We start from the raw sequence: 427,768 nt of genomic DNA, 5'->3' as shown, positions 1-427,768 counted from the left end.
GATCGTTCGTACTGATCGCCGCTAACTGCCAGGAAAAACAACCACTTCCTCCAACCCCACCGCCGGAAACGTTCCCCGTCCCTGGCAGCGGATGCGTATCCTACGATCTCCCGGCCAAGCGTGCAAGACCTGGACGAAGAAAAAGTTCAAGGCGCCCGGCTTGCCCGGTCTAAAAGGGAAAGGATCGAGCGGTAGGGAATGCCGCCATGCTGACTCAGACCGATTTCGCAGGTACGCGAGTTCGAATAACCGGCGCTGCAGCCTGCCACTTGATCGGCAAGTCCTTCCAGCGCGGAGGCATTGAGCTCCGGGGTATTGAAGCCCTTGTCGCCTGCAAAGCCGCAGCAATTAATATCGGCAGGCACCACAACGTCCTGTGCGCAGGCGCGAGCCAGCGCCACGAAGCGCTCCGAGAGTCCCATTCGTGTGCTGGAGCAGGTCACATGCACCGCAATGCGCTCCTTCAGTGGCGTGACCGAAAGACGCGGCAGCAGGTGGTCATGGGCGAAACTCACCGGCTCGGTCAGAGTCAGGCGCTCGTCCAGATACGCCTGCATCTGCAGGGTGCAGGGACTGGTGTCGCAAAGCACCGGATAGCGCCCGTTCTGGGTCGCGACCAGCAACTCGCGGTTGAGCTCTCGCGCCTTGTGGCTGGCCTCCTCGAACTGTCCCTTGGACTGAAAGGGCATGCCGCAGCAGAGATGGCCAATCATTTCCGGCACGATCACCTCGAAGCCCGCCTTCTTGAGCAGAGCCAGGGTGATCTCCATCACCGAACGTGATTCGGTATCGTCAAAGGAAGCCCCGAAGACCCGCGTGGCGCAGGAGGGGAAATACACCACCTTGTCCCGGCCGGGCTCGCCGGCAGCCTCACGCTTCAACACGCGAATCGGCGCCGACCTGGGCAGGGCCGGGCTCCACTGGGGCAGCCGGTCTCCGCTCAGGCGGCGAACGCCTCCCGTCGCCTTGGCCATGAGGTTTTTGCCCAGCGTCTGACGCGCCGCGCCCGCCATGTTCAAAGCACCGCGCCCGATACGCGTGGTGCCGGAGAAGTGTCGCCCCAGTAAACGCGCCGCTCCCGCCTGGCCCAGATTTCGCTCATGGCGCAGATTGCGCACCAGGTCGCCGGTATTGATGTTCACCGGGCACTGGGTGGCACACAGACCGGTTGCCGCACAGGTATCGATGCCCTGATAGGCATAGGCGTCCCAGAGCGCCTCCATGCGCATCCGGTCGTCGTCGCTGGCACGCTCGCCCAATGCCTCCAGCCGAGCCAGCTCGCGACGAATCACGATGCGCTGGCGGGGTGTCAGGGTGAGGTCCTTCGACGGGCAGATCGGCTCGCAGAAACCACACTCGATGCACTTGTCGACCGCCGGGTCGGCCGCCGACATGGGCTTGAGATTTTCCAGGTGCAGGGTCGGGTTGCGGCTGAGGATGACCTCGGGATTGAGCAGGTTTTCGGGGTCGAAGAGCGCCTTGATCTCCCACATCAAGGCATAGGCATCGGCGCCCCATTCAAGCTCCACATAGGGCGCCATATTGCGGCCTGTGCCATGCTCGGCCTTGAGCGAGCCGCCGTACTCGACGCCGACCAGCTGCGCCACTTCGTCCATCAGCCCCTGATAGCGCTCGACCTCGCCGGGCTTCTCGAAGCCCTGAGGAAAGACGAAATGCAGGTTGCCTTCCAGGGCGTGACCGAAAAGGATCGCCTCTCGATAGCCGTGCCGCTGAAAGACATCGGTCAGTGCCAGCACGCCCTCATCGAGACGCTCGATAGGAAAGGCCACGTCCTCGATGATCACGGTGGTGCCGGTCTCGCGTACCGCGCCCACCGCCGGGAAGAGCCCCTTGCGGATCTTCCAGTAGAGCGCGTAAGTGGCGGCGTCGCGGGTAAAGGTGACCGGCTCGAGGGTCTGGATGCCCTCGAGCATCTGTTGCACCGCCTGCATGCGCGCCGCCAGTTCGTCATCGTCGTTGCCGCGCACATCGATCAACAGTGCCGCCGCTTCCTCGGGCAATGCTTTCAAGACCTCGGGCATGCCCGGCTTGTCCTGCACCGAGCGCAGGGCGGCGCGGTCCATCAACTCCACCGCCGAGACCGGCGAACGTTTGAGAGCGGTCGTCGCCCGGCAAGTCGTGCCCATATCAGGAAAGAAGGCCAGCGCCGCGGCCTTTTGCGGCTCATCCACCACACTGTCGTAGGTAATGGCGCTAATGAAGCCAAGCGTGCCTTCCGACCCGATCATCAGGTGCTTGAGAATCTCAATGCCATCCTCGAAATCCACCAGGCTGTTGAGGGCATAGCCGGTAGTGTTCTTGAGCCGGTACTTATGGCGAATCTTTTCGGCCAGCTCTTCGTTGGCGCGAGTCTCGGCCGAGAGGCGCTCCAGTCCGGCTAGCAGCTCATGATGTGTGTGGCGAAATGCGGCGACGCTGTCGGCATCCGCCGTATCCAGCAGAGCGCCATCGGCCAGGATCACGCGGATGTCGCGCACCGTGCGATAGCTGTTCTGCGCCGTGCCGCAGCACATGCCGGAGGCATTGTTGGCGGCTATTCCCCCGATCATGCAGGTATTGATAGAGGCCGGATCCGGCCCGATCTTGCGCTGGAACGGCGCAAGCAGTGCGTTGGCCCGCGCTCCGATCACCCCGGGCTGCAGGCGGATGGCACGCCCGTTATCGAGGATTTCATGACCGCGCCAGCCCTGACCGAGCTGGATCAGCACCGAATCGGTGACCGCCTGGCCGGAAAGCGAAGTACCGGCGGCACGGAAGGTGACCGGTAACCGCCGCGCCCGACACTCGGCCAGCACGGTCTGCAATTCCTCCTCGCTGTGCGGACGCACCACAAGCCTGGGGATCAGGCGATAGAAGCTGGCATCGGTACCGAAGGCAAGCGTGCGCAGTGGATCGTCGATCAACCGCGCCTGGGGAATCGTCTCGGCCAATGCGGCCTTTAGATCACGCCAGGCCCCCGGATCGACTGCCGTGCTCATGCCGCCTCCTTGCTGTGGCGCACCAGCACTACCAACTCACGCGGCCCGTGCACCCCGTAAGCGAGCGTCTGCTCGATGTCGGCGGTCTTGCTGGGCCCGGAAATCAACAAGGCGTTGGTGGGCATGCCTGCCGCCCAGTCATGACGCTCTATTACATCGAAGAAGGTGTCCTCGAGCCCCTCGGCCTCCAGCACGGCGATATGGATCGGTGGCACCAGGCTGATCAGGCGCGGTTCGTCGGGTGTCGGCCATAGCCACAGGCTGCCGGTCTCGGCGATACCACCGCGGGTGGAGGTCAGGCCAGCATCGACATTCTCGAACTGCTCACGGCGCCACTGTTCGATGTCGCGGTCGACATCGACCAGCGCCACCTCGTGCTCGGCCAGCGCCGCGCGAGCCTCAGCGGCCACCGGATGTTCACGACCCAGCGCCAGGCGCTTGATGCCCTTGGCGGCCAACACCTCGATCAGGGCCGCGGTCCAGTCGCCTTCGCGACAATGGACCACTTCGCCGTGAACCGAGGTGATCAGCCGCTCGAAGCGCTCGAGACGCTCCTGCGCACTCCAGCCGCGATGGGTCACTACGGCGAAATCGCTCTCTGGCGCCGTCAATGGACCATCGGTGCGCTCACGCAGACGCTTGAGTATGGCATCGCGAGTGCTCATGAGCGCTCCTCCTCGGACGAGGCCTGGGGCGTTATGGACTTGCCCTTGGCCCGGTGACGCTTGACCAGCGAGTGCAGCGTCACCTTGGCCGGCTTCGGCGCAGTACGGTATTCGGTCCAGGGACCGAGACGCGAGGGCGTCAGCGCCCGCAACTTGCCGGCCACGGCGGTGCCCCCCCGCCAGGCGGACGGATGGGTCGCCAGCCACTGGAAACCTTTCCAGGCGGCCACTTCCCTTTTCGAGCGCTTGACCCCGGCACCGCGGACATTGCCACGCCCTTCGCCCACCGCCTCGCGGCGCAGCCGTACCAGCAGGTCGGGAATCGGGATCTTGACCGGACAGACCTCACCGCAGGCACCGCACAGGCTCGAGGCACTGGGCAGGTCCTTGGTGTCCTCCAGGCCAAGCAAGTGCGGCATCAGTATGCTGCCGATCGGTCCGGGATACGTCGTGCCGTAGGTATGGCCGCCGACGCGGGTGTAGACCGGACAATGATTCATGCAGGCGCCACAACGGATGCAGCGCAGGGTCTCGATCAACTCGTCATCCTGATAGATGCTGGAGCGACCGTTGTCGACCAGCACCAGATGCACCTCTTCCGGCCCATCATGTTCGGCGGGCTTGCGCGGCCCGGAAATCATGTTGAAGTAGGTAGTGACATGCTGGCCAGTGGCCGAGCGGGTCAAGAGGGCATAGAGCGGCGGCACATCGCGCAGCTGCTCCACGACCTTCTCGATACCCGTCACGGCAATGTGAACCGGCGGCACCGACGTGGTCATGCGCCCGTTGCCCTCGTTCTCGACCAGACACAAGGTGCCGGTTTCGGCGACCGCGAAGTTGACCCCGGATACCCCCACGTCCGCCGACATGAAACGCTCGCGCAGCTGCTGGCGGGCGGCGGCGGTCATGTAATCGACATCGCGGGTCCGCTCGGTCCCCGTCTTGTCGTGCATGATGTCGGAGATCTCATCGGTATTGAGATGGATCGCCGGCATGATGATATGCGATGGCGTCTGCTGATTGAGCTGCACCAGGTACTCGCCAAGATCCGACTCCAGGGCCTCGATGCCGGCGGACTGGAGGTGCTCGTTGAGGTGCATCTCCTCGGACACCATAGACTTGCCCTTGATCACCGATTTGGCACCACGCGCTTCGCACAGCTCGCGGATGATGCGGCAGGCCTCTTCGCCATCCTCGGCCCAGTGCACGCGGATGCCATTGGCCTCGCAGTTGGCTTCCAGCTGCTCGAGCAGGTCAGGAAGCTTGGCGAGGGCCCGCTGGCGAATATTGGCCCCCAGCTCACGCAGGGTTTCCAGGTCCCAATCGCTGAACACCTCGCGCCGCTTGCCCATCAGCCCATCCATGGCCTTGCGGAAATTGGCGCGAATCTGCGGATTTTCCAGCGCGTCGTGGGCCTGGCGATGAAAATCGCGCGGGTTATAGGTTTGGACGACATGGCGCTGTACGGGATGGGTCTGAATCGAATTATCCTGAGCCGTCATGACGTCCTCCGCCACAGGTAACTGGCGATATGCTCGCCCTTGACTGCCTTCTGCTGATGCTCGAAACGCCCGCCGATGTTCATCAGGCAACCGCAATCGGAGGTGACGAAACGCTCGGCACCGGCCCGCTCGATCGCCACCGTCTTGTCCTCGACCATGGCTGCTGATACTTCGGGATGGCGCACGGCAAAGGTTCCGCCGAAGCCGCAGCACTCGGCGGCACGCACCTGCTCCACCAGTTGCACCTGACCGAGGCTTGCCAGCAGGGTCGGGCCGGTCTCGGCCAGCCCCATCTCGCGACGGGCACTGCATGAGGTGTGCATGGCCACCTTTTCTGGTGGGCCTCGATCATCGAGCCTGAGATGACAGACATGCACAAGGAATTCTGTCAGCTCGTAGATACGCCCTGCCACCTCGTTCGCCAATGCCTCCTGCTCGGTGCCGGCAAAGAGTGGCGGATAATGGGTTCGCATCATGCCGCCACACGAACCTGATGGCACGATGATGGGCCAGGGTTCAGGAAAGAGTCCGAGTTGTGCCGCCGCCACCGCCCGAGCTTCGCTCTGGTAGCCAGAGGTATAGGCCGGTTGGCCGCAGCACGTCTGGTCATCCGGAAAAAGCACTTCGATGCCCTCCCGCTCCAGTAGCTGCATGGCATCCAGGCCCGCTTCGGGGTAGAACATATCGATCAGACACGTCCCGAAGAGGTAGACCTTATCGGGCTTAGGCGGATAGAGCTTGACTGGCGTCATGGACGAAATCCTCGAGAATCCTCTCGGCAAAGGCGCTTCATGGTTATTTTCATACGACATCTTATGAGTCGGACGCTCGGGTAAATTGGTAAAACCAATTTACCCGAGCGAAGAATGAACATTACGGAGCCAGCGCCTAGTGTGTCAAACACAGTGCCGCCTTTAGCGAGCCAAATGCCTCTATACTTTGGTATAAGTCTTGCCAATGTATGAATATAGCACTGATTAAAAAGAACTTTTTAAAGCGCCTTCGCGCCCTGTGCGCCCACCCTTGCCCGATGCACTCCTGTCACCGCGCAGCGGGTTCGCTACATTGGTAATACCAATTAAGGCGCGTTACCATCAGACTTTCTCAATACGCTCAGGAAGCTAGCTCATGGCCTATCAGCCCGTTCGCCAGCCTCGCCTCGCTGATGTCATCACCGAGCGCCTCGAGGCCCTTATCCTTGAGGGTAGCCTTAAACCCGGCCAGCGGCTTCCCCCGGAGCGCGAACTGGCCGAGCGCTTCGGCGTGTCGCGCCCCTCGCTACGGGAAGCCATCCAGAAGCTGTCCGCGCGGGGAGTGCTATCAAGCCGTCAGGGCGGCGGCACCTTCATTACCGAAGAGCTCAATACCCGCTACAGCGACCCGCTACTCGAAATGCTGTCGCGGCATGGCGAATTTCATCTCGACCTGCTGGAATTCCGCGATGCCATGGAAGGCATTTCCGCCTACTACGCGGCTCTGCGTTCCACCCCCACCGACAAGGCCATATTGCTCAAGCGCTTCGAGGAGCTAGAGGCCTGCTTCAAGGGTCGCAATCCGGCACTGGAAGCCAAGGCCGACGCCGCCTTTCACATGGCCATCGCCGAGGCCGCCCACAATGTGTTGCTGCTTCATACCATTCGCGGCATTTTTCACTTGCTTGAACGCAGCATTGTCGACAATCTCGCGCACCTGTTCGAGAAGCCCGAATCACGGCCGAAGCTGATGAAGCAGCACCGCGCCCTGCTCGACGCCATCCTCGAAGGGCGCGCCGAGGATGCCCGAAGCCGGGCCCACGAGCATCTGGTCTTCGTCGAGGAGAACCTGCTCGAACTCGAGCGCGCCGAAACCCGTGCCCAGCGCGCCCTGCGACGCGCCCAGGCGATGCCGGTAACAGGGGGAGACGCCTCCTCATGAGGGCCGGCACTCCACCGCCGCGCTTGTCTCGGCGCTGGCGACGCCTGCTGATCCTGCTGGCATCGCTAGGTCTGGTGCTGAGCATGTGGCAGGCCGCCCAGCTGGCGCGGGAACAGGCCTTGCAGAGCCTTCAGCAGGACGCTGAAAACGAGCTGCGCCTCTCGGCCGAGGGCCTGGTCGGCCACTTGTCCCGTCACGAATATCTGCCTCGACTGCTTGCCTCGCGGGAAGGCGTGAAGCGCTTCCTGTCCAACCCAGGCGACCTGGACCCCATGCCGCTCAACCTGTTGCTGGACCGCTTCCGCGCCATCGCCGGCGTTTCCGATATCTATCTGCTCGACCGCAACGCCGATACCCTGGCGGCCAGCAACTGGCATCGCCCCGACACCTTCATCGGTCAGAACTATGCGTTTCGTAGCTACTACCAGGATGCCATTGCCGGCCGCCATGGCCGCTTCTTCGGCCTGGGCGTGCAATCACGCGAACGGGGCTATTACTTTTCCGCGCCGGTCTGGCTCGATGATACCGCTCCCGATGCCACCCCCGATGGGGTCCTGGTGATCAAGATACTGCTCGATACCGTAGAGAATAACTGGGCCGACCAGGAGGCCGAGCTGCTGGTCACCGATCAAGACGCTGTGATCTTCATGGCCAGCCATCCGGAGCTGCGCATGCGTGCCTTGTACCCGCTCTCGGAGGGCACGCATGCCTCGCTTCGTGACACCCGTCGCTATGCCGATCAACCCTTGACGCCCTCGGGGATCCGGGTGCTCGAGCCGCGCGGCGACGCCAGCCGCCTCGTCGGCTTCGACCAGGGCCCGCTCGCGGCAGGCAGCTACCTGAGCCTGTCGCGCCCCCTGGACACGTTCGGCTGGGACATGCACATCCTCAAGCCGCTAACCCCGGTATTCCGCGCCCAATGGCTCTCCGCCCTGCTGGCCGGCGGCCTCTATGGCGTCGTGATGCTCGGCGGCGGCATCGGCTGGCAACGCCTGAGGCTGCGTCGCGAGCGCGAGCAGTTCGCCGAACGTGAGCGCCGCACCCTGGCCCAGGCCCGGGACGAGCTCGAACGCAACGTACAGCGGCGCACCCACGACCTGGTCGAAACCAACCGGCGCCTCTCCGATGAAATCGACGAACGCCGGCATGCCGAAGAGCGGCTTCGCCAGACACGCGACGAGCTGATCCAGGCCGCCAAGCTGGCGGTCCTCGGTCAGCTGGCGGCCGGCATCAATCACGAGCTCAACCAGCCCCTGGCGGCCATCCGCGCCTATGCCGAGAATGCCCGCACCTTCCTCGAACGCGAGCGTCCCGAGGCGGTCGCCGGCAACCTCGAGCAGATCGTCGAGCTCACCTCGCGCATGGCCGATATCAGCGCCCAGCTGCGCCAGTTCTCGCGCAAGAGCGGCGACCGGCCCAGCGCCGTCTCGGTGTCGGCCTGTTTCGACTATGCCCTGCGCCTGTTTCAGACCCGCTTGCGCGACGCCGCCGTTACCGTGAAGCGCCACTGGCCGGAGGAAGAGGTCTGGGTACATGCCGATCCGGTGCGCCTCGAACAGGTGCTGGTCAACCTGATCGGCAATGCCCTGCAAGCCATGGCGGACACCCCCGAGCCCTGTTTGTGCCTCTCGATCGAAAGGGATGCAGGCCAGGTCACCATCGGCGTGGCCGATAACGGGCCGGGCATCGCCAAGGCACACCTGGCAAAAGTCTTCGAGCCCTTCTTCACCACCAAGTCACGCGGCAGCGGCCTCGGCCTGGGGCTGTCCATCTCCTCGCGCATCATCGACGACCTGGGTGGCCGCCTGGTAGCGACCAATCGCGACGGCGGCGGTGCGCTGTTCAGCATCGTCCTGCCCCGAGACACCCAAACCACCACCCGCCCTACCGCCCGAGCCCTCGCCAGCCCCGAAGCTCCCGACACCCCTGAGGAGACGCCTGATCATGCATGAACCATCGGCCACCCCGGTGATGATCATCGACGACGAGCTTCACCTGCGCATCACCGCCGGCCAGACCCTGGAGCTGGCCGGCTATGCGCCCGAGCCCCATGCCAGCGCCGAAGCCGCGCTGGAACACCTTGCGCCCGACTTCCCCGGCGTGATCGTCAGCGATATTCGCATGCCCGGCATGGATGGCATGGCCCTGCTGCGGGAGATCCGGCTGCGCGACCCGGACCTGCCGGTGATCCTGATCACCGGCCACGGCGACATCTCCACCGCCGTGGAGGCGATGCGCGAAGGCGCCTGGGACTTCCTGGAAAAGCCCTTCGCCGGCGAGCGACTGGTGGAAGTGGTGCGACGCGGCGTCGAGAAACGCCGCCTGAGCCTCGAGAACCGCCGCCTCAAGGCCGAACTCGAGGCCCAGCAGAATGCCCCCGGGCCACGCATGGTCGGCCGTACCGAGGTTATCCAGCGCCTGGTTTCGATGGTTCAGCGCATCAGCCAAGTGGAAACCGATGTGCTGCTGTTCGGCGAGACCGGCACCGGCAAGGACCTCGTCGCTCGCTCCATCCACGAGCGCAGCAGCCGCAGCGGTCGCCCCTTCGTCGCCATCAATTGCGGGGCGGTGCCCGAGAGCACCATCGAGTCGGAACTGTTCGGTCACGAGAAAGGCGCCTTCACCGGCGCCGTCGAACGGCGTATCGGCAAGTTCGAACACGCTACCGGCGGCAGCGTGTTTCTCGACGAGATCGAGTCGATGCCGCTAGCGCTGCAGGTCAAGCTGCTGCGCGTGCTGCAGGAGCGCAGCGTCGAGCGCCTGGGCGCCAACGTGCCGGTACCGCTGGATATCCGCGTGATCGCCGCCACCAAGGTCGACCTCAAGGCCGCCGCCGAGGCCGGCAATTTCCGCGAGGATCTCTACTACCGGCTCAACGTGGTCACGCTGCCGATTCCTGCCCTGCGCGAGCGCCGCGAGGACGTGCCCCTGCTGTTCCAGCACTTCGCCGTGGTTGCCGCCAACCGCAGCGGCCTGGAATGCCCACCGCTGGACACCGCCGACATCACCGCGCTGCTCGCCCACGACTGGCCGGGCAACGTGCGCGAACTGCGCAACCTGGCGGAGCGCTACGTGCTGCTCGGCGCCACCTGCGACTACCGTCTCGATGCCCTGTTGGAAGGGGTGGGGAGCGAGACCGGCGACCTCGCCTTGCCCCAGCAGGTGGAACTGTTCGAGAAGAGTCTGATCAGCCAGGCGTTGGCCCGGCACCGCGGTCGCATCAACGAGGTATGCGGTCAGCTCGGCCTGCCGCGCAAGACCCTTTACGACAAGCTGAAGAAATACAACCTCAAGGCAGAGGATTACCGCCAGAGCGCCATGCCCTGAGCGGCCAGCTCGCTCAACTGGCTCCAGGCGGGCAACCAGGGCATCAGCCCTGCGGCCAGCAGCAACATCAGCAGAGAGTTGAGCGGCTTACGGTAGTCAAAGAGCTTGAACGCGGTGCCGAACGAGCGCTTGAGGCGCGCCCCGGTAAGATCAACGCTGAAGAGCTCATCGAGCAGCAGGTGAATACAGAACCCGACCATCACTGCCACCCCCTGCGACCAGGCCAGCCGAGGCTCCAGGGCCAGGTAACGGTAACTGACGGCGGTGGTGGCCAGCGCGCAGAGTACGCCCGCCAACAGGGAGTGCCATATCCCACGGTGCACCGAAAAGCGCTTGAACATTGGACTCACCACAAAGCGCACGCCGATATAGAGCCCACCGCACGCCATCAGCAGCATGCCCGGCTCCAGTCGGGTGTCCATCAGTAGCGCTCCCGTCACTACCGCCAGCAAGGCCAGCGTATTGAAGATAAGCCGCACGGCATGCGACTGGTCGGCATCGATATCGGGAAGGATGCCGCCGAAGGTGGTCAGGCCCGCCACCGTGAGCGCTTCGCCCGGTGTCCACAGGGCGCCCTGCCAGCCAACCACAGCCAGCAGGACACCGCCGCCCACGGCGGCACTGAGATGGGTACGAAAATCGGCCATGCCGGAACGGGCTCCTTGGATCCTGGATCAGTAAATACTGGATAAAAAACCAGATTATCGCCCGTTACAGCAATGAAAAACACTATGTCAGGAAATTACTTGGCCGCTTCGGCGAGGTATTCGTCCTTGAGCTTGACGTAGTTGCCGGCGGTGTAGGAAAAGAAGGCGCGCTCCTTGTCCTTGAGCGGACGCAGCGCCTTGGCCGGATTGCCCGCATAGACATGACCGCTTTCCAGATGCTTGCCCGGCGTCACAACCGCTCCCGCGGCGATGATGACCTCGTCGTCGACCACCGCCCCATCCATGACGATGGCGCCCATGCCCACCAGAATCCGGTTGCCCAGGGTGCAGCCGTGCAGAATCGCCTTGTGGCCGATGGTCACTTCGTCGCCGATGGTCAGCGGGAAGCCGTTCGGGTTGAAATCACTGGCGTGCGTGATGTGCAGCACGCAGCCATCCTGGACGCTGGTGCGCGCGCCAATGCGGATGCGATGCATGTCCCCACGAATCACCGCCATCGGCCACACCGAGCAATCCTCGCCCAGCACCACATCGCCCAGCACCATGCTGGCCGGGTCGACGAAGACCCGCTCGCCCAGTTGCGGCGTCGCTCCCTTCCAGGCGCGTAGCGCCCCGGTTTGCCCTGTGCTCGTCTCGTTCATCGTTCACCTCCGCGAGTGGATTGCGGGTCAGAATAGACCTGCGACCAATACTACCAGCGTCAGCGGAATCGACACCCAGCGCACCACCGTCCGCCACAGGCGGAACCCCTTAGGGCCGATGCCCAGCGCCTCCCGCGCAAGGGTTTCAGGCATGATCCAGGCCGCGAAGATCGCGATCATGAGCCCGCCCACCGGGAGGAAAATCTCCGTGGGAACCGTTGTCACCAACGCAAAGAACGTCATGTCGCCGACCCAGGTCACCTCAGCCAGTGACGAGAACGAAAAGACCGAGAGCAGGCCCAACAGCCACACCGCCACGCCGACGATGGCCGTGGCACGGCCGCGCTTCAGGCCTCTGGCCTGTAGGGTAGCGACCATCGGCTCGGCCAGGTTGATCGACGAGGTCCAGGTGGCCAGCAGCAGTAACAAGAAGAACAGGCTCAACCACAGCGCCCCCCAGGGCAGCTCGGCGAAAGCAATCGGCAGGGTCACGAACATAAGCCCCGGGCCTTCGGCCGGATCCAGGCCCTGCGCGAAGACGGCCGAGAAGATCGCGATCCCTGCCAGCAGCGCGACGGTCACGTCGAGCAGCGCGACGGCCCCGGCAGCCTTCGGCAGGCTTTGCTGGTCGGGCATGTAGGCGCCGTAGGCCATCAGCGCGCAGGCCCCGACCGCCAGGGTAAAGAAGGCATGCCCCATCGCCTGCATCACCACCATCGGCCTCAGCGCAGAAAGATCGGGCAGGAACAGCCAGGCCAGCGCCGGCCCGAAACCCTCGGTCGTGGCGGCATGCACAGCCAGCACCAAGAGCAGCAGGTAGAGCAACGGCATCAACAGGTTATTGAGCTTTTCCAACCCCTTGGCCACGCCAGCGGCGACCACCAGCAAGGTCATCAACAGGAACAGCGTATGGTTGAAGGTCATTCTGGCCGGGTCGGCGAGGAACGCCTCGAAGCCGGCACCGATCTCATCGGGGCTCGCGCCGACGAAGCCGCCATTGACCGCGGTGACCAGAAACTCGATGGACCAGCCCGACACCACCGAATAGAACGACAGGATACAGAACACCGTGAAGGCACCGAACACCCCTAGCCACCTCCAGTGCCGGCTCGCCCCGGCCTCGGCGGCCAGGTGACGCAACGCCTGCACGGGTCCCCTGCGTCCCGCGCGGCCAATCATGATCTCGGCGATCATCACCGGCAGCCCCAGCAGCAGCACGAAGGCCACATAGAGCAGCAGAAACAGCGCACCGCCGTTTTCACCGGTAATGTAGGGAAAGCGCCAGATATTACCCAGGCCCACCGCGGCACCGGTCACCGCCAATATGAAGGCGCGCCGGGAACTCCAGCGTTCCAGCGTCTCGTTCATGCTAGGCTCTCTCCCATCGTTCAGGCTCCCACCGATCAGGCCTGAAAAAAGCCGCAAGCCTAGCAGCCTGGCCCAACCGGGCCAAACGCTTAAACATCACCACTATATTGAAACCATGGCCGGATGCCCTTATCTAAGGCACACCGAGCCACCGATCGCCAATTCCACGTCTCCCCCCCGAGGTGCGCATGTCCCGCAATCCCCTGCTCGAATCCCACGAGCTGCCTCCCTTCGCCGAGATCCAGCCCGAACACGTGGTGCCTGCCATCGAGGAACTGCTCGCCCAGAACCGCGAGATAGTCGAGCAGCTTGTCGAGCAGGCCCGTCATGAAACGCCCAGCTGGGCGAGCCTGGCCGCGCCCCTCGAGGCCTGCAACGACCGGCTTTCGCGGGCCTGGTCGCCGATATCGCACCTCAACGGCACCATGAACAACCCGGCGCTGCGCGAGGCCTACGAGGCGTGTCTGGGCAAGCTTTCCGACTACAGCACCTGGCTTGGCCAGCACGAAGGCTTGTTCAATGCCTGGCAGGCCCTTCGCGACGGCCCCGCCTGGGCTGAACTTGATGAAGGACAGCGGCGCACGGTCGACAATGCCCTGCGCGACTTCCGCCTCGCCGGGGTCGACCTGCCCGCCGAGCAGAAGCGTCGCTACGGCGAGATACGATCACGCCTCTCGGCGCTGGCCAACACCTTTTCCAACCAGCTGCTCGACGCGACCCAGGCCTGGCACCTCGATCTGGCCAGCGACAGTCGACTGGCCGGCCTGCCCGAGAGCGCGCTTGCCACCCTCAAGGCCAACGCCGAAGCCAAGGGGCAGGAGGGCTATCGCATTACCCTGGACTTCCCGAGCTTCTTTCCGGTGATCACCTATGCCGATGACCGGGAACTGCGTCGCGAGGTCTACACGGCCTTCGTTACCCGCGCCTCGGACCAGGGTCCCAACGCCGGCCAGTTCGACAACGCCCCGGTGATGGAGGAAATCCTCGCCCTGCGCCATGAGCTCGCCGAGCTGCTGGGCTTTTCCACCTATGCCGACTTCTCGCTGGCCACCAAGATGGCCGAATCACCCGACCACGTCATCGCCTTCCTCGAGGACCTGGCCGCCCGCGCGGTACCCCAGGCCCGGGAAGAGTTTGCGGAACTCGAAGCCTATGCACGAGACGAGCTGGGCATGATCGAACTCGCGCCCTGGGATGTCGGCTTTGCCAGCGAGAAGCTGCGCGAAGCGCGTTACGATATTTCCGAGGAACAGCTGCGCCCCTACTTTCCGGCCCCACAGGTGGTCGACGGCCTGTTCCGCGTGGTCGAGCGCCTCTATGGCATCAGCTTCGAGGAAGATCGCGAGGCGCCCCGCTACCATGCCGACGTTCGCTACTTCCGCATCATGGAAGACGGCACACCGATCGCCGGTTTCTATCTCGACCTTTATGCCCGCGAGGGCAAGCGGGGCGGTGCCTGGATGGACGAATGCCGCGTTCGCCGCCTGGAAGGCGGCGACCTGCAGCTGCCGATCACCTACCTGACCTGCAACTTCACCCGCCCGGTGGGCGATAGGCCCGCCTTGCTGACCCACGACGAGGTGTGCACGCTGTTCCATGAGTTCGGGCATGGCCTGCATCACATGCTGACCCGCCAGACCGTTGCCGATATCTCCGGCATCAATGGGGTCGCCTGGGACGCCGTGGAGCTGCCCAGCCAGTTCATGGAAAATTTCTGCTGGGAGCGCGAGGGTCTCGACCTGATCGCCGGTCACGTCGATACCGGCGAGCCGCTGCCAGTCGAACTGCTCGAACGCCTCCAGGCCGCCAGGAATTTCCAGTCGGCGATGGGCATGGTGCGCCAGCTGGAACTCTCGCTGTTCGACTTCCGATTGCATCGCGAACTCGTGAACCCGACGGCCAGCGACATCCAGGCGCTGCTGAGTGACGTGCGCGACCGCGTCGCGGTGGTGCCGCGAGTGCCTTTCAACCGCTTCCAGAATGGCTTCGGGCATATTTTCGCCGGCGGTTATGCGGCAGGCTATTACAGCTACAAGTGGGCCGAGGTGCTCTCGGCCGATGCCTGGAGCGCCTTCGAGGAAGCTGGCATCTTCGACCCGGAAACCGGACGCCGCTTTCGTACCGAGATACTTGAGCGAGGCGGGTCGCGCGATGCTGCCGAGCTGTTCCGCGCCTTCCGGGGCCGCGAACCCAGCGTCGAGCCGCTGCTGCGCCACAGCGGCATACGTGCCGCCTGAACTATCGTCTACTAACCCACCGGCCGCCGCGTGTCTTCGGCGGCCCCACCGTGGAGTCCCCATGGCTACCGTGAAACGCTTTATCGCCGGTGTCATCTGCCCGCGCTGCGCCGAGATGGACCGCATCCGCGCCTGGGAGCAGAACGGCATCCGTTACCGCGAATGTGTCAGCTGCGATTTCTTCGAGCAGTTGCCCATCGAGGAGCAGGACGCGCCGGAACTCGAGACCCGCGTCAGCCAAGCACGCCAGGATCAGCAAAGCAGCGACTTCCAGCCGGTTAAAATTCTCGATCCCAAGGGTCGCTGATGTCGTCTCGTGGGCCATTGCGTCGCGCCTTCCCTGTTTCGCATGGCGCCTCCTGCTCCATTTATCTCCTTGCGCTGACACGACCACGCCACCCGTTGTGCGGATATCCACACAACCGGTGGCGTTTTCTGTGCGGACCCTCGCACCCTTGCTTACAGTCGATGCTCGACTTAGGTCTAAATATTAAAAACTATGTCATTGTTTTTAATGAATATTATGAGAATTGGCGTGTCATTTGCGCGGTATAACCGTTGAACGATGCCGCGCCCGGAAACAGGCAGTAATCGATCACAGTCACCATACTGATGTGTCGTCACCTTGCCCCCGCCCACTGGCGGGACTCCGGCGAACAACCATAACCCTCGCAAGGAGATACGCCATGCGTACTGCAGCCACCACGATTCTCACCGGCACGCTGGCCGGCGCCATGCTGGTCGCCGCCCCGGCCTCCGCTCAATCGGACCGCAGCGACTGGCCCGACAACTTTACCGTGGGCACTGCCAGCCAAGGCGGTACCTACTTCGTTTATGGGTCCGGCTGGGCCAACCTGATCTCCGACGAGCTGGACATCTCCGGCGGCGGCGAAGTCACCGGCGGCCCGACTCAGAACCTGGCGCTCGTCCACGGCGGCGACGTGGCCTTCGGCTTGACCACCATGGGCCCGGCCTCCGACGCCGTGTCCGGCAAGAGCCCGTTGGCGCCGGGACTGGAGATGGACAACGTCTGTGCGCTCTTCCCGATGTACGAGACGCCGTTTTCCATTACTGCGCTGGCCGACAGCGGCATCACCTCGATTTCCGAGATTCCCGACGGCGCCAGCATTGGCTTCGGCCCGGCGGCCTCCACCTCCGACACCTACTTCCCGGCCATCCTGGAAGAGCTGGGCGTCGATTTTGAGCGTCGCAATGGCGGCTGGACCGACCTCGGCGGGCAGCTGCAGGACGGCCTGATCGACGTCATCGCCTTCGCGGCAGGGATTCCGATTCCCGCCGTCAGCCAGCTCGAAGTGCAGACCGACGTGAACATCATCGAGTTCACCGAGGAAGAGCAGGCCAAGGTGCTCGAGGCCTTCCCGGTGTCCGAGTTCATGATTCCGGCCAGCACCTACGAGACGCTGGAAGAGGACGCGCGGGCGGTTTCCATGTGGAACTTCGCCATCGCTGGCTGTGACCTGCCGGAAGACTTCGTCTATGAAGTCACCAAGCTGACCATGGAAAACAACGATCGCATGATGGACGTTCACCGCACCGCGGCGACCACCATTCCGGAGAACATCAAGTACAACACCGTGCTGCCGTTCCACCCGGGTGCCGTGCGCTGGTACGAAGAGAATGGCTACGAGATCGATGACGAACTCAAACTGAACTAAGCCATTCTCTCGATCGCTGCCCCGCGTCGCACCCCCGGCGCGGGGCAGCTCGTCTGATCCTCTGTGATACACCCAAGGGTGCCTGCCATGTCCCATACCCCCAATCCTCGCCACCACGATGACAGCGACGAAGATGCCGTGGAAACCGTTATCGCCACGGGCGTTGACGATGAACCTGTCGAACCCAACCGGCGCCTGTTCACCGGCTGGCACTGGCTGCTGTTCAGCTTTCTGGCCATCGCCTACTCGAGCTTCCACCTGATCTCGCTGAACGTCTACCCGATGGAAACCTGGTCGTTTCGCATCGTGCACATCGCCGGCGCCTTGATCCTCGGCTACGGCCTCTACACGGGCGCAAGCTTCGCCTCGGAGGGTGAGTCGTCACCTGTCTCGCGTGCGCTGACCTGGGCAAGTTATGCCCTGTTGATACCCGCCATCTATGCCTTGGTGCAGGTGTTTCTGATCCAGAACGCCATGAGCGGCGGTGCCATGCGCATTGAGCCCGCCGTGGAAACCTGGCATTTCGGCTTTCCGCTGATCTTCGCCACCGCCTCGGCCATCGTGATTTCGTGGTTCCATCGGCGCACCCGTCAGCATCTCTGCCCGTCCGACCTGGTACTGATGGTCGCGGCCATTGCCAGCGCCGGCTACCTGCTGATCATGTTCAACAGCCCGCTGCGCGCCTCGACCGGCACCTCCTTCGCGCCTATCGGCATCTCCTGGGCGGCGATTGCCGGTTCGTTGCTGATTCTGGAACTTACCCGCCGCGTGACGGGCCTGGCGCTGGTGGTGATCTCCACCATCTTCCTGGTCTACGTGTTTGCCGGTCCCTATCTGCCGGGCTTCCTGGGGTATCCCGGGCTGTCGCTCAACCGTTTCTTCAGCCAGGTCTATACCGACGCCGGCATTCTCGGGCCGACCACAGCGGTCTCCTCGACCTACATTATCCTGTTCATCATCTTCGCCGCCTTCCTGCAGGCCTCGAAGGTCGGTGACTACTTCGTGAATTTCGCCTTCGCCGCCGCCGGCCGCGCCCGTGGCGGTCCGGCCAAGGTGGCGATCTTCGCCTCCGGCCTGATGGGCATGATCAACGGCACCAGCGCCGGCAACGTGGTGTCCACCGGCTCGTTGACCATCCCGCTGATGAAGAAGGTCGGCTATCCGGCCAAAAGCGCCGGCGCCATCGAGGCCGCGGCATCGACCGGCGGACAGATCATGCCGCCGATTATGGGCGCCGGTGCCTTTATCATGGCCGAGATCACCGGGATTCCGTATACCGAGATCGCCGTGGCGGCTCTGATCCCGGCGATTCTCTACTTCGTGTCGGTCTACTTCATGGTCGACTTCGAGGCGGCCCGCAAGGGCATGCGCGGCATGCGCAAGGACGAAATTCCGCTGTTCTCGAAGCTGGTCAAGCAGGTCTACCTGTTTGCGCCGATCATCATCTTGATCGCCGCGCTGTTCATGGGCTATTCGGTGATTCGTGCGGGCACCCTGGCGACGGCCTCCGCCGCCGTGGTGAGCTGGTTCTCGCCCAACAAGATGGGCCCGCGCGACATTCTCAGGGCGCTGCAGCTGGCCGGCACCATGGCCATCCAGATCATTGCCGTGTGCGCCTGCGCCGGCCTAATCGTCGGTGTCATTTCGCTGACCGGCGTCGGGGCGCGCTTCTCCTCGCTGCTGCTGGGCCTGGCCGGCGTCAGCCAACTGCTGGCGCTGCTGTTCGCCATGTGCATCAGCATCCTGCTGGGCATGGGCATGCCAACCACGGCGGCCTATGCGGTGGCGGCATCGGTGGTCGCACCGGGCCTGATCAACATCGGCATCCAGCCCCTGGTCGCTCACTTCTTCGTGTTCTACTTTGCGGTGGTCTCGGCGATCACCCCACCGGTCGCGCTGGCGTCCTACGCGGCCGCCGGTATTTCCGGCGCCAACGCCATGGGCACCTCGGTCGCGTCCTTTAAGATCGGACTCGCCGCCTTCATCGTGCCGTTCATGTTCTTCTACAGCCCGGCCATGCTGATGGAAGGCTCCTGGTTCCAGATCCTGCGCGTGGGCGCAACGGCTACGCTCGGCATCGTATTGCTAGCCGGCATGGTGCAGGCGTGGTTCTTCGGCCCGGTGAAGGCCTGGCAGCGAGTGGTCATGTTGATCGGCGCACTCTTCCTGATCTACGGCGGCATCTATACCGACATTGCCGGCCTGGTGATCGGTGGTGCGTTGTTCATGATGCAGCGCGGCGCTCACGGAGGCGGCGCCAAACCCGTTACTTCAAGTTAGTCAACGCATAACCGGCGAGCCGTGATGGTGTGTTACACAAGAAGGCCCCGCTTAGTTAGCGGGGCCTTCTTGTGTCGTGGGCTTGAGTCATGCCATGTAACTTGGCAGGGGCGCTTCAGGTCAGGACTCGACCACCCCGCAGGCCATGCGGCCACCCCCACCGCCCAGCGGCTCGGGTTCGTCGGAATAATTATCGCCACCGGCGTGGATCATCAGGCTGCGTCCGCTCATGTCGTCGAGGCTCAACCGCGGCGCCAGAACCGGTAGCGTGGCTTTTTCTTCCTGATTCGCGGTCAATACCGGCAGGTCGCCCAGGTGTCCTTCCCCGTAGGGGCCTTCGTGACGACCGGTGTCCTCGGGATCATAATGGCCTCCGGCTTTCTGAGCGGCCGCCATTTCCCCGGCGTCGTTCTCGCCCGGCTCACAACTGGCCTCCTGATGAACATGGAAGCCATAGATGCCCGGTGCAATGCCGCTCAGATCCGGCGTCAGCAGCAGGCCGTGCTCGGTGTCCTCGAGAGTAATCGTGCCGATGGATTCCTCGACGCCCTCGTCACTGACAAAGTGCATCTCGACGTCGCGGCTTTCGTTGGCGTGGCTGCTGGCGGCGACCAGCAGCAGCGAGGCGGTGGCGGCTCGCGTGAGAATGTCATAACGCATCTTGCGTCTCCTGTATCCGTTTCCCTGGAGGTACGGCTATCAGGATAGACATTCGTCGTGGCGGCTGCCAGCGGCGGCGTCAGGCCAGGTTGTCGAGAACTTTCAGGCTGGGTGCAGCCTGGTTGAGGGTATAGAAATGCAGTCCCGGCGCGCCGCCATCCAGCAGTCGCTGGCAGAGCCGTGACACGACCTCCTCACCGAAGGCGGCAATCGACTCGCTGTCATCGCCGTAGGCCTCAAGCTGCTTGCGGATCCAGCGCGGGATGTCGGCGCCGCAGGCGTCCGAGAAGCGCGCCAGCTTGGTGTAGTTGGTGATCGGCATGATGCCCGGAATGATGGGCACCTCGACACCCAGCGCGCGCGCCCGATCGACGAAATGGAAATAGGCATCGGCATTGAAGAAATACTGGGTGATGGCGAGGTTCGCGCCGGCCTTCACCTTGCGGGCAAAGTTCTCCAGGTCACGCCCGAGGCTGGGCGCCTGGGGATGTGACTCGGGATAGCCGGCCACGGCGATCTCGAAATGATCGCCGGTCTCCTCGCGGATAAACTCGACCAGTTCGTTGGCGTAACGAAACTCACCGATACCGCCCATGCCGGAAGGCAGGTCGCCACGCAGCGCCACCAGGCTGTCGATGCCCTCCTCGCGGTAGCGTGCCAGCAGGTCGCGCAGCTGGGCCTTCTCGCTCCCGATGCACGACAGGTGAGGCGCCGTGGTGATGCCCGATTCACGCACCGCATTGACGGTATGCAGCGTACGATTCTGAGTCGACCCGCCGGCACCATAGGTGACCGAGAAGAAGCGTGGGCGACGCTCGGCCAGGGTATCCCGTGCACTTTTCAGTTTTTCACGCCCGACATCGGTATTGGGCGGAAAGAACTCGAAGCTGACGCCTAGTGGATGTTCCTGCGTGCTCATCGGTAACACTCTCTTTAATGGCTATCTATCTTTATGGCTATCTATTTTGCTTTGACCTGGGCTGATGCCATGGCGCAACGACACCTGCCCGCGCCGCACTCGATACGTTCGTTCCCGAGCATGAATGTCGTGCATTCTGCCGCCCTGCCGGCGGGCTGACCAATGAAAGTTTCGCAGTTGTTCATTAGCGGCAGTCATGTACGAACTGCCGTCACTCGATTCACTTGCATGATCAAGTTCCGGGAGAGGCTCCGGACGCTGCAGGATGGCTATACTGATTGCCGTCGCCAGATGACGTGGCCGTAAAGACGTGGACGGTCCCCTTGGTGACGCCGACACTCCCTATCTGAGGAACACGACATGGATACGTCCAGGACCGATCAGACAGGCAAGCAAAGCCCCAAGGGCTCGAACCGAACCCCCGACCAGGACCGCCAGAGCGAACGCGACAAGGCGCGCCGGCTGACGGAGCGCGATACGCCCGACGACGCGTCCCGTAAGCGTCCCGAGGCGTCGGATGCCGACCAGGTCTACCGCCCGGATGCCAACGTGGATAACCAGCAGTCTGACTCGAACACCGAAACGCCGGGACACAATATCCCGAGCGACGCGGGGCAGACCAGCGGGGCGCAGGTCACCGACAAGTCCTCGCAAAAGGACAATATCAATGACAAGGCGGACAAGGCGCGGTCGGAGCGCCGCAATGGTTGATTCGACACGGGCCGGCGCGACTCGGTTGCCGACCGATTGCGCATGATTAGCCTGTTCAGGTAACCGCCACGCCTATCGCCTCCTGATCCATCGGGCCCGCCTGCGACCTGACAGCGGGCCCGCAAGCGGGCATCATGGACGCTTTTGCAGGCAGGAATGCGATAGTGGAAGGCGACCTTGGCGCTACCCTCCTCGGCCCCCTGTGGATGCTGCTGGCCTTCGTCGGACTGGGCTGGCTGGCCGCCCGACGCCTGGCCATCGACCCCCGCCCCATCGCCACCCTGCTGGTCTACCTGATCGCGCCACTGACCTTCTTTCGGGCCCTGGTGCTAGGCGGCCCCACGCCCGCCTACCTGTTCCTGACCGCGGTGCTGTTCCTGCTGGCAAGCCTGGTGGCCCTGATTGTCCATTCATTAGCGCGACATCGTTTTGCCCCCGAGGAAAGTGCGCTGCTGGCTTTCTCGTCCGGCACCGGCAACACCGGTTACTTCGGCCTGCCGGTCGCGCTGGTGTTGCTGCCGCCCCAGGGCGTAACGCTCTATCTGTTCTGCGTGCTGGGAGTGACCCTCTACGAATTCACGGTGGGCTTCTACCTGAGCGCCCGCGGGCGATTCTCGGTGGCGCAGAGCCTGGCAAAAATCATACGTTTGCCGCTGGTCTATGCCTTTCTCGCGGCCCTGCTGGCCAGCGGCCTGGAACTCGACGTACCGGACGCCGTGATGGAAGGCATGGCAGTCTTTCCCGCGACCTATACCCTGCTCGGCATGATGATCATCGGCATGACCCTGGGGCGCGTCTCGGTGAGAGAACTCGACCTGCGCTTCATCGGCGCCTGTGTGGCGATTCGCTACGGCCTCTGGCCACTGCTGGCCCTGGTCGCGGTGTTGGGCCTGCAGGCGTTCTTGCCGTTATCCCCGGCACTGGCGCTGGCCCTACTGCTGGTCGGCGTGGTGCCGATGGCCGCCAACGTGGTGGTGGTGGCGATGGAGCTTGGCATCGCCCCGGAGAAGGGTGCCCTGGCGGTCCTGATCACCACCCTGGCCGCCCCGCTATTTATACCCTTCTACCTGACCCTCCTGATGAGGCTTACCGGGATTCACTGAACGACGACCGGCACCGCTCACCATCGCCTTGCAGCCACCCCGCCCGCGGCTAGTCTTAAAGCATTGAACGACTAGCGAGAGGAGGCAGGCATGCAACGGCGGCATTTCCTGGTCATGGCGCTATTGGGCGTGTTATGGCTGCATACGCCGGCTACCGCCCATCACGGCTGGACCGGCGGCGAGACCATCGAACTCACCGGGACCATTACGGCCGCGCGCCTCGGCAATCCTCATGGCGAGCTGACCCTGGACGTGGAAGGCGACAGCTGGACCATCGAGGTGGGTCAACCCTGGCGCAACGCGCGTGCGGGGCTCGAAGACGGTGACCTGGCCGAAGGCGTCGAGCTTCGCGTATCGGGCGAACATGCCGGTGAGCGCCTGCTCAAGGCCGAACAGCTCTGGATCGGCGATCGGCACCACGTGCTCTATCCCGGGCGCATCTGATCACAAGCGATGGACGAGGTATTGACGCGACTGGCCGCGACCCCACTCGCCGAGTGGATGCGGCTGTCCCGCTGGGGTTACGCGGGCGTCAACACCCTGCACGTGCTCGGCATCGCGCTGCTGGTCGGTGCCATCGTGCCTCTGGACCTTCGACTACTCGGCCTGCGCCGCCACATCGGGCTCGCTGACGCGGCGAGCCTTCTGCAACCGCTGGCCATTACCGGGCTGTTGCTGGCTGCGATCAGCGGGGTTCTGCTGTTTCTCGCCGATCCCCACGGCTACGCCGCCACTCCCCTGTTCCTGCTCAAGCTGCTGCTGGTCCTGATGGCCGTCAGCAATGCCCTGGCGCTGAATTTCGGCGCTGGCCTGACAAGAGCTTCGACGGCGCGCCTACGCCTGCTGGGCGCGCTGTCGCTGGTGCTCTGGCTGCTGGTGCTGTGTGCCGGGCGTTTTCTGGCCTTTGTCTAGTCAGCCAAAAACCGGACCAACTATTGAGCCCGGCACTCAATACCGATAATCATGAGGCTTGAAGGGCCCCTCGGCCGGCACCCCGGTGTAGTCGGCCTGGGCCGCGGTCATGCGGGTGAGCACGCCCCCGAAGCCCTCGACCATGTAGCGGGCGACCTCCTCATCCAGATGGCGCGGCAGCACGGTGACCGCCAGCACCGACGCCTGCCGGTCGCCGGGAAGGTCGGCGAAGCGCTGCTCGTACAGGTGCAACTGCGCCAGCACCTGGTTGGCAAAGGAGCCGTCCATCACCCGCGAGGGGTGGCCGGTGGCATTGCCCAGGTTCACCAGCCGCCCTTCCGAGAGCAGGATCAGGTAGTCGCGACTCTGCGGGTCGAATTCGCCCGGCGTGCTGTCGCGATAGATCTTGTGCACCTGGGGCTTGACCTCCTCCCAGTGCCATTGGCGGCGCATGTGGGCCGTGTCGATTTCGCTGTCGAAGTGGCCGATATTGCAGACCACCGCCCCCGGCTTCAGCGCCTCGAGCATGGCGGCATCGCAGGCGTCGATGTTGCCGGTGGCGGTCACCACCAGGTCGATGCGCGAGAGCAGGGCCCGATCCACGCTCTGCGCACCGAGATTCTGGCCATCGACGTAGGGCGAGACGACTTCAAAGCCGTCCATGCAGGCCTGCATGGCACAGATCGGATCGATCTCGGCGATCTTGACGATCATACCCTCCTGGCGAAGTGAAGCTGCCGAGCCCTTGCCGACGTCGCCGTAGCCCACCACCAGCGCCTGCTTGCCGGCCAGCAGGTGATCGAGGCCGCGTTTGATGGCGTCGTTAAGTGAGTGGCGACAACCGTACTTGTTGTCGTTCTTCGACTTGGTCACGGCGTCGTTGACGTTGATCGCCGGAACCCTGAGCGTGCCGTCACGCAACATCTCCTGCAGGCGATGGACCCCGGTGGTGGTCTCCTCGCTGATGCCGTGGATGGCATCGAGCAACGCGGGATGCTTGTCGTGAAGCAGCGCCGTCAGGTCGCCGCCATCGTCGAGCACCAGGTTGGGCACCCAGCCATCGGGGCCACGGGCGGTCTGCTCGATGCACCACCAGAACTCCTCCTCAGTCTCGCCCTTCCAGGCGAATACCGGAATGCCCGCGGCGGCGATAGCGGCGGCGGCATGGTCCTGGGTGGAGAAAATGTTGCACGACGACCAGCGCACCGAGGCCCCCAGGTCGATCAGCGTCTCGATCAGCACCGCCGTCTGGATCGTCATGTGAATGCAGCCGGCGATGCGGGCCCCAGCCAGCGGCTGCTGAGCCCGGTACTTGTCGCGGATGGTCATCAGCGCCGGCATCTCGGTCTCGGCGATACGAATTTCGCGTCGACCCCAGTCGGCCAGGCCGATATCGGCGACCTTGTAGTCTGTGGTGGACGGAGCGGAAACGGCAGGCTGATTCATCGGCGACACTTCCTTTTCAAGTATGCAAGTGATCATGGACGCAAGAACCGGCCTCGAGCGCGAGGCCTGCCCCTCACTATATAGGCACTTCCAATATAGCCACTTCCGACGATACGCCACAACCGCCGACGCCTCGCTTCATCCGTCTCGTCAGAAGCCCTCGATGCCGGCTTCGCGCAGCCGCTCGGCCAGCGCTTGCACCGTCGGGTGATCGAAGAAGGCCACCAGATCCTCGGCGCGTTGTGGTCCTACGCCCAGCAATGCACGCCAGGCGGCCGCGTCGCGCCTGGCCAGGGGCTCCCAGCGCCAGGTGTTCGCGGGCTCAAGCCCAGGCGGCGGACCCAGGGCCGCCAGCCAGTCACTGAAAGCGCTCCGCCGCGCCAGGGCAAAGACGTCACGCAGCTGCGCGGCACGCACCTCGCCGATGCCGTGCACGGTTTCCAGCCGGGCGGTATCCAGCGTCAACCAGTCGAGCAGTCCCGCGACCAACCCCGCCTCGACCAGCGCCTCCCAGATGCCGGGGCCGACGCCGGACAGATCGAGCCCCCTTGAGCCGCCCAGCCAGACCAGACGCTCCAGGAACTGCGACTCGCAGCCGGGCGTCGGCCGCCAGCAGCTGAGGGCGTGATAGTTCTCCGCCTGCGGGGGCGATACTGCCGGTCGCTCGGTCGCTCGCCATGCCACCCCCTCGAGGCGCGGGATGGTCAACCCGGCCAGCGCGATGGTCACCTGATCGCCGGGGCGGATGTCCAGCGACTGCCAGTGGTCGAGTGAGCTCGCGCTGACGCGGCGAATCACCCGCCCGTCCAGCTCGACGGGTACGAGATGCAACAGCGGCGTGATGCGCCCGGTGCGGCCGATACGAAACTCGACCCCGCGCACCTCGGCAAGCGCCTCGCGGGGCGGGTACTTCCAGGCCACCGCCCACTCCGGCGGCTCGGCCTGCCACCGCTCGCCTGACGGACGCCGCCCCTGGCGAAGCACCACCCCATCGGTGGCGAAGGGCATGGCGCCGCTGTACCAGGTCTCGCGCCAGCGTTTCACGTCGGCCAGCGAGGTGACGGGATGGGTCATCCTGGTGCTTTCGGCGAAACCGTCGGTGTCGCCCACGGTGTCATCCAGTCTGGCCAGAGCCGCCAAGCGCGCCGGCATCGTGTCGGGGCCGTCGGGCCAGTCCCAGACGAAGAGCCCGATCCGCTCGGCCGCTTGCGCCGACAACTGGTGACGTGCCAAAAGCCCCGCGACCTCGCTGCGCGCCCCGGCGGTGCCGGCTTCTGCCTGGACATGGCCCTTGAGGCGCAGATAGAGCTCACCCTGCAGCACCAGATCCTCGTCCGTCGCCAGACGCACGGGCACCGCGGCGATTTTACCTGCATTCTCGGTCCAGTCCTGACCACCCCGGCCATCGCCACGGCTGACCGCACGCGTCAGGCGCCCGGACCGATAGACCAGGGTCACCGCCACGCCATCCACCTTGGGCTGGATCCAGGTATCGTCGCGGCGCGCCAGCCAGCGGCGCACCGCGTCTTCACCGTCGAGCTTGCGAAGCCCGGTCTGGACGATGGGATGCTCGACGGGCCCGGCGGGCAGTGTCGGCTTGGTAGCCACCTCCGGCACCTTGCCCGAAAAGCACGCCTGCCACTGCGCCAGGCGTTGGCGGGCCTGATCGTAGACGGCGTCGCTGACCGCCGGTTCGCCCTGGCCACTCTCTTCCGGGGCATAGTCTCCCGGGGCATAGTCTTCGGGGGAATAGTAGGCGCGGTCCCAGGCGTCCAGGCGCTGCGCCAGCGCGGCGACCTCGCGCTCGGCGCGTGCCGCCGTCCAGTCGGGGCAGGCATCGGCCAGGGCCAGCGAGCCGGGAAGCAGACTGGTCAGCCACCACAGGATAAGTACCGCTGGGAAGGACATGGTCGGGCCTCTCGGGAAACTCCCCCGACCATACCAACAGGCCCCGCGCGGCGCGTGCCGGCGGGGCCTGTCAGTTTGCGTAGGTGATCGCTTACGCCGAAGGACCTAGAGGCCGGCGGCCTGGCGCAGCGACTCCGCCTTGTCGATCTTCTCCCAGGGGAAGGCCAGGAAAGTCTCGACATGCTCCTGGCCCTGGGTGTCGGTCCAGCGATAGGACGTCTCGAAGGGCTCGCGGCCGAAGTGACCGTAGGCGGCCGTCAGCTGGTACATCGGGTGCAGCAAATCGAGCATGCGGGTGATGGCATTGGGGCGCAGGTCGAAGTGCTCGCGGACCAGTTCGATGATGCGCGCGTCGTCGATCCGACCGGTGCCGAAAGTGTCGATAGCGACCGAGGTCGGCTCGGCCACGCCGATGGCGTAGGACACCTGGATCTCGCACTTGTCGGCCAGGCCCGCGGCGACCAGGTTCTTGGCCACATAGCGCCCGGCGTAGGCGGCGCTGCGGTCGACCTTGGACGGGTCCTTGCCGGAAAACGCGCCGCCGCCGTGACGGGCCATGCCGCCGTAGGTATCGACGATGATCTTGCGTCCGGTCAGGCCGCAGTCGCCCACCGGGCCACCGATCACGAACTTGCCGGTGGGGTTGATGTGGTACTTGGTCGCGGCGGTGAGCCACTCGGCGGGGATCACCGCCTCGATGATCTCGCGCTTGACCATCTTGCGCAGCTCGTCCTGGTCGATGCCTGGGTCATGCTGGGTGGAGAGCACCACGGCGTCGACGCCGCAAGGCTTGCCGTGGTCGTCGTAGCGCAGCGTCAGCTGGCTCTTGGCATCCGGCCGCAGCCAGGGCAGCAGGCCCTGCTTGCGCAACTCGGCCTGGCGCTCCACCAGGCGGTGGGCGTAGTGGATCGGCGCCGGCATGTAGGCGTCGGTCTCGTTGGTGGCATAGCCGAACATCAGCCCCTGATCCCCCGCGCCCTGATCCTCGGGCTTGGCCCGGTCGACGCCCTGGGCGATGTCCACGCTCTGCTTGCCGATCAGGTTGAGCACGCCACAGGTCTCGCCATCGAAGCCGACGTCCGATGAGGTGTAGCCGATGCCGGTAATCACCTCACGCACCAGCGCTTCCAGGTCGACCCAGGCCGAGGTGCTGATCTCGCCGGCGACGATGGCCACGCCGGTCTTGACCAGCGTCTCGCAGGCCACGCGGGCATGCTTGTCGCGAGCGATGATGGCATCGAGCACGGCATCGGAAATCTGGTCGGCGATCTTGTCCGGATGCCCTTCGGACACGGACTCGGAGGTAAACAGGGAGTATTCGCGCATGGCGTTCTCGACCCTCTGTGTAACGGCGATAGGCAGTGGCGCAGTCTACACGCTGGCTCTAGGGCTGACACCCGTCATTTGCCGCCGGCGGTCAAGTCGGCGACAATAGCCACCGTTTTTATCGCGCCGCGGCGTCCCGTGGCGCTTCCAGCCAGAACGCACGTCCCGCCGCCCCCCGGCGGGTAATGCCCCGCATTTTCTGCCGCAGGCGAGGAGCTCTACATGCCGTCCCGATTCGAACTGGCCAACGCCATTCGCGCCCTGTCCATGGATGCCGTCCAGAAGGCCAATTCCGGACATCCCGGCGCCCCCATGGGCATGGCCGACATCGCCGAGGTGCTGTGGAACGATCATCTCAAGCATAACCCGGCCGACCCGACCTGGCCCGACCGCGACCGCTTCGTGCTCTCCAACGGCCACGGCTCCATGCTGCTCTATTCGCTGCTGCACCTGACCGGCTATGAGTTGAGTCTGGAGGAGCTGCAGAACTTCCGTCAATTGCACTCAAAGACCGCTGGGCATCCCGAATATGGCTATGCCCCGGGCATCGAGACCACCACCGGTCCACTGGGCCAGGGCCTGGCCAATGCCGTGGGCATGGCGCTGGCCGAGCGCACCCTGGCGGCGCAGTTCAATCGCCCCGGCCACGCCATCGTCGACCATCACACCTGGTGTTTCGTGGGCGACGGCTGCCTGATGGAGGGCATCTCCCATGAGGTGGCGTCACTGGCCGGCACCCAGCGGCTCGGCAAGCTGATCACCTTCTATGACGACAATGGCATCTCGATCGATGGCGAAGTCGAGGGCTGGTTCACCGACGACACCGCCAAGCGCTTCGAGGCCTACGGCTGGCACGTGGTGGCCAACGTCGACGGCCACAAGCCCGAGGAAATCCAGGCCGCCATTGCGCTTGCCAAGACCCAGGATGACAAGCCCAGCCTGATCATCTGCAAGACTATCATCGGCTTCGGCGCGCCCAACAAGCAGGGCAAGGAGGAGAGCCACGGCGCGGCGCTCGGCGAAGACGAGGTCGCCGCGGCGCGCAAGCAGCTCGACTGGCCGCACAAGCCCTTCCATGTCCCCGAAGAGATCTACCAGGGTTGGGACGCCCGCGAGGCCGGCAGCGCCCGCCAGGCCGACTGGCAGTCGCGCTTCGAGCGTTACGCCGCGGCCTACCCCAGCGAGGCGGCCCAGCTGCAGCGCCGCCTCAAGGGCGAGCTGCCGGCCGAGCTCGGCGGCGAAAAGCTGATCCAGCAGGCCCAGGAAGCCGGCGAGAGCACGGCCAGCCGCAAGGCCTCGCTGGCCTGTCTCAACGCGCTCGGCCCGCAACTGCCCGAACTGCTCGGCGGCAGCGCCGACCTGGCGCCGTCCAACCTGACGTTCTGGAAGGGCGCGAAGGCGATCACCCCGGAGGCCACCGACGGCAATTACCTGCATTACGGAGTGCGCGAATTCGGCATGGCCGCGATCATGAACGGCATCGCCCTGCATGGCGGCTTCGTGCCCTACGGGGCGACCTTCCTGATCTTCATGGAATACATGCGCAATGCCGTGCGCATGGCGGCGCTGATGGGCACCAAGGCGATCTACGTCTTCACCCACGATTCCATCGGCCTGGGCGAGGACGGCCCCACCCACCAGCCGATCGAGCAGCTCACCACCCTGCGCTCGACGCCCAACCTCGCCACCTGGCGCCCCTGCGACGCCGTGGAAACCGCCGCCGCCTGGAACGCCGCGATCAAGCGCCACTCCGGCCCCACGGCCCTGGTGTTCTCGCGCCAGAATCTGGCGCATCAGGAACGCAGCAAGCAGCAGCTGGCCAATATCCAGCGCGGTGGGTACGTGTTGAAAGCCAGTGTCCGCAAGGACAAGGTGGTGACGCCTGACCTTATCCTGATCGCCACCGGCTCGGAGGTCGGGCTGGCCATGGACGCCGCCGCCGAGCTGGAAGGTCAGGGCCACGCCGTGCGGGTGGTCTCCATGCCCTCCACATACCGCTTCGACGGCCAGGACGAGGCGTATCGCGAGAATGTGCTGCCCCGAGCCGTCACCAAGCGTCTGGCCATCGAGGCCGGTCACCGCGATTTCTGGTACAAGTACGTGGGGCTGGACGGCGACATCATCGGCATGAGCACCTTCGGCGAATCCGCCCCCGCCGGCGACCTGTTCAAGCACTTCGGCTTTACGGTCGCCAACGTGGTGGCCAGGGCCACCGCGCTACTGGGCTGAGCCAGCTTGTAATTTCAACACGTCCAACACGACGCGGGCCCGGCAATCGCCGGGCCCGTATCATTTCAATCCCTCTATCCCTTTATCCCTCTATTTATCGTTTATCGTCAGGCCGTCAGGCGATGGTGACATCCCGGGACAAATAGACGTCCTGAATGGCGTTGAGCAGCTCGACCCCCTCCGCCATCGGCTTCTGGAACGCCTTGCGACCGGAGATCAGGCCCATCCCACCGGCGCGCTTGTTGATCACGGCAGTGCGCACCGCCTCTCCGAGATCGGAGGCACCCTTGGAACCGCCGCCGGAATTGATCAGCCCGGCGCGGCCCAGATAGCAGTTGGCCACCTGATAGCGGGCCAGGTCGATGGGGTTGGCCGAGGTGAGCTCGCTGTAGACCTTGTCATGAGTATGGCCGAAGCCGATGTCGCGATAGCCACCGTTGGTCTCGGGCAACTTCTGCTTGACGATATCCGCCTTGAGGGTCGCCGCCAGGTGGTTGGCCTGACCGGTGAGATCGGCCGCCACATGGTAATCGGTGCCGTCTTTCTTGAAGTCGGGGTTGCGCAGGTAGGCCCAGAGCACCGTGACCATGCCCAGCTCGTGGGCGCGTTCGAAGGCCTCGCTGATCTCCATGATCTGACGACGGCTTTCCGGCGAGCCGAAGTAGATGGTCGCCCCCACCGCCACGCAGCCCATCTCGAAGGCCTGCTCGACTTGCGCGAACAGCGTCTGGTCATAGACGGCCGGGTAGGTCAGCGTCTCGTTGTGGTTGAGCTTGAGGATCATCGGGATCTTGTGGGCGTAGCGGCGGGCGACCGACGCCAGCCCGCCGAGCGTCGAGGCCACGGCGTTGCAGCCCCCTTCAAGAGCCAGCTCGACGATGTTCGCCGGATCGAAGTAGAGGGGGTTGGGCGCGAAGGACGCCCCCGCCGAATGCTCGATGCCCTGGTCCACCGGCAGGATGCTCACGTAGCCGGTACCGGCCAGCCGGCCATGGCTGAACAAGGCCTGCATGTTGCGCAGCACGTTGGGCCGACGGTCACTGGCGGCCATCACCCGATCGACGAAATCCGGTCCGGGCGGATGCAGCTGTTCTTTCGGGACTCCGGTGCAGACATGTCCCAGTAGTGCCTCGGCCTCGTCACCCAGCCACTTGGCGATATCACTCATATCACTTTCCTCTTCCTTGGGCGTGGCAACGCCCTCCTTTGATTGATCGCGCCGAGCGCTCCTCCAAGGGTAGCGGAAGAGGGCGCCGACATGACACCGCCAGCACAAACGCAAGCGCCCCTCCGTTGGGAAGGGCACTCGTGGCCTTGTGGCGTTTTACCCGACAGCCCGTCAGGCTGCCTTGACGTCGATGCGCCGAGGACGATGGGTCTCTTTCTTGGGCAGTACCAGATGCACCACCCCGTTTTCGATGCGTGCCTCGATGGCATCGGCCTCGATCTCGTGACTCAGCGTAAAGCGACGCATGAATCGCTGGGCACGCACCTCGGCATAGATGGCGGACAACCCCTCGGGCATGTCGAGCCTTACCTCGCCTTCCAGGGTCAGGATGTTGTTGTCCACCTCGATGCTCAGGGACTCGCGGCTCACCCCGGGCATGTCGGCGATAACATGCAGGGCATTGCTCTGCTCGAAGATATCCACCGCCGGCACCAGCGTCTCCTTTTGCTCTTCACGCTTGGCCGGCTCCCGCGCGTCATTGCGTCTGGTCACCTCATTCATGACGATTCACCTCCGTTTGTGTGACGTGTGTTGCGTCCGTTTTCGTGTCTTCCGATGGATGCGTATCGGTGAGCAACCGGGTCAGCTGGCGTTCTTCGCCTGAACCTCGATCCGGCGCGGCTTGAGCTCCTCGCGCTTGGGCAGCCGGACCTCGCAGATGCCGTCGCGAAAATGCGCTTCGGTGCGGTCGACATCCAGGCCATCCGGCAACGCCAGGGACCGGCTGAATTCGCCCTGGTAGCGCTCGCGACGAAAATCGGTACGCGCCGCCTGCCCTTCTGCCCCGACATCCGGCGCTTCGCGTTTGCCGCTGACGGTCAGGACATTATCCTGAATGCTGACCTCCAGCTGCTCCGCGGTCAGTCCCGCCGCGAAGACGTAGACGCGCACCGCATCATCGGTGCGTCCGACATTGATCATCGGGTAGCTGCCACGCGGCACCGAGCGGATATCCGCCGCCGCAGTCTCGGGAAACACCTCGTCCATCCATTGCCGAAACCAGTCCAGTCCCTGCGGCTGGCCGACATCGAAACGTCTGAGATCTCCGAACATCACGAACACCTCCTTTGACATCAAGCTTCATGTGTTGCGATACGGGGATGGTCAGTACCTGCTGACATTGCCCCGGTTATCTGCACAATAGGATCGCTCGACGCGGTTTCAAGGCCCGGACGAGCAATTTTTCTCCCTTCCTGTCAAGGACGCTTATGCCGGTATTGCGGGGGTTTCTATGGTTGGTCGGGTTCCTGCTTCTCGGCCAGGCCCTGGTATGGTCGCTGCGGCTCCCGGTGTCTTCCGGCGTGGTGGGCATGCTCGCCATGACCCTGTGGCTCATCCTGCGCGGGCGGGTCAGCGAGGACATTCAGGCCGCCAGCCAGCCGCTGATCGCGGTGCTGGCAATGCTGATCATGCCCGGCGTAGTGGGCGTATTTTTTATTGCCGAGGCCTTTGCCGGCCAATGGCTCGCCGTGGGCGTGGCGCTGATACTCGGCACCCTGCTCAGCGTGGCGACCACGCTGTGGCTGATGCTGCGCTTCATGCCGGCGGACGCGCCCGATGAGTGAGAGCCTGGCCCTGCTGCGCGAGCACCTGCTGGCCACCCCCATGCCGGCGATCGCCCTGACCCTGGCGGCCTTCCTGGCCGGCAATCGGCTGTTCCTGCGCCTTAACCGGCCGAGTTGGTGCCCGGCGATCCTGATCGCCGCCATGCTGCTCGCCGCCAGCCTGGCCTTGCTGGGTATCGACTACGGCGATTACCGGCGTGGCGCCGGCTGGTTGATGCTGCTGCTCGGCCCGGCCACGGTGGCCCTCGGCGTGCCGCTGTTCCAGCAGTTGCCGCGCATCCGCGACCTGTGGCGCCCGATCCTGATCAGCCTGCCTCCGGCGGCGATGCTGGCCGCCTTCTACTCGGTGGCGCTGGCCTGGCTGCTCGACGCCTCGCCCGAGGTGCTGGCGTCGCTGGCGCCCAAGTCGGTGACCGCGCCGATCGCCATCGGCATCACCGAGCAGCTCGGCGGGGTGATTCCCCTGATGATGGGCGGCCTGCTGATCACCGGCGTGATGTCCACTGCCTGCGTCGGGGCGCTGGCCAGGTATCTGTCGATACGCGACCCGCGGGTGCTGGGCTTCGTGCTCGGCGTCAATGGCCACGTCATCGGTACGGTACGCGCCTTCGAACTGGGCCCTACCGCCGGCGCCTTCGCCTCGCTGGGCATGAGCCTGACCGGCATCTTCAGCGCCCTGTTCCTGCCGCTGGCCTGGCGGCTGCTGGGGCTGTAGGGCAGACGTTCAGCCCGCAAGTGCGCTAGAATGGCCGGCTCGTCTCACTCGCTACCGGGAGTCCCAGGCACCGCCATGGCCTATCGCATCGCCATCAACGGTTACGGCCGCATCGGCCAGTGCGTGCTGCGCGCGCTTGTCGAACGACAGGCACGACTCGACGTCAGCAACCGTAGCGATCACGCAGCGCTCGAGATCGTGGCGATCAACGAGCTCTCGGACCTGGCCACCATCGCCTATCTGACCCGCTACGACACCACCCACGGCCGTTTCCCCGGTCGGGTCGAGGCCGAAGGCGACTGCCTGATGGTCGACGGCCACGCCATTCGCGTGCTCTGCGAGCCCGACCCCGACCGGCTGCCCTGGTGCGAACTGGACATCGACCTGGTACTGGAATGCTCCGGCAGCTTCCGCGATCGCGCCACCGCCGAGCGCCATCTGGCCGCCGGGGCCGGCCGGCTGCTGTTCTCCCAGCCGGCGGAAAACGACGTCGATGCCACCATCGTCACCGGTATCAATGACCATCACCTGGCGCCCGGCCACCGCATCGTCTCGGCGGCCTCCTGCACCACCCACTGCCTGGTGCCGGTGCTCACCGTGCTCGACGAGGCACTCGGCATCGAGCACGGCGTGACTACCACCATTCATTCGGCGATGAACGACCAGCCGGTGATCGACGCCTACCACCAGACCGACCTGCGCCTGACACGCTCGGCGATGCACTCCATCGTGCCGGTGGACACCGGCCTGGCGCGCGGGATCAACCGCCTGATGCCGCACCTGACCGGGCGCTTCGAATGCCTGCACATGCGCGTGCCGACCATCAACGTCTCGGCCATGGACCTGGCGATTACCGTGCGCCATGACACCTCGGCCGCCGAGGTCAACGCCCTGCTGCGCGAGGCCAGCCGCGACCGCCTGGCCGGCCTGCTCGGCTACACGGAAGAGCCCATGGCCTCGGTCGACTTCAACCATGACCCCCGCTCGGGTATCGTGGACGCCACCCAGACCCGGGTCGCCGGCACCCGCCTGATCAAGCTGCTCTGCTGGTTCGACAACGAGTGGGGCTTCGCCAACCGCATGCTCGACGTGAGCCGGCAGCTGGCCGCCCTGGCCCCGCCCGGCCGCTGACCCTGTTTCGATGAACCTGTTTCGATGACCCGGCGTCTACGACCCTGCTTTGGTTTTCCCAGATTGAGGATCACGTCCCGATGAACGTTCGCAAGATGACCGACCTCGACCTCAGCGGGCAGCGCGTGCTGATCCGCGAGGACCTGAACGTCCCCGTCAAGCACGGCAAGGTGACCAGCGACGCTCGCCTGCGGGCCTGCCTGCCGACCATCCAGGCCGCCGTCGATGCCGGCGCCAAGCTGATGCTGATGAGCCACCTGGGTCGTCCCACCGAGGGCGAACCCGCCGAGGAGTTCTCGCTGGCCCCGGTGGCCGAGCACCTGGGCGAGCTGCTTGGCCGTCCCGTCCGCCTGGTTACCGAGTACCTGGACATTGCCCTGGACCTGGCCGATGGCGAAGTGGTGCTGCTCGAGAACGTGCGCTTCAACGAGGGCGAGAAGAAAGACGACGAGACGCTCGCCCGGCAATACGCCGAGCTCTGCGATATCTTCGTCATGGACGCCTTCGGCACCGCCCACCGCGCCCAGGCGTCCACCCATGGCGTGGTACGCTTCGCCCCCACGGCGTGCGCCGGCCCGCTACTGGCAGCCGAACTCGACGCCCTGGAGAAGGCGCTGGCCACTCCCAAGCGCCCGATGGTCGCCATCGTCGGCGGTTCCAAGGTGTCGACCAAGCTCGAGGTGCTCAATGCCCTCTCCGAGCGCTGCGATCAGTTGATCGTGGGCGGCGGCATCGCCAACACCTTCATCGCCGCGGCCGGCCACAACGTCGGCAAGTCGTTGTTTGAACCCGACCTGATCGACCAGGCCCGTCGGCTTGCGGCCAAGGTCGAGATCCCGCTGCCCACCGACGTGGTGGTGGCCACCGAGTTCTCCGAATCGGCACAGGCGGTAGTCAAGCCCGTCGACCAGGTCAATGATGACGAGATGATCCTCGACATCGGCCCGGACACCGCCGGTCGCCTGGGCGGGTTGCTCAAGGACGCCGGCACCATCCTCTGGAACGGCCCGGTGGGCGTATTCGAGATCGACCAGTTCGGCAAGGGTACCGAGGCGCTGTCGCTGGCCATTGCCGAGAGTAACGGCTTCTCGATCGCCGGGGGCGGCGACACCCTGGCGGCCATCGACAAGTACGGCATTGCCGATCGCGTCTCCTACATTTCCACCGGCGGCGGCGCCTTCCTCGAGTACGTGGAAGGCAAGACCCTGCCGGCGGTCGAGGCACTGGAAGACGCCGCCAAGCGCTGACGCCGCCGCGCCGTCATTGCCCCCACATTCTTATCGCACAACAGGACACTTCATGGCACTCATCAGCATGCGCCAACTGCTGGACCACGCCGCCGAGTACGGCTACGGCGTCCCGGCCTTCAACGTCAACAACCTCGAACAGATGCGCGCCATCATGGAAGCCGCCGATGCCACCGATTCGCCGGTGATCGTCCAGGCCTCCGCCGGGGCGCGCAAGTACGCCGGCGCGCCCTTCCTGCGCCACCTGATCCTGGCCGCCGTGGAAGAGTTTCCGCATATCCCGGTGGTCATGCATCAGGATCACGGCACCAGCCCCGCGGTGTGCCAGCGCTCGATCCAGCTCGGCTTCTCGTCGGTGATGATGGACGGCTCGCTCGGCGAGGACGGCAAGACGCCGATGGACTACGCCTACAACGTTGCTGTCACCCGCCGTGCCGTCGAGATGGCGCATGCCTGCGGCGTGTCCGTGGAAGGCGAACTGGGGTGTCTGGGCAGCCTGGAGACCGGCATGGCCGGCGAGGAAGACGGCATCGGCGCCGAGGGCAAGCTGGACATAGAACAGCTGCTGACCGACCCCGAAGAGGCCGCCGATTTCGTCAAGGCCACCCAGGTCGACGCCCTGGCCATCGCCATCGGCACCAGCCACGGCGCCTACAAGTTCACTCGGCCGCCCACTGGTGACACGCTTTCCATCCAGCGTATCAAAGAGATCCACGCCCGCATTCCCGAGACCCATCTGGTGATGCACGGCTCCTCCTCGGTGCCCCAGGAATGGCTCGAGGTCATCAACCGCTACGGTGGCGAGATTCCCGAAACCTACGGGGTGCCGGTGGAGGAGATCGTCGAGGGCATCAAGCACGGCGTGCGCAAGGTCAATGTCGATACCGATTTGCGCCTGGCCTCCACCGGCGCGGTGCGTCGCTTCCTCGCCGAGAACCCGTCGGAGTTCGACCCGCGCAAGTTCTTGAAGGAAACCGTCACTGCGATGCGACAGCTGTGCATGGCGCGCTACGAGGCCTTCGGCACCGCCGGCAACGCCAGCCGCATCAAACCGATCAACCTGGAGGCGATGGCCGAGCGGTATGAACGCGGAGAGATGACGCCGAAAATCGCCTGAATGTTAGCGATGACGTACCTAGCTTCCCTTATGGGCCGCTAGGTACGTACTTGGGTGTTTAACCAACACAGGTTATCGTGTTGCACTGCAGAATGCGTGATACTAGCCGCGTTATTTCCCTTATCCCATACTTCATTCTCGCTTCAAGAGGTCCTATTCCTATGAAAAACACGTCTCAGGCTGCCTTCATTCCGCAGAACCCGGCGGCCATGATGGATATCTGGAAATTGGGGATCATGGCGTTCGAGCTGTGGTCGACATCACTTTCCACGATCAACATGCGCCAGAATCTCTGGCAGACCCAGCAGCCAAACAGCGCCAGCATGATGAAGGAAAACCAGCGCATGGTCTCCGAGAAGCTCGAGGCCGCCATGGAAACCGGACTCGAAATGCAGAAAGCCATGCTGGGAATGGCCTTCGGCCAGCAGACGCCGTGGTGGGTCACCGGTCGCAAGGCGATGTTGCCGTACCATCGTCGCAGCAGCGCCAATTCTCGTCGTCTTTCTCGGCGCAAGTAAACAGCCCAAGTCACCAGCGCCACGTTATCCGGTCGTCGGCATCGCGCGGTCGCGAAGGATAGAAATCCAGAGAAGGGGCAGGATGAGGTCGCCGCGAACGATAGACGATGCGGCGATCAGGAACCCGACCAATAGGCTGCCGACACGGCGATAGCCTGATGAAACGGCGTACCGCTCAGTCCTTGGGCATTTCTTTTTCCGTCTGGTCGATGCCTTCATCGCCCTCTTCGGCTTCGGTATCGTCGGTAACGGCGTCACCCGAATCTCCCTCCTGCTCTTCGGTCGGGTCCTGCTCAGCATCTTGCTCGGTCTCCTGGGCGGTATCTTGCTCGGCGGCTTGGCCTCCATCACCGTTTCCGTCTTCCGATGCCGAATCGTCTCGCTTCAACGCGCCGGGCGTGATGCCGTACTTTTCCTGTAACGCCTCGTCATCGAGGGCCTGGCTGTCTTCCTGAGCGCTGTCCTGCGATTCATCCGAGGAAGATTCATCATGTTCCGAGGCCATGGCATGCGCGCCAAGACCGCCTGCTATCAAGGCGATGGCGAGACAAAGCGTGGTGAGCGTGGGATGAAATCGCATGTGGCGATACTCCTGTAGGCGATGTGGGACGTGCCCGTGCGGCAATCACGGCGTCACGCCAGACTAGCGCACCTTCATTGACTTAGAAATCTCGTCACTTAACGCAACTGGGCAGCCCCTCTCATCGTGGAATATCGTCAATACCGCAACCGAGGCCCTTGAAGGACGAAGGATATGCGACAATACTATTTAGAAACACCGTTCACGAAGTCATGATCGCCCCATGAGCCACAATTCTTGCTCCGATAGGCTGATAGTCATGACTCGGACTTGCCGACTTCCTGACCTGCGCGAGATGCCCGACGATGGCACATCCTCCCTGCCTGCTGTTTGATTGTGACGGTACGCTGGTCGACAGCGAACCGCTCCTTGCTGCCGAAATGGCCATTGCGTTGAGTGGCGTGGGGCTGCCGTTCCTGGCCAGCGATTACATGGGCGAGTTCCGAGGTTCCCGCTTTCGCCAGATCGTCGCCGAGCTGCAGCGCCGCCATGGCGAGGTGGACCCCGACCATCTCGAGATCATGGAAACACGGATGCGTCGCAAGTTAATGCAGCGCCTGGAAACCGAGCTGGTGCCCTTGCCGGGCGCATCGGAGGCCCTCGCAGCGCTGGCCGGCTATCCTATGGCGGTAGTCTCCAACGGCCCCGAGGCGAAGATTCTTGCCTCGCTGAGCAGCAGCGGTCTGGCCGAATACTTCGGTGATCGATTGTTCAGCGGCTATACCGCCAATTGCTGGAAGCCCGACCCCTGCCTGTTCCTGCATGCCGCCAGCCTGATGGGTTATGCGCCGGAAGACTGCGTGGCCATCGACGACTCCATCGTGGGCGTGCGGGCGGCGCTGGCCGCGGGCATGACGGTGATCCATCTCAACCGCTTCCCCGATGCCGAGCAGACGCCCTCGGGCGCCATCATGATCAGCAGCATGTACCAGTTGCCCACGGTCATCACCCACCTGACCGCCGCCCGCCAGATGGCCGTCTCCGGCTGAACGATCCCTCCACGCCGGCCACTGCGTTTACCTCGCCTGTCACCTTCACGGCGTCCGATCGGGGCGTGATGGCCATAATCTGGCAGCACCTTGAAAAAATTCAGCATTAACACCTAGAGTGAAGGGTGTCCTTTCAAGAGCCGTCTCGATGCCAGCTGCCGCCGTGGTCCCTGCATTGATGTCCGTTGCGTTTGCCTCATGAGTCAGGCCCTCGGCACGCTGCCGCTGACAATGGCGCTGCTGCTGTTTGCGGGCTGCACCCTGGTGATCGGGGTCGCGGGGACCCGCCTGACGGGCATCGTCGACAACCTGGCCGATCGCACCGGGCTCGGCGAGGCCATCGCCGGCGCCGTGCTGCTGGGCATGACCACTTCGCTGTCCGGCCTGGTGGTCTCGGTGTCGGCGGCGCTCGCCGACCGCCCGACTCTGGCGATGAGCAACGCCCTCGGCGGCATCGCCGTACAGACGCTGTTCCTGACCATTGCCGATATCACCCATCGGCGTGCCAATCTGGAACATGCCGCCGCCTCCCTCGGCAACCTGATGCAGGGCGGACTGCTGCTGTGTCTGCTGTCATTGGTGCTGGTCGGTCGCTTCGCCCCCGAGTGGACGCTCTGGCAGGTACATCCCATCACTCCCTTGCTGTTGCTGGGTTACCTGTTCGGCCTGCGCCTGGTCGATCGCAGCCGCGACCACCCCATGTGGAGCCCGGCCCAGACCCGCGACACCCAGCCCGACGTACCCGACGAACAGGCGATGACGCAATCGGCAACACGACTCTGGCTGGCGTTCGTGATGCTGGCGGCGACCCTCGCCATCAGCGGCTGGCTGCTCGAGCGCAGCGCTGCCGTCATCGCCGACGAGACCGGCCTGGGCCACTCGGTGGTTGGCGCGCTGATGACCGCCGTGGTGACCTCGCTGCCGGAGCTGGTCACCTCGGTGGCCGCGGTGCGCCGGGGCGCGTTGACCCTGGCGGTGGCCGGCATCATCGGCGGCAATGCCTTCGATACCCTGTTCGTCGCCGCTGCCGATGTCGCGTACCGCGGCGGCTCCATCTACCACGCCATTCCCGATTCGGTCTCGCTGTGGGTCGCCCTGTCGCTGTTGATGACCGCGATCCTGATGGTCGGCATGCTTCATCGCGAACGTCAGGGCCCCGGGCACATCGGCTTCGAGAGCGTTGGCATCATTGGCTGCTACCTGGCCGGGGTGGTGGCACTCCTGCTGTCGTCCTGAAGGCATATCAACCTTTATGTTCGCTGCGACGCCGCCGCCGGTCTTCAAGCCATGCGAATACGTACCCGCGCGGCTCATCGACCCCCGTTACGATATACCGAAGCGTATAGGGATTATGGAGTGTCGCTTGCAGCATCGACTCTACCCTATGGACGCTGCAGAAGAGGAGCTCATCGCCAATCCCAAGCTGAAAATCCTTATCCGGCAACATGATCGACTGCCCTGCCCGGCGAACGGCGAGCGCTTCACACGGGAGTCCTTCCGGGAAGGCGCGCGCATCGCGGCATAGCGTACCCAACGCCACGGCCCCACCGGCATCCAGATATTCGGTCAATGCCGGGGCTTCGCCCGGGATCAGCCTGACCGACCACAGGTGTGGGGGCTCCTCACCCACGGCCGCCTGCAGACGGGCCACCAGTTCTTTCGTCTGGGCCGGTTCGCGTTCCGCGAGCCAGTCGATCAGCTCCTGCACAAGGGGCGATATCAGTAGCTTCAGGATCCGGCGCGCCGTTGTCAGGCTGTGCTGGAGGACCAGGTCGGCGCGGGCGGCATCGAACGCGACCTGATTTTCATGGCTGTTCTGGCGCACGATACGAAACGCCTCCGGATTGAGCTCCGTCACTGACAACAGCGTACTGAGATTGTCTGAATCGCGATTCGTCGCGGCGACGACCCCGGCCGCGTCGTCGATTCCCGCGGTCACCAAGGCCGAATGATCGGCTCGCGCCTGGACCGTGACTGTCCCTTCTCCGGCCTCGCTGGCGTGCATTTCGGGGTCGATAATACGTACGTCGATGCCATGGGCCTTGAGATAGCGATGGATCCAGCGACCCATCCGTCCGTACCCGCACAGGATCCAGTTGCCCCGCGGTATCTGTACCGGTGCACCGAGCTTGACGCCAGGGGCGCCCACGAACCAGGCATTGAGATTGTGCAGTTCGGGGCGTGCGATCGCCCAGTAGAGGAGTTGAGCGAATATCTCGAACGGATCGACGACGGTGACATTGTCCAGCGCCCGCAGATTGGCCTCGTGGCGCGCCGAGGTCGAACGGCAGATGACCGGGAGCCGAGGATTCAGGTGGCGTGCCATCACCGCGATCTTGAGATTGGCGTCGTCATCGTTCGTCAGTGCGACCATGGCCAGGCAGGCGGGATGGTCGACTCCCGCGGCCATGAGGTGTTTCGGCGCGCTGGCGTCCGCATGGAGTCCCGGCATCGCGACCGTGTAATCGCGTACGCCCAGTGCCTTGATGCGCTCCGGATCAAAATCGAGTATTACCGCACGCTTACGGTGGTCGCTCAGGCCCCGAGCCAGCAGACTACCGGTATCGCCGAAACCGCAGAGGATGACGAAAGGTTCCCTGTTGCGGTCGACCTTGCGAGCGAACCGGAACCTGTCCAAGGCCTGGATGAAATGGGGGTTCTGTACCAGGCCAATCAGGGATCCGAGCGCATAGAACCACGCGATGACGCCGGTATAGAGGCAGAAGATCGTCCACAGGCGCTGTTCGTCGCTGAAGCCATTCGGCAGTTCACCGAAACCGGTTGTGGTCGCCGTATAGGTAAAGAAATAGAAGGCGTGGAAGAGATTCATGTACGTCGTCTCACCATCGACGACCTGGCCTGGCATCAGGGCCATCCCCATGATGCCTATTGAATACACGAACAGCAGCGCAAACAGCGGCCGGCGCATATAGCGCAGGACGATCATCGCCACACGGTCGAGATCGGAGGTCTGCGACACGCGTTCATCCCTCCCTCTGCCTGTCCCGGATCGCGGCTGCCACGCTGAACCGATCCGCGCGCTGTACTAGCGTCGGTCTGGGCTCAGGCCGCGTCCGGTATCCGGCGTGTCCCGGGCGCGCCAAGCGCTCGCTCTCGCGCTTGGCCACACGCTAAGATCGCGGCCATGCTGGACATTCCCCTGTCCGCGGGTGCCGGGGAGCGTCCAGCGGTGACCCTTTCACTGCGGGGCGGGAAGCCAGCTTCGGACGATGCCGCCATAGGTTCCCGGGTCGGCCGGCTCGATGGCCCGGCTCCTGACGCCGAGGACCCCGGTCCACGCCTTGTGGATGAGGTCGTAGCTGTCGACGTCGTCGTCGGTCTCGCCGGGCTCGCGATATGCCATCCAGCTATCGTCTCCCGCATGGAAGACGTCGAGCAGGAAGCGCGTGCCATCGCGCACCTGTATATCGTTCTCCGAGGTGCAGCCGTACTGTCGGAGCGAGTCGACGAATTCCGCGACGAGATCGAGCTCACCCATCTCGAGCACCGGATAGAAGTGCCGACGGTGGTAGTCGAAGAGCCTTGGAGAGTCCTCGACATAGAGAGGGAAGCGGTGATTTCCGGTGGGGATGTAGGCGATATGGGTGGCAAGATAGGCCTGGTCGATAAAGTCCTCGTCCTCCGCGCCGTCCTCGAAGGTCTCCACGTCGTCAAGCGGGTAGGTCTTCAGATACTCCCAGAGGGCAGGCGCGAAGGCCCTCATCTCTTCCGTTGTCTCCAGGCCAGGAACCGTCTGCGCCTCGATGAAGAGCAGACTCCAGATGACGAGGTCGAAGACCTCCTCGTCGTCCGTCTCGTCGGTCCCCTCCAGGACCGGCTGGTAATCGATACCCATCACTGCTTCCAGAGACGGTTCACAATCCCGAAGTGCGGCGTTGGTCAGATCGACAATCTTGCCCGTACGCGGGTCATCCGGCCCGAGCTGCGTGTGTGCGTAGACCGCGAGCGGCACCACGTCCTCATACTGATCACAATCTATGGAGTCCGGCGTACGATCGAGATAGGGCGAAAGCAGCCGGGACAGGTTCCTCAGCGCGGCCTCGCGCGCGCTCCTGTCCAGTTCGGGATCGTTGGCGCTGGAATAGGTCACCTCGATCAGGGAGGCGACCGAATCCTCCCAGAGGTCTTCCGCCGCGGCCGGGTTCCGTTCGTAGAGGGCGATCATCTCCTCCACCCCGAGCCAGATCGAGCGCACCGCGTTCTGCGCCTCGCTCGGGGACCACGGCTCGGGCCTCAGACTCTCGGCCACCTCCGCCCCGGGCCGCCACTTCTCCGGCAGCGAATCGATGTCCGGAAAACACGGCGGACCAGCGTGAGCAATAGCGGAAAACGATAGTGAAAGCACAGTGAGCCGCAGCTTGCCGAACGTCTGCATGCCGATACCTCCGCTCCTATTGTTGTCTTTTTTGCACTTTAATTTTACTTCGTCTCGAGTAAAATGCCAGGCTTTATAATCGGCATGCGTTTACGAACTACACCTTCGCAGCAGCGGGCGAGGCGGATCGTCAGGATGGATCGCCATGCGAATGCCCATCTCCTCGGCCACCAGAATGATGGCGCGCAGAATATAGCCGGTTCAGGGTCGGAATCGAGTATTACCGCGCGTACCTTGCTAGCGCCGCGAGAGCAGCGTATCACCGACCAGAATCACCGCCGCGACGATATTCGCGACCAGCGCTCCCGTTGCGATCGAGACGATATCAGCCATTTCTCTAGGCCCCGGCCCACCCGCGCCGCCAGATTCCGCGACGATCCAGACGACGCGCGCCGTAATCAGCAGCAGGCCGGCAACCAGGCCGGACGCCAGCAACAACGCCCCGGTCTGGGAGCGGTCTCCCAGTTTCAGGCCGATCGCGACCAGGTTAACGATGATGGTGAGCGTAAGAATCCAGATATTGTGATGGGCAGGCGTTTCGAGGCCACCCGCGACGAACGCGTAATTGAGGCTCAGGGTAAGAATGATGAAAAATCCGAATGCGATGCGTTCGAGATTCATGGACCTGCTCCTGGCCGGGACGCGTCGTCAGTATAGGCATGAGCCTGCGGTGACCGCGAACGTCACCGTCTTAATGGGCTCGGGCAGCGCCTCTTCGCCTGGTCCGGTAGACCACGACTAAGGATGCAGGCCGACAGCTGGGGGGCTATCATCGCCCGGACACTGGCGAACATGAGGAGGCTGACATGGCATCCCTGAAAGACCAGCTCGGCGGCCTGGTCTACTCCACCGAACATGGCGACACCTGCCCGGACTGCCGCCGGCCCCTGGCCGAGTGCGAGTGTACCGAGCAGGCCGACCAGGCCCGCCTGGCCGAACTCGACGGTGTCGTGCGCATCCGCCGCGAAACCAGCGGGCGCAAGGGCAAGGGCGTGACCACCGTCACCGGGGTGCCCTTGCCCGCCGAGGACCTCAAGGCGCTGGCCAAGGTGCTCAAGAAGCGCTGCGGTACCGGTGGCGCGCTCAAGGACGGGATCATCGAGATTCAGGGCGATCACCGCGAGCGGCTCAAGGCCGAGCTGGAACACCGCGGCTATACGGTCAAGCTCGCCGGCGGGTGAGGTCAAGCATTGCCTGAGTTGCCTGAAACCCTTTCGAGCGACGCCACCATTCGCGCCAGGCCCTCCTCGGCAGGCGCCGAGACCTTCACGGTATAGAGCGTGTCGGCCCGGGTGCGGCCGAGGTTCAGGCAGGCGATCGGCTTGCCCTGCTTGGCGGCGGCCCGGGCGAAGCGAAAGCCCGAAAAGACCATCAGCGACGAGCCCACCACCAGCAATGCATCGCTTGCCTCCAGCAAGGCGAAGGCGCGCTCCACCGAGCTTCGCGGCACGCTGTCGCCGAAGAACACCACGTCGGGCTTGTAGATGCCGTCACCGCAACGCGAGCAGCTCGGTACCTCAAAGCCGGAAAAATCGGTTTCCAGGTCGGCATCGCCGTCCGGGCCGGCCAGCGCGCCGCGGGTCGACCAATGAGGGTTGCGGTCCATCAGCTCGGCATGCAGGTCATGGCGCATGCGCTTGGCGCGGCAGCTCATGCAACGCACCACGTCAGCGCGGCCATGAAGGTCGATCACATTGCGCGAGCCGGCCCGCTGGTGCAGACCATCAACGTTCTGGGTGATCACGCCCATGACACGGCCGCTGGCCTCGAGCTTCGCCAGTGAATGGTGGGCGGCATTGGGGCGGGCATCCTGCAGCGCGCGAAAGCCCACCAGCGCCCGAGCCCAGTAGCGCTGTCGCGATGCCTGGCTGGCCATGAACTGCTGGTGCTGCATCGGCGGCGAGCGTTTCCAGTCGCCGGACGCGTCGCGGTAGTCGGGGATGCCGCTGGCCGTGCTGATCCCAGCGCCGGTGAGTACCGCCAGACGGGGAAACTGCGCCACAAAATCGACCAGCGCCGTGAGGTCCGGCTCACTGGCGACAGACAAGGATGACTGCATCGAAAGGCGTCCATTCGGCCACAAACGACTCAGAGAATGGCCCTGAAGGGCTGTGCTTGTCTAGAATGGGGTGCCGCTCCCACCCCGACGGGCAAGGACACCGACCGATGGCCTGGCTGGAATACCTGTTACCGCTGATCTTTCTCTTCCCGCTGGCCGCCACAGGAGTGATCGTTGTCGCGCTGCGTAATCTCCACGACTCCCGGGTGCGCTCGCCCTTCGACGCCCACCCGCTGCGTGAGCCAGGTCAGGCGCTGCGCGACCGGCTCGACCAGGCCTTCGCCGGGCTCTTCCTCGACGGCGCCCTGGGGCCCATCATCACGCTGGCGCCGTTGGTCTACGGCATGGGACGCATGCTCTTCGCCAATCAGCAGAACTGGCTGGAATGGGGTTTCTACGGCCTGATGAGCACCCTGCTGATGCTGCTGTACAGCTTTCTAGTGATCCGCGACTTCCAGCGCATTCGCCGCCTGAAGCTGGGGCTGGCCTGCGAACTGGCCGTGGGACAGGAACTCGAGGCCATGATCCGTCCCGAGGCCCATCCCTATTACGTATTTCATGACGTGCCCACCGACACCACCACCATCGACCATGTCGCGGTAACGCCCCACGGCGTGTTCGTGGTCGAGACCCGTGCTCGCACCCCGGCCTGCGCCGCCGATGGCAGCGAGATCAATCGCGTGGCCGTGGAGCGCGACCGGCTGCGCTTTCCCGGCTGGAGCGAGCGTCGCCCCCTGCAGAAGACCCGCCAGGCCACCCGCTGGCTGAGCCATTGGCTCGATGAGCGAGCCGGACAGGCGGTGCCGGTCATGGGCGTGCTGGCCCTGCCCGGCTGGGATATCGACGCCCAGGCGGCCGACGGCGACCTGCTGGTGGTGAGCGGCGAAACGCTGGCCCGCCAGCTCGACCAGACCCGGCTCGGCGTGATCGATGCGCCCACACACGATGCGATTATTGCCGCCCTGCTCGAACGCGCCGCCCTGCTCGAACTCACCCATCTGCAGGCGCCGTCGGTCTGATCAGTCGAAGGTGGCGATCCTGACGCGCGTCGCACAGTCCCCGCGCCCCAGCGGTACCAGGCTGTCGGCCTCGGGAAAGGCGTCCAGGCGCTCGGCGTCGATACCGATGCGCACCTCGGTCAGCAGCCGGTTGCCGCGACCGTCGCATTCGAGCCGCAGGGCGCGACCGGTCGCGTCGCCGAAAGCTGCCTCGAAGGCCTTGATCAAATCGTTGCGCGCCACCTCGCCGCCCTGGTTGAGGGCCACGAAGCCCCCGAAGGCGCTGGCGTTGACCGCCTCGACCAGCGCCACCGACGCGGCGAAATAGTCCTCCTCGGGCATCGCGAAACAGGCGGCATGCTTGGCGTATTGGTAGCGTTCCAGACAACTGGCTCGCCCTGGCATCGCCTCGTCCAGCTCGGCCTCGAGACTCTCGGAAAGCGCAAAGGGCGGATGGGCGCGACAGAAGCTGCCCTCGGCGCGAGGCCGTTCGAGAAAGCAGCCTTCCCGCCACCACTCGCGCCGCTCGACGCCGCGGTCGGCCAGGCGTTCGGGCAGCGAAGGCCAGAGGCCGTGCAGCACGAAACCCCGACCGGCGCCTTCGCGAAGGGAAGGGTCACGACACTCGCGCGGCGGGGATGCGCGACTTGCGCAGAAGCCCGCGTGCCAGGTCAGCGCCAGGGTGTAGTGGTCGAAACCCTCGGCGTCGAGCCGCGACAGTGGCGTCTCGGCGAGAACGAGTCCGCTCCATACCAGCGCCAGCAGGCCGAGCCGCCAGGCGTTGCGCAGGCGGCGACGAGAAAAGGCCATGCTCATCCGCTATCCCCGCAACCGACCGCCCATTTCCTGGGCGAGGTCGACCGCGTAGTGATCCGTCATGCCACCGATGAAGTCGAGCATGCGTCGGTAGCTGTCGTAGAGGCTCCAGGAAGGGCGCGGGGTGTTCTCGCCGATCAGCGCCAGCACGCGCTGATGCTTGAAGGTGGAGCGTCCCGTGTAATGAAGCTCGTGGGCCGCCCCGATGAATGCCTCGAGCAGGATGCCCAGTGTGGTGTAGGCACCAATCTCCAGCTTGGCCTTGCGCTCGTTCTGGAAGATGCGCTCGCGGGCCAGCTGCTTGGCAGCGGTTACCCCCCAGCCCAGGTCCGGATGGCAGAGATCGAGCAGGTCCTGGCTGAGCGAGCCGCTGCGCAACTCGCTCTCGTGCTGCACGAAGACCGCTCCGACGTCGTTCACCGCCCGCTCCATGGCGGCGCCGCGCAGGGCGGCGATACGCCGTCGCTGCGAGACGCCGCTGCGCTGCATCTCATCATAATCGGCCGGCACCCCACCGGCGATCTGGGTCAGCACCTCGGCCACTTCATCGAAGCGCAGGATGCCCATCTCCAGACCGTCTTCGAGATCGAGCAGGGCATAACAGATATCGTCCGCCGCCTCGACCAGCCAGGCCAGTGGATGACGGCACCAGCGCCCCTCGCCCCTGGGCAGCAGTCCCAGCCGCTCGGCGACCTCACACAATAAAGCACGCTCGCTCTGGTAGCAGCCGAACTTGCCGGCCGTCCCGCCGTGTTCCACGGTCCAGGGGTACTTGAGCAGGGTACCCAGCGTTGCCGTAGTTAAGCGCATGCCGCCGCGAAACTGGTTGTACTCGATCTGGGTGACGATACGAAAGCCCTGGGAGTTGCCCTCATAGGTCAGCAGGTCCTCGCGCTCCAGCGCAGACAGGCCGTCCAGCAGCCCGCTACCGTTGGCACCAGCGCGCGAGAACCAGTCGCGGATGGCGTACTCGCCGGCGTGGCCGAAGGGTGGGTTGCCGATGTCGTGCCCCAAGCAAGCGGCCTGAACGATAACGCCAAGATCTGCCGGGGTGATCCAGGCGGGCAGTCGTGCATGCAGACGCTCGCCGACGATCATGCCCAGCGAGCGGCCCACGCAACCGACCTCCAGCGAATGGGTCAGGCGAGTGTGGACGTGATCGTTGTCGGTCAGCGGGTGCACCTGGGTCTTGCGCCCCAGGCGCCGGAAGGAACCGGCGAAGACGATGCGGTCGTGGTCCTTGTGGAAGGGGCTGCGGCCGATCTCGTCGCGGCCGCTGGCGGGCGGCGTGTCACGCGTGTCGTGAAGTCGGCCCGGGTCGAGCAGCCGCTCCCAGCTCATCTGCGTCATGGGCAATCTCCTTGAGACCGCCATTCTGGCAGCCTCCGGCGCCGGCGCCCAGCCCGAGAGCCTACGGCAGGCGCGCCCTGACCAGCCAGGAGTAGACCAGACCGGCAACGATCAGAGTGACGGCGAAGAGATAGATCCCCACCGAGATGCCGCTGTTCCACAGGATGCTCCACTCGCCGCCGGAGATCGACATGGCACGGCGCAGGTTGAACTCCATCTGCCCGCCCAGCAGCAGGCCCAGCACCACGGGCACCGTGGGAATCTCCAGCTTGCGCAGCGCATAGCCGAGCACCCCGAAGCCCAGCATCATATAGAGGTCGAAGGCGCTGTTGTTGAGCGAATAGACCCCGACGAAGGCCACCATCATCACCATCGGCATCAAGAACCAGCCGGGTGCCTGCAGCACCTTGGCGAACAGGCTCACCAGCGGTACGTTGAGCACCAGCAGCACGAAGTTGCCGATCACCAGCGCCGCCACCAGGCCCCAGACCATCTCCGGCTGCTGCTCGAAGAGCAGCGGCCCCGGGGTAATGTTCATCGACAGCAGCAGCGCCAGCAGGATCGCCGTGGTGCCGCTGCCCGGGATGCCCAGCGACAGCATGGGTATCAGCGCGCCACCGGCAGCGGCATTGTTACCCGCCTCGGGGGCCGCCACCCCGCGCGGGTCGCCCTGGCCGAAGCGGCCACTCTTGCCGACCCAACGCTTTTCGAGCATATAAGCAAGAAAGCTGCCCAGTGCCGCCCCGGCCCCAGGCAACACCCCGGCTACGAAGCCGATCAGCGAGCCGCGGGCGATGGTCGGCGCACAGCGTCCAGCGGAGCGCACGCCGGGCATCGCCGAGCCGATCGTCAGGGTCGGGCGGTTGGTGCCGCGAATGTCCTCCAGGTAGATCAGGCACTCGGAGATGGCGAACAGCCCTACCAGGGCGACGATGAAGTCGATGCCGTCGTAGAGCTCGTAGAGCCCGAAGGTGTAGCGCGGCACCCCGCTGACCGCATCGATGCCGACGCTGCCCAGCAGCAGCCCCAGAAAGGCGGCGGTGAAGCTCTTGACCAGGCTGCCACCGGTCACCCCGCCGATGGTGGCGAAGGCCAGCACGAAGAGCGCGAAGTACTCCGCCGGGCCGAAGCGGATGGCGAACTGAACCAGCAGCGGGGCAAAGAGCGCCAGCCCCAAGGTCGCCACCCCGGCGCCGACGAAGGAGGCTACCGCGGAAAGCCCCAGCGCCTCACCGCCACGCCCTTGCAGCGCCATCGGATAGCCGTCGAGGGTGGTCATCATGGCCGGCTCGTCGCCGGGGATGTTGAGCACGATGGAGCTGATGCGCCCGCCATACATGCAGCCGTAATAGACGCTGACCAGCAGGATCAGCGCCCCCGTGGCCGACAGGCTGAAGTTGAAGGAGAGCGGGATCATCAACGCCACGCCGTTGACCGGCCCCAGGCCGGGCAGCGCCCCAATCAGGGTGCCGATGACGCAGCCGATGATGGCCAGGAAAAGGTTCTGAGGCTCCAGGGCCACGGCAAAGCCCTGGGCGAGAAAGGCAAGAATATCCATGTCGTGAGGTTACCAGTCCAGACCAGGCATGTTGGGCAGCGGCATGCCGAGCGCGAACTCGAACAGCGCATAGAGCGACAGGGTGAGCACACCGCCGCTGACCAGGGCGGACTTCCAGGCCGCCCCGAACAGATGGACCAGCAGCACCACCGTTACCAGGGAGGCGGGCAGGAAGCCGAGCGGCTTGACCAGGCCGGCGTAGCTGGCCAGCACTAGCAAGGTCAGCGCCTGACGCACCAGGGCGGCGCGTCCGGGCCAGCGCTGGTTGAGTCCCGGTTTCAAGATAAGCAGCAGCGACAGCACCGCCAAAGGCAGGCTGATCAGGCGCGGGTATTCGCCCGGCCCGATGGGCTGCATGAAGCCCGACTCCAGGTCGTGCGACAGCCACCAGGCCCCCACCGCCAGCACCAGCAGCAGGGCCCCGGCGATGCGATCGCCGATAACGCCGGGCACCCGCCCGGCGTCGTCCTGCAGGAGATCGCTCACTGGATGACCCCGATCTCCCGGGAAATGGCCTCGACCTCGTCGATGGACTCGCGGACGAAGGTGTCGAACTCGTCGCCACCGCGCCACAGCGGCACCAGGCCGTTCTGCTGGGCGACTTCCTTCCACTCGGCGCTGTCATAGAGCGTCTGGAGGTCCTCCACCATGGCGGCATAGTCCTCATCGGATACCGCACCGCCGGTATAGAAACCGCGCCAGTTGTAGCCGGCCACGTCATAGCCCTGGGAGGCGGCGGTGGGCAGCTCGTCGAAGGGCTCGGGCAGCGACTCCTCGGAGAGTACGCCCAGAACACGCACATCGCCCGACTCGATGAAGCCGGCAATCTCGCCCAGATCCGTCGATACCACGTCCACGTGACCGCCCATCATCTGGGTCACGGCCGGACCGCCGCCATCGAACTGCACCCAGCGCAAGCTGCCGATCTGGTCGGCCGGCATCCCCGCCTCCTTGGCCAGCATCAGCGCGCGGATGTGGTCCCAGCCGCCGGCACCGCTGGAGCCGGCAACGGAAAGAGCGCCTGGGTCATTGACCATGGTGTCGAGCAGCTGCTCAAGGCTCTTGTACTCGCTATCGTCATCCACCAGGATGACGCCCACGTCGGTGCCCAGCATGGCCAGCCAGCGCATGGTATCGGCCCCGCCGGGGTATTTGCCCTGGGCGATCTGGGTCACCCCCACGGTGCTGGTGGCGACGATCAGGTCGCTGTCGTCAGCACGATTGCTTTCGACGTTGGCGAAGGCCACGGCGCCCACCCCGCCCGGCATGTTGGTGACCTGTACCGGGCTGTCCACCAGTTCGAGGTCGAGCAGCAGCTTGCCCACCGAGCGGCAGGTGAAATCCCAGCCGCCGCCGGGGTCCGCCGGCGCGATGCACTCGCTGATGGGCAGCGCCTGGCTGGGCGTGCTGACGGCCATGCCGGCGCCCAGCAGGGCGGTGGCGGCGATGCCGTAGAAGCTCTTGGTGATGGATGTCATTGGCGTCTTCCTCCTGGTTATTATTGTGGCGAGTGGGTCGGGGCTCGCCCTGGCATTCCCCCGCCTCGCGGCGGCCGTGTTCAGGGTAGCTTAGATAACGCCGCGGGCCAGCAGCACATCCAACTCGCTCGGTGTCATGCCCAGTTCCCCAAGTAGTTCGCGGGTGTGCTCACCGAGCCGTGGCACCCGGTGGTAAAGGGCCGGCGGTGCCTCGCGCATCTTCACCGGGAAGCCGGTCACCGGCACCCGGCCGGCGTCGCCCTGGTCGATCTCCAGGCGCATCTGCTGGGCCTGTACCTGGGGGTCGGCGAAGGTCTCGCGCAGGTCATGCACCCGGCCACAGGGCACCCCGGCGCGGTTGAGGTGCTCAATCCAGTCGTCTACCCGGCGCTGCTCGATGACACCGTTGAGGATCTCGCGCAGCGCCTCACGATTGGCCATGCGCTGGGCGTTGTCGGCGAAGCGCGGATCGTCGAGCAGGTAAAGCAAGTCCAGCGCCTTGAGCAGGCGCGATACCATGGTGTCGTTGCTGGGGGCGATGGCCACCTCGCCGTCGCTGGCCTTGAACAGGCCATAGGGGTAGAGCATCGGATGGTCGTTGCCGGTGCGTGCCGGGATTTGGTCAGTCGCGAAGTACTCGGCGGCCAGGTAGCCGAGCATGGCGATCAGCCCGTTGGTCAAGGCCGTCTCGACTATCTCGCCCTGGCCGGTGGCGGCACGGCGTACCAGGGCCGCGCAGATGCCGAACGCCAGGTTCTGGCTGGCGACCATGTCGCTGATCGGCGGGGCGGCGCGCATCGGCTCGCCATCGGCCGGGCCATTCACGCCCATGAAGCCGCTCATGGCCTGAGCGATGAAGTCGTAGGCGGGACGGTCGCGGTAGGGGCCGGTGGCGCCGAAGCCGTTGATACGCCCCACCACCAGACGCGGAAAGCGCTCGCGCAGGGTATCGTCGTCGAGTCCCATCTTGGCCAGCACGCCGGGGCGAAAGTTCTCCACCAGCACGTCGGCGCCTTCGAGCAGGCGATTGAGAATCTGTTTGCCTTCATCGCTGCGCAGGTCGAGGGTGAGCGAGCGCTTGTTGCGGTTGAACTGGGCGAAGTACCAGCTCTCGCCATTGACCATGTTGCCCTGGCCACGCACCACGTCGCCCTTGCCCGGAGACTCGACCTTGATCACGTCGGCGCCGTGGTCGCCAAGCATTTGGGTACAGAAAGGCCCCGAGATGACCCGGGTGAGGTCGATGACGCGAATGCCGGCCAAGGAGCCCGGGGCGCTAGGAAATGAAGCCTCCATACTCATCCTCGTGCCGTGGCCACGGCGGTGCATTCGGCGAGCGCCAGGCGCGGCCCGGCCTTGGAGACCTGGGCCGGCAGGGGGCGCCCCATCATTTCGCTGGCAAGCCGTGCTGCGTCGATCAGACCCTCGAGCTCGAGGCCCGTCTCGATGCCCATCTCCTCGAGCAGATAGGCAAGATCTTCGCTGGCGATATTGCCCGAGGCACCCGGCGCGAAGGGACAGCCGCCCAGGCCGCCGATGGAGCTTTCGTAACGATCCACGCCCAGCGCCAGACCCTGCATGACGTTGGCCAGGCCGATGCCGCGAGTGTTATGGAAGTGCAGCGTCAGCGGCAGGCCCGAGACGACTTCACGCAGATGGTTGATGCGCTCGGCGACCAATGGCGGTGTGGCCATGCCGGTGGTATCGCCCAGCGACAGGTGAGTCGCCCCCAGCTCAGCGAAGCGGCGAGCAATGTTCGTGACCGCCCGGACCGGCACATTGCCTTCGAAGGGACAGCCGAAGGCAGTGGCGATGGCGCCACGCAGCGCCACGCCGCTACCTTCGAGCAGGCGAGCCACCTGTTCGAAGCCCGCCAGGGACGCCGCGACGCTGCGGTTGACGTTCTTGGCGTTGTGGCTTTCAGAGGCGGAGACGAACAGCACTACCGAGTCCACACCCGCCTCCAGGGCGCGCTCGGCGCCGCGCACGTTGGGCACCAAGGCAGAAAGGTGCAGGTCGGGAGTCTCTCGCAGCGTCCTCACCAGCGCCGCTGCGTCGGCCAGGGCCGGTACCGCCCGTGGGCTCACGAAGGAGGTGGCCTCGAACTCGCGCACCCCGGCCGCAATCAGCGCGCGGGCCAGGGCCAGCTTGTGCTCGGTGGCGAGCACCACGGGCTCGTTCTGAAGGCCGTCGCGGAGACCTACCTCGGTAATCTGGACGCGATGCGGCGGGCTCTCGAGGGCAGGCGGGACGTCGGGCATCGGACTGTCCTATTGCATGATAGGTTCAGGTCCTTGACGCTACGGCAGTCCCCTCTCCCTCAACAATGCGCCTTTCGTTGTAGGCTTGCTTGTCGTCAGCCAACGATGCCTGAAGGAAGTCGATAGAAGGCCCGAACCGTAATGCCGATACGGGCCTTGAGAGCGAATCAAGGGAGTTTCGAGGCGAAGGCCGGCAACCCTACCGGGCATCCCGCTAGCGGCTGCCGGGCGAGGTGGATGTCGAGGTGGGGGTTCGTGTACCCGGCGAGCTGGCCGGTGACGGCAGCGCCGCCTTCAGGTGGGTCGGTGTCTCGAAATCCTTGGCCGCCGCGCCTCTGGCACTGGTCAGCCCACCGGGAAAGCCGCTGCGATCGCGATAGTCGGGCGTCGGCCCGCCCTGATAGGCGTACCGCTTGCCGAGCGACTGGGCACAGTACAGGTCCACCGCGGTGAGCGCCCCCATGGCGATCAGGGCCATATTGAGGTTGTCGCGCTTGGGATTGAACTTGTCTTGCCTTGCCCAGCTCAGGGCTGCCAGGTCCAGAACGTCGCCGCCCACGCGGGCCCACATTGCCGGCACCGGGTTGGTAGACAGTGCGCCCATGCCGGTCATCACTTCACGCGTGGCACACAGGCGCACGAGGTTTTCCGAGCCCTCCATGCCCAGAGTGCGAGTCCAAACAGCCGGCTTGACCAACTGGCAAAGCCCCAGGCCGATACTGAACCAGCCCACCAGGTGCGCCATGCGATCGGCAGTGCTCAGTGAACTGGTGGGATGCATTGTGTCGTGGTGCATGTTCAACCTCCTAATCCTTCAGGGTGTGAGACCCTGCTTGGCGCCACTGTCCTGTGGGCCATGAAACCCAGGGTTTCTCTAGATGGTTCCTCTCGATTGTAGACCCTGAGCGAGGAAAAGCGACGGGGCGCGTCAAGGGACGAGCGCTCGTAAACAATGGGCCTGCCTATTCGTCCGCCAGCGCCGGCAACAGGGTCTTGAGCTTGCGTGTGAGCGTGTTCCTGCCCCAGCCGAGCAGCTCGGCGGCCTCGCCCTTGCGCCCGCCGGTATGCTTGAGGGCGGTTTCGACGAGGATGCGCTCGAAGTCGGGGACCGCCTGCTCGAGCAGGTGCGTATGACCGGCGGCCAGCGCCCGATCGGCCCAGTCGCGGAAGGCGCTGCGCCAGTCGCCATTGGCGGCGTCGGCGCCATCGCTATTGCGAAGCTCCGGGGGCAGGTCTTCGACCAGCACTTCGCGCCCCGAGGCCATCACCGTCAACCAGCGGCAGGTATTCTCGAGCTGGCGCACGTTGCCGGGCCACGGCAGCTGGGTGAGATGCGTCTCGGCCTCGGCGGTCAACACCTTCACGTCGGTGGAGAGCTCCTTGGCCGCCTCGGCCAGAAAATGCCGCGCCAGCCGCGGGATGTCTTCGCGGCGCTCGGCAAGCTTCGGCAGGTGCACGCGAATAACATTGAGGCGGTGGAAGAGATCCTCGCGGAAGCGGCCATCGTCCACCAGGATCTCGAGATTCTGGTGGGTGGCGGCGATGATACGCACGTCGACCCGCACCGGAGTGTGCCCGCCCACCCGATAGAACTCGCCATCGGCCAGCACCCGCAGCAGCCGGGTCTGGGTCTCGGCCGGCATGTCGCCGATCTCGTCCAGGAACAGGGTGCCGCCGTTGGACTGCTCGAAACGGCCCTGGCGCTGCGAGGTCGCGCCGGTGAAGGCGCCCTTCTCGTGGCCGAACAGCTCCGACTCGATCAGGTCGCGGGGTATCGCCGCCATGTTCAGGGCGATGAACGGTTTGCCGGTCCGCGGGCTGTGCTGATGCAGCGCGCGGGCGACCCGCTCCTTGCCGGTCCCCGATTCGCCATTGATCATCACCGTGATATGCGAGTGCGACAACCGGCCGATGGCGCGAAAGACCTCCTGCATCGCCGGCGCCTCGCCGATGATCTCGGCATCGAGCCCCTCGGGCACGCTGACCGGGCGCTGGCGTTCGCGGGCATGAGCCGCCGCGCGGCGCACCAGCGCCAGCGCCTCATCGACATCGAAGGGCTTGGGCAGGTATTCGAAGGCGCCGCCCTGGTAGGAAGCCACGGCACTGTCGAGATCCGAATGCGCGGTCATCACGATCACCGGCAGGTCAGGATGCGCCTCGCGCACCCGCGCCATCAGGTCCAGGCCATCGATGCCGGGCATACGGATATCGGTGACCAGTACATCGGGGGGATCGTCGAGCAGGCGACCGAGCACAGTATCGGCGCGCTCGACGCACTCGACTTCAAGGTCGGGTTGCGCCAGGGCCCGTTCGAGCACCCAGCGAATGGCGCGGTCATCGTCGACGATCATCACGCGGGCGATATCAGTCATGGCGATTCTCCAGCGGAATCAGCAGGCGGAATTCGGTCTTGCCGGGGGCGGACTCGCATTCGATCAGCCCGTGGTGTTGATGCAGGATCGACTGGGCGATGGAAAGCCCCAGTCCACTGCCTTCGGCGCGACCCGAGACCATCGGATAGAAGAGCGTATCGCGCAGTGCCGCGGCGATACCCGGGCCGTTGTCGGTCATGCCGACTTCACAGACCAGCCGGTGACGTTCGGCACCCAGGGTGAACTGACGCCGGGCGCGGGTCCGCAGGATCAGCCGGGGCCGCTCGGTGCCGGCCTCGGTCATGGCCTCCACGGCATTGCGCGCCACGTTGAGCACCGCCTGGATCATCTGCGACTCGTCGCCGGCAAGGTCGGGCAGGCTGGGGTCGTAGTCGCGCTCGATATGCACGCCAGGCTGCTCGACGATCAGCAGCGAACGCACGCGCTCCAGCACCTTGTGGATGTTCAGCGCCTCGTGACGGGACACCCGGTTGGGCCCCAGCATCGAGTCCACCAGATCGCGCAGCCGGTCGACTTCCTCGATGATGATTCGTGTGAACTCCTTGAGTCCCGGATCATCGAGATCGCGCTCGAGCAGTTGGGCCGCGCCACGGATGCCCCCCAGCGGATTCTTGACCTCGTGGGCCATGCCGCGCGCCAGGACCTTGATGGTTTCCTGACGGCTCTGCAGCGCCTCCTCGCGGGAGATGCGCAGCAACCTGTCGCGCGGCTCGATCTCCAGCAGCAACTCGTCCGCGGACAACGGCGACACGGTGTAATCCACGGTAAGCGCCTCACCGTTCGCCAACTGCAACCGCGCCTCGCGCTGGGTGAAGGGATGGTAGGCATCGCGGGCCTTCTTCAAGACGTCCCCGATATGTTCCTGGCCGAGCAGCGCGGTCAGCGTGAGTCCTTCCACTCGGCTCAGGCTCAGCGCCAGCAGGGCTTCGGCGGCAGGGTTCATCCACTGCACGCGCAACTGCGCATCAAGCAGCAGTACCGCGGTAGTAAGATGTTCCATCAAGCGTTGATACATCGGGCCCTCTCGTGTCTTGGCAAGATCCCATACTGCCGAAAACTCTCGGTGACAGCGTTATTTCGCCGCCTCGCCAGCTGTCTTCCCAGCTGTCTTCCCAATGCTTTGCAAGAAGCGGGCCAGCCGCATAAACCACGGCCTGGCGCCATTACGGTGCTGCCATGCACCGTTCTAGTGCACCAAAATAGTGCGTCGGTTTTGATGGCGCACAGTGAAAGGGCGAGGCGCACCACGGGACGCACCGATTCATCCACCCCCGCGACTCAGCGATCGCGGGGAAAACGCTGCTTGTCCCAGCGGCGGTAACGCCGCTTCTCTCGCTCGGCGGCGCGCCTTGCCTCTCGATGACGCAACTGGTCGCCGGGTCGATAGTCGAGGGCGCTGTCCTCGCTCACCCTGTCGGCATGATCGAAGGCATCGAAATGCCCGTCGCCGCGGCTCGCTGGCTCGCGACAAGGCCTGTCACTGCCGTCCGGGCACAGCGGCCGAGGAGCCCGGCGAAGGGGCAGCTAATTGGCGGGGTTATTGGGGTTCTGGGGCAAATTAACGCTGGCGCGCTGGACATACAGCGTCACGGGGGACGTGCGATGGCGAACCTCGCCGCTGCCATCGATCAGCTCGGCCTGCAGGACATGCTCGCCGCGCGTCAGGTCGGTCAGCAGGAACGCCTCGGTGTGCATCGCCGACTGGCTGACGCGCCCGTCCACCAGCAGCCGTACCCGATGGTCCTCGCGCAGCCGGGGTTCGATGCCTAGCGTCACTTCAAGGCTGCCTGCAGCGCCACTGGGAAGCGTTTCCTCATTGCCGGGTGAGGCGATGCGGAAGCTGTCGTAGGGCATGAAGGGCTCGCCAGGACCATCGCGGGAGGCACTCGTACCGCCGCTCTCGACCCGTGTCACGGCTTCCTGGTCGCGCACCTCGCCACGCGAAGGCACCACCGTCAGCGGCTCGAGGTCAACCGCTTCGCCACCACGCTCCGGATTGTCGGTGAAGATCACGTTGCCTTGGGCGTCGGTGCTGCGATAGATGGTCTGCGCCTGGACGATGAGGCTCAACGAGAGTCCCAGCGCCAGCGCCGCGATTGCCTTGTGCATACGTCTCTCCGTGCCGGTCACCGCCGCCCCGGGCGAGCGCGACGTGCAAAATGCGGACTTGCTGATTGGGATACTGACCCAAAGAAAAGGGTTCCGCCATGGCGGAACCCTTTTTTCGTCTCGAGGTACGTCTCGTCTTGTTGACCCACCTAAATCGGGGCCGGCTCGACAAGCGGCCGCGTGATCAGCAGCTGTAGTACATGTCGAATTCAATCGGATGCGTCGTCATGCGGATACGCTCCACGTCTTCCATCTTGAGTTCGATGTAGGCGTCGATCATGTCGTCGGTGAACACGCCACCTTCGGTCAGGAAGGCGCGATCGGCATCCAAGGCTTCCAGGGCCTGGTCGAGGCTCTCGGCCACAGTTGGCACGGACTTGCCCTCTTCCGGCGGCAGGTCATAGAGATTCTTGTCCATGGCGTCGCCGGGATGGATCTTGTTCTTGATGCCGTCGATGCCGGCCATCAGCATCGCCGCGAAGCACAGGTAGGGGTTGGCGGTCGGGTCCGGGAAGCGCAGCTCGACACGCTTGCCCTTGGGGCTCGCGGTGTAGGGAATGCGGATCGACGCGGAGCGGTTGCGGGCGCTGTAGGCCAGCATCACCGGCGCCTCGAAGCCTGGCACCAGACGCTTGTAGGAGTTGGTGGAAGCGTTGGCGAAGGCATTCAGGGCGCGGGCATGCTTGATGACACCGCCGATGTAGTAGAGCGCCATTTCTGACAGGCCGGCGTACTCGTCACCGGCGAACTGGTTCTGACCCTCCTTCCAGAACGACTGGTGCACGTGCATGCCGCTGCCATTGTCGCCGACCAGTGGCTTGGGCATGAAGGTGGCGGTCTTGCCATAGGCGTGGGCCACGTTATGGATCACGTACTTCATTTCCTGAACTTCGTCGGCCTTCTTGACCAGGGTGTTGAACTTCACGCCGATCTCGTTCTGGCCGGCGTTGGACACCTCGTGGTGGTGCACCTCGACGCTCTGGCCGATCGCTTCCAGGGTATTGCACATGGCGCCGCGAATGTCGTGAAAGCTGTCCACCGGGGGCACCGGGAAATAGCCGCCCTTGACCCGCGGACGGTGTCCCAGATTGCCGCCCTCGATCATGCTGTCGGTGGCCCAGGCCCCCTCCTCGGAGGATATCTTGTACATGGCGCCTTGAATGTCGGTCTTCCAGTGCACCTCATCGAAGATGAAGAATTCAGGCTCGGGACCGAAGAACGCGGTATCACCAAGGCCGGTGGACTGCAGATACGCCTCGGCGCGCTTGGCGATCGAGCGCGGGTCACGCTCGTAGCCCTGCATGGTGGCCGGCTCGATGATGTCGCAGCGCAGCACCAGGGTCGCGTCTTCGGTGAAGGGGTCGAGGAAGGCGGAGCCATCTTCCGGACGCAGGATCATGTCCGACTCGTTGATGCCCTTCCAGCCGTTGATGGAGGAACCATCGAACATCTGGCCGTTCTCGAAAAATTCCTCGTCGACATCACGGGCAGGAATCGTAACGTGCTGTTCCTTGCCGCGGGTATCGGTAAAGCGCAAATCGACCCATTTAACGTCGTGTTCTTCAATCAGGGCAAGAGTCTTGGCAGACATGAAGTCCTCCATAGTGAGCTTGGCTCGATCGACGATGGGCCGACCGACGGGATGATATGAGAGCCGACGTTATCGGCGATCTTTTGTAGCACGCCGTGGGCAAGCTGCCCACGGTCGCCATAAACGTGCATGGCGCTGTTCAGAACAATGCATCCCGCATGCCAACCTTGCACCAGCATAGCGTTTATTTCTCATAACCATCTGAATTATGCATACTTTCGATTAATGATTTTTTCAGGCGCCGATCATGCGCTTCGCTCCTTTAAGGGTAAATAGGGGAGCAAGACGCATATTTGCACCTACTTGGTGCATATAGATACGCTAATGCACCGATTTCGAGCAAAACACCAACTAGCATCAGCCGTGCCTCATAGTGATGGCTTGGCTCATCATGGCCTAGGGATAGCCTCCCTTGCCAATTGTCAGCAAAATCACTCCTACGGCGTATTGAAACAATTAACAACTAATAGATACTCTTTATTACATTAAAGCGCCGGTCGACTAGCTCACGAATTTCATCCCCAGCGTCTCGGCATGCTGTCCGACCTAGCGGAGCCCACTCGTTCATGTTCACCTGCAGCATCTTTCTCGATGCACGTTCCTCAGGCGCGGGGATTCCGCGACGGCTGACGTCATTGAAGGAAATCTTGCAGCGTCTCGACAATCGCCTCGAGTTACTGGTGGTGGACGATACAGGGGATCGCCGCCTGGCGGTCCTGGCGAAACATCATGGAGCGATCCTGATTCACGCCGAAGGCACGCCGCTCGGCGATCGTCTCAATCTGGCCGTGACGCACAGCCAGGGCGAAGTGCTGCTCTTCCCGGCTCAAGGCGCCTCGTTGACCCTGGATTGGATCACCCGCACGATCGCGAGCATGGAGCATCATGAGCGCGATGCGGTGGTCAGGACGCAGCAACCCTCGAGTCGCCTGGCACGCCTGTGGCGACGACTGCATTACCACCCGTTCAGCGATACCCTGTGTGTGTCTCGCGTCTGGTTCGATCGTATCGGGGGCTGTGATCCCTCGCTGGATGCTGACGCCCTCCCCGACCTGATCGAGCGGCTGCGCGCCTGCCAGGCTCGCGTGGATAACGACCCGGCCTGACTCTCGCCCCGCCAGTTCGCGCTGCATGTCGACGGGAAGCCACTGATATTGCGTGTTTCCGCCAGGCCGCCACCGACAACACTGGTAGCCATGCCGGCCCTGCCCCTATAATACTGCCCCCCTTTTCCAGCAGGATCCTGTCGTGATCGAGAATCTCCGCAACATCGCCATTATCGCCCATGTCGACCACGGCAAGACCACCCTGGTCGACAAGCTCCTCAGCCAGTCCGGCACCCTGGACCGCAAGGCCGAGGGGCAGGAGCGCATCATGGACTCCAATGACCAGGAAAAGGAACGTGGCATCACCATCCTGGCCAAGAACACGGCGATTCGCTGGCAGGCCCCGGGCGGTGAGTACTACCACATCAATATTGTCGACACGCCGGGACACGCCGACTTCGGCGGCGAGGTCGAGCGCGTCATGTCGATGGTCGACTCCGTGCTGCTGCTGGTCGACGCCGTCGACGGTCCGATGCCGCAGACGCGCTTCGTCACCCAGAAGGCCTTCGACAAGGGCCTCAAGCCCATCGTGGTGGTCAACAAGATCGACCGCCCCGGCGCGCGCCCCGATTGGGTCATCGACCAGATCTTCGATCTCTTCGACAACCTCGGCGCATCCGACGAGCAGCTCGATTTCCCGATCATCTACTGCTCGGCACTCAACGGTGTCGCCGGCCCCGACCCCGACGAGCTGGCCGAGGACATGACGCCGATGTTCCAGTCGATCGTCGATATCGTCGAGCCGCCCAAGGTCGAACTCGACGGCACTTTCCAGATGCAGATCTCGGCGCTGGATTATTCCAGCTACGTGGGCGTCATCGGCCTGGGGCGCATCACGCGCGGCTCGGTGAAGCCCAACCAGCAGGTCAGCATCGTCAGCAAGGAAGGCAATGTCCGCAAGGGCAAGATCGGCCAGGTGATGACCCACATGGGCCTGGAGCGCGTGCAGACCGACGAGGCGACCGCCGGCGATATCATCTGCATCACCGGCATCGATAACCTGGCGATCTCCGACACCCTCTGCGACACCGCCAATGTCGAGGCGCTGCCGCCGCTGTCGGTGGACGAGCCGACCGTCTCCATGAGCTTTCAAGTCAACGACTCGCCGTTCGCCGGCAAGGACGGCAAGTTCGTCACCAGCCGCAACATCAAGGAGCGCCTGGAGCAGGAACTGATCCACAACGTCGCGCTGCGTGTCGAGCAGGGCGAAACGCCGGAGAAGTTCAAGGTGTCCGGGCGTGGCGAGCTGCACCTCTCGGTGCTGATCGAGAGCATGCGCCGCGAAGGCTTCGAGCTGGCCGTAGGCCGCCCCGAGGTGATCATTCGCGAGATCGACGGCGTCAAGCAGGAGCCGTACGAGGAAGTGATCATCGACTGCGAGGAGCAGCACCAAGGCGCCATCATGGAGGAGATCGGCTATCGCAAGGGCGAGCTTTCCAACATGAATCCTGACGGCAAGGGCCGCGTGCGCCTGGACTTCATCATCCCCGCACGCGGGCTGATCGGGTTCCGCGGCCAGTTTTTGACCCTGACCTCTGGCACCGGCATCCTCACCAGCCGCTTTGATCACTACGGCCCGCTCAAGCCCGACGCCGCCGTCGAGCGTCGCAACGGCGTGCTGGTGTCGATGGTCGGCGGCAAGGCGCTGGCCTATGCGCTGTTCGCCCTTCAAGAGCGCGGCAAGCTGATCATCGACCATGCCACCGAGGTCTACGAGGGCATGCTGATCGGCATCAATAACCGCGCCAACGACATGGTGGTCAATCCCACCAAGGGCAAGAAGCTCGACAACATGCGCTCCACGGGCAACGACGAGAACATCGTGCTGACCCCGCCGGTGAAATTCTCGCTGGAACAAGCCATCGAGTTTCTCGATGACGACGAACTCGTCGAGATCACCCCGTATCACATTCGCCTGCGCAAGAAGCACCTCACCGAGAACGAGCGCAAGCGCGCTAGCAAGAAATAACGCCCGCCGCGCTGCCTGTCCGAGCCTACCCCCGGCGGGCTCGCGGGTTTGCCATGGCGTTTGATAGTCGGACAGCTATGCTGGAGGCTGTCGAATCACGTTAGGCCAATCATGTTAGGGGAGCAAGACCATGCACAAGCACGTGGACTGGGATGATCCCGGCGCCAACAGCGTCCTTCAGCACTTCGCGAACAATCCCGTCGGCCTCGACGAGCCGGGACCCGGCGACATCCTGTCGGCTCGCCATGAAGGCGCCATTGTTCGCGTCAAGGTCGAGGCCTATATCGACGGCACCAGCATCGGCGACGTCGTGGCGCTGATCTCGGCCGACAACGGCCGCCGCCTGAAATCCCACGGCAAGCTCGTCCTGGGCGATACCGTGCGCCTGCCCGATGCCAGCCGCGCCCTGGAGCCCCAACTGGATGCCAGCGACGACGAGGACTGAGGGCGGCAGACGAGGCCACCTAGTGCCCTAAACGCGCGCTAAACGCTAGCCCACTAGCCATGAAGGGGCTGATGTCGCAAAGTTGCACGTCTGGCCCACAAGGCTGACATACATCACACCCGGAAACTTCATGAGCACGCACAACGTCTGGACTCACAAGGGTACCTTCCTGCTGGCCGCCGTCGGCTCGGCGGTCGGCCTGGGCAATCTCTGGCGCTTTCCTTACCTGGCCGGCGAGAACGGCGGTGGCGCCTTCATCCTGATCTATGCCCTGACCATCTTCGCCGTCGGCATCCCCATTCTGATCGCCGAAACCATGCTGGGACGCGCCAGTCGGCGCAGCCCGATCATGGGCATGCGCCACCTGACCCAGACGCACAATACCTCGCGAGCCTGGGAGGCCATCGGCTGGCTGGGCGGCGCTTCGGCCTTCTTGATCCTGAGCTTCTATTCGGTGATCGCCGGCTGGGCCCTGCATTACACCTGGCAGATGTTTACCGGCAGCCTGGTGGGCGCCGACGCCGAAACCATCAGCGCTGGCTTCGATGCCCTGCTCGCCTCGCCTGGCCTGCTGACGCTCTATCACACCCTGTTCATCATCGCCTCGGGGCTGATTGTCGGCATGGGCATCCACAAGGGCATCGAGAGCGGCCTGCGCATCATGATGCCGGCACTGTTCGTGATCCTGCTGGTGGTTCTCTTCTACAGCATCGTCAATGGCGATATCGGCGCAGCGGCGAGCTTCTTGTTCACCTTCAACCTCGCCGACCTGAGCCTCGAAGGGTGGCTCGAGGCCATGGGCCAGTCGTTCTTCACGCTGAGCCTCGGCATGGGCGCGATCATGGCCTACGGCGCCTACATGTCCAGCGCGGCCTCGCTGACCCGCACCGCCATTGCCGTGGCGTTTGTCGACACCGCCGTGGCGATGGTCGCCGGCCTGGCGATCTTTGCGCTGGTATTCGGTGCCGACCTCGACGCCGGACAGGGCCCCGGGCTGATGTTCGTCACTCTGCCGCTGGCCTTCGCCGAGATGCCGTTCGGTGCGCTGATCGGCGGCGTGTTCTTCATTCTGGTGCTGGGCGCCGCGATCAGCTCCTCGATCTCGCTGATCGAGCCGGTGGCAGCCTATCTCGTCGAGCGCTTCGACATGACCCGCCCCCAGGCGGTCGCGCTCATGGTCGTGGCCAGCTGGGCAATGGGCCTGCTCACCGTGCTCAGTTTCAACCTATGGGCCGAGGGCACGCTGTTCCACACCCTGTTCGGGCGCAGCGCCTTCGAGTTCATCGAGTTGCTGACCAACATCTTCATGCCAGTAGGCGGCCTTTTGATCGCGCTGTTCGCCGGCTGGGCACTGACACAGAGCGAAGTCATGATGGAGCTTCGCACCAACCAGCGCTGGTTTGTCCTCTGGCGCTTCCTGGTGCGCTTCGTCGGCCCGGCTGCCGTCTCCTTCGTCTTCCTGCGCACCATTCCTCAGGTCGAGGGCTACCTGATCCCGACCATTGGCGCCATCGTGATCGTCGGCGCCTTCGCTGCCGGCCGCACCTTCCTGGTGGAGTCCAGCCAGGAAAAATGATACCTCCTGCCGCTGCCCCCCGGGCGGCGGCCTCGGGGTCTTCCCATGGGTATGATCAATGACAAGAAACATAACCAGGCGGAACAGGCCATGGCAGCCATCATCGACGTGCAGCACGTCAACAAGGCCTTCGGTGGCCTAAGGGTCATCAATGACTGCTCGATCCAGGTGGAACAGGGGTCAATTACCGGCCTGATCGGCCCCAACGGGGCCGGCAAGTCCACCCTGTTCAACATCATCGCCGGTGCCCTGCCGCTGGACAGCGGCCAGGTGCGACTCGATGGCGAGGACATCACCAACCGACCCGCCAACGAACTCTTTCACAAGGGCCTGCTGCGCACCTTCCAGATCGCCCACGAGTTCTCCCAGATGACCGCTCTGGAGAACCTGATGATGGTGCCACCCCACCAGCCCGGCGAGAGCCTGTTCAATGCCTGGTTCAAGCCCTCGCTGGTGGGTATGCAGGAGGTTGAGGTGCGCCGCCGGGCGCTTGAGGTAATCGATTTCATCAGCCTCAACCATGTGCGCAACGAGCTGGCCGGCAACCTCTCCGGCGGGCAGAAGAAACTGCTGGAACTGGGCCGCACCATGATGACCGACGCGCGTATCGTGCTGCTCGACGAGATCGCCGCCGGGGTCAACCGCACCCTGCTGGGCGATCTGATCGGCAACATCGAACGGCTCAACCGCGAGATGGGCTACACCTTTCTGGTCATCGAACACGACATGGAGATGATCGCGCGTCTCTGCGACCCGGTGATTGTGCTGGCTCAAGGTAGCGTGATGGTCGAGGGCTCGATCGAGGACATCCAGAACAACCCCGAGGTCATCGAGGCCTATTTCGGCACGGCCTGACGCACGCACCAATCTATGGTCTATGGCATCGCCACGACAAGACCGACAACAGACGAGAACGCAGCGACATGCCATTACTCGACGCACGCGACGTGCATGGCGGCTACGGCGGCATGAACATTCTCAACGGGGTGAACATGGCCATCGAAGCCGACGATATCGGGGTCATCGTCGGGCCCAACGGGGCCGGCAAGTCGACCATGCTCAAGGCCGTGTTCGGCCTGCTGACCGTCAATCAGGGCGTGATCCTGCTGCGCGGCGAGCCGATTCATAACCTGCCGCCCAACCAGCTGGTGGCAAGGGGCATGGGCTTCGTCCCCCAGGAGAACAACGTCTTCCCGAGCCTCACGGTGAAGGAAAACCTGGAGATGGGCGCCTACCTCAAGCCCGGCAACGTCAAGCGCATGCTCGACAATATCTATGGCTTCTTTCCGCCACTCCTTGATAAGCGCCATCAGCCGGCGGGCGAGCTGTCCGGTGGCCAGCGCCAGATGGTCGCCATGGGCCGGGCGCTGATGGCCGAGCCCGACGTCTTGCTGCTCGACGAACCCACCGCCGGGCTGTCGCCGCTGTACAGGAACGAGATTTTCGAGCGGGTGAGGGAGATCAACGCCGCGGGCGTTGGCATCCTCATGGTCGAGCAGAATGCCAAGCAGGCGCTCGCTATCGCCGACAAGGGCTTCGTGCTGGCCGCCGGACAGAACCGTTTCACCGATACCGGCGCCGCCCTGCTGGCCGACCCGGAAGTCGCCAAGAGCTTCCTCGGTGGCTAGTCCCCGGCGCCAGTACTGGAGAACCCTCTCGTGAATGAACTCGTTTTCTTCATCAACAATGTGCTGGTCGCCGGCAGCGTATCCGGCTCGATCTACGCCATCGGCGCGGTCGGGGTGACCCTGGTGTTCAGCATCATGCGCTTCGCCCATTTCGCCCATGCCGACATGATGACCTTCGGCGCCTTCATGGTGCTGTTGCTGACCAGCGTGTTTCCCGGCGCCGGCGCGGCATTCGGCGTGCCGACGGCTCTGGTCATGCTGCCCCTGGCCATGGCCCTGACGGCGCTGCTCGCCGTGGGTATCGACCGCGCCTTCTACAAGCCGCTGCGCGCCCACGGGGTCAAGCCCATCGTGCTGGTGATCGGCTCTCTCGGTGTGACCCTGATGCTGCAGGGCCTCATCCGTCTGTTCGCCGGCACCGGCGGCCAGAGCCTCTACGTGGATGACCGCAAGGAGATCTTTCGACTCCCCCTGCCCATCGAGGGCGTACGGGTCCCGGTGGTGGTCACCGAGCCGCAGTTCTACCTGTTTGTGCTGACCATCGTCGCCGTCGTGGCGTTGCATCTCTTCCTCAGCCGTTCGCGGCTGGGCAAGGCGATGCGCGCCATGTCCGACAATCCCGACCTGGCCCAGGCCTCGGGCATCAACACCAACACCATCGTCGCCGTGACCTGGGTGATCGCCGGGGGGCTCGCCGCCATCGCCGGCACGCTGCTGTCGCTCGATGTCACCTTCAAGCCCGACCTGAGCTTCTTCCTGCTGTTGCCGATCTTCGCCGCGGCCATCGTCGGCGGCGTCGGAAAGCCCTACGGCGCCATCGCCGGCGGCTTTGTGGTCGGCTTCGCCGAAACCCTGGCGGTATTCAACTGGAGCGTGATGCTGCGCCCCTTCCGCGACAGCCTGCCGGAATGGCTGCTGCAATCCGGCAACCTGGCCTTCGTCGGCACCGAGTACAAGATCGTGGTGCCCTTCTTTATCCTGGTCGCCATCCTGATCTGGCGTCCCACCGGCATCTTCAAGGGCAAGGTGATCTGATGGAAACGAAACGCGCCGATACGGTCGCCGAGCCGTCACGCTTCCCCATGCGCGAAGTGGTGCTGTTCGCCGCGGTGCTGGTGGCCGTACTGGGCGTCTATGCCGTGATGGGCAGCGCCTACAGCACCCGCATGCTGGTGGAGGCGGCCTGCTATGCCATCCTGGCGCTGGGCCTGACCATCCAGTGGGGCTATGCGGGCCAGTTCAATGCCGGGGTCATGGGCTTCGTGGCACTCGGTGGCTTCTGTGCCATGTTCTTCAGCATTCCGGTCAACCCCGCCTTCTGGGAGACCGAACTGCCCGGCGAACTGGGCCGGGCGCTGCTCTACATGCTCGGCGCGGCACTGCTGGTGTTCGGCGCGACGCGGCTCGACCGGCTGGGGGTGCCGAAGCTGCTGCGCACCGTTATCGCCGTACTGCTGGCGGTGGTGCTCTACCTGGCGGTGATCAATGTGTTCCGCGACGTCACCGGGCAGATCGAGTCGCGCGCGGGCTTCATCGGCGGCCTGGGCCTGCCGGTCGGGGTCGGCTGGGTGGTCGGCGGAGCGCTTGCCGGCGGCGTCGGCTACTTCATCGGTCGGGTCTGCCTGGGGCTGCGCAGTGACTATCTGGCCATCGCTACCCTGGGCATCGCCGAGATCATCAAGGCCTTCCTCAAGAACTCCGACTGGCTGACCCGCGGCACCGCCACCGTATCACCGCTGCCCTGGCCGGTCCCGGGGCCGAGCGAGCTGGGTTTTACCCTGGCACGGGCACTGTACCTCTCCATCACGGCAGTGATGATCGCGGTGATCTTCTTCCTGCTGTCCCGCGCCTACCATGCTCCCTGGGGCCGCATGATCCGGACGATCCGCGACAACGAGGTGTCCGCTGCCGCCATGGGCAAGGACATCAACAAGCGTCGGCTGGAGATCTTCGTGCTGGGCTGCATCCTGATGGGTATCGGCGGTGCGGCGCTGGCGAGCTTCAACAGCATCTTCGATCCTCAGGGCTATCTCCCGCTCAACCACACCTTCCTGGTGTTGGTCATGGTGATCCTGGGCGGGCCCGGCAACAACCTGGGCACCATCTTCGGCGCCGTGGCGGTCTACATCATCTGGATCATGTCGGCACCCATGGCGCTGTTCCTGATGGATATGGCGCTGACCCTGGGCGCGGGCCTTGGCTGGGAGACCCCGACCAATCTGGACAGCCGCGCCCTGCAGGCGCGAGTGTTCGTGATCGGCCTGTTGATCACGCTGGTGCTGCGCTTCGCGCCAAAGGGGCTGCTGCCCGAGAAGGTCAAGCACCACGGCTGAGCCCGGCTAAGCCTTAGACGAGAAGACCCCGACGGTTGTCCGCCAGAGTCTTTCACGTCTTGCTTGGGGCGTTACCGGCCCAGGCGTTACAGGTTCACTTCGCCCTTGCTGACGAAGCTGCCGTCCTCCACGACCATCTCGACCACGACGCCTGGCACGTCGCCGTTGTCGTCGAACTCGTGGGTGCCGGAGGCGCCCTCGTAGTTGATCTCGGTACCGGCGGCGATCAGTTCCTTCGCCTTCTCCCACTCGCCGGGCAGGACCACCTCGCCGGGTTCCATCGCCACGCTGCGCAGCGCCTCGGACAGGCCCTCGCGCTCGGCATTGCCGTTCTGCTCGATGGCCAGGGCCAGCAGGAAGGCAGCATCGTAGGCCTGGGCCGCGAACACCGCGCTGGGGTCGATACCCGCCGCCTCGGCCTGTTCGATGAACATGTCGGTGCCGGGAAGATCGGGACTGCCCGGACGGGTGGCGATCATGCCTTCCAGTACGTCCGCGCCGATCGCCTCGACCAGGCTGTCGCCGACCATGCCGTCGGCACCCACGTACTGGGTGAACATGCCGCTTTCGTAGGCCTGGCGCAGGACCGTCTGTCCGGAGGTATCGGCGTAGGCCAGCACCACCAGGTTCGGCACCCCCGAGGCAGACAGCGTGCCGAGCTCGGAGCGGTAATCGGCGCGGTTGTCCTCATGGGCGAGGTTCTCGGCCACCGTGCCACCACCGTTCTCGTAAGCGGCGGTGAAGGCATCCGACAGGCCGCGGCCGTAGTCGTTGTTGACGTAGGTGACGGCCACCTCCTCGATCCCCTTGTCGAGCAGCAGCTTGGCTAGCATCTCGCCCTGGAAAGCATCCGAGGGCACGGTGCGAAACACCAGGTCGTTGTCGTCCAGTTCGCTGACCGCCGGCGCCGTAGAGGCCGGCGATACCATGGTCACGCCGCCAGGAATCGCCGCGTTGTTGGCCGCGGCGATGGTGGCGCCGGTGCAAAGGGCACCGACGATGGCCGTCACTTCTTCAGAATTGACCATACGATCGGCGGCGTTCGAGGCGGCCGAGGCATCGCTGCAGGTCGTGTCACCGGTGGGCATCTCGATCTGCTGGCCATCCAGAAGTCCGCCCTGCTCATTGACCTGACTCACCGCCAGCTGCGCGCCGTCGAAGATTGCCGGGGTCAGGCTCTCGATTCCCCCGGTGAAGCCCCCCAGGAAACCAATTTTCACCTCGGCCTGAGCCATGCCGGACAGGGCCACAGTAGAGGTGGCCAACGCCATCGCCAATACGCGTTTTTTCATGGTTCTTGTCTCGCTTTAGTGACATGGAATGCACACCTACCTAATCTGGAAGTCTTGTCGGCAAAACACAAGCAATCAACGCCAACGCTTGGGGGCGGCGCCTATACTCTCCGTTGATGGACCGAATCTCAGGAGACACCATGATTCTTTCTACCCGCTCTTCCCTGGCGCTTGCGGCCACCCTGGGCGCCTTTGCCCTGAATGCCCATGCGGTCAGCCCCGCCGGTGACAACATCACCTACGATGTCGATGACGAGACCTTCGAGGGCTATTTTTCCAGCGCCGAGGGCGAGGCCCGCGGCACCGTGCTGATCATTCACGACTGGGTGGGCTTGACCGACTACGAACGTCGCCGCGCCGACATGATCGCCGAACGGGGCTTTGATGCCTTCGCCGTGGATCTTTATGGGCAGGGCAACCGCCCCGACACGGTCGAGGATCGCAAGGCCGAGACCGCGCGGCTCTATGAAGATCGCGAGCGCATGCGCGAATTGACTCTGGCCGGACTGGCCGAGGCCCGCGCCCAGGGAGCGGCCGAGCCGACCGTGGTGATGGGCTACTGCTTCGGCGGCGCCGTGGTGCTTGAGATCGCACGCTCCGAAGAGGCCGACGACGTGGTGGGATACGCCAGCTTCCATGGGGGCCTGGCCACGCCTGAAGGACAGGAATGGCCCGATGATGTCGGCCCCATCCTGATCGCTCACGGCGGCGCCGACGAGTCCATCCCCATGAGTCAGGTCGCGACCCTAAGCGAGGAGCTCGAGGCGGCAAACGCCACCTACGAGATCGAGGTCTATTCCGGCGCGCCCCACGCCTTTACCGTCTTCGGCAACGACAGCTATCAGGAACGTGCCGACAAGAAGTCGTGGTCTGCCTTCCTCGACCTGCTCGACGAGGCCCTGGGCGAGGCCCTATGAGCTCAACCACCTTGCACGTGACCGAGCTTTCCGGCTCCCGACGCGAGATGGGCGAGGCCCATGGCCTCGCCCATGGCGAACTCATCCAACGCAGCATCGAGGTCTACGACCGGCTGTTTTTCGACTTCGTGGGCCTGAGCTGGCAACAGGCGCGGCGTGAGGTCGGGCGCTTCGAGCGCATGATCGAGCGCGGCTTTCCCGAGATTCTCGACGAGATGGAAGGCATCGCCCGCGGTGCCGGGGTCGAGCTGGCGGATATCCTCACGCTCAACTGTCGCAGCGAGATCTCATTGACCCGGGCGAGCGGCGGTTGCTCGGCCTTCGCCCTGGCCCGCGGCGGCACCCAGTGGCTGGCCCAGAACTGGGACTGGCGAGCCGACCAGCTGCACAACGTGGTGGCCCTCGACATCCGTGGCGAGCAGGCTGCGCCGCTGGTCAGCATCGGCGAGGCCGGCATGGTCGCCAAGATCGGCATGAACGCCGCCGGCATCGGCGTCTGCCTCAATGCCATTCGCTCACGCATCTGCGGCGAAGGCCTGCCGATCCATGTCGCCCTGCGCAAGATTCTGGAGTGCCCCGACATGGCAAGTGCGGTGGCCGTGGCCACCCGCGACCGCGTCTGTGCCCCGGCGCATTTTCTGATTGCCAGCGCTGCCGTTGACGGCGAACGGGGCCAGGCCGTGGGACTCGAGGTCCATCCCGGCGAGCCCGGCCGCCTGGCGCCCGAGCGCGGGGTGGTCACGCACACCAACCACCTCTATGCCCGCGGTGAGGCCTGCCAGGTCGAGGACTTTCCGCGGCCCGACTCACGACCGCGGCTGGCCCAGCTCGACCAGTTGCTGCGCGAGCGGCTGCCGGCCGACGCCGTGGTGGACGAGGCACGCCTGTTCGAGATCCTCAGCGATCATCAGGGCGCTCCGCTGTCGATCTGCCGCCACCACAATCCCGACCAGCCGCCGGAGGAACGCATGGAGACGCTGTTCTCGGTGGTCATGAACCTCGATGCGCGCCGCCTGACACTGCGCCATGGCAAGCCCTGCGGGAACGAGGATACGCTAAGCCTGAGCCTGACTGACTGAACCGGAAGGCTAGCTAGCCCGCCAGCGCCTCTTCGACCAGCGCGCGCGCCTCGTCACTCATCGGCAGCCCCAGCGCCAGCTCATGGGCGCGTGGCGACATTTTTTTCCAAGTCATCTGTACGATACGCACCAGATGATCGTGCTCAATCTGCTTTGCGAAGTCGGCAAAGTAGTTCTCCAGGAACACCAGGCAGGCACAGTCCTCCACCGCCTGGGTACCCTCGTTACGGCCAAGCCCCTGCTTGCGGATCATGCTCGACACCCGCTCGGCCTCCTCGGACGTATAGCCGGCCTCCTGCATGAGCCTGGCGGTCGTCTCGCCGGCGCGCTTTCCCTGATCGCGTCGCCAGGTGAGATAGCCCACTCGCCCTTCCGGGTACTCATGGCGCGACACCTGCCAACGCTGGAGGTGCTGGCCACGCACCGCCAGCTGGGTGAGCTCGTCCGGCGAGGCGTGCAACCGCTCGAGCCAGGCGCTCATTCGCCGGGCGTGCCAAAGCTCCTGGGGAACGCTCTCGCCGTCCACCTCGACCTGTCGCGGGTCTTCGGCGTGGAGGGCGTCCAGGGCGGCAAGGGTCTTATCGAAAGGCGTCGCCGAGGCCGAGTCCGAAACCATGTCCGAGACCATATCAGAGCTCCTTGAGTGTCGTGAGTCACGAACCTCAGCCTATCAGAGCCCCACCTGACGCGGCAGACCCACCGGGACATCGGCTGAGCGACGAACGCGGCAGCGGCGTGGAGTTTGTGCTAAACCTCAAGGGAGTCACCGGCCATGAGTCAAGGAACGACGAGGAGACAGGCCATGTACCCCCCCCTCAGGCCAGCGCTTTGTGCGCTCTTGTTGTCCACACTACTGCTGGCAAGCGCCAACGCCGCCGAAACGGCAGCGCCGGCGCCGGAGATGACGCCCCGCCCCCCCGGCGAAACACCCGAGCCACCGGATATCGATACCGGCCAGCCCGGTCGCACGAGCCTTATTACCGGGTCGGACATGGAAGTGGAAGAGGAAACAACGAGCGGCGGCCAGTCGCGTGGCGACGCGATACTGCAGACCGATGGCTCCCAGCCGGACGCTGGGGCCGCCTACGAAACCACCTCGCCCGAGCGCGAGTCGCCTCCCTTGCCGGACGACCCGCTGGGCGCCGAGACAACCGGCAGGCCCGAAAACGGCATGTCACAGGGCAGCACTAGTCAGGAAGCAGAAGAAGACGCACCCGACCAGGCAGCGGACGATAACGAGCAATAACCACCCAGGAAGCCATAACGGCCAATACCAATAAAGGCGAGAGACTCGCTACGCTTATTTTCAGGACACGCGATCGCGGCAGGAGGCCACATGACGTTAAAGATAACGCGGCGACAATTCTTCAAGCTCGGGGCGGCAGGCATGGCTACCTCGAGTATGGCCATGATGGGCTTTGCCCCCGAGCCAGCAGTCGCCTCGATCCGCCATTTCAAGCTCTCGGGCGCCAAGATCACCCGCAGCAATTGCACCTACTGCTCGGTGGGCTGTGGCGTGCTGCTCTACAGCCGGGGCGACGAGGCAATCAATACCATCGACAACATCTACCACGTCGAGGGCGACCCGGACCATCCGGTCAGCCGCGGCTCACTGTGTCCCAAGGGCTCGGGCCTGCTCGATTACGTCAACAGCGACTCACGCCTCAGCCATCCCCAGGTGCGCGAGCCGGGCACCGACGAATGGAAGCAGATCAGCTGGGACGAGGCCCTGGATCGCATCGCCCGGCACATGAAGGATGACCGCGACGCCAATTTCGTCACTCAGAACGACGCCGGCAGCACCGTCAATCACTGGCTGACCACCGGCTTTCTGGCGGCCTCGGCGTCCACCAACGAGACGGCCTATCTGACCCAGAAGATCGTGCGCAGTCTCGGCATGCTGGTATTCGACAACCAGGCACGCGTCTGACACGGACCGACGGTGGCAGGTCTTGCCCCAACATTCGGTCGCGGTGCCATGACCAATCACTGGGTCGACATCCGCAATGCTGATTTGATACTCGCCATGGGCGGCAACCCCGCTGAGGCGCATCCGGTGGGTTTTCGCTGGGTGATGGAGGCCAAGGAGAAGAACGACGCGCGCCTGGTGGTCGTCGACCCCCGCTTCACGCGCACGGCGGCGGTGGCGGATTACTTCGCGGAGATCCGCACCGGCACCGACATCGCGTTTCTGGGTGGCCTGATCAACTACCTGATCGAGACCGACCAGATCCACCACGATTACGTGCGTGCCTACACCGACGCCAGCCTGATCGTGCGCGAGGAATTCGGCTTCGAGGATGGCCTGTTCACCGGCTATGACGCCGAGAGCAACGAATACGCCACCGAAAGCTGGAATTACGAGTACGACGACGAGGGCTTCGCCCGGCGCGACGACACGCTCCAGCACCCGCGCTGCGTCTTCCAGCTGATGCGCGAGCATTACAGTCGCTATACGCTCGAGGTGGTGTCCAACGTCTGCGGCACGCCGCGCGCCAAGATCGAGCATGTCTGGGCCATGGTCGGCGAAACGGCTGCGTCCGACCGGACCATGACGATTCTGTACGCGCTGGGCTGGACACAGCACTCGATCGGCTCGCAGATCATTCGCACCGCAGCAATGGTGCAGCTGCTGCTGGGCAACATGGGCCTGCGCGGCGGCGGGGTCAACGCGCTGCGGGGCCATTCCAACATCCAGGGACTGACCGACCTGGGGCTGCTCTCCAACCTGCTGCCGGGCTACATGCGGCTGCCCAAGGACGATGAGCAGGACTACACCAACTACATTCAGGAACGAGCCCGGCCCCCGCTGGTTCCCGATCAGGTCTCCTACTGGCGCTACTACGAGCGTTTTCACGTCAGCCTGATGAAGGCCTGGTTCGGCGATGCGGCCACCGCCGAGAACGACTGGTGCTTCGAATGGCTACCCAAGCTCAGCGAGACCCTCTACGACGTGCTGCATACCTTCGAGCGGATGCACCATGGCGAGGTCAACGGCTACTTCTGCCAGGGCTTCAATCCGCTGGCGGCGTTCCCGCACAAGGCCAAGATCACCGCCTCGCTCTCTCGGCTCAAATATCTGGTCGTCATCGACCCGCTGCGCACCGAAACCGCTGAGTTCTGGAAGAACCATGGCGAGTACAACGACGTCGACCCCAGCACGATCGACACCGAGGTGTTCCGCCTGCCCACCACCTGCTTCGCCGAGGAGAACGGCACCATCGTCAACAGCTCACGCTGGTTGCAATGGTTCTGGGCGGCCGCGCCGCCGCCGGGAGAAGCGCGACCGGACACGGCGATCCTGGCCGGGCTGTTCCTGCGCCTGCAGCGCCTGTATCGCGAGGAAGGCGGCGCCTTCGCCGAGCCGCTGCTCAACCTGCACTGGCCCTACCGCTTCCCCGAAGAACCCAGCCCCGCGGAGCTCGCGCGCGAGTACAACGGCTGGGCGCTCGAAGACGTCGAGGACGAGGAGCGGCGCATCGTCGTCCGTGCCGGCGAACAGCTCGAGGATTTCGGCATGCTGCGCGCCGACGGCAGCACCGCCTGCGGCTGCTGGCTGTTTGCGGGGTGCTGGCCCGAAGAAGGCAACCTGATGACGCGCCGCGACAACTCCGACCCCTACGGCACCGGTCAGACGCTGGGCTGGGCCTGGGCGTGGCCCGCCAACCGACGCATCCTCTACAACCGGGCGAGCGCGCGCCCGGACGGCACCCCCTGGGCGACGCGCAAGGCGGTCGTCTGGTGGAACGGCCAGCGCTGGGTAGGCAACGACGTGCCCGATTTCCCGACCGATTCCGAACCCGCGGCGAATCAGCGCCCCTTCATCATGAACCAGACCGGTTCCGGCCAGTTCTTCGCCCGGGACAGGATGGTCGAAGGGCCGTTCCCCGAGCATTACGAACCCTTCGAGACGCCAATCGCCAACAACCCGCTGCATCCGGACAACCCGCTGGCCAAGCACAATCCCGGTGCGCGAGTCTTCGAGGAGGATCGTGCCAATTTCGGCACCTTCGAGGAATTCCCGCATGCCGCGACCAGTTACCGTCTGACCGAGCATTTCCACTACTGGACGATGCACAACCGCCTCAACGCCATTACCCAGCCGGAGAAGTTCGTCGAGATCGGCGAGAGCCTGGCGAGCGAACTCGGCATCGAACGGGGCGACCGGGTGCGGGTCAGCTCCAAGCGCGGGCATATCGACGCTGTGGCGGTGGTGACCAAGCGCATCCGGCCGCTTCAGGTTGCCGGCCAGACTGTTCACCAGATCGGCATCCCGCTGCACTGGGGGTTTCTGGGCGAGACCAAGAAATCCCATCTGACCAACACCCTGACGCCATCCGTGGGCGACGCCAACACCCAAACGCCGGAGTACAAGTCATTTCTGGTCCGGGTCGACAAGCTCTAGGGAAGGAGACAACAGATGAGAGGCGATCAGATCAATCTGCAGAACATCGTCGCCCGCTCGGCCTCGCCGGCGCCCTCGCCGCAGGTGCGCGACGGTGCCGTCGAGACGGTAACCAAGCTGATCGACGTATCGCGCTGCATCGGCTGCAAGGCCTGCCAGGTGGCCTGCTCGGAATGGAACGATCTGCGTGACGACGTGGGCGAGTGCGTCGGTGTCTACGACAACCCGGTGGACCTCACGCCGAACAGCTGGGAGGTGATGCGCTTCAACGAGTACGAGAACGAGCAGGGCAACCTGGAATGGCTGATCCGCAAGGACAACTGCATGCACTGCGCCGAGCCGGGCTGCCTCGAGGCCTGCCCGGCGCCGGGGGCCATCGTGCAATACGCCAACGGCATCGTCGACTTCAACTCCGAGCACTGCATCGGCTGCGGCTACTGCGTGGCGGGCTGCCCGTTCGACATCCCGCGCATCTCCAAGAAGGACTCCAAGGCCTACAAGTGCACGCTATGCTCCGACCGAGTCTTCCATGGCCTGGAGCCGGCCTGCGTCAAGTCCTGTCCGACCGGGTCGATCATGTTCGGCACGCGTGAAGACATGCACGAGCTCGCCGAGACGCGCACCGACTACCTCAAGAGCCGCGGCTACGAGAATGCCGGGGTCTACGACCCCGAAGGGGTCGGCGGCACCAACGTGATCTATGTGCTGCAACATGCCGACAAGCCGGAAATCTACAGCGGCCTGCCCAAGGATCCGCGTATCAGCCCCATGGTCGAGGCCTGGAAGGGTGTGACCAAGCCGCTGATGTCGGCGGCCATTGGCCTGGCGGCGCTGACCGGCTTTTTCCACTACGTCGCCGCCGGCCCCAAGGAGGTTCCCCCCGAGGAAGAGGAGGAAATGCGCGCCGAAGAGGCCAACGAAGGATTGAGCCGCCAAGACCTGAACGGACAGGACCGGAACGGACAAGGCCGGCCTAGTGACGAGGAGCATCGCCCATGACACCTCCCGGACGCCACAAGGGCATTCTTCGCTACAGCATGTGGACGCGCATCAACCACTGGCTCGTCGCGATCAGTTTCGTGCTGCTGGTTCTCAGTGGGCTGGCGCTCTTCCACCCCTACTTCTGGTCCTTGACCGGCCTGTTCGGTGGCCCGATTCCCACACGCATCATTCACCCCTTTATCGGCCTGTTCATGACGGTGTTGTTCATGATCATGGCGATCAGCTTCTTCAAGGAGAGTTTGATAAAGCGCCACGACATCCAATGGCTCAAGCAGATCAAGGACGTATTGCGCAATCGCGACGACCGCCTGCCGCCGGTGGGTAAGAACAACGCCGGCCAGAAGCTGGTGTACTGGATCATGGTGCTGTGCGTGCCCTTGCTGCTGATCTCGGGGATCATGATCTGGGAGCCCTACTTCGGCGACATCATGCCGGTAACGCTGCGGCGCCTGGGCGGAGTGATCCACGCCTACGCGGCGTTCCTGGCTATCCTTACCCTGATCATCCATATCTATTCGGGTATCTGGGTGAAGGGGTCGATCCACGCCATGGTCCGCGGCCGGGTCAGCCGAGCCTGGGCCCGGCACCACCATTCGCTCTGGTACGAATCGGAGATGCAGAAAAAACGCCGCCTGGACGCGATTACCCATCCTCAGCAACCCCCGGCGAGCGGGCAGGAGCCAAGGTGACACACGTATACGGCAGCGCCCCGCTGGGCGTCATGGACCCTCCCGCGGTTTTGCTTGCCGAGCCGGGACTCTTCGCGCAGCGGGCTCGGCGCCTGGAACAATTGGCGGAGCGCGTCGAATCGCTGGGTGATTTCCTGAGCTTCATGGCGCAGCTCGCCCAGGCGCAGCATGCGGTGCTGGAAGGCCATCGCCCCGACTGGCAGCCCGAGCCCGACGCCTTCACATTAGCGCTCGAGCACGGCATGCCGCCGCTCGGCGCCCAGGCGCTGAGCCAGGACGTCGACTATCACAGCGAGCTCAGCGCCCTGCTCGATGCGCTCGAACCGCACCTCGGCGAGGCTCAACGACCGTTGGTGGAGGGCCTGCGCGACATGTCGCGCCGTGACATCGCTTCGCTTGCCACCGAGATCCTCTCGCAAGGTGCGGGGCCCGACGCGCAGCGCGGGCTGATGCCGTTGATCGCCGCCGCGCTGCAGATCGCCTGGCTGCGCTTGACCCAGTGCCTGCCCGCCCCGCCGCCGCGCCCGGCAAGCGAGGCGCGAGCCATCTGCCCGTGTTGCGGTTCGGCCCCGGTGGCCAGCGTCATCCATCGCGACCCACAGCGCAGCGGCGTGCGCTACCTGCAGTGCGGCCTGTGCGGCACCCAGTGGTATCTGGAGCGCGCCAAGTGCAGCGTCTGCGATAGCACCGGCCAGCTGAACTATCTTAGCCTCGAGGACGGAAGCGGCCAGCCGCTGCTGCCGGTACAGGCCGAAGCCTGCGGCGACTGCCATACTTACCTCAAGATCGTGCCGAGCGAGCTTGATGCCGACGCCGAACCGCTCGCCGACGACCTGGCGAGCCTGGCGCTGGACCTGCTGCTCGCCGAGGAGGACCGTTACCGGCGCAGCGGCGTCAATCCGCTGTTGATCGTCGAGGCCTGACCGCGGCCATACCAGGAGCGTCAATGACTCAGGGAGGGTCATGAAGCCGACAACGGACGTTCGACGCCGCCTGCCCGCTGTCGATACCCTGCTGTCACATCCCGACGTGCAACAGGCGCGGGAGCGGCACGGCTGGCGCCTCACCCGCCAGGCCGTGCGCCAAACCCTCGACGACGAGCGGGCCCGGCTGGCGCGGTCAGCCGGCGCCGTGTCTTACACCCCTCACGCCCCGCTGGATCACGATGGCCTGGCGGCGCGATGCCTGGCGTGCCTCGAGGCGCTCGCCCGTCCCCAGTGCCGCGCGCTCTTCAACCTGACCGGCACGGTGATTCATACCAACATGGGGCGCTCACCGCTCGCCGAGGCGGCCATCGAAGCGATGGTCCGGGCGGCCCGTCACCCCATTGCGCTGGAATACGATCTTGAAAACGGCGAGCGCGGCGAGCGCGACCGGCTGGTCGAAACGCTGCTCTGCGAGCTGACCGGCGCCGAGGCCGCCACGGTGGTCAACAACAACGCCGGCGCCGTGGTGCTGGCCCTGGGTGCCCTCGGCGCTGGGCGCGAAGCGGTGATTTCCCGCGGCGAGCTGATCGAGATCGGCGGCGCGTTTCGCCTGCCGGACATCATGCAGGCGGCGGGCTGCCGGCTGCGCGAGGTCGGCGCCACCAACCGCACCCACGCGCGCGACGTGCAGGCCGCCATGAACGAGGCGACCGGGCTGATTCTCAAGGCGCATACCTCCAATTACGCCATCAGCGGCTTCACCCACAGCGTGGCCGAACACGAACTGGCCGCCATCGCCCACGCCCACGGCGTACCGTTGATGGTCGACCTGGGCAGCGGCGCGTTGATCGATTTTTCTCGGCTCGGCCTGCCCTACGAGAACCAGCCGCGCGACAGCATTGCCGCCGGGGCCGACGTGGTCACCTTCAGCGGCGACAAGCTGCTCGGCGGTCCCCAGGCCGGCATCATCGTCGGCAAGCGCGAGCTGATTGCCGCGATCAAGCGCCACCCCCTCAAGCGTGCGCTGCGCCTCGACAAACTGACCCTCGCCGCCCTGGAAGCGACGCTACGCCTCTATCGCGACAGCGACGCCCCCGAACGCGACATCCCCACACTAGCGATGCTGACGCGCTCCGAAGCCGCCATCGCCGCCACCGGCCGGCGTGTGCTGGCGCCTACCACGACCCTGCTGGCGGACATCGAGGTCACTCTCGAGCCCTGCATGAGCCAACTGGGCAGCGGCTCGCTGCCCGTCGACCGGCTGCCCAGCCGGGCGCTGGTCTGGCGACCCGTCACCCCGGATCGTCGACACCAGGCACGAACCCTCAAGCGGCTCGAACGCGCGTTCCGGCAACTGCCGCGTCCGGTCATCGGCCGCCTCAAGGATGGCGCCCTGTGGCTCGACCTGCGCTGCCTGAACGGTGCCGACGCGGAAGCCACCTTCATCGGCCAGCTCGACGCGCTGAAGGCGGCCTTTGATCGCCAGGCATCGGCCCCCGAAGCATCGGCAGGCGACCCGTCATGATCGTCGGCACCGCCGGCCATGTCGATCATGGCAAGACCGCGCTGATCCAGCAGCTGACCGGCATCGACACCGACCGGCTGAAGGAGGAAAAGGCGCGCGGCCTGACCATCGAGGCCGGCTTCGCCTATCCGGAAGCAGACACCGAGCTCGATCTTGGCTTCGTCGATGTGCCGGGGCACGAACGCTTCATCCACAACATGCTGGCCGGCAGCGCCGGCATCGACACGGTGCTCCTGGTAGTGGCGGCCGACGACGGGGTGATGCCACAAACCATCGAGCATGTGCAGATCCTGCAGCTGTTGGGACTGACCAACGGTATCGTCGCGCTGACCAAGATCGACCTGGTCGACGAGGCACGCAGCGCCGAGGTGCAACGCGAGATCGCCGCCCTGCTGGCCGATACGCCATTGGCCGGCGCCCCGATCTATCCCCTGTCGAGCCGCAGCGGCGAAGGGGTGGCCGCGCTGCGCGACGCGCTGTGGTCGATGGCGGCTGCGCCACGCCAGGCGCCTGTCCAGGGGCAGTTTCGTCTGGCCATCGACCGCGCCTTCAGCAAGCCGGGAGCCGGCCTGGTGGTGACCGGCACGGCGCTCAGCGGCCGGGTGCGACAAGGCGACCCGGTACGCCTGGTGGCCTCTGGTCGCACCGCACGAGTGCGCCGCCTGCGCCGGCAGCATCGCCCCAGCGACCAGGCCCGCCAGGGCGACAGGGTGGCGCTCAACCTCGCCGGTGCCGGCATCGAGCGCGACGACGTCCAGCGCGGCGACTGGGTGGTTGCCGACGCCTTGGAAACCCCGGCCCTCAAGCGCCTGGACATTCACCTGCAGCTGCTCGACGGCACTGCCGTCATGGCGCACTGGACGCCGGTGCATGTGCACCTGGGCGTCACGCGCGTCATGGGGCGGGTGGCGCTGCTCGAAGGGCCGCGCCTGGCGCCCGGCGGGCGCATGTTGAGCCAGTTGGTGCTCGACCGACCCGTGCATGCCTGCCTGGGCGACCGCTTCGTGATCCGCGACCAGGGTGGCCATGCCACCCTCGGTGGCGGCGTGGTGCTCGACGGTAACCCGCCGCGCCGCGGCCAGCGCGCGCCCACCCGGCTGGCCTGGCTGGCGGCACTGGCCGAGGCGGTGGCAGACGCCTCGAGAAAAGGCCCACCGATCGAGCTGCGCCGGCCCTTGCAGGTGGCGCTCGATGCCCGGCCGGACGGGCTCGACCTCGCCGCCATCGCTTGGCACACCAACACCCCGCTCGACGCCTTGGTCGCGATTGTCGAGTCGCTCGAGGGGCGCGTCGTGGTGGCGCAGCATGAGGTCCGGGCGTTTTCCCACCAGGCCATCGAGGCGCTGGAAACGCGCATGCTGGACATTGTCGCCGCCAATCATCAACGCGAGCCTGCCATGCCCGGCACCGAGCGCGCGCGCTTGAATCGTCAGGCCATGCCGGGCATTCCCGGTGCCGTCTTCCGGCCGCTGCTGAAAGCGTTGATCGACGCCGGCCGGCTCGAGCGCCAGGGGCCCTTCGTCGCGCTGCCCGGCCATCGGGCCGGACTGGACGCCGCCGACGAGACGCTCTGGCAACGCCTGGCACCGCTGCTTGCGGCAACTCCCTTCCAGCCGCCACGCGTGCGCGATATGGCACGCGACGAGGGGCTTGATGAGCAGCGCCTGCGCGCCGCCCTTACCGCCTGCGCGCGCCTGGGCCGGCTCTACCAGGTGCGCAAGGATCATTTCTACCTGGACACAGCGGTGCGCGACATGGCGGCAATCATTCAGCGCCTCGAAGCACAGCATGGCACGGTGCGCTGTGCCGATTTTCGCGACCGCATCGCCACCGGCCGCAAGCTGGCCATTCACATTCTCGAGTTCTTTGATAGTCTGGGGTACACGCGCCGGGTCCGAGACGAGCGCGTGATTCGCCAGGCCGACCTATGGCACTGAGCTTTGTCACCGCTATGTCGCCGAGCCATGTCACCGAGTCATGGTACTGGGACGCCCGGCAGACGCCTCTTGATTCACCCCAACCCTCCTCATGGAAGAGGATCGACCCCCGGTGGGGCGGCCAGACTTCAAATCTGGCAAGGGCTGCCAGCAGTCCTTGGTGGGTTCGACTCCCACGCTCTTCCGCCATTCATCGCTGCCTGGCTATCCCCATGCCTGTCTATCCCGATGCCGTGTGGCAAGCCCTTTTGCCCTCGACTAACCTCAAGGCATCGCGAGGCTCGCGACCCTACCCCTCGTGTGATGGGGTCAACGGATCTAGGGAGAGGATCATGAACGGCGGAGTAAACGGATTTATTCCCACTGATATCGTATCGATGCAAGCCACTGGCGCCAACACTCGCGAAGATTTCATCGCCGTGGAAGAGGCGTTGGAAATTCGCGTCGTCGGGACCGAACCGGTCATTACCATGCGCACCCCCGGCCACGACCGCGAACTGGCCGCTGGCCTGATGCTCAGCGAAGGGCTGGCGCGGGCGCGCTGTGACTTCAAGGTGATCGATCATCTGGTCGGCCAACCCGACGTGCTGCAGCTGGTCATCCGGGGCTTCAACCATCAGGGTGCCGAGCGGCTGGCGCGCTCATCCCTTTCCAGCAGCGCCTGCGGAGTGTGTGGCAAGAAAAAGCTCAACCTCGAGACGCTTGAACCTCTCGACGCCCTGCAGGAGGGGCCCCATGTCAGCGGGGAATTGCTCTCCTCGCTGCCCGCCCGCTTGCAGGCCCATCAGGCACTGTTCGCGCAAACCGGCGGACTACACGCCGCGGCGCTGTTCACCGCGACAGGCGAGCTGCGCGCCGTTCGCGAGGATGTCGGGCGGCACAATGCGCTGGATAAACTCAACGGCTGGGCGCTCATGAACGACCAACTGCCGCTTGCCGGCCAGATCGTCCTGCTCAGCGGGCGCGCGAGTTTCGAATTGATCCAGAAAGCCATCATGGCGCGCGTGCCGATGGTCTGCTGCATTTCGGCGCCGAGCAGTTATGCCGTGCGCCTGGCCAGGGAGTTCGGCGTCACGCTGGTCGGCTTCCTGCGCGAGGGCCGGTTCAATGTCTATGCCCATCCCGAACGCATCGCATACGCGCACGACGTGCAGGCGGCCGACTCGCCTTCCGATAGGTCAACCCAGCCGGCGGTCGCCGAGTTCCCCTCTCTGCGCTGACGGCTTCGCGGCACGACTCGATGCCCTATTTCTATTCGATGCATAGATCGATTCGATGCCCTATGTCGATTTAATGCCCTATGTCGATGCCGGCGACCACAGCCACGCCTGAGCTCCATGTCATAATCGAGGATAATGGCCAAGGCGACGCTGGTCGCAATGGCGAAGCGAACGACAAGGAGAGGCAAATGAGCGCGACAGGCGACGATGGCTATATCGAGAACCGCACCTTCGACGAGATCCAGGTCGGCGACCAGGCGTGTCTCGAGAAGCGCCTGACCATGGACGACATCAAGCTGTTCGCGATCATGTCCGGTGATATCAACCCGGCCCATGTCGACGATGACTTCGCCCGCAGCTCGCGTTTCCAGGAAGTGATCGCCCACGGCATGTGGGGCGGCGCGCTGATCTCCACGGTGCTCGGCACCCAGCTGCCCGGGCCCGGCACCATCTACCTGGGACAGACCCTGTCGTTTCACGCCCCGGTTAACCTGGGCGACGTGCTCAAGGTGTGCGTCCGGGTCACGGCGAAGGACGAGGCGAAGAAGCAGCTCGACCTGGAATGCCGCTGCGAGAACCAGAAGGGCAAGGCGGTCATCGAGGGCCAGGCCCAGGTACTCGCCCCGACCGAGAAGATCCGTCGCCCGCGCACCGTCATGCCCGAGTTTCGCCTCGCCGAGCGCGGTCGCCTGCATGAAATTCTTACCGCCGCCGACCACCCCGACCCCATCGCCATGGCCGTGGTTCACCCGGTGGATCGCGAATCGCTGCTGGGTGCCGTCGCCGCCACCGAGCACGGGCTGATCAAGCCCCTGCTGGTCGGCCCCGCCGGCAAGATCCAGGCGGCCGCCGACGCCGCCGAGGTCGATATTCGCGACTTCGAGGTGATCGACACGCCCCACAGCCACGCCGCGGCGGAAAAGGCCGTGGCGCTGGTCCGCGAAGGGCGCGCCGCCTCGCTGATGAAGGGCGCCCTGCATACCGACGAGCTGATGCGCGAAGTGTTCAAGCGCGAGAGCGGCCTGCGCACCGAACGCTGCATCAGCCACGTGATGGCTTTCGACGTGCCGACCTATCCGCGCCCGCTGTTCATCACCGACGCCGCCATCAACATCTATCCGACGCTGGCCCACAAGCGCGACATCGTGCAGAACGTCATCGAGCTCGCCCATGCACTGGGCAACACCGACCCCAAGGTGGCGATCCTCTCGGCGGTGGAAACCATCAATCCCAAGATCACCTCCACCCTGGACGCCGCCGCGCTGTGCAAGATGGCCGAGCGCGGCCAGATTACCGGCGGCACCCTCGACGGTCCGCTGGCCTTCGACAACGCTGTCTCCGAGGCCGCCGCCGAAGCCAAGCACATCGTCTCATCGGTGGCCGGGCGCGCCGACATCCTGGTCGCCCCGGACCTCGAGGCCGCCAACATGTTGATGAAGCAGCTCACCTACCTCGCCGACGCCACCGGTGCCGGCATCGTGCTGGGCGCCAGGGTACCGATCGTGCTGACCAGCCGCGCCGACGAAGCCATCACGCGCATGGCCTCCTGCGCCCTGGCGCTGTTGCTGGCCGACTACCAGCAACGCCATGGCGCCGCGCGAAAAAAGGAGAGCTGAGATGGGCGATATCCTGGTTATCAACAGCGGCTCGTCGAGCCTTAAGTTCGCCCTGTTTGCCCCGCCCGGTGCGGACGATCACGGCCTCGACAGCCTGGCGCTGCGCTATCAAGGCAAGCTCACCGGGCTCGGTGAAGGTGGCCAGGCCGCCTCCACCGCCCGCCTGAAAGACGCCGAGGGTCAGCCGGTGCAGGCCGGTCACTTCAGTGACCTGCCCCCTACGCTTAACCATCACGACGCGCTGATGCGGCTGCTCGACTGGATCAGCGAGCGTCCCGATCTCGACGATATCGCCGTGATCGGCCATCGCGTGGTGCACGGCGGACGCCGCTTCCACGACCCGGTGATCCTTGACGTGGCGATCGTCGACGAACTGCAGACCCTCGAGCCCCTGGCCCCGCTGCACCAGCCCTACGGCCTCGAGCCGATCCGGCGCCTGGCCGAGCGGCTCCCCGAGACTCCCCAGGTCGCCTGTTTCGACACCGCCTTTCACACCACCCAGCCGGCCGTGGCCAGGCACTTCGCCCTGCCCCGCGAGCTGACGGAAAGAGGCCTGATTCGCTACGGCTTTCACGGACTCTCCTACGACTACATCAATCGTAGGCTGCCGCGTCACCTGAACGGCCACCCCGCCCGGCGCGTCGTCGTCGCGCACTTGGGCAACGGCGCCAGCCTCTGCGCCATACACGACGGCCAGAGCGTGGCCTCGACCATGGGCTTCACTGCGCTCGACGGCCTGCCCATGGGCACCCGCTGCGGCAGCCTGGATGCCGGCCTGGTGCTGCACCTGATCGGCGAGGAAGGCATGAGCGTCGACGAGGTCAGCGACCTGCTCTATTCACGCTCCGGCCTGCTCGGCGTGTCCGGTATCAGCAGCGACATGCGCCAACTGCTGGAAAGCGACGCCGCCGAGGCCCGGGAGGCGGTCGAGCTGTTCGTCTATCGCATCGTCCGCGAGATCGGCAGCCTCGCCGCCGCCATGGGCGGGTTGGATCACCTGGTGTTCACCGCCGGCATCGGCGAGCGGGCGGCCCCGGTGCGCCAGGCCATCGTCCGGGGCTGCGCCTGGCTCGGCGTTGCGCTGAATGATGATGCCAATCGTCGCGATGCGGCCTGCATTTCCCGCCCCGACAGCCGCGTCGGCGCCTGGGTCATTCCCACCGACGAGGAACGCATGATCGCCTGGCATGCCAATCAACTGACAGCGTCAGCCGACTGAAAGACGCCTATATAGCTTTGACGGGGCAATGGCCTTCGTCCCTGAGGCGAATTGACCCCCAATGTCCTACAGGAACCCCGATGAAAGATGTCATCCAAGTGCCGGTCTCCTTCGGCGAAGTGCTGGATAAAATGACCATTCTGGAAATCAAATCCGAGCGCATCGCTGACCCGGCGAAAGTCAAGAACGTGCGGCTGGAACTGGAAGAGTTGAGCCATACCTGGGATGAAGCGGTTCAGGACCCCTCGGCAATTGCCGATTTGCGCGCCCGACTCAAGGCCGTCAATGAAGAGCTGTGGGTGATCGAGGACGACATTCGCGACCAGGAGGCGGCGCAGGATTTCGGCCCCCGCTTTATCGAACTGGCGCGTGCCGTCTATGTCACCAATGATCGGCGGGCCGCCATCAAGAAAGAGGTGAACCTGGCACTTGGCTCGCGGTTCGTGGAAGAAAAGTCCTATCAGGATTACACCGCAAGGAAATGACGGCTCGCCAGGAGAGCCGCGGCAATTTAGCGTCTTGCCATCACCCACCGGTCCAGCATATCGGTCGCATCGTTGACCGAAATCATTTCCATCGCCCCTTCGAACTCAGCTTTTGCACCCCAGCGAGCCTGTGAAACGGTTTTGCCGGTGAAGGTCTCCAACGCCTCCGGGTAGCGGTTCACACACCAGGGCAGTGATTGATAAGGACCCGAACGATCGAGATTACTGGCGGCATAGAGCCCGAGTACATCCGTGCCCATGGCACTGGCGATGTGGGCCGGGCCAGTGTCTGGTGAAACCAGCAAATCCGCACCGGCCAGCAAGGCCGCGAGCTGTTTGAGGGTGTCCTGCCCACAGATATTGACGACGTCTTCGCTCATCTGGTTTTCGATCTCCTGGCAGACGGTTTTTTCAAACGCCGCCGGGCTACCTACCAGGATCACGTTAGCGTTATGCGTTGCCTTGGCGTGGTCTGCCAGCGCGGCATAGCGCTCCGATGGCCAGTTGCGCAAGGTATGGCTGGCACACGGGCTGATCACCAGATTCATCCGGTCCTGAGCCAGGTATTGGCGAGCGAACGCACGATCGGCATCTGTCAGCGGTATCTGCCATGCCGGAGGCGCCGGCACCAGGCCGAGGGGTTCAAGAAAACTCGCCAGGCAATCGCGAACATGCTGTTGCGGCTGGGCTGGGATACGGCGATTGATAAACAGGCTGTGCAGGTCCTTGCTGCGGGCCTTGTCATAGCCGACTTTGATCGCCGCCGGAATCAGGGCAGCGGCCAGATTGGCACGCATCGATACCTGCATGTGCAGCAAGGCATCGAAACGCCGGCCCTTCATGGCACGGCGTAAGTCCCGATAGGCTTCGAGACCGGCCTTCTTGTCAAAAACGACGAACTCTACCCCGGGCAAATCGCCAATCAGCTTGGCTTCCAATTTGCCGATTACCCAGGTGATCTCGATGCCTGGCACTTGTTCCTGCAGGCTCAGCACGACCGGCACCACGTGGGTGGCATCGCCGATGGCGGAGAGTCGCATAATGCAGATGGAATGGATCACATCAACTCCGTTTCACTTTTCCAGCCGGCGTTGGTGGAACTCTGCCGATGGTCGTTGACACATTGGGGAGCACTCTAACGCACTCACCCAGTGACGTCCTTGCAGCCCGGTCTCAGGGATGACTGAGTGATGGGAGGCGACCCGATAGGTTATCCATCAAACCGCGATGTATCGACCGGTTACGATTGCCTTGATCTTGCAACGTATTGTCCCGCCTCGGCATGATGGCAGGATGTCCGCACCGATTTCGCGGTGTGTCGCATGCCTGCCGACTTACAGGGATTGCCATGTCCACGCTTTTTGACCGCCTCAAGGAAGTCTCTTCGCCCACCATCGGCCTGGGCTGCATGAACCTCTCCCATGGCTACGGCACCCCCGTTCCCGAGCCTGAAGCGCTGCGCACCCTCGATGCGGCCTTTGACATGGGCTATCGCCACTTCGATACCGCCACCCTCTATGGCGCCACCGCCAACGAGCGCCTGCTGGGCCGGGGGCTCCAGGGCAAGCGTGACCAGCTCCTGCTGGCCAGCAAGTGCGGCATGGCCATCGACCCGCAGCTCGGCAAGAAGGTTATCGATGGGCGTCCCGAGACGCTCCGCCGTCAATGCGAGGCGAGCCTTCAGCGCCTGCGCACCGATCACCTGGACCTGTATTACCTGCATCGGCTGGATCGCCAGGTGCCCATCGAGGAAAGCGTCGGTGCGCTGGGGCGCCTGGTACAGGAAGGCAAGATACGCGCCGTCGGGCTCTCCGAGGTATCTGCGACCACGCTGCGCCGCGCCAATGCCGAGCATCCTATCGCGGCGGTGCAGTCCGAATACGCCTTGTGGACGCGCAACCCCGAGATTGCATTGCTCGAGGCCTGCCGAGCGTCGGACATCCCACTGGTCGCCTTCAGCCCGCTGGGCAGGGGCTTCCTGGCGGGGGCGATCGAGGACACGCAGCGCCTCGAGGCAAGCGACATGCGCCACAACATGCCGCGCTTCAGCGCCGACAACCTTCCCCGCAACCTGAGCCTGCTGGCCGATTTCACGGCCGTTTCGGAAGAGCTCGGCGTGACGCCAAGCCAACTGGCGCTGGCCTGGGTCAAGGCGCAGGGAGACGATATCCTTCCGATTCCCGGCTCCCGCTCCAGCGCACACATGCGCGAGAACCTCGCGGCGGAGGATATCCGCCTGGCGCCAGAAACCGTGGCCCGGCTGAACGCCATGATGACCCCGGAACAAGTCGCCGGCGGCCGCTACAGCGAGGCCCAGCAAGCGGATATCGACACCGAGGAGTTTGCATCGTCTGAAACCTCGACGAGCTGAGGGTGCTCAGCGATCCGCTACAGGCGGGTCGGGATAAGCTTCGCAGCACACGAGCAGGGATCCTGGAAACAGCCGAGTCATACGGCTGCCTCCTTCGCCTCGGCATCCAGCCGCTGGGCCGTCTGATCCACCTGGCGCAGCCAGGCGAGCAGCATGGCGCCCAGGATCACGAAGCCGCCGGCCAGCCACAGGCCGATGTCATAGTGGCCGGTGGCCTCGGCGAGCATGCCGGTGAGCGCCGGCGCGATGATCTGCGCCATACCGTAGGCCAGGGTCATGCGCCCCATCATCCGCGCCGGGCTCTGCGGGTAGAGCCTGCCGGCCATGGTCAGCACCAGGCTCACGCAGCCCAGGAAGGTACCGCCATAGAGCACGGCGCCCACCAGCACGCCGGTAAGGCTGTCGGTCAGTACCGGCAGTACGATGCCCACCACCTGCAGCAGCATGGCACTGATCAGCGCACCCAGGTAGCCGATGCGTCGGGCCACCAGATCCCACAGCATTACCGCGGGTGCTGCGGCCAACCCCACCAGGGCGAAAGCCCAGTTGCCGGCACCGGCCAACAGCGGCTCGCGCTCCACGATAGTCACGATGAAGGTGGCGCTGATTACATAGCCGTAGCCGGCGCAGAAGTAGGCCCCCAGCATCAGCCGCATGAAGGCCCGACTGGGGGGCGTGGCCTCGCACTGGCTGCCAGCGGCGGCGCCGGGAAGGGGCCTTGCAGGGCGCGGCATCCAGTGCCAGGCGGGCACCAGCAGCCCCACGGCCAGGACCGTGAAGCCCCACCACTGGGCCTGCCAGTCGAAGGAGAGACGCAGCATCAGCTCCACCGCCAGCGCCGCCACCAGCATGCCCACGCCCAGGCCGGCGAAGTGGATGCCTAGTTCGCCGCGTTGGCGATGCTGGATCAGCCAGTGGAGGATCAGCCCCGAGGCGAGCAGCATCGCGCCACTGCTGGAGAAGCCCGCCACGAAGCGCATGGCCGCCCATAGCCAGAAGCTGTCGACCAGGGCCATGCCGGCGGTGGAGAGCACCGCTAGCAGCAGGGTAATCCGATAGAGGGTGTCCTTGAGCCGGATGCTGCGGATGGAAGCCGCGGTCAGGGCACCCAGCATGTAGCCGGCGTAGTTGAGGGCGGCCAGCCAGCCGCCGTCAGCGTCGCTCAGCCAGGTCTGCTGCTGCATCACCGGCAGCAACGGGGTGTAGGCAAAGCGTGCCACGCCGATACACAGGATCTGGCTGAACACCCCGGCCAGCAGCACGCGGTAGCGCGGGGAGAGAAGAAAGGATGTGGCCATGTCTGGCGCTCCGTAGGTCCTTGTCAGGGTTCTTTTTCCTGCCGCACCAGACACCGCGGCAACGACCCGACCTACCATACAGCACGCCCCCGGCGAGTACCGGGGGCGTATGAACAAATAGGACAAATGGCTAGCGTGTTACCAAACCAACTGACGCTAGCCTAGCGAAAGACACAGGAAGACGACATCATTTCGATTCCCGGCTCCCGTTCGAATTGAATTCGCCTGGCTAAGGCATGGGCCCGGAAGCGAAGGAATGGTCAGCGGTTTGCTGGCGAGCCTGCCGGGCGAACTCCGCAGTAGTGCCATCGAACAGGTGCCGCTGGGCCTGTTGGGTCAGTGCATAAGCGTTCTTGGCACCTTGCAGCGCGCGCTCGTCGCACGCTTGCTCGGGGCCCTGCGCCGTGGGTGGCTGCCAACCGAAACAACGCCCTTGGGTCGGGTCAAGCAGCGAAAACTCCACCACCTGGTCATCCATGACCCAGCCCAGGGTCCCCGCCTGATGATATTCGGCCAGTTGGGGGGCAGTCGGGTCGAGCAGTGAGTGTCCCATGGCCTCGGGAAGAGGCAGGTCCAGCAGGTCGGCCAGGGTGGGTGCGATATCGCGTTGATGACCGGTGCGCGAGAGACGGCCTGGCTCGACAATACCCGGCGCATAAAGAAGAAACGGCAACCGGGAACGCTCGAGGATTGAGCCTTCCACCCGCGAGGTATGGTCCGATACCAGCACGATCAGCCATGGGTGCTGCCAGTCGCGCGACTCGATGGCGTCGACGAAATCACCGACCTCCTCGTCGGCCATGTGCAGGGTGTTACGAATCCCCGCGGCACGTGAGTCACTGTCGATCAGCGGGGTAATGCCGGCGGGTACCTGAGTATCGTGGGTGGTATTGGTGTTGATGCCGACCAGCATGGGCTCGTGCATTTTTCCCATGCGCTCCAGGGCGAAGCGATAGAGGTCGCGGTCATAGACCCCCCAGTGGTTCTCGGGCAACTGGCGTTGCTTGATGTCCTCCTTGCCGAGGCTCTCCCGGAAGCCCAGTGCCTGAGCGAAAGCACCGGTGCCACTGGTGTTCTCATGGGACCCCTGGAAGAAGGCAGTTTGCCAGCCGGCTTGTGCGAGGCGTTCGGGCAAACAGTCGTAATCGTAGCGGGCCAGGTCTGTCTGGGCGATGGTCTGACCAGGCGGATTCTGGTAACTACAGAACAGGCTGAACATTCCCTCAGTGGTGCGTCGGCCACCAGCGATCAGATCGTCGCTGTGCAGTGAGCGCTCAGCAAGGGCGTCGAAGCGTGGTGTCACGGGTCGACCGTTATCGAGAGGCGCCATGAAGACGCTGGCCCAGCTTTCCAGCAATACGAAGGCCACGTTCATCTGGCGGGGCTCCCCGTTCGATGGAGAAACATCAGGATACAGCCGATTCACCCGTGAACGAGCCTCATCGTCACTCATCCAGTCAAGTGGCATGGGCGCCAGCGCATGCTCCTGGCCACGCTGTAGGCCATGCAGCGCCGCGTAGGCCCCATTGAGTGCGGCTGTGGCAGCATCAGGATTGCCAAGCCTCAAGGCATCGTCAGGGCTCTGAGGTACGCCGCTCACGCCGCCACGCACTATCAGCACCGTGGAAACGATCACTGCGAGCATGGCCAGCTCGGGCGCAAAGCGCACTCGATGGCGTGTCTCGGCGACAGGAACTCGTGAGACAACACCCAGCAGTACCAAGATGCCCAGCAGATAGGGCCAGTGAGAAATGAGCATGCCGCCCAGGCTGCCGGCCGAGTTCATGAGCTCCGCCGCCTCATAGCCGATATGGCGACCGGTTTCCTGCCAGTAAAGCCAGTCGCCCAGCTGGGCAAACAGCAGGAGAATACTTGCAGGCACCAGCCAGCCGCGACGGGGCAGCCGTTTCAACAGACGGGAGGCCGGCCACAGCACCAGGGTGGTGAGGCCAGCCAGCAGGGCCGAGATGGCCAGATCGAAGCGCAGCCCCCACCACCAAGCGGTAGGCCAGAGTCCTTCAGGCGTCATCACGGCATCCGACACCAGGCGAAGGCCCCAAGTAATCAGCGTGAGAATGACGAGGAAGCGCAGCCAAGTGAGAAAAAGGCCGGGACGGCGGCGTGGGGCGGTGGGCATCGTTATTTCTGTCCAATGTTATGTTCATGACAATAAAGCCGGCGATTCTAGCATGGCGTGTCAAGCCTGCTGCCCCGCCCCGGTCGCAGGGCCTCGACATGGCGCTCCACTTGCGCGGCACATACCAGACATCTCTTGCCGCTCCCCACGTTGGACGACGTAGACAAGAAATGACTTTAATTTCTGAGCTGCCTGGGCGGCAGCGAACGAGCGGTACTCGCTCTGCGGGGTCAACCAGGCGACATCGACGTCGACTTCATTGGCGGCGAACAGCGGCGTGCCGCCGCCACCACAAAATCCCACCAATACGCCCGCTTTCGCCAGCTCACGCATCGCCGCCTGGGTAATCGAGGTGCCGGTTCCCAGCAGCAGGGACGTGGTATTGGCAATGGGGATATTCCAGTAGCGTGTTTTGCTGCCTTCATCCGTCACGTACTCGACACGGCCACCATTCACCAGCACCCGGCAGTGCTGCAGGTAGTAAAGATTGGCGCGCTTGGAATGCAGGATCGTCTTCAGGTCAGAAGGTGACAGATCATCCATGGACCAGACTCATCAGCTTTTCGGGGTGGCGTTTCTCATCCAATCACCCCTAAGCCTCCCTTACTACCTTTGCTTACTCAGTGATTAGCCATCCTTCATGTAAGAGAAGAGAGACATTCATTGACGCACTGGGGCTAGAAGACTAGCCGCGAGGCGCCGGGTTGCTTCAAGACCCCATGGCGCGGGGCTATGTAGTTAAGCGTTATCTGACAATACCTTGTTGACATGGGCTGCCGGCGCCCTGAATAGTGAAGGTAAGCAGCATAAGTAAATGGACTGATCGAAGGTCATGCTTGAGTGTTGTCTTAAGTCCTGATCTCGAGATCAAACGCCTAACCTCACGTGGTGCACTTCGCCGGTGAGATACGGTATCACCACTGAATGGCTGCTGATTCATGCTCCCGCTCCACTTCACCGACGCCGCCACCCCTTTTGAGCTGGCCTATACCGGTAGCTTTTCCGTACCGCTGGTCCTTCTCTCGCTGTTGATTGCCGTCCTGGCCGCCTTCGCCAGTATCAGCCACGTGGAGCTCATGCGTGCCACCCCGTCCTCCTCGGTTCGCTTTCGCTGGCACCTGATTGGCGCGGTGGCCATGGGGGCCGGTGTCTGGACCATGCATTTCATCGGCATGATGGCGTTTCGGTTACCGCTGGAAGAGGTGTATTTCGACCCCGGGATGACGCTGTTGTCAGTGCTACCGGCCGTCATTGCCGGCTATATCGCCCTGACGGTCGTCGAGCAACCCGCTCCCCGCGCCTCGGCTATCCTGATCGGGGGCGCCTTGATGGGGTCGGGGATTGGGGCCATGCACTACCTCGGCATGAGCGGAATGCACGTCGAGGCACGCATGCTCTACGAGCCCTCGCTTTTCGCGCTCTCCGTCATCATTGCCATCGTCATGTCGAGTGCCGCCCTCTCGGTCCCTCGGCTGATGACGGCTCTCACCTCGGAACACCCGTTCCGCAGCGAAGGCCTTGCCTTCAAGCTCATCAGTGCTTCGCTCATGGGGCTTGCCATCTCCAGCCTGCACTATGTGGCGATGAGCGCGACCCTCTTCCTGCCGGTCGACCAACCATCCACCACGATTCCGGCTCAACCATTGGATGAAACTCTGATCGCAACGCTGGCGGTCATCGCCAGCGTTTTCCTCCTGGTGATTTCCACCCTCACCGTGATATTCCGGTTTCGCCTCATCGCGGTAGACAAGGTCGCCGAAGCATCAGTGAAAGAGGCCCGGCGACTTGAGGATCGTTTCAGCAAGATCGTCTCCCGATTGCCGGGCATGGTGTACCAGTTTCAGCTGGCTCCTGACGGCCATATGTCCTTCCCCTACGCCAGTGACGCCATTCAGCCCCTTTTCGGGCTCCCGCCAGAGTCGGTAAAAAAGGATGCCACGCCGATCCTCCAGCTCACTCACCCGGAAGACCTGAATGGCGTCCTGGCTTCAATCAGCGAATCGGCCGATACGCTCAACGGGTGGCGCCACGAATATCGGATACGGCTGGGCCAGAGAGAACGCTGGCTACAAGGCAACGCCGTGCCGGAACAGTTGGCGGATGGCTCCACACTCTGGAATGGTTTCATCACGGATGTGAGCGAGCAAAAGCAATACGAAGCGCGAATTCATGAGCTGGCCTTTTACGACGAGTTGACGGGGCTGCCGAATCGCCGCCTGCTTAAGGATCGAATAGAACTGGCCTTGGCGGCGTCCCACCGACACCGACAATATGGCGCTTTACTGTTTCTCGATCTTGACGATTTCAAGAGCCTGAACGACACCCTGGGCCATTCGTTTGGGGATGAACTGCTCAAGATCTTGGCCGGCATTCTCACCGGCCGCCTCCGGGATCTGGATACCATTGCCCGACTCGGCGGAGATGAGTTCGTCATCGTTATAGGGGAAATTGGCACTGAGCAGAAACAAGCCGCCCAGCATGCCGGGCTTTTTGCAGAGGAGCTGCTCAGGCTCATCACCGAACCGATGAACCTGAAGGGCTACCGATATCGATGTGCGGCGAGCATCGGTATTACGCTGTTCTCCGGTGCCGAGCAGACCAGCGAAGAGCTGTTGAGACGCGCGGATACCGCCATGTACGAGGCCAAATCCGCAGGTCGCGGCATGATTCGTTTTCACGACCCGCAAACCCAGTCCATCCTGGCGCGACGCTTTCGCCTGGAAACCGAGTTCCGGCAGGCAATGGAACGAAAAGAGCTGTGCCTCGACTACCAGAAACAAGTGGATCGCCGCGGGCACTGCGTGAGCGTCGAGGCGTTGCTGCGCTGGCAGCACCCCGAGCAAGGCTTGATCCCGCCGCAGGAGTTCATCCCGATCGCCGAGGACAGTGGCCTCATCATTCCGCTGGGGCAATGGGTCATGGAGATGGCCTGCCGCCAACTCGCTATCTGGCAGGCCCAGCCGTCCACCCGGAGGCTGAAAGTTTCCATCAATGTCAGTGCCAGGCAATTCCTGCAGTCCGATTTCGTCGAACAGGTCATGGACACCATTCACCACTCGGGCGCTCACCCGGAAGGGCTCTGCCTGGAGCTGACCGAATCCCTGGTCCTGGCCGATCTCGACGACGCCTTGATAAAGATGCAGGCCTTCAGGAAGCAGGGCATCCAGCTTTCCATGGACGACTTCGGAACCGGCTATTCGTCCATGGCCTACCTTTCCCGTCTTCCCTTCGACGAGGTCAAGATCGATAAATCGTTTGTGCAACAGACCGGAGAGAATCACTCCGGCAACGAATGGATCATCATCGAGGCGATTATCAACATGGCCCATAACCTTGGTATGCGCGTGGTTGCCGAGGGCGTGGAAACCGAGAACCAGCATCACCTTCTCGGCCAGCTGGGGTGCGACTGCTTTCAGGGTTATTACCTGGGACGCCCCGTCGACCTGTCATCCCTCGACCTATCCCTTTCAAGGGAAATTCCAGCTTAGCGCTCGAGCCCGACATCAAAAGGTATACACCACGCCGGCGGTGAACATGTCCAGGTCGCCGACGTCGTCGGTGTCCAGGCGCTCGAGCTCCAGCCGGCCGGTCAGGCCCAGCAGCTGGAGCCGTGCTCCGAGGCCATAAATCGGATCGGTGCCGGAGAAGTCCTCGTTTACCCCGCGACCCTGCTGCTCGGCGTCCCAGTCGGACATGCCGGCCTTGGCGTACACACCCAGCGGGCCAAAGCTCATGCCGGCCACACCCATGGCTTGAAAGCTCTCCACTTCCAGCGTGGCCGAGCGACCGTTGACCTCGCCATCCAGGCCGTCGCCACTGCCATAGGCCAGTTCGGCGCCCAGGTCGAGGAAGGGCAGCCAACCGAAATTATAACCGCCGACCAGTTTCCAGTGGTCGGCCTTGTCATCGAAGCTGCCTTCGCCTTCCATCTGCCCGACGCCGCCGCCCAGGTACAGCCCGGTCGTGCCGGTGGCCGCAGCGCTGCCTGCTCCTGCCAGCAGCACCGTGGCCACTCCCGCCAACATGAGGGGTTTCAGCGCTTGTCTCATCTCCATCATTTGACTCGCCATCTCGACACTCCTTTGCGTGGCTAATACGTGGCTAATATAAGTACTTAATATAGTTAACTTAATACAGGTAACTGAAGCTGTTGTGCGACCAGACCGAATGGCCCAAGCCAGCCCGCACCAGTCTAGCAAAGCAAGGCATACTTGATAGCCAGACTTGATAGCCAGACTTGATAGCCAGACTTCGTGGCCAGACTTGGTGGCCACAAAAGTGACATCATGCCAGGGTGCCCAAGGGCGCCTGTCTACCCTGTCAACGACTCGCAAGGATGCAAACTAGCCATGAATCAACATTTCGATGCAATCATAGTCGGTGGCGGCATGGTGGGCTCGGCGCTAGCCGCCGCCCTGGGCCAGGGCGGGTACAGTGTGGCGTTGGTGGAGAGCGGCAGCGAGCCGGGAGCCATCGAGGACGACGCCTTCGACCTGCGAGTGTCGTCGTTGAATCTGGCGGCCCAGCGGCTGCTCGAGTCGGTGGGCGCGTGGGCGCATATTCCCGCTGAGCGCCGCTGCATCTTCCGACATATCCATGCCTGGGACATCCACGGCCACGGCGAGACTCACTTCGATGCCGAGGCATTGGGACTTGATGACTTCGGCAGCTTCGTCGAGAACCGGGTGATCCGCCGCGCGCTGTGGCGCTGCCTGGCCTCGCTGCCCGGTGTGGAGCCCATCTGCCGTACCCGCCCGCTGGCCTTGATCACCGGCTCCGAACGGGTACTGGTGGAGTTGGACAACGGCCGCATGCTCAGCGGCTCACTGGTCGTGGGCGCCGACGGCGCTCGCTCGGAAATCCGCGAACTGGCCGGTATCGATGTCGACGCGCTGGACTATGGCCAGCGGGCATTGATTATCAATGTGGTCACGCAGCGTCCCCAGCAGGACGTCAGCTGGCAGCGCTTCACGCCCGAGGGGCCTCAAGCCATGTTGCCACTTCCCGGCCCGCATGCCTCGCTGGTGTGGTATGGCGAGCCGAAGGCGACCCGCGATCGCGAAGCCCTGAGCGACGAGGCGCTGCGCCAGGCGATCGAACGCGAGTTTCCCGCCCGTCTGGGCGGGCTGAAAGAGGTCACCGGACGCGCCAGCTTCCCCATCCGACGCCAGCACGCCCGCCACTATACGGCGCCCAGGCTGGCCCTGGTCGGCGATGCGGCCCATGTGATTCACCCCCTGGCAGGCCAGGGCCTGAACCTCGGCCTGCAGGACGTGACCGCCCTCGCCGACCTGCTCACGGCCGCCCACACCCCTCAGCACGGCGATCTCGGCGCCCCCGGGCCGCTACGCCGCTACGCCTGGCAGCGCCGGCCGCAGACCCTGGCGATGATTGCCGCCACCGAGGTCTTTCATCGCGTCTTTACCGGCAACGCCATGCTGCGTAGCGCCGGAGCTGCCGGCCTGGCGGTGGCCGAGCGGCTCGGCCCCGCCAAACAGTTCATGATGCGCCGCGCGCTGGGGCTTCAGTAGACGGGTCATGGGCCGTGGCCTGCGCCAGCTCGCGATTGATCATCCGGTCGCTGTAATCCACGCCATATTTCGCTCGAGACCAGGCGTACATGGCCAGACCCAGCAACATCCAGCCGGCGAAGATGGCCCATTCTATCGGCGCGAGCGCCGACGGGCTTCCCGGCATATAGAGGCCCAGCATGCCGATCGACAGGATCACCGCGACCACGCCCACCAGTTTGCCGCTGGATACCCGGAAGGGGCGCGGCATGTCCGGCTCGCGATGGCGCAGCACCAGAAACGACAGCGCCACGAACAGATAGGCGATCACGATGCCCAGCCCCCCGGCGACCACCAGCCAGACCAGCGCCGGCCGGCCGAGGAGGGGCGCGATGCACGAACAGATGCCCATCAGGAAGATCGCGTTGGTGGGCGTCTTGTGGGTCGGGTGCAGCTTGCCGAGAAACGCCGGCAGCATGCCCGAGTGGGCCAGGGCGTAGATGGCGCGTGAGCCGCCGACATAGAAGGCGTTCCAGCTGGTCACGATGCCCGCGATGCCCGCCAGCACCATCAGGTTACCCGCCCAGGGGGCATTGAAAACCGCCTGCATGGCGTCGGGCACGGCGAGCGAGCTTGCGCCCAGCGCCTCGGGATCGAGCATCAACGAGGTGCCCAGAATAATCAGCGCGTACCAGAACACCGCCAGGATTACCGACGCCATCAGCACCTTGCCGATTTCCTTGAAGGGCAGGTTGATCTCCTCGGCCGCCTGGGGAATCACGTCGAAGCCCACGAACATGAAGGGCACCATGATCAGTACCATCATGATGCCGCCCATCACCCCGTCCGCGGTGTTGAACAGCGGCTCCATGGTGGCCCGCTCGCCCTCGAAGAGCGCACCGGTAATGAACATGATGCCCACCGCCAGAATCAGCAGCGTCACGAGCTTCTGCACCAGCGCCACGGTGCGAATCCCCCGGTAGTTGACCCACATCATGATCAGCGACCCGATGACGCCTACGGCCACCCAGGTGGCCTCCACTTCCCAGTCGGCGATGGTCCACATATGCCCCACCGAATAGCCCGGAAACAGGTGCTCGAACACTGTCGGCAAGGCCACCGCCTCGAAGGCCACCACGCTCACATAGCCCAGCGTGATCGCCCAGGTGCACAAGAATGACGAGAAATGACCCAGCGCGCGGTAGCTGTAAACATGCTCACCGCCCACCTGTGGCATTGCCGACGCCAGCTCGGCGTAGGTGAGGCCGACCAGCACGATGGCGGTGCCGCCAAACAAGAAGGCGGTAATCGCGCCGACGCTTCCGGCCGACTGGATCCAGCTGCCCGTGAGCACGATCCAGCCCCAACCGATCATGGCGCCGAACGCCAGCGCCAACACATCCTTGCGGGCCAGTACCCGTAACAGTTTATCCGTCGATGGCGATTCGTCCGTCATGGTGATGTCCTGTGGGCCGTGGTAAGGGGATCGAGTCGACTTGAGTGTTGCATATATCGATCGCAAGGCGACCTTCTAATGGTCGAAAGACGACCTTACTTACTGGTTATTGCTAATGTAACGATTCACCTAAAAATATAATTGACGGCTTACGTCTCAACAACTCGAGCGTTGTCCGCTCTTTCAGCGCTTCTTCATTAACGATTTCTAGCGCTTTTTTGTTAATGAAGGATCAGTGCGGAAAGAGGCCATGAGATCGACTAACCTGATCAGTAACGTGCATGTGCGCAGCCCCTCGGCATGACGCTGCCATGCCTGATGGGCCGGTAGGCGAATCGCGGCACATCAGACGACACGGCAGGGTGCCAGGGAGTGGCGCCGTACCGGCTCAAGGAGGGACCCCCATGGCGCAGAGCGAATCGACAACCCTTTCACTCCGAACTCCTCGGGACGCCTCAGGCGACACCGGACGCTCCGGCGATAAGCGGCCGCGGCCCCTCGCCCCTGTCATGGCGACGCGTCGCGATGAGGAGCCCGAACCGGACGCGATCAGCGACGAGACAGCCCCCGACTCGCCTGAGGCGAGCCCGTTCGCCATCTGGGACCAGCGCGTCCATGCGGCCATCGCCCGGCTGACCGCCGGCATTTCGCCCGCCTCGATCCTGCAGGCCTACGGAGACTGGTGGCTACATTTGATGCTCTCACCGGGCAAACAGTCGGAACTCGGCTACGAGGGGCAATACCAGCTGGCGCGCCTGGCCGCGTACCTGCCGCACGCCATGCTGGAACACGACGGTGGGCTCTGTATCGAGCCGCTCGAGCAGGACCACCGCTTCGATCATCCGGCGTGGCGGCAGTGGCCGTTCAACCTGCTGCACCAGAGCTTTCTGCTCAATCAGCAGTGGTGGCAAGACGCCATGACCGGCGTGCCCGGGGTCACCAAGCATAACGAGCGAGTGGTCGATTTCATCACTCGCCAGCTGCTCGATATCGTCTCCCCGGCCAATAGTCCGCTGACCAACCCGCGGGTGTTGTCGAAAACCGTGGACCAGGGCGGCCTCAACCTCGTGAACGGTGCCATTCACGCCTGGGAGGATGCCGCGCGTATCGCTGCCCATCATCCTCCCGCCGGGGCAGAGCAGTACATTCCCGGCAAGACGGTGGCGATCACCCCCGGCAAGGTCATCTACCGCAACCAGCTCATGGAGCTGATTCAGTACAGCCCGGCGACGGACAAGGTCCAGGCCGAGCCCCTGCTGATCGTGCCGGCCTGGATCATGAAGTACTATATTCTCGACCTGTCCCCGCACAATTCGCTGGTGCGCTGGCTCGTCGAGAAGGGTCACACGGTGTTCATCATTTCCTGGAAGAACCCGGGAAAAGCGGAGCGTGATTGCGGCCTGGAGGAGTACCGCAAGCTCGGCATCATGGAGGCCCTGGAGGCGGTCGAGTCGATTGTTCCCTCGCAACGGATCCACGCTGTCGGCTACTGCCTCGGCGGCACCCTGCTCTCCATGACCGCTGCGGCCATGGCCCGTGCCCGCGACGACCGCCTGGCTACCCTGACGCTGTTCGCCAGCATTACCGACTTTGCCAAGCCGGGCGAACTGGAGCTCTTCATCGACGAGAGCCAGGTGCACTTCCTGGAAGATGCCATGCGCCAGCAAGGCTATCTGGAAGACTGGCAGATGAAGGGCGTCTTCCAGTTGCTGCAGTCAGAAGACCTCATCTGGTCGCGCGTGGTGTCCGAATACCTCATGGGCGAACGTGTGCCTACCTTCGATCTCATGGCCTGGAGCACCGATGGCACCCGCATGCCGTATCGCATGCACTCGCAGTACTTGCGCCACCTCTATCTCGGCAACGAACTGGCCCTCGGCCGCTACCGCGTGGACGACCACCCGGTACGGCTCGGCGACATCAAGCTGCCGGCGTTCATCGTCGCCACGCGCAAGGATCATATTTCGCCGTGGCGCTCGGTCTACCGCAATCAGCAGCATCTCGACGGCAATATCACCTTCGTCCTCACCAGTGGCGGCCACAATGCCGGTGTGGTGAGCGAGCCCGGCCACCGCAAGCGGGTCTATCAGATCGCCGACAAGCCAAGGGAGGCCCACCTCACCAATCCCGAAACCTGGCGTGCCGAGGTTCCCGAGCGTGAGGGCTCGTGGTGGCCGGAATGGGAGGCCTGGCTAGGCGAGCATTCCACGGGGCGCATCGACCCCCCATCCATGGGCAATGTCGACAAGGGTTATCCACCACTGAAGGAGGCGCCCGGCGGCTACGTCCTCGAGCGTTGAACGCCCATCAGGCTCCCTCTCAGGCATGCCGCGCCGATGATTTTCATTGGCTGCGGCTGCTATTGTTATGTTATAACCTTCGCGAGATTTCCGGAGGAGCCTGCATGGCACATCGCACGCATCGGCATGATCCCGAAGGACCCTGCCACTTTTCCTTGATGTCGCTGTCGGCCGCGCGTCGCCTGGCGTTGGTCGCCGCACCGCTGGCCGCCTTGTGGCTGGCCGTTGCCTGGGCAGCGGAGTGGTGGCGCTGATGGCGCGGCTGCAACTCGAGGACCTGCAACTCGCCCGCGGTGGCCAGACAGTACTCGAGCATCTCGATGGGCGCTTCATGGACGGCGCCATCACGGCGTTGATCGGCGCCAACGGTGCCGGCAAGAGCACCCTGATCCAGGCGATGATGGGCATGCTGCGCCCCGTGGCCGGCAAGGTGCACTGTGAAGTACCCAAGGAGCGACGCGCCTGGCTGCCCCAGCAGCTGGCACTGGACCTGACCTTCCCGATGAGCGTGGAAGAGCTGATCATGACCGGCAGCTGGCCGAGCCACGGCGCCTTCACCGGTTACTGCGCCGCGCATTACCGGCGTGGGCGGGAGATCATGGCGCGACTGGGCATTTCGCATCTCGCCCATCGTCCGCTCGGCGAGCTTTCCGGCGGCCAGCGGCAGCGCGCGCTGCTCGGCCGCACCCTGATGCAGGAAGCCGAACTGCTGCTGCTCGACGAGCCGTTCGCCAATGTCGATGTCGAGACGGTCGACGTGCTGATGAACGTGCTGCGCGAGATGGCCGACAACGGCGCCACCCTGATCGTGGTGCTGCACGACATGGAGCAGCTCTCGCGACTGGCCGACGACGTGTTGATCCTGTCCGGCGGGCATGGCCGCTGGGCCAGCCCTGAGTCGCTGCTCGAGCGTTACGCGGGCCAGCCGCCCAAGGCGCCGCGCCTTCCCCTGACCTTTCCGGATACCTTTCATGCTGGCACTGCTTGACGCCTGGCTGCTCGCTCCCTTCGAGTATGGTTTCATGCGCCGCGCCGTGGTGGCGGGCCTGGCGCTGTCGCTGGCTGCCCCGCCGCTGGGCGTGTTCCTGATGCTGCGCGGCATGAGCCTGATCGGCGACGCCATGGCGCATGCCATCCTGCCCGGCGTCGCGCTGGGCTTTCTGATGGCCGGCTTCTCGCTGCCGATAATGAGCCTGGGCGGCGTGCTCTCGGGCCTGTTGATCGCGGTACTGGCCGGCAGCGTGTCGCAGATGACCGGCCATCGTGAAGACTCCGCCATGGCCAGCTTCTTTCTGATCTCGCTGGCCGCCGGCGTCATGCTGGTGTCGCTGGGCGGCAGCAGCGTCGATCTCACCCATGTGCTGTTCGGCTCGATACTCGCGGTGAACGGCACCGCCCTGCTGCTGATCGCCGGCATCGCCAGCCTCATCGTGATCGCGCTGGCGGTGATCTTTCGCGCCCTGGTCGTCGAGTGCCTGGACCCGCTGTTCCTGCGTGGCCAGGGTGTCCACGGCAGTCTGGTGCATGGCGTCTTCCTGGGATTGGTGGTGCTCAACCTGACCGCCGGGTTCCAGACTCTGGGCACCCTGATGGCGGTCGGCCTGATGATGCTGCCGGCGACCGCCGCACGCTTCTGGAGCCAGCGCCTGGAAGGGCTGATCGGCATCGCCGTGGTGCTGGCGATGATCGCCAGCACCGGTGGCCTGCTGCTCTCCTACCATTTCAGCCTGCCTTCCGGCCCGGCGATCATCCTGCTGGCTGGCCTGGCCTACGTGCTTTCTGCGCTCTTCGGTCGCCACCACAGCCTGACGGCCCGGCTGCGCCGACGCGCCGCCCCGTTGGCCGCCGATTCTCCCTGACACCCCACGACAGATAACCCACGAACGGAGCCTTGCCCGATGCGTCTTGTCACCTATTCAGCCGCCCTCCTCGGTGTTGCCAGCTTGCTGGCCCTGCCCGCCGCCTTCGCCGCCGAACGCATCCAGGTGGTCACCAGCTTCAGCATCCTGGCCGATATGGTCGAGAACGTCGGTGGCGATCACGTCGCGGTGACCTCGCTGGTCGGGGCCGACGGCGACACGCATGTGTATTCGCCCAGCCCACGCGATGCCCAGGCCGTGGCCGATGCCGACCTGGTGGTCTTCAACGGCCTGCAGTTCGAGGGCTGGATGGAGCGGCTGATCGACGCCAGCGACCATGACGGGCTGCTGGTCACCGCCACCGATGGCGTGGAGCGGCTGTCGCGTGGCCAGGCGCACGACGATCACGAGCATGATCATGATAATGGCGACGACGACCCCCACGCCTGGCAGGACCTGGCGATGGGCAAGGTCTATGTGGTCAATATCCGCGATGGCCTGATGGAGGCCGACCCTGACAACCGCGACACCTACGCAGAGAATGCCGAGCGCTATATTCAGGCGATCGAGGCGACCCATGCCGAGATTCGCGAGCGCTTGACCGAGATTCCCCCGGACACCAGCGTGATTACCGGCCACGATTCCTTCGGCTATTTCGCCAACGCCTACGGCCTGCGATTCCTCTCGCCGGTAGGACTTTCTACCGAGGGCGACGCCTCCGCCGCCGACATGGCCCGGCTGATCGACGTGATCCGCGACGAGAATGTCAGGGCGCTGTTCCACGAGAACATGACCAGCCCGGCCATGATCGAGCAGCTCGCCGAGGAGACCGGCCTGCCCATCGCCGGCACGCTCTACGCCGATGCACTGGCCAGCGAAGGCGAGGCCACCACCTGGCTGGGAATGATGCGCCACAATGCCGAGGTGCTGCACGAGGCTCTCGCGGACCCCGGTCATTCTCCTGCAGATGACCACGCTCATGGCGATGAAAGCCACGGCGACGACGACCACGACCACTGAGCACTACTTTCCCAGTGGCAGCCGGGGCGATCACTGTGACAGGCGATGGCTAACCTGCGTCTTGGCATTTCTCACCGCGCCTACCTAAAGTGAAAGCGTTCATCTTCACCATGGAGCGGCGAACATGACGTTAACTCGACAAGCGATCGGCCTTTGGGGCGCCCTGGTCATAGTCTCGGCCGGCAGCCTGCCGCTGGCAGCCGCCTCGGACGACACCAACATCAACGGCGAGGCCTCAGCAGTGCCAGGCCAGGAGGCCGAGGAAGCCTCGAAAGCGCTGGACAGCACGCCCGAACCGGTCGCCCAGGCCCGGCTGGAAGTCCGTGAACAGCCGCCTTACGGGCGCTACCTCACCGACCGTGACGGCATGAGTCTTTATCTGTTCGAGAAAGACGAGCCAGGGGCGGACTACAGTACCTGCTACCAGAGCTGCGCCATCGCCTGGCCGCCCTACGTCACGGAGCAACCGCCTGACGCCGGCGAACACGTCGAGGGCGACAAGCTGGGTACCTTCGAGCGAGAAGACGGCAGCCTGCAGGTGACCTACGATGGCTGGCCACTGTACTACTTCAGCGGTGACAAGGCCGCGGGCGATGCCCTCGGTCAGGACGTGCTGCACATGGACGCCGAGTGGTACCTGCTGTCGCCCGCCGGGGAAATGATCGAGAAAGGTGAGCGGAAAAAAAGTGAACGAACAACAGGCGAGCGAGAAAGCCGTTCCTCCTAGTCGGTCGCCTCTCGCCCCTGATATTCTCCATGGCTATACCGATAGACATGTACGAGGGATGGCCATGTGGGATGAACGCTACGACACCGACGATTACGTCTACGGCACCGAGCCCAACGACTTCCTGCGCGAGCAGGTGGGGCTGATCGGCGACCCGCCGCGGGAGGTGCTGTGCCTGGCCGATGGCGAGGGGCGCAACGGCGTCTATCTGGCCAAGCTCGGCCATCGGGTCCTCTCCGTGGATGCCTCGGCGATCGGCTTGCGCAAGGCGGACCGCCTGGCCGAGCGGGAGGGCGTGCCCCTGGAGACCCTGGTCGCCGACCTCACCGAGCACACCTTCGCCGCCGTGGCCTTCGATGCGGTGGTGTCGATCTTCTGCCATGTGCCCGAGGCGGGTCGCCCGCACCTGCACCGGCAGGTGGCGCGCACCCTGAAGCCTGGGGGCATCCTGATCCTGGAGGCCTATACCCCGGCCCAGGTACCGCGGGACACCGGCGGGCCGGACACCCCGGACCGCACCCCCACGGCCGCGGAGTTGGAGGCGGCCTTCGCCGATTTCGAGATCCTGTCGAGCCGCGAGTTCGACCGCCAGGTGGTCGAGGGCCGCGGCCATACCGGCCTGGGGGCCGTGGTGCAGTTCATCGCCCGCAAGCGCCCGGCCTAGGCGGGCCGGCGCTCGCGCCCTTCCGGCGCCAGGGCCTTGTCGAGGAAGGCGAGCAGCTCGGGCAGCTCCGCGTCGATGTGCAGGCTGAGGTCATGATCGCCGGGCAGCAGGCGCAGCTCGGCCGGGGTGTCGCCGCGGCTCGCAAGGAGCCGTTCGGCATCGCTCGGCGGAATCACCTCGTCATTACGGCCATGCACCAGCAGCACAGGACAGCGCACCCGCGGCAGGGTGGTCACCGGGGCGATGGCGTCGAAGCGGTGGCCGATCACCCGCTCTACATAGCGCAACACATACCAGCCCAGGGGAAAGAACGGTAGTCCCTTCTCCGCCAGCCAGCGGCGCATCATGCCATCCGGATGGGCGAAGGCGGAGAGGCTGACTACGGCGGCGATGTCGTCACGGCGCGAGGCCGCCAGCAGCACCGCCGCGGCGCCCACCGAATGGCCGAGCAGCGCCACCGGTTCCTCGGCCATGCCCGGGCGGGCGCGCAGCCAGTCCAGGGCGGCCTCGGTGTCCTCGGCGAAGCGCGGCATGGAGGAGAAGCTTTCGGCGTCGCTCTCGCCGTGGTTGCGGGCATCGAACAGCAGCATGTTCCAGCCCGCCGCCTGCAGCGGCCTGGCCAGCGGCAGCATCAGTTCGCGGTTGGCGCCCCAGCCGTGGGTGATCACCACCGAGCCCCGGCCCGGGGTCGCCGGCAACCACCAGCCCGCCAGGCGCCTGTCCCTTCGCGTGGGGATGGTCACCGTCTCCCCGGTCACGCCGTGCTCGTCCAGGGAGTACGCGATCGGCACCCGGGGCGCGGCCAGGCTGACTCTCAGCCGTCGATGGAAGAGGTGCAGCAGCGCCAGCCCCGCCGGCAGCAGGCCCCACCAGAGCCAACCCGGCACCACAGCCATCGCCTAGCCGCCACCATTGAGCCACCAGGTGGCGGCGTTGAGGTAGGCGGCGAAGCTCACCCAGGCCAGGTAGGGCGCGAGCAGCCAGGCGGCGAGGCGCGAGACCCCGGCGAAGCGGCGGATGGTGAGCAGGATCAGCCCCCACAGCAGCAGCAGGTCGAGCAGCGCCACGCCCATCCAGTGCAGGCCGAAGAACAGCATCGACCACAGGGCATTGGCGACGAGCTGGGCGACGAAGGGCCAGAGGGTATGCCAGCGCGCCGCGGGCGGCGCGGCCAGGGTGGCCCGCCAGGCGGCTAGCGCCATCAGCAGGTAGAGCGTGCTCCAGGCGATGGGAAAGGCCAGGTCGGGCGGAGTGAGCGGCGGCTTGGCCAGCCCCGCGTACCACTCGCCTGGCGGAGTGGCGATACCGCTGAGCGCGGTCAGCGCCACCAGGGCCAGCCAGCCGAGCAGGATCATCAAAGAGCGGGTCGCGGTCATGCTCGGTCTCCTTGCCGGTCGGGAGTCAAGGGAGGTTAGCACACTCCTCTAGTCTCCCCTTCCCGCCACCTACCGGGAACCGATAGCCTCGCGACCCGAATCACGCCACCTTCGGTTGGCGTTGGTTTTGTGGGACCATCTGGCTCTCGTCGCGAAGGAAGACGCACATGCTTGAGTTACGTCAGGTGCACAAGGCCTATGCCACGCCCCAGGGCCCGCTTGGCGTGCTCAACGGTATCGATCTGACCTTGGAGGCCGGCGAGAGCCTGGCGTTGATGGGCGAATCGGGCTGCGGCAAGTCGACCCTGCTGCACCTGGCCGCCGGGCTTGACCTGCCCGACCGCGGCGAGGTGCGCGTCGCCGGACAGCCGATCTCCTCGCTGGATGATACGGGCCGCGCCAGGCTGCGCCGCGAGACCCTCGGCCTGGTCTTTCAGCAATTTCATCTGGTACCCAGCCTGAATGTCTTTGACAACCTGTGTCTGCAGGCCAGGCTCGCCGGGCGCAGCGACGCCGCCTGGTCGGCGCAGTTGATGCAACGCCTGGGCCTCGAGGGGCTGGAGAAGCGCTATCCCGAGCAGCTCTCCGGCGGCCAGCAGCAGCGGCTGGCCATCGGCCGCGCCTTGGCGCCCCGCCCCGCCCTGTTGCTCGCCGACGAGCCCACCGGCAATCTGGACGAGACGACGGCCGACGAGGTCCTCGCCCTGCTGCTGGAGCTGGTACACGATACCGGCAGCGCCCTGCTGATGGTCACTCACAGCCCCCACGTCGCCGCCCCGCTCGCCCGCTGCCTTCAGCTGTCCCATGGCCGGCTCGGGAGGGCGCTAACCACGTGACAGTACGGTCTGTCTGGGCCTTCAGAGTCGTGCTCATCGCCACGGTGGTAACGATCATGGCCGGCATCTGGTGGCTGTTGCAGGGGCTGGGCCTGCCCATGAGCCTGTCACCGTCGGGCATCGCCGCCTGGTTCAACAGCCAGGGCAGCCTCGGGCCGTTGCTGCTCCTGCTGTTGATGATGCTGGCGGTGGTGGTCGGCCCGATTCCCACGCTGCCGGTGACCGCCGCCGCCGGGCTGGCCTTCGGCCTGGTCAAAGGGGTGCTGTTATCGGTCGCCGGTGCCATGGCTGGTGCGCTGATCGCCTTCTATCTTGCCCGTGTTCTGGGCCGCGAGGCACTGCGCGCCAAGCTGCCGACCAACCCGCTGTTCGGCAACCAGGGCTCGCAGCGCCTGCTGTTCCTGACCGTGCTGATCACGCGCCTGGTCCCGATCTTCTCCTTCGCCCTGGTCAGCTACGCCGCCGGGGTCACCGCCATCAGCGTGGGACGCTATGCCGCAGGGACCTTGATCGGCATGCTGCCCATGAGTCTGGTGTTCGCCAGCCTCGGACAGAGCTTCGAGCTCAGTCCGCTGCTCTCGCTCCTTGCCGCCGCCGTAATCCTTACCGTCATGACCCTCCTGCCGTGGTATCTGAGCCGACGGCGCCATTCGCGACTGGCCCGCTGGCTGCACCTGGACACGCCCCCTAAGACACCCCGCAACTAGAGGCTTGCCAGGGAGGCCCCGCCCGTTATGCCATAGGCGCGGTGGTACAGGAGACGTCCGCTCAGTTATGGTCGACCAGCCCGGTGTCGCCTGCCTGCTGGGCACAGTGGGCGCAGCAATAGACCGTATCATCTTGCTGGACACCATGTCCGACCACCCGACAACCGCAATGCGCACACGACGGCGCCAGCTTGTGAATGGCACACTCGAAGGAATCGAAATCGAAGCTCCGGCCGTCCTTGGTGATCGTGAACGTGCTGCCATATTCATTACCGCAAGTCGCACAGATACCCATCGTGTACCTCCTGAAGCGTACAGAAAGTGAAATTTCAACATAGCGCACCCGCCCTTATCCCGCCCAAAATGCAGCATTTACGCATCAAGAACCTGTGCACCTGTTCGCCTGAGTCATCGGCTGTGCGACCATCACTGACAATCAACGCCAGGAAGGCCGCCATGCTCGAGTTTCGCCAGAGTCACAAGGCCTGTTCGACCCCGCTGGACTGCCGCCTGTGGCTGTCGCATGGCCGGTTGTCGATACAGGAGGCATGCGCCTGATGCTTACTGCCCTGGCGACTCTGCTCTCTCACTATCGGCGTCACCCCGGCCAGCTGGCCATGCTGCTGCTGGGCCTGTGGGTAGCCAGCGCCCTATGGAGCGGGGTGCAGGCGATCAATACCTCGGCCCGCGACAGCTACGCCCGGGCCGAGGCGCTGTTCACTACCGGGCTCGACCGGCTGGAGCGCCAGGACGGCGAGGCGCTGACCCGGGAGGATTTCGTGCGCCTGCGCCGCGCGGGGCTGCCGGTCTCGCCGCTGCTGGAAGGCGAGCTCGAGGCGAGCGATGGCACCTCGCTGAGAGTGATCGGTATCGACCCGCTCACCCTGCCCGGCGACAGTGCCTTCGCCACGGCGGGTAGCCGCGGTGAACTGACGGCCTTCTTTACGCCGCCCTGGCAGACCCGACTGGCGCCAGACACCCTGACCACCCTGGGGGTCGATGTCTCCAACGCCGAGCAGGCCAAGGGTGCCGAGCCAGCGCTTGCCGATGGCCAGCGGCTGCCGCCGCTGGTCATCGCCCCGGCGCTACCCCCGGATACCCTGGTGATGGATATCGCCGTCGCGGCCCGACTGCTGGACCGTGGTACCACGCTCAGTCGGCTGGTTACCGCGCCCGATGCGCTGGCTGTGGCCCCGGAGGGCATGGTGCTGACGCGTGTCGATACGCGAATCTCACCGGGACAGCTCACCGAGAGCTTTCATCTCAATCTCACTGCCATGGCGCTACTGGCGCTGGTGGTGGGGCTTTTCATCGTGCAGGCCGCACTGGGCCTGGCCCTGGAGCAGCGGCTGGGCATGCTGCGTACCCTGCGGGCGCTCGGTGTGCCGGGCCGGCGCCTGGTCGCGCTGCTGGCCTTCGAACTGATACTGCTGGGGTTGCTGGGTGCCCTGGCCGGCATCGTCAGCGGCGTCTGGCTGGCGCGCGCGTTATTGCCGGACGTGGCCGCCACCCTGGGCAGCCTCTACGGCACCGGCGTGGGCGCGGAGCTCAGCTTGCCTTGGCACTACTGGCTGGGCGGGATCGCCGTGACGCTGGGGGGGCTGTTGCTGGCCGGCGCCGGCGTGCTGTGGCGAGCCGCCAGGCTCAGCGTGCTTGGGCTGGGCCATGCGCAGGCCTGGCGAGCGGGTTACCACCGGCAGCTGCGGCGCATGGCGCTGGCTGGCGTGCCGGTGGCACTCGGCGGGCTGGCGCTATGGGCCTGGCTGTCTCGCCAACCCGCCGGCGAGGGGCTGGTGGCCGGCTTCATGATACTCGCGGCACTGCTGCTGACCGGCGCGCTCTGGTTGCCGCCTATATTAGCCACGCTGCTGGCCGGGCTCGCCCGCCTCACCCGAGGCCGACCGCTGGTCCAGTGGGCCCTGGCGGATCTGCAGCTGCAGTTGCCCAGGCTTTCGCTTGCCATGATGGCGCTGTTGATCGCGCTTGCCGCCAACCTTGGGGTGAGCAGCATGGTGGGTGGCTTTCGCCTGACCTTTCTCGACTGGCTGGATCAGCGCTTGGTAGCCGACCTCTATCTGCACCCGCCCGCGGCGCAGTTCGACGAGATCGATGCCTGGCTCGCCAGCCAGACGGGCGTCGCTGAACGCCTGGCTACCCGCCACGCCGAGGCGGTCCTGAGCGAGGTCGACTATCGCGAAGCCCCCGGCGAGCGCCCGCCCGCCGCACTTGACCTGCCCGTCAGTGTCTACGGCATCACGCCGGGCGAGACCCTGACACCGCGCTGGCCGCTACTGTCGACGCTGGCGGGACGCGAGGCCGCCTGGCAAGCCTTCCGCGACGGCGAGGCCTTCGTCAACGAGCAGCTGGCCATCGACCAGGGGCTGTCTCCCGGCGACCGGCTCGTGCTCACCACGCCGACCGGCGAGACCTCGCTCGACGTCGTGGCCGTCTACCCGGACTACGGCAACCCACGCGGCGAAGTGCTGCTGTCCACCTCACAGCTGGCGCAGCGTTTCCAGGCGCCTCCCGGCTCGCTGGGCCTGGTGCTGGCACCAGGCGCCGATGAAGCGGCCCTTGCCGAGGCTCTGACCACTCGCTTCGGCCTGGGCCGGGACGCCCTGCAGGATCAGCGCGAGATCAAGCGCATCTCCACCACTATCTTCGAGCGCACCTTCTCCATTACCCGTGCGCTCAGTGCGCTGACGCTGGTTGTCGCGGGCCTGGCGCTACTCACCAGTCTGCTGGCCCAGGCGCGCGAGCGACGCCGCCGGCTGGCGCCCCTCTGGGCACTGGGTGTGCCGCGAACCCGGCTGATCACGGTGCAGCTCGCCCAGCTGAGCGGCGTGTCGCTGCTGACCGCCCTGCTGGCCGTGCCGCTGGGGATCACGGTCACGGCCGGGCTGGTCGCGGTGATCAACGTCGCGGCCTTCGGCTGGCGCTTGCCGCTGCACCTCTTCCCTGGCGAGATCCTGCTGACGGTGGCCACCGCCGTGGTCGTCGCGCTGCTGGCCGCAGCCTTGCCCTCACTATCACTGTGGCGGACGCCACCCCGGGCGCTGCTCGCCGAGGAGCAAGCGGCATGACGCAGCTGTCGAGTAACTGCCGCCTATCCGGGCTGCCGCGGGCCTTACTGCTGATCTTATTGCTGCTGTCGTTGCAGGGTGTGGCGAGATGCGAGCCACACACCGTATCGGAGGAAGAGGGACTGCAGAGCTTCGCCGGGCTGGGCGCCGATGCCGGCGGCTTCGTGCAGGCCCGGCCCGGCACAACGCTGCGCTTCCCCGAGGACCACGGCCCCCATCCCGACTACCGCCTGGAGTGGTGGTATTTGACCGCCAATCTTGAGGATGCCGCCGGCGAGCCGCTGGGCGTGCAGTGGACCCTGTTCCGCCAGGCCCAGCAGCCACCCGCCGAGCGCCCCGAGGCGCCCGGCCCGTGGGCCGCCGACCAGCTGTGGATGGCGCACATGGCGGTCTCCAAGGGCGACGCCCACCGGATGGCCGAACGCTTCGCCCGGGTCGGCTCGCGGCAAAGCGACCCCGAACGTGACCAGGCAGGCGTCACCGCGGACCCTTTCCGCGCCTGGCTCGACGACTGGTCGATGGTCAGCCACGTCAGCGAACCAGGGCGCGATGCCCTCGACCGCCTGACGCTATCCGCCCGGGCCGGGCCGGACGACGCGCGCTTCGGCTACCGTCTAACGCTGGAGGCCCAGGGGCCCCTGGTGCACCATGGCGAGAACGGCTTCAGCCAGAAGTCCGCCGACGGCCAGGGCTCGATCTACATCAGCCAGCCCTTCTACCGGGTCAGCGGTGAGGTCACCCTGCACGGCGAGCCCCACCAGGTAACGGGGCGCGCCTGGCTCGACCGCGAATGGAGCAGCCAGCTGCTCGGTTCCGACCAGGCCGGCTGGGACTGGTTCTCGCTGCACCTGGCCGATGGTCACCGGCTGATGGCTTTTCGCCTGAAGGGCGGCGGCACGGATGGCGGCGACTATCTTTCCGGCACCTGGATTACCCCGGAAGGCGAGACGACGTCCCTCGATGACAGCGCCCTCGACCTCACTCCCTTGACCACCTCGGCTGTCGCCGGCCGCGAAGTGCCCACCCGCTGGCGGCTGCAGGCCCCGGACCAGGGCCTTGATCTGACAGTCGCGGCGCCCCATGCCAATCGCTGGATGCCCACCACGGTGAGCTACTGGGAGGGCGAGGTGAACGTCTTCGACCATGCCAGCGGCGAGCCACGTGGACGGGGCTATCTTGAGATGACCGGCTACTGAGCCGCCCTACCGAAGGAGAACCGAGATGCTTCCCAGCCTGTTCATTTCCCATGGCTCACCCATGCTGGCCCTGACCCCGGGTCCGGCCCACGACTTCCTGCGCCAGCTGGGCAAGGAGTGGCGGCCCGCGGCGATCGTGGTGGTCTCGGCCCACTGGGAAAGCCGCCAGCTGCTGGTCAGCAGCAGCGCACGGCCCGAGACCATTCACGACTTCGGCGGCTTCCCCCAGGCGCTCTTCGACTGCCAATACCCCGCCCCGGGTGAGCCGGCACTGGCGATGCGCCTGGCCCGTGAGCTCAACGCCATCCCCACCGAGCGCGGCCTGGACCACGGCGCCTGGGTACCGCTGTCGCTGATGTATCCCGAGGCCAATATCCCGGTGGTCTCGCTGTCCCTGCCGGTGACGTGGTCAAACAGCGAGCTGATGGCCCTGGGCGAGAAGCTCGCCGTGCTGCGCAAGGAAGACATTCTGGTGATCGGCTCGGGCAGCCTGACCCATAACCTGATGGAATTGCAGGCCCTGAAGGCGCCGATGCCTGCCTGGGTCGGCGAGTTTGCCGACTGGGTCCACGCCCGACTGCAAGCCGATGATCGGACGGCCCTGCTCGACTGGCAGCGCGCGCCGCAGGCGCGGCGCAACCACCCGACCCCCGAGCACTTTCAGCCGCTACTGGTCGCCATGGGGGCCGGCGGCCAGGCAGAACGCCTGCATCACAGCGTGGAGCACGGTGTGCTGGCCATGGACCTCTACGCCTTCGCTTGACCCCGTCAAAAAGGCCTTGTGGCGATGCTCACGCCTTCTACACTTGTTGTACTCAACCCAGCATGAGACAGCGTCATGACTTCACCTGACTACCAACTCGGTGACCACATCACCCTGAAGCAGCTCGCCACGGCGATCACGCATGGCCTGTCGCCCATCGTCGAGGTCGAGTCGATGGATGGCATCTACACGGTGCGTCTGCATCATGCCAATGGGGTGTCCACCCTGTCGGATGCGCAGGGCAGGAACTGCACTTTCCTGGGCACCGGCGAGATTCGCGACCGCTTGGGCAGCATCGGCCTGACTCACGGCGTGCTGACCTGGGCCGATCAGTGCGGCGACGAGATGATCGGGGTGTCGGGACACGCCATGTCACCGGACGAAATGCTGACCTACGGCACGCGTATCGCGTTTCGTTGATATCACCTATCACCGACATGCCTTTCACTGGTGTGCCGAATCGGCTAGGTTAGCCGCATCGCCCCTCGTGATTGAGCCATCTGGTCATGCCCGACTGCCTTGTCGCTGCGTATCGTGAACGACCTCCGGCCGGAGGCTTCCTTTGGCCGGTTACACGCCTGCTAGCGTTATCTTTGGGCATCCTGCTGCTCGCCGGCTGTGCCGGACGCGAACTCACCACCCGTGACGACGCGGGTGAGCTTTCCCTCGACCGTGCCCTGATCCTTGCCGAGGCGAAACGCACCCTCGGCACGCCGTACCGTTTCGGCGGTGCCAGCGAGAGCGGGCTGGATTGTTCCGGGCTGGTGCAGCTGAGCTACTCGCGCGCCGGCATTTCCGTGCCGCGCACCTCACATCAGCAGTTCGCCACCCTGCCGCGGGTCGATGCCGCAAGACCAGGTGACCTGCTGTTCTTCGATACCGCCCGTGGCGGCAAGGCTAGCCATGTCGGCATCTATCTGGGCGGCGGCCAGATGATCCATGCCCCCGGCCGCGGACGTCACGTCACCACCACCTCGGTGGCCCTGGACTATTGGCAGGAGCGTTTCCTCGGCGCCGCCGCACCCGCGCCCTGATCTTGCGAGCCACATGCCCCTAACCCGCCTCTGGAGATCACGATGCGCCTGGACCTTTCCCTGTACCTGATCACCGACCCCAGCCTGTGCGCTGAGCATGGCCTGTTGGAAACGGTGGTCGCCGCTGTTCGTGGCGGTGTCACCGTCGTGCAGCTACGCGACAAGTACGCCAGCGAGCCCGAGTTGGTCGCGCAGGCGCGTCGCCTCAAGACCGCGCTGGCCGGCACGGGCGTGCCACTGATCATCAACGACCGCCTGGAGGTGGCCCTGGCGGTGGGTGCCGACGGCCTGCACATCGGCCAGGACGACGGCGATGTGCTCGAGGCACGCCAGGCCCTGGGGCCGGACGCTATACTCGGGCTATCGGTACAGACCCAGGAACAGCTGGCGCGCGTCGACTCCAGCCGACTCGACTATCTGGGTCTGGGCCCAGTATTCGCCACCTCCAGCAAGGGTGATCATGCCCAGCCCATCGGGTTCGAGGGCCTCGCCACGCTGGCCGCCGCCAGCCCCCTGCCGGCCGTGGCCATCGGCGGTCTCAAGGCAGAACACGCCGCTGCGGTGCGTGCGGCCGGTGCCCAGGGAGCGGCCGTGATCTCGGCGATCTGTGGACAACCGGACCCCGAGGCGGCCGCGAGGGCCTTCGTCAGGCAGTAGGCCGGCGCTTCAGGGTGGTGCGTCGTTCGTGGTAGGCGATCGCCAGGCCGCTGCCGATGATCAGAGCGCTACCGACGAACACCCAGACGTCCGGCATCTCGCCCCAGAACCACCAGCCCATCAGTACTGCCCACAACATGGCGGTGTAGTCGAAGGGGGCGGCGATAGCCGCCGGGGCATGACGGAACGCCATGGTGATAAAGGCTGTAGCGCCCACGCCGAAGAGCCCCGATCCTGCAAAGGCCAGCCAGTGCCAGGGATGGGGCGTCTGCCACACCCAGGGCAGCGCCAGGGCAGTGAGGACGAAGGGCACCAGGGTCATGTAGAAGACCATGGCCCAAAGGTGCTCGGTGCCACCCCAGCGCCGTGCCGTGATCATCATCAGCGCATAGAAGACCGCTGCCCCGATCAATGCCAGGGCGCCAGGGTCGAAGGCATCACCGCCGGGACGCACGACGATCAGCACCCCGACGAAGCCCACCAGCGACGCCGCCAATACCGGTCCCTCGATGCGCTCGCCCAACAGAGGCACAGAGAGCAAGGTAACGAACAGCGGTGCCACAAAGGCGATGGCAGTGGCCTCGGCCAGCGGCAGCAGCGTCAGGCCCAGCACGAAGCAGAACATGGTGCCGGTATAGATCAGCCCACGCAGCAGATGGATCCCGGGACGGCGGGTACGCAACTTGCGCAGGCCGCCGCCGAAATAGGCCAGCACCGCAATCATCGGCAGCGACACCAGGGTACGGAAGAAGATGATCTGCAGCGGCGAGTGCACCTCGCCGAGCCACTTGGCGATGGCATCGCCAATGGCCAGGCAGAGCACGCCCATGCACATGTACCCAATGCCCTTGAACGATGATGTCATGCTGCGCGCGCTCCCGTTCTGAACCCCAAAACGCCACCCCGCCGGCCTGTTGGCCGGCGGGGTGGATCGTCGAGGCTACGCTAAGCGGTAAGGGCGCCGTCGGCAAGCCTTACAGACTTGCCTGTACCACCATGCAGTCCATGCCCTCGCGCACCAGACTGCGACAAGCATCGTGTGCCTGGCTCTCGTTGAGATCCACCACGCGTGCGCGGTAGATCCCGCCATCGGCGGCGTTAGCCACAGCGACCCGTGCATTGGCCAGTTGGCTGGCCAACCTGTCGGCGGCGCGGGAGGCCAGGCTGCGTGCATGGTTGGCATCGCTGAAGGCACCGACCTGCACTCCCCATTCACCTCGCTGGCTGCCGCTACCCTCGGCATTGCCGGTGGAGGCCATCAGCTGGCGAATGGGGTCATCGGCCGATCCTTGGTCCAGAGGCAAGGAGGCGAAGACGGAGCCCGGCGCATCGCCGTCGATTGCGGACTCAGCCCTGAACGACGACGCGGCGGGAGTCGAGACCGGCGCCTCCACCGGCGCGGGCGGGAAGGCACTGGATACCTCACGCAGACGGTCACTCTCGACCGCCCTGTTGCCGGCCAGCTGGCCCTCCTGGGCGGACGGTGTAGCGGGCGTGGGCGTTGCGCCCGGCATCAGCCGGCCTCCGGAGAGCCGACCTCCGGAAATATCGGCACTGGCCAGCCAGCCATTGCCATCGGCGAGCGAGGCACGCACGAAGCTGCGATTGAGCAGATCGGCGGTGTGTTCGTCGCGGGAGGCCGCGGTGAAGCCGCCCATCACCACGGTAAGCAGGCGTCGTCCGTCACGTACCGCCGAGGTGGCTACGTTGAAACCCGAGGCACGGATAAATCCCGTCTTGAGACCATCGGCCCCGGGGTAGGTCTTCAGCAGCCGGTTGTGGCCGGTGTGGGTCTTGCCGCGCCAGGTGAACGACTGGTGAGAAAAGTAGGGATAATACTGGGGAAAGTCCTGCATCAGCCGCCGCGAGAGGACAACCATGTCGCGCGCCGTGGTGACCTGGCCGGCATCGGGCAGCCCCGAAGCATTGCGGAAGACAGTGTTCTGCATTCCGAGCTCGCGCGCCTTGTCGGTCATCATCCGCGCGAAATTGGCATGGTTGCCACCCAGCGCCTCGGCCACCACCACGGCCACGTCGTTGGCCGAGCGTACCACCAGCACCTCGATGGCCTTCTCCACCGAGATGCTGTCCCCCGGCTTGAGCCACAGCTTGGTGGCCGGCATGGCCGCAGCGGCCGATGAGACGGGGAGCGGCTGGGTCAGGCTCACCCTACGCTCTTCCAGGGCCTCGAACATCAGGTAGAGCGTCATCATCTTGGTGAGCGAGGCCGGATAGCGCAGCTTGTCGGCATTCTCGGCGTAGAGGATCTCCTGGCTATCAGCATCGATGACGATACCGGCATAACGAGGATTGCCCGCCTGAGCTTGAGTGGTTGTGAGCAAAGCCAGGCTGAACAGCAGCATAAGCCCTGTCATGCCATGGCGCCGTATTATCATTTTAGTTGCGGTCACCATCGGTGTTCCCTCGAATCCCCTGCTGTACCGTACATTCGGCACATACGCTCGAATAGTATGAACCCTCTTCGCCGACTGTACAGGGAGAAGCGAGGCTTTCCTTGCGTATTTCGGCAGTTTGCGTCCAATTTGCCAGATTCAATAGTATAAGGCCACGCTAACGCTAGCCCTCAGGCTGCCAACAGCCTCTGTATTCCCAGCCAGGTCAAGCGCAGGGCAAGTAGGGTCAATGCCCACTTGAACAGGACATCAAAGCGATGCTCCGACAACCGATGGAGCAGACGCAGCCCCAGCCAGGTACCGACAAGACCCGCCGCTACCATGGCCAGCATCAGCCCCAACCACTCGCGGAACACGAAACCGGCCACGCCAAACACGAACGCCTTGGTGAGGTGCTGGGCCGTCATGCAGGCGGCGAAGGTCGCCACCCGTGGCAGGCGCTCGCTGAAGTGCTGCTTGATCACCGCGGCCACCAGCGGCCCGCTCGCCCCCACCAGGCTGGAGAGCAGGGTCGTCAACGCGCCGGCCAGAAACGTGCCGCCGCGCCTCAGCCAGCCTCGAGGCCAACCCGGGCCCCAGCACGAGAACATCACGAAGGCGGCAATGCATAGCTCCAGCACCCCGGACGGCAGCCGTACCAGCAGCCAGGCCGCCGCCAATGCGCCCAATACCACGCCCGGCAGGAAGGCCGCCAACAAGCCACGGTCAATATGCCGCCAGGTCATCACGGCACGGCCACCATTGGAGCCGAGCTGCACCATGCCATGCACCGGAATGAGCGCAGTGGCCGGCATTACCTGAGCCATCACCATGATCAGCAGCGAGCCTCCGCCGATACCGACCGCGGCGGAGAGCGCCGAGGTCAGCGCTGAAAGCGCCACCAGCAGGCCATTGATGCTGCCCGACAGTGGCGAGAAGGCGTCTAGCATGCCGTGCCGTTCAGCCAGGGGGTGCCATAACATCGCGTGGCTGTTATATATGGTGAGACGGGCATGAGATTCCTGTCTTTTACCGACCTTACCTGCACGGAGATCGCTTCGGCATTTCCTCTAAAAGCGTCGCTGGGCGACGAAAGGATGATGACCTCTGAACTCTCCGCCCGCCATGGCCATATCGTGGCCATCGGGGGTGCCGAAGACAAGACGTCCCAGCTTGAAATTCTCAAGCGGGTTTTCGAGCTGGCCCCCGAGGGCAATACCGACGTTGCCGTGATCGCCACGGCCAGCAGCATACCCGACCAGGTTCTCCCCGCCTACGAGGCAGCTTTCGAGCGCCTGGGGGCAAGCCGCATCCACAAGCTCGACATACAGGATCGCCGCCAGGCGTCCGACCCCGACAATGTCGAGCTGATCGATCAGAGTGGGGTGATTTTCTTCACCGGCGGCGACCAGCTACGCTTGACCAATGTGTTCGGTGGCTCGACGGTGTTGACCGCGATCCGTGAACGCTGGCTGTCAGGGGCCGTGGTCGCAGGTACCAGCGCCGGCGCGGCGGCCATGCCGGGCACCATGATCTACAATGGGGCGGCAACCGACGCGTTGCGTAAGGGCGCAGTCAACATGACCTTCGGGCTCGGACTCGTCGAGGGCTTGATCATCGACAGTCATTTCCTCGAACGCGGCCGGTTCACGCGCCTGATGGAAGTCGGCGCGACCAACCCGGAGCACCTCGGCGTCGGCCTCGGTGAAGATGCCGCCGTGATCATCCATCAGGAACAGATTCTTGAAGCCATTGGTCCAGGACATGTGATCCTCATCGACAGTCGGGACCTGGCGAGCTCCAATATCGCTGACCTACGGATGGGCGAAGCGGTGGCCGTCGAGAACATGATCCTGCATGCCATGGTCAGCGGTCACGGTTTCGATGTCGAAGCACGACGCTATCTCACCCCGAGCGAGCTCAAGGCCCTACTGGAGAATTGATCATGCAGATCCTCGAGCATCGCGCGCTGCGCGGTCCGAATTACTATAGTCGCTACCTGTCGATCTTCATGCGCCTGGACATCGGCGAGCTCGAGGAGAGGCCCAGTGATACCGTGCCCGGCATCGTGGCGCGCCTTACCGAACTGCTGCCGAGCATTCAGGAGCACCGCTGTTCGGTCGGCCGTCCCGGCGGCTTTCTGGAGCGCATGGAGCGCGGTACCTGGGCCGGACACGTCGTCGAGCATGTGGCGATCGAGCTGCAGAACCTGATCGGATTCTCGGTGGGCTACGGCAAGACCATCGACAGCTACGAGACCGGCATCTACAACGTCATCTATCGCTACCGCGACGAGGCTTGTGGCCTCGCGGCCGGTGTCGAGGCAGTAGAGATTGTCGACCGGCTGTTTCGTGGCGGCGACATCGACATGCCGGCGATCATCAGCCGCCTCAAGACGGTACGCGACGACCACATGCTGGGCCCCTCCACGGCCTCGATCGTCAACGCCGCCGAGCGCCGCGGCATTCCTCACATCCGCCTGACCGAGGACAGCAGTTACGTCCAGCTTGGCCACGGTCATCGCCAGCAGCGCATCCAGGCCACCGTCACCGGCCATACCGATCTGATCGGCTACAGCATCGCCGACGACAAGGACTGGACCCGACAGGTCCTCGGTGACGCGGGCATTCCGGTGCCCCGCGGCTGGGCCTGCGCCTCTCTGGAAGAAGCTCTCGACGCCGCCAACGAGATTGGCTACCCGGTCGCCGTCAAACCGGTGATCGGCAATCACGGCCGTGGCGTCAGCACCAATATCCTCGACGACCAGGCACTGCGCGAGGCCTTCGCCATCGCCGCCCACCGCAACCCCTCGGTGATCGTCGAGAACTACATCAAGGGTGAGGATCATCGTCTGCTGGTCATCGACGGCAAGCTGGTGGCAGCTGCCAGACGTCGCCCGGCGCATGTCATCGGCGACGGGGTGGCCACCCTGCAGGCCTTGATCGACAGGGAAAACCAGGACCCGCGACGCGGGATCGGCCACGAAAACCTGCTGACCCGGATCCAGATCGACGAGCAGTCGCTGCGCCTGATCGAGCAGCAGCATCTGACACTGGACAGCGTGGTTCCCCACGACGCAGTGGTATTGCTCAAGCCTACCGCCAACCTGAGCACCGGTGGCACGGCAACCGATATAACCGAGGACGTGCATCCGGAGGTCAAGTACGTGGCAGAGCGCATTGCGCGGCTGATCGGACTCGACATCATCGGCATCGACCTGCTGGCCGAAACCTTGACCGAACCGCTCGAGGATCAATCCGCCGCAGTGGTCGAGGTGAATGCCGGCCCCGGTTTTCGCATGCATCTATCGCCGACGCACGGCAAGGGCCGCGATATCGGCCCCCACGTGGTCGACATGCTGTTTCCCGACAGCGAGACCAACGCGCGCATTCCGATCATTGCGGTGACCGGCACCAACGGCAAGACCACCACGGTGCGCCTGCTCTCGCATCTGCTGCGCCAGGCGGGACGCAATGTCGGCATGGCCTGTACCGGCTCGATCGAGATCGACAACCACGTCATCATGCGCGGCGACTACAGCGGTCCCCAGGCGGCGAATATCGTGCTGCGTGAACCCACGGTCGAGACCGCCGTGCTAGAGGTCGCGCGCGGCGGCATCATGCGTCGTGGCCTGGGTTTCGATGAATGTGACGTGGGGGTGCTGCTCAATATCGCCAGCGATCACCTCGGCGAGCATGACATCCACACGCTTGATGAGCTGGCGCGCTGCAAGACCGTGGTGATTGATGCCGTCTGCAAGACGGGTACCGCCGTGCTCAATGCCGATGACCCGCGAGTGCTGGCTGCCCAGGAATGGGCGCGTGGCGATATCATCTTCTTTACTCTGGACCCCGATTCGCGGGCCATCCGCCAGCATGTCCGCGACCACGGCGTGGCCTTCACGGTGCACAACGAGTGCATCGTGATGCGCCAGGGCCACATCGAGGCGGCGGTGATTCCGGTCGAGAACGTGCCGATCACTTTCGAGGGCCATGCGCGCTTCAATGTTGCCAACGCTCTGGCCGCCAGCGCCGCCGCCTATGCCGTGGGGCTGTCGATCGGCGATATCCAGATGGGCCTGCAGACCTTCCATCCCACCCCAGGCCAGAACCCCGGCCGCACCAACCTTATCGAAGCCGACGGCATGAAGGTGCTGATTGATTACGGGCACAACGTGCCGGCGCTCGAGGCCTTGAGCGAGCTGGTCGGCCGTATTCCGGCCAATCGCCGCATCAGCGTGGCCAGCGCCCCGGGGAACCGGCGCGACGAGGATCTTTTCGACCTCGGCGCCCTGCTCGCCAGGATGCACGACGTAGTCTTCATCTACGAGACCGACCCCAGGGGGCGCCCGGTCGGGGAGGCCGCCGGGCTGCTGCGCGACGGTGCCGAGTCGGTCACCGGCGCCTGCCAGGTCGAGATCGTCATGGACGAGCACGAGGCGGTCGACAGGGCCTTCGATGTGGCAACCAAAGGCGACCTGCTGGTGCTGCTGATCGACGATATCAGCGGTGCCATCGAGCGCCTCAAGGGCCGACGCTTTCCGTCAGTCATGGCGGATGCGATCTGAGCCGCTTCCCGGGCCCTCGCGCGCCCCTCGTTTGTCTTACCGAGATGATAGGTGACCGCCCGTGAACCCTCTGCATGATCGAGATGCTCCGCTGATCACCCTGCTGCGCGTCGGTCGCGTATTCGCGCCCGAGGCGCTCGACGCCACCGACATCCTGATCGCCGACGGGCGTATCGCGGCGCTGGGTCGCGACCTCGCGATACCGGACGGCTGGCCCGTCAGGTTCATTCATGCCCCCGAGCTCACCGCTGTGCCCGCCTTCATCGACCAGCACGTCCACGTGACCGGCGGTGGTGGTGAAGGCGGCTGCGGCACCCGCTGCCCGGAAATCGCCGCCCACGAGATCGCCTCGATGGGCATCGGCACCGTGGTCGGCGTGCTGGGCACCGACAGCATCAGCCGCTCCCCGGCCGACCTGCTGGCCAAGGTGCGCGGGATCAGGGCCGAGGGCATCGCGGCGTATATGTATACCGGCGCGTATCGGGTACCTCCTCCGACGCTCACCGGTGACGTGCAGCGCGACCTGGCCTGGATACCCGAGGTCATCGGCCTGGGCGAGCTGGCGATCTCCGATCATCGCTCGAGCCAACCCAGCCATGAGGAAATCGCCCGAGTGGTCAGTGACGTGCGCGTCGGTGCCATGCTCGCCGACAAGCGCGGCATCTGCCATTTCCACCTCGGCGACGGCAAGCGCGGGCTGGAACCGCTGCGCCGGCTGCTCGAGGACACCGAGATTCCGGCCGACCAGGTGATCCCCACCCACGTCAATCGCCATCGCGCCCTGCTCGAGGAAGCCGCCGATTACGCGCTGAGGTTCGACGCCAGCATCGACGTCACGGCCTTCGACGAGGCCGGCGACGACGGGTTGAGCGGTTTCGATGCGGTGTCACGCCTGCTCGAGCGCGGCGTACCGGTCGAGCGCATCACCATGAGCTCCGACTGCAACGGCAGCCTGCCCGAATTCGATGCCCATGGCGCCTACCTGGGCATGCGGGTGGCCCGCAATACCGCGCTGATCGCCGACTGGCAACGCCTCGTGCACGAGAACGTCCTGCCGCTCGAGTCGGCCCTCGGCCTGGTTGCCGGCAATGTCGCCCGCGTGCTGGGGCTGCACGTCCACAAGGGCCGCCTGGCCGTCGGTTTCGATGCCGATATCGCCCTGCTCGACCATGATCTCCAGCCGCAACAGACCTTCGTGGCCGGAAAATGCGTCTATCGCACCGGCTAGGTGCGATTCCATGGGCATTGATGCGATTTCTCGGTACAGGATCTCGCGGTAGATAGGATCTCTCGGTAGGTAGGATCTTATCTTTTCAATTCTCGACGACCATCAGGTCACGCAGTTTCTGCTCATCGAGTACCACCAAGCGTTGGCGATCGATGCTGATAACGCCGCTGTCACGCAGCTTGCCGAGCAGGCGTGAGAGGGTCTCGGGGGTTACGGCGAGTTGGGCGGCCAGCCAGCGCTTGGGAAAGGTCAGCCGTACTACCCGCGGCTCTCCGCTCCGGTCGGGAGGTAGCTGGTGCAGGATATAGCTGATCAGCCGCGACATCGCATCGGCCTGAGTGAGTAGCGCCAAATCCTCCAGGCGCTCGGTGAGCTCGAGTGCCAGACGACTCATGAACTCCGCCCGGCAGGCCGGCTGGCGATCCAGGATATCGCGGCAGCGCGCCGCAGGGATGGTCAATACCTGGGTGGGACGAAGGGCTTCGGCGGAGTAGAGGTAGACCCCGGCGCTGGATACCATGCTCAGCTCGCCCAGGGTACCGCCGCGCTCCACGCAGCGGATGGTCGCCAGCCGGCCGTCGCCGGCACTGCGCACCAGGCGCACCGTCCCACTGACCACGATATAGAGCCACTTGGCGGGAGCATCCTGGCGAAACAGCCACTCACGGGTCTTGAGGGTGCGAATGCCGGTGTCTTCAAGCAAGGGCTCCAACTCTTCATCCTCGAGCTCGCCCAGCCAGGACACTCCCTGGACCAGCTCGCGCCGCTGTCGAGGCCGGAACATCAGCTCATTCAAGGAACTGAGCTCGGGGGTAGTATCCGTAGACATGGCCTTCCTCCACAGGGGTATCGGCATCGATGATCAGATAGCCGTCGGCCTGGCTTGCCGCCCCGAGCATATGGGACCCTTGGCCGCCGGCCAGGCGGGCGACGGCTGTTATACCCTCGGACCCGTCCAGCACCACCCTCAGCAGCTCGCGACGGCCTCTTGGGGCCGGCCGGGAGAAGCCGGCAGTGACCAGCAGGCGCTGCAGCGGTCGTGGGTTGCGCCCCTGACGCCCCTGCAGAAAGGGCAGCGCCAGCAGCTGCCAGTCCACCAGCGAGGCCACCGGGTTGCCGGGTAGACCGATCAGCGGCGTGCCGCGTTCGACACTTGGTCCCAGCCAGCCGAAGGTAAAGGGCTTGCCGGGCTTGACCGCCACACCATGGAAACTGATACCCCCCAGGCGCTCCAGTACCGGCCGAACGTGGTCCTCTTCACCCACCGAAACCCCGCCCGTACACACTACCAGATCGGCTTCGTCGCGCGCCCGGGCAAAACATTGACCCAGGTCAGCAACGGTGTCGGCGGTGACCCCCAGATCGAGAATCTCGCAGCTCTGCTGGGCGAGCAGGATACGCAGCATGACTCCATTGCTGTTGTAGACCTGCCCGGGCGCCCAAACCTGGCCGGGCTCGATCAACTCGTCACCGGTGCTGATCAACGCCACGCGGACTCGCCGTCGTACCCTCACGCCATCAATGCCTTGGCTTGCCAGCAGCGCGATGGCCGCGGCGTCCAGCCGTGTACCCGCAGCCAGCAACTCATCCCCGGCACGGCTTTCCTCACCCCGGCGACGGATATTGGCGCCGTGACTCACCTCGCCCATCACCCGGATGCGGCCCTGTTCATCGAGCTGCACGCGCTCCTGGGGGACCACCGTGTCGGCGCCCAGCGGCACCGGTGCGCCGGTGAAAATACGCGCGCAGCCCCCTTCCGGCAGGTGCGTCACCCCCGCACCGGCGGGCACGCGCAGTGTCACCGGCAGGCCAGACGGGGCTTCGGCAAGCTCGCGGCGACGCAGGGCATAGCCATCCATGGCGCTGTTGTCAACGCCCGGCAGGTCGAGGCCGGCCCGGGTACCCTCGGCCAGCACCCGGCCGGCGGCATCATCCAGGACGACGCTTTCGCTGCCGATCACCGGCACCGCGGCCGTCATCAACAGTTCGCGGGCGTCGAATAGGTCAAGTAGACCGGGAGTGTCGCAGACGGCCGGCCCGGCGTTAGCGCGGCGCGCGAAGGGAATATCGGCATGAACATCAGCCATCGGGGCCTCCTCGCCGCCCGCGGGACGAGCGGCGACATGCAAAGAAAATCGTGGAAGGGAGGGCCGGGCACGGCCCTTGTCTCACTGCATCAGGGCGCCGGCGGCATCATCATCGAGGGCGATGCCCTCGACGCCGATCTCGGCTTCCAGCGCCAGCAGGTAATGGCGCAGGGCACGGCGGGTGGCCTGCTCGCGCAGGCTGTGGCGTACGCGATCCACGATCTGCTCGAAGGGTAGCTCGCGACCCTCGATGCGCTCGTCAATGCTGACTACGTGCCATCCATAACGCGAGGCCAGGGGCCGCTCGTGCAGACCTTCGGGCAGGTGTTGCAGGGCGCGATCCAGCTCCCCCACGGTCTGGCCCGACGTCAGCCAGCCGAGATCCCCGCCCTGTTCCTTCGAGGGGCAGGCGGAATGGCGCTGGGCAAACTCGTCGAAGCGCTCCGGCGACGCCTGGAGCTCGCGGACCAGCGTCTCGCCCAGCCGATAGCCAGCATCGCGGGCCCGGGCATCGTCCGGGGCCGAGGCCAGCAGGACGTGACGCACCCGCAGGCGGGTGGGTTCGCTGAAGCGCTCGGGATGCGTGGCATGAAAGCGGCGACAGTGCGCCTCGGAGGGCTCGGGCACGTCCAGCTCCTGTTCCAGCAGGGCGGCGATGGCGTGATCAGACTCTTCGAAGTCGCTGTCGCCCTCCTTCACCAGGCCCAGGGCGCTGGCCCGCTGGCGCAGCAGCTCGCGCACCACCAGGGCGCGCGCCGCCTTGAGCTGAGCAGTGCCGGCGGAGTCCGCCGGGTGGTACTGCATCTCGCGGGCAATGGTGTCTTCTTCGATGGTGGCGCCGCCGACCCGGATGGGAGGTGGGCCGGCCCTGCCAGGGAGCGTTTCGATCGCGATGCGTTCCATGAGGTGATCTCCTTAGGCGCGGCGTCTGACGAGTTGATAGCGCCGGGCGATGTACCCGAACGGCACGCTCCAGACATGCACCAGGCGCGAGAAGGGAAACAGCAGGATGATGGTCAGCCCGATGAAGATGTGCAGCTTGTAGATCCACGAGACTTCGGCCATGTAGTCGGCCGCGCCGCCACTGAAGAACACGATCGACTGCGCCCAGCTGGAGAGGGTCAGCATCATCTCGCCATCCAGGTGGCCCAGCGAGAAGATGACGGTGATCAAGCCCAGCGCCGCCTGGAAGACGATCAGGCCCAGGATCAAGGTATCCATGTTGCTCGAGGAGGCCTTGACGCGCGGGTTGGACAGGCGTCGATACACCAGCATGGCGCCGCCGACCAGGCACATGACCCCGGCGATGCCGCCCACCACGATGGCCAGCAACTGTTTGGTGCCGGCATGCAGGAAGGCCGCATAGACCCAGTGCGGCGTCAGCATGCCGAACAGGTGGCCAAAGAAGATCACGATGATGCCGATATGAAAGAGATTGCTCGCCAGGCGCATGTTCTTCGAGGAGAGCATCTGGCTCGAGCCGGTCTTCCAGGTGTACTGGCCGTGGTCGTAGCGCAGCAGGCTGCCGACCAGGAACACCGTGCCGGCCAGATACGGGTAGTAGCCATAGATCAGGTGTTGCAGGTATTCGCTAAACATGACGGTTCTCCTTTAGCGGTCGGTCGGGCCGCTGCTGGGCATGATCTTGACGGGGTCGCTTGGTACCGAGCGCTTGCGCTCGGCAAGCCGACGCCCCTCGGCGGACTGCAGGGCACAGTCCTCGTCCGACTCGGCAGAAAAGCGCACCGCTTCTTCCTCCCAGACCGCGTCCAGCGCCTCGGGCGTGTCGTCGGGGGCCTCGTCCTTCACCGTCTCGCGGTGGGCGTCGACATCCGCCTCGGCGCCGATCAGCGCCAGCAGGGCCAACGGCACCAGGGCATGGTCAGCGTCGCGCTCCTCCAGGCGAGCGGTGAGCAGGGCCAGGATATGGCGAATCTCGCCCAGCCAACGGCCAATGTCTTGCTCGCGGCAGGTCGACAGATACTCCAGGAACAGCGGCAGGTAGTCGGGCAGCTCCCGGGCGTCGAGCTCAAACCCCGCTGCCTCGTACTCGGCCATCAGGTCGACCATGGCCTGGCCGCGCGCGCGCGACTCGCCATGGACGTGCTCGAACAGCAGCAGCGAGGTGCTGCGCCCCTTGTCGAACAGCGCCACGTACTCGGCCTGCAGCTCCATCAGGTCGGCCTCCAGCAGGCGCTGACACCAGTCCATCAACCGGGTGCGCAGCGCCGCCGACCAGCGGCGCTCGGCGTTGAGGATCTCGATCATCTCCGGCGCGGCGACCTGGAGCTCCGCGGAGGGGTAGTCGAGCAGTCGGGCCAGCACGCGCAGGCTCAGCATGTCCGGCTCGGCGGCGGGTTGTTGCAGCGCTGCCTCAGTCATGACGAACCTCCTCGGTGCTTTCATCGCGCCGCTCCTTGCGCGGGGTCTCACCTTGCGCACCGGGGTCGAAGGTCTCGACCGGCTTGACCAGGGTGGTGGTCTGGGAGCGGCCGTTGAACAGGCTCGACTTGCTCTCGCCATGGCAGCCGTCGCCGAAGGTGAAGCCGCAACCGCCGCGCTCGGGGAAGGCTTCGGTCGCCATCTCGCGGTGACTGGTGGGAATCACGAAGCGGTCCTCGTAGTTGGCGATGGCCAGATAGCGATACATGTCTTCCACCTGCGCCACCGTCAGCCCCACGTCTTCCAGCACCTCGACATTCGGCTTGCCCTCCACATGCTTGCCGCGCATGTAGACCCGCATGGCCATCAGCCGCTTGAGGGCCAGCACCACGGGGGCCTCCTCGCCGGCGGTGAGCATGTTGGCCAGGTACCTGACCGGGATGCGCAGCGACTCGATCTTCGGCAGCACCCCGTCGTATTCGACCTTGCCCGCTTCCGCGGCGGACTGGATCGGCGACAGCGGCGGCACGTACCAGACCATCGGCAGCGTGCGGTATTCAGGGTGCAGCGGCAGCGCCAGGCCCCAGTCGATGGCCATCTTGTAGACCGGCGAGGCCTGGGCGGCACTGATCACGTTGTCGGCGATGCCGTCCCGGCGTGCCTGGGCAATGACCTCGGGGTCGTGCGGGTCGAGGAAGATCTCGCACTGGCGGTGATAGAGGTCGCGCTCGTCGACGGAGGTGGCGACCTCCTCGATGCGGTCGGCGTCATAGAGCAATACGCCGAGGTAGCGAATACGCCCCACGCAGGTTTCGGAGCAGACGGTCGGCTGGCCGACCTCGATGCGCGGGTAGCAGAAGATGCACTTCTCGGACTTGCCGCTCTTCCAGTTGTAATAGATCTTCTTGTAGGGGCAGCCGGAGATGCACATCCGCCAGCCGCGGCACTGATCCTGGTCGATCAGCACGATGCCGTCTTCCTCGCGCTTGTAGATCGCGCCGCTCGGGCACGCCGCCACGCAGGTCGGGTTCAGGCAGTGCTCGCACAGGCGCGGCAGGTACATCATGAAGGTGTTCTCGAACTGGCCGTAGATGTCGGCCTGTACCTGCTCGAAGTTGGTGTCCTGGCGCCGCTTGGCGAACTCGGTGCCGAGAATCTCCTCCCAGTTGGGTCCCCATTCGATCTTGTCCATGCGCTGGCCGGAGATCAGCGAGCGCGGCCGCGCGGTGGGCTGATGCTCGCCCTGCTTGGCGGTGTGCAGATGCTGGTAGTCGAAGGTGAACGGCTCATAGTAATCGTCAATCTCCGGCAGGTCGGGATTGGCGAAGATATTGGCCAGCACTCGCCACTTGCCGCCGATGCGCGGCTCGATACGCCCGTCCTGGCGGCGCAGCCAGCCCCCCTTCCACTTCTTCTGGTTCTCCCATTCCTTGGGGTAGCCGATGCCCGGCTTGGTCTCGACATTATTGAACCAGGCATACTCCATGCCTTCCCGGCTGGTCCAGACGTTCTTGCAGGTCACCGAGCAGGTATGACAGCCGATACACTTGTCGAGGTTGAGGACCATGCCTACCTGGGAACGAATCTTCATTTGACGGCCTCCTGCACGGTGTCGTTACCTTCGCCATCCAACCAGTCGATGTGCTTCATCTTGCGCACGACGACGAATTCATCGCGGTTGGAACCGACGGTGCCGTAGTAGTTGAAGCTGTAAGAGAGTTGCGCGTAACCACCGATCATGTGGGTCGGCTTGGGGCAGATGCGGGTGACCGAGTTATGGAACCCGCCCCGCGTGCCGGTGACCTCCGAACCGGGAATATTGGTGATGCGCTCCTGGGCGTGATACATCATCACCATGCCGTTCTTGACCCGCTGGCTGACCACCGCACGCGCGGTGATCGCCCCGTTGGTGTTGTAGAGCTCGATCCAGTCGTTGTCCTCGATGCCGATCGACTGCGCATCGTCTTCCGACAGCCAGGCGATAGGTCCCCCGCGTGACAGGGTCAGCATCAGCAGGTTTTCGCTGTAGGTGGAATGGATCCCCCATTTCTGGTGGGGCGTGATGAAGTTCAGCGCCTTGGTCTTGTAGCCGTTGTCGGTCGGCAGGGTGAAACCCTGGGCCGCCTTGGTATTGATGGGCGGCCGGTAGGCCAGCAGGCTCTCGCCGAACGCGCGCATCCAGGCGTGATCCTGGTAGAACTGCTGGCGGCCGCTGACGGTGCGCCAGGGAATCAGTTCGTGGACGTTGGTGTAGCCGGCGTTATAGGAAACGTGCTCGTCCTCGAGGCCGGACCAGGTCGGGCTGGAGATGATCTTGCGCGGCTGGGCGACGATGTCGCGAAAGCGAATCTTCTCCTCTTCCTTGGGGTGCGCCAGGTGGGTGTGGTCGCGTCCGGTGATCTTGGAGAGCGCCCCCCAGGCCTTCACCGCCACCTGGCCGTTGGTCTCCGGCGCCAGGGTCAACACGGTTTCGGCGGCGTCGATGGCCGATTCGATGCGCGGGCGCCCCTTGGTCGGGCCGTCGAGCTTGCGGTGGTTGAGCCTGCCCAGCAGCTCGACCTCCTTGTCGGTGTTCCAGCCGATCCCCTTGCCGCCGTTGCCCAGCGTTTCCAGCGCCGGGCCGAGCGAGGTGAAGCGTGCATAGGTGGCCGGATAATCGCGCTTGACCTCGATCAATGACGGCAGGGTCTTGCCGGGAATTGGCTCGCATTCGCCGAGCTTCCAGTCCTTGACGTCGGGCTGAGCCAGCTCGCCGGGGGAGTCGTGCTGCATGGGCAGGGTGACCAGGTCGGTCTCCTCGCCCAGGTGCCCCACGCACACGCTCGAGAACGCCTTGGCGATGCCCTTGTAGATATCCCAGTCGCTGCGCGACTCCCAGGCCGGGTCGGTCGCCGCGGTCAGCGGATGGATGAACGGATGCATGTCGGAGGTGTTGAGGTCGTCCTTCTCGTACCAGGTCGCCGTGGGCAGCACGACGTCCGAGTACAGGCAGGTGGTCGACATGCGAAAGTCCAGCGTCACCAGCAGGTCGAGCTTGCCCTCGGGCGCCGTGTCGTGCCACTTCACCTCTTCCGGCTTCTGACCGCCCATCTCGCCCAGGTCCTTGCCCTGGATGCCGTGACGGGTGCCCAGCAGGTACTTGAGCATGTACTCGTGGCCCTTGCCGGAGCTGCCCAGCAGGTTGGAGCGCCAGATGAACATGTTGCGCGGGAAGTTCTGCGGGTCGTCCGGATCTTCCGCGGCGAAGGAGAGCTTGCCGCTCTTGAGCTGCTCCACGACGTAATCGGCGCTGGACTTGCCCGCGGCCTTGGCCGCCGCGGCCACCCGCAGCGGGTTGGTCGAGAGCTGCGGCGCCGAGGGCAGCCAGCCCATGCGCTCGGCACGCACGTTGAAGTCGATCAGGCTCCCCGGGTAGTCGGCCGGGTTGGCCAGCGGCGAGAGAATTTCCTTGATCTCGAGCTTCTCGTAGCGCCACTGGCTGGAGTGATTGTAGAAGAAGGAGGTGGAGTTCATGTGCCGTGGCGGGCGGGTCCAGTCCAGGCCGAAGGCCAGCGGCTGCCAGCCGGTCTGCGGGCGCAGTTTCTCCTGGCCGACATAATGGGCCCAGCCGCCACCGCTCTGGCCGATGCAGCCGCACATCACCAGCATATTGATCAGGCCGCGGTAGTTCATGTCCATGTGGTACCAGTGGTTCATACCGGCACCGACGATGATCATGGAGCGACCGTGGGTCTTGTCGGCGTTGTCGGCGAACTCGCGGGCGATGCGCGTACACTGCTCGGCCGACACGCCGGTGATTTTTTCCTGCCAGGCAGGGGTATAAGGCCGGATCTGGTCGTAGGTGGTGGCTCCATCGTCCTCGCCCGGCCCGGTGAAGCCACGGTCGATGCCGTAGTTGGCGCACATCAGGTCGAACACGGTCACGACCAATGTGTCGCTGCCATCGGCCTTCTTCAGGCGCTTGACGGGCAGGTTGTGGAACAGCAGGTCATCGGCGGCGCCCACGCCTTCGCCCTTCACGTTGGAAAAGTGCTCGTGCTCGATGCCGCCGAAGTAGGGAAACGCCACCCGCGCGACCTCGTCGTGGCGCTCGGCCAGCGACAGCAACGGCTTGATCTCGGCGCCGGCGGCGTCCAGCGACTCGAGGTTCCACTTGCCCTGCTCATCGCCCTTCTCGCCGTTCTTCTCCCCCCAGCGAAAGCCGATCGAACCGCGCGGCACGACCAGCTGATCGCGCGTCTCGTCCCAGGCGACGGTCTTCCACTCGGGGTTGTTGCCCTCGCCCAGGTTGGCGTCGAAGTCGCTGGCGCGCAGCTGGCGGCCCGGCGCGAAGCTGCCGTCCTCGCGCGGCTCGAGCTCGACCAGGAACGGCATGTCGGTATAGCGGCGCACGTAGTCGGTAAAGTAGGCGCTGGGCCTGTCGAGGTGGAATTCCTTGAGGATCACGTGCCCCATGGCCATGCCGAGCGCCGCATCGGTGCCCTGCTTGGCCGATAGCCACTCATCGGTGAGCTTGGACACCTCGGCGTAGTCGGGCGTGATCGACACCGTCTTGGTGCCCTTGTAGCGCACCTCGGTGAAGAAGTGCGCGTCCGGGGTGCGGGTCTGGGGCACGTTGGAGCCCCAGGCGATGATGTAGCCGGAGTTGTACCAGTCGGCGGACTCGGGCACATCGGTCTGCTCGCCCCAGGTCATCGGCGAAGCCGGCGGCAGATCGCAGTAGAAGTCGTAGAAGCTCATGCACACGCCGCCGATCAATGACAGGTAGCGGCTACCGGCGGCGTAGCTGACCATCGACATGGCGGGAATCGGCGAGAAGCCGAGAATACGGTCGGGACCATACTGCTTGGCGGTATAGACGTTGGAGGCGGCGATCAGGGTATTGAGCTCGTCCCAGTCCCCGCGCACGAAGCCGCCCATGCCGCGGGCACGCTTGTACTGCTGGCTCTTGGCCGGGTCCTCGACAATATAGGCCCAGGCCTCCACCGGGTCGGGATGCAACGCGAGCGCCTCGCGCCACAGCTTGAGCAATGGCTTGCGAATCAACGGGTACTTGAGGCGGTTGGCGCTGTAGAGATACCAGGAATAGCTGGCGCCACGCGGGCAGCCACGCGGCTCGTGGTTGGGCAGGTCCGGCCGGGTGCGCGGGTAGTCGGTCTGCTGGGTCTCCCAGGTGACCAGGCCGTTCTTGACATAGATCTTCCAGCTGCACGAGCCGGTGCAGTTCACGCCGTGGGTCGAGCGCACGACCTTGTCATGCTGCCAGCGTTGGCGATAGCTGTCCTCCCAGCCCCGCGACTCCGAGCGCAACTCACCATGCTCGTTGGCAAAGGCTTCACGCCGGGATGTGCGAAAGAAGTTCAGCCGATCGATGAAGTGACTCATGGTCGCTCTCCAGGCTCTTGAAAAGATGCGTGACCGCCCAGGGCCACCTTGTCCGCCGCCTGACGCTCGACAGTCGAGAGACGCAAGCTGCCATCAGCGGGATACCTGGGGGCGATTCTGGGTCATCGATCGGCTGAATACTGCCTGGTTACCTCCATATACATCGCCTCTACCCCCAAGGGGATAGGCCGCGGCGATGAGTGGGTCAGGTCGGGAGTCGCGCCTCGGCACCTCCTTGGAGGGAGCTGCCCTTACCCGGTAGGGTAATAGTGTTACCATGATCACTTTTTCAAGCCCGTTCTGATGGTGGAAGGCCTGCTACGCTGATGAAGTTGCTGCAACGCTCCCTGATCGTTCGCATCGTGGCCTCGCTGTTGGCTGTCATGGCCATGACGCTGATGAGCATTGCGTTCACCATGACCATCGCCACCGACAGCCGTGGCGATGCTGCGGCCATCAACGTCGCCGGTTCATTACGCATGAACCTCTATCAGATTGACGCGGCACTGCAGCGCTATCACCAGCAGCCCGACGCTGAACGGCGTGAACGGCTGGCAGCGCTGACCGCCAGCTTTCGCGACCGCCTGTCCCAACCCTCTCTCCTCTCGGTCATCCCCGACGACCCCGAACATGACCTGACGAGGCAGTACCACCAGATCGAGAGCCAGTGGAACGATCAAGTGGTGCAGGCTATCGAGGGCGCCGTGGCGGGGGAGGCACTCGGTACCGCGAGGCTGGACGCGGCCATCGGCGACCTGGCAGGTGCAATCAACCAGTGGGTGACGGTGCTGGAGCAGAAAAGCGAAGCCAATATTCATCTGCTCATCATCCTGCAGTTGCTTTTCCTGGGATTCACGGCGGTGGTGATGGTTATCGCACAGCATGACATTCGCCATAACCTGGCCGCCCCGCTTCGCCAGCTGCTGGTGATGGCTCGCGAAGTGGCTCATCGCAACTTTGCCCATCGCACCCGCTTCCAGGGGCAGGATGAACTGGCCCGGTTGGGGCGCTCCTTCGACGCCATGGCCGAGGAGCTTAGCGCCAGCTACAGCGAACTGGAGGCCCGGATATCGAGTAAGAAGGCCGAGCTGGAGCGCAGCAATCAGGCCATGCAAGTGATGCATGAAGGCAGCCGGGCGCTCTATGGCGGCGGTAACGACTTCTGCGCCAGCGCGGCGCCAATGCTGCGCCGCATCGAGGAACTGCTCTCGCTGGGGCCCATTCGCCTGTCGCTCAACGACCCCTTCGATGACCGTGCGGTCCCTATCCTCGCCACTCACTCGCCAACACGGCCTACCTACTGCCGTGACCATGCGTGTCATGCCTGCCTGCTCGACCCCGAGCCCCTCTTGCTGAGCGCGCATGACGACGCCGATTGCCTGCTGTTGCCAGTCAACATGGGAGAGCAGATGCTCGGCACCCTGGAGATCCGTTACCTGGGTGAAAGGCCCCTGACCGCGAGCACTCGTCGCCTCCTCAATATCCTGGCCGATCAGCTGGCCACGGCGATCTATCTGCAACGGCGAATCGAAGAGCAGCAGCAGGTAACGCTGATAAACGAGCGCACGATCATCGCCCGCGAGCTGCACGATTCGCTGGCCCAGTCGCTCTCATACCTCAAGATGCAGGTCGCGCGCCTGGAGCGCATGCAGGAGAAGAATTCGCCTCGCGAGACCCAGTCGGCAGTATTCGATGAACTGCGTACCGGGCTCAACAGCGCCTATCGTCAGCTTCGTGAACTGCTCACCACGTTCCGTCTCAAGCTCGAGGGCCCGGGCCTGCAGAGCGCGCTGCGCCAGACCATAGATGAATTCAGCGAGCGTATGCAGGCGCCGATTTACCTGGATTTCGACGTGCCACCCCACCTGCTCAATCCCAACGAGGAAATTCATGTCTTGCAGCTGGTCCGCGAGGCCCTCGCCAACGTGCAGAAGCATTCACAGGCAAGCCGGGCGGAGGTATCGGTACGCTTTCACGAGGCGCGCATGTGGGTCGGTATCGATGATGATGGCATCGGACTGTCAAACGACACATCCCCCCCGATGCATTACGGCCTGGTGATCATGCGCGAACGGGCCGACACCCTGGGAGGCAAGTTTGCGCTTTATAACCGTGCCGAAGGCGGTACCCGGGTCGAGCTCACCTTTACTCCTCTGACGGCCCGCTTGATCTCCCGACCGTCGGGTACTGATGCCCCTACGACGGCTGAACCAACGCATGAGCGCATCTCCACCATGAATTCGGTAACAGGGAAACAGTGATAATGGAACCCCACGAGACGCCAGCCAGCATACTGATCATCGACGACCACCCACTGATGCGTCGTGGGGTTCGCCAGTTGCTGGAGCTGGAAGACGATCTCATGCTGGTCGGTGAAGCCGGCGAACCCGAGACAGGCATACACCTGGCCACCGAACTCGACCCCGACATGATCCTGCTCGACCTCAACATGCCGAAGGTAAACGGCATCGAGACCCTCAAGCGGCTGCGCGAGAACGGCTTCGCTGGGCGCGTCGTGATGTTCACGGTCTCGGATCACGAGGAGGACGTCGTGAATGCCCTGCAATCCGGCGCCGACGGCTACCTGCTCAAGGACATGGACCCGGACGAGATGGTGCGTCAGCTGAGGCAGGCGGCGCTGGGACGCATGGTGATCAGCGAGAGCCTTACCGCCCTGCTGGCCGAGGCGCTGCGCAGCCAGCGCTCGCGTCCCGCAGCACCCGATATCCATAGTCTGACCCAGCGCGAGCGCGAGATCCTTCGCGAGCTGGCCGCCGGGCTCTCCAACAAGCTGATCGCTCGCAAGCTCGACATTACCGAGGGTACCGTCAAGGTCCACGTCAAGCACTTGCTGAAGAAGCTCAACCTGCGCTCGCGGGTCGAGGCCGCGGTATGGGCCGTTCAGGAGAATATCGAGCGTTCGGCCAACTAGCGATGTAACGATCCCGTGTGGATACCTCCAAATAACCCTGCGTTGTTCCGGCGTCTCTTCTCATGGCCCATCGCCGGAACAAACCGCTTCATGATCAAGCAGATAAATCGTTTCCGGGACTACCTATATCGAGGTAGCCTCCTGAATCCATGGTGTTTTTGCAGCGTTCCCCCGACCCTGGCGCAAGCGGTATCTTGCGTCCAGGGCTTCGCGTGCGGATTCGTGTCATGGCACGAATCGCACGCGAAGCGCAACGATCCTAGGCAAAGGGAACCCCATGGCCAAGTCGACTTCCATCGTCGAACGTGACATCAACGCCGGCATAAATGCCGATATTGTCCATTGGGATGTCGAGGACCCGGCCTTCTGGGACACCCAAGGCAAGCAGGTGGCCAACCGCAACCTCTGGATTTCCATTCCCAGCCTGTTGCTGGGCTTTGCCGTGTGGATGATGTGGGGCATGATCACCACCCAGATGCAGAACCTGGGCTTTCCCTTCACCACCGACCAACTGTTCACCCTGACCGCTACCGCAGGCCTGGCCGGCGCCACCCTGCGCATCCCTGCTTCCTTCATGCTGCGGCTGGCCGGCGGGCGCAATACCGTCTTTCTGACCACTGCCCTGCTGATGATCCCGGCACTGGGCACCGGCATCGCGCTGATGAATCCCGAGACACCCTTCTGGGTATTCCAGGCGCTGGCGCTGCTCTCGGGAATCGGCGGTGGCAACTTCGCCTGTTCGATGAGCAACATCTCGAGCTTTTACCCCAAGAGCCAGCAGGGCTACGCCCTGGGCATGAACGCCGGCCTCGGCAACTTCGGCGTGACCACCATGCAGATCCTGGTGCCACTGGTGATGACCGTGGGGCTGTTCGGCGCGCTTGGCGGCGAGCCGATGGCGCTGCAAAAGGCCAGTGGCACCCTGATTGGCCGCATCGACGCGGGTACCGACACCTGGATCCAGAACGCCGGCTTCGTCTGGATGCTGTTGCTGATCCCGCTGGCCTTCGCCGGCTGGTTCGGCATGAACAACCTGCGCACCATCACCCCCAACCCTGGGACCCCGCTTCAGGCATTCGGCAAGATCCTCGGCCTCTATGGCGTAGGTATCGTCGCCACCGTCATCGGCCTGGTCGCCCTCGAATGGCTCAACATGTGGCTGGCGCTTCCGCTCACTATTGTCGTGACGCTGGTGATGCTGCGCCTGCTGCCCGGCGAGGAAATCAAACCCAACATCCAGAAGCAGTTCACGATCTTCAAGGACAAGCACACCTGGTCGATGACCTTGCTCTATATCCTGACCTTCGGCTCCTTTATCGGCTTCTCTGCCGCGCTGCCGCTCTCCATCACCATCATCTTCGGCAACATGATGGAGGTGGCAGCCGACGGCACCATCACGCGTGTCGCCAACCCCGACGCCCCGAGCGCCCTGACCTGGTCGTGGATCGGCCCCTTCGTGGGGGCGTTGGTCCGCCCCATCGGCGGCTGGATCTCCGACAAGCTGGGCGGCTCCTTCGTGACCCAGATCATTACCGTCATCATGGTGTTCGGCTCGGTGGCGGCCGGCTACGTGATGATGCTGGCCTACAACGCCACCGATCCTAACCCGTATTTCTGGCTGTTCATGCTGTTGTTCATCGTGCTTTTCACTGCCAGCGGCATCGGCAACGGCTCTACCTTCCGCAGCATCGGCTTCATCTTTGATGCCCAGAAGAAAGGACCGGTGCTCGGCTGGACCGCCGCCGTGGCGGGCTACGGCTCCTTTATTGCCCCCGTGATGATCGGCGACCAGATCAAGGCCGGCACGCCTGAAGTGGCCATGTATGGTTTCGCCGCCTTTTACCTGGTCTGCCTGGGGGTCAACTGGTGGTTCTATCTTCGCCCCGGCGCTTCTGTAAAAAACCCTTGATAGGCGATGCCACTGGCGGGGCGAGCGCCTCGCTACCCTCTTTCGACGCCAGGAGAGACCAAGATGGCCTCGCAACGCTTCAAGCAAACCTCGGTGCTGGTCGCCAATACCTTCGCCTTCACCATGTGTTTCATGGTCTGGACCATGTTCGGCGAAATCGGCGTGCCCATCGCCGAGGAACTCGATCTGAACGGTACCCAGTTCGGCATTCTGACCTCTGTGCCGATTCTGATCGGTGCCCTTGCACGGTTGCCGTTGGGCGCCATGACCGACCGCTTCGGCGGCCGGCCAGTCTTCTTCATGGTGTTGGTGTTCGTCGTGCCGGCGATCTGGTTGGTACAGTTCGCTACCCAGTATTGGCAACTGCTGGTACTCGGTGGCTTCATCGGCCTGGCCGGCGGCACGTTCTCGGTGGGCATCACCTACACCGCCAAGTGGTTCGAGAAGGATCGTCAGGGGCTGGCCATGGGCATCTTCGGTGCCGGCAACGCCGGGGCCGCCGTCACCAAGTTCATTGCGCCCACGGTAATCGTGTTGCTGAGCTGGCAGGCCGTGCCCAACATCTATGCAGCGATCATGTTGATAACTGCTGCACTCTTCTGGTGCTTTACCTTTACCGACCCCACCCACCGCAACGCCAACAAGGCATCGCTTCGCCAGCAGCTCAAGGTGCTCAACGATCCCAAGGTATGGAAATACTGCCAGTACTATTCGGTGGTGTTCGGTGGTTACGTCGGCGTCTCGCTGTGGCTGACCCGTTATTACATGGGCGAGTACGGTATGGGCATCCAGCTGGCCGCGCTGATCGCTACCGTCTTCGTGCTGCCCTCGGGAGTGGTCCGTGCCTTCGGCGGCTGGCTCTCCGACCGCTTCGGCGCCCAAACTGTCACCTGGGCCTGCATGTGGGCCAGCCTGATTGCACTGTTCATCATGTCCTACCCCGAGACCCACTACCGCGTCGCAGGCGCCGGCGGCAAGGGCGTCGTCGAGTTCGGTTTCGGCATCCCCATCTGGTTGTTCACTGCCGCACTGTTCGTGGTGGGCATCTCCTGGGGTATCGGCAAGGCCTCGGTGTTCAAGTATCTCTCCAACGACTATCACGAGAACCTAGGGTTGGTGTCCGGTATCGTCGGCCTGGCCGGTGGCCTCGGCGGCTTTCTGCTGCCGATCATGTTCGGTGCCCTGGTTGACCTTACCGGTGTGGCCACTACTGTCTGGATGCTGTGCTTCGGGGTGACGCTGGTTTCCATCATCTGGATGTGGTGGACCGAGCGTCGCGTGCCGATGCTCACTCGCGACGAGACACCTGTCGGCAAGCCGGCCACGCCTTGATCCAGGCCATGAAAACCCCCATCGTCTCGCGCTATAGTGTCATGTGAAATACATCAAATAGCCGGGCTCCGATAGGGCCCAACCGACTGACGGATGCGAGGTGACCTCCATGTCCAACACTTTGGTCCACGAACTTCCCGATAACCTCGACAAGACCGCCCGCGGTCGCGGCGCGGCCATCGTCGTCTACATGCTCTTCCTGGGCAGCGTGCTCGCCGTGGTCACCGCCCCCGTCGGCGTGCTGATCGCCCACCTCAAGCGTCGCCACGCGGAGCCCTGGGTGCAGAGCCACCTGCAGTTTCAGATACGCACCTTCTGGCTGGGCCTGCTGGGTGGAGGGCTCTTCGTCGCCATCTGGCAGCTGCTGGGCCTGGTAGGTGTGCCGCCCATGGCGCCCTGGGCGCTGGGCTATATCTACTTCACCGCGTGCCTGATCTGGATGGTGGGTCGCTGCGGAGTGGGCATCAACCGACTGACCTCCAACCAGCCGATAGACAATCCGCGCAGCCTGGCCTTTGGTGGTGTCCGGGTGACCCTGGCTGACGAATGACGACACGCGAGCTGCCCAACCCCGGCTGGGGGCCACTCTCGGCGCTGCCCGGCAATCCGCTGATGTGGGTGCTGATCCTCAGCGAAATGCTGGTCTTCAGCGCCTTCTTTGCCCTGTACGCCGCAGAACGGATGTCAGCGACGGCGCTCTTCGACGCCTCACAGCGCGAGCTGGACCCGCTGATGGGCGGGCTCAACACCCTGGTGCTGCTGACCAGCGGGCTCTGCGTGGCGCTCGCTGTGGAAGCCGTGAGCGCCGAGCGCATCCGCCGTGCCCGCCAGTGGCTGGGGGTGTCCATGGCGCTGGGCGTGCTGTTCGGCGTGATCAAGGGGATCGAGTATGCCGGCAAGTTCGAAGCCGGCATCATCCCAGAGACCAACACCTTTTTTGGCTTCTACTATGGGCTCACCGCCTTTCACTTCGCCCATGTGCTGTTCGGCCTGGCGCTGCTGGCCCTAGTGACCTGGCGCACTTCCATCGAGAACGTGGAAACCGCCGCCGCCTTCTGGCACATGGTCGACCTTATCTGGATCCTGCTTTATCCGCTGCTCTATCTGTTGCGCTGAATCGGAGATGCCATGACGACGCTGCCCGGTACCCGCCGTCTGCTGACCACCTGGGCCCTGCTGATGGCTCTGACGGTGCTTTCGATGGTCTCGGCGCGCCTCGACCAGGACAACTGGCAAGCGCTGCCGCTGTGGTCGGCGGGTCTGGTGATCGCCGCCACCGGTTTCAAGGCCCAACGGCTGCTGATGGTCTATCTCAACCTGCGCGCCGCCACACCGGCCTGGAAGGGCGCGTTTATGGGGTTGGTGCTGCTGACCCTGACGCTGATCGCCGGCGGTTACCTGGCGGCGCGGCTGAGCTGAGACAGGCCTGATGCCTCACTGTCCCGATGGCGGCGGCGTTGCCCGTGCCCAGCCTTCCAGGATCCTTCCCAGGCGCAGCAGCCCGTAGACCACAAAGGGCACCAGCAGCATCAGCGCCACGCCCCAGTCGCGGTTGTTGATCAACCATACCAGCGGCAGCATCACCGCCACGGCGGCCAGGCACCAGGCCATCATGGCCAGCAGGAGTCGTGAACGGGGGGACATGGTGCAATACCTCCTCGATGGTCGATGGCTCAACTGGCGATGATCTGGCGATAGATGCCCGGTAACGCCAGAGAGAGGTGTTCGGGGCGCTGCACGATGGCATAGCCGCCACGGCCAAACAGGTAGGGGATATAGCGCCCCGCCTCGCGGTCGATGGTCACTCCGAACACTTTGACTTCCTGGCGACGTGCTTCGAGCACCGCCTTGCGGGTGTCCTCGATACCGTAGCGTCCCTCGTAGTAGTCGTTGTCGTTGGGCTTGCCATCGGTGAGCAGCAACAATAGCCGGTGGCGATTGGGTCGCTCGGCGAGTTGCCCGGTGAGGTGGCGGATCGCCGGGCCCATGCGAGTGTAGCTGCCCGGCTTGAGCGCGGCGATGCGCCGCGAGACCCGGTCGCCCATGGGTTCGTCGAAGTCTTTCAGAGTATTGACCCATACCTTGTGACGGCGCTGGGAGGTGAAGCTGTGGATCGAATAGTCGTCGCCGCAGCCGGCCAGGCCATGGCCCAGCACCAACAGCGCCTCCTTGGCGACGTCCAGCACCCGGCGATCCTCCAGCCACGCCTCGGTGGAGAGCGACACGTCCACCAGGATCGAGACCGCCAGGTCGCGGGCCTGGGTGCGGCTGGCCAGATAGAGCCGATCGCTGGACTCGCCGGTGGCGGCCAGGTCGCAGTGGGAGCGGATCACCGCGTCCATGTCGAGTTCCCCGCCATCCATCTGGCCACGCAGGATCTCGCGACGCGGGCGCAGGGCCTCGAACTCGCGGCGCACCCGGCGGATGCGTCGGCGTGTCACTTCGTCGGGCGCCCAGTGCTCCCCCTCTTCGCTCTGCACATCGCTTAGCACCACGCAGTGGTCGGGCAGGTAGGCCTGCTTGCGATGGTTCCACTCGGGGTAGGTATGGCGCCCCTTCAACCGGCCGCCGGTGGCCTCGTCCGGAGCCAGGTCTAGGTCCAGCTTGAGCCGGGAAGCCGCCTTCTGGCGGTTGGGCGTCAGCACGATCTCATCGATCTGGTCGGCGACCTTCTTGGCGTCCTCCTCTTCCTCGTCCTCCACATGGCGATTGAGGTTCACCATCTCGCCCCAGGAGAGCATCTTCTCCATGTTGTTGAGCATCAGTGGATCGTCCCGGTCGGCCTGGTCCTGCTCGCGCCGGTCGGCCTTGCGCTTGCCCTGGTCGTCCTCGGGGGAGGCCCCGGCGCCAGCCAGTTCCTCGTCATCTACCGTCTCCTCGCGGGCCCCGTCGCGGGTCCCCAGGGTCACGGCCTGGCCCCACAACGGTACCGGCAGCGGTGGGCGGTAGCCGCGTGGCGCGCGGAAGTCGTCCAGGGAGAAGGTTTCCTCGCGGATGGCCCGCTGCATGGCCTGGCCCCAACCCTCGGCAGGATCGGGGGCGCCCAACTCGGCGCACAGGGCCGTTTCCAGGGCCGCCTCCATGGGCGGCAGCCGTTTACGCCGCGGGCGGATCGCCAGCAGCTCACCGCACAGGCGCACGTAACGATCGGTCAGCCCGGGAAAGCGGGCCAGGGCCGCCCGCACGGTGCGACGCGCCTCGCGCAGGCGCTGAAGATCGGCCTGCAGCGGGTCCATGGGGTGCGCTACCGGCCGGGCCTCGGCCAGGAAAGCGGTGAGCCAGAGATAGAGATCACGGTTGAGGGCAGCCTCGGGAAACAGCGCCAGGCGCGGCGGCAGCAGCAGGTGCTCCTCGTCGCGGCGGGCCTGGTCGAGGTCCTCCTCGTCGAGCCCCAGGCGCTGGCGCAGGCTCAGCCGGTGCGCGGAACCGCGCCGAGCGATGGCAGCCACTTCGACCCCCGCCTCGCCGCCGCCGGCGCGGAAGAAAACGCCGAGCATCGGCCGTAGGCTCTCGAGGCTCACCGCCGCCTCGGGGTGGTCTGGATAGCTCGCCGCGCCGGAGGCCCAGCGGTGCCAGTGGTGACCGACGAGCTCCTCGACCTCGAGGAAATCGAGCATGGACATGGGTAATACCTCAGCCGAAGGTGGCGCGAATGGCTTCCATGAGTCCTTCCTGGACATCCGCGTCGTCGGAGAGCGGTTCTACCAGCGTCGCGCGAGCGGCTTCCAGCATCGGCATGCCGGCCTGGACCAGGGTCGCGCAGTAGACCAACAGGCGGGTGGAGACGCCTTCCTCCAGGTCCTGGCCCTTCATGTCGCGCAGGCTGGCCGCCAGGTTGACCAGGGCGGCACACTGGTCGGCCGGCAGGCCGCTCTCGCGGGCCACGATGTCGCGTTCCACCTTGGGGGGCGGGAAATCGAAGGACATCGCCACGAAGCGCTGGCGAGTGCTGGGCTTCAGGGACTTGAGGATGTGCTGGTAGCCGGGGTTATAGGAGACCACCAACATGAAATCGTCGGGCGCCTCGAGCAGCTCACCGGTGCGCTCCAGCGGCAGCAGCCGTCGGTCGTCGGTGAGCGGGTGCATCACCACAGTGACGTCCTTGCGTGCCTCTACCACCTCGTCGAGGTAGCAGATACCGCCCTCGCGCACGGCGCGGGTCAGGGGGCCGTCGACCCAGCGGGTCTCGCCGCCCTGCAGCAGGTAGCGCCCGGTGAGGTCGGCGGCGGTCAGGTCATCATGGCAGGAAACGGTGAACAGCGGCTTGCCGAGCTTCGCCGCCATATGGCTGACGAAACGGGTCTTGCCGCAGCCGGTCGGCCCCTTGAGCAGTAGCGGCAAGCGCTGCTGGAACGCCTGCTCGAACATGGCGCACTCGTTGCCGACACTCTGATAATAGGGAATTTCTTGCTCGCTGGCGTTGGCGGCCACAGAGGAAAGGGGCATGAATGTCACTCTCGTCAAGGTGAACGGAAGAGAGCCCCGATCGGGGCCCTCGGGTGGTCAGGCGCGCTCGGGGCCTGCGGTCAATTGGGTACCACCGGCCGGCACCTGCTCCCGGGCCGGGCCGAAGAAGGCATAGAGCAGCATCACCGCTCCCACCGCCACCGCGATACCGGCGCCCAGGCGCATCGCATAGAAGAGACCGAGCTGGCTCTGCACTTCCATGAAGTTCATGCCCAGCACGCGCTGCAGGTGGGTCTGGACGACGCCGGCGAAGGTCAGCGTAAAGGTCATGAAGCACATGGCACTGGTCATGATCCAGAAGCCCCACATGTTCAGCACCTGATTGTAGGGCTGGACGCGGCGCAGCGCAGGCATGGCGAAGGTGATGATGCCGAGGAGCAGCATCACGTAGGCCCCATAGAAGGCCAGGTGGCCATGAGCGGCGGTGACCTGGGTGCCATGGCTGTAGTAGTTGACCCAGTGCAGGGTGTGCATGAAGCCCCACACGCCGGCGCCGAAGAAGGCCACGGTCGGGGAACCCAGGGACCACAGCATGGCGGCCTTGTTGGGGTGATTACGGCTACCCTTCCAGAACATGGTGAAGGCGAACACCACCATGGCGAAGAAGGGGATCACTTCCAGAGTGGAGAAGATGCTGCCGATGGGCTGCCAATAGCCCGGCGCGCCGATCCAGTAGTAGTGATGGCCGGTGCCCAGCAGGCCCGAGAACAGCGCCAGGCCGACGATGACGTAGAGCCACTTCTCGATCACCTCGCGGTCGACACCGGTCATCTTGATCAGCAGATAGGCGAGCAGCGAGGCCATGATCAGCTCCCAGACCCCCTCGACCCAGAGGTGCACGACCCACCACCAGTAGAGCTTATCCACCGCCAGGTTGGAGGGGTTGTAGAAGGCGAACAGCCAGAATACCGCGGCCAGCCACAGGCCCAGCATCAGCACCAGGTTGATGGCGGTCTTGCGACCCTTGAGCAGGGTCATGCTGGTATTGAACAGGAACATCAGGAAGGAGATGGTAATCAACACCTTCACCCAGAACGGCTGTTCCAGAAACTCGCGTCCCTCGTGGATACCGAACTGGTAGCCAACCAGCGCCGCGACGCCGGCGAAGGCGAAGATCGCCAGCTGAATATAGGCGATAGCGGGACTGTGGATCTCGCGCTCGGCCTCTTCCGGCATCAAATAGTAGGTGGCGCCCATGAAGCCGAGCAGCAGCCAGACGATCAGCAGGTTGGTATGGCTGACGCGCATGATGTGGAAAGGCATGATCTCGGCCATGAAGTTAGGCCAGACGTAGACGGTGGCGGCCAGCAGCCCGAAGACGACCTGCAGCGTGAACAGCGCCATCACCAGCATGAAGAATGGCAGCGCCACCTTCTGGGTTTCGTATTTCATCGTTGTCGTTCTCCTTGATTTATCCGCGGCCCGGCGACCCGGCGGTCCGGCCATCCGGCATTCAGGCGGCTCAACCGGCGGGATGCGGTGGCCAGTCCTGGTCGTCGATACCGTCGGTCCACTCCAGGAAGTCGATCAGCGCTTGCATGTCGTAGTCGCTGAGATCGTAGGCAGGCATCTGGCGGCGCCCCTCGGCCCCCAGCGGCTGGGCACGAATCCAGGCCTCGAGACCGGCGCGTGCGGCATCGGGACTCGTGTGGCCACCGTAGCGTTCCCAGACATTGCCCAGCTCGGGGGCGAAGTAGGCGCCCTCGCCCATGATGCTGTGGCAGTTGATGCACATGTTCCTTTCCCAGACGTGCTTGCCATCCACGACCGACTCGGTGAGCCCCTCCTTGTCGGTGGAGACATTGACCATGTACCAGTGGCTGTGGGCCGTCAGTGCGGCGAACAGCAGAAAGAAGAATAGCGACCCGCCATAGAAAATATTGCGGGCCGCCGACTTGTTGAGACCATCAGCCATGAGCCATCCCCCCCTTGCTCGTCTTTTCTGATTTCCGGCCGGCGCCGAAAAACCTTATTAGTAAGATGTATATGTAATGCTTCTTTATGCTAGCAGAACTCTCACTGCTCTTGTCTTGACGAAGATCAAGTCGGAGTGGACAGAGGGTCGCACCGTGAAACTCAGAGCGGCCTCTCAAGGTCAACGCTGATGCGTCATGCCACATAGCTTAAGCCATCCAGGACAGCGGGCTGTGGCGGATCGCCGTGCCCAGCATGTAGACAAAGGTAACTACCGCGGCCAGGGCAGTAATGGCTCTCACCATTGGCGTACGGCCACGCTTGATCGCCAAGGTACCCAAGGCAATATAGACCAGCAGGGCAATCAGCTTGGCGGCCAGCCATGGATGCTGGTGGGGCCAGGCTGAGAGCATCACCATCAGCACCACGCCCAGCGCCAGCAGTATAGTGTCAATCAGATGTGGCGTGATCTTCACCCAGCGCCGCTGCAACATCGGCACTTCACGCACCGACCACCAGGCCCGCAGCATGAAGAAGAGAATGCTCAGGGTGGCGGCAGTGATATGCAGGTGCTTGATCAGCGGGTAATGTTCCAGCAACTCCCTCTCCTTGGCATCGAACGTCGGGTAGAAACGTAGCTTGAAGCTTCTGGCGCTTGGCCCACAGCTGCCGTGAAGCGCCCGATTACCCATCCTGCCCGTCGGGGCGTGGGCTCAATAATGTCCCGGTATAGTGAAACAGGAAAGTCAGATACGCCAGGCTCCAGAGGATGATGCTCAGGCTGTACGTCCAGTGAGTCAGCTGCGGGAACAGCGCGAGTAGCGGAGCACGCAGCAATGCCGATACCAGTACCAGCCCGAGTGCTACGCCGATGCCCGGCAAGGTGCGGATCGCACGTCCGGTATGGCCAAGCGAGACCCGCGCCATCATCGCCAGCATCATGGTGCTCATGCCCCCGATCGTCAGGGCATGCACCGCCAGTTCGACCCCGAGCAAGCCCAGCATTGCCAAGGCCCACATGGCCAGGCCCACAGGGATGAAGGCATAGCTCAAGTGCAGCCCCCAGAGCAGCGGCTCGCGCCAGCTGTAAAGACCCCCCCAGCGCGACAAGCGCACGGTATTGGCCACGGCGGCCAGGCCCATCAGGGCCGCCAGCAAGGCGCCTGGCAGCGACACGCCGAACATCACCAGCAGCTGGCCCAGCACCACCAGCATGACGCTGCCAAGGCTTGTGTATTCAAGCACCGGGATCGGCGCCTTGCGTGGCCGCCCCAGGCGATTGGCGGTGAACATGGCGATCACCCGACCGCCTACCACCACCATCAGCAGGGCGATCAGCAACACTGCCAGGTAGGCAGCCTGACGGATCAACTCGGCGTCGCCACTCGATACCCCCAGGTGCATGACCAGATTGGCGATGGCCAGCAGCCCCAGCGCCGGCAGGAAGATCAAGTTGCGCCAGCGCTTCGCCTCGATCACCAGCATGGCCATGACACCCGCCACCACTGGCAAGAAGGCTAGATCGACCAACACCAGTAGCCAGGTCGGCAGGCCCAGGGGAAAGGCCATCAGCAAGCGCCCCGCCAACCAGAGCCCGACCAGAGCCAGTAGCGGCCCTCCCTTGAGGCTGGGCAGCCCGGTCCAGTTCTGCACCGCAGTGAGCACAAACCCCGCCACCACGGCGGCAGCGAAGCCGAACAGCATCTCGTGCTGGTGCCAGAACATCAGGCCACCGTAGGGACGCAGCAGGATGAGGCCGTGCCAGAAGGCGAACCACACCCCCATGGAAAGCACACTGAACAGCGCGGCTAACAGGAAGAAAGGCCGGAAAGCCAGCCGTGCCACTGGCAGGCGCGTCAGCGTGGAGAAGCGAACAAACGAGGAAGAGGATGATGGCATGACGTTATACCCGACGGGAACACTAGGATATGGTTATGGCTATTGTGCGCCACTCTCGTCACTCCTTCCATGACAAGTATCAAGAATACTTCTTATGTCACGGCCTTCATGCTCGACCGACGACACCCCCGCCTCGTCATCAGTGAGTCAGTAGATCTCGAGCCGGGCGATATCTCGGCTCTGCAAGCGCGCTTCTGCATCCTGATGCGTCGCTAACTGCTGAAAGAGCTCCGCTTCCTCTGGCATCTCAGCCAACTCGGCGCGCAGCAGGTACATGTCCTTGAGAAGTTGATGAGCGGTCATGACGTTGGCCAGGATATCGTGCACATCGTGACAACCCGCACAAAGGGGCACGCGCTCCAGCAAGCTTGGATGCGCGAAATTCTGGTGGTCGATTAACCAGGTGGTGAGCAATCCTTCCTCGGCATCCTCGAGATAGCGGGCCATTGCGTCGCGCATGCGCCGCTCGCGATCGGCCAGGAACACGAGTGCCATTTTCATGCGCTCGTCCGGCTGCTGGTCCGCCAGGGTCGTGTACTGATCGGACAGACGAGCATGAAAATCGTGAATCCATTCGAGTAGATCCTTTACCTGTCGAAAAGCCATGTCGCTTCTCCAAAAATACCGGTGATTGAATAGTGCTCAGCTTCTCCGCGATAGCAGCGTCGCCTGGAGCAGACCGGCCGGGCCGCCTGCCTGGCAGAAATGGCCGCCAGCGGACCATCGCGGCCGACAACGAACTCCCCGACTACCGGCTGCAGGCGCGACTATCTGGACTAACCTGTATCAAGGCGGCCACACGGGGTGGCAACTGCGCTGGCCAAGCCTAAGCCTTGAACACGAACCCATAAGGGAGCTCAGTCATGTTGTATACGATTTTGATACGTTCAGCACCTACCCATTGCGGTCGTGGCCGACGTGCTGTCATTACCCTCGGCACGCTGGTAGCGCTGGGTGTCAGTGCTGTCAGCCTGGCCGCGGAGCCTGTCAGGCCTGGGTTGACGCCCAAGCTTCAGGGCTTGCTGATGGAGGAAATGATTCAGATCGAGCTGGCAATGCAGGAGGTCTTTAGCGCCATCGTGCAGGGGCGACACACCACGGTCGCCGAGAAAGGGCAGTCGATTCATGACAGCTTCATCCTGGATCAGTCCATGACCGATGAAGATCGTCAGGATTTGAAGGCCGCCGTGCCAGCGGAGTTCCTGCAGATGGATGCGTACCTGCATGAGCTCTCGGCATCACTGGCCGAGGCTGGTCGTACGGAAGACACGCCCCGACAGGTGGAACTCTTCGGTCGCATGACCGAATCCTGTGTAGCGTGTCACAGCACCTACGTGACCGACCGCTTCGAGGGCCTCGAGACCTCGGATGTCCCGGCAGAGTGGGGACTGGGTCCTCTTCCTTGACCTCCTCCACTTATTGAAGAAAGGTCACGATCATCGGGTACCGGGTAATGAAGTGCCGACAACGATTTACCCAGGCGACCAGACAGCCAATCATTGCCGGGTCCGCAGATATCACTCACTTGGTTTATCAAGGCATCCGACAGGAAAATCCTTTCCCCGCGGCGGTAAAGCTTTTTTGCACCAAGACGTCGTGTCGCATTTCCGACCCGCACCATGGCCTTTTGCCTTCGAGACCCGGCCGGCCAGCGCAGCATCTTGGCCAGGCAGGCCCCCGGCTTGAAATCACTGAGTAACCACTCCCCGTCCTGCCCTCGCCTCTTGTTCAGGTGGGGATTGCAAAGCGCCAGGACGCCGCCTCCTTCTTCCGCCCCCTGCGATTCGATACCACACAGGGTGTCGATTCTTCGCCAGAACTCCCCACCTTCTATCTCTTCCATGCACAGCACATGTACGTGTTGCTTGCCGACTCCATTGTCGAGGTCTTTGACCCAGCGACTCCAGTCGCACCAGGACGGGTCTTCCAACAGAAAGAACGTACCAAGTCGCTTCTCGAAGTCCTGCTGAGACGGGCTGATCATCTTGGCAGAGTCCTGGGCATACTTCGATCCCAGCCACTCGGGCTGACTCCTGATGGTCAGGATGCACTCCACCCTGTCGATACCCAAGGCTCTGGAGGCCTGCAGCTTGGCCAGGAAGCGGGCAATGGATAGAGCCGAGTCGCCCCTGCTCTTCCAACTCCTCGCCAGTAAAGGAAACTCCGGATTGTGATTGAACTCGCCCCCGAAGAAAAACTCCTCGCTGATCAATACCGGACCAACAACACCCTCACGCTCCCGCCATGTCTTGATCCCTTCAATCCATCGGTGGAGTTCATGATCTACACTCTTCCCCCTAGCGTAACGGTAGAAGATGCGCAGCAGCTCCTTCGTATGCTGGTAGTGTCTACTCCCACGTCCGATATAGCCCTGCCTGCTCGACAAGTAGTCTTGAAGCGAACTTGTTGCCGTCTTTGGCATCCCGATATGTGCAACCAGATCGAAGCCGTTCATCTCCCCCTCCCGCCAACACATGGTTATTGCCATGTCAGAGGCAGGCTGATGTCCGTCTCTGACCCTCGCCAGGCAGTGGGAGCGCCTCATATTCCAGCTGAGCTATTAATAAAGTCTTTCTTTAACAACTTATGCTTTATAAGTGACTTTTACGCCGATAGCGGAAATAAATGACCTGGCCGACACTCCTCGGATGTTCAGCATAGTCTTGCGTCACTGTTTGCGCCTATTATGTTAATTCATTGGTATATTGCGTATCTTATAGAAAACAATTATTACAGAAACGATACCGAGGCAAGGGCTTCTCTCCCTTACTTATTAGGTAAGTCAGATAAATGTGAGCTGGGTGGATTCTCGCGCAGGAACTTTTCCCTGCCGTCATCTGGGCCGCCAGCTTGCGTGACGGCCCTCGTGCTAGTGACTGGTACCCTCCTCATAGCGCGTCTTGTTCCAGACGTTGTACTTGCCCGACGGCTTGCTCATGGGGATGCGCTTCTCCTCCTCCAGGGTCTCGGCGTCATAGACGATCACGGCGCCGTCATCTTCCCAGAGACTGAGCAGCAGCTTCTCGCCGTAGCGGTCGAACTCGACATGGGCAGCGGTCTTGCCGGGCTCGGGAATCAGCGTCTCGACGATCTCGAGGCTGGCCTTGTCGATCACGTGGACACGGTCGCGATTGGGCCCAAAGAACACGTCCGCCCAGACGTAGGGCGAGTTGGCGTGGCTGCGCATGAAGAAGCCGGGACCGTCGGTCTCCAGCGTCTTGATTACCGTCCAGTCGGTCATGTCGATGATCGACACCGCCGCCCGAGTCAGGTGGGGGGTCGCCATGACGCGGCGCCCCTCGTACTCCCAGGTGATGCCCGAGCCGAGATGAGGCATCCCCTCCAGGGGCAGGTCAGCGACCTTCTCACCGCTGTCCAGATTGATCACCATGCCGCCCTGGCCGTCACTCTCCCCACCTCGGGAAGCGCCGATGACGTGCTCGTAGTCGAGGTCGAAGAAGAAGTCGTCGAGGTAGTCTGGCACCGGGATGCGGCGCACCTGGAAGTTAGGGGTATCGTGGCTGCGTGTGGGCGCAATGGGCGTCGCCATATGGCCGGTGGAGACCACCGGCTCGGTGGGCAGCGGCCAGGGAATTTCCCATACCTCCTCGATATCCTTGAGGGCGGCGATGAAGCTGCCCCGCGGCGGTGCGGCATAGACGGCACTGACCCGCGAGCTCTCGCCGCCCTTGCCCACCGCCGGGTAGACCTTCATCAGATCGAGGTTGTGGGCATCGAACAGCACCAGGCTGTGAGGCAGGTAATTGGCGGCCATCACATAGCGGCCATCGCCGGAGACGGCGATGTTGCGCATATTGATGCCGGCGCGCACCTCGGCCACCACCTCCATGTTGTAGATGTCGTACTTGGTGATCCAGCCGTCCCGGGAACCGAAGAACACATGGCGCCCGTCAGGCGTGTACTTGGGTCCGCCATGCAGGGCGTAGCGGGTCTCGAAGCGATGGATCGGCTCGAAGCTGTCGCCGTCGAGCAGGGTGGCGTGATGATCACCGGTCTCGACCACGATGAACAGGTTGAGCGGATCAGCGTCGAAGCGCGGCACGTTGGGCAGGCTACCCGCCGGATGTCTTACGACCTGACTGGCCAGGATCTCCTCCTTCGTCCAGACAGGCTCGACCTCGGGCTCGCGATAGATCCACCCGGCCAGCGAGGCGATCTCGGCGTCCTCAAGCTCAGCCTCGAAGCCCGGCATCTGGCTGGCTGGCCGCCCGTCGCGAATCACCGCCTCCGCAGCCTCCGGCTTGAGCCGCGAGAGGTTACTCGGCAGCAGCGCGGGCCCGGTGCCGCCCAGGCGATTCTCACCGTGACAGGAGGCGCAGTGGGTCTGGTAGAGCGCCCGGGTATCGTCACCACCAGCCGGCGCCATGGCCGTGATCAGCATTACAGTGGCCAATGCCTGCAGGTACCTTGGGAAGGAAACGATACGATTCACAGGGCAACCCGCTCCCGCGCCAGTTCCAGGGTCTCGCCCTCGACGAAGGTCGCCTCTCTCGGAGCCGGCTGTGCCAAGGTGTCGGCCAGGCGCACCACCTCGCCCACCACGATCAGAGTGGGCGGCTTGAGCCCCTCGCGGGCGATGGTCTCGACCAGATCACCTAGAGAAGTGATCACCTGGCGCTGCTCGGGCGTGGTGCCCCGCTCGACCAGAGCCACCGGGTGGCCGGCCGACAGGCCGTGGTCCTGCAGCTGCCGGCTGATCATCTCGGCGTTGGCCAACCCCATGTAGAACACCGTGGTCTGGTTCGGGCTCGCCAGCGCGGCCCAGTTGAGGGCCAGGTCGCCATCACCCTTGCAGTGACCGGTGACGAAGGTAACGCTCTGGGCATAGTCGCGATGGGTGAGCGGGAAACCGCCATAGGCGGCACAGCCCTGGGCGGAGGTGATGCCCGGCACCACGCGAAAGTCCACGCCATGTTCGATCAGCGCCTGGGCCTCTTCGCCGCCGCGGCCGAAGATGTAGGGGTCGCCGCCCTTGAGCCGCACCACCCGCCGGCCTTCCTCGGCCAGGCGCACCAGCAGGGCATTGGTCTCGTCCTGGGTCAAGGCATGGCAGCGTGACGCCTTGCCCACGTAGAACCGCCGGGCCTTGGGTCTGGCCAGGGCCAGCACCTCCCTGGAGACCAGGCGGTCAAAGACCAGGCAGTCGGCCTGCTCGAGCAGCGACAGGGCGCGCAGGGTCAGCAGGCCCGGGTCGCCGGGCCCGGCACCGACGATGGCCACCTCACCGGCGGCCAGGGGCACCTCGGCGAGATCATAGGAAACGCGACGTGACGGCATGGCGGAATCCTCGCAAGCCTTACTGGATTTCGACGGCCTGGATGGCCTCATAGGGGGCGGAGATACGGCGCTCGCCGGCGCCCTCGACCCCGATCTCGCGGTTGGTCAGATAGCAGCCGGGATCCTCCTCCCAGGGGTCGCCGGTGACCTTCCAGGCCCGCACCCGGGTGTTGCCGTTGCAGATCGGCAGGAAACGGCATTCGGCGCAGCGCCCCTTGAGCGGCCGTGGGCGTTGGCGGAAACCGACCATCAGCGGATCCTGCGTATCACGCCAGATCTCGGAGAAGGGCCGGTCGCGAACGCTGCCCAGGTCGTGGTCCCACCAGAAGGTATCGGGGTGGACGTTGCCCAGGTTGTCGATGTTGGCGATATGCTCGCCGGAAGCGTTGCCGCCCCAGTTGAGCAGCCGCTGCTCGAGCGCTCCGGCCTGCTCGGGGAAATGCTCGCGGGCCCACATCAACAGGAAGGGACCGTCGGCGTCGTTATTGCCGGTGACGTACTCGCGCTCCACGCCGCGTGACAGCTCTTCGCGACAGTGGTCGAACAACTGCGTCATGGCGTCGCGGGTCATGCGGTACCAGGCGTCCTGCTTGCTGTGGCGTCGGCCGCGGCCGCCGTAGTTGAGGTGCGAGAGGTAGAACTTGTCGACGTCGTGCTCGTCGATCAGCGCCAGGATATCGCCAAGCTGCTCGTAATTCTCGCGGGTCAGGGTAAAGCGCAGTCCCACCTTGATGCCGCGCGCCTTGCACAGCTTGACCGCGTGCATGGACTCGCGGAAGGCCCCCTTCCGCTGGCGGATAACGTCATGGGTCGCCTCCAGGCCATCGATGCTGATGCCCACGTAGTCGTAGCCGACCTCGGCGATGGCGTCGATATTCTCCTCGGTGATCAACGTGCCGTTGGTGGAAAGCCCGGTGTAGATCCCCAGCTCCCGGGAGCGACGCGACAACTCGAAGATGTCGGGGCGCATCAATGGCTCGCCCCCGGAGAGGATCAGCGCCGGCACCCGGAAGGCGTGCAGGTCGTTAAGCACCGCGTGGGCCTCGGCGGTCGAAAGCTCGCCGGCGAAGTCAATATCGGCCGAGGTGGTGTAACAGTGCTTGCAGGTCAGGTTGCAGCGGCGGATCAGGTTCCAGATCACTACCGGGCCTGGCGGCTTGCGAGCCGGTGGGATGGGACCCGGCTCGATCAGCGACTTGATATAGCGGGTAACGCGGAACATGGCGTTCTCCTGCTGGGTGGCAGTCCAGGGACACGGCTCAACCGCGCCGTTGGGTATTCGATGGAGCCGCGGCCAGGCGCAGCCCAGTCTTCTTGAGAATGCGTGAACTGTAGAGGATGCGGTGGCCACGGCACGCGTCACCCAGGCGCTCACGCAGTTCCTCTGCCTGGCGCTCGACCTCGTCGCGGCTGCGGCCGTGGAGCATGGCGAACAGGTTGTAGGGCCAGTGGGGCAGGTGGCGCGGACGGCGGTAGCAATGGCTGACGCTTTGAATGGCGGCGACCTGGCGGCCCAGGCGCTCGATGTGGGCGTCGTCGACGTTCCACACCGTCATGCCGTTGGCCACGTAGCCGAGCCGATAATGATTGGGCACCGCCGCGACTCGGCGGATCACGCCACACGCCTGCATGGCTTGAATACGCTCGAGCACCTCCTCACCGCTCATGCCCACCTCGCGGCCCACCGCGCCCCAGGGATCGGGGACCAGCGGCAGGCCGGCCTGGGTGGCGAGCACGATGGCGCGATCGGTGGCGTCGAGTTCCCGGACATCACCTTGTTGGGCGTCGCGATTCTCGAGGTCGCTATCCTCGGCAGGTCTAGACGGGCAAGTGGAGACGGACATGGAATTCCTCTTCCTTGGGCATGTTGTAAACGGGAAGTCCCGTCGCCTCCTCGACCTCTTCGATCACCTCTTTGATACGCGAGGGTGTCTCGGTGGCCAGCACGAACCACATGTTGAGTTCGTGCTCACGGCGGTAATTGTGGGCCACCTCGGGGAAGGCATTGACCGCCTCGCTGACGCGCTCGAAGTCTGACTCGGGTACCGCCAGCGCCGCCAGTGTCAAGCCGCCACCCAGGCGCTCGGCGTGGTACATAGGCCCAAAACGGCTAAGTATCCCACCCTCGCGCAGGCGCTCCAGACGATTAAGCAGATCGCCCTCGGCGATACCCAGCTCTTCGGCTACCGCCGCATAGGGGCGCGCTACCAACGGCAGGCCGTCCTGCAAGCGGTTGAGCAAGCGTCGATCCACGCCGTCCAGGTCGTCGAGTGTCATATCGCCCCCTCCCCCACGTAGCGACCGCCGCACTGGCGGTAGGCGTGGGTGCTGAACAGCACCCGGTGCTCGAGCTCGCCCAGGTCCAGACGCTCGACGATCATCGCGAGCTCGGCCAGTACCCGCTCGCGGCGGGCGCCGTGAATCATGCAGAACAGGTTGTAGGGCCACTCGGGCAAGCGCCGCGGACGGCGGTAGCAAAGCGTTACTGCAGCCTCCTGGGCGAGCCGCCGGCCTATCTCCTCGACCTGCTCGTCCGGTACGTCCCACACCATCATGGCATTGGCCTGGATACCCAGGCGACGATGGCGCACCACCAGCCCCAGACGCTTGATCATGCCCTCGGCCTGCCAACGACGCACGCAGGCCATTACCTGTTCCTCGGCCATGCCGGCCTGTTCGGCCAGGGTCTGCCAAGGCCGCGGGGTGAGTGGCATTCCCTGCTCAAGCAGGGCCCGTAGGCGGCGGTGGGCGGCCGGCTCGTCGCGCGAGCGGACGGCATCGAGGGGCAGTGGGGTCGCGGCACTCATGTGCACTCCAGTTCGGCCCAGGGGATGGGGAACGACAGGTCGATGTGATAGCCCTCGAGCATCGGCAGCCGCAGCATCGGCACGCCCAGTCGGGCCTCCAGCGCATCCAGCCGCGCCTCGAGCTCGGGCTCGTCCGGCGCGGTCATCACGAACCAGAGGTTATAGTCATGCTCGCGTGCATAGTTGTGGTTGACGCCGGGGGCGGCATTGATGAGCTCTGCGAAGGCATCGCGCGTCTCCTCCGGAACGGCCACCGCCGCCAGCAGGCTGGCGCCGGCCCTGGCGTGGTCGAACACCGGTCCCACACGACTGAGCACGCCCAGTGACAGCAGGCGCTCCAGGCGCGCAATCACCTCGGTCTCGGAGGTGCCCAGGCGCTCGGCCACGCTGAGAAAGGGACGGTTGCAGACCGGCAGGCCGCGCTGGTAGATGTCGATCAGGCCTCGATCCAGGCTATCGAAGTCTCGGGGATGGCAATGCATCGGCACAGCTCACTTATGCGTTGGATAGGCGGGCGGGCCCCGAGAGGCCCGCCGCCGTTTCCCGATCAGTAGATATCTTTCTGAGTATTGATCACATTGAACTTACCGGTCGGCGTGACCAGACGCTCGTCCTTGATCACGTGCTTCAGCTCACGTGTCTCGTCATCCACGATCACCAGTGCGGAGGTCTCGTCCATGGTATTCCACACCGAGAACCACACCTCGTCCCCGGCCTGGTTGTACTCCGGCTGCACGACGCGCTTGGGCCCCTCGCCCACATCGGCCCACTCGGCGATCGGCAGCACCTCGTAGCCGGCTTCCAGGTCGTTGATGTCGAAGACCGCCACGCTCTGGCTGATGTCCTCGCTGGGGTTGAGTGCGGTGTCGACGTAGAGATTGTCGGACTCCGGATGGGTCTTGATGAACAGCGAGCCGCCTCCCTGACCGTCCAGGGTGCGCACCACTTTCCAGGCATTATCGGGATGCCCTTCGGGGTCGGTACCGATCAGCTGGATGGTGGCGTCACCCAGATGGCTGGTCGCCCATACCGGCCCATGCTCGGGATCCTCGAAGTTGGCGCCGCGGCCCGGATGCGGAATCTCGCCCACATCGACGATCGCCTCGAGATCACGATCCTTTGCGTCGATGACCACGATCTGGTTGGACTCGTTGGCCGCGGTCATGAAGTAACGACCCGAGCCGTCCCAACCGCCATCGTGCAGGAAGCGCGAGGTATCGATTTCCACCATGGAGAGGGCGTCCAGGTTCTCGTAATTGACCAACTGGACCTTGCCGGTTTCCTTGACGTTGACGATGAACTCGGGGTGCTGGTGGGAGGCGACGATGGCCGCCACGCGGGGTTCGGGGTGATACTCCTGGGTGCCGACAGTCATCCCGCGGGTGCTGACGATCTTCTTCGGCTCCAGGGTCTCGCCATCCATGATCACGTAATGGGGCGGCCAGTAGGCGCCGGCGATGGCGAGATCGTCCTCGTAGCCCTCGAACTTGGAGGTCTCGACGGAGCGCGCCTCCATGCCGATCTTGATGGAGGCGACGATCTCCGGATCCTCCATCCACAGGTCGATCATGTCGACCTTGGCGTCGCGACCAATGACGAACAGGTAACGACCCGAGGCGGACATCCGTGAAATGTGTACCGCATAACCGGTGTCGAGGATCTTGACGATCTCCTTGGAGTCGCCATCGATCAGCGCGATCTGACCGGCATCACGCAGGGTAACCGAGAACAGGTTCTCGATATCCAGATCGTTCATCTGCTCGGTGGGGCGATCCTCGGGAGCGACCAGCACCTCCCAGGTATCCTTCATATCGGCCAGGCCGAATTCAGGCGGTTGGGGCGGCTCGTGCATGATGTACTTGGCCATCAGCTCGATTTCTTCATCGGTCAGATCGCCCGAGGTGCCCCAGTTGGGCATGCCGGCCGCCGAGCCGAAGTTGATGAACGCCTTGAGATACTCAATACCCCGCTCCTGGGTGATATCGGTGGTCAGCGCTTTTCCGGTAGCCCCCTGGCGCAGCACGCCGTGGCAGCCCGCGCAACGCTGGAAATAGATCTCCTTGGCCTTTTCGAACTCCTCGTCGGTCAGATCCGGGGCGCCGGGAGTACGTACGGTCTTGGCCGAGGCAGGGTCCACGGGGGAGTCCGTACCCCGATACGCTGCCTCCGACTCATCGACGCTCTCGTGCTGCTGAGCCTGTACCGCGCCGATTCCCAGCGCGACGGTAGTGACCGCCACTGCCAGGGGCTTGAGATACCAGTCTTTTTTCATCATCGTTCCACCTCGTGGTGATCCTTGAATACGCTATCGCCAGGTCAGGGCGAGTCGTTGTTGTCGTTTGTCGGACGGCCAGCCGGCGCCGCATAGCCGATGACCTCCCTCCGCAGAGCGTGGTCTAATAATGCGCATATTTCCTGCATCTTTAACGGGTTTCATACCGCTTTCCTTGGCAAGATTGATCTACGTCAAAGTGTCTCGGCCCCACCGCCAAACAGACATTGCGAGCCTGAAAAGATCATGCTTCATGGACCCTTCAGGGAAATGCTTTGACCCCCGTCAAGGCATATCCGGCCGCCAGCGAGGACACTAGGGCCAATCGCGACACCGGGACCGTCGAAGCATTCGAGGAGATACCATGCCCCTGCCCGCCCCCCGCCGTTTGCTGCTCGCGCTCTGCTGGTTGCCGGTCACCCTCCTGGCCGACGACTCGCTCACCGCCGAGCGAGTACAGGAGCTCGAGACCCTGCTTTACCAGGACTGCGGCTCCTGCCATGGCATGACGCTGCGCGGCGGGCTGGGCCCGGCGCTGCCGACGTCGCGCATGAACGCCTATAGCCAAGACGGCCTGGCCGCATTGATCCTCCACGGCATTCCCGGTACCGCCATGCCTGGCTGGAAAGGGCTGCTGACCGAGGAAGAGGCCCGCTGGCTCGCCGATCACCTGCAGAACGACAACCCCTTGGATGAGTGAGCAACTCGATGACCCAACACGCAATGGCCATGATTCCCCTCGCCCTTCGCAAGCCCCTCGTTACCTTCTCACTACTTGCCTTGCTGGCCGGCTGCCAGGTGACCCCGAACGCGGAGTTGCGCGGCACCGGTGACCTCGGCGTGATCGTCGAGCGCGCCACCGGTAGCCTGGCGGTGGTAGACACCAGCCACCACCGAATCCTCGATCGGGTGGAGGGGCTGGGCGATCTCTCCCACGCCTCGGTAAAGTTTTCCCGTGATGCCCGCTACGCCTTCGTGTTCGGTCGTGACGGGGGGTTGAGCCGGGTCGACCTGCTCACTGGCGAGATCACCCACCGGGTAATGCAGTCCGGCAACAGCATCGGCGGCGCCATCTCCCAGGATGGCTCATTGGTGGCGGTGGCCAACTACGAACCGGGCGGTGTGAAAGTGTTCGACAGTGAAACCCTCGAGGAGGTAGCGGAGATTCCGGCGACGTACCGCGACGTGAACGGCGAGGAACAGCGCTCCAAGGTGGTGGGCCTGGTGGACGCCCCCGGCAATCGCTTCGTCTACAGCCTGTTCGAGGCCGGTGAGATTCACGTCATCGACATGAACGGCGAGGCGCCCGAAGTGACCCGCTTCACCGATATCGGCGAGGCGCCCTACGACGCCCTGATCGGCCCCAACGGGCGCTACTACATCGCCGGGCTGTTCGGCGAGGACGGCCTGGCGCTGCTCGACCTCTGGCACCCCGAGGAAGGCGTGCAGCGCATACTTTCCGACTACGGGCGCGGTGAGGAGCGCCTGCCGGTCTACAAGATGCCCCATCTGGAAGGCTGGGCGATGACGGGTGGCGAAGCCTGGCTGCCGGCGGTGGGCCGCCACGAGGTGCTGATCGCCGACACTGACGACTGGTCGCTGGTAGAGCGCATCCCGGTTCACGGCCAGCCGATCTTCGTGATGACCCGCCCGGACGAGCGCCAGGTATGGGTCAACTTCGCTCACCCGGACAATGGAGTGGTGCAGGTAATCGATACCGAGCGCCGCCAGGTCATCGCCACCCTCTCGCCCGGCGAGGCGGTGCTGCACATGGAGTTCACGCCCAGGGGTGGGCAGGTATGGATATCGGCCCGCGACAGCGACCGGGTGGTGGTCTACGACACGCGGACGCTGGAGGAGGTTGCGCGGCTTCCGAGCGAGTCACCCAGTGGTATCTTCTTTACCGACCGGGCTCATCGCACAGGGCTGTAGGTTCTTGGCTGGGGCAGCGAGCTAGCAGCGGCTGGCTCCTCGCGCCCCTCATGGCCAGTACTGCCCCCTCATGGCCAGTACCGCGTGGGGGCGTGCCGTGCTCAGCTGCCGCGCGCCAGCAGCATTGCCTTGATGTGGCCGATGGCGCGCATGGGATTGAGCCCCTTGGGACACACCCAGGTGCAGTTGGCGATCTGGCGGCAGCGAAACACGCTGAAAGGGTCATCGAGCTCGGCCAGGCGCGCCTCGGTGGCGGTATCGCGGCTGTCGATCAGGAAACGGTAGGCCTGGATCAGGCCGGCCGGACCGATGTACTTGTCCGGGTTCCACCACCAAGAGGGACAGGCCGAGCTGCAGCAGGCGCAGAGGATGCACTCGTAGAGGCCATCGAGCTTCTCGCGGTCCTCAGGGCTTTGCCGCCGTTCCGTCGCTGCGGGGGGATCATCATTGATCAGCCAAGGGCGAATCTTCTCGAACTGCCGAAAGAACAGGCTCTGATCCACGACCAGGTCGCGGATGACCGGCATGCCCGGTAGCGGACGCAGCGTCAGGGTATCGCCGCGTCCCAGCACCTCCTCCACCGAAGTAATGCAGGCCAGGCCGTTCTTGCCATTGATATTCATGCCATCGGAGCCGCACACCCCTTCCCGGCAGGAGCGCCGATAAGCCAGGCAGGCATCCTGCTGTTTGAGGTGCTCGAGCACGTCGAGCACCATGGCCTTGCGGAAGCGTTCATCCACCTCCCGCGTTTCCATCCTGGGACGTTCATCGAGTTCAGGATGGTAACGGTAGAGCTGCACCTTGATCATCTAAGCTTTCCTTGATTCGGCCCTTGATAGGGCCCTGAATGCGCCGCCGGTGCGCCTCGAGGCGCATCACTCACGCCAGTAGTCGTTGGCCGCGGCAACGGTCTGGAAGTGGGTGGCAATGACGTGGGAAACCGCAATCAGACTGTCGGGATTCTCGGCATACTCGGAGCGCTTCGCCTTGCGTACCTCGGCGTCGGGCTGGGTGATCCCCACCCCCTTCTGAGAAAGCGTCACCGCCAGGGCAAAGCCCTCCTGCGGCGTCTCGGTCATCAGGCTCGGCAGCCAGGTCTCGCCGGAACCCTCCGCTTCATGTTCATCCGCCAGGGCAACGCTGCCCAGCAAGAGTGAGGCAGCCAGCATCAGGGCACCGGTGATCTTGCCTGCAACATGGCTATTGATGGGCGTCATGCGGCCTCCTAAGTATTGATCCATGGGGCACATCCTCTTGCCGGGTTTATAAGATGCAAAAAAAGTACATCTTTAAAGATAGCCTGTGCCGTCACATGGTCAAGGCGGGGCCGGCCGGCCCCAACCGATGTCGCTACGCCTCGGCGGGCGCCCTGTGGGTCCAGCCCCAGTCGTCGAACAGCACGTAAAGGGCCGGGATGACCAGCAGCACCAGCAGGGTGGCGCTGAGCAGGCCGAAGACCACGGCGATGACCAGCGGCTTGATGGCATCCGCCTGGCTGCTGGTCTCGGCCAGCAGCGGCGCGAGGCCGGCGATGGTGGTGGTGGAGGAGATCAGGATGGCGCGCAGCCGGTCGCGGCAGGCTTGCCCCGCGGCCGCTGCCGCGTCCATGCCTCGCTCGCGGTGCGTCTTGATGAAGTGGATCAGCAGGATGGCGTTGTTGACCACGATACCGGCCAGCGAGGCGGCGCCGATCAGCGAGGGCATGGAGAGGTAGTAGCCCATGATCACGTGCCCCCAGATGGCGCCGATGAAGGCCAGTGGAATCGAGAGCATGACGATCAGCGGCTCCACGTAGCTGCGGAACTGGAAGGAGAGGACCACGAAGACCCCCACCAGGCCGATCAGCAAACCGCGGGCGATGGAGCCGCCGGTCTCGGCGGAGCTGGCTACCTGCCCCTCGAAGGTGACTGCCACCTCGGGATGGCGTGCCTCGAAGTCGGCCAGCCAGCCGCTGCCGACGAGGTCGTCGACGATGGCCTGGCCACTGGCCTGGCGGGCGTCCACGTTGGCCTCGACGATGACGGTGCGCCGCCCGTCGATGCGGGTGATGCGCGCCCAGTCGCGGCGCTCAGCCACCTCGGTCACCACCGAGAGCGGCACCCGGCTGCCGTCGGGTAGCATCAGGGTCTGGTCGGCCAGGTCGTCGAGGCCGTCGCGGTCGGCCTCGGCCTGACGCACCAGTACCTCGATCTCCTGCTCGCCGATGCGCTGGGTATCGGCGATCTCGCCGAGCAGGCCGGCGCGCAGCTGGCTCGCCACCTCCTCGGCGGTGAGCCCCAGGCCGTGGGCACCCGAGGCCAGCGAGTAGGCGCGCTGGGGCTTGCCCAGGCGCAGATCATCCATGACGTTGTAGACCGCCGAATAGCCCTCGAGGCGCGTGGCCAGCTCGAGTGCCGCCGCCTTCATGGCGGCGAGGTCCTCGCCGGCCAGGCGCACCTCCACGGGCACCCCGGCGGGGCCGAACCCCGGCTCCTGGATGATCAGGCGCTGCACCCCGGGGATATCGCCGATCGCTTCCCGCCACTCGGCGGTCAGCGCATCCAGGGTCATGGTGCGCCGCTCGGCGGTGAGCAGGTCGACGCTGACCGTGGCCACGTGGGGCCCCGCCTCCCGGGCGCTGAGGTTGTGGTTGAAGCGCACCTGGATTGCCTCGACCAGCGCCGCGCCCCCCGGCTGCCCGGGCGAATGGCGTTCATCGAGCTCGCGCATCGCCGTCTCGATGCGCGCGGCCACCGCCTCGGTGCGCTCGAGCGGCGTGCTCTGGGGCATCAGGATGCGTGCCTCCAGCACGTCGCCGTCGATGTCGGGCATCGCCTCGCTGCCGACGTGGCCACCGGCCATAAAGCCGACGGAGGCCAGCATCACGGCCAGCACCGCCCCCAGCACCAGATGGCGGAAGCGGATCGCTCGGTCGGCCAGCCGCCCCACGGCCTCGCGGAAGCGCTCGAAGCCGCGGTCGAAGGTGGTGCGAAAACGGGACTCATGGCCCTGCTGCAGGAGTTTCACGCTGCCCTTGAGACTTCCTTTGAGATGATGGGGCAGGATCCAGAACGCCTCGACAAGGCTCGCCGCCAGCGCGGCGATCAGCACCACCGGCAGCACCTCCAGCACCGCCCCCAGCTCGCCGGCCAGAAAGGAGAGCGGCACGAACACCGCGGCAGTGGTCAGGAACGACGACAGCACCCCGGGCAGCACCTGGCGGGTCCCCGCCACCACCGCCTCCAGCGGCGTGGCGCTCTCCCCGGCGTGGGCGGCAATGTTGTCGGTGATCACGATGGCATCGTCCATGACGATGCCGATGGCCATCAGCAGCGCCACCAGGGTGATCATGTTGAGCGAGAGGCCGGCGAGCCCCATCACCAGGAAGGCGCCCATGAAGGCCGCGGGCAGCCCCAGCACCGCCCACAGCGCCAGGCGGGGGCGGAAGAACAGGCTCATCACCAGCACCACCAGCGCCAGCCCCATGAGGCCGTTGGCCACCAGCATCTGCAGGCGGTCGCGGACAATGCCGGTCATGTCCTGGGTCAGGGTCAGCGTGATGCCATCATCGAAGCGGCGGCGCTCGGCCTCGATCAGCCCCTCGAGTCGCTCCTTCACCGCCAGGGCGTCGTCGCGCAGGCTCTTGCTCACCTCCAGCACCAGCGCCGGTTCGCCGTTGAAGCGAAGCTTCTCCTCCTCGCGTTCGCCGGTCTCGGTCAGGGTGGCGATATCGCCCAGGGTCAGTTCGCCGCCGGCCGGGTCCGACATCACCACCAGGCGCGACAGTTCGGCGAGCGAGCGACGCTGGTCGGTGAAGCGCAGCAGGAGTTCGCGCTCGGGGGTCTCCAGGGTGCCCAGCGGCAGGTCCAGGCTCTGGGCCGAGATCCGCCGCGCCAGCTCGCGGGCCGAGAGGCCGTGCTGGCCGAGCACCTCGCCGGGCACCTCCACCTGCCACTGGCGCTGGGACATGCCGTGGATCGCCACATCCGCCACGCCGGGCAGCGCCATGATGCGCTCTTCCAAGCGCAGGGCGTACTCCTCGAGCTGGCCGGCGGGCATGTCGGAAGATACCGCGACCGCCGCCACCGCGTCGCTGCGGTGCAGCTCGCGCACCACCGGCGGGTCGGCCCGGGCCGGAAACTCGCTGATGGCACCGACCTCGGTGTCGATCTCGCCGAGAAAGCGCAGGGGATCGCCGCCGGCCTGCAGGGTGGCGGTGGCGCTGGCCAGGTTGTCCTGGGCCACGCAGACGAACTCGTCGAGGAACTCCACGCCCTTTACCGCCTCGTGCAGGCGTCGACAGACGGCATCCTCGACGTCGGCGGCGCTGGCCCCGCGGTAGACCACCTCGACACTCACCTCCACCGGGCGGTAGTCGGGGAAGGTCTCGCGCTTGAGCGACGGGGCGGTGAAGAGACCGGCGGCGAGCAGCAGCACCAGCAGCAGGTTGGCGGCGGTGGGGTGGGCGGCGAACCAGCGGATCATGGCCGGGCTTCCTCGTGTCCCTGGCCCAGCGCCTGCTCGGCGACTCGCGCCTCCAGGGCCTCGTCGCGACGTGGCTCAAGCGCCATCCCGGCGATCGCCGCGGGCAGGTCATCCACCACCACCCGTTCGCCGGGCTCGAGGCCGGCCGCGATCACCGCCAGGTTGCCCTGCTCGAAGGCCACGCTCACCGCGCGCCGCTCGAGGCGTGACTCGCCATCCACCAGCCACACCTCACCCTGGTGCACCGCACTGGCCGGTATCGACAGGCGTGGCTCGGGGCTCGCTAAAGAAAGCCGCGCACGCACGTACATGTCGCGCTGCAAGGGCGGGCGGTCCGGTGGCCGGGCATCGCGCCAGGGATTGTCAACCATGACCACGGCACGCACCGTGCGGGTGGCCGGGTCCAGCCCGCTGGCCACGCGCACCAGCCGTCCCGACCAGCTCACGCCCTCGGCGCCGACCAGCGCCAGCTCAGCATCGATGGCGGTGAGGTCGAGACGCTCGCTGAGGTCCAGGGCACCCACAGGAATCTCGGCAGGGGCAATCGCGCCCAGCAGGCGGCGCATCATGGCGATGGGAATGTGCGCTTCCACCTCGGCAGCCTCGAGGCTATCGGCCTCGAACAGCCGTTGGCCGACGCCGACGAACTGGTGGCGCTCCACCGCCACCTCACCCAGACGCAAGTCATAGGGCGCTTTGATGCGCGTATCTGCAAGATCTTCCCGGGCCTGGGCCAGGTGCGCAGCGGCCCGCTCGCGCTGGGCCACGAGCACCTCACGCCTGGCAGGCATCAGCGCCAGGGTGTTTTCCAGGACGGCCACCGCCTGGCGCTGGCCCAGGGTGCTGCGTCGCTGTTCGTCACGCCGCGAGGTAGATACCGAGCCGCTGGACGCCAGGCGCTCGACGCGTGCCAGCTCCTGCTCGGCCAGGCCGAGCGCCTCATGCTCCAGCGCCAGCAGGCGGCCGCTATTCTCCTTCTCGACCGCGAGCTGGGCCAGCTCGCCGGTCAGGCTGGCCAGCTCCGCCTCGGCCTCGGCGATAGCCAACTCATAACGGCTGGGGTCCAGCGCCACCAGCAGGGTGCCCTCGGGCAACAGAGTGCCACTTTCCAGCCCCGAGTGGCGCTCGATGACGCGCCCCGCCACATTGGCCACCGCCTGCCAGGTCTCGGCGGGGCGCGCCACCCCATGACCACGGGCTTCCAGGCGGAAGTCCAGAAGTCGGGCCTCGACGGTCCTGACCGGGGCGGCGGGGGCCGCCGTCTCCTCACGCTCGGGGGCCTGGCGGTTGGCCACGAAAACGACCAGCAGCGCCACGCCCACGGCGACACCAACGAGCACCGCCAGCGCCTGCCCCAGTCGCCTGCTCCAGAACCTCATGGCTCACCTCCCCCTTCCACGCCGATGCCGCGGCGGTAGCATTTCAGGACACGTATTGCGCTGCGCGCCACCTGTCAGCCGTTGTCATTCTGCGCTGTTCCCGGTCAACTCATGATGTGACGGCGGCACGACTTCACCCCCAGCCGCCGGGCCAGCTTGTGCAGGTTGCTCGGGTCTATCTCCAGGCGTCGTGCGGCCGCCGCCCAACTCCCTTCGCAGGCGTCCAGGGCCTCGCGGATCGCCTGGCGCTGGGTCTGCTCCACCCGCTCGCGCAGGCCAGGCGGAGCGGATTTCTCACCCCGCTCCGGTGCCAGCGCAGCGACTTCGCCTTTTTTCTCCAAGGTCGGTTCCACCAAGGCCGGTTCCACCGGGGCAGGCAGGTCGAGCCACTCGGGCACCAGGGTGATGATATCGTCGCGCCGTGCGCCCCGGCTGAGCGCCTTGATCGCCGCGCGGCTGATCACGTGTTCCAGCTCGCGCACGTTGCCCGGCCAGGCGTAGGCCAGTAGCACCGCCTCGGACTGCGGCGAGAGACGCAGGCTGCGTACCCCGAGCCGGGCGCGGTTGATCTCCAGGAAGTGCCCGGCCAGCACCAGTACGTCGCTGCCCCGCTCGCGCAGTGGCGGGATCGCCACCGGATAGGCCGACAGCCGATGATAGAGGTCGGCACGGAAATGGCCCTCACGGACCCCGTCGGCCAGAAGCCGGTTAGTGGCGGCGATGATCCGCACGTCGACGCGGCGTGGGGTATCCTCGCCCAGGCGCTGCACCTCGCCTTCCTGCAGGGCACGCAGCAGCTTGGCCTGGACAGGCAGCGGCAGCTCGCCCACCTCATCGAGAAACAAGGTGCCGCCGTCGGCTGTCTCGAAGCGGCCGGCACGCCCGGCGGTGGCGCCGGAGAAGGCCCCTTTTACATGGCCGAAGAGTTCGCTCTCGGCCAGCGACTCGGGCAGCGCGGCGCAGTTGACCTGCACCATCGGTGCCTTGTGCCGGGCAGAGCGGCGGTGCAGGCGGTGGGCGAAGAGCTCCTTGCCCACGCCTGTTTCCCCCGCCAGCAGCACCGGCAGGTCAGATGCCGCCACTACGTCCAACTCGCGCAGCAGCCGCTGAAGCATGGCGCTGTGGCCGAGGATGTCGCGCGCCTCGGGTGCCGCCAGGGGCAGGCCGGTGTCCTCCCGGGCCATGCGCAGGGCACGCAGGTCCCGCTCCAGGCGACTGACCCGTACCGCCGCCTCGGCCAGCAGCGCATAGCGCTCCAGGGCGACGCGGTCGGTGGCATCGAAGGTCCCGGCCTCCAACGCATCCAGGGTCAGCACGCCCCAGGGCGCGCCTTCTACATGCAGGCTGATGCCCATGCAATCATGCACGTGCAGGGGCTGCCCGGGCTGCTGCTCCACCAACCCGTCATAGGGGTCCGGCAGGCTGGCATCCGGCGGGAAGAGCGTGGTGCGCCGGCTGGCCAGGATGGTGGCGAGGCGCGGGTGCTGGGCCACCTGGAAGCGGCGCCCCAGCGCTTCACGCACCAGGCCATCCAGGGCTACCGGCACCAGGGCGTTCTCCTCCAGGCGTAACAGGCAGACGGCGCCGCAGCGAAAACCCTCGCGGAGAGTACGCACCAGGCGCTGCAGTCGCACCGCGCTGGGCAGGTCGGCGACCAGGTCCGCCAACAGGGTTTCATCGAGCATGGTGTTATTTACCTTCCAGGGTTTTAACTACCCTACTTTGCCCGGGTGCTTTTTACCTTAACGCAAGCCAGCCTTCGTGAATACGAGCGCTCGACGCTGGCACGCTCCTTGCTAGAGAGGTAATAAGCATCACCCACATCCCCCCAAGAAGGAATTCCTGTATGAGCCTGATCGAACAGACCGTCGGCCGTACCGCCCTGACCATGCCCGGCGCGACTCGGGTATTCCGCGACCACAATATCGACTTCTGCTGCGGTGGGCGTATTAGCCTGGGCGAGGCCGCCGAGCGCGCGGGTCTGATCCCCGAGGCGCTGGTCGCCGAGCTCGAGGCGCTGTCGCAAGGTGTAAGCGACGAGCGCGACTGGTCATCGGCCAGCAACGAGGCGCTGATCGAACATATCCTCACCCGCTACCACGATGTCCATCGCCAACAGCTGCCCGAACTGGTTCGCATGGCCCGTCGCGTCGAGCAGGTCCACGGCGAACGCGATACCTGCCCCAACGGCCTGGCCGACCTGCTCACCACGCTCCATCAGGAAATGGAAAGTCATATGCAAAAGGAAGAGCAGATCCTCTTCCCGCTGCTGCGCCAGAACACAGTTGACCGAGTCCAGGGTCCTATCGCGGTGATGCGTCAGGAGCACGACGACCATGGCGAACATCTCGGCCAGTTGATGGCGTTGACCGACGATATCACTCCGCCGAAGGGGGCCTGTACCACCTGGCGCGCGCTCTACACCGGGCTGCGCGAGTTTCGCGACGACCTGATGCAACACATTCATCTGGAAAACAACCTGCTGTTCGAACGGGCCATCTAGCGGCTTGGCCTACGGACCACCACCCGAGACGCGTCGCCAGCACGAAGGCGGCGCCTCATGGAGATCCATCATGAAAGCCATTCTCCTTGAACGCCTGCACGCCGACCACTATCGCTACGAGGCATTGCTGTGCATCCTCGACCGACAGTTGCATATCGCGGCCTGCGAAGAAGTTCCCGATTATTCGCTTCTGGCCCAGCTGTTCCACTACCTGACCGAGCAGCCAGGAGAATGGCATCATCGGGTGGAAGATCAATTGTTCAAACGACTGGCCGAACGTCACCCCGAAAGCCACGAGATCCTCGAGGTACTGATCGAAGAACATCGTCGAATCGATATCTACGGCCGTGAGCTTGAAAACAAGGCCAGGAATCTCGGTAACGCGTCAGAAGCCGAAATGGACTTCACCACCTTGAGCCTCGCCCGCGCCTTCAGTGAGCTCTACCATCATCACCTGCATACCGAGAACCATCGAGTCTTCCCGATGCTCGAGACATCCCTATCGGCTGCCGAGCTCGACAACATGGAACTGGAGGTCTCCTTGAAGACCCCCGCCGAAGGTAGCCCCGGCTTCCAGAAACTCTATCGACAGATCGCCGAGGGACGAGCCGGATTGCAGCTGGGGGCGGGGGAACAGGCTGATTTCTGCCCCCTCTGCGATGCCAGGCCCGAGGGTATTCCCACGCCATGACCTTCCTGCGAGGCGCTTGGCCGCATGGCGAGCGCCCCTATTTACCTGACACCAGCATGCTTACCTGACACCGGCATGAACCCTTTTATATCGGGACACGTTCAAGGCGTTTTTCCAGCAAGCTTGCGAGTACGGACTCTCAACGGCACCTCGGAATAGCCGCCGGCGGGATACAGGGCACGTACCGCGGGGCGCTCCGTTACCGGCGCCAGCTCGACGGTGGTGTCCAGCAGCGCCTCCATGAACAAGTGAAGTTCCATGCGCGCCAGCGGGGCGCCGGGGCAGACATGAATGCCGGCGCCGTAGAGCAGGTTGTCCTGCGGGTCGCGGTCCAGGCGCACCTCGTCAGGGTCGCCGAACACCGCCTCGTCGCGGTTGGCCGAGCCCCACAGGATCGTCAGGCGTTCGCCGGCTGCCAGTCGCCGGCCACCGATCTCCACCGGGCGGGTGGTAATGCGGCGATTGGACATCAACGGCGCGTCGAGGCGCAGGATCTCGTCGATCGCCGCCGGCAGTAGCGATGGTTCGGCGCGCAACCGGGCCTGAAACTCAGGATTGGCCGCCAGGTAGTGCATCAGGATGCCGATACTCGCCGAGATGGTGCCAAGCTCCCCCACCGTCCAGTTACGCAGGATGCTGACGATCTCCTCGTCGGTGAGCGCACGACCCTCCACCGTTTCGTTCATGATCCGGGTGGTGACGTCATCCGGGGCGGCGTCACCCGCCTTCCGGCGGCTCTGCAACTGCTCGCGGATCACCCCGTCGAACTCCAGCGCCAGCTCGCCCAGCGCCTCGCGGTCACCGGCCAGGGTGGCGGATTGCTGGCGTTCCACCCAGGCGCGCAGCGGTTCATGCAAGCTGGTCGGCCAGCCCATGAAGGCGCACTGGATCTCAAGGGCGAAATCCTGGCCCATCTTGGCCATTGCCTCTACCTCACCATTGATGGGCAGGCGGGCTACCACATCCTCGGCAATGTCGCGGCACCGTGGCGCGAAAACGGCCATGGCGTTGGGGCCGAAGTAGGGCTCGATGAGACGGCGAAAGCGGGTGTGCTCGGGCGGATCCATGGCGTTGGGCACCGAGAGGTGACGGCTTGCCGCGTTGCTGAAGGTCTCGTGATCCTCGAGCACACGCATCACGTCCTCGTGCCGGAAGAGCGACCACTGCAGGTAGTCGCTGAAGGCCACCGGGCAGCTGCCGCGCATCGCGTCGTAGGCGGCGATCTGGTCATCCAGAACGTTCCCCGCGCGCGGATCCCAGTCTTGATGAATCTTATTGCTCATGGTGTCTCCTTGAGAAGCGAGAGGCACCACCAAGGTGAATCAATCCTCTCGCTCCGAGTATGAAAACAAGCATTTATTCCACCAGAATCAGCCCCGGATCACATTGATGCATATCACCCTCACCCAACATGTGCCGGCTTAATGACCTGCTGCGACATCACGTGGCAGGCCTTTTACCTGACCTGGTGGGCGTTAAACATTCTTTAATATGCTTATTAAAGATTCGTGACCCATGGGAGCAACCTCCCAGGCTGCCTCATGAGCAGAAAAAGCTGATGTGAATCACCGCTCCCGAGGCTTATACAAGTCATTACCATTAGGCAGCTTTTCCATCCGCTGCCGTTTTAGCGTTACGCGGCTTTCAGGGTAATTCTGACCATCCCGGATGGCCGAACTCGTCCTGCAAGTGGCGCAGCTCTGGTTGATGCCGCTCTGCGATCTGTTCGGCCAGTCGCGCCCCTTTCGCCAGGAGGTGCACTTCAATGCGTCGGCGATCATCCCGGCCGGGGTGCCGCTCCACCAGCCCCAGCTGCTGGCAACGATCGATCAGCATGACGGTGCCGTGATGCTTGGCCTGCAACCGCTCCGCCAGCTCGCCGACGGATGCCCATTCGCGGCCCGCGAACCCTTTCAGGTGGAGCAGCAGCTGATACTGCAAAGGAGTCAGGCCATGTTGGCGGCAGATATCCTCGCTATCCCGCAGAAAACAGCGCAGCCGATAACGAAAGTGAGACAACCGTTCGAAGTCTTCTTTTCTCAACATGCATGTCCACCATGATGCGACAGTCGAAAGCCCGGGGACAGTGCGCACCTTGACAGGTGCACCCGCCGTGACTAACTATATCACAATATGATGTAGTGGTTTCGAAACGTCTATTCCCGAACAGGGCAGGGGTGGCTTATGAACGTTGCAACGATCTTCTTTCTACCGTTCAGGCGCAGCGTGGGGTGGAAGGAACTCCAGCAGCGTGGGTGGTCGATTCCAGCCTTGGCCTGGCTGGTGGTGCTACCCATGTCGCTGCTGCCACCGATCATGCTCTACTATGCCGGCACCCACTATGGCGACGCGTTCATGGCAGGCTTTGGTGATCGTCAATGGCGCTTCATCACCACTATCCTGTTCCTGGCCGAGCTGCTGACCTTCTTCGTGATGGGCTGGCTGATCCATTCGGTGGTCAACAGTGGAGAGATGTCGATCAACTACCACGATGCCTACCTGATCGCTGCCATGGCACCGCTACCGCTCTGGTCATCCTCGTTGGTCCTGCTGATTCCCAGCCTGCTGATCAATGCCCTGGCCGCACTGGTGGCGATGGCCCTTTCGTGCAGCCTCATCTATCACGGGCTGCAGGGGCTATGCCAACGAGGCGAGAACGATATCGTTGCCATGTCCACGACCTATACCGTGATGGCGGCAGGCGTCATGGCGTGGGGAGTGCTGATGGCGATCGTCTGGGCCTACTGAGATGGCGGGCCACCTGTGGTTGGTCACCCAACTTCCATCCTGCCGTCCATACGTTCAACTGCTGTGCACTGTTAACTGGTGGGATGAGGTTATTGAAACCCCGCTTTGTGAAACCCCTCTGCGGTTTAATGAAACCCCACTACGTCGCCCTCGCGGTCGAAAGCGAGATACGCCTCGATGCTGCCCATCTTGAGCGCCTCCACCATGCGATCCAGCTGCTGCTCAGCGCGTTCAGTACCGAGATCAGCCATGGCAGCCACGAAGGCGATATCCCACTCGACGCCGGTCGCTCGTGATTCCGCCACCAGATCTTTCATGTCAGTGAGCTCGTCAGGCGTCTTGTCGACGCACAGCATCGGGGTGAGCACGCCGCCTTCTCCCTGCTCGAAGCGTTGACGCTGTTCCTTACTGGGATGGTCCGGCAATTCTGCACGGGTAAAGACGAACAGCAGGCGCTGCGTTTCGGGCTGCTGGCGCGCTTCGTCGAGCAGGTCGTTAAAACTGGCAATCGCCATGGTGACTCCTTGAGAACGTGCTGAAAAAAATGATTCCGCTCAAGGATAACGGCGCGCTGTTGGAATAAAAGCCCAAGGGTCGTCACAGAAAAGAAAAAACCCTCGTTTAAAGGGCGAAGGTATCCTCTCGTTCGTAATGAAACTTCATATAGACGATACCCGGCGACATCACCAGCCGCCAGGCGAGCTCGGCCTCGTCGGTGAATCGATCATCAAAACGGCGTACCGTCGCTATCAAGGTCTCGAGCCATAGGTCATAAAGGCGAGGGGGAATGTCGAGATGCACGCGGCTGTGACTGACTGCCACCTCATGCAGGTAATAATCGGCATGGCTCGAGGCATAGAAGGCCAGCAGATGGTAAAAGGCCTTCTTCAGCATGGCCTGCTGACGTGGCATATCGGTATAGCGAAACTTCTCCGCGACTTCCGGCGAGGCTGCAAGGAAGCGGTCATAGAAGGCCGAAAAGAAGCCCTGCCCGCCGACTTCGCGGCTCAGTACGCGTCCATAACTCTCATCGAAGAGTTGCTCAATATCCACGGGGCACCCGCACGAGTGTCTTACGTCAAGATTAGGCGGGATCCTGCCATCAGTCGTCATCCAACGAACCGGCCATAGAATTTATCTGACATGGGTCATGAGACCTTCTGCCGCAAAATCCAGTGTTGCCATGACGCGAGTCAAAAGCCCATGGGGAATAGTCGACTAGCATGGCCGGGATTCCCACTAAAGGAGGCTCGCCATGGAGCTCGTCTGCCCCGCCGGCAACCTGCCCGCGCTGAAGCGCGCTGTGGACGAAGGGGCCGATGCCGTCTATTTCGGCTTCCAGAACACCACCAACGCCCGCCAATTCGCCGGTCTCAATTTCACCGACAAGCGCGCCCGGGAGGGCATCGACTACGCCCACGCCCGCGGCAAGCGGGTGTTCTGCGCCATCAACACCTACCCCCAACCCGAGGGTTGGGCCATGTGGACCCGCGCCGTGGACCAGGCCGCCGAGCTCGGCGTCGACGCGCTGATCATGGCCGACATGGGGCTGCTCGATTACGCCGCCCGCCGCCACCCGGGGCTGGCCCGCCACCTCTCGGTGCAGGGCTCCGCGACGAGCTTTGAGGCGCTGCGCTTCTACCACGAGCAGTTCGGCATCAGACGCGCCGTGCTGCCGCGCGTGCTTTCCATTACCCAGGTACGCGACCTGGCCAGGCAGAGCCCCGTGGAGCTCGAGGTGTTCGCCTTCGGCAGCCTGTGCATCATGGCCGAGGGGCGCTGCTATCTCTCCTCTTACCTGACCGGTGAATCGCCCAATACCCGCGGCGTCTGCTCCCCGGCGGCCCATGTGCGCTGGGAGGAGACCCCACGGGGCTTGGAATCGCGCCTCAATGGTGTGCTGATCGACCGCTACGCCGAGGGCGAGCGCGCCGGCTACCCGACCCTGTGCAAGGGCCGCTTCGAGGTGGGCGGCGAGACCTATCACGCCATCGAGGAGCCCACCAGCCTCAATACCCTGGAGCTGCTGCCGGAACTCCAGGAACTCGGCATCGCGGCGGTGAAGATCGAGGGGCGCCAGCGCAGTCCCGCCTATGTGTCGAAGGTCGCCGGCATCTGGCGCCAGGCACTGGACCACCTGGAGCGCGCCCCAGGGCGCTTTCACCCGGACCCCACCTGGATGGCCGGTCTCGGCGAGCTCTCCGAGGGCGCCACCACCACCCTGGGTGCCTACGAGCGCCGCTGGAAATAGGAGAGAGCGCCATGTCCGTCACCCCCAAGCTCCAGCTGTCCCTGGGCCCGGTACTCTTCTACTGGACCCGCGAGCACTACGCCGACTTCTACCGCGAGGCCGCCGACTGGCCCGTCGAGATCGTCACCCTGGGCGAATCCGTCTGCTCGCGGCGCCGGGACATGAAGCTCGACGACTGGCTGGGTATCGGCCGCGAACTCGCCCAGAGCGGCAAGCGGGTCGTGCTGGCCAGCCAGACCCTGATCGAGTCCGAGGCCGACCTGCGCGACCTGCGCAAGCTGTGCGACAACGGCGAGTTCACCGTCGAGGCCAATGACCAGAGTGCGGTGCAGCGCCTCTTGGCGGCCGGCCTGCCCTTCGTCGCCGGTGCGGCGCTGAACCTCTACAACCCCGCGACTCTGGCCGTACTGGCCCGCGCCGGCATGCAAGGCTGGCAGGCTCCGGTGGAGATGTCGCGGGACGATCTGGCCCGGCTGCTGGCCGACTGCCGCGAGCAGGGTCTCGAGCAGCCCTGCGAAGTGTTCGCCTACGGCCACTTGCCACTGGCCTGGTCGTCGCGCTGCTTCACCGCACGGCGCCACCAGAAGCCCAAGGACCGCTGCCGGTTCGTCTGCCAGAAGTACCCCGAGGGGCTGGCGCTGCGCTCCCAGGAATCCCAGCAGGTCTTCACCCTGAACGGTATCCAGACCCTCTCCGGCGCCTGCCAGGACCTGCGCCACGAGGTGGGCGACATGGCCGCGATGGGCGTCGGGATCGCCCGCCTGAGCCCCCGGCCCGAAGGCATGGCCGAGGCGGTCAGCGCCTTCGATGCGGCCCGACGCGGCGAGCTTCCCGCCCCCGACCCGCTGGCGCTGGTGGACGCTGAGATCTGCGACGGCTACTGGCACGGACGGCCCGGCATGGACAATACCCGCGGGTTGGCGCCATGATCGGGTCGGTCCTGCGCCCGGAACCGAGTGAGGCGCCTGCCGCTGGTGGGGCTGACCGTTGAGTAAAGCCGTTTTTTCTGGTCGGTGCGGCGGTTCCGGCACGTGGGAGACGATGCGCGGCTGAATCATCGAAACACACACGAGCCCCATCATGTACCTGACGCTGGTTGACCTTCTTCTGGCCACCACCATCATCCAGTCGCTGGGCCTGGCCGCCTTCCTGCTGCTGCCGGAAATGTTCCGACTAACCAGCAACCGCCTGCTGGCGGCCAGTGTCCTTACCTTCGCCGCTGGCCTTGGAGAAGTCTTTCTCTATTCCACCGGTGTCGCCCTTCAGCACCCGAACCTGGCCTACTTGGGTACGCTAATCGGTCTGCTCCAGGCGAGCCTGCTCTATTTGTATTCACAGTCGCTGATGTATCGCGACTTCCGCCTGGTCCCCAGACACGCCGTGCATACCCTGCTGTTCTGGGTGGTGTCGGCGATTTTCCTGGTGGAGTATTACCTTCAACCCACGGAGGTCAAGCTGCATATCTTGCTGAGTCGCGACCACCCGGGCGTACTCACCTCCCCCCTGCTGGCCGCCGCTATCCATCTGGTCTTTCTGGGGTACCTGTGGGCCACCATTCGCGCCCTTGGCCGCTTCGGCACCACGGTACGCCAGCTCTTCTCCAATCTCGAGAACAAGCAACTGGCCTGGCTGCGCACGTTGCTGATCGGCTATGCCTTCGTCTGGACCCTCAGCCTGTTCTACTGTCTCTCCGCCCATGTCTTCAAGAGCGATGCCAGCGCCGAGTGGGTCTCCACCATCGGTGCCATCACCGGTTTTCTGTTCATTAACTACTTACTGATACACGCCCTGCGCCAGCCCACTATCTTCTCGGGGCTGAGTGCCGAAGAAGCACGCCTCGCACAGAGCAATGGCAAACAGGACGCGCCAGACAGAGAAGTGGATGACGCCCTGCTCCAGCGTCTCAAGGCCCACATGGTCGAGGCCAGGCCCTACCTGGACGCCAACCTGACGGTGGAGCAGCTGGCCCGGCAGCTTGGCGTGCCCACCCGTGAGCTATCACAAGCCATCAATCAGGGGCTCGAGAAGAATTTCTTTGAATTCGTCAGCGACTACCGCATCGTCGAAGCCTGTCGGCAGCTGCAAGCTGCCGAGGCGGGCACCACCATCCTGCAGGTGATGTATGACGCGGGCTTCAACTCCAAGTCGGTCTTCAACACGGCCTTCAAGAAGGCCACCGGTATGACTCCCAGCGCCTATCGTGCCCAGGGCTAGGGTTCGACTTTCAGAAGACCGAGATCGAACTTGCATCCTGTTGATTTCAGTTATATTTCCGAAAAATAAAAAAATGTACGAAGGCGCGCTATCGAACGACCCGGCCACTGCGACTCCCTATCATGGAAGCACAGTCAAGCAGCACAGCGACTGATACTTTCACCACACGGGAGCACAGCATCATGACCGCAATTTTTCGCAAGCGCCTGCTGATTATCGCAACCACCTCTGCCCTAGCAATGTCGCTGGCCACCCCAGCGTTCGCTCATTGCGACGCCATGGACGGCCCGGTGATCACGGAAGCGCAAACGGCACTGAGTTCGGGCGATATCACCCCGCTGCTGAAATGGGTGCCGGCCACGGACGGGGCAGCCTTGACGAGCGCCTTCGACAAGACGCTCGAGGTGAGAAAGCTCGGCGACGACGCCCAGGAACTGGCCGATCAGCAATTCTTCGCGACTCTGGTAGAGATACACCGCGCCTACGAAGGCGCTCCCTTCACCGGCGTCAAGCCAGCAGGCGAGATCGACCCTGCGATCCAGGCGGCCGATACAGCGCTGGAAGAAGGCGAGATCGATGCCTTCCTGGCACGCGTGGTCGACAAGTTCGAACGGGAGGCCCGCTCGGCCTTCGAAGCCACCCTGGCGGCCAAGCAACAGGCGGGCGAAAGTCCCGACCAGGGCCGTGAGTACGTCGAGCACTATGTGCACTACGTGCATTACCTCGAGGATGTGCACAACGTGATCGCCGGCAACAGCGGCTCCCACGATCACTAAGCAACCGCCCCGGGGCATGAGAGTGGCCTGGGGCGGTGCGCATTGTTTTCTGATCACATAGCGCTGGCGGAAGCCGCGACCTGTGCGGCGACTGGCATGGCAACCCTGGCATGCCGGCCACGAGGGAATAACGTCTCAGTGTCGGCGCTCGACGAAGCGCTCAAAACGCGATAACCACTCACCCAGGCGGCCTTGGGCCAGCCCTTCCTCGCAGCCATCGAGCAGATTCTTGACCATCAAGCCTAGCTCGGTATCACCTTCTATCGACAGACGACGCTGAAAGAAGAGACTATCGGGGTCCTCGTGACGCGTCGCCAGGCACAGGAATTCGCGCCAGCCTCCGCGGATGCTTGCCTCGCCCGGTGCATCGCTGAGCATGATCTGCCTGCCCGCAAGGCCAAGGGTCAGGGTTATCCCCAGGTCTTCTACTATCAGGGCGATGCGGCGTCCCTGCAGGGCATCGAACTCGCCCTCCTCGAGGGGCACGGCAAAGGTCCGATTGAGCAATGGCTCGACCAGACGTCGCTTGAGCGCGAGCGGAACCCGAGTATCGAGAACACGAAACAGGCGTGTCGGAGTGGGAGGTCGCGCCATCGAGGTCATGGCCGAAAAAAAGGGAAGAGGCGGCAAGGACATGGCAAACACTCCTGACAAGCACACACGAGACGGAAACACAGAACAGTGCATTCTGGCAGGGTCGCGAGGGAGAGCACTGACATGCATCAACCCGATGCCATTTCCATGACGGACGATGTCCGCTACCGCTGCGATGTCGCCGGTGAGCCAGCCAGAATCGCCACGGGGCCGCGCGATGCGGCCCCGTGAGGTAACGGACTCTCAGGTTCGACTCAACCGCACTTTGACCAGCCGCAGCCCGCATAGCAGGTCGGGCAGCCGTCCATCATGATCAGCTCGCCGCGACACTCGGGACAGTGGCCGACCACGGTAGGGCCGTCGCCCTTCTCCTTGCGGCTGGCTTCACCGCCGCCGATCATGGACACGGCACCAGCGGGCTCGGCGCTCTCTTCATGGGCCGGTGGCTGCCAGGGGTGGCCGTGGGTCAGACGGTGGGCGTAGCGGCTGACCAGTTCCTCGGCCGGCACCTGGTTGCCGTCCTGGTCAAGGAAACCGCGACGGTAGAGGATCTGCTGGATCGACCAGGCGATGGCCGCGACCTCGGAATCGTGGAACATCGGCTTGCCCCAGCGATTCATGCCGCAGCGCACCAGGCCCTTGTCCCAGGCCACCTTGCGTAGATCCGCCACCGCCTGGGTGACGTAGCCGCCGCGGGCGGCCAGCGACAGGCTGCGCATGGTGGCGGTGATCCACTGGTGCTCGCTGGAGAGCTGGCCGGAGGGGAAGAAGAACTCCACCGGGCGCTCGACGATCACCCGTTTGCCGTTCAATACGCCTTCCACCGGCATGAACGACACCAGCAGGTAGACCTTCTTGCGCCCTTCGGCGCCCACGTAGGAGATCTTCTCCGACACGGCCTCAAGCGTGCCCTCGGGGCGCGAGGGAATGCGCACCGTGAGCGGGTTCTCATCGGCCAACGGCGGCGGCTCGACCGCCTTCTTGACGCTATAGGAAACGATCTTGGACTTGATTTCGACGGCCATCAGCGGGCTCCTTGAATGCTTGTCTTCATGACGCAGGAAAAGATCGGGCGATTACCACTTGCCATAGGTTCCTTCCTTCAGCGCGTCGTAGAGATTGGCCGCATTGTGCTCCTCGCCGTCATAGATCACCGTCTCGTCGCCGGTCAGCTCGACGGTCTCGCCGTTGTCCAGCTCGAAGACGTAGGTGGTGTTCTTCAAGTCGTCCTCGCGCACCAGCACCCCCTGGAAAGCTTCGGGGTTGAAGCGGAAGGTGGTGCAGCCCTTGAGCTTACTGGTGTAGGCATCCAGATACAGATCCTTGAACTCGTCGAAGGCAAACTCTGTCGGCACGTTGACTGTCTTGGAGATGGCCGAGTCGACCCAGCTCTGGGCGGCGGCCTGCACCGCCACGTGCTGGGGTGGCGTCACCGCATCGGCGGTGATGAAGTAGTCGGGCAGGTCGCTCTCCACCGCGTCGGCGGCGATGAAGTGCCGATAGGCGGCCAACTCGAAGGAACACACCTCGACCTGCTCCTTGGTCTTCTTGCCGGCCTGGATGACGTTGCGGAAATAGCGGTGCGAGAACGACGGCTCGATTCCGTTGGAGGCATTGTTGCCCAACGACAGCGAGATGGTGCCGGTCGGCGCGATCGAGCTGTGGTGGGTGAAGCGCGCGCCATGCTCGGCCAGTGAGGCGACCAGTTCCGGTGCCACCTCGGCGACCTTCTGCATGTAGCGGCTGTAGCGAGCAAGCAGGATGCGCCCTGGCACCTTGTCGCCAACCTCGTAGCCGTCCTGCTTGAGCTCCGGCCGCTCGCGCATCATCTTCGGCGTGAGCTCGACGTCCTCGGCGAGAATCGGCGCCATGCCCTTCTCACGCGACAGCTCGAGCGCCTGTTTCCAGCCCTCGATGGCAAGGTTGCGGCTCACTTCCTCGGTGAAGGCCAGCGACTCGGGCGAGCCGTAGGGAATCTTGAGCATGGTCAGGGTCGAGCCCAGGCCCAGAAAGCCCATGCCATGGCGACGTTTGGCCTCGATCTCGCGACGCTGGCCCTCGAGCGGCAGGCCGCTGATCTCCACCACGTTGTCGAGCATGCGGGTGAAGATGGCCACCACCTTGCGGTAGCGTTCCCAGTCGAAGCGCGGCTTCTTGCCGAAGGGATCGATGACGAAGCGCGTCAGGTTCACCGAGCCCAGCAGGCACGCACCCTCGGGCGGCAGTGGCTGCTCGCCACAGGGGTTGGTGGCGCGGATCTCCTCGCAGAACCAGTTGTTGTTCATGCGATTGACCTGATCGATCAGGATGAAGCCCGGCTCGGCGAAGTCGTAGGTCGACTTCATGATGGTGTCCCACAGCTCGCGGGCCTTGATCACCTCGACGATGCGGCAGGCTACGCGGCCCTCTTCGTCGACGGTGTAATCATCCTCGACCACCGGCCAGTCGCGATAGATCAGCTCGTCTTCCTTGACGTCGGCCTTCTCGCCGGCATGCAGCGGGAACGCCAGCGGCCAGTCGGTATCGTGCTTGACCGCCTCCATGAACTCGTCGGTGATCAGCAGGCTCAGGTTGAACTGGCGCAGCCGGCCGGCCTCGCGTTTGGCCTCGATGAACTCGCGCACATCGGGATGGCCGACGTCGAAGGTGCCCATCTGCGCACCGCGGCGCCCGCCCGCCGAGGCCACCGTGAAACACATCTTGTCGTAGATATCCATGAACGCCAGCGGGCCGTTGGTGCCGGCACCGGCACCGAACACGAAGGCCCCCTTGTGGCGCAGGGTCGAGAACTCGTAGCCGATCCCGCAGCCCGCCTTCAGGGTCATGCCCGCATCCACCACCGAGTCGAGGATATCGTGCATGGAGTCGCGAATGGTGCGGGAGACGGTGCAATTGATCAGGCTCACCGCCGGCTTGTAGTCTTCGGCGCCGGCGTTGGACATGATGCGCCCGGCGGGGATGGCGCCGTTCTCCAGCGCCCAGCGGAACTTCGTGAGCCAGGCCTCGGCCTGATCGCCTTCCACCGCGGCCAGTGCACGCGCCACCCGCTCCCAGGTCGCGTCCACATCCTTGTCCACGGGATCCCCGTGACGGTCCTTGAGGCGATACTTGGAATCCCAGATATCACGAGAAGGCAATTGCAGCGGCACTTCTAGTGAAGTCTTCACGGCCTTGGCGGGAGTGTTCATTCGGGGGTCTCCGACAGTGTCTGGATGGACGGTTTACAGGCGTAACAGAAAGCATGGCGCTAGGGGCCGAGTCCTTGTCCACACCGCTCCCTGCATCGTATCGCGGACAAGGAACAGGCGCGTCCCCTCTTGACTAGCGGTAAACAGGTAAACCGTATTGGCGGCGCCTGCATACCATATATAGTCCCCTTGCCCGCTTCAAGCACAAGATGCGCGAAAAAATCCTTCAACGCGACAAGACCGGCCGAGCTGAATCCAGAGAAGGACACCGTTGAATGACAGGTCTACAGAAAGGTTCAGGCGTCAGGGTAAGGGTCATGGGACGACAAGATAACCAGGCTTGAAGAAAACCAGCCCAAGCGACGGCCTTTACGACCTGGCACGGTTGGCCATCGACCAGGAGTGCCAGCCAGTCAGCAGCGTTTAAATATCGTCTATTAAATAACTTTAATGGATAAAACTAGTTCATAACTTTTCGTACATTTAAAGGGATTTCGGTTCAATTTAATGACCATTTCCCGCATGAGCCATGCATTTGCTGCATAATGGTGCATTGCCTTATAGTGCTGCCGAACCGTTTCGACCGCACAGGAAACTTTCCATGCCCTACGTCCACGATACCCTCGAGGCACTGCGCAGGAGCAGCCCCGCCCAGACCGAGTTTTACCAGGCCGCAGAAGAAGTACTGGAGTGCCTGCGTCCGCTCTTCGAGCGCAGCCCGCACTACCTCGACCACAGCATCATCGAGCGCATCGTCGAGCCGGAGCGCCAGATCATGTTCCGCGTCTGCTGGATGGATGACACCGGCAAGGTGCAGGTCAACAAGGGCTACCGCGTCCAGTTCAACTCCGCCCTCGGTCCCTACAAGGGGGGGCTGCGTTTCCACCCCAGCGTCACCTCGGGGACCATCAAGTTCCTGGGCTTCGAGCAGATCTTCAAGAATGCCCTGACCGGGCTGCCCATCGGCGGCGGCAAGGGCGGGTCGGACTTCGACCCCAAGGGTCGCTCGGAAGGCGAGATCATGCGCTTCTGCCAGGCCTTCATGAGCGAGCTACATCGTCATATCGGCCCGACCACCGACGTGCCGGCAGGCGACATCGGCGTGGGGGCCCGTGAGATCGGCTTCCTCTACGGCCAGTACAAGCGCCTGACCGGCCGCTACGAGGGGGTACTGACCGGCAAGAGCCTCAACTGGGGTGGTTCCATCGGCCGCAAGGAGGCCACCGGCTACGGCGCCGTCTACTTCGCCGAAAACATGCTCGAGGCCCGCGGCGAAACCCTGGAAGGCAAGACCTGTCTGGTTTCAGGTGCCGGCAACGTGGCCATCTACACCATCGAGAAGCTTTATGAGCTCGGCGCGACCCCCGTCACCTGCTCAGACTCGGGTGGCACTCTCCATGACTCTCGTGGCATCGACCTGGACCTACTCAAGGAGCTCAAGGAGGTCAAGCGCGCCTCGCTGGAGGCCTACCTGGAGAAGCACCCCAAGGCCTGCTACCTGCCAGCCAGCGATTACCCGGCCGATGGCCATGCGGTCTGGCGCCTGGCGGGTGACGTGGCCTTCCCCTGCGCCACCCAGAACGAGCTGACCGAGGCCGATGCCGAAGCGCTGCTGAACAACGGTGTGACCTGCATCAGCGAGGGGGCCAACATGCCTTCCACCGCCACTGCCGTGGACCGCTTCCTGGCAGCGAAGGTCGCCTATGGACCTGGCAAGGCCGCCAATGCCGGCGGCGTGGCCACCAGCCAACTGGAGATGGCCCAGAACAGCAGCATGCAGCAGTGGCCGCTGGAAAAGGTCGACGCCAAGCTCAAGGAGGTCATGACCAACATCCACCACCAGTGTGCCGAGACCGCCGCCGAGTTCGATGACTCCACCAACCTGGTGCTGGGCGCTAACATCGCCGGGTTCCGCAGGGTGGCCGATGCCATGATCGAGCAGGGCGTCGTCTGAGCCTGCCGCCAGCCGGGCCCCACCAAACGCGACACGGCGCCTCAAGAGGCGCCGTGTCGCATCGGGATATGTCAACTCCTCAGACGGTGCGCGAGTAACGCCCCTCGCTGCGTGCCAGGTAGGCATCGAAGGCCATGGCGGCATTGCGCATCATCAGCCGCCCGGCCGGCAGCACCTCGATGGCCTCGTCATCGATCGCCAGCAGGCCGTCGTCCGCCATCTCCTCGAGCTCGGCGAGGGCGTCGGCGAAAGTGTCGCGAAAATCAATCTCGTGGGCCGCTTCGATCGCGGCAAAGTCGATGCGCCCATGACACATCAGGGCGTTGATCACGTCGCGGCGCAGCACGTCGTCGGCGTTCAGGCGGTAACCGCGCATCACCGGCAGCCGCCCCGTTTCGAGGCGCGTCTGGTACTGGGCGGTTTCCTTGACGTTCTGGCTGTAGCTGTCGCCTACCTTGCCGATGGCGGTATTGCCCAGGCCGATCAGGTCGCAGTCGGCATGCGTCGAGTAGCCCTGGAAGTTGCGTTGCAGGGTGCCATTTTCCTTCGCCAGCGAGAGCTCATCCTCGGGCAGGGCAAAATGGTCCATGCCGATATAGACATAGCCTGCCTCGGTGAGGCGGCGGATGGTCAGCTCAAGCAGCTCAATCTTGCGCTCCGGGGGCGGCATGTCCTCCGGACGAATCAGCCGCTGGGCCTTGAACAGCTCCGGCAGGTGGGCATAGCTGTAGGCGGCGATGCGATCGGGGTGCAGGGCGATGACCTTGTCCAGGGTGGCGTCGAAGCTCGCCACGGTCTGCAGCGGCAGGCCGTAGATCAGGTCGACGCTCACCGACTGGAAGCCGGCCTCGCGGGCCGCACCCACCAGCTCCACCACCTGCGCCTCGCTCTGGAGGCGGTTGACCGCCTCCTGGACCTTGGTGTCAAAATCCTGCACCCCGAAGCTCAGGCGATTGAAGCCCAGCTCGCGCAGTTCGTGGATCTGCTCGGGGGTCACGGTGCGAGGGTCCACCTCAAGGGAGAACTCCCGCGCCTCGGGCTCGGCAAAGTGGAAGGCGGCGTCCAGCGCCGTCATCAGTTCGCCAAGCTGGTCATTGCTCAGGTAAGTGGGCGTACCACCGCCCAGGTGCAGTTGGGTCATGCGTCGCGAGTCGTCGAACAACGCGCCCTGAAGCGCAACCTCTCGCTTGAGCCAGGCGAGGTACTCCGCCGCCCGCTCGCGGTTGTGGGTAATGATCTTGTTGCAGGCGCAGTAGTAGCAGAGGCTCTCGCAGAACGGAATATGCACATAGGCCGACAGCGGCTTGGGCGTCGCGGCCCGGTTGCTGCGCTCGGCAGCGGCACGATAGTCGTCCTCGGCGAAGGCCGCCTGGAACTGGGGCGCCGTGGGATAGGAGGTATAGCGCGGCCCTGGGCGGTCGTACTTCTCAACCAGCGGGCGGATGAACGGCAGGGTGTCTTGCATGATCGAATCAAGCCTCTGGATCTGTAAGGCGGCGGCCGGGCGGGGCCACCGCCGCATGGGCGAATTATGCCAGCCATGACCGGGCGCGTCGGTACCCTTCACGAGGTAGCTGACCCAGATCAAGTCGACGTAGGGGGCGCCGTAGGACGCACTGCCGCTATAGCGGCCCCTCGGCGGCGCCAATACATCAGCCGCCACGCCACCAGCAGCCACGCCAGGCTCCAGGCCCCGACAGCGCCCCATAACACCGGTGACCAGGACGCTCCGGCCGAAGGCAGCGCCAGCCGCAGCCCCGCCGCCAGAGCAAACAGCACCGCCAGGTACGGCAGCCACCGCTCGTCCGCCGGACGCCCCTTGGCCCTCAGGATCGCCTGGCGCAGCATGATGCCGCTGGCCAGGGTGCCGAGCGCTCCCACGGTGATCGCATGGAGCCGACCCGCCGGTGCGACACCCGCCAGGAGATCCCACGCCATCAGCCATGCCCCCACGCCCAGCCAGGCGTAGCCGAGCAGCAGACCGAGCAGGTCCGCTCTATCTCGAAGCGTCCAAGGCGACCAGCGCCAGAGCCGCACCAGGATCACCGCCCCGGCCAGTGCCAATAGCGCACTGGCCACCGGCCACAGAGCTGAGGAGATCGCCAGGAGCCCGGCGGCGCCCAGCAGGACGATCAGGACCGCCTCGATTCGCGGCTGGACACCGGCTCCAGCCACGCGGTCGCGTGCCATCAGGTGCCCGTTCACCGCCGGGGCAATCACCCGCCCTCCCATGAAGGCCATCAGCAGCAGCAGCCAGAGCACCCCCTGATGCAGCAGGGGCGTGAGCAGAGCCGGAAAGGCCAGGCGCGCCGCCAGGCTGGCTACCGCCAGCAGACAGAGCAACCCCAGCAGCGGCGAAAGCAGGCGGTTGCGCCATTTCTTGGCCGCCAGGAAGCGCGGCACCACCCAGGCGGCCAGCAGCAAGGCGAAGGCGGCATCGGCCAGCAGGGCCGGCCAGGCCGGGTAACCCGCCAGCCCACCGAGACGCCCAACCAGCCACAGCCCCCCCAGCAGTGCCAGCCGCCGGGAAGGCAAAGGCCCCAGCAGGTAACCCGCCATCACCGCCAGGGCGAAGCCGAACAGCAGCTCGCGGCCATGCCCGCCTGGCGTCGCCAGGCCCGGCAGCCAGGCCAGCCAGCCAAGCATCGCCGCCAGCGAAAGCGGCACCATCAGGGCGGCATGCAAGGCGGCGAGCGGAAAGAACAGTGACCAGGCAGGGCGTCGGTCGATCCGCCGAATGCGGTCGGCTTGACCTGAATCATTGGCAACGAATCTTAACATGCGTGTAAATTACATCTTTAAGACAGCCAAGCCAATCGCGCCCCTTCGGGCCAACACGCGACTAAATGTCACAGCGACGAATCAGAACGAATCGACACGATGTTAAAATGTACTGTTTTTCACATTACGGCTTGCGAGACGCCTGACGCGCCGGGGTTCCCATGCATCTGACCCGATTCACCGACTTCTCCCTGCGCGTGCTGATGTACCTGGCCGTCAAGGGCGAGCAGCGCTCTACCATCGCCGAGATCGCCGAGCGCTTCGACATCTCCCGCAATCATTTGATGAAGGTGGTGCAGGACCTCAACCATCATGGCTACATCACCTCCATCCGCGGCAAGAACGGCGGCCTGCTGCTCAAGCGCGACCCGGCCTCGATCTCGCTGGGCGAACTGGTACGCACCACCGAGCGCGACCTGGCCCTGGTGGAGTGCTTTGGCGACGACAACGAGTGCATCATCACGCCCGCCTGTCGGCTCAAGCCGATCCTGGCCGAGGCGCTCAGCGCCTTTCTTGCGGTGCTCGACCACTATACCCTGGCCGACCTGCTCGGCCAGCGACGCTCCCGGCTGATCAGTTTGCTGCAACTTGACGACACCCTACCCGACGCCTGAGCCACACCTACACTTTCTGCATTAGCAGTTTATTTTGCCTTTTGGACTTATCCATCTAGGATAAACATGCGATCTAGGATAAACATGACGCACATCAAGCCTCACCCGGGCGTCGTCTGGCATCATGGCCTCATTCGCCTGGCGAGGCCATTGCCCGAACCGGGCCTTTTCAAGCACTTAAAGATGCATCTCGGAGGTATCTTATGAAATTACTCCTCGCTGCCACGCTATTGAGCGGCACCTTCCTGGCCATGGGGGCGCAGGCTGCCGGTGATCCAGAAGCCGGAGAAGGCAAGATTGCCGCCTGCGCCGCCTGCCACGGCACCGATGGTATGGGCACCTCGCCGATCTATCCAAACCTGGCCGGCCAGTCCGCCGCCTACCTGGAGAGCGCCATGAAGGCGTACCGTGATGGTGAGCGCGGCGGTGGCATGTCTGCCCTCATGGTGCCCCAGGCCCAGGGCCTCTCCGATGAGGATATCGCCGATATGTCCGCCTACTACGCCAGCCTCGAGCCCTGACACCCAGCCGGCCTTCGGGCCGGCCTTTCTTGATCGGCGGCCGTCCTGCGCCGCCTAGGCTTACGCCTGCAAGGACCTCGCCATGCCCGCACGATACCCTCGGCCAGTCGGCATTGCCGGACTGCTGTTCAGCCTATGTCTTTTGCTGATCGCCCCGACCCTCCACGCCCTGGAGCTGGAGCAGGTCCGCGAGGGCTTTCCCGGTGCCGACCGCATCGAAATGGCCGAGTCACAGTGGCCGGTGAGCGAGGTTCGCTCGGGCGACGAACTGCTCGGCTATGCCTTCGAGAGCGTCGATATCGCACCGATCCCGGCCTACTCGGGCAAGCCGGTCAACCTCTTGGTGGGTATCGACCTGGAAGGAAGAGTCGTTCAGGCCGACGTCCTCGGCCACGAGGAACCCATCATGCTGGTGGGCATCCCCGAGTCGAAGCTCGAGGACTTCGCCGACGACCACGTCCCCGCCCACGTCAATGACCGCATGAAGGTCGGCGACAATCTGGACGCCATCTCGGGCGCCACCGTCACGGTCATCGTGGTCAGCGACACCATCATGCGCGCCGCCCGCCAGGTGGCCGCCGAGCAGGGGTTGATCGCCGATCCCTCCGCCACCCCGCCGGCCCGGGTCCTTGAGGATGTTTTTGAGCCCGCCGACTGGGAGACGCTCACCGGCGACGGCACCATTCGCCGCCTCCGCCTGACCCACGGCGAGGTCGATGAATCCTTCGTCGGCACCCCTGCCGAAGACTACCTGCATACCCCGCAGCCGGCCGATCGTACCTTCATCGAACTCTTCTATACCTACCTGAACCCGCCCACCGCTGGCCGCAACATGCTGGGCGACAACGGCTACGACCAGCTGATGGATCAGCTGGGTGAGGACGAGCACGCCATCGCCGTGATGGGTCGCGGTGACTATTCCTTCAAGGGCTCGGGCTATGTACGCGGCGGTATTTTCGATCGCATCGAGCTCTCCCAGGGCAACACCAACGTCAGCTTCCACGACCGCGACCATATCCGCCTGGGTAACCTGGGCATTGAGGGGGCGCCGACATTTGACGAGCGCGACATCTTCATCGTTCGCGAGGACGCCGCCTTCGACCCCGGCCAACCCTGGCAGCTGGAACTGCTGGTGCGCCGTGCCTCGGGGCCGTTGGACACCGAATTCAGCCGCTTCAGTGCCGACTACAGCGTGCCCGAGGCCTACATCGAGCGCCCCGAGCCGCCGGTGGAGGAGCCGATCTGGGTGCAGGTATGGCGCGACAAGGCCTTCCAGATCGCCGTGCTCGGCGCCGGCCTGTTGGTGCTCACCGGCGTCATGCTCTTTCAGGACGTGCTGGCGCGCCATCCGAAGATCCTGCGCCCGCTGCGCCTGGGTTTTCTGGTCTACACGTTGGTGTTCATCGGCTGGTACTCCCTGGCCCAGCTCTCGGTAGTCAATATTCTGACCTTTACCAACTCGCTGATCACCGACTTCAGCTGGGGCTCCTTCCTGATCGATCCGATGATGTTCATTCTCTGGTCCTTCGTGGCGGTGAGCCTGTTGTTGTGGGGGCGCGGCGTGTTCTGCGGCTGGCTGTGTCCTTTTGGTGCCCTGCAGGACCTGGTCAACAAGGCCGCCCGCAAGCTGGGTGTGAAGCAGTACGAATTGCCCTTCGGACTGCACGAGCGGCTCTGGGCGCTCAAGTACATCATCCTGCTGGCGCTGTTCGGCCTCTCGCTGCACTCGCTGGGCACCGCCGAGCGCTACGCCGAGGTGGAGCCCTTCAAGACCGCCATTACCCTGCGCTTCCAGCGCGAGTGGGGGTTCGTGCTCTACGCCCTGGCGCTGGTGGCGATCTCGGCCTTCAACCACAAGTTCTACTGCCGCTACGTCTGCCCGCTGGGCGCCGGCCTGGCGATCCCCGCCCGCCTGCGCCTGTTTGACTGGCTGAAGCGGCACCGCGGCAGCTGCGGCACCCCGTGCCAGATCTGCGCCAACGAATGCGAAGTGGCCGCCATTCATCCCGATGGCCGCATCAACGCCAACGAGTGCCACTACTGCCTCGACTGCCAGGTCACCTACCACGATGACCAGCGCTGCCCGCCGGTGATCAAGCGCCGCAAGCGCTACGAGAAGGCGGCCCGCATGGCCAGCGGACAGAGTGGTGTCGAAACCCACGACCCCGGCAGTGCCGGACAACGCAAGCTACAACGAATCCCCACTCTTCAGGAGGAGTGAATCCATGAGTGACGAAAAGAAAGCGATCGAAAACCTGGGCCGCCGCCACTTCCTGCGCAACAGCGCGGTAACTGGGGTCGCCGGTGCCGGCCTGGCCGGCGGCTTCGGCGCCGGGGCGCTGATGAGCAGCCGCGAGGCCCGCGCCGCCGAGGACGGCATCGAGGTCGCACCCGGCGAACTCGACGAGTACTACGGCTTCTGGAGCGGCGGCCACCAGGGGGAGGTGCGAATACTGGGCGTTCCCTCCATGCGTGAGCTGATGCGCATTCCGGTCTTCAACATCGACAGCGCCACCGGCTGGGGCATCACCAACGAGTCGAAGCGCATCATGGGCGACTCGGCGCGCTTCCTCAACGGTGACTGCCACCACCCGCACGTCTCGATGACCGACGGCCACTACGATGGCAAGTACCTGTTCATCAACGACAAGGCCAACACTCGGGTGGCGCGCATCCGTCTCGACATCATGAAGACGGACAAGATCACCACCATTCCCAACGTCCAGGCGATCCATGGCCTGCGCCTGCAGAAGGTACCGCACACCAAGTACGTGTTCGCCAACGCCGAACTGCCGATCCCCCAGGTCAACGACGGCCGCGACCTGGAGAGCCCGGAAAACTACTGGACGATGTTCAACGCTATCGACGCCGAGAGCATGGAAGTGGCCTGGCAGGTGATCGTCAACGGCAACCTCGACAACACCGACGCCGACTACACCGGCCGCTTCGTGGCGTCTACCTGCTACAACTCCGAGAAAGGCATGACGCTGGCCGACACCATGCGCGCCGAGCGTGACTGGGTGGTGGTGTTCGACGTCGAGGCGATCGAAGCCGCCGTGGAAGCCGGTGAGTTCGAGACCCTGGGCGACAACGAGGTGCCGGTGCTCGACGGCCGCGAGGGCTCGAAGCTGACGCGCTATATCCCCGTGCCCAAGAACCCCCACGGCCTTAACACCTCGCCGGACGGCAAGTACTTCATCGCCAACGGCAAGCTCTCGCCGACCTGCACTATCCTCGCCATCGACAAGCTCCCCGAGCTGTTCGATGACGCCATCGAGCCGCGCGATACCGTGGTCGGCGAGCCGGAGTTGGGCCTGGGGCCGCTGCACACCACCTTCGACGGTCGTGGCAACGCCTATACCACGCTGTTCATCGACAGCCAGGTGGCCAAATGGAACATCGAGGACGCCATCCGCGCCTACGATGGCGAGGAGGTCAACTACCTGCGCCAGAAGCTCGACGTCCACTACCAGCCGGGCCACAACCACGCCAGCCTCACCGAGTCTCGTGATGCCGATGGCAAGTGGCTGGTGGTGCTCTCCAAGTTCTCCAAGGACCGCTTCCTGCCGGTCGGCCCGCTGCATCCGGAGAACGACCAGCTGATCGATATCTCCGGCGAGGAGATGAAGCTGGTCCATGACGGCCCCACTTTCGCCGAGCCCCACGACTGCATCCTGATGCGCGCCGACCAGCTCAGTCCAAGCCGGGTCTGGACGCGTGATGACCCCTTCTTCGCCGAGACAGTGGCCATGGCCGAGGCAGACGGGGTGACCCTTGAGCGCGACAACACGGTGATCCGTGACGGCAGCCAGGTGCGGGTCTACATGACCTCCATCGCCCCGCAGTTCGGCCTCTCCGAGTTCAAGGTCAAGCAGGGCGACGAGGTGACCGTGGTAGTCACCAACCTCGACCAGGTCGAGGATCTGACCCATGGCTTCGTCATGGTCAATCATGGCGCCTCGATGGAGATCGGCCCGCAGCAGACCGCCAGCGTCACCTTTACCGCCGACAAGGCTGGGGTGTACTGGTACTACTGTTCCTGGTTCTGCCATGCCATGCACATGGAAATGACTGGCCGCATGCTGGTCGAGAAGGCCTGATACGCCCTCACCGGGGCCGGGCAGCCGCCCGGCCCCGTTTCTTGTGGAGAGATGCATGACCCGACGACTGTCTCTCGTCGTCCCCCGACTGATTCTTGCCGCCTGGCTGCTCGCGTGGTTGCCAGGCGGCGTGCTGGCTGCCGAGTGGACAGCCAGTCCCGGCGAGCCGCTGCAGCCGCTGATCGACCAGACAAGCGACGGCGACCGCCTGTTGCTGCCCGAAGGACGCTATCCCGGACCGCTGACCATTGACCGCACGCTCACCCTCGAGGGGGAACCGGGCGCGGTGATCGACGGCGGCGGCGACGGCCACGCCGTGGTGCTCGAGGCCCCCAATATCGTCCTCGACACCATCACGGTGGAGAACTGGGGCGCCGACCTCACCGACATGGATGCCGGCATCTTCGTGGCAACCAGTGCCACCGGTAGCGTGATCCGCGACTCGCGCCTCACGGGCCCCGGCTTCGGCATCTGGCTCGACGCCGTGGCCGAGGTGCAGGTACTCGACAACGTTATCCGCGGAGACGCCTCGCTGCGCTCCCAGGATCGCGGCAACGGTGTGCACCTTTTCAACGTCCGCGACGTCACGGTGGCGGGCAATGACATTCGCCACACCCGCGACGGCATCTATATCGATACCAGCCGCGACAGCCTGCTGCGCGGCAACCACATGCAGGAGTTGCGCTACGGCGTGCACTATATGTACGCCCACGACAACCGTCTGGAGGGCAACACCACCCGCGATACTCGCACCGGTTACGCGCTGATGCAGTCCAAGCGACTCGAGGTGATCGGCAACCGCTCGGATGACGACCGCCACTACGGCATCCTGATGAACAACATCACCGACTCCACCCTGCGCGGCAACCGCGTCAGCGGCATCAACCAGCGCCGCGACGCCCAGGGCCAGGGGCTGGTCAGCGGTGGCGAGGGCAAGGCGCTGTTCGTCTACAACGCCCAATACAACCGTTTCGAGGCTAATCGCTTCGCGACCAGCGATATCGGCATCCATCTCACCGCTGGTTCCGAGGACAACGCTCTGGTGGGCAACGCCTTCGTCGACAACCGCCAACAGGTGATGTACGTAGCCAACCGCGCCCAGGAGTGGTCGGAGGAAGGCCGCGGCAACCACTGGAGCGACTACCTCGGCTGGGACCTGGACAGCGATGGCGTCGGTGACACGCCCTTCGAACCCAACGACGCCATGGACCGCCTGCTGTGGCGCTATCCGGTGGCGCGGCTGCTGATGCACAGCCCCGCAGTCCTGGCGCTGCGCTGGGTGCAGCGTCAGTTCCCGGTATTTCGCCCCCAGGGCGTCAAGGACAGCCATCCACTGATGAATGAACCCGACTTGCTTGAAGCCGACTTGAATCAACACAACTTCGGAGACGCCGACGCATGACCGCGGTGATCGATTTTCAGAGCGTGACCCGGCGCGACGGTAAGCTGGTACGCCTCGATGCCCTCGACCTCCAGGTGCACGAAGGCGAGGTGTTGGCGCTGCTCGGCCACAACGGGGCCGGCAAGACCACCACCATGCACTTGATCCTCGGTCTGCTCTCGCCAAGCGAAGGGCGCGTGGCGGTGCTCGGCGGCGCCCCCGACGGTGCCCACGCCGAGACCCTGCGTCGACGTCTGGGCTACCTGCCCGAGAACGTCAGCTTCTATGAGCAGCTCAGCGGCCGCGAGGTGCTCGACTACTTCGCCCGACTCAAGCGGGTCGACCGCCGCCAGGTGGAAGAACTGCTGGATCAGGTGGGCCTCGGCGCGGCCGCCCACCGGCGCGTGAAGACCTACTCCAAGGGCATGCGCCAGCGCCTTGGCCTGGCCCAGGCGTTGCTCGGCGACCCGCGACTGCTGCTGCTCGACGAGCCCACCACCGGGCTCGACCCGGCCGCCACCCGCGACTTCTACGACACGGTGCGCGGCCTGCGCGAGCGCGGCTGCACGGTGCTGCTGTCATCGCATGTGCTGCCCGGAGTGGAGCCCTACATTGACCGCGCACTGATCCTCGGCGGCGGCAAGCGCCTGGCGCTGGGTAGCCTGGACGACCTGCGCCAGCAGGCCGCCCTGCCACTGTCCGTGCGTGCCCGCGGCCGCGGCGCCGAGGCCGAACTGGCAAACCAGCTTGCCCGCTGGGACGACCCGCGCATCGAGGCCCGAGCCGTCAACGGCCACGAAGTGGCGCTTACGGTGCCGCCGGACGCCAAGCTCACCGTGCTGCGTCGGCTCACCGATACTCCAGGCATCGAGGACATCGAGCTGCTACCGCCGACCCTGGAACACCTCTACACCCACTTCTCTGCCGGGCTCTCGCCCGCGCAACGAGGAGACGCCGAATGAACGCCATCCTGACTATCGCCGGCAAGGAGTTCCGCGACGGCCTGCGCAACCGCTGGGTGCTGGCCATCGCCCTGGTGCTGGCCTTTCTCGCCGTAGGCATCGCAGCCTTCGGCGCCGCCGCCAGTGGCGGCCTGGGCTTCACGTCGCTTGCCACGACCATCGTCAGCCTGGCGACCCTCGCGGTGTTCCTGATTCCGCTGATCGCCCTGCTGCTGGCCTATGACGCGGTGGTCGGCGAGCAGGAGGCCGGCACCCTGCTGCTGCTGCTCACCTATCCGATCAGCCGCACCCAGCTATTGCTGGGCAAGTTTCTGGGCCACGGCCTGATTCTCGCCGCCGCCACGGCACTGGGTTTCGGCGTCGCCGGAGCGGTGATCGCGGTGGGTGCCGAGGGCGTGGCACTCGCCGAGCTGGCCACCGGCATGGGTCTTTTGATCGGCAGCAGCATCCTGCTGGGCTGGGTGTTCATCGCTTTCGCCTACCTGATCAGCGTGTGGGTCTCCGAGAAGGCCCGCGCCGCCGGCCTGGCGCTGGTAGTGTGGTTCCTGTTCGTGCTGGTCTTCGACCTGGGCCTGCTGGCGCTGCTGGTCAGCGTCGAGCAGGGCGGCGACTGGCTGCCCTGGCTGCTGCTGCTCAACCCCACCGAATGCTTCCGGTTGATCAACCTGGCCGGCTTCGAGGCGGCCCGCAGCTACACCGGCCTCACCTCCATCGCCGAGGGCGGCGCCTTTCGCCCTACTGTGGTGACGGCGATCCTGGTGGCCTGGATACTGGTGCCCCTGGGCCTGGCGCTGCGGCGTTTCCGTCACCGTTCGGCCTGACGCCACCCTTTCCCTTTACCGGAGTCATCTCATGCCCCGCCTGCTCGTTCTGCTACCGCTGCTGTTCTCGCTGCTGCTGACCGGCTGCGGCGAGACCGAGCCCGAGGCCCTGGCCGCCCCCGTGCCCATCGAGGAAGGTGACAGCTGTCACGTCTGCGGCATGCTGATCAGCGAGCACCCCGGCCCCAAGGGCGAGGCCTTCCTGGACAAGCAGAGCGAGGCGCTGAAGTTCTGCTCCACCATGGATCTGTTCGCCTTCCTCAAGCAGCCCGAAAACGAGACACGCCTCTCCCACGCCTACGTGCACGACGTGGCCGCCGCGCCCTGGGCGACCCCGGATGACGAGGCCTTCGTGCTGGCCAGCGAGGCGATCTACGTGGTGGGTCACGACCAGCGCGGCTCCATGGGACACACCCTGGCCTCCTTCGCCGCACAGGCCGACGCCGAGGCATTCCGCGAAGCGCATGGCGGCGAGCTGGTGAGCTTCGAGGCGATCGACCTCGACCTGCTGGGCCGACTGGGCCGCGGCGAGCTGGGCGGCGATAGCAACGAGGGCATGAATGACACGCACGGCCATGAGTAGCGGAAGCGAGGGGCGCCGGGGATAGGCCAGCCCACACCCGCATGCTAGCCTCGGACAGCTATCGTCGGCCCGAGGAAGCCTCTCGCCATGCCCCGCATTTCCCGTCACCTCTCTTACCTGTTATTGCCGCTCTGCCTGACCCTGGCCGGAGCGGTATCGGCTACCAACTTCAACACCAGCGAGGTGCAGACCCATGGCGCCTGGCACTCGCTGGCCCTGAGCCTGGGCGACGAGCGCCACTGGCGGGCCATAGAGGCGGAGAGCTACAGCGATTCGATCCTCAGCGTCAACGCCACTACTGGCGTCTGCGACCTGCCCTGGCTGGAACTGCGCATCGAACTCGAGGCGTATCAGGACGAGAGCCGCACGGTGAATGTCGTCCCCGCCGACCTGCGGGTCGATGAGGCCACCATCCACAGCGGGCGTGCCGAATTCGTCACCGAGCGCGGCGACCGGGGCTTCTACGTGCATTTCCAGCTTGAGCAACAGGCGCTGTTGCTCGAGGAAATGCGCACCGGCGAGACACTGCGCCTACGCCTGATGCGCGGCGAGGACGACCCCTGGTTCATGACCTTCAGCCTCGACGGCGCCGATGCGGCCATCGCCCGGATGAGCCAGCGCTGCGCCGCAGCCTCCCTCCAGGCGCCGTAAGCCTCGCCGTCAGATTACCTTGCGCCGCAACAGGCTGGTGATCGCCTCACCGATCAGCACCAGCACGACGATGGCGATCAGGATGGTCGCCACCGTGGTCCAGGCGAAGGTATCGATGGACCCTTGCAGGATGACCCCGATGCCGCCGGCGCCGACCAGCCCCAGCACCGTGGACTCGCGGATGTTGATATCCCAGCGCAGGATGACGATGGCGAAGAACGCCGGCATCACCTGAGGCACCACGGCATAGGCGATCACCTGGAGCTTCGAGGCGCCGGTGGCCTGCATGGCCTCGACCGGCCGCCGGTCGATCTCCTCGATGGCCTCGCCCATCAGCTTGCCGATGAAACCCACCGAGCGGCACATGATGGCGAGTATCCCTGCCAGCACGCCGGGGCCGAAGATCGCCACGAACAGCAGCGCCCAGATGATGGTGTTCACCGAGCGGCTGGAGACCAGGATGAAGCGTCCCAGCCACAGGCAGGCCCGGTTGGGCGTGGTGTTCTGGGCGGCGATATAGGCGACCGGCAGCGCGATGAAGATGGTCAGCATCGTCGACAGCGTGGCGATGTGCACCGTTTCGATCATCGCATTGACGATCTCTTCCAGGCGGCTCGGGTCGGGCGGCCACATGCGCGCGCCCAGCGACGAGATCTGGTTCGGCGCGTCCCACACCCAGGGCCAGAAGATATCGATGTCGCGTACCGCCCAGACCACCACCATCAGCGTCACCAGCATCACGGCGTAGCGAATGAGGCGTTCGCGGCGGTCGTAGCGTTTCCAGACGCGATCCGCTAGGGCACCGGCTTGATCTACCATATCTTCTTCCTTACCCAGCCGCTGACGCCCTCACTGATCAGGATCACCGCGATGATCACCAGCAGGATCGCGAACGCGAACGCATAATCGTAGCGCCCGAAGGCGTTCATCAGGGTACCGCCGATGCCGCCGGCGCCGACGATGCCGACCACCGCCGAGGCGCGCAGGTTGCTGTCGAGCTGATACATCGAGAGCCCCACCTGACGCGGCAGGATCTGCGGAAAGACGGCATAGACGAGAATCGCGAAATAGCCCGCGCCGGTCGCCTTCATCGCCTCCACCTGCCCCCAGTCGATCTCCTCGATCTCCTCGGCGAGCAGCTTGCCGACGAAGCCGATCGAATACAGCGTCAGCGTCAGGATGCCCGCCAGCGGGCCGAAGCCCACCGCGGCCACAAAGAGGATGGCGACGATCACCGGATGAAAGCTGCGCGAGAGGATGATCACCGCGCGACCCAGGAAATACACCGGCAGCGGCGCGACGTTGCGCGCCGCCATCACCGCAAAGGGGATCGACAGCAGTACGCCGAGCAGCGTGGCCAAAACAGCGATCTGCAGGCTCTCCTTGAAGCCGGTGAGCAGCAGGTCGAATCGCTCGAAGCTCGGCGGGAAGCCACCGCCGAAGATCCGAGCTGCCCGCGGCAGGCCCTCACTGATGCGCGCCCAGTTGAACGGCAGGCTGCCGAAGGCCCAGACCAGATAGATGACCAGCACCGCCAGCAGGCCGTAGCGCAGCAGCGGATTGGCGATGAACGGTGGCTTGCGCCAGGTACGCGGCGTTGCCGGGGCGCTGGTCTCAGATCGCGTCATGGCCCACCTCCCGAGACGCCGTCGGCGACTCGGTGGTCGCGTCATCGGGGGCCTCGATTCCCCCGTAGATGGCATCCAGCGCCTCCTCGTTGAAGTCGTCGGGGGCGCCATCGAAGATCATCTTGCCATGCCGAAGACCGACGATACGCTCGGTATAGGTCTTGGCCTGGGCGACGTTGTGGATGTTGATCAGCACCGGCAGCGACAGCTCGCTTGCCAGGCTCTGCAGCAGCATCATGATCTGCTCGGAGGTCCGCGGGTCCAGCGAGGCCGTCGGCTCGTCGGCGAGAAGCAGTTCCGGCTCCTGCATCAGTGCCCGCACCACGCCGACCCGCTGGCGCTCGCCGCCGGACAGCTCGTCGGCGCGCTTGTTGGCGTACTGGGCGATGCCGACGCGCTCCATCAGCGTAAAGGCGCGTTCGATGTCGGTCTGCGGGAAGCGTCGCGAGATCGCCTGGTAGAGGCTGACGTAGCCGAGCCGGCCGGCCAGCACGTTCTCCATCACCGTCAGACGGTCGATCAGGTTAAAGCCCTGGAAGACCATGCCGATCTTGCGCCGTGCCCGCCGCAGGGCGCCGCCGCGCAGCGCGACCAGTTCCATGCCGTTGAGGATGATCGAGCCCGAGGTGGGTTCCACCAGGCGGTTGATACAACGCAGCATGGTGCTCTTGCCGGCGCCCGAGGCGCCGACGATCGCCACCACGCTGTTGTCTTCCACACGCAGGTCGAGCCCCTTGAGCACCGGCTCGTCGTGTCCGTAGCGCTTGGTCAGATGGGAAATTTCTAGCATCGCGAATCCAGGCTGGGAAAAGCATCATGACAACCCCGCCGGCGACCCTGCACGGAGGGCCGCTGGCGAGATCATTGCAGAGAGAGCTAAACCAGGCGCTCGGCTCGGTTTGACTCCTCTAAGCACGACTCCTCTAAGTACGACTCCTCGAGGTACTATTCCTCGAGGTTGTCGGGGGTGTACTCGACCCCGTTGGCTTCCTGGATCGTACGGATGACCTTCCAGTCTTCCGCGTAATTGATGGGAATGAACTTCTCGACGCCTTCGAATTCCTCGCCCAGATCGGTGCCTGCGAAGTCGAAGCTGAAGAAGGCCTCTTCGACCTTCTCGACCAGATCGGGATGCAGGTTATGGGCATAGTTGTAGGAGGTCGTCGGGAAGCGATCCGACTCGTAGATGATCTTCACGTCCTCCTCGTCATAGAGGCCGCGCGCCGCCATGCGTTCGACCACCTCGGAGGCCACCGGCGCGGCGTCGTAGTCCTGGGCGACCACGCCGAGCATCGACTGGTCGTGACTGCCGGAATAGACCACCTCGTAGTCCTCGCCGGGCACGATGCCCTCCTCCGGAAAGAGCGCACGCGGCGCCTGGTTGCCCGAGTTGGAGGTCGGCGAGGTATGAGCCACCCGCTTGCCCTTGAGGTCTTCCATCTCGTCGATGCCGGAATCAACGTGGGTATAAAGCTGCAGGGTATAACCGAAGCGACCATCGTCGGAGCCCATCAGTGCGAAGGGCACCGCCCCGGCCAGGTTGACCGCGAAGGGCGTCGGGCCGGTGGAGAAACCGGCGATGTGCAGCCGACCGCTGCGCATGGCCTCGACCTGAGCCGAGTTGGACTGCACGGCGAAGAAGCGCACGTCGCGCTCCGTCACCTCCTCGAGGTGATCGATGAATGGCTGCCAGATGTCCGAGTAGATCGCCGGGTCCTCGACCGGGGTGTAAGCGAAGATCAGCGTATCGGGGTTGGCCCACTCGGATTCGTCGTCGGGACGGTCGGCGACCATGTCGCCGTTCTCGTCGCAGTAGATGTCGGCCAGGTCGCCGCGCTCGCAATCGTCTTGCGCCTGCGCCGGGGCGGCAGCCAGCATCGACAGCGGCAACAGGGTGGCGGCGGCCAGCGCCGCCAGGGGGAACTTTCCAGCCGATAGAGAGATTGTCATGGCGTACCTCGATTTATGGTTATTCTTGACCCTGAAAGTAAAAAGGCCAGGCGGATGAGCGAAACCGAACACATCTCGGCGTAGACTATCCACATAGGAAAACTGTCGCCCAATTCCCTCTTCATGACAAGCAGATGCCACACGACACTCTCAACGCCCCGACGCCACGGGGTAACCGCTACCTGTTGATGCGCCACGGCCACAGCCAGGCGAACGAACGCGGTCTGATCATCAGCGACCCACGCCACGGTCTGAGTGACTACGGGCTCTCACGCGGCGGCGAGGATCAACTGGCACAGCTCATCGAGGGCTGGCACTGGCCACCGCCGAGCCGTATCGTTCACTCGGATTTCCTGCGCACCACCCAGACGGCCGCCCGTGTGGGCGAGCACTTCGGTATCACCCTCCAGCCCGAGCCACGCCTGCGCGAGCGCCACTTCGGCGACTTCGAGGCCGAGCCGGTCAGTCGCTATGAGCAGGTCTGGGCGCTGGATGCCCACGACCCGGGCCACCGCCGGCATGGGGTCGAGCCCGTGGTGGCCGTGGCCGAGCGCATGGGTGCGGTGATCAAGTCGCTCGAGGCGTCGCTCAGCGGCGAGACCATCCTGCTGGTCAGTCACGGCGACCCGCTGCAGATCCTGCTGACCGCGCTGGAGGGCCGGCCCTTGAGCCACCACCGCGACCGGCCTGCCTTGGCGCCGGCCAGCGTCACCCCGCTGCCATGAGGGCTCATGCCAGCGTCACCCCGCTGGCATGAGCCCTCATGGCATACTGGGCCTTCAGCGACGCGGGAGATCCTGATGGCAACCCTACTGTTTCGCTTGAACAACGTGCCCGACGAAGAGGCCGATGAGGTTCGCAGCCTGCTTGAGGGCCACGGCTTCGATACCTACGAGACTCGTGCCGGCTTCTGGGGGCTGGGGGTGGCGGCGATCTGGCTGCACGACGATGCCCAGCTGGCAAGCGCCCGCCAGGCGATCGACCAGTACCAGCAGGCGCTCGGCGAACGCGTCCGGCGCGAGCGCGATGAGCTTGCGGCAAGGGGCCAGGCGCCCACGCTCTGGCGGCGCCTGTGGCGCCATCCCCTTCGCATCGCACTGCTAAGTGCACTGACCTTGGCCATCCTGGCGCTGTCGCTGCTGCCCTTCGTGTGGCTGATCGAATGACATCGCCTCCTCCGATTAGCCTCGATGGCCGGTTTTTTCGTCCAGGACTGGCAAGAATCCGCCGTCCGAGTTTCACTGAAGAGACCCTGTCATTGCCTCAGGAGGCACTATGCAGAGCGAACCGGTGCAGAGCGAACCAGTAGTGTTTGCCTTGGAGGGCAGTCAGGCATTCGGCGAGTCGGTGGCGTCCCGGCTGGGCATCGAGCTCGCTTCCCACGAGGAGCGCCACTTCGAGGATGGCGAGCACAAGGCGCGCTCCCTCGTCGACCTCCACGGCCAGGATGTCTATGTCCTCCACACCCTCTTCGGGGACGAGACATCCAGCGTCAACGACAAGCTGGTGCGTCTGCTGTTCTTCATCGGTGCGGTGAAAGATGCCGGCGCCCGGCGGGTCACCGCCCTGGTCCCCTATCTCGCCTATGCCCGCAAGGACCGGCGCACCAAGGATCACGACCCGGTGACGACACGCTATGTGGGTCAGCTTTTTGAGGCCCTGGGCACGGACTGCATGGTAGCGCTGGAAGTCCACAACCGGGCCGCCTTCGACAATGCCTTTCGTTGCCAGACGGAACACCTCGAGGCCCATGAACTCTTTGTGGACGCCCTGCACGAACACCAGGGAGACGACGTGGTCATCGTCTCCCCCGATGCCGGCGGCGCCAAGCGCGTGGATCGATTCCGCGATATCTGGGAAGCACGCACCGGCAGCCGCCCACCCAGCGATGTCATGGAGAAACGGCGAAGTGAGGGCGTGGTGTCCGGCGAGGCCGTGGTCGGTGACATGTCGGGCAAGGTGGCAATCATCGTCGATGACCTGGTCGCCGGTGGCACCACCCTGCTGCGTGCCGCTCAGGCATGCCGGGGCCAGGGCGCCACAAAGGTCTATGGGGTGATCACCCATGCCCTGTTCGGGCCGGGCTCGGAAAAGCTCTTCGATGCCGAAGAGCTGGACCAGTTGCTGATCACCGACAGCGTCAAGCCACGGCTGGAGATGCCCACACAGGGCAAGGGCGGAGTGACAGTCATACCGGTGGCCGACCTCTTCGCCCGGGCCATCACGACACTCCATGGAAAATAGGCGCCCCTCGGGACAAGGGAGCGTCTCACGTCCCTAGCGCCCTCAGGCCCCGCTGCAGGTAGTCGCGGGTAATAAGGCTCCAGGGCTTGCGGTGATCCTCCCGCTCCAGATGGCGGGCGCTGAGAACCGCCCAGAGAAGGGCGCGGTATGCCGTATAGAGCGCCACCAAGGGCTCGGGCGCAGGGTCACCGGTCTCCTCCCGGTAGGCATCGAGGAACTGCCTGCCGATCCAGGCGGCGTTGCGCCGCTCGCACTCCATGGCGAAGAAGCTCAGCTCCTCCACCGGATCCATGAGGCGCAGCTCGGGGTTGAATTCCAGACGGTCGAGGAACACCGGTTCATTGCCGAGATAGACATGTTCGGGGCGAAGGTCGCCGTGAACGTCCGCCCGGTAACGCTGTTCGAGCTGACGGCGCATGGAGCGGAGGCGCTGGAACAGCGCATCCCCCAGGGCCGTCAGCTCGTCGCCAACATCCACCGGCAGCGCCGCCAGCTCCTTCAGCCATTCGCCGACCTTCTCCTCGATATCATCGACCCTGACGCGTCCCCTGGCTTGCCGACCGGCATAGAATCGCGCCAGCTGCCTCGCCGCCTTATTCACATCCTGGGCCTCGACCCGATCCTCTTCGAGGCGTGCCTCGAGATTCCCTTCATCCGGCAAACGCCGCATCTTCACCAGGGTCTCGATGGGTCGCCCTCGTCCCTCCAGGTTGAGGCCGTCTTCGGGGTCCTCGGCCAGGGTCACCACGCCCTCGTAGATGGATGGCGCCAGCTCTGAATTGAGCCTGACCTCGGTTTCGCAGTTGCGCCGTCGTACTTCCGGGGTGCTGAAGTCCAGGAAGTCGTAGCGCAGGGGTTTCTTGAGCTTGTAGACCCACTGATCGGTCAGGAAGACGCAGGAAAGGTGCGTCTCGCGGAGCTCCACTTGCGAGGTTGGCTCGGGATAGCTCTTCGGTTGCTGGAGAAAGTGTATGACGTCGGATCGAGCCTCGCCTTCACGCCGTCCCCGATCTTCCCGGTGTGGTGGTCTTGCTGCCATCGATGGTGGCTCTCCCTGGGGGCGTATCACGACGTCCCCTATGATCATGACAGACCGGCCTCCCTACTGAGGCGCATCTCCCTGCGCAATGCCTTCAAGCGCGGACGAAGCGAAGATCCTCGCCCAGCGATTCCAGCTAGGGCCTCGCAAAGTAGAACCCTTGTTGGCGAGTGATCCCCAGGCGACCCAGCCACAAGGCTTCGGCGCGTGTTTCCACCCCTTCGGCGATCAGCGCGATGTCCAGCTCGTCGGCCAGCCCCTTCACCCCGCGCACCAGCGCTTCAAAACTCACGACCCTGGCTTCGGCCAGTTCCACGATCGGTTGAAAGGCCATGGTGAAAGCGAAGGGTAGCTCGCCCTCGCAACGGCCGCAGTGGCCCGCGACTCTTGCACAATAATTCATCGTTGGCTGTCCTGCTCGTGAACCTGTCAGGCGGTAATCACACCGCTACACGCTGTGCCAGGAAGCACTTCAGCCGGTCAAGCGGCATCGGGCGGGCGAGCAGGAAACCCTGGAAGGCATCGCAACCGTAACGCAGCAACAGGTCATGCTGCTCGCTGGTTTCGATGCCTTCGGCGACCACGCCGAGCCCCAGATGATGCGCCATGGAAATGATGCCCTGGGCGATAGCAGCGTCGTCAGCGCGCTGGGCCAGCTCCTTGACGAAACTGCGGTCAATCTTGACCTTGCCGATGGGCAGGTGCTTGAGATAGCTGAGGCTGGAAAAACCGGTGCCGAAGTCGTCGACCGCAACCTCGATGCCCATGGCGCGAAGCGCGTGGAGGATCTTGATGGCGACCGCGGTATCGTCCATCAGGATACCCTCGGTGAGCTCGAGCTCAAGGCGCTCGGCCGGCAGCCCCGTGGCCGCGAGCGTTTCACTCAGTGTCGCCAGGAAGCCTGAGCGATGGAACTGCAGCGGAGAGAGGTTCACCGCCACGCGTCGGGTACCGTAGCCGGTGGCTTCCAGGTGGACCATGTCCAGACAGGCGCGCTCCAGCACCCACTGGCTGATCGGCATGATCTGGCCGGTTTCCTCGGCCAGCGGAATGAACACGTCTGGCGGGATATAGCCCTTGGCAGGATGCTTCCAGCGCAGCAGCGCCTCGACGCTCGCTACCTCGCCCTCACGATCCAGCAACGGCTGGTAATGCAGCTCCAACTGTTGCGTGTCGATCGCCTCTTGCAGCTCGTTGCGCAGCGCGACGCGTTCATTGACCTTGGCGGTAATCTCGTGGGTAAACCAATGATACGCATTGCGCCCCTGGCGCTTGGCCCGGTACATCGCCATGTCGGCCTGCTGGATCAGTATCATGGGATGCTCGGTCTTTCCATCGCTCACGGCGATACCGATACTGCAGGTGAGGTGCAATTCCAGTTCATCGATGCAGTAGGGTTGCGCGACTATCGGCAATAGGCGCTCCGCCATCTGCCTGGCCTGCAGCGCGTCAGTCAGGTCGGGGAGCAGCACCACGAACTCGTCACCGCCCAGACGAGCCAGCGTATCGCCGGGTCGCATACCCGCGGCGAGCCGGTTTGCCACCTCGATCAGCACCTTGTCGCCCAGCGCATGACCCAGACTGTCGTTGATCGGCTTGAAATCGTCGAGATCGACAAACAGCACCGCAAGACAGTGGCCATGGCGACGAGCCAGGGCGAAATCATGGGCGAGGCGGTCCTCGAACAGCGAGCGATTGGCCAGCCCCGTAAGGCCATCGTGGCTGGCGTGGTAGGACAGCTGCGCTTCATACACCTTGCGGTCGGAGATGTCTTTGGCGATGCCGTAGACGCCCTCGATACGCCCCTCCACCACGATAGGCAGGTTGGTGAGATCGAGTACCCGCTCGTCGCCACCGCGGTCGATCAGCGTCAGCTCATAACGGGTTGACTCCCCCGCGGAGGCCGTCTTGAAACGCTCCTTGATCCATTCAACGTCGCTGGGCTGGATAAACTCAGAAAAATGCGCCCCGATGATCGCCTCGTTGGTGAACCCGGTGATCTCGCTGCAGGTCGCGTTGGCGGTGGCGAAGTGCCCCGTCAGGTCCAGCGAGAACACGGCATCGGGGTTATAGGCGAACAGCGAACGATAGCGCTGCTCGCTTTCCCACAACGCGCGGCGATCCTGGTGGCGCTCGATGGCCAGAGCCACCAGCTCCGCCGCCTTGTGCAACAGCTCGAGCTCCCGCTCTTCGGGGCCGCCAACGACGCGATAATAGGTGGCGAAGGTACCCAGCAACCGATCGTCCGAAGCGATCACCGGGCAGGACCAGCAGGCGCGCAGCTCGGCGGCGGCGGCAATGCCATGAAACCCCTGCCAGCGTGCATCCGCGAGAATATCCTCGCAGATGACTGTCTCGCGCAGGAAAGCCGAACTGCCACAGGCGCCCATATCGGCACCGATCTCGATCTCACCGAGAGCCTCACGATACGCTGGCGGCAGACTGTCACCCGACATCAGCACTAGGTGGTTGTCACCACAGCGCTGCATGATCGAACACAGTGCCCCCGGTATCTGCTGCTCAAGCATCCGGCAGATACGTCGCAGCGTCTCGTCCAGCGGTGCCTCGCGGGCGATCAACGCCTGAACGTCCTGCTGCGCTTCCAGATAACGGCGCGCCGCGGCGAGCTCACGCGAACGACCCAGTACCAGCTGCGCCAGCCCCAGGCTGTAGGCCAGCAGGTAGCTCAGCATCAGCCCGGCGATCCCCACGCCACCGGGTACCAGGCCGGCCTCGAGCATGTCCCGTGCCGAATCAGGGTACACCTCGAGGGTGAGCATGATGCCGCCCGGCAAGCCAACATGGCGCTGCTCCAGGCGCGGGAAGTGGCTCTCGCCCGGCGTTCCCGTACGCCCCGGCGCACGGATCTCGAGCAGCGTCTGGTCACCACGGCGCACGCGCACGAGGTACGTTCCCAGCTGCACCCGCAACTCCTCATCTAACAGGATGGCCATGTCCAGGCTGGCCAGCAGTTGGTAGCGCGATGCTGCGACCGGCAACACCATCAGCGCCATCTGCTGGACCTCCTCATCGGGGAGCATCAAGCGCGGCTGGTAAAAGTCAAGTTCGAGCCAGGCTTCTACCCGAGGGTCGACCAGAGTCCGCCCCAGCCAGCCCCACGCTCGTTCATCGCGAACGTGCCCCCAGATCCAGGCGCCCTGGGCGTTCAGCAGCCCGATGGCCTGCAGCCCGGGGGCATCCCGAAGGTAGTTGCGAGCATCGCGCTCCAGCACCGTCTGGTCGAAGCGACCTTGCACCGCATCCAGCCGTTCGGCCATGCGCTGCATCAACGCTAGCTGAGAGGCCATCGCCTGTTCGGTATTCAATTGAATGTTGTCGAGTACAAAGCTCGCCTGCTGGCGCTTGTCGTACTGGTGCTGCCAACTGAGCAGGTACCAGGCCGAGCCGCTCAGCACAATGCCGAGCAGCCCTGCCAGTATGGCCATCCTGCCCACCTGCAGGGCCTGCCGCTCACCGCGCAGTGCTATCAACCCCATGGCCAATCCGCAGATCAGGGCACATAACGTGGCCGCCACGGGCGATGACACATAGAACTCGGTCCCGCGACTGTCGCCACCCAACAGCAGCACACCCAGCGCTGTCACTCCAAGGCCGATCAGCGTTAGCCCCATCCCCGCCCATAGCCAGCGCCGGGTACGGCCTCGAATCCCCAGTATCAAACACAGTGCCACGCCGCACATCACGACAGCCGCTAAAGGCACGACGCGCTCACGGCCGGTCAGCCAGGAGGCGCTCTCAGGGGCGGTGACATCCTGAAACAGCGAGAAGAGAAACAATGACATCAGTACGGCGCCGGCGAGACACCGGGCACGATGCCAGCCAAAGCTGGCGGACAGCAGCCCGGCGCCACCCAACAGTGCCGCCAGCGCCGCATCGGGCACCAGCACACTGCGCAGGGGATAGGCCAGGCCCAGCGTGAACGTCAGCAGCCCCAACACGCCGAGCACCATGAAGGTGGCCGCCGTCATCACCAGCGCCGTTTCCAGCGCGATGTCACACGCCTTGTACGGCATCGCGGCGCTTGCGAGGCCTCTCGTTGCCCGTCGGACAGTCATCGGACGAACTCCACTTCATTGGCAAGCGCCTTGAGCTCCTGGGTACGCGTGGAAAGATAGGCGGCGTAGTCCTCGAACAGGCGAATATCCACCCGCGTACCGAACTCACGCTCCAGCCGCTCGGCCAGCGCGTCGTTCTGAAGGGTGTCGGCAAAGGCCGCGGTCAGCGGCTCCAGCAGCTCGCGAGGCGTGCCCAGCGGGGCAAAGAGTCCCCGGTTGGTGGTATTGAGTACCGCGACGCCCTGCTCCTCAAGGGTCGGCACCTCGGGAAGGCCCGCGAGGCGACGGTCATCGGCGACTCCCAGCGGATGGAGAATGCCCTTCGCGTACATCTCGCCCGCCGAGGGTAGATTGAGCATCGAGAAATCGATCTCGCGGCCGAGCAACGCCGCCACCTGAGAGGCCGTATCGGGATAGCCCACCATCTGTACCGCCTCGGGCTCGACTTCAACCGCCTTCAGGAATTGCAACCAGAAGAAATGATCGGTCGACCCCTTGATCATGCCGATGCGCACCGGTCGGGCGCTTTTATTTTCCGCTTGCGATCGCACATGCTCGGCGAACTCGGCAGCTGATTGCACTTCATGCTGCGGGTAGGTGGTGGGGATATTGACCGTGCGCATCAGCAGTGCCACCGGGACGAAGGCCTGGAAATCATGGGTCGAGATGCCCGACAGGAACGACAGGATCAGCGTCTGATGGCTGGCCAGCAGGGTACGGCCATCCGAGGCTGCCTCTCTTACCCGCTGGGCACCACGCGTCGCGGCCGCTCCAGGGACGTTTTCCAGCACGATATCCCGGCCCAGCCGCTTGCTTGCGGGCCTGACGATCAAGCGAAACAGCGCATCTGTCGCCCCGCCCTGGCCGAAGGGAATCACCAGGCGTATCTCGTCGTTCCTGCTCGAGGATTGTGACTGCGCGTCGGGCCTTTCCTGCGCCCACCCACCGAGACTCACCCCCACCAGCAAGGCCAGACTCCACCGCCACCAGCCAATCGACATGGCCGCCCTCCCCTCAGTCCTGGATGCCAGGGGCCTGGTCCCTGCACGGTTTGTCGGCGCGCAACGGGACGCCATCCCGTTGCCTGCCGGCACTACGCCGATTACCCGTTTTGGCTTGCCCGTTCTGGATCGACGGGGATAAAGAAAATTTTACTGTCGCTATCATGGCCCTGCTGATGCTGCTATGCAAAAGTCACCGATTAAGCATCAGAAAGTCATCATATAACCGGAGGTCGCGATAAAACGAAGAACACCGTCAGTCCCGCCCCACCGTAGCGCCCCACTGCTCGAAAAAGGCGACGCCGGACACCGGCCGGCCGAAATAGTACCCCTGGGCCTGATCGCAACCGAGTTCGGCCAGCGCTGCGGCCTGCTCGCGGGTTTCCACACCTTCGGCCACGGTCCTGAGCCCGAGGGCGCGAGCCATGGCAATGATGGTGTCGACGATGGCGCGGTCGTGGTGGCTGGTGAGCATGTCGCGCACGAAGGAAATGTCGATCTTCAGCGCATCGGCGGCGAAGCGGCGCAGATAGGCGAGCGACGAATAGCCGGTACCGAAGTCGTCGATGGACAGTGCGAAGCCGGCCTGGCGCAGGGCCCGGGTAATGTCCACGGCCTGCTCGGGGTCGCGCATGAAGTCGCTCTCGGTGATCTCAAGGGCGATCGATGAGATTTCAGTGTCCTCGATCAGCCCGGCGATATGCCCAGCGAGCTGCGGATCGTCAAACTGCTGCGCGGAGATGTTGATCGACAACCGCCCTGGCAGGCGCAACCCGCTATGGCGCCAGGCCACCAGCTGGCGGCAGGCTTCCTGCAGCACCCAGTCACCGAGCGGGCGAATCAGCCCGCGCTCCTCGGCCAACGGAATGAATTCACCCGGGCTGACCCAGCCCCATTCGGCGTCGTGCCAGCGGCACAGGGCCTCGGCGCCAACCAGTTCGCCGGTGGTCAGGTCGAACTGCGGCTGGTAGCAAAGCTGCAGGCCGTCACCTTTTAGGGCCGCCAGGAGGCGCTCGGTCATCCGCTGGCGGTGATGAAGGTCACGCGCCATGGCATCATTGAAATGGCTACTGCCGTTGCCGCTCTGCTTGGCGTGCTGCTTGGCATGAAAGAGCGCGATACTCGCGGCGGTGAAGAGATCGTCCGGCGTCAGGGCATCCCGGGGATACTCGGCGACACCGACGCTGACCTCGAGCGTGAAGCTGCGATGCCCCAGCACGATAGGGCTGGAAAGCGCTTCCGGCATGCGCCGCATCGCGTCGGCAATTGCCGCCTCGTCGGCATCGGCAAGCAGCAGGGCGAACTCGTCGCCAGCCAGGCGGGCCAGGAACTCCCCGGTACCAAGCGCCCCCTGAAAGCGCCGGGCTACCATCGCCAACAGCTGGTCGCCGACCTGATGGCCGTGAGTGTCATTGATCTCCTTGAAGCGTCGCACGTCGAGACACAGCATCGCCAGCGGGCGCTGACGCCTCTCGGCGCGTGCCCGCCACTCGGCCAGCACCTCCACGAAGCTGATGCGATTGGGCAGGCCAGTGGTCATGTCACGATAGGCGAGCTGTTGCATGCGCTGATGATCGCGGCGGCGCTCCAGCTCGGCGGCGGCCCCAGTGGCGAGGATACGCAGCACCGAGGTGGGAAAGTTGTTGTCTTCCAGCGGGCGGCGGTACAGCACCATCATCACGCCGATGGGCTGGCCCTCGACGTTGTCGAGCCGCCGGCCGAGCCAGGCCTGCGCCGGCTGACGGCCGGGCGCGTCGCCGGGCAGGCTGACGGCTTCACCCGCGGCCTTCATGCATTCCTGGCCGGCGAGCACCTGGGCGCATTTCGAGCCTTCGATGGGATAGGTGATGTTGTCGAGCCGTTGGCCGTCGACCATCAGGCTCTGGGTGGTCAGGGTCGTCGCCGGTTCTTGAGTCGTATCGAGGGTCGCCACGAACCCGGCATCGGCCTCGAGGATCTCGACCAGATTGCGTACCAGCTGGTGAAAGTAGTCATCGCCGAGCCGGGTGGACACGGTGGTCGCGACCTGCACTACTGCCTGCTGAATGCGCTGCGACTCGTGCTGCTCGGTGATGTCGATGATGAAACCCTCGAGCCACTCCACCTCGCCGGTGGCGGCATAGACGGCCTGGCCCTGTTCCCACACCCAACGGGTTGTGCCGTCACCAGAGGCAAGGCGATAGATCACGCGAAAGGGCGAATGGCGCGCCACGGCATCCTGCACCACGTCGAAGACGCGGTCACGGTCGCCGGGGTGAATCAGCCGGCCGTAACTGGTCGGCTGGTTGCCGAGCAGGGCCTCGGGGCGGTAGCCAGTGAGCACGAGTGCGCCGTGACTGACGAACTGCATGGTCCACTCGCGGTCGTTGTGGCAGCGATAGACCATGCCGGGTAGCTGGTGCATCAGGGCGTCGAGCCACCGCTCGCTCTCGCGGGCGGCGGCCTCGCTGTGTGTGAGTGCCTGTTCGGCATGACGCCGGCCCAGCTCGGCGCCGGCCTGGGTGGCAGCGATGCGCAGCACTTCATGTGCCAGACGGTCGAACTGCATCGGCTGGTCATGCAGCACCGCCAGTAGCCCCAGCGGCGACCCGTCGACCGCATACAGCGGCATTCCCAGGTAGCTTTCGACTGCCAGCGCCCGCAGCAGGGTATCATCGGGAAAGAGTCCGCAAACATTACCGGGAAAGAAGCAGGCCTCGTGGCCCACCACCCGTTCGCAGGGGCTGCCGGCCAATTGATAGCGAAAGTTCGCCCTCAGCTTGTCGCCGGACCACACCGCGAGCGTCTGGGCATGATCGCTCTCTACCACCTCGGCGATTATCACGTGATCGACCCGCAGCAGTGTGGCCAGGCGTTGGACGAGGGTCTTGAAGAAGTCGTCAGCGCCGCTGCGCCCGAGACCGTCGGCCAGCTGCCGAAAGGCCTCTTCGGCTGTTACCATGATTCGCTTCCCCGGTGAACGATGAAGCCCCGACGCCGTGCCTGTTCGCCTGGCCGTGTCGACGCCAATGAGCGCGGTCATGCAAAACAATGACGTTTTCTACGCCCATGATGGCGTTATTGATTAGAAAAATGCTACCCCTGGGCTTCGAGACGGTCGCGGCCCGCCTCCTTGGCGCGATAATTGATGCGCTTGAAATGATCGATATCAAACAGCAGCAGCGCCACCGGCCGGGCATAGCGCTCGGCGGCGGTCAGCTCGACATCCATGGCCTGCTCGATGCGATAGCGGTTCCATATCCGCGTCAGGGTGTCGTGATGGGCCAGGTGCTCGAGCCGGCGGTTGGCCTCGGCCAGCGCCTGCTGTTCCTGGCGCAGGCTGGCATAGAGGCGGTTGATCTGCTGGGCCGAGGCCATGACCGCCAGATCCTCGGCGAGATCCCTGGCCGCCAGCCGCTCGACTCGCTCCCAGGCAGCGCTATGACCGCTGATCTCCTCCTGCCACTGATTGAACAACTGTCCGAGCAGGGGAGTGTCGCCCGGGCAGGCGGCCGCAAGCCCGGTGTCGAGCAACCTCACCCAGGCATAGGTCTCGCGCTGCTCGGGGCGAAACAGCAGCAGCCAGCCGCGCCGCGACTCCCCCAGCGGAAAGGCCACGGCCAGCAGGCCACAGGCATCACCAGCGCCAGCCCCTGGGCACGAAACAGCTCCAACCAGTTGTCGCCATGGCGCATCAGCCAGGCATTCAACGTCGCCAGCAGCCGCTGCTTGCCTTGCCGGATCAGCGGCTCGATCTCGACCAATACCCGCTCGCCGCTGCGCCGGGCATCGAGTTGCAGACTGCGTGTCCGGCCAAGTCGTGACCCAGTACATGCCCCGGCCCTTCTGCGAGCGCCGCATCGACCGGTACGCCCAGTATCTCCGGCAGGTTGGCACTGGTCTGCAGGACCCGCGAGGCATCGGTATCGAGAATCAGCACACAGCCGCTGGGCTGGGTCGCGCTCACCGGGCTGCGGGTGCTTGGTGACGCGGTAGGCATGGCGGGCTATCTCCGGAAAAGGCAGGACTATGGCACGCCTGAAAGCCTGCGCTGCCGAAGTGGTTTACGCGATCACCCCCTCCCCCTGGCGACGTCGCGGCGAATCCTTGCACGCTCGCTCAAGCCCGGCTATTGGCCACAGGTCCAAGACCCGAGCGGCCGGGTCAGCTACGAATCAAGTGGTCGAAGGCGCCCAGCGCCGCACGCGACCCCTCACCCAGGGCGATGACGATCTGCTTGTAGGGCACGGTCGTGACATCGCCGGCGGCGAAGATGCCGGGCACCGAGGTCATGCCCCGCTCGTTGGTGATGATCTCGCCATGCGGTGACAGCTCGATAGGCGAGTCCTTCAGCCACTCGGTATTAGGGACCAGGCCGATCTGCACGAACACGCCCTCCAGCGCTACCTTGCGAATCTCACCGCTGGCGCGCTCCTCATAGGTCAGGCCGTTGACGCGCTTGCCGTCGCCGTTGACCTCGGTGGTACGTGCGCCCTTGATGATCTCGACATTGGGCAGGCTGGCGAGCTTCTTCTGCAGCACCGCATCGGCGCGCAGCTCGTCCATGAACTCGATAAGCGTCACCTCGGCCACCAGGCCGGCCAGGTCGATGGCCGCCTCGACGCCAGAGTTACCGCCGCCGATCACCGCCACGCGCTTGCCCTTGAACAGCGGGCCGTCGCAATGCGGGCAGTAGGCCACGCCCTTGTTGCGATATTCGGCCTCACCGGGCACTCCTATCTCGCGCCAACGGGCGCCGGTGGCCAGCACCAGTGTCCGGGCCTTGAGGCTGGCGCCGGACGCGAACTGCACCTCATGCTCGCCGCCAGCCTCGGCCGCCGGCACCAACGCCACGGCGCGCTGCAGGTTCATGATGTCGACCTCGTACTCCTTGACGTGCTCCTCCAGCGCCGCGGCCAGCTTGGGGCCTTCGGTGTGAGGCACGGAGATGAGGTTCTCGATGGCCATGGTGTCGAGCACCTGGCCGCCGAAGCGTTCAGCAGCCACACCGGTGCGGATGCCCTTGCGTGCAGCGTAGATCGCCGCCGCGGCACCGGCCGGGCCGCCGCCGATCATCAGGGTATCGAAGACCGGCTTCTCGCTGAGCTTGGCGGCCTCGCACTCGGCGGTGCCGGTGTCGACCTTGGCGAGGATCTGCTCCAGGCTCATGCGGCCCTGGTCGAAGGGCTCGCCGTTGAGGTAGATGCTCGGCACCGACATCACCTGGCGCTGCTCGACCTCGTCCTTGAACAACGCACCATCGATGGCCACGTGGTGGACGCCCGGGTTGAGGATCGCCATCAGGTTCAGCGCCTGGACCACATCGGGGCAGTTCTGGCAGGAGAGCGAGTAGTAGGTCTCGAAATACAGCTCACCCTCAAGGCTCTTGATCTGCTCGATCACGTCAACGGAGGCCTTGGGCGGATGGCCACCCACCTGCAGCAGTGCCAGCACCAGGGAGGTGAACTCGTGCCCCATGGGGATGCCGGCGAAGACGATGCCGGTCTCTTGCCCTGAACGCTTCAGGGTAAAGGATGGCCTGCGGGCATCGTTACCGTCGGTGGTCAGACTGATCTTGTCGGTCAGACCGACGATATCGGTCAGCAGCCGATGGAGTTCTTGGGACTTGTCGTCGTCATCGAGGGACGCGACGATCTCGAACGGATGAGTGACTTTTTGCAAATAAGCGTTGAGCTGGCTTTTCAGCGTATCGTCCAACATGGCAGCGGCAGTCCTTCATGTCTGGGTAACAGGATCGGAAACATGACGCCATCACGCACCCACCATGCGGGACACGGCGTATCGTGCTTCCTGAAAAAAGCGCCCGGGCGGGCAGCTATTTAGCCGGGCCCGGGCGTGGACAGACGAAGCGAGAACAGGCTTCGTCGGCGGGTCGAGTCGCTTAGATCTTGCCGACCAGGTCCAGGGACGGAGCCAGGGTGTCCTGGCCTTCTTCCCACTTGGCCGGGCAGACTTCATTCGGGTTGGCGCGCACGTACTGAGCGGCCCTGACCTTGCGCAGCAGCTCCTCGGCATTGCGGCCGATGTTGCCGGCATTGAGCTCGACAATCTGGATCTTGCCGTCGGGATCGACCACGAAGGTGCCACGCTCGGCGACGCCGTCGGACTCGATCAGCACCTCGAAATTGCGCGAAATGGTGTGGGTCGGATCGGCGAGCATCGGATACTGCAGCTTGCCGATGGTCTCGGAGCTGTCGTGCCACGCCTTGTGGGTGAAATGCGTATCGGTAGAAACGCTGTAGATCTCGACACCCAGCTGCTTGAATTCCTCGTACTTGTCGGCGAGGTCACCCAGCTCGGTGGGGCAGACGAAGGTGAAATCGGCCGGGTAGAAGAAGAAGATGTTCCACTGGCCCTTCAGGCTTTCCTCGGTGACGTCGATAAACTCGCCATTGTGGTAGGCCGTTGCGCTGAATGGTTTGATTTCGGTATTGATCAAAGACATCTCTGGTATTGCTCCTTGCGAAAGACCAAGTAATTAAGTGTTTACGCAGGATAACGACATTAACCTAAAGTCTAAACCCATTAAGATCTATCAAATTGATAGCCATGTCCTATCAATGGAACCATAGTGATATACGCGTTTAAAATTTGATGCGTTTGGCCCTTCGCCTGCCCCCGATGCCGTGTGCCGTGAACGTCATCATGCCTGCTCATCAGCGACGAATCGGCGTCTCGTCGGGCGCCGAGACGCCTTGTCCGGTTGATCAATCCAGCAGGTCGAGGGCGGTCGCCACGGCGTCGAAAAGCCGCTCGAGTTCCTCGGGCGTGGTGCCGAAGGGCGGGCCGAACTGCAGGGTATCGCCGCCGTAACGCACATAGAAGCCGGCATCCCATAACGCCATATGCGCATCGCGGGGGCGAACGGTCGGGTCACCGTTGCGCGGTGCTAGCTGGACCGCCCCGGCCAGACCGTAATTGCGGATATCGACTACGTGCGGGCGGCCCTTCAGGGCGTGCAGCTTGTCCTCGAATACCGGGGTAATATGGCGGACCTGCCCCGGGAAGTCCTCACGCTCGAACATCGCCAGAGCCGCCAGTCCCGCCGCACAGGCCACCGGATGGGCACTGTAGGTATAGCCGTGCGGGAACTCGATGGCGTGGCGCGGCCCCCCGGCGTGCATGAAGGTATCGAAGATCTCGCCGGAGGCGACCACCGCGCCCATGGGCACGGCACCGTTGGTCAATTGCTTGGCGAGGGTCATGAGGTCCGGCGTCACGCCGAAGGCCTCGGCCCCGGTATTGGCGCCGCTTCGGCCGAAGGCGGTGATCACCTCGTCGAAGATCAGCAGGATGTCATGGGCGGTGCAGATCTCGCGCAACCGCTCCAGATACCCCATGGGCGGCACGATCACGCCAGCCGACCCCGACATCGGCTCGACGATCACCGCGGCGATGTTGGAGGCATCGTGCAGGGCGATCTGGTCGAGCAGCGCATCGGCGAGCGCCGCGCCGGACTCGGCCTGGCCACGCGTAAAGGCCAGCGCTGGCTGGAGGGTATGCGGCAGGTGGGTGACGTCCATCAGCTGGCCGTAGTGCTTGCGGTTGCCCCCGATGCCGCCGAGGCTGGTGCCGCCGATATTGACCCCGTGATAACCCTTGGCGCGCCCGATCATGCGGGTCTTCTCTGGGCGCCCCTTGAGACGCCAGTAGGCCTTGGCCATCTTCACGGCGGTATCCGCGGCCTCCGACCCCGAGTTGGTGAAGAACACATGGTCGAGCCCCGCCGGCGTGAGGTTCGCGACCTTCTCGGCGAGCTGAAACGCCAGCGGATGACCGAGTTGAAAGCCGGGCGCGAAATCCAGGCTGCCGAGCTGGGCGGCCACCGCCTGCTGGATCTCGACTCGATTATGGCCGGCGCCACAGGTCCACAGGCCCGACAGCGAATCGAACAGTCGCCGACCTTGATCGTCGATGAAGTAACGCCCGTCCGCCGCCGTGATCATTCGCGGGTGGTCGTGGAAGTCGCGGTTGGCGCTGAACGGCATCCAGTAATGATGATTGAGCGCGCCACCGTCGGCCTTTGCCGACTGCGTAGCGTCATCGGTGTCATCCATGGGTTGGGTGCGCAGTTCGACCATGGTGCTGCCCTCTTGCGGATTCGCGGTTACTGTCATGAAACCAGCATGGACCGGCCTTACGGTTAATAAAATGAGACCTTACTGTCTTAAACGTTCAGAAAAGCTTACCTGAATGCAAGACGAGCGCCGTCTAAATAGACAATGGAACGCATTTCCGCATCAAGACAGCAACGCGCGGAGACGGTATCCTGTCTCCCGGCGTGACGATGGCTCAAAGGGAGAAAGCGGGTGAGTGAAGGCAAGCGCAGAACGGCGGGACGTCCCGCCGGTTCAGGCAAGAGCACCAGTGGACATAGCCAGTCGCTGGTGCGGGGGCTCAACCTCCTCGAGCGTCTGTCACTCAGCCCCGGCGGCCTGGTGCTCTCCGAGGTGGCCGAACAGACCGACCTGGCCCCGTCCACCACCCATCGTCTGCTGCAGGCCTTGCAGAGCCAGGGGTTTGTCACTCAGGACAACGAACTCGGCGTCTGGAAAATCGACGTCAAGACCTTCCGTATCGGCAACAGCTTCCTCGAAGCGCGGGACTTCGTCGGCGCCAGCCGCCCCTTCCTGCGTCGTCTGACCGCGCAGACCGGCGAGACGGCCAATCTCGGCGTGCGCGACAACGGCACGGCGGTATTCCTCGCCCAGAGCGAGTCGCCGCAGATGATGCGCATGATCACCCGGCTCGGTTCGCGAGCGCCGCTGCATGCCTCGGGCGTCGGCAAGGCATTGATGGCCTGGCTGCCGGAGGACGAGTTCGAGCGCGTCCTCGACGAGCGGGGCCTGGCCCGGGTCACCGAGAACACCCTGCACACTCCCGAAACACTTCGCGAGGGGCTGCTCGAGGTGCGACGCCAGGGCTTCGCCTGCGACCGCGAGGAACACGCCATCGGCCTGCACTGCGTGGCCGCCTGCCTGCATGACGAACACGGCAACCCGCTGGCCGCCATTTCGGTGTCCGGCCCGGTCGCTCGTATTCCCGAAGCGCGGCTACTGGAACTCGGGAAGATGGTGCGTGATACCGCGGCCGAGATCACCGCGAGCCTCGGTGGTCGGGTGCCACCGACCCACTGATTTTCTTGCAGCCCTTGCACAAGGCCCTGCGCGTTTCGTGAAGCCAGCGCGGGGTAGCGTTACACTAGCGCCCGTTCCCCGTCGCCAGCCGAGGCCGCCTCGATGAGTTCCCACCTGCTGTCCGTAGATTCCCTGTCCCGCGATCATGTCGATCATCTGCTGCGGGTCGCCGCGCGCATGGAGCCCATCGCCCAGCGACGGCAGGTGACGCGGGTACTAGAAGGCGCGGTGCTCGGCAACCTGTTCTTCGAGGCCAGCACCCGCACCCGGGTCAGCTTCAACGCGGCCTTCTGCCGGCTGGGCGGCAGCGTCTGCGACACCACCGGCTTCACCTTCTCGTCGATGGCCAAGGGCGAGTCGCTCTACGACACCAGCCGCGTGATGAGCGGCTATTGCGACGCCATCGTCATGCGCCATCCCGACCAGGGCTCGGTGGCCGAGTTCGCCGCGGCCACTCACGTGCCGGTGATCAACGGCGGCGACGGCCCCGGCGAGCACCCCAGCCAGGCGCTGCTCGACCTCTACACCATCGACAAGGAATTCACCCGGCTCGGCAAGCGGCTTGCCGGCGCCCATGTGCTGCTCACCGGCGATCTGAAGTACGGACGCACCGTGCATTCGCTGATCAAGCTGCTTTCGCTCTATGCGCCCATGCGCTTCACGCTGGTCTCGCCGCCGGGGCTCGAGATGCCGAGCCAGGTGATCGACCGGGTCGTGTCGCGCGGCCACCGGGTGGAGCAGCGCGACAGCCTGGCCGGTGACTTCGGCGACCTGGACGTGATCTACGCCACCCGCATCCAGAAGGAGCGCTTCACCGCCGAGATGAACGAGAGCTTCGGCGGGCTCAGCCGTGACTTCACCGTGGATCGCGCCTTTCTCGACGGTCGCTGCAACGACAGTACCATCGTCATGCACCCGCTGCCCCGCGACAGCCGCGCCGACGCCAACGATCTCGACACCGATCTCAACGGCGACCCGCGGCTGGCGATCTTCCGCCAGACCGACAATGGGATCCCCGTGCGCATGGCGATCTTCGCCACCTTGCTCAAAGTGGACACGCTGATCGAGCATGACCTGCGCCCGGTACGCTGGTTCGTCCCGCCCTCCCTGGGCGTTGACGACCCGGCGCTATAAGCGGTACCCGGACGCGCCGAGATCGCCTAAGCTAATGACCCAACAGGGGCAAGAGTGGTGGTATCGCCCGCAGTACGACAAGATACGTGCCGAGAATGGCAAATCGATAACAAGGAGAGAGGAATCCCATGAACCTGCAACGAGCCTATATCCTGCTGGCGATATTCTACAGCGCCTTGATCGTGGTGGGCCTGATCGCCCTGATGATGGGAGCCGGTTCGCTGGTATCCATCGCCCAGCTGCTGGTGGGCGCCGTGGCGGTGCTCGGCCTGTGGGGCTATATCCTCGGCAAGGGGTTCATGAACTCTCACAGCTGGCGGCCCTTTACCGTGATGCTGGCCATTGGTGTGGTGCTCCAGCTGCTGGCGGTGTTCACCCTGCCGGTCACCAATGCCGACATCACCTGGCTGCTCAGCGGTGCCATCTTCTCGGCGATGCTGCTCGCCATTCTTTACCGCTATGGCGATCGCGATCAGGACCTGTGGGCTTCGGATGAGGAAATCGAGGAAGGCCACCATCTGGGGCAGCTTCTGGAAAGCCAGCCCGAGCTGGTAGTCGAGAAGCAGGAGGCCGATCGCCAGGCGAAGGTCAGAATGGTCAAGACAGGCGATCGCTACCAGGCCAGCGTGACGCGCCGCTACGGTGAGCAGGAAGAAACCTTCGTAAAGAGCTTCAAGCGCCCTTCGACGCTCGCCTACTTCGTCCAGACGTTTACCTGCATCACGCTGCAGGATCTTCGCGCCCAGCACGGCGACGACAAGGCCCCGGCCGCCTGAGCCCGCCGGGCTGACTAACGCCGCCGGCGCGAATCACGCGCTCGGCGGTTCCTTGCGCCGGAGGAACCAGCTCTCCAGAATCAGGGCGGCGGCGATGCCGTCTACGCCGTCCTGGCGATAGTTGCCCTGATGCCCCTCTTCCCTGGCAATCGCCTTGGCCTCGCGGGTCGAGCCCCGCTCATCGACCATTTCGCAGGGAATGCCAAAGCGGCCGAACAGGCGCTTGCCGAACTTGCGGGCCCGCAGGCACATCTCGAGTTCGCTGCCGTCGAGCTCAAGCGGTAGGCCAACGACGAACAGTTCCGGCTGCCAGGTCGCGACCAGCCGCTCGACCACCCGCCAGTCGGGAATGCCGTCCCGGGCGGCCAGCGGGTCGAGCCGACTCGCGCTATCGAGCAGTTCATTGCCCACCGCCACGCCGATGCGTCGGGTGCCGAAGTCGAAGGCCAGCACCGTGCGCTGGCCAGGCTCAGTCATCAACACACCCCACGTCGGCCATCACGAATGCCCCGCCTCGCGGGTCATCAGGTTGAGGTCGACCCCGAGAATGCCCGCCGCGGCGCCCAGGCGCTGCTCGGCCGGCACATCGAAGAGGATGTCGGTGCGCCCATCGACGGTCAGCCAGGCGTTGTCCAGCAGCTCCTGTTCGAGCTGACCGGATTCCCAGCCGGCGCAGCCCAGGCAGATGAGGAACTGCTCGGGCCCGGTACCCGCGGCCAGCGCCTGGAGTATATCCATTGAGGTTGTCAGGGCGATGTCCTCGGCAACCTGAATGCTGGAATCCCAGGGAGCGCTGTCACCGCGGTGCAGGATGAAGCCGCGATCCTTGTGGACCGGGCCACCGTAATAGACCGGTGCCTGACGATGCGGACTCTCGTCGCCGCCGAGCTCGAGTTGCTCGAAGAGCGCGTCCAGGGTCAACTCCAGCGGACGATTGACGATGACGCCCATGGTGCCGTTCTCATCATGGTCGCAGAGATAGCTGAGGCTGCCGGCGAAATTGGGGTCTTCCAAGTGCGGCATCGCCAGCAGGAAATGATTCTTCAAGCCGAAGTTTTGCAAGGATTGCATGGGACTCCTCGGCGATCCTAACGCACGCCGTAATGATTGCCTTGGCCGAACCGCCAGACGCGGGTGATCGACAGGCTGTCAAGCTCGCCCATGCCCGGATCGAAGGGACGGTAGGGCGCCGCGCCGCGCACGGTATCCAGTGCCGCCTGGTCGAGTTCGGTGTGTCCTGACGATTGTACCACCTCCGCCTGGCGAAGCTCGCCATCGCGACCGATCACCACCCGGATACGCAGCTGGCCGGACAACTCGCGGGGGGCGGGGTGCACGCGGTTGCCGTAATCTTCCACCCGGCGGGTCCAGTCGTCGATATAACGGGCCTCGGCGGCGCGCCGTGCGGCCTGCTGGTGGCTATCGCCGCTGGGACCTTGCGTCTCGGCGGCAAGCCCCTGCTCGCGGATGCTGTCGGTCGCCTGGGCCAGCAGTTCGCGACCCGACGTCGAGGACGCCGCTGCCGTGGGCCGCTCGGGGGTCGCGGCGGCCTGAGGGGCGCTGATCTGTGTCTCGAACAACGCTTGGGGCTCGGGCGGCGTCTGCGTCTCGTCAGGCGATTCGGTGGCCGCAGGCCCGGTTTCCTCGGGGGGCGCGTCGGATATGGCCCGTTCGGGCGGCTGCGCCGCCTCCGGAGTGGCCGACTCCATGTCGCTCGACGTCATTGCCTCACTGGGGGCGGCTCGCGCCTCGGTCGGAGCCTGTTGCTGCTGCTCGCCCGCGGCCCGCTGATCGGCCTCGGCGATGGCCTCGGCCTCCTTGGGCGGCGCGGCGGGACGGGTCACCAGCACCACATCGAGGCTGGTACGCTCGGCCGGCGGCGGGGCGAACTGCCAGCTCGCCACCACGCCGAGCACCACCAGATGAATCAGCAGCGCCAGCGACACGGCCAGCCAGCGGCGGTAGGGCCGCGTGACCGGGGCATAATGGGTGGGGTCGCTGACGGGCGCCGACATGGCTTATCCCAGGCGGCGCTCGATGGCGTCCATCAGCAGGCCGGCGATGTCGGTGCCGCGCTGGTCGTCGATCTCGCGTACGCAGGTGGGGCTCGTGACATTGATCTCGGTGATGTAGTCGCCGATCACGTCGAGTCCCACGAACAACAACCCCTTGTCGCGGATCATCGGCCTGACCTGGTCGACCAGCCAGTGATCGCGCGCAGTGAGCTCGCGGCTGACGCCGTTGCCCCCGGCGGCCAGGTTGCCGCGGGTCTCGCCGGCCATGGGCACTCGGGCGAGGCCGTAGGACACCGGCTCGCCGTCGACCAGCAGGATGCGGGTATCGCCGTCCTTGATCTCGGGGATGTAGCGCTGGGCCATGATCTGGCGCTGGCCGCGCTCGGTGAGCAGTTCGATGATCGCGCCGAGATTGCGCCCTTCGGGTTGCACATGGAAGATCCCGCTGCCGCCCATGCCGTCCAGCGGCTTGAAGATCACGTCACGATGCTCGGCATGGAAAGCGCGCAATACTTCATCACGGCACGACACCAGCGTCGGCGTGCAGCAGTGCGGAAACTGTTGGGCGAAGAGCTTCTCGTTGCATTCGAGCAGCGCCCGGGTCGGATTGACCACCAGCACGCCCTCGCGCTCGGCAAAGCCCAGCAGGTACACGGCATTGAGGAAGTGGGCGTCCACCGGCGGGTCCTTGCGCATCAGGATGACGTCCAGATCCGCCAGGGGCTCGACTTTGGGCGCGCCCAGGTCATACCAGTGGCTCGGATCGCGATGCACCTCGAGGTCACGCATGAGGCCGAAGGCTCGCCCCTCGCGCAGGAACAGGTCCTCCTGTTCCAGGTAGTGCAACGACCAGCCCCGATCCCGCGCGGCCCACAACAGGGCCATGGTGGTGTCTTTCTTGTAGGTGATGTCGGCGATGGGGTCCATCACCACACCCACCCGGAGGGTGCGTTCGCTCATGTGATTCGGATTCCGCTCTGAAGGTGGATACCCCCAGTATGCCGCAGGGCCCTGAGCAGCACCAAGAGCGTTCAGCGCTCGCTCGATCCTTCGCCGCCGGGCACCAGCCGAATCCCGCCCTTGTCGATGACGATACGCTGATGCTTGTAGAGCCGACCGATCGCCTGCTTGAAGGCACTCTTGCTGACCCCGAGGCGACGCTTGACCTCCTCCGCCGAGCTCTTGTCGGAGAGCGGCAGGTAACCGCCGCTCTCGCGCAGTGCCTTGAGCACCGCCTCACCCACCACGTCGAGACGCGCCGAGCCGGGCGGCAGCAGCGAGAGGTCGAGTCGGCCATCGTCGCGCACGCGCTTTACATAGCCGCCGAGGCGTTGGCCCCGCCGCAGCGGCTGGGTGACGTCGTCACGGTAGAGCAGCCCCCAGAAACGATGCTCGACCACCGCCTTGAAGCCCAGGTCGGTCTGCTCGGCGATCACCAACTGCACCGCATCGCCAGGTGCCAGGCCGTGGGATTCGTCCTCGATGTGCCGGTCGAGTCGCTGGGAGGCCACCGGACGACCCTGCTGGTCGGCATAGACGACCACCAGCACGCGCTTGCCGACATCGGGGCGGAAAAGCTGCTCGCCGTAGGGCAGCAGCAGGTCGCGAGGGTGCCCCCAGTCGAGAAAGGCGCCCGTCTCGTTGACGGTGACCACCTCAAGGTAGGCGACATCGCCCACCGCCACCTTGGGCGCGCGATAGTTTCGCGTACCCGCCGGGCGCGACGGGGCGGAACGCGGCGGGCGACGGTCTCGGGAATCGGGCATGGCAGGCCTCCGGTGCGGTGTAGGAAGAATAGAAAATGAGCGACGAAGGACCAACCTGCCGGCGGCGTTCACAGATCCCCGAAGCGATACTGCAGCAAGGAGAGGGCCACCACCGGGGCGGTCTCGGTGCGCAGGATGCGCGGGCCGAGCGACAGCGGCGAGAAGCCGCCGGCTAGCGCCGCCGCGAAATCGTCCGCCGAGAGCCCGCCCTCGGGGCCGATCAGCAGTGCCGCACTGGCCGGCGACTGGTGCTGATCCAGCGCGCCAGCAGCGCCGGGATGCAGCACCAGCCGCAGTGCCTCGTCGCGGCCAGCGAGCCACCGGACAAGCGACAGCGGCGGATGGACCGGCGGCAGGGTGGCGCGGCCACACTGCTCGCAGGCGCTGGCGGCCACCGCCTGCCAGTGGGCCAGTTTCTTCGCTTCGCGCTCGCCCCTGAGGCGCACGTCGCCATGCTCGGTGTAGAGCGGCGTGATCGCCGCCACGCCCAGCTCCACCGCCTTCTGGATCGCGTAGTCCATGCGATCGCCCTTGGAGATCGCCTGGCCCAGGTGTACTGCCAGCGGCGACTCGCCGCGGCCGGCCTCGACGGCCTCCACGCGTGCCACGACCCGCTTGCGGTCGGCCTCGACCAGCAGCGCCTGGGCGACGCGTCCGTACCCATCGAACAGCACCAGGGGCTCGCCTGGCGACAGGCGCAGCACGCGTGCCACATGACGGGCCGGGCCTTCGGGCAGAACGACGTCGCCGCCGACGGTGAAGTCGGCGGCGACATGAAGGCGCGGGGCTTTCGCTGGCGTCTTCATGGTGGTCCCGAAACGCTTACTGGGTCGTCTGCTCGCCCTGCTGCTTGGCCTGTTCAGCCTGGCGCTTCTTCTTCTGGGCGTAGATCGCCTCGAAGTTGACCGGTGCCAGCATCAGCGGCGGGAAGCCACCCCGGTTGACCAGGTTATCGATGCACTCACGGGCGTAGGGGAAGAGCACATTGGGGCAGAAGGCGCCGAGGGTGTGCTCGAGCTGCTGACCCTCGATCCCGCTGATGCGAAACAGGCCCGCCTGCTCGATCTCAGCCAGGAAGGAGGTCGTGCCTTCCTCGCTGTGGGAGACCTGGGCGGTAACCTTGATCACGACCTCGTAGAGGCCCTCGTCGATCTGCTGGCTGGAGGTGTTCAGGTCCAGGCCGACCTTGGGCTTGAACGGCTTCTGAAAGACCGCCGGCGAGTTCGGCGACTCGAAGGAGATGTCCTTGACGTAGATACGCTGGAGGGCGAACTGCAGCTGCGGCTTGTCCTGCTGACCGGCTGCCGCGCCAGCGTTCTGGTTATTGTCTTCCGCCATGGGGAAAGGTCCTTTGAAACGATGAAACGAAATAGAAGAAAAGGATCGGTTATTTCCTGACCACCGGCAAGCCATCGGCCTGCCACTGGCTCATGCCGCCCTTGAGCTTGACCGCACGCTCGAAACCGGCCTTCTCCAGCTTGGCAAGCGCCGCACCGGAACTCTGGCCATGCTTGCAGACCACGACGACCGGCTTGTCCTTGAACTTGTCGAGCTCGCTGAGGCGCGTGTCGAGGCGGCTCTGGGGAAAATTGCGTGCACCCGCGATATGGCCGGCCTTGAAGTCGCCCGCCTCGCGAATGTCGACGACGATCGCATCCTCACGGTTGATCAGCTGGGTGGCCTGGTTGGATGTCACGCCGCTGGCGCCACTGCTGCGGATCTCGTAGGCGATCCAGGCGGTCAGCACCAGCAGGAAGGCACCCACCAGCAGTGGGTGGTTCTGCACGAAGTCGATCAGCTGGTCGATCATGGGTCCTGATAGCTCTCGTCGGGGTCTTGAAGGAGAAAAGACCGGCAGGGGCCATGGGCACCTCGCCGGGCGAAAATCAGTATACACGAAGCGTCAGTGCGCCACGGCCGGTGGGGGACGGTCATGACGCCCGACGCTACCGTGCGATATGATGCCGCAAGCAGCCACAAGTCGCGACCCCGATTAGCGTCCCGTGTTCACCGTGGGGTCGCCCCCATCACGAGGCACTTCCCATGACCCATTCCGCGACTCCCGCGCCGCGCCCCGTCGCCCTGATCATTCTCGACGGCTACGGCCACAACCCGGATGCCGAGCACAATGCCGTGCTGGCTGCCCGCACGCCGATCATGGACGGGCTCTGGCAGTCGCACCCGCACAGTCTGATCCACACCGACGGCCGCCACGTCGGCCTGCCGGACGGCCAGATGGGCAACTCGGAAGTGGGCCACATGAACCTGGGCGCCGGACGCATCGTCTACCAGGACTTTACCCGCATTACCAAGGCCATCGAGGATGGCGATCTGGATACCATCGAGGCCCTGACCCGGCCCATCGATGCCGCCGTGGCCGCGGGCAAGGCGGTGCATCTGCTCGGCCTGCTGTCGCCGGGCGGCGTGCACAGCCATGAGGATCACGTGCTGGCCATGGCCGAGCTGGCCGCTCGCCGCGGCGCGCGGCGCCTCTATGTGCACGCCTTCCTAGACGGACGCGACATGCCGCCCAGGAGCGCCATGAGCTCGCTGGAGCGCACCAATGCGCGCCTGGCCGAGCTGGTCGGCGCCGAGAACGGTTTCGTCGCCTCGATCATCGGCCGTTACTTCGCCATGGACCGCGACAACCGCTGGGATCGTGTCGAGAAGGCCTATCGCCTGATTACCGAAGGCATCGGCGAGTTCGAGGCGTCCAGTGCCGAAATCGGGCTGCGCGACGCCTACGCGCGCCACGAGAACGATGAGTTCGTCACCGCCACCAGCCTGCGCCCCAATGGCGCCCCGGTCACCATGGAGGACGGCGACGCCGCAATCTTCATGAACTTCCGCGCCGACCGCGCCCGCGAGCTGACCCGCGCCCTGGTCGATGAAGACTTCGACGGCTTCGAGCGCCGGGTTCGCCCGACGCTCGCCGCCGATGGCCTGGTCACGCTGACCCAGTACGCGGACAACATTCCCGCCCCTGCGGCCTTTCCACCGACCGCGCTGCACAATACCCTCGGCGAGGTCATGGAGCAGCGCGGCCTGACCCAGCTGCGCATCGCCGAGACCGAGAAGTACCCTCACGTCACCTTCTTCTTTTCCGGTGGCCGTGAAGCCGAGTACGTCGGTGAGACGCGTATCCTGGTGCCATCGCCCCGTGACGTGAAGACCTACGACGAGAAGCCGGAGATGAGCGCCGTCGAAGTCACCGACAGGCTGGTCGAGGCTATCGATTCGGGCACCTTCGACCTGATCGTCTGCAATTACGCCAATGGCGACATGGTCGGGCATACCGGCGACTTCGACGCCGCGGTCAAGGCCATCGAGACCGTCGATACCTGTCTCGGCCGGGTGGTGGAAGCCCTGCAGCGTGCCGGTGGCGCCTGCCTGGTCACCGCCGACCACGGCAACGCCGAACAGATGGTCAACCCCGAGACCGGCGCGCCGCAGACGGCCCACACCACCTTCGAGGTGCCGCTGATTTATGTCGGCACCCGCGCGGCATCGCTTCGCGATGATGGCCGCCTGTGCGACCTGGCGCCGACCTTGCTGGCGATGATGGGCCAGCCGGTTCCCGAGGACATGACCGGCCAGGTGCTGATCGACTTCTCCTGATGCTGCGCGCCGAAAACCAAGGGGTGGTTGGGCACATCGCCAGGCTTGTCGTGCTGCTGCTCGGCATCGGCCTGGGCTATTCCACGCTAGCCCAGCTCATGCTAGCTCAGCCCACGCTAGTCCAGACCGCAGCGGCCCAGACGGGCTCGCCGCCCGACGAGGCGGCTGCCCGGCAGCGCCTGGACGCCATCGGCGAGGATATCCAGGCGCTGAACCAGCGCCTGTCCTCGACCCAGCTGGCCCGCAACGAGGCCGACGAGGCGCTGCGCGACGTGGAAATCTCGCTGGCCAAGACCCACCGGCGCCTGGACGCCATGCAGGCCGAGCGTCGCGGGCTCACCGTCGAGATCGAGTCCCTCCAGGCCAGGCGCGACGATCTCGAGGCCGAACGCACCGAGCAGGTCGCGGCACTCGAAGGCTTGCTGAAGGCGCTGTATCGCCTCGGCCCGACCCCGCAGCTCAAGCTGCTGCTCAACCAGGACGACCCCGCTCGGCTGGACCGCCTGCAGCGCTACCTCAACGCGCTGGCCGACGCCCGTCACCAGCGCCTCGACCAACTGAAGCAACTGGACGCTGCGTTGGCCGACAATCGCCGCCGCCTCCAGACCCAGGGCGAGCGACTCGATGCCCTCGCCGCCGAACTGGCCGAGCGTAGTGCCGAGCTGGCCGAACGCATGGCCGAGCGCAGGACGCTGCTGGCCGAACTCGACGGTCGCTATGCCACCGAGCAGGCCCGCATGGAAGATCTTAACCAGGACCGCGCCCATGCCGAGCGGGTGCTGCGCCAGGTACAGGAAGAGCTGGCACGCCTGGAACGCCCCCCGCCATCCACCGCCATCGAGCAAACCCGCGGCGAGCTGCCCTGGCCAGTACAGGGCTCGCTTGCATCGCGTTTTCAGAATGGTGACGGGGTGCATCGCAACGGCATGCTGATCCTGGCTGCGGAAGGTACGCCGGTCCGGGCGGTGCATGCCGGCCGGGTGGTCTTCAGCGACTGGATGCGCGGCTTCGGCAACCTGTTGATCATCGATCACGGCGACCAAGTAATGACCCTTCATGCCCACCTGCAGCATTTCGGCGTGCAGGCCGGCCAATCCGTCTCGCGCGGTGACACCCTCGGAAGTGTCGGTGTCAGCGGCGGCCAGGAGCGCCCGGGGTTGTACTTCGAGGTCCGCCGCAATGGCGACCCCATCGACCCGCAATCCTGGATCGCCAGCCGCTAGCGCTATTCCCTTGTCGCCCGGGGCCGGGCTATGCTGGGCAACCCTATTGCTGGTACTGCGGAGTTTGCATGTCTTCACGTCCCGCCGGTCCTACCCTTGCGCGACGGCGCCCGACACGACGGCGCCAAACGCGACGTGGGTTGGCGATGCTTATCGCCGTTGTGCTGCTGGCCCTGCCGCTGGCTGTCATTGCCCAGCAGAATGAGGTTCAGCAAGACAGGGCTCAGCAGGACGGGGCCCAGCAGGATGCGCTTCCCGTAGAAGACATCCAGACCTTCGCCGAGGTGTTCGAGCGCATCAAGCGTGCCTATGTCGAAGAGGTCGACGACAGCACCCTGCTGCGCAACGCCATGCGCGGCATGCTCAGCGAGCTCGATCCGCATTCCGCCTATCTCGACAAGGACGAGTTCGAGAGCCTGCGCGAGACGACCCAGGGCGAGTTCGGCGGCGTGGGCATCGAGGTCGGCCTGCAGGACGGCCAGCTCACGGTGATCACGCCCATCGACGACACTCCGGCGTCGCGGGCCGGCCTGCAAGCCCGGGATGCTATCCTGCGCATCGACGACACGCCCACCGACCGGCTGTCCCTGCAAGAAGCCGTCAACCTGATGCGCGGTGAGCCCGGCAGCGAGATCCGGCTGACCATCCTCAGCCAGGGCGCCGACGCGCCGCGCGAGGTCACGCTGACCCGCGAGGTCATCCGCACCGAGAGCGTCAAGAGCGAGCTGCTGGAACCCGGCTTCGGCTACCTGCGCGTCAGCCAGTTCCAGAACCGCACCGGCGAACAGGTCGGTGATGCCATCACCGCTATGCAGCGTGATGGGCCACTCGAAGGCCTGGTGCTGGACCTGCGCAACAATCCCGGCGGCGTGCTGCAGGCGGCGGTGGACGTCGCCGACGTGTTCCTCGATGAAGGCCTGATCGTCTACACCGAGGGGCGCCTGAACGGTGCCGGCATGCGCTTCTCGGCCAACCCCACCACCATCGCCGCCGATGTCCCGCTGGTAGTGTTGATCAATGGCGGCAGTGCCTCAGCGGCGGAGATCGTCGCCGGCGCCCTGCAGGACCAGCGCCGCGGCGTGGTGATGGGCACCGGCAGCTTCGGCAAGGGGTCGGTGCAGCAGGTCATGCCGCTGGGCAATGGCGAGGGGCTCAAGCTGACCACGGCCCTGTACTTCACCCCCAATGGGCGTTCGATCCAGGCCCAGGGCATCGAGCCCGACGTGGAAGTGGTGCGTGGACGGGTCGAAGTCGCCGAAACCAGTCGCCTGGAAGTGCGTGAAGCGGACCTGCAGGGTCATCTTGAGAACCGCAACGGCCCGCGCCAGCGCAGCGAGCTGAGTGAGCGTCTGCGCGAGGATTATCAGCTCGGCGAAGCGCTAAACCTACTCAAGGCGCTTAATGTTCTCAGCCAGCGCGATCGCTGAGCTCAGCGACACGAGACCGGCAGCCGGCCGCGATGGCCAAGCGCCTGCTGCATCAGCAGTCGCTTGACCGGCACCAGGCGATCGACACCGGACAGGCCAAGATTGCGCGCCAAGCTGATGGCCGGGTGGCGAGCGCCGAACAGCCGCTGGAAGGCGTCCATCAGCGCCAGCATGGCGGCGTTGTCGCCGCGCCGGCGGCGCGCATACTGTGCCAGCACGCGCGCATCCCCCAGCGGTACACCTCGGGAGTGCGCTCGGACCAATTCCTCCGCCAACACGGCGGCATCCATCAAGCCCAGATTCACCCCTTGACCGGCGAGAGGGTGAATGCTGTGCGCCGCATCACCCACCAACGCCAGCCCCGACATCGAGTAACACTCGGCGTGGCGCTGGGTCAGGGGCACCGTTACGGCACGGTCGATCACGTTTACCTCGCCCAGTCGATGCTCCAGGGCGGCGCCCATCTCGGCCCCGAGCGCCTCGGGCGACAGGGCTGCCAAGCGTTCGGCCTCCTGCGGCGAGGTTGACCAGACGATCGAGCAGTGATGCTCGGCATTGTCGATGAGCAGCGGCAGGAAGGCGAGCGGCCCGGTTGGCAAGAATACCTGACGCGCCACAGCGCCATGGAGGCGCTGTGTGCGGACCGTGGTCACCAGCGCCGAATGGCCGGTCTCGCGACTCTGCACGCCGATGCCCGCCAGATCGCGCAACGGTGAGCGAGCACCATCGGCGGCGACCACCAGCGGCGCAGCCAGTCGCTCGCCAGCCGCGAGTCGCACGACTCGCTCATCATTCTCCCCTTCCAGCGCCGTGACCCTCGCATCGAAGCGCAGGTGAACCGACGGCAGACTGGCGAGGCGTGCCTCGAGGCCGGCGAGTATCACATCGTTTTCGACAATATGCCCGAGCACCGAGACCCGGGCCTGGTCGGCGGAGAAGTTCACCTCACCGCTGCCCTCACCGTCCCATACCTGCATGAACCGATAAGGGCTGACGCGACGCGCCTGCATCCAGGGCCAGGCACCGATGCCCTCCAGCAGCCGTTGCGATACCGGCGTCAACGCGCTGACACGAAGGCCAGGCTTGCCCGCGCCGACCGTCTCGGTGTCGAGGGGAGCGCTTCGCGCATCCAGCAATGCCACCTCGATCCCCGCCTCGCCCAGCAGACAGGCCAGACAAGCGCCCACCATGCCACCGCCGACGATAATCACCTCGAAGGTGTCCGGACTCCGCGCGGGCTGCTGCATCTCGTGCTACCTCTTGGTGTTGGGCATGCTTGACGTTAGGGATTCATGGACGGGCTCGGTCGCTAACCAGCGTCTAATAGGGTCTAACGTTCCAGCCCCATGGCTCGCCTGGCCAGGGTGCGTCTCATCGGCCCGGCCAGGTTGAGCCCCACCAGCCCCGCCGCGCGCGCATGGGAGAGCAGCGGGCTGTCGATCCCGAACAGCCGGATCAAGCCATCGCTGAAACGGATCACATTATGCCGATCGGCGCTGCGCCGGGCATCGAAGTCGTTCAACACCGCCAGGCTGCCGACGTCCTCGCCCTGCGACAGGCCAGCGTCGAGCGCGGCGACGAGGTCCATGACCCCGCGCAGGGCCAGGTTGAAGCCCTGCCCGGCCACCGGGTGCAACGAATGCGCCGCGTTACCCAGCACGGCAAGCCCCGGACGTATCGTTTCCCGCGCGGTGACCAGCGACAAGGGGTAGGCATGGCGCTTGCCGATCCGACGGAAGCGCCCTGCTCGATCGCCGAAGGCCCGCTGCAATTCAATCAGCAGATCGCCGTCGCTCAGCGACAGGCGATGCGTCTCGCGACCGGCCTCGTGGGTCCATACCAGTTCCATCGCCTGGCCCTGCAGCGGTAGCAGCGCAATCGGTCCTTCCGGCGTAAAACGTTCCCAAGCCGTGCCGTGATGGGGCTCACTGGTCTCCACGCTGGCGATGACCGCCACTTGGTCGTAGGGCTTCTCATGGCTGTCGATGCCGAGGCGCTCCTTGAGGCCCGAACGCCCCCCGTCGGCCAGCACCGTCAAGCCGGCCCGCAAGTGCTCACCGGTGGAGAGCTGCAGCCGATACCCCTCTGCCACGGGGGCAATCTCTTCGACCGCGGCGGGGCAATGCCAGCCCAAGGGCAGCGTCTGCAGGCGGCGATGCAATACCCGACCCATCCAGGCATTAGGGATGACATACCCCAGCGCGTCGACGTCCAGGTCGTCGTGGCGCAGTCGTGTGGCACCGAAACGTCCCTGCTCGCTGACGTGGATCTGGCGAATCGGTGTCGCCTGGTCGCGCATGTCCGACCACACACCCATCCTGGCGAAGTGGATCGCCGACCCCTGGGCGATGGCGCTGGCCCGGGCGTCGAAGCTGGGCTGCCAGGGCGTTTTAGCCCGTTGCTGCAGCGGCGCGGGTTCGATGATCGCGACCGTCAGCCCCAGCCGCTCGATCAAGGACGCCAGGGCGCAGCCCAGACTGGCGCCCACCAGCCCGCCGCCGACGATGGCGATATCCACATGTGTTTCCGCCGTCTCGCGCATCCCGGCTCCCGATAGTTTCATAATGTACTTTACGTAATGAAATGCGAGGCTCTTTTGGGATTGATCACTTCCTGACCATCAGGGCCTCAATATCAGCCACCTGCTTGGGCACGGAGGCAGTGAGGACCTCGTGTCCCGCCTCGGTCACTGCGACATCGTCTTCTATACGAATGCCGATCCCGCGAAAGGCCTCGGGAATATCATCGTCAGCGGGAATGTAGAGCCCCGGCTCGACGGTGAGCACCATGCCGGGACGAAGCGGCAGCGGCTCGCCATCGTGACGATAGGGCCCGACATCATGTACATCGAGCCCCAGCCAATGCGACGTCGAGTGCAGGTAGAAGCGCCGGTAGCTGTCGTCATCGATGCGCGCCTGCACCTCTCCCTCGAGCAGCCCCAGAGTGATCAGCCCTTCGACGAGGCCGCGCACGACGCCGTCGTGGACCTCGAGTAGGGTGACTCCGGGGCGAATGGCGTCAACGGCCTGCATCTGCACGCCCAGCACCACGTCATAGAGCGCGCGCTGCGCGGCACTGAAACGCCCATTGACCGGGAAGGTGCGGGTGATGTCGCCGGCATACAGATCGAACTCGGCGCCGGCATCGATCAACACCAGATCGCCGTCGCGAAGGACATCGCGGTTCTCGATGTAGTGCAGCACACAGGCATTGCGGCCGCCACCGACGATGCTGGCGTAGGCCGGGCCGCTGCCGCCCTGCCAGACGAACTCGTGTTCGAGTTCCGCCTGCAGCTGATACTCGACAAGACCCGGCCGGGAGACGCGCATGGCACGCCGGTGCGCCTGAGCGGAGATCGCCGCGGCATGGCGCATCAGCGCAAGCTCCGCTTCGCTCTTGATCTGGCGACGTTCGTGAAGGCGCGATGCCAGGTCGGCGAAGGCCTCGGGGGCCCGGGCACCGCGTCGTGCCCGAGCCGCCAGGCGCTGGCGCACCCCTTCGGCCAGCGCCATTGCCTCGCTGTTCGCCAGCGGCAGGTAGAGCGTGGTGCGCCCGTCGAGCAGCGCCTCGAGGCGCTCGTCACGCTCGGCGTTCTCGAAGGCCTGGTCGAGCCCGTGCTCGCGAACGACGCCGTCGGCACCCAGACGAATACCGGTCCAGGCCTCCAGCGCTGGGTCGCGGTCCTGACAGAACAATACGCTCTCGCCTTCCGCACGCCCCGGCAACAGCATCAGCAGGGCGTCCGGCTCGGGAAAGCCGGTCAGGTAGTGCAGATCGCTGTCCTGGCGGAAGGCAAACTCGCTGTCGCGCGAACGTGTGACCATCGACGCCCCGGGCAGCAACACCGCACTATCGGCGGGTAGCGAGGCCATCAGGGCCTCGCGGCGTTCGCGGTATTCCATATTGCTGATGGGGGCGGGACGGGGCAGACTCTCGGGCAGCATCGCAGCTCCTCGATGATGGTGGATGGCTTGACGATCTCAGTGGTGGGTCGGGTCATCGGCCTTTTCGACCTGGGGCATGCCGGGATGTTGCTCGGTGTAGAGCAACATGGCCGCCATCCGGGCATGCTCGGCCAGTGCGAACAGGTCGTTCTCGTTCTCGGGGCTGTCGTCGATGTCGGTATCCATCGCGGCCACTTCCTCCAGGTCGGTCAGGGCCTCGCGCAGGGCGCTCGACCAGGCGTCGCGGGGCGTGTCTCCGGCGTCGCTGACAACCTCGAGAAAGCCCAGCGCCCACTCCTTGAGCCCCTGCGCCCGCTCGCCCAGCGTGAAAAGCTCGTCTGGCCACAGCGGCTCGAAATCGAGCTCGACCGCGGCGAGCGCGTCGAGCGTCTGTCGGCGCCAGGCCAGGAACCGCTCGGCGGCTTGTTCGTCGCGCGGTTGCTCCACGCCCAGGGTCAAGCAGACTTCCTGCAACCAGGACTCGACAGAAATATCATGCAGCGCCAGCGCGGCGCACAGCCGCCCATCGAGAAAGGCCGGGGACTGCATGCTGCCATGCAGCAGGAACAGGTCGGCGACGGTGGAAAAATCGAGGCGTTCATTGATCAGTGACATGGAAAAATCCGTGATGAGGCCACACATGCCAAGCGCCTTGATGGTATCCTTCGGCGGCAGCGCGAGCGCGTTGACCGGCCGAGAAAGGCTCTCTTATAGTGGCGTTCGAATCGCTTACACCCATTGATGTTAACGCATCGGGACGCCGGGACGCGCGGCAATCGCCCCGACCGGACCGAACCGGAGCCCGTCATGAACGACGCCACGCGGCCGACTACCGAAATCACCCTGCTCGGACATAGCTATATCATCGCCTGTCCTCCCGATGAGCAGGACAAGCTCGAGCGCTCGGCTCGCTACCTGGACCGTGCCATGCAGGGCATTCATGCCCGCGGCAAGGTGCTCGGGGCCGAGCGAATCGCCATCATGGCAGCGCTCAATATCACCAATGACTACCTCGAGGCCCTGGAAGCGCAACGCAGCGACGAGCAGCAGCTGAGCCAGCTCAGCAAGCGCCTTGAGCAGGCCCTGGTCGATACCCCGCAACGTTGAAGCCGGTATTCATTGCTTTGGCCTCCCCTCACGCTCTGTTAGGATAAAGGGGTTCCCTGGGGTGTTTGCCAGTCGTTATCGTCCCTCGAGCCTATGCGCAGTACCCAGGGGGCCAAATGCTAGCCGGACCCGTGTGCATGTCCGTGCGTCGGAAAGCCTGACGGTTCGGCTGCGGCCACCCACCTTGAACCAATGGGTTCAAGGGCCAGAACGACAGCGGCACTCTGGGGAACCTCATCCGACATGCCTATCATGAAGGAAACCGCCGCTCCCCTGTCTTGCGACAGGACCCGCCATGACCTGCGTCGCGAGTTGCGTCGTCGGCGTCATGCGCTTACCCGCGAACAACGCCGTCAGGCTACCGAAAGGCTCTGCAGGCATCTGCGTCAGCTTCCGGAAGTTCGTCGTGCCCGCCGTGTAGCCCTCTACCTGCCCAACGATGGCGAGATCGACCCGACCCCGCTGATCGGCTGGTTTCGGCGCCGACATGCCCGTGTCTACCTGCCGGTGCTGCGTCCGCTCTCCCACAATGCGCTGTGGTTTGTCCACTATCATGCCGATACGCCGATGGTCACCAATCGCTTCGGCATCGCCGAGCCCGAGACACGCCACGGCGCCCATCGCGCACGGCGTCTTCCCGCCTGGGCGCTGGACCTAATTCTGCTGCCGCTGGTGGGGTTCGATGACCACGGACAGCGCATCGGCATGGGCGGCGGCTTCTATGACCGCACGCTGGCATTTACCCGCCGCCCGGGGCCTCGCCCACGGTTGATCGGCCTGGCGCATGACGGCCAGCGGGTCGAGCGGCTGCCGGTAGCGCCTTGGGACGTTCCCCTGGACGCCATCGTCAGCGACAGACGCGTCGTCCGCCCCTAAAAACCATCGTATATAGGCCACAAACGCCGACGGCCGATGGGTGACATCGGCCGTCGGTAGCGTCTCGTGACACTCGCCAAGGGGCACAGGGTGCGGAAATTTACTTGGCTACCCCGAGGTCAGCTGCCCACCAATGTCTGGGCATAGCCGGTCGCCACCACGCCGATGCCGAACAGCAACATCAGTGTCATGATCAGGTCGGGCTTGCGCTTCATTGTCGACTCCATGGGAGGCATGACCGCAGCGGTCGGTGGAATACCTGAAGGTTGACGGGCCATCATCAATATGGCGTCCAATTCGTGGGGAACTATAGGGCCAACGGTAATCTCGTGACAACCGTTACTCATTAAGTATTACATTTTAAAACAATACTTAATGCGGCAGTTCGCCGGTAAGTGACTGCTCACCTCACGCCATGAACAGGTGGTAGGCAGCATTATCACTCTCCTTCCAAAAGCGATAGCCGATCTTCTCGAAGTGCTCCTCGACGTGTAAGCGATCGCCGTTGGGCACCTGCATTCCCACCAGCACCCGGCCATAAGCCGCGCCGTGGTTGCGATAATGAAACAGGGATATGTTCCAGTTCTGCGGCAGGTGGGTAAGAAAGTTCATCAGCGCGCCGGGGCGCTCGGGAAACTCGAAGCGATACACCTCCTCCTCGAAATGCTCCTTCGGTCGACCGCCGCCCAGATGACGAATATGCAGCTTCGCCAGCTCATTATCGGTCAGGTCTTCCACCGGATAGCCCGCATCGCACAGCTTGTCGATCACACCTTGGCGGTCCTCCCCCCCTGGCTTGACCTGCACGCCGACGAAGATATGCGCATTCTCGGGGTCCGCATAGCGATAGTTGAATTCGGTGACCATACGCTTGCCGATGGTCTTGCAGAACTTCTTGAAGCTACCGGGCTTCTCGGGAATGGTGACGGCGAGGATCGCCTCGCGCTGTTCACCAAGCTCGGTACGCTCGGCAATATGCTGCAGGCGGTCGAAATTGGTATTGGCGCCCGAATTGATACAGATCAGGGTCTCGCCCTCGACGCCGGTCTGCTGGACGTATTTCTTGAGGCCGGCCAGAGAAAGGGCACCGGAGGTCTCGGCGACCGCCCGGGTGTCCTCGAAGATGTCCTTCACCGCCGCACACATCTCATCGGTGGTGACGGTGATGACGTCATCGACCAGATCACGCATGATCGCGAAAGGCGCCTCACCGACCTGTGCCACGGCGACGCCCTCGGCGAAGACGCCCACCTGGTCCAGCACCACCCGCTCGCCTGCCGCCAGTGCCGCCTTGAGACAGGCGCTGTCCTCGGCTTCCACGCCGATCACCTTGATTTCCGGTCGCAGGTACTTGATATAGGCGGCCATGCCGGCGATCAGGCCCCCACCGCCCACCGGGATGAATACGGCATGGATCGGGCCGCTGTGCTGGCGCAGGATTTCGACAGCGATGGTGCCTTGGCCGGCGATCACGTCGACATCGTCGAACGGCGGCACATAGGTATAGCCATGCTCCGCGATCAGCTCCTGAGCGTGCGCCGCCGCCTCGGCAAAGGCGTCGCCTTTTAGCACCACCCTGGCGCCGCGAGCGCGCACCGCCTGGACCTTGATCTCGGGGGTGATGCGCGGCATCACGATCACCGCCTTGACGCCCATCAGCTTGGCCGCCATGGCGAGCCCCTGGGCATGGTTGCCCGCCGAGGCGGCGATCACACCCTTGGCCTTCTGCTCCTCGCTGAGCTGCGCCATCTTGTTGTAGGCGCCGCGAATCTTGAAGGAGTAGACCGGCTGAAGGTCTTCGCGCTTGATCAGAATCTGGTTATCGAAGCGTCGCGAGAGAAAGGGTGCCGGCGATATCGGCGTTTCCACGGCGGCCTCGTAGACCCGGGCCTGGAGAATCTTCTTGACGGTAGCTTCTAGCATCCTGATGTCCCAGAGGAATGGCGCGAAAGACGACCTGCAGTGCTGCAGTGCAGAGAACCCCTATTGGTAGCATTACCGTTGCCATGGCGTCCAGCGCACCGATATCGGCAGCAGCGCTTTGCTGACTTATAATGACCCGCCAACGAGCGACCCCCCTATTCTCACCGGAGCCAGACGCATGACCCAGGACGAACTGAAGGACGCCGTGGCCGCCGCCGCCATCGATGAAATCCGCCCCCTGCTGGCCAGAAACTGCGTGCTCGGGATCGGCACCGGCTCCACGGCCGATCGTTTCATCGACCGCCTCGCCCCCTTGCGCGATGATTTCCAGGGCGCGGTGGCCAGCTCAGAGGCCAGCGCCGAGCGCCTGCGCCGCCACGGCATCGAAGTGTTCGAGCTTAACAGCATCGGCACCGTCCCGGTGTACATCGACGGCGCAGACGAAGTGAATGCTCACTTGCAGATGATCAAGGGCGGCGGCGCGGCCCTCACGCGCGAGAAGGTTGTCGCCGCCTGCGCCGAGCGCTTCGTGTGCATCGCCGACGACTCGAAGAAGGTCGAGCGCCTTGGTGAATTCCCCCTGCCCGTGGAGGTGATCCCAATGGCGCGCTCCTATGTGGCCCGCGAGCTGGTCAGGCTCGGCGCCGAGCCGGTCTACCGCCAGGGCGTAGTCACCGATAACGGCAACGAGATCATCGACTGCTACGAATTCATGATCGATGACCCCGTGGCCATGGAAGCGCGGATCAACGCTATTGTCGGCGTGGTCACCAACGGCCTCTTCGCCGCCCGCGGCGCCGACGTGCTGCTGCTCGGCACCGCGGACGGCGTGCAGCGTCTCCTGCCTGCCTGACAGCAACCCGCTTGAAAGCGCTGGGGAGGCTCAGGCAGGCGGCAGAAGACGCGCCAGGCCTGCCAGGGTGCGGTCGAGTGCCCCGCGATTGGCAGTGACGACGCCGTGCCCGGCCGCGGCCAGGCGGTGGCGTTCGCCGGCATCGGCGAAGAGCCGCCGCAGGGCAGCGACGAGCTCATCGGCATCGGCCACTTCCACCAGCCCCCCCGCCTCGCGCATGACCTCGGCGATGTCGGCGAAATTGTCCAGCGCCGGACCACTGAGCACCGGCACGCCCAGCGCCGCGGGCTCCAACAGGTTATGACCGCCGATCGGCACCAGGCTGCCGCCGACGAAGGCCAGGTCGGCAGCCCCATAGAGCGACAGCAGCTCGCCCATGGTATCGCCCAGGTAGACGGCCATGTCAGACGTCGGCCACTCGCCTCGCGAGCGTCTTGCCAGGCTCATGCCCTGTCGAACGCAGAGCGTCGCGACGGCGTCGAAGCGTCGCGGGTGACGCGGCACCAGGATCAGCAAAGCATTCGGCACGGTCTCAAGTAGCCGGCCATGGGCGGCCAGCAATTGCTCCTCCTCGCCTTCGTGGGTCGACCCGGCGACCCAGACGGGCCGATTTCCCAGCCGAGTACGCAAGTGCTCACTTACCAGCTGATCCGCGTCATTAATCGACAACGCGAACTTCAACGACCCCACCACCTCGATCTTGTCAGGCGACATCCCCAACGTCTGGAAGCGCTCGGCGTCGTCAGGGGATTTGGCCGCCAGCCAATCCACCTGGCCCAGGGCCTCCTCCATCAAGGGCGCCAAGCGACGATAGCTCAGATAGGCCCGCGGCGAGAGGCGTCCGTTGACCACCGCCACCGGAATATCGCCCCGCGCGCAAGCCGCCAGCAGGTTGGGCCAGAGTTCGGTCTCGAAGAAAAGCGCAAGCGCCGGGCGCAAGCGAGACACGAAACGCCTCGTCGCGGCGGGAAAATCCAGCGGCACGAAGTGATGGCTCACTTCGCCCGAAACGCCTTGCTCACGAAGCCCTTTCGCCAGCGCCCTCACCCGTTCGGCGCCGGTAGCGGTCATGGTGGTGACGACGAGACGATAACTCGGGTAGCACGCCAGCAGGGCCTCGATCAACGGTCGGGCGGCCTGCACCTCGCCGACCGACGCACAATGCAGCCAGATAACGCGCTCCCCATCACCGGACGGTGGAATGTAGCCTAGCCGCTCCCGGCGCGGGCTTGCCGGGAGGTGCTCACGCCAGACGCGCCAGACGATCAGCGGTGCAAGCAGCCGAAGCGCGACCCCATAGAGGCGGCGGGCCCAGGGGCGGCGCTTGCGGGCGGTGGTTGGGCGGAACATCAGCGCTCGCGGTCGAGAATCGTGGAGATCATCGCCGTGGTGGAAACACCATCCTCGAAGCCGAGCACCCGCACCTCGCCTCCCGCCCTGCGCACGGCCTCGCCGCCGGCGATCTCCTCGGGGCGATAATCGCCGCCCTTGACCAGTATATCCGGCAGCACCGCCTCGATCAGACGCTCGGGGGTGTCCTCGGCGAAGGGCACGACCCAGTCCACTGCGCCAAGACCGGCCAGTACCTGCATGCGCCGCATCAACGGGTTGATCGGGCGCCGGGGGCCCTTGAGGCGGGCGATGGAGGCATCGTCGTTGACCGCCACGATCAAGCGGTCGCCGAGCTGGCGAGCGTGCTCTAGGTAGGCCACATGGCCGGCGTGCAGGATGTCGAAGCAGCCATTAGTCATGACGACGCGCTCGCCACGCGCCTGCGCGGCCCGCACGGCCTCGATGAGCGGCGCCTCCTCGATAAGGCCGAACTCGGCCAGCTTGTCGCCGTGCAGGGCGGTATAGAGTTCGGCAATCGAGAGCGTCGCGGTGCCGGGCTTGGCGACCACCAGGCCGGCCGCCAGGTTGGCCAGGGTCATCGCTTCGGGGAAGCCATGGCCCGCCGCCAGGGCCAGCCCGAGCACGCCGATCACGGTGTCGCCGGCGCCGGTGACATCGAACACCTCGCGAGCGCGGGTCGGCAGATGCAGCGGCTCGTGCCCTTCGCGAATCAGCGTCATGCCCTTCTCGCTGCGGGTGATCAGCAGCGCCTCGAGTTCGAGCTCGGTACGCAGCATTTCCCCCTTGGCGGCGAGTTCGGCGTCGTCGCGGCAAGGGCCCATCACCGTCTCGAACTCCGTCAGGTTAGGGGTGATCACGCTGGCCCCGCGATAGCGCCGAAAATCGCTACCCTTGGGGTCCACCAGCACGCGCTTGCCGCTGCGACGGACCAGCTGAATCAGTTCCTCGACCCGGTTGAGTGTGCCCTTGCCGTAGTCGGAAAGAATCACCAGATCGCAGTCGGGCAAGGCGCGTTCGACCCGCGCCAGCAGCCCGGCGGTATCGACATCGCCGAGCCCTTCCTCGAAGTCCAGGCGAATCAGCTGCTGGTTGCGGCTCATCACCCTCAGCTTGGTGATGGTGGGAATGCCGGGGCTGCGCTCGAAGTGAGTGCTCACTCCGGCGCTTTCCAGACGACTGTCGAGGCGCACGGCGTTGTCGTCATTGCCGACCAGCCCGGCCAATGCGGCATGCGCGCCCAGCGAGGCGATATTGAGGGCCACGTTGGCGGCCCCACCCGGGCGGTCCTCGCATTCGTCGACGCGGACCACCGGGACCGGCGCTTCCGGCGAGATGCGCGAGGTGCCGCCGTGCCAGTAGCGATCGAGCATCACGTCACCCACCACCAGCAGGCGCGAGTGTTCCAGGGCAGTGAGATCAAGCTTCATCGGCGCGGGACTCCGTATCCTGTGGGACTGGCGATTGCACAAGCAGGGCATCGAGGCGTTCGATCACGTCCTCGGCCCGAATCAGCGACATGGCATCGGGATGGCGAACCCGCTGGCCCCAGCTCAGCTCCTCGGGCGCCTTGTGCATATAAGTACGCACGGCCTCGGGATAGCGATCGACCGCGAACGCTCGCCAGAGATAGGGGCCCGCCCGGTCGACGTTCGAGGTGGCGTAAAGGCCCAGGGCCGGGGTGCCGAGCGCGTTGGCCATGTGTACGGGACCAGTATCGGGCGCCACTAACAGACGCGCGCGCTGTATCAGCGCCAAGAGCCCCTTGAGCGAGGTGCCACCGATGGCATCGATCACCGTATCGGGGCGGCACAGCGCCTGAATACGCTCACCAAGCTCGCGCTCCTGGGTACTGCTGCCGCCCGTCAGCACCGTCTTGAGGCCGTGATGCACCCAGGCATGCTCGATCACCGATGCGTAGCCCTCGGCAGACCAGTTGCGAAAATTGCGCAGCCGCATGCTGCTGCACGGGTTGATCACCAGGTAGGGGGCCTCGCCGCTCAACGCTCGAGCTTCATCGAAGGCCACGGCCGGGATCGGCAGCTGCCAGTCCAGCGACAGGTCCTCGACCCCGAGCAGGCGTGCGAAGTCCAGGAAGGACTCCAGCACGTGCGCCCGGGGATGAGGGGCGAGGTGGCGATGGGTGAACCAGTGCTGGGCGTCCTTGGCGCGGGCCTTGTCGTAGCCGACCCTGACATCCGCCTTGAGCCCCAGCGACAGCAGGCTTGCCCGCAGTGACTGCTGCATATGCAGAAGGACATCGAAGCGGGTGTCGGCCAACTCCTGCCACAGGGCGCGCATGCCGGCTAACCCTGTGCTCTTGTCGTAGACGACGAACTCGACCCCGGAAAGGCCGGCCAGTAGACTATGCTCGCCCTTGCCGATGATCCAGGTAAGGCGCGCCTCGGGCCAGTGGCGCTGCAGGGCGCGAACCGTCGGCACCAGGTTACACACATCACCCAGGGCGGAGAGTCGCAGTACACCGATGTGCCGGGGTCGAGCAGGCAGAGGATGCTTCATGCACTTGGCAACATGTCGAACGAATAGATCGTTCATTCTATATGAAGCGGACGCTTTATGTGACGCCTCGGCGATACCCCCTACTGATCCGCGGCTCTTCGACCCCGCCCATTGGCGGCACAACGGCCGAGTCATCGGCGAGGCCCCGGGGCGGGGCGCCAGCCTCTTCCTGGATGCGGGCAAGGCACAGTGGGTGTTGCGCCCTTATCGACGTGGCGGCTTGATCTCTCGAATCAGCGAGCGCCGCTACCTATGGACTGGCCTGGAGCGCACCCGTGCCTTTCGCGAGATGCGCCTGACCGCCGAGCTGCACGAGATTGGCCTGCCCGTGCCGCGCCCGCTGGCCGCCAGCGTCGCCCGACACGGCCTGACCTATGAGGCCGCGCTGATCACCGTCAGGATTACCGGCGCACGAGCCCTGGCCGAGCTGCTGGTCTCCAGGGAAGCTGACGACGCACTCCTGGAGCGTGTCGGGGCCACCGTGCGCCGCTTTCATGACGCGGGCCTCGACCATGTCGACCTCAACGCCCGCAACCTGCTGGTCGACCCTCGGGGCAAGGTCTGGCTGATTGATCTGGACCGCTGCCGGCGGCGACGGCCGGGCAAATGGCAGGCGGCCAACCTCGAGCGTTTACTGCGCTCGCTCGGCAAGTTCGATGCCCTCGAAGCAATGCTCGCCATTCGGCGGGGATACGGCGCCGCCTGACGTCGGCAACGACGGGTTAAGCTTGATACGCTCGGCGCAATGCCTCGACATGCGCCGTCAGCGTGAAATGTTGTTGAACCCGCTTCCGGGCAGCGGCGCCGAGCCTCTCGCGTAGCGCCGCGTCGGCGGCAAGCTCGGCCATGGCCGTTGCCCAGGCGTCGGCGTCTCCCGGCGGCGCCAGGCGTCCCGTCTCGGCATCGATCAGCTCGGGGATGGCCCCGCTGGCGGCACCGATGACCGGCTTCGCGGCAGCCATAGCCTCGATCACAGTGAGCCCGAAGGCCTCGTTACGCGACGGCACACAGACGATATCCAGCGCCTCGAACACCCGCGGCAAGTCTCCCCGAAAGCCGGTGAAGGTGATCCGGGCGTCCAGTCCCAACGCTGATACTCGTTTATGCAGCTGGGCTACGTAGGCTTCGTCGCTGCCCTCGTCGGCATGCAGGCCACCGATCAGCACCCCGTGCCAGGCCAGGTTGGGCAAATGCGTATGTAGCGACTTCAAGGCCTCGATCCACACGGTCTGGCCCTTGCCGGCGGTCAAGCGTCCCGGCAGGCCGATGGCCACCGCGCCGGAGGGAATGTGCAGGATGTCGCGTAGCGCCTGGCGCGCCGGTGTCGTCAGGCATGAGGCATAGGGCGCCGGGTCGATCCCCAGGTAGAGGCGCTGGATGCGCTCGGCCGGCAGCGGAAACGCCGCGAGGTTGCGCTGTCGAGTCGCGTCGCTGATCGAAAAGAGTGTGGTCACGCGACCGTAGACCCAACGGTGGTAGAAATCCTTCTTGGGGCGTGTGACGCCCATATGATCGGTAAAGAATAGCCTTAGCCCCGGCATAAGGGTCACCAGCAAGGCCCCCAGACGCAAGTCACTGGATTTGTGGCAGTGCAACACACCAATCCTCTGCGTCCGAAGGTAGCCCAGCAGCCTCGGTACGGCGAGCAGGGCACGAGCCTTCGATGCTACGGTCACCGGCGTCACGCCCACGTCGATCAGGCTGGCGGCGACGCGCGAGCCGGCCAAGGCCAGGCCGTGTACCTCGTCCCCCTGACGCGTCAGCTCGGGTATAATCCGCGCAGGATACATTTCCAATCCGCCCCAGCCGTGGGAGAGGCAGATGTGCATGACCTTGTGCGACAAGGTTGGCTCCTTTCAGGTCGCGGGGCTCGGGAGCCCGAATGGCAACAATGTCTGACGCGTCGATGAATGAGAAGCCCCCTCGCCTGCTGGTGGTCCGTAACGACAAGCTGGGTGACTTCATGCTGGCCTGGCCGGCCTTGGCCTGCCTGAAGGCGGCGGACGCCGCGATACATGTCAGCGTCCTCGTGCCGTCCTATACGGCTCCGATGGCCAGGCTCTGCCCTTGGGTCGACGCGGTCATCGTTGATCCGGGCGAGGGGCGGAAGGCCAGGCGCGACCTGCTGGCCCGGTTGCGCAGCGACCGCTTCGATGGCTTGCTGACACTCTTCTCCACTCCACGCATCGGCTGGCTGGGCTGGCGTGCCGGGATTCCCCTGCGGCTGGCCCCGGCCACCAAGTGGGCGCAGCTATTCTACAACCAGCGTATCACCCAGCGCAGATCGCGATCCGAGAAACCCGAATACGTCTACAATATGGAACTGGCCGAGGCCATGCTCGGCGCCATGGGTTACGATCTGCCAGCACGCCCCACGCCGCCTTACTGGCCATTGTCCGAAGAAAGCCGCAAGGCCTGGCGGATACGGCTCGGCGAGGAGCGGGGGCTGGATACGGCGCGTCCCTGGGTGTTCGTGCATGCCGGTAGCGGGGGCTCGGCGGTCAATCTTTCGGCCGAACAGTACGCCCGCCTGATGATGACCATCGACGCGCGACTGGCGCCGTCCAGCCGGCCCATCTGGGTGCTGACCGCCGGCCCCGGCGAAGAGTCTAGCGCACGTGCGCTTTACGAGCGGCTGATTGCCGCGGGGCTCGAGGCGACGCTGCCCCCGCCTCGAAAAGGGCTCGACGATTTCGCCGCGAGCCTGTCGGCGGCCGACCTGATCATCGCCGGCTCCACCGGCCCGCTGCATATTGCCGGCTGCCTGGACATCCCGACGGCGGGTTTCTATCCCGCCAAGCGCTCCTCCACACCGTTGCGCTGGCAGACCTGCAACCGAGCCGACCACCGCCTGGCCTTCTGCCCTCCCCCCACCGCAGGAGAGCAGGACATGTCGCGTCTCGACGTTGAATCGGCAGCCCGTAACATCGCCTCGCTTCTCGTATCGCTCACCTCTCGCGAGCCTCTCTCATGACGCCTATCACCGGTATTGTCATCACCCTCAACGAACAGTCGCGTATCGCCGGTTGTCTGGACTCCCTCAAGCAGGTCTGCGACGAAATCATTGTGGTCGATTCGCTGAGCCAGGACGATACCGTGCGTATCGCCGAGGCCTGTGGCGCCCGGGTTCTGAGCCAGACGTATCTCGGCGACGGTCCTCAAAAAGCCCATGGTGTCTCCTACGCCTCGCACGACTGGATACTGGCGCTGGATGCCGACGAACGGCTGGACGACGACGCCGTGGCGGCCATTCAGGCGCTGTCGCTGGACGACCCGGACATCGCTTACCGTTTCAACCGCCGCAACTTCTGCGGCAGCCATTGGGTAAAGGCGGCCGGCTTCTACCCCGACAAGGTCGTCAGGCTCTATAACCGGACCACGTCAGGCTACCTGCCGAGGAAAGCGCACTCCTCGGTAGCCTCTCCCCGCATCGAAGACACCGGCACGCACATTCGCCACTTCACCTACGAGAACCTGTCGCACTGGATGCAGCGCATTGATCAGCTGTCGACCCGCGATGCGTGGGCCATGAAGGAGCGAGGGGTTGGCCCATCGCCCTGGCGCCCCACGCTGCATGCAACCAGTGCCGTATTGCGCAAGTTGCTTCTGAAAGGGGGAATTCTGCAGGGCGCCGATGGCATGATCGTCACGGTCACCACGGCGTTTCACGCATTCATGAAATATGCCAAGCTCAACGAACTTTACGAGCAGGAGCGTCTCGAGCGGAAGTGACCCGCGTCGATGGCCGGTCGGGACTGCCCTATACCACCTGGCCTTGGTAAGCTGACAAGGAACTCACTCCGGCGTCGTGGTCATGCTCCACCCCGCACTATTTGCTTACGCTCGCCAACCCCGATGGTGGGCCCTCCTCATCATCGGTCTATGGATCGCGCATTCCGTTGCGACCCTGAGCCTGCTGTCGCCCTGGATCATGGCGCCGGTGGTGGTTGGCTGGCTTGGCCTGGGCTGGCTGTTTCGCTGGGGCGCACCACGTCGTCCCCGCACTCAGACCCGCGCCTGGCCCTGGTCGTTGTTGCCGCTCGCACTCTGGGGGCTCTACGTCTATCTTGCCGCCAGCTTTGGTGATGTCGACCTCGGTGCGGTCTTCTTCCATCTTCAGGCCGGCATGGAAGATCATGGTGGCACCGATCGCAATATTGCCGCTGTGCTCTACACCTTCTCGATGGCCATGTTGTTGATCGCCTTTACTTGGCTAGTGCGAGTCGACCATCGCTGGCGGTTGGGCGAGCGACCGCTGGCCTTGATCCTGCTGGCCACCAACCCCCTGTTTTATGGGGTAGGGCAGCGCAGTGCCGCGATTGTCACCGATGACGGCGCCTGGCTGGAGCGACGCTATGTCGCGCCGGTCATCCACGAGGCTCCGGCTGACCCTCCCAACCTGCTGCTGCTTTATCTGGAAAGCCTCGAGCGCACGTATGCCGATACCGAGCGCTTCGGCGATGCCTATGCTGACCTTGCAGCACTCGGCCAGCGCGCGCGTGTCTTCGAGGGCATCCAGCAGCTCGAGAACACTGGCTGGACCATGGCCGGTATGATCGCTACCCAGTGCGGCACGCCGCTCATGCCCGCGGGTCTGCTCCATGACAGCCAGTTCGAGCCTTTGGGCAAGGTGGTGCCGGGGGTGGATTGCCTCGGCGACCTGCTCGACGAGCAGGGCTACCATCTTACCTTTATGGGCGGTGCCAGTACCGCGTTTGCCGGCAAGGGCATCTTCTACGAGGATCATGGCTTCGATCGCGTACTGGGTCGAGAGGCGCTGTTACCCCAACTGGAAGATCCCGACTACCTCAATAACTGGGGACTATACGACGACACGCTTTACGACATCACCGTGGAAGAAGTACGCCAGCTCAGCCAGAGCGAGTCCCCGTGGGCTATCGTCAACCTTTCCCTCACCGGCCATGCGCCTGAGGGTTATCCAGCCCGACGCTGTGAACAGCGACAAGGAGAATTCGATGGCGTTGACATTCTCTACTCGGTGAAGTGTTCCGCCTGGCTGGCACGTGACCTGGTCGAGAGACTCGAAGAGGAGGGCCTGCTGGAAAACACCTTGGTGGTGATTGCCAGCGACCATTTGACGATGCGCGTGTCGGCCTGGGAGCAGTTGATCAGTGGCGAGCGCTACAATACCTTCATGCTGCTCGGCAATGACATGCCTCCGGGAAATGTCAGCCGTCCCGCATCGACGCTCGATGTCTTCCCCACCATTCTCGAGGCAATGGGCTTCGAGATTGACGATCATCGCGCCGGCCTCGGCGTTTCCCTACTGTCTCCCTACCCGACCCTGGTGGAGCAACATGGCACCCAGAACGTCAATACCCGAATGCGCGCGGAAACCGCGCTTCAGGAGCGGCTCTGGGAAGGCCTGGTGCCGGAGCAACAACAGGAGGAAGAGGCCACCACTACCGAACAGATCGTCGAGACGCCGGAAGACGCCACCAACGAACAACCCGCCTACGCTCAATAGCCAACGCGTTTCAGCTACGAACGATGACCGACTCGGACGACTGGATAGACGTTAGTATGCGTTCGGGGCGCATCTGAACCAGGCAATGGGTGTGTCCCAGCGGGCAGGTACGGGCGAAGCAGGGGGAACAGGCCAGCCCGAGCGTGTGAATCTCGGCATTGCGTGTCAGCGGCGGCGTATAGGCCGGCGAAGACGACCCGTATAACGCCTGGATTCGGGTGCCCACCGCCGCGGCAACATGCATCAGGCCAGAGTCGTTGGTGACCACCTGCCGGCAGTCCGCCAGCAGATCGACGGCATCCGCCAATCGAGTGCGTCCACACAGGTTGTGGACATGGGGCTGCCCCTCGCTGATCAGATCGCCAGCCGCGGCGTCCTTCGGGCCACCCAGCACCCGAACCTCGAAGCCTTCAGCGCTTAGTCTTCCCGCCAGCTCCCGGAAATAGGCGAGTGGCCACTGCTTCGCCGGACCATACTCCGCGCCAGGCATCATGCCAATGGCCGGTCGTGACGACAACCCGAGGGACAGCCGCAGTTCCACCAGATTATCGGCATCCACCGTCAGCCGCGGATGCGGGAGGGAAAAGTGGCCCGTTGCTGCCTCTTCCACCGAGACTCCCAGCGCCACGAAACGCTTGACGGTCTGGTCCAGCACCGTCTTGTCCAGGCGACGACGGTCATTGAGCAAACCGTATCGCTGTTCACCGGTAAAGCCGGTGCGACGCGGAATACGGGCCAGGTAAGGCACCAGCGCAGACTTCCAGGAGCGGGGCAGCACGATGGCACGTTCGAAGCGGCCACGCAGCTTCCGAGCAAGCGAGCGCCGAGCCCGCCAGCCAAATTCGCCATGTGCGGTCTCGAGACTCGCCACTTCGTCGACTTCTGTCATCCGCGCCAGAATCGGCCGCGACCATTCCGGTGCGACCACGCCAATATAGCAGCCGGGATGGCGAGCCTTCAGGGTCATCAGCAGGCTCTGGGCCATGACCATATCCCCCACCCATGACGGCCCCACCACCAGAATCCGCTCACCCGATGCGCTGGATGAAGAATCGCTCGAGGACGAAATTGCATCAGCCATGCAACCACTCCAGGTAGGCCTTCACCCCTTCTGCCACGGTACGGAACTCACCGTCATAACCGGTCTGGCGCAGCTTGGTGATGTCGGCGCGGGTATAGCTCTGATAGCGCCCCTTGAGCTCCTCGGGAAAAGCGATGTACTCGATCTCTCCGCGTCCGTAATAGTCGATCACCGCCTGCCCGATAGCCTTGAAGGGTTCGGCGCGGCCGGTTCCCAGGTTGAAGATTCCGGACACCTCGGGGTGGTCGAGAAACCACAGATTCACATCGACCACGTCACCTACATAGACAAAGTCACGGCTTTGCATGCCGGCGTCGTAGCCCTCCCAGGCCCCGAACAGCTTCAAGTCCGCACCGGTACTGATCTGGGTATGGTGATGAAAGGCGACGCTCGCCATCTTGCCCTTGTGCTGCTCTCGAGGGCCGTAGACATTGAAGTAGCGGAAGCCCACCACCTGGCTGGTGAAGTCATCGTGGCGGGCGCGCACGTACTGGTCGAACAGCAGCTTCGAGTAGCCGTAGACATTGAGTGGCTTCTCGTGCTCCGGTGCCTCGACAAACACCTCGCTGCCGCCATAAGTGGCCGCCGACGAGGCATACAGAAAGGGAATGCCGAGGTGCTGGCAGTAGTGCAGCAGTACCTTGGAATACTCGAAATTGTTCTCGAGCATGAAGCGCCCGTCCCACTCGGTGGTATCGGAGCAGGCCCCTTCATGGAAGATCGCTTCGATGGGCGGCAGGCCGGAGGATAGGCCGGACAACGCTGCCTTGATCCGGCCGAGAAAATCGTCCTTGTCGAGGTAGTCGCCAAGGGTGCAATCGGCCAGGTTAATGAACTTGGTACCGTCGCTCAGATCATCGACGACCATTACCTCGTGGCCGCGGGCACTGAGCGCCTTGACCAGATTGGCCCCGATAAAGCCGGCGCCGCCTGTCACTACGATCATGGGAAGTCCTCGTTGCGGCGCAGCGGCCTGCGCCTATAACCGATCTGCCTGTGATTGTATACTTGACGCCCAGTGAATTCATGGCCAACGGTGCTTTTGCAATGACACAGTCGACGCCAGACGTGGCAACCTTCCAGGGCCTGATCCTCGCCCTGCAGCAGTACTGGGCCGAACAGGGTTGCGTGATCCTGCAGCCTCTGGACATGGAAGTCGGAGCCGGCACCTTTCATCCGGCCACCTTCCTGCGCTCCATCGGTCCTGAGACCTGGAACGCTGCCTATGTGCAGCCCTCCCGTCGACCTACCGATGGTCGTTATGGCGAGAACCCCAACCGCCTGCAGCACTATTATCAATTCCAGGTCGTCATGAAGCCCTCTCCTGCCGATCTGCAGGAGCTTTACCTGGGCTCATTGAAGCGCCTGGGGCTCGACCCGCTGGTCCATGACATCCGCTTCGTCGAGGATAACTGGGAATCGCCTACCCTGGGCGCCTGGGGCCTCGGCTGGGAGGTCTGGCTCAACGGCATGGAGGTGACCCAGTTTACCTATTTCCAGCAGGCCGGCGGCCTCGAGTGCTACCCCGTCACCGGCGAGCTGACCTATGGGCTCGAGCGCATCGCCATGTACCTGCAGGATGTCGACAGTGTCTACGATCTGGTATGGACCGTGGCGCCGGATGGCACCCGCGTGAGCTATGGCGATGTCTATCTACAGAATGAGCGTGAGCAATCGGCCTACAACTTCGAGCATGCCGACGTGGACTTCCTGTTTGCGGCCTTCGACCATCATGAGCGGGAATGCAGCAAGCTGCTTGAAGCTAGCCTACCGCTGCCCGCCTATGAACAGGTGCTCAAGGCCTCGCACACCTTCAACCTGCTCGACGCCCGCCATGCCATCTCAGTCACCGAGCGCCAGCGCTACATCCTGCGTGTGCGCACAATGGCCCGGGATGTCGCTCGCGCCTACTACCAGTCACGCAAGGCCGCCGGCTTCCCGCTGGCCCCAGCGGCCCTGCGCGATGAATGTCTCGCCGAAGAATCACTTACCGAAGAGGGAAATGTTTGATGGCTGCCAACACCCTACTGGTTGAACTGGGCGTCGAGGAGCTGCCGCCAAGCGCCATCGACCTGCTCTCAGATTCCCTCGCGGACGGCATTCGTCGCGGCCTCGACGAGTCCGATGTCACGCATGGTGCCGTGATGGCCTATGCCAGCCCGCGTCGTCTTGCGGTGCAGATCGTCGAGCTTGCCGACAAACAGCCCGACCGCGAGGTCGAGCGTCGCGGGCCGGCTCTGGCGGCCGCCTTCAAGGAGGGACAACCCACCAAGGCCGCCGAGGGATTCGCGCGCTCGTGCGGCGTCACGGTGGACCAGTTGATTCATCTCGAGACTGACAAGGGCACCTGGCTCGGCTACCGCGAGCAGCAACGAGGCGAAACGACCACCAGCCTGTTGCCGGCCATCGTTGACAAGGCCCTCACGTCACTCCCCGTACCCAAGAACATGCGCTGGGGCAGCTCGCGGGTAGAATTCTCCCGTCCCGTGCATTGGCTGGTGATGCTCTATGGCCATGAGGTGGTCGAAGGCGAGTCGTTGGGCCTGAACGCCGGTCGGATGACGCGGGGTCATCGCTTCCATGCCCCAGAGCCTATCGAACTGACACACGCCGATGACTACCTGAGCGTGCTCGAGAACGCCTGGGTATTGGCGGACCGTGACAAGCGGCGCGAACGCATCCGCGAGCAGGTTCTCGCCGAGGCCGAGGTTCAGGACGCCACGGCGGTGATCGACGAGGCATTGCTCGTCGAGGTAAGCGGCCTGGTGGAGTGGCCCGTGGCCCTGACCGGCAGCTTCGATGAACGCTTCCTCGAGGTGCCGTCCGAGTGCCTGATCTCCTCGATGAAGGCCAACCAGAAATACTTCCACCTTCTCGACGCCGATGGTCGGCTCAAGTCGCTGTTCATCACTATCGCGAACATCGACAGCGAGGATCCCGAGCAAGTGATCCAGGGCAACCAGAAGGTCATTCGCCCTCGCCTGGCCGATGCCGCCTTCTTCTATGCGACCGATCGCAAACGCCCGCTCGCCGACCGTGCCCCAGAGCTTGCCGGCGTGGTCTTCCAGAAGCAGCTCGGCTCGCTGGCGGACAAGGCTCATCGCAATGCCGAGGTGGCGGCCTTCATTGCCGAGCGTATTGGAGGCTCCGCCGCCCATGCACGCCGTGCAGCCGCACTCGGCAAGTGTGACCTGGTCACCGAGATGGTGCTCGAGTTCCCCGAGCTACAGGGCATCATGGGCCACTATTATGCCGCTCAGGACGGCGAACCCGGCCAAGTGGCGCAAGCACTCGAAGAGCAGTACCTGCCGCGCTTCGCCGGCGACGCGATCCCCGACAGCGACACCGGCAAGGCCCTGGCGCTGGCTGACCGACTCGACACCCTCACCGGCATTTTCGGTATCGGCGCTCGGCCGAGCGGCACCAAGGATCCATTTGCGCTGCGCCGCGCCGCCATCGGGGTGTTGAACATCCTGGTCAAGGGTGAGCTGGACCTGGATCTCCGGGAGCTGCTTGAACTGGCCGTCGCTCAACATCAGACGCTCGTCGATACCGATAAGCTTGTCGATGAGGTCCTCACCTATATGCTCGACCGCTTCCGTGCCTGGGCGCACGATGAAGGCATCGAGACGGAGGTCTACCTGGCGGTTCGTGCCCGTCCGGTAACCCATCCGCTGGATTTCGCGCGACGACTAAGTGCCGTTCAGGCCTTCACTCGACGCGACGAGGCAGCAGCCCTGGCAGCCGCCAACAAGCGTGTCTCGAACATCCTTGCCAAGCAAGCCAATGGCGATGTTTCCAGCATTGAGACAGGATTGCTGCAGGAAGCCGCCGAGGCGGCTCTCTACGAGGCTGTGGCGAGTTGTCGGCATGCTGTAATGCCGCTATTCGCCGAAGCCCGCTACCATGAAGCACTGGACGCTCTGGCTAGCCTGCGCGACCCGGTCGACGCCTTCTTCGACCAGGTGATGGTGATGGCCGATGACGAAGCCGTTCGTTGCAATCGTCTGGCGCTGCTGGCAAGCCTGCAGGCGCTATTCCTCGAAGTGGCCGATATCGCACTACTTCAGCAATGACAGCTAATTGATGATTGGCTAGGCCATCGAGGACACACCTCGGTGGCCTTTTCATATGGCTTGCATCCTGCCCTGCTCTCTCCTGCTTAGCGCTTTACTGCCCCGCTTTTTTCCTGCCATACCTTGCGCTGTTTCACGTGAAACACTTTTCGTGCCCCCTATACGCGAAGAAGCTCATCTATTCCCTTTTTATGGCAAGACGATGTTTCACGTGAAACACTTCACACACTTCTTCCGTAACAGACACATTGATTCGCATGGTTACCACAACTTCTTTGAAGCTAGTCATTCTCGATCGTGACGGGGTCATCAACCGAGACTCTGACGACTACATCAAATCACTCGAGGAATGGCACCCCTATCCTAGCGCCATTACGGCTATTGCCAGGCTGAGTCGGGCGGGATGGCAAGTGGCTATCGCGACGAACCAATCAGGCATTGCTCGAGGCTATTACGACGAGGCGACACTCGAGACCATCCATGCCGAACTGAAGCGCCAAGTCCGCAACGCCGGCGGAAAGGTCTCACATATCGCCTACTGCCCACACGGACCCGACGATCATTGCAAATGCCGCAAGCCGCTATATGGCCTTCTGATTCAGATACGTGAGGCGCTGGGTCTGGAGAGCTTGGAGGGAAGCTGGATAGTCGGTGACAGCCTACGCGACCTAGAGGCTGGCGAAAGCTTGGGATGCCGGAGCGCACTGGTGCGTACTGGAAAGGGACGGCGCACAGAGGCCAAAAGAATAGGCTTGGAGAGGGCGATGGTCTTCGAAGACCTGGACGGCTTCGTGGACTGGCTGCTGGCCGATGAGTGAAGCAAAACCCTACAGGCGACACGTAGAAAGACGCCGACCCGAGTCTAACAACCCGGGCCGGCGCGCCTTTAGTTCAACTTAAGTGAGGATGTTCCACATGAAACATTGCCGGACCATGGTTAGACGTCCAGATTCGCCACCAAAGCAAATCGCTCAATGAAATCACGGCGAGGCTCGACTTCGTCGCCCATCAAGGTATTGAACATCATGTCGGCGGCGACGGCATCCTCGATGGTTACCCTCAGCATGCGGCGTGTCTCGGGGTCCATGGTGGTATCCCACAGCTGCTCGGGGTTCATCTCACCGAGACCCTTGTAGCGCTGGATAGAAAGACCACGCTGCGCTTCGCTCATCAACCATTCGAGCGCATCATAAAAATTCACCACCGATTTCTGCCGCTCGCCGCGAGCGACGTAAGCGCCCTCCTCCATCAAGCCGTCAAGAGTTTCCCCTAGTCCGGTGATGGCACGGTAATCCGCACTGGTAAAGAAGTCGATACCCCAGACGTAATCGGTCGTGACGCCGTGAGCCGCCAATGTAACTGCTGGCAGAAAAAGGCCACGTTCGGCATCTTCCTCGATGTGGAAGGTATAACGCGGCCCGCCTTCGTAGGCGACCAGGGCATCCATCTCGGCCTGCAGATCATCGATCCAATTCTTGATAGTCACGCGGTCTCGCAACGCGGCTTCTCCATCGAGACGCGCGGCATGCACAATCTTGCGCAGCACCTCATTGGGATAGACGCGCGAGAGGCGATCGATCCGCTTCATGACGTCGCGGTACTGATTGACGATGGCTTCGAGCTGCGCGCCGGCAATTCCCGGTGCGTCCGCGTTGACATAGAGACGCGCACCATCCAGAGCGGTGGCCGTCAGGTAGTCGATCATGGCCTGCTCGTCCTTGAGATAGAGCTCCTGCTTGCCACGCTTGATCTTGTAGAGAGGCGGCTGGGCAATGAAGACGTGCCCACGCTCGATCAGTTGAGACATCTGCCGGAAAAAGAACGTCAGCAACAGGGTCCGGATATGCGAGCCATCGACATCGGCATCCGTCATGATGATGATGGAGTGGTAACGCAGCTTGTCGGGGTTGAACTCCTCACGCCCAATCCCGCAGCCAAGCGCCGTAATCAGGGTTCCCACTTCGGCCGACGATAACATCTTGTCGAACCGCGCCTTCTCGACGTTAAGAATCTTGCCCTTGAGTGGCAGGATGGCCTGGGTGCGACGGTCACGGCCCTGTTTGGCGCTACCACCGGCCGAATCGCCCTCGACCAAAAACAGCTCGGAGAGGCTCGGATCCTTCTCCTGGCAGTCTGCCAACTTGCCGGGTAGCCCGGCGATATCCAGGGCGCCCTTGCGGCGCGTCATGTCACGGGCCTTGCGTGCGGCTTCGCGGGCGCGGGCGGCGTCGAGCATCTTGTTAACGATCGACTTGGCCTCGTTGGGCTTCTCGATCAAGTATTCCGAGAACAGGCGACCCATCTCCTGCTCCACCGCTGTCTTCACTTCGGAAGACACCAATTTGTCCTTGGTCTGTGACGAGAACTTGGGGTCCGGTACTTTTACGGAGATGATCGCCGTCAAACCTTCGCGCGCGTCATCGCCCGAAGTGTTGATCTTAGACTTCTTGAGCAGCCCCTCGGCCTCGATGTAATGATTGAGGCTGCGCGTCAGTGCGGCACGGAATCCAGCGAGGTGAGCACCACCATCACGCTGCGGTATGTTGTTGGTATAACAGAAGATATTCTCGGTAAACGAGTCGCTCCACTGCATGGCCACTTCGACACCGACGCCATCTTCGCGCTCGGCATTGAAATGGAATACCGGATTCAACACCGTCTTGTTGGTGTTGAGGTGATCGACGAATGCCTTGAGCCCACCGTCATAGTGAAAGAGTTCTTCCTTGCCACTGCGCTCATCGAACAGGCGAATGGCAACGCCCGAGTTCAGGAAGGATAACTCCCTCAAGCGCTTGGCCAGGATATCGTAGTGAAACTCGATATTGTTGAAGGTATCGGTCGACGGTCGGAAGTGAACCCGAGTGCCGCTTTTCTCCGTGGTACCGACCACGGCTAGCGGCGAGGCCGGTACGCCATGGCGATAGATCTGCTCATGCACCTTGCCTGCTCGCCAGATCGTCAGCTTTAACTCTTCCGACAGGGCATTGACGACCGAGACCCCCACACCGTGGAGGCCGCCTGACACCTTATAGGAGTTGTCATCAAACTTACCCCCGGCATGAAGAACCGTCATGATGACTTCGGCGGCTGAGACGCCTTCACCCTCGTGGAGGTCGGTGGGTACGCCACGACCATTATCGCTGACGGTGATCGACTCGTCAGGATGAATCAGGACGCGTATTTCAGTGCAATGCCCCGCCAGCGCTTCATCGATGGAATTATCCACCAGTTCGAAGACCATATGGTGCAACCCGGTGCCATCATCGGTATCCCCGATATACATTCCCGGCCGCTTGCGTACGGCGTCCAATCCCTTGAGTACTTTAATGCTCGTCGAGTCGTAAGCATGTTCGCTCATTGACTACTCCATCATGAAGTCTGTCTATCAAGGGGCAGTAATCTTCCTGCTCCTTTCTCGGAGTGTTTCACGTGAAACATCTCCATTGGGGTGTCGGATCGCCATAGGTCTGTCAGCACGTCATGATCAACGCTGGTGATGAAAACCTGGCAATGCATCCGCTCGAGCCAGTCGCAGAAGACGCGCCGATGATGGCCATCGAGTTCCGCTGGGAGGTCGTCAATCAAATAAACGCAGGTGCGGCCGGTGGTTGCCTCAAGGAGTCGTCCCTGAGCTAGCTTCAACGCGCTGACAACCAGCTTCTGCTGGCCGCGTGACAACACCTCCACGGCAGGGCGGCGCGCCAATCGTATGCGCAGATCCGCCCGCTGGGGCCCTTGCTGGGTAAAGCCCATCTGACGATCCGTTTCACGCCCCTGCCGAAGGATGTCGGCGAGTTCACGCCGGCTATCCCAGCCGCGCGAGTACCTTAGTTCAAGCCCCTGCAAAGGCAATAGGCCACCGAGCGTTTCCTCGAAGACAGGCAAAAAAGCCGCCATCCAGTCACGGCGCAAGGTGTCGATCCGCTCGCTCCAATGCACCAACTCATGCTCCCAAACCGACATGGAAGCATCTTGCATTCTACCATGTCTGAGCAGCGCATTCCGATGTTTGAGCGCCCGACGCGCCCGTTGCCAGGCATCGAGGAAGTCGTGTTTCACGTGAAACACTCCCCAGTCGAGGAATTCACGTCGAGCCGACGGCGCACCTTCCAGAAGACGGAACGCATCGGGGTTGATCAGTTGTAGTGGCAGCAGGTCAACGAGCGCGGTGATGCGGTTGATTCGCTCACCGGCTATCCGCATTTCGAGCTCACTGACCTCGCGATGACGGCGCACGCCGAAGGGGATGGCGGGATTGCCGGAGAGCCTTCCATGGACGACCAACGCATCGGCATCGTGGCAAATGGCGTGACGAAGGTGGCGGGTGCGGAAGGAGCGTCCCATGCCCAGGATATGGATGCCTTCGAGCAGGCTTGTCTTGCCACTACCGTTGGGCCCGCTGACAAGATTGATCCTCGGCCCGGGTCGCAGGTCGAAGGGCTCAAGGTTGCGCAGGCCTTGGAAGGCAAGACGATCAAGAGGCACGAGGGAACCCGTTAGGCGGCGCTAAGAAAGCGCCGCCACCCCGCTTAGAGACGCATGGGCATGACAACATAAAGCGCGTCGCCACCACCAGGCTCTTCGAGCAGAGCGCTGCTGTTAGGATCGGCAAACGTCATCTGGACGCGATCTTCGTTCAGCACGCTCAACACATCGACTAGATAGCCGACATTGAAACCAATCTCCATCGCCGGGCCCGAATATTCAATCGCCACATTCTCTTCGGCTTCTTCTTGCTCGGGATTGTTGGCCATCACCTTGAGGTTACCCTCTTCCAGATGCAGACGAACGCCCCGATACTTTTCGTTGGAAAGAATTGCTGTGCGTGATAGTACCCGGCGTAACTCGGCGCGGTCAGCAATCAGTACCTTGTCGCCGCCCTTGGGGACCACGCGCTCGTAATCGGGGAACTTGCCATCCACCAGTTTGGACGTAAAAGTAAAATCACCGGTATGCGCGCGCAGGTGATTGGAACCCAATGTCAGCGTGACGGGCTCGTCACTATCATCCAGCAGCCTGGCAAGCTCAATGATGCCCTTGCGCGGCACGATCAATCGCTGTGCCGACTCCAGCTGTATGTCCGACGGGCGGGCACACACCGCCAGGCGATGCCCATCAGTCGCTACGGCACGTACCAGAGTAGATTTCAGCTCCAGCAACATACCATTGAGATAATAGCGAACATCCTGCTGCGCCATCGCAAAGGCGGTCGTATCGATCAGGTGCTTGAGCGTGCCTCGCGGCAGGCTCAGCTCGGCACTTCCTTCGCTCTCTTCGATGTTGGGAAATTCAGCCGCCGGGAGAGTCGACAAGGTAAATCGTGAACGTCCACTGCGCAGCACGGCACGCCCATCTTCCAGCGCGATTTGAATGTCGGCCTGATCCGGTAACGACTTACAGATATCCATCAGCTTGCGAGCTGGCACTGTAACGGCACCGGGGGCCTCTACCAGGCTAGCGACGGTGCGCCCGATCAGCTCGACCTCAAGGTCGGTGCCGGTGAGTGCCACCTGATCGTCATCAACCTGGATGAGCACATTGGACAGCACCGGCAGGGTCTGGCGACGCTCCACTACGCCAGCAACCAGCGTCAATGGGCGCAGCAGAGCTTCTCGGGAGATGGAAAATTTCATGTCAGCTCCACAACTTTCCTGATAGGGATGATGACCGGTGCGAAGCGCCTGACACCGGTCAGGGTTATTGGCTTTCAGCTCGTCAATAACCGCAGCAGATTCTTGTAGTCCTCACGGATATCCGCGCTTTCTTCTTGCAAGGATTTCACTTTACGGCAGGCATGCAAGACGGTGGTGTGGTCGCGTCCCCCGAAGGCGTCGCCAATCTCCGGCAAGCTGTGGTTGGTCAGCTCCTTGGCCAAGGCCATGGCAACCTGACGTGGCCTGGCCACCGAACGCGACCGCCGCTTGGAGAGCAGATCAGCAAGCTTGATCTTGTAATATTCGGCTACGGTGCGCTGGATGTTATCGACGCCCACCTGCTTGTCCTGTAGCGCCAACAGATCCTTGAGCGACTCGCGAATAAAATCCTGGGTGATGGGCTTGCCCATGAAATGGGAGTCGGCGATCACCTTTTTCAGAGCACCTTCAAGCTCACGCACATTGGAGCGTATCTTCTGAGCGATGAAGAAAGCGGCATCGTTGGGCAGGTCGACCTTCGCCTGATCCGCTTTCTTCATCAGGATCGCCACGCGCGTCTCGAGCTCGGGAGGCTCGATGGCCACCGTCAGGCCCCATCCGAAGCGCGACTTGAGACGCTCTTCAACACCGCTGATTTCCTTCGGGTAACGATCCGATGTCAGGATCATTTGCTGGCCACCTTCGAGCAACGCATTGAAGGTGTGGAAGAACTCTTCCTGGGACCGCTCCTTGCCGGCAAAGAACTGGATATCGTCGATCAGCAGGGCATCGACACTACGATAGAAGCGCTTGAAATCATTGATGGCGTTGAGCTGGAGTGCCTTGACCATATCGGCCACGAAACGCTCGGAATGCAGATAGATCACTTGCGCGTTCTCACGCCGGGTGGACAGGGCGTTGCCCACGGCATGCATGAGGTGCGTCTTGCCCAGGCCCACGCCCCCGTAAAGGAACAGGGGGTTATAAGCACCGCCGGGGTTCTCGGAAACCTGACGGGAAGCCGCTCTGGCAAGCTGATTCGATTTACCCTCGACGAAAGTCTCGAACGTGAAATTGGGATTGAGCCCACTGTGGTGCTTGAGGCCTCCTTCCACCTGCACCTGCCGTTCTCCGGGTCGACGCGCCCCATCCTGCTCTTCACGCAATACGTTTATCTCACGCTCGTCGTCGCTTGAGCCCCGTTTCGGTGTTCGCACCGAGGGCGCGCCGGGCTGTTGCTGGGCTGGTGGGGTCGCGGACACCGGGTTGCCGAGTTCTCGGGGCTGGGGCGTCGTGGCTCGACGGCGACTGCCCACTGTCAACACCACCTTGGGGGGTTTGGCAGGCGACAGATTGCGCATTAACTCGCTGATACGCTTGGCATACTTATCGCTAACCCAGTCACGGACAAACCGGTTCGGCGCCAGCAGACACAGCTCATTGGCCTCGCCTTCTTCCGCCTGCAGGGGGCGGATCCAGGTATTGAACTGTTGTGAGCTCAATTCATCCTGTAGGGAGTCCAGACATTGTTGCCAAAGCGCAAGCGACACGCGACCTCACCATTGATCGGAAAACGGCCGGGTATTGTATCGTCCAGCAGCAAAGTTATCCACACGAGCTCGGCCTGTGCGACGAACTGTGGAAAACGCCATCCTCGACATATCAGTTACCCGCGACATTCGGACTCTTCTAGCCAACGCACGCTAACGCAACCGATAAGCACATTCATAGAGGTGCACTAAACTCGATAAAGAAGCCATTTCATCGTTCCGCGCCATCATGGCAATAGCCGCTTTATACTCACACCTTTCTTCACAAAACGATTAACACATTAATTTATTGATAAAACTATACTTTTTAAGCTTATCAACAGATTCTATCCCCAACACTGCCCACGACACCCCCTCATCCGGATGCCGAGCCAGCCATCCACCGTCAGCATTAGTCACTGTTTCCTCCGGCTTCCCTTGAGTCTATCGACAAGAAGAATTGCACCGGAGCGGCGAAATCACTACAATTTCCGGTCTTGAGTCAAACACCCCGGGTTCCCCGATGGGGGTTCAGATGTCTCGAATTTGCCTATTTGTCCAAAAAATCACGTGGGAATAACCAGTTATGAAACGCACTTTTCAACCTAGCGTTCTCAAGCGCAAGCGTGTGCACGGTTTTCGTGCTCGCATGGCCACCAAGAATGGTCGTGCCGTTCTGGCACGCCGTCGCGCCAAGGGTCGCAAGCGTCTAAGCGCCTGAACGCGGCTCACTAGTGCCTCATCAGAGCTCTCCTCGGTGTCTTCGCTTGTTGAACGCCGAGGCGTATCGGACTGTTTTCGACAAGGCTGTTTACAAGATTCATGGAAAGGGGTTGATGGCCTTGGCCATGCCCAATGCGTTGGGCCATCCTCGTCTCGGATTGATTGTGAGCAAGAAGAACGTTCGCCGCGCAGTCGATCGCAACCGCTTCAAGCGGTTGGTTCGCGAATCCGTGCGTTTGCAACAAGACCGTTTGCCCGCCGTGGATATCGTCGTATTGGCCAAGCGAGGGGTCCAGGAGCTGGACAATGAGACCCTGCACCGTCAGATCCACGGCATGTGGCGACGCCTTGAGCGAGATGTACGCAATGCGTCATCGATAACGACCTGAAGCGAAATGCCTCGTGCTGCCACCGCAACCGATACGTCTCAGTCACGCCCCTCGACAGCCTCATGGAGTCTGTATGACGGCCCTCGTCCGGAACCGCCTGTTTGCTAGCGCGCCAGGTGAAGCATCGTCGCGACCGACACACAGCCTGCCCTCGGCAGGCTTTTGCGTCTATCAGGCAGGCAGCCGCTATGCCGCTATCGAAATGTTAACCTCCCATCGGGCAGATTCTTCATGGACCTAAAACGACTCCTATTGCTGGTTCCCCTGGCGCTGCTCGCTTACTTGCTGGTAGTGCAATGGAATCAGGATTACGGGCAAGCCACCACCGTGCCCGATGCCCCGGCCATCACCGGTAGCGAGCAGCGTGAGCGTGCCGACACCAACGGCGAAGACCTGGCGGTCCCCTCAGCACCCTCGAGCCAGGATCAGGGTGCCGAGGCAATGCCCGACGCCCCGGCCACCGAAGATAGCCGCAACCTGGTAGCAGTGGTCACCGATGTGCTCGACGTACGTATCGACCCTCAAGGAGGCGATATCGTCTATGCGGCGCTTCCCGAGCATCGCCTGACGCTGGATTCCGAACGGCCCTACGTGCTGCTCTCCGATAGCCAGACGCGCAGCTACGTGGCGCGCTCCGGCCTCCAGTTGGAAGGCCACGAAGGACGCATCGCCTTCAATGCCGAGCAGAACGAGTATCGCCTGACCCAGGATGACGATCGCCTTGAGGTGGACCTCACGGCGGAGGTGAACGGGGTCGGTATCACCAAGCGGCTGACCTTCGAGCGCGGGAGTTACGCGGTTGATGTCGAATACTTCCTGACCAATAACACCGAACAGGCCCTGACGACCCGCTTCATCGGCCAGCTGGCCCGCGATGACAGCCCCGACCCCACCAGCGGACCTGCCATGGGGATGCGCTCCTACTTGGGCGCGGCCTACTCCTCGCCCGAGGACAGGTATCAGAAGGTCGACTTCGATGCCATCAAGAGTGGCGAGTTCGTCAACCGGGATGCTGAGGGTGGCTGGGTCGCCATCATCCAGCACTACTTCGTGTCCGCCTGGGCGCCACCACAAGATCAACAGAACCTCTACTACGCGACGACCGACTCGCGGGACCGAAATGTTGCCGCCTTCGCTGGTGCGACCCAGAACCTGGCCGCCGACGGCCAGGCACGCCTCGGCGCCACCCTGTACATGGGGCCCAAGGTTCAGGACTATCTTGAACAGGTAGCGCCCAACCTGAAGCTGACCGTCGATTTCGGCTGGCTATGGTTCATTGCCAACCCATTGTTCTGGCTGCTTGATCAGATCCACAACCTGCTCGGTAACTGGGGCTGGTCTATCGTGGTCCTGACTATCGTGGTCAAGATGGCGCTGTGGCCACTTTCTGCCAAGGCCTACAAATCGATGGGCCGCATGCGCAAGCTGGGCCCCGAGATGCAGCGTCTCAAGGAACAGTACGGCGACGATCGCCAGAAGATGTCCCAGGAGATGATGAAGTTCTACCAGAAGGAGAAGATCAATCCTCTGGGTGGCTGCCTGCCGATTCTGGTGCAGATGCCGGTCTTCATTGCGCTGTACTGGATGCTGCTGGAATCAGTGGAGTTGCGCCATGCGCCCTTTATCTTCTGGATTCAGGACCTGTCGGTGAAGGACCCCTATTTCATTCTGCCGATCCTGATGGGCGCCTCGATGTTCGTCCAGCAACAGCTCAACCCGACGCCGCCGGACCCCATGCAGGCCAAGATCATGAAGATGCTGCCGATCGTCTTCACCTTCTTCTTCCTGTGGTTCCCGGCCGGTCTGGTCATCTACTGGGTCGTCAACAACGTCATCTCGATTGCCCAGCAATACGTGATCACGCGCAAGATTGAGAAAGACCCCAGCGTCGGTAAGGGCGTGAAGACCAAGTAGGTCTCACCTTGCCTACCATCCCCAGGCCCCCGCCCTCGTGCGGGGGCCTGGCGTTTGTGCCGAGCGGCACCGACAATGACGCCGCACTACGAGGAGAAGACGATGCCGGACGCTCTTTATCGTCAGGACACTATCGCGGCTCTCGCCACCCCGCCAGGACGCGGCGGAGTAGGCATCATCCGCGTTTCCGGACCAGCCTGCCGCGCGATAGCCGAGGCCGTGCTGACACATCCCCCTGCCCCACGCCAGGCGCATTACGGCCCCTTTCACGGCGAGACAGCCGTTCTCGATGAAGGCATCGCCCTGTTCTTTCCGGGCCCCCGCTCCTTCACCGGTGAAGACGTGCTGGAATTGCAGGGCCACGGGGGCCCCGTGATCATGGATCTGCTGCTGGAGCGCTGCGTTCGGTTGGGCGCCCGCCTGGCGCGCCCCGGTGAGTTCTCCGAACGCGCCTTTCTCAATGACAAGCTCGATCTGGCCCAGGCCGAGGCCATCGCCGATCTCATCGAGGCAAGCTCACGCGCCGCCGCCGAGAATGCCTTGCGCTCGCTGCAGGGAGAGTTCTCGCATCGGGTCCAGGCGCTGGTCCAGCGGCTCATTGAACTGCGCATCTATGTCGAGGCCGCCATCGATTTCCCCGAGGAGGAGATCGACTTTCTCGGCGATGGCAAGGTGGCCGACATGCTCCAGGCGGTCACCACGGAGCTTGACCAGGTGCGCGCCGCCGCGGGTCAGGGGGCGCTGATGCGCGAGGGCATGAACGTGGTGATTGCCGGACGCCCCAACGCCGGCAAGTCCAGCCTGCTCAATGCGCTGACCGAGCAGGAAACCGCCATCGTCACCGCCATCGAGGGCACCACGCGTGACGTGCTGCGCGAGCAGATTCACCTCGACGGCATGCCTCTGCACATCATCGACACGGCCGGGTTACGGGACACGCCGGACGCGATCGAGAAGATCGGCGTGGCCCGAGCCTGGGCCGAGATCGAGAAGGCCGATCGTATCCTGCTGCTGGTCGATGCCGGCACCACGACGGAAACCGACCCTAGGGCCATCTGGCCCGGCTTCGTTGATCGCCTGCAGGACGCCTCGCGCCTCACCTTGGTGCGCAACAAGATTGATACCAGCGAGGAAGCGCCTGGCATCGACGCCTCCGCGGCCACGCCGACCGTACGACTCTCGGCGAAGACCGGCGCCGGGGTGGACGCTTTGAAGGAGCACCTCAAGGCGGTGATGGGCTACTCCATGACCACGGAGGGTCGCTTCTCCGCGCGGCGACGCCATCTGGACGCGCTGGATCGAGCGAAGCAAGCACTGACTAACGGTGAGAGCCAACTATACGGCTTTGGTGCCGGCGAACTGCTCGCCGAGGATCTGCGCGATGCCCAGCAGGCATTGGGCGAGATCACCGGCGAATTCAGTGCCGACGACCTGCTCGGTGAGATTTTCGGTAGCTTCTGTATCGGCAAGTGAGATCGTCTGATTACTCGCCTATCCACCAGTCATGCTGGAAGCGAACCGCCTCGCCCAGCAGAGGCGTGATAGCGCCCATGGCCGTGACAAGGTGCTCCTCCAGACCCCATGGCGGATTGACCACCAGCATCCCGCTGCCTTGCATCCCCTGCTGCTGGCTCGCGGGCGCCGGGCGAATAAGCTCGCTGCGCCACACCTTGCGCAGGCCGTCCGCTCGCAGGGCATCCAGCAATTCCCGGTGGCGGCCCGCCGGCAGCAGCGGATACCAGATCAGCAATACCGCATGGCGCACCTTGGCCATCGCCTTGATAGCCGCCCTGGCGACCTCATCATACTCGGCCTTACGCTCGTAACTCGGGTCGACCAGCACGCACAGACGTGGCGTCTTCACCGGCAGCCGCCGGTCCAGTTCCTTTAGCCCATCGCCATGCAAGCGCTGCACGTTGCGTGGCAGAATCTGCTGCAGCAGATGGCTATGTTCTGCCGGGTGCAGCTCGATAAGCTTGAGACTGTCCTGTTGCCGCAGCCGATGGGATAGCCACCACGGCGAGCCGGGATAGTGATCAAGCCGGTTGCCCTGTTTCTGGACCCGACCCAGCGCCGCAAGCCACTCGCCGAGCAGCGGTATTTCGCCGAGACGATCCCGCGCCTGCCAGAGTCGCGCGATACCGTCGCGGTATTCCTGGAGCTTCGCCGTCTCCTCGGCCGCCAGGGGATAGAGGCCGCGTCCGGCATGCGTATCGATGTAGGTAATCGGAGAGGCTTTTCGCAGCAGGTGGTCGATGACGGCAAACAGCGTCAGATGCTTGTGAACATCGGCGAAGTTACCGGCGTGGTAGGCATGCTGGTAGGAAAGCATGTTGGGGATACTCATGTAGCGGAAAGCGAAGGGCCCGCCACTGTAAAAGTGACGGGCCCCATGAGTCCGGTCTTGCGGGACCCGTTTACTGCTGTTCGAAGCGGTCCTGAATCGGCGTCAAGGTAATCTCGACCCGACGATTCTGGGCACGCCCCTGCTCGCTATCGTTGCTCGCCACCGGCTGATTTTGTCCATACCCCGTCATGTTGAGACGATCGCGAGTCACGCCCGACTGGGAAAGGTAGTTACCCACCGCCTGGGCTCGACGCTCGGACAACTGCTGGTTGTAACTGGCACTGCCGGTGCTGTCGGTATGACCGGCAATATTGACGCGCGTATCCGGGTACTGCTGAAGGACCGACCCCACATCATTCAAGGCAGTGCGAGCGCTCGACGTGAGTTCGCTGGAATCAAAGCCGAAGGTCACGCTGCTCGGCATATTGAGCACGATATCATCGCCGCGACGATCAACCTCGATGCCGGTGCCTTGCACACTCTGGCGCAGTTGGTTTTCCTGGCGATCCATGTAGGCGCCCACACCACCGCCGGCAGCGGCTCCCACGGCCGCCCCGATCAATGCGCGATCACGGCGGCTCGTGCTGCCATCACCGCTGAGCGCACCAGCCGCCGCGCCCACAGCGGCACCGACCGCCGCCCCCACGCCAGTCTTGTTGCGCTCGGTCTGGCCGGAATAGGGGTCGGTGGTGGCGCAACCGGCAATCAGCAGCGCGGCCGCCAGCGGGGCTATCAAGCGTAGTATGTTGGTCATGAAGTCAGTCTCTCTCGGGTTGACGAATGTCTCGCATTACCGACCGGATCGTCACTGATAAGGGTCAGCAAATCGTTCAAGAATAGTAGTCCCTGCGGGGATGTCTGCAGCCGGTCGCTATCTTGCACCAGAAGTCCTTTTTCACGAGCCGACGTCAGACGATTGGCGAGCTGCGTCGCTTCACGGCCAGTATAAGCCTCCCAGCTCGACATGGGCACTCCCTCAACAAGACGCAGCGCATTCATGGCGAACTCCAGGGCCAGCTCTTCCTCGATGATAGGCTGGCTCCCGGCCACGAACCCTTGCAGATCATTCAGGCGCTGCAGGTAAGAAGCCGGTTGTCGCACCTTCCTGCGCCGCTCGATATGCAAGCCCTCTGCCCCCGCCACGCTGAGCTTGCCATGCGCCCCCGCCCCGATACCCAGATAGTCGCCGAACTGCCAGTAATTGAGATTGTGCTGCGCGCGTCGCCCCTGACGCGCATAGGCAGATATCTCGTAACGCACCAGGCCAGCTTCGTGCAGGCGCTCATGGCCCAGGTCTTGGATGTCCCATAACACCTCCTCTTGGGGCAGCACAGGGGGGGAGGAATGAAATTCGGTGTTGGGTTCGAGCGTCAATTGATACCAGGAGAGATGCTCGGGCGAGAGTGACAAGGCGCGGTCGATGTCGTCCAGTGCCAGCTCGGAGGTCTGACCCGGCAGCCCGTGCATCAGATCCAGATTGAGGTTATCGAAGCCGGCCTGGCGAGCCTCCTGCACGGCCACCACCGCATCGTCACCGGAGTGGATGCGACCCAGCGCATGCAGCTGGGCATCCTGAAAGCTCTGCACGCCTAGCGACAGCCGATTGATGCCCGCCGAGCGATAGCCCGCAAAACGACCGCGCTCCAGGGTGCCGGGATTGGCTTCGAGGGTAATCTCGCATTCGTTGGCCAAGGGCAGACGGCACTTGATGGCATGGATAAGCCGGCGGTAGAAGTCAGCCGACATCAGGCTCGGCGTCCCCCCACCGATGAAGATACTGACCAGCTCTCGCCCCGTCACCAGCGGCAGATCGGCATCGAGGTCGGCAATCAGGGCTTCAAGATAGGCCGCCTCGGGAAGCTCGGTCCCATGCCCCACCCCATGGGAATTGAAATCGCAGTAAGGACACTTGCGAACGCACCAAGGGACATGGACATAGAGTGCCAGCGGGGGGAGCAGAGTCAATTCAGCCATACACGTCACCTGAAGAAGAATCCAAGGCACCCACCAATGCCTGAAGAGCTCGCCCGCGGTGGCTCAGCCGGTTCTTTTCGTCGGCCGAGAGTTCGGCGGCACTCATGCCAAGCTCCGGCAACCAGAACAAGGGATCATAGCCAAACCCGCCTTCCCCGCGAGGATGCGCGAGAATCTCGCCCTCCCAGGCCTGCTGCACGATGCATGGCACCGGGTCCTCAACATGACGCAGATATACCAGCACACACCAGTAGCGACCCGTACGGCTCCCCTCGGGAACGTTGGACAACCGATCGAGTAATAGCGCGTTGTTGCGTGCGTCGCTTTTCGGCTCACCAGCGAAACGAGCAGAGTAGATCCCCGGGCTCCCGTTCAAGGCATCGACTTCCAGTCCAGAGTCATCAGCCAATGCAGGCAAGCCGCTGATCCGACAGGCATGACGAGCCTTGAGCAAGGCATTCTCGACAAACGTAAGACCCGTCTCTTCCACCTCCGTCACGCGATAGTCCGATTGCGGACGCACCTCGAAGCCCAGCGGGGCGAGCAGCCGCTCAAACTCGCGCAATTTACCGGCATTGCCGCTGGCCAGTACCAGAGGATTAGACATCGTCACAGGCTCTCAACAGAGGCAAAGAGAACCATTCTACGGGGCTGACACGAACAGGGGAACGTCAGGTCGGCATGAGGATGCTCCTACGCATGACGTGGGGGAAACGGTAGAGCTCATGGCCGGCAATGAAAAGAAAGGGAATGAGGGCATGTCACAAAAAAGTTCAGCTGATTTTCAGCTTAATATTGATGGGATATTTTTCCATAAATTATTTAAGATTTTGATTTAAAGCAGAATTTTACCTTAATAGTGCTTTTTTATCACTCTCAGCTCCCTGCTTATGCAAAAAAAGTAGTTACATTAGTTAACACAATGGACAACACTTCACTACGGATACTCACTCCACAGTGCAACCAGGTCTCTCAGCGGAGACCACAAGCGCCCAACCAGCAGGGATCGCATGATGAATCGAGATAAAGGCTTGGTATTGTTAGTCACACTCAACAATCCACAGACTCAGCTATTTACTGACTACTTGCATAAGCAGCTTGACTGCGATGTCACGGTCGTTACTCCGACCATGGAATGGCAGCCCACCGAAGCCGAGCATACCGTAATACTGGTTGATGCCGACCATATCGATGAAACCAGTTTACAGCACTGGCATACCAAAGCAGCAGACGACGAGACCCTGTCGCTGGCAGCCTTCAACCTTCGCGACGAAGATCATGCTGCCGATATACTTTCGGGGATCAATTTTCAGGGCATCTTCTATCGAAGCGACTCCTTGCTCCTGATCTGCAAGGGAATCGACAATCTCATGAAGGGCCATCTATGGATGTCGCGTTCCTTGATGACGCGAATGATCCTGTTCTTTCGCCGCCAACAGCTCAACTCCTACCGTCCCGTCTGTGGTCTGACCCACCGGGAGCTGGAACTGATCGCCATGTTGGGAACCGGGGCCTCTAATACCGAAATCGCCGATCGCTTGTTCGTCAGCGAACACACTGTTAAATCTCACCTCTACAACATTTTCCGCAAGATCAAGGTCCATAACCGCATCCAGGCAGTGAACTGGGCACGGCAGAACCTGGGAGCGCCGCCTCCCCTGAGCCGGAGTCGGGGCCGCAGTAAGGACGGGCCAGCATGAGCATCTTGAGAGCTATCAATTCCCTTTCGCTGTTGCTTATGGTGATGGTCCTCATGGGACAGCCTGCTCAGGCACAGCGGCCCTCGTCGCCGGGAACTAATACCACAGGGGCTTCTGGTGCCGGGTTGGAAGAACAACAGGCTCTCGATGAAATAGCGCAGGAAGAAGAACAAGAACCCTTGGACAATGCCGAACAAGGCATAGAAGAGCAGTTTTCTCAGCAGCTGAATCTTGACGAGCCCGGATTGAGCGGCGTACTGGTCGATCGTACCATTACGATGATAGGAAAAACCTTCTATCGTCAGTTCAGCCAACTCAGTATGGAAAGCGGCATTTTGAGTAATACCAACTTATCGATACATGAAAGACCCTCTGCGCGCTGGGGAAGCCTGATATGGATTTCGGAAGGCAGCAAGATCATCTTCGAGGCCACGCTATCCCCTCGACTCAGCGATGTCGATCAGTATGCTGAAGCCGCTATTGAGCAAGTCGAGCAGAGGGTCATTCAAAGCAAAGTAATGGATGCATTACAAAAGAATGAGGACTTGGCCGACGAAGAACTGTAAACAAGCCTCGGCCCTGATACGCGGTAATCAAAAAAACGCAAAGAATGACTAAAGACGCAGTAAACGACTACGAGGGAACATAATGAAAATCAGATATCTGATCTTACCGCTGATGCTGGCGACCGGGTCAGCCCAGGCCGGAGAACTCGTCTATCGCCCCATCAATCCTTCTTTCGGTGGCGATCCGCTAGCGGGGAACTACCTGCTAAACAAGGCACAAAGTCAGGACACCAATGTAGATCCTGACGCGCCGGATTTCGGCTCCTTCTCCGAAAGCGATTTCTTTCTTCAGGATTTACGCGCCGACTTGCTTAATACTGCCATCGAAGATGCGTTGAATAATCCTGATGCGCAAGGGGGGGCAATTATCGATTCGGCCACTCTCGATATCCGACTCAACAATACCGGTAATGGCTTCAACCTGGATATCAGAGACAAGGCAACGGGTGAAGTTACCACGATTCGCTTGGGCCAATCCGCCCTACAGCCCTAACTATCCGGTAAGGAGAGCAACATGAAATTCGTCACGACGCTTATCGTCGCGGGCGTGCTGAGCCTTTCCGGCTGTGCGAGCGTGGTCAGCAACGCGGATAATCTTGCCGGCACCTCAGCAACCCTGATGCCCAGGACAGGTACTTATGCCGATCTGAAGAACCTGCCGGCTCCCAGAGCCCCGATTCTTGCAGCCGTTTACGACTTTCGCGACCAGACGGGACAGTATCGCCCGGCACCGGCGAGCACCTTCTCGACAGCTGTCACCCAGGGGGGCGCGGCTATGCTCAGCGCGGCACTGGCTGATTCGGGATGGTTCGTACCACTGGAACGTGTCGGCTTGCAGAATCTGCTCACCGAGCGGCGCATCATACGCGCCAATCTCGAACGCGTTGGTCAGAGCGATGCCCTGGACTCGTTGAATGCGGCAAGGGTGATCCTTGAAGGCGGTATCATTGCCTACGATTCCAATATGCGAACCGGCGGGGCTGGTGCTGAATACTTCGGCATTGGAGCATCCGGACAGTATCAAGTCGACCAGGTATCCATTAACCTGCGTGCCGTCGATATAGCGACCGGTGAGGTATTGGCAAACGTTACTACCAGCAAGACGATCTACTCCCATGAACTTCGGGCAGGCGTCTACCGCTTTATCGACTTCAGTCGTCTCCTCGAAGCCGAAGTGGGTTACACAAACAATGAGCCTGTGCAGATGGCGGTCATGTCGGCTATCGAATCCGCGGTCATTCATCTGGTCACTCAAGGCGTAGATCGCCAACTCTGGAGCCTGGCCGACCAGGAAGATATTAGCCATCCCATACTCACTGCTTATCGGGATGCTCCCGTCCCGAAACTGTAAACCAACGCCATCAGTTGTACGAACGAGGAGGCGCTATTCAGCGCCTTCTCTTCGTAGGGCCGATGATCATTGGCTCATCGTATGACAACAGGAGTGTCCGATGACATCTCGTCAACACCTCGCCTTCTTGATCTTGATACCTGGAGGCAGCAATACATCACTGTCCAGCCAAAGCAGTGGACCCTATGCGATCAGCGTCGCCGTTATCGGAGATTTAGCATCCGCTAAACGGTTGACAAAGGAGCTTATTGATCAAGGGGTTACCACAATAGAACTCAGCGCGAGTTTTAATGATGACGCCGTGGCCGCAATACGTGCTATTGCCGGGCCAAAAATCCAACTGGGAAGAGTCAGCTACATTACATAGTAATATGAATTAGTTAAAACCATGTCCATAAGCTAACAATATTAAAAAAATTTTATATCTTTTAGCTATCTTTAACTAATTAACTAAGTATCCGCTATACAAAGTAGTGGCTATCTTTCTATTTAAGATTTAAGTAAATATAACTAAATAAATAGCATTTAATAGTTAAAAAATTAATCCTCAATTAACGAAAAGCACTTAGAAATTTTAACACTTTAAATTAGCGATAAATTCTTATACAGCTTGTATCTTTATGTGTAAGACTGTAACCAAGTGAATATTTCACTACACGAGCCGCTAACTATGAAAAACACAATTTGCTTTACAAAAAAGTTAATCTACTTCTACTTGCTCGTCCCTGGTATCGTCATGGCAGCAGACCTGACTGAACATTCAGAATTCCTGCCCCAGGCTCATACTCCCGCCGACTTCGGTCAGCAGAGTACGATATCGCAATACGGGTATGGTAATGACGCTCTGATCGTGCAGCTAGGTCAATACAATACCACCAGCATCAACCAACTCGGCCTATCAAATCTGGCCGTGGCGTCTCAACGTGGCAGCCAGCACGAAGCCCACATCCTTCAACAGGGTGGGTATCTTGAGGCAAGTATCACTCAGAATGGAAGTGGCCATGAGGCAGGGATTACCCAACGAGGCCATGGCAAGGAAGCCGCTATTACTCAGCATGGAATATATGGGCAAGCCTCCATTCAACAGCTCGGTAATTCTCACGCGTCTCCCGTAGCGATTACGCAGTTTTCGCGTGGCCGAGCCAATGTCCAGGTCATCCAGCATTAACCGGATGACAAGCAGCAGCATAAAGAAAGAAAAAAGAAAGACAAAGTATTTTTAATGCGCTAGTTAAAAAGTGCAGGTAAAAAGTATCTGTCGATACTTTTTTAACGAACTGCTGAGACCACCTTAAACAAGATTAAGGGCGAGTCAAGGCACCATCAGGAAGGGGAAGAAAATGAAATTTAGAATGACGATCATTGCAGCTGCCATTGCTTTTTCAGGCACTGCAGTCGCAAATGGAAACTTATCTGATATCGACCAGAGTGGTGTTGAAAACAACGCTGACGTGACACAGCTGACACAAGGCTGGGGTGGCGGCTTCAATACCTCTACTATCGAACAAGATGGGGGCTTAAATGATGCCACCGTCTTACAGAAAGGTTGGTTTGGACACAATACATCCTCGATTACCCAAGATGGCATTGCTAATGAAGCCAAAGTGGAACAGGATGGTTGGTTTAATACGGCCACCATCACCAGTAATGGTTACAAAAATAGTTCCGAAAGCAGCCAGCAGGGTAGCTTCAATGAGCTTTCGGTAAACCAGGAAGGCACCAAGAATTTCGCCGATACCTTCCAGAATGGCTGGGATAACATCGCAGAAGTCGGGCAGAAGGGGGAATATCACTTTTCTGAGATCGATCAAAATGGTAAATATCACCGTGCCTCGGTCAAGCAGGAAGGGGATAACCATGACTCTTATCTAGAGCAGAACGGTAAGCATCAGTTTGCCAAGATCCAACAGGAAGGAAGGTATAACGAATCTTCCGTTGAGCAGTATGGGATGCGCAACGTTGCCAGGGTCAATCAAGAAGGCGTGAAGAACCTGTCCGACATTTATCAAGATGGCAAGTATAACACCGCGCATGTCGATCAGAGCAGCTACAACAACGATGCCTTTATCACTCAGGAGGGCTCTTACAATACCTCCGAGATCGTACAGAGTGGCTATAGTGACATGGCCGACTCTTATCAAAATGGCTACAACCACTACTCTTCCATTACCCAGGGAGCATTAGCGGGAATGCAGGCTAGCCGCATCAGCCAATATGCCGAGCATGTTCAAATGGGGCGTAATAACTCTGCAGTGACAACTCAAGCCGGTATCAATAACTCAGCTACCGTTTACCAAAACTGAGACGAAGCATTCTTACCAAGGCCCTGCTTGCAGGGCCTCTTCTATTGAACTTCTTTTATTTAACGTGTCGGCTCAGCGAAGCATCCACAACATTATGCCCACTCTACATCGCAAACCCATTGATTCCCTTGATCAAATGTCATGACGTTGAATCAACGTCACCAAGGTGTCGGTGGCGTTAGCGGCGGTGGTGTCGAGATGGACGAGATGTAGCCGCTCCTCATCGCCGAAGGCTTCGAACAGCACCAATTGGCGCATCAATATCGACAGGCTCTCTTCTACTGGCAGTTGATGACGGCGTGCACGTTTTTCGATTCGCTGTCGTAGAGTGGCCTCGTCCGCCTCGAAACTGATCATCAGACACGGTAGCCCCCTGGCTTCGGCTTGCTGACGCAACAGGTCGCGTTGCCAGCGCCGCAGAAAGGTGCCATCTACACAAACCGCAAGCCCGGCATCCAGCGTGATGCCGGCAAGCTCAGCGAGCCGATGGTAGGTATGCTCGGTAGACTCAGCGGTGAAGATATCCACAGAGGGTTGCGTCGCTTCTGCCTGTGGATCGATTCCAGCGAGACGGCGACGTTCCACATCGGAACAGAGCCGAATCGCGCCTAGCCGGTCGACCAGGTTGGCGGTGAAGCGACTCTTGCCACTGCCCAGCACCCCGACGGCGATAACCAGCGGAGGGAAACGGAAGTTGGCGTAGTGCTCAGCCAACGTAAGGTGGTTGCGACATTCACCCATGATCTCGGCAAGCAGCGCCGGATGCTCGGGGTCCTGACCCGCTCTGTATAGCTTTTGCAACGCACCTCTGGCGCCAGCCAGCGCCTGACAGACCCGGAACAACGACAGCACTCGCGTCAGCTCATAATCACCCGTAAGCCTCAGATAACGATCCAGAACCCAGCGTGCTAATTGGGATTCGCCGCAATGCTCCAACCCTACCAGCAGTGAAGCCACGTCGTTCGCCGCGTCAAGGGCTAACCCTTCACCAGCCCCCGTGAGGTCCTGACCGATGGCATTGGACAATACCCCCCTTCCTTGGTGGCAAAGCCGACTGTTCGGGTGCTCTTGCGCCCAACTGCGGTACCGATGTTCATTGCGTCTGGCCATTACCGGGGCCAATCGTCGAAGCTCTTCTTCAAGCCAATGCTCCAGATGCGTCAAACGTTGGCGATCTTCGTCACCGGCGAGGTATTCCCTCAACGCCGAGACTTCGCCATGGACTAACTGACTCGTTGCTTTTCGTCCGTCGTCATCGAAAGCACCACAAGCCATGGGAGCGCGATGAAAGGCAACCAGAGCGTCGACCAACGCCTCCCACTCAAACATATCGTCGTGGGAGGCGGCGTCTTTATCTCGAGTCAGGCTCATCTGGCGTTTCCCTGTTAGTTAAAAAAAGCGCTACGACTGATCGTGGGGTGGATCAGGCTCTATGGCTCAGGCTCGCGAAGGCTTTCTCGGCACCGTCCAGGGTCAGCTGGATATCTTCGGGGGTATGGGCGCTCGACATGAAACCGGCCTCGAAGGCCGATGGCGCCAGATAGACCCCTTCGTCGAGCATCGCTGTGAAGAAGCGGCGAAAGGCATCGTCGTCGCAGGCAGTGGCCTGGGCGAAGTTGTCGACCCGGCTCTGGCGGGTGAAGAAAAGGCCGAACATCCCGCCCGCGCGTTGCGTGATCATATCGATGCCGGCGGCATCGGCGCGCTCCTGCAGGCCGTGACAGAGGGTATCGACCCGCTGCGCCAGGGCGTTATGAAACCCTGGGGCACGCAGCTTGGTGAGTAGAGCCACCCCGGCGGCCATGGCCAGCGGGTTACCCGAGAGGGTGCCGGCGTGGTAGATCGGTCCCAGCGGCGAGATGTTCGACATGATTGTCTCGCTGCCGCCGAACGCGCCCACCGGCATGCCGCCGCCGACGATCTTGCCCAGGCAGGTGAGATCCGGCTTGACCCCGTAATGCGCCTGCGCGCCACCCAGGGCAACGCGGAATCCGGTCATCACCTCATCGAATATCAGCACGCTGTCATGGGTGTTGCAGACCCGCCGCAGCGCTTCCAGAAAGCCCGGCTGTGGGGGGATACAGTTCATGTTGCCGGCGACCGGCTCGACGATGATGCAGGCGACCTCGCTACCGATTTCCTCGAAGCATTGCTCCACGGCGTCAATGTCGTTGTAGGGCAGGGTGATGGTCTGCTCGGCGAGAGAGGCCGGTACGCCTGGCGAGCTGGGCTCACCATGCGTCAACGCACCCGAACCCGCCTTGACCAGCAACGAATCGGAGTGGCCATGATAATTGCCTTCAAACTTGACGATCCTGTCGCGCCCGGTGACGCCACGGGCCAGGCGGATCGCCGACATCGTGGCCTCGGTGCCGGAGCTGGTCATTCGCACCATTTCGATGGAGGGAATGATCTCGCAGATCAGGTCGGCCATGGTGGTTTCGATAGCCGTGGGCGTACCGAAGGAGAGCCCACTATCGAGGCGCTCGCGTACTGCCCCGAGCACGTCCGGATCGGCATGGCCGGTGATCATTGGCCCCCAGGAACCAACGTAGTCGACGTAGCGCTTGCCCTCGACATCGAACAGGCAAGCCCCGAGAGCACGCTCCATGAATACCGGTGGACGATTCATTCCCTTGAAGGCACGTACCGGTGAATTGACGCCGCCGGGGATATGACGACAAGCCTGTTCGAAGAGTTGAGCGGAAGTGGTCATGTCTACCTCGAGTTGTGGATAAATCTCTGGACAAGTTGCGAGAAAACAGTAAAAAGTGGGTGAATAACTCGCTCTGACACAGAATATTTTTCCTATTTTCAATGCTTGCTGCGTCGAAGACCAGCCCTCAATCGCGCGGCGTCTCGTTGGCAAATTCTATCACCGGCGGATGCCGCCATAGACGCCGTGGAAGCGACTGATCGTGGCCCGGCTGCCAACCATGGGCCAACGCCTGCCAGGTAAAGGCCTGGGCTTGCTCACAGGCCATCACCAGGGATTCGCCCACGGCGAGGCGCGTTGCCAGTGACGATGCCAAGGTGCAACCAGAGCCGTGGAATCGGCCTTCCAGACGCGGCCAGGACCATTGCCGACTGATATCAGGCGCATGCAGCGTGTGCTCGACGCGATCGGCCGGTACCCGCCCCGACGGGTCGTCGGTGCCGGTCACCAACAGCGCCTGACAGCCCTGGCTCATCAGCTCCACCGCACGATGCGTATCGTCCTCGGCAGCGTCGCGACAAAGGCGCGCCAGCTCGTGTCGATTCGGCGTCAGGATATCCACAAGAGGCAACAATCTCGCGCGAAAGGCATCGACTAGCTCGGCGGTGGATAAGTCACAGCCACCGCCGGCTCTGAGCACCGGGTCGACCACGACCGGCACGCCAGGCAAGCGTCGAATGATGTCAGTCACAGCGTCCAGGGACGCCATGTCCGCAATCAGGCCGACCTTGATGGCGGCGATCTCGAACTCCCCCAGCGCATCGGCCATACGTCTGATGGCATCCGGGTCCAGCGCCACTACCTCGGTGACGTTGCGACAGTTCTGCACCGTGAGAGCGGTAGGTATCGTCAGTGCCCAGCCCCCACTGGCGGCAACCGCCTCGGCATCGGCGACCAGGCCGGCCCCACCGGTCGGATCATGACCGGCCAGCACCAGCACCACCGGCAAGTGGGCCTTCACCTCGTTTATCACCGCCATCAAAAGGGCTTGAGCACGGCCAGGAACACGATCACCAGCAGCGCGATCACCGGCACTTCATTGAACCAGCGAAAGAACACATGGCTTCGCGTACAGCGCGTTTCGGCGAACTGCTTCAGGTACGCCAGGCACAGATGGTGGTAACCCACCAGCAGGATCACCAGCAGCAGCTTGGCATGAATCCAACCCTGGGCCAGCCAGCTCGGGTTGAGCACCAGCAGGGCGCCACCGAATACCAGCACGGCGATCATCGATGGCGTCATGATGCCGCGATAGAGCTTGCGCTCCATTACCGCAAAATGTGCAATGGCCTGCTGCTCGTCGCGGTCTCGCGCCATGGCATGATAGACATAGAGCCGCGGCAGATAGAATAGGGCGGCGAACCAAGTCACCATGGCGACGAGGTGAAGGGCCTTGATCCACAGGTACATGACTGCTCCTCAGGAAGGGGAATCCGAATCGGGGGATCGGTCGTTGAAGCGATAATAACGCTCGATAGCACCGCGCGTGATGATACCCGATATCCGCTTCTGTTTCGGTCGGTAACCATGCTCGACGTAGAGCGCATCCAGCGACTGGTCGTTGAGCCTGGAAAAGGCCTCGGAGAGCGTCGCCTGGAGATGGATCGGTGCCATGTCCAGCCGCAGGCCGGGAATCTCCAGCAGGTCGATCATTTCGCCCTCTTCCCCCTCGGGGGGCAGGGTGTGCTCCATCAAGAAGCGCGCCAGGTCGGCTGCCTTGAGCGCCAGGGTCGGCTTGTCGTCGCGGGAGCGCTCGATCAGTATCCATACCGGCTTGGCCTCGAGCAGCGTTCGCGCCTGTTCATGGGTCACCATGCGTACCGTGCGCACCAGGCTGCGCTCCATGACCGCCGGCACCGACACCCGCGAGAGCGCCTGCATCAAGGGCTGCTGAAGCGGATGCAGGCCATGACGGGTGACGCTGATAAAGTAGCCATCGCAGCGGCACAGCTGGCGCGAAGTCAGCCCCGAGACCACCACCGCCAGCATGCCGGGCAGGATGATGTTGGGATTATGGGTGAGTTCCAGCAGCGCCATCAATGCGCCAAGCGGCGCCTGCAGCACCGCCCCCATCATTGCCGCCATCCCGAGCATGGCGTAGAAGCCCGGATCGGCCGCATTGCCCGGCCACATCCAGCTGCCTGCCATGCCCATCAGCGCACCGGCTGCGGCCCCTACCACCAGGACCGGACCGATGATGCCGATCGGGATGCCGCTGGCCACGGTCAGCGCGGTAAGCAGCAGCTTGGCTACTACCAGCACCAACAGCACGTCGATGGCCAGCTCACCGGTGAGTGACGCCGCCAGACTGTCGTAACCAATGCCCTGGACCTCCGGGTACCACCAGGCGACCCCGGCGGTGGCGACGGCCACCAGCGTCAGCCGCAGCCAGACAGGAAGATCGGCGATCCACTTTGTCTTGGCGACATGAATGAAAAGGCCCGCCAGCAGGCCGATCAGCAATGCCGTCACCACGATCCAGGGCAGGTTGGCCATCGAGCCCAGGCTTACCGTCGGCACTTGGAACGCCGGTTCAGGACCATAGACCAGTTGTGCCACCACCGCGCCCATGGAAGAGGCCAGAATCACCGGCATGAAACCGGCGATGGTGTACTCCATCATCACCACTTCCATGGCGAAGATGACCCCGGCGATCGGGGTGTTGAACGAGGCCGCGATCCCCGCCGCGGTCCCGCAGGCTACCAGCACCCGCAGGCTGTTGTGCGGCAGCCTGAGCCGCTCGCCCACCCCGCTCGATGCCGCCGCCCCCAGATGGATCGCGGGACCCTCGCGGCCGGCCGAGAGACCGCCGAGTACCGAGACCACACCGACCCACCACTGATTGAGCCAGTTGCGCAGCGGGAAACGCCCCTGATGGTAGGTCAACCGCTCGATGACATGGGCGACGCCGAGCTTGCGCGCCGCCGCTGGCTGGCGCCACAGCAGGCTACCAATGACGGCCACCGCGATCACCGGCATCACGGCACGACCCAGCGCAGGAAGCCCCTCGAACGCCTCGGGATCCCCTGCTGGCATGAAGATCATGGCGCCCACTTCGAGCAACAGGCGAAAGCCCACCATCAAGCCACCGGTGATCAATCCCGACATCACCCCCAACAGGCACAATTGGGGCAGCGCATCGACATTGGCCAACTGGCGACGGAAGGCTTCCAGGCTAAGATCGGGAAGTGAAAAACGCGGCACGCTGAGGATCCTGTTCATCCGAGTCTTGGCGATAGACCGTGGGTTAGTTAGGCCACCCAGCTCTTGTGTATCATAATCATCTGTATAGGTCCCGCCCCGGTTGTCGCCGGGCAACGCGACCTTCGCCATCCACAGGGCTCAATGCGCCGTCAGGACATTGAGTCGTCAGGAAGGAGTCCTACGTGATCAAGGTCGGAATTGTCGGTGGCACCGGTTACACCGGCGTCGAACTGTTAAGACTGTTGGCTCAGCATCCCGACGTCGAGGTCGAGGCCATTACCTCCCGTTCCGAGGCTGGCGTGCGGGTCGATGCCATGTACCCCAACCTCAGGGGGCACTACGACGAGCTGTGCTTCAGCGAACCCGACACCGAGCGCCTCGGCGCCTGCGACGCCGTGTTCTTCGCCACGCCTCACGGTGTCGCCCACGCCCTGGCCGGGGAGTTGCTGGACAAGGGCACCCGGGTGATTGACCTGTCGGCCGACTTCCGCCTGCGCGATGCCGAGGAATGGGCCGCCTGGTACGGCCAGCCCCACGGCGCCCCGGCACTGCTCGAACGCGCCGTCTATGGCCTGCCGGAAGTCAATCGTGAGGCGATCCGCAGCGCGCAACTGATCGCTGTCCCGGGCTGCTATCCCACCGCCGTGCAGCTCGGCCTGCTGCCGTTGCTTGAGGCCGGCCTGATCGAGGCCGACCACCTCATCGCCGACTGCAAGTCGGGCGTCACCGGCGCGGGCCGCGGGGCCAAGGTGCCGTCGCTGATGGCCGAGGCCAGCGAGTCGATGAAGGCCTACGGCGCCTCGGGGCATCGCCACCTGCCCGAGATCCGCCAGGGGCTCGGCGACGCCGCCGGAGGCCAGGTCGGCCTCACCTTCGTGCCTCACCTGACGCCGATGATTCGCGGCATCCACGCCACGCTCTATTCCAGGCTAGTAGCGGGTCGGCTGACCGCGGAGTCCGGCGAGCTGCAGTCGCTGTTCGAGAGGCGGTTCGCCGACGAGCCCTTCGTCGACGTCATGCCGGCGGGCAGCCACCCCGAGACCCGCAGCGTCAAGGGCACCAACCTCTGCCGACTGGCGGTTCATCGGCCCGGCAATGGCGATACGGTGGTGGTGCTCGCGGTGATCGACAACCTGGTCAAGGGCGCCTCGGGCCAGGCGATCCATAACCTCAACCTGATGTTTGGCCTGCGCGAGACGGCGGGGCTCGATGCGCCGGCGATCATGCCCTGAGCCGATCCGCATCCACCCAGCATCGGCCCGACTGGGAAAAGTTGACCCTTTTGCTGGGGATTAGGGATAATCATCACGACAACATTCATTCAGCAGCCTGCCGGGTTCTGCCCAACGGGCTGCTCGGCTCTGGGGAGGTCCGCCCATGAGCGGTGCAGAATCCTTCGTTCCTACCCCCTTGATGCTCTCCGCTGGCGCCCGAGCGCGCCTGCAGAGCATGATCGAGGAAGAGAACAATCACGAACTCAAGTTGCGGGTCTACGTGACCGGTGGGGGCTGCTCGGGCTTCCAGTACGGTTTCGACTTTGCCGAAGACATTGCGGAGGATGACACCTTGATTCCCTTCGGCGAAGTCTCGCTGGTGGTCGACCCGCTCTCTTATCAATACCTGGTCGGGTCGACCGTGGACTACGAGGAAGGCCTCGCCGGTGCGCGTTTCCTGGTCCAGAATCCCAACGCCACCACCACCTGCGGGTGCGGTGCCTCCTTCATGGTCTGACGCCTGAGCGTTAACCCATCAGGGAAGCGTTTGATTTCCCCCGACTTGACGCTTACTCGCTAACTCGCCATGGTTGATGACGTACATCACAATAATTTCTTCGATTGGGGAAACGTATGAAACATCAACTAAAAATGGCGTCCTTGGCCTCCTGCATTGCCTTGGGGATGGGCACTGCATCCGTGGCCAGAGCCGACGATCCTAAGCTGGATGTCGTTACCGACCCGAGCTTCGTCCCCTTCGAGATGATGGACCAGGAAACCGGCGAGATGGTGGGTTTCGACATGGACATCATCAGTGAAGTCGCCGAGCGTGCCGGGTTCGAGTACAACCTCGAGACCATGGACTTCAACGGCATCATTCCCGCCATCCAGACCGGTAACGTCGACATCGCCATCGCCGGTGTGACCATCACCGAGGAACGCGCCGAAATCGTCGACTTCTCCGATCCCTACTACGACAGCGGTCTGCGTATCCTGGTCAGTGCCGACGACGATAGCGTAGAGGAAGTCGAGGACCTGAAAGGCAAGAAGATCGGCACCAAGGTCGGCTCGACGAGTTACGACTATCTCGAGGAGCACCTCGGCGACGAGGCCGACATTACGCCATATCCGGGCAGCAGCGACATGTACATGGCCCTGCTCGGCGGCAGCGTCGATGCGGTCTTCTACGATGCGCCTAATGTGGGTTACTTCTCCCAGACCCGCGGCGAAGGTCGCGTCAAGGTCGTCGGCCCCCTCTACGAAGGCCAGCAGTACGGCATCGTGCTGGTCAAGGGCAGCGAATGGGTCGAGCCCGTCAACGAGGCCTTGGCCGAAATGAAAGAAGACGGCACTTACGACGACATCCACGCCAAGTGGTTCGGCAGCGCCAGCGACGAGTAAGCTCGCCCGCTGGACGCCGCACGGGGTCGGGTCGAATGACCCGGCCCCGTTGTGTTTGGTCACTGGGTCTCGCCGACCTTTCCTTTCCATGACGCCTCTTGACGGGAGAATCTTGTGGACGTCACCTTCCAATTCGACTGGCAGGCCGCCTTCGGCTCCATTCCCTTTCTGCTGAAGGGTATCCCTTACACCTTGTTGATCTCGTTCGGCGGCCTGGCCATCGGCTTTCTGATCGGCATCCTCTTCGGCCTGCTGAGAATCAGCCCCACCGCCTGGCTGCGTGTGCCGGCCGTGACCTATATCGAAATATTTCGCGGCACCCCGGTACTGGTCCAGGTGCTGTTCATCTTCTATGGCCTGCCGCAGATCATTGGCAGCCCCATCAACGCGCTGGTCGCCGGTATCGCCGCCATCGCGGTCAATTCCGGCGCCTATATCTCGGAAATCGTGCGGGGCGGCGTGCAGTCCATCGAGCGCGGTCAGCGCGAGGCAGGTCTGTCGCTGGGCCTGTCGCGACGCCAGACCTTCCGCTACATCATCTGGCCTCAGGCATTCCGACGCATGATTCCTTCATTGGGCAACCAGGGCATCATCAGCATCAAGGACACCTCGCTGTTCTCGGTGATCGGAGTCGGTGAGTTGGTGCGCCAGGGCCAGGTCTACATCGCCACCACCTTCAACGCCCTGGAAGTCTACCTGATGGTCGCCATGCTCTATCTGGCGATCACCCTCACCCTCTCGTTTGCGCTGCGCATGCTCGAGCGCAAAGGCCTGGTCGGACAATAAGGAATGCGCGACATGAACCATGACGAGTCCCTTTCCGGCGCCGACCCCATCGTGCGCCTGGACAAGGTCAACAAGCATTTCGGCAGCCTCCACGTGCTGAAGGACATCGATCTTGCCGTTTCCTCCGGCGAGGTTGTGGTCATCATCGGCGCCAGCGGTTCGGGCAAGTCGACGCTGATTCGCTGCATCAACGGCCTGGAAGAGTTCCAGCAAGGGCATATTCAGGTCGATGGCAACGATCTGGTGCCCCATGGCAAGGCGACCAAGGCATTGCAGAAGATCCGTACCGAAGTCGGCATGGTCTTCCAGCAGTTCAATCTCTTCCCTCACTTGAGCGTGCTCGACAATGTCACGCTGGCACCGATGAAGGTGCGAGGCTGGAATCGCGTGGACGCCACCGAGACTGCCGAGCGTCTGCTGGAGCGCGTCGATATCAGCGATCAGGCGGCCAAATACCCCACCCAGCTCTCCGGGGGCCAGCAGCAGCGTGTGGCCTTGGCCAGGGCGCTGGCCATGGAACCCCGCCTGATGCTCTTCGACGAGCCGACCTCGGCCCTGGACCCGGAGATGATCGGCGAGGTACTCGATGCCATGCGCGAACTTGCCAAGGAAGGCATGACCATGATGATCGTCACCCACGAAATGGGCTTCGCCCGTGAAGTCGCCGATCGCGTCGTGTATATCCACCAGGGCGAGATTGCCGAGGAAGGGCCGCCCGAACAGGTCTTCGATGCGCCGCGTAACGAGCGTACCCGAAGCTTTCTTTCCCGGGTCCTGAAACACTGACACCACGTTATTTCTCCGCTGACCAAGGCCCTGCCGTTATCGACAGGGCCTTTTTCATGCTTTTTAGCGCTGTGGATAACTTAATCGTCTTTCGTCGACTTATCGCTCTGCAACCGTGATGAGGCGCGGATTCCTTCATTCGATCAGCGGGTGTTCACGACTGCGGTGACAAGCCAGGTACTCGACGGTGGACAAGCGGTGCTGTTTTGCTGCGGTGGACAAAGCGGCTTTTCATCCACAGCTTCCCGGCAGGCCGTACGCAGCTCATTCGCTGCTTATCCGCCCAGAAGTCAACAATGCAACCTGCTGTTAAATAATGGATTTAGTTGCTTATCCACGGTTTTTGTCCACACCAGTAGTAACAACAACAACAGAACTTCTCTTTATATATTGTTTAATTTAATAATAGAGCAGCGTCTCTTGAGGAACCTTCGAAACGCGATGTGGAAAACCCTGACGTTTACCCACAGGAGGTTTATACTGCCGGGCTGATTTCATCACTGACTTATCGCAACACGGGCGCCGCTGCGCCCGACGAGGTGTACCTTGGATTACCCCGACCGCTTCGACGTCATCGTCATTGGCGGCGGCCATGCGGGAACCGAAGCCGCGCTGGCCTCCGCTCGTATGGGCTGTCAGACCCTGCTGCTGACGCACAACATCGAGACGCTGGGTCAGATGTCGTGCAATCCCGCTATCGGCGGGATCGGCAAGAGCCATCTGGTCAAGGAGATCGATGCGCTGGGAGGGGCCATGGCGCTTGCCACCGACCAGGGCGGCATCCAGTTTCGCGTGCTCAATGCCCGCAAGGGTCCCGCGGTTCGGGCGACACGGGCCCAGGCCGATCGCGTCCGCTACAAGGCAGCAATTCGCGCCATGCTGGAAAACCAGCCCAACCTCACGCTCTTTCAGCAAGCAGCCGGGGACCTGATCGTCGACGGCGATACCGTGCGGGGCGTAATCACCGAAACCGGGATCCGCTTTCATGGCGAAAGCGTGGTGCTGTGTACCGGAACCTTCCTCGGCGGGGTCATCCATATCGGGCTCGATCGCAGTCGCGGTGGACGCGCCGGTGATGCGCCCTCCAACGCTCTTGCCGAGCGGCTGCGCGCCCTGCCCTTCCGGGTCGATCGCCTCAAGACCGGCACGCCGCCGCGCCTGGATGCCCGTAGCCTCGACCTGTCGCGACTCGAGGAGCAGCCGGGCGACAGCCCCACGCCGGTGATGTCCTACCGCGGTTCGCAGGCCATGCACCCTCGCCAGGTGAGCTGCCATATCGCCCATACCAATGAGCGCACCCACGAGATCATCCTGGCCAACCTCGAGCGCTCACCCATGTACTCGGGCGTCATCGAGGGCGTCGGGCCCCGCTACTGCCCGTCGATCGAGGACAAGGTCCATCGTTTTGCCGACAAGACGAGCCACCAGATCTTCGTCGAACCCGAGGGGCTGGAGACGCATGAGCTCTACCCCAACGGCATCTCGACCTCGCTGCCCTTCGATGTCCAGCTTCAGGTGGTGCGCTCCATCGAGGGCATGGAAAACGCGCACATCACCCGCCCGGGCTACGCCATCGAGTACGATTTCTTCGATCCCCGCGATCTCAAGCACTCGCTGGAGACGAAGTTCATCCACAACCTGTTCTTCGCCGGACAGATCAACGGCACCACCGGCTACGAGGAAGCGGGTGCCCAGGGACTACTGGCGGGGCTCAACGCCGCCCGACGTGCCAGGGAGCTCGAGGCCTGGTGGCCGCGCCGCGACGAGGCCTATCTCGGCGTGCTGGTCGATGACCTGATCACCTTGGGCACCAAGGAGCCGTATCGGATGTTCACCTCGCGTGCCGAGTACCGGCTGCTGCTGCGCGAAGACAACGCCGATCTGCGCCTCACCGAGGCGGGCCGTAAACTAGGGCTGGTCGACGATCGGCGCTGGGCCGACTTCGTCGCCAAGCGCGAGGCCATCGAGCTGGAAGCCGCACGGCTCGATGGCCTCTGGGTACAGCCCGGCTCCCCGGCCGCCGCGGTGATCGACGAGAAACTGGGCAAGCCGCTGTCCCGCGAGTACCGCCTGAGCGACCTGCTCAAGCGGCCAGAGCTGACCTATGCCGATCTCGCCGCCCTGCCGGGCATTGCCGGCGAGGCCGTGACGGACCCTGCCGTCGCCGAGCAGGTACAGATCCAGGCCAAGTACCAGGGCTATATCGATCGTCAGCAGGACGAGATCGACAAGCTCAAGCGCCACGAAGCCACTCCGCTACCCAGCGATCTGGACTTCAGCCGAGTCGAGGGCCTTTCCAACGAGATCCGCCAGAAGCTCGAGGAGGCACGCCCCGCGACGCTGGCGCATGCCTCGCGGATTTCCGGGGTCACTCCGGCAGCCGTGTCGATCCTGCTGATCCATCTCAAGAAGCGCCGGCTGGTGCAGGACGGTCGGGTAGCCAACGGATGACCGCCTCGCAGTCGACCGTCGAGCACCGCCTGGTCACCGGCCTCGCACGTCTCGACCTCGTGGTGAGCGACCGCCAGCGACAGGACTTGCTGGCGCTGGTCGGGCTGTTGCACAAGTGGAACCGCGCCTATAACCTCACCGCGGTGCGCTCACCCGAGGAAATGGTGTCTCGCCACCTGCTCGACAGTGCCGCCGTGCTGCCCCACCTCAGTGGCCTGAGCCTGCTCGACGTGGGGTCGGGCGCGGGGTTTCCCGGGCTGGTGCTGGCAATCCTCAAGCCGGACCTCGCGGTCAGCTTGCTGGACAGCAACGGCAAAAAGGTACGCTTTCAACGCCAGGCGGTGATGGAATTGGGTCTTACCAACATCACCCCGGTACAGGCGCGGGTCGAGACGTTCGAGGGGCAGTTCGATCAGCTGATCTCGCGGGCCTTTGCGAGCCTTGAGGATTTCATGGGTCTCACCGAGCATCTGCTGGCGCCAGGCGGCCAGTGGCTAGCCATGAAGGGGCCGGCCGTAGAGGATGAGCTCGCTGTGCTGCCCGAGGCCGTGGCGCTGATGTCACGCCATGACCTGGCGGTGCCCTTTGCTGAGAGCAACCGACAATTGGTGATCCTCGAGCGCCAAGGTTCCACCCAAGGCCGCCCCTGAGGCGGCTATTACCCCAAGGATGTCGATCGTGACCAAGATTATCGCCTTGACCAACCAGAAGGGCGGCGTGGGCAAGACCACCACGGCTGTCAATCTTGCCGCCAGTCTGGCGGCCCTGGATCGTCGTGTGCTGCTGGTCGACCTCGACCCTCAGGGTCATGCCACCATGGGGAGCGGCGTGGACAAGCATGGGCTCGATGGCAGCGTGCTCGACATGCTGTTGGGCGACAAGCAGGCCACCGAGGTGATTCTCGACTGCCCCACCGCCGGGTACGCCCTGCTGCCCGGCAATGGCGACCTGACAGCCGCCGAGGTAGAACTGCTCGACCGCCAGGAAGGGCGTGAGCGCTGCCTGGTCGAGGCGCTGGGCAAGGTGGCCGGTGAATACGATGTGGTGCTGATCGATTGCCCGCCGTCTTTGAACATGCTCACCGTCAATGCCTTGACCGCTGCCGATGGCGTACTGATTCCGCTGCAATGCGAGTTCTACGCCATGGAAGGGCTTTCGGCACTGCTCGATACCGTCGAGCAGCTCAAGGATAGCGTGAACCCCGACCTCGAAATCTACGGCATCCTGCGTACCATGTTTGATTCACGTAATAGCTTGACACGCGACGTCAGCAAGCAGCTGCGCGACTACTTTGGCGATGTGCTGCTCAAGACCACGATTCCGCGCAACGTGCGGGTCGCCGAGGCGCCGAGCCATGGCCTGCCGGTCACCAAGTACGCACGCTTCTCGCGGGGCAGCCAGGCCCATCGGGTGCTCGCCAAGGAATTGATCCGACGCCTGACGTTGTAGCACCAGCGCTGACACACCGTCTGCCGTGATGAGGGAAAGTTAATGACGCGTAAACGCGCCCTGGGACGTGGCCTGGATGCCTTGATCGGTGCCAACGCCCGTCGCCGCGAGAGCCTGGACCTGCCGGAATTCAATCCGGCGATACCGGGCGATGACAGCGACTCGGTGACAACGCCCGTCGCCGAAGAGCGTCTCGAGCGCCTGCCGCTGGGCCAGCTGACACGCGGCAAGTATCAGCCACGGCGCGACATTCAGCCCGAGGCGCTGGAGGAACTGGCCGACTCGATCCGCGCCCAGGGTGTGATGCAACCCATCGTGGTGAGGCCCATTGGCGAGTCGCGCTACGAGATCATCGCTGGCGAACGGCGCTGGCGGGCCGCCCAGCTCGCCGAGCTCGACACTATCCCCGCCGTCATCCGCGAGGTCACCGACGAGGTCGCGCTGGCCCTGGCGTTGATCGAGAACATTCAGCGCGAAGACCTCAATCCCGTCGAAGAAGCCATGGCGCTAAAGCGCCTGATCGATGACTTCGCCCTGACCCAGCAGCAGGTCGCCGATGCCGTGGGTCGCTCGCGTGCTCAGGTCGCCAACCTGCTGCGCCTTCTGGCGCTCGACCCGGAGGTCCAGACGCTACTCGAACGTGGCGACCTGGACATGGGGCATGCGCGTGCGCTGCTGGCACTGTCCGGTGCCAAGCAGCGCAAGGCGGCCCATGAGGTCGTTAACAAGGACCTCACCGTTCGCGATACCGAGGCACTGGTCAAGCGGCTGGTGGCCGGCGACACCACCAAGTCGGCCACGCCGGCGCCGAGCCCCGACGTGGCCCGTCTGGAAACTCGTCTGGGCGAAGTGCTCGGGGCGCCGGTCAAGATTCAGCACGGGCGCAGTGGCAAGGGGCGCGTGACCATTCGTTATGCCAGCCTCGACGAACTGGATGGCATCCTGGAGCATATTCGTTGAGCGTGCGTCGAGCCTGTCCTGCCCTTGCCTACCCAGGGCCGCCTGGCGTCCCCCTTTGGTCGAAAAACAACCGATTAATGCTTGAATCGCCGCCTCTTTGGTTGAATGGTCAGGGGGGGTTCCCTATAATCCGCCGGTGTTTGCCTGCGGGGCGGAAGCCGGATTTTTCGAAAGAAACGAGGTCGATGCGCCTAGCAGGCCAGGCACAAGCTAGGGCTGGTGGTCATGCGACGAGGGCCTGATTTTCGGCGCTTGTTGCTGGGTCAAGGCGTGGCGGTAGTGGCCATGACGCTGCTGGGGTTGTTGGCTGGTGGACCCAGGACCGCTATTTCGGCCCTCGGCGGTGGGCTGGTAGGTTTCTTGCCCAACCTGTATTTCGTCTGGCGACTCACCCCTGCCGCGGGCAGACGGCAGACAACGCGCTTCGTGATCGATTTCTATCGAGCCGAAGCAGGCAAGTTCGGTTTGACGGTGGCACTGTTTGCCTTGGTGTTCGTGTCAGCGCCTCCCTCAAACCCGGCTTTTTTCTTTAGCGCATACGTGGCGGTTCATCTCATGCACTGGCTGGCCCCTTGGCTGCTGCGCGACTGACCGACCCCAACGAGAGGCAGATCCATGGCTGGTAATAACCCCTCGCCGACGGAATATATTCAGCACCACCTTCAGAATCTGACCTTCGGCTATCACCCCGAGCATGGTTGGTCGATGGCCCATTCGGCTCTCGAGGCCCGCGAGATGGGGTTCTGGGCCCTTCACCTGGATACCATGGGCTGGTCGATCGCCATGGGGGCGCTGTTCATCTGGCTGTTTCGCAAGGCAGGCCGCATGGCGACTACCGGTGTCCCGAGCGGTCTGCAGAATGCGGTCGAGATGGTCGTCGAGTTTATCGAGAACCTGGTGCGTTCAGCCTTTCACGGCAGGAACCCGATCATCGCCCCGCTGGCGCTGACGCTATTCGTGTGGATTCTGCTCATGAATACGCTCAAGATCATTCCAGTCGATTATTTCCCCGAGCTCTTCATTCGCCTCGGCGTCGATTACATGAAGATCGTGCCTACCACCGACCCCAATGCAACGCTGGGCATGGCGCTGGGTGTCTTCTGCCTGATCATCTACTACAGCATTAAGGTCAAGGGCGCCGGCGGTTTCGCCAAGGAGCTCTCGCTGACGCCGTTCAATCACTGGGCGCTGATCCCCTTCAACCTGGTGCTCGAGATCATCGGCCTGTTGGTCAAGCCGCTGGGTCTCGGCCTGCGTCTATTCGGCAACATGTTTGCCGGTGAGGTCATCTTCATCCTGATTGCCCTGTTGCCCTTCTGGGCCATCTGGCTGCTCGATGTGCCCTGGGCCATCTTCCACATTCTGGTGGTGACCCTGCAGGCCTTCATTTTCACGGTGCTCTCCATCGTGTACCTGAGCGCTGCTCACGAGCACCACTGATTCCGAGCCACGCTTCTCTGCTTGATCCACTCAACCCCTAAACCCATCACCCGCTGAACCACAACTCAACATCAGGAGTATCATCATGGAAATGGTCTACATGTCTGCTGCGATCATCATCGGCCTCGGCGCTCTGGCGACCGGCATCGGCTTTGCCCTGCTCGGCGGCAAGCTGCTCGAGTCCACCGCACGTCAGCCGGAACTGGGTGATCAGCTGCAAACCAAGACCTTCATCATGGCCGGTCTGCTCGACGCCGTGCCGATGATTGGTGTGGGCATCGCGATGTATCTGATCTTCGTCGTTGCCGGTTAATGACACTACCGAGCGCCGAGCGCTCGGTTTGTCGGTTTCCGGTCGCCACGAACCTGTCAGAGGTACATCCCTGTGAATATCAACATGACGCTAATCGGACAGACGATCGCCTTCGCGATCTTCGTCTGGTTTTGCACAAAGTATGTGTGGCCGCCGATCAGCAATGCGCTCCACGAGCGCCAGAAGAGAATCGCCGATGGTCTGGATGCGGCCAGCCGTGCCACGCGTGACCTCGAACTGGCTCAGGAACGGGCCAACGAGACGTTGCGCGAAAGCAAGGAGCAGGCGTCTCAGATCCTCGAACAGGCCAACAAGCGCTCCTCGCAAATGATCGAGGAAGCGCGCGAGCAGGCCCGTAGCGAAGGTGAGCGTATCGTTGCCGGTGCCCGCGCCGAGATCGATCAGGAAGTCCAGCGCGCCAAGGAAGAGCTTCGTGCTCAGGTGTCGCATCTGGCGGTATCCGGTGCAGAGCGGGTCCTCGAAGCCTCCGTTGACGAGAAGGCACATCGCAAGCTGCTCGACAAGCTTGCCGCCGAACTGTGAGGAGGTGACCCATGGCGGAAACATCTACCGTCGCCAGGCCCTACGCCAGGGCAGCATTCGAGTACGCCCGCGATCACGAGGCGCTTGACGTCTGGGCCGACGTGTTGGTCAAGCTGGGCCGGGTCGCCGCCGTGCGTGATGTGCAGAAACTCTTGATGCATCCCGGCCTCACGGCCGAGCGCAAGGTGGCGTTACTGCTCGAGCTGGCCGAGGTCGATACCGACGAGGCGGTCCGCCGCTTTCTCGAGACCCTGGGTGTCAAGAATCGTCTCCCGGCGCTGACGGCCATTGCCGAACAGTTCGAGCGGCTACGTGCAGAGCTCGAGCAGCGCGTCGATGTCACCGTGGTGTCGGCCTATCCGCTCGACGACAAGCAGCAGAACAAGCTCGCCGGTGCGCTCAAGAAGCGCCTGAATCGCGAAATCTCCATTACCACTCAGGTGGACCCGGCGCTTCTCGGCGGCGTTATCCTGCGTGCCGGCGATACCGTCATCGACGGGTCGGTACGTGGTCGATTAACGCGCCTTTCCGAAGCCCTTACCGCTTGAGTCCGAGGGACATGGCATGCAGCAACTGAATCCTTCCGAGATCAGCGACATCATCAAGCAGCGTATCGAGAAGCTGGATGTCGCATCTGAAGCCCGCAATCAGGGCACCATCGTCAGCGTTTCCGACGGCATCGTGAAAGTTCACGGGCTCGAAGATGCAATGTTCGGTGAAATGATCGAATTCCCCGGCAGCATCTTCGGCATGGTGCTCAACCTCGAGCGCGACTCGGTGGGCATCGTGGTGCTCGGCGACTACCAGGAGCTCGAAGAGGGCATGACGGCCCAGTGCACCGGGCGCATTCTCGAAGTACCGGTGGGTCCCGAGCTGTGCGGTCGCGTCGTCGACGCGCTCGGCATTCCCATCGACGGCAAGGGCGATATCAGCACCACGCTCACCGATGCGGTCGAGAAGGTCGCGCCGGGCGTCATCACGCGTCAGTCCGTCGACCAGCCGATCCAGACGGGCTTCAAGTCCATCGACGCCATGGTGCCGATCGGTCGTGGCCAGCGCGAGCTGATCATCGGCGACCGCCAGATCGGCAAGTCGGCCATCGCTATCGACGCGATCATCAACCAGAAGGGCAAGGGCGTCACCTGCGTCTACGTGGCCATCGGCCAGAAGCAGTCGACCATTGCCAACGTGGTGCGCAAGCTCGAAGAGCACGGTGCCATGGAGCACACCATCGTGGTCGCCGCCGGCGCTGCCGACCCGGCGCCGATGCAGTTCCTCGCCCCCTATTCCGGCTGCACCATGGGTGAGTATTTCCGCGACCGTGGCGAAGACGCCCTGATCGTCTATGACGATCTCTCCAAGCAGGCCGTGGCCTATCGTCAGGTCTCGCTGTTGCTGCGTCGTCCGCCGGGGCGCGAGGCCTACCCGGGTGACGTCTTCTACCTGCACTCGCGCCTGCTCGAGCGTGCCGCTCGCGTCAACGTCGACTACGTCGAGAAGTTCACCAATGGCGAGGTCAAGGGCAAGACCGGCTCGCTGACGGCCCTGCCGATCATCGAGACCCAGGGCGGCGACGTCTCGGCGTTCGTTCCGACCAACGTGATCTCGATCACCGATGGTCAGATCTTTCTCGAGACCGACCTGTTCAACTCGGGGATCCGGCCGGCCATCAACGCCGGTCTCTCGGTGTCGCGTGTCGGTGGCTCGGCCCAGACCAAGATCATCAAGAAGCTCGGTGGTAGCGTGCGCCTGGCCCTCGCTCAGTATCGCGAACTGGCGGCCTTCGCCCAGTTCGCCTCCGACCTGGACGAAGCCACCCGCAAGCAGCTGGAGCACGGGCAGCGCGTCACCGAGCTGATGAAGCAGAATCAGTACTCGCCGATGTCGGTGGCCGAGATGGCCGTCTCCCTTTACGCGGCCAACGAAGGTCACCTGGAGGACGTCGAAGTCAGCAAGGTGCTGCCTTTCGAGCGCGCCCTGCGCGACTTCATGAAGGCCGAGTACAGCGAGCTGCTCGACAAGATCAACCAGACCGGCGACTACGACGACGAGATCAAGAGCGGTCTGAAAGAGGGTCTCGACAAGTTCAAGGCCACTCAGAGCTGGTAATCCCATTGGTTCGCCCCCTTGGGGCGGGCCCTGGAGCTTTCTGAGTGCCACGAACGGAGTAGATCGCTATGGCAGCTGCAAAAGAGATACGCACCCAGATCGGGAGCATCAAGAACACGCAGAAGATCACCAGCGCCATGGAAATGGTGGCTGCGTCGAAGATGCGCAAGGCTCAGGAGCTGATGAAGGCCGGTCAGCCCTATGCGCGTCAGATCCGTAGCGTCGTGGGCCACATCGCCGATGCCAATCCGGAGTACAAGCATCCGTGGATGATCGAGCGTGAGGCCAAGCGAGTCGGCTACATCGTCGTCTCCACCGATCGCGGGCTTTGCGGCGGTCTGAACGTCAACCTGTTCAAGACCGTGGTCAAGGACGCGCGAGACTGGCGCAACGACGGTGCCGAGCTGGATTTCTGCGCGTTAGGCCGCAAGGCAGGTAGCTTCTTCCGCAGCTACGGGGGCAACCTGGTGGCGGCGAAGAGCGGCCTTGGGGAGTCGCCGGAAGTCGACGACCTGATCGGCAGCGTGAAAGTGATGCTGGATGCCTACGACGAGGGCCAGCTGGACCGGATTTACGTGGTGTACAACGAATTCGTCAACACCATGGTCCAGCAGCCGGTGGTACGCCAGTTGTTGCCGCTGTCGCCCGAGATGGGCAGGGATCCCGACGACGAACAACACAAGCGTCCCGGTAGCTGGGACTACCTGTATGAGCCGGATGCCAAGGCGCTTCTGGATAGCCTGCTGGTGCGTTTCGTCGAATCGCAGGTCTATCAGGCGGTGGTCGAGAACGGGGCCTGCGAGCAGGCCGCGCGGATGATTGCCATGAAGAGCGCCACCGACAATGCGGGCGGTCTGATCGACGACCTGGAAATGGTCTACAACAAGGCCCGCCAGGCCGCCATTACCCAGGAAATCTCCGAGATCGTCGGTGGCGCCGCCGCCGTTTAGCGTCGGGGAGGGTGCGACCCTCCCGGCAAGCAGGTTTCATTTGCAGGTATTTGAGAGGAACCAAGATGAGCGGACGTATCGTACAAATCATCGGCGCGGTGATTGACGTAGAGTTTCCGCGGGACGATGTTCCCAAGGTCTACGACGCGCTGACGGTCTCGGAAGTCGGGACCGTTCTGGAGACCCAGCAGCAGCTGGGTGATGGCGTGGTGCGCACCATCGCCATGGGCTCTACCGAAGGGCTCAAGCGCGGCATGGCGGTCGACAACAGCGGTGCCGCGATTTCCGTGCCCGTGGGTACGGAGACGCTGGGTCGCATCATGAACGTGCTCGGCGAGCCCATCGACGAGGCAGGCGAGATCGGCGAGGCCGAGCGCATGCCGATTCACCGCAAGGCGCCCGGCTATGCCGACCAGGCCGCTGCCGAAGAACTGCTGGAAACAGGCATCAAGGTCATCGACCTGGTCTGCCCGTTTGCCAAGGGCGGCAAGGTCGGCCTGTTCGGCGGTGCCGGCGTGGGCAAGACGGTCAACATGATGGAGCTTATCCGCAACATCGCCACCGAGCACAGCGGTTACTCCGTGTTCGCCGGCGTGGGTGAGCGGACCCGCGAGGGTAACGACTTCTATCACGAGATGACCGAATCCAACGTTATCGACAAGGTATCGCTGGTCTACGGTCAGATGAACGAGCCGCCCGGCAACCGCCTGCGCGTCGCGCTGACCGGCCTGACCATCGCCGAGAAGTTCCGCGATGAAGGCCGCGACGTGCTGCTGTTCGTCGACAACATCTACCGCTATACACTGGCCGGTACCGAGGTCTCGGCACTGCTGGGACGTATGCCGTCGGCGGTAGGTTACCAGCCGACCCTGGCCGAAGAGATGGGCCTGCTTCAGGAGCGCATCACCTCGACCAAGACCGGCTCGATCACCTCCGTGCAGGCCGTTTACGTGCCGGCGGATGACTTGACCGACCCGTCACCGGCGACCACCTTCGCCCACCTGGATGCGACCGTGGTATTGGCGCGCTCGATTGCCGAGCTGGGTATCTACCCGGCCATCGACCCGCTGGATTCCACCTCGCGCCAGCTCGACCCGCTGGTCGTGGGCGAGGAGCACTACAACACCGCGCGTGGCGTGCAGGGGGTGCTGCAGCGCTACAAGGAGCTCAAGGACATCATCGCCATCCTGGGGATGGACGAGCTGTCCGACGAGGACAAGCGGTCCGTGTACCGGGCACGCAAGATCCAGCGCTTCCTGTCACAGCCGTTCTTCGTCGCCGAGGTCTTCACCGGCTCGCCCGGCAAGTACGTGTCGCTCAAGGAAACCATTCGTGGCTTCCAGGGCATCCTCGACGGCGAGTACGACGAGCTGCCGGAACAGGCCTTCTATATGGTCGGCACCATCGACGAGGCCGTCGAGAAAGCCAACCAGATGAAGTAATCCCTTCCACCCGGGAGACGTCGTCATGACGAAAAGCTTCAAATGCGAGATCGTCAGTGCCCAGGAAGGCATCTTCTCTGGGGAGATCGAGCGGATCATCGCCAATGGCCTGATGGGCGAGCTGGGGATTCTTCCCGGCCACGCCCCGCTGCTGACCGAGCTCCAGCCGGGGCCGGTGCGGGTGATCTACGATGGCGGCCAGGAGGAGAGCTACTACGTCTCGGGAGGCTTCCTGGAAGTCCAGCCCGACGTGGTGACCATCCTGGCCGATGCGGCGACCCGTGCGCACGACATCAATGAAGCGGCCGCCGAAGAGGCCCGCCAGCAAGCGCTGAAACACCTGAATGACAAGTCATCCGAGCTTGACTATACCCGCGCCTCGGCCGAGCTTGCCGAAGCGGTAGCACAGCTGCGGACCATTCAGCAATTGCGCAAGAAGGCCGGCGGTAAGAGCTGAGCAAGCTCATCATGCTGATTGACGCCCCCCGGACCCGGTTCGGGGGGCGTTTTTTATAGTGCGCCCCCGCGCTACTCAGCGCTTCCTGAGACAGTAACGGGCGGACATCACGCTCCGGCTTGTGTATCCTCTTCACGGTCTTAAACGCGGGTCTCCCCGTCTCCGTTCCTTCAGCAGGAAGTTTCATGGATTGGCTCCAGATCGTCGTTCTTTCTATCGTTCAAGGACTGACCGAGTTCCTGCCGGTATCCAGCTCCGCCCACTTGATTCTGGTACCGGTCTTTTCCGATTGGGGCGATCAGGGCCTGGCCTTCGATGTGGCGCTGCATCTGGGCAGCTTGACGGCGGTAGTGCTCTATTTCCGCCACGAGCTGGTCACCATGACGCGCAGCTGGGGCATCAGTGTGGCGGGCAGGGGCACCGACGATGATGCCCGTCTGGCCTGGTGGGTGCTCCTGGCCACCATCCCGGTGGCGCTCGCCGGCCTGACCTTCCACGACACCATCGAGACGGCCATGCGCTCGCCGCTGATACTGGCCGGCGGGTTGATCGTCTTTGGCATCCTGCTGGGGTATGCCGACTGGCGCCACCGGGGGTCGCGCAGCGAATACAGCATGAGCTGGGTCGACGTGCTGTGGATCGGCATCGCCCAGGCGCTGGCACTGATCCCCGGTACCTCGCGTTCGGGGATTACCATGACCGCGGCGCTGCTGCTCGGGCTGAATCGCGAGGCGTCGGCGCGCTTCTCCTTTCTGTTGTCGATTCCGGTGATCGTGCTGGCCGCGGGGCTCGAGATCGTCAACCTGGTTGAGGCGTCCATTCCGGTGGACGCTGGTGACATGGTGCTGGGCGCGCTGGTGTCGGGTCTCAGCGCCTACCTGTGCATTCACTATTTTCTGGCCTTTATCCGTCGCCTCGGCATGCAGCCCTTCGTGGTCTACCGGCTGCTTCTCGGCGTTGCCCTGCTGTGGCTGTTCGGCTAGCCGCCTGTTTCATGCCTCGACGGAGACTGTTCACGATGTTGCCGATGCGCCGCTTGCCATGGTATCTGGTCCTGCTGCTGGTGTTGCTGGCCGGCTGCTCGGAGCGTGACCGCCCGCTGGAGTCGCCAGTCAAGCTTGGAGGCGAGATCTTCGGCACCTTCTATCAGGTATCGATCGCCGACCCGCTGACCCTGGGCGAGGCCGACGCGCTGGAGGAAGGGATCGTTGCCGAGCTCGAAGCGGTAGATACGGCCATGTCCACCTGGCGCGAGGATTCGGAGCTCTCGGCCTTCAATGACGCGCCCGTGGGCGAGTGGCAACCGCTCTCCGACGAGCTGATCGAAGTGCTCTCGATCAGTCAGTCGGTGGGTGAGGCCAGCGACGGCGCCTTGGATATCACCATCGGCGGACTGGTGAACCTGTGGAGTTTCGGCCCCGAGGCGCGACCCCGCGAGACGCCGGATGACGAGACCCTGGCGACACGGCTGGCCGAGATCGGCCCCGACAGCCTCGAGCTGGATGTGGAATCGCGCCAGGCACGACGTGTCCGGGATGTCTTTATCGATCTTTCCGCGGTGGCCAAGGGCCATGCCACCGACCGCGTCGCGAACTACCTGGCGCGCCAGGGCATGGAGCACTACCTGGTCAACCTCGGCGGTGACTTGCTGGCCCAAGGGTATCGGGACCGGGAAGATACGCCATGGCAGATCGGTATCGAAAGACCCCATAATGGACCGCAGCAGGCGCGGCATATCCTCCCGCTGCACGATATTTCGGTGGCCACTTCGGGCGATTATCGCAACTACTTCGAGGCGGAGGGGCAACGTTATTCACATACCCTGGATCCCCGCACCGGGCGTCCCATCGAGCATCGCCTGGCCTCGGTGACGGTGGCTCACCCCTCCAACGCCTGGGCGGATGCCTGGGCCACGGCCTTGATGGTGCTCGGCGACGAACAGGGCATGAGGGTGGCCCGCGACCAGCAGCTCGAGGTGCTGATGATCGTGCGCGACGATGATGACGGCTGGCGCAGTCGTGTCAGCCCTGCGTTCGCCACGCGCTTCGGCGAGGCGCTGGTCGAGGAAGAGGGCCTCGAGGTCATCAATGAGAGGTGACCCTGTCGGTCCGGTGATAAACGTCCGGCCCGCCTGAATTCGTTAAACTGGTAATAACGACCAACCGTCAAGGAGTTACGATGAGCCTCGATGTGGTGATCCTCGCGGCCGGACAAGGCAGTCGCATGTGTTCCACCCGGCCCAAGGTGGTCCACCGCCTGGCCGGCAAGCCGATGGTGCGACATGTCATCGATACGGCTCGCGGGCTACAGGCCGAGCGTACCCACGTGGTGGTGGGGCACGGCGCCGAGCATGTACGTGAAGCACTCGCCGACTATCCGGTGCATTTCGCCGTGCAGACCGAGCAGAAAGGCACCGGCCATGCCGTGGCCCAGGCGCTGGAAGGGCTGGGCAACGGCAAGGTGCTGGTGCTCTACGGTGATGTGCCGCTGATTCGCCGCGAAACGCTGGCGAAGCTGCTCGAGAGCGTCGACGAACAGCATCTCGGACTGCTGACCGTCACCCTGGAGAACCCGGGGGGGTATGGTCGTATCCTGCGCAATGGCGACGGCGAGGCGGTGGCAATTGCCGAGCACAAGGATGCCAGTGACTCACAGCGAGCGATCCGCGAGTGCAATACCGGTATCATGGCGATGACCGCCCAGCAATTGCAGCGATGGTTGCCGAGGCTCTCCGCCGATAACGCCCAGGGCGAATATTACCTCACCGATATCATCGCCATGGCCGCCGGCGAAGGGGTCACGATCGTTACCACCCAGCCCGTCAGGACGCGTGAGGTCGAGGGGGTCAATAACCGTGCTGAACTGGCGCGCCTCGAGCGAGCCTACCAGCGCGACCTGGCCGAGGGGCTGATGGCGGATGGCGTGGCGCTTCTTGATCCGGATCGCCTGGATATCCGGGGTACGCTGACCTGTGGCCACGACGTGGAGATCGATGTCGGCTGCGTCTTCGAGGGCAACGTCGAGCTGGGAGAAGGGGTGCGCATCGGCCCGTACTGCGTGATCCGCGACAGTCATGTCGGCGCCGAATCGGTGATCGAATCGCACAGCGTGCTCGACGGGGCGGTCGTGGCCGGCCGCAACCATGTTGGCCCCTTTGCGCGCCTGCGGCCGGGGTCGCGGCTGGCGGTCGGGGCGAAAATCGGCAACTTCGTCGAGACCAAGAACGTCGAGGTCGGCGAGGGTAGCAAGATCAATCATCTGAGTTACGTCGGCGACGCTCGCCTGGGCCGCAACGTCAATCTGGGCGCCGGGACCATCACCTGCAATTACGATGGCGCCAACAAGCATCGCACCGAGATCGATGACGAGGCCTTCATCGGCTCGAACACTGCGCTGGTGGCGCCGGTCAGCGTCGGTAAAGGGGCGACGGTGGGGGCGGGGTCGACGATCAGCAAGGATGTCGCCGATGGTGCCCTGTGCGTGTCACGCAGCCGCCAGATCAGCAAGCCTGGCTGGGCGCGGCCCACCAAGCGTTCGTCATAGTCGCTGGTGTATTTCCAGCCCAGTAACAAGGAGAAGTGGCATGTGTGGAATCGTCGGTGCTGTTGCCGAGCGCAATGTTCAGGGCATCCTGCTCGAAGGCCTCAAGCGACTCGAGTATCGCGGCTATGATTCGGCAGGCATGGTAGTCCAGTCGCCCGATGGCAACCTCAAGCGCCAGCGGGCGGCGGGCAAAGTGGCGGCGCTCGAGGAGCGTCTGGCCGCCGAAGCGCTGCCGGGCCACTGTGGCATTGCCCATACGCGCTGGGCGACCCATGGCCGGCCCACCGAGACCAACGCGCATCCGCACCAGTCCGGCGAACGACTGGCGGTGGTGCACAACGGCATCATCGAGAACCATGAAACGCTGCGTCGCGAGCTGATTGCCAGCGGCTACGCCTTCAGCTCGGAAACCGATACCGAAGTAGTGGCTCATCTGGTGGACCAGGAATCCCGCGTCGGCGATGACCTGTTCGATGCGGTGAAACGAACCCTGGCGAAACTCGATGGTGCCTATGCGCTGGCGGTGATGAACGCCCAGGACCCCGATGTCATCATCGGCGCGCGCAAGGGCAGCCCACTGGTCGTCGGCGTAGGCATCGACGAGGCTTTCCTGGGGTCGGACCCGCTGGCGTTGCTGCAGGTCACCGACCGCTTCATCTATCTGGAAGAGGGTGATCTGGTGCGCCTGTCACGCGGAGGCGCTATCGAGATTCACGATAGCTCGGGCCGGGTGGTCGAGCGTCCGGTGCAGACCTTCGAGCATGGCGACGGCGCCGCCAGCAAGGGCGAGTTCCGCCATTTCATGCTCAAGGAGATCCATGAGCAACCGGCGGTGATTGCCGCTACGCTGGAAGCCCGTCTGGGCGAGCGAAGGGTGCTGGTGGAGAGCTTCGGCCCCGAGGCCGCTGCCTTGTTCGACCGCGTCAAGCAGGTGCATATCGTGGCCTGTGGCACCAGCTATCATGCCGGTATGGTGGCGCGCTACTGGCTCGAGCGTTTCGCCGGTGTTCCGGTACAGGTAGAGGTCGCGTCCGAATACCGCTATCGCCGGGTGGTAGTGCCTGAGGGAACGCTGTTCGTGACGCTTTCGCAATCCGGCGAGACCGCCGATACCCTGGCGGCGCTGCGCTTCGCGCGCGCTAGCGGCTATCTGGGCAGCCTGGCGATCTGCAACGTGCCGGGAAGCTCGCTGGTGCGTGAGTCGGACCTGACCCTGATGACCCACGCCGGGCCAGAAATCGGCGTGGCCTCCACCAAGGCCTTCACCACCCAACTCGTCGCGCTGATGTTGTTTACCCTGGCGCTGGGCCGGATAAAGGGCCTGGACGAGGCTGTGCAGGCCGAGCTGGTGGCGGCCTTGAGGGGCCTACCGGCGCTGGTCACGCGAGTCCTCGCGCTGGACAGCCAGATCGAGTCGCTCTCCACCGCTTTCGCCGAGAAGCACCATGCGCTCTTTCTGGGACGCGGTGTGCACTTCCCCATCGCCCTGGAAGGGGCGCTGAAGCTCAAGGAAATCTCCTATATCCATGCCGAGGCCTATCCGGCCGGCGAGCTGAAGCACGGTCCTTTGGCCCTAGTGGACAGCGAGATGCCGGTCATTTCGGTGGCGCCCAATGACGAGCTGCTCGACAAGCTAAAGTCCAACCTGCAGGAGGTCAGGGCTCGGGGCGGCGAGCTTTACGTGTTCGCCGACGAGCATGTGGCGCTGGAGGAGGCGGAGGGCATTCATGTGCTGCGCCTGCCGCACGTTCACGAGGCCCTGGCGCCGATTCTCTATACCCTGCCGCTGCAACTGCTCAGCTATCACGTGGCGGTGCTCAAGGGCACCGACGTCGACCAGCCGCGTAACCTGGCCAAGTCGGTGACGGTGGAGTAAACCCGATGCCGCGCCTGCATCTTGGCCTGCCGATGTGGGCCAACGACGCCTGGCGTGGCGGGCTCTATCCGCCCCATGCCGGCAGCGATGGCTGGTTGGGCGATTACGCGCGGGTCTTTTCCAGCGTGGAGGGCAATACCACCTTCTACAGTGGCGCCCCGCGCGCCGAGACGGTAGCGGCCTGGGCCCGGCAGACGCCCGCCGGGTTTCGCTTCTGTTTCAAACTGCCGGCACGGTTGACCCATGAGCGGCGACTGGTGGGTATCGAGACGGAGTTCGAGGCATTTCTCGAGGCGCTGGCGCCATTGCATGATCGCCTGGGCCCGATGATGGTTCAGCTGCCCAGGGATTTCGGTATCGACGAGCTGCCACAGTTGGATCATCTGCTGTCTCACTGGCCCTCAGCAATCCCCTGTGCCGTCGAGGTGCGTCACAGTGATTTTTTCCACAAGGGGGCGGCGGAAATTGCGCTCAACCAATTGTTGATAAGTCAAGGCGTGGACCGGGTGATGCTCGATGTGCGGGCACTCTTCGCGGCGTCGGACAATGAGGCTCCGGTCGTTCACAAGGCTCGTCAGGAAAAGCCAAGACGCCCATTACACGTGCTTTCCACGGCAGAGAGACCGTTAGTGCGCTTCATCGGTCACTTGGATAGCGGGCTCAACGAGCGCTATTTCGAGCCTTGGATCGATCGACTCTGCCTGTGGATAAAACAGGGGAAAACCCCTTTTCTGTTTGTGCATACTCCGGATAATCGAGAGGCCCCTGAACTCGCCCGGCGCCTGTACTCGCGGCTTATCGAACGCTGTTCACTGCCGCCTCTCGCGCCCTTCGCCGGGGAGAGCCAGGCTCGACTGTTCTAGGCCGTTTCGTGCGTTCGTTTATCTCGCCATTCGGTGGCGTTCCCGTTCAATGCATTTCGTCTTCTACCCATTCATCGCTGGGCAACGCGGCAAGGTGTTGTGAGAGCTGCTTGAACTCCTTGTGTAATTCGATGCCCCGCCGCGCCCGTAAATTGCGCTGGGCGGCGGTGCGGGAGCGTTGCTCGTGTTCGGCGACTTGCATGCTCATGAAGATGTCGAGGAGTTCCGTCTTCAGGGAAGATAACCGTTCGACATTGCGCATGTTCAACTCTCCTAAAAGACTCGCGACACTGCAATTCTTACTATACCTCGCTTGACAGAATGATGACGGCGTGGGTGAAAAGCCACAACGTTATATTAACGCTAATGAAAATTACGGTCCGCAGGCCTCACTCGACTGGACGGTCCCCCTTACAGGTCGGCTTGGGGCATACTAGGGAGGTTTATTCGTTACCGTTTTCCACCGTCTTGCTCGTTACGTGGCGGGCGGTCTGCCTCCAAGGAGTGTCACGTGAGCCGTGCCCTGTTCGATGAGATGAGACGACGCATGGAGCATTTTCGTCGCTCCGAGCAGAAGGTCGCGCGTTTCGTGCTGCGCAACCCCGAAGACGTGATCCATATGCGTATCGTCGATCTGGCGACCGAAGCCAAGGTCAGCGAGCCCACCGTGGTACGCTTCTGCCGCGCCCTGGGATGCAATGGCTTTCAGGACTTCAAGCTGCAGCTCGCGCAGATGCTGGCCTCGGGCAGCCAGTTCGCCCAGTTCTCGATGAGCGACAGCGACTCGGTGGCGGAGTTTTCCCACAGCATCTTCGATTCCACCGTGGGAACCCTGCTGTCGGTGCGTGACCGTCTCGACAACGAGGCCCTCGGCCAGGCGATCAATGCCCTGGCGTTGGCCAACCGGGTGGAATTCTACGGGTATGGCGCCTCGGGGGCGGTGGCCTTCGATGCCCAGCACAAGTTCTTCCGCCTGCAGATCTCCACCGCCGCCCACGCCGACCCACACATGCAGAACATGTCGGCGGTGACGCTCAAGGAGGGCGACGTGGTAGTGGCGATCTCCCAGACCGGACGCACGCGCGCCCTGGTGGCCAGCGTGCGCCTGGCCCGCGAGGCCGGCGCCACGGTGATCGGGCTGTGCCCCAGCGGCTCGCCACTGGCCGAGGAGGTGACCCTGCCGCTGTATATCGATGTCCACGAGGACACCGAGATCTACACCCCCATGAGCTCGCGCATCGCCCATCTGGTGCTGATCGATGTGCTGGCGGTTGGCGTGGCCAAGACCCGTGGCCCGAAACTTGCCGAGCAGCTCCGCGAAGTGAAGAAGAGTCTCACGCCGCTGCGCTTCCCCGAGCCTCAGCGCAAGCCCTGAGCCCGCGCGGTAGGGCGATATGCTAAACTGGGCGCTCATTTTCGACTCGGCAATCGCTTTCCGCTATGGACGACGTCACGGCCATCCTCGATCACCTCAACACCGCCCAGCGCGAGGCCGTCAGCGCCCCCCAGGGCAACATGCTGGTGCTGGCCGGCGCCGGCTCAGGCAAGACCCGGGTGCTGGTCCATCGTATCGCCTGGCTGATGCAGGCCGAAGGGCTTTCGCCCTATGCGGTACTCGCCGTGACCTTCACCAACAAGGCGGCCCGCGAGATGCGCACCCGCCTGGAGGCATTGCTCGGCATCTCGCTGCGCCACGTGTGGGTCGGCACCTTTCACTCCATCGCCCACCGCCTGCTGCGAACCCACTGGCAGGACGCGCGGCTGCCCCAGCAATTCCAGATCATCGACTCCGACGACCAGTTGCGCCTGATCAAGCGTCTGCTCAAGGACTACCGCATCGACGACGAACGCTTCCCGCCGCGCCAGGTACAGTCGTTCATATCCGGCTGCAAGGAGGAAGGGCTGCGTCCTCACCAGGTCGACGCCCACGGCGATGCCTATCTCGGCCAGATGGTCGAGCTGTACGAGCGCTATCAGCTGACCTGCGATCGCGGTGGCCTGGTCGATTTCGGCGAGCTGCTGCTCAGAAGCCTGGAACTATTGCGTGACAACCCGGCGTTGCTCGCCCATTACCAGGAGCGCTTCGGGCATATGCTGGTCGACGAGTTCCAGGACACCAATACCCTGCAGTACGCCTGGCTCAAGCTGCTCTCCGGCATGCGCACGCCGATGACCGTGGTCGGCGACGACGACCAGTCGATCTACGGTTGGCGCGGCGCGCGGGTGGAGAACATCCGCCGCTTCGAGCAGGAATTCACCGATACCCGCACCGTGCGTCTGGAGCAGAACTACCGCTCGACCAGCGCCATCCTCGATGCCGCCAACGCCTTGATCAGTCACAACGCTGGACGCATGGGCAAGGAGCTGTGGACAGACGTCAGCCGTGGCGAACCGATCTCGCTGTATGCCGGCTTCAACGACCTCGACGAGGCGCGCTTCATCGTTGACACCATCAAGGAACGCGTCGATGAAGGCCATACGCGTCGCGAGATCGCCATCCTCTACCGTTCCAATGCCCAGTCCCGGGTGATCGAGGAAACGCTGATCCGCCAGGGCGTGCCTTACCGCATCTACGGCGGCCAGCGCTTCTACGAACGCCTGGAGATCAAGAATGCGCTGGCCTACCTGCGTCTGCTGCTCAACCGCGACGATGACGCCTCGCTCGAGCGGGTGATCAACGTGCCGGCCCGCGGCATCGGCACCCGCACCGTGGAGATCCTGCGCACCCGGGCTCGCCAGGCCGATGTCTCGCTATGGCAGGCGCTGCATGATGCCCTGCTCGATGCCTCGCTCAAGGGCCGCGCCGCCGCGACGACCCAGGCCTTCGCCGACCTGATCGAGCGCCTCGACAACGATACCGCCGGCCTTGCGCTCGACGAGATCATCGATCACGTCATGACGCGGACGGGGCTGATCGAGCATCATCGCAGCGAAAAGGGCGAGAAGGGTCAGGCGCGCGTCGAGAACCTCGAAGAGCTGGTCACGGCGGCCAAGGCGTTCATTCAGGGCGATGTGTTCGAGCCGCCGGTGGCCGGTGAGGGCGTAGTGGCGCTGGAGGCCTTCCTGGCCGAAGCCGCGCTGAACGCAGGCGACCATGAGGCCGAGGACTTCGAGGACAGCGTGCAGCTGATGACCCTGCACTCCGCCAAGGGACTCGAGTTCCCGGTGGTCTTCATCGCGGGCGTCGAGGAGGGGCTCTTCCCCCACCGGATGTCGATGGAAGAGCCGGGCCGCCTCGAGGAGGAGCGCCGGCTGTGCTACGTGGGCCTGACCCGCGCCATGCGCAAGCTTTACCTGACCCATGCCGAGCTCAGGCGCCTGCATGGCAAGGAGACCTTTCAGCGTCCTTCACGCTTTTTGCGCGAGATTCCCGCGGAATTTCTCGAGGAGGTCCGTCTGCGCGGCCAGATCTCGCGTCCGGTGACGACGTCTCGTCCCAGTCAGGGCTGGCGACAGAGCTCGGTCAACGGCGGCGATACGCTGCCATCGCTCTCGCTGGGCCAGCGGGTCAGCCATCCGGTGTTCGGCGAGGGCGTGATTCTCAACGCCGAGGGCGAGGGCGAACGGGCCCGGGTGCAGGTCAGCTTCGAGGGTGAGGGCGACAAGTGGCTGGTACTGGGATTCGCCAAGCTGACACCGCTGTGAACGGAGAAAGCGCATGCTGAAGAAATGGTTTCCCGAGCTGATGGACCAATGGTCGGCGCTTTCCGGCTATCAGCGTTTCGAGCGGCTGGTGTCGCTGGTGCTTACCATGGCGATCGGTGTCGTGGTGCTGGTGGCCATCTATTATCTGGTCCGCCACGTGATTGAACTGCTGTTCCTGCAGACCCGCGATCCGTTCGACTATCGCGTTTTCCAGGCAGTTTTCGATATGATCCTGACGGTATTGATCGCCATGGAATTCAACAATTCCATTGTGCGTACCATGGAAGGGCGCGGCAGCTTCATTCAGGTCGAGATCGTGGTATTGATCGCCGTCATGGCGTTGGTCAGGAAATTCATGGTGATGGACCTGGAAAGCATTGATCCCTGGATGATCGCCGCGCTGTCGGCGGCCGTGCTGGCGCTGGGCATCAGCTATTACTTGATCCGGCTCGGCAACAAGACCTCGCGCTGAACCGCTCCTCTCGGTTCCGCGACAACGGTGCCCTGTGAAGGCGCCATCAAAAAAACGCTACGGAGTCACGCCTCATGCAACGACGCAAGTTTCTCAAGACCATCGGCGTCAGTGCCGCCGCCGGCGCCACGGCACCCTTTGTCACCACGGTGAGCGCCCAGGAAACCATCACCTGGAACATGGTGACCTCCTGGCCTACCAACTTTCCTGCCCTGGGCACTGGTGCCAACGACTTCGCCGAGCGCATCGAGAAGCTTTCCAATGGCCGCATGCGCATCCGCGTGCACGGGGCCGGTGAACTGGTGCCACCGCTTGAAGTGTTCGATGCGGTATCGGCCGGTACCGCTGAAATGGGCCATTCCGCCTCCTACTACTGGCGCGGCAAGGTAGCGGCCTCGCAGTTCTTCACGGCCGTGCCCTTCGGCATGACCACCACCGAAACCAACGCCTGGCTCTATCATGGCGGTGGCCAGGCGCTGTGGGATGAGGTCTATGCTGGGCACAACCTCAAGCCCTTCCCAGTAGGCAACACCGGTACCCAGATGGGTGGCTGGTTCAAGGAGGAGGTCAACTCCCTGGAGGATATGCAAGGCCTCAAGTTGCGCCTGCCCGGCCTCGCCGGCGAGGCGATGAACGGTATCGGCGTCACCACGGTCAACATGCCCGGCAGCGAGATCTTCACTTCCATGCAGACCGGTGTGCTGGACGCCGCCGATTGGGTCGGTCCCTACAACGACCTGGCCTTCGGCCTGCATCAGGTAGCCAAGTATTACTATACCTCGGTGTGGAACGAGCCGAGTGCCGTCCTTGAAGGCACCGTCAACCTGGACGCCTGGAATGCCCTGCCGGACGATCTCAAGGACGTGGTCACCGAGGCGGCGCGAGCCTCCAACCTGGCGATGATCAGCGAGTTTGCCTATCGCAACGCCGAAGCGCTGGAGACCCTGGTCAACGAGCACGGCGTCGAGTTGCGCACCTTCCCCGAGGAGGTCATGGAAGCGCTCTATGCCTCCTCGATGGACGTCCTCCAGAAGCAGGTCGAGGACGATGAGCAATCCAGAAAGGTCTACGAGTCTTATCAGGCGTTTCAGAAGCGGGTGCGGCCATTCACCGATGTCGGTGAATACGCTTATCTGAAGGCGCGCGACAACGTTGCTGCCGACCGCTGAGGCGCGAGCAGCCGTGACGGCGGTTCGTTTGCTCAGTTTGTCTTGCGGACCGCGCGGATTCGTCCGTTATCGTCGAGCGCGACCATCACGAAGCAGGCCTCGGTGACCTTGTAGAGTTCCTCGGGGTCGCGTTCGTGGGGCGGCCGAATCCACACCTCCACATCGACCTTCACCGAGCTGTGGCCGATCTCGCGCACCTCGGTAAAGATATTGACCATGGAGCCCACGCGCACCGGGCAAAGGAAATCCATCGCCTCGATGGCCACGGTGGCGGTGCGGCCGAGGGCCTCGCGCCCGGCGGCCAGTTCGGCGGCCTGATCCATATGGGCAACCAGCCAGCCGCCGGCGATGTCGTCATGCAGATTGGCATCCTGACGGCTGGCCAGCAGCTTGAGGGTCAATCGGCCGCACGGTGCGGGAATATCATCGAGTTCGGTCATCGGCAAAGATCCAACTTGTTGTTGTGGGTATCGGCGTTCGGCGACATGGTAGCGGTTGCACCGGCTGCGCCACCAGCCTTGCGACATCATGACCCGGCCCGTCGGTTCAGGGGGACAGTTTCAGGGAGGCAGCATGCGAATCATGGCAAGGCGCTGGCGGTGGAGGCTCCTCGGTCTGCTGCTGGCAGCCTGGCTGCCTCTGGCGAGTGCCGACGACACCGTCGGTACGCTCGGCGCCATCGGCTCGGATACCCTGGCGGGACTGATGCTGCGTTGGGGGGAACAGCTCACCGAGCGCCATCCGGGGGTCCGTCTGCAGCTTCAGGCCAGCGGTTCGGCCAGCGCGCCGCCGGCCTTGATTGCCGGCACGACGCGATTGGGGCCGATGTCACGGCCCATGACCGATGACGAGCGGCGACGTTTCATTGAGCGTCACGGTTACCCGCCGACCGAGATCAAGATCGCCCGCGACGCCCTGGCGGTGGTGGTCCATCGTCACAACCCGCTGGCGTCGTTGAGCCTTGCCACCGTGGATGCCATCTTCTCCGACACGCGGCGCTGCGGTGGAGAGCGCGACATCACCCACTGGCACCAGTTGGGTATCGAGCAACCGGCCGGGCGTATCGAACTGCAGGGGCGCAATGCCGCCTCGGGGACCCACGGTCTGTTCCGGCGCCGTGCCCTGTGCGACGGTTATTTCCGCGTGCGCATCGATGAGCATCCCGGCTCGGCTGCGGTTGTCGAGGCCGTAGCGTCATCGTGGTCCGCCATGGGGTATGCGGGCCTCAACCACCTGACGCCGGGCGTTCGCGCGCTGGCCCTGAGCGACGATGAAAGTCACGCGGTCGCCCCGCACCCGGCGCAGGTGCGCTCGGGGGAGTATCCGCTGGCGCGTACCCTGTTTCTTTATGCCAACCTGCCGCCGGGTGAGACCTTGCCGGGCCCTGAACGTGCGCTGCTCGAGCAGATCCTCTCGGCCGAGGGACAGGCAACCGTGGCCGAACTGGGGTTCGTTACCCTCCCCGAGGCGACCCTGGCCATTCAGCGTCGCGAGCTGGGGCTGGAGGGAAGAGAGTGAGGCTGTCACGGTCCTGTCATGCGGTTGTCGTATTGTGGTGGTATAGCCCTCCAGAGCGGCAACCATGAGGGATGCTTTCCCACCATCGCGCTATCGACAGCGCCTGCGCCAAGGCGTCGATCGTTTGGCGACGGCCTTGATTACCGCCGGCGGGATCGGGGTGATCGTCGCGGTGCTGGGCATCGGCGTGTTCCTGGCAGTCGAGGTCGTGCCGTTGTTCTGGGCGTCCGGCGTGGCAGGCACGGTGAATATCGACGCGCTCTGGTTACCCCAGACCTATGCAGGTCTCGACACGCCGCAATTCCGCTGGCAACCCGCCGCTGCCATGCCGGACGAGACGCCGCGCTACAGCATGGCGCCGCTGGCCTGGGGGACGCTCAAGGCGGCGTTGTGGGCGCTGGTCATCGCGGTACCGCTGGCGCTGGGGGCGGCGATCCACTCGGCCATGTACATGCCACGGCGCCTGCGCAGCCGCCTCAAGCCGACCCTGGAGCTGATGGAGGCGCTGCCCGGCGTGGTGATCGGTTTTATCGCCGGGCTGGTGCTGGCGCCCTGGGTGGAGCGTCACTTGGCCGGCGCCTTCACCCTGGTACTGGTGATGATCCCCGGCCTGTTCGCCGCGGGGATGCTCCGCGCCCGCCTGCCAAGGCCGTGGCGCGCGCGCCTGACGCTGGGCTGGGCCGGCCTGTGGCTAATGCCCTGGCTGTTGCTGCTGGGCGTGGCCGCGTTCGAGCTGGCGCCTTGGCTGGAGGCTCGCTGGTTCGATGACGACTTGCGTGGCTGGCTGGCGACCCGTTTCGGGCTCGACTATGCCAGCCGCAATGCGCTGATCGTCGGTCTGGCCATGGGCATCGCCGTGATGCCGAGCATCTATGCGCTGGCCGAGGATGCCCTCTCCGGGGTGCCGTCGAGCCTTGCCGAGGGGGCCGAGGCGCTGGGCGCCACGCGCTGGCAGGCGCTGTGGCGCGTGGTGTTGCCGGCCGCCAGTCCCGGCGTGCTGTCGGCGGTGATGATCGGTGCCGGCCGCGCCGTCGGCGAGACCATGATCGTACTGATGGCCAGCGGCAACACCGCATTGATGACCCTGAGCCCGCTCGAGGGGATGCGCTCCCTGGCCGCCAGCATCGCCATCGAGTTGCCAGAAGCGGCACCCGGCGGCACCCACTATCGCCTGCTGCTGATGGCGGCACTGTTGCTGTTCGTCTTCACCTTCCTGGTCAATACCCTGGCCGAAGTGGTGCGCACCCGCTTGCGACGCCGCTACCGCCGCCTGGGAGGCGCCTGAGATGGCGATGTCGAAACAGCGCGGGTTCCCGCGCGGCGAGGGTCCCTGGCCCTGGTTGACGGCCGGCAGCGTGGCGATCTCGCTGCTGATGCTGGGGGCGCTGTTGCTGCTGCTGGCGGTACGTGGCCTGGGCCATTTCTGGCCCGCCCCGGTGACGCTGGTCGAGCTTCAGGATGGCAGCCGCTTCGCGGGCATGGCGGTGAAGGAGGCGCCGTTGCCGGGCGGTGGCGGTGAAGAGCGGCTCTATCACACCGCCAATCGCGACCTGGAAGGCAGCCCCTGGACCTGGGTGGAGGTAGCGACCATCGAGGCGGAGCGCCACCCCGATGATCTGGTGGTGCTGGAGCGCCAACGCTGGGGGGCGTTTCACGGTCGCCTGATGGCGCTACGAGGCGGTGATGACGGAGTGGAAGGGCAACGGAAAGTCGGTCGCGAAGACGCCCTGGTTGAGGGGGAAGCCGCCTGGCAAAGTCTCGTGGCACGCCTCGCCGAGCTCGAGGCCTTGCGCAACGAGCTGGCCAGGCTACGCGACGACACCATCCTGCCGTTGGCGTCACGCCTTGCCGACGGGGAGAACGCCACGCTTGCCGCTGAACTCGCTCGCGCCGAAGCGCGGCTGCGCGAGCTTCAGATGACCATGGAAAGCGGGGAGGTGCTATTGGAAAGCGTCGACGGCACACGCCTCTGGCAGCCGATCGAGGGTATCGTACGGGCCCAGCGGCCCAACGCCATGTCGGTCCCCGACAAGCTGGCGGCCTGGGGGCAGGGCGTGTGGCGCTTCCTCGCCGAAGGGCCACGGGCGGCCAACAGTGCCGGCGGCGTCTGGCCGGCGATTTTCGGCACCGTGTTGATGGTGCTGTTGATGTCGGTGCTGGTCGCTCCTTTCGGCGTGCTGGCGGCGATTTATCTCAACGAAGTCGCCCATCAGGGGCGCATGACCCGTCTGGTGCGGATCGCCGTGCGCAACCTGGCCGGGGTGCCGTCCATCGTCTATGGCGTCTTCGGGCTGGGGGTCTTCGTCTACGGGATCGGCGGCTCGCTGGATGAATGGTTCTTCGCCGACACCCTGCCGTCGCCGACCTTCGGCACCGGCGGGCTGCTGTGGGCCTCGCTGACCCTGGCGCTGCTGACGCTGCCGGTGGTGATCGTGGCCACCGAAGAGGGGCTGGCGCGGATTCCCGATCACCAACGCGAGGGTGCCCTGGCGCTGGGCGCCACGCGGCTGGAAATGCTCACGCGGGTGGTGCTGCCGATGGCGACGCCGGCGATGCTCACCGGCATGATCCTGGCGGTGGCGCGCGCCGCCGGTGAAGTGGCGCCGCTGATGCTCGTGGGGGTGGCCAAGCTGGCGCCGCAGGTGCCGGTGGATGGCAACTTTCCCTTCCTGCACCTGGAAAGGAAGTTCATGCACCTTGGCTATCATATCTATGATACGGCGTTTCATGGCAGTGATGTGCAGGCGGCGCTACCCCTGGCATACGCCACGGCTCTGTTGTTGGTGCTGGTAATTCTGGGGCTTAACCTGACTGCAATATTTCTGCGTCATCATCTGAGGTCGCGTCATGGCAGGCTACCGCGTCATTGAGCCGTGTCCGGACCAGGGAGAGTTGTTGAATGTCCGATTTGATGCCGCCCGCAATGGCCCCCTCGGGGACGATTCTTGCCTTCAAGCGCGAGGCGAGCTGCCTGGAGATCGAGGGGCTGTGCCTGGCCTACGGTGACAAGACGGCGCTGCGCGACGTGACGCTGCGGGTGCCGAGGCATCGCGTGACGGCGTTCATCGGGCCCTCCGGATGCGGCAAGTCGACGCTGCTGCGCGCGCTCAATCGCCTTCATGATCTCAACGAGGATGTCGTCCGCCAGGGCCGGATACGCCTGGAAGGCAGCGATATCCATGGTCCGGAGATGGACGTGGCACAACTGCGTCGACGCGTGGGGATGGTGTTCCAGGCGCCCAATCCCTTCCCCATGTCGATCTACGACAACGTCGCATTCGGCCTGCGCCTGCAGGGGGGGCTGCGCAAGCGCCAGCTCGATGACGCGGTGGAGGAGGCCCTGACCGCGGCGGCGCTCTGGGAGGAAGTGAAGGATCGCCTGCGCGCGTCGGCCTGGACGCTGTCCGGCGGCCAGCAGCAGCGCCTGGTGATTGCCCGGACCCTGGCGGTGGGTCCGGAGGTGCTGCTGCTCGACGAGCCCGCCTCGGCGCTCGACCCCATCTCGACCCTGAAGATCGAGGAGCTGATCCGCAACCTCAAGGCGAGCCTCACCCTGGTGCTCGTCACTCATAACATGCAGCAGGCGGCGCGAGTGTCCGATTACACCGCCTTTCTTCAGCAAGGCGAACTGGTGGAGTACGGTCCCACCGACAGCCTGTTCACCAATCCGCGCCTCGCGCGCACCGAGAATTACATCACCGGGCGCATGGCCTGATTGGCCGTCCCCCTAGGAGAGTATCCATGGATATCACCAGCGAAAGTCACAGCCAGCATATCTCCCGGCAGTTCAATCACGAGCTCGAAGAGCTCAAGACGCACCTGATGGCGATGGGCGGCCTGGTGGAAAAGCAGGTGCAGGACGCCGTGGGCGCCCTGCTCGAAAGCGACTCCCACCTGGCCGAGCGGGTGGTCGAGAACGATCGTGCCGTCAACGACATGCAGATCAAGATCGACGAGGAGTGCACCCAGGTGCTGGCGCGCCGCCAGCCTACCGCGTCGGACCTGCGCCTGGTGCTGGCGGTGATCCGCGCCGCCTCGGATCTTGAGCGCATCGGTGACGAGGCGAGCAAGATCGCCCGCAACGCCATCGAGCTGATCAGTGCCGATACCGGGCATCGCGGGTTCGTCGAGGTGCGCATGATCAGCGAGCATGTGCGGCGCATGGTGCGCGACGCGCTGACCTCGTTCGCCCGCCTGGACACCGAACTCGCGCTCAAGCTGGTGCACGAGGACGACGAGGTGGACAGCGAGTACGGCAGCGCCATGCGCTCGCTGATGACCTTCATGATGGAAGATGCCCGGTCGATCTCCTCGGTGCTCAGCGTGATGTGGATCCTGCGGGCGCTGGAGCGCATCGGCGACCATGCCAATAACCTGGCCGAGTACGTGGTCTATCTGGTCAAGGGCCTCGACATTCGTCACACCGACCCCGACGACCTCGACGAGCAATCGATCGTCACTCGAAAGCGGTAAGCGTCGACGGAGATTGAACGTCGGCCGGCATGGAACCTGGAGAAGGGTTGAACGTCGGCCCCACTTGGCCGTCAATAACGCAGGCCATCGCCCCGGGGTGATGGCCTGTGTCGTTTCTGCGAGGACTTGCCCATGCTCGATGCCTTTACGGCCCTTTCACGCGGGACCCGGCTGGTCTATACGCCCGGCCTGCGTCGCTACGTCTTCCTGCCGATCCTGGTCAACCTGGTGGTCTACGCCGCGATGCTCGGCTACGTGGTGGCCAACTTCGGTGGCTGGCTCGATGGCTGGATGGCCATGGTCCCCGGCTGGCTGGAGTGGCTTTCCTGGCTGATCTGGCCGCTGTTCGTGATCAGCCTGGTGCTGATCGTCTTCTTCACCTTCACCCTGGTCACCCATCTGATCGCGGCGCCGTTCTACGGGTTTCTGGCCGCCAGGGTCGAGGCCCAAGTGACCGGCCGCCCGCCCGCGGACGACCGCGGCCTGTTCAGGACCGGCGTCGATGCCGTGGGGCGTGAACTGGTCAAGCTGGCCTACATCCTGCCGCGCATGGCGGTGTTGTTCGTGATCAGCTGGATTCCGGTGATCAACCTGGCCGCGCCGCTGCTGTGGCTGGCCTTCTCGGCCTGGATCATGGCCATTACCTATCTCGATTACCCCATGGACAATAACCTGGTGAGCTTTCGGGACATGCGTCGCCGGCTCTCGTCGCGGCGCTGGCCGACGCTGACCTTCGGCGGCTGGGTCATGCTGATCACCTGGATTCCCCTGGCCAATCTGTTCCTGTTGCCCGGCGCGGTGGCCGGCGCCGTGCTGATGTGGGATCGCCATTACCGTCACCTGGTACCCGCCCGCGTCCCGTCCTGAGCGGGTATCAGGCCTGGCGGGCCGGACGCGCCTCGGTGGCGGAGCGGTGCAGGCGCGCCGCCGGAAACAGGCAGCGGAAGGTCGCGCCGCGGCCGGGGCGGGAGTCGATCTGCAGGCGGGCATCGTGGCGCAGCAGCACGTGCTTGACGATGGCCAGCCCCAGGCCGGTGCCGCCGGTGGCGGTGCTGCGCCCCTTGTCGACGCGGTAGAAGCGCTCGGTGAGGCGCGGCAGGTGCACCGGGTCGATGCCTTCGCCGTCGTCCGCGACCTCCAGGCAGGCGCCATGGAGGTGGGACGTCCAGCGCAGGGTGATGCAGCGCCCTTCGCCGGCGTAGCGCACGGCGTTGTAGACCAGGTTGGACACGGCGCTGCGAATCTCCTGTTCGCTTCCGATCAGATCGCCAGGCTCGTCGATCTCCACGACGATCCGCTGGCGCCCGCCGGACAGCGCCTCGGCATCGCGGCGCACGCTTTCCAGCAGGTCCGGGATGACCAGGCGCACATGATCCTCGCCACCCTGGTCGATCTCGAGGCGCGACAGCAGCAGCAGGTCATTGACCAGGTTCTGCATGCGGGTGGTCTGCTCCTGCATCAGGTCGACGCCCCGGGCCATGCGCGGCGGCAGGCTGGCGGCATTGTCATGGGCGAGATAGCTGCCGAAGGTTTCCAGATAGCCGGTGAGCACGGTCAGCGGGGTACGCAGCTCGTGCGAGACGTTGGCCACGAAGTCGCGGCGCATCTGCTCCAGGCGATGCAGGCGGGTGATGTCGCGGGCCATGACCAGCCGCTCGTCGTCGCCGTAGAGGGTGATCTGGAACTGCAGGATCAGGCGTTCGTCGATCGGCGAGGAGAGCGTCAGCGGCTCGCGATAGTCGCGGGCATGGAAGTAGCCGACGAAGCGCGGGTCGCGCAGCAGGTTGGTGATGTGCTGGCCACGATCATGGGCGGCCTTGAGGCCGAGCATGCGCTCCGCCGCGTTGTTCCACCATTCCAGATCGCCGTGGCGGTCGAGCATCACCACGCTGTCGCGCATCGCCTCGGAGGATTCCTGGATGCGCTGCAGGATATTGCGCAGCCGTTGCTGGGTAAGGCGCTGGCCTTTCTGGTAGCGGTAGAGGCGGTCGAACAGCTCGCCCCACAGGCCACTGGCGGCAGGGGGCTCAGATTGCGGATGGCGGGTCAGCCAGCGGTACAGGGCGTGCAGCTGGCGAAGATGATGGAGCAGACACAGGCCGATACCGGCTGCCAGGCCAAGGCCCGGGGCCGACAGTGGCCAGCCGACCAGCGTACCGAGCGCGGCGAGCAGCGCGAGGCGCCAGAGTTCGCGTCTCCAGAGGCGCACATCAGCCCTTGGCGGAGAACCGGTAGCCGGTGCCACGCACGGTCTGGATCAGGTGGTGGTGGGCATCGCCCAGCGCCTTGCGCAGGCGACGAATGTGCACATCCACGGTACGCTCCTCGACATAGACATTGCCCCCCCACACCTGGTCGAGCAGCTGGCCGCGGGTATAGGCGCGCTCCTGGTGGGTCATGAAGAACTGCAGCAGGCGATACTCGGTGGGACCCATTTCCAGCGACTTGCCCTCGACGCTGACGCGATGGCTGACGGGGTCGAGCATCAGGCCCTCGATTTCCACCGGATCTTCCATGCCTCGCGGCGTGGTGCGCCGCAGCACGGCCTTCAGGCGTGCCACCAGCTCCCGTGGCGAGAAGGGCTTGGTGATGTAATCATCCGCGCCGGCGTCGAGTCCCTGGATCTTGTTGTCCTCTTCACCCTTGGCGGTGAGCATGATGATCGGAATCTCGGCGGTGGTTTCCTCACGCTTGAGGCGTCGAGCCAGCTCGATGCCGCTGGTGCCGGGCATCATCCAGTCGAGCAGTACCAGGTCGGGCTGATGGTCGACGACCATGGCGTGGGCGGTCTGGGCATCGCCGGCCTCCAGCACATGATAGTCGGCCATCTCCAGCGCCACGGCGATCATCTCACGGATCGACGCTTCATCATCGACGATCAGAACGGTCTTGGCGGTCATCCGGTAGCCTCGCGATCAATGACGGGACGATGACAACACGCTGTCATGACAATACCGTGACAGGAGGCGCCTGTCTTGCGCGGCCTTGCAGCCCTTTACCCGCCGCTGGCGCCGGGCCAGAGGCTCAGCGCAATGCCGGCGAACACCAGCAGACCCGACCAGTAGTTGTTGAGGAAGGCCTGGAAGCAGCGATCGCGATCCCGCTCGCGGATCAATACCTGCTGGTGCACGAAAGTCGCTGCCATGGCCGCCAGGCCCAGCCAGAAGAAGCCCCCCAGGCCCAGACGCAGTCCGACCCAGGCGAGCACCGCCAGGGTGAGGCCCTGCAGCAGGGCGATCATCAGCCGGTCGGCCTGGCCGAACAGCACCGCGGTGGACTTGATGCCGATCTTCAGGTCGTCCTCACGGTCGACCATGGCATATTCGGTGTCATAGGCCACCGTCCAGGCGACATTGGCGACAAACAGCAGCCAGGCTTCGACGGGCACATGGCCCAGCACGGCGCCGAAGGCCATGGGAATCGCCCAGGAGAATGCCGCACCCAGAAATAGCTGTGGCAGGTGGGTATAGCGCTTCATGAAGGGATAGATGAAGGCCAGGATGACCCCGCCCACCGACAGCATGACCGTAAACAGGTTGGTGAAGCACACCAAGACGAAGGCCGCCATCACCAGAATCAGGAACAACGCCTGGGCCTCGCCCTCACTGATGCGGCCGGTGGCCAGGGGGCGATTCTTGGTGCGCCTGACATGGCCGTCGAAGTGACGATCGGCGTAATCGTTGACCACGCAGCCCGCGGCGCGCATCAGATAGACCCCGGCGATGAAGATCAGCAGCAGCCGGCGTTCGGGAATGCCTTGGGCGGCAACCCACAGCGCCCAGAGGGTCGGCCACATCAGCAGCCAGGTGCCGATGGGGCGGTCGAGTCGGGTCAGGTGCAGGAAGTCCGGCACCCGGGCCAGGCCCGTGGGGCGCATCACGGTTGGGTCCATCTCATCCTCACGGAAGCGGTTTGAGAGCAAAAGCATTCAGAGCCTAGCGCGAAGGCAGGCCCAGGTCATCCCTCATGGTGTCCAGAAAATATTCCTGCACCAGCACCGCAAAGCGGCCATGGCGACGCCCGTGGCTATCTTCACGACCCGCGCCGAGACGAAAGACCGAGCGACGCCCCCAAGGGCCGTTGCCCGCCTGGAACGGCGGTGACGAGGCAGTGACCTCGATGGGGCTGCGCTCGAGCCCCGGCTGGCGGAACAGCCAGCTACCCAGCGAGCGCTCTCCCAGGCGGTCGAGGCGCTGGCCACGCAGCTGCTCGAGCGGCGCGACCGAGCGCGCTACCACCCAGGGGCGGTCGTCGAGGCACAGGACGACCTCGCGACACCAGGCATAGCGCTTGGGTGGGAGCCCCAGCACCAGCGCCTCGTCGAGGGCCGGGCGGGCCAACTGCTGACCGAGCAGCCGCACCCGGAAGCGCCGCTCGCCGCCGGCGACGACCAGTCGGGCGGTGAGCGAGTCGCGCGAGGCGATCCACTGCCACCAGGCGGCGCTTATGGCCGGTCGCGCGGCCGCCAGGGGGCGCCAGCGCGGGGGCAGGCGCCACCGGCGCTCAGGGCGGGAATCGGTGGGTTGGCCATCATGCACCGGCAGGCTCCGCATCGAATCAAGGGACGGATAGTGTAACATGTTGTCCCAAAACGCTTCCCCGTCTCACCACAGGTTCGCTCGGCCACTGCACGAAGACGGTGTGCGGAGAAAATGCACGAAGGCATTGCGTGATGCAATTGTGAGACGCACTAGTACGAAGGAAGGATTGTCATGAGCGCCCCCTTGACCATCATCGGCTCCGGCATGGCCGGCATCGGCCTGCTCCGCCAATGGCGGGCGCTGGAAGCCGAGCGACCAGTGACCCTGATCAGCGCCGACAGCGGTGATGATTACGCCAAGCCGCTGCTCTCGACCGGCGTTGCCAAGGGCCTCTCGCCCGAGCGGCTGGCGGCGGGTTCGGCACTCGACGTTGCCGACCGCCTCGGCGCCGTGGTGCGCACCCACACCCGGGTCGATGCCATCGATCTTGACACCCGCACGCTCAGACTCGGCGAGGAGCGCTTGCCCTTCGGCGACCTGGTGCTGGCCACCGGCGCCGCACCGATGTTGCCGTTCGACATTCCCTCGCGGGTGGCGAGCCGGGTCTTCACGATCAATGATCTCGACGACTATCGCCGCTTCCACGCCGCTCTTGCGGCGCTCGGTCGGCCCGCGCGAGTGGCGATCATCGGCGCGGGCCTGGTGGGGTGCGAGTTCGCCAACGACCTGACGGCCGGGGGGCATGCGGTGAGCCTGGTCGCGCCGGAAAGTGCGCCGCTGCCGCGCCTGCTGCCCGAACGGCTCGGTCGCGCGCTGGGTGAGGCCTTTCAGGCGGCGGGCATGCAGCTGTATTTCGGGCGTGGCCTGGCAGCGCTCGAGGAGGTCGACGGGCATGTCGGCGTGGCGTTGAGCGACGTCAGTCGGCTCGAGGTCGACCTGGTGCTGGCCGCCACGGGGCTCGCACCGCGCTCGGCGTTGGCCGAGGCCGCGGGACTTGCGGTCAGCGAGGCCGGCATCCACACCGACCGCTCGCTTGCGACCTCGGTCGCGGGTATCTATGCGCTGGGTGACGTGGCCTGCGTGGCGGGCGTAAACGCCATGTATGTCCAGCCGTTGCAGGCCAGTGCCAAGGCCTTGGCGAAGACACTCTCGGGAATGCCGACGACGGTGGCGTTCGGCGCCTGGCCGGTGGTGGTGAAGACGCCGTTGTTGCCGGTGGTGGCCTATGCCCCCACGACGCCCCCCGCCCGCTGGCGGGTCGAGGGCGAGGGCTCGGATATGACGGCGCTTGCCGAAGATGAGAACGGTCGTTTGATTGGTTTCGCCTTGACAGGACGCTGCGTGCGTCGGAAAGTCGAACTGGCGCGGCTCGCACCGCCGTTGCTAGGCTAGTGACGTTGCGCTGAGTATCAAGTGTGCGAAGATGCTGCCGATACCTCCCATGTCGAAGAGGCGCCTTGTTGCAAAGGCGTCTCTCGTTTCGTCAACAACAGTGTTATCAACAGCAGTGTTATCAACAACAACAGGGGGCGGTGATGTCCGCCTTGCCATGCCAAATCAGGAGGGCTTATGCGTAAACCAGAACTCGCGGCGGCGATTGCCGAGCGTGCCGATCTTTCCAAGGACAAGGCGAGCCAGGTGCTCAACGTGATTCTCGACGAAATCACCGGCAGCGTCTCCCAGGGACAGGACGTATCGCTGATCGGCTTCGGCACCTTCACCGTACGCGAGCGAGCCGCACGCACCGGCAAGAATCCCCAGACGGGAGCGCCGTTGAACATTGCGGCCAGCAAGACCGTGGCCTTCAAGCCGGGCAAGGGCCTCAAGGACGCCGTCACCAAGTAAGCGATTGACCGGCGCGACCCGCCGAGTGGCGGGTCGCGAGATGATGCCTCGTTCCCTTTCCCTGCGCTGGTGGAACCGACATGAAGCTGCGACTGATGCTCTGGCTACTGGGTCTGCTTCTCAAGCGAGCGCTGCGTCGCAAGCCACGCTTTCGTGAGATGCTTACCGAGATGCGCGGCCTGGACTGGGGGATCGCTACCGAAGATCTCGCCGTCGCGCGCCACTATCGCATGTCGCCCCGCGAGATCCAGACCGGGCGTGGCCTGCCGGTCGATCTCGATCTGGAGCTACGCTTCGAGGATGCCGATACTGCCGTCAGGGTGCTGAAGAAACCCACTCAACAAGCCTTTCTCGACGGCATGATGGCCGGCACCGTGCGCCTGGTCGGCGATTCTGGCGATCTGCAAAAGCTCCAGAAGCTGTTGAAGCAGCTCTGAGACCGCATCTGAAACCGTAGCGATGCCGCCTTGGCCTGCGCGGATTTTAATGTCCTTATTCTTTTTTCTCCCCTTTCCCTACATGCTTTTGCCCATCCATGCGGCGTCATGGTGTGCCGATGCGCGTGTTGGCAGGCGCGGCCGGCGGTCATTTGCGTTATACTAAAGTCTAATTTTTAGGGGTTCATCACCTCAGGGATGTACATGCGTCTTCCGTTGCTCTCCGCTCCGCTGTCGTTGACGTTGCGGCGTCTCTGGACGCTGGACACCTTCGCGTATGCGCTGCGAGTCTTCGTGGCCTTCAGCGGTGCCCTGGCGGTAAGCAGCTGGCAGGCCGACGTGACGCTGATGATGCCCTTGTTTCTGGGCATTATCGCCAGCGCCCTGGCAGAAACCGATGACAGCTGGCAGGGGCGGCTGCAGGCGGTTGGCGTCACCCTGGCGTGCTTCGCCATGGCCTCGCTGAGCGTGCAATGGCTGTTTCCCCATCCCTGGCTGTTCGCGCCGGCACTGATGCTGTCGACCTTCGTGTTGATCATGCTCGGTGCGCTGGGTCCACGCTACGCGACCATCAGTTTCGCTACCCTGATTCTCGCCATCTACTCGATGATTGCCCTCGACCACCACGGGGGTGTTCCAGAAGAGGGCGCCTGGCGACAGCCGCTGCTGTTGCTTTCCGGTGCGGCCTGGTATGGGCTGATCTCGGTAGTCTGGTGCGCGCTGTTCTCGCGCCAGCCGGTCAAGCAGAGTCTGGCGCGGGTCTATCGTCGGTTGGGGCGCTACCTGAGCCTCAAGGCGACGCTGTTCGAGCCGTTGCGCGGGCGCGATCTCGAAGCCACCCGCCTGGCCCTGGCCCATCAGAACGGCGAAGTGGTCGCCGCCCTCAACCAGGCCAAGGAAGTGCTGTTTCAACGCCTCGGCAGCCCTCGCGGCGACCGCCGGCTCGACCGTTATCTGCAGCTCTATTTCATCGCCCAGGATATTCACGAGCGGGCCAGTTCATCGCATTCGCCCTACTCGTCGTTGATCGAGGCCTTCTTTCATCACGATGTGCTTTTCCGTTGCCAGCGATTACTCGATCAGCAGGGCCATGCCTGCCGGCGGCTGGGCCGGGCGTTACTGCTCAACCGCCCCTTTGAGCATGACCAGAGCGAGCAGGCGCTGGAGGACCTGCGAGCCTCCATCGATCACTTGCAAGCCCACCAGCAGCCCGAGTGGCAGGCACTGATGCCACCGTTAACGGCGCTTGCCGACAACCTCGCTACCTTGGAGGCACAGCTGGCCAGCGCCGAGCATCCTGAGGTGGCCGCGCCTCACGCCGATGCCAGCCTGCACGACCGCTCCCTGCATGGCCCACGGGATGCCTGGACGCGCATCCGCGCCACCCTGACCCTGAGTTCGCCGACGCTGCGTCATGCGCTGCGGCTACCGATCGCGTTGCTGGTGGGTTATATTCTGATGCAGGTGTTTCATCCCACCCAGGGGTTCTGGATCCTGCTGACCACGCTGTTCGTCTGCCGGCCCAACTTCGCGGCGACCCAGCGTTATCTCGTCGAACGTATTGCCGGGACGGTGCTGGGGCTGGTCGTAGGCTGGGCCACCATCACGCTGTTTCCTCAGCCAATGGCCCAGTCGTTGATTGCCGTGGTCGCCGGCGTGGTGTTCTTCGCCAGCCGCCAGACCCATTATGTCATCGCCACGGCGGCGATTACCCTGCTGGTATTGTGCAGCTTCAACCAGGTGGGCGACGGCTTCGACCTGATCTGGCCGCGGCTGTTCGACACCCTGGTCGGGGTGTTGATCGCCGCCCTGGCGGTGCTGTGGATTCTGCCCGACTGGCAGGGGCGGCGCCTGTATCGCCAGGTCGCGGCCTCGCTGGTCAGCCAGCGTCGCTACCTGGAGGAGATTATCCAGCAGTATGCGACCGGCAAGCAGGACGATCTTGCCTATCGACTGGCGCGTCGTAATGCCCACAACGCCGATGCCGCGCTGTCGACCCTGCTGAGTAACATGCTTCGTGAGCCACGCCGCTATCAGGGACACGACGTCGATAACGCCATGCGCTTCCTGGCGTTATCCCACACGCTGCTGGGGTATCTCTCGGCGCTGGGGGCCCACCGCCATGCACATACCGACGACACGGCCATTGATCCGAGCGACGATGAGAGCGACGCCGACGTGACCGCACTCGCCGAACGCGTGGCTGTGCTGTTGGGCCGACTTGCCGAGCATCTCGAGGCGCGCCGGCCGCTCAGTGGGTTTGAGGCTGAGGTGGCTCGGCTACGCGAAGCGCTCGATGCCCCCGAGACCAGCAAGACGGACGACGGCGAGACCTACTGGCCGATGCGTCATCAACTGCGCCTGATGTGTCGCCAGCTGGAGTTTCTCGGCGAGGCGGCCAATCGCCTGATCGCATCTGCCCAGCGCGACCGCCCGGAACAGGCCGCCAAGGCCTATACCTGACCGTAGCGGCCCGCCTGTTCGCCGAGCCAGCGACGGATCAGCGGGCGGCTGGCCTCGGGATGCTGGGCGAGCAGCGCCTCGGCGAGCGGCGAGACCCGTGGCAGCAGGTCGGCGTCGCGCTCCAGGTCGGCGATCTTCATCTGCGCCAGGCCGGTCTGTCGAGTGCCCAGTACCTCGCCCGGCCCCCGCAGCTCGAGGTCTTTCTCGGCGATGCGAAAGCCATCGGTGGTGTCGCGCATCACCGCCAGGCGCTGGCGCGAATGGGCCGAAAGCGGACCCCGATAGAGCAGCACGCAGAAGCTCTCGGCGGAGCCGCGCCCGACCCGCCCGCGCAGCTGATGCAGCTGGGAAAGCCCCAGGCGTTCGGGGTTCTCGATGATCATCAGGCTGGCGTTGGGGACGTCCACGCCGACCTCGATCACCGTGGTGGCTACCAGCAGGTCCAGCTCGCCGGCGTGAAACTCGGCCATGACCGCGGCCTTCTCGGCGGCTTTCATGCGCCCGTGGACCAGGCCGACCGCCAGTTCCGGCAGCGCCTCGACGAGCTCGTCGCGGGTCGCCTCGGCGGCCTGGCACTGCAGGGCCTCGGATTCCTCGATCAGCGTGCAGACCCAGTAGGCCTGGCGGCCCTCGACGCAGGCATGGCGGATACGCGCCACCACGTCCGGGCGGCGCTCGTCGGGCATCGCCACCGTCTTGACCGGGGTGCGCCCCGGCGGCAACTCGTCGATCACCGAGACATCCAGATCGGCGTAGACGCTCATGGCCAGGGTGCGGGGGATCGGCGTGGCGGTCATTACCAGCTGGTGGGGGGTGAGGCCGCCGGCTTCGCCCTTCTCGCGCAGCGCCAGGCGCTGATGGACGCCGAAGCGGTGCTGCTCGTCGATAATCGCCAGGCCCAGACGCTGAAAGTGCACGTCGCCCTGGAAGAGCGCATGGGTGCCCACAACCATGCGCACCCGGCCATCCTGGATCGCCGCCTTGGTGTCCAGGCGCGCCTTGCCCTTGAGCTTGCCGGCGAGCCACGCCACCTCGATGCCCAGCGGCGCGAACCAGTCGCGGAAGGTGCGGTAGTGCTGTTCGGCGAGCAGCTCGGTCGGCGCCATCATCGCCGCCTGGCAATTGCCGGCCAGCGCCGACAGCGCCGCCATGGCCGCGACCACCGTCTTGCCCGAGCCGACATCGCCCTGTACCAGCCGCAGCATGGGAATCTCGCGCGCCAGGTCGACCCCGATCTCGTCGAGCACCCGGCGCTGGGCGCCCGTCAGGGCAAAGGGCAGCTGGGTCAGGAAGCGGGCCTGGAGGTTGCGTCCGCTGGGCAGCGGTGGTGCGCCGTCCTGCTGGATGTGGCGGCGCACTTCACGCAGGCTCAGCCGGTGGGCGAGCAGCTCTTCCAGCGCCAGGCGACGGCTGGCGGGATGGCGACCATCGGCGAGCCCGTCGGGGTCGGCATCCGGCGGCGGGCGATGCAGGGTGATCAGGCAGGCATGGAGCTCGGGCAGGCCGAAACGCTCACGCAGCGAGGCGGGAATCCAGTCCGGCAACGCCTCCGGGGCGCTCTCCAGGCACGTCAGCGCCTGGTCGATCAGTGCCCTCAGGCGCGATTGATGCAGCCCCTCGGTGGTGGGGTAGATCGGCGTAAGATGATCTTCCACCGGCGGGGCATCGCTGCTCAGCAGGCGGTATTCGGGGTGATAGAGCTCGAGCCCCGTGGCCCCGGCACGCGCCTCGCCGAAGGCCCGCACGCGCGCTCCGGGATGAAACTGCTGCTGCTGGGCCGGCGAAAAATGGAAGAAGCGCAGGCTGAGGATGCCGCTTTCGTCGCGCATCCGCACCAGCAGGCTGCGGCGCCGGCCGCGTACTACCTCACCGGCCACTACTTCGCCCTCGATCACGGCTTCATGCCCGGCACGCAGGGTACCGATGGGCGTAATCCGGGTGCGGTCCTGATAGCGCAGCGGCAGATGGAACAGCAGATCGGCGACGGTTTCCAGACGCAGCCGCGCCAACTTCAGGGCGAGTGCCTCGCCAACGCCCTTGAGGTCAGTGACGGGTGCGTCAAGCGCCTTTATATCAGCGCTCATGCGGTTCCGGTATCGGCCTTGCGGCAGGCGTCGATCGCGTCGGTGACGGCATCGATCGCCTTGGGCCGCGGGAAGCTGGCGCGCCAGGCGATGGCCACGGTGCGTGAAGGCGCCGGTGAGGTGAAGGGGCGGCTGATGAGCAGACCGCTCTCGTAATGGCCGGTGCCGATCGCCGAGCGCGGCAGCACCGTGATGCCGAGCTTGGAGGCGACCATGTGGCGAATGGTCTCCAACGAGCCCCCCTCGGCGGTGAGCGTGTTGGAGGGGCTCGCGAGCTTGCGGCTGATGGCCGGGCAAGCCTCGAGAATCTGGTCGCGAAAACAGTGACCCTCGCCCAGCAGCAACAGGCGCTCGTCGAGCAGGTCTTCCTTGTCGACGCTTTCCCGCTCGGCCCAGCGATGATCGGCCGGCAGCAGCACGTCGAATGCTTCCTCGTAGAGCGGCTTGGTGACCACGTCGGTCTCGTTGAAGGGCAGGGCGACGATGATGGCGTCGAGTTCGCCGCTCCTGAGCTTGCGACGCAGGTTGCCGGTGAAGCCTTCCTCGATGTAGAGCGGCATCTGCGGAGCACTGCGCGTCAGTGCCGGCACCATGTAGGGAAACAGATAGGGCCCGATGGTATAGATGGCTCCCAGGCGCAGCGGGCTTGCCAACTGGTCGCGGCCGGCGCTGGCCAGCTCCCTGATGACGCTGCTCTGCTCCAGGACCCGCTGGGCCTGTTCAACGATCTTCTCGCCGAGCGGGGTGACCTGGACGGTCGATTTCGAACGCTCGAACAGCGCCACGCCCAGCTCCTCCTCGAGCTTCTTGACCGCTACCGACAGGGTCGGCTGGGACACGAAGCAGCGCTCCGCGGCACGTCCGAAGTGGTGTTCCTGGGCCAGTGTCACGATGTAGCGAAGTTCTGTTAGAGTCATCTTGGTGCCGGTGGGCATCCTCTCGATCTGGGTTTTGCCCCGAGGGGCAGAGCCGGTGCTAAGGAACAGGATAATGCCAATAGGGACTTTTTATCAGGGGGCAAGTGAAAGGTGAAGACGACAACTCTGATTCTGGGCTGTGGCGACATCGGCACAGTGCTGGGACGGCGCCTGCGGGAAGCAGGACAGCGGGTCATCGGCGTTAGGCGCAATGCGGCCGCGCTCAAGGGCAGCGGCATCGAGGCGGTTGCCGCGAACCTCAGTGAGGCGGCCGATGTAGCGAGCCTGCCCGATGCCGATGTACTGGTCTATGTGATCAGCGCCGACCGCTTCGATGAAGACGCCTATCGCGCCGCGTATCCGGAGGGCCTCAAGACGGTTCTTGCCGAGTATGCCGGTCGCAAGAAGCGCCCCAAACGGGTGCTGTTCGTCTCCTCCACCAGTGTCTATGCCCAGCAGGAGGGCGAGACGGTCGACGAAACCAGTGCCATCGTGCCCTCGGGGTTCTCCGGTGCGCTGATGCGCGAGGCCGAAAAGGCACTGGAAGAACACGAACTGCCGGGCACGGTGGTGCGGTTTTCGGGAATCTACGGCCCGGGGCGCGACCGCTTGATTCGCCAGGTCAGCGAGGGGCGTATCGCAGCTGGCAGCCCGGTCATGTATTCCAACCGCATTCACCGCGACGACTGCGCCGGCGTGCTGGCCCACTTGATCGACCTGACGCTGGCCAAGCGTCCCGTCGAGCCGCTCTACCTGGCGAGCGACTGCGAACCGGCGCCCCTGCATGAGGTGATGACCTGGCTTGCCAAGCAACTCAAGGTCGAGTCCACGGCGACCATTCAATCGCCGCTGCGTCGCCGCGCCAGCAAGCGCTGCGACAATACCCGTCTGCTGGAGAGCGGTTACGTGTTCCGCTACCCCAGCTATCGCGAGGGCTACGCCCACGTATTGCACGAAGGCGGGTTCCTGCCTGCGCAGGCCTGAGGCTTAAGGTCTGATGTTTAAGGTTTAAGCTACCCGTGAGCGGGCCAGCGTCGTATAGCGGCTGCCGCCGGGGCCGGTGAGCGAGTGGATCAGTTCGACCTGTCGATACGGCCAGTCGATGCGAAAGGCCGGCAGCTCGCGAGTCTCCAGACGCTCGGCACGCCGCAGCAAGGTGATATGAGGCACATAGCGTGACGGCTCGCCCTCGAACCCGAGGGCGGCCAACGCTTGCCATAGCCTGTCGTGGAGGCGCTGCAGGGTGGGCTCGGGCTTGCCCCCGCCGATCCAGACGATGCGCGGCGCGCGAAAGCACCCCCAGCGATCCAATGTCCAGCACCCAGGCGGCAACGTCTGCTGTTCCACCCAATGCACCAGCGCCTCGAGGCGCGCGGGGCCCACTTCGCCGAGAAAAGCCAGCGTCAGGTGCAGGTTGGCGTCGGGCATGCGTCGACCGCCGCAGCGCGCCTGGGCCAGGTCCGACAGTTCGCCGAATCGCGAGCGCAGCTCGGGTGGCGGCGTCAGGGCTATAAAAAGTCGCATCGTAAGTGCCAGAATCAATCACCGAGCGGGATGAAGCACAAGGCGCACAGCGCGCAGGAACCGGAGTGTACAAGCGGCTACATGAGGATTCCGAGCACTGTGCAACGCTGTGATTCGCCCGCGTAGGTATTGAGTCGGTACTTATCAATCGCCGATGACCATAACGGCCTCGGCCTCGACCTGACTGCCCTTGGGCAGTGCTCTTACGCCGACCGCCGCTCGCGCCGGGAAGGGCGTGGCGAAGAACTCCTCCATTACCCGATTGACGATGGCGAAGTTGTCGAGATCCACCAGGTAGAGATTGAGCTTGACCACGTCCTGGAGCGTACCGGCGGCTTCCTCGCAGACGGCCTTGAGGTTATTAAAGACCTGGCGCGTCTGTGCCTCGATATCGCCTTCGACGAGAGCCATGGTGGCGGGGTCCAGGGGAATCTGGCCGGACAGGTAGACGGTGTTGCCGGCCTTGATCGCCTGGGAATAGGGCCCGATGGCGGCGGGGGCTTTATCGGTATTGATGATGGCCTTATTGCTCATCAGTGTTCTCCGCGTGTGGGTAGTCGTTATAGAGTGTATGTCCGGATGGCAGACGAAAATCGCCACCTCAGGTACCGAGGCGATTGATCCTGCCAATATTGGCCAGGTTGCGCAGGCGCTTGATAATTCTTGCCAGGTGAACGCGATCGCGTACCGCCAAGGTCAGGTTGACAGTGGCGAGACGCGCGTCGCGCTCCTCGATGTCGATGCGTTCGATGTTGGCTCCGGCGCTGGTGACCAGCGCGGCGAGCTCGGCCACCAGACCCCGGCGGCTCTCCACTTCCAGGCGTAGGGCCACCGGGAAGTCCTCTTCTTCGATGTCCTGCGACCACTCAAGGGCAAAGAGCTTGTCCGGGTCGTTCTTCAGCTCGCTGAGATTGCGGCACTCGGTACGGTGTACCACGATCCCCTTGCCTGCCGAAAGGTGACCGATCACCGGGTCGCCCGGCAACGGGTGGCAGCAGCGGGCAAACTTGATGACCATGCCTTCGGCGCCACTGATAACAATGGGCTTCTGCGAGGCGGGGCCGACCGTGCGCTGGGGCAGCTCGCCGCGGTGCAGGTCGACCAGCCGGCGCGCCATCATATAGGTCACACGTGTCCCCATGCCGATCGACTCCAGCAGGGCATCGAGGTGCTTCAGCGACAGCTCGTCGAGCAGCGTCTCGACCGGCCCCGCGGGCAATTCTTCCAGGCTGGTCTCGAACTCGGCCAGGGCCTTGTTGAGCAGGCGACGCCCCAGTTGCACGGCCTCGGTATGCTGCTGGTGCTTGAGGGCGTGGCGAATCGCCGAGCGGGCCTTGGCGGTCACCACGAAATTGAGCCAGCCCAGGTTGGGGCGACCGCCGGGCGCGGTAATGATCTCGAGCGTCTGGCCGCTCTCCAGCCGGGTAGACAGGGGCGCCAGGCGCCGGTCGATGCGGCAGGCGATGCAGCTGTTACCGATATCGGTGTGCACGCTGTAGGCGAAGTCGATCACCGTGGCGCCTTGGGGAAGCTCCATGATGTCGCCCTTGGGGGTGAAGACATAGATATCGTCGGGGAAGAGGTCGTTCTTGACGTGCTCGATGAATTCCAGCGAATCCCCCGCGTGGCGCTGCATCTCGAGCAGGCCCTTGACCCAGGCGCGTGCCCGGGCATGACTGCCCTGGGCGATGGGGTGCTGGGTCTGTCCCGCCTTGTAGAGCCAGTGGGCGGCGATGCCGTTGTTGGCCATGGCCTCCATCTCGCGGGTGCGAATCTGCACCTCGATGGGCATGCCGCCACGACCGAACAGGGTAGTATGCAGGCTCTGGTAGCCATTGGCCTTGGGGATGGCGATATAGTCCTTGAAGCGCCCCGGGACCGGCTTGTAGAGGTTATGCACCACGCCGAGGATGCGGTAGCAGCTGTCGACGTCCTCGGTGAGGATGCGAAAGCCGAACACGTCCATGATCTCGGCGAAGGGTTTTCGCTGATACCGCATCTTCTTGTAGATGGACAGCAGATGCTTCTGGCGTCCGATGACGGTGCCGTTTAGCCCCTCGTCATCGAGGCTGCTCTGAAGGCTGGACTGCACCTGACGAATCGCCGAGCGGCGGTGGCCCCGGGCGCTCGAGACGGCGCGCTTGATCCGCTCGGCGCGCATCGGATACAAGGCCTGAAAGGACAGGTCCTCGAGTTCGACGCGGATAGTGTTGATACCCAGCCGGCTGGCGATGCGGGCGTAGATCTCCAGCGTCTCACGGGCGATCCGGCGCTTCTTGTCGGGGCGCAGTGCCCCGAGAGTGCGCATGTTGTGCAGGCGATCGGCGAGCTTGACGATAATCACCCGGATATCGCGAGACATCGCCAGCACCATCTTCTGGAAGTTCTCGGCCTGGGCGACCGCCTTGTCCTCGAAGGTGATCTGCGTCAACTTGGACACGCCGTCGACCAGCTCCGCCACCGGCTTGCCGAACTGCTCGGCAAGCGCCTCCTTGTCGATCCCCGTGTCCTCGATAACGTCGTGCAGCATGGCGGCCATCAGGCTTTGATGGTCCATGTGCATGTTGGCGAGAATGTTGGCTACCGCCAACGGATGGGTCACATAGGGTTCGCCGGAGCGGCGGCGCTGACCGTCGTGGGCCTGCTCGGCATAGTAGAAGGCACGCCTGACCTGCCGGATCTCATCCTGGGGGAGATAGCCGCCGAGTCGGTCGGCCAGGTCATCGATGGTAAACATACGGCGCGCCTTGAGTCCTGCGTGAATGCCCCGCGAGGGGAGGCGACAAGAAAGCCCTCGTGGATCACTCCTCGGCGGCGAATCCCGGCTCGGGTTCGCGACGCACCCGCACCGGTGCCTCAACGGGTTCGTCGAGGACGTGCTCGTCGATCAGGCCGCCGGCGATTTCGCGCAGCGCCATGACCGTGGCCTTGTCGTTCTCCCAGGGCAAGAGGGCGTCACGAGAGCCGCGCGCCAGCTGACGGGCACGCTGGGTGGAGATCATCACCAACTTGAAGCGATTTTCGACATGTTCCAGACAATCTTCGACTGTGACTCGCGCCATGGATGCCTTCCTGAATACTGACGGGAAAACCTCGGAGGCCGATTCGGTCCGAGGAGTCGTCTGTGGATAGATCGTTTAGATTACTCGACGCCGGGTGTGCGTGACAAGAGTGACGCCAGTAGCGGGCCGTGGCGTTCGCGCATTCGCGCCAGGGTCAGGCGGCGCGCGATGACCAATGATTGCAGCTCACGCAGCGCGGTGGTGAAGTCATCGTTGATCACCAGATAAGCGTATTCGTCGTGGTGCGACATCTCTTCCACCGCCTCGCGCATGCGCCGCTCGATCACCGCATGCTCGTCGGTGCCACGGCTGGCCAGGCGTCGCTCGAGCTCTTCCCGGGAGGGCGGCAGGATGAAGATGGAGACCGCATCGGGTAACTGACGCCTGACCTGACGGGCACCCTGCCAGTCAATCTCGAGGATCACGTCCTGGCCGGCGGCGAGCATGGCCTGCACGCTGGACTGCGAGGTGCCGTAGTAGTTATCGAATACCCGGGCATACTCGAAAAACTCGCCGCGCTCGATCATCGCCTCGAAGTCGGCCACCGCTACAAAATGGTAGTTGACGCCGTTGACCTCGCCCTGGCGCCGCTCACGCGTGGTATGCGAGACCGAGACCTGGAGGCCGTCGAGGCTCTCGACGAGTTCACGCACCAGGCTGGTCTTGCCGGCCCCCGAAGGAGCGGAAACGATGAAGAGCGTACCTTGCGGCATGAGTGTGCGTCCCTGAGGTGGCGACGAGAGTGAGCGGCAGCGAAAGGGGCAAAGTATCGCATACCCACCCCGGCCCTGCACCCGCTAGCCAGACGGGGCCAGCGCGGTTGGAAAGCCAGCCTGTGGACCAAACGTACCTTCTTGCCACTCATGAATAGGATTTGTGGATGAACGCATCGAACATCGAACTTGGCATGCTGGCACTGGCCGAGGCCGACCCCGATATTGCCCGTGCCCTCCCCTTGGTCGGCGCACCCTCCCCGCGTCAGCGCGGCCATGGTTTCCCAACGTTTTTCGGTACCATTGTCAGCCAACAAATTTCTACCGAAGCGGCCCGCGCCATTATGGGCCGGGTGAATACGCTGCTGCCGGAACTGCACGCCAAGGCGGTAATGGAGATAGAAGGACAAGCGTTGCGTGATGCCGGGCTCTCCTGGCGCAAGGTCGAGTACGCCAAGGGGCTGGCAGAAGCTGAGCTCGCCGGCACCTTTAGCGCTGATGGGCTAGTGCACTTAAGCGATGACGAAGTCATTGCCGCGATTACCCAGCTACGCGGCTTTGGCCGCTGGAGCGCCGAGATCTATCTGATGTTCTCGCTCAAGCGCCCGGATATCTTCCCCGCTGACGACCTCGCCCTGCGGGTAGCCCTCGGCCGCCTGAAAGGCATGGAGGCCAAGCCCACGCCCAAGCAGGCGCGCAATATGGTGGAGCATTGGGCGCCCTGGCGCAGCGTGGGTTCGCTGTTTCTATGGCACTACTATCGCGGCGAGCCGGTGTAGCGACTTTTGTATAAACCTTAAGCGTCCAGCCCGCCAAATCGGCCGCTCTGATAATCCTCGATCGCCTGAACAATCTCTTCGCGGGTATTCATGACGAAGGGGCCGTGGGAAACCACAGGCTCATCAATCATATCGGCGTGTCCATACAGCAGGTGCGCGTCGCGACTGACGTCGAGTTCGATGCTATCCCTGCTGATCCAGGTTCTTCAGGGTCGAGCCCAGGCCGCTGCAACCCTGCTTCGCCGCTTCTTGGTTATAAGTCTAATAGGGCATCGACTCCGGTCGTGGCCTATTCGCGATGTGCTCATGACAGGTGATGTAGCTTACAGCTTCATACAGCGCATCTCTTCGCCACCGGTGAATTGATAAACGTTATAGGGCTCACGCTGCGGCCCTTACAAGCCGGGGGTTGGTTCTGCGGCATTCTGTCGGCTGGTCTTCTACACTTGGCGTGAATCTATGCTGAATGGAGAAGATCTATGCCTCGGGGAGATGCGGTCGAAACGAGCAAGACAGCTCGGCTCTACCGCATGGTCATGGAAGAGCATCTCTGCCCCTTTGGTCTGAAGTGTAAGGACTTGCTGGAACGCAAGGGCTTCGATGTCGAGGATCACCACCTGACCACGCGGGAGGAGACGGAGGATTTCAAGGAGCAGCATGGTGTCGATACGACGCCCCAGACCTTCATCGGCGGCCAGCGTATCGGCGGCTATGACGAGCTGCGCGAGTACTTCGGCCTGGACTCGCCGAGCGAGGACGAGACCACCTATCAGCCAGTGATCGCACTGTTTGCCACGGCCTTGCTGATGGGGCTTGCGGTCAGCTGGACCGCCACCGGTTCGTTGATCAGTCCCAGGGTGCCCGAGTACTTCGTGGCAATCGCAATGGCCCTACTGGGGCTGCAGAAGCTCAAGGACGTCGAGAGCTTCAGCACGATGTTCCTCAATTACGACCTGCTGGCCCAGCGCCAGGTGCGCTACGGCTACGTCTATCCCTATGCCGAGACGCTGGCGGGCATCCTGATGCTGGCGGGCGCCTTGGTCTGGCTGGCCGCCCCCGTGGCGCTGTTTATCGGCACGGTGGGTGCCGTCTCGGTATTCAAGGCGGTCTATGTCGACAAGCGAGAGCTCAAGTGTGCTTGTGTGGGCGGGGACAGCAATGTGCCGCTGGGCTTCGTATCGCTGACCGAGAACCTGATCATGGTAGGCATGGGCATCTGGATGCCGCTGCGTATGTATGTGTTCTAGATTTACGCCGGCCAATCCAGGTCAGCGACAGGTAATACATCTGTTACAGGATGGGTTACGTGTTCATTTCGCAGCCCAAAGTTCATGTGCGAGATGCCGAAGCATCTCTTCTCATATAGCGAACGTGAGGTGTCACCATGCAGCCGAAAACCAGGCACCTAGCTCTGGGGGCAGTCATTGGCGTTCTAGCTTTTATTCTTATCGCTCTGGTAGTCGTCATCTGGGTTGCGTATTCAGGCGCCTACAATGTCTCTGCGACTCAAGGCCACTTGCCCTTCGTACGCTGGACACTTGAAACGACAATGAAAAATTCCATATCAGACAGAGCAGAATCCGTCCAGGCTCCTTCTCTGAGTGAGTCAATGGTGACTGCCGGAGCCACCCCCTACAAGTCGATGTGTGCGCACTGTCATGGTGGTCCAGGCGAAGAGCAGAGTGAATGGGCCAGCGGCATGCTGCCAGAGCCCCCCCATCTCCCCGACGTCATTTCCGAATGGAAGCCCAGTGAAGTGTTCTGGTTGGCTAAGCATGGGATGCGCATGAGTGGCATGCCAGCGTTCGGACCTACTCATAGTGATGATGAAATCTGGAACATAACGGCATTTGTCATGCAGTTGCCGGGCATGACGGAAGAGACATACGCGAGTTTCGACACGGAGAGTTCAGGAGAACACGGTCACTAAAGGAAAGCGATATGAACATGTCCTATTGGCGTTTCGGCGCGATGATCGCCACGTCAACAATCATTATGTACGGCATCATGTATCTCAATACCTATGCCTTTGAGCATGTGTTCTGGAGCGAAACCAGAGCATGGATGGCGCTTGTCATGGGTCCAGTGATGGCAATAGTCATGTTGAGCTTTATGCTCAATATGTATCAGAGCAAGGCGATAAATATTGCCATTTTTGTAGGCAGCGCTCTGCTTTTTTTTGCCGCACTATGGGTCGTCCGCAGCCAGTCAACGGTAGGCGATTCCGAGTACATGAAGGCAATGATTCCTCATCATTCCATTGCCATCTTGACCAGCGAGCGGGCACAAATTTCTGACCCGCGTGTTCGGAAGTTAGCAGATGAAATTATTGAAGCCCAGCGTCGTGAAATAGCAGAAATGAAGTATCTCATACGCGACTTAGAGAGGGCAGACTAATGTTCAGTATATCACATGGCTACCGTCAGCCTTTTATTGCCCTCACAGCCATACTGGGCACTATTCTACTTTCAAGCTGTGGTGATCACCCAGCCCCTGGGGAAGGCATGGAAGAGCCGATGATGCAGCACCCCTCTCCTGAAGTGGTAACGGCGCAGGAGGCTATCAATTCGCCAGATATTCCAGCCATTGACCCCCAAACCATGGCAACGGCTGAAATGGAGAAGGTATTGGGGGACGTTCCGTACTGCACCTACCGCTATACCATCGAAAGCCCGCCTATCTTGGCTATCAGCAACACGGAACAAGACCAAGGCTATCGTGGAGTCATTAAGATTCATGGCCGGTTAGTGGAGCTATCAGCTGACCAAAAGCCTAGTTATGAAAATTTACAGGAAGGCCTCGAGCTCTCTACAGAAGGATTAGAGATGAGAGTGGTTTTGGATGTCGAAGGGCCAGTATCAGAAGAATCAGATGAGGTCATTGCAGCAGAACTGCATTTCTCCCTTGAGCAGGGTTTGAACGCAGGTTACCTCGGCTGGTATCGGTGCGAACTAGAATAGCAAAGTACGGGATTGGCGAACCTTATTGAAAGTCTACACTGAGGTGCTCAAGGAATCTGTCTTCGGTCCGAGTAGCCTTTAATAGCGTTGCAATTATAACTTGAATCTGTCGGGACAATGAGTCCTGATCGGGATGGCCTTAGCCAAGGATAAGTGTTTGAAATAGGGAGTATCCATAAGGACATCATGCCTCTTTGTGGAGAGTAAGTTAGCATATTCTCCATTGTACTCCCCACTTAGCAGGAGCTTAAGGTGGATTTCAGTGGACGACCGTAGATAAGCCGTGTCTTACACCTCCTAAAAAAATGGCTTATGGACTTACCTGGTTGATCGTAGACATCACTCGGTATTCTGGATCTTAAGATGGGTTATGAATAATATTATGATTTAAAATCAAATATTTGGCTATTATTTTGGCAAAGTGAATATGGCCATACTACCCAATGTACTACCCAATGTACTACCCAATGTACTACCCAGTTGGCTGAGGCTGCTTAGCTAAAGCTTGGGCTGGTGGCATAGCACGTAGCTGACCTTGATGCAGGTGAGGTGGCATATTACGCGGGTGGGTTGTCGACACTCGTGTCGTCCGCGTGGTGTTGTTCAGTCCCATGGGAGTCTGCGAGAACCTGCATCCGTTGTCTTAGCGTGGCGACCTTTGCTCGGACCAGATTCAGATCGGCGAAAGTCGATTCCAGACCTGTTGCACGTGATTCTACCAAGCCTTGATATTCCACTCGCTCGTTCTCCCCTAGCACTGAGCTATCCCATCCCCCCGCCATGACTTCCAGACGGCATCGCAGATCGGTTTCTTCTGCCAGTGCGTTCAGCAAAGTATCTACCACCCGTTTATAGATTTTCTCGGTCTCCTGATACTTGACTCGCTGCTCCTTCAGGCGTCGTTGATAGGTTGCCTTGGCCTTTTTCGCCTTTTCTGTTTCGCGTTGGTAATCACGCGAGGCATCTTCGATCACCTGGCTGAGCGTCTCCACCTTGGATTGCTTGCGCTTCTTGGCCAGGGTGTGCAGCGCTCTGATGACTGAGAGTGGCACCTGGTGCGTCATCGTCTGCGTGTCTCTCTTATCCCGGCTCTTTTGCTGCCGCCATGCACCTTGCATTTTGCGATGCCGCTCACGGAACTCGGCTTTTCCCATCTGCGCCTCTATCGCGGCGACCAGTGCATTACCAGCCTGCGACACACCAAACGCGTATGGCATGTGGCTAAGAATGTGATCAGTCTGAGTGCGCTTGAGATACCCGATGATCCACTCCAGCTGCGTGCTGTCGTTCGGGTCAATCCAGGCCAGGGTCGCCGATTTCTTGGTCACGTGTTAGTGCTCTCCTTCCACGGCCAAGGCTGGGATGCCGAGGTTACTAGGCTGCCTGGCGAACGTTAATTGTTAGCTCAGGATGGGGCTATTTTACCTCTGTGACAAGTAACGTCACCTAGTAACAATGCTGAATTTCTTGCTCGCTTGGATTTTATAAGTATTCGGAGTAAGGTGTATCGATATCGAATACTTATTAATCCAGTCTTTGGCCAGAGCCCACACGTCTATGCCCCAAGCACTGTTCTATCTCGAAGACTCGTCATTGACGCCTGAGGCCCGCTGGCTACTCTGGCAATGGTCTCGGCATATCGGCCTTGAACGGGCTGTGACCTGCTCGGTGCGAGAGCTGTTGGCATCGTTGGGTATGACTTTGCGGCAGGGGCAGAAGGCTTTGATGTTGCTCAAGGAGCAGGGCGCCATCATCGCTACGCCGAAACCGAGAGGGCGGGGGCGTTCGAGCTACGAATACCGCTTAGCACCTGAGTTGCAGGAAAAAATGGCAACACAATCCTGCCCCGAGAGACCGCTGATGGATGTCGTGGAGCGCCTTGGGAATCTAGCTGAGGCGCCGGGTGTCGATACTCTTAACCAGACCCAGAATGAGCCCACTCAGGAAGATCAGGCGCAGGAAGAGACGGCGCACGACAGTTTGGACGAAAACGACGCCTCCTTGGATCCTAGCGACCCCCTTGTCGACATAGAGGCCAATTCAACCTCAGTGGAAGCGGCTAGCCCTCCGTTAGCACCTGATCAGGCGTCTCACGCCAACTTGCTCGATGGCGCGTCTCGCAAAGCCAGTCTCACGCTGGTCAACCGTTGGGTGCTGATGGTGCTATTTGCCCATGCCGATGAAAATGGCACCGTAATGGGGCTCGGCCATGCGCGCCTCCAGCGTCTGACGGGTTTGAGCTTGAGTCGTCTGCAGAGCCAGCGGCGTAAGTTATTCGATCATGGGGTGTTGGCTCGATACCAACCAGGACGCGCTGGTCGGGTACTGGGACATCGACTTCACTCTATTTACCACCTTGATCTTGATCATCCGAGTGTACGGAGCACAGGCAGGCCGGTGCTTCAATTGGAACTGTTGCCCTCGAGGACCGATACCCCTGACACTTCTCTGTGTGAGGTTATCGTGGACGCGATGTTCATGGCTGTTCGTACAGCGGGAAACCCCGACCAGCGAGAGGATTACCAACGTGCCAGGCTGGTTTTGCCGCGCACCGATTACGCCACTCCGCCGTGGGACATAGTTCGCGCGTTGCCTTTCGACCGTGAAGTGACGACTTGGCTACGGGTTTACGTCCACCGGGCAGCGACGCAGTTGTTGAATATCGCCTGGCAGCCGCTCAAGGAATGGGCAGCGGGACCTGACACCCCGGTCAACGTGGTAATGGAAGACCTCCATTCGGCATTGTCAGGTTCCAGAGTCGCGGGTTCTGAGGCCGCGCCAGATGATGCTCAAGACGTCACGCCCGAGCAAGCATCAGCCTCGGAGACGAACCACAAGGTGCCTCTTGCTCGACGCGAAGGCGAGTACGCCGCACTAGCGAAACTGCTCTATGCATTAGCCCACCATATCGCCAAAGAGCTCCAGCAGAACCTACTACCGTGGCAGGACTGCAATCCCGATGCCACGCTCAAGCTGGATACCCTGACCTATAGGCTGAGTGTAGCCTCCTCTGCCGCAGGCCCTGAGGGTAAGATAGGGCAATACTGGCGTCTGAGCTGCTATGAATCGGTGCCCGACAGTGCACCTGAAAACGGAGCTCCCCATGCAAGGGAGCCAGTTGTGTTACTCGTGATGCTTGATTGTTGGGTTTATAGAAACCCTCCAAGATGGCGTCGGGCCTGACACCTAGAGGCTTCAACCGTTTTACGCATAGCACGCCAACAATCGTGAGCATGCGCTCGGAGTAGACGTTGCGCACCACCGGACTCCCGGGAGGTCGGCGGCTGCCGGTTGTGCTTCAACAGCAGTGGGTAAGGAAGCGACCAGTCTTAAATTAAAAAATACTCGCCGGCTTCATCTCATGAAGGACTAACAGGAGTTCGACATGAGAGAGAACCTGATTCGAATCAAAGATGTCATGAAGCGCACCGGTCTCGCCAAGTCTACGATCTACAAATACATGAAAAAGGGTATATTTCCGAAGCAAATCAAATCTGGGACTCGGTTCGCCGCTTGGGTTGAGAGTGAGATCGAGGCCTAGATACAAAGTGCCATAGCAAGGAGGGACAATGACCTAGATTAGCACGATTTAGTTAAAATTTTATGATGTAATTCAAGACCTGCCATTACACCATCACCTTCCCTGTATATCCCAACCTGCCTGCATCGCCAGTCGATGAATCAGCATTCCTGACCCTTGTTTAATTATTATTACGCTAGTCAAGGAGATGGGGAGGGGCCTCCAGCCCCGTACCTACTAGAACAAGGGAAGCAGCGGAGAACACCCTACCCATAGACCAACGGATCCAGCGTAGCGCTGGAGGATTCATCGTGCCTGAAACAAACGCCCATAGACATCAAGTCATGGGCTATTCCCCATGTCAGTACAGGAGCTACCCCATGACACAGAGACATAAGTCCAACCCCAACCTGCACTTGGGCTTGAACACCTCATTCAGAGACATGCCCATTCAAGAGGAGTATTTACCGATGGTGACCGAATACCTCGATGTGCTCCAAGAGACGCTCGAAAATGCGCTGCATGAGTATCCTCGGGTGCTCGCTTTCCGGGTCGACCCGGTCATCCCCACAGAGATCAGTGAACTCATGACAGTGGTGGACCATCATTGGTTGATCGGGAAGTTCATTGCTTCTTTAAAGGCCATCATCAAACACGACCGCGAGCAAAAGCGGCGGAGCGGCTGGGTGCCTGATACCAGGGTGCGCTACGTCTGGTGTCGCGAGGTGGGTGAGAATGGCAAGCCTCACTACCACTTCTTCCTGATCCTCAACCGCGATGCCTACCACATGATCGGTGAGGCATGCTCCCCCAATGAAAACCTGTTCAACCGTATCTCTCGGGCCTGGTACAGCGCGCTGGGCGTGGAGTGGAATCCGCAGGAGCCATGGATACATGTACCGGAAAACCCGATGTACTGGATCGACAAGCATGATGCCGAGAGCTTCCAGAGGGCCTTCTATCGAGCGTCCTATCTGTGCAAGGCCGATACGAAGCACTACGGCCAGGGGATGCGGGCTTTCTGTACTAGTCGGAACTGAGAAGTAGTTCTCACCCGATATGGCATCAATCAGCCATCTACGCTTCTGGCCCGAACAGGAAAACATGGGCGTTAGCCGGTACTCTTGCAGAAAGTAGATATTAGTAAGCATTAATCATGAGGCCTTGAGCAAAGGCTGCCGGCTTATCGAGCCCTCCAGGGAAGGGGGGCTTCAAGAGAGCAGCCATGGTTCGTGCCCACGGGATATCCAGGGGATTGAGGAGGAACTGTGCAGCAGCCGGAAGAGCAGGCCAGGACTCGGATCGACCAGCTACTGAGCGATGCGGGCTGGGTGATTCAGGACAGAAATGATTTCGACCGCCATGCAGGGCTAGGTGTAGTCGTGCGGGAATTCCACCTCCCCGCCGGATACTGTGACTACCTGTTGTTCGTCGACGGTAAGGCAGCCGGGGTGATCGAGGCCAAGAAGGTCGGAGTGACCCTCAGCAGTGTGGCCGAGCAGTCGGCCAAATACGTGGCCCAACTACCCGAGCACTTGGCTCGTTGGGATCAACAGCTCGTTTACCACTACGAGAGCACAGGGGAAGAGACATTCTTCTGCAACTTACGCGACCCCAAGCCTCGTTCGCGCCGTCTGTTCGCCTTTCATCGCCCGGAAACGCTGCATGAGTGGCTACGCCAGCCGGAGACCCTGCGTGCCCGGCTGCGCACCATGCCAGCGCTCGAGACCAAGGGGCTTCGGGAATGTCAGGTAGAGGCCATTCACGGCCTGGAGCACTCCCTGGCGGAGGACCAGCTGAGGTCACTGATCCAACTAGCCACCGGTGCAGGAAAAACCTTTACGGCCTGCTCCTTTTCCTATCGGCTGATCAAGCATGCTGAGGCCAAGCGCATCCTCTTTCTGGTCGATCGCAATAACCTCGGCGATCAAACTTTGAAGGAGTTTCAGAACTTTCAACCGGTGGGGGCGGCCAACCGCTTCACCGATACCTACATTGTTCAGCATCTGCATGGCCACCGCATCGATCCTGATGCCAAGGTGGTGATCACCACTATCCAGCGCCTCTATGCCATGCTGCGTGGCAAGCCGCTGGACGAGTCGGAGGAGGAAGTCTCGGCATTTGAAAAGTGGGAAGGGGAGCCGGGAGTGGTGCTGCCGCTCACCTACAACCCCGAGATCCCCATCGAGACCTTCGACTTCATCATCACCGACGAGTGTCACCGCTCCATCTACGGCCTGTGGCGACAGGTGCTGGAGTACTTTGATGCTTCCCTCATCGGCCTGACCGCGACACCGTCCAAGCACACGCTGGGTTTCTTCAATCAGAACCTGGTGGCGGAATATCCTTACGAGCGCTCGGTGGCCGATGGTGTCAATGTTGGCTACGAGATCTACCGTATCCGCACTCGGGTGACCGAGGAAGGCGGCAAGGTGGAGCCTGGCGATGTCGGCTACCAGGTGCCGGTGCGCGATCGGCGCACTCGACGACTGCGCTACGAGACCCTGGATGAGGAACTGGCCTACAGCGGCAAGGAGCTCGATCGCTCCGTGGTCAATCCCAATCAGATTCGCACCGTGCTGCAAACCTACCGCGATAGAGTGTTCACCGAACTGTTCTCGGAGCGCAGCGGTGATTGGCTACCCAAGACGCTGATCTTTGCGAAGGACGACAACCATGCCGAAGAGATCGTCCATGCCGTGCGGGAGGTATTCGGCGAGGGCAACAACTTCGCCAAGAAGATCACGTACCGCAATAGCGGTGAGGACCCCAAGGCGTTGATCAAGGCGTTTCGGGTCGACCCCATGCCCCGCGTCGCCGTCACCGTGGATATGATCGCCACCGGTACCGACATCAAACCGGTGGAAGTGCTTATCTTCATGCGCGACGTGAAGTCCGAGGGGTACTACGAGCAGATGAAAGGGCGCGGCGTGCGCACCATTCCCAATGCCGATCTGAAGGCGGTGACCCCGGATGCCGAGACCAAGACTCGTTTCATCCTGATTGATGCCGTGGGGGTATCGGAATCGAAGAAGAACGCTAGCCAACCGTTGGAACGCAAGCGGACGCTCAGTTTCGATGCATTGTTGGAGCAGGTGGCCATGGGGCGCCGCGATGAAGACGCCATGTCCTCCTTGGCGGCCCGCCTGGTCGCGTTGGACCGCAAGCTGACGGACGAGGATCGCCGCCGCCTGGCCGAGGCCAGCGGTGGCCAGGCGCCTCGCCAGTTGGCCAATCGGTTGCTTGATGCCATCGACCCGGACGCCCAGCAGGCGGCGATCACCGAGCGTCACGGCCTGTCCCCTAACCCGCAGCAGGAAGAGGAGGTAGTGGAGGGACTGCTGGATGAGGCCTGCCGGCCCTTCGACAGGCCCGAGCTGCGGCATCTGCTCAAGGACATCAAGCAGAAGCGCGATATCGTCATCGACGAGGTGACTACCGATACGCTGGTGGATGCCGATTTCGACCTGCAGCGCGCTGAACAGACCATCACCAGCTTCAAGGACTTTATCGAGGATCACCAGGATGAACTGACCGCCTTGCAGATCCTCTACAACCAGCCGCTGGGGCAGCAACGGCTGACGTATACCGCCATTCGTGAATTGGTCATCGCCATGCTGGAACTGCCCCCTCATCTGGCCGTGGCCAACGTCTGGCAGGCCTACAAGCGCCTGGAAGCCTCCCAGGTTCGCGGTGCCCCGGTGGATGAGCAGCTCACCGAAGTGGTCAGCCTGGTGCGCTACGCGCTTGGCCAGGCCGACACACTAGAGCCGTTCGGTTCCGCGGTGGAACGGCGCTTCAATCTCTGGCTGGGCCGCGAGAAAAAGGCCGGTCGCGAGTACAGCGCCGAGCAGGAGGAGTGGCTGCGCACGATTGCCGCCTACATCGCCGCCAATGCCGAGATAGCCCCGCAGGATTTCATGGAGGCCCCCAGCCTGGCCGACAAGGGTGATATCCTGCGTGCTCGACAGGTGCTGGGCAATGGACTGAATGAGATGCTGAATGAGCTGCAAGAGGCGTTGGTGGCGTGATGGTTGTACAGCGCATGGAACTGCCTGAGGGATGGACACTTTGTGATATCGCAGGTGTAACCGATTCAGTGGAGAAATTAGACCCACGGTCTGAACCGGATCGCCTGATTGCTTATATCGATATATCGAGTATTGATAATCAGTCGAACAATATATCAGAAGGTAAGCCCTTCTTGATTTCTGAGGCTCCATCTAGGGCTCGGCAAATCGTAAAGCAAGGCGACGTCCTTTTTTCTTTGGTTAGGCCTTACCTTAGAAATATTGCACTTGTCACTCCTGAGTTTGACGGTGAGGTGGCTTCGACTGGTTTTTCGGTCCTTCGTCCGTCGAAGGCGATTGACCATAAGTTTTTGTACTACAAGGTGACGTCAAAAGAATTCGTTGATCTGGTTTCCGGCGAACAATATGGCGTAAGTTATCCAGCTGTAAAAGATAAACAGGTGCGTGCTCATCCAGTCGCCCTGCCGCCGATCAATGAACAACGCCGTATCGTCGATAAGATCGAGTCTCTATTCGCCCAACTGGACCATGGCGAGGCCGCCCTGCGTAATGTGCAGAAGCTGCTGGTTCGCTATCGTCAGTCCGTCCTCAAGGCCGCCGTCACCGGCCAGCTGACCGCCGATTGGCGTGCCGATAAGACTGACCACTTGGAGCATGGCCATGTATTGCTGGAACGCATCCTGCAGACGCGGCGGGAAAACTTGCAGGGGCGGGGCAAGTACAAGGAGCCGGTTGCACCCGATACCAGCAACCTGCCGGCGCTGCCTGAGGGGTGGGTATGGGCATCGGTTGATCAGCTCCATACTCACCTGACGAGCGGGTCTCGGGCATGGAAAAAATATTATGGTAGCGGTGATGGCGTATTCATCATGGCTCAGAATGTGCGCCCCATGAGATTCGATTTGTCCGAGAAATTCTTGGTTGACCCACCGCAGGATAGCCCGGATGCGGTTCGAAGTGAGGTGAGAAAGGATGATGTTCTCATCACGATAGTTGGGGCAAATACGGGGGATGTGTGCCGCTTTCCTAGTGATGTAGGGCGCCATTATGTTTGTCAGAGTGTTGCACTCCTTAGATTGGCAGATGCCGCTCTCAGCCCATTTATTGAGACCTTTCTGGCCAGCAAGGGCGCTGGACGTGATCAGCTCGAAAAATTTATATATGGAGCTGGACGCCCGCATTTGAGCTTTGAGCAACTTCGTACTGTGGTTGTGCCAATGCCACCTTTAGGTGAGCAGACCGAAATCATGCAGCGGGTAAGCGGGAAGCTGGATGAGATTAAGCAGATTGATATCGCTTGTCAGGCTGAACTCACTCGTTCCGCCGCTCTGCGTCAGTCCATCCTCAAGGAGGCCTTTGCAGGCAAACTGGTACCCCAGGACCCCAACGACGAACCTGCCGACGAGTTGCTGGCCCGTATCAAGGCCGCCCGCGCTGCTGAAACACAGAAGACCCGCAAGAAGGCCACCGCATGAGCGACCTGAAACTCTTCCAATCCCAGGGCGATGCACTGTGCGAGCTGGAAAGCACATCGGCACCTCTGGAGCGTGCGCTGCAGACGCAGTTCGAGCGCAACCTGGAGCCCCTTCTGGGCGTGCGCTTTCTCGCCTCGGAGTACACCACCAGCCATGGCGGGCGCATGGATACGCTGGGCATCGATGAGAATAGCTATCCGGTCATCATCGAGTACAAGCGCGATCGCTCCGAGAACGTGATCAATCAGGGGCTGTTCTACCTGGACTGGCTGATGGATCACCGCGGCGACTTTGAAATCTTGGTGCGTGACCGCTTCGGCAAGGAGGCGGCCGCTCAGATCGAATGGAGCGCGCCGCGCCTGATCTGCATCGCCAGTGACTTCAACCGCTACGACGAGCACGCCGTTAAGCAGATGAGCCGTAACATCACGCTGGTCCGCTACAAGCGATTTGGCGAGGCCTTGCTGTTGCTGGAGCGCCTGACTGAAACATCGGCAACGCCAGCACCCGCGACAGATCCTGTGACCGGTATGGCCAAGGTCAATAAGTACAAGACCGTGTCCGAGAGCATGGCCGATGCTGACAGCGAGCTGGCGACCCTCTACGCGGACATCGAGAACTTTCTGCTTGGCAGAGGTGACGACGTCACCAAAAAGACCTTGAAGAATTACTTTGCCTTCCGTCGCATGAAGAATTTCGCCTGCGTGGAGGTCAAGCCGTCGATTGGCGTCGTGCGAGTCTATTTAAAGATCAACCCCGACGCGATCGAGTGCAAAGATGGATTTGCCCGCGACGTGCGGATGGTCGGCCATTTCGGCACTGGTGATCTGGAAGTGACACTGAAGTCCCATGATGATCTTGAGCGCGCAAAGCCGCTGATCGTCCAATCTTACGAGGCGTCCTGATGAGCAACGAACAACTCGTCTCCAAGGTTTGGAACTACGCCCATGTGCTGCGCGACCAGGGCGTCTCCTATGGCGACTACATCGAGCAGATCACTTACCTGCTGTTCCTCAAGATGGATGAGGAGCGCGTGGAGCTGCTGGGAGAGGAAACCTCCGTTCCCAGCCAGTGGCGCTGGGCCAAGTTGGTGGTGAAGGACGGCGACGAGCTGGAGCTTCAGTATCGTCACACCCTGGAGGCACTGGCCCGCGAAAGTGGGCTGATCGGCACCATCTTCCGCAAGTCCCAGAACAAGCTCTCCGACCCGGCCAAGCTCAAGCGGGTGGTCAGCCTGATCGACAAGGAAGGCCCCTGGGTTGGCCTTGAGGTCGATGTTAAGGGAGATATCTACGAGGGCCTGCTGGAGCGCAACGCCTCCGAAGTAAGATCCGGTGCCGGCCAGTACTTCACCCCGCGTCCGGTGATCGACGCCATCGTGAAGTGCATCAATCCACGGATCGATGAGACCGTCTGCGATCCTGCCTGCGGTACCGGGGGCTTTTTGCTCTCCGCCTTCGAGCACATGAAGACCCAGAGCCAGGACCGCGATAAACAGCGACAACTCCGTAAAAGTGCCCTACACGGCGTGGATATCGTTGATGAGGTGGTGCGCCTGTGCGCCATGAACCTTTACCTGCACGGTATCGGCAACGGCGGCAGCCCGGTGGTGCAGGGCGATGCCCTATCCGGCGATGGCGGTAAGCGCTTCGACACGGTGTTGACCAACCCGCCGTTCGGTAAGAAATCCAGCTACAAGGTGGTGGGGGAAGACGGCTCGGTGAGCACCGAGCGCGAAAGTTACGAGCGTGAAGACTTCAAGTTCTCGACCTCGAACAAGCAGATCAATTTCCTCCAGCACATCATGACCATCCTCGACACCCACGGCCGCGCCGCTGTGGTGCTGCCGGATAACGTGCTGTTCGAAGCCGGCCGTGCGGGAGAAGGCATTCGCAAGCGCCTGTTGGAGGGCTTCAACTTTCACACCCTGCTCCGCCTGCCCACCGGCATCTGGTATAGCCCCGGGGTGAAGGCCAACGTACTGTTCTTCGACAAGCGCCCGGCCTCGAAGGAAGCCCAGACCAGGGAGCTGTGGGTCTACGACTACCGCACCAACGTCCACAAGACGCTCAAGACCAAGCGGCTGACCCACGCTGACCTCGATGACTTCGTGCGCTGCTACCACGAGCGCCAGGAAACTGAGCGCTTCCGCCGCTTTAGCTACGATGAGCTGATTCAGCGCGACAAACTCAACCTGGATATTTTCTGGCTCAAAGACGACAGCCTGGAAGACATCGATAGCCTGCCGGAGCCGGACGTGCTGGTTACTGAGATCGTCGAGAACCTGGAGGCGGCGCTTGAGCAGTTTCGCAGTGTGAGCGCGGAGCTGGCGGGGGAGTCGGAGTGAAAGCGAGCGGATTCCATCGAGATTCGGGTCTCAGGTGAGTCGACTTTTTATGTGGTTGCTGCCGGCTATGGGATTTCTCTTAAGCTATTTGCCACACGACTACGATTGCGCCCGCAGCATCACGCTTGTAGAGCTAATGTTGAAAACACGTTATCAAGGATAACCAGTGGCTTACGCTTTTAAACGTCGACCATCCGGAGCGACGCTGGCGACATCAGCGCGGCTGGCTCAGCGTGGCCAGGTTACAACCTGGGGCATCCAAGCTTTCTTCGGTACACGAGTGAGAGCGCTTCATTAAGGAACAGCATTACTCACTGTAGCGCAAAACCCTGAAAGGCTTTCGGTTGTGTGAGGGGGGGCATAAGAGCCTCCAAAGCAACGGCAACGGCCAACAACCTCGCATCGTCATGGTAAGGGCCGTTCAACTGCAGGCCGAGTGGCAGTCCGGCCGAGTCAACGCCCATCGGCAGCGTGACGGCGCACCAGTCAAAATAGTTGGCGGGCTGTGTGTTGCGCGTCATGCCCATGGCGGCCTGCATCGCCGTGCCTGGATCATCTAGCTCGCTCAACCGACAGGGAGGCGCCTGGGTGGTGGGACTCACGATGATATCGACCTGATCGAATAGGGGGCTGGCCGCTTCCCTGTGGCGACGGCGTTCTTCGGACAGTGCCAGATACTGATGAGCCTTGATGTCGAGCCCCTTTTCAATGCGGGCACGAATGATCGGGTCAATGCGTTCCTGGTTGGCCAGAAAATACTCCTCGCCCAGCCAGGCCAACAAGTGAGCCGGCATGGCGACGGGAAAGTAGCGCTCCCGCCCATCTACATTCGGCACATGAACTGGCGCTTGTCTGATGCCACTCGCTTCGAACACGGAAAGGGCGTGTTCGAATGCATTTTTCATCTCCGGATCGATCCCATCGAGGAAGTAATTATCGGGCACGCCCAGTGTCAACTTGCCGGGCGTCACCGGAGCCTGACGGGGATGAGACGATGGATTGATTCGAGCGTTTAGCGCCTCGAAGGCAATGGCAGCGTCCTGGGCGGTCCGGGTGAGCAGCCCGATGGAGTCGGTATTGGGCTCCAGGGGAAAGGCACCGTCGGTGGGCCATAGGCCCACTGTGGTCTTCAGTCCGAAAAGACCGCACATGGCTGCCGGCACCCTCACCGATCCCCCCGTGTCGCTGCCAATAGACAAGGCACAAAGGCCCGAGGCCAGCGCCACTCCAGCCCCCGAACTGGATCCTCCGGGCAGGCGGTGATGGCGATCATCCCAAGGATTCCAGGGCGTGCCACGAGACAGGGAATGCCCCGTTATCCCCAGCGCGAATTCCACCATCCGGGTGGTCCCCAGAATCACACAGCCAGACGATTTCAACGCGCGAATGAAGGTCCCTTCGCGCGTTCCCAACCTGTCCTGAAGGGGCAGGTTGGAGCCAGCATGCGGCGTCATCCCCTCGACAACGAACAGATCCTTGACCGACACCGGCAAGCCCATCAATGGCCCCAGGTCGACCCCACTGGCCAGCAGCATGTCCATGGCACGGGCGTTGGCCAGAGCTCGGGAAGCATCCATTTGCTCATAGGCGCTGAGTAACGGGTCAAGTACCTCGATGCGTGTCAGGTAAGCCTCTACGGCTTGCTCTGACGTTATCTCACCCCGGCGTAGCGCGTCGGCGAAGCCGGCAATTCCCAGTGACGCCACTGGATCCTTGGGGAGGGTCATGGAAGCTCCTTGCTCAGTGATGGAGGGCCGACCAGGTCAAGCGGCCAGCCTCATGGTTGAAGCGTTTGTGGATGCTGGCTTGCAGCCGCTTGCCAGCATGGTCTATACATGAGTAGTCGCAAATAGATGAAAAGACAAAAAATCGATATACATTCATTGTGTAGATACTAACAAGAGGCAGAACAATGAAGAAATGGATCGCAGCCGCTTCGGTGGCACCCTGGCTACTGTCGGCACCCGCCGTGCTGGCAGATATCGAGGTCGGTGTCATCAATAGCCTGTCAGGCCCCTTCGCCGCCTTCGGTGAACGCTATCAGGCCGGCATGGAAGTGGCGCTGGAGGAAATCAACGCAAGCGGAGGTGTGAAGGGCGAACCTCTGGCCCTGGCGGTGCAGGATGATCGTTCGGAAGCCACCAGTGCGCTGGCGGCCATCGAGTCACTCAATCGTCAGGACGTTCCCCTGATCATGGGTTCCTATGCTTCGAGCATCACCGGCCCGATGGCCCAGCTAATGACCCGCCAGGAAATTCCGCTCATTGTGCTCGGCAGTGCGGATAACAGCATCACCAAGCCGGGTTCCCCCTGGGTGTTCCGTGCCAAGCACAACTCCTCGATCGTCGCCGAGAGCTACTTCGACTATTTCGACTATCTGCGTGAAAACTTCGACGACAGCCTGGAAACCGTCGCCATGTTGTATGGCAATGGTGCCTGGCCGGAGTCGCTGGCCGAAGAAGGAGCGCGTCTAGCCGAAGAGCGTGGCTATGAGATCGTCGGTGATCAGTCCTACGATCAAGGAACCTCCGACTTCCGCCCCATCCTCAACCGCTTCCGCTCCGAAGAGCCCGATATCCTGTACGTGGTGGCCTACGCCGAAGATGGGGTGGCGATTGCGCGTCAGATGCGGGAAGTGAACCTCAATGCCAAGGCCGTGGCCATCGACACCGGTGCTGCGCTGCCGAGCTTCATCGACCAGGTCGGTGACCTTTCCGAGTATGTGGCCACCGTGGTGAGCTGGAGCAAGGACGTACAGTACGAAGGGGTGGAAGACCTTTACGAGCGCCTCAAGGAAAAAACGGGTGAAGAACCCACCTTCTACGAAGCGGAAGGTTACCTGGCCCTCCGTGTCGCAGCCGATGCCCTGGAGCGTGCCGAGTCTCTCGAGCGCAGTGACGTGAGAGATGCCCTGGCCGAGACCGACTTGGACACGCCGGTCACCCATGTCGTCTTCGAAAGCTTCGACGGCTTCCAAGGGCAGAACCCCATTCGCAGTCTCGTACTGCAGATCCAGGATGGTGAGCACGTCACCGTCTTCCCGGACGATCTGGCTGCCGAAGACGTTCGTTTTCCAACACCGGAGTGGGACGAGCGCTGATAGGCAATCCTGCATGGCACAACCAGAGAGTTCGTGATGTTCGACTATGTCTCCTTCCTGCAGAACCTGTCCAACGGGGTGTTGATCGGCGGGGTCTACGCATTGATCGGGGTGGGGCTGACGCTGGTATTCGGTGTGATGAAAACCATCAACTTTGCCCATGGGGACTTCGTCATTCTGGGCATGTACTGCGCCGTACTGCTCAACACCTTGTTTGGCTGGGATCCTTACCTCTCTCTGCTTGTTGCCATGCCTCTCGGCTTTCTGACCGGGGCGGTCCTGCAGCGGGTGGTGCTCTCCCGATTGGTAGAGGCACCGCCGGAAAGCTCGCTGCTGGTCACGCTAGGCCTTGCCCTGGTCATCGGCAATATCCTGCTGCTGACGTTTGGCGCCGAGCCCAAGTCGGTCAACGTGGCGTATGCCTCCAGCACGGTTTCCCTGGGGGCGGTCAGCTTCTCGTTGATCCTGCTGCTGGCCGGACTGGCGACGATGGTAGTGATTGCTGGCCTGTATGCCGTCCTCAACCATACCGAGCTGGGGCGGGCCATTCGCGCCACCGCTGACAATCGCCTGGGGGCGGAGCTTGTCGGTATCAATACCCGCTGGATCGAAGCGGTGGTATTCGGCATCGGCATGTCTCTGGCGGTCACGGCGGGCGTTGTGCTGATCCCGCTGCTATTCGCCACTCCCACCTTTTCAGGGGCAATCTTCACGCTCAAGGCGTTCGTGGTCACCGTGCTCGGGGGGCTGGGCAACATCGGGGCCGCCATCGCCGGGGGCCTGTTGCTGGGCGTGGTGGAAGTCATGGGCGCGTCATACCTCACCTCGGACTACCGTGACGCCTACGGGCTTCTGGTGTTCCTGCTGGTGTTGTTGCTGCGTCCCGAGGGCCTGTTCGGCAAGACGGTGAAGCGCGTATGAAAAAGCATTACTTCATCCTTGCTGGGTTGATCCTGCTGGGAATTCTCTATCCGCAGATGTTCCCTGGCTATCTGTCAGTGGCCATTACCTTGTTGTTGTACGCTGGCTGGGCCACCGCCTGGGACATCCTGGGTGGATGGGCTGGGCAGGTAAGCCTGGGGCATGCCAGCTTCGTGGGGCTTGGCGCTTATTTCGTTGCGGTTGGGACCGCACACCATGAAATTGCGCCTTGGTGGTCGATCCTGATGGGCTTGGTCGCCGCCGCCATGCTGGCCTACCTGTGGGGCCGCTTGACCTTCAAGCTCAAGGGGCCCTATTTCACGCTATCCACCATCGCTATCGCTGAGATCCTGAGACTGATCGCCATCAATGAAGGCTGGCTGACTGGCGGCGCTACCGGGGTCTTCATCATGGTGCTGCCGGAGCCCTTCGGGTTGGATCTGTTCTCGCGACAGGTCAACTACTACCTGGCCTTGGCATTTGCAGCGACTACAGTGCTGATCGTGATGCTCATATCGCGCAGCAAGTTCGGCTATCAGTTACGCGCCGTGCGCGAGGATGAGGATTCGGCCATGGCCTCGGGCATCAACCCTACGACCGTGAAGCTGAAGGCATTCATGATCTCGGGCGCATTGGCCGCACTTGGAGGCGGCATCTACGCGATCTTCCTCTCCTTCATCGAGCCGCACATCATCTTCTACCTCCTGCTGTCGGTGCAGATTGCCTTGACGGCGATCATCGGTGGCCGGGGGACGATCTGGGGGCCTTGCGTGGGGGCATTCCTGCTCGTGGGTTCGGGCGAGGTCTTCCGCACCACCTTCGCAGAAGCCAACATGCTGATTTACGGGTTGCTGATCATGTTGGTGGTCATGTTCATGCCTCGGGGAATCGTTGGCGAGCCGGCGCGTTATCTGATCAGGAGAGCTTATGCCAAGCGCGCTCAAGGCTGAGGGCATTACCGTGACGTTCGGTGGTGTGGTGGCGGTGGATGATGTTTCCCTCGATGTCGAGCAAGGCAAGATTCTCGGGCTGATCGGACCCAACGGGGCCGGCAAGACCACCTTGTTCAATGCTCTGACAGGTTTTGTCACGCCCCAATCGGGCCGTATCCAATTGCATGGCAAGGACATTACCCGTCTTCCCCCTTACCTTCGTACCCGTGCGGGTATCGGGCGTACGTTTCAAACCGAAAGGCCCTTCGAAGAGCTGACATTGCTTGAAAACGTACTGGTAGCGTCCTTCCTCAAGGAGCCCAAGCGCAAGCATGCCGAACGGCTGGCCATGGAAGTTCTTGAAAAGGTGGGTCTCGCTGACCGTCATGATCAGCCGGCACTGGATCTCAACCTGGCTAGACGTCGGCGTCTGGAACTGGCCAAGGCATTGGCCGTCCGGCCCAGCGTACTGTTTCTCGATGAGATGATGGCAGGCCTCAACCCGCCGGCGCTTAAGGAAATGATCGGATTCGTACGCCAACTGGCCGACCAGAACCTGACCATCGTGATGGTCGAACACATCATGGAGGCCATCATCGAACTGTCAGACCATGTGATCGTCATGGCCAATGGAGGCGTGATCACCGAGGGCCTGCCACGCGATGTGATCGAAGATCCCCGCGTCATTACCGCCTACCTGGGGGAGGACTGATGACGGAGCAAGCGGCTAACGTACTCAGCGTCAAGAACGTGGATCTTGGTTACGGCTCCTTGAAAGTGGTATTCGGCGCTTCATTGACCGTCAGTGCCGGTGAGTTGGTCGGATTGATCGGCGGCAATGGCAGTGGCAAGTCCACCATCCTTCGGGCGATCTCAGGGATGATCAAGCCATGGAAGGGGACCATCCACTTCGCTGGGCAGGAGGTTTCGGGGCGCAAGCCGTATGAGATGGCGAGACTCGGACTCGCCCACGTCCCGATGGGCCGCCAGTTGTTCGGCAACATGACAGTGCACGATAACCTGCTGTTGGGGGCATCACTCCCCTCGGCACGGGAGCATCGAGACGAGAATCTGGAAAAGGTGCACACCCTGTTTCCTGATCTCGAGACGTATGCGCGCGAAAAGGCAGCGCAACTCTCAGGGGGGCAACAGCAGATGGTGGCCATTGCTCGCGCGTTGATGCTCGGCCCCAAGATGCTGTTATTGGATGAACCCAGCCTGGGATTGTCGCCCCTGCTGGTCAAGGATGTGATGGCGGCGATTCGACGGGTCGCCGATACCGGCATGCCCATCCTGTTGGTCGAACAGAACGTCAAACAGGTACTGCAGGTTAGCGACCGGGCCTATGTGCTGGAAAATGGTTATCAGGTGCTGGATGGCCCTTCCCACGCGCTGCAGGACAATGAAATGATAAAGAAAGCCTACCTGGGTTTATAAACAAGGATGAAGTATGAAACTCGACGTTCTCCGAAAGCCAGGGAAGCGCAAAGAAAGGGCTCTTCGACGTTGGGTGTGGAATGTTCCACCTGAGTTGGACCAGGACATTATCACCCGATGAGGCCTTTACCAGTTGATGAAGTCCAGCAGCTCATCAGTGTCTGTAAGCTTCCACATCAGAACCGGGTTGCCCAGCTTCAGTCGAGGACAGTTCTTGCTATTGAGTTTGGTGTTAGGTGACTTCGCGGTGTCATAACGACGACGGAGCAAATAACCGCTCTCCTCAGCACTGGGAAACACCTCGCTCCACAGCGTGATCGATGCCAACGGGCAACAGCTCTCCTTACTCGATTCGGCACAAAGCGAGGCCAAGTGCGAGTGCAGCGCTAGGCGGATGGCTGCGATGGACGACCTGAATCAGAAGATGGGACGTGGTACGATAAAATTAGGCCTACCTAATAAGAAAGCTGCTTGGCATCTGCGGTGTGCGAACCGCGCACCGAGATGGGCAACGAGGTGGGATGCGTTGTCCTCGCCCAACGCTGATTGGAAAACTGAGAAGAAAATATGATCGACCAGTTCAAGGAGTGGATGCTCGACATCCAAAACATAGCTCTCGATGCAAAGCGGGATGCGGCGCTAGCCGAAGGCGATGAGTCATTATGGAAGCGACAGATATGGCGCAGCCCAGACAAGAACTCAGCGATCAAAGCCCGCTTCAGAGACGAGGGAGAGAAGTTAGGATATCGTTCGCGTCCTTCCTACAAGACCGGTGCCGGAGAATGGCTTTACGATTTCGTATGGAGGAAATTCGACGATGAAGGCCACCTCCAGGAAGTGGTCTTGGCCATGGAAATCGAGATGTCTGACACAAAGATGAGCTGGATCATGAAGGATTTCACTAAGCTCCTGCAGTCAGATGCTCCCTACAAGATATTCATATTCCAACTCAAGACTGAGACGGATGTGAGTGAAGCCATGGAACACTTCAAGCAAACGGCACACCGGTACAAGTCGAAACTGCCTGCCGAGGTACTCCTTTGTGGCTGGAGCACATCGCTGAATAGGTTTTTACTCACTGATTTCAAATTAGGCAGCGGCGCCCTCACATAGGGGTAAGCAGCTCAGCCACCTCTATCCTCGGGCGGTTCACCTGTGTTCTCACCGGCCAATGCGTGATCAATCCCACGTCCAGATGATGTGCCACCTGGCGGATCGTCTCGCGGTCGGTCAGGTCAGGGTCGAGCCACGACGCCAGGCTTTCGGCATCTAAGGTCAACGGCATGCGCGAAATAATCTTCTTGGCTCACGCGCGTGGCGGCTCGGTGATGACTGCACAGCCGGGCGAACCATCCGCCCGCTCGGCCCAGACACCACCGCATCGCGGTCGAGGGGCGTGCCCGAGACGGTAAATGGCGCGACATGGGCAAAAGCGTGGGTGCTTTGGGGCGTCATGTCTCCCAAGGCAAGCCGCCAGCCGACCGAGCCATGCAGGGCCAGCGCCCTGTCATTAAGTGTGATCCCCTCACACCAAGGGAGGTCAAGCCGATATCCGTTGGCGGATCGTCCACCGATAACGTCGCCGCACCGCCACTCTCGTTGAAGCCACCGATGCGCTGATGCACATAGGCGGCATTGGCGAAGGGTTCGATCTTGATGTCACCGGTCGGTTTCCCGCCAAGCGCGGTGCGTTCGGTATCGACCCAGTGCCAGCTTTGGGCGACGCTCAGGCGCAGGGCAGTCTCGGATACGGAATATTCCAAATCGATGACCAGGCTCACCGCATCCGCCTGGGAATCAGTGGCTTACCAGGGTGTCCGCTCCAATTGGAGCATTTCACTGTTGCCACCTCTGGACGCCAAGTAACTGAATAAGTGAGCGAAAGGGCTAAACCAAACCAATATAGACATATTGTCAGACAGAACTACAATGAAGCAGCAAGTATTTTTGTATAACAATCCAATAAGCTTTCAAACCTGAAGGTACCCAACATGACGAGTCCGGTCTTATGGAGCGCGCAAGCGCACATGCCCTCAGTGATCGGTCGACAGATCAAGGTCGTATCCGCTGATGGCGCCTACCTCACTACCGATACCGGCGCCCGCCTACTCGATGGGACAGCCTCGCTGTGGTACGCGAACATCGGGCATGGACGCGAAGAGATGGCCCAGGTCGCTTATGAACAGATGAAGACACTCGAGGCCTATCATGTCTTTGGCCGCTATACGAACGATCGGGCCATTGAGCTCTCAGAGAAGCTGCAAAGCATCGCACCGATCGACGACGCCAAGGTCATCCTCAACAGCGGCGGTTCCGATTCGATTGATGTCGCGCTGAAGCTCGCTCGCCGCTATTGGAACCATGTCGGCCGCGCGGACAAGACGATCATCATCAGCCGTGAACACTCCTACCACGGTCTTCATGCCTACGGCACCAGCGTCGCCGGACTCGACTTCAACCGTGAGGGCTACGGGACCGACTCCCTCGTCGACGGCACGGAACGCGTCGAGAAACACGATGCAGGAGCGTTTGCCGCTGCGATCGAGCGCATCGGGGCGGACAAGATCGCGGCTTACATCGCCGAGCCGGTGATGGGTACCGGTGGCGTCCATCCACCCCAGCCAGGCTACTTCCAGGAGATACAGCGCCTCTGTCACGAGAATGACATTCTGTTTATCGCGGATGAGGTGATCACCGGATTCGGTCGAACCGGCGTGATGTTCGCTTCAACCCGCTACCAGCTGCAGCCAGATATCGTTACCTTCGCAAAGGGGGTTACCTCGGGCTATGCCGCACTCGGCGGCATCCTCGTCGCACCTCGCGTATGGTGGCCTTTCTTCGAAAACGGGACGGGCTCGCCCACCTACCGCCACGGCACTACTTACTCGGGGCATCCAGTCACGGCAGCCCTTGCGCTGAAAAATCTAGAAATACTTGAACGTGAGCGCTTGGTAGCCCGCTCGGCAGCGCTTGAGCAGGTACTCGCTGCTGAATTGAAGACGCTCGAAACTCACGATTTGGTGAAGGCCACTCGCGTGGGGGGCTTTTTGGGTGGCATCGAGCTCTCTGACGAGGTAAATGCCGAGTTCGTGACCGACAAAATGATTGAGCAAGGCTTCATTACCCGACCACTACGCGGGAACAGCATTCAGATCAGCCCGCCCTTCATTCTTACCGACCAGGAACTGCGTGACCTTGTGGGTGCGATTAGCACCGTACTCGACTCTCTCAAAACGGGCGCGACCCAAGTGACTGCCTAAGCCAATGCCAGGAGAACATAGCGCGATGACGTTACCCAAACCCTCCGCCGAGCGTCTCGATGCCTCGGACGCGGCGCTGCGAAGCCTTCCGGGTTACACCAACCACGAGCCGGGCGAGAAGGAGTTCGCGGTACTCGACCCCTCCACCGAGGAGCGTATCGCCACTCTCAAGAGCATGTCTCCAGAAGAGGCGATTGCCGAGGTCGCCATTGCCGACGAAGCCGGGCGGGCCTGGGCGAAAACCACCCCTCGCCACCGCTCTGATACGCTGCATAACGCCTACGTCTTGCTCATCGCGAACAAAGAGCGGCTCGCCTTTGTCATCTCTCGCGAGATGGGCAAGACCTTCGCTGAGGCTCAAGGGGAAGTGCAGTACGCCGCCGATTATGTCAGGTGGTACGCGGAAGAGTTACTGCGCCCGGCCGGTGGCTACCGTGAGAATCCAGTCGGTGGTTCGACGATTCTGACGAAGCGAGTTCCGATAGGCCTGTCGCTGCTCATTGCTCCTTGGAATTTTCCGATGGCCATGATCACCCGCAAGATCGCCCCTGCCATCGCGGCGGGTTGCGCATCGGTGATCAAGCCGGCGGGGCTCACTCCGCTGACCACGCTGCTGACGGTTGACCTGCTGGCCGAAGCCGGGGTGCCCAAGGGACTGATGCGTGTAGTCACGACAACCCAGTCGTCGGCCTTCAGCGAGGCAGTACTCGCGGACCCACGCGTTCGGAAGATCTCTTTCACTGGATCCACCTCCGTCGGCAGCACGCTGATGGGCCTCGCCGCGAAGAATATCGTGAAAAGCTCGATGGAACTCGGCGGCAACGCACCGCTGCTGGTATTCGACGACGCCGACCTTGATCGCGCGGTTGAGGGAACCATGCTGGCCAAACTCCGCAATGGCGGGCAATCTTGCGTCGCGGCGAACCGTATCTATGTCCAGGATGGGATTGCCGATGCCTTCGTCGAGGCGTTGAGTGAAAAGATGTCCCAGGTCGTGCTTGGCAACTCGATTGCCGAAAGTGTGGGTCTGGGGCCAGCAATCAACCGAGCAGCGGTAAACAAGTTCCAGCATCTGGTCGATGACGCTGTGGCTCACGGTGCCGAGCTGAGAGCCGGTGGCCGTACTCCCGAGGGAGCCGGGTACTTCTTCGAGGGGACGGTGCTTGATCGGGTTCCAGCCGAGGCGGAAATCGCCAACACCGAAATCTTTGGACCGATCGCCGCCATTTCTCGTTTCTCCTCCCAGGAGGAAGTGCTCCAGCGAGCCAACGACACGCCGTTCGGCTTAGCCAGCTATGTCTTCACCGAAAACCTCGATCGAGCACTCAACGTGGCTGATACGCTGGAGACCGGTCTGGTCGGTATCAACAATGGCGTACCCTCGAACCCTGCCGCGCCATTCGGAGGCATGAAACAGTCGGGGCTGGGTCGTGAGGGAAGCCATGAGGGCCTAGAGGAGTACCAGGAGGTTCGCTACTACAACATCGCCCGGCGCGAAACCAGTTAACTCTAGGCCAGCCCCTTCTTCTTGCAAGCCCAGAGGAATGAGCCTTTCCAGGTTGATGCGAAGCATGCAGGGTCTGCCGACCTGTATGCTCCGCATGCTTGCCTATCTACGCCGCCCTCGTCCTGAGATGTGCCGGCCAGATGTGCCAGGATTTCTTCATCCCACCAGCCTCCAGTCTCGAATAGAAAAGACATCAATGGCGAGTGAAAGGCACCCGAACAAAAAGGTAGGACAGCATCTGAACATCAAGAAAATCGTAAAAATTGAGCAGTCTGGCGCTTCCTCTTCGCATTCCCGTCTCCGTTGCTCTACAGTGAAGTTGTGATATTGTAAGACAGTGTTGGAACGCAAGCTCAGGAAACCTCATTATTGCCACGCGCCATCCAGCACCCAATGCTCCAGGACTAACAGCAAATAAAAGGAGTTCTGTAATGATTCGGAAGACGAGTCTTTTCGCTGCCGGCACCGTCGCTGCACTTGGTCTAACCGCTTGGACAGGCGGCGAGAGTGGTAACGTTTTCGCGCAAGGCGACAGCCACACTATTAAATTCGGTAACGTCATCTCGGCCGGTGACACACAGAACCAGGGTTACGACCTATTCGCTGAACTTGTGTCGGAACGTACGGACGGACGCATCACCGTTGAGGTTTATCCCGACAGCCAGCTCGGCGGCGAACGAGAAATGGTCGAAGCGACGCAGTTCGGCGATATCGAAATGACAGCTCCTTCGGTAGGCGTACTGGCCAATTTCGACAAGTCACTCGAGGTTTTTGATTTTCCCTTTATCTTCGAGGATGCCGAGACCGCCCACAAGGTACTCGATAGCGAACTCGGCGATGAGATGCTCGCGGGTCTTGAAGAAAGCGGCCTAATTGGGCTTGGGTGGGGTGAGAACGGGTTCCGCAATCTCGCCATGGTCGATGAAACCGTCACCACACCCGACGAAATGGAAGGCGTCAAGCTGCGCACGATGCAAGTGCCAAAGCACATTGCCTACTGGGAAAGCATCGGGGCTTCACCAACTCCTTTGCCCTTTCCTGAGGTCTTCACCTCCCTCCAGCAGGGCGTGGTAGAAGGTGTCGAGAATCCCTATGAATTACTGTATTCCGCAAAACTCACGGAGCCGGCGAATCACTTGACCGCGACCCGGCATATCTACGATCCGGAAGTCATTCTTATTAGCAAAGACTTCTTCGAAGGCCTCTCTGATGAAGATCAACAGATCATTCGGGATGCAGCAGACGAAGCGATCGCGAAGATCCGTTCGCTCAAGCAGGAAGTCAGCGACGAGATCCGCGCCAAGATCGAGGAAGAAGGCGGTACGGTGACCGAGCTGAGTGACGAAGAGCGTCAACAGTGGATCGATTCCGCCATCGCGTTCTACGAGGAGCACGCTTCCACTGTCGACACCGAGCGGCTCAAGGCGGTCCTCGAAGCGGCAGGCAACACTACCTTCCTAGAAGCCATAGAGTAAGCTGGCTGAGCCTGTCCCTGCCTGAGGATGCCTCAGGCAGGGATTTCTTATATAGAGTGCGAAGGGGAGATTTCACCCATGCTCAAATGCGTGTACCGGCATTTGGATGAGCACGTTGAAACCTACCTAGCTTCAATAGCCTTGATTATATTCGCGAGCCTGGTCGTATTTCAGGTGGTAATGCGCTACATATTCAATAGTCCAACGGCCTGGACGGAAGAAATCGCCCGGTACGCCCTTGTCTGGTTCGTCTACATCAGTGGTAGCTACGCTGTTAAGTACCAGCGGCATGTCAAGTTCAACGTTCTCGTTGATATGCTGGGTAAGCGAGTGCCTCTGGCTCAGCGCATCATAGGCCTACTGATATTCCTGCTCTGGCTTGCCTTCCTTCTCTTCATGCTGGACCTCTCGTTTGAAATGGTGCGTCGGCAGATTATTACCGGTCAGCTTGCACCAGGTTCGCAGATACCCATGTACCTTGTGTATGTCGGTCTTCCCGTTGGGCTCTCGCTGATGTCGTTTCGAGTATTTCAGCACACGGTCAGAGCCATCATCGATATCATTAAGAATCCTCTCGCTCCTATCCCTCCGTCAAAGAGTGAGGGGGACTAACAGTGGGCATTACGGTTCTCTTCCTGAGCTTCGTCGTTCTCCTCCTCCTGGGCATGCCGGTTGCGTTCGCACTTGGTATTTCATCGGCCCTGTCAGTGATCATGACCGGCGTAGTTCCCGTCAGCTACCTCACCCAAACCATGTTCGGCGCAGTCGACTCGTATTCACTTCTTGCCGTCCCCTTGTTCGTACTATCAGGCGTCATCATGGAGTATGGCGGGCTTTCCAAGCGTCTGATCGATGCGGCGAAAGCGTTCGTCGGACATATCACGGGAGGGCTCGCTGCCGTGACGTTGTTGGGAACCGCTGTTTTCGCGATGCTGAGTGGCTCCGGCCCTGCCACAGTCGCCGCAATTGGCGGAATCATGATTCCTGCCATGGTTCGTGAGGGCTACGGACGTGGTTTCAGTGCCGGGGTTGTGGCAACGGCCGGTGGTGTCGGCATCGTAATTCCACCAAGCATTCCGCTCATTATCTACGGGATCACAACGAATACCTCTATCGGCGATCTCTTTCTTGCCGGCTTAATTCCCGGATTCGCTATCGTCTTTATGCTTTATCTCGTGAGCCGTCACATTTCAAAAAAGAATGGCTATGGTGCCGATATTTCAAAGGCCAGCTGGAACGAACGGTGGGTATCGGTGTGGCGAGCCAAATGGACTTTGCTGATGCCTATCGTGGTGCTCGGCGGGATCTATGGGGGGGTCTTCACTCCCACCGAGGCGTCGGGCATAGCCGTGGCGTATAGTCTAGTATTGGCGATATTCTATCGTGAAACCAAGCTCACCCAGATCCCCATGATGTTGAAGACGACATACCTCATCTCGGGCATGATACTGATCATTATCGCCACCGCATCCACTTATGCCAGAATTCTGACGCTAGAGCGTATTCCCACCCTGATTGCATCTTTTCTCAGCGGCTTGCCCGTACCGTTCTGGGTCATTCTCGCCGTCATTGTGCTCTTGCTGCTCTTCATCGGCATGTTCATGGAAACGATCGCCGGGATCATTTTGCTAGCGCCGATTCTCGTGCCCGTGGTCACGACCATGGGTATGGATCCAGTGCATTTCGGTATCGTCATGATCCTTGCCTCGATGATCGGGTTCGCCACTCCTCCGGTGGGTGATAACCTCAATGTGGCGAGTGCAATCAGTGGCCTGTCAATCGAGAGAGTGAGTATCGCGGCACTTCCGTTCGTCGCCGTCCTGATCATCCTCTTGTTCATCATCGCCTACGTGCCGCAAATCACGATGTTATTACCCAACTGGCTCGGGTGAGACAAAAACACAGCAGCTTCGGCCGCTAAAGGATCGCTATCAGACATTTCCCAAGCATGAGCATTGTCCGAGGCGAAGAGCCCCGGAATTCTTCTTTCAGGAAGCTCAAGGTCTCAGTCTCACGCCCCGCGACTGTTCATTACTGAATTATGGGTCGTGATGCCCTGTTCCTTGTCAAGGATCGTGAAGGCAGGTTCGGTGCGTTCCATGAAACTGATGTCGATATCGCTCTTTCCTTCAAGCGCTATTTGACAACCGATCTCACCGAGTACTGGAGCAACTCGGAATCCGTGCCCCGAAAACCCCGTCATGATCACGACATTTTCATTTTCAGGATGCCGATGAATGTATTCGATCATTGAGCGCGTATAGCTTTCGACATATGTCTCGACCCGATAGGGTCGACGTGCCAAGCCTGGCAGCATCTTTTGCTGTATCCATTCGAACTTGCTCAGCTGCTCTTCGAGCGCCTCTCCAGTCAGGTGACGAGGCAGACTGTCTGCATCGCCGGTCACATAGTGATCGTTGAAGCCTAGCCCAAGCTTGACTGAACGGGCATCATGGCTTGGCACCCCGTAGCAGTAGCTCGGTGCCGCCCTCAGAAACGGTGGGAAATCGGTGAGGTAGTTATCATCGCCACCATGAAACCACATCGAGGTCAGTCGTCTGACGACAACCTCGTCTCGAATATGTGGAAGGAGCTTCGTGGTCCACCCGCCGCATGCCACTACCACTCGGTCGAACTCTTGTGTGCCGATACGCGAAGTAACCGTGATGCGCGGGCCGGATGGATCAATCGAGAACACTGGGGCGAACTCATGAATTGTCGCCCCGTTGTAGCGCGCGATCTCCCCTGTCACAGCAACCGTTCGTTCAGGCAGAATCACGGCTCCCTCTTGGTCCCAAATGCCCAACGACTTTTCGGTGAAGCGAAACTGGGGAAACCGTTTGCGTAGTTCCGAGACACTAAGCAACTTGATGGGCGAGCCAATGAGGTCGGCCGAGTTCACGGCGCAATCGAGTTGTGCGTCGCCTTCGTCGCCGTAAACCAACACTCCGGTCTGATCGCGAAGCACTGCGCCACTGACCGTTTCCAACTCACGCCAAGCTACTGCTGCACGCTGAATCAGCGGTGTATAGGCCAGCTCAGCGAGTTCCAGGTTCCAGAAGAGTCGACTATCGCCGCCAGCGCCAGCCATCGAATGGCCCGGGTATGCTGTGTCAAAACCTTGTACCTCAACATAGTCTTGCCGACTCAGCTGCCATAGGATCTGAACGCCTATGGCGCCCAGACCGATGACTGCGACCTTCATAAGCTCTTGTTGTCCGACAAGTACCTGGCCCGGTCTGGATCCATGCGTTCGCGTTGCGCATGTATCGTCTGGTTGATAAAAGCTTCCGACTCTTCAATATGTACACGGCAAGCCTCGACCGCTGCTGAGGGATCTCCGGAGCGAATCGCATCCAAAAATTCACGATGCTCACGAGCCATCCGGCTGGGTGAAAAGTCGCCAGACCGAAAGTAGGTCAGTGCTAGCCGCATTTCCGCAGAAATGCTGCGATAGAACTTTTGCAGGCGGGTGCTTTTGGTGGCTTCGATGAGCGCCTGATGGAATTGGAAATCATATTTCAGAAGCTCATCCCAGCTGTCTTCGTCACTTAGGAGTTCCATCGAACGAACAGCGCTTTTGGCACCTTCTGGCAGTACGCCACGAGTGCTGAGAATTCGCGCCGTTTCCATCTCCACCAAGCGGCGTACTGCGAAAAGGTCACGAATATCCTCTTCCGAGAACAGTGGCACGTACACGCTCTTGTTTCTTTCTCGGCGCAAGATCCCGTCATGCAAGAGCATCACAATCGCTGATCGAATGGTCTGCCGCGGTACGTCAAAACGCTCGGAGAGCTGCGTTTCGGTAAGCACGTCTCTTGGACGAAATGCCCCAGAGAAGATGTCTTCACTGAGTTGTTCAGCGACGGCTTCTACCACTGAAACAGTTCGAAGCTTGTAAGTACTCATGTGTCCTCATTGACCGGAAACACGCATCGTCTAGACAATAGTCGTATTGTTATACAATATTTTGATGCGCAGTGCACATTTTGAGCAAGCCACGTTGTGTCAACAAGCATTCTGTAGTCGTTGCTCTAACAATCTGGTCAGTGATGTCGACTTTCCGTATCGAAAGATCCTCGCTTGATTCGCTCCCGCTTAATGAATTAGAAGAATGAACCGTACCGGGATTCCTGGAGGCTCTAAGCTTTGGGAGTTGGAATCATAAACACTTCCAGGCGGTATGCCCCCTAAGGTCTGTCAGCGGGCGGTCCCTCGCGGCTCGATGATCTGCCGAATATTGGTCCTGCCCGGGCCGACGCCATCGTGGAAGGTCGCCCCTGGGCGACCCCCGGCGACCTTAAGGCCATCTGCGGCATTGGCGGCGGGCGTCTCGACGACATCCGTGACAGTGGCCTGCTGTGCGGCAGCTGAAACGGCGTGAGGGATTCGGCTAGCCGGACGTGGCGCCGACTCGGATACCTGTCTTTTATCCAATAAAGGAGAGCAAGGCGGCTGTGGCGCGACAATAGCGCCCCATCAAGCGCGTTTCGCCTGCCCTAAAAGTGACCTGCCTCCCCCAGCGTCTCAAAACGGGTATCCGTCTCACGCTCGCCGCGCCAAGCGTTGAGTATTTTCGCACGACTGTCGTACAGCATTTGCCCCTTGCCGGTAGCCTCAGCCTTTGCCGATACTGTATAAAACAACAGTAATCAACAAGGGAGCTCCACGATGGCGAAGAAACCCAAGGCACCGACGCCGTACGCGCTGCTGGGCCAGCGAATCCAGCGGGTGATCAACGCGCCCAAGGCGCAGTCGAACCAGCGCGTGGAGATCGCGCGTCTGCCCGATGAGTCACCGGACGACTGGGGTCGCCTGATCGAGGAACTGGAGACGCTCGAGCACGTAACCCTGACGCCCCTGGAGGACGGCGCGATGCGCCTGGTCTGGAACCCCGAGGAGTCGATGGCATGATCCATCTTGAGATCCTCGGCCGGGTTGACCAGACGACACTGCCGATCGCCTTGCCCCTGGCCGCTGGCGAAGTCCGTGCAGGCTTTCCTTCCCCAGCCGATGACTATCTCGAGCAAGAACTCGACCTGGTCGCGCATCTGATCCAGCACCCCAGTGCGACGTTTTACATGCGCGCCAAGGGGGCCTCAATGGTTCGCGATGGCATCTATGACGGCGACCTGCTGATTGTCGATCGCTCGCTCGATCCCAAGGACGGCGATGTGCTGGTCATTTCGGTCGACGGCGAGCTGACCTGCAAGCGTCTCGGCAAGATCGGTAACCTCCCCCACCTATTGCCCGCCAATCCCAGCTTTCAGCCGATCCCCCTCGAGGGCGCCGATTGCCAGGTGTGGGGCGTCGTCACCCATAACGTCCATGCGCTGCGGCGTGGGGTCGCCAGATGATCGCCCTGGTCGACTGCAACAATTTCTATGTGAGCTGCGAGCGGGTCTTTCGTCCGGACCTGGAGAAGTGCCCCGTCGGCGTGCTGAGCAATAACGATGGCTGCGTGGTGGCCCGCAGCGCCGAGATCAAGGCGCTTGGCGTGGCCATGGGCGCGCCGGCTCACCAGATCGACCCCCGCATCAAGCGCCAGTGCGTGCTGCTCAGCTCCAACTATGCGCTCTACGGCGACATGAGCCGCCGCGTCACCGACGTTTACTCTCACTACACGCCCGATATTGATGTCTACTCGATCGACGAAAGCTTTCTCGGCTTCGATGGTTTCGAAGAGAAAACCCTGGTCGATCGCTGCCTGGCGCTGCGCCGGCACGTGCGGCGCGATACCGGCATTCCGGTGAGCGTCGGGCTCAGCTCGAGCAAGACCCTCGCCAAGCTGGCCAACCACCTCGCTAAAAAACAGCCCGCCTACCAGGGCGTCGCGATGCTGCCGCCGGATCACCCATCGACCCGACAAGTGCTCGAGCGGTTACCCTTGACCGAGATTTGGGGCGTGGCCGGGCGAACGGCCGCGAAGCTGCAGCAGCTCGGCATCCATAGCGCCTGGGATCTCCGCGAGGCGGACCCGAAGCGGATAAGGACCCTGTTCAGCGTCGTGCTGGAGCGAACGATCTGGGAGCTGCGCGGCGTCGACTGCATCCCGCTCGATGACATGGCCCAGCCGAAGCAACAGATCATGACGTCGCGAAGTTTCGGACGCCTCACCGGACACGTGAACGACCTACGCGAAGCGGTCCGCGCGCACGCCAGCCGAGGCGCCGAGAAGCTCCGTGGCCAGAGCAGCCTGGCCCGGGCATTGATGGTCTTCGTCAAGACCAACCCGTTTCGCGCTGACCTGCCGCAATACAGTCGCAGCGTGCTGGTTCCTCTTCCTCACCCGACCGATGACAGCCGCGTGATCGTGCGAACCGCCATTGCCGGTTTGCGAGCCATTTATCGGCCCGGGTTCGCCTACCAGAAATGCGGGGTGATGCTGACTGACCTCTGCGACCGGGAAGGCGAGCAACTCGATATGATGGTCGAACAGCAAGGGATAAGGGAGCGCATCCGCAACGGAAGCCTGATGGCCACGCTCGACAAACTCAACCGCGAGCACGGGCGAGGAACAGTAACAGTGGGGATTGCCAGCAAGAATGCCGCCTGGCACTTGCGCGGCGAGCGACGCACGCCGCGCTACACGACGCGATGGGATGAGCTGCCGCTCGTAAAGCTGTGACGATGGCCATCCGTGGCCCGCACTTGCGTCCGATGCTGTTGTGACGCGACATGCCGTTCCGTGGCAGCGTGCCGGCAAGAGAGAAAGCACGCATGTCATTAGGCGTCACGCCCCCAGACTAACAACCTGATACGTGAGCGCAGCACGATATATTAGCGTCATGATGTAAGAGATCACCTACGCTCACACCTGCACCGTCACATCCGGCTGAGCAAGGTACGCTTCCCCACATTGCGCCAAATGCGGTTCGTACTGGGCGACCAAGACTCAAAGATCTCTATCACCGCGCCAACACCTCTCGCGCTTCGATTAGCGTCAACCAGCCCGAGTGGCAGGCACCGGTATCGATGTAAAGGACATTGCCCAGTGTGGTCGGCTGCTCAACGATGGTGTGACCGACGACCACGGCGTCGATGCCGGCGATCGGGGTCCTGTCCATCTCGCTGATGCGTGTCCGGCCCCAGACCAAGGCATGACGGTCGGCTGAGGGATCCTCCCGCGCGAGCGATTCCCAGTTTTGCGGAGGATCGGCATGGACGCCGCCGATATGCTTGCCATCCACCTCGACCATCCGGGCATAAGGCAGGTGCGCCAAGGCTCCGTCGAGGAGGGCGCGAACCTCATGGACGTTGTGGAGGTATACCCAGCTGCCGCCATTGATCTGCCAGAGATCCCAGGCGCGACCGCTGCCTTCGTTGAGGGCTGCATGTGCCAACATCTCATGGTTTCCGCGCACCCCGTAGAACCATGGCGCAAAGGCAAGCGACAGGCATTCGAATGACGCTTTTCCTCTGTCGGCCAGGTCGCCCACCGAGAAGAGCCGATCCCGACTCGTATCGAACTCAATTCGAGCCATCGCCTGCATCAGCAGCCCGTATTGCCCATGAATATCACCGACAAAGAAGTCGCGGCCGCTCGCGTTCTCCTCATGCTTAGTGATCAGCTCCATTTGTTCAGCCCTCTTGGTCATCCCACCTTCCTCTGGGCCCACTCCCAGCGCTAGTACTCGGCGACGATGCGGTCGAGCATGGCCCTTGCCGTATCGCAAGGGTTGATCCAGTCCCGGCTACATACGTCACAAGCCTGGCGCAGGAAGGCAGCAGCGTCTTCATCGACTGGCGTGCCCAGTGAATAGCAGCAAGGCTTATGCCCACGTGTATCAGCGACCATGGTTGACCGAAAACCCTCTGACAATGTTGGCGCCAGACTGTCGCCGAGGCCGAATCTCACTAACCTCGACCAGGCTCGGAATTCCGGCCAGTCGGTTGATCTCACGCATGGGATAAATCATTTATTGGTGCTAGGCTGTGATTTAGCTAATTAGAATATTACCGCTGATTCGCAAGGAATGGCCGCATGACGACGGACCCCACCGAGTCCCGCCTCACCTCCCAGCTGGGTGCAGAAGGTCATGGCGGACACCCAGCTCACCGATCCCAACTTGGATGTCACCTCCGCGAATGCGGATACCCAACGCGGCAATATCTTGCCTGCGTCGATAAGCGGATGGACCTGATGGCGCCTCCCGGGATCGTGATCTATTACCCTTCCCCTGGTGAAGCTACTTTCTTGTTTGGCGATATGGCTGATGTGGCTTGGAACTATGAGGAGCCTGTGGAGGAGATGAAAGCAACTGAGGGAAAGTTGGCACTTATAAGTGGAAGAGGAAGTGACAGCTAACGACTCAAAGCGGACATCAAAGCCGATGAGACTAATAGGCTTGTCAATACTCATACATTGCCCCGGCATTATTGTGGGAACAGGCTTTGTATCTTTGTGGCGGTGCGGATGGCATCTTTTGGGTAGCGCTGAGGTGCGGATCAAACAAGATTAGTGGGAGGAAATATGCACTTGAAGGTGCTGGCCATTCGCAATTTCAGACGACTTAGGGATGTTGTTATTGATCTTGCTTCTGACATCTCCATTTTTGTCGGCTCCAACAACAGCGGCAAGACATCGGTCGGGCACGCACTCCAGTTGTTCACTGGCAGTGGCCGCTTCAATATACATGACTTCAGCGCTGAAGTTTGGAACGACATCGTTTCGTTTGGTGAAGGTGATGGCGAAGCGTGCCTTCCCACAATAGAAATTGACATTTGGTTCGAAATCGGCCCGGACGATGTTCACCGCATCATTGATCTTCTTCCCAGCCTTGCCTGGGAAGGTAAGCTGGTGGGGATGCGTGTTGCTTACGTACCCAGCAACCCTACGGCGATGCATGCGCGCTATGTCGAGGTGCGCCAGCGGGCACTCGATGCTGTCACTAAGGGCCAGGACGGAGAGCCCGTCTTCGATCCCTCGCCACGGAACCTGCGGGAGTTCCTTCGCGACAGGCTGTACGATGAGTATGAGCTACGCTATTTCGTACTCGATCCCGCACGGTTCAATTCAAACATGGTAGCAGAGGATGGCTATGATCCAGCCTTTCTCACTGGCCGTGACCGGAGCGGCCGTGAGATATTGAACGGTCTTCTCCATATTGACTTCTTGAACGCGCAGCGGCATCTCTCGGACAGCCCAGGTGGCTCTCGCGCCGAGGATCTCTCCCGCGTTCTCAGCCGCTTCTACGGGCGCAACCTTGAACAAAAAGGTGAAGATATCGAGGCGTTGAGCGCCCTTGCAGCATCCGAAGTCTCGCTCAACGAGCATCTCGAACGTGTCTTCGAACCGACGCTCAAGAGCTTGTCGAAGCTTGGTTATCCAGGCCTCTCCAACCCCCGCATGATGATCCGTTCGGCCCTCGACCCGGCCCAGATCATGAGCGGTCGAGATGGTGCGATCGTCCATTATGCGTTGGGAGCCGATGACGGGAATCCCGACCCGCCTACCTTGCCTGATCGTTACAACGGCCTCGGCTTCAAGAACCTCATCTTTATGGTCGTCGAGCTGCTCGACCTCCACGCCCAATGGCTGGCGATCGAGGAGAACCGCCCGCCGGTTCACCTGATTTTCATCGAGGAGCCCGAGGCGCACCTCCATGCCCAGCTCCAACAGGCTTTCATCCGCAAAGTGATGGACATCCTAGCGCTCAAGGATGTGGACCGCACACACTATACGAGCCAGGTTGTCGTCACGACCCACTCGACTCATATTCTTTACGAACGAGGCTTCCGGCCGATCCGCTATTTTCGTCGAAGCCGTGCGCAGAATGTGGCGACCTCCGATGTACTAAACCTTTCGGTTTTCTACGACAGCACCGATCCGAACATCCGGAGCTTCCTCGAGCGCTATTTGAAACTCGCGCACTGCGATCTGTTCTTCGCCGACGGCGTCGTGCTGGTCGAAGGCAATGTCGAACGGCTGCTATTGCCGCAGATGATTTCCAATGCCGCGCCGCGACTGCAATCGACCTATCTCACCGTCCTAGAGATCGGCGGGGCGTTTGGCTACCGATTTAAGGCGCTGATCGAATTTCTCGGGCTGACGACGCTCATCATTACTGATCTCGACAGCGTGTTCGGACCACTTGAACAGGGCGACGGTGGCGCTGCGCCCGCTGGCCAACCGGAAGCTGCGGAGCTAACCGCTGAGAAGGCGCAGGCTGCCGACGCCGGCGCTGAGAATATAGACGATGATGATGAGGATGTTGCGGTGGAGAAGCCCGGGAAGACATGCATCGCCGGTCATCCAGGCGCGGCGACGTCCAATCAGACTCTGCTCCAATGGATACCGAAATGCGACACGGTTTCCGCCCTGTGGGATGCAACAGATGAGCAGAAGATCCAGGCGCGGACGAACGACAATGACGCTTTGGTACGCGTTGCCTATCAGTGCCGGACCGATGTCACCTGGGGAGGAGAAACCCTGGCGCTCGCCGGGCGCACACTGGAGGAAGCGTTTGCGCTCGAAAATCTTGAATGGTGCCAGGACAAGGACCGCAGACCGCTTCAACTCCGCATCGCTAAGGCCGAAGAGATGGACCTGGCCAAGCTTGCGGAGCGCATCCACAAGCGAGTGCAGGCTAAGAGCTTCAGCAAAACCGACTTTGCGCTCGCCTTGCTCGCTGAGGACCCGGACAGCTGGTCGGTTCCAACCTATATCGCAGAGGGCTTGAGCTGGCTCGAGACCGAGATCGCGCCGCCGGAGCCAGACGACACTATAGACGAGGAGCTGCTGCAGGCGGACGAGCCCGAGGGTACGCGGACCGCCGCTGGCGACGAGGTGGCAGTGTGACGAGCCGGATCAGCAGTCCCGATACGCAAGCTGATCTGGATGTTCGGGCGTGTCTCGATCGGACGCCCCCGAGTTCGTTCGTCATGGTTGCCGGCGCTGGATCGGGGAAGACAACCTCGCTGATCAAGGCGATCGCGCACCTGGATGAGACCCGCGGTCCCAGCCTGCGTCGCGCCGGTCAGCAAATCGCCTGCATCACTTATACAGAAGTTGCTGTCGGTGAGATTTCGGCCGACGTTGGCGTCTCGCCGCTATTCCACATCTCAACCATCCACAGTTTCCTATGGTTGCTAATCCGGCCGTTCCATTCGGATATCGCGGCCTGGGTCGCCACTCGCATCGAGGAAAAGATCACGGCGCGACGTGCACACTACGATAAGCCTCGGACCCAGACGAAAACGAAGGCTCGCCTCGAACAGGAGATTTCTGATCTCGAGGCCGAGCTGGGTGCGATCGGTAGAGTCGAGAAGTTCGTCTACGGTACCGGTAGCAGCTACGCCGATGGCATCCTCGGCCACGACGATATCCTCAAGCTCACCCCAGCCTGTATCGCAGCGCATCCGCTGCTGAGGCGGCTCGTCGCTAAGCGCTTTCCTTACATCTTTGTCGATGAGAGCCAAGACACCAATCCGGAGGTCGTCGGGGCGTTACAGCATATTGGGGGAGAGCATTCTGGTCTGTGCGTCGGGTTCTTCGGAGACCCAATGCAAAGAATCTATATGAGCGGAGCAGGCGCTGTCCCGCCGAACGACGGCTGGGCGGAGATCACAAAGCCTGAGAACTTTCGGTGCCCGACATCGGTGCTCGGGGTCATCAATGCGATCCGCGTCCCTGGCGACGGGCTCGAGCAGGTACGTGGTCGGACGATAACCGTTGATGGCATCGAGCACTCAGTTGTCGGTACCACCAATCTGTTCATCCTGCCTGCGGACGCGGAGCGGAGCGCTCGCCTCACTGCCGTTAGGCGGTGGTTAGCGGCCGAGACCGGTGATGATCTCTGGCTAAGCGATGTGCGGGAGGAAGATGTGCGCCTGCTTGTGCTGGTGCACCGCATGGCGGCCACCCGGCTTGGCTTCCCCAGTCTGTATGCAGCGCTTAATGACCGAGCCCCGGTGAGTCTGAGTGAAGGGCTGAAGGATGGAACAGCCTGGCCGCTAAGACCACTTGTCCAGCAAATACTCCCGCTAGTCGTTGCAGCGCGAGCGGGCGATCGTTTCACCGTGATGTCGACCTTGCGTAGCGAATGTCCTAAGCTTGAGCCCGAGCGCCTTCATGGGCAGGCAGTGGCATCCGTTCTTGCTGCGCTGCAACAATCGCTTAATGGGCTCGTAGCTCTGATGGAGGAGGAGCCGGGGGCGACTGTCAGAAATGTCTTGACGCATGTGAGAGATAACGATCTGCTGCGCCTTGACGACCGCTTTAATGTCCATTTGGTCGCCGAGCCGGTGGACGACGGCAGTAGCGGCTTCGAGAACGTTCAAGCGTACCTAGAGTGCAGCGTAGACGAGCTTTGGGCCTACCGGCGTTACTACAACGAAGAATCACCGTTCGCGACACATCATGGTGTGAAAGGAGCCCAGTTCGAGCGAGTCTTGGTTGTTATCGACGATGAGGAGGCTGGCTTCCGACAATACTCTTACGGTAAGTATTTTGAGTACATCCCGCTCTCGGAGAACGACGAAGCCAGGATCGCGGCAGGGGAAGAGTCCGTACTCGATCGAACCCGCCGCCTGTTCTATGTGTGCTGCTCGCGTGCGATGAAGGACCTGGCAGTTGTTGCCTTTGTTCCAGATGTCCCAGCGGCTCGTGCCGCGATCATTGAGCGAAGTCTATTCCCCGAGGCCGTAATCCGTAGTGTTGAACATTTGGGCTAGTCCTCCGTGTGAGGAATAGGTTGGGTTCCTTCTGCGGCTACGCGCGTCGGCAGTGAGTGCTTTTGGCCGATTGTTGCCATCTCAAAAAAAGAAAATGAGCACAGAAAACCGGTGCCGCCCTATATGGGCGGTACCGGCGTTATGCGTGGTTTCCGTTCATAGATACCCCCGCTCCGCAAAGGATGTGCAGCCCTCGCTGCCGACGACAATGTGGTCGATGACCCGAATCTCCATCAGTCCCAGCGCTTCCTTGAGGCGCTGGGTGATACGCCGGTCGGCGTCGCTGGGGGCGGGATCGCCACTGGGATGGTTGTGGACCAGCACCACCGCCCCGGCGTTGTGGGCTAGCGCCCGCTTCACCACCTCCCGGGGGTAGACGCTCGCCGAGTCGATCGTGCCGCGAAACAGGGTCTCGAAGCGGATGACGCGGTGCTGGGTGTCGAGGAACAGCACGCTGAACACCTCGTGCTCGTAGCCCTGAAACAGCACCTGCAGGTACTCGAAGACCAGTGCCGGCTGGGTGAGCTTGCGGCCCCGGGCCAGCTTACGTTTGGCGAAACCCTGGGCGATGCCCATCAGCTCCGCTTCGGTCACCGGGGCAGTGACATGGTAAGTACCGGCGATTTCGCCGGCGGTCAGTTTGCGATGGGTCATGGTCTCACTCCTCAGGCCGCCATCACCCGCACCATGCGGCGCTCCAGTTCGTCGTAGAACGCCGCGACCCGCTCGGCGATGGTGCAAATCATCGCCTCGTCGCGGTAGGCCCGCTTGACGAACAGTGGCATTCCCGGCCAGTAGCTGACGAAGTCGATCCACTCGCGTTCGCTGACCCACAGGCCGCCCTGGCACTGGGCGACGTGCTCCTGGGGCAGCTCACCGGCCAGCAGCAGTTCGATCTGGAACCTGGGAAGCTTGGTCTTGATCTCGACCAGGCCGTGACTGTCGACCAGGCAGTCAGGGGAATAGCCAACCCCGTGGTTCAAGAGGATGCCGACCTGCTCCAGGCGCGGCAGGCCCGTGGCTTCTTGGTAGAGCTCACGGGCGACGGGCTCCAGTGCGTGACCGCGCTGGGTGTGGCCATTGCCCGAAAACACATCGCTGGGTTCACCGGTGATGCGCTCACCGATCAATTGGTGCATGTAGCTCAGCGCCCCGGCACCGAAGCCGGCGGGTCCTTTGCCCTTGACCAATAGCGTCTTGAGCTCGGACATGGTGACGATACCCAGACGCGCGGCATGCCACTCGGGCGTGCCCTGTTCCAGGGTCAGGATCTGCATGATGCGCTCCTTGTGAATAGGAAATATCGGGTTAAGTCCTGGATGGGGAAGAGTGCTGAAGGCGAAAGACGGCATAAGCGGCGAGGGGCGCTGCCCTCGCCTGCCGTCAGTGAGGTGTCAGTGGTTCAGTGACGCTGATAGATCAATGACGTGATGGATCTATGGTGATCCACGGGGTCAGTGGGATTGACGGTTGGGTTGCGCCCGCTTGTGGAGCGAGGCGCGCAGCTTGTCGAAATCGCTGCGGGGGACCCGCTCGGCATCGCCGTACTTGCCGACAAACCATTCCTGGGTGGTGGCGGGACAGGCCGCGATCAGCTGCTTGAGCTGGCTGGCCTGGAAGGTGGTGACGCCCTTGACCGCGGCTGCGGACTGGCCGTTGTCGTCCTGGCCACGGGTGGTGATGTTGAGCAGAGCACAGAGCACGTAACGCTTGCCGTAGCTGGTCGAGGAGCCGAAGGCCTGCACGGCGTTCTTGCTGCCGCTGGTATCGGCCGGCAGCAGCATGCTGGTCTCCTCGCGGTGGCCGTCCTGGTGCATCAGCACGCCGGTGATCTGGATGCCGCGCTCCTGGGTCTGGATGCGAAAGCTCACCGCGAAGCCGTGCTTCTGCATGATCGGGCGCACGGTGTCGACGATGTCCTCCAGGGTGGCGTAGGCACCGTTATTGCCCTGGCCGCGTTCGGTGATGCTCGGCAGCTCGGTCTGCATGGCCGCCATGGCGGCGCTGTAGGCCATCAGCGCCTGGCGGTCCATGACACGCTCCTGCATCTGCAGCAGGCGCTCCATCTTGTCGATGTCGACTTCGGGATTGAGGGCGGCCCGCTCGATCACCTGGATGATCGCGGTGCTTTCCTGAAGCGGCTGAGCCGCCGGTTGAGGGGATTGCTGGCCATTGGCATTGGCCTGGGGGGGTTGAGGTTGAATCCGAGTTGGCATGGGGCTCTCCTTACAAGTATTGGGTGATGACGTCCTGAAGCTGGTCGGCCGGGACCGACGCCAGCGACACGACCACGCGATAGACCTGGCCCTTGGCCAGCACGTGGGTGTGGGTCTGTGACTCGCCGGCCTCCAGCAGCTGGCGCGTCAGCAGGGTCAGGGCGTGGCAGGTCTCGAATGACAGGGTCGGTGGCATGGGTACCTCCTCTAAAAGAAAACGCCCGGCCGTGAGGGGCCGGGCGCGATGCCGTGGTGGGGGAAGGACATAAAGAAAGCGAAGGAAGTGAAGGAAACGAAGGGTAGGAAGTGCGGGGACTAAAAGCAGCACGCCAAGAACGCGAGCCGTGATGGCGGGCGCTCCGAGGCTCAGCTCACCAGCGCCATCGCCGAGGCCAGCGCCTTGTCCTTGAGGCTGGCTCCCTGGCCGAACCAGGCGGAGTCCATGCGTGTGTCGTTACTGCGCGCCCGCTTGTCGTGGTCGACGTACTCGGTGACCGCGTTGAGCAGCCCCCAGGCGGTGCCCTGCGCAGTACACAGCCGCGAGCCGCGCCCTTCGCCGTGGTAGAGCGCCTGCACACGATTGAGCGCCCGGGCGTGGGGCAGCTTGGAAGGATCGTCCTGTGGGGTCTCGGCGTTGCAGATCACCGACTGGAAGTACGACGTCACTTCGTCCTGGCTGACCTTGCGCTCGGCCAGGGTCTTCATGCGCTGCATGAAGTCGTCCCACTGCGAGACCGAGATGCCCAGCTGCTGCTTGACCAATTGCGGCCTAAACGCAGTGCTGTGCGGCACTCTCACGCCCTGGGTCATACCATCGACGGCAATGGTCAGGGTGTTGTTGCAGACCACCCGTATCGAGGTGGGCGTGGCTACCGTCGCCAGTGAGCCGTCGCAGGAGGTCGCCAGCAACAGGTAGGCATTGACCTGATCCTGGCCCTTCAGGGCCATGCCCAGCCCACTGCGGGCCAGTGCCCAGAACTTGCGTCCGCCCTTGAGCACCCCGGCGGTCTCCAGCTCATAGCCGGCGTACTCGGTCAGGTCGCGGTAAAACTCCAGCACCTCTTCCGGCTGCACCACCTTGTAGCGCTGGGAGACCACTGACAGCGGTGCCTGGGTGTCGGAGCGGTAGAGCACCTTCTGCTCGGGGAAGGCATGGATGCTGCCCAGATGACCGACGCCCTCGGTGATGAAGCGCACCGGCGCCTCCTCGATGTGCCAGTCCATGCCGGCCTGCTGCCGCCAGACCGCCAGGGGTTGGTGAGGCGAAAGTTGTTGCCCCAGGCCATGCCAGGGGGTATCGCCGACGTAGGCCATGTGTTCGAGCTGATGGGCCATGAGAATGCTCCTTGACGAAAAAAGCCGGCTGACTGCCGGTAATGGGAATAACGGGATGGGGGAACCGGGGATCCGGATCAGGCCAGCTCACGAAAGGCGTGGCCACAGCCCAGGCACAGCCAAGGGGTGCCATCGCCGGGCGGAAACAGGTGCTCGACCAGACGATGCCCGGCGGCGGCACCGGCGATGCCACCCGAGGCGCCGGCGACGACCGCCACGGCGATGCGACTGAGCGGGAAGTGCGGTGACGCGGTGAGGCTCCCCCTCGCAGGAGAGTAGAGCGACACATAGGCGCTCTGGAGGGTCCCGACCAGCGCACCTGTAACCATCCCCAATTTGCGAGCGGTCTCGAGATTGATCACGCGCTGCGAGACACAGCGCGAGCAGGGTGGGGGCATGTCATGTCTCCTGTGCCGGTGGATGAAGCCTGGAAATGGCTCGGTTCACAGGAGTGATATAGGCCTGAAAAAAAGTACAAACGTTGCCTATGTTGTGAGCGGGTGCCGAGACTCTCCGGTTCGTCTTTATTCCATTGAGAAAATGGAGTTATTTTCTGGTGAAAAGGAGGGATAGAAAGCGAAGATCTGAACAATGCAAAGGTTCATGGTGAGCGGAATACCTCTCTCGTTTTACCTCGGGCTGTCCCCTCAGAATGAGGCGGTACTTACGCTTTGTCTGAAAAATAGATCCGCAGACAGCGCTCGATGCAGGCCAGCGTGACCATGGCACGGTAACTTTTTGCCAGCTGGTCGTAGCGAGTACAGAGTCGCCGCTTTTCCTTCATCCAGCCAAACAGACGCTCGATCACATTGCGACGCCGATAGCGTGGACATTCGAACAGGCGTGGCAGCCCTGGCTTGGGGCGGCGGCGCATCTGTCGGTGTCGGATCGTCGGCCGTATCCCGTGCCGGTCGCAGTACCGACGCAACCGATCACTATCGTAACCTCGGTCGGCCAGTAGATAGCGGCATCGCTTGCGTGGACGTCCCCTATGGCCTGGCAAGCGGACCTTCTCCATGACAGGAATGAGATAGCGCGAGTCGGCGTGCTGGCCAGGCGACAGCAGGAAGCTCAGGGGCACACCATGGGTGTCACAAACGAGGTGGATCTTGGTGCTCAGGCCGCCTCGGCTTCGTCCAAGCGCATGATCTACCGGTTCCCAAGCGCCCCTTTTTTACCGCCACCGGCGGCAGAGCGAGTCGCGCGAATCGAGGTGGAATCCGCCATCCAGGTATCGAGATCCATGTAGCCATCTTCCCGAAGCTTCAGGTGAAGGCGTGACAGGATACGCTCGAGAGTGCCGTCATCTCGCCACTACCGAAAGCGTTGGTAGACCGTCTTCCACGGGCCGAAGCGCTCGGGAAGATCCCGACACTTGGCACCGGAGCAGAGGATCCAGAAGATGCCGTTGAGCATCTGCCGGTCATCGCGCCGAGGGCGTCCACGCCCAGCGGGCGTGTCAGGCGAAACGATATCTTCAATCAATGCCCAGCCCTGATCGGAAATCTCGTAACGTCCTGCCATGACAGCACTTCCAAGCCTGATGGAGGAAAGGCTAGCAGGACGTCATTTTTCAGACAAAGCGTAGTAAATAGGCGAGGTGACCTATAGCAAGGCAAGCAGCTTCTACGAAGAAGACCAGTACCCGCTACTCCCAAGACTACAAGCTAGGCACTGACCCTCGCCGACCGTATCGGCATCAGTGCCACCGCCAGAAGCTTGACCTTTAGCCCATCCAGCTCTATCAGCGGCGAGCAACTACTGCAGTTGTAATCTCTCTCCGTGCGCGGCATCAGGCGGACAGGTCAGTCTGCAACACGATCAGAACCAGCAGAGCGAGGAAGAGCGTCTCGGCAACTATCATCATCACCGGCTTCCAACCGACGTTGGCTAATCTGTGAAATGAGGTCTTAATGCCGAGAGCCGCAATGGCGGTGACAAGTAGAGCGCCCGAGAGGTCGGCCAAGATATTGCGGGCTGTCTCTGGCACCCAGCCAAAGCTGTTGGCTGCCACTAGCACCGCGAAGCCAAGCAGAAATCTAGGCAGCAACGGTGCTTTGGTACCGCTGCCGCCACGTCCCAGAAGAATGCCAAAGGCGAGGACCACTGGCACTAGCAGTGCCACCCGGAGCAGCTTGACGATAGTAGAGGTGTCACCGGTCTCGGTCGAAATCATATAGCCGGCGCCAACCACCTGAGCGACATCGTGAATAGTCGCCCCGAGGAAGACGCCTGCGATGTGGTCGCTCATGCCGAGGGCGCTGGCTATCAATGGATAGACCACCATCGCCACCGTTGAAAGCGTGGTGACACTGACGACGGTGAGGATAAGATTGCGCTCGGCATCAGGGTGGCGTGGCAGCACCGAGGAGATTGCTAGCGCTGCGGAGGCACCACAGATGGCAACGGCGCCTCCGCTCAAGAGACCGTGATCACTCCGGAGCCCCAGCCGTCGTGCCAGTAGCCACCCAAAGCCTATGGTTAAAGCCACCGTCGCTACTACCATCAGCACCGTCTGCATCCCAAGCGCTGCTACCTGTGCAAAGGTAATACGTGCACCTAGCAGCGCCACGCCCACACGCAGCACCTTGCGTGCTGACAACTCTATTCCCGGCATACAACGCTCGTTATCGGCGAGGAAGTTGAAAGCCATGCCGAATAATAGTGCATAGAGCATCAACGGTCCGCCGTAGTGACCGGAGAGAAACGAGGCTGCCATGGCGATAGTGACGCATACCAGCACGCCGGGGAATGAGCGGCGTAGCTTGGTAAATATCTGATTGTCGGAGACTCGGAGGGCGGCGCGTTTGTAATTATTCATTTCTCAGTTTCCTTTGGCTGCGCGGGGCGACGGCTGCGCGGGGCGTCTATCGTTCACCGTCGGCAAACGTTCGAAGCCTCTATCCAACTTGTAGCTCAGGCTTTAGCTAATTTTGATTAGGATATCCTTTCCCACCGCTGGAGGGACGAGCATGACAAAAGGGTAGACTAAGTTGTTTTCAATAGTGTTGACAAATATGTAACCCAGATCTAGCTTGAAGGCAATATGGAGAAAACGATGGCTACTGGCTCTATTCCCGGAAAAAACCGAAATTCAAGCGCGAGGGGTAAAGGCCCGAGCAAAGAAAGTATTGTCGACATTCTGCGCCATCGGATCGTGGAGCATGAGTTGCCCCCCGGCTCCAAGTTGCGCGAGGCGGTACTATCTGAAGAATTCAATGTGTCACGGCCTCGGATACGAGAAGCGTTTGGTGTGCTGGAGGATCGCGGCTTAATCGAGCGCATACCTAATCGTGGTGCGGTTGTTACGCGGCTGGAAGTGGACGAAGTGCTCGCTCTCTTTGAAGTGCGTGAAGTGCTTGAGGCTCTAGCCGTGCGGTTGGCAACAGAAAAGACTCCACCGGAGGCTTGGGCAGACCTAGATGAGCTTTTTGGTAAGCCAATAGAGGATGCGATGGAGCGAGGGGATTTGGATTTCTATGTCGACTGCGTAACCGAGTTTCGCCATCGGGCGATAGTCGCTGCAAATAATCCAATTCTCGCCGCGCAGCTCGACAGTCTCTATGACCGTACAAGGGTGTTGATCCGGCGCTTAGTGTTGGTGCCAGGGCGTGCCCTAAAAGGGATGCGCCAGCACCAGGAGGTGTTGCAGGCCATGCGCGAGGGTAATGCTGAACTCGCCGAGCAACTGAAGCAGAAAAACATCCGCAGTGCCCGTGATAGTTTTTGCGAATATAAGAAGTACTTACTGTAGCGGCGTGCCGCGGCGGTAGGTCGAGGAGGAATAGTGTTGTTTAAAAATAAACAAAACGAGTCCGAAGAGTCTTGCATCCACGGTCCCCTCACCGGTTGCCGAGTCATCGAGCTGGGCTCCACCGTCGCTGGGCCGTTCTGCGCTAGGCTGCTGGCCGACTTTGGCGCCGACGTGATCAAGATTGAGCAAAAAGAGGGTGATGCGGTTCGCTCCATGGGTAAGCGCAAGGATGGCCGCTCTCTGTATGGGGCGTCCATTCTGCGCAACAAGCGCATCGTGTCGATCGATTTGCGTACCGAGCGCGGGCGTGAGTTGGCGCGCGATCTGTGCGAGAAGGCCGATGTAGTCATCGAGAACTTCCGCCCTGGCACGCTGGAGCGCTTGGGGCTGGGCTACGACATTCTCGGGGCTGCCAACCCGGGATTAATTCTAGTGCGCATCAGCGGCTATGGCCAGGACGGGCCCTACAGCCAGCGCCCTGGGTATGGCGTGGTGTGCGAGGCGGTGAGCGGAATTCGAGAGATCACGGGCGATCCGGACCGGCCGCCGGCGCGGGTGGCGACGTCCATGACCGACTACATTACTGGCCTCTACGGTGCTTTCGGCGCGACCATGGCCATGGTCGAGCGTCAGCACACCGGCCGTGGCCAAGTGGTCGACTCGGCGCTGTACGAAGCGGCCTTCAGCTTCATGGAGCCGCACATACCAGCCTTTCAGCAGCTGGGACACATTGCCCGTCGCGCTGGGCCGCGGCTGCCCGACCACACGCCCAACTCGCTCTATACCTCTAGCGAAGGACGCCACATTCATATCACGGCCGCCTCGCAGACAGTCTTCCAGCGCCTGGCGAAGGTGATGGGCAAGCCGGAACTACTAGAGGATCCGCGGTTCGCGACGCCAACTGCCCGCTCCAAGCACGAGGACGAGACAGACGCCTTGGTGAACGAGTGGACGCAGAGCCTACCCCTCACCGAGCTCGAGCGTGTCCTCGACGCCGCCGCCGTGCCTGCATCGCGCATCTTCAACATGCAGGACATCTTCTCCGATCCGCACTATCGAGCCCGCGAGATGCTGGTCGAGCCCGAGGACCCGGTGTTGGGTCCTGTCACCATGGCCAACGTGGTACCGCGTCTTTCGCGCACGCCAGGTACTGTGCGTTGGGCCGGTCACGACATTGGTCAGGACACGGCAGCGGTGCTCGCAGAGGAGTTGGGACTTAGCGATAACGAGATCAGTCAGCTGGCCGCCTCCGAAATTATCTACATTGAGCCGGGCGAGCAGCCCGCTGCGGCCGGCTCCGCCCACGTCTAGAAAAAACAGGAGTAGCAAATGGCCGAAACATTGACCGAGCAGCTCAAAGAGCTGGCTCAGCGTGAGCGCCGGGCCTTATCCATGGGCGGCGAGGAGAAGCTGGCCCGCCGCAAGGCCGCTGGCATCTTGAACGCCCGCGAGCGCGTTGATTACTTGGTGGATCAAAACAGTTTCATCGAGAGCGGACTTCTGGGCGTCTCCTCGGTGGTACCAGAGGATCGCGAGAAGACCCCGGCGGATGGAAAGGTCGCCGGCTTCGCCCGAGTCGACGGTCGTCCGGTGGGAATGGTCTCCAACGACTTCACCGTCAAGGGCGCCTCTAGCTCGCTGACCAATATGAAGAAGATGGGACATGTGAAGCGTGTGGCGACCGAGCGGGGCTTTCCGCTGGTCTTCTTCGGGGAATCCTCCGGTGCCCGGATGCCCGACAACATGGGCTCGCAGGGCATGGGCGCGCTCTTGGGCAATGACGGACAGCAGTACGTACGCCGCCGCGAGACTCCCTGGGCCTCGGCCATACTCGGCCAATGCTACGGCTCTTCCGCATGGTACTCCTGCCTGTCCGACTTCACGGTGATACGCAAGGGGTCCGTGCTGGCAGTAGCCAGCCCGGCCTTGGCCTCCTTGGCCATCGGCCAGAAGGTAGAGTCGGAGGAATTAGGCGGCTGGAAGCTGCACAGCGAGGTAACTGGCCTAGTCGACCGCGTCGCAGAGACGGACGAGGAGGCACTGGATCTGATTCGCCGCTTCCTTTCCTATTTGCCTTCCCACAGCAATGAGGCGCCGCCTCGGGCTGCGGTACCGACCAGTTCCAACGCCCAGGCTGCCAAGCTGTCGGAGATCGTTCCTGACAGCCGCCGGCGGGTCTATGAAGTTCGCAAGGTCATCAACGCCATTGTAGATGACGACAGCTTCTTCGAGTTCAAGCCCCGCTTCGGTCGCACTGCTGTGACCGGCCTGGCCCGTCTGGACGGCCGTAGCGTTGGCATCGTCGCAAACAATCCGATGGGCAAGGCCGGCGCGATGGACGTGCCGAGCTGCGAGAAGATCACCCGGTTCCTGGTGATGTGCGACTCCTTCAACATCCCGATCGTCATGCTGGTGGATACCCCTGGATTCGTTATCGGTGTCGAGGGAGAGCGCATGAAAGCGCCAGGTAAGATCATGAATTTCATGACGGCCCTGCAGCTATGTTCGGTGCCGAAGCTCTCCGTAATCATGCGAAAGAGCTACGGGCAGGCGTACCTCAACATGGGCGGCGGCAAGAACTCTGACGAAGTCGCCGCCTGGCCCAGTGCCGAGGTGAGCTTCATGGACCCGACCTATTCGGTGCAGGTGGTCACCTGGGGCCGTGAGTCCAGCGAAGAAGAGCAGGCTCGGCTGCGGGCCCAGATGGAAAAGGAGAGCGACGTCTGGGGTATGGCGGAGATGTACGCTGTGCAATCGGTGATCGCCCCCCAGGCCACTCGCGACTATCTCATCCGCATGCTTGAGGTGCACGAGATGCGCCGCAGCGGCGGCATTGGCAAGCACCACATGGCCGCTTGGCCGACCACCTTTTAACGCCTCTGAAGGCAGACAACATCAATTAGGAGCAACGAAATGGCTAAGACAGAACTCATGTCCCCCGTCACTGGGACGGCTTGGAAGATCGAGCACGCGGTGGGGGATCGGGTCGAGGAAGGCGAGGCGGTAATGATTCTGGAGTCTATGAAGATGGAGATTCCGCTGGAGGCCACCGCCTCTGGAGTGGTTGCTGAAATTACCGTCGAGCAGGGCGCGTCCATTGAGGAGGATCAAGTCCTATGCGTGATCGAATCATGAGCGAGGCGGCCGAGCCTGCAGTCGGCGCTAATGCGCCTGCTCCAGAGCAGGAGGATCGGCTTGCCGAGCTGGCCTTCCGCCGCGAGCAGAGCCAGGCCATGGGCGGTCCCGAGGCGATTGAGCGTCAGCACAAGGCTAACCGCCTAACCGTGCGTGAGCGCATTGCTGCGCTGACTGACGAAGGCACTTTCCGTGAGGTCGGCACCTTGGCCGGCACCGGTAAGTACGACGAGAACAACCACCTGGTTTCCGTTACGCCGGCCCCTTACGTAGCCGGCCTGGCGAAGATCGACAACCGGCCTGTGGCGCTGGGCGGCGAGGACTTCACCGTACGGGGCGGCACCACCTTCGGCAGCACCCGCCGCAAGGGCGGCCAGGGAGGCTTCGTCGAAGATTTGGCCTTCCACTACCGGATTCCGCTGATCAATTTGATCGACGGCGCCGGCGGCAGTGTCACCTCCATCAAGCGCCGCGGCCACAGCGTCTTCCCCGGCGTGCACGGATTCGAGCGCTCGGTGGAGCTGCTGGGTACAGCGCCGGTAGTCTCAGCCGTGCTAGGTACCGCCGCTGGCGGCCCAGCCGGCCGAGCGATACTGTCTCACTTCTCGGTGATGGTGCGCGACTCCAGCCAGGTCTTTGCGGCCGGGCCGCCTGTAGTGGAACGCTCGCTGGGCCAGGTGATCGACAAGGAAGAGCTCGGTGGCGCCAAGGTAGCGGTGGATACGGCCGGCACTATACACAACGCAGCCAGCTCCGAAGACGAGGCCTTAGAACAGATCCGCCGGTTCCTGAGCTTCATGCCTTCCAACGTATGGGAGCTGCCGCCGGTGACGGCGCCTAACGATCCGGTGGACCGCTGCGAGGAGCGCCTGGCATCTATCGTCCCGGAGAAGCGCACCCAGGCCTACAGTATGCATAGGCTGGTGAAGATGGTGATGGACGAGGGCTCCGAGTTTGAGATCCAGCCGACCTTTGGCAAGGCCGTGATCACCATGTTAGCGCGCCTAAATGGCCGACCCGTCGGCATCATCGCCAACAATCCCATGGTCTACGGCGGCGCGATGGATGCGAAAGCGGCGCGCAAGCAGATCCACTTCATGGAGCTTTGCGACACGTTTCACATTCCGTTGATCTTCTTCGTTGACGTACCCGGCTTCATGGTAGGCCGGAAAGCGGAGGAGGAAGGCACTTTGCGTGAAGGCATGCGCGCCGTCTACTCCGCTGGCAACCTCAAGGTGCCTACGCTGACTCTCGTCATTCGTAAGTGCTACGGAATGGCCGGCATGGCGACCTGCAACAAGAGCGACGTCGACCTCAAGTTGGCTTGGCCCAGCGCCGAGTGGGGTTCACTGCCAGTCGAGGGCGGTGTGGCCGCCGCCTTCCGCCGCGAGATTATGGCCGCGACAGATCCTCAGGCGAAGGAGAAGGAGATCGAGAACGAGCTCAGACCTTATGCCTCGCCCTTCCGCACCGCTGAAGCCTTCGCTGTCGAGGAGATTATCGATCCCCGGGAAACGCGACCGGTGCTTTGCGAGTTCATCACCCTAGCTGAGCGGCGTCTGCGGGCCGAGCTCGGGCCGCGGGCCCGCTGCGGGGTGGCGCCTTAGAGAAAGCCAGGAGGCGGGCCGGACACAAGCATAACTCACTGGCTGCCTTGATCATTAAGTTCAATGCTAAAACAAAAGATAAAGAGGCAAATCAAATGTTCAAGCGACACTGGTTAAAAGGAATCGCGCTCGCTCTCATTTTGAGCAACGTCGGCGCGGCGCAGGGTGCACCTGAGCGCATCGCCTTCGGCGCCACCGCGCTGAGCTCGGTTCACTACACCTACTCGGCGGCCGCCACCAAGGCGATCAACGAGAAGGTGGGCGACAAGCTGGAGGTCACGGTGATGGCCACCGGCGGCGCGGTCGACAACCTGCAGCGTATTCGCCGCGGTCAGATCAACTTCGGTCTCGGTACCTACGCGACCATCTACCAAGCCTACAAAGGTATTGGCAAGTTCGAAGGCCAGGCCAATCCAAAATTGCGCGGCCTGTGGGTGCATTCACCCGCCATGCAGGCATGGGTCGTGCGTAAGGACTCCGGCATCAAGAACCTGCAGGATCTGCAGGGCAAACCCTTTACACCGGGACAACGCGGCTCGGCCACCGAGCAGCTGGTGATTCAAATGCTGGAGGCACTCGACATTAAGCCGCAGCTCACCCGCATGAGCCTGTCCGACGCGGTAGACGCACTCAAGAACGGCCGCACTCTGGGTTATGCCAAGGCTGGGGGAACCGCCAGCCTCGATGGCACTACCTTGGAAGTCTTGGCCACGACGCCGCTGAACAATCTCAGCTTTACGCCGGAGCAGGTGGAACAGATCCGGACCAAGCTGCCCTTCATCAGCTTCCAGACCTTGAAAGATGGCCAGATTGAGGGCTTCCCCGCCTTCACTACTCCGGTGCAGGTGGTGGGCGAATTCACCACCTCCGACGGTATGACCGAGGAGCAAGTGATGGCGCTGTTGGAGGGCATCGTCGACAACCCAGATCCACAGGTGGCCGCCTTCCCAAGCTTCGGCAAGCTTGATGTCATGCAGGATAGTGTGGACCTGATCTCGATTCCGCTGCATGCGGGGGCAGTGAAATTTTACCGCTCCCGAGGTATTGAGGTGCCTGAACGCCTCGTACCGCCGGAGATTAAATAACAAAAGCTACCCCACTCGAGGCGGAGCGCAACCGGACGCTTCGCCGGCATACTGACTCACTAGGAGTAGAATAATGATTACAATCAATATCTTAACACGTAACGCAATCTTGGCGGCTGCTCTAACTAGCCTGCCCCTAGTTGCCGCCGCCAAGGAGCGAGTCGGTTTCGGCGCTTCGGCGCTGAGCTCGGTGCACTACACCTACGGAGCCGCGGCCACCAAGGCGATCAACGAAAGCTCGGATATGCTCGATGTCACCGTGCTGGCCACCGGCGGCGCCGTGGATAACCTGAACCGTCTGCATCGCGAGCAGATCCAGATCGGCACTGGCACCTTCGCTACTTTTTACCAGGCTTATAACGGCATCGGCGCCTACGAGGGCAATGCCAATAAGGAGCTGCGCGGATTGTGGATTCACGCCCCCTCCACTCAGGCGTGGGTAGTGCGTGAAGATTCGGGTATAAGCACTATTGAGGGGCTAGAGGGCGAGTCCTTCACTCCCGGTCAGCGCGGCTCGGCCACTGAGCAGCTGGTCATGCAGATGCTCGAAGCGCTGGAAGTCAAGCCGAACTACTTCCGCGCCAACCTTGCCGATGCCGTCGACGCGGTGAAGGATGGTCGTGCCGTCGGCTACGCCAAGGCCGGTGGCGCCGGCAGCCTGGATGGCACCACCTTGGAGCTCAAGGCCACAACCGATCTCAACCTCTTGAGCTTCACGCCCGAACAGGTAGAACAGGTCAAGTCTGAGCTGCCTTTTATCAATTTCTTAACCTATCCCGCTGGTCAATTTGAAGGCTTCGGAGAGGTGACCACGCCGGTGCAGGTGATTGGCCAGATCACTACCCGCGATGCCCTGAGTAAGGAGCAGGTTAAGGATGTTCTAACGGGCATCTTCGATAACCGCGAGCCACAGGTCGCCGCCTTTCCCAGTTTCGGCAAGATCGACCCGCTCAGTGACTCGGTGGAGCTAATCACCATCCCTCTGCATGCGGGCGCCGTAGAGTTCTACCGTGAGCGCGGACTCAACGTGCCCGAGCGACTAGTGCCGCCAGAAATGAATTAACAACGACAGGCGTTCTGCGAGGGCTGCATGATGAGCGACGATTATGAAAGTGACGACAATCTTCGGAGTATGCCCAAGCCCCTTTGGCTCTTGGGGCTTTTCCTGGCAATAGTTTTGGTGGTTTTCCATATGTACACCGCCGGCTTCGGCCGGCTTTCACCGCTAAGCCAGCGGGCCTTTCACGTTGGCCTGTTGCTGGTTTTCTTGGCTGTGTGCGGATTCGGCGCCGTGCGGGGCGGTGGGATTCGTGCGGGCGTGAAACGAGCGCTGCAACTCGCGATAGCCATCTTTGCGGCCGTAGCCACCGGCTATATCCTCAAGGAGGAGACACGCCTCACCGAGTCCTTCGGAGTCATCGCTGAAGCGCACGAGATGGTCTTTGCCATCGGATTAACGGCCCTCGTGATCTATGCGGCCCGGCGCACCACCGGCTGGGCGCTGCCCATTCTGGCGGTTGGTATGCTCGCCTACGCCTTGTACGGAAACCTGATTCCGGGCTACTGGGGCCATCCGGGCATGCCCCTCGACTACTTGATCGAGCACCTGTATCTGGGCGCGGAGGGGATGTGGGGCACAGTGACCGGGCTGTCGGCCAACCTAATCGCCATCTTCATCATCTTCGGCGCCTTCCTGATGGCTACTGGCGCAGCCAATAGTTTCATGGATCTGGCAATGCTCATTGCAGGCCGCTTTCCCGGGGGTGCGGCGAAAGTTTCTTGTATCTCCAGCGCCATGTTCGGCATGCTCAATGGTGCCGCCGTGGCCAATGTGGCTACAACCGGCAATTTTACAATCCCTTCCATGAAGCGGCTGGGCTATCGACCCAGCTTTGCGGGCGCGGTGGAGGCCACCGGCTCCTCCGGCGGTCAAATCACTCCTCCCATCATGGGCGCCGGTGCTTTCGTCATGGCCGAGCTGCTGGGTGTGCCTTACACCACAGTCGTATACGCGGCGATCCTCCCGGCGATCATGTTCTTCGTCTGCGTCTGGCTGTCGATCGACGTCGAGGCGCGTCGGGAACAGATGCGTGCGTTCGACGCGTCCGAGATCCCCAAGGCGCGCGAGGTGTTGACCTTCCGCCGGGTCGGGCCGCTGTTGCTCACGCTTGGCATCACCATCGGCATCATGTTCTCCGGTTATACACCTGAGTACGCGGCCTTCCTCGGTATCTGCACCAATCTCGGCCTCTATCTGATCATGGGGGGCGTTGAGCGGGTTAATTTTGTCCAGCGCCTGCGCAGCCTGCTCAAGGGCATAGAGATGGCGGCGGTGAGCATCGGCAAGCTCATGCCGCTGTTGGTGGCGGCGCAGATAGTGCTCTCCTTGATCGGCGTCACCGGCATCGGCATCAAGCTCAGCGAGGCCATCATCAGTGTCGGCGACGGCGGCGGCCTGCTACTGGGTACCCTGCTAGCAGCGGTTGTGGCGCTGGTGATGGGCATGGGCATGCCCACCACCGCCGCCTACTTGTTAGCCGCCGCCGTCGCTGCGCCGGCGCTAATCCAGCTAGGCTTGGACCCGCTAGTGGCACACTTCTTCGTGTTCTACTCAGCTCTCTTGTCGGCGCTCACTCCGCCTGTATGTACCGCAGTATTTACCGCTGCTGCGATTGCCCGGACGCCTTGGTGGCCGGTGTGCGTAGACAGCATGCGACTGGCGCTGATGAAGTATCTGCTGCCCTTTTTCTTCGTGTTCCGCCCATCGGTGCTGTTGGAAGGTACTTGGCAAAACATTGCCTGGACCGCCTTTATGGCTTTCGTGGCATCGTGGCTCTTGGCAGTAGGCTCAGGCCGTTTCTTTCGCCGACGCATTCCGTCGCTTGTCGCCGTGGTGCTGGTGCTAGCAGGTATAGGTGTAGCAGCGGACTACATGCTAGCCGACGCGTTCGCGTTGGCTGTGGCCATTGCTACCGTGACGGTACAGCTGCTGAAGAAGGCCCCGAACGGGGTAGAGGTTGGCAAGCCCTCCCGTGCTAGGGGGTTGTGAGGCCGTCATGAGCTCCGCGACCTCCAGCCTGGCTTGGCAGCCTAGTCCGGTGATCGCCGGACTGATGGGGCGGCTGCTTTTGGTGCTATGGCCGGCGGAGCTGATCCGCCTGCTGTTCGACCCACCGTGGTTGGGCGGCATGGCGACCTTCGGTTTCTCGCTATATCTACTGCTGGCCTTCGCAGTAACTGGCTGGGCCAATCGGATCCTCGGGCTTGCCCTGCTCCTGGCCATCGCCGCGCTGGTGGCGGTTGATGAGGCCTGGCCGGCGCTGCTGGCCGGACTGCAAGCCTCACTGGTGTTCGCTGCCTTCCTGCCAGCGGTATATCTGCTGCGCAGCGTCTTGGCTGGCGACGAGAGCGTGCTCTCCTACCGTAGCCGGGTGATGGCGGCGCCGCTGACGGAGCGGCCGGGCTGGATGCTGATCGGTTCACACGTACTAGGTGCAGCGCTATCAGTCGGAGCCTTGGCCATCATGTCTCCGGTGCTGGAGGCAGACGCCGACGCCGAGACCCGCCGTGCCACCGCTTTAGCCACCATCTCCGGCATCGCCCTCTCGCTGCTGTGGTCACCGGTATTCGTGGCCATGGCCGTGGTCTCAGAGTTCATGCCGCAGGTGCCGCTGTGGCAATGCGTGCTGCTGGGCCTAGGGATGGCGGTGTTCGGCCTGCTGGTGGCGGTGCTGCTGCTAGGCCTTTGCAAAAAGCGTCGCGTGGTGCTGCGGGCGGTGGCGTCGCTGCGGCCCATCATTCCCATGGTGCTAGTAGCCGCTACAAGCGTGGTGGTGTTGAGGAGTCTGAGCAGCCTGTCCACCCTCGAATCGGCCGCTCTGACGCTGCTGCCGCTAGCCCTGCTGCTCTTGCTGCGGCAGCCGGCAGTCGGTCGCGCTCAGGCTATCGCGGTCACCCGCCGCGGGCTGGATGGGCTGGGCGCGGAGATCTCCATCGTATCGCTTGCCTTCGCGCTGGGCGCCGTTATGCGTGCCAGCCCAAGCGTGGAGGGCCTGGTGGAGGGACTGCTCGGGGCGGGGCTGCCACCGCTGCTACAGATTGCGCTAGTCGTCGGCGGCATGATCGCGGCCGCCGCCGCCGCCATCCACCCGATTGTCGCGGGCTCTGTACTCCTGGCGGTGTTTACCTCCACCGACACTGGGATGGCTGACCTAATCCTGGCCGGGGCCGTGCTGCTCGGCTGGTCTTGCGGCGCCATGGTGGCCGTGGCCGGCCTGCTGTTAATGGTGGCCGCCGACATGCTGTCGATCACGCGTCAGGAAATGATTCTCGGCCGCAACATGGTGCTCGTGCTGCTTTTTGCGGCCACGGGCACGCTCATCCTGGCGGCGCTCAACGCCGTCTTCACTACTTGAAAAGTTTGGGAGGTTTCATGCCCGCCTTTAAGAAACTGCTAATCGCCAACCGTGGCGAAATTGCGTGCCGCATCATCCTTAGCTGCCACGCCTTGGGAATTCGGACCGTCGCCGTTTATTCCGAGGCCGACCGCGAGGCACTGCACGTGGAAATGGCCGATGAATCCGTAGAGGTTGGGCCGGCTGCAGCCCGCGAAAGCTATCTCAAGGCCGAGGCGATCCTGGACGCTGCCCGCTGCACCGGTGCCGGCGCCATTCACCCCGGCTACGGCTTTCTCTCTGAGAATGCTGACTTCGCCCGCTCGGTGATTGCCGCTGGACTGGTCTGGGTGGGGCCGGCGCCCATCTCCATTGAAGACATGGGTGATAAGGAGCGGGCGCGAGATATCGCCAAGGCCGCGGGCGTGCCGATCCTGCCGGGCAGCCCGCGCTTCACCCTCGGCGACATGGCCGGTCTGGCGGAGGCCGCCGAGGAGGTGGGCTTTCCGCTGCTTGTTAAGGCTGCCGCGGGCGGGGGTGGCATCGGCATGCGGCTGGTGGACGATCCGGCCCAGTTACGGAACGTGGTGGAAGCGACGCAATCCATGGCCGGCAAGTCTTTCGGTGACTCCAGCGTTTATTTGGAGCGCTATGTGACCAACGCTCGTCACATCGAAGTGCAGGTGTTCGGCTTTGGCGACGGCCAGGGCGTGCACTTGTACGATCGTGACTGCTCGGTGCAGCGGCGTTTTCAGAAAATCATCGAGGAAGCCCCGGCGCCGAATGTCTCCGATGCGGTACGGGCCGAGCTCTTCCGAGCCGCCGTGTCGCTGGTGCACCACCAGCGGTACAGCGGTGCCGGCACGGTTGAGTTTATCTACGACACTGACCGGGAGCAGGCCTATTTCTTGGAGATGAACACCCGCATCCAAGTCGAGCACCCCTGCACCGAGTTAGTCACCGGGGTCGACCTCGTAGCTTGGCAGATTCAGCAAGCCGCCGGGACCTTGAAGCCAGTGCCGCAGGAACGAATCGTGGTACGAGGTCACGCCGTTGAGTGCCGGCTGTACGCCGAACGCCCAGAAAAAAACTTCCTGCCCTCGCCGGGGCTGATCGCGGGCCTGCATTGGCCGAACCAGGACGACGCGCTGCGGGTGGACACCGGCGTGCGTGCTGGCGATCGGATCACGCCGTTCTACGATCCGATGGTTGCCAAGCTGATCGCCCACGGCGCTGATCGGGCACAGGCGATCGCTCGGCTCAGGCAAGCACTGGACGAGTTGGTAATAGAGGGTCTGTCCACCAACGTAAACTTTCTCCGCGGGGTGCTGGACGACAGCCGCATGGGCACAGGTGCCGTGACGACCGGTTTCGTCGCTGAGTTTTTGGCGGACCGTAAGGCGGTGCCAATAAGCAGGGTTGGCAGCTGAGGGATGCTGGGGCGTGGCGTCCTGTGACGGACGGTTCGGCTTCACGTGGTGTTGGGTCTTGCCGCCGTGACCGCTCTTCGTAGAAACGCTTTGCTGCGTAAATGCCTTTGGCTTTCCTCGTCATTGGCGGCGATTTCCCGCGGTGGGTGTCGGTCGCTTCATGCACGGGCCTACTTTCATAGGCAATCCGCTCGCCTGTCGGGCGCAGGCGTGCCAGCTAGAATCCGGGTGCGGCACGAATTGGTATCGGCGGGGCGCTGTCCATCGTGGCGGAGGTACACGTCCTCGGCGCCATTTGCCTAGTCGAGCTTACGAAGCCCCTGGGTATGGGCCGAACCATGCCGAGCTTCGTTGAGTCCGGCGTGTGGGTGCTGCCCTTCGGCAAGCTGGTATATGTAACGTCGGCCTACGTGATGAGCGAGGCGGATCTCGCCATTCTCACGAAGTCTATTATGAAGGTGCTCGTCACCTCGGTGCCGGAGGTCCGAACATGGTGAGCGACCTAGAACGTAATCTCATCGAACGGGTAGCGGTGGGTGACATCCTCACCCGCAGCGCCGATCTCTTCCCCGACCGTCCGGCCCTGATCGAGGCCATCGGCGTCTTGAGCTACCACGAGTTGGCCACGCGCTCTGACCGTCTCGGGCACGCGCTGCTCGCGCTTAGCCTAAAGCGCCAAGACGTAGTGGCGGTCATGGCCGGCAACTGCCGCGAGCTGCTGATCATCTACTTCGCCTGCGCCAAGGCTGGGCTCGTTTGCTTACCGGTGAACCTGGGCATGCGCAGCCAGGAGATCGCTTACTGCCTGAACGACGCGCGGGCCAAACTGCTGATTGCCGAGGCCGGCCTGATCAAGACGGCCCGGCCGCTGCCCGAACAGGTACCCTCGTTGAAGGCAGTGTACAGGATCGGTGGCCCGTCGACGGAGGTGGCTAAGAGCGCCGACTCCTTCGAGGCGCTGCTGGCTGGTGGCCGCGACGGAGAACTGGAGGTAGTGATAGGCGATCGCGACCCGGTGCAACTGCTTTACACCAGCGGCACCACCGCCGCGCCAAAGGGCGTGCTCACCAGCCACTTAGCGGTGACACTGGCTGCCATGTCGAACGCGTTGGCCAACCGCATGAGCCACGAGACCACCATCTTGGGGGTGCTGCCGCTTTTCCATGTCGCCCAGCTCAACGCCACCAGTCTGCCAGTGCTGCTCGCAGGCGGAACGCTGGTACTGGAGCGCCGTTTCGAGGCAGCACGGGCGGCAGAGCTCATCGAGCGTCACGGCATCAGCATGCTGGTGCTGCTGCCGGTTATGTACGCCGCCCTGCAAGAAACGCGCGGCGGCCGGCCGCTGCCATCCGTGACCCGCGCTATCTACACCATCGCTACCATGCCGGTGGAGCGATTGGAAGTCATCCACTCTCTATTCCCCCTCGCTGACGTGGTGTCGGGCGCCGGTTTGACCGAGCTGCCCCGAAGCACCTATCAGCGCCCCGAGCACCAATGGAGCAAGGCTGCCTCCTGGGGCTCGGCCACGGCTATTACCCGCATTGCCATAATGGACGGCGAGGGCCGGCGGCTGCCTCGCGGCGAAGTGGGGGAGATTGTCTACCGTGGACCGCAGGTGATGAACGGCTATTTAAATATGTTGGAGAAAACCGCCGAGGCGTTCGCCCACGGCTGGCTCCATAGCGGCGACTTGGGCTGGATTGACAATGATGGGGTCGTGTGGTTCACCGACCGCAAGAAGGACTTGATCAAGACCGGCGGAGAAAACGTCGCCTCGGTGGAAATCGAGCGCTGCCTGCTGAAGCACCCGGCGGTGTCCGAGGCCGCTGTGGTGGGCGTGCCTCATCCGCGCTGGAATGAGGCGGTAGTGGCCGTCGTCATTCCCAAGCCGGGCGAGCAGGTGGACGAGGCGGGGCTGATCGCCCACTGTCGTGAGCACCTAGCCGGTTTTAAATTGCCCAAGGCAGTGCGGATCATGGAGAGCCTTCCGCGCACCGGCAATGGCAAGGTGCAGAAGCAACGGATCCGAAGTGAGTTGATCAGGCTGTTCGCGGGCACGGAAGACTAGATAAGGTGGCTCCTAGCCCGAGCCCTGCGCCTAAAGGCTTTGTACCATGTCCCACTCGACTACTAACGTCGTGACCGCAGTGAACTGCGCCGTTAGTCGCCGGCAAAAGCACCCAACGCAACAGCCTGGCGCTGAATGTGAGACTAGGTGACACGAATTAGCATTAAACATTAAAACACTAACTTTAACTATAAGAGGTACGTATGAGCCGCGAGTCACATGAATATTCCACTATAAGCGTTGAACGACGTGATGACAATATTGCGATCTTGACCCTAATGCGCCCTGAGGCGCTTCATGCACTTAATAGTGTGATGGCCACTGAGTTGGTTCAACAGTTCAGCGACTGGGTAGTGGACACTCAATTGCGCTGTATAGTGATCACGGCTACTGGGACCCGGGCTTTCTGTGTGGGGGCCGATCTCAAGGAGCGAAACCGTCTGGACGATGATGGTATCCGGCGCCAGCATGCTCTTTTCCGGTTATTCCTGACGATTCGTCAGAGCTTGGACGTACCGGTAATAGCTGCAGTTCAGGGTGTGGCACTCGGAGGCGGTGCGGAAATAGCGCTGGCCTCTGATATCGTGCTTGCTTCAGAGGAAGCAGAATTCGGTTTACCGGAAATTGGCCTTGGCATTATGCCAGGACTCGGTGGAACTCAATTCCTACCTCGAATTATTGGAGGCGGTAGGGCTCTTGAGATGTTGCTGACTGGCGACCGGATAAATGCGGAAGAGGCTCGGGAGTGCGGTATCGTTTCCCGAATTTTTCCTCGGGCAGACTTGCTCAACAATGCATTAGAGAGGGCTGAGCGGATCGCCTCGATGCCACCCTTGGCAGTCCGCTCGATACGGCGGGCTGTACAAATCGGAGGCGAGCTTGATCTCAACAGTGGGCTCGCTTATGAACTTGCGCTGCATCAGCGACTGATGGCTAGCGAGGACCGAGCAGAGGGGGTGCGCGCTTTCGTCGAGAAACGCCCGCCCTCATGGAGGGGTCGATGATGGGCGGTGGATATACCTGAGACCTATGACATTTTGGTAGCTGTTGGGTCCGGGGGGTTAACTGCCCGTTTGGTAAATAGCTTTGGCCATTTGGCTGGCGTTCGCGTTGATCCAATCAAAATGGCAATAACATCGATTGTGTAAATGTCGATTGAATCGCCCCGGGCATTTTAGAGCAGTCTTGCTCTGACCAGATAGCGGGCAGCGCCTGGAACAAGCTGCCAAGATAATGAAGGGATCATGGCGCTTGATGGCGATGGATGGGCGGCCTCTGGCTCGGCGAACGGAGGTATAAGCGGACATCCTCGTCGCGCGGCGGCCGCACGGCCAGGTACAGCACGCTGTAATTGCCGAAGACCGTAAGCCGCACTCGCTCGGGGGGCGCCCAGGCCATCGGCCAGTAGGAGTTGGAGAGCCGGGACAAACACGGCCGTCCGGCTGTATCTCTCTTGCCTACTAGCTGGCTCCGAACAGGGTCGTAAGGATGATGAAGGCGCCCATGGCGATCAGCATGATGAATGCGATGCGGCGCACAGCTGTGGGAGAGGCGGGCGGCGGAAAGCGACCGCAAAGCCAGCTGGCCAAGATTACAACCGGCACGGCAAAGATACCCGTGGTCAGGCCGGTGTGCATATCCATATCCGGCTCGGCGGCGACGGTAACCAGCCTCACAGCTGCCAGAGCGGCAAACCCCATTATCAAAGTGGCACGGATGGTAAGTATGGAGGTGGGCTGGCTGTACAAGTGAAACACCACCGGCGGGCCGGCGATTCCGAACATCCCACCCATCACGCCGGCGGCCGCGCCGGCGGCGGTGAAGCTCGCCGGCCCGGAGCGTTGCGTGCGCGGCTGCGGCTGAAGGAATAGTGCCAGCCCGCCCAGGATGATGAAAGCACCGACGAGCAGGCGCAGCGCCCATGTATAGTTGGAGCTGAGCATGTCCAGCAAAAACACGCCGCCGATTGTGCCTGGCACGAGACCTAGCATACTCATCAGCAATCCGGGCCAGTCGGTGTGGCGCCAGATCTTGGGTAGGACCACGGCGGCGTTCGTCAGCGAGAGTACGTTAAGTGCCAGCGCCGTCTCTGCCACCGTGGTGACGCCCAAGGTCACGCAGAAGGCCATCACCACCATTCCCATGGCGAAGCCGATCAGGGTCTGAAAGTAGCCGCCTATGAATGCGCTGGTGAGGAAGATCAGTAACGAGGAAAGGCTCAAGTCGTGGCACCCCGGGAGACTTCGCAGCTCTCGCAGTGGCCGAGCCCACGCTGCATGACAATATTGTTTACATGATTGTAATTATAAAAGTAGACTTTTTCCAGTGCGGCGGACTCATCCGTTACCTCAAGCCCGGCTTATACATGAGGCAAGCCTGAAAACGAAAATAGCGAATGGTATTCTCTATAGAAATAAGTATGTTACGTCAATGACCTGTTTCCATAGGACCATCCGCTATGGGTGAAAGCGTAGTGCGCCAGGCAAAGGCTTGTCGTCCGGTAAGTCGCGCGAAGGTGCGACAAAAAGGGCGAAGTGAAGCCCAGTGGGTGTAAGTCTCCACCCGGCCAAGGCTAGCCACCAGCCGGTAGCGAGTGTTGCGTGGTGTCGGGTAACCGCCACTGCGAAGCGTACGCAGCGAGTGGATAGGCCGTACGATTGAGCACCGAAAGCATCCTAGTCGCGGTCGTCGACAGGCTTACGGTCCTGGAAGGCAACACTGACCCATCGTACAGGCTTGATGGGAAAGGGCCGCCGATGTCGTAGAACAGGGCATGTCCATACAGGGGTTCCCCAGAAACATGGGAGGCCCGCCTTTCTCCCCCGAAAGGTGATAGCACAGGTGTCGGAGCCACCTATCCCGAAAGTTCCCGGTCCGGTGCTGTCGTGCCTGACGTACTAGGCGGGGTCGAGCCGTACCCGCGACGCTGGTGCTGGTGCTGGTGGTGCAGGAGCGCCCCGATGATCTGCTGCCGCATAGCTTCTTCTTTGTTATCAACCTCGGCAAGTTCGACTGGCCGCCGGAGAAGCTTCTGGCGTTGTACCGCAAGCGCGGCTGCGCCGAGGGGCATATGGGCGAGGTGAAGTCGGCCCTCGACATTCACCTCTCGTCGACGGATCGCGGTAACTCCACTGTCCAGGACGTGATGGCCCGCAACAAGGTGAGTCTGCTGCTGAGCCTCTCCGCCAACCAGGCCTTTACCTTGTCGGTTTTGTGTGTCCCATAGTTGACCATGATGAGATGGACATCGAGACCAGCTGGCACTGATCGGCCGATGGCATTGAGGAGATCCAGAAACTCCGCACTACGATGTAGACGCTCGATGCGACCAGTGACTTCACCGGTCGCGATGTCCAGTGCCGCAAATAGCGAGGTCGTGCCATGGCGCTTATAGTCGTGGGTTCGGGTTCGTGCTGCCCAAACGTCAGTGGTAGGCTTGGCTGAGTACGGTTAAGTGCCTGGATCTGGCTCTTCTTTTCGACCGAAAGCACGATCGACCGGTCAGGAAGATCCATGTAGAGACTGACAACGGCACGCACCTTGTCTGCGAAAGCTGGGTCGGTCGACAATGACTTTTCGGACAAAGCTTAAGACCTGCTGATGAGGCGTGCTTATGATGTCGCAATCTGTCTATCTTCTTCCGAACGTACTTTTGGCGTGCCGTTGATGAGAGGATCAACAAGCTCTGCCACCATGTTCAGGGCCTCTTTCCTTTCATCGAAGTAATCGTGACGGTCGTAAATGCCTTCTACGCCCTTGAGCTTGTGATTCAGGCAGCGCTCCGCGACATGCCCTTGCACACCAGCAGCAGCCAGCAAGCTGCGGCAGGTGCGTCGCAAGTCGTGCACGGTAAACTCGGCGATCTCGCCCATCCTGTTCTCTGGCTGCGGCTTCTTGCCTGGCTCCTTGCCGAATAGCTTGGCAATGGCGCGATTCAGTGTGTCCTTGCCCATGTGCGGCCGCTTACTGCTGCGGCGGTTGGGAAAGACATAGACCGAGCCGCAGGCGCGAATCTTGAGTTCCTCCAGCCAGGTGATAGTTTGCGGGGGGAGGGGGATGACAATCCCAGTACCTGTCTTGCTGCGCTCACCGGACAGATCCCACCGGCCGTTCTTGAGGTCGAATGCTGACCACTGGGCTTCGGTCAGCTCGGTCTTGCGCACCCCCAGGACGAGCAGAAGCGCACAGGCGAGATAGTTGTCGCGGCTGAAGCTGTCGTTGTTGTCCCTGTAGATTCGAAAGACCTGGCGAATCTCATCGAGGCTGAGGGCCCGATCGCGGCTTTTCTCGATACCGCCTGCATCGTTGACGTTGAAGGCCGCTGCCGGGTTGTAGGTGAACAGTCCCAACTTGATGGCGTGGTTGAACAGCTGCTTCAGGTACATCAGGGTGTCGTTGGCAATGGCCGGCCGGCCGCTGTTGGCTACCTTTCTGACGATGGCCCGAACGTCCATGGGCGTGACGCTATCCAGAGTGAGGTGCCCGATGGAGGGGGCAACCTCCTTTTCGAAGATTCGTTTCGGGATGCGTGGGTGCTTCAGGCGCTTCTCTAAGTCTTGGTACCAATCGGTGAAGAGATCCTTGACGGTGTGGATGGTGGCCTGCTCTTCACGCTTACGCTCTTCGATGGGGTCGATGCCGTTGCGAATGGCCTTCTGGGCCTCTACAGCTTGCTCGCGAGCTTCGGCTAGGGAAAGGTCCGCGTACTTGTCCAGCGTCAGCTCACGGCGCTTTCCAGCGAGCGTGTACCGATGCATCCAATAGGGAGCGCCCTTTTTGGGGATCATCAGGTACAGGCCGCTTCCATCGCTGTAGCGGCCAGGTGCACCGTCCTTGATCAGGGACTGGACCTTCTTGGCTGTGAAACTCCCCATTATCTCCTCCTGGCAAGCACCACCAAAATTTGAAACTACCGTTTAAATACGTCATTGCCAGAGAGGCTTATGCTCCATTAAAGGACTGTTTATAAAGCCTTTGATGGCAAAGAGGGAGGGTAATGGCTGCTCTGGATGGAAAGAAGAACTTCAGGGGTGAGCGTTTTAAGTGGGTAGTACTCATTGGAAAATTACCCCTCTGGGTGGGTAGCGCATCGATATACTACCCATTGTACTACCCACTTGGCGAGAGCCTTAGGTGGGTTTTGGTAGACGACTGTAGACAACCACTTTCTTTAAAGTGAAGAAAAACAATATCTTATAGGATTGCATAGATGCGTGTGGACGTCACTCGATGTTTTGGATCTGCTCACGCATCTGTTCGATCAGCACCTTGAGCTCCACGGCGCAGCGGGTCGTATTCGCCACGACCGACTTGGAGGACAGGGTGTTGGCCTCGCGGTTGAGTTCCTGCATCAGGAAGTCGAGGCGCCGACCCACCGGCCCCGGCTGTTCGAGCTGACGTTCGACCTCACCGACGTGCGCCGTCAAACGGTCGAGTTCCTCGTCGACATCGGCCTTCTGGACCAGCAGCAGGATTTCCGCCTCGAGCCGTTGCGGGTCGAGATCGGCCCTGGCCGTTTCCAGTTGCTCGAGCAGCTGGATGCGCTGGCGCTGGCGGATCTCGGGCATCAGCCGGCGCACTTCGGCGACCTGGGCGTTTACCGCGTCGAGCCGTTGGCGGATCAGTGCGGCGAGCTTTTCGCCTTCCCGGGCGCGACCGGCCACGAGGTCGTCGAGCGTGGCGGCGAACAGCGCCTGGGCCTGTTGCTTGACGGTTTGCATGTCGGGCCCGGGGATTTCCAGCACACCGGGATGGTCGAGCAGGGCCAGGGCATCGGGCAACGGCGCGCCGGGCACGGCCCGACGGACCTCGGCCAGGGCGACGGCCAGCGCCTCGAGACGCTCGCTGTTGACGGCCATGTCGGCCTCGGCGACGGCCGGCTCGAAGCGCAGCGTGCATTCCACCTTGCCGCGGGCCAGGCGCCGGCGCAGCGTCTCACGAAACAGCGGCTCCAGGTCACGAAGCCCCTCGGGTAGCCGGAAGTGCGGCTCCAGGTAGCGCTGGTTCACCGAGCGCAGCTCCAGCTGAAGGCTGCCCCACGCAGCCTCGTGGTCCTGTCGGGCGAAGGCGGTCATGCTGTGGACCATGGACGGAGCTCCTGAGGCCGGCGGGTCGAAATGATTCATCCGCCAGTGTAACCGATTCCCCCCGGCGACCGTGTAGAATGGCCCGCATCCGGCCTTGTGGCCGCGCCATTCCCTACCGATGAACTCAGAGAGCCACCATGTTTCAGAGAGGTACCATGTCCTCGGACATTCGACGTCCCAGCGGACGCGCCCCCGACCAGCCCCGCGATATCAAGCTGACCCGCGACTACACCCGCCATGCCGAGGGCTCGGTACTGGTGGAATTCGGCGATACCAAGGTGCTGTGCAACGCCAGCGTCGAGGCCGGCGTGCCGCGTTGGCTGCGCGGCAAGCATCAAGGCTGGGTCACGGCGGAATACGGCATGTTGCCCCGCGCGACGCACACGCGCGGCGGGCGCGAAGCGACGCGGGGCAAGCAGGGCGGTCGCACGTTGGAGATCCAGCGGCTGATCGGCCGCTCGCTACGCGCGGCGGTGAATCTCAAGAAGCTCGGCGAGTTCACCATCACCGTGGATTGCGACGTCATCCAGGCCGATGGCGGTACTCGTACTGCCTCGATCACCGGCGGTTGCGTGGCGCTGGTCGATGCCATTCGCTACCTGCAGCGCGAGAAGAAGATCAAGGGCGACCCCTTCGCGCAGCTAGTCAGCTCGGTCTCGGTGGGCCTGTTCAAGGGCGTGCCGGTGGTCGATCTCGATTATCCCGAGGACAGCACGGCCGGCACCGACATGAACGTGGTGATGGCCGAAAGCGGTGGCTTGATCGAGATCCAGGGCACGGCCGAGGCGGGTACCTTCAGCCGCGAGCAGCTCAACGCCATGCTCGATCTCGCCGAGCAAGCGGGCGCCCAACTATATGCCCATCAGCGTGAGGCGCTGGGCATTCGCGGCTAGTCGCCACTCGGCTCGCCGCTACTCACGTCAGATGGACTGCGCCGGCCTTATAAAGCCGGCGCGCGACGCAGGAGGAGCCAGCTCAGAGTGTCAGGTCGTACTCGACGATCAGCGGGGCGAAACGCGAGAAAGTGGCGTCTTCATCGATCCAGGCGTCGATCACATGGCGCCGGAAATTGGGTCCGACGATCTGGTAGTCGATCCGCCAGCCTTCTTGGCGCGAACGCGGCTGATCCTGGGCGAGGGCCGGCCACCAGGTGTATTCGCCACCGTCGCGGTTGATCTCGCGAAAGGTGTCGATGAAGCCGGTGGGACCGAATACCTGATCCATCCAGGCGCGCTCCTCGGGCTTGAACCCCGGGGTGGTCTGGTGATCCGCCCAGTTGGCCAGGTCGACCGTCTTGTGGGCGATATGCCAGGTGCCGCAGATGATGTACTCGCGGCGCTTGCGCGCCATCTTGCCCAGGTATTCCTGATACTGCGCCATGAAGGCATGCTTGGCGGCCGGGTCGCTGCCATCGGGCATCAGGAAGCTGGCGACACTGAAGCGGTCGTAGTCGGCCTGCAGGAAACGACCCTCATGATCGCACTGCGGAAAGCCCAGGCCGTACATGATGGCCTTGGGAATCTTGCGACAATAGAGGCCCACGCCAGCGAAGCCGTCCTGTTCGGCATCGAGGAAATAGCCCTCGTATCCTTCGGGGTAGAGAATGCTGTCGTCCAGCTCGAAGCTCTTGGCCTTGAGATTCTGCACGCAGACGACATCGGCATCCTGGTTGGCAAGCCAATCGAGAAAGCCTCGACCGACCGCCTCCCGGATGCCGTCGACATTGATGGTGGCGATTTTCATACATAGTCCCTTTTGCGTCGCGCGTGTATGATACCCGACGTTTCGACGTTTGGGTAAATGGCCTTTGTCGATTAGGCAGATAAGGAGCCCGCGGTGGACAATTCTGACCCCTCAGCGCAGCCGCAAGTCGCTATGCATGCCTATCAGCGCGAGTTCATCGAATTTGCCATCGAGCAAGGCGTGCTGCGCTTCGGCGAGGTGACGCTGAAGTCGGGTCGTGTCAGCCCCTATTTCTTCAACGCCGGTCTGTTTCGCACCGGGGGGGCGCTCGCCCGGCTGGGGCGCTTCTACGCTCGCGCCATTGCCGCGCAATGTCCTGACGTTAATGTGCTGTTCGGCCCAGCCTACAAGGGCATTCCGCTGGCGGCGAGTACCGCCGTGGCGCTGGCCGACCATCATGGCCGCGACCTGCCCTATGCCTTCAACCGCAAGGAGGCCAAGGATCACGGTGAGGGCGGCAATATCGTAGGGGCCGAGCTTGCGGGCCGGGTGCTGATCATCGACGACGTGATCACCGCCGGCACCGCGATTCGCGAGGTCATGGGCCTGATTCAAGAAGCGGGCGCCGAGGCCGCCGGGGTGGTCGTGGCACTCGACCGCCAGGAGCGCGGCCGTGACGACGCCGATCCGCGCAGCGCCATTCAAGAGATCGAGAAACGCTACGCCATGCCGGTGATCAGCATCGTCACTCTGGAGATGGTGCTTTGCTACCTGGAAACGCACGCCGGCGCCGCCATGCAACCTCACGCCGATGCCATTCGCGCCTATCGCGACCGCTACGGCGTGAAGCGCTGATGCCCGTATGCTCGATGTGGTGCTCTATCAGCCCGAGATTCCGCCCAATACCGGCAATCTCATTCGCCTGTGCGCCAACACCGGCTTTCGCCTGCATCTGATCGAACCGCTGGGCTTCGCGCTTGACGACAAGCGACTCAGGCGCGCCGGGCTGGATTACCACGAGTGGGCGCGTGTACGGGTGCACCGCGACTGGTCGAGCTTTCTGGATGAGATCCGCCCCACTCGGGTCTTCGCCGTCTCGACGCGTGGCCGCACCGGTTATCACGCGCCCGCCTACCGTGAGGGCGATGCCCTGGTGTTCGGCCCCGAGACACGCGGCCTGCCCCAGGCAATGCTCGACCAGCTCCCCGCGGCCCAGTGCCTACGCATTCCCATGCTGCCCGAGAGTCGCAGCCTCAATCTCTCCAACGCCTGTGCGGTGATCGTCTTCGAGGCCTGGCGGCAGCTGGGTTTTCAGGGCGCCAAGGAGTAAGCGATGTCGATCAAGCAACGCCTGGCCAAGCTGAACCCGCGCCAGCAGGAGGCGGTGCGCTACATCGATGGGCCCTGTCTGGTGCTGGCCGGGGCTGGCTCTGGCAAGACCAGCGTGATCACCACCAAGATCGCCTACCTGGTGCAGGAATGCGGCATGAGCGCCCGCCGGATTGCCGCTGTGACCTTCACCAACAAGGCCGCCCGCGAGATGAAGGAGCGCGTGGGCCAGCTGCTCAAGGGCAAGGAGGGGCACGGGCTCACCGTGTCGACCTTCCATACCCTGGGGCTCAACATCATCCGTGGCGAGCTGAAGGCGCTGGGCTACAAGCCCGGCTTCTCGCTGTTCGACCCCGAGGATGCCAAGGCGCTGCTGCGCGACCTGATGAACAAGGACGCCCAGGTCGAGGCCGACCAGATCAACCGCGTCCAGCACCAGATCTCCCAGTGGAAGAACGACCTGGTGCTGCCGGGCGAGGCGCTCTCGCATGCCGTCGATGACGACGAGCAGTACGCCGCCCGCGTCTATGAAGCCTACGTGCGCCATCTCAAGGCTTACAACGCCGTCGATTTCGACGACCTGATCCTGCTGCCGGTGGTGCTGCTGCGCGACGATCCCGAAGCGCTGGCACGCTGGCGTCGCAAGATCCACTACATGCTGGTGGATGAATACCAGGACACCAACGTCAGCCAGTACCTGCTGGTCAAGCTGCTGATGAGCGAGCGGGCCACCTTCACCGTGGTGGGCGACGACGACCAGTCGATCTACGCCTGGCGGGGTGCGCGCCCCGAGAACCTGGTCACCCTGGGTGAGGATTTTCCCCGGCTCAAGGTTGTCAAGCTGGAACAGAACTATCGCTCCACCGGCACCATCCTGCGCGCCGCCAACACCTTGATCGCGCATAATCCGCACGTCTACGAGAAGACGCTGTGGTCGCAGATGGGTGATGGCGAGGCGATCCGCGTGGTGGTCAACCGTCATGAAGAGGCCGAGGCCGAGCGGGTGGCCAGCGAGATCCTCACCCGGCGCATCAAGGCGCGCGCCGAGTGGCGCGATTTTGCGGTGCTTTATCGTGGTAACTTCCAGGCCCGGCTGCTCGAGCTCAAGCTGCAGCACTATCAGATTCCCTACAAGCTCTCCGGCGGCACTTCGTTCTTCTCGCGTGGCGAGATCAAGGACGCCATGGCCTACCTGCGACTGCTGATCAACCCGGCCGACGACAACGCTTTCCTGCGCATCGTCAACGTGCCGCGCCGCGAGGTGGGGCCGGGCACGCTGGAAAAGCTGGCCAACTATGCCAACGGCCAGGCCACCGGGCGCGGCATCTCGCTGTTCGCCGCCTGCCACGAGCTGGGTCTGGAACAGGTGCTGCCGACCCGCGCCGTCGAGCGTCTGGGCCGCTTCACGCACTTCATCGATGGCGTGCGTAAGCGCATGGACCAGGGCGACGCCATCGCTGCGATCCGCGAGATGATGCACGACATGGATTACGAGGCCTGGCTGCACCAGAACGCCAGTGCACCGACCATCGCCGAGCGGCGCATGGCCAACGTCTGGACGCTGATCGACCAGCTCGAGAATTCGATGCAGGCTGCTCCTGAAGACGCGAGCCCTGAAGACAGCGCGGCCTCTGATGAAACCGAGACCGACGATGTGCAATCGGCTATCTCGCGGCTGGTGCTGCGCGACATCCTTGAGCAGCAAGCCGAAGAGGACGACTCCGACCGCGTGCAACTGCTGACCATGCACGCCTCCAAAGGGCTGGAGTTCCCGCATGTCTACCTGATGGGGCTCGAAGAGGAACTTCTGCCGCATCGCAACGCCGTCGAGGCTGGCACGGTGGAGGAAGAGCGCCGGCTCGCCTATGTCGGTATCACCCGCGCCCGCCAGACTTTGACGCTGACGCTGGCCCGTCAGCGCAAGGCCTATGGTGAGCTTATGGACTGCGCGCCGAGCCGCTTCCTCGATGAATTGCCGGAGGCCGACCTCGATTGGGAGGGCCGCGCCGATAAAGAGGACCCGGAGAAGAAGCAGGCACGCGGCAAGGATGCCATCGCCGGGCTGCGCTCCCTGTTGGGGTAGCCCTCTTTTCGGACGCGCGCCGCAGGCGTAAACGACAACGGGGCGCCACCAGGCACCCCGCTTTTTCTTTTTACTTATCTATCATCTATCGATGAGTGAGAACGGAACTGGCCGGCTTATTCGACCTCACTGATCATGTAATCAACCATGGCCTGGATTTCTTCGTCGGAGGCACTGCTCCCGCCCTTGGGCGGCATGGCGCCGATACCGTTGATGGCGCTGGCATAAAGCTCCTCGGTACCCTTTTCAAGGCGCGGCGCCCAGGCCTCTGCATCGCCAAGTATCGGTGCGCCAGCCGCGCCGGACGCATGGCAGGCGACGCAGCCAGAGCTGCTGTAGAGCGCTTCACCATCGAGGCCACTATCACCGTTGCCTTCCGTTTCAGTTTCGGCGGCGGCTGTCTCGGTTGCCTCTCCCGACGCTTCTTCACCGCCTTCCGCTTCAGCGTCAGTGGAAGCCGTCTCGGTTGCCTCGCCCGAGGTTTCCTCACTCGCTTCAGCGTCTGCTGTTGCTTCGCCTTCGGCGGCGGCTTCTTCGCCTCCCGCCTCGGGCACGTCCATGACCGGCTCTACCAGGTAAGCGGTGGCGGCTTCGACTTCCTCATCCGACAAGTCGGGGTTGCCGCCGCGCGCCGGCATCGCATTGAAGCCGTTGATGGAATGGTCGAGCAGCGTCGCGAACCCTTTCTCGACCCGGTCGGACCAGCCGTCTTCTGCGCCGCGGATCGGCGCGCCGGCCGCACCGGATTCATGACATGCGGCACACACGTTGCCGTAGATGGTCTCGCCATCGACGCTGCCGGAATCGCCACCCTCATCGCTGCTGGCGGCCATTGCCGTGCCACAATCTTCGCCCTCTAGGCACAGCTCGCCCACCGGCTCCAGTCGTTCGGCAATCGCCTCGTCCTGGGCATCCTGTGCGAAGGCTATGCCTGTCGTCAGGCCCAGCGTGGCCAGACACCCCATGATCAGCTTACTGGATTTCACTCTCACCACCTCTCGACGATCCTGTAATCGGAAACACGCTCGGCACCACGACAGCCAAGGACACCATGACGCGCACATGAGAGATAGTATACCGACAACGCAATCGTCGGGAAAATGCTTCAGTATCGCCATTGGGCGTAGCCGACCGCCGCTGCTGGACAGTCGGCAGTGGGGCGGTTAGGATGTCGACCGCTCAGGCCGCCACGCCGAGCGCCACGCGCCCGTAGCTCAGTTGGATAGAGTATCGGCCTCCGAAGCCGAGGGTCGCAGGTTCGAATCCTGCCGGGCGCGCCATGAATTCAAGGGCTTACGACAATGTCGTAAGCCCTTTTCTTTGTCTGTGACCATCCTGTGACCACGTTGTGACCAGCGTCGAAAGAAATTACTGTCAATCAGTAACGACTAATTGACCATCGGCGCCGGCTGGACACCGATGTGGTCACAAGCGCTGCATCAGGTCCGCTTAGCTGACGACAGTCGTCAGTATAATGGCAATGCTCCTTTCTCTATTACACACGTGCTTGCGGCCTTGTCAGATGCTCGCTTGATTCCGGCTGGAATTTACTCCGCTCCCTGTGACCCTCATCTGTTGGAGTGTTAGGTAAGTGCCTATGCAAAAGTAATCACGTTATCTGTTCCGTAGCTGCCGAGCAGGCGATGTATCTCATCAGAGAGGCGGTTAAACGACAGGTACGCACTCAGCGGTAACCATGCGTATTTCATCTGCCGCCACAGAATCTCGATCAGGTTCAGCTCCGGCGAGTAAGTCGATAGATAGACCAGGTGCACACGATGCGACATCCACTCCAAAAGCTTGCGCTTGAAGGCCTTGGAGCGATGCATACTTGCATTGTCGAGTACCACGACAGCGAAGGTATCGGGGTCCTTCTGCGCCACCAATTTGTCAAACGCTTCGATGACCGTCTCGGTGGTCACCGATTCGGTGACGGTGTGGTAGACCAGCTTCCCGGCTCGACTGAGAAACCCCAGCACGTTCAGCCTTCGGCTATGGGAATAGGCGGTCACCTCGCAGGGCTTACCGATGGGGCTCCATGCGTATGGTACCGACGACGATTGCGAAAAGCCTGATTCATCAAAGTAATAGAGCTCGTGCTCGCCCTGGTCTTCCCGCCTTTGAAGCGCTTTGAGGAGACCGTGAGTGTTGCGGGAATCCGATTCGTCACGCCTTGCCTTCAGTGAATGTCCGATGCGCTTGAAACTATGGTGATTTTTTTCAACGCCCGGCGAAGGGTCACCGTGCTAACCGTCTTGCCGGTCTCTTCGTGCAGGCGAGCCGGCAAGGTTCGAATCTGATGGGGCTGCTTAGCCACCAATTCCTGTAGTCGCTGGTGATCGCCATCATCCAGGATCGGCGTGCGTCCACTGCGAGGCTTGTCGATGAGCCCGTCGAGGCCCGACAGTTCCCACTGTTTGAGCCAGCGTGATACAGCATCGCGACGAACCTGCAGTATCTCACTGATTTGGTTAATGGTATGGCCTTGAGAACTCAGCAGAATGGCATGGGCACGCCGGCGCAGGGCGGTCTTCTCACCATGGTGATAGGCCGAGTTCAGCGCCTGCTGTTCAGCGCCAGTGAGAGGGACAACGAAGCGCTTTTTCATCGTTCCGTCTATGTCAGATAGGCTAACCCAGACACTACACGAAAATATTAGATCAAGCACTTAGTCGTGAACTGAGATGCTTCATCGGCAAGCATGGAATCGAAGGTATCCATGGGTTAGGCTCCATTCATGTTATCTGACTTTACCCAGTGTCTGAGCCCTTTGCTGTCTTGACATGCGTCGTTGAGAGCGTTGAGTGCCCCTTCGAGGGAGAGCCGATCGAGAAGACGCTCTATTTCCCGAGCGACCAAATGGCCGCCCAGGGGCTGGACCCGGCTCAAGTGGTCGTTATCAAGGTACGCGGGGGCACCCTCGCCGATGGCGATTGGGTGCTGATGGACCATAGCCGGGGTTTGATACGCACCGAAGGGGTGTTTCTACTGCTGATACACGGGGAGCGCCGGGTGAAGCGACTGGCGGGGCCTGGCTGCGATTTATAGCGGAAATCGACCTGGCCAGAGGATCGCTGAGCTGCATCATGAAAGACCTTCAGGCTTTCGAGACAGTCATCGGGAGCCTCCAGGAACCAATCGATGATGTGTTGGAAAAACCAATGGCTGTCATTCTGTTGCTCCGGTGATCGCGGCGGGGCCGGGCAGCGCCCGAGCTCAGGCAGGTACGTTTGATTGAGCTGCTTATCGGACAAAGGGTATTTCTGTCGCCGTTGCCCGTAGCGCTGACGGCCATTGCTGCGATTAGTGGTTAATGCCATCAGTGAGCCTGCCTGCTTTACCCACTCTGCTACTACCGTCTCGGAGAGATGAAACCGTTGTGCCGCCATGATTTGGGCTTTGGGCAATGGTTTTTTATTTTTTTCATCTTTTTCAATGGTAGCGAGTACTCGATAGACGAAAAGAGGGTTTAATAATTTGACGAGGGGGGTCGTGATCTGGGCCTGCCCGGAAGGTTCATAAGTGCCCCAGTCGCCTTCGGGAGAAGAGGCTAGAAAGGGGCCCCATACTTGACTACTCAGTGCCTGAGCAAGGTCCTTTGATGTTGTGGAACCTTGCAGCTTATGCCGGGATCGCCTCACTGATAGCGATTTTCTCGAAATATCTAAAAGAGCCGCCTGTTGATTCAATGTTAGTTCCAACTCATCAGCTTCCCAGAGGTAAGCACCCAGTACCCAGTCCGTGAGGTGCGCATAGCTGCGAAGTGATTCCGCCGGGCTGATATGGCCATGCAATTCGCTCAACGCCCAAAATCGCGTCCGCGTCGTTTGTTCTCGGGGAGCCAAGTCGAGACGCTGAGAGAGATCACTCTGCCAGTGAGGCATTATCACGTTCCCTTCATCATCTTGGGCCCATTCCAGAGGAAATGAAAAATCATGGCTAGGGTCATCGAGATGCACGTGTGTAAAGCTTATGTTCGAGTGGCGGAGATGGTGAAAACGCACATTGTATGTACCACTGGCCACCTTCAGTGCTTTTGTTATGGGAGAAAAAAGTTCCAGATCGCTGAGCGGACGGCGATACTGGCCGGGGAGGCAGAATAACAATTCCCGCATGAGAGAAGATGACGGTGACTCACCTTCGCGTAATCTCAGCCACTGTATCAATTCACTCTTCTCTGAGCTGAGGGCAAGGTGCTCAAGCGGAACACGACGAGTCGCCGATTCGGTCTTTCCATTTCGAATCCAAGTTTCAAGATCAGTCGTCAGTCCTTCGAGATGACAATGCATGTCTGCCATGGAAAGATGCTGGATTTCACTGCGACGAAACCCACAGCGGTATCCGAGCATCAACGCTAATTGCTGCATCATTTTGAAACGTTGCCCTTGGTCTGAGCGCTGGATGATGTCAATTGCCCGAATATACTCGGCCGGGGTGATGATGTTGTTGTCAACACGAGATTCTTGTCGTTTTGAAGATCCAATATCGATATCGGGAATGTCGTCGTAATTCTGCCGAAGAAAGTTATGAAACTGGTTGAGTGCCCATGATTTGGAGTAATGATTCCCATCGCTTTTTGATGTTAGCAAGATGTTTTCGTAAATTTCACCCCACTGATCTGGGCGCAGTGCAGACAGGTCTTCATGGTGTGATGCCAGCGATGTTAGGTATCGTCCATAAATTCCGGATTTTCCAATATACCCTTTGATGGTGGATAGGGTGATTGTGCTTTTTTGGACGCCTCCATGCGTTAGGAGGTGAAGGGTCCATAGACCAATAGCTTGGACAATTGGACTGTTTAGATGTGATGCAGATAAAAAAGCATACAAGTTGTCTTTCACGATTTTTCGCCCTGTGTTTCCCGGGCTGCTATGAGTTTGTAAAAGCGAATGAATTTCTGAAAACCTTACAGATTGATTTGAGCTTGACGCGCCTGTGTGGAGCGTGTTGGCGTTAATAGAAAATGATGTATTGAAGTTTAGGTCATCATTGTTTTCATTGTTGTTGTGATTTTCATGATTGATATGCCCAGTGGTCAAGCGGTGCCAGGTTTCGGGATCAAGCGATATACTGACATTTCTTGACCTTGAGTAATGTACGAGATAGCCAGGAATCGTATGTAGCGAAGCGGTGATCGAAGTCTCTATTAAAAAATCAATCAACTTGTCCTTTGGTAATTTAATATTCGGACAGATATTCGCAACATACTCTTTAAGACAGTCAGCTGGGTTTTTTGCCATGTAATGTAGAGAGTTAATGTTTTTCAGGGAGCGAAACAATGTAAGTTGACTGGTGGGGCCTAGGAATACCCTGCGATAAAAAGTGTGATTAAGGTCTTCATGATTTGAGCTGGACGCACGCTTTTCATTAAGTGTGATATACACCCTGCCTTCAAGCATGCCCACTTCTGATCGTACTGCGGAGTTTAGTTTAGACAACCAATGCTTGTTGAGCAGGCCTCCCTCTGTGATCAATGAAAACACAAAGCGTCCAAAAACCCATTCGGGGGAGCGATAATCCGCGTACTGCGACAAGCCACGTTTCTCATGCGCAATTATAATCTGATCAAGTTCATGTAATCGTTCGTAGTCTTCGGGTGTTAACTGATTTTGTTCGATGAACCTGTTGTGGATGGGAGGAGGGACTGGGAGCTGCCAGCCAAGCTGTTCGCATCCGTTGAACAGTCCTTTCGACAGGAAGTTGTGTGCTTGTTTATAAGGTGTACCATTGAGTTCCTGACCTACCAAGCTGACCAGTTCTTCGATTTTTTCTTCAGTAATGTGAATATTTTCGATGCCGTAAAATAAACCTGGATCGAGCTCATACACTTTCACCATAACTCGCTTTGTTCGATTAAATTGCTCATTCTTTCTCATAACGGCGCGGGTTTTGTCGCCCCCTTCAACTGAGGCCGCTTCTTTGGGGGCGCCAAGCTTCCAGCCAGACCAGATTTTATCAAAGTTCATGAGAATCCCCTGACTTCTTTCCAGCTATTTGAGGTTAGGATCGTATCCAGTGTCTCTCGAACTACTGTTAGGTATTTTTTTAAACAGAATGTCGAATGGCGGCCCGACGGCGCTTGATCTATACCCCAGTGTCCCATAAAAACATCTACATACTCGCCCGGAACGTCCAGCTCCCTCAAGCGAGTCCTCAGGTAGTGTCGGTTCATGTTCAGAGGGGGAGTAGCCTCTAGCGAAAGGTGTCGCTGAAGCTGCTCTGGAGTCACATTCTTGGGTACCATGTTCTTATTCAGGAAGAAAAAGGGCCGTGATGTATCCTGATTGAAAAAGAGCCCCATGCGGCTTTTCAGAAAATCACAATGTGTCCCGTAGTGATGGAGCTGGTTGAGGAGAAGATCCGTTGCGGGTATTACCCTGGAATTCGTAAGGCTATCATCCACTTTGTCGGCAATGACAATCGTTTTTCTTCTTTTGTTGATGTGACGAAAATCGGAAAGCGGATCCTTAACACTCCTATAGCCAGTGCTGAACATCATCAACATGACAGTGTATACTGTGAATGCATTATGTGCTTTTATCAGTATATCTGTGCAATGTGCTTCTGCTATCGAGTTTTGGTATCTCAGCTTAAGGTCATGGACCATCTTCGAGACAAACGCATCAGTTGGCATGATGGGAGACCCTGCTCTTTCATCGTCTTGATTGTCATCTATCATGGAGAGTTGGTGTGGTGAAAAGCCAATAGCAACATGCTGAATTACGTCAGCAGTTTGATTGTAAACGTCGCGAAGATGCTTAGTTTTAGGTGAATAGTAATATAGGGATGACACGTTTCCTGTTGGGGGGTAACGACCCGAAATCAGGCAGGCATCGGCAATGTCTTGACCACCAGCAATAGCTGTATCAAATAAGACTCCTTCTATCCTATGTAAAGTGATTCGTGTACTATATCGGCTTGTCAGCTCAGACAACACATCAGGAAGGTCCCCCTTGATGTCAGAAAGTCTCATGCCACTGAAAAATGCAGCAGACCGTTTTTCCGAGCGCTCATCCGCTCGTTTGGCAAGGGGTAATATGATGCTTTTAAACTCCATTGGTATTTTAAATGAGACCTTTTTTGCAGTGGGTTCAAACATACCTTCCCACTGGGAATTCAGTTGGCGCCGTGACTCCGGCTCTATAATGCCTGATACCCAAGATGCAACCTCGGTAACGATAAAGAGATCCGTTTCGCTCATGTTTTGAGGTAGCTGTTTTCTCGTCTTAACTACCCTGGCACTCACGACTTCCTCCAGGGATCGACCTGTCATCATGATTAAGGCAAGCGCAATGGAAATTTTTTTGTTAGATTTTTCTCTTATATAGCTCCATAAGTGTCTTATCTCTACGCGGCTAAGCTGTGCCCATCGATATGGTGTCAGTTGAGCTTTCTTTGTTATATGTTTCGTTTTTAATTGTGAGCGGATTTTTGACTGGAGTGGGCTATCGCCATTGTTCGCCTTAATAGGCGAAGCTTCCCTTTGGTGTTCTATGCCGGATAGCTCTTCGGACGTAGCAAGTCCATTGGCCCTGTGCCGTTTTTCTAGCTGTTCTTTTTTTACTGGATCGTCGGTGCCATAGTCGATGTAGCGTTTTAGCAGGCTTGCCGGTTGATCGCCTCCGAGTGTTACGATTTCATAAGTTAATTTCTTCTCTATTTCGCCCTCTCTCGATGCCACATTGCGACGCACGGGTCCTTCATGAGGCCCGCGTTTTTTATAGGCGAAGGCTATCATTCGCTCGATGTTTTGAATGTATCCCTTGTTTCTGTCATTAAGCGCTGTGCCGTATTTTGTTTCTTCGACAATGATGGCTAGTTTTGCGTAATATGTTTCAGAGTCGTATGTATCCCATACGGTGTTTTCTAGTGTGGCGTTTGACATGAGGCGCATGGATCGACATGCCGCCTCCAGGCTTAGCTGGTACCGTTCTCTAAATAGCTTCTTGTTGGTTTCCGGCTCATGGTATTCGCATTTATTTCTTTCAATCTCATCTCTCCACCACTTTGCTGCGTAAATGATGTGGGCCACCATAATAAGATGTGTGCCTACCAGCCCTGCCGGTCGGTCATTGACATTCACTAATGATGAGGTGATCGGGGCTGCTGCTCGAATACCGCTACTTTTATCTTTGGGTAGTGAGTCAAGATCGGCAACCCAGGTTTCCACAACGGATAGCTCACTGAGCTCTTCAATGGCTTTTTCCAACTGAAGGGGAGGCCAACAAGGGGTGTCAGATTGGAAGTGGGAATTTAACTCGTTGAGATTTTTTAAAATTTCGCGGATATATGTGCCCCACTTCGTGACTTCATAGTAATCCGCGCGTGGTTGGAAGGCCTCACGGATGAGGCCTTGCGTTGATAGGGTGATATTTGTCATGACATTATCCACTGTTAGCTCTTTGTCCGCCTGTTTATTCCAAGGAAATCACAAAACTTCGTTTTTGCGGTGAACGAATCACCAACTTGCTCTAGAAAATGTGGGTCCATTCCGTGGATGGTTTGTCGAAACTGTAAGGTTCTGTGTTCGCTGATTCGCGCGTCTAGACTATAAAATATGAGATTCAACAGTTCGTTAGCGAGCAGAAGCTTCAATTGATCATGTTGATTTTTGCAACTAATAACGATGCATGGTGTTTTTCGACTCGTTAAGGATTTTGCAACTTCAAACGCTCGAAGGTTGCCTACGATAATGAATGTGCCATTGCCCTGATCGCATACTATTGGAGGATGCTGGTAGACAAATGCACTTCGTGACGCCTCGCTCAGCACGTCCAGGTGTTTAACCACTGGCAAACAGCTGGCTAGCATTTGCGCGGTTTTCTTGTTCATTTCTGGAAGGTAGATTTTTTCCACATCAACCAGTTTGTATGTTCGATTGCCATATGTTTCAGACAAAACCATCCCTGCCCCCTGAAAATTTCATGGGTTAAATGTGACAGACAGCTCCCTGCTAGATGGCTAATAGCCTCTAGTCGTTTCGACTCTCTAGAGCAGGGTTAGCTGGATATTGGTATGTGGTGCCGGGACCACACTGAGGGTTACGGTGGCGGTTTATTCATATATGAATTACTCCTGTACCTGGGTTTGTCTAAAACATGTTCTTCAGCTGCTAAGGGCAGTGCTTAGTATCGATATTTCAAAGCGATTCGCATGTCGGTGTTAGCTGACTACTCATCTCATTAGCCATGCTACCGACACGGGTATGCCCAATAGGGAACATTTGGGCATTTTTTTAAGTCTATTTATTCATATGCAAAGGCCTGAAATTAAGAATAATGGAATATGTGGTCGGCTGTGCGCCCTCTGGATGTCTCGCAGACCCCCACCAGATGAGTAACCGCGACTGTCTGCGGGATTTTGATCACCGGCTTCCTGCCCTCCGCTGGTATCGAGCGCCCCCTCGCGCCCATAACATTGACGATTTTGGAGAGCCAGCTGCTTGCGGAGCGACGGCCACGCTTCGTGTTGTCCTTCCCTGAGCTTGGGTGTGTCGCTATCCATTTCCACTCATCTCCATCATTCATCCTCCTATCTATCTTCCATTCGGTGATCTGCCTGTCTCACACCCCGAGGGTAACCGCCGGGCCTGCTAACGCCATGAAATCGGCGATCTGATATCTGTCCCCCTTTGTCGCGTCGGAAATTTCCGAGCGGGCGGGCAGCCCAACATGATGTGCGTGCACCCATTCGGCCTCTCCTCCGCCTATTTACCTTCGGGTAATCTGCTTGGCTTGCACCCCGAGGGTAACCGCCGAGCCTGCTAACGCCATGAAATCGGCAATTTGATTTTCGTCGTCCCATTAGCCGTGCCGGCTACCCTTCACGCGGGTTGGGAGTTGAGTACGGTTTGCAGGATCCTCACCCGCTCAGGAGTTGGCTCTTGGGGCGATGAGGTACGCGTCCGCGGTCTGCTCATCCTCGATGGTATCTACCGGGGCTGTCAGAGCCATGAAATGGCCGATCTTGTGGTGCTGATTCGGCAGGTGAAAGGGCTTGCTGTCGTTGGATGGCTTATTTCGGCCTGGGATTGGGCAGTGGTGAATTTTTGAGGGAAAAGGAAGATGGCAGGGTGGGGTCCTGCGCGGGGCCGGAGGGCAACGTGCTCTGAGTACCGCATCAAGTGCTTGCACGTGCCTTGGGCAAGGGCGGATGGTTTACTCCCTGCTGCACGACAAAGGGGGATCCGCTGTTGGCCCTCTTGCAGCCGCTGGAACGATCTTAATTCGCCTTCAACGTGTCAACGCCAATGAAGGTTGTCCGCTTTTCATCACTTTAGATTGTCCGGTTTTTATCCGTGCTCTTTCATCGGAACAGACTCAGGCTCTTGTGGGGTGTCGTTCTCCTTGGGGGTGGGGGTGGTGACTAAACCGGCGCGTCGCTTGTCCTTCAGCCGGTAGCTCTCGCCCTTGATGTTCAGGGTGGTCGAATGATGCAGCAGCCGATCCAGGATCGCCGTGGCGATGACCTGGTCGCCGAAGATCTCGCCCCAGTCCATGAACGACTTGTTCGAGGTGAGGATCGTGCTGGCCCGCTCGTAACGCCGATTGATCAAGCGGAAGAACAGGCTGGCTTCTTCGCGGGTCATCGGCAGATACCCCATCTCATCCAGCACCAGGACCTTGGGGTAGGTCAGTTGCTGGAGTTGCCGGTCGAGGCGGTTCTCCTGTCGCGCCCGCATCAGCGTGCTGACCAGCCGGTCCAGGGTCATGAACAGCACGCGGTGGCCGGCTTCGGCGGCTTTTACCGCCAGGGCCACGGCGAGATGCGTTTTCCCAACACCGGGCGGGCCGAGCAGCACCACGTTCTCGCCGCGTTCGACGAAGCCCAGGCCGGCCAGGTCGCGCACGATCTTGTGATCGATGCTCGGCTGGAAGCTGAAGTCGAACTGCTCCAGGGTCTTGATCCACGGCAGCCGAGCCTGCTTCAGCCGGGACTCCAGGCCCTTCTGGTGGCGCCCGCCCCACTCCTGGGCCAGGGCCTGTTCCAGGAACTCCCGGTAGTTGAGATCCTGCTTGCTGGCGTGTTCGCAGAGGCTGTCGAGCGAGGCCTGGAGGTGCTCCATCTTCAGTCGGGTCAGTAGCTGTTCCAGGCTCATTGCAGCACCTCCTCGTAGACCCGCAGGTCACGCTGTTGCACGGCCAGGGTCTGCTGCCACAGGGCGGCATGGTGCTCCGGGACGGTGTGCCACCCGGCCTGAGGGGACTGGAGGCGGTGCTGGGCGATGGCCTCGCCAGCGGTGCTGTAGACGGTGAGTTCGTCATCCAGGCTCAGGCGGATTACCACCGCCTGGCCGCCGTAGCTATCCGGCACGCTGTAACGGTTACCACGGACCTCGATGTAGCCGTCCCAGCCGACCTGGCGCAGGTCGTGGTAGCGAGTATCGAAGTCCGTGGCCGGCAGCGCCTGGAGCGTCTCGGTTCCGGCGGTAAAGCGCTCGGCCGGCGTCTGACGGAACTGGCGTAACGGTCGTTCGTCGGCCACGCGCGCAAGCCATAGCAACAGCAGCCGATTGAGATGGGCAACGCTTTCGAATGCGCGGTAGCGCTGGAAGAAGTGCTGCTTCACATAGCCGACCATGCGCTCGGTCTTGCCCTTGGTGCGCGGGCGCTGCGGGCGGCACGCCTTGGGGGCGAAGCCGTAGTGATTAGCCAGTTGCAGGAAACCGGCGTTGAAGATCACCCGGTGGTCACGGTCCTGCTTGAGCACCGCCGCCTTCTGGTTATCGACCAGTACCGTGCGCGGCACGCCGCCGAAGTGGCGGAACGCCTGCACCAGAGATTCGTAGGTATGCTCGGCATCCTGGCTCGGCGCGGCCCAGGCATGGAAGCGGCGTGAATAGCCCAGTGTGTTGACGGCGAAATTGATCTTGCCGCACTGGCCGGCGATGACCGTCTCGATCTCGCCCCAGTCATGCTGAAGCTGGAAGCCGGGCGGGGTCTCGAAGCGCACGGTCTGCTTGCTGGGCCGCAATGCCCGCTTGGGTTGGATGTAGCTCCGCACCATGGTGGGGCCACCGGGGTAGCCCTGCTCGCGGATCAGCTGGAAGATCACCTCGGCGTTCCAGACATTCTCGGCCAGCAGCTGGTCGATGATCGGCTTGTAGGGATCCAGCTTGCTTGAGCGGGGCTTGGCGGGTCGCCCGGTCGGCGCCGCCTCACGGGCCAGATGACGTCGCACGGTCCGTTCGCAACAGCCGATCTGATGGGCGATATCCACGAGGTGGGCGCCTCGCTGGTGGAGTTGTCTTATCATGAGAAAGTCCTCTCGGCTTAGCATGGCGCGATCTCTTGACGGTTTGGTCACCAACAAGGAAAGGTCATGCGGGTCGGGGGGACAATCTGCTTTGATGATTTATGGACTTATAGCGCCGGCGTCGACAAACGCCGTGTTTGCCACTCCGCTGCGTGCACAGCAGTCGTTGTGCCTCCTGAAGATTTCCCTCTCAATGGCTGGGCTTTTGGGTAAACCATGCTGCTTCGGATTGAAACGAATATAGCGCTTTGTGAACGTTGGGTAGTGACGGTAGGTGAACTTGAGCATCTGTTATGTCTCTCTTTCATGTGAGTATCCACGGTACAACAAATGCCCATCTGTATAGGGAAGTGCGTCGCCTGGCCAGATTCCCAAAACACGCGAAAAATATGTTATGGGTCGGATCCTCCCGTTTTTCTGCTCAGGCCTGGTGGCTTCCCAAAAGAACCTTGCAATATGTTATAGGACCTACCTTGGCACTTCTGTCCGATACGGTTGGGCTTCCCAAAAGCCTGAGGGAATATGTTATGGGGTGAAGGGTGCAGGATAATCGACCACGCGTAGCCCGACAGTTACTCGCTGACTGAAAAATAGGCGCATAAGCAACGCTCGCGACAGGCTAGCGTCACCATCGCTGAAGAGAACACGATCCTGTAGATCCCCTGACAGGTCATTTACGCTCTGATCGTGTTCATGAGGCGTTAGGCTGCCCGGGTCACAATTCATTGGGTGAGGTCGTTGAAAGTTCACTTCAGCCATTGTCGCGTCGTTCAGCCCCGTGAGGCCGCTCCCGGTTGTACCAGGCGAAGTCGGCCTATGCTTGCAGTTGACCCGATAGCCAAGCCGGTGGAGGTGAGTTGTCATTGGACGTGATGTATAGACCGGGTCCGCAGATGCTGCACATCCATCAGGTGCATCGACAGTAGTTCCTTCGTCAACCGTCTCGGCACTGGTAGTGCAGCGACGTCGGCTAATGTTCTGCAGTCTCGCTACGCTTATGAGACTTGGTAAGAGATGCTAAAGTCACTACATGAAATCTCTGCCGGAGCAGGTCTGAATACAGGGTGATATTTTTCCCGAACAAATCGCATATTGGTGATTGAATAAAGCGATAGCTGCGGGCACAATCGACAATCAACCCAACTTCATGAGGTGTAATAGATGTCCATTCTCGCGACCTATTTACAAAAAGAGCAGCAGCTTAAGCAACTTCAAGACAAGCTGGAGCAACTCAAGAACGACGACCGCCTAAAGGCTGAGCTTGAATTCAAGGAAAAGCTTGAAGCGCTGATGGAGAAATTTGACAAGTCCGCCGTTGATGTCATCCGCCTGTTAAACCCCAAATCGGCACCGGCCAATGCTTCCAGCAGCACCAAGAGCACCGGGCGTGCCAAGCGGAAGCTGAAGATCTTCAAGAACCCCAATACGGGCGAGGTAGTGGAAACACGAGGGGGCAATCAGAAGACCCTGAAAGCATGGAAGGATGAGCATGGTGCCGAGACCGTGGAATCTTGGCTGGTAAGAGAGGAAGCCTGAGCGAACTTACCCTGACAATTCTTCACGGGTGGGGTAGTAGCTTGGTTGCCGTTGCATAACTGAACACTTGGAAAGAGAGCAGCGCACGGAAGCGCTACGTGATCGCTGGGAACAGCTTCAACTCGGGTAACGATTAGCTGTGCCGGCTCATCATGTTTCACATGGCCTTGGTCGAAGACAGACTCCTTCTCGCCTATAAATCTCATGCTCAATCCGAATCAGCAGATCGTATACAGGTTGTGGACCCTCTGAAAAGACGGCTTATGGTAAGCGGTCTTCGAGTTGCTGGTGGAGCGGCTAGGTCATCCAGCGATGTGCCAGTTCCTTGTCGCCGAATACGCTTTCCGCTGCTGCCCGAAGATTCCTTTCGTTGGGTAGATCCCAGAGATCACGCTCGACATCCAGCATGCCAAGCCAAGCTTGAGCTCTTCAGGCTCCTGAGCAAGGGGATCCATCTTCTGAAGCAACGGATCGAGAGAGCACGGCTTCTCCGTTAGGTTTGCTGGTAAAGCGAGGGTTTTAATCGACATCAGTAAGTGAATCACTCGAGATATTTAGCCCCCCTCTATTTACTGGCTTTACCCCTTTTTCGGCACCTCGCTGTAGTTAACGAATTCTCTCACCTGGCAGCCAAAGTAGCGGCATAGCTCACCGATGACGTCGAGTTCCATGTGGCTGGCCGTCTCGTGGCACGCCCGTTTTGGGTCCCCTTGCCTCCCTGCACTATTACGTCTGACTTTATACCAAAGTCGAGGCGAAAATATTTCATTGCCATACTACCATACTAGTCATATCAGGTATGGAGGCATGGCCTCCCTTCCTTCCTAACCGGGGCGAGCACCATGAACATGACCTTGCAGGGGCTATGGCAGGAGACACGCGAAAGCGGCTCAGTTCGTGAACGGCTCTATCAGGTGCTGCGTCAGTCGATCATTCGGATGGTGCTTGTGCCGGGACAGGCACTGTCGGAGAAGGAGATCGCCGAGACCGTCTCAGTGAGTCGCCAGCCGGTGCGCGAGGCTTTCATTCGGCTCTCTGAGGCGGGGCTGCTCGAAGTACGCCCCCAGCGTGGAACCTATGTGGTGAGGGTGTCCCAGCAGGCCGTGCTTCAGGCCCGCTTCGTACGCGAGGCGATCGAAGTGGCCGTCGCGCATGCCGCGGCGGAGGAAGGGCTGGACGCTCGCACCCTGAATGAGCTGCACGAACTGATCGAGCGCCAGCGACGCTGCAGCGAAACGGACGACTACGACCGTTTCTTTCAGCTCGACGAGGCGTTTCATCGCGCCTTGGCGCTAGGGATCGGCCAAGCGGCCGCCTGGCGAGTCACCGAGGAGGTCAAGGCTCAGCTTGATCGGGTGCGGTATCTGAGTATTCCAGAGTCGACGCCTATTCCCAAGCTGGCCGACCAGCATCAGGCAATCGTCGATGCCATCGTCGACCGAGATCCTGCAGGAGCGTCTCGTGCGATGGGCGTCCACCAGCGCGAGATTCTACACTCATTGCCAGAGCTCATGCGCCGGTTCCCCGATATGTTCGAGACCCAGCAGCCCTCCGCCCACATCATGGAGCTTAGCCAGTGAAGATTGAACAGGCCTACACCATCGTGACCTCTCCGGGGCGTAACTTCGTGACCCTCAAGATCGTTACCGATGAGGGCGTCTACGGCATCGGTGACGCCACCCTCAACGGCCGCGAGATGGCCGTGATGGCCTATCTCGATGAGCACGTGATCCCGGCGCTTATCGGCCGCGATCCTCAGCAAATCGAGGACATCTGGCACTATTTCTACCGTGGCGCGTACTGGCGTCGCGGTCCGGTGACCATGAGTGCCATCGCCGCGGTGGATGTTGCGCTCTGGGACATCAAGGCCAAGCTTGCCGGGATGCCGCTCTACCAACTACTGGGCGGCAAGAGCCGCGAGCGGGTGATGACCTATGCTCACTGTACCGGCAAGGATATCGAGACCTGTCTCGATGAGGTCGAGACGCACGTCAAGCTCGGCTATCGGGCGGTGCGTGTTCAGGCCGGTGTCCCCGGCATTCCTACGATCTATGGAGTCGCGAAACGTGAGGGTGAGCGCTACGAGCCGGCGGATGCCGAGCTTCCCGCCGAGCACGTCTGGAGCACCGAAAAATACCTGAATCATGTCCCCAAGCTGTTCGCCGCCGTGCGTGAACGCTTCGGTGACGATTTACATGTATTGCACGACGTCCATCACCGCCTGACGCCCATCGAGGCGGCACGGCTGGGCAAGGAAGTCGAGCCCTATCACCTGTTCTGGCTGGAGGACTGCGTCCCGGCCGAAAATCAGGAAAGCTTCCGCCTGATTCGCCAGCACACGACCACACCCCTGGCGGTAGGGGAAGTCTTCAACTCGATTCATGACTATCGGGAGCTGCTCGAGAATCAGTTGATCGACTATATCCGCATGCCACTCTCCCATGGTGGCGGCATCACCCATATGCGGCGGGTTGCTGACCTGGCCGGGCTCTATCACGTGCGCACCGGCTTTCATGGCCCCACCGATCTGTCGCCGGTGTGTCTGGGTGCGGCCATCCACTTCGACACCTGGGTGCCCAACTTTGGTATTCAGGAGCATATGCCCCATACCGAGGAGACCGACGAGGTTTTTCCCCACGATTTTCGTTTTGAGGATGGACACTTCATCGTCGGCGAAGCTCCCGGACACGGCGTGGATATCGACGAGAAACTGGCCCAGCAATATCCCTATAAGCGCGCCAGTCTGCCGGTCAATCGTCTCGAAGACGGCACGCTATGGCATTGGTAAGGAGGCAATAAGATGCAAGCTTTTCAAGTCAGGGCGCCCTTGGACTACACCATCACCGAGGTTGAAGTGCCCCAGGCCGCTCCCGGTGAAGTGCTCGTTCGCGTCGCCTATGCGGGAATTTGTGGGTCTGACATGCACATCATCCATGGCGACAACGCCTTCGTGCGTTTTCCTCGCATTACCGGCCATGAGTTTGCCGGCACGGTCGAGGCGCTTGGCGAGGGTGTCGAGGGCCTCTCGATCGGGGATCGCGTGTGCATCGACCCTGTAGTGAACTGCGGCGAGTGCTATCCCTGCCGTATCGGCCGTCCCAATGTCTGCACCGCTCTCGAAGTGATCGGGGTGCACCGCAACGGCGGTTTTGAGGAGCGGGTCAACGTGCCGGCCGCCAATGCTCACCTCCTTCCCGAAAGCGTGGGTCTGGATGCGGCTGCCCTGGTCGAGCCGTATACCATCGCCGCCAACGTGCTGGATCGCATGCAGCCCATCCCGGGTGATCGTCTGCTGATCTTCGGCGCCGGTGTCATCGGCCTGACCATCCTGCAGATGGCGCGTGCCTTGGGTATCGAGGACATCACGGTCGCCGACGTGATCGACGAACGCTTGTCCACGGCGCGTGAATTGGGCGCGACGCGAACCTTCAATGGTAGTGAAGAGGATATCGAGGCCGCCATACAGGCGTTGACAGGGGGCGAGGGGATCCCGCTGATCGCCGATGCCGCCTGCGTCCCAGCGCTACTGCCGCAGATGCTGCGTATCGCTTCGCCGGCGGGGCGTATTGGACTGCTGGGTTTCAATCCCAATCCCAGTGACTTGGTGCAGCTGGAGGTAATCAAGAAGGAGCTGACCTTGGTCGGCTCGCGATTGAACAATCGCAAGTTTCCGGAGGTGATCGATCTCATGGCTTCAGGGCGTCTCGATCCGCTGGCGCTGGTCAGCCATCGCCTGCCTCTGACAGAGATGCCCGGCGCCATCGACATGCTCGATCATCATCCCGAAAAGGCTCGTAAGGTGCTGATCCAGATCGGCAGCTGACGGGGTATGCCAATCCAGTCCTACCACAACGCACAACAGCAACGTGCAGGAGTTTCACCATGATTAAACAGCTCTTCACCGGCGCCGTCCTCGGAGCGGCCCTGATCGGTAGCCAGGCTACCCTAGCGGCAGACATCACCCTGAAATTCGGTCACCTGGCCAATGAGGAGAACATCTGGCACCAGGCCGCGGTAAAGTTCAAGGAGAAGGTAGAAGCCAACTCCGACGGCCGCATCGAGGTGCAGCTCTTCCCTAACGAGCAGTTAGGCAATGAAATGGATGTGATCAACAGCATCCAGCTGGGCACGGCCGACATGACCATCACCGGCGAGAGTCTGCAGAACTGGGCGCCCAAGGCGGCCATGATGGCAGTGCCTTACGCCTTCCGCGATTCCGAGCATATGCGTCAGGCGGTCGAGGGCGAGATCGGCGAGGAGATCGAAGCGCAGATCACTGAGCGTACCAATCTGGTACCGATCGCCTGGTTCGAGCGTGGCCCGCGCCATCTGACTTCCAACGAACCCATCACTCAGCCGGATGAGCTGGATGACTTGCGTTTGCGGGTTCCCAACGTGCCGCTATTCGTCGATACCTGGGAAGCCCTAGGCGCACGACCGACTCCCATGGCCTTCAGTGAAGTGTTCACGGCCTTGCAGCAGAACACCATCGAGGGGCAGGAGAATCCACTGAGCCTGATCGAAAGCGCCAGCTTCTACGAAGTGCAGGACTACGTGAACCTCACTGGCCATGTGCGTAGCTGGATCTATGTGGTGATCGGCAAGAACCAGCTCGACAGCATGTCCGACGAGCTGCGTCAGGTGGTGTTTGATGCCGCCGAGGAGATGCAGACCTATCAGGCCGAGCTGTTCGAAGAGGATCAGCAGCGCCTGGAGGAATCACTCACGGAGCGCGGCATGGAGTTCGTCGAGGTCGACACTGAGGCGTTTGCGGAAAAGGCACGTCCGGCCGTCCTGGAAGCCTTGTCTGAAGAGCAGCGCGAATTGTTCGACGCGATCCAGAATCTTTAACTCACCCTGAGGGCGCGGTAACTGTCCGCGCCCACTTCCATGCATGCCGGGGAGGCCAAGCTCTCCAAGAGGTAGTCTATGGATTCTCCTAATCAAGGACATACGCCGAGGGCAGGACGAGACGAATATCAAGCGCCAAGTCTGGAGGCGATGGCCGAGGTTCCGAAGCTTACGGGGCCGATCGGGCGTGTGCTGGGCTGGGTCGATGGGCTATTCGTGCTGCTTGCCAACCTGGCGTTGGTAGCGATTGCCGCCACGGTATTGCTACAGATATCGGGCCGTCTATTTCTGCCCTATTCACCGGCCTGGACCGAGGAGCTCTCACGCTATCTTTTCATCTACATGGTGGCGCTGTCATCGGGGGTCGCAATCCGACGCCATAGCCATGTCAATGTCGAGCTGTATCACCACAAGCTTGGGTTACGGGCACGCGCTGGCTACCAAATTCTGATCAGCTTAATGATCGGCGCCTTCGCTCTCGTAGTGCTGCCCTACGCCTGGCTATATGCCCAGAATGGGGCATGGCAGACCTCACCCACCTTGAAGGTTCCCATGCTTTACATTTTCTTCTCCACCGTCGTGCTGTTCGCACTGGTGCTTTTCTATAGCGTTGTCGGTGTTATCGAGGGGTTAATCGCCCTGCAGCGCAAGCCGGAGATTGAGTCATGGAAGTGATCGTACTCTTCAGTGTCTTTCTTGTGCTGCTGGTTCTGGGTATGCCGATCGCCTTCGCATTGGGTATTTCCTCTCTCAGTTTCCTGCTCCTCGAGGGTATATCGCTCACTATCGTGCCGCAGCGCATGTATGCCGGCATCGATACCTTCGTTTTGCTATGTATTCCCGGCTTCGTGCTCGCGGGCAATTTGATGAATGTGGGCAACATCACCGAGCACATCGTACGTTTCTGTAATGCCTTGATGGGGCATATCCGAGGTGGGCTGGGGCTGGCCAATGTCGGTGGCTCAATGATTTTCGGTGGCATATCGGGAACGGCGGTAGCCGATGCTGCGAGTATCGGCTCGGTGATGATCCCGGGGATGGCGAAGTCGGGTTACGACAAGCCGTTTGCCGCTGCGGTAACAGCGGCATCATCCACCATAGGGCCGATCATTCCGCCCAGTGTGCCAATGATTATCGTCGGCTCGCTGGCAGGGGTCTCGGTGGGCCGCATGTTCCTGGCCGGTGCGATTCCGGGCCTGTTGCTAGGTGTAGCGATGATGATCACCGTCTATATCCTGGCGGTTCGGCGCGGCTATCCCAAGGAGCGCCGATCCACCCTGCGCGAGTTGCTGCACGAAGGACGCACCGCCTTCTGGGCGCTGCTGATGACGGCCATCATTCTCTACGGGATCATCGGCGGCTTCTTCACCCCGACGGAAGCGTCCATCGTAGCGAGCCTCTACGCACTGATCGTCGGTATGTATGTCTACAAGGGCCTCACCTGGCGCAAGTTGCCGGCGATACTGACCGATACGGTGCTGACCTCTTCTGGTTTGCTGCTGTTGGTGGGACTGGCCAACCTGTTCGGTTGGATCCTGACCAGCCAGCAAATTCCGCAGATGGTGGCCGCCGGGATCCTGTCGATCAGTGAGAATCCCCTTATCGTTATCTTGATCCTCAACCTAATCCTGCTGTTCGTCGGTGCTTTCATGGAGACGATCGCTGCCCTGATCATTTTGTTTCCAGCGTTGCTGGGCGTGGCTACCGGAATCGGCATGGATCCTATTCATTTTGCCGTCATGGCGGTACTCAACCTGATGATCGGCTTGACGACACCCCCCGTGGGCGTTTGCCTGTTCGTTGTAGCCGGTATTGGCAATCTTCAGATGCTCAGCGTCGCTCGTGCCATTGTGCCGTTCCTGGTGTGCAACCTGATTGTATTGTTCCTGGTTTCGTATATTCCGGCCATCTCGCTTTGGCTGCCCAACCTGTTGATGGGCGAGTAGACGATAGGGCTGAACTAGACGGCACTCGATAACCAAAAAGGCTATTAATGACCATAACCCATTTTCCTGCCGCTGCCCGAAGGGGCCAGGTGTCGATTGTCCACCTTGGCTTGGGCGCTTTTCATCGCGCACACCAGGCGGTCTTCCTGGAGCGGTTTCGCCAGCGTAGCGGTGACCGCACTTGGGGCGTAAGCAGCGCCAACCTGCGTTCCAACGTGGCGCTGGTCGATGCGTTGCGAGAGGCCGGCTATCGCTACCACGTGGCGGAATACGCCGATAGCGATACCCTGACCCTGCGCGAGATCGGGGTAATCGAGGAGACGCTTTTCAGCGGTCGTGACGCCAGTGGTCACTGGGGGCGGGATATCGAGGCGCTGTTGGGGCGGCTGGCCGCCCCCGAGACGCGCATCGTCACCCTGACCGTGACCGAGAAGGGCTACTTTCTCAACCCGGCTAACGGTGAGCTGATCACGGAAGACCCCATGGTCGCGGCGGATATCGCTCATCCCCAGGATCCCCGCACTGCGTTGGGTATCCTTGTCGAGGCGTTGGCACGTCGACAGGCCGCCGGGCGAGCCCCCTTCACCGTGCTGTGCTGCGACAATATGCCCGACAACGGTAGGCGAACCCGGACAGCCGTGATTCAACTGGCGGCCTGTCGCGATGAATCACTGGCCGCCTGGATCGAACATGAAGTCGCCTTCCCTTGTAGCATGGTCGACCGTATCGTGCCGGCCATGACCGAGGCTGATTTTAAGCGACTCGAAACCTTGGGTGTCAGTGATCCCAATGCCGTCGTCAGTGAAGCCTTCATCCAGTGGGTCATCGAGGATGACTTCCCCCAAGGGCGCCCCGACTGGCAGAGCGATGGTGTAGAGATGGTCGCCGACGTAGCGCCCTTCGAAACCATGAAACTGCGGATGCTCAATGGCAGCCACTCGCTACTGGCCTACCTGGGGGCGTCGGAAGGAGTCGAGACGGTGTTCGAGGCGGTCAGCCGCAACGACCTGCGGGCTCTGCTGCGCCGCTACATGTTGGATGAGGCAGCACCTACACTGGCCATGCCCGAGGGCACTGACGTGGTCGCCTACGCCGACTCGTTGCTTGAGCGCTTCGCTAATGACAGCCTGCGCCACCGCCTTCACCAGATCGCCATGGACGGCAGTCAGAAGCTGCCCCAGCGCTGGCTGTTGGGTGCCCTGGCGCGTCTCGAGGCGGGGCAATCGGCGCCTTGCGTCGCCTTGGGTCTGGCCGCCTGGATCCGCTATACCGCCGGCCGGGACAGCCAGGGTCATGTCTACAAGGTGGACGACCCATTAGGGAAACGCTTTGCCGAATTCCATGAACGTCACGGCCAGGACCCAGATGCGCTGGTGTCGGCCTTTCTGGCCATGGATGACGTTGTCCCCCCGGCTTTGGCCAACCATTCCGATTTCGCCGCGGCGGTGCTCGATGCCTATCGTTCCCTGACAAAACAAGGTCTCGCCGGGGCTCTGAACGCTCTCGAGCGTACCTAACACGAGGAGACTCCTGTGGAACATACCTGGCGCTGGTACGGCCCCCATGATCCCATCCGCCTGGATGAGATTTGCCAGACGGGAGCCACCGGTATCGTCACGGCATTGCACGAGATAGCCAATGACGAGGTCTGGCCGGTCGCGGCGATCCAAGAGCGCAAGGCGCTGATCGAGGCCGCTGGCTTGACCTGGTCGGTGGTGGAGAGCGTGCCGGTACCCGAGGCGATCAAGCAGGGGTTGCCCGAACGCGATGGCCTGATCGCCACCTACTGCCAGACCCTGCGCAACCTGGCGGCCTGCGGCATCGACACCGTCTGCTACAACTTCATGCCGGTACTCGACTGGACGCGCACCGACCTGTCCTGGCCATTACCGGACGGCGGCCGGGCGCTACGCTTCGACCAGGTCGCCTTCGCCGCCTTCGACCTCTACCTGCTCGCCCGACCGGGCGCCGATGCCGAATACGCCGATGCCGAGAAGAAAGAGGCCAGGGTGTATCTCGAGGCCCTGGACCCGACCGGCCGCGATACCCTGATCAGTACCCTGATCGCCGGCCTGCCGGGCGCCGAGGAGCACTATACGCTCGAGCAGTTCCGCCGCGTGCTGGCCGCTTATGCCGACATCGATGCTGCGCGCCTGCGCGAGCACCTGGCGTACTTCCTTGAGGCGGTGATTCCGGTCGCAGAGGAAGTCGGCATCCGCATGGCGATCCATCCCGACGACCCGCCCCGGCCAATGCTGGGGCTGCCGCGGGTGGTCTCCACGCCGGATGACGCCCAGTGGCTGCTCGATGCCGTGCCCAGCCCAGCCAATGGCCTGACCCTGTGCACCGGCTCCTACGGGGTACGCCCCGATATCGATCTGGCGGCGATGGCGCGGCGCTTCGGGCCGCACGTCTATTTCGCCCACCTGCGCGCCACCCGACGCGAGGCGCCGGATCCGCGCTCTTTCCACGAGGCAGCGCATCTCGACGGCGATGTGGACATGGTCGCAGTGATCGCAGCACTGGTGGCCGAAGAGCGGCGTCGCGAGCGGGAGGGCGGCCCACGCCTGCCGCTGCGCCCCGATCATGGCCACCACATCCTCGACGACCAGCACCGCAATACCGCGCCGGGCTATCCGCTTTACGGACGCCTCAAGGGGTTGGCAGAGCTGCGTGGGGTGGAGCACGCCGTACGGCAGCTGACCTGATCCACCCGCGTTGGGCTCAGTCCATGGACGACAGGTCGTCTTCGAGTTCTGCCAGGCGCTGGCGGCTCGGCAGACCCTCCATGTCGCCCTGCACCTGAACGGCCTCGGCGCCGATCAAGTTGCCGCGACGCACGGCCTCGCGGGGTGAGCGCCCCTCAAGCAGCGCGCTGATCACGCCTACCGCGAAGCCGTCCCCGGCGCCGACGGTATCCACCACCTCGTCGACCTCGACACCGGCCATGCTGAACGATGCCTCATGCCCATCAAGGACCCCACGGTAGTAACTGCCCTCGGGGCCGAGCTTGATGATCACCGCCTTGGCGCCACGCTCGAGATAGAAGCCGGCGATATCATCGGGTGATACCCGCCCGGTGAGCAGCTGACCCTCGGCCAGGCCCGGCAGCACCCAGTCGGCCTTGGCGGCCATGGCGTTGAGCGTCTCGCGCATTTCGTCCTGGCTGGACCACAGGCTGGGTCGCAGGTTGGGGTCGAAGGAGATGCTGGCGCCGTGCCGGCGCGCCTGGTCCAGCATGTGCCAGGAGAGCTCACGGCAACTGGCCGAGAGCGCAGGCGGGATGCCGGTGGCATGCAGGTGGCGAGCGGCCGAGAAATCCACCGATGCGGCATCGTCCGGTGACAGGTGGCTGGCAGCGCTTCCCCGCCGAAAATACTCCACACGAGGGTCGGCACCGCCAAAGGCGCGCTCCTTGAACACCAGCCCTGTGGAATGCTCGGCATCATGGATCAGGTGTCGGCAGTCCACGCCCTCCGCCTCCAGGGTGCGCCGAAGGTAGTCGCCGAAGCTGTCGACACCCACGCGGCTCAACCAACCGACGTGGAAGCCGAGCCGGGCCAGGCCGATGGCGACATTGGTATCGGCACCGGCTATGCCGCGCTGGAAGTGTTCGATATCGGGCATGGCCCCCGG

General features: G+C 62.7%; 385 protein-coding genes, 2 tRNA genes, 1 other RNA gene and 5 pseudogenes. 219 read left to right on the top strand and 174 right to left on the bottom strand.

The genetic code is table 11. The features are described 5' to 3' along the window. Positions 1-146: 146 nt before the first annotated feature. The 4 genes from BM341_RS06700 to BM341_RS06685 are packed head-to-tail and all read right to left on the bottom strand — an operon-like array spanning position 147 to position 5,918. Positions 147-2,999 (bottom strand): FAD-binding and (Fe-S)-binding domain-containing protein, encoded by a 2,853-nt coding sequence (locus BM341_RS06700; protein WP_089794169.1) that lies wholly within the window; start codon positions 2,997-2,999, stop codon positions 147-149. Continuing rightward, entirely contained in the window at positions 2,996-3,664 is a 669-nt protein-coding gene (locus BM341_RS06695; protein WP_089794167.1) for a LutC/YkgG family protein, read from the bottom strand. The genes BM341_RS06700 and BM341_RS06695 overlap by 4 nt, the downstream gene beginning before the upstream one ends. Next, the gene (locus BM341_RS06690; RefSeq protein WP_089794165.1) at positions 3,661-5,166 is read right to left on the bottom strand and encodes a LutB/LldF family L-lactate oxidation iron-sulfur protein; all 1,506 of its coding nucleotides are present in this window, start codon (positions 5,164-5,166) and stop codon (positions 3,661-3,663) included. The genes BM341_RS06695 and BM341_RS06690 overlap by 4 nt, the downstream gene beginning before the upstream one ends. Next, positions 5,163-5,918 (bottom strand): (Fe-S)-binding protein, encoded by a 756-nt coding sequence (locus BM341_RS06685; RefSeq protein ID WP_089794163.1) that lies wholly within the window; start codon positions 5,916-5,918, stop codon positions 5,163-5,165. Before BM341_RS06685 ends, BM341_RS06690 begins: the two co-directional genes overlap by 4 nt. Positions 5,919-6,294: 376 nt before the next feature. Between BM341_RS06685 and BM341_RS06680 the strand changes: the two genes are divergently transcribed. From BM341_RS06680 to BM341_RS06670, 3 genes are read left to right on the top strand one after another with little or no spacing between them, the layout of a single operon-like run. Next, positions 6,295-7,080, top strand: a complete 786-nt coding sequence (locus tag BM341_RS06680; protein WP_089794161.1) for a GntR family transcriptional regulator — start codon at positions 6,295-6,297, stop codon at positions 7,078-7,080. After that, positions 7,077-9,032, top strand: coding sequence for a sensor histidine kinase (locus tag BM341_RS06675; RefSeq protein WP_089794159.1), 1,956 nt, complete (start codon positions 7,077-7,079; stop codon positions 9,030-9,032). Before BM341_RS06680 ends, BM341_RS06675 begins: the two co-directional genes overlap by 4 nt. After that, positions 9,025-10,407 (top strand): sigma-54-dependent transcriptional regulator, encoded by a 1,383-nt coding sequence (locus BM341_RS06670; protein ID WP_089794157.1) that lies wholly within the window; start codon positions 9,025-9,027, stop codon positions 10,405-10,407. The genes BM341_RS06675 and BM341_RS06670 overlap by 8 nt, the downstream gene beginning before the upstream one ends. Here the strand turns inward: BM341_RS06670 and BM341_RS06665 are convergent. From BM341_RS06665 to BM341_RS06655, 3 genes are all read right to left on the bottom strand, one after another. Further along, positions 10,383-11,054, bottom strand: a complete 672-nt coding sequence (locus BM341_RS06665; protein ID WP_089794155.1) for a metal-dependent hydrolase — start codon at positions 11,052-11,054, stop codon at positions 10,383-10,385. The genes BM341_RS06670 and BM341_RS06665 overlap by 25 nt on opposite strands. Before the next feature lie 95 nt (positions 11,055-11,149). Then, a complete protein-coding gene (locus tag BM341_RS06660) occupies positions 11,150-11,716 on the bottom strand; it encodes a gamma carbonic anhydrase family protein (RefSeq protein ID WP_089794154.1) in 567 nt (188 codons plus the stop codon). A 27-nt stretch (positions 11,717-11,743) separates the two neighbouring features. Next, positions 11,744-13,084 carry a sodium-dependent transporter gene (locus BM341_RS06655; RefSeq protein WP_089794152.1) on the bottom strand — a complete coding sequence of 447 codons (1,341 nt, stop codon included), beginning with the start codon at positions 13,082-13,084 and terminating at the stop codon, positions 11,744-11,746. 188 nt (positions 13,085-13,272) lie between these two features. Between BM341_RS06655 and prlC the strand changes: the two genes are divergently transcribed. The 4 genes from prlC to BM341_RS06635 all read left to right on the top strand — a co-directional run bounded on the left by prlC (position 13,273) and on the right by BM341_RS06635 (position 19,277). Beyond that, positions 13,273-15,321 carry an oligopeptidase A gene (prlC, locus tag BM341_RS06650; protein WP_089794149.1) on the top strand — a complete coding sequence of 683 codons (2,049 nt, stop codon included), beginning with the start codon at positions 13,273-13,275 and terminating at the stop codon, positions 15,319-15,321. Positions 15,322-15,382: 61 nt separating this feature from the next. After that, positions 15,383-15,628: a YheV family putative zinc ribbon protein gene (locus BM341_RS06645; RefSeq protein WP_089794147.1), complete on the top strand. Its 246-nt coding sequence runs from the start codon at positions 15,383-15,385 to the stop codon at positions 15,626-15,628. A gap of 379 nt (positions 15,629-16,007) precedes the next feature. Beyond that, positions 16,008-16,997 (top strand): TAXI family TRAP transporter solute-binding subunit, encoded by a 990-nt coding sequence (locus BM341_RS06640; protein WP_089794145.1) that lies wholly within the window; start codon positions 16,008-16,010, stop codon positions 16,995-16,997. A gap of 87 nt (positions 16,998-17,084) precedes the next feature. Next, positions 17,085-19,277: a TRAP transporter permease gene (locus BM341_RS06635; RefSeq protein ID WP_089794143.1), complete on the top strand. Its 2,193-nt coding sequence runs from the start codon at positions 17,085-17,087 to the stop codon at positions 19,275-19,277. Positions 19,278-19,397: 120 nt separating this feature from the next. Here the strand turns inward: BM341_RS06635 and sodC are convergent, their stop codons facing one another. Next, a complete protein-coding gene (gene sodC / locus BM341_RS06630) occupies positions 19,398-19,937 on the bottom strand; it encodes a superoxide dismutase family protein (protein WP_089794141.1) in 540 nt (179 codons plus the stop codon). 79 nt (positions 19,938-20,016) lie between these two features. Further along, a complete protein-coding gene (gene metF / locus BM341_RS06625) occupies positions 20,017-20,856 on the bottom strand; it encodes a methylenetetrahydrofolate reductase [NAD(P)H] (RefSeq protein WP_089794140.1) in 840 nt (279 codons plus the stop codon). 360 nt (positions 20,857-21,216) lie between these two features. Here metF and BM341_RS06620 point away from each other — a divergent pair, with 360 nt between their 5' ends. From BM341_RS06620 to BM341_RS06605, 4 genes are all read left to right on the top strand, one after another. Further along, the gene (locus BM341_RS06620) at positions 21,217-21,567 is read left to right on the top strand and encodes a hypothetical protein (protein ID WP_089794138.1); all 351 of its coding nucleotides are present in this window, start codon (positions 21,217-21,219) and stop codon (positions 21,565-21,567) included. Between the two features lie 206 nt (positions 21,568-21,773). After that, positions 21,774-22,670 (top strand): AEC family transporter, encoded by an 897-nt coding sequence (locus BM341_RS06615; RefSeq protein WP_245784197.1) that lies wholly within the window; start codon positions 21,774-21,776, stop codon positions 22,668-22,670. Positions 22,671-22,760: 90 nt separating this feature from the next. Beyond that, positions 22,761-23,114, top strand: coding sequence for a DUF6152 family protein (locus BM341_RS06610; RefSeq protein WP_089794134.1), 354 nt, complete (start codon positions 22,761-22,763; stop codon positions 23,112-23,114). 9 nt (positions 23,115-23,123) lie between these two features. Next, complete coding sequence (locus BM341_RS06605) at positions 23,124-23,582, top strand: hypothetical protein (RefSeq protein WP_089794132.1); 459 nt, start codon at positions 23,124-23,126, stop codon at positions 23,580-23,582. A gap of 36 nt (positions 23,583-23,618) precedes the next feature. On the opposite strand, the gene ahcY is transcribed toward BM341_RS06605, so the two are convergent. The 3 genes from ahcY to metK form a co-directional block, all read right to left on the bottom strand. Then, on the bottom strand, positions 23,619-25,028 hold the full coding sequence (ahcY, locus tag BM341_RS06600) for an adenosylhomocysteinase (RefSeq protein ID WP_089794130.1): 1,410 nt from the start codon (positions 25,026-25,028) through the stop codon (positions 23,619-23,621). A gap of 150 nt (positions 25,029-25,178) precedes the next feature. Then, positions 25,179-26,936, bottom strand: coding sequence for an NAD-dependent DNA ligase LigB (gene ligB / locus BM341_RS06595; RefSeq protein ID WP_089794128.1), 1,758 nt, complete (start codon positions 26,934-26,936; stop codon positions 25,179-25,181). A gap of 105 nt (positions 26,937-27,041) precedes the next feature. Continuing rightward, the gene (gene metK, locus BM341_RS06590; protein WP_089794126.1) at positions 27,042-28,262 is read right to left on the bottom strand and encodes a methionine adenosyltransferase; all 1,221 of its coding nucleotides are present in this window, start codon (positions 28,260-28,262) and stop codon (positions 27,042-27,044) included. 222 nt (positions 28,263-28,484) lie between these two features. Between metK and tkt the strand changes: the two genes are divergently transcribed. Next, positions 28,485-30,491, top strand: a complete 2,007-nt coding sequence (gene tkt / locus BM341_RS06585) for a transketolase (protein ID WP_089794124.1) — start codon at positions 28,485-28,487, stop codon at positions 30,489-30,491. A gap of 115 nt (positions 30,492-30,606) precedes the next feature. Here the strand turns inward: tkt and BM341_RS06580 are convergent, their stop codons facing one another. The 3 genes from BM341_RS06580 to BM341_RS06570 all read right to left on the bottom strand — a co-directional run bounded on the left by BM341_RS06580 (position 30,607) and on the right by BM341_RS06570 (position 32,772). Beyond that, positions 30,607-31,659, bottom strand: coding sequence for a class I fructose-bisphosphate aldolase (locus BM341_RS06580; protein ID WP_089794122.1), 1,053 nt, complete (start codon positions 31,657-31,659; stop codon positions 30,607-30,609). A gap of 171 nt (positions 31,660-31,830) precedes the next feature. Beyond that, positions 31,831-32,220 carry an Hsp20/alpha crystallin family protein gene (locus tag BM341_RS06575; RefSeq protein WP_089794120.1) on the bottom strand — a complete coding sequence of 130 codons (390 nt, stop codon included), beginning with the start codon at positions 32,218-32,220 and terminating at the stop codon, positions 31,831-31,833. Between the two features lie 81 nt (positions 32,221-32,301). Beyond that, complete coding sequence (locus tag BM341_RS06570) at positions 32,302-32,772, bottom strand: Hsp20/alpha crystallin family protein (protein WP_089794118.1); 471 nt, start codon at positions 32,770-32,772, stop codon at positions 32,302-32,304. A gap of 155 nt (positions 32,773-32,927) precedes the next feature. Here BM341_RS06570 and BM341_RS06565 point away from each other — a divergent pair, with 155 nt between their 5' ends. The 6 genes from BM341_RS06565 to BM341_RS06540 all read left to right on the top strand — a co-directional run bounded on the left by BM341_RS06565 (position 32,928) and on the right by BM341_RS06540 (position 38,012). Beyond that, positions 32,928-33,284, top strand: a complete 357-nt coding sequence (locus BM341_RS06565; protein WP_089794116.1) for a CidA/LrgA family protein — start codon at positions 32,928-32,930, stop codon at positions 33,282-33,284. Further along, positions 33,277-33,999, top strand: a complete 723-nt coding sequence (locus BM341_RS06560; RefSeq protein ID WP_089794114.1) for an LrgB family protein — start codon at positions 33,277-33,279, stop codon at positions 33,997-33,999. The genes BM341_RS06565 and BM341_RS06560 overlap by 8 nt, the downstream gene beginning before the upstream one ends. 75 nt (positions 34,000-34,074) lie before the next feature. Next, entirely contained in the window at positions 34,075-35,130 is a 1,056-nt protein-coding gene (locus BM341_RS06555; protein WP_089794112.1) for a type I glyceraldehyde-3-phosphate dehydrogenase, read from the top strand. Positions 35,131-35,210: 80 nt separating this feature from the next. Continuing rightward, positions 35,211-36,377, top strand: coding sequence for a phosphoglycerate kinase (locus BM341_RS06550; protein ID WP_089794110.1), 1,167 nt, complete (start codon positions 35,211-35,213; stop codon positions 36,375-36,377). Between the two features lie 52 nt (positions 36,378-36,429). Then, positions 36,430-37,494 (top strand): class II fructose-bisphosphate aldolase, encoded by a 1,065-nt coding sequence (fba, locus tag BM341_RS06545; protein WP_089794108.1) that lies wholly within the window; start codon positions 36,430-36,432, stop codon positions 37,492-37,494. A gap of 161 nt (positions 37,495-37,655) precedes the next feature. After that, positions 37,656-38,012, top strand: coding sequence for a hypothetical protein (locus BM341_RS06540; RefSeq protein WP_175507809.1), 357 nt, complete (start codon positions 37,656-37,658; stop codon positions 38,010-38,012). A 175-nt stretch (positions 38,013-38,187) separates the two neighbouring features. Here the strand turns inward: BM341_RS06540 and BM341_RS06535 are convergent, their stop codons facing one another. Next, a complete protein-coding gene (locus BM341_RS06535; RefSeq protein WP_089794106.1) occupies positions 38,188-38,592 on the bottom strand; it encodes a hypothetical protein in 405 nt (134 codons plus the stop codon). A gap of 305 nt (positions 38,593-38,897) precedes the next feature. Here BM341_RS06535 and BM341_RS06530 point away from each other — a divergent pair, with 305 nt between their 5' ends. Continuing rightward, complete coding sequence (locus BM341_RS06530) at positions 38,898-39,581, top strand: HAD family hydrolase (RefSeq protein WP_089794104.1); 684 nt, start codon at positions 38,898-38,900, stop codon at positions 39,579-39,581. Between the two features lie 198 nt (positions 39,582-39,779). Next, positions 39,780-40,817, top strand: a complete 1,038-nt coding sequence (locus BM341_RS06525) for a sodium:calcium antiporter (protein WP_089794102.1) — start codon at positions 39,780-39,782, stop codon at positions 40,815-40,817. A gap of 7 nt (positions 40,818-40,824) precedes the next feature. On the opposite strand, the gene BM341_RS06520 is transcribed toward BM341_RS06525, so the two are convergent. The 4 genes and pseudogenes from BM341_RS06520 to BM341_RS06505 all read right to left on the bottom strand — a co-directional run bounded on the left by BM341_RS06520 (position 40,825) and on the right by BM341_RS06505 (position 44,598). Next, positions 40,825-42,561 (bottom strand): potassium channel family protein, encoded by a 1,737-nt coding sequence (locus BM341_RS06520; RefSeq protein WP_089794100.1) that lies wholly within the window; start codon positions 42,559-42,561, stop codon positions 40,825-40,827. Positions 42,562-42,780: 219 nt separating this feature from the next. Then, a complete protein-coding gene (locus tag BM341_RS06515; protein WP_089794098.1) occupies positions 42,781-43,977 on the bottom strand; it encodes a hypothetical protein in 1,197 nt (398 codons plus the stop codon). A gap of 108 nt (positions 43,978-44,085) precedes the next feature. Next, positions 44,086-44,175 (bottom strand): annotated as a pseudogene (locus BM341_RS06510) (mannonate dehydratase); the annotation flags it as partial. A 39-nt stretch (positions 44,176-44,214) separates the two neighbouring features. After that, complete coding sequence (locus BM341_RS06505; protein ID WP_089794094.1) at positions 44,215-44,598, bottom strand: DUF6394 family protein; 384 nt, start codon at positions 44,596-44,598, stop codon at positions 44,215-44,217. 185 nt (positions 44,599-44,783) lie between these two features. Here BM341_RS06505 and BM341_RS06500 point away from each other — a divergent pair, with 185 nt between their 5' ends. Further along, positions 44,784-45,158 carry a translation initiation factor Sui1 gene (locus BM341_RS06500; RefSeq protein ID WP_089794092.1) on the top strand — a complete coding sequence of 125 codons (375 nt, stop codon included), beginning with the start codon at positions 44,784-44,786 and terminating at the stop codon, positions 45,156-45,158. A gap of 2 nt (positions 45,159-45,160) precedes the next feature. On the opposite strand, the gene BM341_RS06495 is transcribed toward BM341_RS06500, so the two are convergent. Then, positions 45,161-46,036: an NAD-dependent protein deacetylase gene (locus BM341_RS06495; RefSeq protein ID WP_089794090.1), complete on the bottom strand. Its 876-nt coding sequence runs from the start codon at positions 46,034-46,036 to the stop codon at positions 45,161-45,163. Positions 46,037-46,143: 107 nt separating this feature from the next. Here BM341_RS06495 and BM341_RS06490 point away from each other — a divergent pair, with 107 nt between their 5' ends. Beyond that, positions 46,144-47,055 (top strand): nuclease-related domain-containing protein, encoded by a 912-nt coding sequence (locus tag BM341_RS06490; RefSeq protein WP_089794088.1) that lies wholly within the window; start codon positions 46,144-46,146, stop codon positions 47,053-47,055. Here the strand turns inward: BM341_RS06490 and BM341_RS06485 are convergent, their stop codons facing one another. The 13 genes from BM341_RS06485 to glnA form a co-directional block, all read right to left on the bottom strand. Beyond that, a complete protein-coding gene (locus BM341_RS06485) occupies positions 47,056-47,850 on the bottom strand; it encodes a ribonuclease T2 family protein (RefSeq protein ID WP_245784190.1) in 795 nt (264 codons plus the stop codon). It lies immediately after the preceding gene. A 3-nt stretch (positions 47,851-47,853) separates the two neighbouring features. Then, on the bottom strand, positions 47,854-49,200 hold the full coding sequence (locus tag BM341_RS06480) for a deoxyguanosinetriphosphate triphosphohydrolase (protein WP_089794086.1): 1,347 nt from the start codon (positions 49,198-49,200) through the stop codon (positions 47,854-47,856). A 61-nt stretch (positions 49,201-49,261) separates the two neighbouring features. Further along, positions 49,262-50,758: a tripartite tricarboxylate transporter permease gene (locus BM341_RS06475; RefSeq protein ID WP_089794084.1), complete on the bottom strand. Its 1,497-nt coding sequence runs from the start codon at positions 50,756-50,758 to the stop codon at positions 49,262-49,264. 9 nt (positions 50,759-50,767) lie between these two features. Next, the gene (locus BM341_RS06470; protein ID WP_175507808.1) at positions 50,768-51,244 is read right to left on the bottom strand and encodes a tripartite tricarboxylate transporter TctB family protein; all 477 of its coding nucleotides are present in this window, start codon (positions 51,242-51,244) and stop codon (positions 50,768-50,770) included. Then, positions 51,241-52,236: a Bug family tripartite tricarboxylate transporter substrate binding protein gene (locus BM341_RS06465; protein ID WP_089794080.1), complete on the bottom strand. Its 996-nt coding sequence runs from the start codon at positions 52,234-52,236 to the stop codon at positions 51,241-51,243. Before BM341_RS06465 ends, BM341_RS06470 begins: the two co-directional genes overlap by 4 nt. A gap of 90 nt (positions 52,237-52,326) precedes the next feature. Beyond that, positions 52,327-53,532: a CaiB/BaiF CoA transferase family protein gene (locus BM341_RS06460; RefSeq protein ID WP_089794078.1), complete on the bottom strand. Its 1,206-nt coding sequence runs from the start codon at positions 53,530-53,532 to the stop codon at positions 52,327-52,329. A 2-nt stretch (positions 53,533-53,534) separates the two neighbouring features. Beyond that, positions 53,535-54,497, bottom strand: a complete 963-nt coding sequence (locus BM341_RS06455; protein ID WP_089794076.1) for a hydroxymethylglutaryl-CoA lyase — start codon at positions 54,495-54,497, stop codon at positions 53,535-53,537. A gap of 214 nt (positions 54,498-54,711) precedes the next feature. After that, a complete protein-coding gene (locus BM341_RS06450) occupies positions 54,712-55,293 on the bottom strand; it encodes a hypothetical protein (RefSeq protein WP_089794074.1) in 582 nt (193 codons plus the stop codon). 166 nt (positions 55,294-55,459) lie between these two features. Continuing rightward, positions 55,460-56,869: a nitrogen regulation protein NR(I) gene (gene ntrC / locus BM341_RS06445; RefSeq protein ID WP_089794072.1), complete on the bottom strand. Its 1,410-nt coding sequence runs from the start codon at positions 56,867-56,869 to the stop codon at positions 55,460-55,462. Next, on the bottom strand, positions 56,862-57,905 hold the full coding sequence (glnL, locus tag BM341_RS06440) for a nitrogen regulation protein NR(II) (RefSeq protein WP_089794069.1): 1,044 nt from the start codon (positions 57,903-57,905) through the stop codon (positions 56,862-56,864). Before glnL ends, ntrC begins: the two co-directional genes overlap by 8 nt. Before the next feature lie 263 nt (positions 57,906-58,168). Beyond that, positions 58,169-58,300, bottom strand: coding sequence for a hypothetical protein (locus BM341_RS19635; protein WP_281246484.1), 132 nt, complete (start codon positions 58,298-58,300; stop codon positions 58,169-58,171). Positions 58,301-58,414: 114 nt separating this feature from the next. Further along, on the bottom strand, positions 58,415-58,999 hold the full coding sequence (locus BM341_RS06435) for a DUF4124 domain-containing protein (protein WP_089794067.1): 585 nt from the start codon (positions 58,997-58,999) through the stop codon (positions 58,415-58,417). A 184-nt stretch (positions 59,000-59,183) separates the two neighbouring features. Continuing rightward, on the bottom strand, positions 59,184-60,590 hold the full coding sequence (gene glnA / locus BM341_RS06430) for a glutamate--ammonia ligase (RefSeq protein WP_089794065.1): 1,407 nt from the start codon (positions 60,588-60,590) through the stop codon (positions 59,184-59,186). Between the two features lie 566 nt (positions 60,591-61,156). Here glnA and BM341_RS06425 point away from each other — a divergent pair. The 8 genes from BM341_RS06425 to BM341_RS06390 all read left to right on the top strand — a co-directional run bounded on the left by BM341_RS06425 (position 61,157) and on the right by BM341_RS06390 (position 69,647). Further along, complete coding sequence (locus BM341_RS06425) at positions 61,157-61,696, top strand: glycosyltransferase (protein ID WP_089794063.1); 540 nt, start codon at positions 61,157-61,159, stop codon at positions 61,694-61,696. Positions 61,697-61,838: 142 nt separating this feature from the next. Beyond that, positions 61,839-63,665, top strand: a complete 1,827-nt coding sequence (gene typA, locus BM341_RS06420; RefSeq protein ID WP_089794061.1) for a translational GTPase TypA — start codon at positions 61,839-61,841, stop codon at positions 63,663-63,665. Positions 63,666-63,795: 130 nt separating this feature from the next. After that, positions 63,796-64,110: a hypothetical protein gene (locus BM341_RS06415; RefSeq protein WP_089794059.1), complete on the top strand. Its 315-nt coding sequence runs from the start codon at positions 63,796-63,798 to the stop codon at positions 64,108-64,110. Positions 64,111-64,240: 130 nt separating this feature from the next. Further along, positions 64,241-65,686, top strand: a complete 1,446-nt coding sequence (locus tag BM341_RS06410; RefSeq protein ID WP_089794057.1) for a sodium-dependent transporter — start codon at positions 64,241-64,243, stop codon at positions 65,684-65,686. 90 nt (positions 65,687-65,776) lie between these two features. Next, the gene (locus BM341_RS06405) at positions 65,777-66,541 is read left to right on the top strand and encodes an ABC transporter ATP-binding protein (RefSeq protein ID WP_089794226.1); all 765 of its coding nucleotides are present in this window, start codon (positions 65,777-65,779) and stop codon (positions 66,539-66,541) included. Between the two features lie 68 nt (positions 66,542-66,609). Further along, entirely contained in the window at positions 66,610-67,314 is a 705-nt protein-coding gene (locus tag BM341_RS06400) for an ABC transporter ATP-binding protein (RefSeq protein ID WP_089794055.1), read from the top strand. Between the two features lie 30 nt (positions 67,315-67,344). Further along, positions 67,345-68,349, top strand: a complete 1,005-nt coding sequence (locus tag BM341_RS06395) for a branched-chain amino acid ABC transporter permease (protein ID WP_089794053.1) — start codon at positions 67,345-67,347, stop codon at positions 68,347-68,349. Next, positions 68,349-69,647 (top strand): branched-chain amino acid ABC transporter permease, encoded by a 1,299-nt coding sequence (locus tag BM341_RS06390; RefSeq protein WP_089794052.1) that lies wholly within the window; start codon positions 68,349-68,351, stop codon positions 69,645-69,647. Before BM341_RS06395 ends, BM341_RS06390 begins: the two co-directional genes overlap by 1 nt. 86 nt (positions 69,648-69,733) lie before the next feature. Here BM341_RS06390 and BM341_RS06385 read toward each other — a convergent pair whose 3' ends face one another. After that, positions 69,734-70,939 (bottom strand): ABC transporter substrate-binding protein, encoded by a 1,206-nt coding sequence (locus tag BM341_RS06385; protein ID WP_089794050.1) that lies wholly within the window; start codon positions 70,937-70,939, stop codon positions 69,734-69,736. A 140-nt stretch (positions 70,940-71,079) separates the two neighbouring features. Here BM341_RS06385 and BM341_RS06380 point away from each other — a divergent pair, with 140 nt between their 5' ends. Both BM341_RS06380 and BM341_RS06375 read left to right on the top strand, forming a co-directional pair. Next, on the top strand, positions 71,080-71,856 hold the full coding sequence (locus tag BM341_RS06380) for a dienelactone hydrolase family protein (RefSeq protein ID WP_089794048.1): 777 nt from the start codon (positions 71,080-71,082) through the stop codon (positions 71,854-71,856). Further along, entirely contained in the window at positions 71,853-72,935 is a 1,083-nt protein-coding gene (locus BM341_RS06375; RefSeq protein ID WP_089794046.1) for a C45 family autoproteolytic acyltransferase/hydrolase, read from the top strand. The genes BM341_RS06380 and BM341_RS06375 overlap by 4 nt, the downstream gene beginning before the upstream one ends. Before the next feature lie 13 nt (positions 72,936-72,948). On the opposite strand, the gene BM341_RS06370 is transcribed toward BM341_RS06375, so the two are convergent. Then, the gene (locus tag BM341_RS06370; RefSeq protein ID WP_245784189.1) at positions 72,949-73,563 is read right to left on the bottom strand and encodes a DUF4202 domain-containing protein; all 615 of its coding nucleotides are present in this window, start codon (positions 73,561-73,563) and stop codon (positions 72,949-72,951) included. A 174-nt stretch (positions 73,564-73,737) separates the two neighbouring features. On the opposite strand from BM341_RS06370, the gene BM341_RS06365 reads away from it, so the two are divergent. From BM341_RS06365 to BM341_RS06310, 12 genes are all read left to right on the top strand, one after another. After that, the gene (locus tag BM341_RS06365) at positions 73,738-74,181 is read left to right on the top strand and encodes a hypothetical protein (protein WP_089794044.1); all 444 of its coding nucleotides are present in this window, start codon (positions 73,738-73,740) and stop codon (positions 74,179-74,181) included. 90 nt (positions 74,182-74,271) lie between these two features. Beyond that, positions 74,272-77,340 carry a formate dehydrogenase-N subunit alpha gene (gene fdnG, locus BM341_RS06355; RefSeq protein WP_139232982.1) on the top strand — a complete coding sequence of 1,023 codons (3,069 nt, stop codon included), beginning with the start codon at positions 74,272-74,274 and terminating at the stop codon, positions 77,338-77,340. Between the two features lie 15 nt (positions 77,341-77,355). Beyond that, positions 77,356-78,339: a formate dehydrogenase subunit beta gene (fdxH, locus tag BM341_RS06350; RefSeq protein ID WP_089794039.1), complete on the top strand. Its 984-nt coding sequence runs from the start codon at positions 77,356-77,358 to the stop codon at positions 78,337-78,339. Further along, positions 78,336-79,031 carry a formate dehydrogenase subunit gamma gene (locus BM341_RS06345; RefSeq protein WP_089794037.1) on the top strand — a complete coding sequence of 232 codons (696 nt, stop codon included), beginning with the start codon at positions 78,336-78,338 and terminating at the stop codon, positions 79,029-79,031. The genes fdxH and BM341_RS06345 overlap by 4 nt, the downstream gene beginning before the upstream one ends. Further along, positions 79,028-79,954 (top strand): formate dehydrogenase accessory protein FdhE, encoded by a 927-nt coding sequence (fdhE, locus tag BM341_RS06340; RefSeq protein ID WP_245784188.1) that lies wholly within the window; start codon positions 79,028-79,030, stop codon positions 79,952-79,954. The genes BM341_RS06345 and fdhE overlap by 4 nt, the downstream gene beginning before the upstream one ends. Positions 79,955-79,994: 40 nt before the next feature. Continuing rightward, positions 79,995-81,482, top strand: coding sequence for an L-seryl-tRNA(Sec) selenium transferase (selA, locus tag BM341_RS06335; RefSeq protein ID WP_089794034.1), 1,488 nt, complete (start codon positions 79,995-79,997; stop codon positions 81,480-81,482). Beyond that, positions 81,479-83,419 carry a selenocysteine-specific translation elongation factor gene (gene selB / locus BM341_RS06330; RefSeq protein ID WP_089794032.1) on the top strand — a complete coding sequence of 647 codons (1,941 nt, stop codon included), beginning with the start codon at positions 81,479-81,481 and terminating at the stop codon, positions 83,417-83,419. The genes selA and selB overlap by 4 nt, the downstream gene beginning before the upstream one ends. A 93-nt stretch (positions 83,420-83,512) precedes the next feature. Next, positions 83,513-83,608: transfer RNA gene (locus BM341_RS19215), tRNA-Sec, on the top strand. A 143-nt stretch (positions 83,609-83,751) separates the two neighbouring features. Then, positions 83,752-84,639 carry a formate dehydrogenase accessory sulfurtransferase FdhD gene (fdhD, locus tag BM341_RS06325; RefSeq protein WP_089794029.1) on the top strand — a complete coding sequence of 296 codons (888 nt, stop codon included), beginning with the start codon at positions 83,752-83,754 and terminating at the stop codon, positions 84,637-84,639. A 188-nt stretch (positions 84,640-84,827) separates the two neighbouring features. Continuing rightward, positions 84,828-86,255 carry a bifunctional enoyl-CoA hydratase/phosphate acetyltransferase gene (locus BM341_RS06320; protein WP_089794027.1) on the top strand — a complete coding sequence of 476 codons (1,428 nt, stop codon included), beginning with the start codon at positions 84,828-84,830 and terminating at the stop codon, positions 86,253-86,255. 1 nt (position 86,256) lies between these two features. Next, complete coding sequence (locus BM341_RS06315) at positions 86,257-87,474, top strand: acetate/propionate family kinase (RefSeq protein WP_089794025.1); 1,218 nt, start codon at positions 86,257-86,259, stop codon at positions 87,472-87,474. 80 nt (positions 87,475-87,554) lie between these two features. Further along, a complete protein-coding gene (locus BM341_RS06310) occupies positions 87,555-87,959 on the top strand; it encodes a hypothetical protein (RefSeq protein ID WP_089794023.1) in 405 nt (134 codons plus the stop codon). Between the two features lie 26 nt (positions 87,960-87,985). On the opposite strand, the gene BM341_RS06305 is transcribed toward BM341_RS06310, so the two are convergent. Continuing rightward, a complete protein-coding gene (locus BM341_RS06305) occupies positions 87,986-89,020 on the bottom strand; it encodes a glycosyltransferase family 9 protein (protein WP_217646180.1) in 1,035 nt (344 codons plus the stop codon). Between the two features lie 287 nt (positions 89,021-89,307). Here BM341_RS06305 and BM341_RS06300 point away from each other — a divergent pair, with 287 nt between their 5' ends. Beyond that, the gene (locus BM341_RS06300) at positions 89,308-90,330 is read left to right on the top strand and encodes an aldo/keto reductase (protein WP_089794021.1); all 1,023 of its coding nucleotides are present in this window, start codon (positions 89,308-89,310) and stop codon (positions 90,328-90,330) included. A 77-nt stretch (positions 90,331-90,407) separates the two neighbouring features. Here BM341_RS06300 and BM341_RS06295 read toward each other — a convergent pair whose 3' ends face one another. The 3 genes from BM341_RS06295 to cas1f all read right to left on the bottom strand — a co-directional run bounded on the left by BM341_RS06295 (position 90,408) and on the right by cas1f (position 94,308). Next, the gene (locus BM341_RS06295; protein WP_089794019.1) at positions 90,408-91,628 is read right to left on the bottom strand and encodes a YbfB/YjiJ family MFS transporter; all 1,221 of its coding nucleotides are present in this window, start codon (positions 91,626-91,628) and stop codon (positions 90,408-90,410) included. A 229-nt stretch (positions 91,629-91,857) separates the two neighbouring features. Next, complete coding sequence (locus BM341_RS06290; RefSeq protein ID WP_089794017.1) at positions 91,858-93,765, bottom strand: LTA synthase family protein; 1,908 nt, start codon at positions 93,763-93,765, stop codon at positions 91,858-91,860. A 60-nt stretch (positions 93,766-93,825) separates the two neighbouring features. Continuing rightward, the gene (gene cas1f, locus BM341_RS06285) at positions 93,826-94,308 is read right to left on the bottom strand and encodes a type I-F CRISPR-associated endonuclease Cas1f (RefSeq protein WP_245784187.1); all 483 of its coding nucleotides are present in this window, start codon (positions 94,306-94,308) and stop codon (positions 93,826-93,828) included. 395 nt (positions 94,309-94,703) lie between these two features. On the opposite strand from cas1f, the gene BM341_RS06280 reads away from it, so the two are divergent. Beyond that, positions 94,704-97,253: an EAL domain-containing protein gene (locus BM341_RS06280; protein ID WP_089794015.1), complete on the top strand. Its 2,550-nt coding sequence runs from the start codon at positions 94,704-94,706 to the stop codon at positions 97,251-97,253. 15 nt (positions 97,254-97,268) lie between these two features. On the opposite strand, the gene BM341_RS06275 is transcribed toward BM341_RS06280, so the two are convergent. After that, positions 97,269-97,835 (bottom strand): outer membrane beta-barrel protein, encoded by a 567-nt coding sequence (locus tag BM341_RS06275; protein ID WP_245784186.1) that lies wholly within the window; start codon positions 97,833-97,835, stop codon positions 97,269-97,271. A 279-nt stretch (positions 97,836-98,114) separates the two neighbouring features. Here BM341_RS06275 and BM341_RS06270 point away from each other — a divergent pair, with 279 nt between their 5' ends. Next, on the top strand, positions 98,115-99,296 hold the full coding sequence (locus BM341_RS06270) for a UbiH/UbiF/VisC/COQ6 family ubiquinone biosynthesis hydroxylase (protein ID WP_089794013.1): 1,182 nt from the start codon (positions 98,115-98,117) through the stop codon (positions 99,294-99,296). On the opposite strand, the gene BM341_RS06265 is transcribed toward BM341_RS06270, so the two are convergent. After that, positions 99,265-100,731 carry an APC family permease gene (locus tag BM341_RS06265; RefSeq protein WP_089794011.1) on the bottom strand — a complete coding sequence of 489 codons (1,467 nt, stop codon included), beginning with the start codon at positions 100,729-100,731 and terminating at the stop codon, positions 99,265-99,267. The two genes, BM341_RS06270 and BM341_RS06265, sit on opposite strands and share 32 nt — an antisense overlap. Positions 100,732-101,135: 404 nt before the next feature. Between BM341_RS06265 and BM341_RS06260 the strand changes: the two genes are divergently transcribed. The 7 genes from BM341_RS06260 (at position 101,136) to BM341_RS06235 (ending at position 107,301) form a co-directional block, all read left to right on the top strand. After that, entirely contained in the window at positions 101,136-103,031 is a 1,896-nt protein-coding gene (locus BM341_RS06260; protein ID WP_245784185.1) for a PHA/PHB synthase family protein, read from the top strand. Between the two features lie 104 nt (positions 103,032-103,135). Further along, positions 103,136-103,285, top strand: coding sequence for a hypothetical protein (locus tag BM341_RS19210; RefSeq protein ID WP_175507807.1), 150 nt, complete (start codon positions 103,136-103,138; stop codon positions 103,283-103,285). Then, positions 103,285-104,019 (top strand): metal ABC transporter ATP-binding protein, encoded by a 735-nt coding sequence (locus tag BM341_RS06255; RefSeq protein WP_089794009.1) that lies wholly within the window; start codon positions 103,285-103,287, stop codon positions 104,017-104,019. Before BM341_RS19210 ends, BM341_RS06255 begins: the two co-directional genes overlap by 1 nt. Further along, the gene (locus BM341_RS06250) at positions 104,003-104,890 is read left to right on the top strand and encodes a metal ABC transporter permease (RefSeq protein WP_089794007.1); all 888 of its coding nucleotides are present in this window, start codon (positions 104,003-104,005) and stop codon (positions 104,888-104,890) included. The genes BM341_RS06255 and BM341_RS06250 overlap by 17 nt, the downstream gene beginning before the upstream one ends. A 39-nt stretch (positions 104,891-104,929) precedes the next feature. Then, complete coding sequence (locus BM341_RS06245) at positions 104,930-105,910, top strand: metal ABC transporter solute-binding protein, Zn/Mn family (RefSeq protein WP_089794005.1); 981 nt, start codon at positions 104,930-104,932, stop codon at positions 105,908-105,910. Positions 105,911-106,034: 124 nt separating this feature from the next. Beyond that, on the top strand, positions 106,035-106,637 hold the full coding sequence (locus BM341_RS06240) for a COG4315 family predicted lipoprotein (RefSeq protein ID WP_089794004.1): 603 nt from the start codon (positions 106,035-106,037) through the stop codon (positions 106,635-106,637). Between the two features lie 64 nt (positions 106,638-106,701). Next, positions 106,702-107,301, top strand: a complete 600-nt coding sequence (locus BM341_RS06235; RefSeq protein WP_089794002.1) for an SAM-dependent methyltransferase — start codon at positions 106,702-106,704, stop codon at positions 107,299-107,301. Here BM341_RS06235 and BM341_RS06230 read toward each other — a convergent pair. Both BM341_RS06230 and BM341_RS06225 read right to left on the bottom strand, forming a co-directional pair. Continuing rightward, positions 107,298-108,197 (bottom strand): alpha/beta hydrolase, encoded by a 900-nt coding sequence (locus BM341_RS06230; RefSeq protein ID WP_089794000.1) that lies wholly within the window; start codon positions 108,195-108,197, stop codon positions 107,298-107,300. The two genes, BM341_RS06235 and BM341_RS06230, sit on opposite strands and share 4 nt — an antisense overlap. A gap of 3 nt (positions 108,198-108,200) precedes the next feature. Then, a complete protein-coding gene (locus tag BM341_RS06225; RefSeq protein ID WP_089793998.1) occupies positions 108,201-108,677 on the bottom strand; it encodes a TspO/MBR family protein in 477 nt (158 codons plus the stop codon). Between the two features lie 167 nt (positions 108,678-108,844). Between BM341_RS06225 and BM341_RS06220 the strand changes: the two genes are divergently transcribed. Both BM341_RS06220 and BM341_RS06215 read left to right on the top strand, forming a co-directional pair. Then, positions 108,845-109,513: an ABC transporter ATP-binding protein gene (locus BM341_RS06220; protein ID WP_089793996.1), complete on the top strand. Its 669-nt coding sequence runs from the start codon at positions 108,845-108,847 to the stop codon at positions 109,511-109,513. Further along, entirely contained in the window at positions 109,510-110,220 is a 711-nt protein-coding gene (locus BM341_RS06215) for a TVP38/TMEM64 family protein (protein WP_217646178.1), read from the top strand. Before BM341_RS06220 ends, BM341_RS06215 begins: the two co-directional genes overlap by 4 nt. A 61-nt stretch (positions 110,221-110,281) precedes the next feature. Here the strand turns inward: BM341_RS06215 and BM341_RS06210 are convergent, their stop codons facing one another. Next, positions 110,282-110,515 (bottom strand): hypothetical protein, encoded by a 234-nt coding sequence (locus BM341_RS06210; protein WP_089793994.1) that lies wholly within the window; start codon positions 110,513-110,515, stop codon positions 110,282-110,284. A 262-nt stretch (positions 110,516-110,777) separates the two neighbouring features. Between BM341_RS06210 and BM341_RS06205 the strand changes: the two genes are divergently transcribed. From BM341_RS06205 to thiE, 6 genes are all read left to right on the top strand, one after another. Continuing rightward, positions 110,778-113,303: an FtsX-like permease family protein gene (locus BM341_RS06205; RefSeq protein ID WP_089794212.1), complete on the top strand. Its 2,526-nt coding sequence runs from the start codon at positions 110,778-110,780 to the stop codon at positions 113,301-113,303. Next, entirely contained in the window at positions 113,300-114,499 is a 1,200-nt protein-coding gene (locus BM341_RS06200; protein ID WP_089793992.1) for a lipocalin-like domain-containing protein, read from the top strand. The genes BM341_RS06205 and BM341_RS06200 overlap by 4 nt, the downstream gene beginning before the upstream one ends. Positions 114,500-114,524: 25 nt before the next feature. Next, positions 114,525-115,262, top strand: coding sequence for a dioxygenase family protein (locus tag BM341_RS06195; protein WP_089793990.1), 738 nt, complete (start codon positions 114,525-114,527; stop codon positions 115,260-115,262). A 75-nt stretch (positions 115,263-115,337) separates the two neighbouring features. Beyond that, complete coding sequence (locus tag BM341_RS06190; protein ID WP_089793989.1) at positions 115,338-115,682, top strand: hypothetical protein; 345 nt, start codon at positions 115,338-115,340, stop codon at positions 115,680-115,682. 86 nt (positions 115,683-115,768) lie between these two features. Next, a complete protein-coding gene (locus BM341_RS06185) occupies positions 115,769-116,296 on the top strand; it encodes a C40 family peptidase (RefSeq protein ID WP_089793987.1) in 528 nt (175 codons plus the stop codon). Between the two features lie 42 nt (positions 116,297-116,338). Beyond that, on the top strand, positions 116,339-116,953 hold the full coding sequence (thiE, locus tag BM341_RS06180; protein WP_089793986.1) for a thiamine phosphate synthase: 615 nt from the start codon (positions 116,339-116,341) through the stop codon (positions 116,951-116,953). Here the strand turns inward: thiE and BM341_RS06175 are convergent. The 3 genes from BM341_RS06175 to BM341_RS06165 all read right to left on the bottom strand — a co-directional run bounded on the left by BM341_RS06175 (position 116,943) and on the right by BM341_RS06165 (position 120,296). Then, a complete protein-coding gene (locus BM341_RS06175) occupies positions 116,943-117,818 on the bottom strand; it encodes a DMT family transporter (protein WP_089793984.1) in 876 nt (291 codons plus the stop codon). The two genes, thiE and BM341_RS06175, sit on opposite strands and share 11 nt — an antisense overlap. Before the next feature lie 109 nt (positions 117,819-117,927). Further along, positions 117,928-119,328, bottom strand: a complete 1,401-nt coding sequence (locus BM341_RS06170) for a serine hydrolase (protein ID WP_089793982.1) — start codon at positions 119,326-119,328, stop codon at positions 117,928-117,930. Between the two features lie 209 nt (positions 119,329-119,537). After that, the gene (locus BM341_RS06165; RefSeq protein ID WP_089793980.1) at positions 119,538-120,296 is read right to left on the bottom strand and encodes a sulfite exporter TauE/SafE family protein; all 759 of its coding nucleotides are present in this window, start codon (positions 120,294-120,296) and stop codon (positions 119,538-119,540) included. A 147-nt stretch (positions 120,297-120,443) separates the two neighbouring features. Between BM341_RS06165 and BM341_RS06160 the strand changes: the two genes are divergently transcribed. The 3 genes from BM341_RS06160 (at position 120,444) to iadA (ending at position 125,141) form a co-directional block, all read left to right on the top strand. Further along, positions 120,444-121,289: a cyanophycinase gene (locus BM341_RS06160; RefSeq protein WP_245784184.1), complete on the top strand. Its 846-nt coding sequence runs from the start codon at positions 120,444-120,446 to the stop codon at positions 121,287-121,289. Positions 121,290-121,291: 2 nt separating this feature from the next. Next, entirely contained in the window at positions 121,292-123,913 is a 2,622-nt protein-coding gene (gene cphA / locus BM341_RS06155) for a cyanophycin synthetase (RefSeq protein ID WP_089793976.1), read from the top strand. 61 nt (positions 123,914-123,974) lie between these two features. Continuing rightward, positions 123,975-125,141, top strand: coding sequence for a beta-aspartyl-peptidase (gene iadA, locus BM341_RS06150; protein ID WP_089793974.1), 1,167 nt, complete (start codon positions 123,975-123,977; stop codon positions 125,139-125,141). An 85-nt stretch (positions 125,142-125,226) separates the two neighbouring features. Here the strand turns inward: iadA and BM341_RS06145 are convergent, their stop codons facing one another. From BM341_RS06145 to BM341_RS06115, 7 genes are all read right to left on the bottom strand, one after another. Continuing rightward, positions 125,227-125,970 carry a Crp/Fnr family transcriptional regulator gene (locus BM341_RS06145; RefSeq protein ID WP_089793972.1) on the bottom strand — a complete coding sequence of 248 codons (744 nt, stop codon included), beginning with the start codon at positions 125,968-125,970 and terminating at the stop codon, positions 125,227-125,229. Then, the gene (locus BM341_RS06140) at positions 125,930-127,228 is read right to left on the bottom strand and encodes a molybdopterin molybdotransferase MoeA (RefSeq protein WP_089793970.1); all 1,299 of its coding nucleotides are present in this window, start codon (positions 127,226-127,228) and stop codon (positions 125,930-125,932) included. Before BM341_RS06140 ends, BM341_RS06145 begins: the two co-directional genes overlap by 41 nt. Before the next feature lie 81 nt (positions 127,229-127,309). After that, positions 127,310-128,131 (bottom strand): peptidylprolyl isomerase, encoded by an 822-nt coding sequence (locus tag BM341_RS06135; protein ID WP_089793969.1) that lies wholly within the window; start codon positions 128,129-128,131, stop codon positions 127,310-127,312. Positions 128,132-128,143: 12 nt separating this feature from the next. After that, complete coding sequence (gene narI, locus BM341_RS06130; protein ID WP_089793967.1) at positions 128,144-128,827, bottom strand: respiratory nitrate reductase subunit gamma; 684 nt, start codon at positions 128,825-128,827, stop codon at positions 128,144-128,146. A 12-nt stretch (positions 128,828-128,839) separates the two neighbouring features. Then, positions 128,840-129,610, bottom strand: a complete 771-nt coding sequence (gene narJ, locus BM341_RS06125) for a nitrate reductase molybdenum cofactor assembly chaperone (protein ID WP_089793965.1) — start codon at positions 129,608-129,610, stop codon at positions 128,840-128,842. Further along, entirely contained in the window at positions 129,603-131,201 is a 1,599-nt protein-coding gene (gene narH / locus BM341_RS06120) for a nitrate reductase subunit beta (RefSeq protein ID WP_089793963.1), read from the bottom strand. The genes narJ and narH overlap by 8 nt, the downstream gene beginning before the upstream one ends. Next, the gene (locus tag BM341_RS06115; RefSeq protein ID WP_089793961.1) at positions 131,198-134,995 is read right to left on the bottom strand and encodes a nitrate reductase subunit alpha; all 3,798 of its coding nucleotides are present in this window, start codon (positions 134,993-134,995) and stop codon (positions 131,198-131,200) included. Before BM341_RS06115 ends, narH begins: the two co-directional genes overlap by 4 nt. Positions 134,996-135,321: 326 nt before the next feature. On the opposite strand from BM341_RS06115, the gene BM341_RS06110 reads away from it, so the two are divergent. The 7 genes from BM341_RS06110 (at position 135,322) to BM341_RS06080 (ending at position 142,587) form a co-directional block, all read left to right on the top strand. After that, positions 135,322-137,256: a histidine kinase gene (locus tag BM341_RS06110; protein ID WP_089793959.1), complete on the top strand. Its 1,935-nt coding sequence runs from the start codon at positions 135,322-135,324 to the stop codon at positions 137,254-137,256. A 2-nt stretch (positions 137,257-137,258) separates the two neighbouring features. After that, a complete protein-coding gene (gene narL / locus BM341_RS06105) occupies positions 137,259-137,927 on the top strand; it encodes a two-component system response regulator NarL (protein ID WP_089793957.1) in 669 nt (222 codons plus the stop codon). Between the two features lie 277 nt (positions 137,928-138,204). After that, the gene (locus BM341_RS06100) at positions 138,205-139,836 is read left to right on the top strand and encodes an MFS transporter (protein WP_089793955.1); all 1,632 of its coding nucleotides are present in this window, start codon (positions 138,205-138,207) and stop codon (positions 139,834-139,836) included. A 63-nt stretch (positions 139,837-139,899) separates the two neighbouring features. Then, a complete protein-coding gene (locus tag BM341_RS06095; RefSeq protein ID WP_089793953.1) occupies positions 139,900-141,168 on the top strand; it encodes an MFS transporter in 1,269 nt (422 codons plus the stop codon). Between the two features lie 109 nt (positions 141,169-141,277). Continuing rightward, on the top strand, positions 141,278-141,718 hold the full coding sequence (locus BM341_RS06090) for a DUF4870 family protein (protein ID WP_089793951.1): 441 nt from the start codon (positions 141,278-141,280) through the stop codon (positions 141,716-141,718). After that, positions 141,715-142,284 (top strand): cytochrome c oxidase subunit 3 family protein, encoded by a 570-nt coding sequence (locus BM341_RS06085; protein WP_089793949.1) that lies wholly within the window; start codon positions 141,715-141,717, stop codon positions 142,282-142,284. Before BM341_RS06090 ends, BM341_RS06085 begins: the two co-directional genes overlap by 4 nt. 12 nt (positions 142,285-142,296) lie before the next feature. Beyond that, positions 142,297-142,587 carry a cytochrome C oxidase subunit IV family protein gene (locus tag BM341_RS06080; RefSeq protein WP_089793947.1) on the top strand — a complete coding sequence of 97 codons (291 nt, stop codon included), beginning with the start codon at positions 142,297-142,299 and terminating at the stop codon, positions 142,585-142,587. Between the two features lie 15 nt (positions 142,588-142,602). Here the strand turns inward: BM341_RS06080 and BM341_RS06075 are convergent, their stop codons facing one another. The 8 genes from BM341_RS06075 to BM341_RS06040 form a co-directional block, all read right to left on the bottom strand. Then, entirely contained in the window at positions 142,603-142,812 is a 210-nt protein-coding gene (locus tag BM341_RS06075; RefSeq protein ID WP_089793945.1) for a hypothetical protein, read from the bottom strand. A 29-nt stretch (positions 142,813-142,841) separates the two neighbouring features. Next, the gene (locus tag BM341_RS06070) at positions 142,842-144,791 is read right to left on the bottom strand and encodes a nitric oxide reductase activation protein NorD (protein WP_245784183.1); all 1,950 of its coding nucleotides are present in this window, start codon (positions 144,789-144,791) and stop codon (positions 142,842-142,844) included. Between the two features lie 10 nt (positions 144,792-144,801). Further along, entirely contained in the window at positions 144,802-145,614 is an 813-nt protein-coding gene (locus BM341_RS06065; protein WP_089793943.1) for a CbbQ/NirQ/NorQ/GpvN family protein, read from the bottom strand. 57 nt (positions 145,615-145,671) lie between these two features. Next, positions 145,672-147,027, bottom strand: a complete 1,356-nt coding sequence (locus BM341_RS06060; RefSeq protein ID WP_089793941.1) for a cbb3-type cytochrome c oxidase subunit I — start codon at positions 147,025-147,027, stop codon at positions 145,672-145,674. A gap of 70 nt (positions 147,028-147,097) precedes the next feature. After that, entirely contained in the window at positions 147,098-147,550 is a 453-nt protein-coding gene (locus BM341_RS06055) for a c-type cytochrome (RefSeq protein ID WP_089793939.1), read from the bottom strand. A 208-nt stretch (positions 147,551-147,758) separates the two neighbouring features. Continuing rightward, entirely contained in the window at positions 147,759-148,145 is a 387-nt protein-coding gene (locus BM341_RS06050) for a SirB2 family protein (protein WP_089794208.1), read from the bottom strand. A gap of 88 nt (positions 148,146-148,233) precedes the next feature. Then, entirely contained in the window at positions 148,234-149,448 is a 1,215-nt protein-coding gene (locus tag BM341_RS06045; RefSeq protein ID WP_089793937.1) for an NnrS family protein, read from the bottom strand. Between the two features lie 147 nt (positions 149,449-149,595). After that, entirely contained in the window at positions 149,596-150,054 is a 459-nt protein-coding gene (locus BM341_RS06040; protein WP_089793935.1) for a hypothetical protein, read from the bottom strand. A 257-nt stretch (positions 150,055-150,311) separates the two neighbouring features. Between BM341_RS06040 and BM341_RS18945 the strand changes: the two genes are divergently transcribed. Then, a complete protein-coding gene (locus tag BM341_RS18945) occupies positions 150,312-150,854 on the top strand; it encodes a cytochrome c (RefSeq protein WP_139232981.1) in 543 nt (180 codons plus the stop codon). Here BM341_RS18945 and BM341_RS06030 read toward each other — a convergent pair. The 9 genes from BM341_RS06030 to BM341_RS05990 form a co-directional block, all read right to left on the bottom strand. After that, positions 150,779-151,903, bottom strand: a complete 1,125-nt coding sequence (locus BM341_RS06030) for a valine--tRNA ligase (protein WP_089793931.1) — start codon at positions 151,901-151,903, stop codon at positions 150,779-150,781. The two genes, BM341_RS18945 and BM341_RS06030, sit on opposite strands and share 76 nt — an antisense overlap. Before the next feature lie 414 nt (positions 151,904-152,317). Beyond that, the gene (locus BM341_RS06025) at positions 152,318-153,901 is read right to left on the bottom strand and encodes a nitrite reductase (RefSeq protein ID WP_281246483.1); all 1,584 of its coding nucleotides are present in this window, start codon (positions 153,899-153,901) and stop codon (positions 152,318-152,320) included. Then, positions 153,898-154,746 carry a uroporphyrinogen-III C-methyltransferase gene (cobA, locus tag BM341_RS06020; protein WP_089793928.1) on the bottom strand — a complete coding sequence of 283 codons (849 nt, stop codon included), beginning with the start codon at positions 154,744-154,746 and terminating at the stop codon, positions 153,898-153,900. Before cobA ends, BM341_RS06025 begins: the two co-directional genes overlap by 4 nt. A gap of 19 nt (positions 154,747-154,765) precedes the next feature. Then, positions 154,766-155,968 carry a heme d1 biosynthesis radical SAM protein NirJ gene (gene nirJ, locus BM341_RS06015; protein WP_089793926.1) on the bottom strand — a complete coding sequence of 401 codons (1,203 nt, stop codon included), beginning with the start codon at positions 155,966-155,968 and terminating at the stop codon, positions 154,766-154,768. 37 nt (positions 155,969-156,005) lie between these two features. After that, the gene (gene ahbB, locus BM341_RS06010; protein ID WP_139232980.1) at positions 156,006-156,590 is read right to left on the bottom strand and encodes a siroheme decarboxylase subunit beta; all 585 of its coding nucleotides are present in this window, start codon (positions 156,588-156,590) and stop codon (positions 156,006-156,008) included. Beyond that, complete coding sequence (locus tag BM341_RS06005; protein ID WP_089793925.1) at positions 156,565-157,023, bottom strand: Lrp/AsnC family transcriptional regulator; 459 nt, start codon at positions 157,021-157,023, stop codon at positions 156,565-156,567. Before BM341_RS06005 ends, ahbB (BM341_RS06010) begins: the two co-directional genes overlap by 26 nt. Beyond that, positions 157,020-157,553, bottom strand: a complete 534-nt coding sequence (gene ahbB / locus BM341_RS06000) for a siroheme decarboxylase subunit beta (RefSeq protein ID WP_175507806.1) — start codon at positions 157,551-157,553, stop codon at positions 157,020-157,022. Before ahbB (BM341_RS06000) ends, BM341_RS06005 begins: the two co-directional genes overlap by 4 nt. Then, on the bottom strand, positions 157,550-158,035 hold the full coding sequence (locus BM341_RS05995) for an AsnC family transcriptional regulator (RefSeq protein ID WP_089793923.1): 486 nt from the start codon (positions 158,033-158,035) through the stop codon (positions 157,550-157,552). Before BM341_RS05995 ends, ahbB (BM341_RS06000) begins: the two co-directional genes overlap by 4 nt. Before the next feature lie 65 nt (positions 158,036-158,100). Beyond that, positions 158,101-159,828 carry a nitrite reductase gene (locus tag BM341_RS05990; RefSeq protein WP_089793921.1) on the bottom strand — a complete coding sequence of 576 codons (1,728 nt, stop codon included), beginning with the start codon at positions 159,826-159,828 and terminating at the stop codon, positions 158,101-158,103. Positions 159,829-160,189: 361 nt separating this feature from the next. Here BM341_RS05990 and BM341_RS05985 point away from each other — a divergent pair, with 361 nt between their 5' ends. After that, positions 160,190-160,525, top strand: coding sequence for a c-type cytochrome (locus tag BM341_RS05985; protein WP_089793919.1), 336 nt, complete (start codon positions 160,190-160,192; stop codon positions 160,523-160,525). A gap of 8 nt (positions 160,526-160,533) precedes the next feature. After that, positions 160,534-161,757 (top strand): cytochrome D1 domain-containing protein, encoded by a 1,224-nt coding sequence (locus tag BM341_RS05980; protein WP_281246482.1) that lies wholly within the window; start codon positions 160,534-160,536, stop codon positions 161,755-161,757. Positions 161,758-161,858: 101 nt separating this feature from the next. Here BM341_RS05980 and BM341_RS05975 read toward each other — a convergent pair whose 3' ends face one another. The 5 genes from BM341_RS05975 to norR all read right to left on the bottom strand — a co-directional run bounded on the left by BM341_RS05975 (position 161,859) and on the right by norR (position 169,285). Continuing rightward, entirely contained in the window at positions 161,859-162,563 is a 705-nt protein-coding gene (locus tag BM341_RS05975) for a succinate dehydrogenase iron-sulfur subunit (RefSeq protein WP_281246486.1), read from the bottom strand. A gap of 69 nt (positions 162,564-162,632) precedes the next feature. After that, on the bottom strand, positions 162,633-162,974 hold the full coding sequence (locus tag BM341_RS05970) for a hexameric tyrosine-coordinated heme protein (RefSeq protein ID WP_217646177.1): 342 nt from the start codon (positions 162,972-162,974) through the stop codon (positions 162,633-162,635). A 133-nt stretch (positions 162,975-163,107) separates the two neighbouring features. Continuing rightward, complete coding sequence (locus BM341_RS05965) at positions 163,108-166,221, bottom strand: efflux RND transporter permease subunit (RefSeq protein WP_089793915.1); 3,114 nt, start codon at positions 166,219-166,221, stop codon at positions 163,108-163,110. Further along, positions 166,218-167,600 (bottom strand): efflux RND transporter periplasmic adaptor subunit, encoded by a 1,383-nt coding sequence (locus BM341_RS05960; RefSeq protein ID WP_089793912.1) that lies wholly within the window; start codon positions 167,598-167,600, stop codon positions 166,218-166,220. The genes BM341_RS05965 and BM341_RS05960 overlap by 4 nt, the downstream gene beginning before the upstream one ends. Positions 167,601-167,704: 104 nt before the next feature. After that, positions 167,705-169,285, bottom strand: a complete 1,581-nt coding sequence (gene norR, locus BM341_RS05955; RefSeq protein ID WP_089793910.1) for a nitric oxide reductase transcriptional regulator NorR — start codon at positions 169,283-169,285, stop codon at positions 167,705-167,707. 161 nt (positions 169,286-169,446) lie between these two features. On the opposite strand from norR, the gene ytfE reads away from it, so the two are divergent. Both ytfE and BM341_RS05945 read left to right on the top strand, forming a co-directional pair. Next, positions 169,447-170,103, top strand: a complete 657-nt coding sequence (ytfE, locus tag BM341_RS05950; protein ID WP_089793909.1) for an iron-sulfur cluster repair protein YtfE — start codon at positions 169,447-169,449, stop codon at positions 170,101-170,103. A gap of 70 nt (positions 170,104-170,173) precedes the next feature. Continuing rightward, complete coding sequence (locus tag BM341_RS05945; RefSeq protein WP_089793907.1) at positions 170,174-170,794, top strand: hemerythrin domain-containing protein; 621 nt, start codon at positions 170,174-170,176, stop codon at positions 170,792-170,794. A 101-nt stretch (positions 170,795-170,895) separates the two neighbouring features. On the opposite strand, the gene BM341_RS05940 is transcribed toward BM341_RS05945, so the two are convergent. Further along, complete coding sequence (locus BM341_RS05940) at positions 170,896-172,077, bottom strand: cytochrome P450 (protein ID WP_089793905.1); 1,182 nt, start codon at positions 172,075-172,077, stop codon at positions 170,896-170,898. Between the two features lie 361 nt (positions 172,078-172,438). Then, positions 172,439-172,840, bottom strand: a complete 402-nt coding sequence (locus BM341_RS05935) for a MarR family winged helix-turn-helix transcriptional regulator (protein ID WP_089793903.1) — start codon at positions 172,838-172,840, stop codon at positions 172,439-172,441. A gap of 138 nt (positions 172,841-172,978) precedes the next feature. On the opposite strand from BM341_RS05935, the gene BM341_RS05930 reads away from it, so the two are divergent. Further along, positions 172,979-173,542, top strand: coding sequence for a Yip1 family protein (locus tag BM341_RS05930; RefSeq protein WP_089793901.1), 564 nt, complete (start codon positions 172,979-172,981; stop codon positions 173,540-173,542). A 125-nt stretch (positions 173,543-173,667) separates the two neighbouring features. On the opposite strand, the gene BM341_RS05925 is transcribed toward BM341_RS05930, so the two are convergent. Next, a complete protein-coding gene (locus BM341_RS05925; protein ID WP_089793899.1) occupies positions 173,668-174,057 on the bottom strand; it encodes a ribonucleotide reductase subunit alpha in 390 nt (129 codons plus the stop codon). Positions 174,058-174,163: 106 nt separating this feature from the next. Then, entirely contained in the window at positions 174,164-174,595 is a 432-nt protein-coding gene (locus BM341_RS05920) for a globin (protein WP_089793897.1), read from the bottom strand. Between the two features lie 202 nt (positions 174,596-174,797). On the opposite strand from BM341_RS05920, the gene ubiU reads away from it, so the two are divergent. The 4 genes from ubiU (at position 174,798) to BM341_RS05900 (ending at position 178,783) form a co-directional block, all read left to right on the top strand. Further along, positions 174,798-175,793: a ubiquinone anaerobic biosynthesis protein UbiU gene (gene ubiU, locus BM341_RS05915; RefSeq protein WP_089793896.1), complete on the top strand. Its 996-nt coding sequence runs from the start codon at positions 174,798-174,800 to the stop codon at positions 175,791-175,793. A gap of 11 nt (positions 175,794-175,804) precedes the next feature. Then, positions 175,805-176,722 carry a U32 family peptidase gene (locus BM341_RS05910; RefSeq protein WP_089793894.1) on the top strand — a complete coding sequence of 306 codons (918 nt, stop codon included), beginning with the start codon at positions 175,805-175,807 and terminating at the stop codon, positions 176,720-176,722. Between the two features lie 151 nt (positions 176,723-176,873). Continuing rightward, positions 176,874-178,007, top strand: a complete 1,134-nt coding sequence (locus BM341_RS05905) for a helix-turn-helix domain-containing protein (RefSeq protein ID WP_089793892.1) — start codon at positions 176,874-176,876, stop codon at positions 178,005-178,007. Between the two features lie 182 nt (positions 178,008-178,189). After that, positions 178,190-178,783: a DUF6448 family protein gene (locus BM341_RS05900; protein WP_089793889.1), complete on the top strand. Its 594-nt coding sequence runs from the start codon at positions 178,190-178,192 to the stop codon at positions 178,781-178,783. 135 nt (positions 178,784-178,918) lie between these two features. On the opposite strand, the gene ubiT is transcribed toward BM341_RS05900, so the two are convergent. From ubiT to BM341_RS05885, 3 genes are all read right to left on the bottom strand, one after another. After that, the gene (gene ubiT, locus BM341_RS05895; protein WP_245784182.1) at positions 178,919-179,419 is read right to left on the bottom strand and encodes a ubiquinone anaerobic biosynthesis accessory factor UbiT; all 501 of its coding nucleotides are present in this window, start codon (positions 179,417-179,419) and stop codon (positions 178,919-178,921) included. Between the two features lie 212 nt (positions 179,420-179,631). After that, positions 179,632-180,402 carry a ribonucleoside-diphosphate reductase gene (locus BM341_RS05890; RefSeq protein ID WP_089793887.1) on the bottom strand — a complete coding sequence of 257 codons (771 nt, stop codon included), beginning with the start codon at positions 180,400-180,402 and terminating at the stop codon, positions 179,632-179,634. Between the two features lie 51 nt (positions 180,403-180,453). Continuing rightward, complete coding sequence (locus BM341_RS05885) at positions 180,454-182,565, bottom strand: adenosylcobalamin-dependent ribonucleoside-diphosphate reductase (RefSeq protein ID WP_089793884.1); 2,112 nt, start codon at positions 182,563-182,565, stop codon at positions 180,454-180,456. Between the two features lie 601 nt (positions 182,566-183,166). Between BM341_RS05885 and gdhA the strand changes: the two genes are divergently transcribed. Beyond that, complete coding sequence (gene gdhA, locus BM341_RS05880) at positions 183,167-184,519, top strand: NADP-specific glutamate dehydrogenase (protein ID WP_089793882.1); 1,353 nt, start codon at positions 183,167-183,169, stop codon at positions 184,517-184,519. A 79-nt stretch (positions 184,520-184,598) separates the two neighbouring features. Here the strand turns inward: gdhA and hemN are convergent, their stop codons facing one another. Together hemN and BM341_RS05870 are read right to left on the bottom strand one after the other, a co-directional pair. Then, a complete protein-coding gene (gene hemN / locus BM341_RS05875) occupies positions 184,599-185,984 on the bottom strand; it encodes an oxygen-independent coproporphyrinogen III oxidase (RefSeq protein ID WP_089794195.1) in 1,386 nt (461 codons plus the stop codon). Positions 185,985-186,103: 119 nt separating this feature from the next. Next, positions 186,104-187,300, bottom strand: coding sequence for an NnrS family protein (locus BM341_RS05870; protein WP_089793880.1), 1,197 nt, complete (start codon positions 187,298-187,300; stop codon positions 186,104-186,106). Positions 187,301-187,461: 161 nt separating this feature from the next. On the opposite strand from BM341_RS05870, the gene BM341_RS05865 reads away from it, so the two are divergent. The 9 genes from BM341_RS05865 to BM341_RS05825 all read left to right on the top strand — a co-directional run bounded on the left by BM341_RS05865 (position 187,462) and on the right by BM341_RS05825 (position 196,933). Next, positions 187,462-187,914 (top strand): RrF2 family transcriptional regulator, encoded by a 453-nt coding sequence (locus BM341_RS05865; protein ID WP_089793878.1) that lies wholly within the window; start codon positions 187,462-187,464, stop codon positions 187,912-187,914. A gap of 203 nt (positions 187,915-188,117) precedes the next feature. Continuing rightward, a complete protein-coding gene (locus tag BM341_RS05860) occupies positions 188,118-188,435 on the top strand; it encodes a c-type cytochrome (protein ID WP_089793876.1) in 318 nt (105 codons plus the stop codon). A gap of 82 nt (positions 188,436-188,517) precedes the next feature. After that, positions 188,518-190,656 carry a transcriptional regulator NosR gene (gene nosR / locus BM341_RS05855; protein WP_089793874.1) on the top strand — a complete coding sequence of 713 codons (2,139 nt, stop codon included), beginning with the start codon at positions 188,518-188,520 and terminating at the stop codon, positions 190,654-190,656. A 4-nt stretch (positions 190,657-190,660) separates the two neighbouring features. After that, entirely contained in the window at positions 190,661-192,535 is a 1,875-nt protein-coding gene (nosZ, locus tag BM341_RS05850; protein WP_089793872.1) for a TAT-dependent nitrous-oxide reductase, read from the top strand. Positions 192,536-192,590: 55 nt separating this feature from the next. Beyond that, entirely contained in the window at positions 192,591-193,937 is a 1,347-nt protein-coding gene (locus BM341_RS05845) for a nitrous oxide reductase family maturation protein NosD (protein ID WP_089793871.1), read from the top strand. Next, entirely contained in the window at positions 193,934-194,878 is a 945-nt protein-coding gene (locus BM341_RS05840; RefSeq protein ID WP_089793869.1) for an ABC transporter ATP-binding protein, read from the top strand. The genes BM341_RS05845 and BM341_RS05840 overlap by 4 nt, the downstream gene beginning before the upstream one ends. Beyond that, positions 194,875-195,699 carry an ABC transporter permease gene (locus BM341_RS05835; protein WP_089793867.1) on the top strand — a complete coding sequence of 275 codons (825 nt, stop codon included), beginning with the start codon at positions 194,875-194,877 and terminating at the stop codon, positions 195,697-195,699. The genes BM341_RS05840 and BM341_RS05835 overlap by 4 nt, the downstream gene beginning before the upstream one ends. 31 nt (positions 195,700-195,730) lie before the next feature. Beyond that, positions 195,731-196,282 (top strand): nitrous oxide reductase accessory protein NosL, encoded by a 552-nt coding sequence (locus BM341_RS05830; protein WP_089793865.1) that lies wholly within the window; start codon positions 195,731-195,733, stop codon positions 196,280-196,282. A gap of 87 nt (positions 196,283-196,369) precedes the next feature. Further along, positions 196,370-196,933, top strand: a complete 564-nt coding sequence (locus tag BM341_RS05825; RefSeq protein WP_245784181.1) for a hypothetical protein — start codon at positions 196,370-196,372, stop codon at positions 196,931-196,933. Between the two features lie 9 nt (positions 196,934-196,942). Here BM341_RS05825 and phnE (BM341_RS05820) read toward each other — a convergent pair whose 3' ends face one another. The 4 genes from phnE (BM341_RS05820) to phnD form a co-directional block, all read right to left on the bottom strand. Further along, positions 196,943-197,752: a phosphonate ABC transporter, permease protein PhnE gene (gene phnE / locus BM341_RS05820; RefSeq protein WP_089793863.1), complete on the bottom strand. Its 810-nt coding sequence runs from the start codon at positions 197,750-197,752 to the stop codon at positions 196,943-196,945. Then, complete coding sequence (gene phnE / locus BM341_RS05815) at positions 197,746-198,561, bottom strand: phosphonate ABC transporter, permease protein PhnE (RefSeq protein WP_089793861.1); 816 nt, start codon at positions 198,559-198,561, stop codon at positions 197,746-197,748. The genes phnE (BM341_RS05820) and phnE (BM341_RS05815) overlap by 7 nt, the downstream gene beginning before the upstream one ends. Next, positions 198,548-199,351 (bottom strand): phosphonate ABC transporter ATP-binding protein, encoded by an 804-nt coding sequence (gene phnC, locus BM341_RS05810; protein ID WP_089793860.1) that lies wholly within the window; start codon positions 199,349-199,351, stop codon positions 198,548-198,550. The genes phnE (BM341_RS05815) and phnC overlap by 14 nt, the downstream gene beginning before the upstream one ends. 155 nt (positions 199,352-199,506) lie before the next feature. Beyond that, complete coding sequence (gene phnD, locus BM341_RS05805) at positions 199,507-200,511, bottom strand: phosphate/phosphite/phosphonate ABC transporter substrate-binding protein (protein ID WP_089793858.1); 1,005 nt, start codon at positions 200,509-200,511, stop codon at positions 199,507-199,509. A gap of 134 nt (positions 200,512-200,645) precedes the next feature. Here phnD and BM341_RS05800 point away from each other — a divergent pair, with 134 nt between their 5' ends. The 3 genes from BM341_RS05800 (at position 200,646) to BM341_RS05790 (ending at position 202,755) form a co-directional block, all read left to right on the top strand. Continuing rightward, positions 200,646-201,236 carry a histidine phosphatase family protein gene (locus BM341_RS05800; RefSeq protein ID WP_245784180.1) on the top strand — a complete coding sequence of 197 codons (591 nt, stop codon included), beginning with the start codon at positions 200,646-200,648 and terminating at the stop codon, positions 201,234-201,236. Between the two features lie 75 nt (positions 201,237-201,311). Then, on the top strand, positions 201,312-201,677 hold the full coding sequence (locus tag BM341_RS05795) for a DUF6164 family protein (RefSeq protein WP_089793856.1): 366 nt from the start codon (positions 201,312-201,314) through the stop codon (positions 201,675-201,677). A gap of 109 nt (positions 201,678-201,786) precedes the next feature. Continuing rightward, positions 201,787-202,755, top strand: coding sequence for a ribose-phosphate diphosphokinase (locus BM341_RS05790; protein WP_089793854.1), 969 nt, complete (start codon positions 201,787-201,789; stop codon positions 202,753-202,755). A 25-nt stretch (positions 202,756-202,780) separates the two neighbouring features. Here BM341_RS05790 and BM341_RS05785 read toward each other — a convergent pair whose 3' ends face one another. The 10 genes from BM341_RS05785 to aptA form a co-directional block, all read right to left on the bottom strand. After that, positions 202,781-203,794, bottom strand: a complete 1,014-nt coding sequence (locus BM341_RS05785; RefSeq protein WP_139232979.1) for a hypothetical protein — start codon at positions 203,792-203,794, stop codon at positions 202,781-202,783. Positions 203,795-203,930: 136 nt separating this feature from the next. Then, the gene (locus BM341_RS05780; protein ID WP_089793850.1) at positions 203,931-204,197 is read right to left on the bottom strand and encodes an EAL domain-containing protein; all 267 of its coding nucleotides are present in this window, start codon (positions 204,195-204,197) and stop codon (positions 203,931-203,933) included. A 37-nt stretch (positions 204,198-204,234) separates the two neighbouring features. After that, positions 204,235-207,828 (bottom strand): EAL domain-containing protein, encoded by a 3,594-nt coding sequence (locus BM341_RS19205; protein ID WP_245784179.1) that lies wholly within the window; start codon positions 207,826-207,828, stop codon positions 204,235-204,237. 38 nt (positions 207,829-207,866) lie between these two features. Beyond that, a complete protein-coding gene (locus BM341_RS05770) occupies positions 207,867-208,871 on the bottom strand; it encodes a tripartite tricarboxylate transporter substrate binding protein (RefSeq protein ID WP_245784178.1) in 1,005 nt (334 codons plus the stop codon). Positions 208,872-209,127: 256 nt separating this feature from the next. Then, positions 209,128-211,812, bottom strand: a complete 2,685-nt coding sequence (locus BM341_RS05765; RefSeq protein WP_089793845.1) for a bifunctional diguanylate cyclase/phosphodiesterase — start codon at positions 211,810-211,812, stop codon at positions 209,128-209,130. Between the two features lie 134 nt (positions 211,813-211,946). Continuing rightward, complete coding sequence (locus tag BM341_RS19200; RefSeq protein WP_281246481.1) at positions 211,947-212,684, bottom strand: GGDEF domain-containing protein; 738 nt, start codon at positions 212,682-212,684, stop codon at positions 211,947-211,949. Further along, positions 212,593-212,850 (bottom strand): hypothetical protein, encoded by a 258-nt coding sequence (locus BM341_RS05755; protein WP_089793842.1) that lies wholly within the window; start codon positions 212,848-212,850, stop codon positions 212,593-212,595. The genes BM341_RS19200 and BM341_RS05755 overlap by 92 nt, the downstream gene beginning before the upstream one ends. 164 nt (positions 212,851-213,014) lie before the next feature. Then, entirely contained in the window at positions 213,015-214,571 is a 1,557-nt protein-coding gene (gene ahpF / locus BM341_RS05750) for an alkyl hydroperoxide reductase subunit F (protein ID WP_089793841.1), read from the bottom strand. Positions 214,572-214,752: 181 nt separating this feature from the next. Next, complete coding sequence (gene ahpC, locus BM341_RS05745) at positions 214,753-215,316, bottom strand: alkyl hydroperoxide reductase subunit C (RefSeq protein ID WP_089793838.1); 564 nt, start codon at positions 215,314-215,316, stop codon at positions 214,753-214,755. Positions 215,317-215,578: 262 nt separating this feature from the next. Beyond that, positions 215,579-216,928 carry an omega-aminotransferase AptA gene (aptA, locus tag BM341_RS05740; RefSeq protein ID WP_217646182.1) on the bottom strand — a complete coding sequence of 450 codons (1,350 nt, stop codon included), beginning with the start codon at positions 216,926-216,928 and terminating at the stop codon, positions 215,579-215,581. A 252-nt stretch (positions 216,929-217,180) separates the two neighbouring features. Between aptA and BM341_RS05735 the strand changes: the two genes are divergently transcribed. The 3 genes from BM341_RS05735 to BM341_RS05725 all read left to right on the top strand — a co-directional run bounded on the left by BM341_RS05735 (position 217,181) and on the right by BM341_RS05725 (position 219,918). Continuing rightward, positions 217,181-218,008 (top strand): IclR family transcriptional regulator, encoded by an 828-nt coding sequence (locus tag BM341_RS05735; RefSeq protein WP_089793834.1) that lies wholly within the window; start codon positions 217,181-217,183, stop codon positions 218,006-218,008. 102 nt (positions 218,009-218,110) lie between these two features. Further along, positions 218,111-219,142 (top strand): aspartate carbamoyltransferase, encoded by a 1,032-nt coding sequence (gene pyrB / locus BM341_RS05730; protein ID WP_089793832.1) that lies wholly within the window; start codon positions 218,111-218,113, stop codon positions 219,140-219,142. A 128-nt stretch (positions 219,143-219,270) separates the two neighbouring features. Continuing rightward, positions 219,271-219,918, top strand: coding sequence for a hypothetical protein (locus BM341_RS05725; RefSeq protein WP_089793830.1), 648 nt, complete (start codon positions 219,271-219,273; stop codon positions 219,916-219,918). A 33-nt stretch (positions 219,919-219,951) separates the two neighbouring features. On the opposite strand, the gene ruvX is transcribed toward BM341_RS05725, so the two are convergent. The 8 genes from ruvX to BM341_RS05685 form a co-directional block, all read right to left on the bottom strand. Next, a complete protein-coding gene (gene ruvX / locus BM341_RS05720; RefSeq protein ID WP_089793828.1) occupies positions 219,952-220,395 on the bottom strand; it encodes a Holliday junction resolvase RuvX in 444 nt (147 codons plus the stop codon). 21 nt (positions 220,396-220,416) lie between these two features. Then, positions 220,417-220,989, bottom strand: a complete 573-nt coding sequence (locus BM341_RS05715; RefSeq protein ID WP_089793826.1) for a YqgE/AlgH family protein — start codon at positions 220,987-220,989, stop codon at positions 220,417-220,419. Positions 220,990-221,006: 17 nt separating this feature from the next. Beyond that, a complete protein-coding gene (locus BM341_RS05710) occupies positions 221,007-221,933 on the bottom strand; it encodes an energy transducer TonB (RefSeq protein WP_089793824.1) in 927 nt (308 codons plus the stop codon). Between the two features lie 3 nt (positions 221,934-221,936). Continuing rightward, positions 221,937-222,893: a glutathione synthase gene (gshB, locus tag BM341_RS05705; RefSeq protein ID WP_089793822.1), complete on the bottom strand. Its 957-nt coding sequence runs from the start codon at positions 222,891-222,893 to the stop codon at positions 221,937-221,939. 71 nt (positions 222,894-222,964) lie between these two features. Then, positions 222,965-223,699, bottom strand: coding sequence for a CvfB family protein (locus BM341_RS05700; protein ID WP_089793820.1), 735 nt, complete (start codon positions 223,697-223,699; stop codon positions 222,965-222,967). Between the two features lie 68 nt (positions 223,700-223,767). Continuing rightward, positions 223,768-224,505 (bottom strand): 16S rRNA (uracil(1498)-N(3))-methyltransferase, encoded by a 738-nt coding sequence (locus BM341_RS05695; protein WP_089793818.1) that lies wholly within the window; start codon positions 224,503-224,505, stop codon positions 223,768-223,770. Positions 224,506-224,521: 16 nt separating this feature from the next. Continuing rightward, on the bottom strand, positions 224,522-225,037 hold the full coding sequence (gene secB / locus BM341_RS05690) for a protein-export chaperone SecB (protein WP_089793816.1): 516 nt from the start codon (positions 225,035-225,037) through the stop codon (positions 224,522-224,524). Positions 225,038-225,086: 49 nt separating this feature from the next. Next, positions 225,087-225,509 carry a rhodanese-like domain-containing protein gene (locus BM341_RS05685; RefSeq protein WP_089793814.1) on the bottom strand — a complete coding sequence of 141 codons (423 nt, stop codon included), beginning with the start codon at positions 225,507-225,509 and terminating at the stop codon, positions 225,087-225,089. 233 nt (positions 225,510-225,742) lie between these two features. Here BM341_RS05685 and gpmI point away from each other — a divergent pair, with 233 nt between their 5' ends. The 3 genes from gpmI to BM341_RS05670 all read left to right on the top strand — a co-directional run bounded on the left by gpmI (position 225,743) and on the right by BM341_RS05670 (position 229,967). Continuing rightward, the gene (gene gpmI, locus BM341_RS05680) at positions 225,743-227,317 is read left to right on the top strand and encodes a 2,3-bisphosphoglycerate-independent phosphoglycerate mutase (protein ID WP_089793812.1); all 1,575 of its coding nucleotides are present in this window, start codon (positions 225,743-225,745) and stop codon (positions 227,315-227,317) included. A 98-nt stretch (positions 227,318-227,415) separates the two neighbouring features. Beyond that, on the top strand, positions 227,416-228,540 hold the full coding sequence (locus tag BM341_RS05675) for a murein hydrolase activator EnvC family protein (RefSeq protein ID WP_425431978.1): 1,125 nt from the start codon (positions 227,416-227,418) through the stop codon (positions 228,538-228,540). Between the two features lie 146 nt (positions 228,541-228,686). Next, on the top strand, positions 228,687-229,967 hold the full coding sequence (locus tag BM341_RS05670; RefSeq protein ID WP_217646176.1) for a S41 family peptidase: 1,281 nt from the start codon (positions 228,687-228,689) through the stop codon (positions 229,965-229,967). A 2-nt stretch (positions 229,968-229,969) separates the two neighbouring features. Here BM341_RS05670 and BM341_RS05665 read toward each other — a convergent pair whose 3' ends face one another. The 4 genes from BM341_RS05665 to BM341_RS05650 form a co-directional block, all read right to left on the bottom strand. Then, complete coding sequence (locus BM341_RS05665; protein WP_089793807.1) at positions 229,970-231,214, bottom strand: UbiH/UbiF/VisC/COQ6 family ubiquinone biosynthesis hydroxylase; 1,245 nt, start codon at positions 231,212-231,214, stop codon at positions 229,970-229,972. Between the two features lie 83 nt (positions 231,215-231,297). After that, entirely contained in the window at positions 231,298-232,530 is a 1,233-nt protein-coding gene (gene ubiH, locus BM341_RS05660) for a 2-octaprenyl-6-methoxyphenyl hydroxylase (protein WP_245784177.1), read from the bottom strand. 43 nt (positions 232,531-232,573) lie between these two features. Beyond that, positions 232,574-233,911 (bottom strand): Xaa-Pro aminopeptidase, encoded by a 1,338-nt coding sequence (gene pepP, locus BM341_RS05655; RefSeq protein ID WP_089793803.1) that lies wholly within the window; start codon positions 233,909-233,911, stop codon positions 232,574-232,576. A gap of 36 nt (positions 233,912-233,947) precedes the next feature. Beyond that, on the bottom strand, positions 233,948-234,526 hold the full coding sequence (locus BM341_RS05650) for a UPF0149 family protein (protein ID WP_089794190.1): 579 nt from the start codon (positions 234,524-234,526) through the stop codon (positions 233,948-233,950). A gap of 192 nt (positions 234,527-234,718) precedes the next feature. Here BM341_RS05650 and BM341_RS05645 point away from each other — a divergent pair, with 192 nt between their 5' ends. From BM341_RS05645 to BM341_RS05635, 3 genes are all read left to right on the top strand, one after another. Next, positions 234,719-235,018 (top strand): cell division protein ZapA, encoded by a 300-nt coding sequence (locus BM341_RS05645; protein ID WP_089793801.1) that lies wholly within the window; start codon positions 234,719-234,721, stop codon positions 235,016-235,018. Between the two features lie 50 nt (positions 235,019-235,068). Further along, positions 235,069-235,253, top strand: a non-coding RNA gene (gene ssrS, locus BM341_RS05640) — 6S RNA. Between the two features lie 8 nt (positions 235,254-235,261). Then, complete coding sequence (locus tag BM341_RS05635) at positions 235,262-235,894, top strand: 5-formyltetrahydrofolate cyclo-ligase (protein ID WP_089793799.1); 633 nt, start codon at positions 235,262-235,264, stop codon at positions 235,892-235,894. A gap of 408 nt (positions 235,895-236,302) precedes the next feature. Here the strand turns inward: BM341_RS05635 and ilvA are convergent, their stop codons facing one another. Then, positions 236,303-237,817 carry a threonine ammonia-lyase, biosynthetic gene (gene ilvA, locus BM341_RS05630; RefSeq protein ID WP_089793797.1) on the bottom strand — a complete coding sequence of 505 codons (1,515 nt, stop codon included), beginning with the start codon at positions 237,815-237,817 and terminating at the stop codon, positions 236,303-236,305. Positions 237,818-237,995: 178 nt separating this feature from the next. Here ilvA and rpiA point away from each other — a divergent pair, with 178 nt between their 5' ends. After that, positions 237,996-238,670 carry a ribose-5-phosphate isomerase RpiA gene (gene rpiA, locus BM341_RS05625; RefSeq protein ID WP_089793795.1) on the top strand — a complete coding sequence of 225 codons (675 nt, stop codon included), beginning with the start codon at positions 237,996-237,998 and terminating at the stop codon, positions 238,668-238,670. Between the two features lie 30 nt (positions 238,671-238,700). Here the strand turns inward: rpiA and waaA are convergent, their stop codons facing one another. Genes waaA through BM341_RS05610 form a run of 3 tightly spaced genes read right to left on the bottom strand, consistent with a single transcriptional unit; the run spans position 238,701 to position 242,540 of the window. Next, positions 238,701-240,020, bottom strand: a complete 1,320-nt coding sequence (gene waaA, locus BM341_RS05620; RefSeq protein WP_089793794.1) for a lipid IV(A) 3-deoxy-D-manno-octulosonic acid transferase — start codon at positions 240,018-240,020, stop codon at positions 238,701-238,703. Then, positions 240,020-241,450: a bifunctional D-glycero-beta-D-manno-heptose-7-phosphate kinase/D-glycero-beta-D-manno-heptose 1-phosphate adenylyltransferase HldE gene (gene hldE, locus BM341_RS05615; protein ID WP_089793792.1), complete on the bottom strand. Its 1,431-nt coding sequence runs from the start codon at positions 241,448-241,450 to the stop codon at positions 240,020-240,022. The genes waaA and hldE overlap by 1 nt, the downstream gene beginning before the upstream one ends. Further along, positions 241,440-242,540, bottom strand: coding sequence for a glycosyltransferase family 9 protein (locus BM341_RS05610; protein ID WP_089793790.1), 1,101 nt, complete (start codon positions 242,538-242,540; stop codon positions 241,440-241,442). Before BM341_RS05610 ends, hldE begins: the two co-directional genes overlap by 11 nt. Here BM341_RS05610 and BM341_RS05605 point away from each other — a divergent pair. Next, the gene (locus BM341_RS05605) at positions 242,539-243,246 is read left to right on the top strand and encodes a 3-deoxy-D-manno-octulosonic acid kinase (protein ID WP_089793788.1); all 708 of its coding nucleotides are present in this window, start codon (positions 242,539-242,541) and stop codon (positions 243,244-243,246) included. The genes BM341_RS05610 and BM341_RS05605 overlap by 2 nt on opposite strands. 16 nt (positions 243,247-243,262) lie before the next feature. On the opposite strand, the gene BM341_RS05600 is transcribed toward BM341_RS05605, so the two are convergent. After that, positions 243,263-244,384 (bottom strand): glycosyltransferase family 4 protein, encoded by a 1,122-nt coding sequence (locus tag BM341_RS05600; RefSeq protein WP_245784176.1) that lies wholly within the window; start codon positions 244,382-244,384, stop codon positions 243,263-243,265. A gap of 38 nt (positions 244,385-244,422) precedes the next feature. Between BM341_RS05600 and BM341_RS05595 the strand changes: the two genes are divergently transcribed. The 3 genes from BM341_RS05595 (at position 244,423) to BM341_RS05585 (ending at position 248,028) form a co-directional block, all read left to right on the top strand. Next, the gene (locus BM341_RS05595; RefSeq protein ID WP_089793786.1) at positions 244,423-245,514 is read left to right on the top strand and encodes a glycosyltransferase family 9 protein; all 1,092 of its coding nucleotides are present in this window, start codon (positions 244,423-244,425) and stop codon (positions 245,512-245,514) included. Next, on the top strand, positions 245,511-246,272 hold the full coding sequence (locus BM341_RS05590) for a glycosyltransferase family 2 protein (RefSeq protein WP_089793785.1): 762 nt from the start codon (positions 245,511-245,513) through the stop codon (positions 246,270-246,272). The genes BM341_RS05595 and BM341_RS05590 overlap by 4 nt, the downstream gene beginning before the upstream one ends. Before the next feature lie 82 nt (positions 246,273-246,354). After that, on the top strand, positions 246,355-248,028 hold the full coding sequence (locus tag BM341_RS05585) for a sulfatase-like hydrolase/transferase (RefSeq protein WP_089793783.1): 1,674 nt from the start codon (positions 246,355-246,357) through the stop codon (positions 248,026-248,028). A gap of 10 nt (positions 248,029-248,038) precedes the next feature. Here the strand turns inward: BM341_RS05585 and waaF are convergent, their stop codons facing one another. Together waaF and rfaD are read right to left on the bottom strand one after the other, a co-directional pair. Next, positions 248,039-249,109 (bottom strand): lipopolysaccharide heptosyltransferase II, encoded by a 1,071-nt coding sequence (gene waaF / locus BM341_RS05580; RefSeq protein ID WP_089793782.1) that lies wholly within the window; start codon positions 249,107-249,109, stop codon positions 248,039-248,041. Beyond that, on the bottom strand, positions 249,102-250,055 hold the full coding sequence (rfaD, locus tag BM341_RS05575) for an ADP-glyceromanno-heptose 6-epimerase (protein ID WP_089793780.1): 954 nt from the start codon (positions 250,053-250,055) through the stop codon (positions 249,102-249,104). The genes waaF and rfaD overlap by 8 nt, the downstream gene beginning before the upstream one ends. A 101-nt stretch (positions 250,056-250,156) precedes the next feature. Between rfaD and glyQ the strand changes: the two genes are divergently transcribed. From glyQ to gmhB, 3 genes are all read left to right on the top strand, one after another. Further along, complete coding sequence (gene glyQ, locus BM341_RS05570; protein WP_089794186.1) at positions 250,157-251,119, top strand: glycine--tRNA ligase subunit alpha; 963 nt, start codon at positions 250,157-250,159, stop codon at positions 251,117-251,119. Then, positions 251,119-253,185 (top strand): glycine--tRNA ligase subunit beta, encoded by a 2,067-nt coding sequence (gene glyS / locus BM341_RS05565; RefSeq protein WP_089793778.1) that lies wholly within the window; start codon positions 251,119-251,121, stop codon positions 253,183-253,185. Before glyQ ends, glyS begins: the two co-directional genes overlap by 1 nt. Before the next feature lie 257 nt (positions 253,186-253,442). Beyond that, positions 253,443-254,003 carry a D-glycero-beta-D-manno-heptose 1,7-bisphosphate 7-phosphatase gene (gene gmhB, locus BM341_RS05560; protein ID WP_089793776.1) on the top strand — a complete coding sequence of 187 codons (561 nt, stop codon included), beginning with the start codon at positions 253,443-253,445 and terminating at the stop codon, positions 254,001-254,003. Positions 254,004-254,122: 119 nt separating this feature from the next. Here gmhB and gyrB read toward each other — a convergent pair whose 3' ends face one another. From gyrB to dnaA, 4 genes are all read right to left on the bottom strand, one after another. Continuing rightward, the gene (gene gyrB, locus BM341_RS05555) at positions 254,123-256,543 is read right to left on the bottom strand and encodes a DNA topoisomerase (ATP-hydrolyzing) subunit B (RefSeq protein WP_089793774.1); all 2,421 of its coding nucleotides are present in this window, start codon (positions 256,541-256,543) and stop codon (positions 254,123-254,125) included. An 11-nt stretch (positions 256,544-256,554) separates the two neighbouring features. Next, positions 256,555-257,670, bottom strand: a complete 1,116-nt coding sequence (gene recF / locus BM341_RS05550) for a DNA replication/repair protein RecF (protein WP_089793772.1) — start codon at positions 257,668-257,670, stop codon at positions 256,555-256,557. Between the two features lie 44 nt (positions 257,671-257,714). Then, a complete protein-coding gene (gene dnaN / locus BM341_RS05545; RefSeq protein ID WP_089793770.1) occupies positions 257,715-258,818 on the bottom strand; it encodes a DNA polymerase III subunit beta in 1,104 nt (367 codons plus the stop codon). A gap of 74 nt (positions 258,819-258,892) precedes the next feature. Further along, positions 258,893-260,368 carry a chromosomal replication initiator protein DnaA gene (gene dnaA / locus BM341_RS05540; protein WP_089793768.1) on the bottom strand — a complete coding sequence of 492 codons (1,476 nt, stop codon included), beginning with the start codon at positions 260,366-260,368 and terminating at the stop codon, positions 258,893-258,895. Between the two features lie 565 nt (positions 260,369-260,933). On the opposite strand from dnaA, the gene rpmH reads away from it, so the two are divergent. From rpmH to mnmE, 4 genes are all read left to right on the top strand, one after another. Then, a complete protein-coding gene (gene rpmH / locus BM341_RS05535; protein ID WP_010626003.1) occupies positions 260,934-261,068 on the top strand; it encodes a 50S ribosomal protein L34 in 135 nt (44 codons plus the stop codon). Positions 261,069-261,081: 13 nt separating this feature from the next. Next, complete coding sequence (rnpA, locus tag BM341_RS05530; RefSeq protein WP_089793766.1) at positions 261,082-261,459, top strand: ribonuclease P protein component; 378 nt, start codon at positions 261,082-261,084, stop codon at positions 261,457-261,459. A 231-nt stretch (positions 261,460-261,690) separates the two neighbouring features. Continuing rightward, positions 261,691-263,373, top strand: coding sequence for a membrane protein insertase YidC (gene yidC, locus BM341_RS05525; protein ID WP_089793764.1), 1,683 nt, complete (start codon positions 261,691-261,693; stop codon positions 263,371-263,373). Between the two features lie 102 nt (positions 263,374-263,475). Further along, positions 263,476-264,846, top strand: coding sequence for a tRNA uridine-5-carboxymethylaminomethyl(34) synthesis GTPase MnmE (gene mnmE / locus BM341_RS05520; protein ID WP_089793762.1), 1,371 nt, complete (start codon positions 263,476-263,478; stop codon positions 264,844-264,846). Between the two features lie 10 nt (positions 264,847-264,856). Here mnmE and BM341_RS05515 read toward each other — a convergent pair whose 3' ends face one another. From BM341_RS05515 to rdgB, 4 genes are all read right to left on the bottom strand, one after another. Beyond that, on the bottom strand, positions 264,857-265,705 hold the full coding sequence (locus BM341_RS05515; protein ID WP_089793760.1) for a 23S rRNA (adenine(2030)-N(6))-methyltransferase RlmJ: 849 nt from the start codon (positions 265,703-265,705) through the stop codon (positions 264,857-264,859). A gap of 85 nt (positions 265,706-265,790) precedes the next feature. Continuing rightward, positions 265,791-266,474 carry a YiaD family glycine zipper/OmpA-like lipoprotein gene (locus BM341_RS05510; RefSeq protein WP_089793757.1) on the bottom strand — a complete coding sequence of 228 codons (684 nt, stop codon included), beginning with the start codon at positions 266,472-266,474 and terminating at the stop codon, positions 265,791-265,793. After that, positions 266,471-267,694: a radical SAM family heme chaperone HemW gene (gene hemW, locus BM341_RS05505; RefSeq protein WP_089793755.1), complete on the bottom strand. Its 1,224-nt coding sequence runs from the start codon at positions 267,692-267,694 to the stop codon at positions 266,471-266,473. Before hemW ends, BM341_RS05510 begins: the two co-directional genes overlap by 4 nt. Beyond that, positions 267,687-268,301, bottom strand: coding sequence for an RdgB/HAM1 family non-canonical purine NTP pyrophosphatase (gene rdgB / locus BM341_RS05500; protein ID WP_175507804.1), 615 nt, complete (start codon positions 268,299-268,301; stop codon positions 267,687-267,689). The genes hemW and rdgB overlap by 8 nt, the downstream gene beginning before the upstream one ends. Before the next feature lie 403 nt (positions 268,302-268,704). Here rdgB and BM341_RS05495 point away from each other — a divergent pair, with 403 nt between their 5' ends. The 7 genes from BM341_RS05495 to BM341_RS05470 all read left to right on the top strand — a co-directional run bounded on the left by BM341_RS05495 (position 268,705) and on the right by BM341_RS05470 (position 273,614). Next, a complete protein-coding gene (locus tag BM341_RS05495; protein WP_342713868.1) occupies positions 268,705-269,394 on the top strand; it encodes a response regulator transcription factor in 690 nt (229 codons plus the stop codon). Then, on the top strand, positions 269,391-269,960 hold the full coding sequence (locus tag BM341_RS05490) for a CsgE family curli-type amyloid fiber assembly protein (RefSeq protein WP_089793749.1): 570 nt from the start codon (positions 269,391-269,393) through the stop codon (positions 269,958-269,960). The genes BM341_RS05495 and BM341_RS05490 overlap by 4 nt, the downstream gene beginning before the upstream one ends. Before the next feature lie 82 nt (positions 269,961-270,042). Continuing rightward, positions 270,043-270,453, top strand: coding sequence for a curli assembly protein CsgF (locus BM341_RS05485; protein WP_089793747.1), 411 nt, complete (start codon positions 270,043-270,045; stop codon positions 270,451-270,453). A gap of 21 nt (positions 270,454-270,474) precedes the next feature. After that, on the top strand, positions 270,475-271,311 hold the full coding sequence (locus tag BM341_RS05480; RefSeq protein ID WP_089793745.1) for a CsgG/HfaB family protein: 837 nt from the start codon (positions 270,475-270,477) through the stop codon (positions 271,309-271,311). Positions 271,312-271,411: 100 nt separating this feature from the next. Beyond that, complete coding sequence (locus tag BM341_RS18940; RefSeq protein ID WP_139232978.1) at positions 271,412-271,678, top strand: DUF6506 family protein; 267 nt, start codon at positions 271,412-271,414, stop codon at positions 271,676-271,678. Positions 271,679-271,981: 303 nt separating this feature from the next. Then, on the top strand, positions 271,982-272,479 hold the full coding sequence (locus tag BM341_RS05475; RefSeq protein WP_089793742.1) for a hypothetical protein: 498 nt from the start codon (positions 271,982-271,984) through the stop codon (positions 272,477-272,479). 184 nt (positions 272,480-272,663) lie between these two features. Beyond that, a complete protein-coding gene (locus BM341_RS05470; RefSeq protein ID WP_175507803.1) occupies positions 272,664-273,614 on the top strand; it encodes a hypothetical protein in 951 nt (316 codons plus the stop codon). Positions 273,615-273,746: 132 nt separating this feature from the next. On the opposite strand, the gene BM341_RS05465 is transcribed toward BM341_RS05470, so the two are convergent. From BM341_RS05465 to BM341_RS05445, 5 genes are all read right to left on the bottom strand, one after another. After that, complete coding sequence (locus tag BM341_RS05465) at positions 273,747-274,985, bottom strand: P-loop nucleotide/nucleoside kinase family protein (RefSeq protein WP_089793738.1); 1,239 nt, start codon at positions 274,983-274,985, stop codon at positions 273,747-273,749. A 52-nt stretch (positions 274,986-275,037) separates the two neighbouring features. Next, a complete protein-coding gene (gene hemL / locus BM341_RS05460) occupies positions 275,038-276,330 on the bottom strand; it encodes a glutamate-1-semialdehyde 2,1-aminomutase (protein ID WP_089793736.1) in 1,293 nt (430 codons plus the stop codon). A gap of 127 nt (positions 276,331-276,457) precedes the next feature. Then, on the bottom strand, positions 276,458-277,291 hold the full coding sequence (gene thiD, locus BM341_RS05455) for a bifunctional hydroxymethylpyrimidine kinase/phosphomethylpyrimidine kinase (RefSeq protein WP_089794184.1): 834 nt from the start codon (positions 277,289-277,291) through the stop codon (positions 276,458-276,460). 17 nt (positions 277,292-277,308) lie between these two features. After that, positions 277,309-277,740: a protoporphyrinogen oxidase HemJ gene (hemJ, locus tag BM341_RS05450; protein ID WP_089793733.1), complete on the bottom strand. Its 432-nt coding sequence runs from the start codon at positions 277,738-277,740 to the stop codon at positions 277,309-277,311. A gap of 9 nt (positions 277,741-277,749) precedes the next feature. Then, positions 277,750-279,534 carry a chloride channel protein gene (locus BM341_RS05445; RefSeq protein WP_089793731.1) on the bottom strand — a complete coding sequence of 595 codons (1,785 nt, stop codon included), beginning with the start codon at positions 279,532-279,534 and terminating at the stop codon, positions 277,750-277,752. Between the two features lie 182 nt (positions 279,535-279,716). On the opposite strand from BM341_RS05445, the gene argC reads away from it, so the two are divergent. The 23 genes from argC (at position 279,717) to BM341_RS05330 (ending at position 302,117) form a co-directional block, all read left to right on the top strand. Beyond that, positions 279,717-280,766 (top strand): N-acetyl-gamma-glutamyl-phosphate reductase, encoded by a 1,050-nt coding sequence (gene argC, locus BM341_RS05440; protein WP_089793730.1) that lies wholly within the window; start codon positions 279,717-279,719, stop codon positions 280,764-280,766. A 145-nt stretch (positions 280,767-280,911) separates the two neighbouring features. Continuing rightward, entirely contained in the window at positions 280,912-281,265 is a 354-nt protein-coding gene (gene erpA, locus BM341_RS05435) for an iron-sulfur cluster insertion protein ErpA (protein WP_089793728.1), read from the top strand. A gap of 116 nt (positions 281,266-281,381) precedes the next feature. After that, positions 281,382-282,149, top strand: a complete 768-nt coding sequence (locus BM341_RS05430) for a transporter substrate-binding domain-containing protein (protein WP_089793726.1) — start codon at positions 281,382-281,384, stop codon at positions 282,147-282,149. 114 nt (positions 282,150-282,263) lie between these two features. After that, a complete protein-coding gene (locus BM341_RS05425; protein WP_089793723.1) occupies positions 282,264-282,935 on the top strand; it encodes an amino acid ABC transporter permease in 672 nt (223 codons plus the stop codon). Between the two features lie 12 nt (positions 282,936-282,947). Then, positions 282,948-283,721 carry an amino acid ABC transporter ATP-binding protein gene (locus tag BM341_RS05420; RefSeq protein WP_089793721.1) on the top strand — a complete coding sequence of 258 codons (774 nt, stop codon included), beginning with the start codon at positions 282,948-282,950 and terminating at the stop codon, positions 283,719-283,721. Positions 283,722-284,267: 546 nt separating this feature from the next. Continuing rightward, on the top strand, positions 284,268-286,172 hold the full coding sequence (gene mnmG / locus BM341_RS05415) for a tRNA uridine-5-carboxymethylaminomethyl(34) synthesis enzyme MnmG (protein ID WP_089793719.1): 1,905 nt from the start codon (positions 284,268-284,270) through the stop codon (positions 286,170-286,172). Further along, positions 286,169-286,822 carry a 16S rRNA (guanine(527)-N(7))-methyltransferase RsmG gene (rsmG, locus tag BM341_RS05410; RefSeq protein ID WP_089793717.1) on the top strand — a complete coding sequence of 218 codons (654 nt, stop codon included), beginning with the start codon at positions 286,169-286,171 and terminating at the stop codon, positions 286,820-286,822. The genes mnmG and rsmG overlap by 4 nt, the downstream gene beginning before the upstream one ends. Positions 286,823-286,850: 28 nt before the next feature. Beyond that, complete coding sequence (locus BM341_RS05405) at positions 286,851-287,621, top strand: ParA family protein (RefSeq protein WP_089793715.1); 771 nt, start codon at positions 286,851-286,853, stop codon at positions 287,619-287,621. 42 nt (positions 287,622-287,663) lie between these two features. After that, positions 287,664-288,581, top strand: a complete 918-nt coding sequence (locus BM341_RS05400) for a ParB/RepB/Spo0J family partition protein (RefSeq protein ID WP_089793713.1) — start codon at positions 287,664-287,666, stop codon at positions 288,579-288,581. Between the two features lie 225 nt (positions 288,582-288,806). Continuing rightward, the gene (locus BM341_RS05395; RefSeq protein ID WP_089793711.1) at positions 288,807-289,172 is read left to right on the top strand and encodes an ATP synthase subunit I; all 366 of its coding nucleotides are present in this window, start codon (positions 288,807-288,809) and stop codon (positions 289,170-289,172) included. A 24-nt stretch (positions 289,173-289,196) separates the two neighbouring features. Next, positions 289,197-290,021 carry a F0F1 ATP synthase subunit A gene (gene atpB / locus BM341_RS05390; RefSeq protein WP_089793709.1) on the top strand — a complete coding sequence of 275 codons (825 nt, stop codon included), beginning with the start codon at positions 289,197-289,199 and terminating at the stop codon, positions 290,019-290,021. Between the two features lie 85 nt (positions 290,022-290,106). Continuing rightward, complete coding sequence (atpE, locus tag BM341_RS05385; protein WP_089793707.1) at positions 290,107-290,334, top strand: F0F1 ATP synthase subunit C; 228 nt, start codon at positions 290,107-290,109, stop codon at positions 290,332-290,334. Between the two features lie 72 nt (positions 290,335-290,406). Beyond that, positions 290,407-290,877 (top strand): F0F1 ATP synthase subunit B, encoded by a 471-nt coding sequence (locus BM341_RS05380; protein ID WP_089793705.1) that lies wholly within the window; start codon positions 290,407-290,409, stop codon positions 290,875-290,877. Positions 290,878-290,888: 11 nt separating this feature from the next. Beyond that, the gene (locus BM341_RS05375) at positions 290,889-291,425 is read left to right on the top strand and encodes a F0F1 ATP synthase subunit delta (RefSeq protein ID WP_089793703.1); all 537 of its coding nucleotides are present in this window, start codon (positions 290,889-290,891) and stop codon (positions 291,423-291,425) included. A gap of 16 nt (positions 291,426-291,441) precedes the next feature. After that, positions 291,442-292,986, top strand: a complete 1,545-nt coding sequence (atpA, locus tag BM341_RS05370; RefSeq protein ID WP_089793701.1) for a F0F1 ATP synthase subunit alpha — start codon at positions 291,442-291,444, stop codon at positions 292,984-292,986. 68 nt (positions 292,987-293,054) lie between these two features. Beyond that, positions 293,055-293,936, top strand: coding sequence for a F0F1 ATP synthase subunit gamma (gene atpG, locus BM341_RS05365; protein WP_089793699.1), 882 nt, complete (start codon positions 293,055-293,057; stop codon positions 293,934-293,936). Positions 293,937-294,001: 65 nt separating this feature from the next. After that, positions 294,002-295,378, top strand: coding sequence for a F0F1 ATP synthase subunit beta (atpD, locus tag BM341_RS05360; RefSeq protein WP_089793697.1), 1,377 nt, complete (start codon positions 294,002-294,004; stop codon positions 295,376-295,378). Between the two features lie 25 nt (positions 295,379-295,403). Then, complete coding sequence (locus BM341_RS05355; protein WP_089793695.1) at positions 295,404-295,835, top strand: F0F1 ATP synthase subunit epsilon; 432 nt, start codon at positions 295,404-295,406, stop codon at positions 295,833-295,835. Positions 295,836-296,020: 185 nt separating this feature from the next. Continuing rightward, complete coding sequence (locus BM341_RS05350; RefSeq protein ID WP_089793693.1) at positions 296,021-296,818, top strand: undecaprenyl-diphosphate phosphatase; 798 nt, start codon at positions 296,021-296,023, stop codon at positions 296,816-296,818. 35 nt (positions 296,819-296,853) lie between these two features. Then, positions 296,854-297,933 (top strand): FAD:protein FMN transferase, encoded by a 1,080-nt coding sequence (locus BM341_RS05345; protein ID WP_089793691.1) that lies wholly within the window; start codon positions 296,854-296,856, stop codon positions 297,931-297,933. Positions 297,934-298,013: 80 nt separating this feature from the next. After that, positions 298,014-299,378 (top strand): bifunctional UDP-N-acetylglucosamine diphosphorylase/glucosamine-1-phosphate N-acetyltransferase GlmU, encoded by a 1,365-nt coding sequence (glmU, locus tag BM341_RS05340; RefSeq protein WP_089793689.1) that lies wholly within the window; start codon positions 298,014-298,016, stop codon positions 299,376-299,378. Between the two features lie 40 nt (positions 299,379-299,418). After that, positions 299,419-301,254: a glutamine--fructose-6-phosphate transaminase (isomerizing) gene (glmS, locus tag BM341_RS05335; protein ID WP_089793687.1), complete on the top strand. Its 1,836-nt coding sequence runs from the start codon at positions 299,419-299,421 to the stop codon at positions 301,252-301,254. Between the two features lie 5 nt (positions 301,255-301,259). After that, positions 301,260-302,117 (top strand): DUF72 domain-containing protein, encoded by an 858-nt coding sequence (locus BM341_RS05330; RefSeq protein WP_089793685.1) that lies wholly within the window; start codon positions 301,260-301,262, stop codon positions 302,115-302,117. A gap of 46 nt (positions 302,118-302,163) precedes the next feature. Here the strand turns inward: BM341_RS05330 and BM341_RS05325 are convergent, their stop codons facing one another. After that, entirely contained in the window at positions 302,164-302,379 is a 216-nt protein-coding gene (locus BM341_RS05325; RefSeq protein WP_089793683.1) for a PA3496 family putative envelope integrity protein, read from the bottom strand. 249 nt (positions 302,380-302,628) lie between these two features. On the opposite strand from BM341_RS05325, the gene hexR reads away from it, so the two are divergent. The 4 genes from hexR (at position 302,629) to BM341_RS05305 (ending at position 307,403) form a co-directional block, all read left to right on the top strand. Further along, positions 302,629-303,492, top strand: coding sequence for a transcriptional regulator HexR (hexR, locus tag BM341_RS05320; protein ID WP_089793681.1), 864 nt, complete (start codon positions 302,629-302,631; stop codon positions 303,490-303,492). 65 nt (positions 303,493-303,557) lie between these two features. Next, positions 303,558-305,762: a DNA helicase II gene (gene uvrD, locus BM341_RS05315; RefSeq protein ID WP_089793679.1), complete on the top strand. Its 2,205-nt coding sequence runs from the start codon at positions 303,558-303,560 to the stop codon at positions 305,760-305,762. 13 nt (positions 305,763-305,775) lie between these two features. After that, entirely contained in the window at positions 305,776-306,234 is a 459-nt protein-coding gene (locus tag BM341_RS05310; protein WP_089793677.1) for a phosphate-starvation-inducible PsiE family protein, read from the top strand. A 74-nt stretch (positions 306,235-306,308) separates the two neighbouring features. Beyond that, positions 306,309-307,403 carry a TRAP transporter substrate-binding protein gene (locus BM341_RS05305; RefSeq protein ID WP_089793675.1) on the top strand — a complete coding sequence of 365 codons (1,095 nt, stop codon included), beginning with the start codon at positions 306,309-306,311 and terminating at the stop codon, positions 307,401-307,403. A 32-nt stretch (positions 307,404-307,435) separates the two neighbouring features. Here the strand turns inward: BM341_RS05305 and BM341_RS05300 are convergent, their stop codons facing one another. After that, a complete protein-coding gene (locus BM341_RS05300) occupies positions 307,436-307,843 on the bottom strand; it encodes an acyl-CoA thioesterase (protein ID WP_089793673.1) in 408 nt (135 codons plus the stop codon). Between the two features lie 133 nt (positions 307,844-307,976). On the opposite strand from BM341_RS05300, the gene BM341_RS05295 reads away from it, so the two are divergent. The 6 genes from BM341_RS05295 (at position 307,977) to cysZ (ending at position 314,261) form a co-directional block, all read left to right on the top strand. Further along, on the top strand, positions 307,977-308,921 hold the full coding sequence (locus BM341_RS05295; RefSeq protein ID WP_425431974.1) for a PstS family phosphate ABC transporter substrate-binding protein: 945 nt from the start codon (positions 307,977-307,979) through the stop codon (positions 308,919-308,921). Positions 308,922-308,985: 64 nt separating this feature from the next. Then, on the top strand, positions 308,986-310,206 hold the full coding sequence (locus BM341_RS05290) for an ABC transporter permease subunit (protein ID WP_089793671.1): 1,221 nt from the start codon (positions 308,986-308,988) through the stop codon (positions 310,204-310,206). 1 nt (position 310,207) lies between these two features. After that, on the top strand, positions 310,208-311,791 hold the full coding sequence (gene pstA, locus BM341_RS05285) for a phosphate ABC transporter permease PstA (RefSeq protein ID WP_089793669.1): 1,584 nt from the start codon (positions 310,208-310,210) through the stop codon (positions 311,789-311,791). Between the two features lie 41 nt (positions 311,792-311,832). Beyond that, positions 311,833-312,636 (top strand): phosphate ABC transporter ATP-binding protein PstB, encoded by an 804-nt coding sequence (gene pstB, locus BM341_RS05280; protein WP_175507812.1) that lies wholly within the window; start codon positions 311,833-311,835, stop codon positions 312,634-312,636. A gap of 26 nt (positions 312,637-312,662) precedes the next feature. Beyond that, positions 312,663-313,394, top strand: a complete 732-nt coding sequence (gene phoU / locus BM341_RS05275) for a phosphate signaling complex protein PhoU (protein ID WP_089793665.1) — start codon at positions 312,663-312,665, stop codon at positions 313,392-313,394. A 132-nt stretch (positions 313,395-313,526) separates the two neighbouring features. Next, positions 313,527-314,261, top strand: coding sequence for a sulfate transporter CysZ (gene cysZ / locus BM341_RS05270; RefSeq protein WP_089793663.1), 735 nt, complete (start codon positions 313,527-313,529; stop codon positions 314,259-314,261). Positions 314,262-314,268: 7 nt separating this feature from the next. On the opposite strand, the gene phoR is transcribed toward cysZ, so the two are convergent. From phoR to BM341_RS05250, 4 genes are all read right to left on the bottom strand, one after another. Next, complete coding sequence (gene phoR / locus BM341_RS05265) at positions 314,269-315,603, bottom strand: phosphate regulon sensor histidine kinase PhoR (protein WP_089793661.1); 1,335 nt, start codon at positions 315,601-315,603, stop codon at positions 314,269-314,271. Position 315,604: 1 nt separating this feature from the next. Continuing rightward, positions 315,605-316,294 carry a phosphate regulon transcriptional regulator PhoB gene (gene phoB, locus BM341_RS05260; protein ID WP_089793659.1) on the bottom strand — a complete coding sequence of 230 codons (690 nt, stop codon included), beginning with the start codon at positions 316,292-316,294 and terminating at the stop codon, positions 315,605-315,607. A 95-nt stretch (positions 316,295-316,389) separates the two neighbouring features. Then, positions 316,390-317,286 carry a 4-hydroxybenzoate octaprenyltransferase gene (gene ubiA, locus BM341_RS05255; RefSeq protein ID WP_089793658.1) on the bottom strand — a complete coding sequence of 299 codons (897 nt, stop codon included), beginning with the start codon at positions 317,284-317,286 and terminating at the stop codon, positions 316,390-316,392. Between the two features lie 43 nt (positions 317,287-317,329). Continuing rightward, entirely contained in the window at positions 317,330-317,932 is a 603-nt protein-coding gene (locus tag BM341_RS05250) for a chorismate--pyruvate lyase family protein (protein WP_245784175.1), read from the bottom strand. 174 nt (positions 317,933-318,106) lie between these two features. On the opposite strand from BM341_RS05250, the gene BM341_RS05245 reads away from it, so the two are divergent. From BM341_RS05245 to yccS, 4 genes are all read left to right on the top strand, one after another. After that, the gene (locus tag BM341_RS05245) at positions 318,107-319,267 is read left to right on the top strand and encodes an FAD-dependent oxidoreductase (protein ID WP_089793654.1); all 1,161 of its coding nucleotides are present in this window, start codon (positions 318,107-318,109) and stop codon (positions 319,265-319,267) included. Positions 319,268-319,444: 177 nt separating this feature from the next. After that, a complete protein-coding gene (locus BM341_RS05240; RefSeq protein ID WP_089793651.1) occupies positions 319,445-319,720 on the top strand; it encodes an HU family DNA-binding protein in 276 nt (91 codons plus the stop codon). An 80-nt stretch (positions 319,721-319,800) separates the two neighbouring features. After that, on the top strand, positions 319,801-320,157 hold the full coding sequence (locus tag BM341_RS05235; RefSeq protein WP_089793649.1) for a hypothetical protein: 357 nt from the start codon (positions 319,801-319,803) through the stop codon (positions 320,155-320,157). Positions 320,158-320,361: 204 nt separating this feature from the next. After that, positions 320,362-322,620 carry a YccS family putative transporter gene (gene yccS / locus BM341_RS05230; RefSeq protein WP_089793646.1) on the top strand — a complete coding sequence of 753 codons (2,259 nt, stop codon included), beginning with the start codon at positions 320,362-320,364 and terminating at the stop codon, positions 322,618-322,620. Here the strand turns inward: yccS and recG are convergent. Together recG and BM341_RS05220 are read right to left on the bottom strand one after the other, a co-directional pair. Beyond that, the gene (recG, locus tag BM341_RS05225) at positions 322,611-324,704 is read right to left on the bottom strand and encodes an ATP-dependent DNA helicase RecG (protein ID WP_089793644.1); all 2,094 of its coding nucleotides are present in this window, start codon (positions 324,702-324,704) and stop codon (positions 322,611-322,613) included. The two genes, yccS and recG, sit on opposite strands and share 10 nt — an antisense overlap. Further along, positions 324,701-325,621 (bottom strand): hydrogen peroxide-inducible genes activator, encoded by a 921-nt coding sequence (locus BM341_RS05220; protein WP_089794180.1) that lies wholly within the window; start codon positions 325,619-325,621, stop codon positions 324,701-324,703. The genes recG and BM341_RS05220 overlap by 4 nt, the downstream gene beginning before the upstream one ends. Positions 325,622-325,732: 111 nt before the next feature. Here BM341_RS05220 and BM341_RS05215 point away from each other — a divergent pair, with 111 nt between their 5' ends. Beyond that, complete coding sequence (locus tag BM341_RS05215) at positions 325,733-326,605, top strand: SDR family oxidoreductase (protein WP_089793642.1); 873 nt, start codon at positions 325,733-325,735, stop codon at positions 326,603-326,605. Positions 326,606-326,629: 24 nt separating this feature from the next. Here BM341_RS05215 and thpR read toward each other — a convergent pair whose 3' ends face one another. The 5 genes from thpR to gmk form a co-directional block, all read right to left on the bottom strand. After that, positions 326,630-327,145: an RNA 2',3'-cyclic phosphodiesterase gene (gene thpR, locus BM341_RS05210; RefSeq protein WP_089793640.1), complete on the bottom strand. Its 516-nt coding sequence runs from the start codon at positions 327,143-327,145 to the stop codon at positions 326,630-326,632. A 144-nt stretch (positions 327,146-327,289) separates the two neighbouring features. Further along, positions 327,290-327,679: a RidA family protein gene (locus BM341_RS05205; protein ID WP_089793638.1), complete on the bottom strand. Its 390-nt coding sequence runs from the start codon at positions 327,677-327,679 to the stop codon at positions 327,290-327,292. 67 nt (positions 327,680-327,746) lie between these two features. Then, the gene (locus tag BM341_RS05200; protein ID WP_089793636.1) at positions 327,747-329,882 is read right to left on the bottom strand and encodes a RelA/SpoT family protein; all 2,136 of its coding nucleotides are present in this window, start codon (positions 329,880-329,882) and stop codon (positions 327,747-327,749) included. 64 nt (positions 329,883-329,946) lie between these two features. Next, positions 329,947-330,207: a DNA-directed RNA polymerase subunit omega gene (gene rpoZ / locus BM341_RS05195; RefSeq protein ID WP_089793634.1), complete on the bottom strand. Its 261-nt coding sequence runs from the start codon at positions 330,205-330,207 to the stop codon at positions 329,947-329,949. 80 nt (positions 330,208-330,287) lie between these two features. Further along, entirely contained in the window at positions 330,288-330,920 is a 633-nt protein-coding gene (gene gmk, locus BM341_RS05190; protein WP_089793632.1) for a guanylate kinase, read from the bottom strand. A 167-nt stretch (positions 330,921-331,087) separates the two neighbouring features. Between gmk and BM341_RS05185 the strand changes: the two genes are divergently transcribed. Further along, on the top strand, positions 331,088-331,699 hold the full coding sequence (locus BM341_RS05185; RefSeq protein ID WP_089793629.1) for a DNA-3-methyladenine glycosylase family protein: 612 nt from the start codon (positions 331,088-331,090) through the stop codon (positions 331,697-331,699). A 17-nt stretch (positions 331,700-331,716) separates the two neighbouring features. Here the strand turns inward: BM341_RS05185 and BM341_RS19485 are convergent. Beyond that, positions 331,717-331,887, bottom strand: a pseudogene (locus BM341_RS19485) (pirin-like C-terminal cupin domain-containing protein); the annotation flags it as partial. Positions 331,888-332,178: 291 nt separating this feature from the next. Here BM341_RS19485 and BM341_RS05175 point away from each other — a divergent pair. The 4 genes from BM341_RS05175 to BM341_RS05160 all read left to right on the top strand — a co-directional run bounded on the left by BM341_RS05175 (position 332,179) and on the right by BM341_RS05160 (position 334,659). Further along, positions 332,179-332,946, top strand: coding sequence for a glutaredoxin family protein (locus tag BM341_RS05175; protein WP_089793625.1), 768 nt, complete (start codon positions 332,179-332,181; stop codon positions 332,944-332,946). A gap of 137 nt (positions 332,947-333,083) precedes the next feature. After that, positions 333,084-333,629: a c-type cytochrome gene (locus BM341_RS05170; protein ID WP_089793623.1), complete on the top strand. Its 546-nt coding sequence runs from the start codon at positions 333,084-333,086 to the stop codon at positions 333,627-333,629. 11 nt (positions 333,630-333,640) lie between these two features. Continuing rightward, complete coding sequence (locus BM341_RS05165) at positions 333,641-334,096, top strand: DUF305 domain-containing protein (protein ID WP_089793621.1); 456 nt, start codon at positions 333,641-333,643, stop codon at positions 334,094-334,096. Continuing rightward, positions 334,096-334,659: a DUF6692 family protein gene (locus BM341_RS05160; protein ID WP_342713867.1), complete on the top strand. Its 564-nt coding sequence runs from the start codon at positions 334,096-334,098 to the stop codon at positions 334,657-334,659. The genes BM341_RS05165 and BM341_RS05160 overlap by 1 nt, the downstream gene beginning before the upstream one ends. Positions 334,660-335,216: 557 nt before the next feature. Here the strand turns inward: BM341_RS05160 and BM341_RS05155 are convergent. After that, complete coding sequence (locus BM341_RS05155; protein ID WP_089793617.1) at positions 335,217-335,987, bottom strand: hypothetical protein; 771 nt, start codon at positions 335,985-335,987, stop codon at positions 335,217-335,219. A 229-nt stretch (positions 335,988-336,216) separates the two neighbouring features. Between BM341_RS05155 and BM341_RS05150 the strand changes: the two genes are divergently transcribed. From BM341_RS05150 to BM341_RS05120, 7 genes are all read left to right on the top strand, one after another. After that, positions 336,217-337,842: a hypothetical protein gene (locus BM341_RS05150; protein ID WP_089793615.1), complete on the top strand. Its 1,626-nt coding sequence runs from the start codon at positions 336,217-336,219 to the stop codon at positions 337,840-337,842. Between the two features lie 202 nt (positions 337,843-338,044). Next, positions 338,045-338,200 (top strand): helix-turn-helix transcriptional regulator, encoded by a 156-nt coding sequence (locus BM341_RS05145; protein WP_089793613.1) that lies wholly within the window; start codon positions 338,045-338,047, stop codon positions 338,198-338,200. A 359-nt stretch (positions 338,201-338,559) separates the two neighbouring features. Then, positions 338,560-339,219: an inovirus Gp2 family protein gene (locus BM341_RS05140; protein WP_175507802.1), complete on the top strand. Its 660-nt coding sequence runs from the start codon at positions 338,560-338,562 to the stop codon at positions 339,217-339,219. 228 nt (positions 339,220-339,447) lie between these two features. Continuing rightward, a complete protein-coding gene (locus BM341_RS05135; protein WP_089793609.1) occupies positions 339,448-342,210 on the top strand; it encodes a type I restriction endonuclease subunit R in 2,763 nt (920 codons plus the stop codon). Next, complete coding sequence (locus tag BM341_RS05130; protein ID WP_089793607.1) at positions 342,210-343,685, top strand: restriction endonuclease subunit S; 1,476 nt, start codon at positions 342,210-342,212, stop codon at positions 343,683-343,685. Before BM341_RS05135 ends, BM341_RS05130 begins: the two co-directional genes overlap by 1 nt. Further along, complete coding sequence (locus BM341_RS05125; RefSeq protein ID WP_089793605.1) at positions 343,682-344,590, top strand: DUF5655 domain-containing protein; 909 nt, start codon at positions 343,682-343,684, stop codon at positions 344,588-344,590. Before BM341_RS05130 ends, BM341_RS05125 begins: the two co-directional genes overlap by 4 nt. After that, the gene (locus BM341_RS05120; protein WP_089793603.1) at positions 344,590-346,032 is read left to right on the top strand and encodes a type I restriction-modification system subunit M; all 1,443 of its coding nucleotides are present in this window, start codon (positions 344,590-344,592) and stop codon (positions 346,030-346,032) included. Before BM341_RS05125 ends, BM341_RS05120 begins: the two co-directional genes overlap by 1 nt. Positions 346,033-346,343: 311 nt before the next feature. Here the strand turns inward: BM341_RS05120 and BM341_RS05115 are convergent, their stop codons facing one another. Next, a complete protein-coding gene (locus tag BM341_RS05115) occupies positions 346,344-347,759 on the bottom strand; it encodes an amidase (RefSeq protein WP_089793601.1) in 1,416 nt (471 codons plus the stop codon). Between the two features lie 185 nt (positions 347,760-347,944). Between BM341_RS05115 and BM341_RS05110 the strand changes: the two genes are divergently transcribed. Genes BM341_RS05110 through BM341_RS05090 form a run of 5 tightly spaced genes read left to right on the top strand, consistent with a single transcriptional unit; the run spans position 347,945 to position 352,422 of the window. After that, on the top strand, positions 347,945-349,132 hold the full coding sequence (locus tag BM341_RS05110) for an ABC transporter substrate-binding protein (RefSeq protein ID WP_089793599.1): 1,188 nt from the start codon (positions 347,945-347,947) through the stop codon (positions 349,130-349,132). Between the two features lie 36 nt (positions 349,133-349,168). Further along, positions 349,169-350,053 (top strand): branched-chain amino acid ABC transporter permease, encoded by an 885-nt coding sequence (locus BM341_RS05105; protein ID WP_089793596.1) that lies wholly within the window; start codon positions 349,169-349,171, stop codon positions 350,051-350,053. Then, on the top strand, positions 350,050-351,003 hold the full coding sequence (locus BM341_RS05100; RefSeq protein WP_089793594.1) for a branched-chain amino acid ABC transporter permease: 954 nt from the start codon (positions 350,050-350,052) through the stop codon (positions 351,001-351,003). Before BM341_RS05105 ends, BM341_RS05100 begins: the two co-directional genes overlap by 4 nt. Next, the gene (locus BM341_RS05095; RefSeq protein WP_089793591.1) at positions 350,981-351,697 is read left to right on the top strand and encodes an ABC transporter ATP-binding protein; all 717 of its coding nucleotides are present in this window, start codon (positions 350,981-350,983) and stop codon (positions 351,695-351,697) included. Before BM341_RS05100 ends, BM341_RS05095 begins: the two co-directional genes overlap by 23 nt. Next, positions 351,697-352,422 (top strand): ABC transporter ATP-binding protein, encoded by a 726-nt coding sequence (locus BM341_RS05090; protein WP_089793589.1) that lies wholly within the window; start codon positions 351,697-351,699, stop codon positions 352,420-352,422. The genes BM341_RS05095 and BM341_RS05090 overlap by 1 nt, the downstream gene beginning before the upstream one ends. Positions 352,423-352,548: 126 nt before the next feature. Here BM341_RS05090 and BM341_RS05085 read toward each other — a convergent pair whose 3' ends face one another. Further along, a complete protein-coding gene (locus BM341_RS05085) occupies positions 352,549-352,749 on the bottom strand; it encodes a hypothetical protein (RefSeq protein WP_089793587.1) in 201 nt (66 codons plus the stop codon). Between the two features lie 67 nt (positions 352,750-352,816). Here BM341_RS05085 and BM341_RS19480 point away from each other — a divergent pair, with 67 nt between their 5' ends. Continuing rightward, the gene (locus tag BM341_RS19480; RefSeq protein WP_089793585.1) at positions 352,817-352,993 is read left to right on the top strand and encodes a DUF4113 domain-containing protein; all 177 of its coding nucleotides are present in this window, start codon (positions 352,817-352,819) and stop codon (positions 352,991-352,993) included. After that, complete coding sequence (locus BM341_RS05075) at positions 352,990-353,535, top strand: hypothetical protein (protein WP_089793583.1); 546 nt, start codon at positions 352,990-352,992, stop codon at positions 353,533-353,535. Before BM341_RS19480 ends, BM341_RS05075 begins: the two co-directional genes overlap by 4 nt. Here BM341_RS05075 and BM341_RS05070 read toward each other — a convergent pair. Together BM341_RS05070 and BM341_RS05065 are read right to left on the bottom strand one after the other, a co-directional pair. Then, positions 353,528-353,716, bottom strand: a complete 189-nt coding sequence (locus BM341_RS05070; RefSeq protein ID WP_342713874.1) for an SOS response-associated peptidase family protein — start codon at positions 353,714-353,716, stop codon at positions 353,528-353,530. The genes BM341_RS05075 and BM341_RS05070 overlap by 8 nt on opposite strands. A gap of 157 nt (positions 353,717-353,873) precedes the next feature. Next, a complete protein-coding gene (locus BM341_RS05065; RefSeq protein ID WP_089793579.1) occupies positions 353,874-354,203 on the bottom strand; it encodes an autotransporter outer membrane beta-barrel domain-containing protein in 330 nt (109 codons plus the stop codon). Between the two features lie 246 nt (positions 354,204-354,449). Between BM341_RS05065 and BM341_RS05060 the strand changes: the two genes are divergently transcribed. The 5 genes from BM341_RS05060 to BM341_RS05040 all read left to right on the top strand — a co-directional run bounded on the left by BM341_RS05060 (position 354,450) and on the right by BM341_RS05040 (position 360,556). Continuing rightward, positions 354,450-355,682 (top strand): aminotransferase family protein, encoded by a 1,233-nt coding sequence (locus BM341_RS05060; protein ID WP_217646175.1) that lies wholly within the window; start codon positions 354,450-354,452, stop codon positions 355,680-355,682. Positions 355,683-355,707: 25 nt separating this feature from the next. Beyond that, positions 355,708-357,189 carry an NAD-dependent succinate-semialdehyde dehydrogenase gene (locus BM341_RS05055; protein WP_217646174.1) on the top strand — a complete coding sequence of 494 codons (1,482 nt, stop codon included), beginning with the start codon at positions 355,708-355,710 and terminating at the stop codon, positions 357,187-357,189. 431 nt (positions 357,190-357,620) lie between these two features. Further along, positions 357,621-358,664: a TRAP transporter substrate-binding protein gene (locus tag BM341_RS05050; protein WP_089793573.1), complete on the top strand. Its 1,044-nt coding sequence runs from the start codon at positions 357,621-357,623 to the stop codon at positions 358,662-358,664. Between the two features lie 78 nt (positions 358,665-358,742). Continuing rightward, a complete protein-coding gene (locus BM341_RS05045; RefSeq protein WP_175507801.1) occupies positions 358,743-359,276 on the top strand; it encodes a TRAP transporter small permease in 534 nt (177 codons plus the stop codon). Positions 359,277-359,278: 2 nt separating this feature from the next. After that, positions 359,279-360,556, top strand: coding sequence for a TRAP transporter large permease (locus tag BM341_RS05040; protein WP_089793568.1), 1,278 nt, complete (start codon positions 359,279-359,281; stop codon positions 360,554-360,556). A gap of 119 nt (positions 360,557-360,675) precedes the next feature. Here the strand turns inward: BM341_RS05040 and BM341_RS05035 are convergent, their stop codons facing one another. Next, positions 360,676-361,869, bottom strand: a complete 1,194-nt coding sequence (locus BM341_RS05035; RefSeq protein ID WP_089793566.1) for an FAD-dependent oxidoreductase — start codon at positions 361,867-361,869, stop codon at positions 360,676-360,678. Further along, the gene (locus tag BM341_RS05030) at positions 361,866-362,573 is read right to left on the bottom strand and encodes a GntR family transcriptional regulator (RefSeq protein WP_089793564.1); all 708 of its coding nucleotides are present in this window, start codon (positions 362,571-362,573) and stop codon (positions 361,866-361,868) included. Before BM341_RS05030 ends, BM341_RS05035 begins: the two co-directional genes overlap by 4 nt. Before the next feature lie 762 nt (positions 362,574-363,335). Between BM341_RS05030 and BM341_RS05025 the strand changes: the two genes are divergently transcribed. The 3 genes from BM341_RS05025 to BM341_RS05015 are packed head-to-tail and all read left to right on the top strand — an operon-like array spanning position 363,336 to position 365,292. Next, the gene (locus BM341_RS05025; RefSeq protein ID WP_089793562.1) at positions 363,336-363,578 is read left to right on the top strand and encodes a DUF1654 domain-containing protein; all 243 of its coding nucleotides are present in this window, start codon (positions 363,336-363,338) and stop codon (positions 363,576-363,578) included. Further along, on the top strand, positions 363,575-364,021 hold the full coding sequence (locus BM341_RS05020) for a LexA family protein (protein WP_089793560.1): 447 nt from the start codon (positions 363,575-363,577) through the stop codon (positions 364,019-364,021). The genes BM341_RS05025 and BM341_RS05020 overlap by 4 nt, the downstream gene beginning before the upstream one ends. Then, positions 364,018-365,292 (top strand): Y-family DNA polymerase, encoded by a 1,275-nt coding sequence (locus BM341_RS05015; protein ID WP_089793558.1) that lies wholly within the window; start codon positions 364,018-364,020, stop codon positions 365,290-365,292. The genes BM341_RS05020 and BM341_RS05015 overlap by 4 nt, the downstream gene beginning before the upstream one ends. 280 nt (positions 365,293-365,572) lie before the next feature. Here BM341_RS05015 and BM341_RS05010 read toward each other — a convergent pair whose 3' ends face one another. Next, the gene (locus BM341_RS05010; protein ID WP_089794178.1) at positions 365,573-366,241 is read right to left on the bottom strand and encodes a metallophosphoesterase; all 669 of its coding nucleotides are present in this window, start codon (positions 366,239-366,241) and stop codon (positions 365,573-365,575) included. 407 nt (positions 366,242-366,648) lie between these two features. On the opposite strand from BM341_RS05010, the gene BM341_RS19780 reads away from it, so the two are divergent. The 3 genes from BM341_RS19780 (at position 366,649) to BM341_RS04995 (ending at position 371,339) form a co-directional block, all read left to right on the top strand. Then, positions 366,649-366,972: a DUF427 domain-containing protein gene (locus tag BM341_RS19780; RefSeq protein ID WP_089793556.1), complete on the top strand. Its 324-nt coding sequence runs from the start codon at positions 366,649-366,651 to the stop codon at positions 366,970-366,972. A gap of 177 nt (positions 366,973-367,149) precedes the next feature. Continuing rightward, positions 367,150-369,465 (top strand): ATP-dependent nuclease, encoded by a 2,316-nt coding sequence (locus BM341_RS05000; RefSeq protein ID WP_425431977.1) that lies wholly within the window; start codon positions 367,150-367,152, stop codon positions 369,463-369,465. Then, positions 369,462-371,339, top strand: coding sequence for a UvrD-helicase domain-containing protein (locus tag BM341_RS04995; protein WP_089793552.1), 1,878 nt, complete (start codon positions 369,462-369,464; stop codon positions 371,337-371,339). Before BM341_RS05000 ends, BM341_RS04995 begins: the two co-directional genes overlap by 4 nt. Positions 371,340-371,495: 156 nt before the next feature. Here BM341_RS04995 and radC read toward each other — a convergent pair whose 3' ends face one another. The 8 genes and pseudogenes from radC to BM341_RS04955 form a co-directional block, all read right to left on the bottom strand. Next, on the bottom strand, positions 371,496-371,915 hold the full coding sequence (gene radC, locus BM341_RS04990) for a RadC family protein (protein WP_425431976.1): 420 nt from the start codon (positions 371,913-371,915) through the stop codon (positions 371,496-371,498). An 89-nt stretch (positions 371,916-372,004) separates the two neighbouring features. Further along, positions 372,005-372,616, bottom strand: coding sequence for a lambda exonuclease family protein (locus tag BM341_RS04985; RefSeq protein WP_089793548.1), 612 nt, complete (start codon positions 372,614-372,616; stop codon positions 372,005-372,007). 177 nt (positions 372,617-372,793) lie between these two features. Beyond that, positions 372,794-373,555 carry an ERF family protein gene (locus tag BM341_RS04980; RefSeq protein WP_089793546.1) on the bottom strand — a complete coding sequence of 254 codons (762 nt, stop codon included), beginning with the start codon at positions 373,553-373,555 and terminating at the stop codon, positions 372,794-372,796. A gap of 10 nt (positions 373,556-373,565) precedes the next feature. After that, positions 373,566-373,751, bottom strand: a complete 186-nt coding sequence (locus tag BM341_RS04975; RefSeq protein WP_089793544.1) for a hypothetical protein — start codon at positions 373,749-373,751, stop codon at positions 373,566-373,568. Positions 373,752-373,921: 170 nt separating this feature from the next. Then, positions 373,922-374,890 carry a DUF932 domain-containing protein gene (locus BM341_RS04970; RefSeq protein WP_089793542.1) on the bottom strand — a complete coding sequence of 323 codons (969 nt, stop codon included), beginning with the start codon at positions 374,888-374,890 and terminating at the stop codon, positions 373,922-373,924. A 77-nt stretch (positions 374,891-374,967) separates the two neighbouring features. Next, positions 374,968-375,288: a hypothetical protein gene (locus BM341_RS04965; protein WP_089793541.1), complete on the bottom strand. Its 321-nt coding sequence runs from the start codon at positions 375,286-375,288 to the stop codon at positions 374,968-374,970. Positions 375,289-375,554: 266 nt separating this feature from the next. Further along, positions 375,555-376,414: pseudogene (locus tag BM341_RS04960) on the bottom strand (IS5 family transposase). A gap of 268 nt (positions 376,415-376,682) precedes the next feature. Then, on the bottom strand, positions 376,683-377,711 hold the full coding sequence (locus BM341_RS04955; protein WP_089793539.1) for a YeiH family protein: 1,029 nt from the start codon (positions 377,709-377,711) through the stop codon (positions 376,683-376,685). A 237-nt stretch (positions 377,712-377,948) separates the two neighbouring features. On the opposite strand from BM341_RS04955, the gene BM341_RS04950 reads away from it, so the two are divergent. From BM341_RS04950 to BM341_RS04890, 13 genes are all read left to right on the top strand, one after another. Continuing rightward, on the top strand, positions 377,949-378,644 hold the full coding sequence (locus tag BM341_RS04950) for a GntR family transcriptional regulator (RefSeq protein ID WP_089793536.1): 696 nt from the start codon (positions 377,949-377,951) through the stop codon (positions 378,642-378,644). A 33-nt stretch (positions 378,645-378,677) separates the two neighbouring features. Then, positions 378,678-379,955, top strand: a complete 1,278-nt coding sequence (locus BM341_RS04945; RefSeq protein WP_217646173.1) for a CaiB/BaiF CoA transferase family protein — start codon at positions 378,678-378,680, stop codon at positions 379,953-379,955. 18 nt (positions 379,956-379,973) lie between these two features. Next, positions 379,974-381,518 (top strand): acyl-CoA carboxylase subunit beta, encoded by a 1,545-nt coding sequence (locus BM341_RS04940; RefSeq protein WP_089793533.1) that lies wholly within the window; start codon positions 379,974-379,976, stop codon positions 381,516-381,518. A 39-nt stretch (positions 381,519-381,557) separates the two neighbouring features. Continuing rightward, complete coding sequence (locus BM341_RS04935) at positions 381,558-381,779, top strand: acyl-CoA carboxylase biotin carboxyl carrier protein subunit (protein ID WP_089793531.1); 222 nt, start codon at positions 381,558-381,560, stop codon at positions 381,777-381,779. After that, positions 381,761-383,386 (top strand): acyl-CoA carboxylase subunit beta, encoded by a 1,626-nt coding sequence (locus BM341_RS04930; protein ID WP_217646172.1) that lies wholly within the window; start codon positions 381,761-381,763, stop codon positions 383,384-383,386. Before BM341_RS04935 ends, BM341_RS04930 begins: the two co-directional genes overlap by 19 nt. A 95-nt stretch (positions 383,387-383,481) precedes the next feature. Beyond that, entirely contained in the window at positions 383,482-384,471 is a 990-nt protein-coding gene (locus tag BM341_RS04925; RefSeq protein ID WP_089793528.1) for a TAXI family TRAP transporter solute-binding subunit, read from the top strand. A 73-nt stretch (positions 384,472-384,544) separates the two neighbouring features. Beyond that, entirely contained in the window at positions 384,545-385,534 is a 990-nt protein-coding gene (locus BM341_RS04920; RefSeq protein ID WP_089793526.1) for a TAXI family TRAP transporter solute-binding subunit, read from the top strand. A 27-nt stretch (positions 385,535-385,561) separates the two neighbouring features. Beyond that, positions 385,562-387,520, top strand: a complete 1,959-nt coding sequence (locus BM341_RS04915) for a TRAP transporter permease (protein ID WP_089793524.1) — start codon at positions 385,562-385,564, stop codon at positions 387,518-387,520. Positions 387,521-387,527: 7 nt separating this feature from the next. Continuing rightward, complete coding sequence (locus BM341_RS04910; RefSeq protein ID WP_089793522.1) at positions 387,528-388,886, top strand: hypothetical protein; 1,359 nt, start codon at positions 387,528-387,530, stop codon at positions 388,884-388,886. Positions 388,887-388,903: 17 nt separating this feature from the next. Then, a complete protein-coding gene (locus tag BM341_RS04905) occupies positions 388,904-390,295 on the top strand; it encodes an acetyl-CoA carboxylase biotin carboxylase subunit (RefSeq protein WP_089793519.1) in 1,392 nt (463 codons plus the stop codon). Positions 390,296-390,621: 326 nt separating this feature from the next. Beyond that, positions 390,622-390,792: a hypothetical protein gene (locus tag BM341_RS04900; RefSeq protein WP_175507800.1), complete on the top strand. Its 171-nt coding sequence runs from the start codon at positions 390,622-390,624 to the stop codon at positions 390,790-390,792. Beyond that, entirely contained in the window at positions 390,786-392,363 is a 1,578-nt protein-coding gene (locus BM341_RS04895; protein ID WP_089793516.1) for a class I adenylate-forming enzyme family protein, read from the top strand. The genes BM341_RS04900 and BM341_RS04895 overlap by 7 nt, the downstream gene beginning before the upstream one ends. A gap of 203 nt (positions 392,364-392,566) precedes the next feature. After that, on the top strand, positions 392,567-393,367 hold the full coding sequence (locus tag BM341_RS04890; protein WP_089793514.1) for an enoyl-CoA hydratase/isomerase family protein: 801 nt from the start codon (positions 392,567-392,569) through the stop codon (positions 393,365-393,367). A 456-nt stretch (positions 393,368-393,823) separates the two neighbouring features. Here the strand turns inward: BM341_RS04890 and BM341_RS04885 are convergent, their stop codons facing one another. Beyond that, positions 393,824-394,585 (bottom strand): sulfite exporter TauE/SafE family protein, encoded by a 762-nt coding sequence (locus BM341_RS04885; RefSeq protein ID WP_175507799.1) that lies wholly within the window; start codon positions 394,583-394,585, stop codon positions 393,824-393,826. Positions 394,586-395,295: 710 nt separating this feature from the next. Between BM341_RS04885 and BM341_RS04880 the strand changes: the two are divergent. Further along, positions 395,296-395,556, top strand: a pseudogene (locus BM341_RS04880) (IS1380 family transposase); the annotation flags it as partial. Here BM341_RS04880 and BM341_RS19470 read toward each other — a convergent pair. The 3 genes and pseudogenes from BM341_RS19470 to BM341_RS04865 all read right to left on the bottom strand — a co-directional run. Continuing rightward, positions 395,499-395,932: pseudogene (locus BM341_RS19470) on the bottom strand (transposase); the annotation flags it as partial. The pseudogenes BM341_RS04880 and BM341_RS19470 overlap by 58 nt on opposite strands. Before the next feature lie 42 nt (positions 395,933-395,974). Then, a complete protein-coding gene (locus tag BM341_RS04870) occupies positions 395,975-397,237 on the bottom strand; it encodes a tyrosine-type recombinase/integrase (protein WP_089793510.1) in 1,263 nt (420 codons plus the stop codon). Positions 397,238-397,585: 348 nt separating this feature from the next. Beyond that, positions 397,586-398,449 carry a YicC/YloC family endoribonuclease gene (locus BM341_RS04865; RefSeq protein WP_089793508.1) on the bottom strand — a complete coding sequence of 288 codons (864 nt, stop codon included), beginning with the start codon at positions 398,447-398,449 and terminating at the stop codon, positions 397,586-397,588. Positions 398,450-398,604: 155 nt separating this feature from the next. Here BM341_RS04865 and rph point away from each other — a divergent pair, with 155 nt between their 5' ends. Continuing rightward, positions 398,605-399,342, top strand: coding sequence for a ribonuclease PH (rph, locus tag BM341_RS04860; protein ID WP_089793506.1), 738 nt, complete (start codon positions 398,605-398,607; stop codon positions 399,340-399,342). A gap of 82 nt (positions 399,343-399,424) precedes the next feature. Here the strand turns inward: rph and BM341_RS04855 are convergent, their stop codons facing one another. Then, positions 399,425-400,192, bottom strand: a complete 768-nt coding sequence (locus BM341_RS04855) for an exodeoxyribonuclease III (protein ID WP_089793504.1) — start codon at positions 400,190-400,192, stop codon at positions 399,425-399,427. 132 nt (positions 400,193-400,324) lie between these two features. Between BM341_RS04855 and pyrE the strand changes: the two genes are divergently transcribed. The 3 genes from pyrE to rep are packed head-to-tail and all read left to right on the top strand — an operon-like array spanning position 400,325 to position 403,544. Next, positions 400,325-400,987, top strand: a complete 663-nt coding sequence (pyrE, locus tag BM341_RS04850; protein ID WP_089794174.1) for an orotate phosphoribosyltransferase — start codon at positions 400,325-400,327, stop codon at positions 400,985-400,987. A gap of 7 nt (positions 400,988-400,994) precedes the next feature. Continuing rightward, positions 400,995-401,462 carry a tRNA (uridine(34)/cytosine(34)/5-carboxymethylaminomethyluridine(34)-2'-O)-methyltransferase TrmL gene (gene trmL, locus BM341_RS04845; RefSeq protein ID WP_089793503.1) on the top strand — a complete coding sequence of 156 codons (468 nt, stop codon included), beginning with the start codon at positions 400,995-400,997 and terminating at the stop codon, positions 401,460-401,462. Between the two features lie 3 nt (positions 401,463-401,465). Beyond that, positions 401,466-403,544 carry a DNA helicase Rep gene (gene rep / locus BM341_RS04840; RefSeq protein WP_089793501.1) on the top strand — a complete coding sequence of 693 codons (2,079 nt, stop codon included), beginning with the start codon at positions 401,466-401,468 and terminating at the stop codon, positions 403,542-403,544. 116 nt (positions 403,545-403,660) lie between these two features. Here the strand turns inward: rep and BM341_RS04835 are convergent, their stop codons facing one another. Continuing rightward, complete coding sequence (locus BM341_RS04835; RefSeq protein WP_245784173.1) at positions 403,661-404,530, bottom strand: c-type cytochrome; 870 nt, start codon at positions 404,528-404,530, stop codon at positions 403,661-403,663. Between the two features lie 217 nt (positions 404,531-404,747). Here BM341_RS04835 and BM341_RS04830 point away from each other — a divergent pair. Then, positions 404,748-404,824 (top strand) — tRNA-Arg (locus BM341_RS04830). A gap of 315 nt (positions 404,825-405,139) precedes the next feature. Here BM341_RS04830 and BM341_RS04825 read toward each other — a convergent pair. The 5 genes from BM341_RS04825 to istA all read right to left on the bottom strand — a co-directional run bounded on the left by BM341_RS04825 (position 405,140) and on the right by istA (position 415,823). Then, positions 405,140-406,152 (bottom strand): IS630 family transposase gene (locus tag BM341_RS04825; RefSeq protein WP_089793498.1). Its coding sequence is split into 2 segments (ribosomal slippage): positions 405,140-405,765 and positions 405,765-406,152, totalling 1,014 coding nucleotides; the frame shifts between segments, so codons are not numbered across the junction. Positions 406,153-406,429: 277 nt separating this feature from the next. After that, positions 406,430-409,510: a tyrosine-type recombinase/integrase gene (locus BM341_RS04820; protein ID WP_089793496.1), complete on the bottom strand. Its 3,081-nt coding sequence runs from the start codon at positions 409,508-409,510 to the stop codon at positions 406,430-406,432. Then, the gene (locus BM341_RS18930) at positions 409,507-411,924 is read right to left on the bottom strand and encodes a hypothetical protein (RefSeq protein WP_139232973.1); all 2,418 of its coding nucleotides are present in this window, start codon (positions 411,922-411,924) and stop codon (positions 409,507-409,509) included. Before BM341_RS18930 ends, BM341_RS04820 begins: the two co-directional genes overlap by 4 nt. 1,911 nt (positions 411,925-413,835) lie before the next feature. Beyond that, positions 413,836-414,642: an IS21-like element helper ATPase IstB gene (istB, locus tag BM341_RS04805; RefSeq protein ID WP_089793488.1), complete on the bottom strand. Its 807-nt coding sequence runs from the start codon at positions 414,640-414,642 to the stop codon at positions 413,836-413,838. Continuing rightward, positions 414,639-415,823, bottom strand: a complete 1,185-nt coding sequence (gene istA / locus BM341_RS04800; RefSeq protein WP_089793486.1) for an IS21 family transposase — start codon at positions 415,821-415,823, stop codon at positions 414,639-414,641. Before istA ends, istB begins: the two co-directional genes overlap by 4 nt. A gap of 1,137 nt (positions 415,824-416,960) precedes the next feature. Between istA and BM341_RS04795 the strand changes: the two genes are divergently transcribed. The 9 genes from BM341_RS04795 to uxuA all read left to right on the top strand — a co-directional run bounded on the left by BM341_RS04795 (position 416,961) and on the right by uxuA (position 426,840). After that, positions 416,961-417,335, top strand: a complete 375-nt coding sequence (locus BM341_RS04795) for a histone-like nucleoid-structuring protein, MvaT/MvaU family (protein WP_089793484.1) — start codon at positions 416,961-416,963, stop codon at positions 417,333-417,335. A gap of 842 nt (positions 417,336-418,177) precedes the next feature. After that, on the top strand, positions 418,178-418,915 hold the full coding sequence (locus tag BM341_RS04790; RefSeq protein WP_089793481.1) for a GntR family transcriptional regulator: 738 nt from the start codon (positions 418,178-418,180) through the stop codon (positions 418,913-418,915). Beyond that, positions 418,912-420,123, top strand: a complete 1,212-nt coding sequence (manD, locus tag BM341_RS04785) for a D-mannonate dehydratase ManD (RefSeq protein WP_089793479.1) — start codon at positions 418,912-418,914, stop codon at positions 420,121-420,123. Before BM341_RS04790 ends, manD begins: the two co-directional genes overlap by 4 nt. 12 nt (positions 420,124-420,135) lie before the next feature. Next, entirely contained in the window at positions 420,136-421,158 is a 1,023-nt protein-coding gene (locus BM341_RS04780) for a Zn-dependent oxidoreductase (protein ID WP_089793477.1), read from the top strand. A 59-nt stretch (positions 421,159-421,217) separates the two neighbouring features. Continuing rightward, positions 421,218-422,186, top strand: coding sequence for a TRAP transporter substrate-binding protein (locus tag BM341_RS04775; RefSeq protein ID WP_089793475.1), 969 nt, complete (start codon positions 421,218-421,220; stop codon positions 422,184-422,186). A gap of 150 nt (positions 422,187-422,336) precedes the next feature. Continuing rightward, a complete protein-coding gene (locus BM341_RS04770; protein WP_245784172.1) occupies positions 422,337-422,861 on the top strand; it encodes a TRAP transporter small permease in 525 nt (174 codons plus the stop codon). Beyond that, the gene (locus tag BM341_RS04765) at positions 422,852-424,132 is read left to right on the top strand and encodes a TRAP transporter large permease (protein ID WP_089793471.1); all 1,281 of its coding nucleotides are present in this window, start codon (positions 422,852-422,854) and stop codon (positions 424,130-424,132) included. Before BM341_RS04770 ends, BM341_RS04765 begins: the two co-directional genes overlap by 10 nt. Positions 424,133-424,179: 47 nt before the next feature. After that, entirely contained in the window at positions 424,180-425,649 is a 1,470-nt protein-coding gene (locus tag BM341_RS04760) for a mannitol dehydrogenase family protein (RefSeq protein ID WP_089793468.1), read from the top strand. Between the two features lie 15 nt (positions 425,650-425,664). Continuing rightward, the gene (gene uxuA, locus BM341_RS04755) at positions 425,665-426,840 is read left to right on the top strand and encodes a mannonate dehydratase (protein ID WP_089793466.1); all 1,176 of its coding nucleotides are present in this window, start codon (positions 425,665-425,667) and stop codon (positions 426,838-426,840) included. 16 nt (positions 426,841-426,856) lie between these two features. On the opposite strand, the gene BM341_RS04750 is transcribed toward uxuA, so the two are convergent. After that, positions 426,857-427,759 carry a sugar kinase gene (locus BM341_RS04750; RefSeq protein ID WP_089794170.1) on the bottom strand — a complete coding sequence of 301 codons (903 nt, stop codon included), beginning with the start codon at positions 427,757-427,759 and terminating at the stop codon, positions 426,857-426,859. Positions 427,760-427,768 lie beyond the last annotated feature (9 nt).

Origin of the sequence: Halomonas korlensis, assembly GCF_900116705.1 — a bacterium.
In the GTDB taxonomy this organism is placed as follows: Bacteria; Pseudomonadota; Gammaproteobacteria; order Pseudomonadales; family Halomonadaceae; genus Halomonas; species Halomonas korlensis.
The sequence above is the reverse complement of the archived record's forward strand: the minus strand, read 5'-3'. Positions and strand labels throughout refer to the sequence as shown.

Bases quoted from the DNA above. Each gene is read 5' to 3' on its own strand.
- BM341_RS06700 (WP_089794169.1), bottom strand. From the start codon at position 2,999: ATGAGCACGGCAGTCGATCCGGGGGCCTGGCGTGATCTAAAGGCCGCA.
- BM341_RS06695 (WP_089794167.1), bottom strand. From the start codon at position 3,664: ATGAGCACTCGCGATGCCATACTCAAGCGTCTGCGTGAGCGCACCGAT.
- BM341_RS06690 (WP_089794165.1), bottom strand. From the start codon at position 5,166: ATGACGGCTCAGGATAATTCGATTCAGACCCATCCCGTACAGCGCCAT.
- BM341_RS06685 (WP_089794163.1), bottom strand. From the start codon at position 5,918: ATGACGCCAGTCAAGCTCTATCCGCCTAAGCCCGATAAGGTCTACCTC.
- BM341_RS06680 (WP_089794161.1), top strand. From the start codon at position 6,295: ATGGCCTATCAGCCCGTTCGCCAGCCTCGCCTCGCTGATGTCATCACC.
- BM341_RS06675 (WP_089794159.1), top strand. From the start codon at position 7,077: ATGAGGGCCGGCACTCCACCGCCGCGCTTGTCTCGGCGCTGGCGACGC.
- BM341_RS06670 (WP_089794157.1), top strand. From the start codon at position 9,025: ATGCATGAACCATCGGCCACCCCGGTGATGATCATCGACGACGAGCTT.
- BM341_RS06665 (WP_089794155.1), bottom strand. From the start codon at position 11,054: ATGGCCGATTTTCGTACCCATCTCAGTGCCGCCGTGGGCGGCGGTGTC.
- BM341_RS06660 (WP_089794154.1), bottom strand. From the start codon at position 11,716: ATGAACGAGACGAGCACAGGGCAAACCGGGGCGCTACGCGCCTGGAAG.
- BM341_RS06655 (WP_089794152.1), bottom strand. From the start codon at position 13,084: ATGAACGAGACGCTGGAACGCTGGAGTTCCCGGCGCGCCTTCATATTG.
- prlC (WP_089794149.1), top strand. From the start codon at position 13,273: ATGTCCCGCAATCCCCTGCTCGAATCCCACGAGCTGCCTCCCTTCGCC.
- BM341_RS06645 (WP_089794147.1), top strand. From the start codon at position 15,383: ATGGCTACCGTGAAACGCTTTATCGCCGGTGTCATCTGCCCGCGCTGC.
- BM341_RS06640 (WP_089794145.1), top strand. From the start codon at position 16,008: ATGCGTACTGCAGCCACCACGATTCTCACCGGCACGCTGGCCGGCGCC.
- BM341_RS06635 (WP_089794143.1), top strand. From the start codon at position 17,085: ATGTCCCATACCCCCAATCCTCGCCACCACGATGACAGCGACGAAGAT.
- sodC (WP_089794141.1), bottom strand. From the start codon at position 19,937: ATGCGTTATGACATTCTCACGCGAGCCGCCACCGCCTCGCTGCTGCTG.
- metF (WP_089794140.1), bottom strand. From the start codon at position 20,856: ATGAGCACGCAGGAACATCCACTAGGCGTCAGCTTCGAGTTCTTTCCG.
- BM341_RS06620 (WP_089794138.1), top strand. From the start codon at position 21,217: ATGGATACGTCCAGGACCGATCAGACAGGCAAGCAAAGCCCCAAGGGC.
- BM341_RS06615 (WP_245784197.1), top strand. From the start codon at position 21,774: ATGCTGCTGGCCTTCGTCGGACTGGGCTGGCTGGCCGCCCGACGCCTG.
- BM341_RS06610 (WP_089794134.1), top strand. From the start codon at position 22,761: ATGCAACGGCGGCATTTCCTGGTCATGGCGCTATTGGGCGTGTTATGG.
- BM341_RS06605 (WP_089794132.1), top strand. From the start codon at position 23,124: ATGGACGAGGTATTGACGCGACTGGCCGCGACCCCACTCGCCGAGTGG.
- ahcY (WP_089794130.1), bottom strand. From the start codon at position 25,028: ATGAATCAGCCTGCCGTTTCCGCTCCGTCCACCACAGACTACAAGGTC.
- ligB (WP_089794128.1), bottom strand. From the start codon at position 26,936: ATGTCCTTCCCAGCGGTACTTATCCTGTGGTGGCTGACCAGTCTGCTT.
- metK (WP_089794126.1), bottom strand. From the start codon at position 28,262: ATGCGCGAATACTCCCTGTTTACCTCCGAGTCCGTGTCCGAAGGGCAT.
- tkt (WP_089794124.1), top strand. From the start codon at position 28,485: ATGCCGTCCCGATTCGAACTGGCCAACGCCATTCGCGCCCTGTCCATG.
- BM341_RS06580 (WP_089794122.1), bottom strand. From the start codon at position 31,659: ATGAGTGATATCGCCAAGTGGCTGGGTGACGAGGCCGAGGCACTACTG.
- BM341_RS06575 (WP_089794120.1), bottom strand. From the start codon at position 32,220: ATGAATGAGGTGACCAGACGCAATGACGCGCGGGAGCCGGCCAAGCGT.
- BM341_RS06570 (WP_089794118.1), bottom strand. From the start codon at position 32,772: ATGTTCGGAGATCTCAGACGTTTCGATGTCGGCCAGCCGCAGGGACTG.
- BM341_RS06565 (WP_089794116.1), top strand. From the start codon at position 32,928: ATGCCGGTATTGCGGGGGTTTCTATGGTTGGTCGGGTTCCTGCTTCTC.
- BM341_RS06560 (WP_089794114.1), top strand. From the start codon at position 33,277: ATGAGTGAGAGCCTGGCCCTGCTGCGCGAGCACCTGCTGGCCACCCCC.
- BM341_RS06555 (WP_089794112.1), top strand. From the start codon at position 34,075: ATGGCCTATCGCATCGCCATCAACGGTTACGGCCGCATCGGCCAGTGC.
- BM341_RS06550 (WP_089794110.1), top strand. From the start codon at position 35,211: ATGAACGTTCGCAAGATGACCGACCTCGACCTCAGCGGGCAGCGCGTG.
- fba (WP_089794108.1), top strand. From the start codon at position 36,430: ATGGCACTCATCAGCATGCGCCAACTGCTGGACCACGCCGCCGAGTAC.
- BM341_RS06540 (WP_175507809.1), top strand. From the start codon at position 37,656: ATGAAAAACACGTCTCAGGCTGCCTTCATTCCGCAGAACCCGGCGGCC.
- BM341_RS06535 (WP_089794106.1), bottom strand. From the start codon at position 38,592: ATGCGATTTCATCCCACGCTCACCACGCTTTGTCTCGCCATCGCCTTG.
- BM341_RS06530 (WP_089794104.1), top strand. From the start codon at position 38,898: ATGGCACATCCTCCCTGCCTGCTGTTTGATTGTGACGGTACGCTGGTC.
- BM341_RS06525 (WP_089794102.1), top strand. From the start codon at position 39,780: ATGAGTCAGGCCCTCGGCACGCTGCCGCTGACAATGGCGCTGCTGCTG.
- BM341_RS06515 (WP_089794098.1), bottom strand. From the start codon at position 43,977: ATGCAGACGTTCGGCAAGCTGCGGCTCACTGTGCTTTCACTATCGTTT.
- BM341_RS06505 (WP_089794094.1), bottom strand. From the start codon at position 44,598: ATGAATCTCGAACGCATCGCATTCGGATTTTTCATCATTCTTACCCTG.
- BM341_RS06500 (WP_089794092.1), top strand. From the start codon at position 44,784: ATGGCATCCCTGAAAGACCAGCTCGGCGGCCTGGTCTACTCCACCGAA.
- BM341_RS06495 (WP_089794090.1), bottom strand. From the start codon at position 46,036: ATGCAGTCATCCTTGTCTGTCGCCAGTGAGCCGGACCTCACGGCGCTG.
- BM341_RS06490 (WP_089794088.1), top strand. From the start codon at position 46,144: ATGGCCTGGCTGGAATACCTGTTACCGCTGATCTTTCTCTTCCCGCTG.
- BM341_RS06485 (WP_245784190.1), bottom strand. From the start codon at position 47,850: ATGAGCATGGCCTTTTCTCGTCGCCGCCTGCGCAACGCCTGGCGGCTC.
- BM341_RS06480 (WP_089794086.1), bottom strand. From the start codon at position 49,200: ATGACGCAGATGAGCTGGGAGCGGCTGCTCGACCCGGGCCGACTTCAC.
- BM341_RS06475 (WP_089794084.1), bottom strand. From the start codon at position 50,758: ATGGATATTCTTGCCTTTCTCGCCCAGGGCTTTGCCGTGGCCCTGGAG.
- BM341_RS06465 (WP_089794080.1), bottom strand. From the start codon at position 52,236: ATGACATCCATCACCAAGAGCTTCTACGGCATCGCCGCCACCGCCCTG.
- BM341_RS06460 (WP_089794078.1), bottom strand. From the start codon at position 53,532: ATGGAGGCTTCATTTCCTAGCGCCCCGGGCTCCTTGGCCGGCATTCGC.
- BM341_RS06455 (WP_089794076.1), bottom strand. From the start codon at position 54,497: ATGCCCGACGTCCCGCCTGCCCTCGAGAGCCCGCCGCATCGCGTCCAG.
- BM341_RS06450 (WP_089794074.1), bottom strand. From the start codon at position 55,293: ATGCACCACGACACAATGCATCCCACCAGTTCACTGAGCACTGCCGAT.
- ntrC (WP_089794072.1), bottom strand. From the start codon at position 56,869: ATGACTGATATCGCCCGCGTGATGATCGTCGACGATGACCGCGCCATT.
- glnL (WP_089794069.1), bottom strand. From the start codon at position 57,905: ATGTATCAACGCTTGATGGAACATCTTACTACCGCGGTACTGCTGCTT.
- BM341_RS06435 (WP_089794067.1), bottom strand. From the start codon at position 58,999: ATGCACAAGGCAATCGCGGCGCTGGCGCTGGGACTCTCGTTGAGCCTC.
- glnA (WP_089794065.1), bottom strand. From the start codon at position 60,590: ATGTCTGCCAAGACTCTTGCCCTGATTGAAGAACACGACGTTAAATGG.
- BM341_RS06425 (WP_089794063.1), top strand. From the start codon at position 61,157: ATGTTCACCTGCAGCATCTTTCTCGATGCACGTTCCTCAGGCGCGGGG.
- BM341_RS06415 (WP_089794059.1), top strand. From the start codon at position 63,796: ATGCACAAGCACGTGGACTGGGATGATCCCGGCGCCAACAGCGTCCTT.
- BM341_RS06410 (WP_089794057.1), top strand. From the start codon at position 64,241: ATGAGCACGCACAACGTCTGGACTCACAAGGGTACCTTCCTGCTGGCC.
- BM341_RS06405 (WP_089794226.1), top strand. From the start codon at position 65,777: ATGGCAGCCATCATCGACGTGCAGCACGTCAACAAGGCCTTCGGTGGC.
- BM341_RS06400 (WP_089794055.1), top strand. From the start codon at position 66,610: ATGCCATTACTCGACGCACGCGACGTGCATGGCGGCTACGGCGGCATG.
- BM341_RS06390 (WP_089794052.1), top strand. From the start codon at position 68,349: ATGGAAACGAAACGCGCCGATACGGTCGCCGAGCCGTCACGCTTCCCC.
- BM341_RS06385 (WP_089794050.1), bottom strand. From the start codon at position 70,939: ATGAAAAAACGCGTATTGGCGATGGCGTTGGCCACCTCTACTGTGGCC.
- BM341_RS06380 (WP_089794048.1), top strand. From the start codon at position 71,080: ATGATTCTTTCTACCCGCTCTTCCCTGGCGCTTGCGGCCACCCTGGGC.
- BM341_RS06375 (WP_089794046.1), top strand. From the start codon at position 71,853: ATGAGCTCAACCACCTTGCACGTGACCGAGCTTTCCGGCTCCCGACGC.
- BM341_RS06370 (WP_245784189.1), bottom strand. From the start codon at position 73,563: ATGGTCTCGGACATGGTTTCGGACTCGGCCTCGGCGACGCCTTTCGAT.
- BM341_RS06365 (WP_089794044.1), top strand. From the start codon at position 73,738: ATGTACCCCCCCCTCAGGCCAGCGCTTTGTGCGCTCTTGTTGTCCACA.
- fdxH (WP_089794039.1), top strand. From the start codon at position 77,356: ATGAGAGGCGATCAGATCAATCTGCAGAACATCGTCGCCCGCTCGGCC.
- BM341_RS06345 (WP_089794037.1), top strand. From the start codon at position 78,336: ATGACACCTCCCGGACGCCACAAGGGCATTCTTCGCTACAGCATGTGG.
- selA (WP_089794034.1), top strand. From the start codon at position 79,995: ATGAAGCCGACAACGGACGTTCGACGCCGCCTGCCCGCTGTCGATACC.
- selB (WP_089794032.1), top strand. From the start codon at position 81,479: ATGATCGTCGGCACCGCCGGCCATGTCGATCATGGCAAGACCGCGCTG.
- fdhD (WP_089794029.1), top strand. From the start codon at position 83,752: ATGAACGGCGGAGTAAACGGATTTATTCCCACTGATATCGTATCGATG.
- BM341_RS06320 (WP_089794027.1), top strand. From the start codon at position 84,828: ATGAGCGCGACAGGCGACGATGGCTATATCGAGAACCGCACCTTCGAC.
- BM341_RS06315 (WP_089794025.1), top strand. From the start codon at position 86,257: ATGGGCGATATCCTGGTTATCAACAGCGGCTCGTCGAGCCTTAAGTTC.
- BM341_RS06310 (WP_089794023.1), top strand. From the start codon at position 87,555: ATGAAAGATGTCATCCAAGTGCCGGTCTCCTTCGGCGAAGTGCTGGAT.
- BM341_RS06300 (WP_089794021.1), top strand. From the start codon at position 89,308: ATGTCCACGCTTTTTGACCGCCTCAAGGAAGTCTCTTCGCCCACCATC.
- BM341_RS06295 (WP_089794019.1), bottom strand. From the start codon at position 91,628: ATGGCCACATCCTTTCTTCTCTCCCCGCGCTACCGCGTGCTGCTGGCC.
- BM341_RS06290 (WP_089794017.1), bottom strand. From the start codon at position 93,765: ATGCCCACCGCCCCACGCCGCCGTCCCGGCCTTTTTCTCACTTGGCTG.
- cas1f (WP_245784187.1), bottom strand. From the start codon at position 94,308: ATGGATGATCTGTCACCTTCTGACCTGAAGACGATCCTGCATTCCAAG.
- BM341_RS06280 (WP_089794015.1), top strand. From the start codon at position 94,704: ATGCTCCCGCTCCACTTCACCGACGCCGCCACCCCTTTTGAGCTGGCC.
- BM341_RS06275 (WP_245784186.1), bottom strand. From the start codon at position 97,835: ATGGCGAGTCAAATGATGGAGATGAGACAAGCGCTGAAACCCCTCATG.
- BM341_RS06270 (WP_089794013.1), top strand. From the start codon at position 98,115: ATGAATCAACATTTCGATGCAATCATAGTCGGTGGCGGCATGGTGGGC.
- BM341_RS06265 (WP_089794011.1), bottom strand. From the start codon at position 100,731: ATGACGGACGAATCGCCATCGACGGATAAACTGTTACGGGTACTGGCC.
- BM341_RS06260 (WP_245784185.1), top strand. From the start codon at position 101,136: ATGGCGCAGAGCGAATCGACAACCCTTTCACTCCGAACTCCTCGGGAC.
- BM341_RS19210 (WP_175507807.1), top strand. From the start codon at position 103,136: ATGGCACATCGCACGCATCGGCATGATCCCGAAGGACCCTGCCACTTT.
- BM341_RS06255 (WP_089794009.1), top strand. From the start codon at position 103,285: ATGGCGCGGCTGCAACTCGAGGACCTGCAACTCGCCCGCGGTGGCCAG.
- BM341_RS06250 (WP_089794007.1), top strand. From the start codon at position 104,003: ATGCTGGCACTGCTTGACGCCTGGCTGCTCGCTCCCTTCGAGTATGGT.
- BM341_RS06245 (WP_089794005.1), top strand. From the start codon at position 104,930: ATGCGTCTTGTCACCTATTCAGCCGCCCTCCTCGGTGTTGCCAGCTTG.
- BM341_RS06240 (WP_089794004.1), top strand. From the start codon at position 106,035: ATGACGTTAACTCGACAAGCGATCGGCCTTTGGGGCGCCCTGGTCATA.
- BM341_RS06235 (WP_089794002.1), top strand. From the start codon at position 106,702: ATGTGGGATGAACGCTACGACACCGACGATTACGTCTACGGCACCGAG.
- BM341_RS06230 (WP_089794000.1), bottom strand. From the start codon at position 108,197: ATGGCTGTGGTGCCGGGTTGGCTCTGGTGGGGCCTGCTGCCGGCGGGG.
- BM341_RS06225 (WP_089793998.1), bottom strand. From the start codon at position 108,677: ATGACCGCGACCCGCTCTTTGATGATCCTGCTCGGCTGGCTGGCCCTG.
- BM341_RS06220 (WP_089793996.1), top strand. From the start codon at position 108,845: ATGCTTGAGTTACGTCAGGTGCACAAGGCCTATGCCACGCCCCAGGGC.
- BM341_RS06210 (WP_089793994.1), bottom strand. From the start codon at position 110,515: ATGGGTATCTGTGCGACTTGCGGTAATGAATATGGCAGCACGTTCACG.
- BM341_RS06205 (WP_089794212.1), top strand. From the start codon at position 110,778: ATGCTTACTGCCCTGGCGACTCTGCTCTCTCACTATCGGCGTCACCCC.
- BM341_RS06200 (WP_089793992.1), top strand. From the start codon at position 113,300: ATGACGCAGCTGTCGAGTAACTGCCGCCTATCCGGGCTGCCGCGGGCC.
- BM341_RS06195 (WP_089793990.1), top strand. From the start codon at position 114,525: ATGCTTCCCAGCCTGTTCATTTCCCATGGCTCACCCATGCTGGCCCTG.
- BM341_RS06190 (WP_089793989.1), top strand. From the start codon at position 115,338: ATGACTTCACCTGACTACCAACTCGGTGACCACATCACCCTGAAGCAG.
- BM341_RS06185 (WP_089793987.1), top strand. From the start codon at position 115,769: ATGCCCGACTGCCTTGTCGCTGCGTATCGTGAACGACCTCCGGCCGGA.
- thiE (WP_089793986.1), top strand. From the start codon at position 116,339: ATGCGCCTGGACCTTTCCCTGTACCTGATCACCGACCCCAGCCTGTGC.
- BM341_RS06175 (WP_089793984.1), bottom strand. From the start codon at position 117,818: ATGACATCATCGTTCAAGGGCATTGGGTACATGTGCATGGGCGTGCTC.
- BM341_RS06170 (WP_089793982.1), bottom strand. From the start codon at position 119,328: ATGACAGGGCTTATGCTGCTGTTCAGCCTGGCTTTGCTCACAACCACT.
- BM341_RS06165 (WP_089793980.1), bottom strand. From the start codon at position 120,296: ATGCTAGACGCCTTCTCGCCACTGTCGGGCAGCATCAATGGCCTGCTG.
- BM341_RS06160 (WP_245784184.1), top strand. From the start codon at position 120,444: ATGATGACCTCTGAACTCTCCGCCCGCCATGGCCATATCGTGGCCATC.
- cphA (WP_089793976.1), top strand. From the start codon at position 121,292: ATGCAGATCCTCGAGCATCGCGCGCTGCGCGGTCCGAATTACTATAGT.
- BM341_RS06145 (WP_089793972.1), bottom strand. From the start codon at position 125,970: ATGTCTACGGATACTACCCCCGAGCTCAGTTCCTTGAATGAGCTGATG.
- BM341_RS06140 (WP_089793970.1), bottom strand. From the start codon at position 127,228: ATGGCTGATGTTCATGCCGATATTCCCTTCGCGCGCCGCGCTAACGCC.
- BM341_RS06135 (WP_089793969.1), bottom strand. From the start codon at position 128,131: ATGGAACGCATCGCGATCGAAACGCTCCCTGGCAGGGCCGGCCCACCT.
- narI (WP_089793967.1), bottom strand. From the start codon at position 128,827: ATGTTTAGCGAATACCTGCAACACCTGATCTATGGCTACTACCCGTAT.
- narJ (WP_089793965.1), bottom strand. From the start codon at position 129,610: ATGACTGAGGCAGCGCTGCAACAACCCGCCGCCGAGCCGGACATGCTG.
- narH (WP_089793963.1), bottom strand. From the start codon at position 131,201: ATGAAGATTCGTTCCCAGGTAGGCATGGTCCTCAACCTCGACAAGTGT.
- BM341_RS06115 (WP_089793961.1), bottom strand. From the start codon at position 134,995: ATGAGTCACTTCATCGATCGGCTGAACTTCTTTCGCACATCCCGGCGT.
- BM341_RS06110 (WP_089793959.1), top strand. From the start codon at position 135,322: ATGAAGTTGCTGCAACGCTCCCTGATCGTTCGCATCGTGGCCTCGCTG.
- narL (WP_089793957.1), top strand. From the start codon at position 137,259: ATGGAACCCCACGAGACGCCAGCCAGCATACTGATCATCGACGACCAC.
- BM341_RS06100 (WP_089793955.1), top strand. From the start codon at position 138,205: ATGGCCAAGTCGACTTCCATCGTCGAACGTGACATCAACGCCGGCATA.
- BM341_RS06095 (WP_089793953.1), top strand. From the start codon at position 139,900: ATGGCCTCGCAACGCTTCAAGCAAACCTCGGTGCTGGTCGCCAATACC.
- BM341_RS06090 (WP_089793951.1), top strand. From the start codon at position 141,278: ATGTCCAACACTTTGGTCCACGAACTTCCCGATAACCTCGACAAGACC.
- BM341_RS06085 (WP_089793949.1), top strand. From the start codon at position 141,715: ATGACGACACGCGAGCTGCCCAACCCCGGCTGGGGGCCACTCTCGGCG.
- BM341_RS06080 (WP_089793947.1), top strand. From the start codon at position 142,297: ATGACGACGCTGCCCGGTACCCGCCGTCTGCTGACCACCTGGGCCCTG.
- BM341_RS06075 (WP_089793945.1), bottom strand. From the start codon at position 142,812: ATGTCCCCCCGTTCACGACTCCTGCTGGCCATGATGGCCTGGTGCCTG.
- BM341_RS06070 (WP_245784183.1), bottom strand. From the start codon at position 144,791: ATGTCCATGCTCGATTTCCTCGAGGTCGAGGAGCTCGTCGGTCACCAC.
- BM341_RS06065 (WP_089793943.1), bottom strand. From the start codon at position 145,614: ATGCCCCTTTCCTCTGTGGCCGCCAACGCCAGCGAGCAAGAAATTCCC.
- BM341_RS06060 (WP_089793941.1), bottom strand. From the start codon at position 147,027: ATGAAATACGAAACCCAGAAGGTGGCGCTGCCATTCTTCATGCTGGTG.
- BM341_RS06055 (WP_089793939.1), bottom strand. From the start codon at position 147,550: ATGGCTGATGGTCTCAACAAGTCGGCGGCCCGCAATATTTTCTATGGC.
- BM341_RS06045 (WP_089793937.1), bottom strand. From the start codon at position 149,448: ATGCCATCATCCTCTTCCTCGTTTGTTCGCTTCTCCACGCTGACGCGC.
- BM341_RS06040 (WP_089793935.1), bottom strand. From the start codon at position 150,054: ATGGCTTTTCGACAGGTAAAGGATCTACTCGAATGGATTCACGATTTT.
- BM341_RS18945 (WP_139232981.1), top strand. From the start codon at position 150,312: ATGTTGTATACGATTTTGATACGTTCAGCACCTACCCATTGCGGTCGT.
- BM341_RS06030 (WP_089793931.1), bottom strand. From the start codon at position 151,903: ATGAACGGCTTCGATCTGGTTGCACATATCGGGATGCCAAAGACGGCA.
- cobA (WP_089793928.1), bottom strand. From the start codon at position 154,746: ATGCCGTCACGTCGCGTTTCCTATGATCTCGCCGAGGTGCCCCTGGCC.
- nirJ (WP_089793926.1), bottom strand. From the start codon at position 155,968: ATGTTCCGCGTTACCCGCTATATCAAGTCGCTGATCGAGCCGGGTCCC.
- ahbB (WP_139232980.1), bottom strand. From the start codon at position 156,590: ATGTCCGTCTCCACTTGCCCGTCTAGACCTGCCGAGGATAGCGACCTC.
- BM341_RS06005 (WP_089793925.1), bottom strand. From the start codon at position 157,023: ATGACACTCGACGACCTGGACGGCGTGGATCGACGCTTGCTCAACCGC.
- ahbB (WP_175507806.1), bottom strand. From the start codon at position 157,553: ATGAGTGCCGCGACCCCACTGCCCCTCGATGCCGTCCGCTCGCGCGAC.
- BM341_RS05995 (WP_089793923.1), bottom strand. From the start codon at position 158,035: ATGCATTGCCATCCCCGAGACTTCGATAGCCTGGATCGAGGCCTGATC.
- BM341_RS05990 (WP_089793921.1), bottom strand. From the start codon at position 159,828: ATGATGAAAAAAGACTGGTATCTCAAGCCCCTGGCAGTGGCGGTCACT.
- BM341_RS05985 (WP_089793919.1), top strand. From the start codon at position 160,190: ATGCCCCTGCCCGCCCCCCGCCGTTTGCTGCTCGCGCTCTGCTGGTTG.
- BM341_RS05980 (WP_281246482.1), top strand. From the start codon at position 160,534: ATGACCCAACACGCAATGGCCATGATTCCCCTCGCCCTTCGCAAGCCC.
- BM341_RS05970 (WP_217646177.1), bottom strand. From the start codon at position 162,974: ATGACGCCCATCAATAGCCATGTTGCAGGCAAGATCACCGGTGCCCTG.
- BM341_RS05965 (WP_089793915.1), bottom strand. From the start codon at position 166,221: ATGATCCGCTGGTTCGCCGCCCACCCCACCGCCGCCAACCTGCTGCTG.
- BM341_RS05960 (WP_089793912.1), bottom strand. From the start codon at position 167,600: ATGAGGTTCTGGAGCAGGCGACTGGGGCAGGCGCTGGCGGTGCTCGTT.
- norR (WP_089793910.1), bottom strand. From the start codon at position 169,285: ATGCTCGATGAAACCCTGTTGGCGGACCTGGTCGCCGACCTGCCCAGC.
- ytfE (WP_089793909.1), top strand. From the start codon at position 169,447: ATGAGCCTGATCGAACAGACCGTCGGCCGTACCGCCCTGACCATGCCC.
- BM341_RS05945 (WP_089793907.1), top strand. From the start codon at position 170,174: ATGAAAGCCATTCTCCTTGAACGCCTGCACGCCGACCACTATCGCTAC.
- BM341_RS05940 (WP_089793905.1), bottom strand. From the start codon at position 172,077: ATGAGCAATAAGATTCATCAAGACTGGGATCCGCGCGCGGGGAACGTT.
- BM341_RS05935 (WP_089793903.1), bottom strand. From the start codon at position 172,840: ATGTTGAGAAAAGAAGACTTCGAACGGTTGTCTCACTTTCGTTATCGG.
- BM341_RS05930 (WP_089793901.1), top strand. From the start codon at position 172,979: ATGAACGTTGCAACGATCTTCTTTCTACCGTTCAGGCGCAGCGTGGGG.
- BM341_RS05925 (WP_089793899.1), bottom strand. From the start codon at position 174,057: ATGGCGATTGCCAGTTTTAACGACCTGCTCGACGAAGCGCGCCAGCAG.
- ubiU (WP_089793896.1), top strand. From the start codon at position 174,798: ATGGAGCTCGTCTGCCCCGCCGGCAACCTGCCCGCGCTGAAGCGCGCT.
- BM341_RS05910 (WP_089793894.1), top strand. From the start codon at position 175,805: ATGTCCGTCACCCCCAAGCTCCAGCTGTCCCTGGGCCCGGTACTCTTC.
- BM341_RS05905 (WP_089793892.1), top strand. From the start codon at position 176,874: ATGTACCTGACGCTGGTTGACCTTCTTCTGGCCACCACCATCATCCAG.
- BM341_RS05900 (WP_089793889.1), top strand. From the start codon at position 178,190: ATGACCGCAATTTTTCGCAAGCGCCTGCTGATTATCGCAACCACCTCT.
- ubiT (WP_245784182.1), bottom strand. From the start codon at position 179,419: ATGTCCTTGCCGCCTCTTCCCTTTTTTTCGGCCATGACCTCGATGGCG.
- BM341_RS05890 (WP_089793887.1), bottom strand. From the start codon at position 180,402: ATGGCCGTCGAAATCAAGTCCAAGATCGTTTCCTATAGCGTCAAGAAG.
- BM341_RS05885 (WP_089793884.1), bottom strand. From the start codon at position 182,565: ATGAACACTCCCGCCAAGGCCGTGAAGACTTCACTAGAAGTGCCGCTG.
- gdhA (WP_089793882.1), top strand. From the start codon at position 183,167: ATGCCCTACGTCCACGATACCCTCGAGGCACTGCGCAGGAGCAGCCCC.
- hemN (WP_089794195.1), bottom strand. From the start codon at position 185,984: ATGCAAGACACCCTGCCGTTCATCCGCCCGCTGGTTGAGAAGTACGAC.
- BM341_RS05870 (WP_089793880.1), bottom strand. From the start codon at position 187,300: ATGTTAAGATTCGTTGCCAATGATTCAGGTCAAGCCGACCGCATTCGG.
- BM341_RS05865 (WP_089793878.1), top strand. From the start codon at position 187,462: ATGCATCTGACCCGATTCACCGACTTCTCCCTGCGCGTGCTGATGTAC.
- BM341_RS05860 (WP_089793876.1), top strand. From the start codon at position 188,118: ATGAAATTACTCCTCGCTGCCACGCTATTGAGCGGCACCTTCCTGGCC.
- nosR (WP_089793874.1), top strand. From the start codon at position 188,518: ATGCCCGCACGATACCCTCGGCCAGTCGGCATTGCCGGACTGCTGTTC.
- nosZ (WP_089793872.1), top strand. From the start codon at position 190,661: ATGAGTGACGAAAAGAAAGCGATCGAAAACCTGGGCCGCCGCCACTTC.
- BM341_RS05845 (WP_089793871.1), top strand. From the start codon at position 192,591: ATGACCCGACGACTGTCTCTCGTCGTCCCCCGACTGATTCTTGCCGCC.
- BM341_RS05840 (WP_089793869.1), top strand. From the start codon at position 193,934: ATGACCGCGGTGATCGATTTTCAGAGCGTGACCCGGCGCGACGGTAAG.
- BM341_RS05835 (WP_089793867.1), top strand. From the start codon at position 194,875: ATGAACGCCATCCTGACTATCGCCGGCAAGGAGTTCCGCGACGGCCTG.
- BM341_RS05830 (WP_089793865.1), top strand. From the start codon at position 195,731: ATGCCCCGCCTGCTCGTTCTGCTACCGCTGCTGTTCTCGCTGCTGCTG.
- BM341_RS05825 (WP_245784181.1), top strand. From the start codon at position 196,370: ATGCCCCGCATTTCCCGTCACCTCTCTTACCTGTTATTGCCGCTCTGC.
- phnE (WP_089793863.1), bottom strand. From the start codon at position 197,752: ATGGTAGATCAAGCCGGTGCCCTAGCGGATCGCGTCTGGAAACGCTAC.
- phnE (WP_089793861.1), bottom strand. From the start codon at position 198,561: ATGACGCGATCTGAGACCAGCGCCCCGGCAACGCCGCGTACCTGGCGC.
- phnC (WP_089793860.1), bottom strand. From the start codon at position 199,351: ATGCTAGAAATTTCCCATCTGACCAAGCGCTACGGACACGACGAGCCG.
- phnD (WP_089793858.1), bottom strand. From the start codon at position 200,511: ATGACAATCTCTCTATCGGCTGGAAAGTTCCCCCTGGCGGCGCTGGCC.
- BM341_RS05800 (WP_245784180.1), top strand. From the start codon at position 200,646: ATGCCACACGACACTCTCAACGCCCCGACGCCACGGGGTAACCGCTAC.
- BM341_RS05795 (WP_089793856.1), top strand. From the start codon at position 201,312: ATGGCAACCCTACTGTTTCGCTTGAACAACGTGCCCGACGAAGAGGCC.
- BM341_RS05790 (WP_089793854.1), top strand. From the start codon at position 201,787: ATGCAGAGCGAACCGGTGCAGAGCGAACCAGTAGTGTTTGCCTTGGAG.
- BM341_RS05785 (WP_139232979.1), bottom strand. From the start codon at position 203,794: ATGGCAGCAAGACCACCACACCGGGAAGATCGGGGACGGCGTGAAGGC.
- BM341_RS05780 (WP_089793850.1), bottom strand. From the start codon at position 204,197: ATGAATTATTGTGCAAGAGTCGCGGGCCACTGCGGCCGTTGCGAGGGC.
- BM341_RS19205 (WP_245784179.1), bottom strand. From the start codon at position 207,828: ATGCCGTACAAGGCGTGTGACATCGCGCTGGAAACGGCGCTGGTGATG.
- BM341_RS05770 (WP_245784178.1), bottom strand. From the start codon at position 208,871: ATGTCGATTGGCTGGTGGCGGTGGAGTCTGGCCTTGCTGGTGGGGGTG.
- BM341_RS05765 (WP_089793845.1), bottom strand. From the start codon at position 211,812: ATGGTAACAGCCGAAGAGGCCTTTCGGCAGCTGGCCGACGGTCTCGGG.
- BM341_RS19200 (WP_281246481.1), bottom strand. From the start codon at position 212,684: ATGTACTGGGTCACGACTTGGCCGGACACGCAGTCTGCAACTCGATGC.
- BM341_RS05755 (WP_089793842.1), bottom strand. From the start codon at position 212,850: ATGCCTACCGCGTCACCAAGCACCCGCAGCCCGGTGAGCGCGACCCAG.
- ahpF (WP_089793841.1), bottom strand. From the start codon at position 214,571: ATGTTGGACGATACGCTGAAAAGCCAGCTCAACGCTTATTTGCAAAAA.
- ahpC (WP_089793838.1), bottom strand. From the start codon at position 215,316: ATGTCTTTGATCAATACCGAAATCAAACCATTCAGCGCAACGGCCTAC.
- aptA (WP_217646182.1), bottom strand. From the start codon at position 216,928: ATGGATGACACCGATGACGCTACGCAGTCGGCAAAGGCCGACGGTGGC.
- pyrB (WP_089793832.1), top strand. From the start codon at position 218,111: ATGAGTTCCCACCTGCTGTCCGTAGATTCCCTGTCCCGCGATCATGTC.
- BM341_RS05725 (WP_089793830.1), top strand. From the start codon at position 219,271: ATGAACCTGCAACGAGCCTATATCCTGCTGGCGATATTCTACAGCGCC.
- ruvX (WP_089793828.1), bottom strand. From the start codon at position 220,395: ATGACTGAGCCTGGCCAGCGCACGGTGCTGGCCTTCGACTTCGGCACC.
- BM341_RS05715 (WP_089793826.1), bottom strand. From the start codon at position 220,989: ATGCAATCCTTGCAAAACTTCGGCTTGAAGAATCATTTCCTGCTGGCG.
- BM341_RS05710 (WP_089793824.1), bottom strand. From the start codon at position 221,933: ATGTCGGCGCCCGTCAGCGACCCCACCCATTATGCCCCGGTCACGCGG.
- gshB (WP_089793822.1), bottom strand. From the start codon at position 222,893: ATGAGCGAACGCACCCTCCGGGTGGGTGTGGTGATGGACCCCATCGCC.
- BM341_RS05700 (WP_089793820.1), bottom strand. From the start codon at position 223,699: ATGCCCGATTCCCGAGACCGTCGCCCGCCGCGTTCCGCCCCGTCGCGC.
- BM341_RS05695 (WP_089793818.1), bottom strand. From the start codon at position 224,505: ATGAAGACGCCAGCGAAAGCCCCGCGCCTTCATGTCGCCGCCGACTTC.
- secB (WP_089793816.1), bottom strand. From the start codon at position 225,037: ATGGCGGAAGACAATAACCAGAACGCTGGCGCGGCAGCCGGTCAGCAG.
- BM341_RS05685 (WP_089793814.1), bottom strand. From the start codon at position 225,509: ATGATCGACCAGCTGATCGACTTCGTGCAGAACCACCCACTGCTGGTG.
- gpmI (WP_089793812.1), top strand. From the start codon at position 225,743: ATGACCCATTCCGCGACTCCCGCGCCGCGCCCCGTCGCCCTGATCATT.
- BM341_RS05675 (WP_425431978.1), top strand. From the start codon at position 227,416: ATGCTAGCTCAGCCCACGCTAGTCCAGACCGCAGCGGCCCAGACGGGC.
- BM341_RS05670 (WP_217646176.1), top strand. From the start codon at position 228,687: ATGCTTATCGCCGTTGTGCTGCTGGCCCTGCCGCTGGCTGTCATTGCC.
- BM341_RS05665 (WP_089793807.1), bottom strand. From the start codon at position 231,214: ATGCAGCAGCCCGCGCGGAGTCCGGACACCTTCGAGGTGATTATCGTC.
- ubiH (WP_245784177.1), bottom strand. From the start codon at position 232,530: ATGAAACTATCGGGAGCCGGGATGCGCGAGACGGCGGAAACACATGTG.
- pepP (WP_089793803.1), bottom strand. From the start codon at position 233,911: ATGCTGCCCGAGAGTCTGCCCCGTCCCGCCCCCATCAGCAATATGGAA.
- BM341_RS05650 (WP_089794190.1), bottom strand. From the start codon at position 234,526: ATGTCACTGATCAATGAACGCCTCGATTTTTCCACCGTCGCCGACCTG.
- BM341_RS05645 (WP_089793801.1), top strand. From the start codon at position 234,719: ATGAACGACGCCACGCGGCCGACTACCGAAATCACCCTGCTCGGACAT.
- BM341_RS05635 (WP_089793799.1), top strand. From the start codon at position 235,262: ATGCCTATCATGAAGGAAACCGCCGCTCCCCTGTCTTGCGACAGGACC.
- ilvA (WP_089793797.1), bottom strand. From the start codon at position 237,817: ATGCTAGAAGCTACCGTCAAGAAGATTCTCCAGGCCCGGGTCTACGAG.
- rpiA (WP_089793795.1), top strand. From the start codon at position 237,996: ATGACCCAGGACGAACTGAAGGACGCCGTGGCCGCCGCCGCCATCGAT.
- waaA (WP_089793794.1), bottom strand. From the start codon at position 240,020: ATGTTCCGCCCAACCACCGCCCGCAAGCGCCGCCCCTGGGCCCGCCGC.
- hldE (WP_089793792.1), bottom strand. From the start codon at position 241,450: ATGAAGCTTGATCTCACTGCCCTGGAACACTCGCGCCTGCTGGTGGTG.
- BM341_RS05605 (WP_089793788.1), top strand. From the start codon at position 242,539: ATGCACTTGGCAACATGTCGAACGAATAGATCGTTCATTCTATATGAA.
- BM341_RS05610 (WP_089793790.1), bottom strand. From the start codon at position 242,540: ATGAAGCATCCTCTGCCTGCTCGACCCCGGCACATCGGTGTACTGCGA.
- BM341_RS05595 (WP_089793786.1), top strand. From the start codon at position 244,423: ATGGCAACAATGTCTGACGCGTCGATGAATGAGAAGCCCCCTCGCCTG.
- BM341_RS05590 (WP_089793785.1), top strand. From the start codon at position 245,511: ATGACGCCTATCACCGGTATTGTCATCACCCTCAACGAACAGTCGCGT.
- BM341_RS05585 (WP_089793783.1), top strand. From the start codon at position 246,355: ATGCTCCACCCCGCACTATTTGCTTACGCTCGCCAACCCCGATGGTGG.
- waaF (WP_089793782.1), bottom strand. From the start codon at position 249,109: ATGGCTGATGCAATTTCGTCCTCGAGCGATTCTTCATCCAGCGCATCG.
- rfaD (WP_089793780.1), bottom strand. From the start codon at position 250,055: ATGATCGTAGTGACAGGCGGCGCCGGCTTTATCGGGGCCAATCTGGTC.
- glyQ (WP_089794186.1), top strand. From the start codon at position 250,157: ATGACACAGTCGACGCCAGACGTGGCAACCTTCCAGGGCCTGATCCTC.
- glyS (WP_089793778.1), top strand. From the start codon at position 251,119: ATGGCTGCCAACACCCTACTGGTTGAACTGGGCGTCGAGGAGCTGCCG.
- gmhB (WP_089793776.1), top strand. From the start codon at position 253,443: ATGGTTACCACAACTTCTTTGAAGCTAGTCATTCTCGATCGTGACGGG.
- gyrB (WP_089793774.1), bottom strand. From the start codon at position 256,543: ATGAGCGAACATGCTTACGACTCGACGAGCATTAAAGTACTCAAGGGA.
- dnaN (WP_089793770.1), bottom strand. From the start codon at position 258,818: ATGAAATTTTCCATCTCCCGAGAAGCTCTGCTGCGCCCATTGACGCTG.
- rpmH (WP_010626003.1), top strand. From the start codon at position 260,934: ATGAAACGCACTTTTCAACCTAGCGTTCTCAAGCGCAAGCGTGTGCAC.
- yidC (WP_089793764.1), top strand. From the start codon at position 261,691: ATGGACCTAAAACGACTCCTATTGCTGGTTCCCCTGGCGCTGCTCGCT.
- mnmE (WP_089793762.1), top strand. From the start codon at position 263,476: ATGCCGGACGCTCTTTATCGTCAGGACACTATCGCGGCTCTCGCCACC.
- BM341_RS05515 (WP_089793760.1), bottom strand. From the start codon at position 265,705: ATGCTTTCCTACCAGCATGCCTACCACGCCGGTAACTTCGCCGATGTT.
- BM341_RS05510 (WP_089793757.1), bottom strand. From the start codon at position 266,474: ATGACCAACATACTACGCTTGATAGCCCCGCTGGCGGCCGCGCTGCTG.
- hemW (WP_089793755.1), bottom strand. From the start codon at position 267,694: ATGGCTGAATTGACTCTGCTCCCCCCGCTGGCACTCTATGTCCATGTC.
- rdgB (WP_175507804.1), bottom strand. From the start codon at position 268,301: ATGTCTAATCCTCTGGTACTGGCCAGCGGCAATGCCGGTAAATTGCGC.
- BM341_RS05495 (WP_342713868.1), top strand. From the start codon at position 268,705: ATGATGAATCGAGATAAAGGCTTGGTATTGTTAGTCACACTCAACAAT.
- BM341_RS05490 (WP_089793749.1), top strand. From the start codon at position 269,391: ATGAGCATCTTGAGAGCTATCAATTCCCTTTCGCTGTTGCTTATGGTG.
- BM341_RS05485 (WP_089793747.1), top strand. From the start codon at position 270,043: ATGAAAATCAGATATCTGATCTTACCGCTGATGCTGGCGACCGGGTCA.
- BM341_RS05480 (WP_089793745.1), top strand. From the start codon at position 270,475: ATGAAATTCGTCACGACGCTTATCGTCGCGGGCGTGCTGAGCCTTTCC.
- BM341_RS18940 (WP_139232978.1), top strand. From the start codon at position 271,412: ATGACATCTCGTCAACACCTCGCCTTCTTGATCTTGATACCTGGAGGC.
- BM341_RS05475 (WP_089793742.1), top strand. From the start codon at position 271,982: ATGAAAAACACAATTTGCTTTACAAAAAAGTTAATCTACTTCTACTTG.
- BM341_RS05470 (WP_175507803.1), top strand. From the start codon at position 272,664: ATGACGATCATTGCAGCTGCCATTGCTTTTTCAGGCACTGCAGTCGCA.
- BM341_RS05465 (WP_089793738.1), bottom strand. From the start codon at position 274,985: ATGAGCCTGACTCGAGATAAAGACGCCGCCTCCCACGACGATATGTTT.
- hemL (WP_089793736.1), bottom strand. From the start codon at position 276,330: ATGACCACTTCCGCTCAACTCTTCGAACAGGCTTGTCGTCATATCCCC.
- hemJ (WP_089793733.1), bottom strand. From the start codon at position 277,740: ATGTACCTGTGGATCAAGGCCCTTCACCTCGTCGCCATGGTGACTTGG.
- erpA (WP_089793728.1), top strand. From the start codon at position 280,912: ATGAGCGGTGCAGAATCCTTCGTTCCTACCCCCTTGATGCTCTCCGCT.
- BM341_RS05430 (WP_089793726.1), top strand. From the start codon at position 281,382: ATGAAACATCAACTAAAAATGGCGTCCTTGGCCTCCTGCATTGCCTTG.
- BM341_RS05420 (WP_089793721.1), top strand. From the start codon at position 282,948: ATGAACCATGACGAGTCCCTTTCCGGCGCCGACCCCATCGTGCGCCTG.
- rsmG (WP_089793717.1), top strand. From the start codon at position 286,169: ATGACCGCCTCGCAGTCGACCGTCGAGCACCGCCTGGTCACCGGCCTC.
- BM341_RS05400 (WP_089793713.1), top strand. From the start codon at position 287,664: ATGACGCGTAAACGCGCCCTGGGACGTGGCCTGGATGCCTTGATCGGT.
- BM341_RS05395 (WP_089793711.1), top strand. From the start codon at position 288,807: ATGCGACGAGGGCCTGATTTTCGGCGCTTGTTGCTGGGTCAAGGCGTG.
- atpB (WP_089793709.1), top strand. From the start codon at position 289,197: ATGGCTGGTAATAACCCCTCGCCGACGGAATATATTCAGCACCACCTT.
- atpE (WP_089793707.1), top strand. From the start codon at position 290,107: ATGGAAATGGTCTACATGTCTGCTGCGATCATCATCGGCCTCGGCGCT.
- BM341_RS05375 (WP_089793703.1), top strand. From the start codon at position 290,889: ATGGCGGAAACATCTACCGTCGCCAGGCCCTACGCCAGGGCAGCATTC.
- atpA (WP_089793701.1), top strand. From the start codon at position 291,442: ATGCAGCAACTGAATCCTTCCGAGATCAGCGACATCATCAAGCAGCGT.
- atpG (WP_089793699.1), top strand. From the start codon at position 293,055: ATGGCAGCTGCAAAAGAGATACGCACCCAGATCGGGAGCATCAAGAAC.
- atpD (WP_089793697.1), top strand. From the start codon at position 294,002: ATGAGCGGACGTATCGTACAAATCATCGGCGCGGTGATTGACGTAGAG.
- BM341_RS05355 (WP_089793695.1), top strand. From the start codon at position 295,404: ATGACGAAAAGCTTCAAATGCGAGATCGTCAGTGCCCAGGAAGGCATC.
- BM341_RS05350 (WP_089793693.1), top strand. From the start codon at position 296,021: ATGGATTGGCTCCAGATCGTCGTTCTTTCTATCGTTCAAGGACTGACC.
- BM341_RS05345 (WP_089793691.1), top strand. From the start codon at position 296,854: ATGTTGCCGATGCGCCGCTTGCCATGGTATCTGGTCCTGCTGCTGGTG.
- glmU (WP_089793689.1), top strand. From the start codon at position 298,014: ATGAGCCTCGATGTGGTGATCCTCGCGGCCGGACAAGGCAGTCGCATG.
- glmS (WP_089793687.1), top strand. From the start codon at position 299,419: ATGTGTGGAATCGTCGGTGCTGTTGCCGAGCGCAATGTTCAGGGCATC.
- BM341_RS05330 (WP_089793685.1), top strand. From the start codon at position 301,260: ATGCCGCGCCTGCATCTTGGCCTGCCGATGTGGGCCAACGACGCCTGG.
- BM341_RS05325 (WP_089793683.1), bottom strand. From the start codon at position 302,379: ATGCGCAATGTCGAACGGTTATCTTCCCTGAAGACGGAACTCCTCGAC.
- uvrD (WP_089793679.1), top strand. From the start codon at position 303,558: ATGGACGACGTCACGGCCATCCTCGATCACCTCAACACCGCCCAGCGC.
- BM341_RS05310 (WP_089793677.1), top strand. From the start codon at position 305,776: ATGCTGAAGAAATGGTTTCCCGAGCTGATGGACCAATGGTCGGCGCTT.
- BM341_RS05305 (WP_089793675.1), top strand. From the start codon at position 306,309: ATGCAACGACGCAAGTTTCTCAAGACCATCGGCGTCAGTGCCGCCGCC.
- BM341_RS05300 (WP_089793673.1), bottom strand. From the start codon at position 307,843: ATGACCGAACTCGATGATATTCCCGCACCGTGCGGCCGATTGACCCTC.
- BM341_RS05295 (WP_425431974.1), top strand. From the start codon at position 307,977: ATGCGAATCATGGCAAGGCGCTGGCGGTGGAGGCTCCTCGGTCTGCTG.
- BM341_RS05290 (WP_089793671.1), top strand. From the start codon at position 308,986: ATGAGGGATGCTTTCCCACCATCGCGCTATCGACAGCGCCTGCGCCAA.
- pstA (WP_089793669.1), top strand. From the start codon at position 310,208: ATGGCGATGTCGAAACAGCGCGGGTTCCCGCGCGGCGAGGGTCCCTGG.
- pstB (WP_175507812.1), top strand. From the start codon at position 311,833: ATGCCGCCCGCAATGGCCCCCTCGGGGACGATTCTTGCCTTCAAGCGC.
- phoU (WP_089793665.1), top strand. From the start codon at position 312,663: ATGGATATCACCAGCGAAAGTCACAGCCAGCATATCTCCCGGCAGTTC.
- cysZ (WP_089793663.1), top strand. From the start codon at position 313,527: ATGCTCGATGCCTTTACGGCCCTTTCACGCGGGACCCGGCTGGTCTAT.
- phoB (WP_089793659.1), bottom strand. From the start codon at position 316,294: ATGACCGCCAAGACCGTTCTGATCGTCGATGATGAAGCGTCGATCCGT.
- ubiA (WP_089793658.1), bottom strand. From the start codon at position 317,286: ATGGACCCAACCGTGATGCGCCCCACGGGCCTGGCCCGGGTGCCGGAC.
- BM341_RS05245 (WP_089793654.1), top strand. From the start codon at position 318,107: ATGAGCGCCCCCTTGACCATCATCGGCTCCGGCATGGCCGGCATCGGC.
- BM341_RS05240 (WP_089793651.1), top strand. From the start codon at position 319,445: ATGCGTAAACCAGAACTCGCGGCGGCGATTGCCGAGCGTGCCGATCTT.
- BM341_RS05235 (WP_089793649.1), top strand. From the start codon at position 319,801: ATGAAGCTGCGACTGATGCTCTGGCTACTGGGTCTGCTTCTCAAGCGA.
- yccS (WP_089793646.1), top strand. From the start codon at position 320,362: ATGCGTCTTCCGTTGCTCTCCGCTCCGCTGTCGTTGACGTTGCGGCGT.
- recG (WP_089793644.1), bottom strand. From the start codon at position 324,704: ATGAGCGCTGATATAAAGGCGCTTGACGCACCCGTCACTGACCTCAAG.
- BM341_RS05220 (WP_089794180.1), bottom strand. From the start codon at position 325,621: ATGACTCTAACAGAACTTCGCTACATCGTGACACTGGCCCAGGAACAC.
- thpR (WP_089793640.1), bottom strand. From the start codon at position 327,145: ATGCGACTTTTTATAGCCCTGACGCCGCCACCCGAGCTGCGCTCGCGA.
- BM341_RS05205 (WP_089793638.1), bottom strand. From the start codon at position 327,679: ATGAGCAATAAGGCCATCATCAATACCGATAAAGCCCCCGCCGCCATC.
- BM341_RS05200 (WP_089793636.1), bottom strand. From the start codon at position 329,882: ATGTTTACCATCGATGACCTGGCCGACCGACTCGGCGGCTATCTCCCC.
- rpoZ (WP_089793634.1), bottom strand. From the start codon at position 330,207: ATGGCGCGAGTCACAGTCGAAGATTGTCTGGAACATGTCGAAAATCGC.
- gmk (WP_089793632.1), bottom strand. From the start codon at position 330,920: ATGCCGCAAGGTACGCTCTTCATCGTTTCCGCTCCTTCGGGGGCCGGC.
- BM341_RS05185 (WP_089793629.1), top strand. From the start codon at position 331,088: ATGAACGCATCGAACATCGAACTTGGCATGCTGGCACTGGCCGAGGCC.
- BM341_RS05175 (WP_089793625.1), top strand. From the start codon at position 332,179: ATGCCTCGGGGAGATGCGGTCGAAACGAGCAAGACAGCTCGGCTCTAC.
- BM341_RS05170 (WP_089793623.1), top strand. From the start codon at position 333,084: ATGCAGCCGAAAACCAGGCACCTAGCTCTGGGGGCAGTCATTGGCGTT.
- BM341_RS05165 (WP_089793621.1), top strand. From the start codon at position 333,641: ATGAACATGTCCTATTGGCGTTTCGGCGCGATGATCGCCACGTCAACA.
- BM341_RS05160 (WP_342713867.1), top strand. From the start codon at position 334,096: ATGTTCAGTATATCACATGGCTACCGTCAGCCTTTTATTGCCCTCACA.
- BM341_RS05150 (WP_089793615.1), top strand. From the start codon at position 336,217: ATGCCCCAAGCACTGTTCTATCTCGAAGACTCGTCATTGACGCCTGAG.
- BM341_RS05145 (WP_089793613.1), top strand. From the start codon at position 338,045: ATGAGAGAGAACCTGATTCGAATCAAAGATGTCATGAAGCGCACCGGT.
- BM341_RS05140 (WP_175507802.1), top strand. From the start codon at position 338,560: ATGACACAGAGACATAAGTCCAACCCCAACCTGCACTTGGGCTTGAAC.
- BM341_RS05130 (WP_089793607.1), top strand. From the start codon at position 342,210: ATGGTTGTACAGCGCATGGAACTGCCTGAGGGATGGACACTTTGTGAT.
- BM341_RS05125 (WP_089793605.1), top strand. From the start codon at position 343,682: ATGAGCGACCTGAAACTCTTCCAATCCCAGGGCGATGCACTGTGCGAG.
- BM341_RS05120 (WP_089793603.1), top strand. From the start codon at position 344,590: ATGAGCAACGAACAACTCGTCTCCAAGGTTTGGAACTACGCCCATGTG.
- BM341_RS05115 (WP_089793601.1), bottom strand. From the start codon at position 347,759: ATGACCCTCCCCAAGGATCCAGTGGCGTCACTGGGAATTGCCGGCTTC.
- BM341_RS05110 (WP_089793599.1), top strand. From the start codon at position 347,945: ATGAAGAAATGGATCGCAGCCGCTTCGGTGGCACCCTGGCTACTGTCG.
- BM341_RS05105 (WP_089793596.1), top strand. From the start codon at position 349,169: ATGTTCGACTATGTCTCCTTCCTGCAGAACCTGTCCAACGGGGTGTTG.
- BM341_RS05100 (WP_089793594.1), top strand. From the start codon at position 350,050: ATGAAAAAGCATTACTTCATCCTTGCTGGGTTGATCCTGCTGGGAATT.
- BM341_RS05095 (WP_089793591.1), top strand. From the start codon at position 350,981: ATGCCAAGCGCGCTCAAGGCTGAGGGCATTACCGTGACGTTCGGTGGT.
- BM341_RS05090 (WP_089793589.1), top strand. From the start codon at position 351,697: ATGACGGAGCAAGCGGCTAACGTACTCAGCGTCAAGAACGTGGATCTT.
- BM341_RS19480 (WP_089793585.1), top strand. From the start codon at position 352,817: ATGGCTGCGATGGACGACCTGAATCAGAAGATGGGACGTGGTACGATA.
- BM341_RS05075 (WP_089793583.1), top strand. From the start codon at position 352,990: ATGATCGACCAGTTCAAGGAGTGGATGCTCGACATCCAAAACATAGCT.
- BM341_RS05060 (WP_217646175.1), top strand. From the start codon at position 354,450: ATGCCCTCAGTGATCGGTCGACAGATCAAGGTCGTATCCGCTGATGGC.
- BM341_RS05055 (WP_217646174.1), top strand. From the start codon at position 355,708: ATGACGTTACCCAAACCCTCCGCCGAGCGTCTCGATGCCTCGGACGCG.
- BM341_RS05050 (WP_089793573.1), top strand. From the start codon at position 357,621: ATGATTCGGAAGACGAGTCTTTTCGCTGCCGGCACCGTCGCTGCACTT.
- BM341_RS05045 (WP_175507801.1), top strand. From the start codon at position 358,743: ATGCTCAAATGCGTGTACCGGCATTTGGATGAGCACGTTGAAACCTAC.
- BM341_RS05035 (WP_089793566.1), bottom strand. From the start codon at position 361,869: ATGAAGGTCGCAGTCATCGGTCTGGGCGCCATAGGCGTTCAGATCCTA.
- BM341_RS05030 (WP_089793564.1), bottom strand. From the start codon at position 362,573: ATGAGTACTTACAAGCTTCGAACTGTTTCAGTGGTAGAAGCCGTCGCT.
- BM341_RS05025 (WP_089793562.1), top strand. From the start codon at position 363,336: ATGGCGAAGAAACCCAAGGCACCGACGCCGTACGCGCTGCTGGGCCAG.
- BM341_RS05020 (WP_089793560.1), top strand. From the start codon at position 363,575: ATGATCCATCTTGAGATCCTCGGCCGGGTTGACCAGACGACACTGCCG.
- BM341_RS05015 (WP_089793558.1), top strand. From the start codon at position 364,018: ATGATCGCCCTGGTCGACTGCAACAATTTCTATGTGAGCTGCGAGCGG.
- BM341_RS05010 (WP_089794178.1), bottom strand. From the start codon at position 366,241: ATGGAGCTGATCACTAAGCATGAGGAGAACGCGAGCGGCCGCGACTTC.
- BM341_RS19780 (WP_089793556.1), top strand. From the start codon at position 366,649: ATGACGACGGACCCCACCGAGTCCCGCCTCACCTCCCAGCTGGGTGCA.
- radC (WP_425431976.1), bottom strand. From the start codon at position 371,915: ATGGGCATCGCCCAGGGTTTCGCCAAACGTAAGCTGGCCCGGGGCCGC.
- BM341_RS04985 (WP_089793548.1), bottom strand. From the start codon at position 372,616: ATGCAGATCCTGACCCTGGAACAGGGCACGCCCGAGTGGCATGCCGCG.
- BM341_RS04980 (WP_089793546.1), bottom strand. From the start codon at position 373,555: ATGCCAACTCGGATTCAACCTCAACCCCCCCAGGCCAATGCCAATGGC.
- BM341_RS04975 (WP_089793544.1), bottom strand. From the start codon at position 373,751: ATGCCACCGACCCTGTCATTCGAGACCTGCCACGCCCTGACCCTGCTG.
- BM341_RS04970 (WP_089793542.1), bottom strand. From the start codon at position 374,890: ATGGCCCATCAGCTCGAACACATGGCCTACGTCGGCGATACCCCCTGG.
- BM341_RS04965 (WP_089793541.1), bottom strand. From the start codon at position 375,288: ATGCCCCCACCCTGCTCGCGCTGTGTCTCGCAGCGCGTGATCAATCTC.
- BM341_RS04955 (WP_089793539.1), bottom strand. From the start codon at position 377,711: ATGAATAATTACAAACGCGCCGCCCTCCGAGTCTCCGACAATCAGATA.
- BM341_RS04950 (WP_089793536.1), top strand. From the start codon at position 377,949: ATGGCTACTGGCTCTATTCCCGGAAAAAACCGAAATTCAAGCGCGAGG.
- BM341_RS04940 (WP_089793533.1), top strand. From the start codon at position 379,974: ATGGCCGAAACATTGACCGAGCAGCTCAAAGAGCTGGCTCAGCGTGAG.
- BM341_RS04935 (WP_089793531.1), top strand. From the start codon at position 381,558: ATGGCTAAGACAGAACTCATGTCCCCCGTCACTGGGACGGCTTGGAAG.
- BM341_RS04930 (WP_217646172.1), top strand. From the start codon at position 381,761: ATGCGTGATCGAATCATGAGCGAGGCGGCCGAGCCTGCAGTCGGCGCT.
- BM341_RS04925 (WP_089793528.1), top strand. From the start codon at position 383,482: ATGTTCAAGCGACACTGGTTAAAAGGAATCGCGCTCGCTCTCATTTTG.
- BM341_RS04920 (WP_089793526.1), top strand. From the start codon at position 384,545: ATGATTACAATCAATATCTTAACACGTAACGCAATCTTGGCGGCTGCT.
- BM341_RS04915 (WP_089793524.1), top strand. From the start codon at position 385,562: ATGATGAGCGACGATTATGAAAGTGACGACAATCTTCGGAGTATGCCC.
- BM341_RS04910 (WP_089793522.1), top strand. From the start codon at position 387,528: ATGAGCTCCGCGACCTCCAGCCTGGCTTGGCAGCCTAGTCCGGTGATC.
- BM341_RS04905 (WP_089793519.1), top strand. From the start codon at position 388,904: ATGCCCGCCTTTAAGAAACTGCTAATCGCCAACCGTGGCGAAATTGCG.
- BM341_RS04900 (WP_175507800.1), top strand. From the start codon at position 390,622: ATGGGCCGAACCATGCCGAGCTTCGTTGAGTCCGGCGTGTGGGTGCTG.
- BM341_RS04895 (WP_089793516.1), top strand. From the start codon at position 390,786: ATGGTGAGCGACCTAGAACGTAATCTCATCGAACGGGTAGCGGTGGGT.
- BM341_RS04890 (WP_089793514.1), top strand. From the start codon at position 392,567: ATGAGCCGCGAGTCACATGAATATTCCACTATAAGCGTTGAACGACGT.
- BM341_RS04870 (WP_089793510.1), bottom strand. From the start codon at position 397,237: ATGGGGAGTTTCACAGCCAAGAAGGTCCAGTCCCTGATCAAGGACGGT.
- BM341_RS04865 (WP_089793508.1), bottom strand. From the start codon at position 398,449: ATGGTCCACAGCATGACCGCCTTCGCCCGACAGGACCACGAGGCTGCG.
- rph (WP_089793506.1), top strand. From the start codon at position 398,605: ATGTCCTCGGACATTCGACGTCCCAGCGGACGCGCCCCCGACCAGCCC.
- BM341_RS04855 (WP_089793504.1), bottom strand. From the start codon at position 400,192: ATGAAAATCGCCACCATCAATGTCGACGGCATCCGGGAGGCGGTCGGT.
- pyrE (WP_089794174.1), top strand. From the start codon at position 400,325: ATGCATGCCTATCAGCGCGAGTTCATCGAATTTGCCATCGAGCAAGGC.
- trmL (WP_089793503.1), top strand. From the start codon at position 400,995: ATGCTCGATGTGGTGCTCTATCAGCCCGAGATTCCGCCCAATACCGGC.
- rep (WP_089793501.1), top strand. From the start codon at position 401,466: ATGTCGATCAAGCAACGCCTGGCCAAGCTGAACCCGCGCCAGCAGGAG.
- BM341_RS04820 (WP_089793496.1), bottom strand. From the start codon at position 409,510: ATGAACTTTGATAAAATCTGGTCTGGCTGGAAGCTTGGCGCCCCCAAA.
- BM341_RS18930 (WP_139232973.1), bottom strand. From the start codon at position 411,924: ATGACAAATATCACCCTATCAACGCAAGGCCTCATCCGTGAGGCCTTC.
- istB (WP_089793488.1), bottom strand. From the start codon at position 414,642: ATGAGCCTGGAACAGCTACTGACCCGACTGAAGATGGAGCACCTCCAG.
- istA (WP_089793486.1), bottom strand. From the start codon at position 415,823: ATGCTAAGCCGAGAGGACTTTCTCATGATAAGACAACTCCACCAGCGA.
- BM341_RS04795 (WP_089793484.1), top strand. From the start codon at position 416,961: ATGTCCATTCTCGCGACCTATTTACAAAAAGAGCAGCAGCTTAAGCAA.
- BM341_RS04790 (WP_089793481.1), top strand. From the start codon at position 418,178: ATGAACATGACCTTGCAGGGGCTATGGCAGGAGACACGCGAAAGCGGC.
- BM341_RS04780 (WP_089793477.1), top strand. From the start codon at position 420,136: ATGCAAGCTTTTCAAGTCAGGGCGCCCTTGGACTACACCATCACCGAG.
- BM341_RS04775 (WP_089793475.1), top strand. From the start codon at position 421,218: ATGATTAAACAGCTCTTCACCGGCGCCGTCCTCGGAGCGGCCCTGATC.
- BM341_RS04770 (WP_245784172.1), top strand. From the start codon at position 422,337: ATGGCCGAGGTTCCGAAGCTTACGGGGCCGATCGGGCGTGTGCTGGGC.
- BM341_RS04765 (WP_089793471.1), top strand. From the start codon at position 422,852: ATGGAAGTGATCGTACTCTTCAGTGTCTTTCTTGTGCTGCTGGTTCTG.
- BM341_RS04760 (WP_089793468.1), top strand. From the start codon at position 424,180: ATGACCATAACCCATTTTCCTGCCGCTGCCCGAAGGGGCCAGGTGTCG.
- BM341_RS04750 (WP_089794170.1), bottom strand. From the start codon at position 427,759: ATGCCCGATATCGAACACTTCCAGCGCGGCATAGCCGGTGCCGATACC.